Genomic DNA, 340,270 nt, shown 5'->3' with positions numbered 1-340,270 from the left:
GGTTTTTTTTTGCCTTCCATCCGGACCCTCGGTCCGACCTGCCGGCGCGTTCGAGGGTCGGATCGGCGGTCCGCCGAGGAGCACCCCTCCCGGGCCGTCCATCGGATCGGCCGTGCCCGCCTGGCCCCCCTTCAAAACTCAGGTGAGCGCCGGCGGGTGGGTCCACGCGGCGGGGGCGGGCGGGCGCGCTGGAGCACCGACCGAGGTGCCATAAGGCCCCCAGGAGGCTCGAGGTCTCAGGCGCGCCTTGTGTGGCGCGCAACATGACCTCCCAGGTGGCATGGCCCGAAGGGAGACATGCCGGGCGGTGTTCCATGCGCAAGCTCCAGGCCCCCGCCTTGGCGGATGGCCAGCGCCCGCCCGCCCCCGCCGCGTGGACCCACCCGCCGGCGCGGCTGGGCGGCTGGAACGATCTGTTGCGCCGCCCCCCGCCGCGAGGGATGGCTCTTGCCTACGCACGCAGCAGCCCCCGCTCAGGCAGGGACCGCGCAAGCGCCGCCGATGGCCAAGAGACGCCCCCCCGCATCCGATCCGCTCGCCCGCTTCCACCCCGCCACCCAGGCGTGGTTCCGCGCGGCCTTCGCCGCGCCCACCCCCGCCCAGGTGCAGGGCTTCCCGCCCATCCTCGACGGCGCCTCCACCCTGCTGCTCGCCCCGACCGGCTCGGGCAAGACGCTCGCCGCCTTCCTTGCGGCCATCGACCGGCTCATGGCGTCGCCCGAGCCCGAGGCCGCCGAGCGCTGCCGCGTCGTCTACGTATCGCCCCTCAAGGCGCTCGCGATCGACGTCGAGCGCAACCTGCGCGCGCCGCTCGCCGGCATCGCCGCCGCCGCCGAGCGCCTCGGCCTGCCTTACCGTGTCCCCCAGGTCGGCGTGCGCTCCGGCGATACAGCGCCCCAGGACCGCGCCCGGCTCGCCAAGAAGCCGCCGGACATCCTCATCACCACCCCGGAGTCGCTCTACCTCCTGCTCACCGCCGCCGCGCGCGATCGGCTGTGCGCCGTCGAGACCGTCATCATCGACGAGATCCACGCGCTCGTCGCGACGAAGCGCGGGGCGCACCTGGCCCTGTCCCTCGAGCGGCTCGAGGCGCTGCGATCCGCGCCGCGGCCGATGCAGCGCATCGGCCTGTCCGCCACGCAGCGCCCGCTCGACGAGGTCGCGCGGCTGCTCGGCGGCGGCGAGACCGACGGCGCCGGCAGGCGCTTCGCGCCGCGGCCGGTGACCCTCGTCGACGCGAGCGCCCCGAAGGCCCTGGAGCTCCGCATCGAGGTGCCCGTCGAGGACATGACCAAGCTCGGCGAGGCCGCCCGCGCGGGCGAGGGCCCGAGGGGGGCGCCCGCCGAGCCGGCGCAGCGCTCGATCTGGCCGAGCATCCACCCGCGCCTCGTCGAGCTCGTCCGCGCCCACCGCACCACGATGATCTTCGTGAACAGCCGGCGCCTCGCCGAGCGCCTCGCCGCGGCGCTCAACGACACGGCCGGCGCCGAGATCGCGCTCGCACACCACGGATCGATCGCCCGCGAGCAGCGGCAGCAGATCGAGGAGCGGCTCAAGGCGGGCCTCCTGCCGTGCATCGTCGCGACCTCGTCGCTCGAGCTCGGCCTCGATCTCGGCTCCGTCGACCTCGTGATCCAGCTCGAGGCGCCGCCCTCGGTCGCCGCCGGGCTCCAGCGCGTCGGGCGCGCGGGGCACGAGGTCTCCGGCACCTCGCGCGGCGTCGTCTTCCCGAAGCACCGCGGCGATCTGCTCGCGTGCGCCGCCGCCGCGTCCCGCATGCGCGAAGGCAAGGTCGAGGCGACCCTGTACCCGAGGAACCCGCTCGACGTCCTCGCCCAGCAGATCGTCGCTATCGCTTCGATGGATACCCTCCACGTCGACGCGCTCTTCTCGCTCGTCCGCCGGGCGGCGCCCTTCGCCGAGCTGCCGCGCGCCAGCTTCGAGGGCGTGCTCGACATGCTCTCCGGCCGCTACCCCTCCGACGAGTTCGCCGAGCTCCGGCCCCGCATCGTCTGGGACCGGGTGGGCGGCGCCGTGCGCGCCAGGAAGGGCGCGAAGCGCCTCGCCGTCGTCAACGCCGGCACCATCCCCGACCGCGGCCTCTACGGCGTCTTCCTGGACACCGGCGGCGACGCCGCGCGCCCCGGCCGGCGCGTCGGGGAGCTCGACGAGGAGATGGTCTTCGAGGCCCGCGAGGGCGAGGTCTTCCTGCTCGGCGCCTCCTCGTGGCGGATCACCGACATCACCCACGACCGCGTCCTCGTCGTCCCCGCCCCGGGCGAGCCGGGCAAGATGCCGTTCTGGCGCGGCGACCAGGCCGGGCGCAACGCCGAGCTGGGCGCCTCCATCGGCGCCCTCGCGCGGCGCCTCGCCGCGCTGCCCGACGGCGAGGCCGAGCGCACGCTCGCGGAAGAGCACGGCCTCGACGAGCGCGCGGCCTCGAACCTCGTCCGGTACGTGCGCGACCAGGCCGCGGCCACGGGCGACGTCCCGAGCGACCGCACCCTCGTGATCGAGCGGTTCATCGACGAGGTCGGCGACCACCGCATCTGCCTCCTCTCGCCGTTCGGCGGCCGCGTCCACGCGCCGCTCGCGACCTGCATCGCCGAGCGGTGCCGCCTCGATCTCGGCCTCGCGGTCGACACCGTGTGGACCGACGACGGCATCGTCCTGCGGCTGCCCGAGTCGGAGTCGCCCCCCGACGCGAAGCAGCTCCTGCCGCAGGCCGACCAGGTGGAGGATCTGCTCGTCCGCGGCCTCGGCGACACCGCCCTCTTCGCCTCGCGGTTCCGCGAGTGCGCGGGCCGGGCGCTGCTCCTGCCGCGCAAGTTCCCCGGCAAGCGCTCGCCGCTCTGGGCCCAGCGCAAGCGCGCCGCCGACCTGCTCGCCGTCGCGTCGCGCTACGGCTCGTTCCCCATCCTGCTCGAGACCTACCGCGAGTGCCTTCGCGACGTCTTCGACCTCACGGCGCTCGAGGATCTCCTCCGGCAGATCGCCGCCCGAAAGGTCCGCGTCGTCACGGTCGACGTCCGCGCGCCCTCGCCGTTCGCGGCCACGCTGCTCTTCACCTACGCCGGCAACTTCATCTACGAGGGCGATCTGCCGCTCGCCGAGCGAAGGGCGCAGGTGCTCACCATCGATCACAGCCGCCTGCGCGAGCTGCTCGGCGAGGCCGAGCTGCGCGAGCTGTTCGACGCGGACGCCGTGCTGGCCCTCGAGGCGTCGCTCCAGCGCCTCGACGGCCGAGCGCCGCTCAAGCACGAGGACCAGGCGCACGATCTCCTGCTCTCGCTCGGCGACCTCACGCGCGACGAGATCGCCCGGCGCGCGGCCGCTCACGACGCCCCGCCCGAAGCGGCCCGCGAGCGCGCCGCCGCGTGGATCGACGAGCTCGTCCGGGACCGGCGCGCCATCGAGGTCCAGATCGGCGGCGAGCGCCGCGTCGCCGCCGCCGAGGACGCGGGCCGGCTGCGCGACGCCCTCGGCGTGGTGCCGCCGCTCGGCCTGCCGATCGCGTTCCTTGAGCCCGTCGCGGACCCGCTCGGCGAGCTGGTCGCCCGCTACGCGCGCACGCACGGGCCCTTCCGCGCCGACGACGTGGCCCGGCGCTTCGGCCTCGGCTCTGCGCCGGTGCTGGCCGCGCTCGCGCGCCTCGCCGAGCGAGGCCGCGTCGTCGAGGGCGAGTTCCTCCCCGGCGGCCGCGGCCGGGAGTTCTGCGACGCCGAGGTGCTGCGCTCGCTGAAGCGCCGCTCGCTGGCCCGGCTGCGCGCCGAGGTCGAGCCGGTCCCGCCGGAGGCCTACGCCCGCTTCCTCGCCGACTGGCACGGCCTGCACCGCCGCCGGCGCGGCCTCGACGGCTTGCTCGCGGCGCTCGAGCAGCTCCAGGGCGCGCCCCTCTCGGCCTCCGCCCTGGAGTCCGAGATCCTGCCCGCCCGCGTCGAGGGCTACCGGCCCGGCGATCTCGACGCGCTCTGCGCGGCCGGCGAGGTCCTCTGGCGCGGCGTCGAGCCGGTCGGCGACGGCGACGGCCGCGTCGCGCTCTACCTCGCCGAGGCCTTTCCGTACCTCGCCCCGCCGCCTGGCCGCGCCGAGGGGGCGCTCGCCGAGGGCATCCGCGCCGCGCTCGCGCGCCGCGGCGCGCTCTTCTTCTCCGACCTGTCGCGCGAGACGGGTGCCTTCGGGGCGGACCTGCTCGCCGCGCTCTGGGATCTCGTGTGGGCCGGCGAGGTCACGAACGACACGCTCGCCCCGCTGCGCGCCCTCGGCCGCGCGTCCGGCTCGAGCGGCCGCCGGCGCGACCGCGACCGCGACCGCGCTGCGTTCGGCCGCGGCCTCTCGGCGCTGCGGGCGCGCCGGATCGGCCCGCCGGGGAGCGAAGGGCGCTGGTCGCTGCTGTCATCACCCGGCGTGTCCGGCGCTGCTGGCGGCGCGTCCTCCGGCGCGCCTGGCGAGACCGAGCGGCGCGCGGCGCTCGCCCGCGCGCTGCTCGAACGCCACGGGGTGCTCACGCGCGAGGCGGCGGCGGTCGAGGGGCTCGCCGGCGGCTTCTCCGCCGTCTACGACGTGCTCCGCGCCATGGAGGAGGCCGGTCAGGCGCGGCGCGGCTATTTCGTCGCCGGGCTGGGCGTCGCGCAGTTCGCGGTGCCCGGCGCCGACGATCGCCTCCGGGCCTGCCGCGAGCCGTCCGACGATCCCCGGACCCTCGTCCTCGCGGCCACGGATCCGGCGAGCCCCTGGGGCGCCGCCGTCCGCTGGCCCGAGCTCCCCGCGCCTGTCGACGGCGGCGCCGAAGGCGCCGTCCGCGGCCCGGTCCGGCCGCAGCGGGCTGCGGGCGCCCTGGTGATCCTGCACGACGGCCGGCTGCTCGCCTGGATGGGCCGCACCGAGCGGAGCCTCACCACGTTCCTGCCGGAGGCCGAGCCGGAGCGCGGCGACGCGATCCGGGCCATCGCGTCGGCGCTCGGGGCGCTCGTTGACGAGGGGCGGCGGCGCGCCGTGCTCGTGGCCACGATCGACGGCGAGCCTGCGCACGGCTCCCCTCTCGCGCGCGCGCTTTCGGACGTGGGCTTCACCTCCGGAGCGCACGGCTACCTCAAGCGGGCCATCACGCCCGAGGGGGGCGGGTGGCGGCCGCGGCACGTGCCGCCCGCGAACGCGCCCGACTGGGCTCGCCGCGCGGCGGCGGCGGGCCTCGATGCGCCGGAGGACGAGGCAGATGGCTTCAGGCCGCCGCCCGGGCTCCGCTCGTGGCCCTCCGGGCCTCCGACCGGTGGATGGAGGATGTCGCCCGCCGGCGCGACCGAGGGCGGCGCGCAGGCGGCGGACGGCGGCGCGCCGGACGACGAGGGCGACCTCGACGACGACGACCCGGCGATGTTCGAGGATGGCGCAGGGATCGACGACGGCTCGGCGTAGCCACCGGTGGCGCCAAGAAGGACCGCCGAGCAACCGTGAAAGGGCGAACCCTTTCGTGGTTCCTCGGCGGCTCTTCGTGGTCCTCGCGCCCTCGGGGGATCCCGAGCGGCGCGCGGGACGGTTCAGTTCTGCTGGGGGTGCTCGTCCGCCTTCACATGTTGCTCATGGCTTCCGTTGCGGCCCTTCCGGCTCCGGCCCTCGCCGTTCGTCGCCTGACTTCGCGCCTCGGCGCCCTTGCGCCCGATCTCGGCCATGTGCTCGCGGTTCTGGCTGACAGCCTCTCCGCCCTTGCGGCCCGCTGCGCGCGCCTCCTCGGACGTGAACTCATGTGCTGTGCCCTTCTCATGAGCTGCCTTTCCGCCCTGACTCGCGATCTGGCGCTGCTGCTCCGCGTTCATCGCTGCGAAGCCTCGCTTGCTCTCGCTGGTCTGTCCCATGAATCACTCCTCGGATGGATTGCCTCGTGAACGCCACGCGACGACCGTGGCTACCTGCTGCCGCTTGGCCACATCAGGCCGGCGCTGCCGGCGACGCCGGGGCCATGCTGCAACGCGGGTGCCAGGCCGGGGAGCTCGGACGAATCTGCCGATGCGTCGAGGCCGGACAATTGATGAACGTCGGGTCGCCGGGCGTGTCCTCTCGATGGCTCGCTGTGGCAAATTGCCTCACTGTGCGCGCCGCCGTGTCTGGTCGCCCCACTCTGCGGGCTCCGCCGTGACAGGCTCACTGGACGCGGCCGGTCGGTCTTGTGGCGGCGGCCTTCAGGCGGGCCGTCGAAGGCCTGCGGCGCTGGCGCATCGCGTCTTGACAACACGATGCCGCTGCCGCTCTCGTTGCACTGCATCATCACCTTCAGCGCCCGGCCCGACGACGAGGCTTCCGGGCGGCCGGGGTGACGACATTGCAGGAGATTCACATGGCGCTTGCGATCCAGGGGGCTCGTCTCGATGGGGGCCAGCTCTGCTCACCGAACATGACATCATGGCCGCGCCGCGCGCGCGGCCGCGCTCCGGGCGACGCGCGTGGCGCGGGCCTGGTCGCGCTCTCGCTGGCGCTGCTCGCGGGCTGCGGCGGCACCGGCGGCGCGGCGCCCGCGGAGAGCCCTGCGCCCGCGCCAGCGCCCGCGGCGAAGGAGCCTTTCGACATCGAGGAGGCGCTCGCCCGCGAGACCGGCGAGCTGCCCGCCCGGGAGCTCCGCGCCGCGGACTGGTCGGCGCGCGCCTTCGGGGCAGGGGAGGCGAAGATCGAGCCGAAGGAGAAGCTCGTCGCGATCTCCATCCCCCTCGGCACGGACACCCATGTCGAGTGCTTCGTCTACAACACGATGCTCGACTCGGGCGAGGTGATAAGGAACTTCATCGAGCTGCTCGACCCTGCGAAGGTGGAGGTCGCCCGCGTCGTTCCCTGGGAGGTGAGCGTGCACCGGGAGAGCCCCGCGGTGTTCGTGCAGGCCCTCTACCTCGTCCCGACCGCCGGCGGGAAGGCGGCCGGCCTGCTCAAGATCGCGCTGCACGCGGACAGGGCGCGCCCCATCGCCTGCCTGCATGACGAGGTCGGGTATGTCCGCACGTTCGAGCGGCTCGCCAAGGGGCTCTTCGACTCGTTCGAGTCGAAGAGCGCCGCGCCGAGGCCCGAGTACACGGACACCGTCATCCTGCGCCTCGACAAGGTCCCTGTCGGCTTCGAGACGAGCGATCTGCTCAAGGACGAGGGCGGCCAGCGGCGATGGTTCTCCCGCTCGGCCACCTTCCTGCCGCGTGACCCAAAGTCTCTGCACATCGAGGATGAGGCGTCGAACGTGCTCATCGATCCTCAGGGGCACATCAAGGAAGGCGTCTGGATCGAGACGTCGGGAGGCAAGGCGAACCACCGTATCGAGCTGTCCCAGAAGAAGAACTTCGAGTACGAGTACTCGGGAGAGGTCGAGGGCAAGAAGGTCCAGGGGACGTTCACGCCGGCGGCCAAGGCGTGGCTCTCCTCGCCCGTCGCCACCGCCTCGGCGCTCGCCCGGCTCCTCAAGAAGAAAGGCTCCTTCGACCTGAAGCAGCAGGAGTACATGCCCAGCGTCGATCCGACGAAGCCCGTCGACGTCCAGTACCTCCGCGACGCCTCGGGCGCCGTCACGGTCTCTCTGAAGACCATGCGCCTCGTGGGCAGCCTCGCTCCGGACGGCCGTCCGGAAGCATTCGAGATCTCCGCCGGTCCTCCCAAGCTGACGGTCCAGCGAGCCTACGTCAGGGGCAAGCTGTAAAACCGCCCGCGGATGCGCTCCCGGGCCTGTCCGGGAGCGCCAATGCGCTCGCCGACGGCCATGCGCGGTGGGCCTCGCTGGTCGGACACCATGGAGCGCAATCTCCAGCCGATACCGTCGAGGGTGCCGGTTTCTGTGAAGCTGGAAAATTTTCACGTCGACGAAACGTCGTCGGGTACGCTGGATGGCTGCAGTGCTTGAGTGTCGTCGTCATTTTTATTGATTCATGACGATTTGCCGATCCTGCCCCGCTCGGATCAGGTTATATATCTTCCCGGTCGGCCGAACGACTCTTCGCTGGAACAAAGAATCATTTTTTCGAGCGGAAGGAGCTCTCAATGCGCTCTGTGAGATCGCGTGGCTCGCGTGGCTCGCGTGTCTGCGGCTCGGCCAGCTTCAAACTTGGCGTAATGACCGTGGGTGTATTCGCCCTTACGGCCTGCGTGTCGGGTCTCGAGGACGAGCCGGTCGAGGACGTCGGCGGTAGCCAGGAAAGCTTCGAGGCGTTCGAGAAGGCCGCGTTCCGCGAGCCTGGCTCTGGCGTCTACATCGTCGATGGGGACACGCCCGTCGCCGACATCAAGCATCTCCGGGAGTTCTGGGAGACGTACGTACGAGATGGCGCCCTCATCGTGCAACGCAGCGGCGGCAGCGATGTCGTCTGGTCGGCGGCCCAGAAGAAGAGCATCACCTACTGCGTGAGCACGACCTTCGGCGCGCGCCATGCCGCCGTCGTGGCGGCCATGGACGCCGCCACGGCTTCCTGGGAGAGCGCCTCGGACGTCGATTACATCTACCAGAGCGCTCAGGACGCGAGCTGCACTGCTGGCAACAGCAACGTCGTCTTCGACGTGAGGCCGACGAACTCCGGCGGCCAGTACATCGCGCGGGCGTTCTTCCCCAACGACGCGCGATCGGTGCGGAACGTGCTGATCGACTTCAACGAGCTCGCGGTATCCGGCGTCGCGCTCGAGGCAGCCCTGCGGCACGAGCTTGGCCACACGCTCGGCTTTCGGCACGAGCACACGCGCCCCGAGGCGGGCGTCTGCTTCGAGGACGACGCGTGGCGCGCGCTGACCACCTATGACTCGGACTCCGTCATGCACTATCCCCAGTGCAACGGCACCGGCGACTGGAACTTCGTGCTGACCGCAAGAGACATCCAGGGCGCCCAGGCGCTCTACGGCCCGCCTGGCGGCGCTGGTGGTAGCGGCGGTAGCGGTGGTAACGGCGGCGCAGGTGGCAGCGGCGGCGCTGGTGGCGGCAGCGGCGGCAGCGGAGGCGCTGGTGGCGGCAGCGGCGGCGCTGGTGGCGGCAGCGGCGGCGCTGGTGGCGGCAGCGGCGGCAGCACGACGGTGACCGAGAACTTCAGCAGCAGCGTCAACGCAGGTGCGTTCGTGGACATCGGATCGAGCGCCGGTTTCGCTGTCACGCCGGGGACGGGCCTCACTGTGGTGATGACCGGCACCGGCGATCCCGACCTCTACGTGAAGTTCGGATCGGCGCCGACGACGGCCTCGTACAGCTGCCGCCCGTACCTCTCCGGGGCATCCGAGACGTGCACGTTGACCGTGCCGACAGGGCAAACCAAGGCGTACGTCAAGGTCAGAGGGTACACCGCGGCCACCTGCAACGTGGCGGTGACCTACACCCGATCGAGCGGCTCCGGCAGCGGCGGCGGCACGGCCACGTCGGCCACCTTCAGCGGCCGCCTCGCGGCGGGCGCATCGGCGTCACACGGGCCCCTCTCGGTGGTTCCTGGCACGAGCCTCCGGCTCGTGATGACCGGCACCGGCGACCCAGATCTCTACGTGAGGTTCGGCGCCGCGCCGACCCTGACCTCGTACGACTGCCGTCCGTATCTGGACGGCGCCGCGGAGACATGCAATCTGACGGTCCCGGCGGGGCAGACGCAGGCATTCCTCTCGGTGAACGGCTTCGCGGCCGGCACATATCAGCTGGGCGCGACCTACACGGCCCCTTAGTCAGAGCGGGCCCACCGCTGACGCGCCGAGCCATCCGAGGGAATGGATTGGCCGAAGGGTCGCCCAACCGGGTGTGTTCGCGCCCATCGAGGGCGTCATTTCGACGTGACGCGACGCGCCTCTGCTGGCGGCGACCTGGACACCACCGCCGACGAACCCTCGATACGGGGAGGTGGGTATCAGGCGCAGGATGAGCAGAGTACGGAGAGCCCATCGTCCAATCTGCGAGCGACATTTCTCAAAAAAATCGTCGCCGAAAACTGGGCACCTCAAGGGAACCCTTCCTAGGGTGCTCTCATGGACAAGAAAATTTTGGCCGCAACTCTCCTGCAGGCTCTGGCCATGGCGCAACGCGAAGGACGCTCCGAGACGCTCGACTCGCTGGTCGAGAAGCTGCGCGTCCGCCGCCGGGATATCCGCGGCACGCTGACCCTGCTCCACCGCCAAGGCATGCTGGACGTGCTCCACATGAGACTCACGCTCTCCGGGTTCGCCATCGGCTCGGCGCTCATCGGAGAGACGCTGCCGGCGCTCCGGGCGGCTCCGCGGGCGTCCACCGCGGCGGCGTGAGCCGCGCTGCACGCCGCGCGCGGTGAGGGCGGCGCGCGCTTCCAGCGCTCGCCGGGCGCCCCCGCGCGACGGCGCCGCCTAGGCCTCGACGAGGCCCGCTCGTACCGCGAGGCGGGTCAGGTCGGCCACGCTGTGCGTCGCCACCTTCGCGCAGAGGCGCGCCCGGTGCGTCTCGACCGTCTTCACGCTGATCGAGAGCTGGGCGGCGACCTCCTTGGCCGAGAGGCCCATCGCGAGCAGACGGAGCACCTGACGCTCCCTGTCGCTCAGCGCGGCCACCATGTCGCCCCTGGCGGCGGCGTCGCGCCGCTGGAGCGCGCGCACCATCGCGGCGCTCACGTCCGGCGATACGGCCGTGCGCCCCCGGACGACGGTGCGCAGCGCCTCCAGGAGATCGGCGAGCCGGCTCTGCTTCGACAGATATCCATCGGCGCCGGCCCGCATCGCCTCGGCCACCCGGAACTCGTCGCGGTGCATCGAGAGCACGATGACGCGGAGCTCCGCGATGCCCTTGAGCTCCCGGATGAGGTCGACGCCGCTGCGGTCCGCGAGGCCGAGCTCTATCACCGCCACCTGACAGCGGTGGATCTCCTGCGCTCGGAGCGCCTCCTGCCCGCTTCCAGCCTGAACGACCTCGCTCACCCCCGGCTGCGACGTCAGCGCGTACGCCAGCGCTTCCCGGACGACGTTCTGGTCATCGACGAGCAGGATATTCATGTCGAAGGCCCCCTTGTCAAAGGGCCTTGTAACAGACTGCTTTGAGCTCCATGAACCTGTTTTCTCGGTAAGGATTCGCCTGGCGACCTCGATTCGGTTCCTGTGATGCTGGACTGGGCTCCTCGCAGAGCGCCTTGGACGAGCGCAGGAGAGAGAGCGACGTCGGGCGATGGCGCTGGAACGTCGTTTCATCCGAGCGGGGCGTCGTGCCTCGGTGGGGGCGCATGCGCTCCCGGAGCCTGCAGCCCGCAGCCCGCGCGTCTCGAGACGAGCCCTCGGCAGGCTTCGCCAGGGCGGCGCGGGGCCCGCGCTCGAGGGCTCTCCCTTGGCCGTTATGTTTGCGGTAGATAGGCTGCCGCATGCCTCGTCCGCGCGGAGCGCTCTTCTCCGGTCTACGCCATGACTCGGCCTTCTGGCGCCGCGCCCTCGCCGCGGGGGTCAGGCGCGGGCCGGAGCCCCTGGTGCGCCATAGCCCTCCGGTCTTCGGCGTGCTCTTCGCGGCCGCGCTCCCCGAGCTGCGCCGGCGCGTCGAGCAGAACCTCCGCCGCGTCCGCGGGCCGCGGTCGCGCCTCGTCGACCTGCTCGACAGCGGCGCGGTGTTCGCCGCCTACGGAAGCTGCATCGCCGAGGCGCTGCTGCTCGCGAGCGATCGCGGGTACACGGTGGCGCGGCGCTCCCGGGGCGTCGAGCACTACCACGCGTGCGCTGCAGCGGGCCGGGGGGTCGTCATCGTCACCGCGCACACCGGGGGCTGGGACATCGCCGGCCAGATCCTCGGCGCGGTGCATCCGGCGGGCGTCATGCTGGCGATGCAGCGGGAACGGGACGCCGAGGCGCGCGCGATCCAGGATGCGGCGCGGCAGCGCGCTGGTGTCCAGGTGGTGCACATCGGCGATGGGCCGCTGGACGCCCTGCCGCTCCTCAAGCACCTGCAGCGAGGCGGCGTGGTCGCGATGCAGATCGATCGCGCGCCGCCCGGGATGCGCAGCCGGGAGGTCACCTTCCTCGGCGGCCGCTGGCGGGCGCCCGAGGGGCCGATCGCGCTCGCCGCGATGAGCGGCGCGCCGATCTTGCCCGTGTTCACGCACCGCCTGGGCTTCCTCGACTACGAGGCGGTCGTGGCGCCGCCGATCCGGCTCGCCCGCCGGGCAACCGAGGAGGAGCGGGACGCCGCCGCGGCCGAGATGATGGGCGCCCTGGAGCGCTTCGTCCGGGCTCACCCGACACAGTGGTTCCACTTCGCCGGCGACGGCCCGATCGCGCCAGCGGAGGACGGGACGGGTTGAGCTGAACAGCGGAGAAGACCGCAAGTGCGCCGATCAGCGCAAAGGTGGAGAGGCGGAGGCGAGCCGAAAGACCGCCAGAGACATCGAGAGCAGAGATTTCTCTCATGTCCTTGTTTCTCGTTCCAGGGCGCCTTGCGCGGCGCGGCGCCGCTCTACAGCGGCCCTTCGGTCAGCCCGTGGACGAATTGCTTCACGCGCGGATCGTCGCTCGCCTTCGCTTCGGCGGTGGTGCCGTCGAAGATGAGCCGTCCGCGGTAGAGCATCCCCACCCGGTCGGTGACCGTGAGCAGCCGGTCGAGATCGCTCGAGACCATCACCACGGTCGCGTTCATCGCCCGCTGCTCGGCGCGGAGCAGGTCGAAGATGCGCTGCGACGTGACCGGGTCGAGGCCGGCGGCGGGCTCGTCGTAGAGGACGATCTCGCCGCGCGCGATCGTGGCGCGGGCGACGCCCACGCGCTTCTTCTGGCCGCCGGAGAGCCCCGACGGCGTCCGCCCCTCGAAGCCCGCGAGAGACACAGCGCGGAGCCGCTCCGCGACCCGCTCCTCGATCTCGTCCTCGCTGAGATCGTAGAGCCGGCGCAGCGGGAACGCGATGTTCTCCCCGACGGTCATGTAGTCGAACAGCGCGTTGTTCTGGAACAGCATCCCGAACTTGAGACGGAACGTCTGGAGCTCGAGCTCGCTGAGCGCGTGGACGTCCTTCCCGTCGACGAGCACGCGCCCGCGATCCGGCCGCAGGAGCCCGGTGATCATCTTGAGCAGCACGCTCTTGCCCGAGGCGCCCGGCCCGATGAGCCCGTAGAGGCAGCCGGCAGGCACGTCGAGGTCGACGCCCCGGAGCACCGGCATGCCCCCGAAGCTCTTCGTCAGCTGTTCGATCTGGATCATCGGTCGCGTGGACACGGTCGCCGCGGAGGGGCGCGCCGGCCTCGATGCTCGGCGGGGAGGGGCGCGGCGGCCTCCTTTACTTGAACGTCGTCCGGGCGACGTCGAGCCGCGGGTGGGACGGGAACGACATCCCGCGGATTTGCCCGGAGATGCACGAGGCGACGCTCGGGTTCGACGGGCTCGTCGTGACGGTGACCCCCACGGCGCGGCCGTTCTGCACCGCGGCGCAGACGTTCACCTCCATGCTCGAGGGCACGTTGCACGCATTCAGGTACGTGCCGCGGTTCAGCACGTTGCCGTAGGCGCCCGCCGTGAGGTCGGCCGGGCCGTTGTTGCCCATCTTGTACTCCTCGACATAGCGCGCCTGCGCCGCCTCACAGCTCAGGCCGCCGCCGAGCGTCGGGTAGCTGCCGCCGCCGCTCGGCCGCGCCACGCCCCCGGCGCGCCCGGTCTTGCCGCTGCCGAGGCCGGCGTCGACCTCGATCGCGACGCGGTCGGTGGCGCCCTGCACCGCGAGCTCCTGCTCCTTGTGGCTGCGCTCGCGGTACCACCAGCCCGCGCCCGCGGCGAGGATGACGCCCATCAGGGCGAGGCCGATCAGCGCCTTGTACTGCGTGCCCTGCTTCTCGGCCGACACGACGGCGTCGAGCGCGCGCTTCTCCTGCACGATGTCTCGGTTCAGCTTCGCCTGCTCGGCGAACGGGGCGAACTCCTCCCAGTCCTGGATCGCGCGCTCCTCCGCGGAGAACGTGTCGCGCAGCACCTGATCGCCTGTGAAGGAGCCGGACGCGACCTGCTGGAGCAGCTCCACGGACGAGAACGGCCCGTGGTCCATGCCGTCCTTGATGACGACGTACCGCGGCCGGGGATCGGACTCGAGCGCGGCCTTGAGATCCGCGAGCTTGCGGGTCGGATCGTTGCCGTGCAGGCGCTGCGGCTGGTTGATCGGGATGGCGACCGCGAACGGTCCGTCCCCGGAGACCGCCTGGATCCTCGGCACGGACGGCGCCGACGGGACGCGCGCTTCCTCCTGGTGCCCGGTCGGCGGCATCATCGAGAGGTTGACGTCGACCTCGAACTCGCCGTCGGCATCGAGGTGCGACGTGTCGGCGCTCGGGGGCATCGACGAGGCGCTCGGGACGATCTGGTAGAGCGCCTGCGCGAGGGCGGCGAGATCCGCCGGGCGGTGCTTCGGATCGGCCACGAGCGACTTGCCGAGCACCGTTTCCAGCGCGGGCGGCAGGTCCGGGATCACGTCCGCCGGACGCCGCATCCCCGGGCCGACGCTGCTGTTCGTGAGCATCTCGTAGAGGATGGCCCCCACCGCGAAGACGCTCGCGCGCGCGTCGCCTTCGTTGCCCTTGCGCTCCTCGGGCGCCAGGCAGGCGCGGTCGCGCGGCAGCAGAGGAGGGGTGTGGGCGAGCTCCTCGATCAGCTGGATCGTGCCGTTCGCGCCGTGGCCGAGGCACGAGGGGTGCACGAACATGGTCCGCCCCTGCGCGTGCAGCTCGTGCAGCTGGGTGCAGAGCGGCACGGCGAGGCCGATGGCCTCACGGATGTCGAAGCGGCGACCGGTCGCGCGGCGCGACTCCATCTCGGCGCGGAGCGTGCCGGCGGGGATGGACATGCCGGCCGGCAAGGGGGTGAGCAGGGGCTGGACCTGAGCGGACATCGGGGACGAACACTACGACAACACGCCGGGTCCGCTCAACGCCGCACCGCAACGTTGCAGTGTCGACGTGCGGCGAAGCCAGGTGCACACGTGGGACGAGCAGTGCGGGCGTGCGCTTGCGGCGTCAGCGTTCGTCAGCGCGCCTTCAGCGCGTTTGCGCTGGTCTGCGCCCCCTGGTGTCGGTCTGCGTCCGTGCGCGTCCGCCAGCGCGCGTTCGCGCTGGTCTGCGTCCGGGTGCGTCGGCCGGCGTCGGTCAGCGCGTGGTGGTGCCGGCCTGCGTCCGGGGGCGCTCGGAGGTCTCGGCTGCGGCGGCGTTCGCGCCGAGCGCCAGGACGTGCCCTGCGAAGAAGCGGAGCAGGTCGGCCTCGCGCGACTTCGGCCAGCGGGCGTGGTTGATGGCGCCCTTCTTGGCGGAGCAGCGGTTCCGGAGCGCGCAGTGGGGCTCGTCCCTGCCGGCCTCGTCGAGGCGCAGGAACGAGGTGTGCGCGGAGAGCGCGTCGCGCGCGCGCAGCCAGCGCTCCACGGACTCGCACGGGAACATGTCGTCGCACGCGCGGTAGACCGCCATCGCGGGCGGGGGAGGGCCGGGGCACGCCCACTCGGCGGGCGGCGCGTTGCTGCCGAAGGTGGCGAACGCCGCGACGCGGTCCGCGCGCATCATGGCGTACGTCGCCGCCATGTGGCCGCCGTAGGAGCCGCCGAGCGCGTAGATGCGCCGCCGGTCGACGAGCTTCTTCTCGAGCAGCTGGTCGACGAAGGCGTCGACGGTCGCGACGTCGACGTTGCCCTCGCCGGTGAACTCGACGTCGAACGGCGCGGTCGGCGTGTACACCTTCGTGCCGCGCTCGCGCTCGGCCTGGCTCGGCGTCTTGAAGGCGCGGCCCTGGGGCGCGAGGACGATGAAGCCCGCGTGGGCCGGGTCGCCGGTCAGGTTCCACGTGGCGCCGAGCTTGCGCAGGCCCGTCTCCTTGTCGACGCTCGTCGGGTTGTCGCCGTCGGCGTGGAAGAAGACGATGAGCGGCAGCGGCGCGCGCGTCTCCACGCCGCTCGGCGCGATCACGCAGGCGTAGCGGGGCGACCCCTCGGCGTCGCGCGTCTCCAGCACCTGGGCGCCGCGGCACGGCGGCCTGCCGAGCGTCTTGCGGAGCTCTCGTCCGGGGCGCCCCTGCTCGGCGACGCAGCTCCCTTCGCTGGGAAGCCTGGCCTCGGGCGGCTTCGCCGGCGGCGCGGCCGCGCTGGCCGGACCGGCCGCGCGGGCGCCCGCGTCCTGCCGGGCCGCCGGAGGCCGCGGCGGCCCGCCGTCGGCCGCGCGGGCGCCGGCGTCCTGCTCGAAGACGCCGAGCAGGTCGCCGCCGTCGACCCCCGACGACGGTGTGGAGCACGCGGCCGCGAGCCACGCCGCGGCGCCGGCGAGCAGAGCCAGGCGGTGCCGGAGGCCTGGAAGGTCCGGCGTCGAGGTTCGGCGCGGACGGCGCCGGGGTTGGGGGTGGGGCACGCGCGCACTGTAGTACGTACACCTGTCGCGCTGAACCAGCCCGGCATGGCTCGACGGTTCGATCCGGGGCGCGAGCCGAGGTACGCTGGACACCCCATGGCGCATCCCACCCAGGACATCCTCAGCTGCCGCCCTGTCCCTTCCTGAAGGAGAGCGCCTCAGGATCCCGTCGGAGCTGCTCGCCAGCGTCGACGAGCCGTACGACGACTCTTGGAGCGCTGCGTGGCTCGAGGAGCTCGAGCGCAGGGAGCAGGCGGTGCGCGATGGGGGGAGCGGGGGGGACGCGTGGGCCGAGGTTCGGGCGCGGGTCCTCGCGAGACTGGGCGCTCGTTGACCCGGCCGATCATCGTTCGAGTCGACGCCCAGGCGGAGCTGGAAGAAGCTGCGGACTGGTAGGAGCGTCGCCGTCCTGGGCTCGGGGTTGAGTTCGTGAGAGCCATCGAGGTGGCCGTCGACGCGATTGCCGAGGCGCCCGAGTCATGGCCTCGATGGATATCGTGGTTCCCTGGCACCACGAAGAAGCGCTCTTTCGGCACGTGAAGCCGCGCGAGCGTCGCTTTCACGAGCTCAGTCACTGGTCGGTACTCCTCCGGGGTCCCGTGGGCGGCGACATCACCCGTGAAGCAGACGAGAGATCGATTGGGATTCTATCCTTCACGAGATCATCAAGGTTCCTCTCCCACGCATCACCGAGCACGCGCCGCCGGCGCCAGCCCTCTGTTTCGCGCGCTCTGCGTACGTCGAGATCCGAGATGTGGAGGACGCGCGACCTGTGCTCGAGGCGCCCCCGGGCGGCGATCGAAGTAATACGCCTTACTCTGAAGTGCCGTCGGGAGGCGATCGGCGCGAGTTGGAACGCGGCGAGGCGCTGCGGGGTGGCGATCGAAGTAAGATGTCTTACTTCGAAGTGCCGCCGGGAGGCGATCGGCGCGAGCTGGAACGCGGCGAGGCGCTGCGGGGTGGCGATCGAAGTAAGATGTCTTACTTCGAAGTGCCGCCGGGAGGCGATCGGCGCGAGCTGGAATGTGGCGAGGCGCCCCGGGCGGCGATCGAAGTCGACGGAGCGCTGGTTCCACTCCGTGGCGAGCGTCGAGCCCGACCGGCTCCTGGACCGCCGGGCCGTGCCCGACGTGACGCAGCCGTAGAAGGTCTCGATCGGGTTGCCCGCCCGCCGGTGCGTCGGGTCCGTGCCCGCCGGGGACGAAATCGCGACGGCAGGCCCCGCTGCCTTGCGGGGGGGCCCTTCGTGGCTAGGCTGGTCCCCGGCCCACCCATGACGCTCTTCGATATCCTCGTCGGTGCCGCGCTCGCGGCGGTCCTTACTTTCCAGATCTACGTCACCGTGCGCGTCTTCCGGAGCCGCGTCTACGAGCCCAAGCAGAAGGTCTGGCAAGCGCAGCTCGTCTGGCTCCTGCCGATCATCGGCGCCGGGCTTGTGTTCTCGATCCTCCAGGAGGAGGACCGGGCCCACCGCGACGCCTCCTCGCACCTCCGGAGCTGAGCCGGCGCCTCCCGGCCGCGCGGCCGCCTCGCGGCGAAGTGCGGTCACGTTGAACGGTCGACCTCGCTCCCTTCTCCGTCCTCTACGCCCATCTGATCACCTCGGCGCCCCCCCCCGATGGCCGCTGGCCCGCTGGCCCGCTGGCCCGGTGGACCTGGGACGATCGAACAGGAAAATTAGGTTTCACCCTTCGGTCTAGCGGCCCCGTGCGCTATGGCTCAGGGAGCATGGCGGACGACGTCTTCGGCATCGTCGGGACCACGCAGGCGGGTAATTTCCACGTCGAGCAGGTGGTCGCGGAGGGAGGGTTCGGCGTGGTGTACCGCGCGCTCCACGCCGGCTTCCGCGCGCCTGTCGCCTTGAAATGCCTGAAGGTGTCCGAGGCGAAGACCCCGCGCGAGCGGCAGCTCTTCCTCGAGAAGTTCCGCGAGGAGGCCCAGCTGCTCTTCCGGCTCTCGGCCTCGATCCCGGAGGTCGTCCGCCCGCTCCACGTCGACGTGCTGCACCTGAAGCGAGGGGAGTTCGTCCCCTTCCTGGCCCTCGAGTGGCTGGAGGGTGAGTCGCTCGACAAGGTCATCGATCGACGGAGGCTCAAGGGAGAGCCGCCGATCCCGCTCCACAGGCTGATGAAGCTGATGCGCCCCATCGCGCAGGCGATCGCGCGCGCGCACCGCTTCCCGAGCCCGAACGGGACGGTGTCGATCATCCACCGCGACCTCAAGCCCGAGAACATCTTCATCACGACGCAGGAGGGGACGGAGCGCCTCAAGATCCTCGACTACGGCATCGCGCAGGCGAAGACGCTGGCCGAGCAGGCCGTCGGACGGGTGACGAACGGCGACCCGCTGAACGCGTTCTCCCCGGCGTACGGCGCCCCGGAGCAGTGGGCGCCGAAGCGGTTCGGGCAGGCGGGAACTTGGACCGACGTCTGGGGTCTCGCGCTCACCATGGTCGAGGCGCTCGTAGGGCGGCAGGTGATCGACGGCGAGGCGCAGGCGATGATGGGGACGGCGCTCGACGTGAAGCGCCGGCCCACGCCCCGGGCCGAGGGCGCCAACATCCCGCCGGAGGTCGACGCGGTGTTCGAGCGCGCGCTCGCCGTGAGCCCGCGCGACCGCACGCGCGACATCGAGGCCTTCTGGACGGAGCTGGAAGCGGCGATGGGGCTCCCGGCGACCTTCGGGCGGACCGCCGCGCAGGACGACGGGTACTCCGTTCCGCCGCCGCCGTCGTCGTCGATGCGCGCGGCCCCGCAGGTCAAGCGGGCCGCGCACGTGTGGCTCGACACGCCCAGCGACGCCGGGTCGCTCGAGCTCGATCTCGACGTGGCCCCGGCGTCGATGCGCTCGCCGAGGGGAGGGCGCCGCGAAGGTCCCGCGAGCAGCGTGCGCCCGCCGCCGCCCTCGGATTCGGCCGGGCTCGAGATGGACCTCCCCGAGGCGCCGCAGAGCCCGCACAGCAGAGGCATGGGCGCGCTCGTCCCGGAGAGCATGCCGACGAGCGCGCGAGGCCGCGGCAGCTTCGCGGAGGCGACGCCCGTGGGCGCGCTCCCGCGCGGCGGCGGGATGGAGAGCGCCGCGCCGAGCATGCTCGGGCGCGGGGGCGGGATGGGCGGGATGATCGAGAGCACGCCGCCGCTGGAGATGGCGCTCAGCGTCGCGCCGCGCACGGCGACCTCGGTCGCGCCGGCCGCGGTGCGCTCGCTGTCGGACATGCCGTCGAGCAGGTACCGGCCGACGGCGCGTCCGCCGGCAGACGCGCGGCCGCGCCCGCCGGACCCGAAGCCGCTCGGCGGACCGACGCTCCTCCAGCAGCTCGGGCTGCCCGTGGCCTGCATCGTGTTCGCGTGCGTGGTCACGGTGGCCGACCTCATCATGAAGCAATCGGGCGAGGCGCTGAGCTTCGGCCCGGTGCGCTCGTTCTGGGTCGCCGGCGTGCTGCTCCTCTTCGGCGTCGGGCTGTTCTTCTGGCGCATGCTCGGAGATGCGGGAGATGCCTGATCCGACGCACGGGAGCGCCGCCGCGGGCGAGCGCGCCGATCAGAGCGTGTCGGCCCGCTTCACGCGGCTGATGAACGCGTCGACCTCGCGGTGGGGCGTGCTCACCGATCCTCCGCTCGTGGCGCTCGCCTCCGGCGTCTTCCTGCTCGTCTTCCTCGGGGCGCTCGGCCGCGACGCGGGCCCCGAGGCCGCGCGCGCGCTCGGCGTCCTCGTGTTCGCGCCGATCTCGGTCGCGCTCGTCGTCAGCGTGGCGCTGCGCGGCGCGCGTCGCGCCGTCGTCGCGTGGCTCGCGCGCCAGCCGTTCCCGGTGGAGAACCTGAACGCCGTGCTGAACGGCCTGGGCGAGGCGCTGGAGGTCACCTTCGTCGGCGCTGCGCCGGAGGCGAAGGAGCTCAACGTCGAGCTCGACAAGGTGCACCCGGACGCGTTCGTGACGGGGGGCGTCGAGGACGCGCGCACGCTGGACATCCGCATCGGCGTCGTCGACTCGAAGCGCAATCCGGCCGCGACGAACCACCAGCGCTACGCGCGCGTCCGCGAGCTCGTCGAGCGCGTGCTCGTGCCGCTCGCGGAGCGCTATCCGATCCAGGTCGTCCGGGTGAAGTGAGCGCGCGCCGGACGCGCGCATCCAGGCGGCGGGGCGCCTTCCGAGGGCTCGCGCGGGCGCTTGCCATGTCGCCCCGTTCCCCTGCTATCGTCGCGGCCCATGACCGCCTCGACCCCCGAGAAGCTCCTCTCCGATCTGGAAGCGCGGGGCATCACCCGCGCCAAGATCGGCGGCTTTGACATCGACGGCATCCTCCGCGGGAAGTACGTCTCCATCGAGAAGCTGAGGAGCGCGCTCACGAGCGGCTTCGGCTTCTGCGACGTCATCTTCGGCTGGGACATCGCCGACGTCCTCTACGACAACGCCAAGGTGACCGGCTGGCACACCGGCTACCCGGACGCGCACGCCGTCCTGGATCCGAGCACGCTGCGCGACCTCCCGTGGGAGCCGGGGACGGTCGCGATGCTCGCCGACTTCCGCGACGAGCGCGGCGGCCCGCACCCCGCGTGCCCGCGATCGCTCCTCCGGAGCGTCATCGCGAAGGGCGAGCGGATGGGGTACTCGGCGAAGCTCTCGTGCGAGTTCGAGTTCTTCCTCTTCGAGGAGACGCCGCGCTCGCTGCACGAGAAGCGGTTCGCCGGCCTGACGTCGCTCAGCCCCGGCATGTTCGGCTACTCGTGGGTCCGCGAGGGGCAGAACAAGAAGCTCATGGCCGCCATCCTCGATCAGATGCAGGCCTTCGACGTCGAGATCGAGGGCCTGCACACCGAGACCGGCCCGGGCGTGTACGAGGCGGCGATCCGCTACGACGACGCGCTCCGCGCCGCGGACAAGGCCGCGCTCTTCAAGGTCGCCATGAAGCAGATCGCCCACGAGCACGGCCTGTCGGTCACGTTCATGGCGAAGTGGAACGCCGATCTCCCCGGATCGAGCGGCCACCTGCACCAGAGCCTCTGGAAGGACGGCCGCAACGTCTTCGAGGACGCGTCGTCGCCCGATCGGATCCCGGCGGCGCTGCGCCACTACGTCGGCGGCCAGATCGCCATGATGCCCGAGCTCACGGCGATCTACTCGCCGACGATCAACGCCTACAAGCGGTACGTGCCCGGCGTCTGGGCCCCGCTCACCGCCAGCTGGGGCGTCGAGAACCGCACGGCCGCGATCCGCCTCATCGGCCTCGGCACGCCCGGCGCGCGCGTCGAGTACCGGCAGACGGCGGCGGACATCAACCCGTACACCGCGATGGCCGCGTGCCTCGGCGCAGGGCTCTACGGCATCGAGCACGGCGTCGAGCCGCCGGCGCAGGCCTCCGGAGACGCGTCGTCCACCGAGTCCTCGCGCTTGTCGCTGCCCCGTACGCTCGCCGACGCGACCCGGATGCTCGCGGGCAGCAAGATGGCCCGCGAGATCCTCGGCGAGAATTTCGTCGACCACTATGCCCTGACGCGCGACTGGGAGGTGCGGCAGTACGAGCGCGCGGTCACGGATTGGGAGCTGAAGCGTTACTTCGAGGCGGTGTGATCATGAGCCAGTTCACGGTTTGGAGCTTCCCCACACGCATCCTCTTCGGCGCCGGCGTCGTCGAGCAGACGGGCGCCGAGGCGCGCCGGCTCGGCGCGGCGAGGGCGCTCGTCGTCACGGACAAGGGCGTCGTCCGCTCGGGGCTGCTCGAGCCCGTCGCCGCGTCGCTGCGGAAGGAGGGCCTCGAGGTGGCCGTCTTCGACGACGTGCTCGGCAACCCCATCGAGAAGAACGTGCACGACGGCGTCGCCGCGTTCCGCGCGGCCCGCGCGGATCTCGTCGTCGCCCTCGGGGGCGGCTCGCCGCTCGACGTCGGCAAGCTCGTGCGCCTCGGCGTGAACCACGATCGGCCGCTCGTCGACTACGACGACGCCACGGGCGGCGATCGCTTCATCACGCCCGACGTCCCGCCGATGCTCGCGATCCCCACGACGGCCGGCACCGGCAGCGAGGTCGGCCGCTCGGGCGTCGTGACGCTCGACGCGAACCACCGGAAGACGGTGATCTTCTCGCCGCACCTGCTCGCGAACGCCGCGCTGCTCGATCCGGTGATGACGCGGTCGATGCCGGCCTTCCTCACGGCGGCGACGGGCTTCGACGCGCTCACCCACTGTATCGAGGCGTACGTCGCGAAAGGCGATCACCCGATGGCCGACGGCATCGCGCTCGAGGGGATCCGCCTCGCCGCCGCGCACCTCTCGCGGGCGGTCACGCACGGCGACGATCTCGACGCGCGCGGCGGCATGATGAAGGCGGCGATGATGGGCGCGGTCGCGTTCCAGAAGGGGCTCGGCGCGTGCCACTCGCTCGCGCACCCGCTCTCGAGCGAGTGCGGCCTGCACCACGGCCTCGCGAACGCCCTCTGCCTCCCGCCGGTCGTCGAGTTCAACGTCGCCGCGGCCGCGCCGCGCCTCGCGCGCGTCGCGGCCCTGCTCGGCGCGCCCGAGGACGCCGCCGCGTGCGCCGACGCCATCCGCGCCCTGCGCGCCCGGATCGGGCTCGCGGCCGGCCTCGAGAAGGCAGGCGTCCCCCGCGACAAGCTCGACGCGCTGGCCGACCTCGCCGCCCAGGACGCGTGCCACACGAGCAACCCGCGCACCTGCTCGCGCGACGATCTCCGCCACCTCTACGAGGCGTCCTTCGCGAGCTGATCGCGCGCGCCTGCGCCTGCCCCGGGCGCGGCTCGCGGCGGGCGCCGGGCCGACACGAACGCGTCGCCGCCGCGGAAGGATCGCGCCGGCGAGCGCCTGCCGTGACGGGATCATGGTCATTTCCCGGTGTCCAGCGGGCCGTTGGGCGCCGGCCCTACCGCTGGCCGACAATGGATAAATGCGGTACCAGGGGTGCACGATGACCGTCACCTCCACCGAGCGCACCGCGCGTCCAGCGACATGCCAAATGTTCGAGACGCCGCTCATCGAGCGGTTTTCGCGGATCCATCCGATCACACCGTTCGTCTTCTGGCTGCCGGTCTACGGCTATCTGGGCGTGCGCGCCGCCCGGCATGATGTCGGCCTCCTGACCGGGCTCGGGCTCGTACTGGTCGGCCTGTTTCTATGGACGTTCGCCGAGTATGTCCTGCACCGATACGTGTTTCACTACGTCGGGCCGCGCCTATGGCAGCGCCGGATGCATTTCGTTCTCCACGGGGTGCACCATGATTTCCCGCAAGATGCGGACCGGCTGGTGATGCCGCTCGGCGCGAGCATCCCCCTCGGCATCGCGTTCTACACGCTGTTTCGCGTCGTCTGTGGCCCTGTTCCGGCGGATCCGCTGTTCATCGGCTTCGGCCTCGGATACCTGGCGTACGACGGTACGCACTATGCCATTCATCACTTCCGGATGAGCTCGCGCTGGGGGAAGTGGATCAAGCGCCATCACATGGTCCATCACCACACGGGAGAAAATGCCCGGTGGGGCGTTTCGTCGCCGCTCTGGGACTGGGTCTTCGGCACGATGGGCACGTCGCAGGCGGGAAAAGGCAGCTGAGCGGGACAGCGGCGCGCTCCGGAGCGCGCCGGCGCTGATCGTCGACAGGGTGGGAATGGGCCCGGAGCGCGGCGGGTTGAGGGGCCATGAAGCGGTCGCGCCCGGACGCTTGCGCCTGCGCGGGAGATGCTGCGCAGCAGCGCCGCGCGGCCGCGATCGCACGGCGCCTGCCCAGGCTCATGCGCGCTGCGGATGGATCTGCGCGACGCGCGGACCGAGGAGGTCGCGGCGCATCGGGGGCCTCACGGCGAGGAGGTGGTGCCGGGAGGAACGAGCCCTGCCGCAGGCGACGCGCTCGACGCAGGCAGCCGCCTCATGGCGCCCGCATCGAAGGTGCGGAGCGTGTTGCGCCCGCAGTAGGGGCACAACCACGCCACATCGAACCGGTCGAGGTGAGCGTTGATGCTGTGCGCCGGCGCGAGCTCCTTGTCGGCTTCACCGGCGGCCGACCGGCCGCGGGGACTCCGGGTGGCCCACCCGGCGGTGACGTGCCGGTGCTCGTCCAGGGTGGCTGACAGGCTTGCCTGGCACTCGCAAGGAGTGGAGATGAGAAACCGACTCATGCGTGACCGTCCTTCGTAGATGTTTCCGTAGACCTTGCTGGCATGCCGCGTCGCGGCGTGCTTGCGGGCGTCGCGGCTGCGAACCGAGAACCGAGACGCGACGAACGAGACCGAGACGAACGAGAACGAGACCGAGACGAACGAGAACCTAGAACCGGCGACGAGGAAAGAAGCGCGCCCTCATATAAAGGTTGGTCAGTTTGAGCTCAAGGGGTGTTAGCCTGGGGCACGGTTGCCCTGGTGTAGCTGAGGAAGGGGAGTCCATGACCGTTCGACGTGCACCTCGTGAGCGCGAGACGCCGCCCTCGGGCAGGTTGCAGGTCGTCGAGGCCCGCCGGCCTGGGCCGCGCTCGGTGCGCGGCCTCAGGATCCTGCTTGCGCACGACGCCCGCGCCGCGACCTGCGACGCGCTCGCCCGCGCGATCGAGGGGGCGCTGACGAACGTCGAGATCGTGGACGCCTCGTCCATCGACGACGCCCTGCTCGCGTCGGCGACCGAACGGTTCGACGCGTGCCTCGTCTGCCTGGATCTTCCGCCGGCGCCGCTCGGCGGCGCGCGCCTCGCGAGCGAGCTCGTGGACAGCAATCACCCGGTCGTGCTCGTCACGCGGAGCCTGCGCTGGCTGCCGCCGGACAGGCCCATCCTGCACCAGCTGCCCTGGATCCCGCCGGACGCGGGCACGATCGAGATCTCCAGCGCGATCGCGGCGGCGACCAGCGACTGCGACAGCGCCATCCGCGCGCGCTCGCCGCTGCCGGGCGAGGCGCTCGCCGCGCCGGCGCTCCGCGCGCGCGTGCGCCGGTAGCGGCGCGGCTGGGCCGGTAGCGGCGCGGCTGGGCCGGTAGCGGCGCGGCTGGGAGAGGGCGCCGAGCCCCGCCTCCGGGCGAAACGTGACGACGTGACGACGTGACGACGTCGGGATCGAAAACGAAATGAAGGGGTTGCTAAGCGGCCCCGGATTCGGTAGAAGCTTCCTCCACCTCGCGCGGGACTAGCTCAGTTGGTAGAGCATCAGCTTCCCAAGCTGAGGGTCGCGGGTTCGAATCCCGTGTCCCGCTCCGAGGATCGCCGACCCCATTTTGCGCTGGCGATCCTCCTGCACCTCGGGTGCTTCGAGGTTGACGGACGCCTCGTGTCGGCGCGCCGTTTCAAGCGGCGCTTCGTGATCGAGCCGCGTCTCGGACGGCGCTTCGTGCTGAGCTCGGGCGACGGCGCTCGCTGAGCGAGCGCCTGCGCTCGCGCCACCGGGCAGCGCTCGCTGCGCGAGACGGACGCGCTCTGGGGGCGCACGACGCTCGAATCGGGGCCGGTCCCGCTGCGCGCACAGCGGTGCCCGACAGCATGGGGACACCGGGAGGTGTTCATGAAGGATGGCCGGCGCATCGCGCTGAACGCGGCGCTGATGCTCCTGAAGCAGGCGATCATGGCCGTCCTTGGCGTCGTGTTCGTCGGCTATCTCGCGCGGAAGGTGGGGGTCGCCGCCTGGGGGGAGTTCCAGGCGTCGCTCGCGATCGCGGGGATCGTCACGATCGCCGCCGGCGTCGGGGTGAGGGGATACCTGGCCCGGGAGGTCGCCGTGAAGCCCGAGCTCGGGCCGCGTCACCTCGGCGCGGCGCTCGCCATCCGGGGCGTGACCGGGACGGTGGTGCTCGGCGCGACCGTGGCCGTCGTGCTGGCGACGCGCTCGGGGCTCGGCGCGCAGCTCATCGTGCTCGCCGCGGCTTCCCAGCTGGCGACGCTGCTCTACTCGACCATGTGGCTCTCGTTCGAGGCCCACGAGCGGTTCCAGTACATCCTGTACGCGGAGCTCGGCGCGCGGCTGTTCGTCATCGCGCTCTCGGCGGCCTTGCTCGCGCTCGGCTTCGGCGTCGTCGCCGCGGCCGTGGCGTTCCTGCTCGGCAACGTGCTGGAGCTCGCCATCACCTCGCATTACCTCCGCGCCCGCCTCTACCGGCCCGAGCTCACGACGCCGCCCGCAGAGCTCTGGCAGATCGCGAAGCGCAGCCTGCCGATCGGCGCGCTCGGGGCGCTCTCGAGCGCGCTGCTCCAGATCGACCGCGTCATGCTCCGCGCCCTCTGCGACGAGGAAGCCGTCGGGGTCTTCAGCGCGGCCTGGGTGCTGAGCGAGAACTTCAGGATGCTCCCCGACGTCCTGCTCGGCGCCGCCTTCGCGGCGGGCATGCGCCTCTACGTCCAGGATCGCGACGCGTTCGGGCGCCTCTACGGCGGTTGCATGCTCGTCGCCGCGCTCTTCGGGCTGCCCGTCGCCGCCGGCATCTTCCTGCTCGCGCCGGACGTCATCCAGCTCGTCTACGGAGGCGCGGGCGACTACGCCCCCGCGGCCGACGTCCTCCGGATCCTCGCGTGCGCCGTCCCCGTGACGTTCGCGTTCCAGGTCGTGACGCTGCCGCTGCTCGCGGCGAAGCGCGAGGTCGCGATGGTGAAGCTGCTCGCGCTGGCGCTCGTCGCCGACGTCGCGCTGAACCTGCTCCTCCTGCCGCGCTACCGCGCCATGGGCGCCGCGTGCGCGACGCTGGCCGTGAGCGCCGGCGCGCTGATCGCGTCGTGGGGCATCTCCGCGCGCTGGGCCCACGTCGTGGAGCTCGGCCGCATCCTCGCGGTCCTCGCCGCGACGGCGGTCATGGTCACCGCGGCCTACGTCACGCGCGTCCTCGCCGGCATGTGGGCGTCGATCGCGGTGGGCGTCGCCGTCTACGCCGTCCTCCTCCTCGCGTTGCGCGTCGTCTCCTTCCGCGAGCTGCGCGCGCTGCTCGCGCGCCGCGTCCGCGCCTCACCCGCCACCGTGGCCTGACAAGCGTTCCATCGCGGGCGGGCCCGGCGCCGCGCGCGCCCCTCTGCGCCGCTGTGTGGAGCATGGGGTCATCGAGTTTTCCGCATTTTCCGCCGGGAGCTGCGCTCGCCGTGGGTCTCTGCGGCTGCCGACATGCGCTCTCATCCGGCGGGATCCACGCAGCACCGCGCGATGGCCATGGCTCGGAGGTGACGCTGCCGCGGCGCTTTCCGTGGCATGCAGCGTGAATAGCGAAGGCGCGATGTGGCGGCGCGGGCAAGTCCGGGGGCTGGCCGGGGTGGGGCGACTCCGGCAGTGGATGGCGCGGCGGCCGTCCTCGCTTCGCGCGTTCGGGATGCCGGCGCGAAGCGAGGGGGGCGCGGCTGGGCTGCCGTGGAGATATCGAGAGATGGACCTGCCCATGGGCGACGGCGGCTACGCGTTGCTCGCGCGCCTGTCGGCGGGCGGCATGGCGGAGCTGTTCCTCGCGTGCCGGCGCGGGCCGGCAGGTATCACCCACCCCGTCGTCGTGAAGCGTCTTCGCCCCGAGGCGAGGCGAGATCCGTCGATCGTGCGGATGTTCCTCTGGGAGGCCTGGATCAGCGCCCGGCTCCAGCACCCCAACGTGATCCGGTTCCACGACTTCGTCGTTCACGAAGGACGCCATCACCTCGTGATCGAGTACGTCCCGGGCTGCGATCTGGCCGCCGCCGCGCGCGCTCTCTTCGCGGAGGGGCGGCCGTTCCCGCTCGAGGCGGCCATCGAGATCGGCCTGGGCGTGCTGCGGGCGCTCGGGCACGCGCACGGGCTCCGCGACGACGGCGGGAAGCTCGTCGGCCTCGTGCACCGCGACGTGAGCCCGCAGAACGTGCTCCTCTCGCTCGAGGGGGAGATCAAGCTCATCGACTTCGGCGTCGCGCAGATGACGGGGATGAGCGGCGCGGAAGAGGCCGGCCCCTTCGGCTCCCCGTGCTCGTCCGACGAGGCGGCCCCGTCGAGCGGCGGCGGCACGGTGAAGGGGAAGCTCGGCTATGTGGCGCCCGAGCAGCTGCGCGGGCAGAGGGTCGACGCGCGGGCCGATCTCTTCGCGGTCGGCGTGATCCTCTTCGAGCTGCTGACGGCGCGCCGCCTGTTCCACCGCAAGGACGACGGCGCGACGATGGGCGCGGTGCTCTCCGGCGAGGTGCCGGCGATCGCGCCGCTCCGCCCTGCGTGTCCGGCGCTGCTCGAGGAGGCGATCCGGCGCGCGCTCGCGCGCGATCCCGAGGGCCGCTTCGAGACCGCGGCGCAGATGGAAGAGGCGCTCGCCGAGGTGCTCGCCTCGCTGCGCCGAGCGCCGAGCGGCGGCGACGAGCCGAGCTCGAGCGAGCGCGGGCTGCTCGCGGGCCAGGAGATCGCCGCGCTCGTGCGCGAGGTCGCGAGCGGGCGCGATCGGCACCGGTCGCTGCTCGTGCGGGGCTGCCGGAGATCCGCCGGGGCTCGCGGGCGCACGGGCGCGCGGCGGATCGCCGCGGGCCGCTCAGGGGACGATCGCGGCGAGGTGACGCCAACGCTGCGCGGGACGGACGCGCGCCCCGCTGCGCCGGAATCTGCGCCGGAATCTGCGCCGGAATCTGCGCCGGAAGAAGAGAGCGAGCGCAGCGAGGCCAGGAGCGCCGTCACGCCGGACTGGAGGGACGCGCGCCCGCTGCGGCGCGCTCGGCTCCTGCCCTGGCTCGTGATCGCGGCGGTGACCTTCGCCGCAGGGGCGCTCGCCGGCAGGGCGATCGGCGCGTTCGACGGCGGCGTTGCGCCGGCGAGCCGCGGCGCGCCCCGCGACTGACGAGCGCTCCAGCGCCGGCGCCGCGGCGCGGAGAGCCGCGAGACCTGGGAGATCTCCATTCGGCGCCGTGCTCGTGAGGCGTCGAACGCGAACGGCCGTTGGTGTTGGCGCGGATAGCGACGGGCTCGCTAGCCTAGTCCGGCCTGATGCCCGTCCGGAATCCCCTGAGCCGTTCCCTCCCGATCGCTGCGCTGGCTGTCCCCCTCGTCGCGAGCTTCACGAGCGGGAGCGCGCTGCCGTGCCCGGTCGCCGGCGCGCCGGCGGAGCCGACGGAGCTCGGCGCGGCCATCGAGCGGCAGCCGATCTGTGTCGGATCGACGGTCGCGAGCGCGGGCGAGCTCGGCGACGTCCTGTACTACCGCAGCTCGGTCGGAGAGCACGGCGAGGTCTCCGTTGGTTATTACGCGTTCTTCTCGGAGGAGCGGCCGTGGGGCAACAACTGGCTGACCTGGACCGTGCTGCCCGCGCTCGCGGTGGACCTCGTCTACACGCACGCGCTGCTCTTCGCTCCGGGGGTCCAGCGCGCCGTCTACGGCAAGGGCGATGTCGAGGGGTTCAGGATCGTCTACAGCGTCGGCGAGGGGGGGCGGCTCACCGCCAAGCACGGCGCAGCGGACCGCGGTGATCACGGCGAGGTGCGGCTCGAGCGCTCGGATCTACTCTCGATCGATCCCGAACGCCCTACCGTCTACTCGCGGTGGTGGAGCCACCAGCTCGGCGGGCGGGGCGCGGGGCCGGGCGATCTCGCCTATCACCGCTGCTTCGGCGCGGGCGCCATCCGGCCGCTGCCGCCGGACGTCGCGCTCGATTTCCGCCTGGATCGGCGCGCCGCGCCGGCCCGCGTGGTGCCTGCCGCCGCGCTGCTCGGGCAGCTCTCTGCCTCGCGGCGGGGCGAGCCCGTCGATGGCGGGGGCGCTCAGGGCCTCGTCGCTCGCCGGCCGATCGTCGCGTTGTAGATGGCGAGGATGACGATGGCGCCCAGGATCGACGTGAAGAAGCCGCCGCTCGACTGATACGACGGATAGAGCCCCAGCGCCCGGCCGACGAAGCCGCCGAGCAAGGAGCCGGCCACGCCCAGCAGCGCCGTGATCACGAAGCCGCCCGGGTCGCGGCCAGGGGTCAGCAGCTTGGCGATGACGCCGACGATGAGGCCAAACAGGATCCACAACAGCACGGACATGGTTCGCTCCTCTCGACACCGCGTGACGCCGAGGCCCGTCCTCCCGCGTCGATGTGGAGGCCAGCGTCCAGCGTTTCGTCCGGCTCAGCGTCTGCAGACGACGTGCCGCGCGCGGTGAGCTCCGTTCGCACCGCCATGAAGCGGAGACCCGGTGGCCAGCGTGAACTGCGTCGCCATCGGGCGCGCTGCGCTGGGCATCGGCTGTACATCGGCGCGCAGCGGCGCGCGCGAGATCGAGGATCGCGGCGCGCTCGGCGCGCTCGGGGCGCGGGGTGAGCGCTTCGTTCGCACCGCGCGCGCCTCGGCCCTCGCCGTCGGTCTGCTTGTCGTCGTTCCTCGATCGCTCCGAGCTGGCGTCGCGTGGGCAGGCGCTGGCGCGTCGCCCGGGCCCGTTGGCCCGCCGTGTCCCGGTGCGTACCCGCGCCCGCGACGCGCGCCCACGAGCAGCGCCGCGGACCCGGCGTGCGGCCCGGCTGGGGCGTTCACCGTGGTGGTCCGGAAGGGCAGGCGGGGTCCGGCTCCGGGGCGCGCGCCGGCCACGCGCGCCCCTCGGCGGTCGGGGGCGCCTCGCCGTCGCGCTCTGGCGATGGCGAGGTGAGCGTGGCGAGCGCGGCGCTTGCAGCGTTGAAGAGCAGGCACAGCGATCCGCCGAGCACCGTGGCAGCGACGGTGCCGATCACGACCGGAGCGAGACGCCCGCGCCGGCGTCGGCGCAGCGCGACCAGGCTCCGCGATCCGCTGGATCGGTGCGCTCGAAGCAAGGAGAGCGGATCGAGCGCCGGAGCGCGCAGGGCGCTGGCCGGAGCGTGCGCGGGAGGCGACGCCTCGGCGGGCGGGGGTGCCGCGTCCACCGGCGGCGCGCCATCCGGCGCCGGGGGTGAGGCCGCCTCGACGAGCGCAGCCGGGGGGCAAGGCGTGGAGCGATGGCCGACCCACGTTGGAGCGGACGAGTCGTCTCGCCGCGTGGTCGGGGGAGAGCAGGGCCGATCGAGGTGCGCGCCCTCCGGCAGAGACGGCGAGCGATAGCCCACCCATGTCGAGGCTCCCGCGGAGCGCGCCGTGGCGGCGTCCTCCGCGGAGGACCTCCTGCGCGACGAGGACGCCGTCGCTGGGCGCGCGCTCTCCGAGGGGCGCGGAGAGCCGCCGAGCGCGGCCTGCTCGTCGGCGGCGGAGCGCGCCCGGCGGAGCGCGATGTGCCCGAGCGCCTCGCGCAGCGCCCGCGCGCTCTGCGGGCGATCCTCTGGATTTTTGCGCAGGCACTGGAGGATCAGCGCCTCCAGATCCGGATCGAACGCCGGATGGAGCGCGCTCGGTCGGGGCGGGGGGGACTCGACGTGCGCGGCGGCGAGCGCGACGGGCGTCGGGCGCTCGAAGGGGAGCCGCCCCGTTGCCATCTCGAAGAGCAGCACGCCGCACGCGTAGACGTCGCTCCGCGCGTCGACACGCTGCCCTGCGGCTTGCTCCGGGCTCATGTAGGCGGGGGTTCCGATGACGAGCCTGCCGTCGTCCTCGTCGGGCACGGGGAGCAGGGGCGAGCCGCCGAACGCGCCGGAGCGGTCGTCGTGGAGCAGCTTCGCCGTCCCGAAGTCGAGGAGCTTCACCTGCTCGAACGGCGCCCCGTCGTCGTCGATGCGGGGCACCAGGCGGATGTTCTCGGGCTTGACGTCGCGGTGGATGACGCCCGCGTCGTGGGCGTGCTGCAGCGCGGAGCACAGCTGGCGCATGATCGAGACGATGCGCTCCGGGGGCAGGATCGGCGCGGCGTTCAGGAGGTCGATGAGGTCCTCGCCGTCGAGGTGCTCGGTGACCAGGTACCAGAGGCTGGGCGGGGTCGCCTCATGTCCGTCAGCGCTCGCGCCGAGCGCGCCGTGCAGGCTCACCGGCTCGCAGCCGAAGTCGAGGACGCGCACGATGTTCGGGTGATCGAGCCGGCTCGCCGCCAGCGCTTCGACATGGAACCTCAGCACCGCGTCGCCGGCGCGGACGCCGCCGGAGCGCGACCTCTCGTCGGAGCGCGACCTCTCGCTCACGCCGCTCGATCCTCGGTGGACGGCGCCCTCGCCGCGCGGCGACGCGGCGACGCGCGTCGTGCAGACGCGGCGGCTCGCTCCGCCGCCCACGCGCGGCGCGGCGACGCGCTCGTGGATGACCTTCACCGCGCACGCGCGCCCGAGCCCGAGGTGCCGCGCGCGGTAGACGCGCCCCATCGCGCCGGCGCCGATCATCTGCTCGACGAGGTACCGCCCCCCGAGAAGGCGTCCCCTGAGGAATCGCTCCGAGGACGGGAGTCCCGCGTCGAGGGGCGCGGAGGCGCGGAGGCAATCCATGGCGCGTTCCACGCAGCAGAATGGGTGCCATCGCGCTGTGCGGACGGTTCACAGCGGCCGCGAGACGGAGCGTCGGGCGCGGCCGCGCCGCGGGCGCCCTGCGCCGGCGCTCGCGGCGCGGCTCGGAGCGGCCCGCGCGCCGCGCGCATTTCGCCCGGGAAAACCTTGCCTCCGCCCGGGCAGCGGCGCCGCGAGGGCTGATTTGTTCCGTTGTCGACGGCGTGTGATAGCGTGGCGCGCGAGGAGGCCTGAGTGCTCTTGAGACGATGCGTTCCGTTCGCTGCGGCGCTGTTCCTGCTGCTCCCGACAGGCGAGGCCCATGCGCAGTCGGACCAGGACAGAGCAGCGGCCCGGTCGCTGGCCACACAGGGCGCCGAATCGTTCACGTCCGGCCGCTTCGAGGAGGCGATCGATCTGCTGGGTCGCGCCGAGGCGCTCGTGCACGCTCCGACGCACCTCCTGCTGATCGCGCGCGCGCAGGTGCGCCTCGGCCGGCTCGTCGCCGCGAAGGAGACCTACCTGAGGATCGTCCGCGAGGAGCTCCCGCCCACCGCGCCGTCTCCCTTCAAGAGGGCGCAGCAGGACGCGCGGGAGGAGCTCGCCGCGATCGAGCCCAGGATCGCGTCGCTGCGCATCGCGCTGGAGGGCGCCGCCGGCCGGAAGATCGGCGTGAAGCTGGACGGCCAGCCGGTCGCGGACGCGCTGCTCGGCGTGCATCGCCCGATCGATCCGGGCAATCACGTGGTCACCGTGGTTCCGCCGAGCCTCGCGCCGATCGAGCAGGGGGTCACCATCGGCGACGGCGAGCGCAAGGAGCTGAAGATCCCGGTCCCGGAAGGCCCGGCCGTGGTCCCCCCGCCGGGAGGCGCGGTCGAAGGGCAGGGCACCTGGGGCGGTGGGCAGACCGAGGTCCCCCCTGTCGCCCCGCCTGGCACCCCGGAGCGAAAGACGAACGCGGCGATGCTGGGCGGAGGCATCGCGGCCACGGCGCTCGGGCTCGGCGGTGTCGTGGTGGGCTCGGTGTTCCTGGCCAAGAGCAGCGGGACGCAAAAAGAAGCGAACGATCTCAGCGCCGCGCGTGGGTGCGAATCGCAGAGCACTGCCGGCACGGAGTGCGGCCCGGCGATCCAGGCCCAGATCAAATCGCTCGACGCCGACGCCGCGTCACAGCAGACGATCGGCGCGGTCGGTCTCGTCGGGGGCGGCGTGCTGCTCGCCGGTGGTGTGACGCTGCTCGTACTGGAGCTGACGTCCAAGCCGGAGCCCTCGAGCTCCGCCTGGATCGCCCCCTATGTAACGCCAACAGGGCTCGGGGTGCGCGGCGCGTTCTGATCCGAGCGCGCTGCGCGGCGCGGGCGTCAGTAGCCGAAGTCGCCCGGGACGCCCGGCTTCTGCGGCTTCTGGGGCGACGTGGTCGGCTTCGTCGACGGCGTCGTCTGCGGCGGCTTCGTGACGGGCAATGGCCTCGTCTGAGGAGGCTGTGGGCGCGGCGGGGGCGGCTTCACCTGGGCCGAGGAGGCCGCCGGCGCCGCGACGGGCTCGGCGGTGACGGGCGGAGCGGGCGCTGCGGCCGTGGCGCTCGCGGTGACGATGGGCTCGGGCGGCGGGACGGTCGGTGGAGGGGGCGGAGGGGGCGAGGGCGCCGGGATGACCGTCGCGGCGACGGCGCTCGGATCCGCGGTCGCCGCGCCCGTCGTCCCGCTGTGTCCGAAGGCGAGCCAGACGGCGACGCCGGCGCCGAACAAGCTGGCCGCCCCGGCGATCGCGGCGAGGAGCGGCATCCTGGACGGCGGGCGCGTCGAGCGGCCCGTGACCCCTGACGAGGCGCCCCACGAGTTCGCGGTCAGCTGCGGCGTCTGGCCCATGCCGGGCACGGCCGGCGCATTCTGGCCACCCCACGGCGGCTCGGTGCGGGTGGGCGGAGGGGTCGCCGTCTCGGGCTGGGACGGCAGCGACAGCCGGGGGAAGGACGTCCGCCCCGTGGTCAGCAAGGCCAGGCTGGGCCGCGCTGCGGCCCAGGCGAGGAGCGCGTTCTTGAACTCCGCGCAGCTCTGGAAGCGGCCCCCCGGCTCGCGCGCCATCGCCTTCTGGATGATCCCGGAGAACTCGGCGTCGAGGTCGGGCACGAGCTGCTGGGGCAGGGGGGCCGGCTCGAGCACGATCTTGAAGAGCAGCTCGTTGAAGGTCGCCGCATCGAACGGCACCTGACCGGTCGTCGCCTGGAAGAGCAGGACGCCCATGGCGTAGATGTCGGTCCGCTGATCCACGGGGCTGGAGCCGCGCGCCTGCTCGGGCGACATGTAGTACGGCGTCCCGACCACCGCGCCCGTGCGCGTCATGCTCATCTCCGCGCCGGCGAGCTGCGAGAACTTCGAGACGCCGAAATCGAGCACCTTCACGAAGTTGCTGAGGCCGGCCTTCGACGGGATGACGAAGATGTTGTCGGGCTTGAGATCGCGGTGGATGATCCCCGCGGCGTGCGCGGCGCCGAGCGCCTCGAGCACCTGCACCATGATCGGCACCGTGATCTCGGGCCCGAGCCGCCCCATCCGCTCGATCTTGGCCCCGAGGGTCTCTCCCTCGAGGTACTCCATGACCATGTACCGCGTGCCGTCCTGCAGCACGCCGAGGTCGAGCACCTCGCAGATGTGATCGGAGCCGATGCGCGCCGCGGCCTGGGCCTCGCGCTCGAAGCGCGCGACGGACTCGGCCTGGCTCGAGATGCTCGCGTGCAGCAGCTTGATGGCGACGCGGCGCCGGATGCGCAAGTTCTCGCCTTCGAAGACCGCGCCCATGCCCCCCTGGCCGAGCAGCCGGACGATCCGGTACTTGCCGTCGATGATCTCGCCGACCAACGGATTCATGACAGCGTTCCCGGTCCGGAGAAGCAAATCACGCCGCCAGGCTAGCACGGTCGCTGGAGGCCGGCCTACGCCCTCGCGGAGCGACGACGGGCGTCGCCTTCACCCGCCGCCGTGCGGCGTGGACGCCCACACGAGGCCCCACACGAGGCCCCACACGAGGCCCCACACGAGGATCGATGGCGTGGGCGCGCGGCCGCCCGAGCGGCTGAGCGGCTGAGCGCCTGACAACGAACGAACGCCCCGCTCTCGCGATCCCCGGGCCGGCGCAGGGGATCTTCGTGATAACGTCGCCCACGTATGCCGGTTTACGAGCTGTCCGTCGATGGTGCGCTGGTTCGCGAGGCGGAGAAGATCGTCTCCCTCGAGGGCCGCGCGTTCCCGACGCTCGTCATGCGCTGGGAATCGCGCCTCTTCGACCAACCTTGGCTCACGACGCTGGTGCTCGATTACGTGATCGCGTTACCGCCGCTCATCGTCGGGCAGGCGACGTTCAACGAGGTCAGGATTGCCGCCTTCACCGGGGGCGCCGGCACGAAGTTCATGTACTTCGGCACCGAGATGAGCGCGAGCGTGCCTCGCATCGCGCCCGAGATGGAGAACTCGGTCGCCCCGACCTCGCTCTACCAGGAGTTCCGCCTGGACGAGCAGTCTTGCCCGATCCCCTATCTGAAGCTGATCCAGGTCAGTCCGCGCATCTACGGTGAAGGGCTCCAGAACTACTACTCGCCGCCGATCAAGGTCGAGCGCTACGACGGGGTGGCCTCGCCGGAGCACATCGCGGACTTCTTCCCGAAGGTCGTCGCGAACCTCGATCCGGTGAAGGGGACGACGCTGGTCGATCCAGCGCAGGGCTTCTGGACCGGCGCGCGCTTCCTCGGCGCGACGTCCATCGCCATCCTCCGACAGGGCCGCGTGGTCGGGCTGCACCGCCGCACTGGAAAGACCGACAAGGACCCGATCCCGCCCGAGGTGAAGCGGCGCGATCCGCGGCTCGACGTGCGCGCCGACTGGGTCGCCGTGGACATCGGCGCGGCGTCGACGGTCGTCGCCGTCCGGGGCGAGCGCGGGGGCGCCGAGTTCGTCCGGATCGGCGCCGACGCGCCGCTGCGGGTGTCCGCCGACAACGAGAACCCGAGCGAGGTCGCGTTCGAGGCGCTGGCCCGGACGACGAAGGCGTGGCGCGATCGGGTGATCCTGCCCATGACGCGCTGGGGCGACGTGCTCATCGGGCACGCTGCGCGCGACATGCGCGTCCGGCCGGGCGCCGACGTCCACGAGCGCGCCGCGGCCTCCCTGCCGGCCCTCCCGCTCCTGCGCGAGCGGACCGAGCGCGGCGAGCCGTTCCGCCTCCGGGGCAGGAGCGACCCCGACACGACCGAGGCGCTGAAGAAGCCGGCGCCGCCCATCATCGACGAGGAAGGGATCGGCGCGCACGACCCGTTCGATCCGCTGGAGCTCTACGCGTACTACGTCGGCCTGCACCTGAACCAGCGCTCGCGGGGGCTCTCCACGCGCTACGCGATCACGATGCCGACGGGCTGGTCGCCCGAGCGCCGCGAGAGCGTGCTCGTCGCCTTCCGCCGCGGCATGTTCAGGAGCCTGCCCGCGGGCCTCTGCGAGTACCACGACCTCGACGGCCTGCAGGTCGTCGACGCAGGGCCGTCCGCGATCGCCTATGCGGTCCAGGCGTTCCGGATGTTCGGGATCCAGCCGCGGGACGGCGGCGTCCCGTTCTGCGTCATCGACGCCGGGGCCAGCGAGGCGGGGCTCGCCTTCGGCATCCTGCGGAGCGCGAAAGCGCACGAGGCCGCAGAGGGGCTGGAGCGGATGGTCGAGTACCTCGAGCCCACGGCGATCCCCTGGCTCGGGGGCGAGCGGCTCCTCCACCGGATCGCCTACAGGGTGTACTCGTCCAGCCAGGCCGCGATGCGCGATCGCCGGATCCCCTTCGAGCGCCCGCCCGAGGAGGAGCCGATCGACGGCGCGGAAGATCTGCTCGCTCCGTCCCCCGATGGGCGCGCCAACGCGTGGGCGCTCAAGGAGCTGCTGCGGCCTCTCCTCGAGGGGGGGCCGAGCGCGCAGGTCGCGGAGCGGCTCTCGCTGGTCGGGCTCGACGGGGCGCCGGCCGTCGTGCCGCTCTCGATCGATCGCGGCGCGCTGGGCGGCGCGATCGACGCGTGGTTCCGGGACGGGGTCGAGGTGGTCCGCCGGCACCTCGAGGGCGCGGTGGCGAAGATCGGGCGGGAGCCGGATCCTTACCAGGGGCTCAGGATCCTGCTCGGCGGGCGCCTCGGGATGAACCAGCGCTTCGCGGAGCTGCTCGCCGGCGTGCTGCCGGCGGGCGTGCAGGTGCACCGCTTCAAGGAGCCGGACAAGGCCAACCTGGGCGCGCCCACCGTGAAGATGGCGGCCGCGCTCGGCGCGCTGTCGCTCCGGTTCGATCGGATCGGGGCCACGCTCCGCGCGGAGAAGCGCGACGCGTTCCGCTACCGCGTCGGGCGCGCCCGCCACGGGCAGCTCGCCGACGTCCTGGATCCGTCCGTCGACTACGACGTCTGGCGGGAGGTCGGCGCTTGCTTGAAGCCCGAGGTCGAGCTCCTGTTCATGGCCGCCGACGACGAGGGGGAGGTCGCGGCGGACGATCCGCGCGTGCGCCGCGCTGTCTGCGCGCTCGGGCGCGGCGCCGTCGGACAGCGGCTCTATCTCCGGGCCGTCGGGCCGGCCCGCGCGGAGATCAGCGTGGGGCCGCCCGGCGGTGAGCCGGCCTCCGGCGCCGTCTGCTGGACGGTCCACCTCGAGAGCGGCGCAGCAGAGAAGACCGGCGGCTGAGCGCATGGGGGCTCCGCGGCTTCACGTGCCACACGACGATCTCGATCCCGGGGAGCAGGTCCACGCCGGTGCAGCGCCAGGCGGCCTGGCCGAGGTCCATCCGGCCGAGGCCCGGCTGGCCGCGCACCTCGCGACGACGAGCGCGCTGCGCGAGGCGGCCTCGCTCGCGGAGGCTGCTCCGCGCGTGCTCGCCGCGCTGATCGACCACCTCGGCTGGGACGTCGCCGCGCTCTGGCTCGCGGAGCCGGAGCCGAGCGCCGCGGGCGACGCGCCGCGGTCCGCGGCGAGAGCCAGCGCTCTCCGCTGCGTCGAGGCCCGGTCGGCGGCGCACGGCGATGGCGAGGCGCTCGCGGAGGTGCTCCGCCAGGGGCCGACCCTCGCCGCCGAGTCCGACCTCGTGGGCGAGGCCTTCCTGGGCGGCGCGCCGGTGTTCCGCGCCAGCGCGGGCGGCGTCGTCGACGTCGTCGAGCACGCCGCGCGCGCGCCGGGCTGGGAGCGCGCGGCGTGCGCCGTCCCGATCCCGTGCGGCCCCCGCGTCGCCGGGGTGATCGAGCTGAGGAGCCGCGCCCCGCACCGCGGCGACGAGCAGCTGCTCCGCGTCCTTGCGTCCGTGGGCAGCCAGATCGGGCAGAGCATCGAGCGGTGGCGCGCCGAGCGGGAGGGCGCGCGCGCCGCGGGCGAGCTCCGCGCGCTGTTTCACGCCATCCCCGATCTCTGCTTCCGCCTCGACGCCGAGCTGCGGATCGTCGACTACAACCAGCCGAGGCTCTCCGAGCTCCACGTCGCGGCGGAGGCGCTGTCGGGCAAGCGCATGACCGAGGTGCTCCCCCTGGAGCTCGGGGAGCGGCTCGAGCGCGCGAGCCAGGAGGCTCACGAGGCGGGCGCCGTGGTCGCGCTCGAGCACGCCGTCGCGAGCGCCGGCGGAGAGCGGCACGTCGAGGCGCGGGTGATGCCGTTCCTCGAGGGGCACGTCCTCGTCCTCGTCCGCGACATCACCGAGCGGCGGCGCACCGAGGAGGCGCTCCGGCAGCGCGAGGAGCGCTCGCGCGAGTCGCAGAAGATGGAGGCGCTCGGGCGGCTGGCCGGCGGCATCGCGCACGACTTCAACAACATGCTCATGGTGATGCTCGGCTACGGCGAGCTCCTCATCCGCCGCCTCGGGCCCGACAGCGCGCTGCGGCGCGACGCCCTCCAGGTCACGAAGGCCGGGGAGCGCGCCGCGGCGCTCACGCGGCAGCTCCTCGCGATGAGCCGCCGCAAGGCGCTTCAGCGCGAGGTGCTCGACGTCAACGCGGTGGTGCTCGATATGCAGACGATGCTGCAGCGCCTCATCGGCGAGGACATCGACCTGCAGACGAACGTCGGCCGGGATCTCGGCTCGATCAGGGTCGACAAGAGCCAGCTGGAGCAGGTCGTCCTGAACCTCGTCGTGAACGCGCGTGACGCGATGCCGAGGGGCGGCAAGCTCGTCGTCGAGACCTCCCTGGGCGAGCCTGGCGAGAGCCCGGCGGCGAGATCGTTCGCGCCAGCGGAGCGCGACGACGACGACGCGCCCGCCGCTGGAGGCCCCCCCTACGTCGTGCTCTCGGTGACCGACAGCGGCAACGGGATGGATCACGACACGCTCTCGCACCTGTTCGAGCCGTTCTTCACGACGAAGGCGCGAGGCAAGGGCACGGGGCTGGGCCTCGCCACGGTGTACGGGATCGTGAGCCAGAGCGGCGGGCTCATCGAGGTCGAGAGTGAGCTCGGGCGCGGCACGACGTTCCGCGTCTACCTCCCGCGCGTCGAGGAGCGCGCCGAGGTGGCGCCCGCTCGCGCGCGGCCGTCGCCGGCGGGCGGCGACGAGACGGTGCTCGTCGTCGAGGACGACGAGGCAGTCCGCAAGCTCATCGTCGATGTGCTCGAGCGGCGCGGCTACGGCGTGCTCTCGGCCGCGAGCGGCGAGGAAGCGCTGGCGATGCTCGCGCGGGAGGGGGAAGACGCGGTGGATCTCCTGCTCACCGATCTCGTGATGCCGGGCATGAACGGCCGCGAGCTCGCCGAGCGCGCCGTCGCGATCCACCCGCGCGCCCGCGTGCTGTACATCTCCGGCTACGCCGAGGACGTCCTCGCGGGCGCCGAGCCCGATCGCGAGCTCGCGCTGCTGCAGAAGCCGTTCACCCCCGAGACCCTCGCGCAGCGCCTGCGCGACCTGCTCGATCGCCGTTAGCGACGCACGCTCTTCCGGGCGCGGCGAGGGCCGGCGGTCACCGCCCGCCGCGCTCGAGGGCGTCGCTCTCGGGCGCCGGATCGGCGATCCCGAGCGGCGCCGACGGCCGGCGGCGTCGCAGGTAGAAGAAGTCGCGCTGCGCCGGCTCCGCGACGTACTCCTCGGGCTTGAACTGCACGTCCGGGATCAGCGCCGAGCTGGCGCGCGGACCCGCGCCGTCCGCGCCGCGACCGTACAGGAGGAAGCGGGGGTAGGCGTGGTTGACGTCGAGCTCCGCCACGTCGTGCGCGCCCGCGGCCTTCATCCCGCGGGCGAGGCTGCGGGCTGTGACGGCCTCGCCGAGCCCGTAGAAGAGCAGCTTGCCTGTCGCGTCGACGCCGAGCGCCGAGCGTCGGATCACCGTCTCGCCGCTCACCGTCGCGCCCCAGTCGCGGTTCGAGTCGTACAGCGCGTGGTGGAGCTCGCCCTGCTCGACCAGGCAAGGCGGCGTCTGCCGGTACGCGGCCATGCGGGCCTCGCCGTCGCGCAGCTCGGGCCAGGTCCGGATCCGCACCGCGCCGCTGCGGTAGAGCGCGATCGTGCACGCCCTGTCGCGCGGCGGCAGGAACGTGTCGCCGTCAAGCATCATCCCGTAGTGGCCGTGCATCGCCTTGAAGCCCCCGTTGAAGGCGGCGACGAGCTCCGAGGCGTGGCCCCCTGGCACGAGGCCAGGGCGCCGCTCTGCCGGGACGTCCGGCGAGAACGGCTCCTTCGTGCCCGCGACAAGCCGGAGGTCGACGCGCCCGAGATCGATCGCCACCACGGCGATGGCCGCGAACACGCGCTTCGGGTCGGGGTGCACGACGCTCTTCCAGAGCACCTGCGCCTCGCCGGGCCGGGCGGCGCTGTCGCCGATCGGCGTCCAGACGCCGTCGCCCGTGGCCGCGACCTCGGGGAAGGGCGGCTGGAACGAGGCGGGCGACGTGACCGTCTCCGCCTTCGGGCCCTCGGCGCTCTCCACGGCCTCCGCGGCGGCGGCGGGCGGGGGCTCCCAGAACGTCTTCGGGGCCGCGTCGCGGTAGAGGGTCCGGTTCAGCCGATCGGCGACGCCGTAGGCCACGTCCTCGGCCCACGCGACAGGCGCGGGACCGACCACGGCGCGCACGCCGTCGGCGAGGGCCGGGCCGAAGCCGCGGACCTCGTGGATGCCGTACCAGAGCGCCTCGACGGCGATCGCGCAGAGCGCCACGCAACGCAGCGCGCGCTCGGGCCAGCGAGCGCGGGAGCGCCGCCCGCGCAGGGACCCGCTCGCAGAAGGGGGCGAAGGGTTGTCCAAGGCGATACCGAGGCTACCCGATCGCACGGGCAGCCCCAAATTTCGGGCTTCGAGCGAGCGCGGCGGCGCTCGTTACGGCTGCCCGTGCGCCATCGTCCGAGGGCCATCCTTGAACAGGATCTCGATCTTGCCCCGATCGATGACCTTCGCGACAACGCCGTCGCCGAACTTGCTGTGGTGGATCAGCTCGCCCTCGCCGAAGGTCAGCGTGATGCGGTACGGCTTGAACGCCCCGGACGGCTGTCCCGCGATGGCGCGCTCCCAGGCGAGCGTCTGATCGCGCTCGGCGCGCTGGGCAGCCGTGAGGCGCTCCGCGCCGCCGCGCGGCGAGCTCGACGCGGCCCGCGGCTCGCTGCTGCTCCGAGCGGAGGCGCGCGCCGCCGCGCGGCTCTCCCGCTCGCTCTTCGGCTGGCGGTAGAGGTGGTGCGACATGCAGGTCTTGCACTCGACCTTCTTCACCACGTCGCCGACCATCGCGATGATCCGATGGGTAAGATCGAGGCGGCACTTGGTGCACCAGGCGTCGACTTCGCCGCCCGTCCTAAGCTTTTTCGTCGTCACTTCTCCTCACGGCGCCGGTCTCGCCCGGTCTCTTTGCTTCGGTCTTTGACGTTCACCTGAGCGGTGACCTCCGGCTTCGGCAACCCGGTCCTCGGCTCGTCCTGGCTGTCGTCTCTCTTGGCCGCTTCGTTGGGAATGAAGCGGATCTCGGTCTTGATCTCGAACGAGAGCTTCGTCAGCACCTTCGTGATCTCGTCCGCGAACTGGGTGTGCTCGAGCACATCCCGGATCTCCTTCGCGACGACCCGGTAGAGACCGTTCTTGGTCTCGTCGATCTGGGTATAGAGGTAGTGGAGGACCTCTTTGGGCAGCTTGAGGTCGCCCACGAAGTGTCGGAGGTTCTCGGGCCCCTCGCTGAGCTTGTCGATGCCGCTCTCGACGGCCCGCTCGACCACGCGCTTGAAGATCTCCGGGATAGCGCGCTCGAAGAGGCGTTTCTTCTCGCCTTCGCCTTCCACCTTGTCCCCTTCGTCCTCGCGGAGCGGCTCGGTGTCGTCGGCCATGGCTCGGGCTCCCCTAGCGGGACGGGGCGGCCACGTCAATGCAGGGGTGCGTGCAGGGTGCCGGCGTCGCGCCATGGTCCATGGATCTGCCGGATTTTGACGACGATGGGGAGCCTTTCGCGCGCGTCTGGCAGACGAGAGAGCTCTGCCTTCGATCTCTCGCAGCGGACACTGCAGTGACCCGGACGGAAACCGTGGCGCCCGGATGTCCGTGGATCGGGCGATGGTCGAGGCGGCGCCAGCTCAGAGCTCCTCGTAGGCGTCCGTCTCGTTGTTCATCTCGTACGTCTCGTCCTCGCTCGCTTCCGCTTCCGTGCCGGCATCACCTTGGCGCGCTCGTTTGTAGGATTTCAGCATCCAGACCTCCGCTGCGAACCGGCCGCTGCCGCGGCGGGCGCTGATCTCCACGGTGGCGTTGTCGTCCTCGAGCGGGCAGAAGGGCCGATCCGGCTGGACGATCGGCCATGCGTCCTCGGTGCCGTCGCTGGCGATCATCGCCCCGCGGCTGCTCCGCACGGCGACGTCCAGGTTGAGGACCCCCGGTCCGCCGACGGCGAACACCCGGTAACACGCGCCCCGGACCGCCTGCAGCTTCTCCGTGACGATCGCGCCGCCTTCGGCCACCTGCCCTTCGATCGGCTTCGGCGAGACCCGGCGCATGCCGTTCTCAGGGCCGCAGAGCAGCGACAGGCGCGTCACGTCCTTCAGCGGATCGCCGCTGATCCTGAAGTTCCCATAGCAGCGCACCCAGGGACCGCCGACGCGCACCGGGAGGACCGGCAGATCGAGATCCGTGCGCGCTCCGGCGTCGCCCTCGCCCTGTCCCGCGTCGACGTCCGCGAGCCCGCCGGTCCCGATCGTCGCGGCTGGGTGCGTCGGCGCCGCCGAGAGCACGACCGCTGGGCCCGGCTTGCCCTCCCAGGGGCGCGGCTCGTCGCGGCACCCAGGCGCGACGAGCCCGAGGATCAGCGCGGCGCAGAGGCGCGCTGCCCGGGGGAGCAGCTGGGGTGGGCAGGGGCGCCGGGACGACACCGCGGTCGGCTCTTGCGCTAGAGTCCCGCGCGATGGAAGCGTTTTCTGAGCACCGCGAGCGGCAGCCGCGCAACCTCAGCGATCCGTGCGACCTCGGCGATCCGCGCGATCCGCGTCGACGGCGCGGAGGCAGGGCCCCTCGCGCGTGAGGACGACGTCTCGCCCGCCGCGCCGCCGCGCCTCGTCCGGTGAGCAGGGCGCTGGCGCCCCTCCGCCCGCAGCGCCGGACCCGGGCGAGCGCGACCGGGAGATCGCGGCCGCCCTCGAGGCCTGGTTCGGCCGCGTCGCGCGCGACCTGCCGTGGCGGAGGACGCGCGACCCCTACGCGATCTGGCTGAGCGAGGTGATGCTCCAGCAGACCCGCGTCGAGACGGTGATCCCGTACTACGAGCGCTTCCTCGCCCGCTACCCGACGGTCTTCGCCCTGGCCTCCGCCGAGATCGACGACGTGCTCTCGCTCTGGAGCGGCCTCGGTTACTACCGCCGCGCCCGCGTGCTCCACCTCGCCGCGCGCGAGGTCACCGCGCGCCACGACGGCGCGCTCCCTCGCGACGTCTCCGCGCTGCTCGCCCTGCCCGGCGTCGGCGCGTACACCGCGGGCGCGATCGCGAGCATCGCGTACGATCAGCCGGTGCCGCTCGTCGACGGCAACGTCGCCCGGGTGCTCTCCCGCATCGAGGGCATCGACGACGACATCCGCAGCGCCTCGGGCACGCGCAAGCTCTGGTCCACGGCCGAACGCCTCGTGCGGGGCTCGGCGGACAGCGTCCATCCCGGACGCTTCAACCAGGCCTTGATGGAGCTCGGCGCGACCGTGTGCACGCCCCGGAATCCCCGCTGCGATGCCTGCCCCGTCGACGGCGCGTGCGTCGCGCGCGCCACGGGGCGGCAGGCGGAGCTGCCGGTGATCGCCCCGAAACGCGACGTCCCGGCGGTCGCGATGGTCGCCGCCGTGGTGCGGTCAGGCGATCGCGTGCTCTTCGCCCGGCGGGCCGAGGGAGGTCTCTTCGGCGGGCTCTGGGAGCCGCCCATGGTCGAGGCGCGCTCGCTCGCGGACGCCCGCGCGCTCCTCGAGCTCGTGGGCGTCGCGCGTGACGCGGCGCTCCGCGAGGTCGGCCGCGTGCGCCACATCCTCACGCACCGGCGCCTCGACGTGACGGTGGCGCGCGCCGAGGTGTCGGCCCCCTGGCGCTTCCGGGCAAAGCTTGCCTCCCCCTACGAGAAGGCGGCGTGGCTCGATCCGGGCGCGCTGGATATCGGCGTTTCCAAGCTCGCGCGAAAGGTCCTGTCCGCCGCATCGGCGCCGGACGCCGGAACGGCGCGAAGACCGCGATGACCGCGCGCGTGCGGGCTGAACGCCTGCGCGCCTCGGCCGTCGGCGAGGCCGGAGACGGCTCGAAATCGCGGTGTTGCGGCGCTCCGGGCGCGCCGCGCTCCGCTGCGGGCGGGGGGCGGCGCCGCTTGCTGCTGAGCCGCAGCGACGCAGCGGCGCGGGCTAGGGCGAACGCCATATGTCGCCGTGGAACGCCGGGGGCTCCGGCGCCGCTGCGCCGACGTCGTGGCATGGAAGGCGCTTGGTGAGGTGACGGGCAGGCCCTCTAGCCTCGCGGCGCCGGCGGTGGCCGGAGCTCGATTCAAGCCTGGGAGCTCAAGCGACATGGATGCGCGACGACGGACCACAGAGACGCTGCCCACGGCGAGCGCACCTGTGCGATCCATGACGGTGATGGCGGACGACGGAGCGCTGTACGTGCTGCCGCTGTGCGAGCGGATCGTGCTCGATGTGCTGGCCTACGAGGACGAAGGCCTGCTGGCCTTCATCCGCATCGACGGAGAGGTGGTGGCGGAGCTGCCCGTGCTCGGTCAGGCGTGACCGGGCCAGACCTCGTCGCGCGCCGTGCGTGACGGCGCGCCGCGGCCTCGGGCCGTCACGCGCGGCGCGCGCCGCCTGTCAGCCCGCGTGCCGCCGCATCCGCTGGGTCACCGGTTGCTCGTCCTCTCCTTCGGCGTCCGGCTCTACGGACTCGACGTCCTCGTCTTCCAGGAGGTAGGGCAGATCGCCGTCGTCATCGTCGTGCGACATCACGACGTCGCTGATGTCCTGGCCCCTCGTCGCGCCTTCCAGGAACTCCGCCCCGAGGTCGCTCGCCAGATCGGCGGCGGCGTCGGCGGCGTCCGGGTTCACCTCGAACTCGGTGCTGCCGGCGTCGTTCGGGTGGTGGTGGTAGCCGCGGACCTCGTCGTCGAGCGTCGGGATCACGTCGCTGATCTCGCTGCGCGGGTTCACCTTGCCCCGCAGCGGCGGCGCCGCCGCTGCGTCGAGCATGTCGACGAACGGCTCGTCCAGCTCGCTCGCGCCGGCCCACATCGCGGCTTCATGGGCCGGCTTGCGGGGCCTTCCCGGTTCGCTGCGATCTTCTCGTTCTCGATGCCGCGTCGCGCTGGCGCGCGGCGCGCGCAGCGCCGACGGCTGTGCGGCGGTGCCTTGCCTGCCTCGGGTGCTTGAATTGCTCACGGTGGTCTCACCATGCAGGGTCCGGTCCGCAGGTGAAGCGGGCGGATACGCAGCGGTGGCGAGCGCCATGCCGGGGGCGCGCGGCGCCGTCGCCGGCCGGCGATGCCGCGGAGCGGCTCGCGCGGCGCGCGGCCGGGACGCAATTGAGCGTGCCAGCGGGCGCTGCCTCGGGGTAGAAGGCTCGTGGCCATGCTGGAACTCCGGACCGGGCTCGCGCTGGTGGCGGTTCTGCTCGGGGCATCCTCGGGGCGCGCTGCCGCGGCCCAGCCCGCCGCAGACCGCGGCGCCGAGGGGGACGTGGCGCCGTTGCCAGGCGAGGATCGCGGCGGCGCCGAGCTCGATGCGTACCGCGCGCTCGCGCGGCCACCGGGGACGGCGGGGCGGGTCGTGTCGACCGTCGCGATGGGGAAGGGGATCCGGTTCAACAACCCCTACCGCCTGCAGACGCAGCTCGGCGAGACGGCGGAGTCGCTCTCGCTCACCGCGGGGTACCTCGATCTCGGGGTCGCGCTCGCGCTGGGGCCGGCCGACGGCGTTCAGCACGGCGGGGCGCTGCGCTTCTCGGTCGCCGTCGGCGGCGTCCCGCAGGAGTCGCTCACGCCGAGCTACTTCGTCGCTTACCGCGGCCTCTCGCGCGTGCTCGGGTACGGGCGGCTCGGCGCGGCGATCCTGATCGAGCCCGACGTGAACGTGGGAGGCGAGCTCGCCCTGGGGCTCGGGTATTCCCTGCTCGCGGGCGTCGCGCTCTCGGGCGAGATCGTCGGGGATCTCTTCTATGGCGCCGCGACGTACGACGCGGCGTACACCGTCTACCCCGTCGTCTCGGCGCAGCTCGGGCTCATGATCGATCACGAGCTCCTGCCATGAGCTTGCCGGAGCGCGAGCGTCGAGGCGGGCGCCCCCGGGCGAAGGAGATCGCCGGCGTGGCGGCGCTGCTGCTCTTCGTGGGCATCGCGCCGGTGGTCGGCGACATCGGCAGCTGCGGGCAGGCGCCGGAGGAGCTCGACCCGTACAAGTTCTTCGCGCTGAAGGCGCAGATCGACTGCGCCCGGTGCGACGAGTGCGGCCTGCGCACGCGCGCCTGCGACGCCGCCTGCGCCTTCGAGGCTGCGCCGGAGCTCCCGGCCGGCTGCTATCCGCTGGTCCACGACGGCGAGGTGTGCCTGCACAAGCTCAAGTTCGCGAGCTGCGACGAGTACCGCGGCCACATGGCCGACGAAGGCGCGTCGACCCCGACCGAGTGCAATTTTTGCCCACTGGAAGAGGCGCCATGAGCGGGCGTGGCGCAGTCGCTTCCGGCCGACGCCTTGCGACTTCCGCTCGGAGCTTCTCGTTCGCGGTGCTCGTCGCGGTCCTGTCCGGGTGCGCCTCGAAGCCGGCGCTCCTGGCGAGCTACGACGACTACGCGGCGTACCGGGCGACGCGCGTGTCGAGGACCTTCGAGGGGCGGCTCTCGGCGGCGTCGGCCTACCTGGAGCGCCATCCGCGCGGGGCCTTCGCCGGCGAGGTGCGCGCGTACCTCGCGCGGGCCGAGCCGATCTACTACGCGGCGAAGCGCAGGACGGCCGCGGGCCTCACCGCGTACCTCGCGACGCTGCCCAGGGGCGCGTTCCGCGATGAGGCGACCCACCGGCTGCGCGAGCTCGTCCGCGAGCGCAGCGCCGGCGACGTCCTCTCGCGCGCCGCTCAGGAGACGGAGGCGCAGCTCGCGACGCAGCGCGCGGATCGCGCGCGGGTCGGCGAGGAGGTCACCGCGTGGCTGCGCCGGTTCCTGGACAGGGGGGCGTGGGGGCGGCCCCTCGCAGAGGCGCCGGCGGAGGTGATCGTCCCGTTCAGCCTGGCGCTCCCGCCCCCCCGCTGCGCGCCCGCCGACGAGCGCGCGGGCCCGGGCGCGGCGGTCTGCGCGAAGCGGATCCCGCTCTGGTTCGTCGTGACGGCCGAGGGCGAGAGCGCGCCCCGTCAGGCGGAGATCGAGGTCGCCGTCCTCGAGGACGCGGCGGGCCGCCCGATCGAGGTCGCGATCGGCGGGCCTGCGCTCTTCACGCGCCTCGAGGAGGCGCGCTCGGCGCGCGAGGTCGCCCCGGACGACGCGATGGGCCGCATCGGAGGCATCGCCCTGGCGGTCGAGCTCGCGCGCAGCGCCTTCGCGGCGCGCGTCTCGGGCGATCCGTCGTGCGGCCGGCAGGCGGTGGCGCCCGTCGTCCTCCACCTCGAGTGCGAAGGCGCCCGCCTCGTGGCGCGCGCCGGGATCGAGGAGGGCGAGGACGATGTCGTGACGCTCACCGTCGCCCCGCCGGCGCGCTAGCGCTGGTCCTCGGCGGCGCCGGCGCGCGGCGCTCCGCGCGCTAGCACCGCTTGTTGGTCTTCTTCCCCTTGAGCTTCGCCGTGTTCTTCGGGCACACGTCCTTGATGGCCGCGGAGCGCTCCTTGTAGAGCGCCTTCATCTCCTCGAAGACCGGCGCCTGCGTTCGCTTGAGATCCTTCGTCTCCCCCGGATCTGCGACGACGTCGAAGAGGTCGAACGCGTCGTCGTCGCCGTACGCGATGAGCTTGTACTGCCCGTGGATGAGCGCCCTGCGCCGGTCGTTGTCGCTCGTGCGCGGAAGATCGACGATGACGTCGCGGGGCTCCGGCGTCGCGCCGTGGAGCTCGGGCACGAGGCTCTTGCCCGGGAAGGACGGCTCTGCCGGCGCGCCGGTCAGCTCCAGGATCGTCGGCGCCAGGTCGATCGAGCTGCGAGGCACGTCGATCCGGCGCGGGGTGATCCCGGGCGCCTGGATCATCAGCGGCACGTGGGTGAGCACGTCCCACACCTCGAAGCCGTGGCGGTACATCTTGTGCTCGCCGAACGCCTCGCCGTGGTCCGCGGTCACGATGATCGCCGTGTCCTTGGCCCACGGCTGCTGCGCCACGAAGTCGAGCAGCTTGCCCACGTGCATGTCCGTGAACCTGACCTCCCCGTCGTACTTGTCGCGCGCGCGCTTGCCGAACGTCGGGATCCCCTCGTGCGTCATGTACACGTCGTGCGGATCGAGGAAATGGAAGTACGCGAAGAAGGTGCCAGCGGTGTTCGCCTTGTCGGAGAGCATCTTCATCGCGAGCTCGAGGTGCCCAGGGCTCGTGACGTTCCGGTCGGTCGTGTTGTCGGCCGAGAGCCCCGGCACGATCTCGTACACGTCGAAGCCCTGACGGAAGCCCGCCTTCTGGTCGAAGTAGAAGTGCGCGTGCGCGCTCATCGTCCGCACCCCGGCCTTCTGCAGGAGCTCCGGGAACATGAGCACGCTGTCGGGGTAGTTGCCGAAGAAGTAGCCGCTGCGATCGACCTCGCTCGGGTACCGGCCGGCGAGGAAGCCGCCGACGCTCATCGATGTGTACGACGAGATCGCGTAGTGGCGCGTGTAGCTGACCGCCTTCTTCTCGAACGCGGTGAGCACGGGCGCGATGTCGCGCTCGTACCCGTTCCACGGCATGTCCGCGCGCAGGCTGTCGATCGAGACAACGAGGACGTTCAGCCTCTCGGGCTGCGCTGCCGGCGCCGCCGCGGCGCCGTCCTTCCTGTCCGTCGCGACGGTCGTCCCGGCGCCCTCTGCCGTGGCGGCCGGCGCCGCCGCGGCGGGCTCCTGCCGCGCCGCGGGCTCCGGCGTGCGCGCGGGCGGCGGCTGGCCGTCGCCGTCGCGAGAGCAGCCCGCCCCGGCGCTGGCGAGCGCGAGCGCGAGCGCCGCCGCGAGGCGCGCCGCCGCGAGGCGCCGGTGATCCAGGCGCGGGAGCGCCATGGACGAGAGGGCCGGCGAGGAGGGCGCCCGAGGGCCTTCCGGTCCCCTGGCGCACATAGGTGAAGCGGGCGTGTGCATGGCCGCCGTCTTACTCCGACTCGCGCCGCTCCGCCAAAACCGCACACCACGTCCGACTCGCGCCGCGCCGCCAAAACCGCACACCACGGGCGAGTTCCGCTATGCTGTCGGGTCATGGCCCCGGTCCCTCGCAACCCTCCGCCGCTGCCGCCCTCGGGCCGATCGCAACCGGGGGGGAGGCCGGCGCAGGAGCCGCCGAGGCCGCTCCCACCCGACGCGCCGCGGCGCGTCGGCGAGCACGTCAGCCAGGCGCTGAAGGACCACATCACCGAGATGGCGCTCGGCCTGCTCGAGGAGCAGATGCAGGCCCGCATCGTCCACTACCGCGCCGATCTCGAGACCAACCCCGAGCTCGACGCCGTCACCGCGCAGGTCGTCGCCCAGCTGAAGGTGATCCAGGCGTCGGCGGGCGCCGCGGATCGCGGGGCGAAGAACCGCGACGCGATCCGCGACGCGCACGAAAAGACCCTCTGCGCCCTGCTCGAGCGGGTCATCCGCGAGGACGGCATCTCGCTGCTCGTCGAGCGCCGGCTCAAGAAGATCCACAGGAACCTCGCCCGCCTGTTCTTCCAGTCCGAGCTCCACGAGAAGACGCGCGGCCGCGACGGCGCGCCGAAGGTGATCCACCACGGCGAGCAGGCGCTGTTCTACGTGCTGACCCGCTACAAGAACCGGATCGAGGCCGAGCTCGACGGCTTCGAGTTCGCCTCCGAGGACGCGCGGGAGCAGTCGTTCGAGCTGCTCGCGAAGCTGACGAAGGACATGCAGGACGCCTTCCTCGCGCGCCGATCCAGCGAGCTCAGGCGTATCGTGTCGGTGGTGCACGCCGTGCTCGTCGACTTCTTCAGCGTGCAGCTCGCCCAGAGCCTCGGCGAGATCTCCGCGCGGGTCGTGCAGGACGCGCGGACGTTCGAGGGCAGGGCGTACTCGTACAAGGTGACGAGCGAGGCGTTCCCTCGCTTCCGCGCCGCGTTCGAGCGCCACCTCATGGTGATGCTCGTCGGCTTCGCCGAGGACGAGCTGGTCGCCCAGCTCGCCGATACAGCGGGCGCCGAGCGCGACGAGACGATCCTCTTCATCACCGATCCCCACCTCTTCAGCATGATCTGCGGCGAGGTCTGCGAGGGGCTCTACGAGTTCCTCTGCAACGAGGGTTTTCTCGACCTGCCGCCCGACTGGCGTCGCGCCTCGGCGGCGCCCTCCGACAGCTGACGCAAGCGAAACCCAGGGACATTCATGAGACGGTACGACGTCGCGCGAGCGGGCTCCGGCCTGCTCCTCGCTCTCACGCTGCTCGCCGGCTGCGCGCGCGGCCCCGATGTGGACGCCTCGGGGCTCGCGCTGCGGCGCGTGGTCATCTACAGGAACGGCGTCGCTTATTTCGAGCGTCGTGGGCTCATCGACGCCGATCAGGTGACCTTCCGGGTCCGCAAGGAGAAGGTCGGCGACTTCCTCGCGACGCTCGCGGTCATCGAGGCCGGCGGCAGCAGCGTCCGGAGCGCGTCGTTCCCGGTGGAGGTCGACGACGGATCCGGCGAGGACGAGGCGCCGGATGAGCTCGGGCCCGACGTGACGACCGTGCCGCCGCCGAAGGACAAGGGCGCGGCGGCGGGGAAGAAGGAGCGCGACGACGAGCACGAGCAGGTGAAGCTCACCCTCGACGGCCGGGAGCACGATCTCGTGGTCGGCTACGTGGCGGAGACGCCTGTGTGGAGGCCGTCGTACCGGCTCGTGATGGGGGCGGGCGGGGCGCAGGGCGCAGCGCCGCCCGCGGGCTCGAAGCAGGCGCACCTCCAGGCGTGGGGCATCGTGCAGAACCTCTCGGGCGAGGACTGGAAGGGGGTGAAGCTGTCGCTCGTGGCGGGCGCGCCGCTCGCGTTCCAGGCGACGCTCGACCAGGCGGCGATCCCGCCGCGCCCCGTCGTCAGCGACCAGGGCGAGGTGATCGCGTCCGTGCCGACGAGCGAGACGACGCTGGCCACCGAGGCCGCGCCGCCGCCGCCGCCGCCCGTCGCGCCTGCGCCCGCGGCGCCGGGCGACGCCTCCGAGGAGTACGCGTTCGCCGACGAGGTCGAGGCCCAGATGGAGAAGGGCGGCGCCAATCTGCGGTCCGCGAGGCGGAGCGCGACTGCCACGGTGCCCGCCGCGAAGCCGAGCGTGAGGCTGAGCGACCGCGAAGAGGCGCGCGCCGGCGGGCAACACGCGGGGCCGCAGCTGAAGCGGGCCGCGCCGGCGGCGGCGCCGCCGCCCATGGCGATGAACCCCTCTCCGCCGCGCAACATGAGCGCGCTCGCCGCGGTCGCGATGGAGGCGGGCACGACCCGCTACGACATCCCGTTCCCTGTCGACATCCCCGACAAGAGCGCGACGATGGTCCTGCTCCTGGCCCGGCAGGTCCCCGGCGAGTCGATCTTCCTTTTCGCGCCCGACGGCGGCGTGCCCGCGTCGAGCTCTCACCCGTTCCGGGTGGCGCGCTTCACGAACGACACGAAGGGGCTGCTGGAGCGCGGCCCCATCGCCGTCTTCGAGAACGGCGCGTTCCTGGGCCAGGGCATGGTCGAGCCGCTGCCGCCGGGGGCCACGACGACGGTGCCGTTCGCGCTGGAGCGGGGCCTCGCCGTCGATACGACGCGCGAGGAGAACGCGGAGGGCGCGCGCCTCGCGAAGATCGAGGGTGGCGCGCTCGAGATCGAGCGCGACTGGGTCACGCACACGAAGTACGCCGTCCGCAACGGCGCCGACCTCGCGGCGAGGACGCTCGTGAAGCACCCCCGCTTGCACGGGACGCGCCTGCACGCGCCGCCGAAGGGCACGGAGGACAACGTCGGCACGGGCAGCGCGCTCGTGCCGATCGACGTGCCGCGCCGGGGGACGGCGGTGCTCGACGTCGACGAGCGGCGGCTCTTCCGGCAGCAGATCGACTGGCTCGACCAGCTCGCCGACGACGCGGTGCAAGGCTACATGAAGGACCCGCGCGCCGACGCGGCCGTGGCCAAGCAGCTCGGCCAGGCCTGGGACATCCGGGGCAAGCTCCGCCCGGCGATCGACGAGCGCGACAGGATCCTCGCCGAGCAGCAGCGCCTCGAGCAGCAGAGCCACGAGCTCCGCCAGAACCTCAGGGCCATCGAGAAGAACAAGACCGCCGACGAGCTCCGCCGCGACCTCACGGATCGGCTCGCGAAGGCGTCGGCGCGCCTCGACGAGATCACGAAGCGCGTCATCGTCCTCGAGATGCAGATCAACGAGCAGCAGATCCGCTTCCGCGACCTCACGAACGAGATCAAGCTCCTCGCCCCGCTGGCCCCCGTGCGCGCGGCTCCCTGAGCGCTGCTGTCCGGCTCCCCGGCTCCCGGTGGAAGGCGCCCCCGCTCCTGCGGGGGCGGCCTCGCCACCGGGATCTCGACCCGGCTACCTCGCTGGTTTGCCCGCGCTGGGCGGCTGCCGCACGGTGCCTGCATGGGTCCAGCTCCGCTCCATGCCGGTCGCGAGCCAGGCCACCTCGACGCGCTCGCTCCCGAAGATCGCCGCGACGCGATCGCCCCACTGCGCGGGGGCGGGGAGCTCCACGCTCTTCTGGTCCTTGATGCTGCCGAGGGCCTCCGTGCCGACGAGGAACGTGGCGATCCCCTCGCTCGCGAACGCCGACACCGCGGTGCTCGGGACGAAGGGCGCGACCACCGCGCGCACCGTCGAGAGATCGGTCGCGCGCTCCGCGACCGCCCGCACCTCGTCGAGCGTCGACAGGACGAGCGCCACGCCGTCGGCCGGCTTGCCCTCCGCCGGCGCGGCCGGCCCCTCTTGGTCCGCGGCGGCCGCCGCGGGCGCCTCGACCGGCGCAGGGGCGGCGCGCCCGCGCGCCCCGACCGCCGCGTGCCCGTTCACCTTCGGCACGCCGGCGAGCACGTCGAGCGTCAGCGGCCCCTTCCACGGCACCGCCGCGGGCGCCGGCGGCGGCTTCTTCGTGCTCACCTGCTCCCCCTTCTTGTCGCGGAGGATCAGCACGTCGTCGGTCGGCAGCGCCCGCGGCACGGTCACCCGCACCGGCCGCTTGAACGACCGCGGATCGCCGACCGCGCCCGTGGCCACCGCGTAGGCCAGCGTCTCCGCCGAGGCCACGACGAACGACGGCGCCCCGGCGATGCGCGGCTCCGGATCCGCGGTGCGCAGCGACAGGCTGCCGGGCGGCGGCGGGTAGATCTCCGACGTGACGACGCGCCTGTCCGGCTCGACGATGCGCGCGCCCGTCGCGACGAGATCGACGAGCGCGCCCGACTGCGCGAGCACCTCGAGCACCTGCCGCGACGGCGGCGCGACGAGCAGGTCGAGCCGCGACGGGACGCGCTTCGACTTGAGCAGCAGCGCCGCCGCGAGCATGTCGCGCAACGTCACGCCGGAGTCGCCCCCGAGGACGACCTGCGCCACGGGCTTGCCGGCGAGATCGCGGACGGGCCGGACCACGCCCTCCTCGTCCATGAGGAGCGGATCGACCGTGCCGAGATCGATCGAGACGACCTCCTCGCACGGCGCGCCCGGGTCCGGCACGAGCGCGCGGTGGGCCTTCGACCTGCGCTGATCGCGGAGGAAGACCTCCGTCTTCTCGTCGCTCACGAACAGCGCCGCCGCCGCGCCGACCTGCGGCGCGATGCCGCAGAGCACCGCGCGGTCGCCCACGGAGAGGAGGCGCGCGCTCGGCCCGGCGAACTCGAGGATCACCGGCGCGTGGTGCTCGCCTTCGATGCGGCGCACCACCTCGTCGAGGTTCCTGCGGAGCAGCTCGAGGGCGACGTCCCGCGCGCAGACGAACGGCCGCACCCGGCCCGAGAGGTGGATCTGCACGCTGCGCGGCGGCCGGAGCCAGACCGAGCCCGTGGCGAGCGCCTGCCCGAGCTGGCTCGGCGAGACGACGAGCGACAGCATGCCGATGCCGCCGACCGTCGTGAGGCGCGGGTCGTCCGTGAGGGCGAGCCGCGCCGGCGCCGCGAAGCGCTCCAGGTGGACGGGCGCAGGGAAGCCGATGCCGGGCCGCGCGATCGGGATGTTGTAGGTCGGGAACTCGGGCGACACCGAGTGCGGGCTGCCCTCGTCGATATCCGCGAGCGAGCTCGCGTCGGCCACGCAGGTGCCGTCGTAGGCGACGGCGACCTCGACCGGCGTCTTCTTCATGCCCGTGGCGATGGCCTCGGCCAGCGCGCGCGACGGCGCCCTGGAGAGGATCACCTGGTCGACCTTGACCTGGACGAGATCACCGCGCAGCTGAGGATCCGTCGCCCGCCCGGCGAGGATCTTCTGGGGCATCGTGCGGGGGGGATCCCCGGCTCGAGCACGCATAGATGTTGGGCCGTCCTTGTTTTTCTTGATGAGATGGCGGATGCGGCGCACGCCGCTCCCGACCACGTTTGACGTCGGCCCCCCGGCGAGACGCGCCGGTGGGATCCGCCTCCGGACCTTGCCGCGAGGCGAAAGAACGGCCGCACGTTAGCCGCTCGCCTGGACGAGGGTCAAGGCGTGCTTTGGAGCGGGCCCCCAGGGGCGGGAATCGCCCGGCTGGGACCAGGATGCAAGAGGCAAAGCGCCCGCCCGGTCCAACGTTTCGCCGCGCTTCGTCTGTCGCGTCGGTTGCGTCGGTTGCGTCGGTTGCGTCGGTTGCGTCGGTTGCGTCGCTTGCGCCTGTCGCGCTGGTCCACGATGGCAGGCGGCCGGTGCGAGCTCTCGCGGCCGACGCTGCCGCGCGCGCCCGGTCGCCATCGGCCTGGCCGCGCGCGGCCGAGCGGGTCGGGCGACCAGGAAGAGCGCCCGCTCTCCCGGGCTGCGGCGCGAGATGCCGGGCCAGGTTCGTTTGTTTTCCCGATCGTGCCGCGCTTGGGTAATCTCGGCGCATGTTCCAGGCCGTGCTGAAGGAAGTCGTAGAGAACACCGAGGGCGGCATCGCGACCCTTCTCATGGATTTCGAGGGGATCCCGGTCGACAGCTACTCCAAGCCGGGGGCCGCGTTCGACATCACCACCATCGGCGCTGAGTTCAGCGTCGTGTTGAAGTCGATCCAGCGCGCCGCCGAGATGCTCGACGCGGGCAACGCCGCCGAGATCGCGATCCAGGCGGAGAAGGTAACCACCCTGATCCGCGTCGTGAACAACTCGTACTTCGTGGCCTTCTCGATGGCGCCCGACGCGAACATCGGCAAGGCCCGGTACCTCCTGCGCACCAAGGTGCCGGTGCTGCTGAAGGAGCTCGCCTGAGCGGCTTCAGCATCTCGGTCATCTCCGGGCCGAACCTCGATCGACTGGGCAAGCGCGAGCCAGCGATCTACGGCACGGCCACGCTGGATGACGTTCACCGCGCCGTCGAGGAGGCCGCGAAGGCCCGCGGCGCCTCGGTGTCGTGCATGCAATCGAACTGCGAGGGAGAGCTCGTGACCGCGATCAGCCACGCTGGCGATCGCGGCTTCCACGGCATCCTCCTCAACGCCGGTGCCTACACGCACACCTCCATCGCGCTCTATGACGCGATCCGCGCGAGCGCGCTTCCTACCGTCGAGGTGCACATCTCCAACCCGGACGGGCGTGAGCCGTTCCGCCGTCGCTCCCGCATCGCGCCTGCGTGCATGGCGCGCGTCGCGGGCTTCGGTCCGAGCTCGTACGTCCTCGGGCTGATCGGGCTGATCGGGCATCTGGAGAAGCTGCGATCCGACGAAAGAGGTTGAACATGCGCCGTCACTCTGGTTGAAAGGCGGCAAACATCGATGGCCGAACGTCCTTCCATGAACATCAACCTCAAGCAGTTGCGGGCGCTGGTACGCATCTTAGAGAAGCGCAACGTGAGCGACTTCGAGTTCGAGGACGAACACGTTCGCATTCGCCTCACGCGCGGAGGCGTCATCCCGCAGGGCGCGGCGCCGCACCTCGCGCCCGCCGCCTTCCAGATCCACAGCGCGCCGGTCGCGCCGCCGGCGGCACCTGCGCCGGCCGCCGCGCCCGCGCCGGCGGCCCCTGCCGCGCCTGCGGAGGCGGCGAGCGACGAGGGGATCTCCTATGTGACGTCGCCGTTCGTCGGCACGTTCTACCGATCGCCGTCGCCCGATGCGCCCCCGTTCGTCGATGTGGGCAGCGCGATCCGCGTGGGTCAGGCGCTCTGCATCATCGAGGCGATGAAGCTGATGAACGAGATCGAGGCGGACTCTCCGGGCACGATCGTCGAGATCCTCGTCGACAACGGCAAGCCGGTCGAGTTCGGGCAGCGTCTCTTCAAGGTGCGGCGCAGCTAGCGCTGCCCGGGCGAGGGTGCCGTGTTCCAGAAGATCCTGATCGCCAATCGCGGCGAGATCGCGATGCGTGTCATCCGCGCCTGCCGCCTGCTCGGCATCCGCACGGTAGCCATCCACTCCGAGGCGGACGCCGCGGCGCTGCACGTCCGGTTCGCGGACGAGGCCGTGTGCGTCGGTCCGGCCGAGGCGTCGAAGAGCTACCTCAACATCCCGCAGATCATCGCGGCGGCGGAGGTCACGGGCGCCGACGCGATCCACCCGGGCTACGGGTTCCTCTCGGAGAACGCGAAGTTCGCCGAGCTCTGCAAGAAGTGCCGCCTCACCTTCATCGGGCCGACCGCGGAGGCGATGCGGACCTGGGGCGACAAGGTGTCCGCGCGCGAGGTCGCCAAGCGCTTCGGCATCCCCATGCTCAGCGGCACGGGCGTGCTCAAGAGCGCCGCGGACGCGGCCGAGCAGGCCGAGCGCGTCGGTTATCCGGTGATCCTGAAGGCCTCCGGCGGCGGCGGCGGCAGGGGCATGCGCATCGTCCGCGAGGCCAGCGAGGTGCAGCGCTCGTTCGAGATCGCGACGCAGGAGGCCCTGAGCGGCTTCAAGAACCCGGACGTCTACCTCGAGCGCTACGTCGAGGCGCCGCGCCACATCGAGTTCCAGGTGCTCGCGGACCAGCACGGGGGCGTGTGGACGCTCGGCGAGCGCGAGTGCTCGCTCCAGCGCCGGCACCAGAAGGTGATGGAAGAGTCGCCCAGCCCGGCGATGGACAACGAGAAGCGCTCCCGGATGGGCGACATCCTCCGCGCTGCGATCCTCGAGACCGGCTACACCGGCCTGGGCACGCTCGAGTTCCTGATGGATGAGCGAGGCGAGCTCTTCTTCATGGAGATGAACACCCGCGTCCAGGTCGAGCACCCCGTCACCGAGATGGTGACCGGCGTCGATCTCGTCGCGCAGCAGATCCTCGCCGCTGCAGGCGAGCGCCTCTCGCTGCCCGACACGCGGCCGTGGAGCTTCCGGGGCCACGCCATCGAGTGCCGGATCAACGCCGAGGATGCGCGCTCGTTCGTGCCGTGGCCGGGCCTCATCACGGAGTACCACTCGCCCGGCGGCGTCGGGATCCGCGTCGATTCCGGCGTGTACGGCGGTTTCCGCGTTCCCAGCTCCTACGATTCGCTGGTGGCCAAGGTGATCGCGCACGGCGCGAACCGGGCCGAGGCGATCGCCAGGCTCCGGTGCGCGCTCGACGAGTTCATCATCGGCGGCATCCGCACGAACATCCCGCTGCACCAGGCGCTGCTGCGTGATCCAGAGGTCGTCGCCGGCAACATCTCCACGCATACGATCGAGCGCGTCGTCTCGCAGGGGTTCTGACGCGACGCACCGGCGCGGTTGACGTGTCGATGAGCGCGCAGCGGTTGCGTGCTCGCGTGCTCGACGCGCTGACCAGCGCAGGGCGAGCTCGATTGAATGTTGCTCGAGCACCAGGTCGAACGTGCGACCTGGTGCTACTTTACGTCGCTCTCGAGGCTGCGTGGGCAAGCCCTCGTCGGGTGAGCGAACCCCTTGAACTAGAAAGCATTTGCCGCGGGTATGGAAGCGAACGCTGGAGTGCAGGCTGACTTCTCTTCGTGGGTGCAGGCGACCTCCGATGCCTCCGAGCTCGAGCTCGGGCTCCCTGGTTTCGGCTACGCCGATCTCTTCGACCCCGCGAAGCTCGCCGAGCTGACGGAGCGGTTCGAGGCGTATTTCCACGCAGCAGACGAAGGTGCCTACGCGCGCTTCGACGCGTACCGGACCTCGCTGCGCGCGGCGCAGGCGGACGGCGCCGGCGCGGGCCGGCCCGCGCTCACGCCGGAGCAGGTCTCCGAGGCGCTCCTCGCGGCGGCGCCCCACGTCGGCCGCTTCGTGGCGATGCTCTTTCGGGTCGAGCGGGAGACGCAGGCGCAGATCGACGCGACCCTCGAGCGGAGCGCGCTCTGGGACTTCAAGCGCGAGTTCTCGAAGAAGCGCCTGTTCAAGCCGAACCCGGGGAAGGCGTGGCGGGGCACGCACGTCGAGGCGGCGCACGCGGCGCGGCGGTCGCTCGCGGCCATGGGCGCGCCTGCGAGCGTGCTCGACGGCGGCTCCGCCGCGGAGGAGCTCGCGATCGCGCGCGCGACGCTCGCCCTGATCGAGGTCGACGAGATCGCGCGCAAGGCCGCGAAGGCCGGCGGCGCGAGGTGGACGGACGAGCTCCGCGAGCGGGCGGCGAAGGTTCGCGCTGCGCTGCGGGAGGACCCGGCGCTCGCCGAGGGGGTGGCGCCGGCGGCGGCGGTCGCTGGCGCGGAGCCGACGGAGGCCGAGGACGGCGCGGTCGTGGCGCTCGCGCTCGACGCCGTCGAGGCGTGGCTCGCGGCGCGCCGCGCGGACGAGCACGATCCGGCGCGGCGCTGGCCGACGCTGAAGGCGCCGCGCACGCTCGACTACCAGGAGCTCGTCCAGCTGCAGAGGAAGGGCGCGAACGGCAGCCCGGGCTCCGCCGAGCTCCTCGTCGGCCCCGAGCACGAGCGGAGGGAGCGCGACGGCTTTGCGCTGACGGACCGTCGCGCGCCGCCCCGCGAGGTCGAGAGCCAGGTCGACTACTGCCTCTTCTGCCACGATCGCGACAAGGACTCGTGCTCGAAGGGCCTGCGGGACAACAAGACCGGGGCGATCAAGGCGAACCCGCTCGGCGTCGAGCTGAACGGCTGCCCGCTCGACGAGAAGATCAGCGAGATGCACACCATGCGAGGGCGGGGCGAGTCGATCGCCGCGCTCGCGCTCGTCTGCCTCGACAACCCGATGTGCCCCGGCACCGGCCACCGCATCTGCAACGACTGCATGAAGGCGTGCGTCTTCCAGAAGCAGGAGCCGGTGGACATCCCGCAGATCGAGACCGCGGCGCTCACGGACGTGCTGTCCCTCCCGTGGGGCCTCGAGATCTACGGGTTCCTCACGCGCTGGAACCCGCTCGACGCGCTGCGGCCGCACGCGCTCCCGTACAACGGCAAGAACGTGCTCGTCGTCGGCCTCGGCCCGGCCGGCTACACGCTGTCGCACCACCTCACGCGGCAGGGCTTCGCGTGCGTGGCGATCGACGGGCTGAAGATCGAGCCGCTGCCTGTCGAGCTCACGGGCGACGAGTCGCGCCCGCCGCGCCCGGTCAAGGATTTCAAGCGGCTCTACACGGAGCTCGACGAGCGCGTCCTCCTCGGCTTCGGCGGGGTGAGCGAGTACGGGATCACGGTGCGATGGGACAAGAACTTCCTCACCGTCCTGTACGTCACGCTGGCCCGGCAGCGGCTGCTCCGGATCTACGGCGGCGTGCGGTTCGGCGGGACGATCGATCTCGACGACGCCTTCCGGCTCGGGTTCCACCACGTCGCGATCGCGGCGGGCGCGGGGCGTCCGACGATCATCCCGCTCAAGAACAACCTCGCGCGCGGCATCCGCAAGGCGTCGGACTTCCTGATGGCGCTCCAGCTGGCCGGGGCCTACAAGCGCTCGGCGCTCGCGAACCTCCAGGTGCGCCTGCCGGCGGTGGTGATCGGCGGCGGCCTCACGGCGATCGACACAGCGACGGAGCTCGCCGCGTACTACGTCGTGCAGGCCGAGAAGACGGCCGACCGGCTCGACGCGCTGGTGGCGGAGCGCGGAGAGGCCGCCGTCCTCGCGATGTTCGACGAGGAGGAGCGGGAGTTCCTGGCCGAGCAGCGGCGCCACGCGGAGGAGATCCGCGACGAGCGCGCGCGCGCCGCGCGCGAGGGGCGCCCGCCGCGCTTCCAGGGCCTGATCGACGCGTGGGGAGGCGTCTCGCTGGTCTACCGGAAGCGGCTCATCGACTCGCCGGCGTACCGGCTGAACCACGAGGAGGTCGCCAAGTCGCTCGAGGAGGGGATCCGCTACGTCGAGAACCTCGCCCCGGTCGAGGCGGTGCTCGACGAGCGCGGGTGCGTCTCCTCGCTCGTCTTCGATCGGCAGGAGATCGTCGACGGCAAGTGGCGGAGCGCCGGGCAGGCGGTCTCGATCCCCGCCCGCACCGTGTGCGTCGCGGCCGGGACGAGCCCGAACGTCACGTACGAGAAGGAGCGCCCGGGCTCGTTCGTGTTCGACAAGTGGCGGCAGTTCTTCCAGCCGCACCGCGCCTACGTCGACGAGGGCGGCGCGCTCAAGGTGGAGCCGGCCAAGGCGAGGGAGGGCTTCTTCACGAGCTACAACGACGGCGAGCACGCGGTGAGCTTCTACGGCGACAACCACCCCCACTACGCGGGGAGCGTCGTGAAGGCGATGGCGAGCGCCAAGGACGCGTACCCGTCCGTCGTCGCGCTGTTCCGCAACGACATCGCCCGGCTCGGCGAGGAGCCGCAGGCCGCGCGCGACGCGCGGCGGCGCGACCTCTTCGCCCGCCTCGATCACGACCTCGGCGCGGTGGTCGAGCGGGTCCAGCGGCTCACGCCGACGATCGTCGAGGTCGTCGTGCGTGCGCCCGCGGCGGCGCGGAAGTTCGAGCCCGGGCAGTTCTACCGCCTGCAGAACTACGAGGTGCGCTCGCCCGTGATCCGCGGCACGCGGCTCGCGATGGAGGGCCTCGCGCTCACGGGCGCGTGGGTCGACAAGGAGAAGGGGCTCTTGTCGCTCATCGCGCTCGAGATGGGCGCGTCCTCCCGCCTGCTCGCCGCGCTGCGCCCGGGCGAGGAGGTCGTCGTGATGGGGCCGACCGGGACGCCCACGGACATCCCCGAGGGCGAGACCGTGCTGCTCGCCGGCGGCGGGCTCGGCAACGCCGTCCTGTTCTCGATCGCGAAGGCGCTGAAGGCGCGCGGCGATCGCGTGATCTACTTCGCCGGCTACCGGCGAGGCGAGGATCTCTTCAAGCAGGACGAGATCGAGGTGGCGACCGACCAGGTCGTCTGGTGCACGGACGGCGGCGCCGAGATCCCCCCGCGGCGCGAGACCGACCGCCACTTCCGCGGCAACATCGTCCAGGCGATGAGGGCCTACGCCGAGCGCCAGCTCGGCGGCGAGCTGGCGGCCCTCTCGGAGGTCCGTCGCATCATCGCGATCGGCTCGGACAAGATGATGAACGCCGTGCGCGAGGCGCGGCACGGCGTGCTGGCGCCGCACCTGGATCCGAAGCACGTGGGCATCGCGAGCATCAACTCGCCGATGCAGTGCATGATGAAGGAGGTCTGCGCGCAGTGCCTCCAGCGGCACGTGGACCCGGAGACGGGCAAGGAGACGCTGGTCTTCTCGTGCTTCAACCAGGACCAGCTCATCGACCACGTCGACTTCAAGAACCTCGCCGCGAGGCTCCGGGCCAACACGGTGCAGGAGAAGCTGTCGAACGCCTGGCTCGATCACCTGCTGGCCGAGCGCCCCACGCTCCGGCACGTCTGACGCGGCTCGGGCCTCGGCGACCCGAGGCCTCGCCGCCGTGGAACGTGGGAAGGCGGCCTCGGCAGCGGCTCGTCGACTCGAGGCGCCCGAGGCCGCGCAGGGGGGCGCGGCCGCGCGCGGCCGTTCGCGGTCAGCTGCCCGCGGGCAGCTTGATCTTCGGCTCCTTGGGGTGGCGCCGGTACAGCAGGATCGTCCGCCCCAGCGTCTGCGCGACGGCGGCGCGGAGCCGCTCGGAGAGGGTGTCGGCGACGTCGTCCAGCTCGTCCGGGCACTCGGTGCCCAGGCGTACCTTCACGAGCTCGTGCCGCTCCAAAGCGGCGTCGACGGCCGCGACGACGCCGTCGGTCAGGCCGGCCTTGCCGAGCTGCACGACCGGGTCGAGGTGATGCCCCAGCGCGCGGAGGTGGCGGCGCTGCTTTCCTGTCAGATCCAAAGCGTTCGGCCTTTCTTGAGGCGGTCGCGCGATTCGGGCGCTCGATGGTCGAGGGACGTCCCCGTCGCGGTCGCGCGCGCGGTCATACCGGCCTCCGGGCCAAGCGAAAAGGGCGCGCCGCTCGGGCTCTTCGCACGACGCGTGAATCGCTCAAGCTCCAGCGCCGGTGAACCGGAGCATGCAGCATACGTGGGGTGAACGTGGGTTTGCATGGGTGGATGTGCGACAAAGGCCAGCGCGGCGCAAGCGGGCGGAGCTCACAGAGGGCCCGGGCGCTCTGGGTTTTGCTTGACGTGGCCGTGCAACAGGCATCCCCTTGATCTGGCGGCCAGCGGCTCGACGGGGGATCGAGCGCTCGGGTCGACACCGACATGGGCTCATCGAGCGAGCGAGATGCGGTAGCGGGGCAGGACGCCGAGCTCCCTCGGCTGGATGAGGGGGCGGACCCGATCGAGCTCACGGTCCATGACGAGGTGAGCCCCTGTCCGTACCTGCCTGAAGCCGAGGCGCGGATGCCGCTGCGCGTGCCCATCCGTCCGCTCACGCGCGCGGAGTTCGACCAGCGGCTCGTCGCGGGCAACCGCCGCCATGGCAAGCTGCTCTACCGCACCCAGTGCCCCTCCTGCCGCGCGTGCGAGCCGATCCGGATCGTCGTTCGTGACTTCGTCCCGGGCCGCACGCAACGCCGGGTGCTCCGCCGTGGAGAGCGGGTGGTGGACGTCGAGATCGGCCCGCCCGTGACCACGCGCGAGAAGATCATCCTGTACAACCGGCACAAGCACGGCCGGGGGTTGATGCGCGACGACGGTCCGCTCGGCGCCGAGGGGTACGAGGCGTTCCTCGTGGACAGCTGCTGCGAGACGTTCGAGATGCGCTATCGCGTCGGCGGCCGTCTCGTCGGGGTCGCCGTCGTGGATCGGGGGCAGGATTCGCTGTCCGCGGTCTATTCCTTCTATGAGCCCGAGCTGGAGCCGCTGAGCCCCGGTGTCTTCTCGATCCTGAAGCAGCTCGAGCTGTGCCGTTCCTGGGGCCTCCGGTACCTGTACCTCGGCCTTTACGTCGAGCGCTGCTCGCGGCTGGTCTACAAGGCCCAGTACCTGCCGCACGAGCGGCTCATCGATGGCCGCTGGCGGCGCTTCGAGCGGCAGCCGCCTGCGGCGCCGTGACAGGAGCACGCCGCTCGATTTCGCGAGCGCGCCGCTCGGTGTCTCGTGGCAAGGACGTACCCATGTGGAATCGCGCTCTCGCTTTCACCTCGTGCGCTGTGCTCTCGGCTCTCTTCGTCGTCGCGTGCGGCGACACGAGGCCGATCTTCGACACCGCCGCCGGCGGCGCCGGGGGCGCCGGCTCGTCGGCAGGCGGGGAGGGCGGAGCAGGCGGCGGTGAGGCCGGCGGCGGCGCGGCCGGCGGCGGCGCGGCCGGCGGCGACGGTGCGGCCGGAGGTGGCGGCACCGGCGGCGGCGGCGGCACCGGCGGCGGCGGCGGCACCGGCGGCGGCGGCGGCACCGGCGGCGGGGCAGGGTAGGGTAGCCCGGCGCCGCGTTGCCCGCGGGCCGGTTGTGTTCCGGCATCGCCGGGCCTAAGCCGCTCGCGTGCATCCGATCGCAGACAAGGTCCTCGCCCGCGACATGCGCGCGACGGCGCGGGCCTGCCGGCTCGCCGACGACCGCGCCGGCGACTATGCCGTGATCCTGAAGGATCTCTTCCCCCACACCGGCCGCGCCTGGGTCCTCGGCGTGACGGGGAACCCGGGGGCAGGCAAGAGCACGCTCACCGATCGGCTGATCGGCGTGTTCCGGGGGCAGGGTCGCCGGGTCGCCGTGGTGGCGGTCGATCCCACGAGCCCGTTCACCGGCGGCGCGATCCTCGGCGACCGCATCCGCATGCAGGCCCATTTCGGCGATCCCGACGTGTTCATCCGGTCGCTGGCGACCCGTGGCGCGCTCGGCGGGCTGTCGCGCTCGGTGGTGGACGTCGTGCGGGTGCTCGACGCCTGGGGCGCGGACGTCGTGGTGGTCGAGACCGTCGGCGTCGGGCAGGACGAGCTCGAGATCACCCGGATGGCGCACACGACCCTGGTCGTCGCCGCGCCGGGGATGGGCGACGAGGTGCAGGCGATCAAGGCGGGCATCCTGGAGTGCGCCGACGTCTTCGCCGTGAACAAGGCCGACCGGGACGGGGCCGACGCGGCGGTGCGCGATCTGGAGCTCATGATCGCGCTCGGCGGCGAGGTGGCCGCGGCCTCCGGACGGGCGCGCGGGCACAGCGCCGCGGCGCTCCACGCCCGCGCGCAGAGGGCGCCCTCTCCAGGCGGCGAGCCCGTCGAAGGTCCGTGGGAGCCCGTGATCGCGCGGACCGTGGCCACACGCAACGAGGGCGTGGCGGCGCTCGTGGACAAGCTCGAGGGGCACCGGGCGTGGCTGTTCGGGACCGAGGCCGGCGCTGCGCGCCGGGAGGAGCGCCTGCGCGAGGCGATGCACGTGCAGCTCCGCGACGCGCTCACCGACGCCGCGGTCGCCGCGCTCGGTCCCGCGCTCGAGGCCGCGGTGCATGCCGTCGCGCGGCGCGAGGTCGACCCCTACACGGCGTCGGAGCGGCTCGTCGCGGCCTTCCGCAGCGCTGGCGCCGTCACGCCTGGCGCCGCCGTCGCGCCCGGCGGCGGGACCTGAGCGGCGGCCAGGAGGCCGGGGCGGCCGGCTCAGGTCGACCGCGCGGCAGCGCTAGTCGATGCAGCGATCCAGCGCGTCTTTCTCGGGTTTACAGGACGTACTCCACTTGTCGTCGCGGTTGCAGATCCCGGTGTCGTCCTCGCACGCCAGGAGAGCGTCGTACTGATCGACGCAGCCGCGGCGGTCGGCGTCCACGTACCTGTCATCGTAGCGATCGAGGCAGTCGCCGTACTCGCGGTCGCTGCACCCCTCGCAGTCGCACTTGTAGTCGCAGAGATCGTCCTCCAGAGGGCTGCACGCGGGGGTGACGAGGCAGGCAAGGGCGAGGATCATGTGCGGAGCCTTCATTGGCCCAAGGTTATCCCGCGTCCTCTGCTCCAGCGCGATAAACAGCGCGCTGGGCGCCGAGCGACGGTGTGCCGCGTTCGCCCGCTTCCCACCTTCCGCCGGTGCGCTCGACACCCACTTTGCGCGCGGCGCGGCGTTCGCTCAGGGCGCGGCGCCGCGGCGCCGTGGCGGCTTGCGCCCCACGTTCTCTGCGCGGAACGCGCTCGGGCACGCGTCGCTGATCCCGCAGCCTCCGCACGCGGGCTTCCTCGCGAAGCAGATCCGGCGGCCGTGAAAGATCAGCGTATGGGACAGCATATCCCAGTCGCGCCGCGGGAAGAGCGCCACGAGGTCGCGCTCGATCTGCTCTGGCTTGTCGCTGGCCGTCCACCCGAGCCGCTGCGACAGGCGCTGCACGTGGGTATCGACAACGACGCCCTCCGGCGCTCCGAAGGCGACGCCGAGCACCACGTTCGCCGTCTTGCGCCCGACGCCAGGCAGCTTCACGAGCTCGGCGAGCGTCCTCGGCACCTCGCCGCCGTGCCGCTCGATGAGGCCTCGCGCGAGCCCCACGATGTTCTTCCCCTTCTGGTTGAACATGCCCATCCCGAGCCGCTTGAGGAGCGCGCCCACCTCGGCGGCATCGGCGCTGGCGAGGGCGCGGGCGTCGGGATACGCGCCGAACAGGTGGGGTGTCACCTTGTTGACCAGCACGTCCGTCGTCTGGGCGCTGAGCACCGTCGCGACGAGGAGCTCGAACGAGGATCGATGATCCAGCTCGCAGTGGGCGTCCGGGTGCAACGCGCGCAGCCGCGCGAAGGTGGCCGGAGGCGTGCTCGGCGCTGCGCCCTCGTCGCGATGTCGGTCTGCGGGATCGACAGCGACGGACGCGGGCGGCCGGCGCGCGCCTCGCCCCGTCGGGACGAGGCCTCGCGCGCGACCGCCCTCTGCCGTTTCAGCTGACGAAGGCGCGCTTCCGCGTCTCATGCTCATCGAGGAGCTTCTCGACGCTCGCGAGCGCGTTCTCCACCGACTCTTGCACCATCTGCAGCACCGTCGTCGCCGAGCCCTTCAGCGCCTCGTAGTAGCGCTGCCGCTCGGTCGAGTGGATGATCGACGGAGGCAGGCCCGTGCGGAGCAGCAGCATGTTCATGAACAGCCTCGCGACCTTGCCGCTGTCGTTCGGGAACGGGTAGACCCGCAGCAGATCGTAGTGCGCGCGCGCAGCGATCCGGATGCCGTTCCGCGTCTTCCGCGTCTCGGGGTCGTTCAGCCAGTCGATGATCTGACGCACCTTGTAGGCGATCTTGTCCGGCGGAGCGTACTCGTGGAAGTAGAGCCGGTGCTGGGGGATGTCCTTGCGGTATTTCACCGTCTTGAGATCCCCCTCCTCCGGATGGAGGATCAGGTACAGCTTCTTCATGCAGTCGAGCGTGAGCGGGGCCCGCTTGTTCTCGCCCTGCTCGCGCACGTACGCGATGGCCTCCTTGTGCCGCCGGATGTCATCGTACGTCGGCTGAAGGCTCGAGTCCGTCACGAGCGGCGCCGGGCCGGCGAGGGCCGCGCGCAGCTCGTCGAACGTGTAGACCACCCCTTCGAGCGCGCTGTCGTGGTAAATCCACGACATATCGAGGCTGTCGATGTAGCGCCGCCGGAAGTCCTCCGACTGCGCGCTCAACCGCTGCTCGATGATCGCGCTGCGCTCCTCGATGGTGGCGCGCCGAGGCGGCGGCAGCATCGGCAGCGGCAGGGTGACCACCCGCGGCGCCTCCCGGAGCGGGACGCGACCCGGACGGCGCTCGATCGACACCCCCGCGCTCTTCCCCTTCGCCACGCCCGGCCGCGCGCTCTTCTTGTCGACGACCGGCTTGTCGCTCGTGCGCGACGGCCTGTCGCTCGTGCGCGACGGCCTGTCGCTCGTGCGCGAAGGCCTGTCGCTCGCCCGGCGCGGTCGCTCGGCCTCGCCCGGCGCGGCCTGCTCCCTGACGTCCTTGAGCTTCAGCTTCTCCTTGAGCTTCAGCTTCTCCTTGGGCTTCGGCTGATCGTCGAGCCTCAGCTTCAGCTTCTTGCGGAGCTTCGTCGGCTCCGCCGGCGCCGCGATCGCCCGCTCGGAGCGCGCGGCGATCTTTCGCCTGACGAGCCTCGGCTTGGCGGCCTTGACCCGCGCGAGCCTCGGCTTGGTGGCCTTGACCCGCGCGACCTTCGTCTTCGCGGCCTTCGCCTTCCGCGCCCGCCCGGCGACCGCCCTGGTCTTCGCGGTCCTGGCCTTCGCGGCCCTCGGCTTTGCGACCCTGGCGCGGGTCACCCTGGCCTTCGTGGCCTTGGTCCTCGCCGTCTTCGCCCGCGTCGCCTTGGCCTTCGCCGCCCTCGCCTTGACCTTCGTCGCCCTGGCCTTCGCCCTGGCCTTGGTGGTCCTGAGCTTGGCGGCGGTGCGCGTCGACCTGGTCTTCGTCCTGGCCGCGGCCTTCTTCGCCTTGGAAGCGCTCGTTCGCTTCGCGGCCGCGCGGGTGGCCTTCTTCGCCCTCCCGACCGCCGCTTTCTTCCTCGCGCCCGTACGGGTTGCCCGCGCCGGTGCGCGCGCCGCCTTGCGCCGCGCCGGGGCCGCCGACTTGCGGGCGGTCGCCCGTTTTGTCGTGGTTTTCCGGCGCTTTGCCGCCTTCACGGCAGCGGTGCGTCGCGCAGCAGGACGAGAGGACGCGGCCTTCCGCTTCGGCTTGCGCGCGGCTGAGCGGGCGGCAGGCTTTGCCTTCCGCGTCCGCGCTGTCGAGGCTGCTCGCCTCGAGCTCGCCGCGCTGGCCTTGGTCGCTCTCTTCCGGTCTTTTTTCGAAGTTTTTCGGGTCTTCTTTGCCGCCATGGGCGTGCTTTCACACAATCGCTCAGGCTGCCCGCTGCCACGCTGCGGCGAGCTAACATACGATCGAAAAGGCCTAATGCCGGCCAGCAGCCTAGCAATTTGGGGATTTATCCGTCAACCAGTCCGGTGCGGAAGTGGGCAGGAAGCGACATCCCGCAGATGGATCGCCGATGATCCAGTTGACCCGCCCTGCCAGATTGCGCCCGCGATCCTGCCAGGCGTGGCTCGAGGCAGGGCGCGAGCGCTCCGCGACCGAGGGGCCGGCCCTCAGCTGTCGATGTTGATGCCGAGCCGCTGCCGGATGGCGAAATACTCCTCGCTGGCCGCGAAGAGCGTGAGCTCCTTGAGCCTCTCCTTGTGGGGGAGGGCGGCGCTCGCCTCGTCGGTCGCCTTGATCATCTCCTGCGCCAGCTCGAGGTCGTTGGCGAGGAGGAAGCCCGCGCGGTCGGCCGTCAGGTCGACGCCGGACACCCAGCGCTTCAGGTCGATGGCGCCGGCCTGGAGCAGCTTCGTCACGGCGCTCGCGAGCTGATCGCGCGCCGGCCCGACGAGGATGGGCTCCAGGACCGCCAGGTCGTCCATCACCGGCCCCTCCAGCTCCTTCGTGATCGGGAACGCGGGGGAGATCAGCTTGATCGCCGCGAACAGCCAGGCGCGCAGGCCGGTGCCCGTCGGCACGAGGTGCCGGAGGTACATGCCCGGCCGGTAGTAGGTGAGGTGGCGGGCCGCGATGAACGCGGCGGCCTGCGTGGGCAGGTCCATCTGGAGCGCCGCGGCGCCGAGCACGATCGCCGGGACGTGCGCGTGGAGGAACGAGACGCCGCCGCCGTCGTTCGGATCCTGGAACGTGAGCGGCGGCGCGAGGCCCAGGACGCCCGCCGCGTAGTAGAGCGTCTGCGACATCGGGTAGGGGTGGCGCGAGAGATCGAGCTGGTAGGCGAGCTGGTAACCGAGCGCCTCCAGCGGCTGCCCGTTCTTCCTGAGCACGGCCGGCTCGATGACGCCGAAGACCGCGGTCAGGAGCGGATCCGCGTCGGGGTGGACGAGCGCGGTCGCCCACGCGTTGTCGTCGAGCGGCTGCTGCGCCGCCGCGGCCGTGTCGGGGCGCAGGCGCCGGAAGAAGCGCTCCTCGTCCGGCTCGGCGGCGCTGAGGCAGCAGAGCACCTGGCACAGGCAGAAGGCCGCGTCGGCGCGCTTCGCCTCGGTGTACATCTTCCGGAGCAGCCGGTACGCGTCCGGCTTGTACGGGTTGCGCCGCAGGATCGGGGCCTGCGCGGCCACCGCCTTGTCCAGGTACTCCGCGGGGTTGCTCGCGTAGAGGTTCGCCAGGAGCTCGTTCCGCGCCTCGCTGTCCGGATCGAGCGTCTGCGCCGCCTCGTAGGCGTCGATCGCCTCGCTCATCCAGCCGAGCTTGTCCTTGTAGAGGGCGCCCAGCCGGTCGAACGTCTCGAGCATCTTCGCCGTGTCGTTCTCCTCGGTCGCGCGGTCGAGCTCGACCTTGAGCAGGCGGTCCACCTCCTCGTGGTCGCCCTTCTCGCCGCGGAGCTCGATCGCCTCCGCGAGCGCCCGGGTGAGGGACGGATCGAGCGCCAGCACCTCGTCGTAGAACGCGGCGGCCCGGTCGAGATCGCCGAGCTGCCGCGCGCTCACGATCGCCGCCGTGTGCAGGTACTTCGCCTTCTGCCGGCTGTCGTCGATCTTGGCGGCGAGCTTGAGGACGATGTCGACGAGCTTCGACCAGTCCTTCTCCTCGCTGTAGAGCTGCATCAGCTTGGTGAGGATCTTCCGGTCGTCCGGGCGCTCGTCCAGCGCCGCCACGTAGCTCTTCGCGGCGCGCGCCCGGTCGTGGAGGTGCGCCGCGAGCAGATCGCCGATCTCGAGCAGGAGCGCGCTCCGCTCCTCGCCGGTCACCACGTCGAGCCGCCGGTGCTTGAGGCGCACGACCTCCTCCCAGTCCCCCTTGGCCTCGAAGACCCTGGAGAGCAGGGCGAGCGGGGCAGGGGACTCCGGGAGGAGATCGGCGGCGCCGTTCAGCGCGGCCACCGCGCCGTCCGGGTCGCCGGCCGCGAGCCTCGCCTCGCCGAGCCCGAGGAGCGCCTCCGCCCGATCGCGCTCCGGCAGGCCGGCGCCGAAGCGGTCCACGAGGCGGCCGTAGAGCTCCGCGGCCTCCTTCGCCCTGCCCGCGTCGAGGTTGACCCTGCCGGCCCGCGAGAGCGCCGCCGGATCGTCCGGCGCGAGCGCGAGCAGCGCCTTCACCGTGCCGATCGCCTTGCCGCTCGAGCCGCTCTTGCCGAGCGCGTCGATGTAGCGGAGCAGCAGCTTGAGCCCCTGCTCCTTCGGCAGGGCGTCGACCCGGCTCGCCAGGAGCTCGTAGTGCCGCGCCGCCTCGAGGAAGCGGCCCGCCTCGAACGCGAGATCGCCCGAGATCATGAGCCCGAGCGCGCCCGTCGGATCGAGGTCGACCGCCCTCGTCGCCGCCTCCGCGGCGCGCCCGTCGTCCTTGAGGCGCTCCCGGAGGAGCAGCGCCATCTCGCCGTACAGGCGGCCCTTGGCGAGGTTGCCCTCCGCGACCTCGGCCTCGCGCGCGATGAGCTCGACGGCGCTCGTCGCGTCGCCCCGGGCGAGGTAGGCCGCGCGCAGCGCCGAGGACGCGCCCGCGTTCTGCGGCTGCGCGTCGAGGGCCATCTTGTAGCGCTCGATCGCCCCGTCCCGATCGCCCTTCTCCTCGAGCAGCTTCGCCGCGCGGATCCAGAGATCGGCCTTGCTCTCCGCCGTCTTGGCCGTCGCCGCGAGCGACTCGATCGCGCTCAGCGCCGCCGCGGCGTCGCCCGTCGCGGCCCGCACGTGCGCGAGCGACTCCAGCGCCCCGGCGTGGTGGGGATCGATCGCGAGCACCCGCTCGTAGGCCTTGCGGGCGCGCTCGGGCGAGCCGATCTGCTCGAGGAGCACGCGCCCCATCGCGAGCAGCAGCTCCTCCCGGCGCTTGTCGTCGGGCACGATGCCGAGCTGCCGCTCGTAGAGCGACACAACGTCCTCCCAGCGCTCGAGGGCGCGGTAGTGCCGCCCGAGCGCGGCGAGCGAGCCCTCGTGCGCGCTGTCGATCCCGAGGATCGCCTCGAGGGCCTCGGCCGCCTTCGCGTGATCGAGGAACTCCTCGTCGTGGATGCCGGCGATCCGCTCGTAGAGGTTGATCTTCTGGCGCGGCGTCGCGCTGACGTCGATCTGCCGCGCCAGGTTCTGGAGGAGCGCCGCGTAGCTGCCGGCGCGGCTGTGGATGCGATCGAGGCCGCGCAGGGCGGTCAGGCTGGCCGGATCGAGCTCGAGCGCCGCCTCGTAGCGGCGCGTCGCCTCGCCCAGGTCGCCGAGCCGGTCCTCGTAGAGCTCGGCGAGCTTGCACATCGTGTCGACGCGCTCCTCGCCCCGCAGCGCCTCCGCGCGCCGCTCGAGGATCTTGGCGTAGCCCGCGTGATCCTCGGCGCGCCGGTAGATCCTGAGCAGCGCCTCGCACGTCCTCGTGTGCCCGGGGTCCTCGGCGAAGATCTGCTCGTAGAGGTCGCGCGCGCGGCCCGCGTCGCTCAGCTTCGTCTCGAGGAGCTCGGCCGCCGCGGCGCGGAGGTCGCGCGCCTCCCCCGGGGTCGCGGCGCGATCGGCCCGCGAGAGCAGCACCTGGACGAGCTCCTGCCACTGCTGGGCGCGGCGGTAGACCTGCGAGAGCCCCTCCAGCGCCTCCTCGTTCGCGGGGTCGAGCCCGAGCACGAACTGGAAGCACGGGATCCCGAGGTCCGCCCGCGCGACCTTCTCCGCATACCAGGGCCCGAGCCGGTTGAAGAGCGCGAGCTTCGCCTCGGCCGGCATCGCCTCGTCGGTGCTCGCCTGGCTCAGGATCTGGAGCGCCTCGGACCAGATCTTCATGTCGTTGCCGGCCGCGCGCTCCAGGTCGACGGCGTACGCGTCCTGCTCCGGATCCTGGGCGAGCGCCTGGGCGAAGGCGAACACCCCCTGGTCCTTGTCGTCGAGCTCCCGCACGTAGAGGTGCCCGATCTCGTTGAGCGCCCGGGCGCGCTCGCCGGCGGTCTCGGCGCGCTCGCTCCGCTGGAGGAGCATCTCCACGAGCTCCTCGTGCTTGCCCAGCGCCTTGCGGAGCTCCTCGAGCGCGGTGAAGGCGATGTCGTCGCCCGGGGCGAGCTCGAGGAGGCGCAGGTAGACCGCCTCCGCCTTGTCGTGCAGCCTCCCCTTCTCGTAGATCCTGGCCGCCCGGAAGTGCAGGAGCTTCTTCGCCGCGATCGCCTGGTCGTCGCCCTGGCCGGGCGCCGAGCCCGCGTCGATCTGCTCCGAGGCCATCACGAGCGCCTCGGCCACGCGGCCCGGGTCCGCCCCCCGATCGACGGCCGCCTCGACGGCGAGCGCGAGCTCCGTGTCCGTGGGGCTGGCGACGAGCCGATCGATGAGGTCGTTCAGCCGCGCGCCCTCGATCGCCGCCTCCTGCTGCTGCGGCTTGCCGAGCGGCTCGATCGCGTCGAGCACCGCGCGCGTCCCCCTCGGCCGGGCGGCCTGCGCTTTCGCGAGCAGGCGCCCCGAGAGCTCGTCGATGTCCTTGCCCACCCAGCCGCGCGGCGCGACCGCGCTCGGCGGCGGCGGCGGCTCGACGAGGTGGGCGACGGCGATGTCGACCGCGGCGGCGCCCGAGAACACGGGCTTGCCCGTGAGGAGCTCGAAGAGCAGCGCGCCGAAGGCGTAGAGATCGCTCGCGGGGCCGACGCTCTCGCCGCGCAGCTGCTCGGGGCTGGCCGCCTCGACGAGCTCCGGGCTGGACCACCCGGCGCCGAGCCGATCGCCGCCGACGTCGACGAGGATCGGGAGCGGCTCCCCGTCCTCGCCGCGGGCCACGACGACGTTCTCGAGCTTGAGCGCGCCGTGGACCAGGCGCTGCTCGTGGAGCGCGGCGAGCCCGCCGAGGATCCCGCGGAGCAGCGGCTTCGCCTCGTTGATGTGGAGCGGCCCCGAGCGCGCGAGGCGCGCCGAGAGCGGCAGCCCGTCGACGTGCGTGTACGCCACGAACGCCCGGCCGCCCACGATCCCCGCGTCGATGCCGCTCGCCAGGTTCTCGTGGTGCACCTGCGCGGCCAGGCGGACGTGGGTGAGGTACCTGCGCACCGCCCGGCTGTCCCGGGTGGCCTCGCGCCGGAGCACCTTGAGCGTCCGCGGCTCGGTCCCCCGGGTCGCCGCGTAGACGAGGCCCCGGGGGCCCTCGCCGATCTTTCTCGTGACGATGTAGTCGCCGAACGCCTCGCCGGGCCCGATCTCCTCGGGCAGGCCGAGCCCATGGACGCCGAGGGCGCGGACGCGCGCGTCGACCTCTGCGCGCGAGGCGATGACGGCATCGATCAACGCATCGATGGCGTCGAGCTCCACGCAATGATCCGTGAGGGCGCGCGCGAAGGAGGCCTTGGAGGCGCTGCCCCCGATCTCGGCCGGGCTGAAGCCGAGGAGGTCGGACGACAGGGCCATCAGTTCATCGAGCGAAAAGAGGCGCTCGAGCTCGCCTCGGACGATATCAATCGACATGGGACTCCTCGGGCCGAGCCCTCGTGCCGGCGTTGCGCGCGCAGCGAACCTGCCGGACGGCGGGGGACGTGGGGCATGCTAGCGAAGCTTGGGCCTCCATGCGACATCCGACGAGCGCGTGGTTTGCAGGGCGATCCGGCGGCGCGCGGCGCGACGGCGGCGCTCGACGTGGGCGCAATCGACGTCGATCGACGTCGATCGACGTCGATCGACGTGGCGCGCGGGGTCGTGCTCACCGCGCCTGCCCCGCCGAGACGCCGGGTAGCCGGGTAGCCCGGTAGCCCGGTAAGAGATAACGCGGAGTTGCAGGAACCCTGGAGGAAAGTTGACAGGAGCGCGGAGGACGTGCGAGCGGATGTCCGTGCGTCGAATAGCGCAGTTCCTGGAGCGGACCCTCCCCATCGCGGTGCTCATCGTCGCCGTCGTGGGCGCACCGATCATGATCTTCTCGCCGCAGGGGCTGCCCCGCCTGCGGGAGCTCGAGAGAGAGCTCGCCGACGTCGAGGAGGAGAATGCCGAGCTCGGGCGGCAAATCGAGGCGCTCCGCGGCAAGGTGGCGCGCCTGCGCGACGACCCGACCGCCGTGGAGAGGATCGCGCGCGACAACCTGGGTCTCGTGCGGCAGAGCGAGGTGGTCTTTCAGTTCTCCCGCTGAGGACTCCAGGTCTCTCGGCCCTCCCCAGGCCTGCTGTCCTATCGACCCCACGGCTCCGCCGCGGAGGCGCTCGACGTGAGGGCGTGAGCCGCGCTCGGCGCCAGGACGTGAGCCAGCGCTCGGCGCGGGCGCATGAGCTCGCCTGGCTCTCTGCCTCGCCCGGCGCGCGCCACCCCGCCGCCTGGGGTGGCGAGGGAGCGGGCCCGCTGCCCGCTCGCCGCCCGTCCAGAAGGAGCCGCGTCCGTCGTGACCGGATGCGGGGCGCTGCACGCTGGCAGCGTCCTTTCTGGTATTGTGCAGCGAGTGTCGCTAGACCTGGGCCGCCTCCTCATCGCCGCCGGCGCCGTCTCCAAGGCTGAGGTCGAAGCCGCCCTCTTCGTGGCGGTCCTGCGGGGCATCCCGTTCCCTCGCGCCCTCATCGACCGCGCCGCCCTCAGCGAGCGCGCCCTGGAGGAGGAGCTCGATCGCCACGGCGGCCTCGCGCTCCGGCAGGTCGTCGGCGCCCGCGATCTCGTCGCGCGCTTGCCGCGCGCCATGTGCCGCCGCCTCGGCGCCGTCCCGATCCGCATCGATCCCGGCGTCGGCACCATCGACGTCGCGGCGGCCGATCCGCTCGATCGCCACATCGCCGACGAGTTCAGCTTCCACCTCGGCGCGCCGGTGCGCATCTTCCGCGCGCCGATCACGGCGATCGAGGAGGCCATCCGCGCCCTCGATCTCGACGAGCGGGAGCAGGTCCCCTCCCGCGCGCGGCGCGCGACCCCGGCGTTTCCGCACGGCGCGCCCCAGTCGACCATCCCGCCGCCGCCGTCGTCCGAGGTGCCCATCCCGCTGATCCGTCGCGCCTCGGTGCCCTCGTTCGACGAGGTGAGCCTGGTCGAGGCGCCGAGCGGCAAGCATGGCCACCGCGGAGCGGCGCACAACGGTCACGCTCAGCGCGCGGACACGCCCGCGGCGCACGAGGACACGATCCTGCCGCTCCGCCAGGCCAAGGCGGCCCCCGGCGCGCGCGGCTCTCCCGCGAGCGCTCGCCGCTTAGCGGACGCCGAGCGCGGCGCCGGCGGGAGGGCGACCGGGCGTCAGGCGGCCCTGCGCGCGCCGGCGGTCGAGCCGCCGGCCGTCTCCTTTCCGCCGCCTCCGCCCGTGGAGATCTCGCCGCCCTTCAAGCTGCTCGCCTCGATCCTGCCCCAGGCCTCGCCTGGCCCCGACCGCGCGCCGGACAGCGCCGGGCGGGAGCCGGCCCCCTCGACGCGGCGCCTCGGCCGGCTCCCGCTCGACGCGCCCTCCGGCCTCGCGCCGCGCTCGCGCCGCCGCTCCGTCGATGCGGAGGCCCCGCCGCCTGGGAGCGGCAGGGCTCGCCCGGAGAGCGCCGCGCCGCCGTCGAGCAGGCGCGCCGGGCGGCTCCCGGCGCTGCCCCCCGCGCCCGAGCCGGAGCTCGGTGATCCCCTCGACGACGATCCGCCGCCGCAGCCCTTCGTCGATCTGAGCGACGTCATCGACGCGCTGTACCTCGCGCGCACGCGCGACGACGTCATCCGGCTCGCGCTCCGGGGGATGCGGCTGTTCGCCGGGCGTGTCGCCATCTTCGCCGCGCACCGCGGGGTCTTTCGTGGGTTCGCGTGCAACGCGGAGTTCGGCGACCAGGAGGCGCTGCGCAAGCTCTCCCTTCCGATGGATCAGCCGAGCGTGCTCGCCACGGCCGTGGCGACCCACCTCTACGTCGGCCCGATCCCCGGCACCCCCACCCACGCGCCGCTGCTCGACGTCATGGTCAACCCGAGCCTCGACGTCGCCGCCGTCGCCGTGCAGGTCGTCGGCCGGCCCGCGATGATCCTGGTCGCCGATCGGATCCTCGACACCTCGAGCGGCTCGCGCCGGATGGTCGAGCTCGCGCGCGCCGTCGGCGAGGCCTTCAGCCGGATCCTGTCGGCGCGCGGCTGAGCGCCCGCCGCCGTCCCGCGCGACGAGCGCTGCGCGCCGTCCCGACGCTGCCCTGAAGCATCGCGCCGCGCTCGGCGCCCGCGGAGGTGCCCGCGCGCTGTCGGCTGCCGCGGCGCTCGCCGCTGCGCCCGCGCGCGCCGCGTTGCAGCCGTCGCGTTGCATGCGTGCGTTCCGCGCCTTTCATCGGCGCAACGGAGGCAGGAGGATCCCGATGCCGCCCCGGTGCAAGTACGCGTCGCCCGATCTCAAGATGTGTTGTTTTCCAGTGTATCTGTCCGACGTGATCTGTTCGCTTCGCATGTCACAGGAATTTTCCCGTGGCAAGGGAACCGTGTCCGCTCCCTTCGAAATTTTTTACAATCCTGAACCCTTTTTATGAACGGCGGTCAGATTTGACTATCCGACTGAGGGTCAAATCGGGTTAAGGCATTTGGGTCTCATCGAGTTCGCGTGGACAGCGTGATTCGCCTCCCCCGAAAGGAGCTCCAAATGCATCCTGCAAAGCCGCAAGAGAGCAATGTGATCGCCCGTAAGCTCGTTCTGGTGATCGCTGGTTTGACCGCCGCCGCGGCCGGTTGCTCGGCAGACGTCGGCGGCGCCGACACCGAGGAAGTCGGCGCGAATCAGCTGGGATTTGAGCGATTCGAGCGGACGGTGTTCCGGGAGCCTGACACCGGCATCTACATTGTTAACGGGGATACGCCGGTCGTAGATATCAAGCATCTGCGCGAGTTCTGGGAGTCGCATGTGCGCGATGGTGCGCTGATCGTCAACCAGGAAGGCGGGGAAGACGTCATCTGGACGGCGGAGCAGCGGCACAACCTCTCGTACTGCGTGAGCACGAGATTCGGGGAGAAGTACGAGGAGGTCGTGACGGCGATGGCGGATGCCGTCAAGGCATGGGAGGACGTCGCGGACGTCGACTTCATCCATGTGGAGTCTGCCGACTCGCGCTGCACATCGAGCACCAGCGACGTCCTGTTCGACGTGAACCCCGTCAACGCCGGCGGCCAGTACCTGGCGCGCGCCTTCTTCCCAGGCCAGTCGAGGTACTCGCGGAACGTGCTGATCGACAGGACCGCTTTCGGCAGCACGCGGCCCACGATGACGGGCATTCTCCGCCACGAGCTAGGCCACACCCTTGGCTTCCGTCACGAGCACACCCGTCCTGAGGCGGGCACCTGCTTCGAGGACGACAACTGGCGTTCCCTCACCGAGTACGACGGCGCGTCCGTCATGCACTATCCCCAGTGCAACGGCACGGGCGACAGCACGCTCGTCCTCACGCAGAAGGACATCGCGGGCGTCCAGTCGCTCTATGGCACGCCGAGCGGAGACGGCGGAGACGGCGGAGACGGCGGAGATGGCGGAGATGGCGGCGGCGGAGGCGGCGGAGAGCCGCCGGCCGGGGAGCCGACCACCGAGAACTTCAGCGGCCGCCTCGCCCGGGGAGCCTTCGATGCGGTCGGGCCCGCCGAGGGGTTCGAGGTCGTGGCCGGGACGACCCTCACCGTCGTCATGACCGGGACCGGAGACCCCGATCTCTTCGTGAAGTTCGGTGATGCGCCGACGGCGAGAGCGTTCGATTGCCGGCCCTACCTCAGCGACGCCAACGAGACCTGCACGCTCGATGTGCCCGCGGGCCAGACGAGGGCCTTCGTCAAGGTGCACGGCTTCACGGCCTCGACCTACGACATCGAGGTGCGCTACTCCGCGCCGAAGGCGCCCGGAGGCGAGCCCGGAGGCGGCGGCACAGAGACGTCGACGAGCTTCGACGGCAGCGTCTCGCGGCGCGAGACGGCGTCCCACGGGCCGATCTCGGTGGTCGCTGGCACGACCCTCCGGGCCGTGATGAGCGGCACCGGGGATCCCGATCTCTACGTGCGGTTCGGCGAGCAGCCCACCCTGAGCGCCTTCGACTGCCGGCCTTACCTCGACGGCGCGGACGAGACGTGCGAGCTGACGGTCCCGGAAGGGCAGTCGGAGGCCTTCCTCCTCGTGCAGGGGTACACGGAGAGCACGTACACGGTGAAGGTCGACTACACGACGCCGTGACGCGGCGGACCCTCGGCCCGCAAAGGCGGAGAGGGCGCCAGACGCAAGCTGCGTAGAAGAGGTCGACGCGGCGGAGAGGCACCGAGGTGCACGGGCTCAACCCCACTCTCCGCCGCGCGTCGTTCTTCCATCATGCTCGCTTCGCCTCTCATGGGCCGACCGGCCCGCGCGGGCGGCGCGAACGCCGCGGGCGCGGGGGAGCGAAGCGGCGGGCGGGCGGAGGGCGGGCGGGCGGGCGGCGATGAATGAGATGACGCGAGCCTGCGGCGCGAGGCGCTGCGAGGAAGTCGACCCCCGCGCCCCGGTGGATGATAGGCTGCTGGCCCGGATCCTCTCCTGGCGCCGCCGCTTGCCCATGCCGAACGAGACCCCTCACGCCCTTCGCTTCACCTGGCTGTTGGCCGCGCTGCTCGTGGAGTCCGTCACGCTCGCCGGATGCATCGGAGAGCCCTTTCAGCTCGGCAGCAGCGGCGGCGGCGAACCGATCGGCGGCGGCGGCAGCGAGCCGATCGGCGGCGGCGGCGGCGAGGGAGGGACCGGCGGCGGCGGCGGCGAGGGAGGGACCGGCGGCGGAGGGCCGTCGCCCGTGCCGGTGACATGGCCGGACTCGCCGACAACGCGCTGCTCGAACGGGACCACCGTGCTGGAGGTGTGCCCTGGGCCCTCGGCGCCGTTCTTCGGACAGGACGGGAACTACGAGATCGCCGTCCCCTCCTACACAGAAGCCGACGGCGCGGTGGAAGACTCGGTGACCGGGCTCACCTGGGAAAAGGTGGCGGAGAACGGGACGTTCACGCTGGGCGGCGCGCAGGAGCACTGCGCGGCGCTCAGCGCGCAGGGCATAGGCGGCCTGTCGGACTGGCGCCTGCCGACGCGGATCGAGCTCGTCTCCATCCTGGATTTCGGCCATGCCACGGCGTTTCCCGATATCTTCTTCACGTCTACCCAGGACAGCTTCTACTGGTCCGCGACCGACGTCGCCGCGGACAGCTCGTTCGCCTGGGGGGTGCTGGCCAGCGATGCGTCTCTCGGCTTCTTCCCGAAGGACGACACGGCCGGCGCGCGGGCGCTGTGCGTCGGAGGTGTGAAGGGGATCGCGCCGGCCGATCTCTCGCCCGGCGAGGACTGGGTGCTCGATCGCTCGACGGGGCTCGTCTGGCAGCGCCACGCCTCCCTGACCCGGTTCATCTGGAGCGACGCGCTCGCGCACTGCGAGGACCTCGACCTCGCCGCGAAGAGCGACTGGCGGCTGCCGAGCGCGAAGGAGCTGCTCTCGATCGTCGATGATCGGCGGTCCGGGCCGGCGATCGACCTGGAGGCCTTCCCGGGGACGCCGTCCGACGTCTTCTGGTCGTCGACGCCCGCCATCGGCAGCGCGGAGAAGGCCGTCCTCGTCAACTTCACGAACGGCGCGTCGCAGGACCACACGGTCCGCGATCGGCGGCTCGTGCGCTGCGTTCGCTCCGACGGGTGAGCGCCGCCCACGCGCCGAGGGGCGGCTCCGATGGCGGGTGGCATGCGCCGCCGCCGCCCACCCGCTGCCCGCGATGAGCCCGGGCCGCCGCGGCGGCTCAGCCCCCGGGCTTGACGAACTTCAGGACGAAGCGGTCGCTCGTGCCCCGCTTGTCGCCCGCCACCATCGGCGAGGCGTTCCAGTCGCGCGTGTCCGTGGGGCTCCGGAGGAAGGTCGCCTCGGCCGCGAGCCGGAAGCCGGCCTGCTCGATCTCCTCGCGCACGATCTTCTCCTCGATGCGGTGGAGCGTCTTCACCTCGGTGACGCCCGTCCCGGCGCGCCCGGCGTGATCGACGATCGCGAACACGCCGCCGGGCTTGAGCGCGCGGAAGATCGCGCGGTTCATCGCGGCCCGGTCCGCCTCCATCCACACCGTGTCGTGGTAGAAGAGCACGAGGAACACGGCGTCGAGATCCCGCGCCTCGGGCGGCAGCGGGTCGTCGAGCTCGCGATCGACCCGGACCACCGGCTTCATCACGGGCTTCTTGAGCCGCTCGCTCCACGGCTTCTCGGCGAAGCGCTCGAGGACGAAGCGGTTGTTCTGCGCATAGACGACCCCTGCCGGCCCGACCGCCCGCGCCAGGAGCTCGGCCGAGTAGCCGCCCCCCGCCGAGAGCTCCGCGACCTTCATCCCCGGCTGAATGCCGAAAAATGCGAGCGTTTCCGCAGGCTTGCGGCCGGCGTCGAGCGCCCGGTCGGCGTCCGCGCGATCGGCGGCGTCGACGACGGCGCGCAGGGCAGCGGGCACGTCGACCGAGGCGACCGACAACGGCGCCGGGGCGACAGCGTCGCCCGGGGCGGGGGCCGCCGCAGCGGGCGGCGCGTCGGGCTGAGCCGGGGGCGCAGCCGTCGGAGGCGGAGGAGCTGCGGGCGGCGAGGCGCTACAGCCGGAGAGTGCGGTCAGGGCGAGGGCGAGGAGGACATGAGGGCGTCGCATGCCGCGCTGCTAACCGAGCGGACCGAGCGCCGCAAGCGATGCGGCTCACGGGGTGCCCGCGGCGGGGGCGGTGCCCGCGGCGGGGGCGGTGACCGCGGCCGGCGCAGCGCCCGCCGTGGTGCCCGCGGCCGGCGCGGCACCTGCGGTAGAGCCTGTGGCGGGCGCAGCGCCCTCGGCGCGGCTGGCAGGGGAAGGCGCTCTTCGCAGGGGCAACAGCGCGGCCTGCACGGCGGCGGTGATCTGCGGCTGCACGGCCCGAACGGCGCGGTGCACGGCCGCCGGGGAGGCTGCGCTCGGTCCGCCGCGGCCGACGCGCACGCTGGCGACCGCGATCCCCGCCAGCGCGGCGCAGGCGATCACCCCCGCGAGCAGGCGCTGCCGCGTCGCACCGGCCGGCGGGAGGACCGCGCCCGGCGCCGAGGACGGCGGCCGCGCCTCGTCGCGCGGCCTCGGCGTCAAGGAGACCGCCCCCCTCGGGCTCGACGCCTGGTGCGGATCGAGCGAGCTCTCCTCGCTGGACGCCGGCGCCACGGCGTGGAACCCGCCGCTCACCGGGGCGCTCGACGGCGCCGGGAGTGCCGCGTCGATGCCACCGAGCGCGTCGAGCGCATCGAGCGCATCGGCCTCGCCGCCGAGCACCTGCGACGATGGGCCGGGGCGCCGCGTCGCGCGCAGGGTGAAGGGGCTGTCCGCGTCGGCGCGCGTCAGCTCGCCCCCCTCCAGGTCGTCTTCGTCCTCGGGGAGCTCGGGCGTGTGGGGGCCCGGCGGACGCGACTCCGGCGACTCCTTCAGCGCCGCGCTCACGAGCGCCCCGAGGTCCTCCGGCGTGCCGATCTCGTGGCCTGCCTCGCGCAGCGCCTCGATCGCCTCCAGCATCGCGCGCGCGTCGGGGAAGCGGTCGTCCCGGCGCGGCGCGAGCGCGCGCGAGAGGATCGCCTCCAGCGCGGGGCTCACCTCGGGGCGCAGCTCGCTCGCCCGCAACATCTGCCCCTCGCGCGCCGCCGCCATCCGCGAGGCGGCGCTGCTCCCGGGGAAGGGCCGCGTCCCGGTGAGCATCTGGAACAGGACCACCCCGAGGGCGAACACGTCGGCGCGCGCGTCGACGCGCTCGCCGTCGAACTGCTCGGGCGGCATGTAGCTCGGCTTCCCGACCAGGTCGCGCCTGGCGGCGTCCCCCACCTCGCCCCGCGTGGCGATCGCCACGCCGAAGTCCGCGATCTTCACGACGCCGCTCAGCGAGATGAGCACGTTTCCAGGGCTCACGTCGCGGTGCACCATCAGCCGCCCCTCGGCGGCCGAGCGCTCGTGCGCGTAGCCCAGCCCCTCGAGCACCTGCGCGGCGACGAAGAGCGCGATCGGCACCGGAACGGACTCCCCGCGCGCCCAGAGCCCCTTGCAGAGTCGCCCGAGATCCGTTCCGGACACGAGCTCGAGAACGAGGTAGAAATCGCCCGCTTCGTCCACGCCGAAATCGAGCACCTCATCGATGTTGGGGTGCTTGAGGCGGGTCATCATGCTCGCCTCGGCGATGAAGAGCTGCCTGAGATCGTCGCTGCCGGCGTGCATCGGGACGATTCGCTTGATGGCGACCGGGACCTCCTCGCCGTCCGGCCCGAGCGCGACCGCGCGAAACACCTCGCCCATCCCGCCGCGCGCCATCCGCGGTCCAATGGCGTAACGCCCCAGAACAACCCCCCTCGATGGCGCGCTCTCCACGGTACCCCGACTCTAGATTGCACCGAGGGGCGGGGTAAAGGGGCGACAGCGCTCGATCTCCAGAGATGCTGCGGTCGATTGCACAAATTTGCACAAATCGACTCGTGGTGTTCCCCTCTGCGCCGAAACATGGCTGTCACATCGCCAGCGGGGGCGACGGCGACACGTCCACGACGAGCGCCCGTCGCGAGCGTGGTAAGGGGCTCAGGGGCGCAGAGCGAGGTGGATGTCGCTGGATCTGCGTGGGTCGGGTACCCGTCCGCTCAGGACATTCCTTGCGGCGCGCCGCTGCGAGCGCCCGGAGGCGCTCGCCGCCGGGCTCACGCCTGGTGGAGCAAGATCGCGAGGAGCCCGAGCGACGCGCGCTTGCGCTTCGCGTCGATGCTCTCCGTGGCGCCGACGCAGAGCGGACAGCCGGCCTCGTCGCAGCCGCAGCCGGCGATGAGCTGCCGCGTGCGCGCGAGGAGCTCGTCGCGCTGCTCGTAGATGCGCTCGGAGAGCCCGACGCCGCCTGGCACGTTGTCGAACAGGAACAGCGTGGGATCGAAGACCCCGGCCGCCTCTCCGCCGGCCGGGACCTCCCGCGCCTCGCTCCCGTCCTCGAGCGTCTGGCCGATGTCGCGCGGATCGCACATGAGCGAGAGCGTCGCGACCGTCTCCAGCGCCCGCGCGATCCCGCGCAGGCCGTCGATGGCGGTCGCGCGGCCGAGGCCGAGCTCCTCGCAGAGCGGCTCGGGCACGGTGAGCCAGAACGAGGTCGTGTGCATCTGGATGTCCGGCAACCGCACGTCGCCGTATCCCGTGTTCTCGTGCGTGTAGAACTTGATCTTCTTGTAGCCGACCACCTTCTCCACGATGCTCACCTCGCCGAAGGCGGCGGTCGCCCGGCCGAGCGGGGCGGCCGCGCTCTCGTCGAGGATGCTCACCTTCCGGTGGGTGAGCGCTGTCGTGAAATAGTCGGGGACGACCTTCGTCACGAAGGCTTTGTGGTTCTCGTAATCGAGCCGCTCGACCTGGTACTGCTCGCCGTCGTGCTGGTAGATGGCCTGTTCGTGGAGCATCGTCGGCGCCGCGCGCCAGTCGAGCTCCGCGAGCGTCTTGCCAAGGGCCTTGTCGATGATGACGAAGTTGTCCCAGCCCACCGAGCGCAGGCTCACGTGGTTCGCCGGATACGCGTCGGTCGCCCAGTGGAAGCGATCGTTCGACTCGTGCACGACCCCGTTGTCCTGCAGGAAGCGGAGCGCCGCCACGGTGTCGTCCGGCGCCATCGCCGCGTAGGGCTCCCCCTTGAGGAACGGCAGCTCGAACGCCGCGCACTTGAGGTGCTGCACGAGGATCTCGGTGTTCTGCGGATCGATCCGGGCCGACTCGGCCCCGCGCTCCAGCAGGTAACCCGGGTTCCTCGCGAGGTACTGGTCGAGCGCCGCGCTGGTGGCGCACAGGACCGCGATGCTCGTCTTGCCGCGCCGGCCCGCCCGGCCGAAGCGCTGCCACGTCTCGGCGACCGATCCGGGGTAGCCGGCGCAGATCACCGCGTCGAGCTCGCCGATGTCGATGCCGAGCTCGAGGGCGTTCGTGGCCACGACGCACAGGATCTCGCCCTCGCGCAGCCCCCGCTCGACCCGCCGGCGCGTCTCCGGGAGGTAGCCGCCGCGGTACGCCATGATCGCGTCCTCCGCCCCGATCTCCTTGCCGACGCCCTCGCGCAGGTACTTCAGCATGATCTCGACCGAGTTGCGCGACTGGCCGAACACCAGCGTCGGCACGCGGGCGCGGGCGAGATCCCCGGCGAGGCGCACCGCGCTCTTCAGGGTGCTGGCGCGCACCCCGAGCTCCGCGTTCACCACCGGCGGGTTGTACAGGAAGAAGCGCCGCGGCCCCCGCGGGGCGCCTGACTCGTCGATGAGCTCGAGCTCGTCCTCGGCGATGCCCAAGAGGCGCGCGGCGTGCGCCCGCGGGTTGCCGATCGTCGCCGTCGCGCAGAGGAAGGTCGGGCTCGATCCGTGGAACGCGGCGACCCGGCGCAGCCGGGCGAGGACGTGGGCGACGTGCGATCCGAACACGCCGCGGTAGGTGTGGAGCTCGTCCAGCACGACGTAGCGCAGGCGCTGGAACGTCCGCGCCCAGTGCGCGTGGTGCGGCAGGATCCCCGCGTGGAGCATGTCGGGGTTGGTCATCACGATGGGGCTGCGCTCGCGCGCCGCGCGCCGGGCGTCGCCCGGCGTGTCCCCGTCGTACACGATCGCCGGGATCGTGAGCCCCGCCTCGCGGATGAGCGCGTGCAGGCCGGCCTCCTGGTCCCGGGCGAGCGCCTTGGTGGGGTAGAGGTAGATCGCGCTGCCGCCCTGGCCCGACGCGGCGCCCTCGGCGAGCGCGTCGAGCACCGGGAGATGGAAGCAGAGGCTCTTGCCGCTGGCGGTGGGCGTCGCGACGACCACGTGCCGCCCCGCCCGCGCCGGCTCCCCCGCGGCGCTCGGGCCTCTGGGCGTCGCGCGGGCCGCCGCGAAGGCCCGCGCCTGGTGGTCGTAGAGCCGATCGATGCCGCGCCGCTCCAGGGCGCCGCGGAGCGCCGGCGAGAGCGCGTCGGGCATCGGCGCGGTGCGCGCGTCGGCCGGCGGAAGCTCGCGATCCGCGGTGAAACAAGGGCGGACGTAGCCGGAGGCAAGCCACGACGAGATGACGGTCTCGACGCCGGTCTCGATCTTCCAGGGGGGCGACGGCATGACGCAGGTATACTAAACAGATGCGCCGTGTCACTCAACCGGATCGGGCGCGACGCACACGTCGGCCGCCGCTGCGCTGGCCTGCGCGGCCGGGAACTCGGAGGACGGCGCGCAGGTGAGGGGAGGGCGGCGCGCGGGTGAAGGGCCGGCGCGGCAGGCGCGGCGGATCGGCGCGGCAGGCGGGCGTGGCGGGCCGGCGCGGAACGCGGTCGCGGCGGGCTGCCGCGGCAGGCGGGCGTACAGCGGAGAGGGGGCCTCTCCCGTCCTCGAACGAGATCCGGTGTCTGGGGCTCTCCTGTGGTCCAGTCGCCGCAAGCGACGCACACGGCGGCTCCGCCGAATGGCTCGTTTGCGCGCAACGGATGGGAAGCGCGGATACGGCGCGTGAGGCGATGTCTCAGCGTCGTCGTGATTCCTCCTGCACCGACGGACGCAGGGCGGCGCTTCTCGCGTGCGCGCTCAGGCGCCGCCCCGAGGCCGTCGGCCCTGGTGTGCTGGTTGCCTGAGGACGAGCCGATCGACGACGGAGATCCGGAGTCGATGATCTCATCCGCTCTCTCACCCGCCTTCTCCGGGCGACCTCTCGTCCGGGGCTGGCAACGAGGTGTCGCACATGAAAAACGCAGTGTTCTTGACGCTCTTCGGCGCGTCGGTGGCGGGGTGCGCCGCGTACGCTCCGAGCTTCGGCGAGCGGCTCGGCGCGTCGGAGGCGATGATCCGAGCCGCCGAGGAGGTCGGAGCCGACGAGGACCCGCGGGCGGAAGCCCACCTCCGCCTCGCCCGGGAGCAGGTGCAGCGGGCGACGAGGCTGTCGGCCGACGGCGCGCCCGATCGGGCGCGGCGCATGCTCCTGCGCGCGCAGGCGGACGCGGAGCTCGCGCTCGCCCTCATGCGCGAGGCGCAGGCCCAGGCCCGCACGCGCGAGGCGCTCGAGGAGGTCGGATCCATCCAGCGGCAGCTCCGCTAGGGCTCGCGGACAGGAGGCGCGGAATCATGCGAAACAATCACGGGACGGTGGCCATTCTGCTCGTCGGCGGTCTCCTGGGGTGCGCGAGCGCCCCGCTCCCGCCGAAGGAGCTCATCGAGGCGAGGAAGAGCTACGAGCGCGCCCGGGCGAGCGCGGCGGCAGAGCTCGCGCCCGCGGACCTGCGCGGCGCCACCGAGGCGATGGAGCGCGCGGAGCAGGCGTTCGCCGGGGGGAGCGAGCTCGCCGAGGCGAGGGATCTCGCGTACCTCGCGGGGCGCCGGGCGCAGCTGGCCGAGTCGCTGGGGCGCGCGGCGGCCACGGAGCGGCAGCGCGGCGCGGCCCTCCAGGCGTACGGCGAGCTGCACCTCGCGCTGCGAAGGAGGGGGGCGCCGGCGATCGACCCGGCCGGTCCGACCGATCCTCCCGGACGGGAAAAGGCGCCGGTGCGATCGCGCGCCCCGGAGCGTCCGGTGGTGATCCTGAACGAGCGGTGAACCGGCGCGGCGATCGGCGGAGGAGGCGCGGGCGAGAGCGGAAGACGGAACCGGACGGCGCGAGGGGGAAAGCGGACGAACGGAAGAGCGGAAGAGCGGGAGAGAGGAGGAAGACCGCCGCCGGGCATCACCCCGCTCGAGGCTGTTTGCTCCGTGCCACGCCATCGCGTAGAAGCGAGGACGATGTCCTCGGACGCACCGCAAGCGTCGCCCGTCGCGCACCTCCCCGACGACCTCCCCAGCGAGGAGCGCGCCTCGCTCCGCTTCCTGGCCGTCGTGGCGCTCGTCTCGTGCGCCGCCGACCTGGTGACGAAGGGGTGGGCGCACGCGCGCCTCGCCGGGTTCGACCCGAAGCGGTCGGGCGCGAAGGTCCTCACGATCATCCCGGACCACCTCGATTTCATCTTCGCGCAGAACCCCGGCGGCGCCTGGAGCTTCCTGCGCAGCCTCCCGGACGGCCTGCGGCGGCCGTTCTTCCTGTTCGTCTCCGCCGCGGCGATGGTCTTCATCTTCTCGATCTACCGGCGCGTCCACAGGGACCAGACGGGGATGAAGTGGGGGCTCGCGCTGGCGCTCGGCGGCGCGATGGGCAACCTGGTCGACCGGATCCGCTACGGCTGGGTCATCGACTTCATCGACGTGTACGTGATCCGCGGCGGTCGGGAGTTTCACTGGCCGACGTTCAACGTGGCGGACATCGCGATCGTCGCGGGGGTCATCCTGATGTCCAAGGACATGATCGTCGCGACCCGCAGCGCGAGCGCGCCGTCTCCAGACGCCCGCGGCGCCTCGGAGGGCCCGGCGGGCGGCGACCCCACCCCTCCGCTATCGACGGAAGCGCCTCCGCCTGTGCCGCCGGCCAGCTGAAGGGCGCGAGCGGGCGGCTCGGCCGGAGCAGACGGCGCGCGGCGCCGGGGCGCGGCGCGGCGCGGCGCACGCAAGTCACGCACGTCAACTGACACGCGCGGGGCGTGAAAGACGCGCGCGGCGGCGCCTGCGGAGGGAAGCCTTTGCCGGAGCGCTCGGTTTGTCGTAGAGGAACGCGCTCCGCATGACTGAAGACGCGACGCCGCGAGACGCTCCCGTTGAGACCGAAGGTGCCCACGCGGAGTCGCATCGCTCCGCGCCCGTGAACGCGCCGGCCGGCGAGCCGCCGGCCTCCGCCGGCGAACGCGACCACGAGGGGCGCGGCTCCTCGCCGGAGGGGGACGCCGACGACGTGGTCGCGCCGGCGAAGCCCGCCTACCGGCCGTCGTACGTGTTCCTGATCGCCGTCGCGGCCGTCACCCTGGCCGCCGATCTCGGCACGAAGTGGTGGGCCAAGGACCGACTGGAGCCGCAGGCGCTCACGGACCTCACCGCCGCGCCGCGGCCGCTCTCGTTCCGGAAGATCGAGGTGATCAAGGATCACCTGAACATGATCTTCGCGAAGAACCACGGCGGGGCGTGGGGCATCCTGGGCGACGAGAGCGAGGCGATCCGCCGCCCGTTCTTCCTCCTGGTCTCGCTCGCGGCGATCGTCTTCATCGTCTCGCTCTACCGCAAGCTCCACCCCTCCCAGACCGCGCTCAGGTGGGGGCTGCCGCTCGTGCTCGGCGGTGCGCTCGGGAACCTGGTCGACCGCGTCCGTTACGGGTACGTCATCGACTTCATCCAGGTCCGGCTCACCTCGACGTTCGTGTGGCCGACGTTCAACGTGGCCGACATCGCGATCGTCGTGGGCGTCGGGCTGATGGCGATCGACATGTTCTCCCCCCACCGCCCCGAGCTCGCGGGGAAGGCGTCCGGCGCGAAGGCGTCGGCGGGCTGACCATGCGGCCCGAGCTGTTCCGCCTGCTCGACGTCGCGTTCCCCGCCTACTTCCTGCTGCTGCTGACCGGCTTCCTCTTCGCGACGGCCATCGGCGCGCTGTGGGCGCGGCGGATCGGCGAGGACCCGGATGTGATCGTCGACCTGGGGCTCGCCTGCCTGCTCGCGGGCGTCGTCGGCGGCAGGCTCCTCCACGTCGTCGCCGATGGATACTTCTGGGATTACGTGCACCTGTGCACCGATCCGTCGCTCGTCGACTGGAAGGTCGAGCAGGCGCTCTGCGCGTCGCGGTACCACGGCGTGTGGGACGCGGCGAAGGGGGTCTGCCACCCGGTCGAGCGCGATTGCCTGGCGTGGGCAAAGTTCTGGGCCGGCGGCCTGACGTACTACGGCGGCTTCGTCGGCGCGTCGGCGATGGCGTACTGGCTGCTCAAGCGAGATCGGTTCCCGTTCTGGAAGGCGGCGGACATGGCGGGCTTCGCCGTCCCGCTGGGCCTCGGGTTCGGCCGGATGGGCTGCCTGCTCGCCGGCTGCTGCTTCGGCCTGCGCACCGACGGGGCGTTCGGGCTCTCGTTCCCGCCGAACAGCCCCGCGAGCGAGGCGCAGTTCAAGCTGCTCGAGCTCACGAGCCCGCGCCTGCCGTCGCACCCGGTGCACCCGACGCAGATCTACGAGTCGGCGATGTCGTTCGCCATCGCGGCGATCTGCCTGCTCTACGTGCACGGGCGGAAGCGGTACGACGGGCAGGTCTTCGTGGCGTTCCTCGGCCTCTACGCGCTCGGGCGCTTCGTGCTCGAGTTCGCGCGGGCCGACGACCGCGGGGGCCTCGTTGGCCTGTCCACGTCGCAGCTCATCGGGCTCGCGATGGCCGGCGCCGCGGTCGCGATCCACGTGGCGCGAAGCCGGAAGGCAGCGCCCGCGGCCGCCGCGCCCGCCGCCTGATCTGCGCTGTCGCGGAGGACGGCGCGCGGACGACGCCGCGCGGGGGTTCTGCGATGCGCCGCGCCGCCGCGGAAGATGGCGCGCGGAAGGCGCAGCGCAGCGGTCTGCCGTGCGCTACGCCGCCGCGGACGACGCCGTGCAGCGGTCTGCGATGCGCCGCGCCGCCGCGCGGACGACGCAGCGCAGGCGGCCCGGCCGGCCCCGCGCCGCCCGTCAGCCCTTGGTGACTTCCTTCTCCTTGCGCGCCTTGTACGCCGCGCGCTGGGCGTCGGTCGGCGGCTTGCCGAAGACGTACGCGAGGCCGATCGAGACCACGTAGAGGAGGCACATCGGCACGGCCATGACGAGCTGGCTCGTGATATCCGGCGGCGTCAGGACGGCGGCGAGGATGAAGGCGCCGAACACGAACCAGCGGCCGAACAGGATGAGCTGGATGTAGTTGATGACGCCGGCGATGGAGAGGAAGAGCACGATGAGCGGGATCTCGAAGATGATCCCGAAGCCGAGCAGGAGCTGGGCGACGAAGTCGAGGTAGTCGCCCATCATCACGGTCGGCGTGATCGTCACCCCGTCGCCGCCGACCGTGCCGGCCAGGCTGAGGAAGTAACCGAACGAGATCGGGAAGGCCGCTCGCCAGCCGAACCAGCCGCCGCCCACGAACAGGATCGTCGAGAACAGGACGAACGGGATGACGTAGCGCTTCTCTTTGGCGTAGAGGCCGGGCGCGACGAACGCCCACAGCTGGTAGAAAATGAACGGCGACGCCATCGCCGCGCCGCCGATCATCGACAGCTTGAAGTAAGCGACGAACGCGGCCGCGGGCGCGCCGAAGTGGAGCGAGGGGTTGCCCGCCAGGCTCTGCTCCCGCCACGCCTGCACGAACGGGACGGTCAGGAAGTGCAAGAGCTGCTCGCGCACCTCCCACCCCACGATGCAGGCCGCGAAGAAGACAAGGATGCTCCGGACGAGCCGCTTTCTCAGCTCGTCGAGGTGCTCCCAGAACGACATCGGCTTGTCTTCGCCCGGATCCTCCGCGGCGTCGCTCGACGCGCCCTCCGCCCCCTCCGCCCCCGGGGAGTCGCTCTTCACCGCCGCCGCCTGCTCCTGGCTCATGACGTCGCTCCGTTTCCGGTCGCCACGCCCTGCATCGCCGCGGCGCTCTCTGCGGCCGCGGTCGCTGTCGCCGCGGTGGTCTCTGTGGTCGTGGGCGCTGCCGGCGCGACGGTCTCTGCGGCCGCGGTCGCTGTCGCCGCGGTGCTCTCTGCGGCCACGGGCGCTGTCGCCGCGGTGGTCTCCGCGGTCGCGGTCGCCGTCGCCGCGGCGGTCTCGACGCCGACCGTGGCGTCCGCCGCCTGCGCGGTCTCCGTGGGGGCCGCGCTTTCCGGCGCGACCGGCCGGCCGGCGGCGCCGTCCGGGGCCGCGTCCAGCGTCACTCCGTAGGCGTCGCAGCCGAGGACGGGGTACTCGCGCTCGCGGGGCGGGTTCACGACGGGCGGCGGCGGCGGCTCGGGATCCGGCGGCCTCACGCGCGGCGTGGACGAGGCGATCGTACCGGCGGTCACGGCGCCGACGACGGGGTTCACCAGCGTCTCGATCACGTTGACCCGCGACAGGGCGCGGAGCTCGCGGAGCTCACGCTCGAGCCCCTCCTGGCGGATCAGATCGTCGATGCCGCTCTGCGTCCGGAGATCCGTGCTCAAGCGGCGGAGCTTGGCGATCCAGCTCCCCGCCGACCGCATCATCGCAGGCAACCGCCGGGGACCGACCACGATGATGCCCACGATGGCGAGCACCATGATTTCGCCGAAGCTGAAGCCGAACACGCGCGCAAGCTAGCGCGCGTGGGAGCAGGGATCCATAGCGACGCTCACGCTGGCCTGGGCGGCGCGCTCGGCCCGACGTCGGCCGCGCCCGCGGTGGCCCCGGCGCGGGGCGGCGCCCGGCGGCCGCCCGGCCGCTGCGCCTCCGCCGAAGGCCGCGCGAGCTGCCCGCACGCCGCGCCGACGTCGCCCCCGCCCGAGTAGCGCACGATCGAGCCGACGCCGGCGGCGGAGAGGACCGCGCGGAAGGCGTCGAGCCGCGCCGAGCGCACGAACGGATCGGCCGACGCGCCGCGTTCATCGCCGTCGTCCGGCGAGGGCAGGGGATCGCCGGGCGCGCCGATCGCGTTGTAGGGGATGAGGCTGAGCCGGGGAGAGATGCCGTGCTGCGCCGCGAAGCCGCGGGCGAGCGCGGCCAGGCACGCGGCGTCCTCGTCCGTGTCGTTCTGGTCCGCGAGGAGCGTGTACGCCCACATCGGCGCGTGCCCGCTCGCGCGCGCGTGCTCGCCCACGGCCGCGAGCACCTCCTCGAGCGGGTGCGCGCCGTCGATCGGCATGAGCAGGCGCCGCTTGCCGGGGCGCACCGAGCCGAGCGACAGGCCGAGCCGGACCGCGGGGACCTCGGCCGCGAGCCGCCGGATGCCGGACGGGAGCCCCGCCGTGCAGACGGTGATGTTGCGCATGTCGATCGCCTGCGCGCTCGGCTCGGAGAGCACCCGGATCGCCTGGATGACCCGGTCGGCGTTGGCGAGCGGCTCGCCCATGCCCTGGAACAGCACGCCGTGGACGCGCGCGCCGCCGCCCACGGTGGCGTCGAGATCACGGCGGATGAGCCGCACCTGCTCGACGATCTCCCAGGCCTCCAGGTTGCGCGTGAGGCCCATGCGCCCGGTGGCGCAGAAGGCGCACGCGAGCGCGCAGCCGACCTGCGAGCTCACGCACGCCGAGTACCGGCCCGGCCGCTCGAGCGGGATGCGCACCGACTCGACCGTCGCGCCGTCCTCGAGGCGGAAGGCGTATTTCACGAACGGATCCTCGGCGCTCGCGCGCCGCTCGACGAGCGCGAGCGTCCTGATCTCGCCCGCCGAGCGCGCCGCGTCGAGCGCGGCGCGCCGGACGGTCGCGGGCGCGCGGGCGGGCAGCTCGCCGAGGCGGTGCGCCAGGGAGACGATGCGGCGCGCGTCGGTGAGGTCGATGCCGCACGCGCCGGCGAGCTCCTCCGGCAGCACGGCCTGGAGCGCGAGGCGGGGGCGGCGTTCGTCCGGGCTGCTTCGAGGGCTGGGATCCACGGCGGATACCGACTAGCGCGCCAGCGCGGCCCAGTCTACGGCCGCGCGCGCATGTTTCGCGGGATCCGCCGGAGGGGGCGCGGGTTCACGCCGCTCCTTTCGGCAGGGGGATCGCGGTGCCGCCGCACCTGGAGGCGTGAGCGCGAGCGCCGATCTCCTCTGGTCCGACGCCCCGCCCCTCTCGCGAGCGCCTCGAGCGAGCCGAAAAACTTGCGTCCGGCCGCCCGCGACGAAACATAGGGGAGAGTGCCCGCCAGGACCACGGCGCCTCTTCCCTCAGCCTGACGAGCTCTCGCCAGAGAGGCGGACCATGGCGTTCAAAAGCGCAGTCATCGGACACACGACGCAGACAACCAGCAGGATCTTGGCCGTCTTCGAGCGGCCCAAGGGGAGGGCGAGACTGGCATTCGCGGACGACAACGGCGTTCGCACGCTCGATGTGCCGATCAACAGCGCGCCGCCCTTCGGGCTCGCCACGTTCGAGCTGAGCGGGCTGAGCGGCGAGAGGGTTCGTTATGGCATCGTGGAGCACGACGCTGGAGATCCGCTCCCCACACCCGCGGACAACCTGAGCATCAACGGCTCCGCCTTCCGCACCGTCACGAACGGGCCGATTCGAATCGGCCTCGTGAGCTGCAACGACATCGACAACCACGAGTTTCCCAAGGAGCGGCGCGGGGCGATGTGGCGGGCGCTCAAGGCCCTCGTGGACGAAGGCAAGGTGAACCTGCTGGTTCACGCCGGTGACCAGATCTACGGCGACGGCGATCCCACGGGCTGGTCGCCCTCGGAGGGGCGCACCGCCGCGTACCGCAGGCACTACGTGCAGACGTGGTCGCACCCTGACGTGGCGGCGGTCCTCGGGAGCTGCCCGAACGTCATGATGTGGGACGACCACGAGATCTACGATGGCTGGGGGTCGAACAACAACGACGGCTCGCCGCAGGCCGTGGAGCGCTACAGGGCCGCGGAGCAAGCGTTCAAGGAGTTCCAGGTGGCGCTGAGCCCGAGGGACCGCCTGAGCAGCGCGGGGTTCGGCTGGATCGCGAAGCACGGCGACGTCGCCATCCTCGCGGTCGATGGGCGGTCGCAGCGCTCGTGGAGGAACGGGGCGATCCTCGGCAAGCAACAGCTCGACGACCTCGAGCTCAGGCTCAACGAGCTCGCGGCGCTCGATCTCAGGCACCTCTTCGTCGTGGTCGGCACGCCCGTCGTCTACCTGCCGCTCGCGGCCGCGGAGGCGCTCACGAACACGTTCAACATGTCCTCCGTCGATGACATCCGGGACGGCTGGGCTGCCTCCAACAACCAGAACGAATGCAGGCGTTTCCTGATGTCTCTCATGAACTTCGCCGGCTTCAGCCCTCGCACCCAGGTGACGCTCATGGGCGGCGACATCCACGTGGGCACGATGGCGCACATCGACACGGTCCTCGGGTTCGGGCAGCCGCGCTCGCGACCGCGCCTCTATCAGGTGACCGCATCCGGCATCGCGCGCCCTGCCCCCAGGGGGATGGCCCGCATCATCCTCTCGCTGCTGACGAACGGCGGCAGTCAGAACCTGTTCAACGGCGACATCAAGGGGTTCCTCCGGGAGATCTCGGGGTCCGATCACAGGTACTGCGTCACGCATCGCAACTTTGCGATCCTCGATCCGAGCGACGGCGCAGACGGCTGGGACAGGAACAACAACCTGGTGGTCCGCTTCCACGTGGAGAAGGACAACGGCGCCGTCGGCGTCCTCGAGCAGGTCCTCCCGAGAGTGCACACGTGAGCGTCGACCGGCGATGCGCCGGCCTTTCGCCGGCGCCGGTACCCTGCTTCCGCAGGCCGGCGCCGGTACCTCGCTCCTTCCATGGAGGGGGTGAGTCGCCGCTTCAGAGGCTCAGGACCATGACGTCGATCCGGCGGTTCTGCGCGCGCCCGCCGGCGGTGTCGTTCGACGCCGCCGGTTGCTCGGCGCCCATCCCGGCCACCTCGATGCGATCGGGGGCGATCCGTCGCGCGGTGAGCTCGTTGCGCACCGTCTGGGCTCGCGCCAGCGACAGCGATCGGTTCCCCTCGGCGCCGCCCACGGCGTCGGTGTGCCCTTCGATGCGCACCCGCGCGGAGGGATAGGCGTCGAGGATGACGGCCAGCGCTTCGATCTTCGGCCGCGAAGCTTCGGTCAACTCCGTGGTCCCGAAGCGGAAGGTCACGCCTTCCATCGAGAAGCGCCTGGGGCCATCCGCGGCTCCGGCGTCGAGGTACCGCGCGATCTCCGCCTCGGAGCCGTGCTCGTCGACGGAGAGGACCTTGCCGCCCGGGAGCGTCATCACTCCGGCCGTGATCCTGAGCTGCTCGACGATCTCCGGCGCGCCGGGGGGCGCCTCGCCTGGCGCGGCGGCCGTGGGCGCCTCGCCTGGCGCGCTGGGCGGCGCCTCGCCTGGCGCGGCGGCCGTGGGCGCCTCGGCGCGCGGCGCCTCGACCTGCGGCGGCGCGGCGGGCTGGGCGAGATCGTCCCCCGGAGCCGCCGCGACCGGGGCTTCGTGCGTGGGCTCGGCGGCGGTGCGCTCCTGCCTGCGCTCGCGTGCGAACGCCCAGAGACCTCCGAGCACCGCCGCTGCCAGCAAGGTCGGGAGCAGCCACTCTCGCGTCTGACGTTGACGGGCAGGCCCCTCACGCGAGGGAAGCGGGGTTGACGACTCCGTCGTTCGGGACGGGACGGGCGATACCGCATCATGCGGCGGCCGTTCGCGCGACGCCGCAGCGACGAAAGGCGCGCTCGCCGCCATGGAGGGAGCGAGGAATCCAGCGAGGCCCGCCGGGGCGCGTGGATCGTCCTTGAAGGCTTGCTTGTGATGAGAGAGCAGATCGGCGAGCCCTCGCGCGGTCAGCCCTCGCGACCTCACCTCGCGGCCGAGCACGCACGCGGCGATCGGAGCGACCAGGCCGAGCATCGCGGTCGAGCACCGCTGCTCTGCGCCGGAGGAGCGGGAGATGAGATCGATCATCCCGCTCGCGCGGTCGCCGAACAGGCGGGCGATCATCGACTGCCCATGATGCGAGAGCTCCTCGGCCTGCTCGGCGCGGAGGGGCCCCGCCCTCCCGAGCAGACCTTCGTAGTCCCGCTCGGTGATCATCTTGAACAGCTGCGCTGCGCCGCTCTCCGAAGAGGCGACCTGAGCCATTCCGGCGAGCAGCGTCGGCACCGAGCTCTCCGCGGCGCCGCGCACGTTCGTCGGCGATTCATCGCTCAGGCCCAGCCCCTTCGTTGCGGCCGAGATGAGCTCGGGCGTCAAGAAGCCCCTGGTGGTGTCCAGCAACGACATGGTTCCGATCCCTCCGGGAAGTGGTCATCGGCGCGGGCGAGGCAGCGTCATCGCGCACGCGACGCTGCCCGCATGAGCGTCGATCCCGTGTCTGTCTTCCGCTGGCTCCGCGCGATGCGAGCGACGTGCCGGCACGCCCGCGCGTCGCGCGCTGTGCCGCGGCTGCACACGGCCTGCTCCTGCCGCGTCCTGCCCCTCGCGCTCGGCGAGGCGGGCCGGCGGCGACGGCGAGCGGCGCGCGGCGATCAGCGTCGTGCGAGCGCGGCCGTGCGGGCCTCGGCCGTCAGCGCGGCGAAGGCGTCCGTGCGCGTATAAACGTGGTTGCCAGCCGCGGTGCACCCCGCGCCTCGCGACGTGATGCCCACGACGTCGCCGCGGTCGGCGTCGATCACCGGACCTCCCGAGTCGCCGGCGCAGGTCGCCCCCTCGATCTCGAACTCGCGCGGACCGAGGACCTTGCCGGTCGCCGGATCGGCGCGGGGCCCAACGGCGGCGACGAGGCGCGGACCGCGCGCGGCGCGGACGCCGAGCCGGTTGGACGCCCCGCCGCCGTACCCGACGGCGACCACGCTGTCGCCCGGATCGATCGCCCCGACCTCGCGCATCCGCAGGGGCGCCACGCCGGTGAGGGGCCGATCGAGCACCAGATAGGCGATGTCCGCGTCGCAGAGGACGCGCTCTTTCCCGTGCAGCGTGGCCACGGCGCGCGCCCGCGCGGCGTCGCGGGAGACATCGATATGGTCCCCGGTGTAAATGGCGATCTCGGAAGGATCGATGTCTCCGCCGACGTGATCGCCGTTGTGCGACCTGCCCGAGCGATCGCAGCGGGGGGCCGCCGTCAGGTTGCGCGAGATGCAGTGACGCGCCGTCAAGACGAGGTTCGGCTCGACGAGCGCGCCGCTGCACAGGCTCACGCGTCGATCGCCGCCTCCGGGATCGCGGTGTGATACGGCCACGGCGACGACGGAGCGCGCGGCGCCGTCGATGAGGGGCTCAGGCGTGCCCTTCGCGAGGGGCGAAACCTCGGTGATCGGCGCGACCGCCGCCGCCGGAGGAACCGCCGCCGCCGGAGGAGGCGAGGCTCCGGCCGGGATGACGGCGACGACGATGCGTGGGACGAGGGCCGCGACGAGGCAGCCAAGGCATCCCGCGAGGCGCGGGACGAGAGGCGGAGACACCATTGATGAGGTCACCGACAAAGAGCATGTGAGGAGCGGCCGTGCAAGCCGACCCTGGAGCATTTCTCCAGCATCCGTCAGAGGGAGAGGTGCCCTTGATGGGTGGTTGTTCCCACCGAGGGGAATCGGAGATGGAAACCAGGTCGGCCAGGTGAGGGGCGCCCGGCTGGAGGCGCGCTCTCTGGACTCCCGCGCTCGTCGACTAGCCCCGGCCCGCCAGCGCGCGCGCGGCGCCGGCGCTGCTCGACGCGCCGAGGGCGAGGTGTCGCTCGATCAGGAAGATCAAGCACGACGACGCGAGCGTGAAGGCGATCGCCAGCGCGGCCACGGCGCCCATGCCGTCGAGGCGCTGGTCGGGGAGCTCGTGCAGCATCCTGGCCGCGAGGAACGCGGCGAGCGCCGACGAGAGGTGATCCACGGCCGACTGGATCGATCCGAAGCGCGCCCGCTCGGAGGGGAGCGGCACCCTCGAGGCGAGCGTGCCGTGGGAGATGTTGCGGATCGCCGTCCCGGTCATGAAGGCGACGAAGACGACGAGCACGGGCAGCCCCGGCACGTACGACTGGAACCCGGCGTAGAGGACGGCCACGAGCGTCGCCGCGCCGACCAGGCTCGTGCGGAACGCGCCGATGCGATCGATCAGCGCGCCCGCGGTGCGCATCACGACGAAGGTGAGCGCGCCGCCCACGAGGTAGAGCAGGCCGAGCCGCTCGCGCGGATAGCCGAGGTTATGCTGCACGTAGGCCGAGATGTTCGGGATGACGAGGAACGACGCCATCGTCATGACCGCCGTCGTCGCGTACGAGAGCAGCACGAGCGGGCGGCCGACGAGCGCGCGGAGCTCGCGCAGGGCGTCCTCCTCGGCGCGTGCCCGCGCGCCGGCGAGGTGGCCGCGCATCGAGGGGAGCAGCAGCAGCGCGAGCCCCGCGACGGTGAGCCCGAGCGCCGCGACGGCGAAGAACGGCGCCTGGAAGCCGCCGCGCCGCGCGAGCTCGAGGCCGGCCGGCACCCCGAGCACCGCGGCCAGGGAGTAGGCGCCCATCACGACGCCCATCGCCCTGCCGCGCCGCTCCGGCGGGATCGCGTCCGCGACGATGGAGAACGCGATCGAGGTCGCGGGCCCCCCGAAGGCCCCGGCGAGCACGCGCGCCGCGAGGAGGCTCGGCAGGCCGGTGGCGAGGCCGCCAGCGGCCGTGCCGAGGACGAGGCCGAGCATCGCGATGGCGAGCGCGCTGCGCCGGTCGAAGCGGTCCAGGAAGAACGCGCCGGCGACCCCCGAGACCGCCGCCGCCGCGGTGTAGCTGCCGCCGATCAGGCCGATGTCGGACATCGGGATGCCGAGCGCGACAGCGAAGTCCGGCCCGAGCGGCATGACGATCATGAAGTCGAGCAGGTTGACGAACTGGACCGCGGCGATGAGGAACAGGAGGGTCCGTTCGGAGCGAGCGTTCTGCACGACCGTGGGCTCAGCTCCGGGCCTTCGCGCCCGCGCCGCGCTCGATCACGCCGCGGCTCGCCAGCTCGAGCAGCGCGTCGTGCGCCGCGTCGATCGTGTGATCGATCTGCGCCTCGGTGTGCGCGCCGCAGAGGAAGTTGACGTCGCGCCGCAGCAGGACGCCGCGCCTCGCCATCGCGCCGACGAACGGCTCCATGCGCTTCGTGTGGACGGCCAGATCCTCGGCCATGAGGAAGAAGGGGATCGCGTCGTAGCCCACGATGCGCAGCGGGAAGCCGCCCTGCTCCGCGCGCCGGTTGATGCCCTCGCGGAGCCGCCTCCCGAGCGCGGCGACCTTCGCGACGTAGTCGGTCTCGCGGTACTCGCGCAGCGCCGCCCTGCAGACCTCGAGCGAGAGCATCTCGCCGCCGAACGTCGTCGACACCTGGAGCTCCGAGAGCCGGCTCATCACCTGGCGCGGCCCGGCGATCGCCGACAGCGGCATGCCCGCGGCGATGCCCTTCGAGAGGCACACGAAATCAGCCTCGATCTGGTAGTACTCCTGCGCGCCGCCGCGCGCGAGCCGGAAGCCGGTGACGACCTCGTCGAGGACGAACAGCACGCCGTGGGCGCGGCACGCCTCGCGCACCTTGCGCAGGTAGTCCGCCGAGACGCACCGCTTGTAGGGCAGCGAGAGCAGCACGAGCGCGAGCTCCGGGCCCTTGCTCGCGATGAGATCGAGCAGCGGCTGCTCGTCGGCCTCGGCCATGAGCGGCATGCGGTGGGTGTACTCGCGCAGCACCGCCGGGACGCCGGGGGTGTCGAACATGAAGTGGTCGTGCCAGCCGTTGTAGCCGATGGTGACGACCTTCTCCTTGCCGGTCACGTGGCGGGCGAGCCGGATGGCCGCGGACGTCGCGTCCGCGCCGGTCTTGAAGAAGCGGGCCATCTCGGCGCCCGGGGTCAGCGCGACGAGGTCCTGCGTGGCGGTGACCTCGACCTCCGTCGGCAGCGAGTGAAGGATGCCCCTGTCGAGCCGCCGCCGGATGGCGTCGACGACCGCAGGGTGGTTGTGCCCCAGCGTGTTCGCCCCGAGGCCGCAGATGTAGTCGATGTACTGGTTGCCATCGACGTCGCGCACCAGCGCGCCCTCGCCGCCCTCGAGGTACACGGGGAACGAGCCGAGCGCGAACATCTCCGGCCGCTTCATGAGCGACTGCGTGACGCCGGGGATGAGCCGGCGCGCCTCGGCGAGCAGCGCGTTCGAGCGGTCGAGCCGGAGCCCCTCCGCGGCGCCTTGCGGCGCGCCGGTCCCTTGCTTCCTGTCCCGTGGGTCGATCATCTGTGTGGTCATCGTGGTCGTTCTCTCTGGCTGGAGGTTCTCGTCGGTGAGCCGGTGTCATGCGGGGCGCGGCGCTCGCCGCGCCGCGCGCGAAGGGGGCGGCAGGAGGCCTTCCTCGACGCAGCGATCGAGGTAGCGATAGAAGAGCGCGCGATCGATCGGCGGGCACGTGATGCCGGTGCCGGCCAGGCCGCGCTCCAGGTTGTCGCAGCGCACGCGCCCGATGCCGAAGGTCGCCTCTCCGTCGGCAGGGGCCGACTGCAGATCGAAGAACGCGAGCGTGGCGCTGTCCGCGGCGTCGGCGCCGTCCTTCAGCCGCGCGCGCCACGCCGCGACAGGGCGCCGCTCGACCGGGTAGCCGTAGTCGCGCGCCCAGTCGAAGAGCTCCGTCAGCCGGACCTCGGGCGCAGGGGCGACGTTGACCACGGCGCCCGTGTCCTGCGCGGTGAGCGTGGTGAGCGAGAGATGCACGATCGCGCGCCCGACGTAGTCGACGGGCGTCCACACCTCCCTCACGTCGAGATCGGGCAGGACGCCGGCGGGGATGCCGGCCCTCAGCAGCCGGAAGACCAGATCCTGCTCGTTGACGACGCCGGTGTCGGGCGCGCCGACGACGCGGCCCAGGCGGTACACGGCGACCGGCAGCCCGCGCTCCGCGGCCTGCTGCACGAGGCGCTCGGCCGCCCACTTGCTCTGCTGGTAGCCGTCGCGCAGGCCGGGGTGCGGCGGCACGAACGCCTCCGCGACCTCGGGGCTCGCCGCGATGCCCGGGGCCACGGCGAGCGTCGACACGTGGTGCAGCGGCTTGGGGCGCGCCGCCGCGGCGAGGCGGAGCGCCTCGCGCGTGCCGATCACGTTGGCGGCGCGCAGGCTGCGGTAGTCGCGCACGAGGCTCACCACCGCGGCGTTGTGGTAGATGGCGTCGCACTCCGCGGCGAGCTGGCCGAACCGCGCGGCGCTCAGGCCGAGGCGGGGCTGCGTCAGGTCGGCGGGCACGGCGAGCACCCGCGCGTCGATGCCGTCCACCGGCAGGCGCTGCTTCGAGAGCGCCTGCCGGATCCGCTCCGCTGCGTGCGCCTCGCTCGTGGCGCGCACCAGGCAGACAACGGTCGCGTCGGTCTGCGCCAGGAGCTCGTGGAGCAGGTGCGCGCCGACGAAGCCGCTCGCGCCGGTGAGCACGACCTGCCGCGGGCGACCGCCGCCGCCGGACCAGGCGAGCGATCGGGGGACGACGTCCTCGGGGAGCTCGGCGTCGGCCAGCATGGCGCCGGGGGTCTCGCCGCTCGTCCGCGCCGCCGCCGCCGCCGCGCCCTGCGCCTCGTCGAGGGCGCGCGCGAGCGCCGCGACGGTCGGGTGGCGGAAGACCATCGCGACGGGGATCTCCCGCCCGAGATCGACGCTGAGCCGGTTGGCGACCTGGATCGTCTGCAGCGACTGGCCGCCGCGCTCGAAGAAATCGTCGTGCGCCGACAGGCCGCTCACGCCGAGCACCTGCTCCCAGACCTGCAGCAGCTGCCGCTCGAGCGCCGTCGCGGCGGCCGGCGGCTCCGCCGCGGCGGTGATCGGCGCCTCCCGCAGCGCCTTGCGGTCGATCTTGCCGGAGCTCGTCCTCGGCAGCCGATCGGTGAGCACGAAGGCCGAGGGGATGGCGGCCGCGGGGAGCAGCGAGCGCGCGTGCCGGCGGAGCTCGGCCGGCGACGGGGCGGGGTCCCCGGCGACGAGGAACGCGGACAGGCGCTTGCCGCCGCCGGCCGAGGCGTGCCCGATGACGGCCGCCTCCCGCACGGAAGGGTGGCGCAGGAGCGCGGCCTCGATCTCGAGCGGATCGACGCGATGACCGCTGATCTTGAGCTCGTCGTCGACGCGCCCGACGAAGACCAGCTGCCCGTCGGCCCGCTGGAGGACCAGGTCCCCGGTGCGGTACGCGCGCGGGCGGCCCTCCAGCTGGTCGAGCACGACGAAGCGCGCGGCGTCGAGGTCCGGCCGCCCGAGGTACCCCCTCGCCAGCCCGGGCCCGATGAGGTGGAGCTCGCCCACGGCGCCCCGCGGGACCAGCCGGCCGCGCGCGTGCGTGTGTGTGTCGACGATGGCTGCGCGGACCCCGGGCAGCGGCGTGCCGATCGGCGCCTCGTCTCCAGCCTCGTCCGGAGCGTCGCCGCCGCTCAGCGTGGCGGCCGAGGCGACGACGGTCGCCTCGGTGGGGCCGTAGGTGTTGAGCAGCCGCGCGCGCCGGCCGACGGCGCGGCGGAAGCGCTCGACGCGCTCGGGCAGCGCCGCCTCGCCGCCGATGATGACGGTGCGGACGCCCTCGGGGAGCGACGCCGCGCCGGTCGAGAGGCCGTAGGCGAGCTCGTGCCAGAACGCGGTCGGCAGATCCAGGACGGTGATCCGGTGCCTCTCGCAGGCGTCGAGCAGCCGCGGCACGGATTGCAGCATCTCGTCCGTGCGCAGCACCAGGGCGGCGCCCGCGCACAGGGTCAGGAAGATCTCCTCGACGCTGGCGTCGAAGTGCAGCGGCGCGAACTGCAGCACCCGGTCGTCGCGGCGCAGATCGTAGCGGTGGGTCGCGGCCGCCACGAAATGGGCCAGCGCGCCGCGCTCGATCATGACGCCGTTCGGGCGGCCGGTGGAGCCGGACGTGTAGATGACGTACGCCAGGTGCTCCTCCGCGCCCTGGACGGGCGCCCGCGCCGGCGCCGGCGCGCCGTGCATCGCCTCGTCCAGGAGCACGAGGCGCGCCGCGCGATCGCTCCCCACCTTCGCGGCGTGCTGCGACGTCGTGACGACGATCGCCGGCCTGGCGTCGTCGAGGATCGCCGCGGTCCTCGGCTGCGGCCCGTCCGGATCGAGGGGGAGGTAGCCTGCGCCGGCGTAGAGCGCGCCGAGGATCGCGGTGACGGCGCCGACGCTGCGCGGAAGGAGCACCGCGACCAGCGTGTCCGGCCCGGCGCCGAGCGCGGCGAGCCGGGCGGCGAGCCGCCGGGCGGCGAGGTCGAGCTCGCCGTAGGTCACGCGCTCGAGGCCGTGGTGGACGGCGGTCGCGTCCGGCTGCTCGCGCGCGCGCAGGGCGATCTGCTCGACGACGGGTCGCGCCGGCGCGGGCAGCGGGCCCCCGTCGAGCAGCGCGCCGGGCTGCCCGGCCGCTTCCGCCTGCGCGCCGGGCGCGCGCGCCGCGGCCCGGGGGAGGTCGATCTCGGCGCGATCGAGGGCCTGCTCGGGGGCGGCGGCGACCTCCTCCAGGAACGCGAGGAAGCGTCGCTGGTGCGCCGAGAGATCCTCGTCGCCGTAGCAGGCCGGGTTGGCGTCGAGGTCGAGCCGCGGCCCGCGCCCGTCCGACCTCGCGTAGACGCCGAACGACAGATCCTCGACCGGGCCGGCGGAGATGTTGTGCGCGACGCCGCGATGCCCCGCGAAGCGCAGGTCGTAATCGAACGGCATGATGTTGACCACCGGGCCGAACAGCCGGCGGCCGCCGCCGATCAGCTTGAGATCCCGGCGGAGCTGCTCGTAGCGGTAACGCAGGTGCGGCCGGATGGCCGCGAGCTCGGCCGCGACCTGCCGGGCGACATCGACGAGGCTCGCGCCCTCCGCGACCGGCACCCGGAGCGGGACGATGTTCATGACCATGCCCGGGATGCGCAGCGACACCGAGCCGAGGCGCCCCATCACGGGCAGCCCCAGGACGATCTCGGGCGCGCCGGTGAGCCGGTGCACGTACGCGGCGGTCGCGGCGACAACGACGTCGGGCCAGGTCGCCTTCGCCTTTCGCGCCACGTCCTTCAGCCGGTCGACGGTCGACGGCGCGAGCGACGCCGTCCGGCGCAGGCAGGCGCGCGACGCGGGCGCCGGCTCGTCGCCGAGGCTCACCGGCTCGGGCCGGTCGGCGAAGCGCTGCGTCCAGAAGGCGCGATCGCGCTCCAGATCGGGGGAGGCGCGGTAGGCCAGATCCTCGTCGACGACCCGGCGCAGCGACCCGAAGGCGCCGCCTTCGCTCGATCGGCCCTCGACGCGCGCTGTGTAGATCTCGGCCACCCGCCGCGCGATCAGCGAGAAGCCGTAGCCGTCCAGCGCGATGTGGTGCGCGCGCTGGTACCAGAAGATCCGATCGGGCCCCGCCGTGAACAGCGCCTCCGTGAAGAGGGGCCCGCGCGCGAGATCCACCGGGCTCGCGAGATCCTCGCGCATCCACGCCTCGGCCGCGGCGAACGCGTCCGGCGCCGCGCTGACGTCGACGCGGTGTACAGGGAAGTCAGGGGACGGGTCGAGGCGCTGGCGCGGCCCGTCCGCCTCGCTCGTGAAGCGCACGTGAAGCGTCTCTGCCTCCGAGGCGGCCTGGCGTATCGCGGCCTCGAGGGTCGCGAGATCGACGGACCCGCAGATCTCGACGCACTCGCCCGCGTTGTACACAGGGCTCGCGGGGTCGAGCTGCTGGCCTAGCCAGATACCGTGCTGCGCGGCCGACAGCGGCCAGCGCGCGTCCTGAGGAGCGACCATGACGACAACCCTCCTGGTTCAACCGGCGCTCGACGGGACAGCCGCCAGAGGCACGCTCGCGGCAGGCGATCCGCGTCCCGCGACGACGGCACAAAGGCGGCCGTGACGCCCGCGCCTGCGCCGCTCGAACGAAAGCGGAGCCCGCCGGCGCACGGGGCCCGAGCCCCGAGAGCAAGCAGGGCAGGGGCGCCGGACGTCGTCCCGACAGCGGACCCAGCTCGATGACGCCGCGATGGGCGGGGCCACCCCGGCGTCGGCGATTGAATGAAAGTGAAAACTACTTTCAAGTTCGTTTATGGTGAGGTAGGGTGGGCATTGTCAAGTGAATTCGTTGGGACCCCCGCCGCGGGCCACCGTCACGTGGTGGCCTGTCCGCGCCAGCGAGGCATGGCGCCGGCGACCCGGGCGAGCGCGCAGATCGCGCCGGTTTCGGCCGCGATCTCACGCTGCTCGGACCTGCGGACGTCGCGACGCCTCGTGGACGCCGTGGACGCTCTCCGACCGCTTTCGCTTGACAACGCAGTTGGTAGCATGGCAGGTTCCGGAGTGAAAGTGAAAGTGACTTTCATTATTGAAAGTGGGGTTCCACGATGGACAACCTGATGTCGAAGGCGACTGCTCCGCTCGACAGCCGGTGTGATCACTGCGGCGTTGCTGGACGTGCCGAGCCCAACTCCGTGCGTTGCGGCTGCGGCAGCCTCCTCGCCCGGTATGTGCCCGGCGGCGTCGAGCTGAAGTGCCGGCGGTGCAAGCGCGTCGTCATCGTCCCGGTCCCGGCGGCGGCGGAGGACGTGAGCGGTTGAATCTCCCAGCGCGCTGACATGAGAGCTCGCGGCGGCGGCCCCTGGCCAGCGCGGTCTGCGCCATCCGGAGAGGCCTGAAGAGCCGGCGAGCGAGACGCCACGACAACCAGCTTGCGCAGAGCCGGCCAGAGCGCCGCATCGTCACGCTCCGGTGAGCATGCCCGGTGATCTCATGATTCGATTGCAGCCCTTGCGTTTCGCCGCCCTGGCCGGGACTCTTGTCCTCGCCCCCTGCGGTGCCCTGTTGGCCTTCGCCGCGGACGCGCGGGCGAGCGAAGAGGCACCCGGGGCCGAGGCAGCGCCGGCGGCGCGCGCCCCGGGCGATGGCGTCGCGCTCGCGGTGCGCCCGCCCGAGCTCACGGGCGCGGTCGAGGCGGCGTATCCCCAGGCGGCGCGCGAGGCGGGGTTGGAGGGGAGCGTCGTGCTGCGGCTGACGATCGACGCGGAAGGGCGTGTCACCAGCGCAGAGGTCGCCGAGCCCGCGGGCCACGGGTTCGACGAGGCCGCGCGGCAAGCGGCGCTGCGCTTCCGCTTCACGCCGGCCCGGCGAGGCGACCGGAGCGTCGCGTCGCGCATCCTCTACCGCCACGACTTCCGGCTGCCTGCGCCGCCCCCCGCGGCCGCGCCGGTCGCGGGCGCCGCCGGCGCCGCGCTGATCACAGGCGCCGCCGGTGCCGCGCCCGTCACAGGCGCCGCCGGCGCCGCGCCCGTCACGGGACCCGCCGGCGCCGCGCCGGTCGCTGCCGCCGCAGGGCCAGCGCTGCCCGCGATCGAGGTGAGCGTGCGGGGGGCCTCCGAGGCCGAGCGGCTCCGGACCTCCGCGCAGGCGGTCCAGGTGATCGAGACCGTCGAGGCCAGGCGGCAGGCCGCGGATCTCGGCCAGGTGCTGGCGCGCGCCGAGGGCGTGAGCGTGCGCCGCCTCGGCGGGCTCGGCTCCGACGCGCGCTTCTCGCTCAACGGCCTCACCGACGACCGGATCCGCTTCTTCCTCGACGGCGTGCCGCTCGACCTCGCCGGGCACTCCTTCGGGATCGCCAACGTGCCGGTCAACCTCGTCGAGCGCGCCGAGATCTACCGCGGCGTCGTCCCGCTGCGCTTCGGCACGGACGCGCTCGGCGGCGCGGTGAACCTGGTGACCGATCAAGACACGCGCGGCACGGCCGCGTCGGCGTCCTACCAGGTCGGCTCCTTCGGCACGTACCGGATGACCCTCGGCGCGCGCCACGCGCACGCGCCGAGCGGCCTCTTCGCCCGCGCGAGCGGGTTCGTCGATCGCGCGCGGAACGACACCCCGATCGACGTCATGGCGTACGACGAGCGCGGGCGCCTCTCGCCCGCGCGCGCCCGGCGGTTCCACGACGGCTACGTCGCGGCCGGCGGCGCGGCCGAGGTGGGGATCGCCCGGCGGCCATGGGCCGACCGCCTGCTCCTCCGCGCCTTCTTCACCTCGCACGACAAGGAGCTGCAGCACGGCCTGCTCGTCGACATGCTCGACGGCAGGGTCAAGTCGCCGCCCTTCGGAGAGGCCACCTTCGGCAGGCAGACCGGCGGCGCGCTGCTGCGGTATGCGCAGCCGTTCTTCGGGAGGGCGCGGCTCGACGCCCTCGCGGGGTACTCGTACGCGCGCACGACCTTCCTCAACGTGGCCACGTGCACCTATGACTGGTCGGGTGGCTGCGTGGAGCGCCCGTATCGGGGGGAGATCGGGGACGACGCGAACGACCAGCAAGTCCACCAGCACACCACCTTCGCTCGCGTCAACCTGGCCTGGCACCCCGCGACCGAGCATCTCCTGCGCTTCGGGCTCTCGCCGAGCCACGTGACGCGCACAGGGAGGAACCTTGTCGTGGCCGAGCCCGAGAAGGACCCGCTGACCGCGGAGCGGGAGCTGTGGAGCGGCGTGGCAGGCGTCGAGTACGAGGCGAGGCCGCTCGAGGGCCGGCTCGCGAACATCGCCTTTGCCAAGCTCTACCTGCAGTCGATCCGCGCCCGGGAGCACCTGCCGAGCGGCCGGATCGGCGACGTCGATCGAGCGACCCACCGGGCGGGGGCAGGGGACAGCCTGCGCTTCCGCTTCACCGACGCCCTCTACGCCAAGGCCTCGTACGAGTTCGCCACCCGCCTGCCGACGCCGGAGGAGCTGTTCGGCGACGGAGGGCTCATCGTCAGGAACGTCCACCTGGAGTCGGAGGTGAGCCACAACGTCAACCTCGGCGTGACCCTGGAGCGCGCGGAGAGCGGCGCGGGGCAGCTCCGGTTCAGCGCCAACGGCTTCGGGCGCTTCACCGAGGATCTGATCACGCTGCGAAGGCACCTGGGCTACTCGGAGTACGGAAACACGCTGTCGGCGCGATCCGTCGGTATCGAGTCGACCGCCGGGTGGACCTCTCCGGGCGACTGGCTGTCGGTCGACGGTCACGTCACATGGCAGGACTTCCGGGACGGCTCGACCGGCGTTCGCATCCAGAACCAGCCGTACCTCTTCGGCGGGGTCGCCGCGCGCGCGCGGTGGCCCGAGATCGCGGCGCGGCGTGATGCCCTGTCGCTGACCTGGCACGCCGACTACGTACACGCCTTCTTCGTCGGCCCGGAAGGCCGAGGCGCAGCCGACTCCAAGGCGGAGATCCCGTCGCAGCTCGTGCACACGCTCGCGCTCACGTACCTGGTCGAGCGCGGCGGATGGACGGTGAGCTCGACCGTCGAGGTGCAGAACCTCACCGACGAGAAGGCCTTCAGCTTCTACGGCGTCCAGCGCCCCGGGCGAGCGGCGTACGCCAAGCTCGCCTTGAGCCTGTGAGCCGATGTTCGTGCGACAGCGGTTGAAACCCGACACAAGGAGATCCTTCATGTTATTTCGTGCGCGCTACGCGAATGCCCTCCTCTTGACCCTGCTCCTCCCGTGCTTCGTCGCCTGCGGCGACGACACGAGCGATGGCACGAGCAGCGGCGCGACGAGCGGCGGCACCGGCGGCGCGGGGGGCGCGGGGGGCGCCGGCGGAGCCACCAGCGGCACGGGGGGGACGCCCGACGCGGGGCCGGCGTACGCCCTCACGGTCCAGGTGTTCGGGCCGGACGGCGGCGACACCCAGAGCTACGTCGTCGTGACGGACGACATCGACTCGGATGAGGCGCTGTCGCTGGACGACGCCATCGAGGTGCAGGGGCGCGCCCTCGGCGTCGGGCTGGACGGCGGAGGCGCTGTGTTCGTGGCGAGCGACGCCGCGGCGACCGTGACCCGCTACGACCTGCGGGCAGACGGCAGCCTCGAGGAAGGGGACACCGTGAGCTTCCAGGGCAAGGGCCTCGCGAAGCTCGGCGAGTACGGCACCCAGTTCCACTTCGTCTCGGAGACCAAGGCGTACTTCTTCGATGGTCCCACGGCCCAGGTGGTCGTCTGGAACCCTCAGGAAATGACGGTCACCGGCGACATCCCGCTCGAGGAGCTCGTGATTCCGGACGCCACCCTCACGTACTCCTCGTCGTCGCCGCTGGTCCAGGGCGACGACGTGATCACCTTCGGCGGCTTTCGGATCGGCCCGGAGGTCCCGAGCGTGGCCGCGGTCGTGGTCGTGGACAGCGCGACGGACGAGGCGACCGTCGTCACCGACGAACGCTGCGGTTACGTGCGCGATGGGGTCGAGGGGCCCGACGGCATGATCTACGTGGCCACCGAGGCGTACGGCGCGGCGGTGCACCGGCTCAACCCCGACAACGCTGCCGCCCCCTGCATGCTGCGCTTCGACCCCGAAACGAGGCAGTTCGACCCCGAGTTCCACGTCGAGCTGAGCACGCTGTTCGACGGCGACGCCGCCGGCTCGCTCTTCGGGGGTCCGGACGGCAAGGCGTTCCTGCGGGTGCTCGACGAGAGCCTCTTCGCGATCGCGGACGACACCCACCCGCGCGTGCTGGCGAGCGCCGCGGCGTGGCGGTGGGCCAGCGTGACGCTCGGCGATACGCCGACCGCCACGGTGCTCGACGCGGCGCCCGGCGGCGGCAGCGTCCTGAGCGTCGCGCTCGGCGACCGCACCTTCCTGCTGGAGTTCGAGGGACAGGAGTCGACGACGCTCCGCGAGATCGGCGAGGACGGGCCCGGCGAGGCGGGCGTGAGCGCGCCTGGGCTCACCTTCTCCGTCGCGAAGATCCGATGACGCTCGCGCCCGATCACGGAGGAGCGATGAGGGACGACGCCGCGCGAGGGCCCCGTTCGCCGCGGGGCCTCCGCGGGCGGCCGCGTTACGGCGCGATCATGAAGGTCGTGCGGCGCGTGCACATGTACCTGGGCCTATTGCTGTTCCCCTGGATACTGCTGTTCGGGATCAGCGGCACGCTCTTCAATCACCCGCAGATCGGGCGAGACATCGACAGCCGGTCGCTCTCGGGAGAGCGGCTGTCGGCGCTCACCGGGTTCCAGCCCTGGGATCCCGGCGAGCTCGCGCGCCAGGTCGTCGAGCAGCTCAACGCCGGCTCGCCCTCGCGCTACACGCTCGATCCGGGCACCCCGGGCGCGTTCTCCGGGTGGCCCCTGCTCGCGGCGCCGCGCGCCGACGGGGGGCGCGAGGTGGTGATCCTGCGCCTCGACGACGGCAGCGCGACGGTCTCCAGCCACCCTCCCGAGCCCGAGGCCCCCGCGCCCCCGTTCGCCGGCGTCGCGATCGACCTTCCTGCGCACAGGATGGCGGCGGTGCAGGAGCAGATAAAGGATCTCCTGCCCAGGATCGGCGTCGACGCCGCGGGGCCGCTGCGCGCCCACCCGAAGATCACCCCCGAGCTGCGCTTCGGCATGCGGGACGCGGACGGCCGCGCCTGGAACGTCACGTACAACCTGGGCACGGGGCGGCTCGACGGGCGGCCAGCCGGCGCGCGGGGGTGGCCTCGCTTCGTCGAGGTGCTCGAGACGCTCCACAAGACGCATCACTTCCCCGTGCACGGCGGCGTGGCGTGGCTCTGGGCGCTCTTCGCGGACATCACCGGGATCACGCTGGTCGTGTGGGCGCTCAGCGGCCTCGCCATGTGGTGGCAGATGAAGCCCTCGCGGGTCCTCGGCGCCCTCGCGATCGCCGCCGCCGTGGCGCTCGCCGCGGCGGTGATGGTCGGCACGGCGTCGGACGCGCTGTTCGGAAACGTGGGCAAGGAAGGCCCCTAGAGCGACAAACGGGCTGAAGCCGCACGCAAACAGCGAGAAGTTGAGACGCCAAGAGACGCCAAGAGACGCCAAGAGACGCCAAGATTTATTGTTTTCTTGGCGTCTTCTGGCGTCCTGGCGGTTCATTTCTCGCTCGAACGAAGCCAGGCGAGGATCAGGCGCCCAGCGTGGCGCCTCCGTCGATGCAGAGGTCGTGCATCGTGATGTGCCGCGCCTCGTCCGAGAGCAGGAACAGCACCGCGCTGGCGACGTCGTCCGTCGTGGCGATCCGGCGCAGCGGGATGCCCAGCCGGAACGCCTCGGGAGCGCCGGCGATGACCGCCTGAGCGCCGCTATCATCCGCCCAGAGCGCGCGCTGCATCGGCGTGTCCGTCGAGCCAGGGGAGACCACGTTGCACCGGATGTCGTGCTGCGCGAGCTCCAGGCCGAGGCACTTCGTCCACTGGGCCGCGGCGGCCTTCGAGGCCGCGTAAGCGCCCATGTTCATCCGCGGCGTGCGCGCGGCGTTGGACCCGACCGTCACGATTGACCCCGATCGGCGCGGCACCATGCGGCGCGCCACGGACCGGCTCACGTTGAACACCCCCCGGGTGTTGACCGCGAAGGTGCGCTCCCAGTCGTCGCTCGTCAGCGAGAGGGCGCCGCCCACGCGCAGCACGCCGGCCACGTTGACAAGCATCTCGACGGGGCCGAGCTCGCGCTCGATCCGCTCCACCGCGCCGTCGACCGCCTCGCCGTCGGCCACGTCCACCGCGAACGCCGCGGCGCGATGGCCGCTCGCCTGGAGATCGGCGACGACGGCGCCCAGGCGCTCCCGGTTCGCGTCCACCGCCGCCACCGCGGCGCCCCGCGCGGCGAGCCTCCGGGCGACGGCCTCGCCGATCCCCTGGGCCGCGCCCGTGACGAGCGCCGCCTTGTGCTTGAACTCCATCGATCGCTCCCGTCAGGCCCTGTCGAGCCCATCCATGATCCGGTGCCGCTCCGCGTGGTACGCCTCCTCGGACTGGCTCGCCTTCCAGTAGGGGATCGCATACAGCGCCTCGCGCCCGAGCCCGCGCTCGTCGAGCAGGTGATCGCGGATCGCCACGACGGACGACGACTCACCCGCAACCCAGGCGAAGACGCTGCCCTCCGGCCATTCGAGGGAGCGGACGGCCGCCTCGAGCCGGGGGCCCGGGGCGTGCTCGCCCTGCAGGTAGATCCAGGTCAGCGCGACGTGCGGCGGGCGATCGATCTCCTGCACGTCCGCCGCGTCGGGGACGGCGACGATGGCGTGGCCGCGCGCCGTCTCCGGCAGGGCCTCGAGCAGCGCGCCGATCGCCGGCAGCGCGGAGAGGTCGCCGGCCAGGAGGTGCCAGTCCGCGGGGCCGAGCAGCGGATCGGGGCCGCCCGGCCCGGCGATGCCGATGCGGTCGCCCGGCCTCGCGTGGTGGGCCCACCGCGACGCGGGGCCGTCGTCCCCGTGCAGGACGAAGTCCACGTCCAGCTCGCCGGCCTGCGCGTCGTACCTGCGCACCGAGTACGTGCGCGTGATCGGCCGCCGCGGCATCGGAGGCCAGACGGGGCCGTCCGGGCCCAGCGTGGGCAGCTCCGGCGCCGCCTGGTCGCCGCGCGGGAGGAAGACCTTGATGTGCGCGCCGCCCGAGCGCGCGGGGAACCCCGCGATCGCCGCGCCGCCCAGCGTGATCCGCCGCATGCGGGGGGAGATCGCGGTCGTGCGCAGCACCTCGAGGAGGCGCGGCGGGGTGCGCGCCACCGTCCTGGGTGGGGATGTCGCGACCTGATTCATGGTGACCTGTGCCATGGGGAAGCCGTCGTCTGGCAAGCTCGGCCGGTCAGCGGGCGGCTTCCTGGAGGGGCGCCTCCGCGCGGTGCCGGGGCGCTGGCCTCGCCTCGCGCGGCAGCCGGGTCGACAGGAGCTCCCACCAGTGCCCGAGCGTCGGCAGCTCGGCGAGATCCACGAACGCGACGTCGATCCCCGCGGCGCGCCACTGCTCGACGAGCGTCATCAGCCGTATCGAGTCGAGCCCCAGATCGAGGATGCTGTCGCGATCGGAGATCGCCGAGGGGAGCTGGTCGAGGACCTCGGCGACGTCGCCGCGCAGGCGCTCGACCCACGGCGCCCGGTCCTGCGTCGCGCTGAGCGGCGCCTGCGCCGCCGCGTCGCGCTGCGGGGCGCTCGTCCGCTCGCGGGGCGCGAGCGCGGCCAGGACGTCGCTCGTCGGCAGCGCGACGCCGCACCGCTGCGCCACGTAGGCGATGGCCATGTCGTGCTGCTGCCGGGAAAAATCGGCGGTCGCGTCGGTCACGAGGAACGGCTGGACGTCGTTCATGAACGCCTCGCACGCGGTCAGCAGGCACCCGATGTGCGCGTACACGCCGCACACGATCAGCTGATCGCGGCCCCACCGGCGCAGGAGATCCAGGAGCTCCGTCCGCTGGAAGGCGCTGTAACGCCACTTGGTGAGCACGGTGTCGGCGCTTCCCGGCGCGAGCTCGCGCACGATCTCGTGCTTGTCGGGCTGCTGCGTCAGCCCAGGCCCCCAGAGATCCGTCAGCAGACCGCGCTGGGCCCTCGTCTGCTCGGCGGGCTGCTTCGTGTAGACGACCGGGATCCCGCTCGCCGCGCACCGCTCCCGGAGCAGGCGGACACTCTCGATCAGCTCGACCATCGGCGACGCGCTCGCGTCGTAGAAGCCGAGGAAATACTCCTGCATATCGTGGATCAGGAGGACGGAGCGCCCCGGATCCGGCCGCCATGACGCCCGGCTCTCCGGGAGCTCGTCGGCTCGTGGCATGCGATAGGTCTGGATGCGGGGGATGGCCATGGTCGTTCCTCTCTTCTCTCTCTCGTGATCGCAGCGCTCCTGTCGATGGAACGGGCCGCGGGCGTCGCTGCGCCGCCTGGGCCCGCGCTGTCCTCTCAGGCGCGCGCGCCCTGCGCGAGCCTGTCGGCGATCCACCGGCGGAGCGCCTTCTTGTCCACCTTGCCGACGCTCGTCGTCGGGAGGGCGTCGAGCCACTCGATGCGATCGGGCACCTTGAACTGGGCGACGCCGCGCTCGCGCAGGAAGGCGCTGATCTCCCTCGTCGGCGGCGGCTGCCCGCGGGCCACGAGGAACGCGCACGAGCGCTCGCCGAGGTGGGCGTCCGGCATGGCGACGAGCGCCGCGTCGCGCACCGCCGGGTGGGCGAGGACGTGGTTCTCGACCTCCTCGGCCGCGATCTTCTCGCCGCCGCGGTTGATCTGATCCTTGGCGCGGCCCTCCACGACGAGGTAGCCCTCCCGGGTCCGCCGCACGAGATCGCCGGTGCGGTAGAAGCCGTCGCGCGTGAACGCCTTCTCGTTGTGCGCGTCGGCCCTGTAATAGCCGCGGATCGTGTAGGGCCCTCGCGTGAGCAGGTGACCGACCTGCCCGGGCTCGACGTCGCGGTCGTCGTCGTCCACGACGCGGACCTCGTCGTGGGGCGAGATGGGCCGGCCCTGCGTCTCGAGCGCGATCGCGTCGGGGTCGTCGAGGCGGGTGTAGTTGACGAGCCCCTCCGCCATCCCGAACACCTGCTGCACCTTGCAGCCCAGGGTCGGCCCCACGCGGCGCGCGACCTCCGCGGGGAGCCTGGCGCCGCCCACCTGGAGCACCCTCAAGCTCGACAGGTCGTGCCGCGCCGCCCGGGCCGCTTCCAGCCAGACCGAGGCCAGCGGCGGCACGAGCGCCGTCAGCGTGACCCGCTCCCGCTCGATCCACGGGAACGCCTCGTCCGGGCTGGGGCGGCGGCAGAGCACGACGCGGCCGCCGGCGTGGAGAACGCCCAGGCTCCCGGGTGAGCTGAGCGTGAAGTTGTGCGCGACGGGGAGGGCGGCGAGGTAGACGCTGCCCTCGTCGAGCCCGCAGATCTCCGCGCTGGCCCGCACGCTGTAGAGGTAGTCGTCGTGCGTCCGCGGGATGAGCTTCGGTACGCCCGTGCTCCCGCCGGACAGCTGGAAGAAGGCGACGTCCCCCGCGGCGGGCTCCGGGAGCGCGACGGGCTCCCTGTCCAGGCCGGAGAGCGCCGTGTGTTCGCCCGGATCGCCGGCCACGAGCACGTGCCGCAAGGTCCTGACGTCGCGCCGGATCTGGCTCGCCAGCGCGCGGTAATCGAACCCGCCGTCCCGGTCGGCGATGACGTACGCGACCGCCTCGGTGTGCTCGCAGAAATAGGCGATCTCGGCGCGCCGGTGCGCGGGCAGCGCCAGCACGGGGAGCGCCCCGAGCCGGAACAGCGCGAAGCACACCTCGAAGAACTCCGCGATGTTCGGGAGCTGGACGACGACGCGATCCCCCGGCCGGAGCCCGAGGTGCAAGAGGCCCGCGGCGAGGCGATCGGCGCGCCGATCGAGCTCACCGTAGCTCAGCCGGCGATCGCCGCTGACGAGCGCGATCCGATCCGGGTGCCGCGCGGCCCGCTCGCGCAGCAGGCGCCCGAAGGTCTCGCCGCGCCAGTAGCCGGCGCGCCGGTAGAGATCGGCCACCGCGGCCGGCCACGGAGTCCAGCCGTCGAGCGCCTGCGGTCGCGCCTGCGCGGGCGCCGGCCGGCTCTCCTCCGGAGCGCTCATGCCCGCTCCCGCGCCTGGTCGAGGCCGAGCGCGTTCAGCATCGTCCCGAGCTTGGCGGTGGTCTCGGCGAGCTCGTGCTCGCCGTTCGAACCGATGACGATCCCGGCCCCGGCATAGAGGCGGAGCGCCCGGCCGGCGACGTCGGCGCATCGGATGACGACCGCCCACTCGCCGTCGCCGCTGGCGTCGGACCAGCCCACGAGCCCCGTGAAGAACCCGCGATCGAACCGCTCGATCGCCCCGATGGCCTCGCGGGCGCGGTCCGTCGGGTATCCGCACACCGCGGGGGTCGGGTGCAGCGCGGTGGCCAGCTTCATCGAGGAGATCGAGAGATCGCGCAGCTCCCCGGTGAGCCGGCTCGACAGGTGCCACAGCGTCGGGGTCTGCGTGAGCGAGGGCTCGTCGGGGACGCTCAGGCGCCGGCAGAACGGCCGGAGCGCGGCGGCGACGGCGTCGACGACGATCGCGTGCTCGTGCCGGTCCTTCTCGGACGCGAGCAGGGCGATCGCCCGCCGGCGGTCCTCGTCGGGGTCGGGGCTGCGGACCGCGGAGCCGGCGAGCGGATTGGCGATCACCCGGAGCCCGGAGCGCGACAGGAGCAGCTCCGGGCTCGCGCCGAGGAGCGTCCGCGCGCGAGACGTCGCGACGCCGCGCTCCGCGCTGGAGAGCCCCGCCATGGGATCCGAGAGGTTGGCGGCGAAGGTGTAGCCGTTCCGGTTCTGCTGCGAGAGGCGCTGGAGGACGACGCGGAGATCGACCGGCTCCCGCAGGACCATCTCCAGCATCCTGGAGAGGACCACCTTGCTCAGCGCCTCGGACCGCATCAGGCCCACCGCCGTCTCGACGCCGCGCACGTAGTCGCGGGGCTCGGGGACCTGGCGCAGCTCCTGGACGGTGATCGGCAGGTGCGCCCGCGGCGATTCCGACGTGGGGTTGAGCGGGCCCGCGCTCTGGATCGCCCTCGGCACGATGAGGTGCGCCGGCGACGTGCTGTTGAACGGCACCGCGCCGACCACCATGGGGAGGCTCTGGCCGGCGCCGGCCCTCGACGCCGACGCGAGCACCCTCGTGACGCGGTCCGCGAGGCGGTCGCCCTGATCCGCGCCGTTCGGCTCGAGGATCATGTCGTGTACGCCCTGCGCGAGGAGGGTGCGTGTCGGCGACGCGAAGAAGAACGCCGACTCGGGGGTGTATTGCTTCAACAGCTGCCCCGCGTTCGCCGCGGGCAGCGCGACAGCGGCCGGTATCGAGATGGAACTCGTCACATTCAGCTCCGATGGGCGTCGAGAGCCACGTGGGCTCAGGTCATCGGGCGCTGGACGTCAGGTCTCTGGCCGCTCGTTGCTGATAACTGATAAAGAAAATCAGTTTCAAGTGACTCATGGCACACGCGTGCAAGACTGTCAAGGGACTCCCGGTTCTGTCTCGGGTGTGCGTCGCCGGTGGGCTTGTGGACGGGGCGCTCCGGGTCTTCGCTTCTGCGTTGACATCCTGCGTGACGGGTGCGACGAGTCGCCCCGCCATCGGTGCTCGTCCGGCCATCACCGGGCGAGCTGAAAAGGGAACCCGGTGAGAATCCGGGACTGCCCCCGCAGCGGTGAACGGGAACGACCATCACCAAGAAGCACTGGGCATGCACCAGAGCAGCCTGGGAAGCGGTGATGTGTAGGAGAGCGACCGGCGACGGCCGCAGCGCCCGTGAGTCCGAAGACCTGCCGAAGGTGCGCGCGCCGGTGCGCCGGCGCGCGCTGACCTGAGCCTTCGAGGGGAAGGCGCCCAGGCCCTCGACCACCTCGCTCGCGCGCGGTGTCGCGGCCCGTCACGCAGCCCCCTCGCTTCGGCTCTCGGCTCACCCGGAGCAGCGCGGGGTCGACGCGGGCAGGCGGCGCGTGAATGGTTGATTCCTCGGATCGTCGGTCGCGGCGGCGCCGGAGCGCCGGCGTGGCGTGCTGGCTCTCGCTCGCCGCCTGCAGCGCCGTGGCGGCCCTGCCGGCCGCCCGCGCCGACGAGCCGCGCAGGCCGGAGGCCGAGCAGGAGGGCGGTCGCGCTGCCGCCCCGCCGGGGCCGGACCCGCTGGAGGTGCGCGTCGAGGGGGATCGCCTGCGCGCGCCCGCGCCGCCCAAGGACAGGTCCGTCGCGGGGTCGGTGCTGGGCCGCGAGCGCCTCACCGGCGCGGGGCTCGGGGCGGCGGACGTCCTTCGCACGCAGCCGGGCGTGCTCATCATCGAGACGGGCGGCTTCGGCGGGCCGGCGACCGCGGCCCTCCGGGGAGCGACCGCCACGCAGACGCCGGTGTACCTCGCCGGCGTCCGCCTGAACGACGACGTCGTGGGGACGGCGGATCTCTCCCTCGTGCCCCTCTGGCTCATCGAGCGCATCGAGATCTACCGCGGCCACGCGCCCATCGAGGCCGACCGCCTCGGCCCCGGCGGCGCGATCTTCTTCGAGCCGCGGCGGCCTTCCCGGACGACGGCCGGCGCGGGCGCCATGGCGGGCTCGCTCGGCGCGCGGCGCGGGTGGGCGTTCGCCGGCGCCAGCGCGGGCCCGGTGAGCGCGATCGTCGGGGTGAGCGCCGAGGCCGCGGAGAACCGCTACGCGTTCGTCAACGATGGCGGGACGCTCTTCGACGAGAGCGACGACACCCTGGAGCACCGGCAGAACGCCGACGTGCGCACGATCGACGCCTGGGCGCTCGCGCGCGTCGAGCTCGGCGGCGGCGCGATCGTCGACGTGATCGCGAACGGCACCGAGCGCGAGCAGGGCGTGCCGAGGCTCGCGCTCCTGCCGTCCCGAGAGGCGCGGGGGGAGTCGCGGCGCGCGCTTTCGTCCGTCGCGGCGCGGGTGCCGTTCGGCGGAGAGGCGCAGCACACGCTCGAGGCGCGCACCTCGTTCATCGAGGCGCGCTCGGAGGTCCACGATCCCCTCTTCGAGCTCGCGCTGCAGACGCCGGAGCTCCGCCTCGCCGGCCGCCGCCTGGAGCAGACGCTCGGGGCGACGCTCTCCTTCGCCGACCGGCTCCGGGTGCGGCCCGTGCTCTCGGTCGCGCGCGAGGGCATCTCGCGCGCGCCGGACGACGTCCCGCTCGCGCGGGCGCGGCGCTCGTTCGCGCGCGGCGCCGTCAGCGCGGAGGCGCGCCTCGGCGAGGGGCTCGCGCTGCACGCCCTCGCGAGCGGGGAGTGCCACGCCACCGGCGCGGACCGGGAGCGCCCTTGCGACGTGCTCGTCCCGACCGGGCGGGTCGGCGTGGAAGTGGGGAGCGACCGGCTCCGGCTCCTCGCGACCGTGGGCCGCTACGTCCGCGTCCCGACGCTCGGCGAGGTGTACGGCGTCTCCGGCGTCGTCCACGGCAACGCGGAGCTCGAGCCGGAGTCGGGCGCCACGATCGAGGCCGGGATCCGGGCGCAGACGGGGCGCGGCGCCGTGCTGCGCGGCGCCTTCATCGACGTGTTCGCGTTCGGGAGCGCGGTCTCCGGGCTCGTCGCGTACGAGAAGTCCGGCCAGGGCTACGTGAGCCCGTACAACGTCGGCCGCGCCCGCGTCGTGGGCGCGGAGCTCCTGGCCGGGGTCGAGGTGACCCGGTTCCTCCGCGCCGAGATCGCGGCGACGCTGCTCGATCCGCGGGACACGACGCCGGGGCGGACGACGAGGAACGACCTCCTCCCGTTCCGCTCGCGCCTCGTCGTCGCGCCGCGCCTGCACGCCGAGTGGAAGCGCCCGGGCGGCGCCGTGTTCTCGGGCGCGTCGGGCGAGCTCCGGGCCGTGTACCAGTCGAGCCGGTACGCCGACCCCGCCGGCCTCGGCGTGATCGCGGAGCAAGCGACCCTCGACCTCGACGCGGAGGCGAGGTGGCTCGGCGGGCACCTCGCGGCGAGAGCTCGCGTCGCGGACCTCCTGGACGCGCGGCGCACGGATGTCGTCGGGTTTCCGCTCCCGGGGCGGAGCGTGTTTTTCACACTGGAGTCAACATGGTGAAGATCAGTCGGTTTGCGTTCGCGATCTCGATTCCGATGCTCGGGTGCAACGTGGATTCGCCGCCGCCGTCGACGGGCGGCGTCCACGGCGGCGGCGACGGCGACGCGTGTGAGAGCGGCGTCGTCATCGTGACGAGCGACTACCAGTCGACGAACATCGCCGTGTCGGCGCTCGACGGGACCACCCTGTCTCCTTCCTTCGTGTCGAGCGGCGCGGCGAAGCCGGGGCTCAGCCTCGCGCTGTCCGGCGACGTCGATGTCCCGGGGGCGGCGTCGCCGTCCGGCCGCGTCGTCCTGCTCGATCGGTTCGGCACGAACGTGATCACCTGGATGGATCTCGAGACCGCCGAGGTCCTCGCGCAGCTCCCGGTCGGGCAGGGGTTCGAGTCGAACCCTCAGGACTACATCGAGGTGGGCGCGGACCGCGCGCTCGTGTCGCGCTACGGGAGCAACCCGAGCCCTGGCGTGGAGCCGTTCGACGAGGGCGGCGATCTCCTGATCGTCGACACGAAGGAGTACTCCATCGCGGGGCGCATCGCCCTGCCGGAGGAGGGAGAGGGGCTCCTGCCGCGCCCGTCGGGCATGGCGCGCGTCGGTGACGACGTTGTCGTGGCCCTCGGCCGGCTCGCCGCGGACCTCTCGACCGTGGGTGAAGGGCGCCTCGTCGGCGTCTCGCCGGAGCAGGGCGCTGTCACATGGACGGTCGACGTGCAGGGGCTCTACGGCTGCGGGCGTCTCGCCGTGTCGCCCTCGGGAGAGCGGCTGGCGGTCGCCTGCTCGAGCCGCTTCGACGTCGAGGCGATGGAGTACGATCCGGCGACGAGCGACGTCGTGATCTACGACGCTCGCACCTCGCCCCCGGAGGAGATCGAGCGGCTCGGCGTGGCCAGGGCGCTCGGCGCCGCGGTCCAGCCCACGCTCGCCTTCGCCTCCGAGGACGTGCTCCTCGGGACGGCCTACGCGGGCGGCGCGTTCGCCGGGGACCGCGCCTTCTCCGTGAGCATCACCACGGGCGAGGTCACGACGCTCGCCGAGGCGACCCAGTCTTACGCCTTCGGCGGCGTCCACTGCTCGCCCGGCTGCGGCGATGTCTGCCTGCTGAGCGACGCGGAGAGGAGCAAGCTCCGGCGCTGGAAGGTGGCGGCGAGCGGCGCGCTCGAGCCGCTGGAGGACGCGACCGTCGACACCGAGATCGGGCTCCCGCCGCGAGGGATCGGCGGGCTCTGATCGGCCCCGCGGGGGTGCGTGGGCCGGTCAAGCGAGATGTCGTGGTGAGCTCGTTTGCAGGATGGCGCGGTCGACGCTGGCGGCGCGCGCCGTGGCGGGCCACAACCCGGGCATATGCCGCTCAGCGAAGCGCGTCCGGCCGATCCGCTCGACGACCTCGTCGCGCTCCTGCGCGGCAAGCGGATCGTCGCCCTGACGGGCGCGGGGTGCAGCACCGAGTCCGGCATCCCCGACTATCGAGGGCCCGAGACGCGGCGCCGCGCGCGGAACCCGATCCAGGGGCGGGAGTTCTGCCGCTCGGCCGAGATCCGGCAGCGCTACTGGGCGCGCGCCGTGATCGGCTGGGAGCGGTTCTCCAGGGCCGAGCCGAACCCCGCCCACGGCGCCCTCGCGCGGCTGGAGCACGCGGGGCAGCTCGATGGCCTCATCACGCAGAACGTCGACGGCCTCCACCAGGCCGCGGGCAGCCGTCGCGTCATCGAGCTGCACGGGACGCTCTCCGAGGTCGCCTGCCTCGCGTGCGGCGCGATGGAGCGGCGCGCCGCCCTCCAGGAGCGGCTCCTCGCCCAGAACCCCGGCTGGCTGCGCCTCGCGGCCGACCTCGCCCCCGACGGCGACGCCGACCTGCCCGCCGAGCGCGTGGCGGGCTTCCGTGCGCCGCCGTGCCTCCGCTGCGAGGGGCCGCTCAAGCCGCGCGTCGTCTTCTTCGGCGAGAACGTGGCCCGGCCGATCGTCGACGCGGCGTTCGCGCTGGTGGACGCGGCGGACGCGCTCCTCGTCGTCGGCTCGTCGCTGGCGGTCTTCTCGGGCTACCGCTTCGTGCTGCGCGCCGCGCAGCGAGGCATCCCGATCGCCATGATCAACCTCGGCTCCGCGCGCGGCGAGGAGCTCGGCGCGCTGAAGATCGAGGCCCGCGCCGGCGAGGTGCTGCCGCGCCTCGCCGAGGCGCTCGGCGCCGGCGCGACCGCGGCGCCGCGCTGAGGCGCCGAGCGCCGGCGCGACCGCGGCGCCGCGCTGAGGCGCCGAGCGCCGGCGCGACCGCGGCGCCGCGCTGAGGCGCCGAGCGCCGGCGCGACCGCGGCGCCGGCGTTACCCGCGCCGGTACATCACGTCGCTGCGGAGGACGTACTTGCTCCCCCGTGTCACGGCGGCGCCGCGGTGGAGCCGGCGGTGCTCGAACAGCAGCGCCATGCCGCGCCGCGGGGCGATGCTCCGGCCGCCCCAGAAGTCGGTCGTGCCGCCCTCGAAGTCGTCGTTCAGGTAGAGCATCGCAGTGTAGAGGCTCCGCTCGCCGTCGGATCGCACGAACGACCCATCGCCGTGCCAGTTGAAATATTCTCCCTCGGTGTACCGGTAATAGCGGAAGCGCTCGTTCAGCCCGACGGCGCGGTGGAGGCCGAAGCGCCGCGGCGTCCACGGCGCGAGCCGCTCCCAGAGGCTCGCGGCGAGCTCCGGATCGTCGATCATGACGCGGCCGTTCCTGCGCACCTCGAGGTTGATCACCTCGGTGCCCCCGATCGGCGCCTGCTCGAAGCCTCGCGCCTCGGCGAGCGCGATGAAGGCCTCGCACTCCTCGGGCGACAGGACGTTCGTCACCGTGAAGATGCGGAGATCGTCGGTGTAGTCGGTGCACTGGGCGGTCCGTTCGGCGTGCAGGGTGCTCATGCGTGGAGCGTGGGTCCGGGCGGACCGGATCCGGAAGGGCGGGACCCGGGCAGGACCGGGCAGGACCGGGCAGCGCGGTGGACAGGAGAGCGCCGCATCGCCGATGATCGAGCGCTCGCACCGATGGCACGGGTCTCCAGGGCGGGCCGCGGCGCGGAGCCCGCGGTCCGCTTCAACCACACGCTCCTCCAGCGGGCGCGGCTCGATCTCGACCTGACGCAGGAGCAGGTCGCCGCGTCGATCGGCGTCGACGTGCGGACCTACCGCCGCTACGAGTCGGGCGCGGTCAACGATCCGCGGCTCGGCTTCTCGGTCCGGAGCCCGTCCCGGCGGCGCATCCTCGAGCGGCTCGGCGCCGAGCTCGGCCTCGTCGAGGCGGAGCTGCTCGTCGTCGAGGCCGATGCCGAGGCCGCGCCGGCGGCGGATCCCGCCGCAGAGGAAGCGGCTGCATCGAGCCAGGCCGCGGAGGCGCCCGCTGGGGCGGGGAGGGCGCCCGCTGAAGCGTGGAGGGCGCCCGCCGGGGCGGGGAGGGCGCCCGACGAGGAGGCAGCGGTGAAGGCGCCGGCGGGCACACCCGCGCCGTCGCGGGGAGCCGCGCCGGCGTGGCGCCCGCTGCACGCGCACACGCTCCAGCGAGCGCGGCACTTCGTCGGGCGCGCCGAGATCCTCGATCGGCTCGCCGCGTGGGCCGGCGGTTCGCCGCCGCGCCCCCGGGTGATCGCGCTCCTCGGCGTCGGCGGGGCGGGCAAGACCGCGATCGCCGAGCGCTTCCTCCAGGGGCTCGGCGACGCCCCGCGGCCCGGCGGGGTGCTCGTCTGGAGCTTCTATGACGACCCCAGGACCGAGGCGTTCCTCGACCAGGCGGCCGCCTACTTCGCGCCGGGCGCGGGCGCCTCGGGCCCGGCGGCGTCGCGGCCCGAGGCGCCCGGAGAGCAGCTCGCGCGGCTGAAGGAGGCGCTGGGGCAGGGGCCGCCGCACCTGCTCGTGCTCGACGGGCTCGAGACCGTGCAGGCCGAGGGGGGCGGAGGGCGCGCGCACGGCGAGCTCCACGACGCGCTCCTCCGGCGGCTGCTCTGCGCGATCGCGTCCGGGCTCGGCGGCGCGCGGGCGCTCGTCACGTCGCGCTTCGAGCTCGCGGATCTGTCCGCCTGGGCCGAGGGCGGGCTCGCGACGATCCGGCCCGAGCCGCTCTGCGAGGGCGACGCCGCGTCGCTCCTGCGCCGCTGGGGCATCCGCGGCGACGACGGCGCCCTCGGCGCGCTGCTCGAGACGACGGGCGGCCACGCGCTGTCGGTCGCCGTCGTCGGCTCCTACGTGGGCGCGTTCCTCGGCGGCGACGCGGGGCGGCTCTCCGCGGCGCAGGCGGCGCACCTCGCCGGGGCCGAGCAGGACGACGTCCTCGCGCGCCGCCTGAGCTCGGTGCTGTCGGCCTACGCGCGCGCGCTGCCGCCGGGCGAGCGGGATCTTCTCGCGCGCCTCTCGGTGTTCCCCGGCGGCGCGGGCGAGGAGGCGCTGCTCCAGCTGGTCCGGGCCGGCGGCGAGATCGCCGGCGCCATGGCGGCGTGGGGCGCCGCGGAGCTCGCGCGCGGGCTCGCCCGGCTCGAGCGGCTGGGGCTCGTGTTCGCGGCGCGCCCGGGCGAGCGCTGCTACTCGACGCACCCCTTCGTGCGGCAGCACTTCAAGTCGCTGCTCGGCGTGCCGCCGGAGCGCGTCCACGCCGCGGGGAGCGCCGCGCCGCCGCCGCCGCCGCGCCTCGACGAGGCGCCGCGCCGGGCGCCGCGGGAGCGCGAGGCGGTCGACGCGTACGAGGCCATCCTCACCGAGCTGCTCGGCGCCGGGCGCGCGGGCGAGGCGTACGACATCTACGCGCTCGCCCTCGGCGGCTTCGCGCACCTCGGGCTCAAGCTCGGCGACATGGCCCGCGGCGCCCGCATCCTGCGCGCGTTCGCCGGCGGCGACGACCCCCGCGGCATGCCGGCCTCGCTGCCCGCGCGGGTGCGCGCGTCGCTCGCGTACGACGCGGGGCTCTACGCGGGCGCGCTCGGGGATCTCGCGTTCGCCTGCGCCTGCTACGAGGCGCACAACGAGATCGCCGGGGCGCTCGCCGACCCGGCCCCGATCGCGACCGGCCTGCGCACGCTCGCGTACACGGAGCGGCTGCGGGGCGACCTGACCGGCGCGCGCCGCCTGCTCGAGCGGTCGGCCGAGATCGCCGGCGGCGCCGCGGAGGGCGCCCGTCGCGCCGCGGCCCACGTGGACCAGGTCCACGCCGTGCGCGCGCTGGCGCTGCTCGCCGCGGTGCTGCACGACCTCGGCGAGGTCGACGCGGCGGGCGAGCGCTTCGCGCGCCTGCGGGCGCTGGGCGACGCGCCGGTGGCGCGCCGCGCGCTCTGGGAGGCGGAGCACGCGCTCGCGCTCGGGCGCCGCGACGAGGCGCGCGAGGCCACGGAGCGGAACATCGCCGAGTGCAGGCGGAGGGGCTGGGAGGGGCACGTCGCGCACGGCCACACGCTGCTCGGCCTCGCGCTGCTGGACGGCGGCGACGGCGGCGAGGGCGGCGGCGGCGACGTCGCGCCGGCCGAGGCGCACCTCGTCGAGGCGCGCCGCTGGGCTGCCGCGACGGGCGAGGTGGAGGTCGCGCTGCGGTGCCACGAGCTCGCGGCGCGGATCGCGCTCGCCGCTGGCCGGCTCGACGACGGCGCGCGGCAGGCGCTGGAGGGGCTGCATGTCGCCGAGGCGTGCGGGTTCGGCCCGTTCCGCGCCCGGCTCGCGGTCGTCGCCGCGCGGTGCGCGCTCGCGCGCGGCGCGGGGGCGGCGGCGTCCGCGACGGCGCTCGCCGACTCGTCGGTGGCGTGGGCGGGTGAGGACGCGTGGGCGAGGGCGGACGCGCTGCACTGGGCGGGCGTGGCGCGCGCGGCGGCGGCGCGCGGCGAGGAGCGCGCGCGAGGGCGGGAGCTGCTCGCCGAGGCGGCGGCGCTGCGGGCGCGCCTGCGCCACCCCGGGGCCGGCGCGTCGCGGGAGGCGCTCGCGCGGCTAGGCGGATGAGGGCGTGGCCCGCTGCGCGCGCCGGCGAGCGGAACGACGAGGGCGGACACTCCGCTGCTCGCCGTCGGGATCTTGCCGCGAAGGGGATTTCCGGGCTCCGCGTTACGAGCGCGGGATAACGTGCCGTGAATCGCGGGTCGCATGCGAGCGGCCGCGCAGTTGCGCTGTTTTCCTTGCCAGGAGCGACCATGTTCCACCGATGTCCCAAGCTGACGATCTCTCTCGTGCTCGCCCTCTCCACGGCGCTGGGAGCACCGGGCTCCGCCAACGCCGAGCCAGTGATCATCGAGGGAGGTCCTGTAGCGCCGCTCCCCGCCGAGGGAGGAACGGGCCTGTGCGCCGCGCAAAGGCCATCGTCCGCGCCGGATGTCGACTTCTGGGTTCCGACGGGCGAAAGCGCGGGCTTCATCGAGAAGATGAGCACGTTCTTCGACGCGGGGGAGGAAGAGCTCGTGAGCTCCGTGGTGCGCACACCGCTCGATCTCTCGAACAAGTACGACGCCGGGAGCGGGGCGAGCTTCGGCGATTTCACGGACGCTGTCTCCGACTGCCCGGCGGGAGGGTGCGACTTCGTCGCGAACGAGCCCGACGCGGCGTTCGGCATGCGCCTGCGCGGCTATCTGGCGGTGCCGCCCGAGTACGTCGAGCAGCCTGTCCACTTTGGCATTTACGCCGACGACGCCGTGGCCCTCGTGATCTACGACTCGGCGCAGGCCGCCTATCCGGTGCTTGTGCAGCCACCCGCGCTCGGCGCGCCCAGCTGGCGAATGACGAATACCGTCACGTTCGGCGAGGAGGGCCTGTACCCCGTCGAGATCCTCTATGCCGCGATCGTCGAGCATTCAGAGCTCGAGGTGTCGCTCCTGGTAGGCGAGTTCCAGGATTTTCAGCTCAAGTCCGGCGAGGCCGCCGGCCCGAGCCTCGCCGAGTCCGGCTTCACGCTCCTCGCGCCGGCGGCGTTCCATCGGAGCGTGGCGGGCGACGCCTCCGCGCCGGACGAGGACGCCTGCGCGCAGTGCGGCCGCGAGTTCGTCGGCCAGACCGGAAACAACGGCTGCGAGGCGGGCTCCTACTGCAACGACGCCGCGCTGTGTGCGCCGTGTGTCATCGACGCCTTCTGCGGGCCTTCGTGCAACCCGTGCAGCGCGGCGGCGCCGCGCTGCGCCCTCGTGGAGGGGACGCCGGCGTGCGTCGCGTGCGTGAGCGATGCGGACTGCGATGACGGCGAGGCCTGCGACCTCGAGGCGCACGCCTGCGCGGTGCCGCCCGGCCCCGACGCGGGCGCCGGCGGGACCGGCGGGGGCGGGGGCGGCGCGGGTGGGAGCGGCGGCGGCGCGGCGTCCGAGCCAGACGCGGAGGGCGACGACGGCGGCTGCGGGTGCCGGGTCGGCGGCGAGGGGCGGCAGGGCGGCGGGCTCGCCTTCGCGCTCGCGGGGCTCGGGCTCGCGCTCGCGGGCGCTCGTCGCCGGACGCGCGCGGCCTCGCGGTGAGCGGGTCCACGGAGCGCGGCTCGCGCTGAGCTCCCGCGGCGCGGCCTTGCCCGCGCGTCAGAGGGCTGCCGGGCCGCGCCCCGGCAGCCGCTGCAGGATGTCCGTCGTCTCGGCGCTTTTCTTGAGCCCGGCGAGGCGCTGCTCGATGTCGCGCCTCAGCACGCCAGCCATCACCGGCTCCAGCACCGGGGCGAGGGCCTGCGGGCGCGCGGCGAAGTTGTAGCGGAAGGTGACGCGCGTCCGCTGCGGCGACAGCGCCTTGAAGATCCATGCGCCCGAGAACTGGCGGAAGATCTGCGGCCCCTCGACCATCGTGATGGCCACCTGCTCCGGCGGGTTCAGGGTGATGTAACGCGCCTCCATGGACAGCCCGTTCTTCGCCCGCACCCACACCCGCACGCCGACGGCGGGCTCGGTCGCGCCGTCGCGGTAGCGCATCTCGCGGAGGAACGGGTCCCACTCGAGCCGGAGAGCGTAGTCCTGGGACAGCGCGAAGAGCTCGTCGCAGGCGGCGTCGATCTCGGCGGTGCACTGGATCGTGGGCATGGCGCCGAGGATAGGGCCGCGGGGATCGCGATGAGGAGAGCGATGGCGAGGGTCCGCCTCGGCCTCTTCGCGCGTCGTTGCGGAGCCGAGGTAGGCGATGGACTGGGCGATCACGAGGAGCATGGGTAAGCCCGGAGGAGCGGGTTGTCCGGGCACAGCCGGTGTGCCCGTCGCACGGCCCGGCCGAGATCGTCGAAGCGGCGCTCGCCGAGCGCTGCCATGGCATCGACGAGATGAAACGTCGACTCGCCGGGGAAGCGTTGAAGGAGCGTATCGAGCTCGGCGCACGCGCGCGGCCGGTCCGTTTCGGCGATCTCCTCCCATCGGAAACGGGATGAGGTCAGTACGGGCGCTCGTTTCAGGACCTCCGTGAGATCCTGCCGCGCGGCGAAGTACAGACGATCGAGCCGATCCCGGTGCGCGTCTGCGGTCTCCTGAGGCACGGCCGCGCTGGCCTCCTCCACCTCGCGGAAGGCGCGCGCTGCCTCCACGACGTCGAAGCCCATGACCAGGCATGCGCACCGTTCGACCGCTGCCCTCAGGCGGGTCTCGGGCTCGACATGCTCCAGGAGCGAGAGCGCGCGTCTCTCGATGTCGGCCGCCTCGTGAAACAGCACGGCTGCCTCGAAGCGGCTCTCTTCGTCTCCGTAGGCCAGCAGCGAGTTGGCCCTGAGCTTCCGCTTACCCCCGGAGGCCAGCAAGGCGAGGTACCCATCGTGCATTTTCATGGCTTCACCTGGTAGAGCTCGCTGGGTAGACCGCTCGATCTCGATACCGGCCGTATCAGAAACGGCGACAGGGTAACACGGCGGCACGCCCTCGGGCAGGACGGCCCATGAAGCCCCCGAGCTCGCGCGGATTCGAGATCGTATCCGCGGAGCGCGGGCCGACCCACTGCGCCAGCTCCTGTTACTCGCTCGGGATGCGGATGTCCGCCTTACGTGCTCGTGGACCACGCCGTGGCGGGCTGCGTGTGCGAGCCGGTCCAGGCGCCGGCCGGCCCTTACGCCGCGCCGCCCCCGGCAGCTGTGCCCCCGGCTCCGCAGCAGCCCTGGGCCGCGCGTCGGTGGCGGCCGCGGCGGCTTACGCCGTGAGCGAGGCGTACCGGAATCATCAGGAGGAGCAGCCGTCGCTGCGGGCCACGCAGCCGAAGTGAGCGGGCGGGAGGCGACGACCTGCCCTCGGAGGAGGCTCACAGCTCCGTTGTCTCGTGGAGGAGCCCGCGTGGCATACTGGCCTCGACCATGAACGAGCCGGCGCGCAAGCTTGTCTGGACACACGCCGAGTATCTCGAGCAGGAGCGGGCGAGCCCGACGAAGCACCAGTTCCTGAACGGCGAGATCTTCGCGATGGCCGGCGTGACGCCGGAGCACGCGCGCCTGTGCCTGAGCGTCGGCGCCGAGCTCCGGGCGCAGCTCCGCGGGCGACCCTGCGCGGTCTACTCCTCCGATCTGCGCGTCCGCGTGCAGGCGACCGGGCTCGCCACGTACCCTGACGTCAGCGTCGTCTGCGGGAGGCTCGAGCGCGATCGCGAGGACAAGGACGCGGCGCTCAACCCGATCGTCCTGGTCGAGGTCCTCTCCGAGAGCTCGGAGGCCTACGACCGTGGGCAGAAGTTCGCGCACTACCGGCGGATCCCCTCGCTCCGGGAGTACGTGCTCGTCTCGCAGCACGAGCAGCGCATCGAGGTGTTTCACCGCAACGAGGACGACTCGTGGACGCTCCGGGAGGCCCGCGCTGGAGAGGGCGCACATCTGGAGGCGATCGGGTGCGCTCTGTCGGTAGACGAGGTTTACCGAGACCCGTTCTCCCAGGTCGCGACGGCGGCAGAGGGGTGACTCCGGTATTCGTGATGAGCCTCGCTACTTCGGCTCGATGAGCGGCTTGCCCGGAAGTCGTCGCGCGAGGTCACGGGCGCGTCGAGGACCGGAGCCTCCGCAGCGGAGTGGGCCCTCTGCGGGGAAGCCCGCATCCAGGAACGGGAGCCACGGCGCTCGATCCAGCAGAGTGGCGGCTGTACGTATCCGGCGCGCTGCGTTCGCCGCCCTCGCGACCTGCACGCCGCGCCAATCCCTTCGGACCTCCGCGCCCGCCTGCGCCAGCTGGCCCTGCGCCGGCGGTCTGCACCGTAGCGCGGCCGGTGGCCCCCGCACGGCGGGCGCTACCGGAGGTCACGTGGATCGCTCCACCGCCGTGGCGTCCTGCCGGGTGACACTACGTGCGTCCCCCCATCGAGAGGAGGGCATACGGAGTGACACTACGTGTGTCCCGCCGTTTACAGATCGGCCTGCGAAATGACACTACGTGTGTCCAACCGTTTACAGATCGGCCTACGAAATGACACTACGTGACCCCATCCACATCCGCCCCGAGGTCCGCGGCCACGAGGACGCCTCCCTTCGCAGCCCCATCCCCCTCGCGTCGAGATCCTGCGCTCCTCCGAGCACACATCCGGCGGCGCTGTGACCTACCGTCGCGCTCGCCTGGACGTAGGTTCCCAAGATGGCCAAAGCCAAGACCCAACAAGCACACACCGGGAAGGCGCCCACGGCGACTCCCACGGCAAAGACAACCTACCACGCCTGCTACAAGCGCTTTGCCCCGCAGGCCATGGCGCTCCCGGACCGCGATGTCGAGGTCTGTCGGGCGGATGTGCGGATCGCCTTCGCCAACGTGAAGCGCGGCGTCCAGGCCGCCTGCGCGGAGCCCGCGCGGATCCGGCGAGCGCTGCCCGAGCTGCCGCTCGACGACGTGCTCGCGCTGCCGGACCTCGGCCGGGCCCTGGTCTTCGCCGCTACCCGCGTCACGGCGAAGCCGGCCAGCTCCGGTGAGATCGAGGCCAGGCTGAAGGTCGTGATCGAGCTGCGCGAGCCGATGCTCACGCTCGCCGAGACCCTGGCCAAGCGGGGGCTCCTGCCGAAGGACGTCGTGGCCGAGATCCGCGCCGGCAGCGGCAAGTACGATCTCGCCAGCGACGGGATGGCGCTGGCTCACCTCTACGAGGAGCACGCGGTCGCGCTCCGCGGAAAGCACCCTTTCAGCCAGGAGGAGTTCGAGCAGCTGCGGGAAGCGAGCGAGTGGCTGCTCGACACCCTCACCCCCGAGGGGGCCCGCCGGCCCGCGGCAAAGCAGCGCGGCGAGGCCGAGACGATGCGCGACCGGCTCTGGACCCTCCTGGTCCGTCGCTACGCCGACCTCCGGAAGATCGGGTATTACTTCCACGGCGACGCGTTCGAGGAGGTGACCCCGAAGCTCCTGTCGCGCGTGTCGAGCACCGCTGTCGACGACGTGAGCGAAGAGGAGGAGATCGAGGCAGAAGCGGGCGGCGGCGAGGACGCGGGTGAAGACGGTAGCCACGGCGCCGTCTCGCAACCCGCCGTCGCGTCGTCGCCGTAAGCGGCGCGCAGCCTACCGCGCCGCGCGCGGCCGAAAGCGCCCGTGCGGTGTGGCGCTGCCCCCCCGCGCCGTCCGCTCGCCCGGCGCTCGCCCTCCTGCACATCGTCGCTCGCGGCACGCGGCTTGCGACGCGCGCGGGGTGGGGGACGCGGCCGCCGCTCATGGCGGGATCGCTCCACCCTGGAGCAGGGCAATGGATGGCGCAGCCAGGGATATCTTCGTCATCAGCGATCTGCACATCGGTGACGGCGGCGCGCGCGACAACTTCGAGGCAGGCAGGAAGACGTCGCAGCTGCGTGCATTCCTCGACCACGTGGGCAGCGAGGGGGGCGAGCTCTTCATCCTCGGCGACCTCTTCGAGCTCTGGCAGATGAACCTCAGCCTCCTGTTCGTGAAGCGGCGGGCGCTCCTCGACCAGCTCGCCGCGCTGAGGCTCGTCTACGTGCCCGGCAACCATGACGTCGATCTCGTGCACTTCATCGAGACGGACCTCCTCAATCACCCCTTCTTCGCGTGCATGCGCGCGCCGTTCACCCGACAGCTCGGCGGCAAGCGGTTCCACTTCTGCCACGGGCACGAGACCGATCCGTTCAACGCCGGGGACGAGCCTGGCTTCGGCCGCATGTTCTCCATCCTCGCCGGCGTCGCCGAGGACGAGAACGGCTCTCCTCTCCTCAAGGGCGGCGAGAGCGTGGAGGACGTCCTCGAGAAGTTCGGCGACTCGATACTGACGATCTGGAAGCGCACCCTGGCGGCGATGAGCCAGCGCGTGACGGAGAGGGACCCGTCCCCCAGCGGGGCATTGACGCCGGCGCAGAACCCGGACCGGCTCGGCGAGCACGTGGTCGGGGTCCGCGCGGAGCTCGACACGGGCGCATACGACGTGGCCGTCCTCGGGCACACCCACAAGGCAGGCGCCATCGGTGACTGGTATTTCAACAGCGGTTCATGGGCCGGGCCTCTGAACTCGTTCCTTCGCATCTCTCCGGACGGACATGTCCGCTATCTGGAGTGGAAAGACGGTCGCGCCGTCGAGCGCGCGATGCCCCTCGTGCTCCCGGACGCGGCGCCCGATCGCGCACGTCCGGCGACGAAGAGCCCGGTCGCCGCGGCCATCTCCGCCGCGAGGACGATGTTCCCGAAGCCGACGCGCCCGGAGCGCTCCCGGTGGATCCTCATCGCGCAAGGCGCCCTCGCGCTCGCCGTGGGCGCCGGCGCCCTGACGATCTCCCTCGGTCAGGGCTCCTCCGCGGGGTGGCGCCTGCTCGTCTCGGCCTTCGCCGCCTACGCGCTCATCGATGGCGCCCTGTCGCTCGTCGGTGCGTCGCGCGAGCCGCCCGTCCGGCGCCTGCTCTCCCGCGTGCGCGGCGTGGCGAGCCTCCTCCTCGGCCTCGTCGTGCTCCGTCGCGGTACCATGGTCGAGATGTTCGCGGTCTTCGTTGGATTCTGGGCGTTCATCTCCGGCGCGCTGCGCGTCGCGGCGTCGATCGTGCTCAAGGGAATGGTGGAGTCGAGGTGGCTCTTCGTCGTGGGCGCTGGCTCGACGCTCGCCGGCCTCGTCCTGCTGTTCTTGCCCGCGTCGGCGGTGCCTCTCAAGTTCGTGCTGGCCGGCTATCTCTGTTACTACGGGGCAGGGGAGCTCCTGGCAGGCATCTTCGGGCAGCGGCTGCCCAGGGCGGCGGACGTCCGTCCCTCCGCATGAGGCCGCTCCCGCGCCGCCGGACAACGCTCCTTCCTGCCCGCGCGTAGAAACACCCCCTCTCCGGGCGTCCTTGTTCTACGCTCCTGCGCGTCTGGCAGTCCGGCGGCCGATCGCGCGGGGAGGCGTTCTCGCGGCGCGACCAGGGCGCCGGGCGCTCTCGCGGCGCGCCTCGTCGCTCTCGCGGGCCTCCCGGCCGCCCCGCGCGCCTCGCAGGTCAAGGGCCCCTCGGAGCTCCAGCCATGAAGATCTCCCTCCCGATCCCGCCGTCCCGCCGCGCCCCGCTCGCCGCCCTCGCCGGGCTCGCCACCCCCCTCGCCGGGCTCGCCGCCCTCGCCGCGGGCGCATCCTGCTCGGCTCCGCACCCCCCTCTGCCGGCCGAGCCGCCGCCGGCCGCGACACCCGCGCCCACGCCCACCCCGGCCGCGCCCCAGGCCCCGCGCTTCGATCAGATCCCCCGGATCGAGCTCAACCGCATCGCCGTGGAGCTCGATCTCCCGCTGTTCTGGATCGCCGACCGCAACGGCTCGGGCGCCGTCGATCCCGACGAGGTCTCCGCCCTCTGGCGCCACACGCCGGCGCCGGCCTGGGTCGCCTCCGGGGCCTTCACCCCGGCGTTCACGTCGGCGTATGCCGCGATGACCAGGGTCAAGGCCGAGGGCCACCTGCGCGCTGGCCTCGACGAGGCCGAGGTGCGCCGCCGCGATGCCGTCCTCGCGGAGCTCTCGGCCGGCCGCCCCTCGCTCCTCCGGTCCGACTTCCGCGGCGCGCCGGCCGAGGACCGCGCCATCGTCGGCCACCTGCTCAAGGTGGCCGAGCTCATCGAGCAGATCCACGCGAAGCAGCTCGGCTCCGCCGGCATGGCCGACCAGATCCCGGCCGACGACCCCGCCAGCCGGGCGCTGTTCTGGCGCAACCAGGGGCCCTGGTGCCAGCAACCGAGGACGCGTGACAATCCGGACTGCAGCGCGCTGCCGAGCAGGCCGCCCCGCGTCACCGGCGTCTATCCGGCGCGCCTCCAGCAGGACAAGAAGTTCTGCGCCGCGCTCGAGGCGCGCCCGGATCAGAAGGCGCTCCTCTCTCCCTTCACCGTCGTGGTCGAGGAGCGCGGCGCCCTCAGGGCCGTGCCCTACAGCGAGGCCTACAAGCCCGAGATGGAGGCGGTGAGCCGGGAGCTCAAGGCGGCGGCCGAGGCGATCCAGAGCCCGAGCGAGGCCGCGTTCAAGGCCTACCTGCTCGCGGCGTCGCAGGCGTTCCTCGACAACCGCTGGGAGGCCGCGGACGAGCCCTGGGCGAAGATGAACGCCGAGAACTCGGCGTGGTACCTGCGCGTGGGGCCGGACGAGACCTACTGGGAGCCGTGCAGCCGCAAGGCGGGCTTCCACGTGAGCTTCGCGCGGATCAACCAGGAGTCGCTGACCTGGCAGAAGAAGCTCGATCCGGTGAAGTCCGACATGGAGACGGCCTTCGCGGGCCTCGCGGGCGCGCCGTACAGGGCGCGCAAGGTCGCTTTCCACCTGCCCGACTTCATCGACGTCCTCCTGAACGCCGGCGAGTCGCGCGCCGCGACCGGCGGGACGGCAGGGCAGAGCCTGCCGAACTGGGGGCCTGTCGCGACCGAAGGCCGCGGCCGCACCGTGGTCATGGTGAACCTCCTGCAGGACGACGACAGCCGCGCCGCGCTCCGGGAGGCCGCCGCGTCGCTCCTCTGCAAGACCACGATGGAGAGCGTGTCCCTCGAGCGCCCCGTGGCCGCGCTCGGGACGGTGCTGCACGAGGCGGCCCACAACCTGGGTCCGGCGCAGGGCTACAAGGTGCAGGGCAAGACCGACGACGAGCTCTTCGGCGGCCCGCTCGCCTCGATGCTCGAGGAGCTCAAGGCCCAGACCGGCGCGCTCTTCTTCACCGGCTGGCTCGCGCAGAAGGGCGTCCTCGACCCGGCGCTCGCCCGCATGTCCGAGGTGAGGGACGTGATCTGGGCGCTCGGGCAGGTGGGGCAGGGCATGTACACAGCGGGCGGCGAGCCGCGGCCATATGGTCACCTCGCCGCGATCCAGCTCGGCAGCCTGCTCGACGCAGGAGCGATCGGCTTCTACCGCGGCGAGACCGCGGCGAACGGCGCGGACAAGGGGTGCTTCTCGATCCAGTCGGACAAGCTGCCCGCGGCGGCGGAGGCGCTCGCGAGGGCGGTGCTCGGGATCAAGGCGCGCGGCGACAAGGCCGGCGCGCTGCGCCTCCGCGAGACGTACGTCGAGAAGGCAGGCGCCTGGAAGGCGCTCCGCGGCGTGATCGAGGAGCGCATGCAGCGCATGCCGCTCGGCAGCGTCGTCTACGCGATCGAGCTGTAGGGTCCTCCGTGATCCCGGCACAACCCCGCGAGACCGCCGCGCCCGCGGGCGAGGCGACGAGCGCGCGCGGCCGGCGCCGCGCCCTCGGCCTGCTCGCCCTGCTCGGCCTGCCGGCGCTCGGCCTCGGAGAGCTGGTGGCGCACGTGTACTTCAGCGAAAGAGCTCCGGATTTCGACGCCTGGCGCGAGGTCGCGGCGCCCCTCGCGGCGATGAAGCAGCCGGGGGACCTCGTGCTCGTCGCGCCTGGATGGGCCGATCCGGCCGCGCGCCGCGCGCTCGGGGACGAGCTGATGCCGCTCCGCGACGCCGCGCGGCCCGACGAGAGCCGTTACGCGGCCGCGGTCGAGATCAGCGTCCTCGGCGAGCGCGCCGAGGAGCTCGCGGGCTTCCGCGAGGAGGCGCGGCAGGAGCGCGGCCCCTTCGTGCTCCGGCGCCTCGTGAACCCGTCGCCCGCGCGCGTCGTCTACGACTTCGTCGACAGCGTCGCGCCGGCGTCGGCCGACGTGCGCGTCACGGATCCTCCGGCCGCGTGCCGCTGGAACCCGCGCGCGCGGATCGCCGCCGGCGGGCTCGGCGGGAACCCGACGTTCCCCGCCGAGCGCTTCGAGTGCCCCGGCGGCCCGTTCTTCAACGTGGGCGTCACGGTGATCGCGGACGAGGAGTTCCGCCCTCGCCGGTGCATCTGGTCCCACCCGCCGAGGGACGGCGAGATCGTCACGCGCTTCCGCGGCGTCCCGCTCGGCTCGGTGATCCGAGGGCACGCGGGCATGTACTGGATCATCGAGCGGGAGCGGCGGGGCGCGCCGGTCACGCTGTCCGTGCGCGTGAACGGCGAGGCCGCGGGCGAGGCGACGCACGCCGACGGCGACGGGTGGGCGGCGTTCGAGTTCCCGCTCGGCGCCCACGCGGGCGCGGCCGAGGCCGAGGTCGAGTTCGCCGTGAGGTCCGCCGACTTCACGCACCGCCACTACTGCTTCGAGGCGGACACCCGATGAAGCGCCCGGCGCCCCTCGCGCCCGCCGACGGCCTGATCGCGCTCGCGTTCGCGGCCGCGTACGTCGCCCTGCTGCTCGCGACCGCGGGCGATCTCGGCTACGCGCGCGACGAGGGCTTCTACTTCTTCGCCGCGGACCGCTACGGCGCGTGGTTCCAGGCGCTCCTCGACGCGCCGCGCGCGGCGCTCGATCCGCGGCGCGTCGACGCCGCCTGGTCGGTGAACCACGAGCACCCCGGCCTCATCAAGTCGCTCTTCGCGCTCTCCAACCTCGTCCTGCAGAAGCGGCTCGGGCTCTTCGCCATGGAGGGCACGAGCTACAGGTTCCCCGCGATGGTCCTGTCGGGCGTGGGGGTGGCGCTCGTGTACCTCTGGGGCACGCAGGCGCGCGATCGGCTCGCCGGCGCGTCCGCGGCCGCGCTCTTCGCGATGCTGCCGCGGTACTTCTACCAGGCGCACCTCGCGTGCTTCGACGCGCCGATCGTGACCGTCTGGGCCCTGTGCGCCTACGCCTACTGGCGCTCGCTGCGGGACGGCGGCGCGCTGTGGCCCGTGCTCACCGGGATCGCCTTCGGCCTCGCGCTCGACACGAAGCACAACTCCTGGTTCTTGCCGATCGTCTGCGTCTCGCACGCCGCCGGCATGGCGCTCAGGGACCGGATCGCCCTGCGCGCGAGCGCGGCGAGGGCGGCGCCCGCGGCCGCCGCCGCGGCGTCGCCTGCGCGGCCCGGAGGCGCCCGGCGAGCGCTCGCCGCGCTCGCCGCGATGGCGACGATCGGCCCGCTCGTCTTCTACGCGCTCTGGCCGTGGATCTGGCGCGACACGCTCCCGCGCCTCCGCGAGTACGCGTCGTTTCACCTGAACCACGAGTACTACAACATGGAGTTCCTCGGCCGGAACTACTGGACGCCGCCGATGCCGAGGGCCTACGCGCCCGTGATGACCGCGGCGACGGTCCCCGTCGTGACGCTGGTCCTCTTCGCCGCGGGGCTCTGCGCGGCAGCGCGCGAGCGCCTCCTCTATCCGCTCGCGTGCGCGGCGGCGCGGCTCGCCCCGGAAGGCGGGAGGCTCGCGCTCGCCGCGGAGCGGGCGCTCGCCGCGCGGCTCCGTCCGCCCGCGGACGACCCCGGCGGCACGGCGCTCCTCTGGTTCCTCGCCATCGCCGCTGTGTACGGCGCGTGGCTCTCGCCGAGCACGCCGATCTTCGGCGGCACGAAGCACTGGATGACGGCCTACCCGTTCATCGCCCTGTTCGCCGGCGCCGCGTTCTCCGCCGCCGTGCGGCGCGCGCGCGCCGGTCTACGCGCGCTGCTGCTTTCCCGGCGCGCGCGCGGATCCCGCGCGCGCGCCGGCGCGAACACCACGCGCGCGGCCGCGCTCGCGCGCGGCCCGCTGGTCCCGGCGCTGCTCGGGGCGGCGGTCGTCGCGGCGCCCATCGCCGAGACGCTGCACGCGCACCCGTGGGCGCTCTCGAGCTACACGCCGCTGGTCGGCGGCGCGCCCGGCGCGGCGAACCTCGGGCTGAACCGCACGTTCTGGGGGTACACCACGGGCGCGGTCGTCGCGTACCTCAACGAGCACGTCCCACCCCGAGGGACGGTGTACATCCACGACACCGCTGGCCCGGCGTGGGAGATGTTGCTGCGCGACGGGCGCCTGCGAGCGGACATCCGCGGCGTGGGGGCGGTCGCGGGCGCGGACTTCGCCCTCTACCACCACGAGAAGCACATGCTGGGGCAGGCGTACCAGGCGTGGGTCGCGTTCGGGACCACGCGCCCGGATCACATCGCTGGACCCGATGGCGTGCCGGTGATCCTGGTCTACCGCAACCGCGCCCGCTGAGCGCGATCAGCGCTTCTTCGCCGCCGCCTTCTTGGCGGGCGCCTTCGCCGCCTTCTTGGCGGGCGCCTTCGCCGCCTTCTTGGCGGGCACCTTCGCCGCCTTCTTCACGGAGGCCGGCGCCGCGGCCTTCCCGGTCGCCGCCTTCTCCGCCGGCGCGCTCGCCTTCTTGGTCGCGGCCGCCGGCTTCTTCGCCGGCTCCTTCTTCGCGCCTCGGACCGCCACGGCCCTGGGCTTGCTCGCCGCGGGCTGCTCCGTCGCCGGCTTGCGGGGCTTCTCACGCGGAGCGGCCTTCTTGGAGGGCGCCTCCTCCTCGTCGAGGTCCTCGTCCTCGTCCTCGTCCTCGTCGAGGTCTTCTTCCTCGTCCCCCTCGTCGAGGTCTTCTTCCTCCTCGTCGAGGTCTTCTTCCTCGTCCTCGTCGAGGCCTTCGTCTTCGTCCTCGTCCTCGTCCTCGTCGTCGAGGTCTTCTTCCTCCTCGTCGTCGAGGTCTTCGCTCTCTTCCTCCACCGCCACCGGAGCAGGCTCGCGGCGTCGCGACGGCGGGGCGTCGTTGCGCAGGGGAGCGGCGGCCGGCTTCCCGGCGACGTCGAGCTCGTCGAGCGGGTCGCCGAGCACCACCGCGATCTCACGCTTGAAGTCGGTCATGTGGCTGTCGACCTCGAGCGCATCCTGCTCGGACAGCGGCGTGAGCTTGAGCTTGAGGACCCGATCGCCCGCGAGCTCCCACGACGCGGCACAGCCGCCCTCGCGCAGCATCCTCGAGGCGATGGAGTCGATCCGCTGGCGCAGACCGCCGCGCGCCCCGGGCTCGATCTTGCGCTGCAGCTCGAAGCGGCGCTCCATCATCGGGAGCGTCACCACCTTCGCCTCGACGAGATCGGAGAGCTCGTCGGCCACCGCCTCCTCGATCTCGAGCCGCGCGTCGGGGTCGCTGCTCTCGAGCGAGAAGGTCGCCTCGCGGAGCTCGGGATCGTAGCCCGTCAGCTTGCCGCCGGCGCTCTGGGCCGCGCGCGTCAGCGACTCGTGCAGCACCTGCGCCGGCGCGCGCTTGCCGACCGTCGACGCGACGTACCCGAGGGTGTCCAGGCGCACGTGCACAGGGCCGTCGTCCTCGAGGCCGAGCTCGGGCCGCGGCCCGAGCAGCGCGTCGCGCATCACGCGGAAGACATCCCGCTTGATCACGTTGTCCTCGGTGAAGATGTCCTCGACGTGCTCGGACTCCATCAGCGTGCTCGTGAGGCTCGCCACGAGCTCCTCGACCTGGTCGTCGATCTCGTCGGTGCCGAACGTGGTCGTGGGCTCTCCGTCGACGAGGGCCCACGGCTCGAGCCGAGGCGTGATGGCCGCGATGTCCGCGGCCATCTTGTCCTCCAGCTCGCGCGCGAGCGCCGTCGCGCCGCCCCTGGCCACGAGGATGTGCCCGTGCGCCTTCAACGCGTCAACGATGCTCGTGGAAAGTCGGCGGGAGAGATTGCGCTCGTTCACGAGGCGCGCAGCTTACACGGTTTGCGCGGCCTGGCGATATTTGAAGACCGCGGATCGGCCGTGCTCAGGGGTCGTTCTCGATCACCTTGATCAGCACGCCGCCGATGCGCTCCGGGATGACCGCGCGCGCCGCGTCGGCTCCTCCGGACCGGATGCTGACGCGGACGATGAAGCCCACCCCGTCCTCCCGCTCGACCCCGACGCCGACACACCACGGCTCGCCGCTGATCTTGGCCTTGAGCTCGTCCTTGGCCCGCCGGGCCGATCCCACGTCGCTCATCTCGTTCACCTCTCCTGAATGGGAGCGCGCTCTGGCAACCTCTCGCGCTCACTCGCTGGTTCCGACCGCCAAGACCTGCCACGTCGCGGGCGCGTCGGCGACGCCCGCGGCGCCCGCCTCAGAGGTGCCTGCGCGCGATCTCGGCCCACGTGCCGGTCGGCTCGATCTCGAGGTACCTGCGCCAGCACGGGCGCGCCTTCGTCGGATCGCCGATCTGCTCGTAGGCCATCGCGAGGTTGTAATAGGCGTCCGCGAAGCGCGGATCGCTCGAGATCGCGCCCTGGAAATAGCGGATGGCGTCGGCCGCCTGGCCGCGCTCGAGCATGACGTAGCCGAGGTTGTACTGCGCCTCCGGCTGGGCCGCGTCGAGATCGAGCGCCTTCATGTAGAGCGCCTCCGCCTGCTCCTCGGCGTTGCGCCGGAAGCAGATGTTGCCGAGGTTCGTGTAGGCGATGGCCAGCCATGGGTCGATCTCGAGCGCGCGACGGTAGAGCGCCTCGGCCTCGTCCATCGTCGCCGGATCCTCATCGAGCTGGCTGGCCTGCATGTAGAGCTCGTAGGCGGTGCGCGCGCGCTCCCGGCCCACCTTCGGGCGGAGCACCCGCACGACGTCGTCGCGCAGCTCCTTCACGTCGAAGTCGAGCACCATCTGCCCCGTGAGCGGCTCGAACGCGCCCGACGCGCCCCGGACCACGACCGCCTTGCCGTCGAAGGCGACGCGGAGCTCGGCGAGGGGGCGCGTCACCTTGGGGAGCGCGGTCCGGATGTTGTCGATCGCCCGCGCGACGTCGCGCAGGCGCACCTTGCGGGCGATCAGGTCGCGCGCGGCGCGCAGCGCGATCAGGTCCGAGAAGGTGTACGCGCGCCGCCCCCGCCGCCGGCCGCTCGGCGCCGCGATGCCGGCGCGATCGAGCGAGCGCAGTCGCCCGGGCGAGATGCCGAGCAGCCGCGCGACCTCGGTGCCGGTGAACATGTCGGTGACCGGCTCGCGGGCGCCCGGCGCAGGGGGCGGCGGCTCCGTCGCGCCCGCCCGCGGCGCCGGCGGGGGCTGCGACACCCGCCCGCCACCAGGGCCGAACACGACGTGGATCACCTTGTCGGAATTTCCGGAGGCGGAACGGTCCTTCTTGCTCATCGCAGCGTCACCGGCTCCGCGCCGAGGATCGGCGGAGGCAGAGCGCGTCGTGGGGAGCGTACCCCGCCTCGCGCCGGAGTGCTCCCGTTCTCCACGTGGACACGCGCGTCAAGGGGGCACGGCCCGCGGTCGCGCTCTCGTCGGGAAGGTCCTTGCATCGCCATCACGCGCGCGCCGTCCTGTCCGTCGTTACCAGCACGCGCGCCGTGACGTCCACGGTCAGCGCGAACGAGACCGCCGCGGCGCGCGCCGCGAAGCCGCAGCGGATCTCGGCCTGCATCGGCCCGAGCGGGCCCCCCGCGCGCGCGGCGGCTTCCCGGTGCGCCACGCGGAGCGCCCGCAGCCTGAGGTGAGGGTCGAGCGTGAGCGCCCGATCGAGCAGCGCCGCCAGCGGCGCGTCCGGCGGCAGCGCGACGTGCAGGCTGGTCGACCCGTAGTAGACGAGCGCGCCCCCCTCGTCGCGGGTGCTGCCCTCGCTCAGCACGTCGGCGCTGTCGAACAGCGCGTGGAGGCGCCCCGTCGAGCAGGTCACGAGCTCGATGTGCCTCCGCTGGAGGAGCGGTGGACGCTGGACCTTCGCCAGACCGGGACCGGGTAGACGCTCGCTGCGCGACATGGCGATCGCGATCGTGGCACCGCCGCGCGCTGCGTCCCAAAAGCGCGCGGAGATTCGCACAAAGTTGCTGCGGCACCTGATTTCGTGCGGGACGCCGGGGGCCGCGCGGCAGCGACGAATTTGGCCACGCGCGGCGCGCCTTGCCACGATGCGTGCCGCGCCGAAGGGCGGGAAGGAGCGAGCATGGACTACACCGGCATGGAGCGCCGCAAGCACCGGGTCTTCATCACCCGCAACACGGAGTATCACGTCCGCGACGACGTCTGCGTCGCGGTCCGCGATCGGGCCGCACGCAAGTTCAGGCCAGCCCACCTCGCGCTGCACCTGAAGCTCCAGGGCGCGGTTCGGATCAACCCGAACGGCGTCGTGATCCCGGAGCCGCAGAACGCGCGCGTCGGCAGCCCGATCTATTTCACCCAGATGGATCAGGACGGGATGGAGCGGCAGATCGTGACGAGCCGCGTGGAGGCGATCGAGCGGCCCGAGAAGGCCACGGTGCTCCAGTACCCCTCGTGACACAGCGGAGCGCCCGGCCGCGCGGCGCGGGCGCTCGTCGTCGTGGATGGGGTCCTGGTGGTCGTCGTCGCGCGCGCCCCCCGGCGCGGGCGCTCGTCGTCGCGCGCGCCGCGCGTGGCGTGTCCGCTCAGCCGAGCGTGCAGAAGCCTTCGTAGTCGATGTAGCTCGTGATGGTCGGCGACTCGCCGCAGACGGGGCAGTTCTTGTCGCGGCGCAGCTTGAGCTCGCCGAACTTCATCCGCAGCGAGTCGTAGGTGAGGAGCCGGCCGATGAGCGGCGTCCCCTTGCCGAGGATCAGCTTCACCGCCTCGGTCGCCTGGATCATGCCGATGGTCCCCGGCAGGATCCCGAGCACGCCCGCTTCCTGGCAGCTCGGCGCGAGGTGGGGGGGCGGCGGCTCGGGGTAGAGGCACCGGTAGCAGGGGCCGACGCCCGGCATGAACGTCGTGACCTGGCCCTCGAAGCGGAAGATCGAGCCGTGCACGACCGGCTTCTTCTTGAAGACCGAGGCGTCGTTCACGAGGTAGCGCGTCGGGAAATTGTCGCACCCGTCGACGATGACGTCGAACTGCTCGAAGATGCGGTCGACGTTGCCGCTGTCGACGCGCTCCTGGAACTTCACGACCTTCACGTCGGGGTTCAGGTCGCGGATCGCGATCTCGGCGCTGTCGACCTTGGGCTTGCCCACGCGCGAGGTCGCGTGGAGGATCTGCCGCTGGAGGTTCGAGTTGTCGACGACGTCGGCGTCGACGAGGCCGAGCGTCCCCACGCCGGCGGCGGCCAGGTAGAGGGCCGCCGGGCTGCCGAGGCCGCCGGCGCCCAGCAGGAGCACCTTGGAGGCGAGCAGCTTGGCCTGCCCCGCCTCGCCGACCTCGGGCAGGAGCAGGTGCCGGGAGTACCGATCCCGCTGCGCGTCCGTGAGGCTGGGCGGCATCTCGACCGGGTAGGCCATGTCCTTCCAGCGGGTGAAGCCCGGGTTGGCGCTCTCCACGTTGGTGTAGCCGAGCTCCTGGAGCGTCTTCGCGGCGAGCGCCGAGCGCGTGCCGCCGGCGCAATAGGCCACGATGTGGGCCGACTTGTCCGGCAGCCTCTGCTCGACTTGGATCTCCAGAAAGCCTCGCGGGATCGAGATCGCGCCCGGGATGAAGCCGGCGCGGTACTCCTCCTTCTCACGCACATCCAGGAGCACCATCGGGACCTTGTCGTCGAGGCGGCGCTTGAGCTCAGTCAGCGAGAGCTCGCGGATGGACTTGCGGACGTCGGAGATGAGGTCGCTATAGGTCGTAGGCATCGTGGCTCCTCAGGGAGGGAGAGACTTAGGTGCCCGGCGCGACGAGTCAACGACGGACGGCCGGCGGTCGAGAATTGTGGCAGCGCGGGCAGCGCGGGCGCCGCGCCTGTCGGCAGGGGCGAGGCGGGTCGGCTCGGCCTGCCGGCGCGGCGCAGCCAGCCGCTCGGCGGCGGCCGGAGGGCGGGGCTCCGAAAGGGCGGCGCTAGCGGCTGCGGGGCAGGAGATCGGGCCGCGATCGGAGCGAGGCGAGGGGCTCCTCCTTCTGCATGCCCCCCTCGCACTGGATGCGCGCGACGCGGCCTGCGGGCGGCACGTCGATGATCGTCGCCGGCTCGTTCTCCGACTTGCAGAGCGCGAGCACCTTGGTGCCCGGGGCGAGGCGCCCGCTGCGGAGCTGCTTGCGGGGCAGCTTGATCTCGGCGTCGTCGGCGAGCCGCCGGACGGTGATGTCGGCTCCCTGGACGTCGCTCACCACGCCGAGCTCGAGCGTCGGCTGCTTCTCCCGGAGCGGGCCCCACACGCGCTCGCCCTTCAGCTGGTCGTTCGGCGGCAGCCAGTCGACGGTCGGCTCCTGGGCGAGGCGCGCCAGCGGCACCCACCCGATCGCGACGTCGAACGCCGCCGTGACCACGGCCGTGCCGGGGTCGACCTCGGTCACCAGCGCGCGATCCTTGGTCTGGCCGATCACCCACACGGGCGTCGAGGGCAGGAGGCTGCGCGTCGGCTCGCCGTCGCTGTCCGACGCGGGCGAGACCGCGACGGTGCCGTGAGACCAGCGCTTTTCCGGCTTCTTCATGGGCTTCATCCGGACCTTCCGCGCCTCGACCCACGCCGCGAGGGCGGCGCGCTTCCGCGCGAGCAGCTCGGGCAGCGCGCCGCTCCCTGGCAGCTCGGTCGCGTCGGGCGCGGGCGCCTCCCAGCGCAGGAGCGCGATGGTGGCGTCGAGCTGCTCGAGCGTGGCTTCCGCGTCCTGGGTGCCGAGCGCCCTGCCGGCGAGCTCGGCCAGCCGTGGCGCCGCGGCCGCGCGGACCCGCCCGAGGATCGCGCGCCCTTGCTCCTCGGAGGTGTCTCCACGCTTCACGGCGGCGTCGATCTTCTCAACCACGCTCGCCCAGCGTCCGGCCGAGACGTCCGCCTCGACCTGCGCATAGAGGACCTCGGCGATGGTGGCGTCGAGCTCCGCGGTGAGCCGGTCCGTGGCGGCGTCGCCGAGGACCGCCCTCGTCGGCGGGGCCGCGAGGAACGCGCGCGCCTCCGCGAGCTTGCCGGCGATGGTCGCGTCGTCGACCTTCCTGCTCGCGCACGCCGCGGCCTGCGACGCCACGAGCCGCCGCACCTCGTGGGTGAACGCCTCGCTCTTCAGCTCGTCGATCCGCGCCGACAGCTTGTGGAACGCGGCCTCGCACTCCTTCTTGTCGAGCAGCTCGGCGGCGTCGTCGGCCCAGACCTTCGCCTCGCGCCTGTCGATCTTCTCGCGCAGCTCGCCGATCTGGTACCGGTGCGAGTCGACGCCGAGCCCGCTCGCCTCGTCGAGCAGCCCGCGGGCGTCGGCGTACCGCTTGTCGGACAGCGCGCGGCTCGCCTCGTCGACGCGGCGCTGGCTCTCCGCGATGCGCGCCATCTCCGCCGTGACGGCGGGCTTCGGCGCCGGTCGCGCGGCCGGCTCGGCGGCGCAGCCGGCCGCGACGGGGATCGCGGCGAGGACGAGGGCGATGGAAACGGGATGACGGAGCAGCGGCCCTGCTGAGCGCATAGGGACAGGACTCTTCCACTTCCCCCGGAGGATCGTCAACATCACCCCCGGCGGCGTTTCTTGACCCTCGTGCGCTGACGCCTTACGTGAGCTCCCCGTGAGCGACGACGATACGCGCGGGACGGGTGACCACGAGCCGGCCGCCGAGGAGAGCGGCGGCGCGCGCGTCTTCAAGGCGCCGAAGATCACGATCAACCGCGTCTACACGCGGCAGGGGGACGGCGGGCTGACCCGGCTCGTCGGCGGGCAGCTCGTCCCGAAGGACGACGCGCGGATCGAGACCTACGGCACCGTCGACGAGCTCAACGCGCTCGTCGGCGCCGCGCGGCAGACGTTGATCGAGCTGCTCCCGGGGGCGCCGGGCGAGGGCGCCCAGCGCCTCGTGGAGCTCGGGCGCACGCTGCTCCGCGTCCAGCACGAGCTCTTCAACCTCGGGTCGATCCTCGCGACGCTCCCGGAGGACGTCCACCCGAAGCAGCCGCGCGTGACGCAGGCCGAGATCGATCTCCTCGAGGCCGAGATGGACCGCTGCCAGGCCGATCTGCCGCCGCTGCGCTCGTTCGTCCTCCCCGGCGGCTCGCGGCTCAACACGGATCTCCACGTGGCGCGGACGGTGTGCCGCCGGGCCGAGCGCTGCTGCGTGCGCCTCGCCCAGGCCGGCCACGCCGATCCGCACGCGGTCCGCTACCTGAACCGCCTGAGCGACGCGCTCTTCGTCTGGAGCCGCTGGGCGGCCGCGCTCCTCGGCACGCCCGAGCTCCTCTGGGAGCCCGACGCCTCGGCGAGCGGCGGCAAGGCGCCGCCCGCCTGAGCCGCGCCGCCCTGGCCGGCGTCACAGCGGCGCGCTCGTGGCCTTTCCGCCGCGGAGCAGGCGCGGGGGCTCTCCACCGGAGCGCGCGGTCGTCCTCGGCTCGGGTAGCGCCGCCGCGTCGGCCGCGGTGAGGGCGGCGCGCGTGCGCTGCACGAGCCGCAGGCCCGCGGCGAGGCCGACGCCTGCCACGAGGGCGAGGCAGGCGATCGTGATCGGGAAGGGGAGGGCGCCTGTCAGCCGCGTGGTCGGCACGGCGGGACCGAAGATGAGCGCCGCGACGAGGTAGGCGAGCCGCTCGTGCCGGCGCATCAGCCCGTCGGGCAGCGAGATCTGGTAAGCGTCGGCCTTGGCTCGCGCGTAGCTCACGAGCGACGAGGCGACCATCGCGACGAGCGGGATCGCGAGCGCCGCGGGGTGCTCTCGGTAGAAGACGGCGAGGCCGATGAGCGGCGCGGCGTCGGACAGGCGGTCGAGGCACGAGTCGAGCACCGCGCCGGCGCGCGACGCCTTGCCGCCTTCGCGCGCCACCATGCCGTCGAGCGCGTCGAGGACGGCGCCGGCGATGAGCAGCGCGGCGCCTGACCGGAAGCGGCCGGCCGCGAGCAGCGGCGCGCAGGCGAGCGACAGGCCGAGCGAGAGGTAGGTGAGCGCGTCCGGCGAGACGCCGAGGCGCACGAGCGCGCGTGCGGGGGCGTGGAACGACCAGTAGAAGGCCTCGACCACCGGCCTGGGGAGCAGCGCGCTCCCAGGAGAGGCGCCGAGCCGCGGCATCGCGGGTCGGCCGCGGCGCGCGACGCGCACGGCGTAGGCGCCGAGCACGGCTGTGCAGATTAGGATCGCGAGGGCGCAGGGGAGGACGGCCACGCCGAGGGCGGTTGCAGGGTTCGATCCGGGGCCGCGTCAGGCGGCGCGGGCGATCGGGCTGCGCCGCTGCGAGCGACGACCTCGCGCCGTCGCGGGCGGCCACGTTGAAACCCGGAGAATTTTCACAGGGAGGCGGGGAGGCGGGGAGGAAGAAGAAATGAATTTCTCCCTCTTGCCGTCTCTCGCTCCCCGCCTCCTCGCCTCCCTGTGAAATCTCTGCTTTTTCTCGTCGTTTCAGCCCGTTTGTCGCTCTAGGGGCATCTGGCGCGCGAGAGCCGGATGCCCTGGTCTTGCTCCGTGTAGGCGATACCGAGCTCCTGGCCTGTCCAGGCCAGCGCCGGGTACCGGGCGGTCGCGCCGCCGCTCGCCTCGATCTCGTCGCCCATGGGCTCGAGGTCCCGGCCCAGCAGCGTGACGAAGACGCCCGGGGGACCGTCGCGGAACTGGTAGTACGCGACGGCGAGGCCGTGCCCCGTCCACGCGAGCGCCGGCCAGTTGGCGCTGCCTTCGCCGCGCGAGACGATGGCCTCGGGCGACACATCGTCCTGCGCGGAGATCCGGAGCGCGCGGATCTGCTCCGCGCCGCTGCGGGTGTCCTCCCAGACGACAAAGGCGTCGTCCCCGCCGAGCACGACGCGCGGCAGCTTCGCCGTGACGCCCGGGTGCGCGATCGGATCGAGCGGAGCGCTCTCCTGGCCCGGCCTGGCGAAGTCGAGCGCGTCGCCCCGGGTCCAGACCACCGCGGTCTTCTCGCCGTCCGAGGCGACGGCCGGAAATTGCGCCTGATCCAGCGGCGTCGAGCTGCTCAGCGCGCCGCCGTCGAGGTGGCCGAGCTGCGACCCGCCCGCGTCCATCCACGCGACGAGCGTCCCGTCCTGGCCCGCCGCCGCGGTGGGCCAGGACTCGGCCGCTCCGCTCCTGGCCAGATCGAAGGCCGCGCCCTCGACGACGCCTCCCAGCGTCGCGCGGCGGCCGCGCACGACGCTGCCCGCGCCGTCCTGATCCTGCCAGAGGACGAGCAGGCCCTGCCCGTCGCGGTGAACGCTCGGGTGGCTGGAGACGCCCGGCCCGTCATCGATCACCTCCTCCCGCAGCTTGTCGCCCTCCGCGTCGACCATGGCGAGGTGGATGTCGCCCTCGTCGGCCGCGCGCTCCTGCCAGGCGATGGCGAAGCCCGCGCCGGTCCACGCGATCGAGGGCGTGATCCCGCGGCCGCTGCTCACCTTCAGGCCCTCGGCCGCGATCGTGCAGGCCGCGGCGTGGCTCCCGGTCCCTCCGCCTCCCGCCGCGTGCCCGCCGCCTCCCGCCGCGTGCCCGCCGCCTCCCGTCTCTGCTTGCCCGCCTCGTTCTCCGGAGCCGCAGCCCCATGACGCCGCGAGGATCGCCGCGCTGATCGAGCCAAGAACCCAGTGCCTCATTGTTCCCCCGTCGTGGTGATGGGAGGCGCTCGGCGCGGCGCGCGCCGCGCGGAGATCGCGCCGAGTGCCTCGATTCACGGGTCCGGCGCGGCGACGTCCTCCGTCTCGGAGACGGCGAGGCGCGGATCGCCGTGCGGGACGACCGCCGTTTCTCTGTTCGATGTCCGGAGGGGCCGCGGGTCGCGGCCCGGCCCTGCGCTTCGCGCAGATCACGCAGCGTGCGCCGCGCTTCGGGCCGCGAAGCGCCGTTCGCTCAGCGCGCTTCGGCTCCAGCGCCGTGCGCGCCTGCAGGCATTCTCCGATCGGCGCTGCCCTGACTGGATCGCGCGCCGCGCGCGCGGATCCGACCGGCGGCGCTACCCGTCGCTCTGCTGCGGCTGCAGCGCCTCGGCGACGGCCGCGAGCACGTCCTGCGCGGCGTCGAGCTTGCGTCGCGGCATCGACTTCAGCGCCTGTCGCACGGCCGCCTCCACCGTGCCGGTGCGGAGGCTGTCGAGCTCGCGCCCGCGCGCGGTGAGGCCCAGGAGCGCGCGGCGCCCGTCCTTCGGGTCGACCCGGCGCTCGATGATCCCGCGCTCTTGCAGCCGCTTCAGCACCCCCGTGAGGGTGCTCGGGTGCAGCTGCATGATCTCGGCGAGCTGCCCGGCGGAGATCCCCGGGTAGCGCCCGACGATGCGGATGACGAGCCGCTGCGGGCCCGTCACGCCCATCTTCGCCTCCATGCGCTTCGACGTCGACTGCAGGCCGTGATCGACGGCCCACAGGAGCTTCATGAAGTCGAGCACCTCGCCCAGCCGAGAGCTCTTTTCTGAAGGGGATCCGGCTGGAGGCGAGCGCATCGCCGATGCGTGCTAGCTCGCCCGGACGCGGGCGGCTAGTGCTGGTCGCAGCGAGGGCCGTCGGCCCCGGGCAGGCGCGGGGCGCGGCGCCGGGGCAGATCGCCGAGGAATTCGTGCGGGAACACCGCGGGAACACCGCGGGATGCGGCGAACACCGCGATCGCCGCGGGCGCGCCGGGGCGCACCGGGAAGCGAGGCGACGTCGAGCAACCCACGGCGCCGCCGTTGACTCCGCGCTTTGCCGTAGCGCTGGCGGGCGGTTTCGGAGCAAGATCCACGTCGATGAGCTGGGCACGGCGAGCCGCTCTGTGGACCGGGCTCGGCGCGCTGCTCTGCATCTCGGGCGCGGCCGTCGGCCAGGCGCCGTCGGTGCGCGCGTCGTTCTCGGCGGCGTACCGCGCCTTCCGTGATCCCAGCCTGCTCGATCGCGCGCCCGCCCTCGCGGCGGCGGCCGACGCCTGCCCGCCGCCCGCTGGCGACGCGCCGCCCGCCCTCACGGCGCTCCTCGTGCACGAGTTCCAGCCCGCCGCGGACGAGGATCTCGAGGACCCCGACGGGGCGGTGCTGGCCACGCTGGCGATGCCGGACCTCGACGTGCCCCTCACGCGCCGCACGATGCGGTTCGTCCGCTTCTTCGCCCAGTCCGACGAGGGGCGCGCCCTCTTCCAGCGGCGCTTCCGGCGCGCCGGCGCGTACCGCGACATCATCGAGCGCTCGCTCCGCGAGGCGGGCCTGCCGGAGGATCTGCTCTGGGTCGCGGCGATCGAGAGCGGCTTCGACCCGCGGGCGGTCTCGCCGGCCGGCGCGGCGGGGCTCTGGCAGTTCATGCCGAGGACGGGCGAGGCCTACGGCCTGGAGCAGTCCGAGTGGATCGACGCCCGCATGGGCATCACGCGGGCCACGGACGCCGCGACCGCGCACCTGCGCGACCTGTACGAGCGCTTCGGCCGCTGGGACCTCGCGCTGGCGGCGTACAACCTCGGCCACGAGGGCGTGCTCCGCGCGCTGTCGAAGGTCGCGGCGGCGCGCGATCCCGAGGCCCGCGGGCCCGTCGGGCTCGCGGAGCTCTCGCAGGCCGGCGCCATCCCCAAGGAGACCGCGGACTACGTGCCGCAGATCGTCGCCTTCGCGATCGTCGCGGCGAACCGCGGGCGCTTCGGGCTGGACCTGCCCGACGTCGCGCCGCTCCCGCCGCTCGACCTCGGCGAGGTCGCGGTGCCGCCGGGGACGCGGCTCCGCACGATCGCGCGCGCCGCGGGCATCTCGACGGCCGTGCTGCGCGAGCACAACCCCGAGCTCCTGCGCGACCGTGTCCCGCCCGGCCGTGTCGACCACCTGATCTCGCTGCCCGCCGAGCGCGTCGCGCGCGCCATGGCCCTCTTCCCCGCCTACCTCGACCACGAGGAGCTCGACGAGGACGAGGGCGACGGCGCGAGCGCCGAGCTGCCGCGGCGCGCCGCGATCGGCGAGCTCGCGCTGGACGGCGCGTCGCTGCCGCCCCGCCCCGTGTCGCTCGGCCGGAACCGGCTCCCCCTCTTCACCCCGCCCGGCCAGGCGCCGGCGCCCATGCCGCTCCTCGGCAACCCGGAGGCGCTCGACGCGAGGCTCCCGATCGTGATGATCGGCGGCGGCGTCGGCTTTCGCCCTGCCTTCGAGGACGACCCGCTCGGCATCCGGAGCGGGCGCCTCGTCCCGCCGTCGCCCTTCGACGACGCAGGAGGCCCGAGCGCGCGCCGCGCCCTCAAGGGGCGCGAGGCGGCGATCGAGAAGCAGATCGGGCTCCTCGCGGGCCTCGGCCAGGAGCAGGTGCAGCGCTTCCGCCTCCCGAACGGCATCGCGGTCGACTTCCGGGAAGACCCCGCGGCGCCGCTCGTCTCGATCAGCGCGGCCGTCGCCGTTCCGGCGCGGTCCGCGGGCGACGCCGGCGCGGCGGGGCCCGCGCTCGCCAGCGAGGCGCGCGTCGCGATCACCGTGCCTCCGCGGGATCTCGACGTCGGCATCGACCTCGTCGCCGCGCGGCTCAGGATGCTGCTCGGCGAGGCGAGCGACGCGCGCGTTGCCGAGCTCCGGCGGCAGGCCAGCGCGGCCTCGCGGCGCGCGCTCGAGCGGGCGCCGTACGGCCCCTCGTGGCTTGCGCTCGGGGACGCGCTGTTCCCCGCCGGCCACCCGCTGGAGGGCACCTTGATAGGTGCGCGCGGCGACGCAGGCGCGGCGAGCGATCTCCTGCTCACCGAGTCGCTCCGGCGCGAGCGCGCCGCGGCCCAGGCGACGATCGCGCTCTCGGGCGACGTCTCCCGCGCGGCGGTCGAGCAGGCGCTCGCGCGCTCGCTCCAGCGCGCCGTCGAGGAGCCGGAGCGGCCCATCGGGCCGCATCCACGCGAGGAGCGGATCGTCATCGAGGACGCGGTGCCGGCGCCGCGGCTGCTCTATGGCTGGATCGCGCCGCCGGAGGGAGGCACGGACGAGGCGCCGCTCCGGGTGGCGATGGAGATCCTCGTCAGCCCGCGCGTCGCGCGGCTCGCGAAGACCCTCGTGGCCGAGGGGCAGCTCGCGTCGGAGGTGACGGGGCGCCTGTCGCTCGGCGCGCAGGCGAGCGTCGCGGCGGTGGAGCTCACGCCCGCGCCGTCGCGCAGCGCCGCCGAGCTGGAGCAGCGCCTCGACGCCGAGCTCGCGTCGCTCGCGACGTCCGGGCCCACCTGGAAGGAGCTGGCCCTCGCGAAGGCCTTGCTCAAGCTGGATCTCGAGAGAGAGCTCACCCGGCGCGCGACGGTCGCGCCGCCGCCCGCGTCTCCTCGGCCGATCACCGATCTGCGGCTGCGGGCTGCGCTCGATCCGGGCAGCCTGCCGAGGCTGCTCCGCGCGCTCGAGGAGGTCGAGCCGGCCGACGTGCGCGCCGTGGTCGCGCGGACCTTCGGCCGAGAGCGTCGGGTGAGCGTCACGACCTGGCCGCGCGGCGGAAGCGCCGTGGCGACCGCGGCCCCCTCGACGCTCCCGCCGCTCGCTCCGCCGCAGCAGCCGTGAGGCCGCTGGCGCGTGCTCAATCGGCCGAGCGCGGCCGAGCGCGGCCTAACGCGCCCAAGCGTGCCCGAGCGTGGCCAAACACCGCTGAACATGCCGCCGTGTAACCGGCGTCACATGTTCAGCACCCCGCGCGCCAGCCGGCCTTTTTCATCATGAACTTATGGACAGGTATGGACAGCTGGTAGTGATCGGAGATAACACGGGAGAATGACGACCCCTGTGAAGCCGCTGATGGCTGCGGTACCGGCGAGCGAGCACTCCGGCCATTTCCAGGATGGTGTCTATCGGCCCTCCCTCTCGTCGCCCGCGGAGGCGCAGGCGCTCCGGACGCGGAGCGGCGTCGTGGAGCGCGCGACGCGGACCACCGCGAGGACGCACTCCGGCGTGCGGTTCTCGGAGGCGTCCGAGCTGCCTTCGCTGCTCGACCACGTGCCCGCGGTCATCGCGCTGGAGCGGCAGCCGGTGCTGCGCAACCTGCTCATCACCCAGTGCTACTACGAGATCTCCGCGGAGCTCGTGAAGCTGCTCGGCGGACGCAACGCGCACTGGTGCACCTTCGCCACGTGGGCCTCGAAGACGGCGGGGCGGTTCATCCGCAACGAGGAGGTGCCGGCGGTGCTCCGGCAGCTGATCCTCTCGGACGAGGACGAGCGGGAGGTGATCTCGCAGCGCGCCGGCATCACGACGGGGCGCGGCAAGGGCGAGCCCCAGCGCTCGCCGCTCGCCAGCGGCGTCAACCTGCTCACGCCCTGGTGGGGTCATGGACTCGATCTGATGGAGATCCCGGAGCGGATCTTGCGCGAGCTGAGCTCGGACATCGCCCTCGGCAATCTCAAGGTCTTCGAGGAGCTCGGACCGCTGTTCGTCCGCATGATCCACCTCTATCGAGAGTGCCCGCGGCCCGGCGACGCGCAGCTCGCCGCGCTGCTCGACGGGCTGCAGACAGGGCCGTCTCGGGAGGGGGGACAGGGGCTGCTCCGCAGCGCCATGGCGCGCTACCACGAGGCGATGCTCACGGAGGAGAAGGACAGGAAAGCGGAGCTGGTCCTCCTCGCCAACGCGCTCGTCGGGCTGCACGAGCAGGTGCGGCTCCAGCCGTACATCGCGAGGGCGCTCAACGCGCCCGTCCGCTGCCTGCGCGACGCGATCGGCGTCCCCGGACGGCACCTGCCCGAGGCGCTCAGGTCCGTGATCCGCGAGCAGGCGGAGAAGGTGCAGGCGGTCTGGCGCCTGCTGGCCACGAAGGAAATGATGACCATGCGCCTGCCGGACGAGCTCCTCGATCTCGGCCACGACCTGCCCGCGCCGCCCGGCTTGCCGCTCCACTGCGCGGAGCTGGCGACCATCGAGGATCGCGAGCTCTTCGACCTCCTGAGCGAGTACGACGCGCACGACCAGACGACGCACGGCTGCGGCGCAGAGGACTGGGCGTCGCTGCCCGAGCGCATGGGCTACATCCTCGAGCTGTTCCGCTCACGGCAGTCCTGCGCGCGGCTCCTCGAGCGGCCCTTCAGCCGCGAGCAGCACGCCGAGATCGTCGCCTGGCGGGTGCCGATGCCCATCCACGGCGAGCTCTAGCGCCGCGCTCCTTCTCCCCCAGCGCGCCGCGCTCCGCTCAGGGGCGGGCCGCGCGGCGCTCGGAGAGCTGCGCCAGGAGGCCGAGCGCGCCCTGACCCTCCGCGATCTCGCGCCCGCGCCGGAAGGCCGCCTCGGCCCGATCCCGCGCCTCCGCGGCCGTCGGCGCGCCGCGCACGAGGGCGATCTCGCCCTCGAGACGGTAGAGCTCTGGCTCGAAGTAGCGCTCGTCGCTCTTCTCGACGAAGGCCAGCGTGTCGGCGAGCAGCGCGCTCGCCTCGTCGACGTTGCCCGCGCCGAGCTCCGCCTCGATGAGCGCTGACCGCCAGTAGGTGAGCGACACGCGGCTGCCGACGCCCGTCAGCATCGCCAGGCCTCCGCGGATGCGCGCGGCGCCCTCGGCGTACCGCGCGCGCGCCGCCTCGCCGGCCGGCCCCTCGGCCGCGCGCGCCGCCGTCGCCCAGCCGAGGTCGATCTGGCTGAGCGCCGCCCAGTGGGGCATGCCCACCTCCTCGGAGAGCTTGCCGAGCGCGTGCGCGTGCGCCTCCGCGCCCGCGACATCGCCGAGCAGGCAGCACAGCACGGCCGCGAAGTGCTCGACGAAGCCGCGGCTCACGGGCTGGTTCAGCTCCTCGCACAGCGCGATCGCCTCGTCGACCGAGGCCCTGGCGCGCTCCGGCTCGCCGAGGTGGAACGCGATCCAGGCGAGGTGAGACAGCGAGAACGCCGCGGCGTCCTGGCCGAAGAGGAAGGCGAGCGGGAGGTGCCGCGCGGGATCGTAGAGCGCGAGCACCTTGTTGAAGTGCTCGCGCGCCTCGCGGAGGTGCCCTCGGAGGAAGCGCGTCGCGCCGAGCGCCTGGTGGGCGCCCAGCGTGATGCCGGCGTCGCCCGTGCTCTCGGCGAGCGCGAGCAGCTGCTCGCCGTGCTGCTCCGCCAGCGCGTAGTCGCCGCGGACGTGGAAGAAGATCCAGAGCCCCCACAGCGCGGGGAAGAGCTGCGGCGAGGAGCCCGCCTCGCGGCAGAGCGCGTGCGCGCGCGCGTACGTCGCCTCGACCTCCGGGGCGGCGTAGCCGCGCGTGATCATCAGCGGGACGCCGAGCGTGGTCTGCAGCGTGATCTCGTCGCGCATTCGCTCGCTGGTCTCCGGGAGCTGCTTGAGGAGCTCCAGCCCGCGGCTGAGCTGGCTGATCGCCTCGGCGTGCGCGGACGAGAACAGCGAGGCCTCGCCCGCGCGCTGCCACGCGGCGACGGCGGGGCCGATCAGCGCGGCCTCGGTGTAGTGCCGCGCGAGCAGCTCGGGCGGCGTATTCGTGGTGCGCTCGGCGAGGACGGCGGCGATGCGCGCGTGGTACACCTGCCGGGTGCTGCGGAGCAGCGACTGGTAGGCGGCGTCCTGCACCAGCGCGTGCTTGAACGTGTACGTCGAGCGCGGGGGGCGCCCCCGCTGGAAGAGCAGCTCGGCGTCGACGAGCTGCGCGAGCGCCTCGCGCAGCGCCTCGGGGCTCGACGCCATGAGCAGCGGCTCCGCGCCCGCGCTGCCCGCCGCGCACAGCTCGAGCGCCTCGTAGCCGAACGATCGGCCGAACACCGCGCAGAGCTGCGCGACCTCCTTGGCAGGGCCCAGGCGATCGAGGCGCGACATCAGCGAGTGCTGGAGGGTGGTCGGGATCTCGAGCGCGTCCACCCCCTGGCGCGCGGCGCTCGGCGCGCCGGTCGACTCCCCGGCGGCGGCCTGCGCGGCGGCCGACTCGACCACCATGCGCGTGAGCTCCTCGGCGAACAGCGGGACGCCATCGCTGCGCTCCGCGAGCGTCCGGATCACCTCGTCTGGCAGCGACGCCTTCGTGCCCGGCGCGCCGCTCGTCGCGTACGCGCCGGCCAGCTGCTGGACGAGGGCCCGCATCCGCTCGGCGCTGAGCGGGGCGAGGTAGAGCTGGGTGAAGTGCGAGCGCACCGGCCACGGCGGCGCGAACGTCGGGCGCGCGGTCAGGAGCAGCAGCAGCGGAGACGGCCGCCCCTCGTCGATGAGCCGGCCGAGCAGCTCCAGGGTCGACGGGTCGGCCCAGTGCAGGTCCTCGGCCGTGAGCACGAGCGGCTGCCGATCGGCGAGCCCGAGGAAGAGCTGCAGGAGCGAGGAGATGGTCTCCTGCCGCTGGCGCTGCGGGGTGAGCGCCGGCATGGGGTGGCGTCCCTCGGTCGGGATCGACAGCAGCGCGGCGAGCAGCGGCACGGCGAGCGGCCCCGCCTCCGCGTCGGCGAGCAGCTTCTCCAGCCGCGCGAGCCGGTCTTCGCGCGGCTCGAGCCCTGCGCCGCGCTCCGTCGACGGCGCGGCGCCGCTCAGCGTGCTCGCGCGCTCGCGGTCGCCCGCGAGCAGCGCGTTGAGCAGCTCGATCACCGGATAGAAGGCGCTGTTCTGGAGCTGCGGCGAGCAGCGCGCCTCGAGCCACAGGTGCGGCGTCCCGGCCAGCCGGTCGCGGAACGCGCGCACGCTCCGCGACTTGCCGATCCCCGCCTCGCCCGTCATCAGCACGACCTGCCCCGCGCCCCCCGCGGCCCGCGTCCACCGGGACGCGATCTCGTCGAGCTCGCTGTCTCTCCCGACGAGCGGCGTGAGCCCGTGCTGCATCCTCGCGTCCAGCCGGTCCCGCGCGGTCGTGCGCCCGTGCACCGCGAAGACCTCGATCGGCTGGCGCGCCTCCTTCGGGCTGATCTCGCCGAGCGCGTCCACGTGGTAATAGCCCTCGACGAGCTTCAGCGTCGCGCGGCTCACGAGCACCGTGCCCGGCTCCGCGTGGGCCTTCAGCTGCGTCGCGGCGTTCAAGGTCGGGCCTGCGAGCGATGGCGCGGCGTCGCTGTCCGCCACGACGACGATCCCGGTGTGCACGCCGACCTGCACGGACAGCGGCATGGACACGAGCTCACGCGCGTTCAGGCGGGACATGTGCTCGACCAGATCGAGCGCCGCCTGCACGGCGCGGAGGGCGTCGTCCTCCCTCGCGACGGGGTGGCCGAAATACGCGATCGTCTCCTCGCCCGGGGAGCGGAGGAAGACCCCCTCTTGCGCCCCGATCACCTGGGCGCACACCGCCTGGTACATCTGGACGAGCTCGTGGAACGCCTCGCTGTCGACCGTGTCCGCGATGCGCTCGGCGCCGGCGAGCCCGCAGACCAGCACGGTGAGCTGGCGGCGCTCGCCGCGGCCGGTGGTGGACATCGGCCGCGTCCCGGGCGCGACGCTGGGGCGGGACGTGAAGCTCGTCGCCGGCGCCGTCGGCGGGCCCCCCGAGGCGCCGAGGTGGATCGACGCGTTGCGGATCGGCCTCGCCGGCGCCGCGGCGGGCGCGACGTTGCGGCCTGGGATCGCGAGCGTCGGCGCGGCGCCGAGCCGCTCGTCCTGCCGCTGCTGCTCGGGGGATTTGCGCACCGTGCCCGGCAGCGACGCGATCTGCTCGGAGGGCACGGGCTGGGTCTCCTGCTCGGCCTCGCTCTGCCCGGAGGAGGGCACGGGCTGGGTCTCCAGCTCGGCCTCGACCCGCCGCGCCGGTCGCGTCGAGATTGCCCGCTGCTCCAGCGCGCCGCCGCGCTCCTTCAGCGAGGCGGTGGGTCCAGGATCGGGCGGCAGCGGCCACGGGATCCCCGACACATCGCACTCCTCCAGCAGCTCGTAGGCGTCGCGGGCGGACCGGAAGCGGTGCGCCGGCGACTTGGCGGTCACTTGTTCGAGCAGCGCGCCGAGGGGGTGGCCGCGGAGGGCGCGGGGGATCGGCACCGGCTCGGGGCTCAGCTGGCGGAAGATGACCTCGGCGATCGTCGCCTCGTGCATCACGGGCGCGCCGATCAGGCACTCGAGAAAGGTGAGCCCCCATGCATAGATGTCCGCCGCTGTGGTCGGGGTGGACTGCACGAGCTGCTCCGGGGCCATGTAGGCCGGCGTCCCGTTGAACTCCCCGGTGGGGGTGAGCGCGCGGTAGTCGGTGGAGCGGGCCTCGCCGATGAGCGCGGCGATGCCGAAATCCAGCACCTTGGCGTGCGTCCGCTTGCCCGACCCGGCGACCATGATGTTCTGCGGCTTGAGGTCGCGGTGAATGACGCCGCGCTCGTGGGCGAAGCCGATGGCGTCGAGCACCTGCAGCATCAGCCGCTTGGCCTCGTTCGGCTCGACCCCCCTCGTGCGCTGGCAGCGCGCGGTCAGCGTCTCGCCGTCGACGTACTCGAGCGCCAGGTAGAGCTCGCCCTCGGGCAGGCGCCCGGCGTCGAGCAGGCGAACGATGTTCGGGTGGCTCAGCTGGGCGATGACCTGCATCTCCCGCTCGAAGCGCGCTTCCTGGGAGCTCGACTCGCGCGAGCGCCGCAGCACCTCCGGCCGAAGCAGCTTGAGCGCCACGCGCTGGGTGGTCACGATCTGGCGCGCATCGTAGACGACGCTATGGCCGCCGCTCCCGAGGTGGCCGAGCACCTGATACCGGCCGTCCACGAGCGCGCCGACCTCGAGCAATCCATCGCGAGCGGACATCCCTTGATCTCTTACCGCCGAACGCCGCCGGAGTGGATCGTGAACGCCGCTGCCGGTCCAGGTTGATCGCTCGCGCCGCCTCGAGGCCCGCTCAAGCGACGCGAGGCAGGGCGCCAGGGCGAAGCGGCGCCCACATCTGCTGGCCTCCCCGCTGTGTCGCGCGCCTGGCCGTCCTTCGCTGGCGTGATGCAGGCAACCAGATCGCCTCGGCTTGAGCGCGTGGTGCAGGAGAACGAGGTCTGATACCCTCGCGATTGATGGGCAATGCCCCGCACTCCGGCAGCATGCCGCCACCTTCGAGTGGTCGGGGCCAAGGAGCCCTCCTCTACGCCGTCGACGATGAGGAGCTCAACCTGGACCTCATGGATCGGGCGCTCCGCTCCGGCTACCAGGTGCGCACCTTCGGGGACCCTCGCCGCGCGCTGGCGGCCGCGGTGAAGGAGCCGCCCGCCGTGGTCGTCGCCGACTACCGGATGCCTCATTTCAGCGGGCTCGCGCTGCTGCGTGAGCTGCGCCGGCAGGGGCTGAGCTACGTCCCGGTGCTGGTCTGCGCCCCGACGGACGTCGAGCAGATCCAGAAGATCTCCCGGGAGAGCGCGGCCTTCCGGATCATCACGAAGCCCTGGATCGCCTCGGATCTTCGCCGCCAGGTCGACCTGGCGGTGAGCCTCCACCAGCTCCAGGTCGCGCGGAACCACCGCTGAGCCAGAGGCGCCCCGTGGCTTCGCCGTGCGCTGTCCGGGGCGATGCGACCGGATCGCCGGCGGGCGGCGCGCGAGCGTGCTCGCGGTGCGGGGGCGTCCGGTGGTGTCCTTGAGCGATCGCTCCCTCGACGTTGTCGCGCTCGAGCTGCCGCAGCGCTTCGGCGACCGAAGGGGCGCGCTTGCCGAGATCGACGGTCTCCTCGGCTCGCCAGCGCTTGCGGGGGCAGACCTGGTGCTGCTGTCCGAGCTCATCCTCACGGGCTATGTCTCGCCGCGGGGCGACAGCGATCTGCGCCGCTTCGCGGAGCCGATCGACGGAGAGTCGGCGGAGCGGCTCGCCGCGCTCGCGCGAAGGCACGGGATCGCGCTGGCCGGCCCCCTCGTCGAGGCGAGCGGGGGCCGCTTTTACAACAGCCTGCTCGTCTTCGACGGCGAAGGACGGCGCGTGGGCCATTACCGCAAGCGTCATCCGTGGTTCCCGGAGCGCTGGGCGGCGCCGGGGGATCTCGGGACGCCGGTCCTCGAGCTGCGCGGCGTCAAGCTCACCGTCGCGATCTGCTTCGATGTTCACTTCGTCTCCGAAGACGCGGGCGACGCGCTCGACGAGGCCGATCTGCTGCTCTTCCCCACGGCGTGGGTCGACTCGCCGGGGGAAGAGGACATGCGCGCCGATCTCCTGCCCGTGCTCGCCCGGCGCCATCGCATCTCGGTCGTGAACGCCAACTGGGGGCCCTCCCGCCCTGCGCTCGACGGCCAGGGCGGCTCGCGCATCCTCGACGCGCAAGGGCGGTCGGTCGCAGCGGCGCCGCCCGGCCCGGGGCCGAGCGCCGTACGCGCCACCTTGCGCTTCGCGCGAGCGCGGCGCGGCACGTGAGCGTGCGCGTGCGCGCGGGGAGCGCCAGCGCGCCTCGCGGGCAGCTCGAACGCCCGGGCGCGCTCAGGTGAAGGTCGAGCTTCCCCGCGCGGGCGCGGCGAAGCTGGGAGCCGGTGTGGCTGCCGCGATCGCGCTCAGGTGAACGGGAGCCGGGTCAAATCGACGTTGCCTCCGCTCACGATGACGCCGATCCGCGCCCCCTGGACCGAGCGCCGCAGGACCGCCGCCACCGGGACGGCCGCGCTCGGCTCGATGACGAGCTTCATCCGCTCCCAGACGACGCGCATCGCCTTGACGATGTCCTCTTCGCTCACGGTGACGATCTCGACCCCGCGCTCGCGCAGGACCGCGAAGGTGAGCTCGCCGAGCGACGTGCGGAGGCCGTCGGCGATCGTGACCGGGTCGTTCGAGGGGACGATCCTCCCTTCGCGCATCGATCGCGCCGCGTCGTCCGCGGCCTCGGGCTCGGCGCCGATCGTGCGCGCGCGCGACAGCGAGCCGGTGGCGATGGCGGTCCCGGAGAGCAGCCCGCCGCCGCCCACGGGCGCAACCACGGCGTCGAGATCGTCCACCTGGGCCGCGAGCTCCAGCGCGGCCGTGCCCTGGCCGGCGATGATGCGCGGGTCGTTGTAGGGATGGACGAAGATCGCGCCCGTCTCGGAGATCACGCGGGCGATCGTCTCCTCGCGCGACCGGAGCGTGGGGGCGCAGCTCACGACCCGGGCGCCGTAGCCCTCCACGGCGGCGCGCTTCACCGCGGGCGCGTTCTCGGGCATCACGATGTACGCGGCGACGCCGCGGATTCGGGCCGCGAGCGCGAGCGCGGCGGCGTGGTTGCCCGAGGAGTGGGTCGCGACGCCGCGCCGCGCCTCCTCGTCCGAGAGGGACATGACCGCGTTGCTCGCGCCGCGGAACTTGAACGCCCCGACCCGCTGCAGGTTCTCGCACTTGAAGAAGACGCGCGCCCCGGCGATACCGTCGATCGTCCGGCTGGTCATGACGGGCGTCACGTGGGCGTGGGGCGCGATGCGCACGGCGGCGCCGCGGATGTCCTCGACGGTAGGCAAACGGCTCATGGGACGCTCATCGGAGCGCGGTCCCGGCCCGGCGTCCACCGCGAGCGCGGCGCGCCCACGCGACGCCCTCGCGGCGCTGCTTCAGAACAGGTCGGCCGCGACGCCGTCGGCGAAGACCCAGGCGGCTCGCGGGACGCGGACCCGCCCGCCGGCCACCTCCAGGCGGCCGGCGCGCTCGAGCCGCTCTGCGGCCCTCCGCCGCGAGGGCGGCCACGCCGGCACCCCGAGCGCCGCCGCGGCGGCCTCGAGATCGAGCCCCTCGCGCAGCCGCAGCCCGAGCATGATCCGCTCGGACAGCCGCGTCTCCGGGGCGAGCCGCTCCTCGCTCTCCACGGCGATCGCCTCGCCGCCCTCGGCCATCGCAGCCATGTACCGTTCTGGACTCACGATGTTCCGGTACCGGACCGCGGACGCTTCTCCGTCATGGCCCTCCGCGCCGGCCGAGCGCAGGCCCCAGCGCGGATCCGGGCGCGAGACCGTCCCGTAGGCGGCGCACCCGAGACCTATGTAGTCGATGCCTTGCCAGTAACCCAGGTTGTGGCGCGCCTCGTCGCCTGGCCTCGCGTAGTTCGACACCTCGTAATGGGCGAGCCCCTCGGCCTCGAGGGCCTCGTCGATGGCGAAGAACGTGTCCGCAACGCCATCGTCTCCGGCGAGCGGCAGGCGACCGCGCCGCGCGAGCTCTCCGAACGAGGTGCCGGGCTCGACCGTCAGGCTGTACGCCGAGATATGCGTCACCCCCGTCGAGGCCACGGCGCGCGCCTCGGCGGCGGCCTGCTCGGGGCGCTGCTCCCGCGCCGCCTCGACCGTTCCGACCGCGACACCGTAGATGAGATCGCCGCTCACGCGCGGCATCCCGGACCGGAGCGCCGCCGAGAGCGCGCCGAGCCCGCCGTCTGGGTCGTGCAGGCGCCCGAGGAACCGGAGGCGCTCGACGTCGAGGCCCTGAACTCCGACGCTGAGCCTGTTCACCCCGATCGCTCGGAACGCCCGGGCCCGCTGCTCATCGAGCGAGGTCGGGTTGCACTCCACGGTCACCTCGAGGTCCGGCGAGAGCCGGCCGGCGGCCGCGGTGACGGCCGACAGCACCCTGCCCATCTCGTCCGGCTCCCACAGGGACGGCGTCCCGCCGCCGAAGAAGATGCTCCGGAGCTCGCGCTCGCCCAGCACATCCTCCCGCTTCCGCAGCTCGGCCAGCACGGCGTCGGCATAGCCGCGGTGGTCGATCGCCTCCCGCGCCTTCGCGAAAGACACGAAGTCGCAGTAGGGACACTTCTTGAGGCACCAGGGGAAGTGGACGTAGACGGTGATCGGCTCCATGGTTTTCATGCATCCGCGACAACATTCGACCCGACGCAAGCGGGCGAAGCGGAAACTCCGAGATGAACCGAGGTGAGGACGAGGACGGCGTGGATGACGCGGATGGCGTGGATGGCGTGGATGGCGTGGATGGCGTGGATGACGACGAGAACGCGCGGCGGAGCGCGCGTGCCCTGCGCCGGGCAACGCGCCCGGGCACCTTACTCCGCGCGTGCGCGCGCGCCGCGCATGGTGACACAATTGCGAGGTCTAGATCGCGGTGTTAGCGTGCGAAAGGGAGGGGGCGCATTGCGCCCACCGAACTCTTCATGCTGACGTTGACGGAGCTTGTCGATCGCGTCCGGACCTATCAGCCGGCAGCAGACGTCGATCTCATCGCCCGGGCCTACGCCTACAGCTCTGATGCTCACAAGGGGCAGACCCGCAAGAGCGGCGACCCTTACTTTTCCCACCCGGCGAGCGTCGCCGCGATCATCACCGAGCTCAAGCTGGACACGGCGAGCGTCTGCGCCGGGCTCTTGCACGATGTCGTCGAGGACACGCTCGCGACGACCACCGACATCGAGAACAGCTTCGGCCAGGAGGTGGCGTTCCTCGTCGACGGCGTGACGAAGCTCTCGAAGATCAACTTCGCTTCCAAGGAAGATCGGCAAGCCGAGAACTTCCGCAAGATGCTGGTGGCGATGGCGCGGGACATCCGCGTGCTCCTCGTGAAGCTGTGCGACCGCCTCGACAACATGCGGACGCTCGAGTTCATGAAGCCCGAGGCGCAGGACCGGATCGCCCGGGAGACGATGGAGATCTACGCGCCGCTCGCGAACCGCCTCGGCATCGCGCGCTTCAAGAGCGAGCTCGAGGACCTGTCGTTCAGGTACATCGAGCCGGAAGCCTGGTCGGACCTCTCGCAGAAGGTCAAGACGACCGCGAAGGAGCGGGACAAGTACATCCACGAGGTCTCGAAGGTGCTCGCGGGCAAGCTCGCGGAGCAGGGCTTCGCGGTCGACGTCACCGGCCGAGCGAAGCACCTCTACTCGATCTGGCGCAAGATGCAGGCGCAGCAGTGCGATTTCGATCAGGTCTATGACGTCATCGCGTTCCGGGTCCTCGTCGAGTCGGTGGCCGACTGCTACGCGACGCTCGGCGTGATCCACTCGCAGTGGACCCCGGTCCCCGGCCGCTTCAAGGACTACGTCGCGCTGCCCAAGCCGAACATGTACCAGTCGCTGCACACGACGGTGATCGGACCCGGGCGCGAGCGGATCGAGATCCAGATCCGCACCCACGAGATGCACCGCGTCGCGGAGCAGGGCATCGCGGCGCACTGGAAGTACAAGGAGAACAACTCCGGCGGCATCGACCCGAAGGACGCCGCGCGGTTCGGCTGGCTCCGCCAGCTGATGGAGTTCCAGAAGGAGCTCAAGGATCCGGCCGAGTTCCTGGAGAGCGTCAAGGTCGACCTGTTCCAGGACGAGGTGTACGTCTTCACGCCGAAGGGCGACGTGCGCGTCTTCCCCCGCGGCTCGACGCCCATCGACTTCGCGTACGCGATCCACACCCAGGTCGGCGAGCACTGCTCGGGGGCGCGGGTCAACGGCGCCATCGTCCCGCTCCGATCGAAGCTCCGGAACGGCGACGTGGTGGAGGTGATGACCAACCCGAGCCAGCACCCTTCGAAGGACTGGCTCGATTACGTCTCGACCAGCCGCGCGCGCTCGAAGATCCGCAACTTCCTGCGCACGGAGCAGAGGGAGAAGTCGCTCAAGCTCGGTCGTGAGCTCCTCGAGAAGGAGATGCACCAGCGCAGCATGAGCCTGAGTCGCCTCACGAAGCACGAGGGCGAGCTGCGAAAGGTCATGGATCGCTTCGGGGTCACCTCGGCCGATGAGCTCTTCATCTCGGTCGGCTATGGCAAGGTGAGCGTCCGCGCGGTGTGCGAGTTCCTCGCGCCCACGCCCAAGGAGAACGAGAAGGGCACGCCGACCCCGCCGCCCGAGTCGATCAAGGAGGGGCGCATCGAGTCGCTCGTCCGCAAGGTCACCGGGCGCGACAGCCACGGCATCCGGCTGAACGGCATCGACGACGTCCTCGTCCGCTACACGAAGTGCTGTAACCCGCTCCCAGGCGACGAGATCGTCGGCTTCATCACGCGCGGCCGCGGCATCACCGTCCACCGCCGCAACTGCGCCAAGGCGTTCGACACGGACCCGGAGCGCCGCGTGGAGATCTCCTGGGACGCGCGCGCGAAGATCAACCGCCCCGTGCAGATCAAGGTGATGACGGCGAACCGGCCGGGCATCCTCGCGACGGTCGGCCACACCTTCCACGAGCAGGGCATCAACATCAGCGAGGCGACCTGTCGCGCGGGCGACGACGGTCGGGCGATGAACACGTTCACGTTCCTGTGCTCCGACCTCGCGCAGCTGAAGAGCGTGATCCGGCGGCTGCAGCGGATCCCCGGCGTGATGGCCGTCGAGCGGACCTGAGCGGCGCGCCTCAGCGGCCACGGCGAGCGCGCGCCGCGCCGCTCGTCCTGGGCGGCGCGCCCGCGGCGCTCGGTCCAGCCTCCGTCAGGGCGCGGGTGAGCGGACGGCCGAGGTCGCCGCCCGGCTCGTGTCGCGCGGCGATCTCCTGCACCTTGCGGACGAGCCGGGTCACGTCGTGGTGGCGGACCGGGGATCCAGCGGAGGCGCGATCACAGAAGAACGTGCGGCACCCGAGGGGCCTCGCGGCGTAGATCGCGCAGCGACCGGCGTCGGTGAGCATCGGACACCGCCGCTCCGACGCCTGCGGCAGCGCGCGTCGCCGGCTCGGGCCGCCGGCGGACGCCCCCGGCTCGGGCGCTCCCGCCCCGCCCGCTCGCACGATCCCCTCGAGCGCTCGGCGGCCCCCGCGCGCCGCGATCGCGCGCCGGACGGCAGCGAGCTCGACGGACGTCACGTACGGTTCGCGGCCCGTGATGCCGAACCGACAGCACTCGGTCGAGGCCTCGCACGTCCAGCCGCTGAAGACCTCTTCCGCCTCGCGGTACACGGCCGAGAGCTCGGTGAGCAGATCGGCCTCACGGACGGGTGGATCGAGGGGCGTGGTTCGACGCATTCGTTCGGAGGCGCGCTCGTGGTGATCGGACGTACTGCCAGCCCGAAGCGGCCGCGATGCAAGGGGAGGGGTGCGGAGCCGGGCGGAGCTTCGAGCCGCGACCCTAGTGCCACGCGGCGCCGCTGCGAAGCAGCAATCCGCCATCCTGACGGGCGCTCTGACGCAGGGCACCAGCGCCGTCCGTTCTGGAGCGAGCTGCCGCTGCGACCGCGGGGGCGTCGGCGCTGTTCCCGGATGCGCGCGAGGCCGCGCGCTGGGCGGCGGGCGCGCACGCGCTATTCTCGCGCTGGATGCCGGTGCTGCGCCCGAAGCTTCGAGCCCTCGAGATCGTCGTCATCCAGGATGAGCGCCATGGCCGCGCCTTGATGCTGCGCGACACCGAGGGCATCGCGCCGTCTCCGGTCGTCGTTCCCGCCGCGAGCGCTGCCGTGCTCGTGCGCTTCGACGGGAGGCGACCGATCGACGAGATCGCGCGTGACGTCGCTCGGTCGACGGGCCAGCACGTGGACGCCGCCCACGTGTCGCAGCTGGCCGACGAGCTGGAACGCGCGTGGATGCTCGACAGCCCGCGATTCCACGCGCGCCGGCGGAGCGTCGTGCAATCGTTCGACGCGGCGCCGATACGGATGGCCGCGCATGCGGGCGGTGCGTACCACGGCGATCGACGGAAGCTCGCCGACTTCATCGAGCGAAAGTGCCTCCAGGTCGCGCGGCCGCAGGGCGGAGCGACGCGCGCTGCAGCGTCCCAAGGCGCGCCAGCGCGCATGGTCGGGCTCTGCGCGCCGCACATGGATCTCTGGCGCGCCGCGGCGGGCTACGGGCATGCCTACGCCGCGCTGGAGCAGGCGCTGGCGGGTCCAGGGCTCGATCAGGTCGACACGTTCGTTCTGCTCGGGACGTCGCACGCCGCGATGCGCCGTCCGTACGCCGTCTGTGAGAAGACGTTCGCGACGCCGCTCGGTCCTCTCGAGCCGGATCGAGAGATGATCGCGGAGCTCGCGGCGGCGAGCCGCTTCGACGTGCGCGAGGACCAGTACCTGCACAAGAACGAGCACTCGATCGAGTTTCAGGCCGTGTTCGTGCGGCACCTCCTTGGCGGCCGCGCGGCGTCGATCGTGCCCATCCTCTGCGGCCTCTCGGAGTGTCAGGCGCGGCGTCGCGACCCCGCGCAAGACGATGGCGCCGAGTCGTTCCTGAGGGCGCTCCGCGACGCCCTGGCGAAGCGCCCTGGTCGCGTCCTCGTCATCGCAGGAGCGGACCTCGCCCACGTCGGCCCGCGCTTCGGTGATCCCGCGCCCCTGGACGAGCGGCAGCGGACGGCGCTGCGCGACCGCGATCTCGCCTCGATCGAGCGCGCGACGTCGATCGACGCGCCGGGCTTCTTCGTCGACGTCGCTCGGGACCTCGCCAGCCGTCGCGTCTGCGGCCTCGGCCCCATCTACACGTTGCTCCGCGCGCTCCCGCCGTCGTCGCGCGGCGAGATGCTGCACTACGAGCAGTGCGTCGACCCCGAGGAGGGATCGATCGTCAGCCACACGTCTCTCGGATTTTACGGTTGAAGATCCGCGCCTCTACGTCCGCCTGGCGCGCTGGCGCTTCGTCATCGAGCGCGCCGAGAGCCCCCCCGCTGGCGCGACGCGAGGCTCCCGGGCATGAAAAACGGGCGTCCCTCAGCCGCGCGGGACCCTGCGGCGCGCGATGTCGAGGCCGAGCCGGTCGGCCTCGCGGTAGATGGCCTGCCGCGACATGCCCAGGGCACGCGCAGCCGACGCGACGGAGCCGTTGGCCCGGGCGAGGGCGTCCTCGAGGCGGGCGCGCGCGAGCGAAGGATCCGTCGCGGGCGGGAGGTTCGGCTTCACCCGCGGGCCGCGCGCGAGCGATCCCGCGATCGGCGTGACGGAGAGCGGACCGTCCGGCGCAGCCTGGGCTGCGGTCACGATGGCGGACTCGAGCTGCGGCACGCCGCCCGGCCAGCCGGCGCGGACGAGCGCCTCCAGGAGCTGCGGGGTGAAGCGATCGAGGCCGATCGCGTTGCGCTCCGCGATGTCGCGCACGATGAGCGGCACGTCCTCGCGCCGCATCTCGAGCGTCGGGATCGTGATCCGCTTGCCGGAGAAGAGCGACGCGAACCACGGCGCCACGCGCCCGTCGCCGGCGGCGCGGTCGAGCGGCTGTCCGGTCGTCGCGATGATGCTGACGCCGTTCGAGCGGCCGACCGAGTGCGCGATCTCCAGCTGCTGCGGGCGCGGCAGGCGATCGGCGTCGAGGACGAGCCATGTCATCGGTCGCGCGCCCGGCGGGATGGCCGGCTTCGTCTCGGCGCTGCCGTCGACGACCAGCGTCTCACCCAGGCCCTCGCGCACCGCTGCGGCGAGGCGAGCCAGCGTCCGCTTCCCGACCCCGGGCGCGCCCTCGATGCAGACGCTGGAGCCCGACTGCACCAGCTTCATCACCGGGTCGATCCAGTCCTTGCGCTGCTTCGAGCCGAACACCAGCGGTCCGAGCCGAGACGGCGCGCCGTCGTACAGCGCGAGGTGCCGCTCGACGAAGACCCCGAGCTGATGCCCGAGGCGCACCACGTCGCCGTGCATCACGCCGATGCGCCGGGCGCGGACGCCGTTCACCCACGTGCCGTCGTGGGTGTCCATGTCCTCGATGTAGCAACCGTCCGAACGGACGCTGATCTTCGCGTGCTCCGGCGCGATCCCGTGGCCCTCGATGCGCCCGTCGCGCGCGGCGCTGCCGATCACGGCGCCGTCCATGAGGCTCACGATCCGCGGCGGCGCGTCGAGCCCGATCAGGACGAGCCCCCACCCACCGTCGTCATCCTGTCGCTTGGCGTGGACTCCGGACCGGTACTCTTTCTGAAGGACCGGCGCCGTTGTCTCCGCAACGTCCACTCGCAAAGCAGTCTGCTCGTTCATGCTCCCCCCAAGTCCAAAGGACCTGCCTGGTCGACCCAGGCCAACCAAGAGCGCGCCGAGTGGCGGGCACCCTTATGATGTAAGAGCCCCCCACACGGTGCCGCTGTCGCGAACGCGAAGGCTTTTGTGAGCGGCACCGTTCGCGGTGCTGCTTGGCGAGCCCCCTCGCTCGCAATGGCCACACAATACTCGACCAGAGCGGCCGTGCAACCTGCCGGCGACGGAAGTTTTGAGGTTTTGTTGTTGAGAGCTTGACTCCCACCACGCCGATTGGTACTCATCCGCCACGCATCGACGGAGCGAACCTCCGGTGATGACCCGGCGCGAATCAGGATTTTTCCGACAAACGCCTTTAGAAGTGGTTTCCTGAATTAAGTGATTGACATCTGCGGGAGTAACTCAGTGGTAGAGTGCAACCTTGCCAAGGTTGACGTCGCGGGTTCAAATCCCGTCTCCCGCTCCACGACATAGGCTCTGCGGCAGCGAGCAGACCCTGCGAGGCCGGTGTGACCCACCGGCCTCTGTGTTTTGTTTAACGTTCAGCTCAACGTTTTGCTCAACCGCTCGGCGCGCTGGCGTCGTGGGAACGCACGGGGCGATGCGCCAGGCGGCGGGCCTGTGATACGAGGATTCGCCTCATGTCCGCTCCGCTCCACGAGCGCCTGCGCCTGCTTGCCCATAGCCTCGAGCGGCAGTTCCTAGGCAAGGACGAGATCATCCGCCTGCTCATGATCGCGGTCGTCGCGGGCGAGCACTGCGTGCTCCTCGGCCCGCCTGGGACCGCGAAGAGCGCGCTCATCCGCACGCTCGCCGAGCTGATGCAGGCCCGGTACTTCGAGTACCTGCTCACGCGCTTCACCGAGCCGAACGAGATCTTCGGCCCGGTCGACATCGGTGCTTTTCGCGAGGGCGTCTACCGCCGGAACACCTCGGGGATGCTCCCGGAGGCGGAGATCGTCTTCCTCGACGAGGTCTTCAAGTCGAACAGCGCCATCCTGAACGCGCTGCTCACGCTGCTGAACGAGCGCAAGTTCGCGAGCGGCGGCCAGGTGCTCCGCTGCCCGCTCATCAGCGTCTTCGCCGCCTCGAACGAGGTGCCCGGCGACGAGACGCTGACCGCGATCTTCGACCGCTTCCTCCTGCGGGTGCAGTCCGACAACCTCGACGCCTACCACTTCAGCGAGCTGCTCCAGCGCGGCATCCAGCAGGAGATCCGGCACATGGCCGGCGAGCCGCTTCGCCCGCTCGTCGCGGCGCGCGAGCTCGCCGAGCTCGGCCGAGGGTTCGGCGCGCGGATGAACTTCGGCGATGCGTTCCTGTCGGCCTACAAGGGGCTGGTGTTCCAGATCCGCGCCGAAGGGATATCGCTCTCGGATCGTCGTGTCGTGAAGATGCTCAAGCTCTTCGCGGCGAGCGCTTACCTCGATGGCCGCCAGACGACCGACGCGAGCGACTTCTTCGTGCTCAAGCACATCTGGAACAACCAGGATCAGGCGGCGATCCTCGAGGGCATCGTGCAGCCGGTGCTCGAGGCCTTCTTTCGCGAGCACCCGGATCGCCGCCGTGTCGGCGCGCTCGGCGTCGGCGTGGAGGCGCTCGCCGCGGAGATCGATCGGATCCGGCAGATCCTCACGGGCGGCGCCTCGCTCGGCGACGTCCAGCTGTTCAGTCAGCTGAAGGCGCTCGGCGAGATCAAACAGGCGCTCGCCGGCATCAACGACGCTCGCGCCCGCGAGCTCGAGGCGCGCGTGTCTCAGCTGCTCGAGGCTTCGTTTCGGAGCGGACGCTTCGCGCAGATCTAGCGGCACCCGGTCCGGGCGTCGCCGGCGCGGCGACGTCCGTCCTGGAGCGAGCCGTCCTCCCGGCCTGGCTCCGGGCGGGCGTGCTCGGGGCGGCGTCGGTCCTGGCGCGAGCCATCCGCCCGGCCGGGCCCTGACCAGGTGCGCTCGGGGCGTCGGCGTTGGCTCTGGAGCGAACCCTCGGCTGCGCCGGTCCCCGGCTGCGCGCGGCGGCACCAGCGGCTTCCTGTGCAGGCCGAGGTGACGCCTTCGCGCCTGACCGGGCCGAGCTGGCCGTGCGGCGGTGGTCGACCGGACCCGACGACGCGCCCATCACCGCGCCGCGGATCCGCTTGGGCACGCCGAACGCCTCGCGGATGTGGAGGAGCTCATCCACCGTCAAGGCGCGCCACTCTCCCGGCCGGAGGCGTTCCGAGCTCACCCCGGCGAACGTCGTCCGGGCCAGGCGCATCACGGGCCAGCCGGTCGCCTCGCCCATGCGCCGGATCTGCTGGTTGCGGCCCTCGCGGAGGGTCACCTCGAGCCACGTCTTGTCGCCCTCGTGGCGGAGCAGCCGCGCCTCGGCCGGCAGCGTGACGCCATCCTCGAGGCGGATCCCCTCGCGCCACGGCGTGAGATCGTCCTCGCTCATGACGCCCTGGACCTTCAGGACGTAGGTCTTCGGCACGCCGCCGCGCGGATGGAGCAGCGCGTTGGCGAAGTCGCCGTCGTTCGTCATGAGGAGGATGCCGCTCGTCGCGAAGTCGAGCCGACCCACGGGGTAGAGCCGCGCGCCCGTGCCGCGCACGTGGTCGGCGACCGTCGGGCGCCCCTCGGGATCGCGCATCGTCGAGACGACGTTCCGCGGCTTGTGCAGCGCGACATAGACCGGCGCCTCGGAGACGAGGCGCTTGCCGTCGACCTCGATGCGGTCCTTCTGCCGGTCGGCCTTCAAGCCGAGCTCGGTCACGACGCGCCCGTTCACGCGCACCCGCCCGGCGAGGATGAGCTCCTCCGATGCGCGGCGCGAGGCGACGCCGGCGCGCGCGATGATCTTCTGCAGACGTTCTTCCATGGTGTGCTCGGGACCTACGCCGACGCGATGGTGTCGGCCGACGGCACTGATAAGCACGCCCCTCGCGCCGCGTCGACCGACCTGGGCGGTACGCCGCTGGGATCCGAGGCCGACGCCGGCGCGCCTGCCCTGGCGAACGCCCGCGGCGGCAGGAGCACCTGCGCGCGCTTGCGCCGTCAGGGCAGGGGGCGAGGTTGGCCGCACCTCGGCTCGAAGGAGGCGCGCTCTATTTCTTCTTGTCGCTGGAGGGCGCCGCGCTCCCGCTGTCGCCCACGGCCTCGTTTGCCTTGTCCGCGGCCGCCTGATCTTCCGCAGCCTTCTTCGCGGCTGCAGCGGTGGCCTCCTCTTCTTTCTTGCGCTCCTCGTCCTCGAGGCGGCGCTTCAGCTCGTTGTCGTGATCCCACCGATCGACCCGCTCGTCGGCGTCGATGTCCACGCCCATCCGCTCGAGCCGCCCCATGCGGTAGATCTCCCAGACGTCCGGCTTGCCGTCGCGGTTCGTGTCGCGCTTGATGCGCGCGAGCTTGCCGCCGCTGTAGTACTTCCACTCGTCGGGGTTGCCGTCGCGATCGGAGTCGACCTTCACCTCGGCCAGCCTTCCGCCGGCGAACGTGAGCCATGTGTCGATCCGGCCGTCGTAGTTCGAGTCGGACTCCTCGTGAAGGCTCTCGCCCTTGTCGTTGTACTTGCGGACGACGTCCTTCACCCCGTCGAAGTTGGTGTCGATCTCGCGGCAGACGAGCGCCCTCTGGCGGTCTTCGCCGGTGCCCACGATCTGCCAGACGCGCCGCACGTTGGGCTGGATCGCGCCTGGCCCGGCGGTCTCGCTCGTCTCGCGATCTTCTTTGCCCTTCCAGTCGCACATCGAGCGATCGTCGATGCTGCCGTCGGCGTTGCGAGCCGCCTCGACCCTCGGCGCCTTCGCGCCTTCGAACCCTGGATCCGAGCCGCACGCCGCGCCGAGCAGGCTGAGCGTGGCCAGCGCGATGAGCGCTTGTCTCCTCATGTCACGGTCCCTTCTTGGCGGCCGGCTGGCCGGGCGCGGAGCCCGCGGGCGCGGTGGTCGCCGATGCAGCCGCGCCCGCGGGGGCAGCGGTGGGCGCGGCGGTCGCCGATGCAGCAGCCGCGCCCGCGGCGGGGGCAGCTGTGGGCGGGGCGCCCGGCGCTCCGGCGGCCGCAGGCTGCCCTGCGCCCGCCCCTCCCTCCGTGGGCGCGGCGCCGCCCGGCGGGGGCAGCGGCGCTTTCGGCGCGCCGTACGACTCGGCGCAGAGATCCACCACGCTTCCGGGATCGGCCTTGCCGTCGGCGTTCTGATCGCTCGCCACGACCGCGCACTTCGCGTCGTTCGGGTTGTTGAACTGCCACCACTGGTCGACGATCCCATCGCCGTCGGAGTCGCGCTCGCGGCGCGCGAGGCGCGGACCCTCGTAGTAGTCCCAGGTGTCGAGCTTGTCGTCGAAGTTGGTCTCGCGCTCCTTCAACACGACGGCGCCGCGCTCGTAGTGAGCGATCTCGTCGGCCCGCCCGTCGCGGTCGAAGTCCGATTCGCGCCGCCGTTCCACCCCCTTGGCGTCGTAGTAGATGAAGGCGTCGATCGCGCCGTCCAGGTTCAGGTCGACGACCCGACAGACCTCCCGGCCGTCTTGCTTCACGTGGATGATGTCGGGTATCCCGTCGCCGTTCACATCGACCTTCTCCGCAGAGGCGGAGTCCTTGTCGCAGGGCTCGTGGACGACCGCCGTGTCCCGTTCGTTGGTGGAGCCCTTCGCGCTCGAGGGGTCCGGCGTCGAGGACGCGCAGGAGGTGACCGAAATGGTGATCAGGGCCACAAGCGAGCACCTGGACGACCGCCAGGTGAGCGGGAATCGCGTCATCAAGAGATTCCTCCGGCCAGCCCGGAACCCTCGGGACAGAAGCTCGACGCGCCGGGCGAGCCGTCCCGACGCGGACCAGCTTCAAGCCGCAGTCTAGACCGCGGCCCGCGCGCACATCAAGAAGCCCCACTGAACGCGACGGACGCGACGGGCGCAACGGACACGACGGACGCGACGGACGCGACGGACGCAACGGACGCGACGGACGCAACGGACGCGACCCGCGGCCCAGCCCGGCCGATCCCCGCACCCCGGCGAGCGGGGTGGCGCCATTCCGATTGACATCATACGTACCGGCATCTAGGGTAACGTCTTGTCAGTCGTCCCCTTCGAGACTGGCGGGTTACCCTCCCGGGCGTGACATGTCGCGGAAGAAAGTCTCGACGACCATCTACATCACGCCCGAGCAGGCCGAGCGGCTGAAGATCCTGCACGAACGCACCAAGGTCCCGATCGCGGTCTACATCCGCGAAGGGATAGATATGGTCCTCAAGCACTACGAGCACGTGCTGCCAGGGCAGATGTCCCTGGAGAGCCCGCCGGTCGCCGCGCCGCCGATCCCGAAGAAATGACCGTCGCCGGGGGCCGCAAGGCTCCGGTGCCGGACGCCTGGGCGCCGGTCGCTCGGGGTGGATAGCTTCGCGGCGCGGGTCGCGCTAGGAGCAGCCGCGCCGCGGTCCACCATTTCCCGCGGCGCTCGTAGAGCCGCGCGCCGCGGCTCGCTCCCCCTGAGGGCCCGGACGTTCCAGTCCGCTCCCTCGCACCTCGGTCGAGGCCGCGCGCTGCGGCCGCTAACGCTGGTCAGGTCGCCGCGCCCTGAAGCTCGCTATGCCCGTTGATTCCAAGCTCATCCGCAACTTCTCGATCATCGCCCACATCGACCACGGCAAGTCCACGCTCGCCGACCGCATCCTCGACGTGACCGGAGCGCTCACCGCCCGCGAGCAGAAGGAGCAGTTCCTCGACAAGATGGACATCGAGCGTGAGCGGGGGATCACGATCAAGGCCCAGACCGTTCGCCTGGATTACACAGCGAAGGACGGCCAGACGTACCGGCTGCACCTCATCGATACGCCCGGGCACGTCGACTTCAACTACGAGGTCTCGCGCAGCCTCCAGGCGTGCGAGGGCGCGCTGCTCGTCGTCGATGCCACCCAGGGCGTCGAGGCGCAGACCCTCGCGAACGTCTTCCTCGCCCTGGACAACAACCTCTCGATCCTCCCGGTCCTCAACAAGATCGACCTCCCCTCGGCCGACGTCGACCGGACGACGCGCGAGATCGAGGACGTCATCGGCCTCGACTGCTCCGGCGCCATCCCCGCCAGCGCCAAGACGGGGATCGGCATCGCGGAGATCCTCGAGGCGGTGGTCGAGCGCATCCCGGCGCCGAAGGGCGACCCGAACGCGGCGCCCCGCGCCCTCATCTTCGACAGCTGGTACGACAGCTACCGCGGCGCGGTCGTCATGGTGCGCGTCGTCGACGGCATCATCCGGAAGGGCCAGAAGGTCCGCTTCATGGCGACCGGCCGCGACTACGAGATCACGGAGATGGGCGTGTTCACGCCCCACGCGACCGCCATCACCGAGCTCGGGCCAGGGGAGGTCGGCTTCCTCGTCGGCAACATCAAGAGCGTCGTCGACACGAAGATCGGCGACACGGTGACCGACGCCGTCCACGCCGCGACGACGCCGCTCCCCGGCTTCAAGGAGGTCAAGCCGATGGTCTTCGCCGGGATCTTCCCGACGGACTCGGCCCAGTACGAGGACCTCCGCGACGCCCTGTCGAAGCTCCACATGAACGACGCCGCGTTCGTCTTCGAGCCCGACACCTCCGAGGCGCTCGGGTTCGGCTTCCGGTGCGGCTTCCTCGGCCTTCTCCACATGGAGATCATCCAGGAGCGGCTGGAGCGCGAGTACAACCTCGACCTCATCACGACCGCGCCGAGCGTCGTCTACCACTGCTACCTGAACGACGGCTCGATGAAGTCGATCGAGAACCCCGCGAAGCTCCCGCCGCCGAACCTCACCGATCGCATCGAGGAGCCGATCTTCCGGATGACCGTCCACGTGCCGTCGACGTACGTCGGCGCGGTCCTCGCCCTGTGCCAGGAGCGGCGCGGGGAGCAGAAGTCGATCCAGTACGCCTCGTCCGACCGCGTGATCATCACCTACGACATGCCCCTCAGCGAGGTGCTCTTCGACTTCCACGACAAGCTGAAGAGCGTGTCGCGCGGCTACGCGTCGATGGACTACGAGCTCGTCGGGTACCGCGCCGACGATCTCATCAAGCTGGACATGCTGGTGAACGGCGACCCGCTCGACGCCCTCAGCGTCATCGTGCACCGGGACAAGGCGTACGCCAGGGGCCGGGACCTCGCGGTGAAGCTCAAGGACATCGTGCCGCGCCAGCAGTACGAGGTCGCGATCCAGGCGGCGATCGGGTCGAAGGTCATCGCGCGGACGACCGTGAAGGCGATGCGCAAGGACGTGACCGCCAAGTGCTATGGCGGCGACATCAGCCGCAAGCGCAAGCTCCTCGAGAAGCAGAAGGAGGGCAAGAAGCGGATGAAGATGGTCGGGAGCGTCGAGATCCCGCAGGAGGCGTTCCTCGCCATCCTGAAGATCGACTGACGCGCGGGGGCGCCGGTCAGCGCGCGCCTCGCCGCGCCGCGCGGCCACGCGAGCGTGGCGGCGCGCGGCGCGCGCTCGTATAAGCCGCCCATGCAGCCCGCCCCCGTCCGGCCGCGCGAGCTCCGCGCGGCGTTCCCTGCCTTCGCCCTCGCCCTCGGCCTCGCCGTCCTCGCGTGCGACGATCAGCGCGCCACGGCGCCTCGAGCGTCCGCCTCAGCCTCCGCGCCGCCGGCCGCGGACAGCGCGGCGCCGGCCCCGAGCGCCGCGGCGGCCCCCGCGGCCACGGAGGCCGCGAAGCGGGACATGCCGCCGCGGCCGATCCCGATCGGGTCGAGCGGGCCGATCCAGCCGAGCGCGCCGGCAGAGCAGCAGATGATGGCGATCCAGTACACGCTCGCCATGGTGTCGCCGCGGTCGAGCGACCCGCTCGTCGACAAGCCCTACCTCGAGGGCATCCTGCCGAAGCTCGCCGCGGCGGCGCGCACCGCCGACAAGGGCAAGACCCCGCCGAACCCCGTCAAGGCGACCAAGGGGAACAGGAAGATCGAGGTCGACATGGGCAAGGGGTGCACCGAGCGCACCCCGTCCAACCTGCTCGCGCAGCGGGCAGGCTCCTCCCTGAAGGAGGCGTACGACGCGGGGATCCTCGTCGTCTCCTGCCACGACGACCGATGGGAGTGCCACCAGTCGACGCGGGATCCGAGCGACGTCCTGTGCCACGCAGCGCCGCGGCGCTGAGCGTGGTATGGGCTGCGCCTGCCATGCAGGAGACGCTTGTCTACTCGGTCCCCGGCGCCAGCGCCCTCCCTCGAACGGGTCCGCTCGCCGAGATGCTCGTCGAGCTGAACCGCGAACGCCCGCCGCTCGCCCGGCTGCGCCACGACGCCACCGTCGCGTTCGGTCCGACGATGCGCGTCGAGCGCTTCGCCCTCGGGAACGGGCTCAAGGTGCTCGTGCTCGTCGACCCCTCGGCGCCCGTGGTCTGCCTGCAGACCTGGTTCGGCGTCGGCTCGCGCCATGAGCGCGTGGGCAAGACCGGCATCGCCCACCTCTTCGAGCACCTCATGTTCGGCGAGACGGAGAGCGTCGCTCACGGCGCGTTCGACCGGATGCTCGAGGAGGCCGGCGCCGAGACGAACGCGGCGACGTTCCTCGACTGGACCTACTACCACACGAACCTGCCGAAGGACGCGCTCGCGCTCACCCTCCGCCTCGAGGCGGAGCGCATGGCGCGGCTCGTCCTCCGCGATCCGCAGGTGTCGAGCGAGAAGGAGGTCGTCGCCAACGAGCGGAGGCAGCGGGTCGACGACGACGTCGACGGTGCGGTGAGCGAGCTGCTCTACAAGGAGGCGTTCACCAAGCACGCCTACGGGTGGCCGACCATCGGCTGGATGGAGGACATCAAGGGCTTCACGACCGAGGACTGCGTCGAGTTCTACCGGACGTACTACGCCCCCAACAACGCGGCGCTGGTCATCGTCGGCGACGTCGCGCTCGACGAGGCGCTGCGCGGGGTGCAGGACCACTACGGCGCGCAGGAGCCCTCGAAGATCCCGGTCGAGGAGGTGTGCCCCGAGCCGCCGCAGATCGCGGAGCGCCGCGCCGAGGTGGTGAAGCCGACCGCCACGCACAAGGTCGCGATCGGCTATCGCGCGCCGGCGCTCGGGGATTTCGACCACGCGCCCCTCGCCCTGCTGAACGAGATCCTCTTCTCCGGGCGGTCGTCGCGCGTCCATCGCGCGCTCGTTCAGGAGCAGGAGATCGCGAGCGAGGTCCGGGGCTGGGTGGGCTCGTTCCGCGATCCTTCGCTCTATGACATCTACCTCTCGGCTCGCGGCGAGCACACGGGCGAGGCGCTGCTCGCGGCCCTCGAGCCGCTCCTGGAGGCGGTGCGCCGCGCCCCCGTCACCGAGGCGGAGCTCGATCGGGCGAAGGCGCGCATCGAGCTCTCGGTCCTGCAAGGGCTCGAGACCGTCGCCGGCAAGGCAGAGCAGATCGGCTTCTACGAGACGGTGCTCGGCGATCCTGCTGCCCTGTTCGAGCGGCTCGCCGCCTACCGGCGGGCGTCCGTGGGGGATCTGCTGCGCGTGGCGCGGCGCTACCTGGTGAGCTCGGCGCGGACGGTGATCCACGTGATCCCGGACGGGACGAGCGACGAGGACGACGAGGACGGGACCGACGCGGAGAGCGAGGAGGCATCGTGAGCCAGAGCGTGAAGAGCGGCCTCGCCTGGGGCGCCGAGGGGCAGGGCAGGGGAGCGACGGGCGGTCGCGTGGCGCCCCGCGACGGCGCGGTGCTCGTGGAGACGAGCCACGCGCTCCCGATCGTCAGCATCGTCGTCGCGTTCCGCTCCGGCTCGGCGCTCGATCCTGTCGGGCGCGAGGGGCTCGCGCGCATCACGGCGCGCATGCTCCGCCGCGGCGCGGAGGGCTACAGCGCGAACGAGATCGAGGAGACGATCGACGCGCTCGGCGGGGAGTTCGGCACCGACGTGGCGACGAGCGCGACGACGGTGCATTTCGAGGTGATCAAGCGCTCGCTCGATCGGCTCGTCGAGCTCGGGGCCACGCTCCTCGCGCGCCCGACGTTCTCGCCGCCGGAGCTCGCGCGGCTCCTGCGCGAGGCCGAGGCCGAGCTCATCGAGGCGCGCGACAGCGATCGCTCGCTCTGCAGCCGCGCCTTCCGGCGGACCCTGTTCGCCGGGCACCCCTACGGCCGCCGCATCGCGGGCACCATCCCGACGCTGCGGGAGATCACGCGCGACGACGTCGCCGCGTTCTATGCGCGGCACTACACCCGGCGCAACGCGATCGTCGCCATCTCGGGCGACATCGAGCCCGGCGAGGCGCACGCGGTCGCCGAGCGCCTCCTGTCCGGCCTGCCCGAGGGCGATGCGATCCCCGATCCGGTGACGGATCCCGGGGCGAGGCCGGGGCGTTGCGTCGTGTTCGTCGACAAACCCGAGCGGACCCAGACGCAGATGGTCATCGGCGGGCTCGGCACCGACGCCCACGACCCCGATCACATGGCGCTCCTGGTCGCGAACACCGCCTTCGGAGGCACCTTCTCGTCGCGGCTGATGCAGGAGGTACGGGCGAAGCGTGGCTGGTCCTACGGCGCCTCGTCGCGCGCGGGCTTCGATCGGCACCGCGACGCGTTCACCATGTGGACCGCGCCCGCGGCGCAGGACGCCGCCGCCTGCCTCTCCCTGCAGCTCGGGCTGCTCGAGGCGCTGCGGCGCGATGGGATCACCGAGGACGAGCTCACGTTCGTGAAGCGCTACCTCGTCCGCTCGCACGCGTTCGAGATCGACACCGCGAGGAAGCGCGTGCATCAGAAGCTCGACGAGCTCCTGTACGATCTGCCGGAGGGGTACCACGAGACCTACCTGAAGCGGATCGAGGACGTCACGCTCGAGGAGGCGAACGCCGCCGTGCGGCGCCGGATCTCCGAGGACGATCTCGTGATCGGCGTCGTCGGCACACACGAGCAGATCGGCGAGGCGATCGCCGCGGCCGTCCCGAGGCTGGCCGAGGTGAAGGTCGAGCCGTACGATCTCGAGTAGCCGGCGCCGCGCCGAGGGCGATCACGTCGCCGCGCGCAGGCCGAGAGACCCGGGCGCGCGCCGTCTCGGGCGATCTCGCCCCGCGGCGGCGAGGCCTCGGCGCTGGTGACGCCGGCGGCCCGTCCGAGCGGCGTCGGACGACCGGGCGCGCGATCGGAACCGCTCGTCGGCCGCTGGCATCCAAGGCGCTGCTCCTTCGCGAGATCGTGGCAGGGCTCGCGGCCCGCTCCGGGATCACCGGCGCTCCGGCCGCGATCGCGGCGCGCGCCGCGCGATGCCTGCCACGGCGCGCCTTGCGCCGGCTCGCGAGGGCGAACGAGGGGAGCTCGCGATGAAGGCACGAACCATCCACGCGCCGGTCCTTGCGGCGGTGACCGCGCTGTCCGGGCCCGCTGCCGCGGCGGTCCCCGTCACGATCACCCACCAGGGACGCCTCTTCGATCCGGTGGGCCAGCCCATCGACGACACGCTCGACGTGGTGTTCGCGTTCTACGACGCGCCCGACGCGCCCGTGCCCGTCTGGAGCGAGCTCCACACCATCACGTTCGACCAGGGTTATTTCTCGGTCGACCTCGGCGAGCTCGCGCCCGTCGACAAGCCGGTCTTCGACGGCACGGCGCGCTACCTGGGGATCACCGTGGGGGACGACCCCGAGATGGTGCCCCGCGCCAGGATCGCGAGCGTTCCGTATGCGCTCCAGGCCAGCAACGTCGCGGGGGACATCACGCCGAACTCGATCTCCATCGGCGGTCGCCTCGTCATCGACAGCAGCGGCGTGTGGGTCGGCGATCCGATCGGCCTGCAGGGCGCGCCGGGGCCCGCGGGCCCTCCCGGCGCGGCCGGCGCGGCCGGCGCGGCTGGCCCGGCTGGCCCGGCTGGCCCAGCCGGCCCGGCTGGTCCGCCTGGCGCTGCCGGGCCGCCGGGGGCGGAGGGGCCGCAGGGGCCTCCTGGTTTCCTCTCGAGCACCTACGTTTCCGGCGCGGGTGCCGCCCCTCAGAAATCGCTGCAGTTCCTCGCTGCGCCCGCGACCGTGAGCGTGACCGCCTCGGGGCAGCGCGTCGTCGTCGTCTCCAACAAGGCGCTCGGCGCCGCGTCGACCCCGGCGGACCAGCTCCACCTCTGGATCTGCTCTCAGCAGCTCTCGCCTCTCGGGGAGCTCAGCCCAGAAGGGACGGGCGTCTATGCGGTCCAGGTCCCGGCGCACACCCGCATCACCATGGGGCTGAGCGCAGCGCTGTCGCCGCCCCCAGGCCAGTACAACGTCGGCCTCTGCGGGAAGTCCGATAGCCCCTTCTGGACCAACAACGACTATTCGTACACCTCCGCTGTCGTCTCGATGCAGTAAGGTCGGGCTGTGCGGCCGACCTCGCGCGCCGCGAGGCGCGCGGCGCCTGCCCTCCGATCGCTACCATGCAGAAGGAGCTGATGACCCCCGCGGCGATCCTGCTCGGCAGCCTCTTCATCGCAGCAGGGCTCTACCTCGGGCTGCAGCGTCCGCCGCCGCCGCCACCTGCGCCTCCGTCGGCCAGCGTGGAGGCCTCGACAGCACGCGCGGGCGCGCTGCCTGCGACCGCGGGCGCGCCCGCCCCTTCGCTGCCTGCGCATCACCCCGCGTCGGCAGGGGCCTCGCCTCTGACGAGCGAGCTCTACAAGCGTGTCGAGGGGGATGCCGCCAAGGAGCTCGAAGCGCGCCGGTCGCTCTTCGTGAAGCAGTGCTGGGAGCCTTCGCTCAGGAAGAACCCGGCTCCAGCGCGCGCCAGGTACATCTTCAACATGACCTTCGATGCGTCCGGGGACGAAATCGCCCGCGGCATCAGCGAAGTGCGAGGGATGGATCGCCCCGACGCGGCGCAATGCCTCCGGATGATGCCGCTCGGGCTCGTCGTGTCGCCGCCCGGATCGCGCGTCTCCGTCGAGGTCGAGATGACCCTGCCGTGAGCGCGCCGTGGCTGTGAGCGCGCCCTCCCCGCGGCGGCCGCGCTGCAGCGATGCCTCTCCGTCGTTTGGTCCGCGATGGGCGGTGGGCTAAGGTCACGCCGTGGCTTGGCTTGCTGAGCTCGCCCTGCACCTCTGCCGCGCGCTGCACCTCGTGGTCCTGGCGATCGCGCCCACGTGGCTCTCGCCTGAGCCGCTCCCGGCCGGCGCGCTCGCCCTCTCGGGATCGCTCTCGGCGGCCGCGCTCGCCGCGGCGCTCGGCCTGTCGGCGTGGTTCGCCGCGCGGCTCGATACACGGCTCGCCAGGAACGGCGCGGCGCTGCTGTGGATCGCGATCGCCGCGGCGCTCGCGGCCACGCTCTACTACCGCGGGCCTCGCGCGCCGCTCGCGCAGGGGGTCGTGTTCGTCGCCGTTCCCCTGTGGGCGGCGCTCGCGACCCTCGCCGCCGCCGCCGCGGAGCGCTGGCTCGGATCGAGCTTCAAGCACCGGCGCATGGGGGCCGCGATCGTCGTGATCGGCCTCGGCGTCGTCCAGCTGAACGGGGCAGCGCCCCTGCTCGGGTCGCGCGAGAGGATGTGGTGGGCAGCGCTGCGCCGCGACGGCGCCCACCTGCGCGCGATCGACGAGCTCACGGGGCCGCTCCGCGAGCGGCGCAAGCTCGACGAGCTCGACGGCGTCGCGGCGCGCTGCCTGAGGATGCACCCCGCCGCCGCCGCGCCCGCCGCGCCGGCCACGTGCGCCTGCCTCGCGCTGCGCGCCGAGGCGAGGCTGCACGCCCGCAACGCTGGCGCCGCCCTCCGCGACGCGGAGTCCGCGCGCGAGCGGTGCCCGGAGCAGAGCGGCACGCGCGCGGTCCTGGCCGAGGCGCTCGCCGTCGCCGGCCGCTCCGAGCGCGCCGAGGCCGAGGCGCGGGCCGCGCTGGAGGAGGGCGGCGACCCGTCGCGGCTCCGCTATGCGCTCGCGCTCGCGCTCGAGCGCGCGGGTCGCCTGGCCGAGGCCAGGGCCGAGGCGGATCGCGCGATCGACGCCGGCGCCGGCCGGAAGGCGCAGCTCCTCGCGGGAGCGCTCGCGATCCTGGCCGGAGATCTCGACGGGGCGAAGGCGCGCCTCACGCCGCTCGCCGAGCAGGATCCCTCGGACGCCGAGGTGCTCTACAACCTCGCGCTCATCGCCGACAAGCGCGGCGACTACAACGGCGCACGTCAAGGCTACCTCGCCGCCCTGAAGGCCGAGCCCAGGAGCGCCGATGCGCGCTACAACCTCGCGCTCCTGACGTTCCGTGCGGGCATCGCCGAGGAGTCGCGCCACCACGTCCGCAAGTTCCTCGACGCGTTCCCGGACGATCCGCGGGGCAGCCAGCTCGCGCGGACGACGGGCACGCCGCTCGACAAGACCCACGCGACCGACAAGACGGACAAGGCCGACGGCGCCGCGCTTCCGGGCCGGCCCGCCGCGCGGCGGCCTCTGCAGGAGCCCGCCGCCGCGAGCTCGGGTTCTCGTTAGCTTCCGCCGCGAAGCGTCGTAACCGACGCAACCGACGCAACCGACGCAACCGACGCAACCGACGCAACCGACGCAACCGACGCAACTAAATACAGGGCGCGGGGGATGGCGGGGCTTCTGCGCCATTTCACGCTGTCGGTCCCGGTTCACTTTTGCATGGCGTGAACGTGACCCTGGATGTCGACCTGTGTTATTCCAGAAGGTCTGGGAGGCTGCGTGACACCCGCCGCGGGGAACACCGTTGCCGATCGCTTTCGCCTGGTGCGCCCGCTCAGGCAAGGTGGGATGGGCTCGGTGTGGCTCGCCCAGCACCTCGGCCTCGACATCCCGTGCGCGATCAAGTTCATGAACGCGCAGGGCGTCTCCAAGGAGGTGCGGCACCGGTTCGAGCGTGAGGCGAAGGTCGCCGCGCAGATCCGCAGCCCGCACGTCGTGCAGATCCTCGACCACGGCGTCTGGCAGGGGACGCCGTACATCGCGATGGAGTACCTCGAGGGGGAGGACCTCGACACCCGCATCCAGCGCGTGGGGCGGCTCGACCCGCACGACACCATGGCGATCACGGCGCAGGTGGCGCGCGCCCTCACCAAGGCCCACGCGAGCGGCCTGGTCCATCGCGATCTCAAGCCGGCCAACATCTTCCTCGTCCGGGACGACGACAGGGAGATCGCCAAGGTGCTCGATTTCGGCATCGCGAAGGACAGCACGCCGCAGGTCACCTCCACCACGAAGACCGGCTCGCTGCTCGGGACGCCCGCGTACATGAGCCCGGAGCAGGCGCAGGGCACCAAGAGCATCGATCACCGCTCGGATCTCTGGTCGCTCGCCGTCGTCGTGTTCGAGTGCCTCACCGGCAAGCTCCCGTTCAACAGCGAGGCGTTCGGCGATCTGCTCCTCAAGATCATGGTCAAGCCGCTGCCGGTGCCGTCGCAATTCGCTCCCGTGCCTCCTGGCTTCGACGCCTGGTGGGCCCGCGCGGCGTCGCGCGAGCCGGAGGCGAGATTCCAGAGCGCGAAGGAGTTCTGCGACGCGCTCGCGATCGCGCTCGACATCGCGAGCGAGAGCTACGAGCCCAGGACGAGCATCGTCGGCCCGTTCCGCGTGTCCGGCGAGCGCATCTCGGTGGAGCTCGGGTTCGCGCCGCGATCGAGGGAGAGCGCGGCGCTCCCCGACGCGGGGCCCGACAGCGCGGCGCCTTCGTTCGGGGACGCGGTCACGCTGATCGCCTCGGCGGACGCCGAGGCTCCGCGGACCTCGACCGGGCCCGGCGCGACGGTGGCCTCGCCCGGAGCAGCGGAGGCCGCGTCCGCGATGGCCGGCCGCCAGATGCGGCCGCAGACCACCAGCGCGCTGGTCTCGGTGGTGTCTCCCCCAGGCCGGCGGCCTGCCGTCGGACGCGCGCTCGCCGCCGTGGCGGCGGGCGCGGTCCTTCTCGTGGCCGTCGCGTTCTTCGCCCTGCGCGGCGGGAGCCCTGACGCGACGGGGCAGCCGCTCGCGCAGCCCGCTCCCACGGCTTCGGTGTCCGATGCGCCGCGGGGGCCCGACGTCGTGGCGCCGGCCACCGCCTCCGCGCAGGCGCCGGAGCCGGCCCCCTCTGTGGCCTCGACGGCTGTGGCCTCGGCGACGGCGTCCGCGACGGCGCCGAGCGGCCCGCGCGCGCCATCGGCCCGGCCCGCTCAGGCGAAGCCGCGTTCCCCCGCGCCGCCGGGGAGCGCCCGCCGCAAGCCGAAGCCGACGGATTTCGGCATCTGACGTTCACCTGCAGCACTTCGCACGGACCTCCTTCGTATGGCTCGTCGACTAGGGATCGCTTCCTTGCTGCTCGCCCTGACCTTCACGCCCGCCGCGCTGGCTCAGGTCTCGGACGCCGATCGCGCGACCGCGCGCTCGCTCGCCGTGGAGGGGCAGGAGGCCCTCGAACGAAAGGACTTCGCGGCCGCGCTCGATCGGTTCAGCCGCGCCGACGCCATCATCCACGCGCCGACGCTGCTGCTCGGCGTGGCCCGAGCCCAGGTCGGCGTGGGCCAGTGGATCGCGGCCCAGGAGTCGTACAGCCGCATCGTCCGCGAGGGGGTGCCGGAGAAGGCGCCCGAGCAGTTCTTCGAGGCGATCGCGGCCGCTCAACGCGAGCTCGACGCGCTCGCGCCCCGGATCCCGCAGGTGCTCATCTCGGTGAGCGGGCCGGACACCGCCGCCGTCACGATCGACGACGCGCCGGTGCCGCGCGCCGCGCTCGGGGTCCGGAGGCCGGTCGATCCAGGCGACCACGTCGTCCGGGCGTCGGCCGCGGGGTTCGCTCCGATCGAGGTGAAGGTGACGCTCGCCGAGGGCGCCAGCGAGACCGTCGCGCTCCAGCTCAAGCCGGTGGCGCCGCCTGCGGTCAAGCCGCGTCCACCGGCGGCGCCGCTGCCAGATCAGGGCGCTCCTGCTCCCGGTTCCGGCGGCGGCAGCCGCACGGTGCTGGCGATCGCCGCGCTCGGGCTCGGCGGCGCCGGGCTCGCGGCCGGCGCCGTCGGCGGCGTGCTCGCGCTCGGCAAGCACGGCGATCTCTCGGAGCGCTGCCCGGCCGGCCGGTGCGACCCGTCGCTCAAGGGCGAGATCGACAGCTACCACGCGATGGGCACCCTCTCGACGATCGGGTTCGCGATCGGCGCGGCGGGCGTCGGCGCGGGGGCGTTCCTGCTGCTCACAGCGCCGAGCTCGCCGCAGCGCGCCGGGATATCGATCACGCCCGTGATCGGGCTCGGCTCCGCGGGAGCGAAGGGGAGTTTCTGATGCGCCAGGCGTTCGGAGTCGGCTCGATGGTCTGCGTTGCCCTCATGACCGCCGCGGCATGCACCAGCGTGCTCGGGGACTTCACGGTGAGCGAAGCCGGCGCGAGCTCTGCCGGTGGATCCGATGCGTGCGCGACCGGCACGGCGGACTGCGACGGCAACCCCGACGACTGCGAGGTGAACCTGCTCGACGACCCCCAGAACTGCGGCGCTTGCGGCGCGGTGTGCCTGGACGGCGGGGCGTGCAGCGCGACCGGCTGCAGCGGGGCCACGGAGATCGCGCGCGGGTTTCCCTCCATCGAGGCTCCGAACGCGAACCTCCTCACCGTCTACCAGGGCGAGGTCTACTGGACCGCCGGCGAAGGCATGGGCGGCAGCGTGCAAAAAGTGTCGGTCCTCGGCGGAGCCGTCACGACGCTCGCCGTCGGCCAGAACGCTCCGTACGGGATCGCCGTCAACCAGCACGGCGTCTTCTGGTCCAACCTCAACGACAAGGACGTCTTGATGGTGGACCGCAACGGAGCACGCGCGTCACAGGTGCTCTTCAACTCGAATTTCGCGACCCTCGGCGTCGCTGCGGACGAGACCGCGGTGTTCTGGGCGCAGCGCGCGGCCGGCATCGGAACGCCGGGCGACGGGAGCCTCATCGGCCAGATCCTGATGCCCGGCGAATGGGCGGACGACGAGTTCCTCGAGGTCAGCGATGCTTCGCCGCACCTCATCGCGCTCGACCAAGAGCACGTGTATTGGGTCGACAGGAGCCTGCGCGGCACGGTGAACCAGACGCATCGGCAGACCCGCGACACGAAGCGGCTGGCCGACGAGCAGCCGTTTCCGTACGCCATCGCCGTGGACGACGACCACGTCTACTGGACCACCAGCCCGCGCGGGGATCTCAGCAGCGACGTGTCTGCCGTCATGAGGGCGCCCAAGGGCGGCTCGGAGGACGCGGTGGCTGTCTGGACGGCCGACGAGGATGATGACGTGGCGCATGCGTCCCCCGACTGCATCGCCGTGGATGGGCTCGATGAGTTCGTCTACTGGACCGATCAGGGAGCGCCCCGCGTGATGCGGAAGCTCAAGGACGGCACCGGCAGGGCTCGTCCGCTGTACGAGGGCGGCACCCCGCGCGGGATCGCGCTCGCCGGCGGGTTCGTGTACTGGGCGGACGAGAGCAGCGGCACGATACGCAAGCTCCCCCGCTGAGGGGCGGCGCACATGCGCCCGGCGGCGCCACGCCGCCGCTCAGCGCGGAGCCGCGCGCGCCCGCTCAGCCCGCGGCGTCGCGCACCCGATCGACGTCGACGCCCAGCCGGCCTGACGTGTCGTCGGCCGCCGAGACGACGCGCGCGCCCTGGATGATGTCGCGCGCCATGAGCTGCGTGGAGAGGATCGCGCAGAACGCCATGTCGTCGGTGTTGCTCATCGACTTGCCGCCGGTCTTGCGGCACTTCGCGACGAGCGCGGCGACGGGCTGCGCCTGCCAGATGCCGGCGTCCTTGATGGCGTCCGGCGACAGGCACGCCTCGACATAGTCCGGCGTCCCGCTCCCGAAGAAGGGCTGCACCACGGGCGCGCGGTACGGCTGCTTCTTCCGCTCGAGGACGCCGGGCGGCAGGAGATCGCCCATCGCGCGCTTCAGCACGTGCTTCTCGTCGAGGGTGCGGAGCTTGAGCGCGTCCGGCAGCGCGTCCGCCACGTCCATCACGTTGGGATCGAGGAACGGGAAGCGCCCCTCGACCGAGTTCGCCATCATCATGCGCTCGCCCTGGGAGGAGAGCAGGTAGCCGGAGAGCAGCGTCGTGATCTCCAGGTACTGCGCGCGCGCGAGCGGCGTCCAGCGCATGAAGTCGCGCGGCAGCTGCTCCCTCAGGCGATCGGCCGCGGCGGTGTCGCCGATGCCCTCGCGCATCGCGGGATCGAGCATCAGCTTGATGCGGCTCGTGGCGTCCCAGCGCGGGCGGTGGGAGTAGAACGGGTCGTCCGTCTGCGCGAGGTTCCGCCCGAAGAAGGCCTTGGCCATCTCGACCTGCGCGACCGGCGACCGCTGCAGGTAGGGGTAGAGCCGGAGGAGGAGCTGCGGCCTGAGCTTGCTGTCCGGGTGGCGCGCCCAGAAGCGGCGCACCCGGTCCTCGCGGAAGATGTCGTAGCCGGCGAAGAACTCGTCGGCGCCCTCGCCCGTCAGCACCACGCGGTAGCCGCTCTGCCGGACGAGGCGCGCCAGGATGAACAGCGGCGCCGGGGCGGTGCGCAGGAGCGGGGCCTCGGCGTGGTAGACGACCTCCGGGAAGACGCCGGCGATGTCGGCGTCACCGCACTGGATCGACGCGTGCGACGTGCCGAGGTGCGCCACGGCGGCGCGCTGGTACTCGGCCTCGTCGAACTCGCGCTCGGCGAACTCGACCGAGAACGTGCGCAGCGGCACCTCGCGGTTCGAGGCGATGAGCGCCGCGACGATCGTGGAGTCGAGCCCGCCGCTCAGGTAGCTGCCGACGGGAACGTCGGCGCGCAGGCGGATCGTCGAGCCGCCGCGGACCGCCTCGCGCACGCTGGACACGAGCCCCGCCTCGTCGCCGCCGGGCGCGCGCCCGGCGGGGAACTCGGGGCGGAAGCGGACCGAGACGCGCGGCGCCACGTCGCGATCGAGATCGAGCGTCGCCACCGCGCCCGGCGGGATCTGCTGGATGCCCTCGTACGGCGTCAGCGGGGCGGTCGGCGCCCAGAACGTCAGCGCCTCGTCGAGGCCCTCGCGGGAGATCGCGCGGGGGATGGTGGGGTCCTGGAAGAGCGACTTCACCTCGCTGGCGAACCGGAGGACGCCGCGGTGGACCGTCCAGAAGAGCGGGTTGATGCCGACGCGGTCGCGCGAGAAGAACGCGCGCCTCCGCTGGACGTCCCAGATGACGAACGCCCACTGGCCGTTCAGCCGATCGACCATGGCCTCGCCGTACTCGGCGTAGGCGTGGATCAGCGCCTCGGTGTCGCTCTTGGTCCGGAAGTGGTGGCCCTTCGCCGTGAGCTCCTCGCGGAGCTCGATGTAGTTGAAGATCTCGCCGTTGAAGCAGACCCAGAGCGTCTCGTCGGCGTTGGCCATCGGCTGCCAGCCGCCGTCGAGGTCGATGATCGACAGGCGCGAGTGGGCCAGCGCGACGTGGCGATCGCGGTAGATGCCGAAGCCGTCAGGGCCGCGGTGGCGGAGCGCCCGCGCCATCTTGAGGGCCAGCTCGCGATCGGGGTTCGGCGCGTCGGTGCGTAGGTTGATGAGGCCGGCGATACCGCACATATCAGATGAGCTCGCTCTTCTTGACTTTGCCGCTCGCCGTCTTGGGGAGCGAATCCATGAACTCGACGAACTTGGGCACGGCGACCTCGTCGAGCTCGGACCGCACCCTCTTGCGGACGTCGTCGGCGGTCACCGCGGCGTCAGGGGCCTTCACCACGGCGGCCTTCACCGCGACCCCGAGCACCTGATCCGGCACGCCGACGACCGCCGCCTCGACGACGCCCGGGACCTTGCAGATCACCGACTCGACCTCGAGGGGGCTCACCTTCTCGCCGCGGGTCTTGATGATGTCGTCCTTGCGCGCGACGAAGTAGAGGTACCGGTCCTCGTCCATCTTGAAGAGATCGCCGGTGTGGAGCACGACCTCGCCCGGGAGGGGCCCCGGCCGGAGCGCGCGCGCGGTCGCGTCGGGGTTCCTCCAGTAGCCGCGCATCACGTTCGGCCCGCGCACGACGAGCTCGCCCACCTCGCCCGGCTCCACGTGCGTGCCGTCCTCCCGCTCGATCCAGAGCTCCTCGTTCGGCATCGCGATGCCCACGGAGGACGGCCGCTCGAGCGCCAGGGAGGGCGGCAGGTAGCAGACCCGCGTGCACTCGGTCTGGCCGTACATCGCGAAGAAGGAGACGTTGGGCAGGAGCTCGCGGAGGCGCAGGAGCTGCGGCGCCGGGAGCCCGTACGCGGCGTTCGTCATGTACCGGAGCGCCGAGAGATCGGCCTTCGCGAAGTTCTTGAGCGAGAGCATCGACGCGAAGATCGTCGGCACGCCCGCGAAGCCGGTCGCCCGCTCCTCGGCCATCCGCTGGACGATGGGCCACGGCATGGAGAAGCCCTTCTCGAGCACGACGGTCCCGCCGAACGCGTGGGTCACGAGCAGCTGGAAGAGCCCGTAGGTGTGCGACAGCGGCAGCACGCAGAGGATCACGTCGTCCGCCGTGTGCTCGAGGTACGCGCCGATGGCCGCGGTGCTGTTGCGGAGGTTCTGGTGCGTCAGCATCACCCCCTTCGACTCGCCCGTGCTGCCGCTCGTCCAGCAGAGCGTCGCCAGATCGAGCTCGATCGCGCGGCGCGGAGGGGGCTCCCCGGGCGCGCCGGCCAGGGCCTCCTGGAAGTCGCGCCCGTCGGGCGGGGGCCCGGCTGCGGCCGGGGGGGCGGCGCCGCTCAGGAACGTCGCCGCCGGCCTCGCGCCGGGCGGGAGCTCGGCCACGGCGGCGAGGCTCTCGCGCATGCCGCGCGCCGCCACGAGCACGCGGGGGCCCGCGAGCTCCATCACCTGGCCGAGGCGCCGCGGTCGCATCGCGGTGCCGAGCAGCGACGGCACGCCGTCGGCCCGGAGCGCTCCGTAGTACGCGACGACCGCGTCCACGCCGTTGTCGAGCGCGACCATGACGCGATCGCCGCGCTGCACGCCCGCCTCGCGGAACAGGGCGGCGCAGCGATCGGCCAGCGCGTCCAGCTCCCGGTACGTGATCCGCCGTCCCTCGCAGACCAGCGCGACGTGGTCGGGGCGAGAGGCGGCGAACGATCGCAGCGCGGAGTCGATGAGGAAGCGATCCGAGCGCGGATCGCGACGAGCGGTGTGCTGCGTGCTCATGCGCCCCCCGGGGTTCGGGCTAGTTGCTGCTCTTCTTCCCGCTCACGTAGGTGACGAGCCTGGCGATCGAGCCGAAATTCTCCGGCACCATCTCCTCGTCGGCGACCTGGATGCCGAGATCCTGCTCGAGGAACTGGACGATCTCGAGGACGGCGGTCGAGTCCAGGATCCCTTGATCGAGCAAAGCGACCTCGGACCCGAGATCGGCGGTAGCGCCCCGGTATCCGAACGAGGTGACCAGGAAGTTGCGAATCGTCGATTCGATGCTGGAAGTGCTCATGGAGGTAGTCTCCACGTCTATCACCCCCCCGGCTTTCCTGTCGAGAACACTCCGCGGAGCGACGGCCAGCGCGCGGATCGCGGCAGGACGCGGTCGCGGTCGCGGTTCATCGTTCACGCTCGCGTCCGCGCTCGTTCGCGCGCGGTGTTCCCCGTGCCGTCCGTGTCCGAAAGCCGCCGCCAGGGCGCGCTGCGGAGGTGGGATTGGCGACTGACGATCTCGCTGCAACGTGAGTGAATGTCAGCGAGGATCCGCGCTGTTTCCGGCGGGTTTCACGGCCGGGGAACGGCGTACCAAGCCGAGAATGCCGTTGACAGCGGCGAGCGCGGTCCGACGGCGCGGCTCGTCAGGCGTGGCCCTGATCGCGGACGAGCAGCGGCTGCGCGTGGAGGTACTGCGCTACCCGGCGCTTCGCCTCGATGTCCTTGAACACGCGCTCGACCTGCTGCGGCGTGATGCCGACGGCAGACGCCGCGTCCGCGGCCGGAACGTTGTTGTTGTAGGCGTACAGGCAGAGATCCATCTTGTCGTAGGGGAGCGCGAAGTAGAACTCGTCCTGCCCCTGCGGCATCGAGAACGTGTCCGTCGTCGGCGCGCGCCTGCGGATGTCGGCAGGGACGCCGATGTACTCGGCGAGCGCGTAGACCTGGCTCTTGTACAGGTGCGCGATCGGCTTGAAATCCGCGGCGCCGTCGCCTTGCTTGACGAAGAAGCCCTGATCGTACTCGAGCAGGTTCGGCGTGCCGGCGACGGCGTAATTGAGCCTGTCCGCGTGGTAGTACTCCATCATCTTGCGGATGCGCTGCTTGAAGTTCGTCGCGGCGACGAGCTGCAGGTACGCGTTCAGGGGCATCCGCTTCACGCGCGGCTCCTCGCCGGGCGGCTGCGCCGTCAGCTGCGAGACGTTCAGCCTGTCGCTCTCGAGGATCGAGGGGAGCGTGATCTTGAACTTCCAGCTCTCGTTGTAGTCCGGGTAGACCATCCGGATCGCCTCATCCTGCCGCTCGTAGCAGCGGAGGCCGGTCAACGCGGGCTTGATGTTCTCGATGACCGCCTCGATGCCGAGGCCCTCGGCGAGCAGCTTGCCGAGGCGGAGCGCGTCATCGGAGGTGTCGCGCTCGGGCATGAAGATGCCCAGCACCTTGTCCTTGCCGAGCGCGCGGACGCACAGCGTCGAGACGACGGAGCTGTCGATCCCGCCCGAGATCCCGACCACGGCCCCGCGCCGCCGCAGCGTACCGAACACCTGATCCCGGATGGCCTGCTCGATCTCTTGCGCTACCGCCGGGGCATCGATCCTGAGGACGTCTCGCGAAAACATGGTTGGCTCCACCCTTTCAAAAAGATGGACCAGCCTATTAAAACGGGGCGCAGCAGGGAACCCTGTTCGCTGCCAGCGGGCATATGCGAGGGAGGAGCGGCGCGCGGGGGCCGCGTCTTTCATGGTTCCGTGGGTTTCATGGGCCAGGGCGTCCGTCTGCCCCGGTTGCGCCGCCGCGCAGCCACTTCCCGCTCGGGCGGCCGGGGCGATCGTCAGGGCGCGGGCCGCGGCTCGCCGGTCGCGGAGAACTCGTTGGCCTCCGCGGCCAGGATCCAGAGCACGGCCATCCTGACCGCGACGCCGGCCTCGACCTGGTCGAGGATCACGCTCTGCGCGCCGTCCGCGACGCGTGGATCGATCTCCACGCCGCGGTTCATCGGCCCCGGGTGCATCACGATCGCGTCTGGCTTGGCGAGCGCGAGCCGGGCCGGGTTCAGCCCGAACGTGCGGCTGTACTCGCGCGTGCTGGGCAGGAAGCTGCCGCTCAGCCGCTCGCGCTGAACACGCAGCATCATCACCACGTCGGCCCCTTCGAGGGCGGGCTCGATCCGATCGTAGACCGTCGCGCCGAGCGACTCGCCCGCGATCGGCAGGAGCGTGCGCGGGCCGGCGAAGCGGACCCGCGCGCCCATCGTCGTGAGCAGGTGCGCGTTCGAGCGGGCCACGCGGCTGTGGACGATGTCGCCGCAGATGGCGACCTCCAGCCCTTCGAGTCGGCCCTTGGCGCGCCGGATCGTGAACGCGTCGAGCAGCGCCTGCGTCGGGTGCTCGTGCGTGCCGTCCCCCGCGTTGACGACCGCGGCGCGCGTGTGCGCGGCGACGTGGTGCGGCGCGCCCGACGCGGCGTGCCGGATGACCAGCACGTCCGGCTGCATCGCCTGGAGGTTCTGCACCGTGTCGAGCAGCGATTCCCCCTTGACCGCGCTCGAGGTGGAGACGCTGATGTTGATGACGTCGGCGCTGAGCCGCTTGCCCGCGAGCTCGAACGACGTCCGCGTGCGCGTCGACGGCTCGTAGAAGAGGTTCACGACCGTCTTGCCGCGGAGCGTGGGCACCTTGCGCACGCTCCGCCGGGAGACGTCGAAGAGCGACTCGGCGGCGTCCAGGAGGGCCACGATCTCGGGACGCGAGAGACCCTCGATGCCGAGCAGGTGACGGTGCGGGTAGATCCTCCTCATGCGCTGGCTTACGTTCCTTCCGGTGGCGGGGGGGGCTCCGAGAGCTTTGTGCCGGCGGCGGTGACGAGAGCCCAGAGCTCGCCCGCGCGCTCCACGACGTCGATGCGCTGCCCGGGGGCGAGCTCGACCGCGCGGACGATGTAGTCGGGGTGAATCGGCAGCTCCCTGCCGCCGCGATCGACGAGCGCGACGAGCTCGATCCGCTGCGGTCGCCCGTAGTCGAGCACCGCGTCGAGCGCCGCGCGGATGGTGCGACCGGTGTAGATGACGTCGTCGATCAGCACGATGCGCCGGCCGTCGACGGGGAAGGAGATGTGGCTGGGGCCGATGCGCGGGTTCGGCAGGGCGGTCGCGGCGTCGTCGCGGTAGAGCGTGATGTCGACGGCGCCGACCGGCGGCGCGTGCCCCTCGATCTCGAGGAGCAGCGCGGCGAGCCGCTTGGCCAGCGGCTCACCGCCCCGCCGGATCCCGATGAGCGCCAGATCTTCCACGCCGCGGCCGCGCTCGGCGATCTGGAGCGCGATGCGCCGCAGGCCGCGCCCGATGGCGGCCGGGTCGAGCAGAGCTTCCATGGCGCGGCGAGGGCTAGCACGGCGAGCGCCCTGCACCCAAGGCCCGCGTGCGCCGCCCGCCGGATCGCCCGCGCGCCCGAGGGCGCGCGCCCCCTCCGGCCGTGCCGAGGAGGAGGAGCGCCCTCGGCGCGGCGTCGCGGTGCGTCGCGGCAGCAGCGCGGAGGCGCCTGCGGCCTCAGTCGGGCTGGTGCAGGACCCGCTGGGTGCGCTCGACGAAGTAGAACCGCTCGAAGCCCGCGCGCTGGAACGTGAGCGCGCCGAACCCGTTGACGGCGATCGCGGCCGCGCCGAGCGCGTAGAACGGCGCGCCGAAGCGGCGGCCGGAGACGGCGATCATCGCGAAGAGAAACGGGGCGAAATCGTTGGAGAAGCGGTAGCCGAACTGGAGCCAGCCGGTGTTCTGGTAGAGGAGGCTCGGCAGCGCGACAGCGGTCGCCGTGGCGGCGAGCGCCCAGAACGGGGGCGACGTGCGTCGGGGCCAGAGGGCCCACGCGTAGATCGGCGTGGTCACCCAGAGCGCGAGCCCGTGAGCGTTGATCTGGAAGGGGGCGCCCTGCACGTGGGTGTACGGCAGGCCGGTGAGCACCACCGCGAGGTTGCGCGGCAGGTAGTGGTACGAGAAGAGCCCCCACTTCTCGATCCGCGCGCGCCACGCGATGTGGAGGTACCGGTGGCCGAACTCGGCCGCGTCGCCGAAGCGCGCGTGGTTGTGCCAGAGCAGCGCCGAGAGCACGAGCGCCGCGGGCGCGGCGAACAGGGCGAGCCGGCGCAGGAGGGCGCGCGGGTCCGAGCGGTCGACGCGGAGCGCCTCGAACAGGAACAGCGGCAGGGCGAAGCCGAGCGGCGTGCGGGTTGCGAAGCCGAGGCCCAGGGCGAGGCCCGCCGCGAGCGGGTGGGCGGCTTCGAGCGCGCAGTAGAGATAGACGCACGAAAGCGCGACGCCGACGACGTGCGCCGCGAACCACACCGTCCCTTGCACCGCGCTGAACCAGTAGACGCTCCCGAGCGCGAAGAGCAGCGAGAGCGCGACGTTCTCGGCCTGCGTGCGGTGGCTGCGGCGCGAGGCCGAGAGCTTCTCCAGCGCGAGGAAGAGGACAGCGGGCCCGACGCCGGCGAAGGCCAGGAAGAACTGCCCGTCGCGCACGCGCTCTGCGCTGCCGGCGAGCTTGACGAGCGGCGCGATGAGGACCGCGGGGAAGGGGGGAAAGCTGACGTAGGTGCGGTCGCCGAACACGGCGAAGTCGTTGCCGCCCGCGTGCGCCGGCGGCGGTCCGCCGAGATCGAGGCGGCCGTGGAGCCACGCCTCCGCGAGCAGCGCGTAGTGGTTGTAGGGCGTGTGGGACGCGAAGATCTCGCGGGAGGAGCTCGCGGCGTACGCGAGCGTCACGAGCGCGTAGAGGGCGATCGCGACCGCTGCGCGGCGGCCTGCGCGGCGTGCTTCCCCTGAAGGTTCCGGCCGCCGATCGGCGGCGCCCGGCGGCGGCGGGGGCCGGGCCTCGGGCGTGGCGCTACGGTCCATGCGCGGGCGACGCTACCATGCAGCCTGATGTGACGGCGGCCGCGGGTCGGTCTTGCGAGCCAACGCACCCCGCGCTAAACGCTCCGCTTTCACTGGCCCGGAACCCATGTCCCAGTTTGCCGTCTCTGCCAATGACATCGACATCTCCGGTATTTCGCTGGACATGCCGGTGCCGCTCGACTGGATGAACGCGGCGCTCGCTGACGCCGACGTCACCGGGCGCGCGCCAGGTCACCTCTCGGCCCGCCTCTCGCGGACGGGGAACGAGATCGTCGTGCGCGGCCGCGTCAAGGCGCCCGTCGCCACGCCCTGCGCGCGGTGCCTTGCCCCTGCCGCGCTGGACGTCGACGCCGAGCTCTCGCTCCTCTTGCGTCCTGCCCCGAAGGCGGACGGCCATGGCCACGGCCACCGGCGGGACGACGCTGCCCGCAACGGCGCGGCGAAGCCTGGGGCCGGCAAGGTCAAGGAGCCGGAGTACGAGTTCACGGCGGACGAGGCCGACGTCGACACGTACGACGGCGAGACGGTCGAGCTCGATCCGTTCATCCGCGAGGCCATTCTCCTCGAGATGCCGAACTTCCCCTTGTGCTCGGAGGCTTGCCCGGGTATCGGTCCTGCCGCGTCCCGAGAGGACCGCGAAGGCGGCTCCTCGGCCCTCGTCCGCGGGGCGGCGGAGGAGGATGAGGCCGCTCCAGGCCTCGACCCGCGGCTCGCGCCGCTCAGCGCGCTCCGAGAGAAGCTTGGACAGAAGCCCAGCGGCTCTGACACGCGCGCGCAACCTGCATCGACCCCCCCGGCCAAGGCCGGGACACCGAAGAAGAAGACCAAGAAGGAGTAGTTCCGTGGCCGTCCCCAAGAGGAAAACCACCCCCAGCAAGCGCGACATGCGGCGCGCTAACCACGACAAGGTCACCCCCGTCCAGCTCGTCTCCTGCGAGAACTGCGGGGAAGCCCGGCTCCCGCACCGCGCCTGTGGCGCCTGCGGGCACTACAACGGGCGCAAGGCGAAGGCGACCAAGGCGACCGCGGCCTCATGACGGGCGCGGGTGCGCCGGCGCGCGCGAACGCTGCGCCCGCGCACCTGGGCGCGGCGCCGGCTCGCGCGGACGCGCGAGGGGCCGTCGCATGAGCTCCCCGCGGCCGAGGAGCCGCATCCTCGGGACGGGCAGCTACGCGCCCGCCCGAGTCGTGCACAACACCGATCTCGAGAAGATCGTCGACACCTCCGACAGCTGGATCCGCGAGCGAACGGGGATTCACCGGCGTCATATCGCTGCCGAGGGAGAGGTCACGAGCGACATGGCCGCCGCGGCCGGCCGCTCTGCGCTGGAGGCCGCCGGGCTCTCGGCGGCTGACCTCGACATGATCATCGTCGGGACGATCAGCGGCGACACCCCGATGCCCTCCTGCGCCGTGTACGTGCAGCAGAAGCTCGGCGCTCAGGAGATCCCCGCGTTCGACATCTCGGCGGCCTGCGCCGGCTTCGTCTACGGCCTCACGATCGCCGATCAGTTCATCGCGAACGGTGTCGCCCGGCACGTCCTCGTGATCGGCGTCGAGCTGCTCTCGCGCATCCTGAACTGGAAGGATCGCACGACGTGCGTCCTGTTCGGCGACGGCGCCGGCGCGGTCGTGCTCGGGCCTGCGTCGGGCGACGGCAGGGGCATCATCTCGACGCGGATCTTCAGCGACGGCACGCTCGCGAACTCGCTGGTCATCCCGGGCGGCGGCACGGCCGAGCCGCTGACGCCCGAGGGCATCGAGCAGAGCCGCAACAAGGTCCACATGGTGGGGCAGGACATCTTCAAGGTCGCCGTGAAGAACCTCTCCAGCGCCTCGCTGATCGCGCTCGACACGGCGGGCATGGCGGCCGGCGACCTGGACTGGGTCGTCGCCCATCAGGCGAACCTGCGGATCATCAGCCAGGTCGCCGCGCGGCTCAGCCTCCCTCTGGAGAGGTTCGTGCTCAACATCGAGGAGTACGGCAACACGTCGAGCGCATCGATCCCCATCGCCCTCGATGAGGCGGTGCGCGACGGGCGCATCAAACCGGGGCAAAACGTCCTGTTCTGCGCGCTCGGCGCTGGCATCTCCTGGGGCGCGTCCGTCATCCGGATGTGAGCGGGCCATGCGCGTGTGCCCGCGTCGGGGTCGAGGTCTGCGTGTTCGCTTGAGCTCGCCGGGCGATCCGGCCTGAGGTAGTCTCGCGCGCGCTGGCCGCATGACGTGGTTCGGGGGACGGACGACGTCCGCCTCCCTGGCTTGGATTGAGGGCAAACGTGAAAATCGCTTGGCTGTTTCCAGGGCAAGGGGCGCAAGAGGTGGGGATGGGCAAGGCCCTCGCGGAGGTCTCGGCGGCCGCGCGCGGCGCGTTCGCGCGGGCGGACGCGGCGCTCGGCGAGCCGATCTCGCGGCTTTGCTTCGAGGGGCCGATGGAGGCGCTGACGCAGACGAGCAACACCCAGCCCGCCATCGTCGCGACGAGCTGCGCCGTGGCTGCGGCCCTCATCGAGCACCTGCCCAACCTCGAGCCGCCGCTGTACGCGGCCGGCCACTCGCTCGGCGAGTACAGCGCGCTGGTCGCTGCTGGCGCGCTCGAGATCGAGGACGCGGTGAGGCTCTGCCGGATCCGGGGCAGCGCCATGCAGGAGGCCGTACCGGCGGGCGAGGGGGCCATGGCGGCGCTCATCGCGCTCGACCAGGAGGTGGTGCTCGCGATCTGCGCCGAGGCGGCGCAGGGCGAGGTGGTCGCGCCGGCGAACTACAACGGGCCGGGGCAGATCGTGATCGCCGGGCACGCCGGCGCGGTCGCGCGCGCGGGCGAGCTCGCCGTCGCCCGCGGCGGCAAGGCCATCCCGCTCAAGGTGAGCGCTCCCTTCCACTGCGCGCTGATGCGGCCTGCGGCCGAACGCCTGCGCCCCGAGCTGGAGCGCACGCAGCTGATGCCGCTCGCCTTCCCCGTGATCGCGAACGTCGACGCCGCGCCGAACGCCGATTCGGAGCGGGTGCGGTCGCTCCTCCTGCGCCAGATCGATGGCACCGTGCAGTGGATGCGGACGATCGAGCGCATGGCGGAGGATGGCGTGACGCACGCCCTAGAGATCGGCCCTGGCAAGGTGCTGGCCGGGCTGGTGAAGCGGATCACGAAGCAGATCAAGGTGCTCAGCGTGAGCGACATGGCGGGGATTGAGCGCGTGAGCGCGTTCCTTTCGGAGGCATAGGCATCGATGTTCGACCTTACGGGCAAAGTTGCGATCGTCACGGGTGGATCGCGGGGGATCGGGCGTGCCGCGTCGGAGGCGCTCGCGGCGCAGGGCGCGCACGTGATCGTCAACTACGTGCGAGGAGAGGCCGAGGCGCGCGCGGTCGTCGACGCGATCACCGCGCGCGGCGGGAAGGCCGAGGCGCTCGGGTTCGACGTCGCGGACCTGCCGGCGACCGAGGCCGCCATCGCCGAGGCGGCGAAGCGCCTTGGCCGGCTGGACATCCTCGTCGCGAACGCGGGGATTGCGATCGACGGCCTGCTCCTGCGGATCAAGGAGGAAGACCTCGATCGCCTCTTCGCCGTGAACGTGAAGGGCTCGATCGCGTCCGCGCGCGCGGCGACCAAGGTCATGATGCGCGCGCGCACGGGCCGCATCGTCTTCCTCTCCAGCGTCGTGGCGGAGATGGGCAACGTCGGCCAGGCGGCGTACGCCGCGACGAAGGCGGCGCTGCTCGGCGTGACGAAGTCGCTCGCCCGCGAGTACGCGGGGCGCGGCATCACGGTCAACGCCGTGGCGCCGGGGTTCATCGACACCGACATGACGACGACGATCAGCGCGGAGATGAAAGAGGGGCTGACGAGGATGGTCCCGCTCGGGCGCACGGGCCGAGCAGAGGAGGTCGCCGCGGCGATCGCATTCCTATGCTCCGACGAGGCGAGCTACGTGACGGGCGAGACGCTGCGCGTCAACGGCGGGATGTACGTGTGAGAGCGCTGGCTTGAGGACCCCGGCTGCCAGGCGTCACGCACAGCGGCAAACCAGGCGCACACGAAAAAAGCGGTCGCAGGTAATTCGATGGTGCAACGCTGATGGCGATGGGCTACTAGGGGTTCCGTTTTCCCGGGAGGAATACCATGGCTGAAGGTCGCGACATCACGGCCGAAGTAAAGCGGATCATCAAGGAACAGCTCGACGTCGACGAGAAGGACATCAAGCCTGAGGCGAGTTTCATCGACGATCTGGGCGCCGATTCGCTGGGCCTGGTGGAGCTTGTCCTCGCGTTCGAGGAGGCGTTCGAGATCGACATTCCGGACGAGGACACGGAGAAGATCCGGACTGTCCAGGACGCGATTGACTACATCGAAAGGAATGCCAAGGACAAGAAGTAGCGTCCCCACCGCCCTACCGGACGCGGCGTCACCATGGAGGTGGGTTGGCGCGTGAGCCAGCGAAGGCTCTGCCCTTCGCCGATGCACGCGCTCTCACCTCTGTGGTGGCGCTAGGGCAAGAAGAGCCATGGAACGCGTTGTCATCACCGGTATCGGGCTCGTCACGCCCAATGGCCTCGGCACCCAGGCCACCTGGCAATCTTTGCTGGCTGGTCAGTCTGGTATCGCACCCATCACCCTCTTCGACGCGAGCACGTTTCCCACGCGCTTCGCCGGCGAGGTGAAGGGCTTCGTGCCCGAGGAGTACATGCCCAAGAAGAAGGTGAAGGAGATGGGCCGCTTCGCCCAGCTCTCCATCGCCGCATCGCAGATGTGCATGCAGGACTCGGGGATCGAGCTCACCGACGAGGACCGCGATCAGTGCGGCACGTTCATCGGTGTCGGCCTCGGCGGCCTCGAGTACCTGTTCCAGCACTCGATCACGCTGCACGAGAAGGGCCCCCACAAGGTCAGCCCCTACTTCATCCCGACGGTCATCGCGAACCTCGCCGCGGGGCAGGTGGCGCTGGCGCTCGACCTGCGGGGCGCGAGCTACTGCAACACGAGCGCGTGCTCGTCGAGCGCGCACTCGCTCGGCGAGGCGTTCGAGTGGATCCGCCGAGGTCGCTCGCACATCATGCTCACGGGCGGCGCGGAGGCGACGATCACCGGCCTTGGCATCGGCGGCTTCTGCGCGATGTTCGCCCTCTCGAGGCGCAACGACGAGCCGCAGCGGGCGAGCCGCCCCTGGGACAAGGGGCGCGACGGCTTCGTCTGCTCCGAGGGCGCCGGGTCGCTGCTGCTCGAGTCGCTCTCCCACGCGAAGAAGCGCGGCGCGAAGATCTACGCAGAGGTCGTCGGGTACGGCGCCTCGTGCGACGCGTACCACATCACGAAGCCGGCGCCCGACGGCGCTGGGGCGCAGCGAGCGATGAAGATGGCGCTCGACGACGCCAAGCTCGCGCCGGACGCGATCGACTACATCAACGCTCACGGCACCTCGACCCCGCAGGGGGACATCGAGGAGACCCGGGCGATCCTCAAGACCTTCGGCGATCACGCGGCGTCGAAGCGCCTCTGGGTGAGCTCGACGAAGTCCGCGATGGGCCACCTGCTCGGGGGCGCAGGTGGGGTCGAGGCGGCGGTCTGCGCCCTCGCGCTGCGCCACGGCGCTGTGCCGCCGACGCTCAACCTGGACGATCCCGACCCCGAGTGCGTCCTCGACTACGTCCCGTTCACCTCTCGCGAGCGCCGCATGAAGCACGTGATGTCGAACTCCTTCGGCTTCGGTGGCACCAACGTGTCGCTCGTGTTCTCCCAGTTCGACGGCTGATCGCGCGCCGCGCTGGATGGCTCGATGAAGTGCCCATTTTGCGGCCATCTCGAGGACCGGGTCATCGACTCCCGCGCTGGCGGCGCGGGTGAGGTGATCCGGCGGCGGCGCGAGTGCGCCTCGTGCGAGCGCCGGTTCACGACGTACGAGCGTGTCGAGGACATCCTGCCGACGGTCGTCAAGAAGGACGGTCGGCGCGAGTCGTTCGACCGGCAGAAGCTCGTGCGAGGGCTCCGGATCGCATGCAACAAGCGGCCCGTGTCCACCGACCAGATCGAGGCCATCGCCGACGCGATCGAGCGCGAGGCGCAGGAGTCCGAGCGGCGGGAGATCTTGTCGACCGAGCTGGGCGAGCGGGTGATGAACCACCTGCGTACCCTCGATGAGGTCGCCTATGTCCGGTTCGCAAGCGTTTATCGTTCCTTTCGGGACATTGACCAGTTCATGGTCGAGCTTGGCAAGCTTGTGAAGGCCAAGGCGCCCTAGTAGATCCGGCACTTCGATGTCTGCGAAGCCCCCCAGCCCCGATCCCGAGCTCGACGCCGCGATGATGCGCCTCGCCATCGAGGAGGCGCACAAGGCGATGCCGTCGCCGAACCCCCCGGTCGGCGCGGTGGTGCTGAACGCCGCGGGGGAGGTCGTCGCCGTCGCGCACCACGCGCGCGCTGGCGAGGAGCACGCCGAGGGGCTGGCGCTCGCGGCCGCCGGCGACGCGGCGCGCGGAGGGACGCTCTACGTGACGCTGGAGCCCTGCAACCACGAGGGGCGCACGCCGCCCTGCGTGGACGCGGTGCTGAGCGCCGGCATCAAGCGCGTCGTCGTCGGCGCGCCCGATCCGAACCCCGCGGTGGTCGGCGGCGGGGCGCAGCGGCTCAGCGACGCCGGGCTCGCCGTGGAGGTCGGCGTCGCCGGCGCCGAGGCTCGGGCGCTCATCGAGCCCTGGACCAAGTTCATCACGACGGGCATCCCCCACATCGCGCTCAAGCTCGCCCTGTCGCTGGACGGCCGCATCGCGACCCGCACGGGCGCCTCGAAGTGGGTCACCGGCCCCGAGGCGCGCGCCAAGGTCCAGGAGCTCCGCTCGCGGCACGACGCGGTGGCGATCGGGATCGGCACGGCGCTCGCCGACGACCCTCGGCTCACCCTGCGCGAGTCTGCGCTCGGGCCCGGGGGGCGGAGCCCCATCCGGCTCGTCTTCGACACGCGGCTCAGGCTGCCGCTCCACACGCGCCTCGCCCAGACGGCGCGGGAGGTGCCGACCTGGGTGCTCACGGGCGCCGACGCGCCCGAGGAGGCGGAGCAGGTGCTCGTCGACGCTGGCTGCGTCGTCCTGCGCGCGCCGACCTCGGCCGAGGGCCGGGTCGACGTGACCGCCGCGATGCGCCTCTGCGCCTCGCAGGGGATCGTCTCCATCCTTGTCGAAGGTGGCGCCGAGCTCGCCGGCAGCCTGCTCGCGTCGCGCCTGCCCGACGAGCTGCACGCCTTCGTCGCCCCGATCCTGCTCGGCCCCCGCGGCCGGCCGGGCGCGGTCGACTGGGCGGGCCCGGACACGCCAGGCGACGCGCCCCGGATCGTCGATCCACGCTGGGAGCTCTGCGGCCGCGACGCGTACGTCAGCGGCCCTCTCGCCTTCCCGGCGCGCAGCTGATCGGCGCGCCCGGGCGGATCAGCTCGCGGCTTCTGCGCCGCGCTTCTGCATCTTCCGCTGGACGATGCGCTTCTTGAGCGTGCCCATCCGGTCGATCATCAGCACGCCGTCGAGGTGATCGAGCTCATGCTGGATGGCCACGGCGAGCAGGCCGTCGGCCGCGATCTCGAACGTCGCCCCGTCGCGCCCGCGGGCGCGGACGGTGACGCGCTCGGCCCGCTTGATGTCCTCGCTGATGCCAGGGAACGAGAGGCACCCTTCGGGGCCGGTCAGCTGCCCCTCTTGCCGCACGATCTCCGGGTTGATGAACACGAGGAGGTTGCTCGGCTCGTTGTCCGCGGCGATGTCAACGAGGAAGACGCGGTGTGGCTCCCCGATCTGCGTGGCCGCGAGGCCAACGCCGGGCGCCGCGTACATGGTCTCGGCCATGTCGTCGATAAGCTTCGTGATTTCGGGCGTGATGTCCCCGACCGGCTGTGCCTTCTGACGCAGGCGCGGGTCGGGATAGTGGAGGATGGTGCGGATGGCCATGGCTACTCAGCATCATAACCTCCGTTCCTAGCTGGCGCCCGTCAAGACGCCCTCATCTCGCGTGTTGCGTGGGTTGCGTGGGTTGCGTGGGTTGCGCGTCGGCTGCGCGTCGGTCGCCGTGCTTCGCGCTGGCCACGCTGGCCAGCCTTCGCGCGGGCAGCCGCTAGCGATTTCGCCGGAACGAGGTCGACGTATCGACGCTGAGCCCGCGGGACTGAAGATCTTCCACGATGTCCGGCACCAGCCCGGAGGGGTGAAACGTCCCCTCGAGCGCGCCGCCGGCGGCCGTCCGCTCGACCACGAAGGTGAATACGTCGCGAATGGCGATCTGCCCGCCCTCCACCGCGAGCTCCGCGATGCGGAGCACCCGGTGGCGACCGTCGCGGAGCAGCGCGATCTCGATCGCGAGGTCGAAGGACGAGGCGAGCCACTCGCGCGCCGTCTCCGGCGTGATCCCGGGGCGGGTCGCGGCGATGTCGGCGGGGAGCCTCGTCACTGCCTGCCGCAGCGTCGGCGCGCGGGAGGCCGCGAGCACGCCGTCCATGCCGCCGCCGATGGCGTCCACGATTTCGGCCGCGACGTGGCCCGAGAACGAGCTCACCACGACCCGCTCCGGCCGGATGCGTACGGCCGCCCGCACGGCCCGGGTGCGTTCGTCCGTCGTGGCCCCGAGCGCGATGGACAGCGTGTTCGGCTGATCGAGGGCGAGCTCGTCCTCTTCCTGGAGCACCACGACCCGGTCGTCGGGCTGCGCCGCGGCAGCGAGCGCGCCGAGCAGCCAGCCCGTCCCGGCGTCCCGCGTCCCGGTGACGAGGAGGTTGCCGCGACCGAGCACGCACTGGGCGAGCAACCCGGCCATCGCGCGCGAGATCGTCCCGTTGCGCACCAGGTCGTCCAGCGTGACGTCGGGGCGCTGTGGCTTCCGGATCACCAGGGTGGAGGTCGCGGCCGGCGGCAGCACCGCGAACAGGCGGCGCCCCTTCGGCAGGGTCCGCTCGACGAAGCTCGCGCCCGCCTCGATCGGCTGGCCGGCCGCCATGCAGAGCCGGCGGATGGCCCGGCCGACCGCGCGCTCGCTGCTGAACCCGACCTCCGCGATGACGCGCCTGCGCCCGTGCATCGCGATCACGTGGTCGTAGCGGAACACCTGGATCTCGCTCACCTCGGCGTCTTCGAGCAAGCGGTCGAGCGGGCCGAGCGAGAGGAGCTCCCGCTGCGCGTCGGCCACGAGCGCCTCGGCGTCGACCTCGGGGGGGAGCTCGCCCGCCGCGCGCAGCGCCTCCGCGCCTGCGGCGCTCGCCTGCGCGATGCGCTGGGCGAGCGCGCCGTCCGGCGGCGCGCCGCTGTCGAGCGGCGTGAGATCGACCACGTCGGCGAGCCGCTCCATGAGGCGCCCGAGCGCCCGGCGGTGCGCCACGGCATGCGCCGAGTCGCCCTGTCCCCGGTCGACCCGATCCGAGACGGGCGGGATGGCGCGCCGGCTCGGGATGGGGACCACGCTCGGATGGACGGCGACGTTCGAGGCGCCCTGCGGCGACACCGCGGAGGTGCTCGTTGCGCTCTGTGCAGGCAGCGGGGTCGCGGTCGCGTACGGGCGCGGCGCCTGCGGGGGTGGGGGGGCGGCGTTGACGGCGCGGCCGTCGCGCGCCGGCGGTGCGGTGGTCATCGCCGGGTGCGCAGGCAGCGGCGGGACGGACACACCGCCCTGCGAGCCTGGCGTGAGGGGCGGACGAGGCGAGGGGATGCGCGGCGGACCGGGGACGGGGATGGCCGCGGCCGCGTCGACCGACTCGTCCGGATCGTTCTCGAGGGGGAAGTGGCTGATCACGCCCTGGCTCGTGCGCGACGGCTCGCCCCTCTCGTTGATCAGCGGCAACGGCGCCGACCGGTGCAGCCCTTTCTCGGCGGACGGCGGCGGCCCGCGATCGGGCAGAGGTCCCGGCTCGCCGGACATCTCTTCCGGCGCGCGCGGAGGCGCCGTGCTGTCCGGAGGGGCCGTCCCGGCCGCCGCCGTCTCGATCCGCAGCACGAAGTCGCCGATGTAGATCTTGTCGCCTTCGCGAACGATCGTCGCCTGAGCGATCTTCCGGCCGTTGACGTACGTGCCGTTCGTGCTCTTGAGATCGGTGACGATGAAGCGCCCGTCGCGGAAGAGCAGCCGGGCGTGTCGCTTCGACACGTTGCCCTTCGGCAGCATCAGGTCGTTGCCCTGCACGCGGCCGACGTTGATCTCTGTCCGGTCGAAGGTTTCGCGGCGCTCCGCGCCCCCTTTCTCGCTGATGATCACCGAGAACATCTCGTCGCCTCGCGGGGCCAGGGCGGAGGTGAGACCCGATGCCCTCGCCACGCCATACGAGCAAGCTCGAACAGACATGTCAACGAGATGCCTTCGATTCCTGCTCCCGAGCGGCGAGCGGGCTCGGGCCCGGGACTGCGCCGCCTGCGCCGCCTGCGCCACGTGAGCGCACGGGGCGCGGTGCAGGTCGCGCGCGATGGCGGTCCGGGGATCGATCCGCCGAGCTGTCGCGCCAGCGCGCGCAGGGGGAACGTCGGCGAACAGGCTGAGCCGGCGCCGCCCGGTGCGTGATGTCCTTCGAGCAGGTCGCCTGCTCCGCTGCGACGCTCGATCGATGTCCTCGGCAAAAAGCGCCGCAAGCGCCTGGCCTGCGCTGGGAGAGCGCCCGGAGCGCGCTGCGTCGCTCGCTCCCACGACGCGCGCAGCACGAGGAGCGCGCCCGAGTCGCCGCGCCATTGCGGCGGAGGCCAGGAGAGCGCTGCCCGACGTGCGAGGCTCGCTGCGTGACATGGCGAAGCCCCCACGGACCACGACGCCCTGCGCGGGCCGAAGGACAAGGTTCTTCGATAAAAGCGCAAAACTTGACGGTTGCGCGAATTCTGCTTCGCACCCCACGGCGCGCCGTCACCGCGCGTGATCGTGGACTCGCCGTCAGGATCCGCTGTACGGCGCGAAATTCTCATCGGAGGCTGCTGAAACCGGAGACTGCCGGTGAAGCGGTACTGCCTCGCGCAAGCGCCCGCCGAACCATCATCGCTGCTTGACCTTGGCGCATCGAGCCGTTTACGTTGGCGCCCGCTCGGACCGGGGAGAATCGTCGAAGTCGCCGCGCACGCACATCAACCAGCGGCTGGGCAGCCGCCCTGCGCAAGCTGGATCTGTCTACGAGGGGGGTTTGCTGCATGCAGCCAAGCCCGCATCGGAATCAGGGACCGCAGCCGTGGTCACCTCCCGACTGCCAGCCTGCGCGCCTCGGGTATCGACGAGCTCTGAAGTGGAGGAAATATGGCAGTTGGCAAGGTTAAGTGGTTCAACGACGAGAAGGGTTGGGGCTTCATCAAGCAAGAGACTGGCCCCGACGTCTTCGTTCACTATTCGCAGATCAACGGGGAGGGGCGCCGCCGTCTGTTCGAGGACGAGACCGTTGAATTTGAGATCAAAGAAGGTCCCAAAGGTCTGCAGGCGGTCAACGTGATCCGCGCCACCGCCTGACTTTCCTCCTGACCAGAGCCCCACCGGACTGCCCGCGCAGCGCCCCCGCTGCGCTCGAGTCACGGCATTGCCGAGCCCCGAACATCGCGCGCCCGCCTGGACGGTCGTGCGTGCGGCGGATGGATTGCGCGCGGCTCCGGTGGGGCGCTCGGCCGAGCGCCGAGCGCGCGGCGGGCTCATCGCTCGGGGACCGGGACCTCGCGGAACGCGTCTTGACCCGGGACGAAGCGGTGCGACGTGATGCCCCCGATCGTCCCCGCGTCGTCGATCTCGTAGACATTGAACCCGGCCATCCGTTCGTCGCTGTCGTGAAGGAGCGAAGCGCTGGTGGCGCCCACGGCGTCGATGTGACCCCGCTCGGTGTGCAGCTTGCGGTGAATGCGCCGGTGCAGGTGCCCATGCAGCAGCAAGCCGCGGCGCACCTGCCGCAGCAGCCGCCCCTCTGCCGCGGCATCACCCAGGCCTTCCAGCAAGGTCTTCGCCCGGCTCGCCGGGTTATGGAAGGGGTGGTGCTGGAGCACGACCGGCGTTCGCCGCCGCACCTCCGGGTGTTCTAGCGCTCGCTCGAGCGCGCGCAGCTGGACGGGGCCGAGCCGCCCCGACGCCACCAGCGGGGGACGCGGCCAGGCGGTCGAGAGGCCGATGATCGCGACGGGCCCGCGCAGGTGCACGAAGGGGAACGCCGAGCCTCCGCCATCGCGGGTGGCCCCACCGTCGTCGCTCTTCCCGGGCGCGTCGAGGACGAGGTCGGAGCGCAGGTACGGCGCGAAGTACCGAGAGAAGCGCTGCGAGCGGTGCGCGCCCTTCGTGTACGCGTCGTGGTTCCCCGGGACGATGCTCACCCGCTCGGGCGGAAGGCCGAGACCGCTCTGCAAGAAGTCGCGGACCAGGACGAACTCTCGCTCGAGCGCGAGGTTCGAGACATCGCCGGTGATGACGACGTGGTCCACGTCGAGCCGCCGTATCTCCCGCGCCGCGGCGTGCACCGCGTGCGGCTTGTGGATGGCGTGGCGCCGGAAGCGGAGGTTGAGGTAGCCCGTGAGGCGCTTGTTCAGGAGCCGGAACGGGATGGCCCCCTCGAGGGAGAGGAGGTGCAGGTCGGAGAGGTGCGCGATCCTCACGGGCGCAGTATGGGCTCTTCCGGCGCGGCGGCCAACCGCCGCGGCTCAGGCGTCGCGCGCGCAGCGGAAGCCGCGCCACGCGCGGCGGCTGGTCGGCGAGTCGTGCCCCCGCGCGGCGCCACGCAGCCAGGGCCGCCCCAGGATGTAGCTGCCGCCGCGCAGCACGCGCTCCTCCCCCATGTCGGGCCCCCGCGGGTTCTTCGCGCTGCCGCTTGGATACTCGGGATGGTAGTAGTCAGCCACCCACTCCTCGACGTTGCCGGCGAGGTCGTCGATGCCGTCGGGGGTGCGGCCGGCCACGAGCGAGCCGACGGGCGCGAGCTCGAGGAAGCCGTCGCCGTCGTCGAGCTCGTCGAACGACAGCCTCCCGTGGTTCGCGTGGAATGGGTTGTAGACATGGCCCCAGGGGTAGCGGCGCCCGGCCGCGCCCCGCGCCGCCCGCTCCCATTCGGCCTCGGTGGGCAGGCGACCGCCGGCCCAGACGCAGTAGCGCTGCGCGTCGCTCCACGAGACGAGCACCACCGGCACCTCGGGCCGATCGAACCGCTGCCCGCCGGAGGCATACGGAGGTTCGGCGCAGACGCCGGCCGAGACGCACCGGCGGTAGCTCGCGACGGTCACCTCGGTTCGGTCGATCCAGAAATCCGACAGGTACACCTCGTGGGGCACGAGCTCGTTCGCGAAGCTCGCCTCGGTCTCGTCGACGCACAGCTCACCGGCCGGCTCGAGCTTGCAGAGCGTCACCGCGTGCGCGATCTCGACCTCGCTCGATCCCATCGTGAAGCTCCCCGCGCGCACGAGGACGGCAGGTGGACCGGGCGCGCGCAGCGCGACGACGCTCGCGGGCGAGCGCGCGGCGGACGCCGAGAGCGCGGCCTCCGCGCGCGCCGGGAGGCGCGGGGCGCGCCGCGCGCGGGATGGTGGAGCGGCCACGCCGGCCAGGGAGAACGCGACGAGCGAGGCCACCGTGGCCAGCGTGAAGAGGGCCGCCGGACGCATGTCGGAGACGTAGCATGCTCCAGCCTCGCGGACTGTTTCCGCCTCTTCCGGCTTCGCTCGATGCGGCGGTCAGTCGTCTCGGACGTCATGACCGCAGCGGGCCGCCTGGTCGAGCGTTCGACCCTGCGCAGCGCGGCGCACTTTCGCGGCGCGCCGCGCGACGCGCCGCAAAAGTGCGCTGCGCGCCGAGGAGCGATAGACTCGAGGGGCTCGATGTCAACCCTTATGGACAACGCGAACACGGTGAGCGCGGAGGTCGACGCCGCGGTGATCGAAGCGCTGCATGAGGCGCTCGAGAGCGGAGAGCTCGTGCTCTTCGTGGGGGGAGGCATCTCGGCCGCGGCCGGGCTGCCGACGTGGCGTCAGCTCGTCGACCTGCTCGTCGAGAGGGTGCGCGAGCAGACCGGCGACGAGGTCGCGATCGCCGAGGTCGCGGCCCTCGCGCGATCGCAGCGCTACAGCGAGGCGCTGGGCGCGGCGGAGCAGGCGCTCGGCCCGGCGGAGTTCAACGCGTTCGTCGAGGACGCGCTCGACGACGAGGGGCTCGAGCCGCCGCGGATCGCGATCGCCATCGCCGCGCTGCGAGACAAGCTGCGCGCCGTGCTCACCACGAACCTGAACCACCTGCTCGAGCGCGCCTTCGGCTTCGAGTGGGACACCATGTGGCGCGTCACCGACGAGGTCGCGTGGCGGCGGCGGTTCATCCTCAAGCTGCACGGCACGCTGAAGGAGCCGCACAGCTGGGTGTTCGCGCGCGAGCGGTTCCTCGCGTCGATCGCGCCGCCCGACGTGCGCAAGTCGCTCTCGACCGTGCTCTCGCGGTGCCCCGTGCTCTTCATCGGCTTCGGACGCGCCGACGGGAACTTCGACGAGATGCTGGCGGACATCCACGCGCTCTCGGGCGCCTCGCCGCCGCCCCGCTTCGTCATCGCTCCGGGCTCGAGCCTGACGCCGCTCCGCCGCAAGACGCTCGCGGACATGGGGTTCCTGCTCCTGCCTTACGACACCCCCGACGGCAGCCACGACCGGGTGCTCGCGATCCTCGAGCGCACGTGCGCGCCCCGGCCGCGCGCGATCACGTCGCGCGGTCGCTCGATCCTCCCGCCCCCGATCCCCGATCTCGAGCTCCCGCCCTCGTCGTCGGCGCTCGGCGCGCCGTACGACCTCCCGCCGGACTCGGCCGCGTACGACGACACGGTCACGATGACGGGGGCGCTCGAAGCGTCGCGGCGCGAGCGCGTCTCCGAGCCTCCGGCGAGCCCGATAGAGGTCTTCTTCTCGTACTCGGAGAGCAACCGCGAGCTGCGCGACAAGCTCGAGACGCACCTCGCCATCCTCAAGCGCAAGGGCGTCATCCGCGGCTGGCACGACGGCGAGATCGGCGCTGGCGAGGAGCGCGACGCGGCGCTGGCCGAGCACCTCGAGACCGCGAAGGTCGTCCTCCTGCTCATCAGCGCGGACTTCCTCGCGTCGGACTTCTGCTACGACGTCGAGATGCGGAAGGCGATCGAGCGCCACGAACGGGGTGAGGCGCGCGTCATCCCCGTCATCCTCGACGCCTGCGACTGGGAGGGCGCGCCCTTCGGCAGGCTGGCCAGCTTGCCGCGGGGCGGGCGCCCGGTGACGAGCTGGGTCAACCAGAGCGAGGCGTTCACGGACATCGCAAAGGGCATCCGAAAGCAGGTCGAGCAGCTCACCCAAAACCCCTCCTGAGCTCACCGAGCGCCGGCGCCCAGCCGGTGAGCCATTCAGAGGTGCCACCGCCGCCCGGGATCTGGAGCGTCCCCGCGTCGACCAGCCGGAACCTGGCCGCGCGCGACGATCTGCTCGCCGAGATCGGCGCCGCGCTCGCCAGGCGCGGCGTGGCGCCGCTCTGCGGGCTCGGCGGCACCGGCAAGACCAAGCTCGCCATCGAGTACGCGTACCGCAACGCCGGCGCTTACGACACCGTCTTCCTGATCGACGGTCAGAGCCAGGCGACGATGGACGCCTCCTTCGTCACGCTCGCCGCGGAGATGAGGCTGCCCGAGCACGACCAGCAGGATCCCGCGCGCGCGGTCGGCGTGGTGCGCAGCAAGCTCGGGCGCCGCGGTCGCTGGCTCCTCCTCTTCGATGGCGTGCGCGACCCGAGCGAGGTCGAGCCCTACATCCCGAGCGTCTCCCACGGCGGCCACATCCTCACGACGTCGCAGAACCCTATCTGGCGCGGTCTCACGACGGTGAACGTCCGCGGCATCGAGCGCGCCGAGTCGGTGCGCTTCCTGCTCCAGCGCACGGGCGAGACCGACGCGGAGTCGGCCGACGCGCTCGCAGAGGAGCTCGGGGATCTGCCGCTCGCGCTGGCGCAGGCTGGCGCTTACATCGAGGAGACCGGGCGCCCGCTCGCGGAGTACCTCGCCCTGTTCCGGCAGCGGCCGGCCGCGCTCCTGGAGCGCCCCGTCAGCTTCCCGGTGACGGTCGCGACCGCCTGGGAGAGCTCGCTCGCGGCCGTCTTCAGCCACCAGGCTGCGGCGGAGCTCCTCAGCTTGTGCTCGTTCCTGCCGATGGACGCGATCCCTCGGCGGTCGCTCGGCGAATACGATCCGCTCGCGCTCGACGACGCCATCGCGATGCTGCGGCTGCACTCGCTGATCGAGGTGCGGCCGCACGCGCTCAGCGTCCACCGCCTCGTGAAGATCGTCGTCCGCAACCAGCTGCGGCGGGACGATCGGCGGCGATGGATGGAAGCGGCGCGCCGCATCGTTCAGGCTTCCGGCCGGATCGCCCCGAGCACGGAAGAGGACCGCGAAGGTAGGACGGAGCCGGAGTCGGGGTAAGGCAAGCCCCCCACGAGACGATGGAGGTTCGACCCGCATGTATCCGCCGAGAGCGTCAACTACCGTCTCTTCCTGGGTCTTTTCCGACCGCGTATTCTCGTTGCGCGTCAGGTCCGTCGTGAGACTTTAAGGCCCGCGAGAGGAACTATGGTTGCCTTGGCGACGAGCCCCGCCGATGTGTTCTTCTCCTACTCTCCGAGGGACGAGGACCTGCGGCCCAAGATCGAGACCCACCTCGACGCGCTGAAACGGCAGGGGGTCATCCGGAATTACCAGGGCTTCGCGCTCGGCGGAGGGAGGGAGCGGCGAGAGGCGACCGCGGCGAGGCTGCGCGAGGCGCGGGTCGTGCTGCTGCTCGTGAGCGCGGACTATCTCTCCACCGACGCGTGGCTCTCTCCGGAGATGCGAGAGGCGATCGCCCGCCACGAGGCCGGCGAGTGCCGGGTCATCCCCGTGATCCTGCGGCCCTGCGCCTGGGAGAAGACGCTGCTCGGCGAGCTGCAGCCGCTGCCGCGCCGCGCGCGGCCCGTGACGAGCTACCCCAACCAGAGCGAGGCGTTCACGGAGATCGCGAAGGGGATCCGGAGCGCCGTCCGCGAGACGGAGCCGCCGACGCAGCGGCCGGCCGCGCGAAGGCCGTCGAGCTCGCCCGACGTGGAGCCCCACATCAAGAAGCTGCCGCCGCGGAACCCGGGCTTCACCGGGCGCGACCAGCTCCTGAGCGAGCTGCGCAGCACGCTCACCACGGGGGGGCCCGCCGCGCTCACGCAGTCCATCAGCGGCCTCGGCGGCGTCGGCAAGACGCAGCTCGTCGCCGAGTACGCGCACCGGTACGCGAGCCAGTACAACGTCGTCTGGTGGATCCGCGCCGAGGAGCCGGCCACAGCGGCCGAGGATTTTGCGCGCCTCGCCGCGGCCCTCGACCTGCCAGAGCAGAACGAGGCCGACCAGCGGATCGCGATCGAGGCGGCCCGGTCGTGGCTGTCGCGCAACGACAAGTGGCTCCTCATCTTCGACAACGTGAACGACCCGCAGGACGTCGCCCCGTACCTGCCGCACCCGCGCACCGGGCACATCCTCATCACCTCGCGCAACCCGAGCTTCCGCGGCATCGCCACCCCGCTCACCGTGCCGGCGCTCGATCGCGCCGACTCGGTGAAGTTCCTGCTCGATCGGACCGGGCAGAGCGACGCGCGCGCCGCGGAGAAGCTCGCCGAGACGCTCGGGGATCTCCCCCTCGCGCTGGTGCAGGCGGCGGCGACCATCAAGGAGACGGGATCGTCGATCGCGACCTACCACGCCGCCTTCGGCGATCACCAGCGCGGGCTCCTGCTCCGCGGCATGCCGATGGACTACCCGACGCCGATCGCCACGACCTGGGGCCTCGCGTTCCAGGAGGCGCAGCGCTTCTCGCCCGTCGCGGTCGACCTCTTGAGCCTGTGCGCGTACCTGGCGCCCGATGACATCCCGCGCGAGGGCCTCGCCGACGCCGCGCCGCACCTGCCGGCGGCGCTCGCGGAGGCGCTGAGCGATCCGCTGATGCTCGACGAGGCGGTCGCCGCGCTCCGCCGCTACTCGCTCATCGACGTGCACGAGGGCGCGCTCTCCGTGCACCGGCTCGTCCAGGCGGTGGTCCGCGATCGCCTCTCGCCCGAGGACCGGAAGGTGTGGGCCGAGGCGGCGGTCCGGCTCGTCGACCACGCGTTCCCCGAGAGCAGCGACGAGGTCGAGACGTGGCCGTTCTGCGCCCGATGGCTTCCGCACGCGCTCGCCGCGGCGAGCCAGGCCGAAGCGCACGACGTCGCGCGGGAGGTGCGCGGGCGGCTCCTCGCCCGCTTCGCCGTTTACCTGCAGGGGCGCGCCGCGTTCGCGGAGGCGAAGGGGTACCTGGAGCGGGCGCTCGCGCTCCACGAGGCGGTGTTCGGCCACGACGATCCGAAGGTCGCGGCCGTGCTGCGCAGCCTCGGCAGCGTCCTCCACGACCTCGGCGATCTCGGCGGCGCGCGGGCACACCTGGAGCGCGCGCTGGCGATCGACATCGCGAGCTTCGGCCCCGATCACCCGGACGTCGCGCGCGACGTGAACGACCTCGGCAGCGTGCTCATGGACCAGGGCGATCTGCCGGGCGCCCGCAAGCACCTGGAGCGCGCCCTCGCCATCGACGAGGCGACGTACGGCCCCGACGATCCGAGCGTCGCGATACGGCTCAACAACCTGGGCGCCCTCTTCCGCGACCTCGGCGACTTCGCGGGCGCGCGCGTGCACCTCGAGCGGGCGCTCGCCATCGACATCCGCGCCTACGGCCCGGACCACCCGACGGTCGCGATCGGGCGCACGAACCTCGGCCGGCTGCTCCACGATCTCGGCGACCTCAAGGGAGCGCGCGAGCAGTTCGAGGAGGCGCTCAAGATCGATGAGCACAGCTACGGCCTCTACCACCCGCGCTTCGCGCTCGCGCTGAACAACCGCGGGCGCGTGCTGCGCGATCTCGGAGACCTGGCCGGGGCGCGCGCCGACTTCGAGCGGGCGCTCGCGATCGTCGAGGACACCTACGGGCCGGATCACCCGGACGTGGCGCGGGACATCAACAACCTCGGCAGCGTGCTGCGCGACCTCGGCGATCTCGAGGGCGCGCGCGCGAACTTCGCGCGCGTGCTGAAGATCGCCGAGGCGACCTACGGCCCGGACCACCCGGCGGTGGCGATCGGCTGCAACAACCTCGGCAGCGTGCTGCAAGCGCTCGGCGAGCTGCCCGGGGCGCGCGAGCAGCTGGAGCGCGCGCTCGGCATCGCGCAAGCCACGTACGGTCCGGATCACCCGGTCGTGGCGAGCATCGTGAACAACCTCGGGCGCGTCTTGCAGGCGCTCGGCGATCTGTCGGGCGCGTGGCAGCAGATCGAGCGCGCCGTGGCGATCGCCACGAAGGCGCTCGGGCCGTCGCACCCGTCCGTGCAGATCTTCTCGCGGAACCTGGCGCGCCTCGGCGACGCCCTGGGGAGCAGCGCCGAGGCGACCTGAGCTAGCCGATCAGGATCTGCGTCGGGTGCTCCAGGAGCTGGCGCAGGACCTTGAGGAAGGTCGCGCCGACCGCGCCGTCAACGACGCGGTGATCGCAGGAGAGCGTCATGCTCAGGCGGCGGCCCGGCACGATCTGCTCGCCGCGCACGACGGGCTCGCGACGCACCTGGCCCACGGCGAGGATCGCTCCCTCGGGCGGGTTGATGACGGCGCCGAAGTTGTCGATCCCGTACATGCCGAGGTTCGAGATCGAGAACGTGCCGTTCGCCATCTCCTCGGGCCGCAGCTTCTTCGCCTTGGCTCGCCCGGCGAGCTCGCGCACCTCGGCCGCGATGTCGAGCACCTGCTTGCGATCGACGTCGCGCACCACCGGCGTGACGAGGCCCTCGGGGACGGCGACCGCGACCGAGATGTCGACGCGCTGGTGAACGAGGATCGCGTCCGGGGTGAACTGCGCGTTGCACTCCGGGACGCGCACGAGCGCGATGGCGCACGCCTTGACGAGGAGATCGTTGAAGCTGACCTTGGCCGGCTTCTCCCCCTCGGCGGCGGTCGCCGCGAGATCCGCGTTGATCTGCTCGCGGAGCGCGTTCAGCGGATCGGCGTCGACGTCGATCGAGAGGTAGAAGTGCGGGACCGTCTGCTTGGACTCGGTGAGGCGCCGGGCGATCGCCTTGCGCATCATGCTGAGCGGCCGCACCTCCGGCGCAGCGAGCTCGCCGGGGGCGGTCGCCCTGGCCGCGGCGGCCGGCGCCGGCTTCAGCCCCTCGAGGTCGCGCGCGACGATGCGCCCGCGCGGACCGCTGCCGGCGACGCTGCTGAGGTCGAGCCCGCGCTCTCGGCCGAGCTTCCGCACGTAGGGCGACGCCTTGACGCGCCCGTTCGACGACGGCTGCGGCGCGGCCGGCTGCGTGGGCGGCGAGACCGCCTCGCCGCGCGCGGCGGGCGGCGGGCTCGTCACGGGCGCGTCGCCGCCGGCCGGCTTGGGCTGAGCCTCCGCCGCGCTCGGCTTCGCCGCGGCGGCGCCGCCGCTCCCGCCGGCGAGGGCGCTTACGTCCTCGCCCGGGGTGCCGATGATCGCGACAGGCTGGCCGAGCTGAACCACGCTGCCCGCAGGCACGAGGATCTTGAGCAACGTCCCTCGATCGAAGGACTTGTACTCCATGGTCGCCTTGTCGGTCTCGACCTCTGCGAGCAGATCGTCGATGTCGATCGCGTCGCCTTCCTTCTTGTGCCAGGCACTGATCTGCCCCTCCTCCATGGTCGGGGACAGCTTCGGAAGTTCCAGAACCTTCGCCATGGGTCTATCAACCTTGATCGGGGATGTGGGTCCGCTCAGTCAGCTTTTGTAGAGAACGCGGTGAACATTTTCGATGATCCGCGACGCCTGCGGGATCACGTACTGCTCCAGCCGCGCGTTGTAGGGCATCGGGACGTCGAGCGTCGTCGCGCGCAGCACGGGCGCGTCCAGCTCGTCGAACGCGAGCCGCTGGATGCGATCGGCGATCTCCGCGCCGACGCCGCCGTACGGCCAGCCTTCGTGCGCCACGACCGCGCGGTGCGTCTTCGTGACGCTCTGCACGATCGTCTCCTCGTCGAGCGGGCGCAGCGATCGCAGGTCCACGATCTCCGCGCTGATGCCCTCCTTCTCCAGCTCCACCGCCGCCTCGAGCGCGACGTGCACCATCCGGCTCCACGCGATGATCGACACGTCGGTCCCCTCGCGCACGATCGAGGCGACCCCGAGCGGCACGATGAAATCCGGGTCGTCGGGCACCTCGCCCTTCACGCCGTAGAGCGTCTCGCTCTCCATGAAGAGCACCGGGTTGTCGTCCCGGATCGCCGACTTGAGGAGGCCCTTCGCGTCCGCCGGCATCGCGGGCGCGAGGACCTTGAGGCCGGGGACGTGCGCGTAGAAGTGCTCCATCGAGTGTGAGTGCTGCGAGCCGACCTGCTTCGCCGAGCCGTTCGGCGCCCGCAGCACGAGCGGGATGGTGAGCTGCCCGCCGGACATCTGCCGGAGCTTCGCCGCGTTGTTGAGGATCTGGTCGAACGCCACGGCGGAGAAGTTCCACGTCATGTACTCGACGATCGGCCGGAGCCCGACCATCGCCGCGCCGATCGAGATGCCCGTGAACCCGCTCTCGGTGATGGGCGCGTCGATCACGCGCCTGCTCCCGAACTTGTCGAGCATCCCCTCGGTCACCTTGTAGGCGCCCTGGTAGTGCCCGACCTCCTCGCCGACGAGGTACACCCGCTCGTCGCGCTCCATTTCCTCGATCATGGCGGCGCGAACCGCCTCACGGAATCTTAGGACGGTCATCGCGCAAAAGGTCCTGCATAGGTTGTGGGCTCGAGCACCTCGGGCCCGGGTTCGGGGCTCTCCTCGGCGAAGCGGATCGCGTCGGTGATCTCGTCTTCGACCTCTCTCTCGATCGCCTCGAGGGCGGCCTTGTGGCCCTTCTCCTCGAGCTCGACGCGAGAGCGAAGGAGCACGTCCTTCTTCTTGCGCTCCTCGAGCTCCTCCTTCGTCCGGTACTTGCCGGGATCGCTCATCGAGTGGCCCCGGAAGCGGTACGTCCTGATCTCGACCAGCGTCGGCTCCGACTGCGTGCGCGCCCGCGCGACGGCCTCGGCGAGGCGATCGCGCACCTGGAGGACGTGCTCGGAGTTGAAGCGATCGCGCTCCATCCCGTAGGCGAGCGCCTTCAGCGAGACGTCCTCGACCGAGAGCGTCCGGGAGAGCGGCGTCCCCATCGCGTACTCGTTGTTCTCGCAGACGAACACGATCGGCAGCTTCCACAGCGCCGCGAGCGACATCCCTTCGTGGAAGTCGCCGATGCTCACCGCGCCCTCGCCGAAGAACACCATCGAGACCCGGTCCTCGCCGCGGTACTTCGACGCGAACGCGGTCCCGACGGCGATGGGGATGTGCCCGCCGACGATGCCGTAGCCGCCGAGCATGTTGTGCTCCTTGTCGAAGAAGTGCATCGAGCCGCCGAGCCCCTTCGAGCACCCGGTGACCTTGCCGTAGAGCTCGGCCATCGCGGCGCGCGAGCTCATCCCGCGGGCGAGCGCGAGCCCGTGATCGCGGTAGGTGGTCATCACGTAGTCGTCGGGGCGGAGCGCCGCGGAAGCACCGACGGCGATGGGCTCCTGACCGATGTACAGGTGAAGGAACCCGCCGATCTTGCTCTGCGCGTACGCGCGGGCCGCTTCTTCCTCGAAGCGGCGTATCTGAAACATCTTTCGGTAGAGCGACAGATGGAGATCGTCGCCGTTTGTCAGGGTAGTCATCGCGGAGATCTCAAGGGGCAGAACAGCAATTCAGACAGTCGCTAGCGCAGCGATCGGCGTGTTTCCAGGGCGCCTCTCCGGGGCCTGCGACGGACCCGGCGAGGCGCTTGACGTCGGCCGTGCAGGACAGCGACGGTGCTTACTCGGGCTCCTTTACGGGAGTTTTTTCCGCGTGACAACGCATCCGCGATGTCACGCGTTCAACGCGCAGCAGCATCGGCGCCACCGGCGTCCTGCGCGCCGGGCTCTGTGGTCTCTGGCACGCCGAGGTCGTCGGTCTCCGGTGTTCCGGCGTCCGCGCCTTGCTCGTCCTCGGGGAGCGCGGTCGGCGCGGGCGATGTCGTGGCGCTGCCCGGCGCGCTCGCGCTGGGCTCCGCGGCGCTGGGCTCCGCGGCGCTGGGCTCCGCGGCGCTGGGCTCCGCGCTGACCGTCGTGCGCGCTGTGGTGTCGGTGGGGTCGTGCTTCGGGCGCGCAGGCCGCGTCGACGGCGCAGGGCGCGGTCGCGGCGGCGCGGCGGCCGACGAGGCGATCGGCGCTGCTCCGACGGCGGGCTCCTCGGCGGGCGCGTCTGCAGATCGCAGCGCGGTGTGGAGGAGCAGCGCGGCCGTGGCCACGACCACGGCCGCGCCCACGGCGATCTGCCCCGCCTTCCGCTCGCGGGGAGGGAACTCGGCGTCGAGCGGATCCGCGCGCACCACCGCTGGCTCGGCGGGCGGCGCCGGCGTCGCCGTGACGGCGCTGTCCAGCATCCGCCTCGGCATCTGGCTGGATGCGGCCCACTCGAGGCTGCTCGCGAACGCGGCGCCGAACTCGTCGCAGCTCGTGTACCTGTCCTCGGGTCGCTTCGACAGCGCGCGCGCGAGCACCAGATCGAGCGACGGAGGGAGGCCGAGCGCCTTCGCGATCGGCGGCGGCTCGTCGGTCGCGATCTTCGAGGCGACCGTGACCGCGTCGTCGCCCGGGAACGCGCGGCTCCCGGAGATCGCCTCGTACATGACGGCGGCGAGCGAGAACTGATCGCTCTCGGGCGAGAACTTGCCGACGCGGAACGTCTCCGGCGCGCTGTACGCGGGCGTCCCCATGAGCCCTCCCTGGTGCGTCAGCGTCGAGTCCGGGATCCGCGCGATGCCGAAGTCGGCGATCTTGCCGCCGTTCGCGGACAGGATGATGTTCTCCGGCTTGATGTCGCGGTGGACGATGCCTGCCCGGTGCGCGATCGTGAGGGCCTCGCCGAGCTCGCACGCGAGGCGCGCCGCCTGCGGCGCCGAGAGCGGCCGCTCGAGGAGGTGCTGCTTGAGCGTCGGCCCCTCGACGTACTCGAAGACGAGGTAGAGCCCGAAGTCCGGGTCCTCGCCGACGTCGTGGAGCGTGACGAGGTTCGGGTGGGTCACCCGGGCGGCGGCGCGCGCTTCGTGGCGCATCCTCACGATGAGCTGCTCGCGGACGTCGCGCGGGATGCGCAGGTCGTCGCGCAGGTGCTTCAGCGCGACGTCGCGATCGAGCAGCGGGTCGTGCGCGAGCAGCACGCGCCCCATCGCCCCCTCGCCGAGGAGGCGCTGCACGTGGTAGCGGCCGAGGGCGGCGGGCAGCACGGCGCTATCGCTCGGCTGTGCGAGCGCGCCGCCGCCGTCGGAGGACGAGGATCGAGGCACGTCGCGTCGGTTCTATCCGTCCGGAGGCCCCGGCGGAAGGCCTGGCCGGCGTCTCGCTTCCGGTTATGCTCTGCCGCAGCGCGCCCCGGGTCCACGAGCGGCGCTCGCGGTTCTGCGGAGGCGGTTCCCGCAGAGCCCTTCCGGCGTGCGGCATCCCAGAGAGGGCGCAGCGAGCACAGATGAGCACCGAGAGCGCGTCGAAGCCGGTCCAGGTCGCCGGAGCTACGAAGAAGCGAGGCAAGGTCAAGTACATCGTGCTCGTCGGCCTCGTGCTCATCATCGTCCTCGCCCAGCAGACGGGGCTCCTCGGCTTCGGCGTGGCGCACCTCCGCGCCGCGACCTTCCCGAGAGACGAGTCGCTGCTCGAATATGTCCAAGGCAACGTCCCCGGCGTTGTGATCGTCGACCCTCACCAGATCGACCTGCAGGCGCTCGGCGCGGAGGGGGGCGCGGTGCGGCTGCACATCGAGCGCACCCGTGACGACATCAAGAAGGCGACGGGCATCGATCTCGGGTTCGACGTCGACAAGCTGCTCGTCGCCCCGTCGCTCGTGGTCGCGCGCGGGCGTTTCAACGAGCAGAAGCTCGCGGAGCGCCTGGCGACGCACAGCTACGTCCAGGCAGAGTACAAAGGCGTGAAGTACCTGCTCCGCGCCGGCGAGGACGCCATCGCCGTGCGCGACGGGTCGATCCTGCTGTATGGCGCCGAGCCGGAGATCCGCGCGAGCATCGACGCCGAGGAGGCCGGGACGTCGCTGGCGAGCCGGGAGGAGGCGACGTCGCGCCTCGCGCACATCGGGTGGGATCGTCCCCTCCTGGGCGTCGCCCTTCTTTCCGAGAGCAAGCCGAGCCTCCGCGCGATCCTCACCGGCTCCACGGGCCCGCGCGCCGTCACCGTCGGCGTCTCGACGAAGGGCGGGCTCTCGGCGACCGTCGCGATCGACGCCGCGTCGGCCGACGCGGCCGAAGAGCTCCGGAAGCTCCTCGAGGAGAAGCGCGCGAACGTCGATGCGCTGAAGGCGCTCGTCGGCCCGGAGCCCGGGGCGGCGCTCGCCGAGATCGCGAAGCGCGCGACCCTCGCCGTGGAGCCGGGCGCCGGCCGGCTGACGGTGCAGGTGGAGGTGCGCCCCGAGGAGCTCGAGCTGCTCGCGAAGGCCGGCCACGCGGCGGCAGGCTCGCTCGGGGATATGTACAAAAATGTGCGGCTGCTTCAGCTCCTCGCGCCGGGCCCGTGAGGCCGTCGTCCGAGCGGAAGGCGCGCTCGGCCCGTACCGAGGTGGGCACAGCTGTGCGCGACGGCAGCACCGCTCCTGTCGAGCTGGAGCGGCCGGCGGTGCGTCCCTGGTCGAGGCTCAGAGCTCGGCGCAGCGCGGGCACCGCGCCTCGACCCGGTCCGTCGCGCTCTTGACCCGGGCGCGCGCGGAATCGCACCGCTGGTCCGCATCACCGGCGAGCCCGCAGAGGTGCTGCGCGGCGCGGCTCATGGATGCGAGCGCGCGGCACGCGGTCTCGCACGGCGGCGCGGACGTCGGCTCGGCCTCGAGCTTCTTGGGCGGGGCCTCGCCGCCGGCGGCCGTCGCCCGCGGCGACGGCGCGGCGCGGCTGTCGGGTACGCTCGGGCTCGGCGGTGAAGCCGCCGGCGGCGGCGCTCCCGGCTGCGCCGCTTCCGCCACGGCCCGGTCCTCGTCGCGCTGCGCGGGCGCGCCGATCGCCTGATCGAGCTCGTCCTCCGCGCGCTCGAGCTCCGCGAGCGCATCCTCGGCCGTCTCGACGGCGCTCCCCTTGTGCGGCGCCATCGAGGTCGCACCGGCGGGCTCCGGCGCCACCGGGGCTTGCGCGACGGAGGCGCCGCCGCAGCCAGAGAGCGCGGCGGCGCTGATCGACAGGGCGGCGGCGGCAGACCAGGCACGGTGTCTGTTCATCGGTCCTCCTGCGCCTGACGCCCGGCGCCCGGCTTTCGGCTCATCGCGGCGCCGCGGACCGCGACCGCGCGCCGAGATCTTGTGTGCGGCGCGGCGAGGTTGACCCCCTCGCCGTGCGCTATGCTCGCGGCGATGAATCTGCTTCGACCGATCGGCGCCCTCGTTCTGGCTCTCGGACTGGTCGCAGGCTGTCAGCGAGGCAGCTCGCGCCGGCCTGCGTCTCAGCCGTCGTACGGCCAGGCCTATCCTCCGTACGGCGCGCCCCAGCAGGGTGCTCCTCCACAGCAGCCCGGGTACCCGCAGCAACCCGGATACCCGCAGCAGCCCGGGTACCCGCCGGCGCAGACCGGGCCTGTGCCGGCGCCTACCTTCAACGTGCCCACGATGCCGGGGCTGCCGGTGCTCGGCGATCCCATCAACGACATCAACGTCAGCTGGCTCCAGTCCGAGGCCGGCGTCGTCATGGGCGCGTTGATCGGCGCGCTGCCGGCGGCCTCGCAGCAGAAGGTGAGGGGCATCCCGTTCATCGCCGATCCGACGGTGGGCGAGGTGAACGCGTTCGCCGGCTGCGACGACCAGCGGATGCCGTTCATGGCGATCACCGACGGGCTGCTCGAGGTCGAGGCGCAGATCGCGCAGTTCAAGGCGACCGACGAGGTCTTCGGGACGAGGAAGCTCGACGAGTTCCTGCGGATGCTCGCGCAGCGGCAGCGGCCTGGGCAGCCGATCGTCCGGCCGCCGGCGGGCTTCATCGATCCGGTGCAGCACACGGACGCGCGCAAGGTCGAGCGGCAGCGCCAGCTCTACCACGAGCAGCTCGCGTTCGTCCTCGGCCACGAGCTCGGCCACCATCACCTCGGGCACACGGGCTGCGCGAACGGGCAGGGGGGGAGCCGGGGCGTCACGCCCGCGGATCTCGGGCGGATGCTGTCGCGCACGCTCCCCATCTTCAACCAGCCGAACGAGATCGCGGCGGACGTGGCGGGCGTGAACAACCTGCTCGCCGCTGGCGCGCGGCAGCAGGGGTACCGCTGGACCGAGGGCGGCGCGATGCTCACGCTCGGCTTCTTCGCGTCGCTCGATCAGCTCACGCCCGCCACGATCCTGTTTGCCTTCGAGCAGACGCACCCGCACCCGCTGCTGCGGCAGCCCGTCGTCCAGCAGACCGCCAACACCTGGCGGATGACCGGCGGCGCGCCCGTGTTCACGTTCCCTGGTTTCGGCGGCTGAGCCCACGATTCCCCGAGCGTCTTTGCGCTCGCGGGCGCTCGCCCGGAGGGCTCATCTGCTGCTTCGGCTTGACGCGACCGTGCAGCGCTCCTCCCATCGCGCCGAAAGGAGTCGACCATGCAAGCAGAGCTCGGGATCGAGGACCTCAAGGAAGGCACAGGCGCGGAGGCGAAGCACGGCCAGCTCGTGACGGTGCACTACGTCGGCACGCTGACCAGCGGCGACAAGTTCGACAGCTCGCGCGACCGCGGCCAGGGATTCTCGTTCAAGCTGGGGGCCGGCCAGGTGATCAAGGGATGGGATCAGGGGGTCGCCGGCATGAAGATCGGCGGCCTCCGCAAGCTGACGATCCCGCCGGAGCTCGGCTACGGCGCTCGCGGCTTCCCGCCCGTGATCCCGCCGAACTCGACCCTCGTCTTCGAGGTCGAGCTGCTCGCAGTCAAGTGATCTGCCGCGTCGGCCCCGCGGCGCCGGTCGCTGCTCGCGACCGGCGCGCAGGCCGACGCCGCCGGCGCGCACGTCGATGCCGACGCGGCCGACCCGAGCGCGCCAGCGGCGCGGCTCACGGCTTGATGGGGGCGCCACACTCGACGCAGAACCGGTTGCCGATGAAGAGCTCGTGCTTGCAGTGCGCGCACCGCGCGACCCGCACCTCGGTCGCGCGCTTCGCGGGCTTCGATGGCGGGGCTTCCTTCACCGGAGGCCTCGCCGCCGCCGTCACCGCGGCGTAGCGACCGGAGCCAGCGGCGGCCCGCGAGCGCCGATCCGTGAACGGCGCGGCGGCCATGCGCGCCACCGCGCCCGGCGCGCCGTGGGCCTGGCTCCGCAGGCCGCTGTCCGCGATGGAGTGGACCTGCTGCGCCGCGATCTCGAGATCGACCTCGTCGACCGGGAGCTGTCCCTCGTGGACCGCCGCGGGCGGAACCGTCTCGCCGAACTCATCGACGTGGAGGGGCCGGGTGTCATCGAGCTCGGCGCTGTTCGGTTGCCGCTCGTCCTGCGCGTCGAGCTGGATGCGGACGATCAGCGCCGAGATGTTGTCGGTCCCGCCCGCCTCGTTGGCCATCTCGATGAGGAGCTCGCACGCCTCGTGCGGATCCTGGGTGACGTCGAACACATCGAGCATCTGCTGCTCCGAGATCATCCCGCTCAACCCGTCCGAGCAGAGCAGGAAGACGTCGCCGGGCTGGGTGGGCTCCGAGCGGATGTCGACCTTCACGGCGTCCTTCATGCCGAGCGCGCGCGTGATGATGTTCTTCGGGAGCCTCGCCAGCTCGTCCTGGCTCAGGTCGGGCTTGAGCGCGAGGGCGTCGTTGATGAGCGAGTGGTCCTTCGTGAGCTGCTCGATCTCGCCGTGTCGGATCCGGTAGCAGCGGCTGTCGCCGACGTGCCCGACGTGGATCTGCTCCGTTTCGCACGACACGTAGGCGGCGACCACCGTCGAGCCCATGCCCTGGTGCTGGGTGTACGTGTTCGAGATGACGAACACATCGTGGTTCGCCTTACGGATCGCCGCGACGACGCGCCGTGCTTCCGGATCGAGCTCCTGTTCGTCGGCCGGGACGGGGCCTGGCAAGCTGCCGGCGCGGGTCGCCTCGAAGAAGTTGTCGAGCGATTTGGTCGCGAGCGCGCTGGCGACGTTGCCCGCGTTGTGCCCGCCCATGCCGTCCGCCACGACGAAGAGGCCGAGATCGGACTTCACGAGGACGTTGTCCTCGTTGTGCTTTCGCTGGCGACCTACGTCGGTCACGGCAGCCGCGACGGGTCGGGTGCGGCTGCTCGTCCTGAACTCGCCCATTCGCGGCAGATTATACCTGCCCCTCGCTGTGGACCGCCCACATTCCGGCTGCTTTAGCGGCGGGCTGCTCCCTGGGAGCCGGTCGCTTGAGCGGCGATCCTCGGTGACGTACCGGCCGAGGCCGCCGGTGGTCGCGTGCCCCGGGGTAGGGGATCCAGCGCGAGGCGCACACCGAACTGGAAGAATCCGTACGCCGCGGGGTCGGAACCCTCGTCAGGGCGGGAGAGGTAGGCGCCGGCGTCGAGCTCCGCGAACACGCCGACGCCAAGGATCGGGGCCGGGTAGAAGTCGGCGCCCAGCGCGACGCGGGCGACATCGAGACCGTGGAACACACGATCGGTCGCTGTCGAGCCGGCCGCCGAGGCCTCCGGCGATGTGAAGACCGTTCGCCGGTACCCCACGCCGTAGCTGATCCAGGGGTCGACCGCGATCCCCTGGGCGACGTGGTAGACGAACCCCAGACCCAGATCGAGGCTTCGGCCGGAGCAGTCGCTGCAGCCTGCCGCTGCCGAGAGCAGGGTGTAGGAGCCGCTTGCTTCCAGGACGGTCACGCGGCTCAAGCCGATGCCGAGGTTGGCGCCGAAGGCGAAGCCGCCCGAGACCGTGTCGGTGACCGGTTGGCCGGCGGCCATGCCGCCGAAGGGCAGGCTGTACCCGGCCCGGCCCTGGAGCAGGAGGTGTCCGCTTCGCTCGTCGGGCCCGGCGGGGCGCTTCACCCCGGCTTCCGGCCCGGCCTCCTCTTCTTCTTCCTCGGCCGCGGCCGTCGTCTGATCTGCGGGCTGGGCGAGGGCCTGGTTGGCCGAGAGCACCCAGCCCGCTGCCGCCACGCCGAGCGCCGGCGCGGTCCACCTTGTCGAGCGCGATCTCACGAACGGCCTCTAGAACAGCGCGGTCCAGAGCGCAAAGGGGGGCGCGTTCCGACGAGAAGGAATGTCGCCCGGGCGACGCAACTGCGCCTCGCGTGCCGACGACAAACCTCATGGACATGGATGACGCACAGATCCGCAGCGACCACGACAGCCCTTCCAGACCCCTCACCTCGGCGCACGGCGACATGGCGGCGTCCGCGCCGCTCGCGGCGCCGGCCGCGCCCCTCGCAGCCCTGCCGGGAGCGCTCGTCGGAGCGCCCGGCGGTCGACCGGACCCGGGCGCGCGCGGCGGTGAGCCCTCCTCGCTCCGGGACGTCACCGTGGAGATCGCGGACGATAGCGACGTGCTCGCCACGGTGTGGCTCCGCTGCGAGCATCCCGGCAGCGGCGCTCCGGTGCGCATCGCCGTCGCGCCGGGGGCCGAGCTCATCCTGGGCAGCGCTCCGGCTGCGGACGTGAGGCTCGACGATGCCGCGGTGAGCGCCCGGCACTGCCGCGTCGCGCACCGCGGCGCATCGATCGAGGTGACGGACCTCGGCTCTCGCAACGGCGTTCGCGTCGGTGGCGTCCGCGTGCGGCAGGCGATGCTCGTCCCTGGCGGCTGCTTCGAGATCGGTCGCACGGCGATGTGCGTCGAGGCGGCCCGAAAAGTGCCGGTGATCGAGGAGGATGGGCCGCCGCTCCCCGGGCTCATCGGCCGTTCGCGGCCCATGCGGCAGCTCGCCGCGGCGGTGAGGCGGGTGGCGCCGCTCCAGCTCCCCGTGCTGCTGCGCGGCGAGTCGGGCACGGGCAAGGACCTCGTGGCCCGGGCGATCCATGCGGAGAGCGCCAGGGCCGACCGGCCGTTCGTGGTCCTGAACGCCGCCACGATCCTGCGGGAGCTCGCCGAGTCCGAGCTGTTCGGCCATCGTCGGGGCGCGTTCACCGGCGCGGTTCGGGAGCGTCAGGGCGCGTTCGTCGAGGCCAACCATGGAACGCTCTTCCTCGACGAGATCGCGGCGCTCTCGCTGGAGGTCCAGGCGAAGCTGCTGCGCGTCGTGGAGGAGGGGACGGTCCGCCCGCTGGGCGCGGAGAGGGCGACGCAGGTCAACGTGCGGCTCGTCGTCGCGACCTGCGAGCCCCTGGAGACCCTCGTCAGCGAGCGTCGCTTCCGCGCGGATCTCTACGAGCGCCTGGCGGTGTGCCGTCTTCAGCTCCCCGCGCTGCGGGAGCGGCCGGACGACATCCCGCTCCTGGCGGAGCACCTCCTGGCGAGCTCCGAGATTGGTCGGCGCCAGCTGTCCCCCGGGGCGCTCGCCGCGCTGAGGGCGCACCGCTGGCAAGGCAACGTCCGGGAGCTGCGGAACGTGCTCATTCAAGCCGCGCTGCGCGCGCATGGCCGTGTCCTGCCCGAGCACATCACGGCGGTCATCGCCGATCGCGAGCCCCCGGTCCGCCGGAAGATCACGCCCGCCGATGCGCTCCGCGCCTTCGAGGAGGTGGGCGGCAACGTCAGCGCCGCGGCGCGGCTCGCGGATGTGCCGCGGTCGACGATGCGGGATCTGCTGCGCGTCGCGAAGGAGAGGTGAGGGCGGCGGTCGGAGTCCTAGCTGGGGCGCTTTCCCGGGAGCTCGCGCCGAGGGGAGGGTCTGCGCGGCGGCCGCGGGTGGGCGCTCGCCATCCGCCAAGACGGGGACGGGGGAGCTTGCGCATGAAACACCACCCGGCATGTCTCCCTTCGGGCCATGCCACCTGGGACGTTTCGTCGCGCGCCACACAAGGCGCGCCTGAGACGTGGAGACTGCAGGGACCTTATGGCACCTCGGTCGGTGCTGGATCGCGCCCACCCGCGGCCGCCGCGCAGACCCTCCCCTCGGCGCTACGGGCGTGGATGCGGGGGCGGCGGGTCTCGCATGCCGCGATCGATCGCGGGCGTCTCCACGCCTCAGCGCGCGGGCGCCGTGCACCCATGGCGGCGAGGGCGAGCACGAAGAGCGCGGCCAGCGTCCGGGGCGAGGGGGGAGGGGCGCCGGGAGCAGCGAGGGCGCAGCCGCTGGTGTCGTGGTGGTACTTGTCGGGCGGCGCATCGACGCATCGATGCGTCGGGTCGCACACCTTACCGTCCACGCAATCGCGGACCGAGTCGCAGCGGGTCAGGCACTGTCCTGTGGCCTTGTCGCACGCATACGAGGCGCAGGTCTTCGGCTCGCCGGCCACGCACACGCCGCCCTCGCAGTGGTCGTCCGCCGTGCACGGGTCGCCATCGCTGTCGCAGCTCGCACCATCGTCCTTCGCTGGGTTGTCGCACGCCCCCGTCGACGGATCGCAGCTGCCCTGCTTGTGGCACGCATCGGGCGGCGGGCAAATGACCGGGCTGCCCACGCAGACCTCGCTCTGGCACTCGTCGTCCAGGGTGCAGAGGTTGCCGTCATCGCAGCTGGCGCCCTCGTCCTTCGCTGGGTTGTCGCACGCCCCCGTCGACGGATCGCAGCTGCCCTGCTTGTGGCATGCATCGGGCGGCGGGCAAATGACCGGGCTGCCCACGCAGACCTCGCTCTGGCACTCGTCGTCCAGGGTGCAGAGGTTGCCGTCATCGCAGCTGGCGCCCTCGTCCTTCGCCGGGTTGTCGCACATCCCCGTCAACCGATCGCAGCTGCCCTGCCTGTGGCACGCATCGGGCGGCGGGCAGAGGACCTCGTCGAGTCCCGTGCAGATCCCGACCTGGCACGCGTCGCGCCGGGTACAGAGGTTGTCGTCATCGCAGGTGGCGCCCTCGTCTTTGGGCGTCTCCGGCGAGCAGCTCCCCGTCCTCGTGTTGCACACGCCCGGCTCGTGGCAGCCGTCGGATGCCGTGCAGACCACGGGGTTCGTGCCCTGGCAGGCGCCGTCGTGGCAAACGTCGTGCTGGGTGCAGTCGTTGCCGTCGTCGCAGGCGACGTCGTCGACCGGCTCGCAGGTGCCCAGGATCCGGGCGCCGGTGGGGAGGAGGGTGATGTCGGTGGTGACCGCGCAGGCGTCGCAGGGGCCGCCGTCGCAGGCCGCGTCGCAGCAGACGCCGTCGACGCAGAAGCCGCTCCGGCAGTCGGCTGCCCAGCGGCACAGCGTGCCATTGGGAAGGAGCTCATACAGCTCGGCGGTGGCCAGCGGGATCCCACCCGCACCGGCCCCGCCGATCACGAGCACCGTCCCATCGTCGAGCAAGAGCCCCGCGGGCTCGCGCCTGGGCGTCCTCAACGAGCGGACCTCGTGCCAGACGTTCTCCGCCGGGTCGTAGAGCTCCACGCTTGCCAGCGGGCCGCCGGCGTCGGCGCCGCCCGCGACCAGCACCCGTCCATCTGCCAGCTCCGAGGCCACATGGCCCGTGCGCGCATGGCGCATGGACGCCGCAGGCGAAAAGGACATGGTCTCCGGATCGAAGAGCTCTGCCCGCGCAAGGACGCCATCGCTGCTTGCGCCTCCGGCGATCAGGACCTGACCCCTCCCCAGAGGTGTGAGACGTGTGGCCGTATGGCCGGTGCGAGCGTCGTTCATCCCCAAGGGAACCGGTTCCCATTGGTCGGCGATCGGATCGTACAGCTCTGCGTCTCTGAGAGCGCCAACGTCTCCCCAGCCTCCGGCAGCCAGCACCTGTCCGCTCGGCAGCAGGGTCGCGGTGAACTGCCAGCGGGCCCTGTGCATGGCGCCGTTGCAGGGAATCCATTCGGCGGTGCTCGGGTCGTACCGCTCGACATCGCGGAGCGCGCCGCCGATGCCCCAACCCCCGGCGACCAGCACCTGCTCGTTGTTGAGCCAAACCGCAGCGTGGTCGGTGCGGGCGCGGTTCATTGCGCGGGTGAGCCGCCAGGTTTCCCTCGTCGGGTCGTACAGCTCCGCGCTCGCGAGAGGACCCTCAGCGCCGATGCCGCCCGCGACGAGCACCTGGTCGTTCGTCAGCAGCGTCGCGGTGTGATGATGACGGGCGCTGTTCATCGTGGCGGCCGGGAGCCAGGTTCGGCTCGCTGGATCGTACTGTTCCACGCTCGCCTCGTAGCCGGCGTTGCTGAGCCCCCCGGCGACCAGCGCGCGCTGGTCGGGCAGCGGCGTCACGGTGGGATGGACCCGGCCGGTGCGCATCGACGCCGCGGTCGCCCAGCGCCCAGCCGGGTCGTACAGCTCCGCGCTGGGGCCGCCGGAATCGTTGCCGCCCGTGACGAGCACCTGCCCGTTCGGCAGCAGCGTCGCGGTGCGAAGATAGCGGACGGTGCCCATCGAGCCGGCGGGCAGCCACGTTCCCGTCGACGGGTCGTACAGCTCCGCTCTCGCGTTATGGCCGCCCGCGACCAGCACCTGCCCATTCGGCAGCAGCGTCGCGGTGTGACCAGCGCGGTCGGTGCCCATCGAGCCGGCGGGCTGCCACGTTCGCGTCGACGGCTCGTACAGCTCCGCGCTCGCGGCAGAAACACCGGAGGCGTAGCCGCCCGCGACCAGCACCTGCCCGTTCGGCAGCAGCGTCGCGGTGTGATAATGGCGGTCGGTGCCCATCGAGCCGGCGGGCAGCCACGTTTCCGTCGACGGGTCGTACAGCTCTGCGCTCGCGAGAAGGGCACCGGAGGCGTAGTCGGCGCCGCCCGCGACCAGCACCTGCCCGCTCGGCAGCAGCGTCGCGGTGTGATGCGCGCGGGGGGGGGCCCATCGAGCCGGCGGACAGCCAGGTTCCCGTCGCCGGGTCGTACAGCTCCGCGCTTGCGAGATAAACACCGGAGGCGACGTCAACGCCGCCCGCGACCAGCACCTGCCCGCTCGGCAGCAGCGTCGCGGTGTAACCACCACGGGCGGTGCTCATCGAGCCGGCGGGCAGCCAGGTTCCCGTCGCCGCGTCGTACAGCTCCGCGCTCGCGGGAGAAACACCGGAGGTGTAGCCGCCCGCGACCAGCACCTGCCCGTTCGGCAGCAGCGTCGCGGTGTGACCAAGGCGGTCGGTGCCCATCGAGCCGGCGGGCAGCCACGTTTCCGTCGACGGGTCGTACAGCTCTGCGCTCGCGAGACGGGCACCGGAGGCGTAGTCGCCGCCGCCCGCGACCAGCACCTGCCCGCTCGGCAGCAGCGTCGCGGTGGGAGAAGCGCGGCCGGTGCTCATCGCACCGGCGGGCAGCCAGGTTCCCGTCGCCGGGTCGTACAGCTCCGCGCTCGCGAGAGAAACATCGGAGGCGTAGTCTTCGCCGCCCGTGACCAGCACCTGCCCGCTCGGCAGCAGCGTCGCGGTGTGCCCAGCGCGGGCGGTGCCCATCGAGCCGGCGGGCAGCCAGGTTCCCGTCGCCGCATCGTACAGCTCCGCGCTTGCGAGAGAACCACCGAAGAGGAAGTCAAGGCCGCCCGCGACCAGCACCTGCCCGTTCGGCAGCAGCGTCGCGGTGTGACCACGGCGGGCGGCGCCCATCGCCCCCGTCGCCTGCCATACCGGATCCACCAGCACCGTCTCCCCGCTGGCCTGCACCCACAGCTCGATCCGCTGCCCCCGCGCCGCGAGCCGCACCTCGATCGCTCTCCCCCCTCCGGCATGCGCCTCGGGCGCCGTGACCCGCATCCGCGCTCGGCCGCCCTCGTCCACCACCGCCACCGCTTCGCCCTCTTGCCGCAGCGCCGCGCCGTCCACCTCCCACACGGCGACGGGCGCATCGCTCGTCACGTGCTCCGCCTCGAGCAGCAGCCACTCCTCCGCGCCCCCGCCCGCCATCGCCGTCCAGTACGACTGACCTCCCGGTCGCGCATAGGTCACCGCGCTCCCTTCGAGCGCCGCCTCGCCCGCCGCGCCGAGCTCGCGCACCGCGAACGCAAACCCGCTCTGCCCGCGGACGCGCAGCCCCTCCTCGCCCCTTGCAGGCAACACCGCCTCGATCGTCTCTCCCGCGGGCCGGAACCGTCCCGGCACCTCCCCCCGCGACCTCGCCACGAACCCCTCGCCGGTCGCCACGAAGCCCGCCCCCGCGCCGAGCACCTGCGTCACCTGCTCCGGAAAGCGCGCGCCCAGCACCTCGCTCGCCCCCTGCCAAGGCTCGCCCTCGCCGCTGCACCCGACCAGCGCCCAGAACGACCGCACGAGCAGCACCACCCAGGAGCCACGCAGCCCCCACGTCGGCAACAACGCCAATCGCATGACCCCTCCCGCAAGCGTCAAAGCTCGAACCGCGCCCCCACGGTCGGCGCCACGCCGACGACGACACCGCCCACCAGCGGCTCGGCGCTGAACCACCCATAGCCGTCGGGACCGGCGTGGATCCCGTCCGCCTCGCGCCACGCCGGCCGCGACACCGCGAACAGCACCGGCACCTCCAGCCCCGCGTTCACCTCGACGTGTTCGCTGAGCGACCACCCGACGCGCACCTCCGGCGCGACGAACACGAAGCGCGCCGCCTGCGTCGCGACGACCGTTCCCACCCGGTAAGCCGCCGCGCCCTCCGTGCGCGCGGCGAACGATCCGCTCCGCGCGTCGGACATCGACCCGAAGACGCCGCCCGCGCCGAGCCGGAAGTGGATCGGCAAGCCCGCGTCGAGCGCGTAGCCGACCCACGCGCCGAGGAGCAAGCCGCGCAGCCGGAGCACGTCGTCGACCTGGCCAGCGGCGGTCGTATCGCCCGCGGCGTCCATCGCGCTCGTCGCCAGCGCAGGGTCCCCGACGAGGTTGAGCGACGTGCGCCGCCCGCGCGTCGCCTGTTTCACCGAGAGCGCGCCGAACGACGCCCCGAACCCGATGCCCGAGCTCAGCTGGTACCCGCCGCGGAGCACGCCGTAGCTCCCGGCGCCCACCCCCGCGCTGCACCCCGTCCCGCACGTGCCCGCCACGTCGCCCCCGAAGCTCGGCGCGATGAGCACCGCCGTCCCCAGCTCCACGAGGAAGCGCGGCGGCGGCGGCGGCTTGCGCCAGAAGGGCGACCCGGGATCGCGCTCGAGCTCCACCGAGAGCTCCTCCCGCCCGCCGCGCGCGAGCGCGATCGCGCGCGTCGCGGGCAGGAACCCCCCGGCCGTGGCCTCGACGGTGTGCTTCCCCGCGCGCACCTGCCCTTCCCACGGACCCCGGCCGAGCGACACGCCGTCGAGCGACACGAGCGCGTCCACGGGCACCGGCGCGATGCGCAGCGCGACGTCCAGCTCCTCCGCCTCGAGCCGCAACTGCTCGACCTCATCCACCCGGAGGCTCACGCGGACCGGCGCGGTGCCGAGGCGGCCCGCGCCGCGCAGGAGCACCACGTGCGCGCCGGGCGCGAGCGGCACCGAGAGCGGCGCCGCCGAGGTCTTGCCGACCTCGACGCCGTCGACGACCACCGAGAGCTCCCGCCCGCGCGCCTCGACGACCCGGAGCGTCCCCACCTGCTTCAGCCGGACCAGGCGCGCCGCGACGCGCGCGGTCTGCCCGCCCGCGACCTCGACGCGCGTCTCGAACGGCTCGAAGCCCTCCTTGTACACGCGCACGCCGTGGCTGCCCGCCGCGACCCGGAGCGGCGCGACCAGCGGAAAATCCCCCCGGCGCTGCCCGTCGACGGTGATCGTCGCGCCAGGCTCGGCCTGCGCGATCTCGACGGTGCCGACGAGCCCGCGCAGCGCGATCACCTCGCGCTGGATCGCGTCCCGCCTCGGCGCCTCCAGGGCCTCCGAGAAGTCGCGCAGCACGACCTCGAAGAGATCGAGCGCCTCGTCGAAGCGCTGGAGGCGCTTCAGGCTCTCGGCGGCGCCGACCGTCGCGCTCTCGTTCGGGTAGAGCTCCCTCGACGCCTGGAACTCCGCGAGCGCGGCGCTGAAGGCCCCCTCCTGGTAGAGCTTCCTGCCCTTGAAAAAGCGCGCCCTCGCTTCGTCCTTCGCGTCCTCGGGCGGCGCGCTCTCGCCGGCCGGCGGCTCAGGCTGAGCGAGCGCCAGCGCCTCCCAGCGGCTCCCCAGCAACCCCGGGATGCCTGCCGGCACCCGCTGGTGCGGCTCCTCGGAGCTGCTGGTGCAGCTCCGAGGAGCTGCTGGTACGGCCCCTCGGAGCCGCTGGCACGGCTCCCTGGAGCTGCTGGTGCAGCTCCTCGGAGCTGCTGGTACGGCTCCCTGGAGCTGCTGGTACGGCTCCTCGGAGCTGCTGGTGTAGCTCCTCGGAGCTGCTGGTACGGCTCCTCGGCGCTGCTGGTACGGCTCCCCGGCGCTGCGGACACGATCCCCGGCCGTCTCGGCGGCGCTGGCCGCGTTCCCGGGCTGCTGGGTTCACGACCACCCTCACGGAGCTCCGGGACCTCTATCTGGCCGTCGTCCAGTACGAGGCGCAGCTCACGAGCAAGGCCTACGGCCCCGAGCGCCGCGCGCTGCTCCGCGGCGCCATCCAGCTGCTCGACACCGCGAACCTCTGGTTCGGCGAGGGCAAGCGCACCGGCGCCTACCAGGTCCGGCCCGTCGACCAGGTGATCAAGGCGAGCCGGCCGTGGCGCGCGCGGCTCAAGGCGTTCGCCGATCAGGCGTTCGCGTTCGAGCCGGACGTCGCCGAGCAGTTCGCCGACGTCAACACGAGCGGCACGCTCACCGAGGAGACCAGCGATCTCGCCATGCTGCTCCGGCTCGCCAAGCAGCACCAGGCCCGCCTTTCGCCCGTCGGCCTCACCGAAGACTTCCTGCGCGAAGGCAGCGCGCTGCTCGACGAGGTGAGCGGCCGTGACCTGCTCGGCATCCTCGGTCTGCGGAACCGGGAAGAGGCGATGGTGCTGCGCAACTCCATCGTGACGTATGCCACGCTGCTCGGGAACGAGGCGCGCGCCGCCGGCGTCAACGCCTGCTGGGACATCCCCGAGGCGAAGCGCCGCTTCAGCGCCACCTCGTTCCGCGACGCGCTGCGGAGGCTCCGCCCGAAGCGCCGCGGCAGCGCCGCCGCGCCGGACGAGCCGGCGCCCGTCGAGACCAAGCCCACCGACGCCAAGCCCGTCGAGCCCTCGCCGGTCTGAAGCCACTCCCGATCGAAAACGCGGCGTGTCAGCGCTGCGGACGCACCGCAACCCCGCTGTCACGCTGGCAGGAGCGCCTGCCTCAACCGGTCGCGCTCCGCCAGGGCTGGCCTTGCTCTCGCGCTCCGCGCGTCAATGGGCGGTGCCCCGGAGGCGCTTCTTGATCGTCTCCCGAACGTCGGCGGGGAGCGAATGGAGATGCTCCTCGGAGAGCATGCGCAGCACCTCCACCGGGAGCGCGAGGATCACCTGCTCGGGGGCGAGCCCGGCGAGCCGCTGCTCGGGGGCGAGCCCGGCGAGCCGCTTTTCCACAGGCATCGCCTCGACCAGCTTCTGGAACATCTCCTCGTACCCCGGGAGCTCCTCGATGTCCGGCTGCTTCATCCTCGTGTCCCTCATCCACTGCTTCAGCCACCGTGCTGCCTCGCCCGGCAGGGCGGACCGATGGCTGAAGAGCCGCAGGTAGTCGTCGCGTTCCGCCTCGGTCACCTCGTCCGTGATGGCGAGGTACGTATCGTACATCGGCCCGTCGATGCGCGCATACCCTCCGCCGAGCGGGCTCAGAGTCCAGCCCTTGCGCGCCAGATCCTCGCGCAGCGTCGGTGTTACCGACGCGACCACCAGCACCAGCGTCAGGTCCCCTGGCGCCGGTAGGTCGTCGAGGTGGGCCGTCTCGTACAGTCCGCCATAGGTCACGAGCCGCACCAGATCCCCGGGCCGGACGCCGAGCACGTCGGCCAGCTTTACAAGGACGCCCACTCCGATGTCGCTCTTGGCGCGCTCGATCTCTTCAGAAGGCGCCCGCGACGCTGAGCGTGGCCTGACCTGGCGCCACGAACGGCGCGATCGCGGTGATGCGCGGCCCGTCGGCTGCGGTCTGCTGCTTCTGCGGGTACCAGTCGATCATGGCGTAGGTCGCGGTGCCGACGACCCCGACGCCGAAGAGGACCCACCCGGTGATCGCCCAGGGGACCGCGCCGTCAAAGCGGTCGAGCTTCTCGCGGAGCTTTCCGCACGCGTTCCTGAAGTCGGGGAGGTCGCCCGACGGATCTTCGCGCGCGCCACAGGGCTGAGACCTGCGGTTCGCGGGGATCGCGCTCTGGTGACCCGCGACGTACGCCTCGATCTGCCCCCCGATGTCGTCGGCGCTGCTGCGCGCGTCGACCGTGATGGCCGAGCCGACGATCCCCATGACCAGGCCGACGCCGGCGACGCCGGTGCCCGCCCAGGCGAGCGGCTTGCGCGCGTACCAGTGGAAGAACGGCTCGCGTCCGCCGGAGGCCTGCGCTGGGCTCATCGAGCCCATCGTGCTGCTCGTCGAGACGCTGAAGCCGCCGGCGCCCGTCGGCGCTGCTGGTGACGGTGAGGGGCTCGGCGCGGCTGCGCCCGGAGCCATCGCGCCGGGAGCGGCCGCGCCCGGCGCGGGCGGCGTGGTGCCCGTCGCCGGAGGCTGTGCCGGCGGTGGCGGCGCGGCGCCCGGGGCGGCCGAGGTGGGCGCAGCGGTCGGCGTCGCCGGGGTCGGCGCGCCGACAGGCGGCGTCGCGGGCGTCGCGCCGCTCGTGCCCAGGGTGAGCGTCGCGGGCGTGGCTGTGCCGATCTTCGCGTCCACCTGCGTGGTCGCCGATCGGTCCAGGTAGGTCGCGAACAAGGTGTGCTTGCCGGGCGTCACAAACACCGGATCGAGCAGCGGCGCCTTGCCGATGAGGACGCCGTCGACGCTGATGTCCGCGCCATTCGCGTCGGCGATCACGACGAGGAAGCCGCTCCTCCGTTTCACATCGGCGATCGCCTTCTCCGCTGCGGCGCGCTGCTCCGGCGTCGCCGCGGCGTGCTCGCGCAGGAACTGCTGCAGGTGCTTGCCGGCGTCCTGGAGGTGATTGGAGCGAAGCTCGCTCTGTCCGAGGTTGAGCAGCACGGCCGGGTGTCGCTTGAGCGCGTAGACCTGAAGGAACGCGGTGCGTGCCTCCTCGAACCGACCGGCGTCGTACGCCTTGACCCCTTCCTCGTAGCGCTGGCGCGCGACCTCGGTCACGGGATCGGACGGTTGCGCGAAGCTCAGCCGCTCGCTGAAGAGAGAAGGGGGGAGCCCGGCCTCCGTGAGCACGGCGGGAGCGATCAGCGAGAGCAGGAGGACTGGGGCGCAGGCGCGTGTTTTCATGGCTCCTCAGATCGGGCTTCGCCTCGTCGGCGTCCGCGAAAGGATACGATTGCAGCAGGCCTCGCTGCCGAGGCGAGTAAACAGGTGCGCTTCAGAACGGCGCATCGCGGATGATGCCGCCGCCCTTGCTGCCTCCGGTCGAGCTCGTGCCACGCTGCGCCGGTGCTTGAGGCGCGGGCCTCTGTGCAGGGGGGGCCGCCTTCGGCGTGGGCGCTGGCACCGCGGGCGCCGCGGCGCTCCTGGCGGAGGCGTGCGCCGTGGCAGAAGCAGGCGCCGTGGCCGCAGGAGGCGTCGCGGCAGAGGCAGGCGTCGCCGCGACGGAGGATGTCGTCGCTGCGGGAGCCGGAGGCGACGCTGAGGCGCTCGGCGCAGGCGAGGCGCCGTCGTCCGTAGCGGCGGCGGCGGTCGAGACGGCGGGGGGCGCCTGCGAGGCGGCGGGGGGCGTGATCGCTGCGGCGGGCGTCTCCGCCGTCGACGATGCCGCCGGGGGCCTGGGATCCTCTCCGGCGTCGTCTCGAAGCAAGGTGCGACCAACGACGAGCAGCAAGGCCACGCCCGCGAGGGCGAGCACGACCCGCAGCGCCGTCTTGTTCGGCGTGGACACGGGGATCTCGATCGGATCGTGGTCTTCCGTGCGGACGCCTGACGCGGCCACGGAATCAGCGCTCTCCCTCGCCGGAGGCGCCGCGCGGGAGCCCCTGCGCTTCGGCCTCGCCGACGGCGGTTCGTCCTCCGGGGGCGGGGAGGGGGACCGGTCCACCCGCGGCTGCGGCTCAGCGGCGTGCGCGCCGGCCGCGGCGCCTGGCGCGGCGGCCGCTGCCTCCGGCTCACCCATTCCTACCTGTGTTTTCCCTGCCGGCGCGGGGGGCGGTTCCCGCGTCACCGCGCCCGCGCTCGGGGCGCTCGCGTCCGAGGCGCCGCCGGCCGTCCGGGCGTCGATGAGCGGCTGAGGCGAGGGGCTGGCCTGCTCACCGGCCCCCGCCGCTCCCGCGTCGCGGGACGTGGCCCCCGCCGCGGGCGGCCCCGGCGGGTCCTCGCCGATGGCAATGGTCGGGACCCCCTCGATCACGGTGTCGGACACGCCGGACGCGCCGGCTGGCGGGGCCTCGATGACGCCCGTCGTGGGCGCCGCTGGTGCAGCAGGAGAAGGCGCCTCCGCGGGCCCAGGCTTCACCGCCGGCGCTCCGGCGGGGGAGGCCGCCTGGGCTTCCGACGATTTCGCTGCGGATGCGCCGGGCTCCTCCGCAACGGCGCCGCCGCGCGCGTCGCCTCGGGCGCCCGACAGCTCGTCGAACGCCTCCCAGGACGGCCGGATCGACGACGCGATCCGCTCCGCCTCCTCCGCAGAGAGGGAGCGCTCACCAGGTTCCGCGGTCGTCGGTTGCTCCCCCGCAGTCATCGCGGTGAGGAACTTACCACCCGCGTCTGCTGCACCGCAATCTCGCGACGGATCGGCGCATCACGGGCTGCCGCGCACGGCGGGAGCGCGCGCCCCCCCGGCGCCCCCGGAACGACCGGGAACGGCTCACCCGCCGCGCACCTCGCGCAGCAGCGCGTCATCCCAGGTGTCGGCGACCTGGCTCACCGTCGTGACGATATCCTCGAACTCTTCGTACTCGAGCGCGCTGAGGCGCCGCAGGCAGCGCACCACCACCTCGTTGCGCGCCTTGTCGATCGCGAAGGCCGCGTCGGAGGTGATGACGAAGCTGAGCTCCAGGAGCCGCCGGTAGAAGGCCTCGCGCCCGCTCAGGGGGACGGCCATGATGGGAGAGAAGACCATCAGGACGCCTTGAGCCTCCAGCACGTTGACGCCGATCGTCGCGCTCCCGTGCTGAAGCTGCGCGTACCCCGTCTCGTCGAGCGTGCTGGCGCCGGCGCCGCTCGGCGATCCGGCCCCGCCCCGAGAGCTCGCGTCGTACCGGGCGAGATACGCGTTGACCATGCTCGTCGCGTCGGCAAACCTCTCCCCCGACGCGCGGTCCGCGTAGAGGGGTCCTGTGGATGAAGTGGGCGTGAGGTCGGGCACGTGAAACCTCCTGGACGCATCGCCAGTCGCTCGGCGCGCGGGGCTGAACTGGCGAGCCGACAGCACACCAGCCCGGCGTGGTTGCATCGTAACGCTCCGGCGTTCGCGGCGATCGCGCTTTTTGCCGTGGTGGCGCACGCCACCCTCGGGTGCAGCGCGGAGGGCGGCGCGCCGGCTGCGCCCGCCGGCATCTCCGACGAGGAGCGCGCCGCCGCGCTGCTCGATCCGGCTGCGCTCCTCCCACCCCGCGCCGAGACGGTCGCCCTCGCCGATGCCGTCGCCATCGCGTCATCGCGCGCCGGGGCGCCGGCGCAGGCGGCCTCGCTCGCGGAGCTGGCCGGCGACCTTCGCGTGCGGCTCTTCCGCCTCGATCAGGCGGTCACCGACGCGCGCGAGGCGATGGAGCTCTACAGCGCGGCGGCGACGGCCTTCCGCGCCTCTTCCGATCCGGCCCACGTCGAGCGCGCGTGCCAGGCCGAGCGCCGCCGCGCGCTGCTCGCCGGCGAGCTCGCTCACGACGCGGCCGTCGCGTACCGCGAGCTCTACCTGGTCTCGCGGCGCTACGCGGCCCTCGCCCCGCCCGCGCCGTCCGGCGGCGCGCCGCGCTCGCAGTGCCTGGGCGCGCTCGCGCTCGCGCTGGCGCAAGCCGCTGCCTACCGGCCGAGCGGGGACGCGCTGCGCGCGCTGGAGCAGGAGGGACACCGGGTCGAGGGCGTCGCGCTCGCGCTCGCATCGAGCCCGGCGCCGGGCTCCTCCGCCGCGCCCGCGAGCGCCGCGGGCGCGGCGCCGGTGCAGGTGACGACCGCCGAAGCCACCGGCGATGTCGTCGTGGCCCCCCGCGCGCCGGCGGCGCCCACCGGCCCGGTGAAGATCACCTCGATCGAGCGGCACGGCTCGGACAAAGGGGCGCGCGTCGTTGTCGAGCTCTCCGCGCCGACGACGTTCGACGTAGGCACGCTCGCGGCGGACGAGAGCGCCGGCAAGGACGCGCGCGTGTTCGTCGACATCGCGAGGGCGACGTCGCGCGGCATCGCGCGGGAGATCGAGGTCGGCGGCGTCCTGCGGCGGGTGCGCGTCGGCGTCCAGCCGGATGGAACGCGCGTCGTCCTCGATCTCGCCGCGAACCTGCACCGCCGGGTCTTCTACCTCCCCGATCCGTTCCGGATCGTCGTCGACGTGAGCACCCGCGCTCCGCTGCGCGATGACAAGGACAACCCCGGCGGCGCGCGGGAGGTCCGGCGCGTCGCGATCGACCCGGGGCACGGCGGCAACGACACCGGCGCCGTCGGCCCCACCGGGTTGAAGGAGAAGGACGTGACGCTCGACGTCGCCCACCGCGTCGCCCCGCTCCTCGCGCGCGAGCTCAAGATCGAGACGCTCCTCACGCGGGACAGCGACACCTACGTCCCGCTGGAGCTCCGCACCGCGCGCGCGAACGCGTTCCACGCCGACCTGTTCGTCTCGATCCACTGCAACGCGAGCGAGAACGGCCGCGCTCGTGGGGTCCAGACGTTCTCGCTCGCGGCCCCTCACGACGGCGAGGCGACGTCGGCGCAGCTCGCGGCGCGCGAGAACGCCGCCCGCGCCGGGCGGGCAGGGCAGGGCGTGGACCCAGGTGATCCCGGCGCCCGCCTCGAGGTGGCGGCGATCCTGTCGAACCTCAACGTCGGCGACATGGCGGCCCGCTCGCGCCACTTCGCCGAGCTCCTCCAGCGATCGTCGCTCGCGTCGCTCTCGCCCCGCTACCCCGACACGAAGGATCAGGGCGTCAGGGGCGCGGGCTTCTTCGTCCTCGCGGGCGCCGACATGCCGGCCGCGCTGTTCGAGACCGCGTTCATCTCGAACCCCGAGGACGAGGCTCGCCTCGCGACCGCCGACTTCCGGCAGAAGATGGCGGACGCCATCGTGAACGCGATCCGCGCCTACCGCGAGGGCAAGTGAGGGGCGCCGCTGGCCTGGGCGGGCGTCGCCCGCGCAGGCGTCACCCTCGCTCGAGGCCCATGAGCCGCTCGAGTGAGTCGCGCAGCTCGCTGGCCTCGCCCTTCTTGATGAAGTCGTAGGCGCCGGCCTCGGTCGCGTTCTTCTTCATGTCCTCGTGGTTCGAGTACACGATGCAGCGGATGTGCGAGGTCGCGTCGATGGAGCGGAGCCGCTCCAGACAGCGCACGCCGTCGAGGCCCGGCATCATGATGTCCAGGATGAGCGCGTCGGGCTGGAGGTTGCCCACCGCGACGAGCGCGTCGAACGGATCCTGGAACGTCGTCAGGTCGAACCTCCGCGACAGCGTCTTGCGGAGCGCGGCGAGGACGGAGGGGTCGTCGTCGACAACGACGACCTTCGGCTTGCCCATCCGGAGGATCTCCGGGATCGGGTAGCCGTACTTTCGGAGGAAATCGAGCACGTCCAGCCGCCGGAAACGGAGGTGCCGTCCTGGCGTGCGGAAGTGGCGGATCTCCCCCTTGTCCGCCCAATTGTGGATGGTCTTGAGGTCCACCTGACAGAAGCGCGCGACGTCGCTCGCGGTGAACAGCTCGGGCTGCGTCGTGTTCTCTTTCGGGTTCGTTTCCATGGCTCACTCCTCGAGATCAGGCGTCGCCGGCACGGAGGGGGCATTCGTCTGGGGGGCGTCGAAGCTGGTCGGCACGGGTGGATCTGGCTCTCGTTCCTGTTTGATGTGGATCAGGGATCCATGTGCGCAGCATTCTTCGGCGACGAAGCGCCCGTTGCGCAGGACGTAACGGGTCGGACCCTCGGCGCGCCGATCGCGGGCCTCGTGCGAAGGGTCGCGTGGCAGCGCCAGGTAGGGCGGCTCGGCCCCATCGCCCGGGACGAAGCGCGGACAGATCGGCAAGAGCGACTGGCGTTCCGCGAGCGCCACGGCGCTGCGCACGTCTGCGACAGCGAGGAGCTCGAGCGTGCGTGAAGTCGGCGGAGCGAGAAGGATCTCCCCACGCGCGGCGCGCTCCAGGACCTCGGACGGCGCTGCCCAGAAGCTCATCGTCGTCTCGTGCCCGTCGTGTCGCCCGATCTGGCCTGGCGGCAGCGGTAGCAGGAAGAAGCGCGCGTCGAAGCGCCGCGCCTCGGCGAGGGGCGTGATCCACCGCGCCCACGGGACGAGCGCCGCGAGCGCGAGCTTCAGGCCGCGCCGCGCGAGGACCGCATCGAGCGGCGCCCCGGCGGCGAGCTCCCGCCCCACCACGTCGACCTCGTCGCCGGACAGCGGATGATCGGTCGGCAGGATGCCCCCTTCCTCCAGCGTCTCGCGGCACGCGGCCACACACAGCGCTCGCGCCGGCGTCTCGCCCGTCGCGAACGCAGCGGCGCGCGCCGGTGGCTCGGTCGCCCGATCCCTCCAGACTTCCGCGCCGTCCTGCGCGTCCACTTTCCCACCAGGGAACACCACGGCGCCCCCCATGAAGCTCGAGCTCGCGTGGCGGCGAACGCAGAACACCTCGATTCCAGCGCGACCGTCACGGAGGACGATCACCGTCGAGGCATCGCGGGGACGGACCGGGGTTCGGTTCTGATCGAAATCCAGCAATATGGGATAAATTTGTTCCACGTGAGCTGCCTTTCGTCAAACCGTCCGCTGCGTCTCATTTCCGGCGTGCTCTGGGGTGAGCATGCGGGTTTGAGGCCAAGTCCGCCGCCTTTTCCGGCGGCTCGGGGACTTCCCGCAGATGCTTTCCACGCTGTCCCGACAACCGATGGCGACCGATGCCGCAGCGCCCGGTCGGTCGCGCGGGTGACGGCGCGTGACGGCGACCGATGGCGCGTGACGGCGACCGATCGCGAATCGAGAGGCGTTGGCCGCAGTGAGTCCGGGCGATCTCTGCCTGCGACGGAGGCGTCGTTGACGGGCTCGGCTCCCACGCCTAGAATCCCGCGCCTCGCAATTTCGGGGGGCTGTCTGGCCTCTCCGGACATGTCGCGGAGCCGTAAGTCCCGGCAGCCGGGGTCAGCGCCCCGCGGCTTGCATGCGCCAGGGAGCTCAGACGGCAGCGCCGAACGGCGCATTCGACGCGAGAGGACCTATGAACAAGGCCCAGCTGAAAAAGTTCAAGACCCTGCTTGAGACGAAGCGCGACGAGATCGTCAAGAAGGCCAAGCAAACGCTGACCGAAGACATGATGCTCGACGCGAACGATCTCCCTGACGAGATGGACCTCGCGTCGAGCGAGTACCTGCAGTCGTTCACCTTCCGGCTCCGTGGCCGCGAGAAGTCGTTCCTCGACAAGATCCAGAAGGCGCTCGTGAAGATCGAGGACGGCTCGTTCGGCAAGTGCGAGGAGTGTGAGGAGGAGATCTCGGCGAAGCGCCTCGAGGCGCGCCCCGAGACGACCCTGTGCATCCGCTGCAAAGAGGATCAGGAGAGGGTCGAGAAGGACTACGGCTGACGCTGCGTCGCGCGAGGAGGCCGGCCGCCGGTCGCCTCCTTGCGCGAGGGTGCCTCGGCGCCGTCGGGCGTGCGCTCCCGCTCCCGGTCCACGTCGCGCGGACCGGGCGGGGCCACGCCCGTTCTGCTATTTGCGGGCGGCCGCGCGGCCGCGCGGCGGCTGCGGGGTGCGGCGCTTCGACGCCGTGAGCACCTCGCGCAGGTACGCGCCGGTGTAGGACGCCTCCTCCTGCGCGATGTCCTCCGGGGTGCCGGCGGCGACGATCGTCCCGCCGCGCTCGCCGCCCTCGGGGCCCAGGTCGATCACCCAGTCGCTGCAGGCGATCACGTCGAGGTTGTGCTCGATCACGAGGACGGTGTTCCCGGCCTCGCGCAGGCTCATCAGGCTCGCGGTGAGCACCTCGATGTCGGAGAAGTGCAGGCCCGTCGTCGGCTCGTCGAGCACGTAGAGCGTGCGGCCGGTGGCCTTGCGCGCGAGCTCGCGCGCGAGCTTCACGCGCTGCGCCTCGCCGCCCGAGAGCGTCGTCGCGGGCTGCCCCAGCGTGATGTAGCCGAGGCCGACCCGCGCGAGCGCGGCGAGCCGCTCCCGGACGCGGGGGAGCGCCTCGAACTGGTCGATCGCCTGCTCGACCGTCAGGTCGAGCGCGTCGGCGATCGACATCCCGCGGTAGAGCACCTCGAGCGTCTCGCGGTTGTACCGGCGGCCGCCGCACGTCTCGCACGTCACGAAGATGTCGGGCAGGAAGTGCATCTCGATCCGGAGCACGCCGTCGCCCTGGCAGGCCTCGCACCGGCCGCCCTTCACGTTGAACGAGAAGCGGCCCGCCTTGTACCCGCGCGTCCTCGCCTCCGGGAGGCCCGCGTAGAGCTCGCGCAGGAGCCCGAAGACCCCCGTGTACGTCGCCGGGTTCGAGCGCGGCGTGCGGCCGATCGGGGCTTGATCGATCGAGATGACCTTGTCGATGTGCGAGAGGCCCTCGATGCCGTCGCACGCGCCGATCGGGGCGGAGCTCCTGTACAGCTCGTTCTTCGCGGCCGGCAGCAGCGTGTCGACGATGAGGCTCGACTTGCCCGAGCCGGACACGCCGGTGACCGTGCAGAAGAGGCCGACGGGGATCTCGGCCGTGACGTTGAGGAGGTTGTGGGCCCGCGCGCCGCTCACGCGGATGAAGCGCCCGTCGGGGCGCTGGCGCTTCGTGGGGATCGCCAGCTGCTTCTTGCCGCTGAGGTACGGGCCGGTGATCGACGCCGGATCGGCGCTCAGCTCCTCCGGCGTGCCCTGCGCCACCACGTTGCCGCCGTGCACGCCCGCGCCCGGGCCCATGTCCACGATGTGGTCGGCCGCGAGGATGGCGTCGCGGTCGTGCTCGACGACGACCACGGTGTTGCCGAGGTCCACGAGCCGCCTGAGCGCCTCGAGCAGGCGCGTGTTGTCGCGCGCGTGCAGGCCCACCGAGGGCTCGTCGAGCACGTAGAGCACGCCGACGAGCGCGGCCCCGATCTGCGTCGCGAGGCGGATGCGCTGGCCCTCGCCGCCGGAGAGGGTCTGCGCGGAGCGGTCGAGCGTGAGGTAGTCGAGCCCGACGTCGATGAGGAACCCGAGGCGGGCGATCACCGCCCGGAGCAGCGGCTCGGCGATCGCGCGCTCGCGCGGCGCGAGCGCGCCGTCGACGTGGGCCTCGCCCGCGGCCTGCCCGTCGGCGGAGGCCCGCGGCGCGCTCCCCTTTGCGGCCTGCGGCGCGCTCCCCTTTGCGGCCTGCGGCGCGCCTTCCTTCGGCGGCATGAGGCCCTCGAGGAAGACGCGCAGCGTGCGCAGCGGCAGGGTGCCGACGTCCGCGATGTTGCGATCCTCGAGGCGCACGGCGAGCGCCTCCGGGCGCAGGCGCCTGCCGTCGCAGGCGTCGCACACGCGCGTGATGACGAAGCGGCCGATCTCGTCGGAGAGCACGGCGCTGTCCTCGTCGGGATCGGCCTCCTCCTCGTCGGCGAGGGCGGGCTCGCCGCTGCTCAGCAGGCGCTCGAGCCGCGGGATGATCCCCTCGTAGGCGGCCTTCTTCTTCCCCCGGCCGCCGGCGCCCTGGGCGTCGCTCCCCTCGAGGATCGCCTGCCGCACCGCCGCCGGCAGCTTCGCCCACGGGACGTCCGGATCACAGCCGAGCGCGCTGACGGCCCGCTCCGTCTCCGTGGCGAGCGAGAGCGAGCCGCGGCGCCCCCAGGCCACCACCGCGCCCTCGCGGAGCGTGCGGCGAGGATCGGGGACCACGCGGTCCGGATCGATGCGGGTCCTCGCGCCGATGCCGTCGCAGGCGGGGCACGCGCCGTGCGGGCCGTTGAAGGAGAACATCCGCGGCTCGATGGGCGGCAGCGAGATGCCGCAGTCGATGCACGCGAAGCGCTCGCTCATCCAGAGCGGCTCGATCTTCATGCCGTCGCTGGAGATGTCGACGAGCAGCCTGCCCTCGCCCAGCTTGAGCGCGAGCTCGACGGAGTCGGTGAGCCGGCCCTTGATGCCGTCCTTGACCACGATCCGGTCCACGACCACGTCGAGGTCGTGCGCGCGCGTCCGGTCGAGGACGATCTCGTCGCCGAGATCGACGATCTCGCCGTCGATGCGCGCTCGCACGAAGCCCTCCCGGCGCAGCCGCTCGATGTCGAGCTTCAGCTCTCCGCGGCGGCCTCGCGCGATGGGCGCCATGATCGTGACCCGCGTCTTGTCGCCGAAATCGAGGATGCGGTCGACGATCTGCTGCACCGTCTGGGCCTCGATCCGCTTGCCGCACGCGGGGCAATGCGGGGTGCCGACGCGCGCGAAGAGCAGGCGGAGGTAGTCCGAGATCTCGGTCACCGTGCCGACGGTCGATCGCGGGCTCTTCGCCAGCGCGCGCTGCTCGATCGCGATGGCGGGCGAGAGGCCCTCGATCGACTCGACGTCCGGCTTGGACAGCTGCTCGAGGAACTGCCGCGCGTAGGCGGAGAGCGACTCGACGTAGCGCCGCTGCCCTTCCGCGTAGATGGTGTCGAACGCCAGGGACGACTTGCCCGAGCCGCTCGGGCCGGTGATCACCACCAGGCGGTCGCGCGGAAGCGACACGCTGACGTTCTTGAGGTTGTGCTGCCGGGCGCCTCGAACGACCAGTCGATCCATAGGGGGAACCGGAGAGCTATCACACACGGAAGCGGGCGTGGCGCCGCTCCTGCTCGCCGCTCGCTGCTCTGTCGGCTCTGTTGCTCCTGTTGCCCCTGTTGCCCCTGTTGCCCCTGTTGCCCTGGTAGCCCCGCCCCGTCGCACGCCGCGACGCGCCGCGCACGGCGCGCCAGGTCTTCCGGTTGTCTTACAATTCTTCTCACGTCGCTGCGCTGCGAGCTGGACTATGAGAGGGCGCGCAGGTGGAAGCGCGTGCAAGGAGTGTCCTGATGGCGGTCGGCGCCGGCGCTGCGCTCGGCGTGGTCGCGCTCCTTGCGCGGTACACCCCTGAGCTCGACGCGCTGCTGCTCGAGCCGCCCTCGCCGTCCGGGCGCTCCGAGCCCGGTCCCGCTGCGGCGCGTTCTGCCGGGCCCGCGGCACCGGCATCGTCCACGCCTGCACCCGCCACGGCCGCTGGTCAGGAGGAGGCAGCAGCGCCCGCTCCGGGCTCACCTCCCGGTGCTGCTCCGGTTCCGCAAAGCGCGAGCCGGCAGGCCGCCGCGGCGGCCCCGCTGGTCGATCCCTTCGCGGAGGATCCGGTGGCGCGCGCTGCGTGTCCCGCCGACATGACCCTCGTGGAGGGCGATTTCTGTCCATCCCTCCCGTATGTCTGCACCCGCAGCGGCGATGGAGCCGGCCATGGCTGCCCCGAGTACGGGCGCGGCGCCCGCTGTCGGGCTCCTTTGGATCACCGGCGCTTCTGCATCGACCGCCACGAGTGGCCGAACCGGGTGGGCGAGCTCCCGCGCGTCTACGTCGACTGGAACGAAGCGAAGTCGCTCTGCGCCTCGATCGGCAGGCGGCTGTGCCGGCGCTCCGAGTGGATGCTCGCTTGCGAAGGACCGAAGCGCCTGCCGTATCCTTGGGGCTTCGTGCGCACGCCCAGCCCTTGCAACATCGACCGCGCCGCGATCGAGTTCGACATCGACGCCATGGTGGACGAGGCGACCCGCGAGGGCGAGATCGCCCGGCTGTGGCAGGCCGATCCCATCGGATCGCACCCGAACTGCATCAGCGCCTACGGGGCGTACGACCTCTCCGGCAACGTCGACGAGTGGACCGACAACCTCGCCGACGATCCGGGCACGTCGCGCCCGGCCACGCTCAACGGCGGCTACTGGGGTCCTGTTCGGAACACCTGCCGCCTCACGACCGGAGGGCACGGGCCGACGTTCAAGTTCTACCAGGTCGGCTTCCGCTGCTGCGCGGACACCGTCGACGGCGTCGTCACCCCGCCGCCGCGGCCCTTCATCGAGCGCGACCGCGAGAAGGACGGCGTGTACGACTGACATGCGCGAGCGCATCGCCTTCATCGCCGCCCTCGTCGTCGCCGCCCTGGTGAGCGCGCTCCTCTTCGCCCCCCGCTTCCAGAGGCCGCCTGGGCCGCTCGACGCGGCGGGCGCGGCCCCGGCTGAGAGCACCGCCCCGCCGGAGCCGGCCCCGCCCGCGCCCGCGCTTTCGCCTCCTGCGCCACCGCCGCTGCCCGCGTACGTGCGCGTCGACCCGGAGAGCCGCGCGGCGTGCCTCGGCGGGATGGTGCTCGTCGACGGCATCTATTGCCCGTACGTCGGGCACCGCTGCGCCGCTTACATCGACGAGGAGAAGGACATCTGCGCCCGGTTCGAGCCGGAGGTCCTCTGCGAGGGGCGCCTCCAGCACCGGCGCTTCTGCATCGACGTCTTCGAGTACCCGAACATCGAGGGCGTCCGCCCGGTGGTGATGGTCAACTGGCTGGAGGCGAAGCGCGCCTGCGAGATCGAGGGCAAGCGGCTCTGCTCCGGCGAGGAGTGGGAGTTCGCGTGCGAGGGGCCGCAGATGTGGCCCTATCCTTACGGGATCGCTCGCGATCCCGACGCCTGCAACATCGACAGGAAGATCTCGATGCCGGTGCTAGAGACGTTCGCTGACCCATGGAAGATCTCGGCGGAGGTCGAGCGGCTCGATCGCCGGGTTGCGTCCGGGGAGATGCACCGGTGCGTCAGCCCCTTCGGCGTGCGCGACATGACCGGCAACGTCGACGAGTGGGTGAACAATGAGCTCGGCACGCTGGACGAGAAGCCGTTCCGATCGACGCTGAAAGGGGGCTACTGGGGGCCGATCCGCTCGCGATGCCGCCCGGTCACGTCGACGCACAACCGGTGGTTCCGCTTCTATCAGGTCGGGTTCCGGTGCTGCTCCGACGCGCTCGACGGGGGCAAGGCCGTGACCCCGGCGGCAAAAACAGCGCGCATCCCGCGCCGCAGCCCGATGGTCGATCCGGGCGGGCGGCAGGGGCCGTGAGGGGCCGCAGCCCGAGCGGGCCTCTGGCGTGGCCCATGGCGCGGCCTCTGGCGTGGCCTCTGGCGTGGCCTCTGGCGTGGCCTCTGGCGTGGCCTCTGGCGTGGCCTCTGGCGTGGCCTCTGGCGTGGCCTCTGGCGTGGCCTCTGGCGTGGCCTCTGGCGTGGACTGACCGCGCACGCCGGCGCAATGTCCCTGCGCCATGCCCGACGAGGCCCCCCTCGCGCTGCGCCCCGTCCGCGGACGGGCTTCCTCACGGCCGAGCCACCCCCGACCGCCGTGGCGCCATCGTGGAACCCGGTCCGGCCGAACCGCTCCCCTTCCAACTGCGCGCCGCTTGGACTACGTTGTCCGCCGGTGCGAAAGTGGGCGGCCCCGATCGGGGTTCGCCCTTGTACCAGGGCCTATAGCTCAATCGGTCAGAGCCCCCGGCTCATAACCGGGCTGTTCCTGGTTCGAGTCCAGGTGGGCCCACGAAAGCCACGAAACAGAAGGAGACAAGGAAGCACGTGAGCATCCGCGAGCAGATCGCATTCCTCGAAGAGCTGTCGGCCATCGACAGCGAGATCCGCCGCATCGATGAGCAGCTCGACAAACAGCGCGGCAGCCTGGAAGGGATGCGGTCCGACCTGAAGCGGCTAGAGGAGCGGCTGAAGGGCGATCGGGAGACCCTGGCGGCGATGGAGAAGACGCGCTCCGAGCTCGTCGTCGAGCTCCGCCAGATGTCGAGCCAGATCGAGCGCTCGCGGGAGAAGCTGCAGCGCTCCCGGAACGAGCGCGAGTCCAACGCGGCGCAGCGCGAGATCGAGGAGCTGCGCAAGCTGCACCGTGATCGCGAGGAAGAGATCGAGCGGCTGAACTCGGCCTCCGAGGGGGCGCGCTCGGCGATCGACGTGGCGGAGGCGAAGCGCGTCGAGCTGGCAGGGGCGATCGACGGCAGCGCGCCGGGGACGCAGGCGTCGCTGGCCGCGCTCGAGGCCGAGCGCACCCAGCGCGCCGACGCGCGCCAGCAGGTGGTCGGCAAGCTGCCGGTCGTCCTGTACCGCCGCTACGAGTCGATCCGGACGCGCAGGCCCGTCGCGATCGCCCGCACCTACGACGGCACATGCCTCGGCTGCCACCTGTCCGTGCCGCCGATGATGTTCCAGAAGATGCGCCGCCAGGAGGAGTTCGAGCGGTGCCCGAACTGCAACCGGATCCTCTACTACATGCCGCCGGAGCCCGCGACGGGCAGCACGCCGGCCGCGGACCCCTCCCGCGCCTGATCCCGGGTGCGGCTTGAAGACGTGCTCCGCCTGTTTCAGGCTCTTCTCGCACGACAGCGGCTTCTGTCCGGTCGACGGGCAGCGCCTCATCCCGGTCGCTGAGGTAGCGCCGCCGGTCCACCCGGAGGACAGGCGCGTCGGCGCGACCCTCTGCGGCGGGCGCTACCAGATCTGGCGGATCGTCGCCGACGGGGGCATGGGGCGCGTCTACCAGGCGCTCGATCTTCGGACCGGTCGCAGCGTCGCCCTGAAGATCCTCCACCCCGAGGTCGCGCTCGACGAGGTGAGCGTCGAGCGCTTTCACCGCGAGTTCGAGGTCAGCGCGTCGCTACCCCACGAACAGATCGTCGAGGTGCTCGCCTTCGAGAAGACCGAGGACCACAGCTTCGCGCTGGTCATGGAGTACCTCGAGGGCGAGGAGCTGCGGACGGTCCTCAAGCGCGACAAGGTGCTGCCCCCCGAGCGCCTGGTGCGGATGCTGTCGCAGATCGCGCTCGGCCTCGAGGAGGCGCACAAGCGCAAGGTCGTGCACCGCGATCTCAAGCCGGACAACATCTTCCTGGTCGGCACGCACGACGGCGACAGGGTGAAGATCCTCGATTTCGGCAGCGTGCGCGACAACAGCGAGGGCGCGAAGAAGCTGACCGTCGTCGGCACGACGATCGGGTCGCCCTTCTACATGTCCCCCGAGCAGGCGCAGGGGCTGCTCGCGCTCGACCATCGCGCCGACGTCTGGTCGGTCGCGGCGATCGTGTTCGAGTGCGTCACGGGGCAGGTCCCGTTCCACGCGCCGACCGGTCCGATGATCCTCGTGGCCATCATGGGCAGCAATCCGCTGCCTCCGAGCGTGGCGGGCAAGGCGTACGGAGCGCCGGCCTCGCTCGATCCGGTGATGGAGGAGGCCTTCATGAAGAGCCCGGAGGCGCGCCTGTCCTCCGTCGGCCTGCTCGCCGATCGCGTGGGCCAGGCGTACGGCCTCGCGGGCTCGCACCGCGACTGGGCGCACCTGCCGCAGAAGGAGCTCGCGGCCCGGATCCGCGCCGCGCTGCCGTCGGTCCTGGCCCGCCAGCCGCATGCCTCGGCGAGGGTGGGCGCGGTCGCCGCCGGCGCGAGCGGCGGGTCGAGCGCCGCCGCGGTCATCGCGCCCTCGCCGGACGCTTCCGAGGCGTTCGCCGAGGACATCGTGATGGGCGTGCCACAGCGCTTGCCGCGGTGGGTCATCCCCACGGTGGCCGGCGCGGCAGCGCTGCTCTGTGCGCTCGTCGCGCTGCTGATCTCGCGCTGACGGCGGCGCCGTGCCGTGCGACGTTGCGCCTTACGCGCCGCGGCGGCGGCGGCGCATGGCGCATGGCGCATGGCGCATGGCGCACGCGCGCTGCGGTTCAGTGCGCCATCGTCCCGGGCGCCGGGGCCCCGCGTTCGCGCTGGCGACGCCGCTGTGTTATTTGTGTTGACCATGAGCACTCATCCTTCAACTCGGACCGGCAAGCCCCTCTCCACCGCGATGTGCCTGATCGCGCTCTCCGGGCTCCCCGTCCTGGGCTGTAGCCAGAGCGAAGCGGCGACCTCTCGCGGCGCCACCGAGGCGGCACCTGCAGCCCCACCCCAGGGCGGAAAATCGAAGGTCGAGGATGCGGTCTACACCCTCGAAATGAAGCCGACAGGGACGTACAAGGCCGGCCAGGAGGGGCTCGTGGAGGTGTCGCTCCTGTCGAAGGGCGACTACCACATCAACGACAAGTACCCCATCAAGTTCAAGGTCACCGAGGCGGCCGCCGAGGGCGTTTCGTACCCGAAGCCCTTGCTCAAGCGCGAGGACGGCGCGTTCGAGGAGAACAAGGGCGTCCTCAAGGTCCCGTTCGTGGCGGCCAAGAAGGGCAAGACCAAGGTGGCGGGCGTGCTCTCCTTCAGCATCTGCAGCGCCGCGAATTGCCTGATGCAGAAGCAGGAGCTCGAGGCGGTCGTCGACGTGCAGTAGGCGGAACGGTAAACTCAGCCTCACGTGAACAACGACACCTCCGGTTACCGGGGGGGCCAGCCCAGCGAGGTCGGCCCCAGCCAGACGGTCCAAGGCAGTGCGGCTGAGCGGGCTCGAAAGGCCCTCTCCGAGCTGGATGCCATCGCCTCCTCGATGGCCAGGCGGTTCAACGAAGAGCAGCGGGTCCTCTCCTTCCAGCAGTACCTGGAGCTCTTCGCTTCCAATCCGGTCCGCTTCGGACGCGACGCGGCTCGCTACGTCCGCGACATGTTCGACCATTTCGGCACGCGGACGATCAAGAAGCCCTGGGGGGAGCTGACCCGGTTCCAGCTCTTCGATCTGCCGTGGGAGCTGCCCGCGACCGAGCCCGCGCAGCAGGGCGCGCCGGCCGCGGCTTCGTACCATGGGCGGGACTTCGCGCTGATCGGCCACGAAGAGCTGCAGGCCGAGGTCTACCGGGTGCTCTGCAACTTCGTGCGCGAGGGCAGGGCCAACAGGCTCGTCCTGATGCACGGGCCGAACGGCTCGGCGAAGAGCACGCTCGCCGCCTGCATCCTGCGCGCCCTGGAGCACTACTCGACCCTCGATGAGGGGGCCGTGTACCGCTTCCACTGGGTGTTCCCGAGCCGCAAGACGATGCGCGGCTCGATCGGCTTCGGCGGCGACGTGAAGGCGAGCGCCGCGGACGGCACGAGCTACGCCCACCTCGAGGACGATCAGATCGACGCCCGGCTCGTGATCGAGCTCAGGGATCACCCGCTGTTCCTGCTCCCGGTGCGAGAGCGGCGGGCGCTCATCCTGAAGCTCTACGAGGACGCCGGCGCGACGGAGCCGCCGCCCGAGTGGCTGATGAGCGGCAAGCTGTCGCACAAGAACCAGCAGGTCTTCGAGGCGCTTCTCGTGGCGAGCGGCGGCTCGCTCGTCGAGACGTTGCGGCACGTCCAGGTCGAGCGGTACTTCATCTCCCGCCGCTACCGCGTCGGCGCCGTCACGATCGGCCCGGAGCTCTCGGTCGACGCCGGCGAGCGGCAGATCACGGCAGATCGCTCGCTCGCCTCGCTCCCGACCTCGCTCCAGGCGACGACGCTCTTCGAGGCGCACGGTGAGCTCATCGAGGCCGCCGGGGGCGTGCTCGAGTTCAGCGATCTCCTCAAGCGGCCGCTCGACGCTTTCCGGTACCTCCAGCTCACGCTGGAGACGGGGGAGGTCAGCCTGCCGCAGCAGACGGTGCAGACGAACGTCGTGATGATCGGCAGCGCCAACGACGTGCACCTCAACGCGTTCCGGGAGCACCCGGAGTTCCCGAGCTTCCGCGGGCGCTTCGAGCTCCTGCGCGCGCCCTACCTCCGGAGCTACCCCGACGAGCAGGCGATCTACGACACGCAGATCGTCCCGTTCGTGACCCGCCACGTCGCCCCGCACGCGACGCGCGTCGCCGCGCAGTTCGCCGTGCTCACCCGCATGCGGCAGCCGGAGGCGAAGCGGTACCCCGACGCGCTCGCGCCGCTCGTCTCGAGCCTCACGGCCGTCGAGAAGATGGAGCTGTTCGCGACGGGCACGGCGCCGGAGCGGTTCGACGCCGAGGCGCAGAAGGTCCTGCGCGCGGGCATCGAGGCGATCTACCACGAGAGCGACGCGTCCGTGGATTTCGAGGGGCGCCTCGGCGTCTCGCCGCGCGAGGTGCGGACGCTCCTGCTCGACGCGGCGCAGAGCGAGGACCACGCGTGCCTCTCCCCGTTCGCGGTGCTCTCGGAGCTCGACGCGCTCTGCAAGCGGCAGGCGGAGTACGACTGGCTCAAGGAGAAGCAGCTCGCGGGCGGCTACCACGATCACCGGCTCTTCCGTGAGGTCGTGCGCACCCGCCTGCTCGACACGACCGAGGAGGAGATGCGGACGGCCAGCGGCCTCGTCGACGAGACGCGCTACGCCGAGCTGTTCGATCGGTACGTCTCCCACGTCGGCGTCTGGGTGAAGGGGGAGAAGATCAGGAACCCGCACACCGGCGACTTCGAGAACCCGGACGAGCGCATGATGCGCGAGGTGGAGGGGCTCCTCGGGGTCCGCACGAAGCACGACGATCACCGGCGCGGCCTGATCTCGGCCATCGCGGCGTGGGCCATCGACCACCCTGGGCAGAAGATCGTCAACGCGGTCGTGTTCCCGCAGCAGATCCGCAAGCTGCGGGAGGCGGTGTTCACGGAGCGGCGCAAGGGTGTGGCGCTCCTGGTTCGCGATCTCGTCGCGCTCCTGCGCGACGCGCAGAGCGACGGCAAGTCCGAGAAGGGCTGGGGCGAGCTGCGCGAGGAGGAGCGCAGGAACGCGACGCGCGCGCTCGAGCGGCTGCGCGGGATGGGCTACTGCGACAGCTGCGCGCTCGACGCCGCGAGCGCGCTGCTCCGCGCGCGCTTCGCCGAGCTCGTCACCTGAAGCGAAGCATGATCATCGATTCTCACTGCCACGTCGATCCGCGTCACTTCCGCGAGGGAGCCGACGCCGTCCTGGACCGCGCGCGGGCCGCCGGCGTGGACGCGTTCGTGGTCGTCGGCGTCGACGCGGATCTCTCCGCGGCGCGCTTCGCCGCGGATCTCGCGGCGCGGCGCGCCGACGTGCACGCCGCGGTCGGCGTCCATCCGCACGACGCCTCTGCCTTGGACGACCGGATGCTCGCGGAGCTCGAGGTCCTCGCGCGCCTGCCCGAGGTCGTGGCCGTCGGCGAGATCGGCCTCGACTACCACTACATGCACTCGCCGAAGGACACACAGCAGCGCGTCTTCGCCGACCTCGTCGCCCTCGCTCGGAGGGTGGAGAAGCCCATCGTCATCCACACGCGCGAGGCGCCGGAAGACACGCTCGCGATCCTGGAGCGCGCCCAGGCGAGCGACGTCGGCGGCATCATCCATTGCTTCTCCGAGGATCGCGCGTTCGCCGAGCGGGCGCTCGCGCTCGATTTCGACCTCTCGTTCTCGGGCATCGTGACCTTCAAGACCGCGCGCGCGATCCAGGAGGTCGCCGCCTGGGCTCCGGGGGATCGGATCCTGGTCGAGACGGACAGCCCTTACCTCGCGCCGGTGCCGTTCCGGGGGAAACGGTGCGAGCCAGGGCACGTGCTGCACACGGCGCGCTTCGTCGCGGAGCTCCGGGGCGAGCCCTTCGAGGCGCTGGCCGCGCGCACGGCGGAGAACACCCGCAGGCGGCTGCGGCTCCCGCAGGACGGCGCGCTCACCGGCTGAGGCGAGCGCGCGCGGTCCGCGCCTGCGGGCTCGCCCCACGCACGTCTCGAGGCATAGTGACAGCACGATGGCGCAGGGGTCTCGCGACGGTCGCCGGATCGCATCCGCGTGGGCGCTCTCCGTCGCGGCCCACGCAGGGCTGGTGGGCGCAGGCGCGCTGGTCGTCGCAGGCTCGTTCTCGGGGCGGGAGGTAGCGCGCGCGCGGACGGTCGGGTCGTCCGCCGCGATGAGCGCGCCGATTGAGATCGAGCTGCCCGTCGTCACGGACGGCACGCTCGACCGCGCGGCGGCGACCGCGTCCGAGCTGGCCGTCCGCCTTTCGCGCGGCGGAGGGGAAGCCGCACCGCGGCCGGACACGGGGACGAGCGGGCGTGGCGGTACCGACGCGGCGGAGCTGCCTGCGTTGAACCTCGCCGACAGGGACGACGCGATCTTTCTGTCTCCAGAGATCCGTTCGCGCCTCGACAGGAGCCAGATCCAGCGCATCCGCTCGTCGTCCCAGCGCGCGTCGCGCGAGGACTGGCGCGCCAGCCGGGAGCCCATGGAGCTCACGTTCCTCGCGGGGGGGCGGGTCGGCCGTCGGGCCGAGCGACGCACGTCGGCCGAGCGCGATCCGTCGCTCGGAGCGCGTGATGGGGGCGCGCCCGAGCGTCGCGGCGGCGTGCTCGGCGCTGCGGCCCAGCCTGCAGGCACCGACGACGCGACCGGCGTGTCCGCTGCGCGCGACGCGACGCTTTCCCTGGGGGCGAGCCCGCGCGCCACCGGCGGTGCCGTCGAGGGAGGCGAGCGCGCGTCCGCGGGGCTGGGCGTTCGCGACGGGCGGCCCGGCGAGGATCACCGCGAGAGCGCGGCGGTTCCGCTGGCGCGGCCGATGGTCGCTGTGGGCACGCCCTCCGTCCCCGCCGACGCCGTGGGGCACCCGAACGACACGGTGGACAGCGAGCAGGAGGTGGCGACGGCGATCCAGTCGCTCGTTCACGCCAGCTCGGCCGGAGGGGCGCGTGGGTTCGGGCCAGGCGGACAGGCAGGACCGGGCGCGACCGGCGCGGGTGGCGTGGCGGGCCGCGGTGCGCGTTCCAGCGCGCTCGGTTCCGGGCGCGGCCGGCTGCTCGACAACGATCCGCTCGATCGCAGGCGCAGCCACTACATGAGGCAGGTCATGGCCAAGCTGCACCCGCTGTGGGCCGACGCGTTTCCCAAGTGGGCCGCAGGCGAGGGGCTTCAGGGGACGGTGATCGTGACCTTCGTGATCCGCGCGGATGGGACGGTGGGGAGCGCGTCGGTGACGCGGCCGAGCGGCATCCCCGAGTTCGATGAGAACTGCCGGCGCGCGGTGCTGCGCGGTTCGCCGTACCCCCCGGTGCCGCCCGAGCTCGGCGAGAGCTTCCGGTGGTCGATGCCGTTCGAGGCGAGGAACCCCGCGGTCCTGCCGAAGCACCGAGAGCGCGAACGGTGATGCCGAGCGATCTTCGGGGATGACCGGGAAGGCAGAGAAGGCAGAGAAGGCAGAGAAGGCGGAGAAGGCGGAGAAGGCGGAGAAGGCGGAGAAGGCAGAGATGACCGCGACGATCACGCGCCGTAACGCGCACGACCTCGCTTGACAGAGTGGAGACGGGGCGGTACTAGTCCGCCCTCACTTTTGCCGAAGTAGCTCAGCTGGCTAGAGCAGGCGTTTCATACGCGCCGGGTCGGGGGTTCGATTCCCTCCTTCGGCACCAGCAATGGTGACAGTCGGCCGCTGGCCTCCCTCGGAGGGCCAGCGGTGGCTGCGTGAACATCAAGGCCGCACGTGAACGAGGGTTCCTCCCTCGTCGTTGCTGTACACAGCGTGCCAGCCTTCGGGGAGCTCCGGCTCGGCCCACAGGAAGATGCGCCGCGCATCGATGGGCGTCAGCGTGATGTCGTGGAAGCCTTGCGCTTCGCCGACCCCGGCGCTCCAGTACATGCCGGTGATCGCCTGGCCCGGCGCGAGGTCCATCACCCACGGGGCGTCGGTGACGTCGAAGCTGTCGGCGACTTCGCGCGGATCGATGTTGCGCGTGACGTGCTTGCTCCGTACGCGGAAGGTGCCGCGCGCGGTGGAAGCGGTCGATTCAGGGTCGCGCAGCTGGTCGCGTCCGGACGAGATCAGCGTGGCGTAGATGGGCTTCTGCCCCTCGTAGGCCGTCAGGGTCTGGTTCACCAGGCTGACGTCGAGCCAGCGCTGCGCGCCTTTGGCGAAGTCGGGGAGCTTGGTGCGACGGACGACGACGACAAGGTCCTGCGCGCGCAGCCAGAAGCCGTCGCGCGCCTCCTCGAAGCGGACGCCGTCCACCGTCCTGAACCTGCCCGTGAGCGGCACGCCCGTGTGGCGCTCGAGCTCCTCGTCGTTCGCGTTCGCCTTGCCGCGTCCGAGCGACCACGTGTGAACGTCGTGGCGATGGACGAACGCCACAGGCAGCCCGAGCTTCTCGACATCGAGGCCGTGCCACGGTGATCCGAGCGCGGCCTGGAGCCGGTCGGTCGGGACGAGCCGTCCTTCCGGCGTCACGCCGAACCTGCGTCCGTCGTCCGCTCCCGCCGTGAACGTGCGGGTGATCGCGACCCCGCTGCCTTTGCGCAGCGCCACCGTCTTCAGCGCGGCGCGCAGATCGACGCGGGCGCCGTCCTTTCCGCCGATGTCGATGCCGAGCGCGGCGACGGGCGGGAGCGGCGCGATCGCGTCGGCGATGGGGAAGAGGAAGTATCCGGCCTCGGTCCTGCGCCCGTCCTCGCCGATGCCGTCGCCTCCCGGCAGCAGCACCGGGGGCCCGGAGGAGACGCCGCGCGCGTCCAGCGGGACGTCGTTGGCCGACGCGCCGAGCTGCGCGTCGCTGCGCCGCACACGCTCGAGGTGGCGATCGAGATCCGGCTCGGCGTGCTGCAGCTCCTCGCGGCTGGGCACCCCGAAATACGCCGGGGCGCCCTGGGTTCGCGCGCGGCCATAGCGGTAGGGGAGGGGCCGCGACGTGTCGGGCAGAGCCGGCAGGAGCGCGAGCACGTCGGTGTTCAGCGTCGCGCCGTCGCCCGCGCAGACGAACCCCCGAGGGCGGATCGCATACCAGCCGCCGCTGCACCCCGCGCGTCCGTACGGCTCCGAGGACCTCACGACGGCGGCGCCAGGATAGAGCTCGCCGAGCTTGCGTGCGCCCGCCTGCGGACGCGCGAGCACGGGCGTCCCTGCGCGAAGCGCGACCAGCTTGGGGCCGTCCGCTGGCAGCGCGGCGACCTCGATCGCCTCGTCGCTCGCCCCCTCCTTCGACAGCTCCACCGCCGCGCCTGCCGGCTTGCATCCGCACACGGCCAGCGCGACGAGCACGCTTGCGAGCCTCCCATCGACGCGTCGCGAGCGGGGGCCGCCGTCAGGGCGCCGCGGCGCGCAGGGCAGCGGCGTCCGGAGGCGCGGAGGTGAGACCGAGCGGGAGAGATCCGTCGGCAAGGAAGCGGGCGGCATCTGTCGATGCATGCCCGGTTCGCGCGCGCTGGGCCAAGTTCCGTGGCGTCGCCCGCGCATCGTCGGTGCGCTCGGGGCGCGTGTCGTGGGCGCGCGTCATCGGCCCGCGTGCCGCCCGGCCGCTGGCGCGACGCGGGCGTCGACGCCATGAGGTGCGCGTGCGCCTTCGCCCTGCGCTGGTGTTCCTCCTGCTCGCGCCGTATGCCCTCGTTTTCTATGCATTCCTGGCGTTGCGCCGCGCCTCCGCGTCGCTCCGGCCCCGGCAGCCGTGGCGCACGTGGGTGAGCCCGAACCTCCTGATCGGGGGGTTCCTTCTTCCAGGCGACGTGGTCGAGCTCCGTCGCCTCGGCGTCCGCGCCGTGCTCAACGTGTCGCGCGAGCTGTACGATCCGGTGCTCGCGCTGCGCGCGGCGGGGGTCGAGTACCTGCGCATCCCCTGCTGGGACATGTGCGCTCCCACGCTCGAGGAGGCCGCGCGCGGCGTGGCGTTCCTCGAGCGGCATATCGTCGCTGGCCACCGTGTCCACGTCCATTGCGCGAGCGGCGTGGGCAGGAGCGTCACGCTCGCGCTCTGCTACCTCGCCACCCGCGGCGGCATCGAGGTGGGCGAGGCGCTCGCCCTGATCGAGCGACGGCGCCCGCGCGTCGCGCTGCGCCCCGTGCAGCGCGCGTTCGTCGAGCGCTACGTCGCGTGGCACCGTACGCATGCGGAGGGCCGTGCGCGCGCGGCGCCGCCCATGATCACCTCCGGCGGAGGAGGGACTTCAGGCTGAAGAGCCCGAGCGCCGGCGCCGCGACGGCGAAGGCGCCGCCGCACGCAGCGAGGATGAGCGCGGCACCCCACGGCGCCGCGGCCACCGCCTCGGGCAGCGCCGCCTTCAACGCGGCGCCGCAGCCGACCGATATCGCCGCGAGCAAGGCCACGCGGCCGATCCGGATCTGATCCAGCCCGAGCCCGCCGATCTCGCGCCGCAGGCGGCGCCCGAGGGCGATCGCCTCGACCCATCCCGCAATGACGGCGCCGAGCACCACGCCGAGCACGTCGAGCCACTGCATCAGGAGGAGCGCGACGGCGGTGCTGACGACCACGCGATAGAGCGCGTAGCGGGCCGGGGTCCTCGTGTCCCCCAGGGCGAACGACGTGGTGATCAGCACGCGCCCGGCGGCGTTCCCGAGCAGCGCGAGCCCGTAGGCGCACACGAGCGGCTCGACCCGCGCCGTCGAGGCCTGGTCGAACGTCCCGGTCTGCAGCAGCAGCGTGATGAGCTCCCGCCCGAGCACCATGAACACGGCCGCGGCCGGCACGGTCAGCACCGTGATCCGCGCGAGCGACGCCCCGAGTCGGCGCGACAGCGCCTCGTTGCGCCGCGCGACGTCGGCTCCGGCCGTGTCGCGCGCCATCTCGGGCAGCGCGACCGCGGCCTCGCCGACGCCGAGGACGCTCATCGGCAGGAGGTAGACCGTCTGCGCGTAGCTGAAGGCCGCGTTCGCGCCGGCGCCGAGGAAGCTCACGAGGAGCGTGTCGACGAGCCCGGACACCTGGATGATCCCGCGGCCGAGCAGCGCGGCGGGCAGCTTGCTGCCGGCCTCTCGGACGCTCGGGTCGCGCGCGTCGAGGCGCGGCCTGAGCCCGCCGAGCAGCGAGCGCGCCGTGGGGAGCAACAGCGAGAGCTGCAGCGCCGCACCCGCGAGCGCGCTCCATGCGAGCGCCTCGGCGAGCGGCTCCCCGCGCATGCCGAGCCACGCGCCGCAGGCGAGCAGCCCAGCGATCTGGGCGGCGCTCCACGCGACGGGCGCGGCGTACGGGAGGAAGAACCGCCGGTGCGCGTTGAGCACGCCGAGCCCCCACGCGGACAGCACGAGCAGGCCGGTCATCGGGAAGATGATCCGGACGATCCGGGTCGTGCTGGCGAGCTTGTCGTCGTCGAAGCCCGCCGCGACCAGGAAGGACAGCCACGGCGCCGCGAGCACGCCGGTGAGCGACGCGGCCGCGGCGGCGACGAGCAGGATCCCGAGGGCGGCGAGCGCGAAGTGCGCCGCGCGCCGCGCGTCGCCTGCCGCGCGGAGGCGCGCGTAGACGGGGATGAAGGTCGCGGAGAGCGTCCCTTCGCCAAGCAGGTTCTGGGTGATGTTGCCCGCGCGGAACGCCGCGGCGAGCACGTCGGCGAGCTCGGATGTCCCGAAGAAGTGCGCCGTCACCCGCTGGCGGAGCAGCCCGACGAGCCGCGAGAGGATGATCCCGGCGGTGACCATCGCCGACGAGCGCGCCGCGCTGGTCGCCTTCTCCTGCCCGGCCGCCGGCGAGCCTGCGCTGGTCGCCGGGGGCGCGCCCGGGGCTGCGCTCGCCGGCGTGGTCCCTGCCTGGATGGCGGCGGGCGGATGGAGATCGGGCGGCACGGCGGCGCTTCTATCAGACCTCCCGCCCCCGGGCGACCTCGGCGCCGGCTGGCCGGCGCCTCAGTCCCTGAGCCTCGCCGTGCCGAGCCGCTCCGCGTGCGCCAGCACCCGCCGGGCGATGGCTGGACCGTCGTCCCGGCGATCGAGGTGCCGCGGGATGAGCCTGCGCTCCGCGGCCTCCCACAGCTCCGGCTGCGAGATCCCGGGCTCGGTGCGCGAGCGCAGCCGCGACAGGGAGATGTCCATCTCGGGCAGCAGGATCGGCTCCTGAGGATCGCGGAGGAGCGCCGGATCGATGCAGCACGAGAGATCGTTCGCGCCGGCGGAGCGCGCGTTCAGCGAGGGGAGATCGAAGCGCGCTTCCAGCGTGCGGATCACCGACGCGTGGTCGAGCACGGTGCTCACCGCGCAGCCCCTCCGGACGAACGGGCCCGCGACGATCGACGGCACCCGGAACCCGAGCTGGGTGAACAGGGGATCGTCGTCCGTCGTCGTCGGCGGCGCGACGTGGTCGAAGAAGCCCCCGTGCTCGTCGTAGGTGATCACGAGGAGGCACTGGCCCCACTGGGGGCTCTTCGCCAGCGCGTTGTAGATGCTGGCGATGAGCACCTGCCCGAGCTGCACGTCGTGGTCCGGGTGGTCGTCGTTCGCGGTGGCGCCGAAGAACTGGGGATCGATGACGGAGAACGAGGGCAGGATCCCCGCGGCCGCGTCCTCGAAGAAGCGCTCGATCCCGGAGACGCCCTTGAATTTGAAGTACGCACCCGAGCACCACGGGACGTCGTGGAAGTAGTTCCTGCTCGAGATCCCTGCGTCGCTCAGCAGCTCGAACACGCTCGTGAAGCCGGTGACCGGCACGTTCCTCGAGACGCCCCTCGACGTGGCGCCGTGCAGGAAGAGCCGGTTCGGCCAGGTCGGGCCGAGCACCGAGGAGAACCAGCGCTCGCAGATCGCCGACGCGTCGGCGAGCGCGTAGAGGACCGGCAGATGCTCCCGCACGTGGTAGCCCATGACGTCGCGCTGGTGCGGCCCTGCGTGCGCGATGACGAACCCGTCGTTCATCCCTTGATTCCACTGCGTGTGGGCAGCGTCCCAGCTGTGCGGCGGGTCGGCGGGCGTGAAATCGTCGAGCTGGAAGGGCGAGATCCGCGTCCCATCGAGCGCTCGGTTCGACTCTGTGCCTGTCAGACCGTCGATCTGCCGGCCCTCTTTCAGCCGCAGCGAGCCGAGATAGTGGTCGAAGGAGCGGTTCTCCATGCAGAGAACGACGATGGTGTTGATGGGCGCCAGCAGCTCCGCCGGGCTCAGGCCTCCCGTCTCCGCGCAGCGATCCGGAGCGCCGCCGGCCTCGCCACCTTCCGGCTGTCCTGAGCCGAGCGCTCCTCCTGAGCCGCCCGCACCGCCGGCTCCGTCGCTCTCGTCCGCGCTGCCCGTGCTCGGCGGGGCGTTGCCGAGCAACATCGCTCCCTCCGGGGTGCTGCATCCGAAGGCCGAGGCGCCGAGCGCAGCGCCGAGCCCGGTCAGCACATGGCGGCGGGTCAGAGGATCACGGGTCGAACCATTCCGTTTGTTCATCACGCACAGGATTCCCATGAACGCGGGGCAGAGGAAGGAGTTTTGGTCTCCTCCAGGAGGTGACGAATCGGCCGCTGCGTCATCGATGCAGTGGACGTAGCGGACGTAACTGAAGTGGATGTAACCGCTGTAATGGACATAACTGGTGTGATGGACATGACAGGCGCAACGGATGCGACAGACATGACGGATGTGACGGATGCGGTCGACGTGAACGTAAAGGGATCAGCCGACGAAGTCGAAGTAGCCGGAGCAGTCGGCGTAACGGGTGTAACCGGCGTAACGGGCGTAACGGGCGTAACGGGCGTAACGGGCGTAACGGGCGTGCCAGAGAAAACCATTCTTTTCGCGAGGTCAGCGGGGTGGTATGGGTAAAAAACGCGGGGGTTTACGTCTAAGAACTGTCACCTTCCGATGAGCTCGAATCCACATCCACCTACTCCCGGCCGGCAAGCTACCGTCGTGAACGGCCGGCCGCTGCGGTTGTGCATCGTGGACATGAACAATGGCCACGTGAACCAGGCGATGCGCTGTCTGCGCGGGCTCGCCGCGGGGTTCTTCGAACGCGTTCAGGCGCGCAATCCGGGCCTATCCTGCGAGGTCGTCGAGGTGTCTCCCAGAGACACCAACGCACCCATCCCTACGGACTGCGATCTGTACCTCGCGTCGGGGGGGCCCGGCTCTCCCTTGGATGGGGAGGGCGAGCCCTGGACGCGGGATTTTGCGCGCTTCGTGGACGGCGTCGTCGAGTCGGCGATCCAGGGGGGCGCGCACCGGCGTGCGCTCTTCGCGATCTGCTACTCGTTCGAGCTCGTCGTCCATCACTACAAGCTGGCCGACGTCGTGCCGCGCGCCGATCGCAAGTTCGGCGTCATGCCGATCTACACGACCCCCGTCGGCCAGCAACACCCGCTGCTGGCGCCGTTTGGGGACCGGCTCTTCGCGTTCGAGCACCGCAACTGGGAGGCGGTGAACCTCGACGAGCGCCAGCTGAGCTCCCTCGGCGGCCAGCTCCTCGCGCGTGAGAGCCGTGACGGCATCTCCAAGGGGCGGGCGATCCTCGGGTTGCAGGTCGCGCCCGGCGTCGAGGCGGTCCAGTTCCACCCAGAGGCGGATCGCGCCGGCGTCATGAGCTGGTTGGCGCGCCCTGAGCAGGCGGCTGCCTTCAAGGCGACCTATGGAGAAGTCACCTACCTTGCGATGCTGCGCACACTGGACGATCCTCGACGGCTTGCGCGCACCTATGCGCTCGTCATTCCGGGCTGGCTCGGGCGCTGCTTCAACGAGATCGCCGGTCCTCGCGGCTATGCGGAGCTCCCATCGCTCGAGGACCTCCCGTGCTCTCGCTTCAGCGCCCACTGCAGCGCCGAGGAGCCATCCGCGCGATCGCTCGCCTCTGGCGAGCGCGTTGTGCGCCAGATCTGAGCGGAGCGCCGAGGCAACCTGCGGAGGATGCGTCCGAGGGCTACACTGCAGAAACGAAAGAGAAAGAACTGGGATGTAGAGGAAGTGGAGGAAGTAGAGGGAGCAGAGGAAGCAAAGGAAGCAGAGAGAACAAAGCTTGCCGCCGCAGCGCCGACGAAGTGCTGCTCGCGCCTTGCGCGCCGGGCAGCCTCTGGCTTATGGTCATAGGATAACGGGACGAGCGCGAGCAGGGCTCGCGGGCCAACATTTGGAGCCGGAGGCTCCTCGGGCACGCATGAGAGAGAACGCATGAATCACTCGCGTCCGGCCGCTCCGACGAGTCTGTCTTCGCCGGACGTCCGCGAGCCGGGCGCGTCCGAGGAAGGCCTCGCTGGCGTCGACTTGCCTGTGGAGCCCAAGGTCGCACGGCCATCCATGCTGCACGACGACCTCGGAGCACAGGAGGTCCAGGTCGAGTCGCAGCTGGGCGTGACGGACCCGATCGCCATGTCGCAGGTCCGTGATGCGTTGACGCAGCTGAGCCGCGAGCGCGGGACGCAGCCGCACGTGCTGCTCATCATCTACCACCGGCAAGGCGCCGAGACGGTGCGGCTGATCGAGGGGGTCGGCGTCGTCATCGGCCGCGATCCGAGCGCCGACGTCGCGATCCCCGAGCGCAGCCTGTCGCGACGCCACGCGCGCTTCACGTTCCAGCGCGGCGACGTGCTCATCCAGGATCTCGGCTCCACGAACGGCACCTTCCTGAGCGGGCAGCGCGTCGAGCACGGCGTCTTGAAGCCCGGCGACGAGGTGATGCTCGGGGAGATCACGGCGTCGCTGCGCGTGATCGCGAGCGCCGAGCTGCCGGCGCTGAACCTCGACGCGCTCGACGGGCGTCGTGGCGCCTCGGAGCGGAGAAAGATGCCGAGCATCGAGAACCTGGTGGGCGGACCCACGCCGGTGGGCGGGCTGCGCACGGTCGGAGACGAGGGGCTCGTGATGCGCAGCCCCGCGATGCGCCCGGTGCTCGAGACCGCGATGCGCCTCGCGCGCTCGTCCGCGCCCGTGCTGCTCCAGGGCGAGACGGGGACCGGCAAGGACGTGCTCGCGCGGCTGATCCACGAGGCTGGCCCCCGCCACAAGATGCAGATGATCCGCGTCGGATGCAGCGGCGTGCCCGCCCAGCTCCTCGAGAGCACGCTCTTCGGCCACGAGGCCGACGCCTTCCCCGGCGCGGTCCACGCGCAAGAGGGCGTCTTCGAGACGTGCGCGGGCGGCACCGTGGTGCTCGATGAGGTCGGCGACCTCCCGCCCTCCTGCCAGGCCGCGCTGCTGCACGTCCTCGACACCGGTCGCATGGTCCGCGTCGGCTCGACCAAGGAGATCGAGGTGGACGTGCGGATCGTCGCGACCACGTACCGCGATCTCGAGGCGATGTGCGAGGCGGGTACGTTCCGTTCGGATCTGCTCTACCGGCTCAACGCGGCGCCGCTGCGCATCCCGCCGCTCTGCGAGCGGCGGGAGGACATCGGACCGCTGGCGCAGCGCTTCCTCCGGCAGGCGAGCGAGGTGCACCGCAGGAACGTGCGCTCGCTCGATCCGGAGACGCTCGCGCTCCTGGAGCAGTACCCCTGGCCGGGCAACGTACGCGAGCTGCGCAGCGCCATCGAGCGCGCCGTGGTCATCGCGCGGGGGCATGTCATCACCCCGCTCGACCTGCCGGAGAGCATCCACTCGCTCTCGACGCCCAAGCGCTCGACGCCGCCGCCCGATCGGGCCCCCGTCGAGCTCGCAGGGCCCCCCAGCTCCGCGCCGACGATCGGGCTCAAGGCGCAGATGGACCGTCTGGAGACGGAGATCATCCTCGATGCCCTCCGCGGCACCAACGGCAACCTGGCGATGGCCGCTCGGCGCCTCAGGATGCCGCTGCGCACGCTCCAGGAGAAGATCGCGAGCCACGGCCTGAAGCGCTCCGACTACCGGGACGGCCCGCCGTCGCGGTCGAAGTAGCGAGGCGCGCTAGCCTTCGTCCTCCAGCACCGCCAGCGCCGCGTTGTGCCCGCACGCGCCGTGGACCCCGGCGCCTGGGTGCGCATAGGACGAGCCCAGATACAGGCCGCGGACGGGCGTGCGGTAGCGGAAATAGGGGAACACCGGCCGGAAGATGAGCTGGTGCCGGATGTCGGCCGAGCCTCCGCCGAGATCGCCGCCGATGAGGTTTGCATCCATCGCCTCGAGATCGTCCGGCGCCCAGATCGTCCGGGCGATGATCCTCTGCCGGAAGCCAGGGGCGAGCTCCTCGATCCGCGCCTCGATGCGATCGGCGAAGCGCTCGCGCGAGCCCGCCCAGCCGCCCTCGATGGAGGAGGGGACGCGGGAGTAGGCCCACAGGGTGTGGCGGCCGGCCGGCGCGCGCGTCGGATCGACCAGCGACTGCTGCCCGATCACGAGATAGGGGTGCTCGGGGAGCGCCCCGGCGCGCACCTGCCGCGTGAAGGCCGAGAGGTCGTCGAGGCTGTCGCCCGCGTGCACGACCGCCGCGCGCGCGGGATCCTCGTGGGACCACGGCGTCGGACCGTCGAGCGCCCAGTCCATCTTGAAGGTGCCGAACCCCTGGCGGAACCGGCGCATGGCGCGCTGCACCCGCTCGGGAACCAGCTCTGACGCGAGCAGGCGGAGGTAGAGCGTCGGCGCGGCGAGGTCGGCGACGATCGCGCGGCGGGCGCGGAGCTCCTGTCCGTCCTCGAGCCGGACCGCGACCGCCCGTCCCTCCCTGGCGATGATCTGGTCGACGCGGGCGCCGCAGCGGAGGGCGCCCCCGCGCTCCTCGACGCGCCTGAGCAAGGCGCTCGTGATCGAGCCGGCGCCGCCCTCGGGCACCGCGAAGCCGCCGCTCGAGGCGAGCACGGTGAGCATGAAGCCGACGATCGCTCCGCAGGGATCGTCCGGACCCACGTCGGTGTGGAGCGCGAGCCCGGGGACGACGCGCCGGGCCGCCTCTGTCCGGAAGGTGCGCGTCGCGAAGCCACGTCCGCTCGAGAGGGCCACCTGCGCGAGGCGGAGCAGGTTGAGGGGCCCGAGCCGGAGCAGCGGCCCGAGGGCGGGCGGCGTGGACAGGAGCGCGTTCAGCAGCCGCTCGCGGGTGGCCGCGTGCCACCCCGCGATCCGGCGCCACGCGGGGCCATCTTCGCCGAGCGACCGCGCCGTCGCCTCGACGTCCCGCGCGATCGAGGCGCACGTCCCGTCGGGCGCCGGGTGAGCGCTGTCGATCGGCGCGTGCCGCCACACGAGGCCGGCCCCGGGCAGATCGAGCGGCACCAGCGCGGGGCTCGTCTGCCCGAAGGGGAAGAACGCCGCGCCGAGATCGTGGCGGAACCCGGGGAGCGTCACCTCGCGCGTGCGGACCGCGCCGCCCGGCTCTCGCTCGGCCTCCAGCACGAGCACCGAGAAGCCCGCGCGGGCGAGGTACGCCGCCGCCGTGAGGCCGTTCGGTCCCGCGCCCACCACGATCGCATCAGGGTCTCCACTCTGCATCGTCGTCTGCTGCTCCTCAGCCCACGAGCTGCGCGCTTGCCATGGCGCGGTTCGAGGCGATCGCCTGGCCGCTCCGCCCCGCCACGAGCACGCCGACGGCGAGCACGTCGGGGAACATCGCGACGCCGCGCTGCGCGGCGCGCGCGGGCGCGACGCCATCGGCGAGCCAGTCATAGACGGTCCGCGCGAGGAAGCGGCGCGCGATCTCCTCGCCGACGCCGGTCGCCGCCACGGCGCCGTGCGGGCCAGCGTAGATCCCCGCGCCGAGGAGCGGCACGTCACCGACGCGGCCACGGAGCGAGTAGGTCGACCCGCCCGTCGACGCCGCGGCGGCGAACCGGCCGTGCGTGTCGCGCACGACGGCCCCGACGGTGTCGCACTCGATCGGCTCGGCGTCGAAGTTCCAGAACCGCGTCGCCGTGAGCGCACGGAAGCGCGCCGCGTCGTTCGTTGTCTCGTCGTCTCCACCCTCGCCGCGCAGCGCGGCGAGGGCGCGGGCGTGCTTCCGGCGCGCCTCCTCGGTGACAGGATCATGGTCGGCGAACCCCAGCCGGCGAGCGAACGCCGTCGCGCCGGCGCCGGCGAGGAGCAGGTGCGGCGTCTCCATCACCTTCGCGGCGACCAGGACGGGGTTCTTCACCCGCTCGATGCACGCCACTGCGCCGAACCGTCCGTCGCTGGCCATCACGGCCGCATCCATCTCGACCGTCCGCCCGTCGAGGCGGAGGTTCGAGCCCGTCCCGGCGTTGAAGCGTGGGTCGTCCTCGAGGCGCACGGTCGCTCCGATCGCCGCCGCGAGCGCCTCTCCGCCCTCATCGAGCGCGCGGCGCGCCTCGTCGGCGGCCCTGGCGCAGCTCTCCGAGCCGCTCTGCGGCGCGGTCACCCCGCCGTGCGTGAGGATGACGTAGTTCACGTCGTTCTCCTGCGCGTACCACGACGGCGCGCCGCCGCGAAGGCAGCCTGGCGCGCGGCGGCCGGTGGGGCGAGCGGCATCGCTCCAGCCAGCGGGAGGGCGGCGCGGCTCCGGCGCTGGGACCGCTGCGCTCGACACCCTGCCGCGCTCCTGATACGTCGCGCGCTCAGCCCGGAGCGGGGCCGGCGCCAGCCGACCGTCCGCAGCGGGACGAAGGCGGCCCGGTCGAAGGCCGCCGGCCAAGCCGCCCATCGAGGAGAGCAGAGACCGTGGCCAAGAACGAAGCGCCGAAGACCGCCATTACGCCCACCCGCAACGAGGACTACCCGGAGTGGTACCAGCAGGTCGTGCGCGCGGCCGACCTCGCGGAGAGCTCCCCGGTCCGCGGCTGCATGGTCATCAAGCCGTGGGGCTACGCGATCTGGGAGAACATCCAGCGCGAGCTCGACAGCATGTTCAAGGCGACCGGGCACAAGAACGCCTACTTCCCGCTGTTCATCCCGAAGTCATTCCTCGAGAAGGAAGCCGAGCACGTCGAGGGGTTCGCGAAGGAGTGCGCCGTGGTCACCCACCACCGGCTCGTCCCCGGCCCTGGCGGCGGGCTCATTCCCGACCCTCAGGCCCGGCTGGAGGAGCCGCTCATCGTGCGCCCCACGTCCGAGACGATCATCGGCGCGGCGTTCGCGAGCTGGGTGCAGAGCTACCGGGATCTCCCCTTGTTGATCAACCAGTGGGCGAACGTCGTGCGCTGGGAGCTCCGGACGCGCCTGTTCCTGCGGACGGCGGAGTTCCTGTGGCAGGAGGGGCACACGGCGCACGCGAGCGAGGCCGAGGCGCGCGAGGAGACGCTGCGCATGCTCGGGGTCTACGCGACGTTTGCGCGCGACTTCATGGCGATGCCCGTCCTCGAGGGGCCGAAGACGGCGAGCGAGCGCTTCCCCGGGGCGGTCGACACCTATGCGATCGAGGCGATGATGCAGGATCGGAAGGCCCTGCAGGCCGGGACGAGCCACTTCCTGGGGCAGAACTTCGCGAAGGCGAGCGGCATCAAGTTCCAGACCAAGGAGGAGACCGAAGAGCACGCCTGGACGACGTCCTGGGGCGTATCGACGCGCCTCGTCGGCGGGCTGATCATGACCCACAGCGACGACGACGGCCTGGTGCTCCCGCCGCGCCTCGCGCCCGCGCACGCCGTGATCCTGCCCGTTTACCGGGGCGACGACACGCGCGCCAAGATCGACGAGTACATCGACGGGCTCGCGAAGGAGCTCCGGGCGCAGCGCTTCGGCGAGCGCCGCGTCGAGGTCGAGATCGATCGGCGGGACATCCGCGGCGGCGACAAGCAGTGGGAGTGGGTGAAGAAGGGCGTCCCCCTGCGCATCGAGATCGGGCCGCGCGACGTCGACGCCGGCGTGGCCATGGTGATGCGCAGGGACCGCTCGCCGAAGGACAAGTCGAGCATGGCGCGCGGGGAGCTCGTGGGCCGCATCACCGAGATCCTTGGCGACATCCAGGCGACCCTCTACGCGCGCGCGCTCGCCGTGCGCGACGGCAACACGCACGTGATCAACAGCCGCGCAGATTTCGACGCGTTCTTCGCGTCGACCGGGGGCAAGGAGGCGCAAGGCGGGTTCGCGCTGGCGCACTGGTCCGGCGATCCGGAGATCGAGACGGCGGTGAAGGATGCGCACAAGGTGACCATCCGCTGCATCCCGACCGGGGGGTTCGAAGGGGCGCCGTGGGCCGACGCGCTGACGGGTGAAGGGCAGTGCATCTTCACCGGCAAGCCCAGCCCGCGGCGCGTGGTGTTCGCGAAGTCGTACTGAGCCGCGGCGGTTCGCAGGGCGCGCGCCGGCGCGTCGGCGCGTTCTCTCACCGAAAAGACGCCGCGCGCTTCCTCGCAGCAGCGGCGCCTCAACGGCGAAGGGCCGGGAGCACGTGCTCCGTCAGAATCGCGGGGAGCAGCCGCAGCTGCGCGCAGTGCTCCCCGGGGCCCGTTCCGGCGTAGCCGCGCACGTAGAGGCTGCCGCCGTCGTACATCCGGGTGAGCCGCAGCGCGTCTCCTGCCTCCGCCGCGCGGTCGCCCGGCGCGCCGGGTGCGGCGGAGGGGGCCTCGTCCCCGCTCGAGGTCACCGCGATGGGGGTGGCTCCGAGCTCGCGAAGAAGGAACGTGGCCGCCTCTTTCGTGGACGCGTAGCCGCTGGTCGGGACCTCGGTGTGCGTCAGGTAGAAGACCGGCGCGCCGCGCGCGGCGGCGTTGGCCAGCGCGACGTACGGGGCGAGCTGCCCCTGCGCGAGCGACGTCTGCCCCGGCATGTAGGAGCCATAGAGGGAGTCGAGCAGGATCAGCGCATCCAGGTGGCTGCTCCCGCGCTCGACGATCCTGCCGATCGCGCCGGACCCAGCGCTCCAGGACGACAGCACCAGGCGGCGCACGTGCGCGCCCGCGCTCCCGGATGCGCTCTCGACCTCGCGGTCGATCGCCTGGAGCAGCGCGTCCCAGGTGCCGCCCTCGAGCGCGCGCGCGTAGTCGCTCGATCGGGTCCCCACGTCGACCCCGGCGATGACCAGATCCATGTCCCTGGGCGCCAGCACCTTCCGGACAGGCTCGGCGCCGTGGAAGTGGATCAGAAGATCGTAGCCGCCATCCGAGCGAATCGCGTGCGCCGGCGGGACGAGGAGCCTTCCCAGCGGAAGCGGACGCCATCGCTCATAGACGCCGAACCCTTGGTCGGCAAAGCCGCACCCCGCTTGCGCTTCGTGCTGATCGAGCGCCGCGCGCTCGGGCTCACCGCCCCTGGGCAGGGGCGACGGCTCCGCGGACGCGCTCGCCTGCGCCTGGGCTGGCGAGGCGCTGGACGCTCGGCTCCGCCGCAACAGCAGGGCGCCGCCTACGACGCCCAGGCTTGCTGCCAGGAGGAGCGCGTCGCGGAGCTGCCGCGCCCTGCGGCCGCTCAGAACCCGGGGTTGGTCACGGTCGGTACCCACTTCGTCGATGGACGCTTGCCCGGGGTTGTTCTGCGCGCGCTCGTGGCGCTCGATCCAGCAGCCGTCGCGCTCGGCGTCGCGGCGGTCGTTGCACCTTTGGCCGTCGGGTCCGGAGCGCGCGCCCCGCGCCCCTCCGGGTCGCTCGCCTCGGGGGCCGACCGAGCATCCACGCCGCCGTGGTCGGCCAGGAGCGTGGGCGCGCCGTCCGGCCTTGGCGCTGCGCCCGTCGTGGCCGCGGTCGCCGCCGGGCCAGCGCCGTGGGCGTGCACCGTGAGCTCCTCGGACGTGCTCTGCTGCGGCGCGGTCCGCCGGAGCCACATCACCCCGGCGCCCAGCAACGTGATGAGCGCGAGCGCAGCGGCTGCGACCCGCGTCCCCGAGCGGCGGCGCGCCGCCGGGACCTCGATCGGGCCCAGCTGAGTGTCCTGGCCAGGCGAGCTCGGGATCCGCGACTCGGATGGCAGCGACGGCAGCGCCTGTCGCGAGGGCGCGGGCGTGCTCCGGCGGGGCGCGGGGAGCTGAGCGTTCGGGTGACCAGGAGGGAGCTGCGTGAAGAAGAGCTCGCTGATGCTGTCGCGAACGAGCATCACCTCGGGCGGGTGGGCGGCGCGCTCGTCGAGCATGCGGACCGTGTCGCGCAGCGCTGCGCGCCGGCGCTGGTTGCGCTCTCCCAGGAGCCCGCGCACGAACGCCCCGACGTCGTGGTCCGTGACCGTCGGCTCCCTGGCCAGCACGGCCTCCAGGGCGCTCTCCAGCTCGAGCATCGTCTGGTACCGCCGCTCCGGCTCCTTCTGCAGGCACTTCATCAGCACCTGGTCCAGCTCGGGCGGGAAATCCGGGTTCTTCAGGCGAGGCGAGAGCGCCGGTCGCGAGGTGATGTACCTGAGCGTGAGGAGGTCGTTCTCTGCGGCGAAGGGGTGCTCTCCCGTCGTCAACTTGTAGAGCACGATCCCCATCGCGAAGACGTCGGTGCGCCGGTCGACCCGCTCGCCTCGCGCCTGCTCCGGGGACATGTACGGCACCTTGCCCTTGATCTGTCCCGCGGTCGTGTCGTTGTGCGTGCGGTTGGTGGCCTTGGCGACCCCGAAGTCCACGAGCTTCACGTGGCCGTCGTACGTCACGAGGATGTTCTGGGGTGACACGTCGCGGTGCACGAGCCCGAGCAGCTGGTCGTCGTTCTGCGGGTCCCGGAGCTCGTGCGCGGCGTGCAAGCCGAGGCAAGCGCGGCCGAGGACGCGGAGCGCGATGCGCAGCGGGACGGCCACGCCGCGCTTGCTCGCCGCCTTCGCGATGACCGACAGCGCCTCGCCGTCGACCCACTCCATCACGATGTAGAGGACGTCGTCCTGCTCGCCGAGGTCGAGGAGCTCGGCGACGTTCGGGTGATGGATCCCCGAGGCGAGCCGCGCCTCCTCGAGGAACATCTTCTCGAACTGGGGATCATCCGAGAGCGACGGCAGCATCGTCTTGATGGCGACCGTCTTCTGGAAGCCACGACGACCCTTGTGGCGCGCGGCCCACACCGTGGCCATTCCCCCCTGCGCGATGGGCAGGAGGAGCTCGTAGTGCCCGAGCTCCTTTCCCGGCAACAGCTGGGGTTGGGGGTTCATGACGTCGTGCGGCGCGCTCCTGACCGATACGCGGGGACCTCGGAAGCTCGATCAAGTCTAGCCATCCGGACCCTGCGGTCACGATATGTGGTACTGATTACAAATTAGACCAGCGGAGCTCCTCGCCGCGGCAGGGGATCACGCGCCGGGCGGGACCGCCTGTCCCCAGAGCTGCTGGTAGATCTCGCTCAGCTTCTGGTGGGTCTCGGACGAGAAGCCGTTGGTCGCGTAAGGCCAGCGGAAGCCGTCTCCCATGGCCTGGTTGCACGAGAAGGAGACGAGCAGGTCGACCGGCGTGGGGTTGTTCGGCCGCACCATCGAGATGCCCAGGCCGGGATAGAAGCAGTTGCCGCGGTCCGCGGTGAAGCTGTCCTCGTCGCCGAAGACGTCGAGGATCTGGTCCTTGAGCTCCTCGTCGGCGTCGCTGGTCGTGAGCTGACGCTGCTGGAGGATGACGAAGTTCTTGAAGCGCGGCTGCGCGGGCAGGACGGGCGTGCTGGCGGTCTGCCCCGGGATGAGGTTCGGCGGGATGAGCCCGGGCAGCGCCTGCTGCAGCCCCTGAAGGGCTGCCTGCCCCATCTGCTGCAGCTCGGGCGGGATGCCCGGGATGAGGGTGGGGGCCCCGGTCGTCGCCACGGGCGTCGGGGCCAGCTCCTGCCCCTGGAGGCGGAGGACCGTGATCTGCGCCTTGTCCATCTCGTCGAACGGCGCCGTACGGGCCGCGCAGCCGAAGACGAGGGGGGCCAGCAAGGCGATGCCTGCGAATGTACGGGTGGTGAGGTTCATGTTCACTTTGACGGTCGTCTAGCACGGCTATGCGCCGGAAGGTGAACAGCGACCGCACACGGCAGGCGCCCGCGCCCGCGCCGCCCCCGGGCGGGCTTCACATGGTGCTTGCGCCGAACTCGTACAGCGCCCGGATCTCGGTCAGTCGCGCCGCGATGTCGGCTCGAGTCACCGTCGCGATCCGCCGCGTGCCGACCGCTTCGACGCAGAACGACGCCGTCGCCGTCGCATGGAGCATGCCGCGCCGGAGCGCGAGCGGCGTGATCTCCGGCTGGCACGCCAGGTAACCGATGAGCCCGCCGGCAAAGGCATCGCCGGCGCCCGTGGGGTCGATGACGTCCTCGAGCGGGAAGCCGGGCGCGGCGAACACGCCCTCCTCGTCGAAGAGCAGCGCGCCGTGCTCGCCACGCTTGATGATCAGCCGGCGCGGACCGCGGGACAGGATCTCCTTCGCCGCGCGGCGGATGTTGTACTTGCCCGAGAGCTGGCGCGCCTCCTCGTCGTTGACCACGAGCGTGTCGATGCGGCGCAGCATCGCCGCGACCGCCTTCGGCTCCCCCTCGATCCAGAAATTCATCGTGTCGGCGAGGACGAAGCGCGGCGCGCGGACCTGCTCGAGGACGTCGAGCTGGAGCGCGGGATGGATGTTGCCGAGCAGCAGGAAGGGCGTGTCGCGGTAGGTCTCCGGCAGCTTCGGCGCGAACGACGCGAACACGTTGAGCTGCGTGTCCAGCGTCGTGCGATGGATGAGATCCACGTCGTAGCGCCCGGCCCAGCGGAACGTCTTCCCTGGAGCGCGCTCGACGCCCTCGATCGAGATCCCTCGGGATCGCATCGCCGCGAGGGTCTCTTCGGGGAAATCATCGCCCACCACGGCCACGGTGCGCACCGGAGCGAAGCACGAGGCAGCGAACGCCGAGTAGGTGGCCGAGCCACCGACGACGTCTCTTTCGTTGCCGGAGGGGAGCTCGAGGTCGTCGAACGCCATCGAGCCGATGATGAGGATCGCGGATGAGGTCGTCACAGGACGCCTCTTAGCCAGGTTTGTGCGTAGCCGCTAGCCGCGCGTTTCGTTTCTGCGACAGCGCCGCTGCGCCGCGGGAGCACCCGAGGCCAGCAGAGCCCGCCTTTCCCCTCGCGCCCCCCCTCGCGCCCCCTCCGACCCGCTGCGCGGAGGAGCAGGTGCAGCTCCGAGGGGCGCTGAGGTCAGCTCAGTCGGCCTTGCGCCGAGGGCCGATGAGCCACTCGAGCCGCGCCTCTGCGTCGGGCGATGACGCGCCGGTCGCGGTCATGATGCACTTCTCCAGCGCGTTACGGGCCGGGCTCTGCGACACGTCGGGGAGCTTGCGGGCAAGGGACTTCGCGACGTCCCGCGCATACCCGATATTGCGGTTGAGCACGGCGATGACCGCCTCGACGCTCACCGCCTCCTCGCTGACGTGCCAGCAATCGAAGTCGGTGGTGAGCGCGAGCGTGGCGTAGGGGAGCTCCGCCTCGCGAGCGAGCTTCGCCTCGGGCAAGTTGGTCATCCCGATGACATGCGCGCCGAACGTACGGAACATGCGGCTTTCGGCCCGCGTCGAGAACTGAGGGCCCTCGATGCAGACATAGGTGCCGCCGCGGTGGACGCGCGCGCCTGTGGCGAGCGCCGCGTCGTGGACGGCGCTCGCCAGGATCGGGCACACCGGATCGGCGAACGGCACATGGGCGACGAGGCCCTCGTCGAAGAACGTCGAGATCCGCCGCTTCGTGAAATCGATGAACTGGTCGACGACGACGAGGTCGCCAGGCACGATGTCCTCGCGCAGGGAGCCGACGGCGCTCACGCTGAGCACGTGCGTGGCGCCGAGCATCTTCAGCGCGCAGATGTTCGCGCGGTAGTTGATCGTCGACGGCGAGAAGCGGTGCCCGCGGCCGTGGCGCGGCAGGAAGAGCACCGTCGCGTCGCCGCCCTTGACCTGCCCGCGCAGCACCACGTCGCTCGGCAGCCCGAAGGGGGTGGAGACCGAGACCTCCTCGACGTCCTCCAGCCACCCCATCTCGTAGACGCCGCTGCCGCCGATGATCGCGAGCACGTCGCGCGTCGCGCTCATCGCTCGAACCTCCGCTCCGAGAGCAGCCGCTCGCAGAGGGCCGCGCGCCGCTGGCGGCGGCACCGCTCGGCGAAGACGAGCGACCGCAGCTGCTCGTAGGCGCGGTTGATCTCGTCGTTCACGATCACGTAGTCGAAGAAGCCGTAATGCTCGATCTCGCCCTTCGCGTTGCGGAGGCGGCGGAGCGTCGTGGGCTCGTCCTCGGTGCCGCGCCCGCGCAGGCGCCGCTCGAGCTCGGCGAGCGACGGGGGGAGGATGAACACGGCGACCGCCTCGGGCAGGCTCGCCTTGATCTGCCGCGCGCCCTGGTGGTCGATGTCGAAGAGCACGCCGCGCGCGGTGGCGCGGGCGATCTCGATCTCCTTCAGGCTCGTGCCGTAGAGGTGATCGTGCACCCTGGCCCACTCGGCGAACGCGCCGATGCGGATCATCTGCTCGAACGTGTTCGGGTCGACGAAGTGGTACTCCCGGCCGTCGACCTCGTTCGGGCGTGGGCGCCGGGTCGTGTGGGAGACCGAGAAGCGCAGGTCGGGGAACTCGCTGCGCAGCCTCCCGCAGAGCGTCGTCTTCCCCGCGCCGGACGGGGACGACACGATGAGGAGGAGGAAGTCGTCACTGAGTGCTTCGGTCGACATGCTCTCCTGTCACTCGATGTTCTGGACCTGCTCCCGCAGGCGTTCGAGCTCCACCTTCATCGCCACGACGTGATGGGAGATGGCGGCGTCCTGCGCCTTGGAGCCCAGCGTGTTCGCCTCGCGTACCATCTCCTGAAGCAGAAAGTCGAGCCTCCTTCCGCAAGGGTCGCCGCTCGGGGCCGCGAGCGCGCCGCCGAACTGGTCGAGGTGGCTCCGGAGGCGGGTGACCTCCTCGGTGATGTCGCTGCGCTCGGCGAGCAGCATCACCTCGGCCTCGATCCGCGTCGCCTCGAAGCCGGCCTCGACCCCCTGGAGCAGGCGCTCGACCCGCTCGCGCAGGCGGCGCCTGAGCGCCTCGCGCGCCTCGTCCGCGCGCGCGACGACCTCGGACGCGAGCGCGCGCAACGTGGCCACCCGCCCGCGCATGTCGCTGGCGAGCGCCTCGCCTTCGCGCAGGCACATGCCCTCCATCGCGTCGATCGCGCGCTCGATGGCCAGCTTGAGCGCCGCGCGGACGGCCGCGATCTCGTGGCCGCCGGCGGGCGCGAAGAGGTCCGGCACGGCGCAGAGCAGCGAGAGCGGCACGTCGGCGCCCGGCGCGAGCTCGTCGCGGAGCTCCGCCAGGTCGCGGAACGCCGCGCGCGCCTTCGATTTGTCGAGCGTGCTCGGGGCCAGCACCGCGCCCTCGGTGCGCACGATGATCTCGATGCGCCCCCGCCGCAGGCGCTCGCGCGCCACCTGCTCGGCGAACATCGTCAGATCGACGAGCTCGCGCGGGAGCCGCGCGCGCACGTCGAGGAAGCGCTGGTTCACCGAGCGGATCTCGGCGACGACGCGCCCATCGGTGAGCGAAGCGTCACCGAGCCCGAAGCCGGTCATGCTCCGCACGAGCCGCCCCCGCTCTACCTAGCTCGCCTTTTGTCCGCTGTCCGAGGCCCCTTGGGCCTTGGGCAGCGGGACCTTGCCACAGGTCACCGTGGCCGACGCGGCCGCGGGGCCCTTCTCACGGAGCGTCCGCAGGTACGTGACCGTGGGGACGATGCCGTCCTCCCAGCGCACGCGGGGCTCGTACCCGATGAGCTCGGCCGCGCGCGAGATGTCGGCGAGCGAGTGGCGGATGTCCCCGGCGCGGGCGGGGAGGTGCTCGACCGCGACGTCCCGCCCGAGGGCCCGCGAGATCTCCTTGCAGAGCTCATTCAGCCCGATCCTGCGTCCGCCGGCGATGTTGATGACCTCACCCTTGAACTTCTTCGACGACGTCGCGCCGAGGAGGTTCGCGAGCACGGTGTTCTCGATGAAGCAGAAGTCGCGCGTCTGCTCGCCGTCGCCGAAGATCGGGATCGGCCGGCTCTGCAGGGCGGCGTCGACGAACCGCGGGATCGCCGCCGCGTAGGCGCCGTCCGGCGTCTGGTTCGGCCCGAAGACGTTGAAGTAACGCAAGCTCAGGGTCTCGATGCCGTAGATGCCCGCGAAGACCTTCATGTAGTGCTCGCAGGCGAGCTTCGTGACCGCGTAGGGCGACAGCGGCATCGGCTCCATGCCCTCGTGCTTCGGGAGGACGGGCGTCTCGCCGTACGCGCTGGACGACGCGGCGAAGAGCACCCGGCGCACGCCCTGGCGGCGCGCCACGTCGAGCACCGTGACCGTGCCGCCGACGTTGACGGCGTTCGACTCGATGGGCGACTCGACGCTGCGCGGGACCGAGCCGAGCGCGGCCTGGTGGAGGATGACCTCGACCCCCTTGGCCGCCGTCGCGACCGCCGCCGCGTCCCGGATGTCCCCCGTGATGCGCTCGATCAGCGACTGGTGGGGGAGCCCGTCGAGGTTCTCCCATCGGCCGGTCGCGAGGTTATCGAGGACGCGGACCCGCTCGCCGGCGGCGGTCAGCGCCGCGACGAGGTTGCTTCCGATGAACCCGGCACCGCCGGTGATCAAGTAGCGAGGCGTGGACATGTGCGTGCTCCCCCAGCGGGCGCCTACTTCTTCTTGAAAAGGTTGTCGAGCTTGGAGCGAGAATCCGCGATGCGCTTCGAGTTGTCTTCCGGTACGCCGTTCTTGAACGTGAAGAAAGTACAATAATTCGCTCTCTCCCGATCCGGGATGTACTCGGCGATGTGCTCCTTGCACTGGTTGTGCGCGGCCGGGTCCCAGTTCTCGCAGTTCCTGCAGCAGTGGAGGTCGACACCGCAGTGGGGACAGGTGTCCGCGCGCTGGAGCTTCACCTCGAAGATGAGCTCGTTCTTGCATTTATGACAGAAGTGGCGCTTCGCCTCGACCTTCGGAATCCAGCTCATGATGTCCTCCGGTACCACGACGAAGCCCGATCTGGCAGAAGGAACGCTCCGCCTCGGGTATGGTCGCAGGTGGTGCGCGCTTATCCTACAGGCGAACTCCCTGCGGATCGGGCACCGAGGCCATGGGCGGACGGCGTCTCGTGGACCGGCAAACGCCGCAGGCGGTTCGCTTGCTCGGCGGAGAGCCCGCCTGCCTGGCGGCGGCGATTACAGCAGCCCCTTGCGCCGCTGGATCTCGCCCATGACCCGCTGGTATTCGATTTCCCAGGTGCGGGAGCCCTCCTGCACGTGGCGGAGCTTGCCGCGCACCTCGGTGTCGAGCGCCTCGTCCATCTCGAGGTACTTTCGAAGGATGGGCCTTATCCGGCGGCGCAGGTCGTGGTCCTCGACGAACACCTCCTCGACGTTGTTCGAGTGCATCAGCATCTCGAGCAGCTGGTCGAGGAGATAATCCATGGTTTCCTCGCCGGTCTTGATTCCTTTCTGCTCCGCGGCCAGGCGCTTGACCCGGTTGAACTCGCCCTGAGGCAGTCCGCGTGCCTGGAGGATCTCTTTCGCCCGCTCGGTCGCTTCCCGCTCTGCGTGCAGGTAGCTCGTGAAGACCGACTCGACGTCGAGCGCGACCTCTTTCTTCGATTCGCACTCGATATCGCGGTTGTCCACGAGCGCGCGGACGAGTTCTTCTGTGAGGGGAGTAATTTTGCCGCTAAAGAGGCGCATCCAACGTCCGTAGCTGGAGGAGCGGTCGAACTGGCTCCCCCGTGCAGGGGTTCATTCACGGGGCGTGCCCGGCTCGAACCGAAAGGTACGGGCCGGGTATCCAGGATGTCAACGCAAGTGGGAGGTTCCGGCACAAGTCGGGCCCCCCCCAGCCGGTGGGGGCCCCCCGGAACAGTAGGACCGCGACACCGCAAACCGCAGGAGCAGCCGCGATGATGATGGGTAAGGATGCGATGGCACGGAGCGTCAGGGTGCAGCCTGGCGCGCTCGGGAACGACGGTGGACTCGACCTGGACTCCCGCAAACGGCGGGTTGTCCGGCGCGGCGCGATCGGCAACGCGGCCTCCCCGGCCACGCAGTCGGCGCTGGCGGACGGAGGGACGATCCAACGCGTCGCGAAAGGGCGTCACCTCGTGACGCAGGGCGACGCAGCGACCGCGCTTGCCATGCTCAGCCTCGGCCGAGTCCGGCTGGTGCGTGGGATGAGCGACGGGCGCAGCCTGTCGCTCGGCTACAGAGGGGCCGGCGACGTGCTAGGCGAGGCTGCGCTCGGGGGTGTCACGGCCCACCGGGAGAGCGCGATCGCCACGGAGGACGTCGAGGCGCTCCTCGTCCCCCTCGCGACGGTGCGCAACCTGATGGCGACCGACGCCAACTTCGCCGCCGCCATCGTGACCACGCTGGTCGAGCGGCACACGGACACCGAGGAGCGCCTGGCGTCCATGCTCTTCCGCAACGTGGAGGCCCGCCTCTGTGAGTTCCTGCTCAAGGCCGCGACGCGCTGGGGCATCCCCGATCCGCGCGGGGTGCTCATCTCCGCGCCGTTCACCCATCAGGAGATGGCGAGCATGATCGGCTCCACGCGCGAGACCGTCACGCTCACCCTGGGCGATCTCCGTCGCAAGGGGGTGATCGAGATCGATCGCCGCCGGATCGTCGTCCTCGATCGCGACGCGCTGAAGGGCCGCATCTGAGCCCGCTCGTCCGGCGGTGTCATTGAGGGGCTGGCAGGCCTCCTCGATCGAGCGCCGTCGGTCACCGTCCATGCTGTTCGCTCGGCGGCCTCTGCTCCGATAGCCCGACTGCTCCCGGCGTCGCAGCGGTGTTCGCCGCCCTGCTCACGCGTGCCGCTCTCCGGGGACCCACCCCCGATGTCTCGCGGATCTCTCCGGTCTGCCCACTCGGTTACGGCGTCTGGACGGCGACTCGCGCCGAGCGCGGCGCCTAGCGATCTCGCTTGGGTCCGCCGCTCGCCGGGTCGCGGGTGGAGCGGACCCCGAGCTTGAGCCTGCGCATGACGGCCTGCTTCTGCCGTTCCTTGTACCTGGCGTGGCTCGCCTCGCCGACCTCGTTCGCCGCCTCGGTCTCGCGGTCGATCAGCTGGAACTCGCACAGGACGAAGATGATCGGCCCGAGCGCCCAGGCCGCGGGCGGCGCCATGTCGAGGATCTCGGCGGGGAGCCGCACCGGCAGATCGACGACGAAGTGGATCACGCGGTAGCTCCGATCGCTGAAGCTGTTGTCGCCTGCCGTGAGCCCGTCGTCGACGTCGGTCTGCAACGCGTCGAGCATCGGCTGAAGGAAGGGCCGCGTCTCGCAGTAGCTCCGGAACCGCAGGATCGTGTTGGTGCTCTCGCCTGGCACGACGTAATTGAACGGGAACAGCCGCTCGGACAGGTACAGGAGCACCGGCAGCAGATCGTCCACGGTGCGGCAGACGATGCGGAAGCGGAGCTTGTCGTAGATGGCCGCCGCGGTCGTGTCGGTCTTCGACAGGAGCTTCGTGTAGAGCGAGTCCTTGTTCTTCCGCCCGCCGATGAACTCGGTGATCGGGAAGCCCGCCGCGAGCATGCCGCCGATCACCCGGTACACCTTCTCCTCGACGAGGTGGAAGACGTCCTGGTCCGACATGGGGATCGAGAAGAGGAGCTCGCGCCCGGCCAGGTGATGGATGATGTGCATCGCCTTGAGGATCGTGCAGGCGCAGAGCTGGCGGTGGCCCTTGGCCGAGGCGAGCAGCAGGATCTCCTCGACCGAGGCCCGGGCGACCGGGCTCGGGATCGGGAACTCGAAATGGCGGCGCAGGTACGCGATCGCCTCGTTCTTGACGCTCTCGAGGTGGGCGCGATCCCCCGGCTCGTCCGGGCGGAACTCCTGCGCCAGCAAGAGATCCCGCGCCGCCTGCTCGCCCTGCAGGTTGAGCCTCCTCCAGTCGATGACCGAGTCGCCGCGCAGGATGAGGTGCACGGACTCCAGGTCCATGAGCGTGAAATCTTCAAGCCGCTTGAGCCGGCCGACCGAGGCGTCTTGCGTCATGACCTCACGCTCCCCGAGCGTAAGCGCCAGCGCTGTCGCGCGCTCGGGAAACCCTCGCGTCGAGGTGCAGCAGGCGGCAGCTGGGCGAGAAAGTCAGGAGACAGGGGCGTTCGGCGGGGCGGGGCTCGAGCTCGGGGTGCGGCCGAGCGAAAGGGTCCCGAGGAAGATGCCGATCGTCAATGCGACGACAGCGGCGTGACCGAGGTACGCGCCACTGCAACCAATGGCGGCGAACGGGGCGAGCGCAGCCAGATACCACGGGGTGATCCTCATCGGTTCTCCTTCTCCGCCTCCAGCGGCACTGTACAGGCCGCATGGTCGCTCCCTCCGGGGGGGCACCACGATGCACCACGGTCGTCCCAGTCAGAGCGTGTAAGTGGTTGTAGGATAAGGTGCCACGCCCTGCTTCCGCGGGCCAAGAAGTAGCGGTTTCGGGGGGAACGCATCAAGGGAATTCGTTCTCACATTCCATTCCCACCCGAAACGTTGCCACTGGAAGCAAGAAAATGTCAACAATAACAATGATTTATAATTAAGAGTGAAGGCCTTTCATCAAGGGCTGCGTGCGGCTTGCTGGACGCGAGGTGGTACCTCAGAGACACGCGTCCAACTCACGGCGGTGCCTTGCTTGTCGGTTTCCGGGCGTCAACGGTCTCGTGCGCCGGGCGGCGGCAACTCACGGCGGCGGGGCTCCGGCGCATCCGGATGCTGTCGGGCTCGCTCCAGGAGCGCCGGCCGAAGCGCGCTCCGCGAGGCCGGCGGGAACGCGCGGGGCGCCGTTCAACGCACGAACAGCGTGATCCGGGACTCGTCCGCGAGCGTGACGGCCCGGCTCGTCACGTCGCGCCCGCCCTTCCTGCCGACCGTGATCTCCACCTGGTAGAGGCCGTCCGGGAGCGACACCTTCGTGAGGACAGCCCGTGGGGCCGTGCCCTCGGCGAAGCGCCATGAGCTGTCGATGACCGTCGCCGTGTCGTCCGCACGGTCGCCCGAAGAAGAATCCGTCCACGTCACGTCGAGCTGCACGACAGTCGCTGCGTCGTCGAGCCGCAGCTCGACCTCCCGCTCTTCGGGCAGGCGCTTGAAGAGGATGCTCCCCGCAACCAGCGCACCCAGCAGGAGGATCGCTGGCGCGAGACGCCGGACCCACGGCGGCCGGCCCTCCGGCTCCGCCGGCGTCTCCTCCGGCGCCTCATCGAAATCGTGCTGCGGGGTCGCGCTCATCGAGCTTCAGCGCGCTCGGTTGGTGCGGACGCGCTTCACGAGGCCCTCGATCACCGGCTGCGGCAGGTCGAAGGCGGGCATCTTGTTCTTGCCCTTCCTGATCGTGTCGGCCATCTGGGCGTCGGTCACCCGATCCTGCCATGCCGCGTCGGTGAGGTCCGGGGCGCGGACCATCGGGCCTTGCGGGCCGTCGCCGCGCCCGGCCCTGCCGTGGCAGGTGGAGCAATTTCGCTGCCAGGCGAGCTCGATCAGCCCTGGATCGGTCTCATCGGACGCGACCGGCCGAGCGGCTACCTTGCCGCCCTGGCCCTGCCCCTCGCCGGGGTTCGGCGGATCGTGGTCGTCCCGCGTCCACGGGCGGACGTCGCCCGCCCCGGAGGTGCAGCCGGAGAGGCCGACCGCGAGGAGGGCGATGGAAAGGAGGCGACCCAGGGACCTGTCGTGACGTCTCCGCATGTCGTGGAGACGTACCGATAGTGAAGCTGGTGGGGGAGGCAAGAAAAGAAGGATCGCAGGGCGGCGTCGGCCGCCGGCGCGCGGAGAACGCAGCGGCACCGGCCACCGGCGCCGCTGTCAGCAGAAGGGGAGCGCCCCGACGTGCCCGGGCCCGCGGTGAGCGCGGCGCGCGGCACGAAGCGCGCCCGGGCGCAGCGGCGTCACTTGCAGGCGTCGCCGGCGACCTTGCCGCCGCCGTCCACGGGCTGCTTGTCGACCGCCTTGCCCTTGATGGCCGCGATGAAGAACCCGGTGCGGCGGTTCTGGGCCTTGCCCTCGGGCGTGTTGTTGTCGGCGACCGGCTTGGTCTCGCCGAACCCGACGGCGATGAAGCGCTTGCAGTCGTTCCCCTTCGCGACGAGCCAGCGAGCGACCGCCATCGCGCGCTTCTCGGACAGCGTCTGGTTCGCGGCGTCCTCACCGTCCGAGTCGGTATGGCCCTCGACGCGGAGCAGGCTGACGTCCTCCCGCTGCTTCAGGAACTCGTCGACGAGGTTGAGGACCTCGTCGCTCTCGGGCAGGAGCTTGTCGCTGTTCGTCTCGAAGACCACCGGGCCGGGGAGAGAGACCTCGTTGCCCTTGAGCTTGAACGTCAGCTTGAAGCGCGGGCGGGGCTTCTTCTCCTCCTTCGGCTCGGGCTTCGGCTCCGGCGGGGGCGGGGGCGGGGGCTCGGCCACCGGCTCCTTGCCGGCGTTGAACGAGGCGCTGGCCGTGCAACCCGCCGTCGCGGCGGCAGCGCCAATCATCATCACGGCGCACAGAACGGAAGCGACGTATCTACGCATGGACCTTGTTCTCCTCTGAGGGGCACGAGCCAGAGCTCGCATCGGCGACCCGCCGGGCGGACGCCCTTGGACGGCGGCTCGCCATGAATCTTCACCGCCATCGGGTACTTGCGTGGTGGACGCTCGAAGCGATGCCGACTTCTAGCGAAAAGTCAGGACGAACGAAACCAGGAAGAGGGCGCCTCGCGGCCCGCCCACCAGCGGGCGGACCGAGAGAGCGCGCTGGCAAGACCTCCCTTGCCTCAGCGCGTACCCTGGACGGGTGGGGTCGCTCCTTGAGACGCTCGCGGGGGGCGCGACGGCTCAAGCGCGAGCACGATCTTCGCGGGTGGTCGGAGCCAGCGGAGCAGGCTGCACGTCGCAGGCTGTGGGGATTCCGGCGGGCGCGGGCACCCGGGAGGTGCCCGCGGAGCCAAGGAGGCGTGCGCGACGCGGCGGCCGCCGGTGGATGGGAGTCGCGCGGCGATCAGCCTTCGTCAGCGGGCGCCGGCTGGCACGGCACGCCGGTCGTCTCGGCAGGCGGCGCGATCTCGCCCAGCTGGACCGTCTTCGCGGTGAACCCGATGCCGATGGAGATTGCGTCGCACTCCTTGCTCGGGTCCTGGCTGCCATCCTTCATGATGTCCGAGGCGCGGCGGACCTGGTCGAGGATCGTCTCCAGCGCGGCGCTTTCGCAGAAATTCGGCTGTACGGCGCCGATGACGCCGCGGAGCTCCTCGACGAGGACAGCCGTCTCGAGCACGCCCGCGATGGTCCCTTTGACCACCGATCTGTGATCGGGCGCGAGCTCCATCGCGATCCTCACGTTGCGGATCGTGAGGCCGATGATGGCGTCCGAGACCGTCAGGTTCAGCTGGAACGTGACCTGTGAATCCGGGCCCGAAACCCATGTGTCGTCGACGACGTAGCTGGCCGGGAACACCACCTTGGAGCTCTCGACGTCCTGAGCGTCGTCGAGGAGCTCCGGTACGACAGGCCACCGGTCTGCGCCATCCCAGGCGGGCGCCGCGCCCAGCGTGGCGCCGCCGTAGAGCTTCGCGGTGAGGGGGTTGTAGGACGACCGCTCGCCGAGCCCGTCGACCTTCAAGATCACCGTGAAATCGCCGTTGCCGATGGCGTCGCTGACCCGGGTCGACGGCTCGGTCAGGAGGTTGGAGATGAGGCCGACGAGCTTGCTGCCAAAGGCGTTGTCGATCCCGTCGGCGCCGTCCGGATAGACCTCCGAAGGGGCGGTGTCATCCACCGGCTTGCACAGGTCCTGTGATACGGTGCTGGACATCTTGCCGTCGAGGTTGAACCCGTACTGCTTCCAGCTGCCGGCCACCTTCTTCCCGTCGCGATCGGTATCGCCGAGGAAGAGCCGGTCGATCGCGAACGCGACGCCCTCGCCATCCCCCGCCTGCTCCGGCCCCGGCGCGGGTGGCTGACCGAGGTCGACGTCTTGAACGACAGGCGCCGTGGCCTCGGAGCCACAACCGGCAGCGGACACGAGCGCGGTCGCCAAATACACCGCGACGGCGATACGGGATTGACGCATCATCGACCTCACTTTCTGGAAACCCCACCCCGGATCAGGCAAGTGCTCTCGAACGGGCGCACATGCTAGCGCCGGCCTGCGCGGCTCATCAAGGGCGATCCCCGCTGCGCAATGCGCTATATGTGAGCCCGCCGGCGAGCGCTGGTGGATTGTCCCAGCGCCTCCCGAACTCGCTCTCCGCGATTCTCCGCGATTCTCCACGATTACCGGTCTTTCCCGACTACCACCACGATGAGAAGCCCCCTGGAAGCCTGCTGTGACCGCTGAGTTCATCCACCTCCACGTGCATTCGCAGTACTCGCTCCTCGACGGCTCGCTGCGCGTCAAGGACCTGGCCGCGCGCGCCAAATCGCTGGGAATGCGCGCCGTCGCCTTGACCGACCACGGGAACATGTTCGGGGCGATTCAGCACTACAAGGCCTGCAAGGACCAGGGCATCGGCGCGATCATCGGCTGCGAGGTCAACGTCGCCCGCAGCTGGGGCGCGGCCGCGGGGCAGCTGTCGCGCTCGGGCGTGGACGAGACGCCCGTCGATCACCTCGTGCTGCTCGCCGCGTCCGAGGAGGGCTACAAGAACCTCGTCCGCATCGTCTCCCAAGGGCACGTCGATCCCGCGAGCGGGCTCGCGCCGAGCGTGCGGCTCGACATGGTGGCGCAGCACAACGCGGGGCTCATCGGCTTGACCGGCTGCATGGGCGGCGTGGTCGCCCAGCGGATCCTCGAGCAGGGCGAGGGGGAGGGGCGCGAGGCGCTCAGCCGGCTCAGGGACTGCTTCCAGCCGGGGAGCCTCTACGTCGAGCTGCAGGACCACGGGCTGGTCGAGCAGTCGGTGCTCAACGGCATCCTGGCGCGGGCGGCGGGCGATCTGGGGCTCCCGCTCGTCGCGACCAACGACGCGCACTTCGGCGCGCGCGAGGACGGCGAGGGGCAGCTCTACCTGTCGTGCATCGCGGCCAACCGCACGTTCGCGGAGGCGAGCGCCGCGCACCACGGCAGCTTCGAGATGTTCCTCAAGCCCGCCGACGAGATGATGCACCTGTTCCGCGACCACCCGCAGGCGGTGCGGTCGACGCTCGAGATCGCCGAGCGGTGCTCGACGCTGAAGCTCAAGCTCGGCAAGCCGATGCTCCCGACGTTCCCGCTGCCGAGCGGGTTCTCGGACTCGGCGTCGTACTTCCGGCACGTGGCGCACGACGGCCTCACGAAGCGGCTCGCCCAGATCGCGCAGACGGGCAGGAGAGTGGACGAGGCGACCTACCGCGCGCGGCTCGACATCGAGCTCGACGTCATCGTCCAGATGGACTTCCCGGGCTACTTCCTCATCGTCTGGGACTTCATCAAGTACGCCAAGGACCACGGCATCCCGGTCGGGCCGGGCCGCGGATCGGGCGCGGGCTCGCTCGTCGCCTACGCGATGGAGATCACCGATCTCGATCCGCTCCCGTACAACCTGCTGTTCGAGCGCTTCCTGAACCCGGAGCGCGTGAGCATGCCCGACTTCGACGTCGACTTCTGCATGGATCGGCGCGACGAGGTCATCTCCTACGTCACCAAGAAGTACAGCAAGGAGGCCGACAAACCCTCCGTCGGGCAGATCGCGACGTTCCACGAGCTCAAGGCGCGGAGCGTGATCAAGGACGTCGCGCGGGCGATGGCGTTCCCCGCGAACGAGGCGCAGAAGATCGCGAGCCTCATCCCGCAGAAGAGCCCAGGGATCATGTACACGATCCCCGAGGCGCTCGAGATCGAGCCGAAGCTCAAGGCCCTCAAGGAGAGCGACCCCACGGTCGCGGAGCTCCTGAAGCAGGCGCAGAAGCTCGAGGGCCTGACGCGGCACGCGGGCATGCACGCCGCCGGCGTCGTGATCAGCGAGGGGCCGCTCTGGGATCACGTCCCCTGCTTCAAGAACGGCGAGCAGCTCGTCACGCAGTACTACAAGGACGACGCCGAGCTGGCCGGGCTCGTGAAGTTCGACTTCCTCGGGCTGAAGACGCTCACCGTCATCGACATCGCGGTGCGGCTCGTGAACGCGCGGCCCGACCTCGCGGGCAAGGAGGGCAAGCGCTTCGACGTGAACACGGTGCCGCTCGACGACACCGCCACCTACGCGCTCCTCCAGTCGGGCGAGACCACCGGGGTGTTCCAGCTCGAGTCGAGCGGCATGCAGCAGCTCTTCAAGGACCTCAAGCCGGACGCCTTCGAGGACATCGTCGCCGCCGTGGCGCTCTACCGGCCCGGGCCGCTCGGCACCGGCATGGTGAAGGACTTCGTCGACTGCAAGCACGGCCGCAAGCCGATCGAGAAGATGCACCCGCTCGTCGACGAGCTCCTCCAGCCGACGTACGGCGTCATCGTCTACCAGGAGCAGGTCATGCAGATCGCGCAGAAGCTCGCGGGCTACACGCTCGGCGGCGCCGATCTGCTCCGGCGCGCCATGGGCAAGAAGAAGCCCGAGGAGATGGCGAAGCAGAAGGCGACGTTCGTCGACGGCTCGCTCAAGAACGGGGTGAAGGCGGAGGACGCCGAGCGCATCTTCGGGCTCCTCGAGTACTTCGCGGGCTACGGCTTCAACAAGAGCCACTCGGCGGCGTACGCGCTGCTGACCTACCAGACGGCCTACCTCAAGGCGCATTACCCGGTCGAGTTCCTCTGCGCGCTGATGACGGCCGACCGCGACAAGATAGAGAAGGTCGTGCGGATCATCGCGGAGGGGCGCGCGTGGGGGGTCGAGATCCTCCCGCCCGAGATCAACGAGTCCAAGACCGACTTCACCGTCGTCTACAGCGCGAAGCCGGCGACGAACGGCAAGCGCGTGACCGGCACCCGGCGCGGAGGCTCGCGGGTGAGGGACCCGTACGATCCAAAGATCCGCTTCGGAATGGGCGCGATCCGCGGCGTCGGCGAGTCGGCGCTCGAGGCGATCCTCGAGGCGCGGGACGCGGGCGGCGCGTTCGCGGATCTGTTCGACTTCGCCGAGCGGGTCGATCCGCGGCGGGTCAACAAGGGCGTGTTCGAGGCGCTCGTGCAGTGCGGCGCGTTCGACGCGAGCCTGCACGCGCGGGGCATCTCGCGGGCGCGGGCGTTCGCCGGCATCGACAGGGCGCTCGAGCGCTCGCGCTCCGCGAGCAAGGAGCGGAACAGCGCGCAGATCGGCCTGTTCGCGGCGGTGGCGTCCAAGAGCGAGGTGAGGCTGGACGATTACCCGACGGCCGAGGACTGGGATCTGCGCGAGACGCTCTCGCGGGAGAAGCAGTCGCTCGGGTTCTACGTCTCGGGGCACCCGCTCGATCGGTACGGCGTGGATCTGAACCGCTTCGACGTGACCGCGGTGAGCGCGCTGGCCGGCATGGATGCCTGGGCCAGGGTGCGCGTCGGCGGGATGGTCGAGGGCTACCGAGAGCGCATCTTCAAGGGGGGCGGCGGCAAGATCGCGTTCTTCGTGCTCGAGGACACGACCGGCCGGGTCGAGGTCAAGGTGCGCGAGAAGCAGATCGAGAGCTACGCGGACCTCTTGAACCGGGGGGAGCCGGTCCTGATCTCGGGGAAGATCAGCTTCCCGATGGTGGACGAGGGGGCCGAGGAGGCCGAGGCCGCGCCGCGCGAGCCGACCCTGCTCCTCGACGAGGTGCAGCCGCTCGCCGACGCCATCCTCGCGCAGACCCGGAGCGTGGCGATCACGCTGAAGTCGCGCAGCGCCAGGCGCGAGCACATCGATCGGCTCGGGGCGCTCCTGCGGGCGAGCCCAGGGGTGTGCCCGGTGCAGCTCGTGATCCAGCTCGACGATGGTGCAGAGGCGGTGCTGTCGCTGGGGCGTGATCTGCGCGTCGAGCCGAACGACGCCATGCTCGGGCGGCTCGAGAAGCTGTTCGGCGAGAAGGTGGCCGAGCTCAGGTAGCCGGCTCGTCCGCGCCCGCGTGCTCGGCGGCCCGCACGAGGGCGCCGAGCTTCGCCTCCGCGTCGCCGCGGTCGCTCTGGTGCTTGAGCAGGACGCCGAGCGTGTCGCGCGCGAGCTCCGGCGTCACCGCGCGCTTGCCGAGCAGGAGCAGCGCGCGGGCCCAGTCGATCGTCTCGCTGATCGCGGGAGATTTCCGCAGATCCATGGCCCGCAGGGCGCCGACGAACGCCACGATCTGCGCCGCGAGGCGGGGCTCGATCCCCGGGAGGGCGACCTTCAGGATGGCGACCTCGCGCGACGGAGGCGGGTAGTCCAGGAACGCGTGCAGGCACCGGCGGCGCAGCGCCTCGGTCATCTCGCGCGTCGCGTTCGTCGTCAGCAGGACGAGCGGCGGGTGCGCGGCGCGGATCGTGCCGAGCTCGGGGATCGTGACCTGCATGTCGGAGAGCACCTCGAGCAGAAACGCCTCGAACTCAGGGTCCGCGCGATCGACCTCGTCGATGAGCAGGACGACCGGCGCGGCGCTCCGCAGCGCCGCGAGGAGCGGGCGCGCGATCAGGAAGTGCTCGCTGAAGAACGACGCCTCGCTCCCCGCGATCGCGCGCGCGGCCGCGGCGAGGCTCGCCGCGCCGGCGATCTCCTTCGCGACGGCGTCGCGCAGCAGCTGCGTGTAGAGCATCTGCTTCGCGTAGTCCCACTCGTAGAGCGCCTTCGCCTCGTCGAGGCCCTCGTAGCACTGGAGCCGGATGAGCCCTCGGCCGAGCGCCTCGGCGGCGGCGCGGGCGAGATCGGTCTTGCCGACGCCGGCGGGCCCCTCGAGCAGCAGCGGCCGCGCCATCCGGAGGGCGAGCCAGAGGGCGAGCGAGGTCGCCGGATCGGAGATGTAGCGGGCCGCTGAGAGGCGGGCGTCGAGCTCGGCCGCGGTGGCCGGGGTGTCGTCGCGGGCGCCCCGATCGTCGGGCGCGCCGCCGTCGTGATCCGGAGGAGGCGTCACGGCGGGACGGTAGCACGCCGCGCGCGGGCTATCGGGCGTTGCGGTGCGTCGCGGCGCGGCGCGGCTCCGCGTGGCGCACAAGAGCCCGCTAGCCGCGCGGCCCGGCGAGGATCTCGGCGGCGAGGAGATCGATGCGCGGCGCCGCGCGATCGGGGCAGGGGAGATCGGCCTCGCCGCGGAGCGGGCACAGCTCGCAGCGGCGCCCATCCATGACGAGGCCCGCCCGCATGCCCGCCGCGCGCGCGGCCGCCACGTCGCTCGGCGCGTCGCCGATCATCCAGCTCGCCGCCACGTCGAGATCGAGGTCGCGCGCGAGCGCCGTCAGCATGCCCGGCCGCGGCTTCCTGCAATCGCACGGGCCGATGAGCGCCGGATCGCCGCCCGGCCCGCCCTCGGGGTGGTGCGGGCACACCGCGAGCGCCGCGATCGCGACGCCGGCCTCGCTGAGCCGATCGACGAGCGCGCGGTTCGTGCGCTCGATCGCCCCCCACGGGACCTGGCCCTTCGCCGCGCCCGGCTGGTTGGTCGCGATCGCCAGCAGGAAGCCCGCGTCCGCGAGGCGCCGCAGGCCCTCGATCACGCCGGGGAGAATGCGGATCTGATCCGGATGAAACGCAGTCACGACGACGCCGAGCTCGTGATCGCGCACCACGTCGATGAGCGTGCCGTCGCGGTCGAGCAGGATCCCGCGCCTCGCCACGCGGCGCTCAGCTCTCGGCCACGAGCTGGAGGAGCCGCTCGCAGATGAGGTGGTGGTAGACCTCGTGGAAGCCCTCCACGTGCGGCGTCGACGTGTAGCCCGCCCGCGTCCTCGGCACGATCACGCTGGCGTCGGCCATCTGGCGCAGGGCGCCGCCGTCGTAGCCGACGAGCGCGACCACCTTGGCCCCCGTCTTCTTCGCGAAATCCGCGGCGGCGACGAGGTTCTGCGACCATGGGCCGGCGCGATCGGCGCCCGAGCCGCCGTGCACGCTCAGGCACACGAGCACGTCGCCCGCGACCATGCGGCCGTCGAGCTGCTCGAGGAAGATCCGGTTGAAGCCGACGTCGTTGGTGAGGGCGCTGAGGAGCGCCGCGTTGTCGCAGAGCGAGGTGCACTTGAAGCGCCGCTTGCCATCGACCCACGTGAACTTGGCGATGTCGCAGGCGAGGTGGCTCGCGTTGGCCGCCGAGCCGCCGTTGCCGCACGTGTAGATGGTGCGATCGCTCCGGTACGCCTCGAAGAGGATCTCGATGACGCGAGCCATGTCGTCGGGGCTCGTCGCGAGGGCGATCTCGGACGTCTCGCGGAGGTACTTTTCGACGAAGTCGTGCGTGCTCTGAGGCATGGCCGATCTATAGCCAGAGTCCCGCTGAAATGCCCAGCGGGAGGGGTGCGCCGGCGCGCCCGCTCACGATCGGTGCAGGTTCGCGACGATGCGCGCGCCGTCGAGATCGAAGCGGAAGCGCAGGACGCGCAGGCCCTTCGCGGCGAGCGCCTCCAGCACCCGGCGCCGCTCCGCCGGCCGGACGTAGAACATGAAGAAGCCTCCGCCGCCGGCCCCCATCAGCTTGCCGCCGAGCGCCCCCGCGCCTCGAGCGATCTCGTAGATCTCGTCGAGGACTTCGTCGGTCATCTTGGACGCGAGCTTACGCTTCTGGGTCCAGTGGGCGTGGAGGAGCTCGCCGTAGTCGTCGAGCCTGCCCGTGACGAGGATGCGGTGCACGTCGCGGCCGATCTCCTTGATGCGGTGCATCCGCTCGACCACCGCGGGCTCCAGGTCTTGCAGCCGCCGGCCCTGCTCCGAGAGCACGATCCTGGCCGGCCTTTCGACGCCGCTCCACACGATGAGCAGGTTGCTCTCGAGCTCGTCCAGCACCTCGTCGCGGACGGGGACGGGCTCGACGTGCACCGAGCCGTCCGGAGAGAACGTGAACGCCGTGACGTTGCCGTAAGCGGCGATGTACTGGTCCTGCTTGCCGATCGGCTCTCCGAGGCGCTCGATCTCGATGGAGCAGGCCTCGCGGGCGAGCTGCTCGGACGACACGAAGTCGCGCTTGTACGTGTGCAGGGCATTGAGGAGGGCGACCGTGAACGAGCTCGACGAGCCGAGGCCCGAGTTCGCCGGGAGATCCGCGACGCTCGTGAGCTCGATCGAGTGCTCGATTCCCAGCATCCGGAGCGCTTCCCGGAAGATCGGGTGCTCGATCGCGTCGACCGAGGGGACGATCTCGGTCTTGGAGTACGCGAGGCGGATGTCCCGGTGGAAGCGCTTGTTGGCCGTCACGTAGATGTACTTGTCGATGGCGGCCGACACGAGGTAGCCGCCGAAGCGGCCGGAGTACGCGGGCAGATCGGTCCCGCCGCCGCCGAGGGAGAAGCGGACCGGGGCGCGAGAGACGATCATCCCCGCTCCTCCGTCGCGGCCGCGGTCGCGAGGGCGGCCTCGAGATCGCGGAGGCCCTGCTCGGAGCCGATCTCGTGGAAGCGCGCCGCGACCGCGAAGGCCCGGAGGAGGCCGCGCGCCGCGAGGTCGCGCTGCACGACCTCGAAGCCGAGCGGCGCGTCGGCCGGCAGCGCCTCGACGACCTCGCGGCGGAGCGCGGTGGCGCCGTAATCGATGTGATCGAGCGCAGGGTCGGGCGGCGCGCCCGCGCGCCGCTTCTCGTAACGCACCACCAGGTCGCCCGAGACCGCGGCGTTCGACGCCTCGAACCGACCCTCGTTCCGGTACACGGCCATCGTTCCGAGCGCGCCGGGGTGTGTGCGGAGGTCCCGGAGCGGGGCCAGGTAGTCGAAGGGGAGGTAGGAGTCGCCGTAGGTCATAAGGAACACGGGGGCCAGCCGGGGCAGCGCGCGGCGCAGCGCGCCGGCCGTGCCCAGGAGATCGGGGCCGTCGTCGGCATAATGGAGCGGCAGGCCCGCGAACCGGTCGCCCATCGCCCGTCGAACGGCGTCGCCGAGGTGGCCCACGCAGAGGACCACCTCACCAAAGCCCGCTGCGGCGAGCCGCTCGAGGAGCCACGCCCCGAACGGCCGCCCGGCCACGGGCAGCAGGAATTTCGGGGTGCGCTCCGTCCGGGGGCGCATCCGGGTGCCGAGTCCGCCGGCGAGGATCACGGCTTGAGGAGGTGAGGCGTCGGCGCGCACGGGGAGGACCTACCATAGACGACGGTCGCCTTCGGGGCGTCTCCAGCGCTCCCCGCAGGCGGCTCGGAGAAAAACGTCGCCACAAACTGTACGGCCGTTCAGGAGGCGGTTACGGTGCGCGCCATGACCAACAAGGACCTCGCTCCGCATCTTCTCCGGACGTTGGTTGCCCTCCAGAGCGAGGGCAAGACGGTGACCCTCGACACATTGACCACGGCCCTTCAGGTGCGTCGGACCGACGTTCGCCGGGCGATCACCGCCCTGCACCGCGAGGGGTATCTCGACGTTCTCAGCATGCGGCTGACGCTCCGCGGGCTCGCCCTCGGCGCGGCCTTTGCGGCGTCGCAGCTCCGCCCGTTGCGCCGCGCGTCGCTCCGCGCCGTCAAGGCTGCTTGAGCACACCCACAGGGCCGCCACCCTGGCGCGGCTGTGAGCGGCGAGTCGACCTCTGCCCGAGCGTGCGGCCCATGCGTGCGGCCCATGCGTGCGGCCCATGCGTGCGGCCCATGCGTGCGGACGGAGGGGCCCGACATGATCTCTCGATGCGTTTCAGATCTTGCCAGCATTTCATTTGATAAAACGGCAAATTCACACCGAACGCGCGCGGCCCCAGCCAGGGATCCGGCGCCCGGTCGCGAGCGCCGACCGGCGCAGGAACACCTGGTTTCTACGGCCTTTGCGGGCCACTGTGCGTGGAAGACGTTGACATTCCGAGGGATTCATGAGACGGCGGCTGCGTGATATCCGATGTCGAGATCGAGAATGAGATTCGCGCTTCCGTGGCCGAGTTCCTGGAGGGCATGAGAGCGCTGGTCCGTAAGGACGTTCTCCGGACCGCCGCGCGGTACCTGCAAGTCGACATCAGCGCCGCTGGGATATCGACCGGGCCGGCCGCGACTCCTGCCAAGCCGGTCCGCAAGGGCGAGCGCGCTCCGGCGCCGAGCCGCCCGGCCGCGCCTCCCCGCAGCGCCCCGTCGCCCAAGAAGCCGACGCGCGCTGCGCCGCGCAAGAAGGCGGCCGCGCCTCGGACGAGCGGAGGTGGCGCGCGTCCGGCCGTCGCTGCGCCGAAGTCGCGCGCCGCGCGCACCCCGGCGCCCGCCGTCGCGGCCCCCGTGAAGGCCGCCGATCAGGCCGCTCCGGCGAGCCCGGTGAACCCCGCGAGCCCGGCGAGCCTTCCGTCCGGGAGCTCTGGGGACGAGATCGCCGAGGCGCTGCTCGCCCATGTGGAGATCGAGCCTGGGCAAGGGATCGACGACCTTGCGTTGGCGATGGGGACCCCTGCGGCGGAGCTCCAGGAGCCGCTCAAGAAGCTCCTTGCGGAGAACAAGATCACCGAGGAGCTGCGTCAAGGCCAGGCGTCGTATTACCCGGCCTGAGCGACCTCGGTGGGCCGGTCAGCCAGGCACGAGCGTTGCTTGGATCCGGCCGTGGGCCGTCCGGTCGGCGCGGGCACGGACGCGGGCACCGGCACGGCGACGCCCTGCGCGATGCGGGCGATGGACCGAGCGAGCCCTGCTGGCGCTGTCCGGCCTGAGCCCGGCGGTTTCCGCCTCACAGCTGGCGAACCCGGCGATGCCGTCGCCGCGCACTCGACGCGGACCCGGGGCCCCGGTACCCTGCCGGTCCAGGCGCTTTCCGGATGACTCCCGCGCACGAACAGATTCTCAACGTCCTGCTCGGCTATCTCTCGGCGATGAACGCAGAGGGAGTCCTGCTCCGGGCCATGCGGGAGGCGGAGATCCGGCCCGAGGCGTTCTCGCTCGACGACCTCCCCGACATCCTTCCGAGCATCGAGCGCCGAGCCCGCCTCTATGTGGATCCGACGCGGCTCGGTCGGCTGAGGTCGGAAATTTCGGCGATTGGCGGCGAACGACCTTCGCGGCGCTCGAAGGTCATGGTCATCCACGTGGAGGCCGACATCAGCGAGGCGCGCCTGAGCGCGAAGGCCGTTTGTGATGCGGCCGGCGCAAAGAGCTTCACGTCGCACAAGGTCGCGACCATCGTCAGCGAGCTCGCGCGAAATATCGTCCATTATACCCCTGGCGGGACGATCGAGCTCGCGGTGCAGCGCGACAGCCCGGTCCGATTCCTCATCGTCGCCGTGGATGAGGGCGCAGGCATCCAGAACCTGCAGGAGATCCTCGCCGGGCGCTACAAGAGCAAGACCGGTATGGGGCGCGGCATCATCGGGGTCAAGCGGCTGGCCGATCGCTTTCATATCGACTCGGGGCCGAAGGGCACGCGGGTGGAGATCGAGGTCCACCTGTGAAGCTCTCCGTGGAGTACGCGATCCTCCCCAAGGACGGAGAGCTCGTGAGCGGCGACGCCGCGTTCGTGCGGGCCGGGGAGGACGGCGTCCTCTTCGCGGTCATCGACGCCCTCGGCCACGGCGAGCACGCGGCGGCCGCGGCGAACGTCGCGCTCAAGGCGCTCGCCGACGCGCCGAGCGGCGAGGACGTCCGCGCCCTCATCGATCGCCTCCACGCGCGGCTCCGCGGCACCCGCGGCGCCGCCGGCATGATCTGTCGCTTCCGGGAGGGGCGGCTCCAGGGCTGCGGCATCGGCAACGTCGAGCTGATGTCGCACGGCACGCGCGTGCAGTGGCTCCAGAGCCCGGGCATCCTCGGCGCATCGCTCAGCAAGGTCCGGATCTTCGATGCGCAGCTCGCGCGGGGCGACCGGCTCGTCGTGTTCACCGACGGGGTCTCCCCTCGCTTCGATCTATCGCTGTTTCGTGGAATGAAGGCCGCGGATGCCTGCCGCGCCCTCATGAGCCGACACCGGCGCTCGCACGATGACTCAACGGTCTTGATCGCCGACATCGAACCTTAGGATGACCATGGAGCTCAAGCGCCTTCCCATCATCAACCTGTGGGACCGGATCCTGGTGCCCATCCAGGGGGACGTGACCGATGACCTCGCGGAGCAGCTGAACACCGAGGTGCTGCGGGCCATCCACGAGAGCGGCGCGAAGGGGCTGGTCATCGATCTCACGGCCGTCTGGATCATGGATAGCCACCTGTGCGCGGTGCTCTCGAACCTGGCCTCCGCCGCGCGGCTCATGGGCACACCGACCATCCTGTCCGGGCTGAGCCCCGAGATAGCGATGACGCTCCAGGCCATGGGGGTCGAGCTCGAGGCCGTGAAGACGGCGCTGACGCTCGAGCAGGCGCTCACGATGCTCGGGCTCGAGGTGCGCCGGGCCGAGGCGCGCGACGAGGACGACGACGAGGACGACGACGACCTGTTCGACGACGAGGACGAGGAAGACGAGGACGACGACGGGTGGGAGGCGGACGACCGCGGCGACCCCCGCCGAGCGCCGACGAACGGGCGGTCCGCTCGGCCCGCGACGAGCATCGATCGGCGGCAGAGCGCGAAGAGCCGGCTCAGGCGCCGCTGAGGACGCGCGTGCGCGTGCGCGTCCACGACGACACGACGACACGACGCCCGAGGCCGCGCGCGCGTCCACGACGACATCGAGGCATCGACACGCCGAACGCGCCCTCGTGACGGCGGGGTGACGGTGATTGTCCGGGTGGGCAACGCCGTGGGTCCCTGGTATGCCTCACGACCGCTCTCCGGGCGATCACCATGGACAAGCTGGATTGCCTCGCCGCCCCGCCGCCCAAGCAGCGGGGGATCTTCTGCAACCGGACGCTGAATCTCCGTTCGATCAAGGCGATCGGATACGACATGGATTACACGCTGATCCACTACCGGGTGGAGGCGTGGGAGCGTCGGGCCTATGAGCACCTCCGGCATCTTCTGGAGAGCGAGGGCTGGCCGGTCGGGGACCTGACGTTCGAGCCGGACCTCGTGATCCGAGGGCTCATCCTGGACACCGAGCTCGGCAACCTGCTCAAGGTGAACCGGTTCGGCTACGTGAAGCGGGCCTTCCACGGCACGAAGCCGATCGACTTCGAGACCCAGCGCGCGACCTACGCGCGGACGATCGTCGACCTCGCGGACGGGCGCTACGTCTTCCTGAACACGCTCTTCTCTCTGTCGGAGGGGTGCATGTACGCGAAGCTGGTCGATCTGCTCGATCAGCGCCGGCTGCCCGAGGTGCTCGGCTACAGCGACCTCTATCGCCGCGTGAAGGATCGCCTCGACGCGACGCACATGGAGGGGCAGCTGAAGGCCGAGATCATCGGGGATCCGGACCGGTTCGTGCTGCTCGATCCGGAGATCCCGCTCACGCTGCTCGACCAGCGGGAGGCGGGCAAGAAGCTCGTCCTGATCACGAACTCGGAGTGGGTCTACACGCGCGCGATGATGAGCTACGCGTTCGACCGCTTCCTGCCGGGCGGCATGACGTGGCGCGACCTGTTCGACGTCGTCATCGTCTCCGCGCGGAAGCCGGAGTTCTTCGCGAGCCGTAGCCCGCTCTTCGAGGTGGTCACGGAGGATGGCCTCCTGCGCCCGGCCGGCCGGTTGCGCGTGGGCGGGCACTACCTGGGCGGCAACGCGGGGCTCGTCGAGCACCACCTGGGGCTGTCCGGCGACGAGATCCTCTACATCGGCGATCACATCTATGGGGATGTGCATGTGTCGAAGAGCGCCTTGCGTTGGCGGACGGCGCTCATCATCCGGGAGCTCGAGGACGAGATCCTCGCGATCGAGGAGGCGCGAGGGGCCGAGGTGCGCCTCGATCTCTGGATGCGGGAGAAGGAGGACGCGGAGCGCGTCTATGCCAGGCTGCGCCTGGAGCTCCAGCGGATGCGCGCCGGCTACGGGCCGGTCGCCGGGGCGACGGAGGGCGAGATCCAGGCGAAGATGAACGAGCTCAAGGCGAGCCTCGCGGCGCTCGACGCGCGGATCGCGCCGCTCGCGAAGGCGTCGGCCGAGACGTTGAACCCGAGGTGGGGGCTGCTGCTCCGCACGGGCAACGACAAGAGCCACCTGGCCCGGCAGATCGAGCGCTCGGCGGACATCTACACGTCCCGCGTCTCGAATTTCCTCCTGGCGACGCCTCACGTGCTGCTCCGCTCGCACCGCGGGAGCCTGCCGCACGATCCCATGGGCGCGCCGCCGGGCGCCGAGCGGCAGAACGGCGAGCCCGCCCCGGTCGACGACGCGACGCCCGTGGGTATGTAGGCTCCGCCGCCGGCCTGCCGCGCCTCAGGCTGCCGCGCCTCAGGCCGCGAGCCGCTGCGCGGCGCTGTCGAGGATGTCGAGGCACCCCGACAGGCTGTCGCAGAAGAGCAGCTCGCGCCGGAGGGCCGACGCGCCGGGGAGGCCGCGGAGATAGCCGGTCAGGTGGCGCCGGGTCACGCGCACGCCGTGCGGCTCGCCGCGCGCCTCGGTGTTCGCGATGAGGTGCGCGCGGCACAGGGCGAGCCGCTCCTCGGCCGTCGGCGGCGGGAGGTGCACGCCATCGTCGAGGAGGGCCCGGGCCTCGCGGAAGATCCAGGGGTGGTCGATGGCGGCGCGGCCGACCATCACGCCGGCGCAGCCCGTCTCGCGGAGGGCGCGGGCCGCGTCGTCGGCGGTCTTGATGTCGCCGTTCACCACGACAGGGATGGACACGACCTCGCGCGCCCGGGCGGCCCAGCCCCAGTCGGCCGCGCCGCTGTGCCCCATCTGGGCCGTGCGGCAGTGGATCGTGAGCGCGGCGACGCCGGCGTCCTCGAGGCGGCGCGCGAGGTCGACGATCGGCATATGGGACTCCGGTCCCCAGCCGACGCGCGTCTTCACGGTGACCGGGAGCGCGACCGAGCGCGTCACGAGCCGGGCCATCGCCACCATCGCCTCCGGATCGCGGAGCCAGCCCGCGCCCGCGCCTCGTCCGGCGATCTTCGGCACCCAGCAGCCGCAGTTGATGTCCAGGAACGCCGGTCCGGCCTGCTCGGCGACGCGCGCGGCCTCGGCGAGGCGCTCCGGGTTGGCGCCGTAGATCTGGATCGCCGTCGGCTGATCGCCGTCGGCCAGGGCGAGCTTGCGCCGCGCGGTCTTGCACCCGCGCAGCAGCCCCTCGACGTTGACGAACTCCGTCACGCACAGCTCGGCGCCGAGCTCCCGGCCGATGCGGCGGAACACGGCGTCCGTCACGTCCTCCATGGGCGCGAGGATGACGGGGCGGCTTGCGAACAGCCGGCGAAAGCTCTCGGGCGAGATCGGCACAGTGGCGAGCTTTCAAGCATGGATCCGGCCGGTTGACCAGGGCGACCGCCGCGGCCCGAGGCGTGAGGGCCCGCTGAGCTCGAGCCCGCGGCGCCGAGGCGCGAGCGGCGCGTTTCGCCTGATCGGCGCCGCGGGCCGGCGGCCAAGGCGACGAGCGAGACCCGAGCCCCGAGCTGCCCCCGGTTACCCCGCCGCGCCTCGGCGTCCCGCCACGCCGCTCCCCCGAGGCGCTGACAGGATTCATGACCTCACGGGCATGTGTGTGCACGGCGGACGAACACGGCATGTGGGGCGGCGAACGGTCATGTTGGTACGACATCCGGGGTGGGAGACCGCGGGCGGTGCAGCCAGGCATCGTGGCCGAGGAAACCTGCCGCACGAGAAGCCCATAACGCTCGCTTGACGTTCGGCGTGGCTCTGGCGACCCTCGAGATTGCCATGAAGCGCGCGCTGCTCCGAGAGGCTCTCCGCGCTGAGCGCTCGGCCGCGGCGCGCACGCTCAGAGAGCGCGAGACTCGCCCGCTCGGCACGCGGCGCAGCGCTCCGGGCGCCCACGACACGGAGAGCGTGCGTCGCGCGGTCCGCCGCGCTTTCCGGGTCGCGCTCTGGATATGGCCGGCATTCACGCTCGTCGACGTGTTCATGGCGACGGTGCTGTACCCCGCGGCGCCGGTGTGGCGCTGCATCGTCCTGCGCGTCGTCGAGCAGGCGCTCTCCCTCGCCGTGTACCGGCTCTCGGGGCGCCCGACGCTCTCGGGGCGCGTCGTGCTCCTCGGGTACGAGGCCGCGTTCCTCACCGCCGCGATCTTCATCTCGCTGATGGCGCTCGATTTCGGCGGCCTGACGAGCGCGTACATGCACGGGCTCTCCATCGTCGTGCTGCTCCGCACGGCGCTCGTGCCCGCGCCGTTCAGCAAGGCGCTCCTCGCCTCCGCGCCGATGTTCCTCGCCTTCCCGGCGACGATGGGCATCGCCGCGATCTTCTCCCCGTCGATCCTGGCGGCGTGGCTCGATCCGACGACGCTGCTCACGGCCGCGAGCCATTACATCTTCGTCCCTGCCTCGGGGGTGATCGGGGCGCTGTCGAGCCACGTCGTGTGGGCCGCGCAGCAGCAGGTTTATCAGGCGCGCAAGCTGGGCAGGTACCGGCTCGAGGCGCCGATCGGCAAAGGGGGGATGAGCGAGGTCTGGCTCGCGTGGGACGAGACGCTCCACCGCGACGTCGCCCTCAAGCTCCTCCGGACGCGGGACGCGCCGGACCCGGCGGTGCCGAAGCGCTTCGAGCAGGAGGCGCACGCGGCGAGCAAGCTCAGCGATCCGCACACCATCCGGATCTTCGACTTCGGAGCGAGCGACGACGGCATCTATTACATCGCCATGGAGCACCTGCGCGGGGCCGATCTCGCCGCGATCGTGCGCAGCTACGGCCCCATGCCCGTGGCGCGCGCCCTGCGCTTCGCCCTGCAGGCCTGCCGCTCGCTCATCGAGGCGCACGAGGCCGGGATCATCCACCGGGACATCAAGCCGCAGAACCTCTTCGTCACCCGCGTTGGCGACGATCACGACTTCCTCAAGCTGCTCGACTTCGGCGTCGCGCGGATGGTCGAGGGCGGCCGCGACGCCGAGCTCACGAACAGCGGCATGCTCTGCGGGACGCCCGCCTACATGGCACCGGAGGTGTGTCGCGGCGATCGGGCGGATGCGCGCAGCGATATCTACTCGCTCGGGGGCACGCTCTACTTCCTGCTCACCGGGGAGCTGCCGTTCGAGGGCTCGTCGTCGGGGCAGCTCTTCGTCGCCCACATGACGAAGGCGCCCCTCGCGCCGTCGGTGCGGGGCGGCCCGACCGTCCCTCGCGCGGTCGACCGCCTCGTCCTGCGGTGCCTCGCCAAGGACCCGCGTCACCGCTTCCAGAGCGCGCGGGCGCTGTCCGATGCGCTCCTCCCGCTGCTCGACGAGTCTGCCTGGACCGCGGCCGACGCGGAGCGCTTCTGGGTGACCGAGCGCGCGGAGAAGCTCGGGCGCCCGGAAGCGCCGCTCGAGCGCCCCACCGCGGCGCGCGGGGGCTCGACGCGGACCGCCTCCGCCCGGTAGCGCCAGCGCACCGTCGCGCCGCGCGGGCGGCCTCCTATCTCACCTGCATGGGGAGGCACGTGGCGGTGCTACGTGAGAGGACCCGCTTCCTCGTAAGCCGCGTCCAGAGCCTCGTCGAGGCCGACGCCTGATCCCGGGTACCCCGGGACCGCTCGCAGACCCGTGCGGGCGATCCGGGGGCACCGCGGTGGCGGTCGAGGCCCCTCCGCGGCCGCGTGAGGGAGCCTCGACCCGTCAGGGGCCCGTCGCTTCATCGTCCGCTCATGACCCCTTGCCGGCGTCCCGCCGTGGCGAGGACCGAGCCGCGGCGGCGCCGCACCAGGGGCAGGGGCGCGGAGCGGGCGTCAGCAGGGCCTTCTCACGCGAACCGTGCTAGCGCGGCGTCCTACCAGCCGCAGCCGCCGCCCCAGCCGCCCCAGCCGCAGCCGCCGCCCCAGCCGCCCCACCAGGGCCGGAAGCCCCAGCCGCCCCAGCCCCAGGGCCGGAAGCCCCAGCCGCCCCAGCCCCAGGGCCGGAAGCCCCAGGGCCGGAAGCCCCAGCCGCCGCCCCACCAGCGCGCCGCGTCGGGCTTCTCGCCGACGCCCTCCTCGCCGGTCGGGGCCGCCGCGCCGGGGTCCACGGCGCCGACATCGGGCGCGCCGGGGGCCGGCGCGCTGGCGCTTGCTGCGCCGGGGTCCGTGGCGCTCTCGTCCATCGCCGGATTCGCGCTCGACTCCTGATCAGCGGAATCCGCCTCTTCGGCCTGGAACGCCTGCTTCGCCTCGTCGGTCTCGCTCATCACGTCGTCTGTGGGCGCGTCCGACGTCGTCGCCTCGGCCATGCAACCAGCCGCGGAGAGGGCCGTCGAGAGGGCGATGAGCGATGCGAACTTCGTCAATTGGCTCATGTTCCCGTTCTCCTGTGCACATCAATCCATGTCGAATGGAGTCATCGCCCGTCATGGCGACGAGCTTTGACACGCGGGGACCTGAGATCCCCCGCCGCACGATCATGTGTGGTGTTCGGGAGGTGATGTCGATTACCGCAGAAAGGACACCTGAGACACCATGGACGCTTTCTGCGAGGCCGTGCGCCGCGAGGGAAGCGCCACGCGCTCCTTCCGGGAGGGAGCGAGCCGCGGCCGCCCGGGAGAGCGCGAGCCGCGGCCGCGCGGCGCTCGCCGGCCTCCCACGTGCTCCGGCGGCTGCGCGCGCTCTTCGCAGATCCCGGGCGCCGGACTGCGACGCTGGCGAGGACCGGGCGCGGGGAGGCTTGTCCTCATGAGGCTTCGGCGGTGGTGCCTGGAGCGACAAACGGGTTGAAACCCCAGAAAAGAGCAGGAATTTGAGCCGCCAAGCGCGCCAAGGACGCCAAGATTGTGTGTTGTTCTTGGCGTCCTTGGCGCCTTGGCGGCTCATTTCTCGCTCGATCAACGTGATCGGTGTCCTGGAATGCGAACAGCTCGATCAACGGAGATGAATCGGATGGCGCGGAGCACCCGGGCGTCGGCCGCGAGGGACCGTCGCGCGGCGAAGGATGCTTCATGAAGGCTCGCGCGATCGTGTCGTCCGCCAGGATCTCCAGCGTGAAGGGTGATGGGGGAGAGCCGCGCGACCGCGTCTCCGGAGCACATGCTCCCGCGGTTCGCACAGGAGATCGTCTGGGCCACCATCGGACCCGTCCACGACACATCCCGTCCCGTCCTGGTCGATGATCGGGTGCGAAGAGCGATGGATTCGAGCGAGGAAAACGGTGGACTGGACAGCCTGGGAGCGACGCGTGGGAGCGGCCCGCGAAGGGGCCTCGTGTCCACACGTCGATGACCGTGCAGGGAAGGGGGGAGAAGAGCGCGATTGCGCCGTCGATCGCGCGCGGGGAGCCCCGTGAGGGGCTCGCCCGAGGCCGCCTGGAGGGAGCGCTCAGCCCGCGAGCTTCGCGCGGACCGCCTCGCCCATCCCCTGGGTCGACAGCTTGCCGCCGAGGTCCGCCGTCCGTGCGCCGCCGGCGATGGCCTGCGCCACCGCGCGCTCGAGCACGGCCGCCTCCTTGTCGAGCCGCAGCGAGTGCCGGAGCAGCATCGCGGCGCTCAGGATCGTCCCGATCGGGTTGGCGAGCCCCTTGCCGGCGATGTCGGGCGCCGAGCCGTGGATTGGCTCGTAGACCCCGCGCGTCCCATCACCCAGCGACGCGCTCGGGCAGAGCCCCAGCGAGCCAGCGAGCACGGCGGCCTCGTCGGTCAGGATGTCGCCGAACATGTTCTCGGTGACGATGACGTCGAACGCCGCGGCCGAGGTGATGAGCCGCATCGCGCACGAGTCGACGAGCTGGTGCTCGATGCGGATCTCCGGGTGGCGGGCGGCGACCTCGGTCGCCACCGTGCGCCAGAGCCGCGACGACTCGAGGACGTTCGCCTTGTCGACGGACGTGACGAGGCGCCTGCGCGACGACGCGAGGCGGAACGCGAGCTCGACGACGCGCTGGATCTCCTCGTCGGTGTACTCGAGCGTGTCGACCGCGCGCCGGCGCCCGTTCACCTCCTCGCGGAGGCGCGGCTTGCCGAAGTAGAGCCCGCCGGTCAGCTCACGGACGACAAGGATGTCGACGTCCGCGAGCCGCTCCGCCTTGAGGGGAGAGGCCTGGATGAGCTCCGGGAACAGGCGGATCGGCCGCAGGTTGGCGTACAGGCCGAGCCCCTGGCGCAGGGCGAGCAGCCCCTGCTCGGGGCGGACGCTCGCGCTCGGGTTGTCCCACTTGGGGCCGCCGACGGCGCCGAGCAGGACGGCGTCCGCCGCGCGGCACGCGTCGAGCGTCTCCTGCGTCAGCGCCGTGCCGGTCGCGTCGATGGCGCACCCGCCGATGAGGTGCTCTGAGTAGCTGAAGCTGTGGCCGAACTGGGCGGCGACAGCGTCGAGGGTGGCGCGGGTTTCGGCGACCACTTCGACGCCGATGCCGTCGCCGGGCAAAAGAACGATATTGGCCTTCATGCGACCTCGCTGGCAGGCAACGTGGATGTGTACTGCTGTGGCTCTCTCGCTGCGAGCGTGAGCCCATACTCGATCCCGTCCGCGAGCGCATGCCAGGACGCATCGATGATGTTCGTCGACGCGCCGACGGTGCTCCACTGGCGATGCGCGTCGCGGCTGTTGATGAGCACGCGCGTCGTCGCCGAGGTGCCGTCGCGCCCGTCGAGGATACGCACCTTGTAGTCGACGAGCTGGATGTCACGCACGGCCGGGAACACGGGCGCGAGCGCCTTGCGGAGCGCGCCGTCGAGCGCGTTGACGGGGCCGGACCCCTCGGCCGCCGTGATCACCACCTCGTCGTCGACCGCGATCTTGATCATCGCCTCGGCGAAGGTGCCGACGCCCTCGCGCTGGCCCGCGATGACCTTGAAGTCGAGCAGCCGGAACGGCGGCTTGTAGCCCGGCGAGCTCCGGCGGAGCAGCAGCGCGACGGACGCCTCGGCCGCCTCGAACGACGAGCCGCGCGCCTCGCGCTCCTTGATCTGCTCCAGCACCTCGACCTCGGCGCCCGTCGGCACCTCGAGCCCGAACTCCTCGGCCTTGCTGAGGAGGTTGCCGCGGCCCGACAGCTCGCTGACCACGGTCCGCATCGCGTTGCCGACGAGCGCGGGATCGATGTGCTGGTAGGACGCGGGCTCGCGCCGCATCGCCGCGACGTGCACGCCGCCCTTGTGCGCGAAGGCGCTCCGCCCGACGTAGGCCATGTGATCGTCGGGGGAGAGGTTCGCCACGTCGGCGACGTAGTGCGAGAGCTCGGTGAGCCCGCGGAGCGCCCCGTCCGGGAGCGCCCGGAGGTCGAGCTTGAGCTCCAGGTTCGGGATGATCGCGCAGAGGTTCGCGTTCCCGCAGCGCTCGCCGTAGCCGTTGATGGTGCCCTGGACGTGGCGGGCGCCTCCGCGCACGGCGGCGATCGAGTTGGCGACCGCGCACTCGCCGTCGTTGTGGGCGTGGATGCCGAGCGGGTGGCCCAGCGCCGCCTTCATCTCGGCCACGACCGCCTCGATCTGCCAGGGCATCGAGCCGCCGTTCGTGTCGCAGAGCGTGACAACCTCCGCCCCGCCGCGCACGGCGGCGCGCAGCGTCTCGGTCGCGTACGACCGGTCGAGCGCGAACCCGTCGAAGAAGTGCTCGGCGTCGTAGATCACGCGGCGGCCGTGCGCGCGCAGGAAGGCGATGGTCTCCTCGATCATCCGGAGGTTCTCGTCGAGCGTCGTGCGCAGCACCGCCGTCACGTGCTGGACCGAGCTCTTGCCGAAGATCGTGCAGACGCTCGTCCCGGCGGCGAGCAGCGCGCGCAGCCCGGGGTCGTCCTCGGGGGCCAGCGAGGCCCGGCGCGTCGAGCCGAACGCGGCGATCTTCGCGTGCTTCCACTCGATGTCCTTCGCACGCTCGAAGAACTGCGCGTCCTTCGGGTTCGAGCCAGGCCACCCGCCCTCGATGAAGGTCAGGCCGAACGCGTCGAGGTGGCGCGCGATGTGCAGCTTGTCCTCGCACGCGAGCGAGATGCCCTCGCGCTGGGTGCCGTCCCGTAGCGTTGTGTCGTAGACGTCGACGCGGTCCGAGGGGCGGGCGCCCTGCTCCGCGCCGTTATGAGGCGGATTCATAAGGTTCGACTTCCTTGTGCAGCGAGATCGGGTCGCCGAGCTCGTCGCCCCCCTCGGGGGCCTCCTGGGCTCGGCGCACGGCCCTACCTCGCGGTCTCGACGGCGGCGCCGTGGCCGCTCTGGTTGCTCTCTGACGCCGCCGCGTCGTCCTTGGGCTCGACGCCGTAGGTCGCGAGGAGCCGGTTCAGGGCGGTGAGGTACGCCTTCGCGCTGGCCACCAGGATGTCGGTGTCAGCGCCGTGGCCGTGGAAGACGCGCGCCGCGGCGTCGTGCTGCGGGTGCCGCTTGCTCGACGTCGCGTCCGCCCGGACGCGGACGCTCACCTCGCCGAGCGCGTCGATGCCCTCGGTCACCGCGTGCACCGAGAACTCGAGGAGGCTGCTCGGCACGCGGACGATCTCGTCGATCGCCCGGTAGGCGGCGTCCACCGGCCCGGTGCCGATCGCGGCGCGGACGTGCAGCGCCCCGTCCGGCCCGCGGAGGCGGACGGTGGCGGTGGGCATGCCCGTGGTCCCGCAGGCGACCTGGAGCGCGTCGAGCGTGTAAAGATCGTCGGCCTGCGCCCGCGTGGTCGAGACGATCGCCTCGATGTCGGGATCGGTGACGTGCTTCTTCTTGTCCGCGAGCGCCTTGAAGCTGGCGAACGCCGCCGCGAGCTGGGCCTCGTCGAGGTGGTAGCCGAGCTCCTCCAGCCGGTTGCGGAGCGCGTGCCTGCCCGAGTGCTTGCCGAGGACGAGCCGGGTCTGCGTCACCCCGACCATCTCCGGCCGCATGATCTCGTACGTCTCCTGGTGCTTCAGCATCCCGTCCTGGTGGATGCCGGACTCGTGCGCGAAGGCGTTGGCGCCGACGATCGCCTTGTTCGGCTGGACGTTGAAGCCCGTGGCCGCGCTGACGAGGCGGCTCACGGTGGCGATCTGGGTCGTGTCGATCCCGGTGCGCAGCCCGAAGACGGCCCGGCGCGTGGCGAGCGCCATGACGATCTCCTCGAGCGCGGTGTTGCCGGCGCGCTCGCCGATGCCGTTGATGGTCACCTCGGCCTGGCGCGCGCCCGCGCGGATGCCCTCCAGCGCGTTGGCCGTCGCGAGCCCGAGGTCGTTGTGGCAGTGGACCGAGACGATGGCGCGGTCGATCCCCGCGACGTTCTTGCGGATCCCGGCGATGAGCGCGCCGAACTCGCTCGGGATGGTGTACCCGACGGTGTCCGGGATATTGAGCGTGGTGGCCCCGGCGGCGATCGCGGCCTCGAGCACCTGGTAGAGGAACTCCGGCTCGCTCCGGCCGGCGTCCTCGGGGCTGAACTCCACGTCGGCGCACAGGTCGCGCGCGTACGCGACCATGGCCCGCACGCGGTCGAGCACCTCGGCCCGGGTCATCCGGAGCTTGTGCTTGAGGTGGATGTCGCTCGTGGCGAGGAAGGTGTGGATCCGGGGGTGCGCGGCCCGGGCCACGCCCTCCCACGCCTTGTCGATGTCGACCTTGGTGGCGCGGGCGAGGGCGCAGATGATCGGCGGGGTCGCGGCGGGGCGGCCGGGGACCGCTGCCGCACCCACGCGCTCGGCGATCGTCTGGACGGCGAGCAGATCGTCGGGGGAAGCGGCGGGGAAGCCCGTCTCGATGACGTCGACGCCGAGCTTCGCCAGCGCGAGCGCGATCTCGAGCTTCTCCGACGATGTCATCGTCGCGCCCGGCGACTGCTCGCCGTCGCGCAGCGTCGTGTCGAAGATGCGGACGTAATCGGACGGGGGCATCGCTTGATTCGCAATCATCTCAGGCATGGTGTTCTCCGCCGCCTCCCACGAGTGGAGAGGCTCAGTCGCCGGGCTTGATGGTGACGGGATCGATGAACGGCATCATCTTGCGCAGGTTGGCGCCCACGATCTCGAGCCGCTGCTCCCGCTCCTTCGCCCGCGTCGCGTCGAACTTCGGCCGGCCCGCCTCGTTCTCCGCGATCCACTTGCGCGCGAACTCTCCGCTCTGGATCTCGGCGAGGATGCGCTTCATCTCCTCGCGCGTCTTGTCGGTGATGACCCGCGGGCCCGACACGTAGTCGCCGTGCTCGGCGGTGTCGCTGATCGAGTACCGCATGTAGTTGAGGCCGCCGCGGTACATGAGGTCGACGATGAGCTTGAGCTCGTGCAGACACTCGAAGTACGCGATCTCCGGCTGGTAGCCGGCGTTGACGAGCGTCTCGAAGCCGGCCTTCACGAGCTCGCTCGCGCCGCCGCAGAGCACCGCCTGCTCGCCGAAGAGGTCGGTCTCGGTCTCCTCCGCGAACGTCGTGAGGAGCACCCCGGCGCGCGACGCGCCGATGCCCTTGGCGTACGCGAGCGCCTGGGCCTCCGCCTTGCCGCTCGCGTCCTGGTGGACGGCGAGGAGGGCCGGGACGCCGCCGCCGGCCTCGAACGTCTCGCGCACCCGGTGGCCGGGGCCCTTCGGGGCGATCATCGACACGTCGACCGACGGGGGGGGCGTGATCGTGTTGAAGCGGATGTTGAACCCGTGCGCGAACATGAGCGTCTTGCCCGGGCCGAGGTGCGGCGCGATCTGCTCGTTGTAGATGCGCGCCTGCGACGTGTCGGGGGCGAGGATCATGATGACGTCGGCGGCCTTCGCGGCCTCGGACACCGTGGCCACCTGCAGCCCCGCGGCCTGCGCCTTGGGCCGGCTCTTGCTGCCCTCGGGCAGGGCGACGATCACCGTGACGCCGCTGTCGCGCAGGTTCAGCGCGTGCGCGTGCCCCTGGGAGCCATAGCCCACGATCGCGACCTTCTTGCTCTGGATGAGCGAAAGATCCGCGTCGTTATCGTAAAAAATCTTAGCCATCTCTCTCTCCTTACAACCGGGACCCGCACCTCGCGGCTCCCGTCCTTCACGTCGTTCACGTCCCGCGCGCGCTATTTACACCGTCTTACACCGTCGCTACACCGTCGTCATACCGTCACGATGCGCCGTTCTCGGCCGTGCGCACGGGGATCGAGTCGAACCGGGCCTCGGCCTCCTCGGCGCCGCGGGTCATCACGATCATCCCGGTCCGCACCATCTCGATGATCCCGAACGGGCGGAGCACATCGAGCAGGCCTTCGATCTTGTCGCCGGTCCCGGTGATCTCGATGGTCAGCGCCTCGGGGGCGACATCGACGGTGCGCGCGCGGAACACCTCGCAGAGCTGGAGCACCTGCGCCCGGCTCGTCGCGTCCGCCTTCACCTTGATGAGCGCGAGGTCGCGCGCGACCGAGGCGGTGTGGGTGACGTCCCGGACCCAGAGGGTGTTGACCAGCTTGTAGAGGTTCGCCTCCAGGCGCCGCGCCCCGTCCTCGTCCGCCTCGAGGACCAGGGTCAGGCGCGAGATCCCGGCGATGTGGGTGCGCCCGACGCTCAGCGACTCGATGTTGTAGGCGCGCCGCCGGAAGAGGGACGCGACGCGGTTGAGCACGCCGGGGCGGTCTTCGACGTAGGCGATGAACGTGCGCAGGATGGGTCGATCCATGGATGCCTCTTGAAAGTCCCTCTTGTCTGTGGTGCGCCCGGCTCCGGCCGCGGCGCGCTCGGGCGCGCCCCGCCCGTCCGACGGGCGCACGCTCACGCTGGAGCGCGCGCCCAGGGCGCGTGGGTCTGCTGGCGCGTTCACGGGTCCTCCCCGGTCTCCACGATGGGGCTCGGGCGCCGGATCATGTCGTTCAGGTCGGCGCCGGCGGGGACCATCGGATAGACGCTATCCTCCTGCTCCACGCGGAAGTCGACGACCACGGTGCCCGGCGTGGCGCGGGCGCGCTCCACGGCCGCGGCGATCTCCTCGCGCTTCGTGACGCGGATGCCGGTCAGCCCGTGGGCCTCGGCGAGCTTCACGAAATCCGGGCTGCGCATCGGGGTCGCCGAGTAGCGCCGGTTGTAGAAGAACTCCTGCCACTGCCGCACCATGCCGAGGTAGCCGTTGTTGATGACGGCCACGTGGACCTTGAGCCCCTCCTGCGCGCAGGTCGAGAGCTCGCACGCGGTCATCTGGAAGCCGCCGTCGCCCACGACCACCCAGATCTCGTCCTCCGGCTTCGCGAAGCGCGCGCCGATCGCCGCCGGCAGGGAGAAGCCCATCGTGCCGAGCCCGCCCGAGGTGATGAGCTTCCGCGGGTAATCGTGCTTGTAGTACTGCGCTTCCCACATCTGGTGCTGGCCGACGTCGGTTACCACAAGCGCCTTGCCGTCGGTGAGCCGCCAGAGGTCGTGCAACACGTGCGCGGCGTACAATTTCTCGTTGTACGGCAATTGTTGAATGTCACGGACCGCCGAGTCGCCCTTCAGCAGGTTGATGCGATCGACCCACGGGCCGCGGTCGCGCTGCTTGCACCCGGGGATGAGCGACAGCAGCGTGTCCCGGACGTCGCCGATGAGGCCGACATCGACCTTGACATTCTTGTTGATCTCGGACCGGTCGATCTCGACGTGGATCTTCTTCGCCTTGACGGCGTAGGTCTTGAGGTTGCCGGTCACGCGGTCGTCGAAGCGCATCCCGAGCGCGATGAGGAGGTCGGCCTCCTGGATGGCGTTGTTCACCCACGCCTCGCCGTGCATCCCCATCATGCCGAGGCTGAGGGGGTGCTTCGCCGGGAAGCCGCCGAGGCCGAGCAGCGTGGAGGCGACGGGGATCCCCGTCTTCTCGACGAAGGCGAGGAGCTCGCGCGTCGCCTCGGCCCTGACGATGCCCTGACCGGCCAGGATGAGCGGCCGCTCGGCCTCGTCGATGAGGTCGATCGCCTTCTCGATGTCCGTCTGGACGGCGTGCTGCGAGGGGCGGTAGCCGGGCAAGCGGACCTCGCCCTTCGGCGGCTCGAAATCGATCGACGCCTGCTGGGCGTCCTTGGTGATGTCCACGAGCACGGGGCCCGGGCGGCCCGAGCGCGCGATGTAGAACGCCTCGCGGAGGGTGGGGGCGATGTCCTCCACGTCGGTCACGAGGTAGTTGTGCTTGGTGATGGGCAGGGTGACGCCCGTGATGTCCGTCTCCTGGAACGCGTCGGTCCCGAGCAGCTTGGAGGACACCTGCCCGGTGATACAGACGATCGGCGAGGAGTCGAGCATCGCGGTCGCGATCCCGGTGACGAGGTTCGTCGCGCCCGGCCCCGAGGTGGCGACGCACACGCCGACCCTGCCCGAGGCGCGCGCGTACCCGTCCGCCATGTGCGCCGCGCCCTGCTCGTGCCGGACGAGCACATGGCGGATCGGGTAACCGAGGATCGTGTCGTAGGCGGGCATGATCGCGCCGCCCGGATAGCCAAAGACCACGTCCACGCCTTCGCGGACGAGGACTTCCCAGATAATCTGTGCACCGGTTCGTTTCATAATTCCCGACTCCATCGAGTCACGCGGGTGAAGGTGGGGCCCATGGGGGGCGCCTTGGCCGCGGGGTTCCGCCGTTTCTCAGAGGCTCAGCAACTTAGGCGATCGCGCGCTGCAGATCCTCCCGAGGGCCGCCGCCGCTGCTCTCCTCGCGGCGGATCGCGTCGAGCACCCTGCGCGCGTCGTCGAGCGACACGACGCGGGAGCTGCCCGGCGCGCTCGCCGGCTTGGCGCGCAGATCAGCGCGCTGGTCCATGTTGGAGCGCGCGGAGGGCGGGTCGGCATGGAACTCGAACGAGGCCTCCGCGGCGTCGCCGTGCGGGCGCGCGCCCACGAGGCGCGTCGAGGAGCGCTGGGGCGCGCGGACGGCGCCCCCGCTGGCTCGGGCGCGGATCTCGTCGACGAGCGCCTCGAACTCCTCTCGCACGGCGCTCGACGCGACGGGCACCCCACATCCCGCGGCGACGAGCTCGGCGAGCTCCGCGATGCGCTGGCCGACGGCCTCGATCGAGGCGTCCTCCCGATTCTTCCTCGAATGTTCCTTGCTCACCTGATCCTCCTTCGACGACGGCTGCTCTCCGTGAACCCTCAGGCCGAAAAAAACGAAAGCCCCCGGACCATCTCGGTGCGGGGGCCTATCTCCATGCTGTCTCAGCTCAGAGCGGCGGCCCGCAACCGTTCCCGACGCGAATCAGCCCGACGACGTCAACTAGGCTGATGAGCGCAGGAATGACTAGGCCCGCTAGGAGCCCGACGGAAACGCCGCCTTCGACGACGACGGACGAACGCGCCGTCGAGGACGCCAACGAAGCGGGGTGCACAACCTTCTCAGCGAGGGTCCCATCGCCGGAGGCGTGGGCGCTGGCGGTGCACATCGGCTTCTGCATGGCGTAGATGCTTCTACCCTACAGAGCTGCTGCGTCGCGTCAAGTTGTTTCTTTACAGATCGCTTGTTTCTGCGGCATTTCGTGCAGTTTTTTGTTCGAGCGCGCGCACGTGAACCACGTGATGTTCAGCACGGATCGGCGCTGTCCGGGAGCTCGGTCTGCAGTGTCTCGAACGGCGATGCGCTGCGCTCGATGTGCACGGATGCGTCGCTCGAGCGCGACGCCGGGCGAGTCGAGCGAGGCGCGCCGAGCGCGTCGCGCGCGAGCGCGCGCAAGCGAGGGCGCGGCCAGGATGCTGGGGCGCCGGGGGAGAGGTGCGCAAACACCGGACGTCGTCTCATGCGCCCCCGAAGTGCAGACTGCTGTCTTGAACTGACTGCCGCCAGATCGCGCGACACACCCATGAACCCGGCATGCAAGCGCATCGCGTCGCGCAGGCGCGCCCTGCCGATCGGACGGTCTCGCCCTCGGGTCTGAAGCGCCGCCACGTGGCCTCTCTCGGCACGGTCGGGCTCCTCGCGCTGAGCGGCGCCGCCGCGGCCCGCGCCGATCCTGCGCAGCCAGGGGATCCGACGGCGATCGCCGGTGCACAGCCCGCGCGGCCGTCGCTTCCACCCGCGCCGCCTGCGCAGCCACCTGCCGCGCCGGAGCGGCCCGCCGCCGCGGCGCCCCGGACGCCGCCGAGGGCGGCCGCCAACTTCAGCACCTTCCTCGAGCTCCGGGACGATTACTCGATCGGTAAGAACGGCTTCTTCAACGCAGCGGTGCTCCGGGGGGACTACGCCTTCACCAGGAACTTCTCGCTGCGCGCAGACCTGCCGCTCGCGTACGCGGGCGACACCGAGGGCCAGCGCGACATGGGGCTCGGCGACATCCTGATCCGGCCGCTCGTCCGCGTGGTCGCCACGCCGCGGTTCGCGCTGGTCCTGGGCACGGATCTCGTCCTCGACTCGGCGACGAAGCGCGCGCTCGGCGCGGGAAAGAACCAGGTGGCGCCCCTCGTCCAGGCGTACTTCCGCGTGGCGCGGCCCGCGCGGCTGGGGGCCCAACTGCAGCACGCGGTGTCGTTCGGCGGCGACCCGGAGCGGAACGCCATCCAGAAGTCGACGATCAGGGAATTCGCGATCATCGAGCTGCCGCACGGGTTCTGGGTGAGCCCGGACCAGGCGTTCTCGATCGACCACCGCGGCGTGCACCGCGTCGTGTCGACGAGCGTGCTGGAGGTCGGCGCAGAGCTCAGCGAACGGGTGCAGGTGTACGTCGATCCAGGCATCCAGGTCGATGACCGGGGGGCGGTCGACTGGCTGGTCACCGGGGCGGTGCGGTGGGCCTTCCCGCAGCGAGCGCCGGTGCGCGCGGTCGCCGCCGCGCCGGTGCAGCGCGCGGGCACGGGGCAGGCCGCGGGCGCGGAGCAGGCCACGGAGGAGTAGGCCGCTCGCGCCTCCGGCGTCCAAAAGGACGCCCGGCGAGGGTCGCGCGCGTCTCGCGCCCGGGATGGGGCGGGGGGCGATCGACGGATCCGGGGTGGCGGACCCTTGACCTGGGTCGTCGTCCCGAGCCTGATCCTCGGTCGCACGCATGCTGTCACGAGATCCGCTGCTCCTGCTCTCCGCGACCCGGCTCGCCGCGCTGATCCGCGAACGCGCCGTGACGTCGGCCGAGGTCGTGGAGGCCCATATCCGGCACATCGAGCGCGTGAACCCGACGCTCAACGCGATGGTGGCGGGCCGGTTCGAGGCCGCCCGCGCCGAGGCGCGCGCGGCCGACGCCCTCCTCGAACAGGGCGGGGCCGCGGGCGCGCCGCCGTTCCTCGGCGTCCCGTGCTCCATCAAGGAGAGCTTCGCCGTCGCCGGCATGCCGAACTCCGCGGGGCTCGTCGCACGCGCCGGCGTGCGCGCGGAGGAGGACGCCGTGACGGTCACGCGCCTGCGCGCGGCCGGCTTCATCCCGCTCGGCGTCACCAACGTGTCGGAGCTCTGCATGTGGATGGAGACGAACAACCGGCTCTACGGCCGGACGAACAACCCCTACGACCCGGCGCGCACCGCGGGCGGCAGCTCGGGCGGGGAGGCCGCGGTGGTCGGCGCGGGCGGCGCGCCGGTCGGGCTCGGCTCGGACATCGGCGGATCGATCCGCATGCCCGCGTTCTTCAACGGCGTCTTCGGCCACAAGCCGACCGGCGGGCTCGTGCCGACCTCGGGCCAGTTCCCGCTGCCGGGCGAGCGAGGGCTCCGCTTCATGACGACGGGGCCGATCGCCCGGCGCGCCGAGGATCTCATGCCGGTGCTCCGCATCCTCGCCGGCCCCGACGCGCGCGATCCGGGCTGTGCGCCGCTGCCGCTCGGCGATCCGGCCTCGGTCGATCTCGGCGCGCTGACGGTGCTCTCCGTCGAGCACGACGGGGTGCGCCGGGTGAGCGCCGATCTCGTGGCCGCGCAGCGGAGGGCGGCGGAGGCGCTCGCCGCCTGCGGGGCGACGGTGATCGAGGCGAAGGTCGACCTCCTCGCGCGGGCGCTCGACATCTGGACCGCGATGGTGGGCACGTCCGGGGGCGTCACGTTCCGGGCGTTGCTCGGTGACGGCCGCCCGGTCAGCCTGCCGCGCGAGCTCGCCCGCTGGTCGGTCCGCCGCTCGACGCACACGCTGCCGGCGCTGGGGCTCGCGTTGCTGGAGGACGTCGGCGGGCTGCTGCCTGCGCGCGTCGAGCGCGCCCTCGAGCTCGGCAAGGCGCTGCGCGCCGAGCTCGTGTCGCGCATCGGCGAGCAGGGCGTGATGCTCTACCCGTCCTATCCGAGCCCCGCGCCGCGGCACTACGCGCCGCTCCTGCCGCCCTTCCAGTGGACGTACACCGCGGTGCTCAACGTCATGGAGATGCCGGCGACGCAGGTGCCGCTGGGCCTCAACGGCGAGGGGCTGCCGCTCGGCGTCCAGGTGGCGGCGATCCACGGCAACGATCATGTGACGATCGCCGTGGCGGAGCACCTGGAGCGCTCGTTCGGCGGCTGGGTGCCGCCGTCGCTCTCGTGGTGCCGGCGATGACGTTCCCGCCCGCGGTCGTGGTATCAAGGCTGCCCCCATGACCAGCGACCGCGCGTACGACGTGATCGTCTTCGGAGCGACCGGCTTCACCGGTCGCCTCGTCGCCGAGTATCTCGCCACCAAGGGCAAGGACGCGCCTGCCCGTGGCGCGGAAGAGCGGCCCATCCGCTGGGCGATCGCTGGCCGGAACGCGGGGCGCCTCGCCGAGGTGAAGGCGGCGATGGAGGCGATCGATCCGGCGTGCTCCTCGCTGGGCGTCATCGAGGCGGCGTCGGACGACGCAGCGTCGCTCGAGCGCATGGCCCGACAGGCGCGCGTCGTCATCACGACGGTCGGTCCTTACACGGCGCTCGGCGAGCCGCTCGTCGAGGCGTGCATCCGCGCGGGCACCGACTACGCGGATCTCACCGGCGAGCCCGGGTTCGTCGACCGCCTCATCGAGCGCCACCACGAGGCCGCCCGCGCGCGGGGCGTGCGGATCGTCAACTGCTGCGGCTTCGACAGCATCCCCCACGACCTTGGGGTGCTCTTCACGGTGACGAAGCTCCCCGCGGGCGAGCCGATCGTGGTGGAGGGCATCGTGCGCGCGCACGCCAGCTTCTCCGGCGGCACCTGGCAGTCGCTGCTCGAGATCATGGCGCGCCCCGGCCCCAGGAAGGGCGCCGCGCGCGGCGAGGACGCGCACGGGGCGCGCAGGGTGCGGGGGCTCAAGACGCGCATCCGCTACGAGAAGGGGCTGCGCGCATGGCTCTGCCCGATGCCCAGCATCGATCCGCTCGTCGTGCTGCGGAGCGCGCGGGAGCTCGACGCCTACGGCCCCGACTTCCAGTACAGCCACAACGTGCAGGTCAAATCCGGGCTGCAGCTCGTGATGGGGATCGCTGGCTTCGGCGCGGTCACGGCGCTGGCCAAGGTGGGGCCGACGCGGGAGCTGCTCCGCAAGGTGCGGAGCCCGGGGGAGGGGCCGAGCGCGGAGGAGCGGGCGCGCAGCTGGTTCCAGGTGACCTTCCAGGGGAAGAGCGCGTCGCGCAAGGTGGTGACGCGGGTGAGCGGCGGCGATCCCGGTTACTCGGAGACGGCCAAGATGGTGGCAGAGTCGGCGCTCTGCATGGCGTTCGACCGCGAGCGGCTGCCGGCGCGCGCCGGGGTCATCACGCCAGTCGTCGCGATGGGGGAGCGGCTCATCGAGCGGCTTCAGGCGGCGGGGATCCGGTTCGAGCTGCTCGAGGGGTGAGCTGCGGCGGCTGACGGCCGGCGCGGTTTGGTACAATCGCTCCGTGCACCGCGAGACGTGGATCTTCGGTTACGGCTCGTTGATCTGGCGGCCTGCCTTCCGCTTCGAGCAGATGGCGCCCGGGTACATCACGGGGTGGGCCCGCCGCTTCTGGCAGGGATCCACCGATCATCGGGGCGTCCCCGGGGCGCCCGGGCGGGTGGTCACGCTGATTCCGTCGCCTGGCGCGCGCTGCTGGGGGATGGCCTATCGCGTTGCCGGGGCCGAGCTCGACGAGGTGCTCCGCGCGCTGGATCACCGCGAGAAGGGCGGCTATGCGCGCCACGACGTGCCGCTCCACCTCGAGGACGGGGCGGCGGCGCGCGCGGAGATCTCGGCCCGATCGGCCATCGTGTACCTGGCCACGCCCGATAACCCCGATTATCTGGGCGCTGCGCCGCTCCCCGAGATTGCCGCTCAGGTGCTCGCGTCGCACGGCCCGAGCGGCTCGAACGTCGAGTATGTGCTTCAGCTCGCCGACGCGCTCGTGGCGATGGGCGCCCACGACGAGCACGTGACCGAGCTAGCGGCCCTCGTCGGCCGTCGAGCTCCCCGTCCGGTCGACCCGACGACCACCGTAGGCCCCTAGCTCCCCGCTCTAGTTGACCTCGCTGCTCCCGTTCCCGCCCGCGTGATCCGCGACCCCGTTGGTCCCCTCCACGCCCGCGCTCGGCGGCGCCGACCCGCCCTCCTCGGCCTCGGCCGCGTCCGCCGCGAAGGCCTCGACGGCGACGACCCGCTCGTCCTGGCCGACGTGCATGATCCGCACGCCCTGCGCGTTGCGCCCCGTCTCGCGGATCTCGCTCGTCTTGGTGCGGATCATCTGCCCGCGATCGGTCACGATCAGCACCTCGTCGCTCGGGCTCACCATGGCGACGCCCACGACCGGCCCGTTCCGCTCGCTCGCGTCGATGAGGATGACGCCCTTGCCGCCGCGGCTCTGGAGCCGGAACTCCTCGAGCGGCGTCTGCTTGCCGTACCCGCGCTCGCACACCGCGAGCACCCGGTCGCGCCCGTCGCCGCTCACGCCGAGGCCCACCACCACGTCGCCCTCGTCGAGCTCGATGCCCTTCACGCCCATCGTCGCGCGGCCCGTCGGGCGCACCTGGTCCTCGGGGAAGCGGATGCTCATCCCGCTCCGCGTCGCGATCACGAGCTCGCGCTTGCCGTCGGTGAGCGCCGCCGTGAAGAGCTGATCGCCCTCCTCGATCCGCACGCCGATGATCCCCTTGTCCCGGTAGTTCTCGTACTCGTTGAGCGCCGTCTTCTTGATCTGCCCGCGGCGGGTCAGCGTCACCACGAACGTCTCGCCGTCGAAGCTCGGCACCGGCGTGATCGCCGCGACCTTCTCCCCCGGCTCCATGCCGACGAAGTTCACGATCGCCCGGCCCTTCGCGTTCCGAGGCGCCTGCGGGATCTCGTAGACCTTCTTGACGAAGACCTTGCCCTTGTCGCTGAAGAAGAAGACATACGAGTGCGTCGACGCCACGAAGAGCTGGCTCACCCAGTCCTCCTCGCGCGCCTCCATCCCCACCATCCCCTTGCCGCCGCGGCGCTGCGCCCGGTACGTCGAGGTCGGCGTCCGCTTCAGGTAGCCGGCGTGCGAGATGGTCACGACCATGTCCTCTTCCTGGATCAGGTCCTCCATCTGGATCTCGGCCTCGGCCGGCACGATCTCGGTCCGCCGCTTGTCGCCGAAGCGCGCCTTGATCTCCTCGAGCTCCATCACGATCACGTTCATGAGCAGCCCCATGTCGGCCAGGATCGCCCGGAGCCGCTCGATGGTCTGCGACAGCTCGCCGTACTCCTTCGCGAGCTTCTCCCGCTCGAGGCCGGTCAGGCGCGACAGCCGCATCTCGAGGATCGCCTTGGCCTGCCGCTCCGACAGGAAGTAGTCACCGCGCGTGTCGGCCTCGGCGCACTCGGGCTCCGGCCGGCCGGCGCGCCGGAGGAACTCGCCGAGCCCCCGGAGCGGCAGCTTCTGCAGGTTCTCCCGTGCGTCGTCCGGATCGCTCGAGGCCCGGATCGTCGCGACGATGCGATCGATGTCGCTCGTCGCCATCCCGAGCCCCTCGACGAGCTCGCGCTGCGACTCGGCCTGCCGGAGCTCGAACCGACAGCGCCGCGTCACGACCTCGCGCCGGTGCTCGATGAAGTGCGAGAGCGTGTCCTTCAGGCTCAGCACCGCGGGGCGGCCGTTCGCGATCGACAGGTTGATGACGCCGAACGTCGCCTGGAGATCCGTCAGCCGGTAGAGCTGGTTCAGGACCACCTGCGGGAAGATGTCCTTCTTCAGCTCGACGACGATCCGCATCCCCTCGCGGTCGCTCTCGTCGCGCACCTCGCTGATCCCCTCGATGCGCTTCTCCTTCATGCACTCGGCGATCTTCGCGACCAGCCGGGCCTTGTTCACCTGGTAGGGGATCTCGGTGAAGACGAGCTGCTCGCGGTCGCCCTTCATCGTCTTCTCGACCTGGCTGCGCCCGCGCATCGTGATCGAGCCGCGGCCGGTCGTGTACGCCTGCACGATCCCGCTCTTGCCGTAGATGAGGCCGCCGGTCGGGAAGTCGGGGCCCGGGACGAGGTGGAGCAGCTCCTCCAGGGTGACGTCGGGGTTGCGGATGATCGCGATCGTCGCGTCGATGATCTCGCCGAGGTTGTGCGGCGGGATGTTCGTCGCCATGCCGACGGCGATGCCGCCGGAGCCGTTCACCAGGAGCTGCGGGAACTTCGCCGGCAGGACGCTCGGCTCGAGCTCGGAGTCGTCGTAGTTCGGGACGAAGTCGACCGTGTCCTTGTCGAGATCGGCGAGCAGCTCGACGGCCATCCGCGACAGGCGCGACTCCGTGTACCGCATGGCCGCGGGCGAGTCGCCGTCGACCGAGCCGTAGTTGCCCTGCCCGTCGATGAGCGGGTAGCGCAGGCTGAAGGTCTGCCCCATCCGGACGAGCGCGTCGTAGACCGCGAGATCGCCGTGCGGGTGGTACTTGCCGAGGACGTCTCCGACGACGCGCGCGCACTTCTTGTGCGCGCCGGTGGGGCCGATCTTCTGCTCGTTCATCGAGTAGAGGATCCGGCGGTGCACCGGCTTCAGGCCGTCGCGCACGTCCGGGATCGCGCGGCCGATGATCACGCTCATCGCGTAGTCGAGGTAGCTCGTCCGGAGCTCGTCCTGGATGCTGACCGGAACCTTCTGCTGGATGTTCGACGTCTCTTCCATGGGGGACCTGCACCCGAGGCGCGGGGGGCGGGCGCGGCGCGCGCTCGGCCCCCGTCGTAGAGGCCCATCCCAGCGCGGCTCGAGCGTCGAGCGGAGCAGCAGAAGCGGCCCTGGCCTCGATCGACGAGCGACGAGGTGGAGTCCGGCCTTCGCCGCCCGCCCTTATGACCCACGCTGTTCAGGGGATGCGACGGATGCGTTCAGGTACTCCAAGGGGCAGGCTGGCGCAAAGGGTTTGCCGGCCTCAGAGGGTGTTCCTTCCCGCGCGCGGCGGGCGCGGATAGCGGCCTGCCGCCGGCTCCTCGGCGGGCGCCGCGAGGCGCCGCCGAGGGCGCATCAGGGGTGCCGGACAGCGCGGCGGGAGCGCGGGAGCGTCCTGGGCGGGGGCGCTGGACAGCGCGGCGGGAGCGTGAGGCGGCGCAACGGGGACGCCGGAAAGGTCAGGGCTCGACGCGGGTGGGCAGGGCGCACGTCCGGACGACGATTTCTACGTCCTTTTCGGCCACGATCGAGCCGGCGCCGTCCGGGACGTCGGGGTCGGGGCCGGGGCACTCCCACGTCCAGGTCGGGTCGGCCTTGTCACCGTTGGGGAGCAGCATTTCGGGGTTGCCGGAGGTCGCGCCACCTTTGGGCGTGAGCTGATCGGCGAGCTCCCCCCCGTAGCCGTCGATCCTGACCGTGTACTCGTGCCCCTCGACGACGGAGGTGAACGACACGCTCCACGCACAGGAGATTGGCGGCGACGAGGCGAGGGGGGACGGCCCGCCCTCCGCGCTGTTGTCGATGAGCGTGGCGACGTAGCTGCGGATGGCCTCCGGCTCGTCCGAGCCCGAGCACTGGACGTCGCCGCCCAGGAAGGCGAGCGGGTCGATGGTCACCGACGTCCCGAGCTGCAGGTCGTCGTCGTTGTTGGACCCGTCGGCGCAGGCCGTGAGCGCGAGGACGGCGAGCGCCAGGGCGCACCGGCCGGTCCGGGGTCGCGGGGAGCGCCCGCGCGCGTGATCCGCAGCGAACACCGCAGCGAACAAGGTTCCGAAACCAGCTCGAGCTCGGCCCATCGGCAGGGGGCACTAGTCCAAGCCGGGGAACGGCGCCACATGAAACGCGGCCCAGCTGCGCGGGCACGGCGCGCGGCCGAGCGAGGCCCGCCGCCGGCGGCGCCGCTCGCGCTCGCGAGGCGGTGATGAGCTCGCGGAAGCCGCGGGCGCCCGCCCCCTACGGGAACCGACCCCGCAGCGCCTCTTCACGTCGAATCTCGATGACGAGAGGCCGATTCATCCGGAGCAGCGCGACCGTGGCGCGGCCTGTCGGTGTTTTCCCGGCGATCGACAGCTCGCCCGTGACGTCGAAGTGGTCTTCCCAGCGACCCCAGCGAGGGTGGAAGAGGCTCGCGTGGTCGCCCGTGGTCGGGTCCTCTCCATGGGTCCGCGCTCCCTTGCGCAGGGAGCACGACACACAGGCGAGCGCCAGGTTCTCCAGGGCGGTCAGGCCACCTGCGTGCCGTGGCTGGATGTGATCGACATGGAACGTGGCCTCCTGGCTGACCTGGGAGAGCCGGCAATACTCGCATCGATCGGCGGCACGCTTGCGGACGCGACGCTGAAGCGCCGCGGGCACGCCGTCGCCGCTCATCGCGTCAGCGCAGGCTCCTTCCGCGATGCGCGGAGGCGCAGCAAGCTGAGCAGCTCGGCGAGATCGACGAGCCCCTCGGCTTCGATGGCCTCATCCGCCGATAACTTCTCCCCGCGATCCTGCTTGTCCAGGAGCGCCTGCAGCCTGCGATCGACCCCCGCCGGGAGGCGGAGCTGTGCGAGATCGGAAGGGAGCTCCACATCAACGTGGACTGTTGCCGGTGTAGCCATCGTCGAAGTCCTCCCTGAACCTAGCAGGTTGGTGCGAGGTGGGCGATCCGTCAGTCCGAGAGGGCTTCCTGCAGCTGTATCAGAGCCCGCCGGAGCCGCCGTTGCCGCCGTCGGAGCCGCCGTTGCCGCCGCCGGAGCCGCCGTTGCCGCCGCCGGAGCCGCCGCTGCCCGCGTTGCCAGAGCTGCCGCTGCCGGCGCCGCCGCTGTTCGGGGCGGCGACGAACGCGCAGGCCTCGAGCGCCTCCGCCTGCGCGGTGATCACCTTGCAGGGGGGGATCGCGCGGTCCACGCCCGCGGCGAGCGGCGCCGCAGAGCACTCCGCCATGGACGCGACCTTGGCGCTGGCGCAGGCGCGCGCCTCGCCGACGGCGGCAACGCAGGCATCGACCTGGAAGGTCGTCGGCTCTTCCACGGTCTGGCCGCCGCCGGCGCCGTTCTCGAAGCCGTGCAGGCACTGGTCCCAGTAGAACTCGACGCAGGTGTTCACCCGCTCTTCGACGTCCCCGGAGCCGATCCACTCCGGGCACACGGCGGCCGCCTCGCACCGGGCCTGCTCGATCCGCCGGCAGGCGTCGACGCCCACAGCGTCGTTGCCGCAGCTGGGCGCTGTGATGAGGGTCACGGCGCCGAGGCCGAGCAACGCGGCCGCGGCCCAGGGCACGGAGCTCCGCCTCGCGGCGGAGAGGACGGCGAGCGCAGACGAACCCACCCGGCGGAGCTACCACGCGGCCGCCGGAGGCGTCGAGTTTTCCGGCACACCAGCTGCCCACCCCACCTCGAGAGGCGCGAACGGCGACCGGACAAGGCCGGTCCGATCTATGCTCCCAGGGCCGCGATCACCCCATGGATCCGCCGAGCCTCGCGCAGCTCCGACCCGACACGCCTTTCCATGGGCGGTACCGCGTCGTGCGCCCCATCAAGACGGGCGGGATGGGGGCGGTGTACGAGGTCGTGGACGTGGTCACGGACCGCCGCCGAGCGCTCAAGGTGATGCTCGCCGGATCCATCCAGGACCCGGCCCAGCGCGCCCGGTTCGCCCAGGAAGCCAAGATCACGGGCGGTATCGAGAGCGACCACATCGTTCACGTCTCCGATGCCGGCATCGACGCCGACTCGGGGATGCCGTTCCTCGTCATGGACCTGCTCCAGGGCGAGGAGCTCGCGAGCCTGTCGGCGCGCCGCGGCCCGCTGCCGCCAGCCGAGGTGGTGCTCTACCTGGGCCAGGTCGCGCGCGCGCTCGACAAGATGCACGCGGCCGCCATCGTCCACCGGGACCTCAAGCCGGCGAACCTCTTCCTGACGAGGCGGGACGACGGCTCTCCTTGCGTGAAGGTCCTTGATTTTGGGCTGGCGAAGGTCGTGGCGCACCGCAGCATGGCGGACCGCACGGCGATGGTCGGGACGCCCCTCTACATGGCGCCCGAGCAGATCCGCGGCGACGTCGCCGTCGGGCCGAAGACCGACATCCATGCGCTCGCGCATGTCGCCTTCGCGCTGCTCGTGGGCAGCCCGTACTGGCTGACCGAGGCCAACGTCCTGCCGTCGGTCTACGCGCTCCTCCAGCGGATGGTGGCGGGGTTGCCCGAGCCTCCGAGCGCCCGCGCCGCGCGGCGCCGCAGCAGCATCCGGCTGCCTCCCGCCTTCGACGCGTGGTTCCAGCAGGCGACCGCGATCGACCCGAAGGACCGCTTCGAGCGCGCCACGGCGGCCGTCACGCTGATGGCGGAGGCGCTCGGCGCGCCCGCCCCGTCGACGCCGCCCCCGCCCGAGCGGCCCACGAACCCGCCGCCGTCGTCCCGCCGCGGGGTCGAGGCGGACGAGCGGCGTGCCAGCTCGCCCGACGACCGGCGCGGCAGCTCGCCGTCGGACCCCGGGCCGAAGCCTCCGGAGCCAGCGCCCAAGGCCGGCGATTCGCGCCACCGCGACGAGGACCTCGCCGCGGTCGTCCACGAGGAGCGGCTCCGGGCCTTCCTGAAGAAGGAGGTGCAGCGCGCCAAGGAGCAGCGGACGAGGCGGCTCTCGCTGCTGCTGCTCAGCGTGGAGGGGCTCCAGGGCGTCGAGGAGGCGCAGGGCCGCGCGGGGGTCGATCGCATCCTCGGCGACCTCGCGCGCATCGTCAGGATCTACGTGCCGGAAGGCGGGCTGCTCGGGCGCTACCGCCGCGACACCCTCGCGATCGTCTGCCCCGGGATCGGCCGGACGCGGGCGTCCGCGTTCGCGAAGGTGCTCGGCGAGAAGGTGCGCCAGCGCCGCTTCCGGCGAGCGGCCACGACGCCCTTCCGGATGACCCTCCGCATCGGCGTCGCGCACATCGAGGAGGGGGACGCGACGGGGCACGAGCTGCTCGAGCGCGCGGCGCAGGGGCTGCCCGAGCGGGGGGAGTGAGCTGAACGAGGGAGCGGGCCGACGGCCGCCATCTCCGCCGGCGCCGTCGCGCGGCTGCGCGGTCGCGCCGTGGCGACCTCGATTTCTTGAACGTTCCCCGTGAAGGGGCGATCCTCGCGGCCATGGCCTCTGCCATGATCCTCGCGGCGGGGCTCGGGACCCGGCTCCGCCCGCTCACGGACGAGATGCCGAAGCCGCTCCTGTGGCTCGGCGATCGGCCGCTCATCGCGCACATCGCCGAGCGGCTCGCCGCGGGCGGCGTCGTTCGCGTCGCGGTGAACAAATCCCACCTCGCGGAGCGATTCTCGCGCGATCTGCTCGCGGCGTTCCCGGTGCCCGTCGACGTCCTGCACGAGCCGGAGCCCCTCGGCACCGCCGGGGGCCTCGCGAACGCGGCGGGCGCGCTCGGCGAGGGCGACGTGGTCCTCTGGAACGGCGACATCCTGATCGATCTCGACGTGGCGGCGCTCTCGGCGGCGCACGGCCGTCACGGCGCGGGCGCGACGCTCGCGGTCGCGCCGCGGCCGGCCGGGGAGGGGACGGTCGGCGTCGGCGCGCGGGGCGAGGTGGTGCGGCTCCGCGGCGAGCGCTTCGGCGACGAGGTCGCGGGCGGCGATTTCGTGGGCGTGCACGTGGTCGGCGGGGCGCTCCGGCGAAGGCTGCCGCCGCGCGGGTGCATGGTGGGGGACGTGTACCTGCCGTGGCTGCGCGAGGGGCGCTCGCTCGCGACGTTCGCGGCGCCGGCCGTGTGGCACGACATCGGAACGGTGGCAGCGTACCTGGCGGCGAGCGCGCACTGGCTCTCGCAGCGCGGCCTGCGGAGCTACGTCGGCCCGGGGGCGTCCGTCGCCGAAGGCGTGGACGTGGCGGGCAGCGTCGTCGGGGCGGGGGCGCGGGTCGAGGGGGCGGGCGCGGCGCGCGGGTGTGTGGTCTGGTCGGGAGCGCGGGTGGTCCTCGGCGCCGGCGCCCCGCTCGAGCGCGCGGTGGTGACGGCGAAGGGGACGGTCGCGCGCGCGGCCGGGTGACGGCGCCGGCGCGGCGGCCTGACCGTCGGCGCACGCCTCACTTGCCGAGGTCGGCGAGCGCGGCCTTCGCGGCGTTGTGCCCCGCCGCGCCGATGACCGACCCGGCCGGGTGCGTCCCCGCGCTGCACGAGTAGAGCCCGGCGAGCCCGAACCGGTAGGGCACGCGATCGGCGAAGCCGAAGCTGTTGTCGATGTGGTGGATGTGCCCCTTCGTGATCCCGAAGTGCCGCTCGATGTCCGGCGGCGCCAGCGTGAACGTCTCCAGCACGAGGTCGCTCATCCCAGGCGCGAAGCGATCGCAGATCGAGAGGAGGTGCTTCACGTAGCGCGGCGCGGCCTCGTCCCACGTCTCGCCGCCCGCGAGCGCGTAGGGGACCCACTGCACGAAGAGCGCCGCGTTGTGGTGGCCCTCCGCGTCGCGCAGGCTCGGGTCGATCGGCGTGTGGAAGTACCACTCGATCGCCGGGAACTCCGGGAGGCGCCCGCTCATCGCGTCGCGGTGGGCCTGCCGCAGCGTGTCCATCACGACGTCCTCGTCCGGCAAGAGGTGGATGGTCGGCCCGAACTGCCCGCGATCCTCCGGGAGGCACGTGAACGTGGGCAGGCCGGTCAGCGCCATGTTGACCTTGAGCGTCGAGCCGTCCTTCGCGAGCGCGTCGAGCCGCGCCGAGAGCGAGGCCCCGATCGCCGCCTCGCCGGCGAGCGCGCGGGTGCGGTACGGATCGGCGTTCGAGACGACCACCTTCGCGGCGATGCGCGTGCCGTCCTCGAGGAGCACGCCGGAGACGGCGCCCCCGGACGCCTCGATCCGCGCGACGCGGGCGCCGGTGACGATCGTCGCGCCCTCGGCCCTCGCCTTCTCGGCGAAGAGGCGGGAGATCGTGCCCATCCCGCCCTCGACGATCATCCAGGTCCCGTCCGCGCCGGGGAGGCGGCACATGTTGTGGATGAGGAAGTTCATGCCGGTGCCGGGCGACTCGAAGCCGCCCGCGAGCCCCGAGAAGGCGTCGGTCACGGCGTACATCGCCTTGAGGAGGTCGCTCTTCCAGCCGAACCGCGCGAGGTAGTCGGAGATCGTGCCCCGGCAGAGCGCCACGAACGTCCGCCGGAGAGCGGGCCGCACGTAACGCTCCGCCGTCTCCTCGATGGAGAGCGGCTCCGCGAGCCACGTCGGGGCGATGTCGTCCCGGAGCGCGGCGAGCTCGGCCTGGAGCGCGCTGTTCGCGTCCCAGTCCTCCTGGGAGAAGAACTCGAGGAACTGCCGCTTCATCGCGGCCTGGTCCGAGCCGAAGAGCAGGTAGCGCCGGTCCGTGGTCGGGAGGAAATAGTGCGGATCGCGCCGCCGGAGGGGGAGGGCGACGCCGACCTCGCGGAGCAGCTCGGGGGGGGCGAGCCCGAGCAGGTAGGCGCCGCTCGAGACGCCGAGGCCCGGCGCCTTCCGGAAGGGGTGCTCGGTCTTCACCGCGCCGCCGACCGCGTCCTTCTCCTCGAGCACCACCACGTCGAGCCCGCGGCGGGCGAGGAGGACGGCGGCGACGAGACCGTTGTGGCCGGCACCGACGATGACCACATCGGCGCGGGCCGGAGCTTCACTGCGTTTCACTGGGCACCTCCAAGCGCTGTGCGCGTCCTCTGCCGCGGCCGGCGCGCCGGCGCTCGGGCCGTGGTGCACGAGGTGTTGCACGGATGGTACGGCGAGGAGAGCCCTTTTCGCGCGCGGTGGCCGGGAGGGGCGCGCCGCGCCGGCCCCGAGGCCGCCCGCGCGGCGACCCTTTCCAGCCTGTCCTCTCCGCGGCGCCGGCGCGCGCGTCGCGCCGGCCCGCTCCGTCCTGCCCTGGTCGGGCTCACCCGCCGGCGGTCGTCGCGGGCGCCTTGGGCTCGCGCCACGCCGCGGCGACCTCCTCGGCGATGGCGCGCACCGTCAGGGGGGCCGAGCCCTCGGCCTTGTTGTTCACGAGCGTGAAGCTCTCGATGCGCAGCGCCGCGGCCTCGCAGAGGATCCGCGCGACCTCCGCGCGCATCTCGGGATCCGGCTCGACCACCTGGTTGAACGGGTGGAAGCGGCGCTTCTCCGCCTCGTAGCGGCGACCGGGCTTGAGCGAGAGCCGGACGACCGCGAACGGGGCGTTCGAGACGGGGACCACCTCGGCCTGGGCCCCGGGAGACGGCATGTTGCGCCAGTAGCTGTAGGCGTGGGCGACGCCGCGCGCGCCCAGGATCTCCCGGTACTCGCCGGTGAAATAGGCGCGCTCCCGGAGCTCGACCGCGCAGGTGAGCTCGCGCGGCAGCGCGCCGAGGAACGCGTCGAGCCGCTCGAAGAACGCGCGCGGCGGGAGCCGGTGGGGCGGGCCGACCGGGGGCAGCTCGAGCAGCACCGGCCCCGCGTGCGCCCGGAACACCGTGAGCAGCGGCGCGGCGACGCGCGAGAGGAAGAGCGGCGCCGAGAGAAAATCCGGGTTCGGCTCGAGGCGAGCGGGGCCCGCGCTCCGCCCCTCGTCCTCGGCCGGCGGGGGCTGCGATCGCTCCAGCGTCTGGGACACGACGGCGTGCAGCGCCTTCGATACGCAGCGGAAGCCGTCCGGCAGCTGCGCTCCGTAACGGCGGAAGTCGCTGTCGGGGACGGGGGCGTAGAAGCTGCGGTCGATTCCGACCGTCGTGAGCAGCGGGTGCCGGGCGTACTCGGCGAGGCCGTCGCGCGCGAGCTCCTCCGTGCTCTGCCGCGCGGCGTAGACGAGGCCCTGCCAGCCGGGGAAGCTCCACGAGCTCGTGCCGAGGTGGAGCCCCGGGGGCAGCCGCGCCGCGAGGCGAGCGGCGTCGTCGTAGACCGCCGCCATCGCGTCGCGCTCGCGCGCCGCCTCGGCAGCGGCGGGCTCCGGCGCTGGACCGAACAGCGAGAGCTGCGATGGGTTGGGACCACGGCGCCCAGGGGAGCGGCTCACCCGGTCGAGTCTACTGCTTCCGGCGCGCTCCGCGACACCGGCCACGCGGCGGGGACGACCGCCGCGCTGGCCATGCGCTTCCGCGGGGAGCATCCGGCCCGCCGTGCGGTACAAGCACGTGACGTGCTGCGCCGCTTCGCCCTCGTCGTGCGCGTCCTGGTCTCGACGGCCGGGAAGGACGCCTTCGCGCGCGCCATGCCGCTGTACATGGGCATGGGCCTCGTCGCGGCGGTCGTGTTCGGCGGCAACGGGATGCACCCCTCGCAGCTCACGGGCATCGCGGGTGAGTCGCCCCTGTTCCGGGTCGCGCTGTGGGGGGCGTGGTTGCTCGTCGGGACGCCGGCGGCGCGCGCGCTGCTCCGCGCTCCGGCGACGTTCTTTCTCCGCGCGCTTCCGGTCCCGCGCCGCGAGCTGCTCTCGGCTCACGCGCTGCTCCTCGCCGTCGCGGAGCTCCCGTGGGTGGCGCTCTGGGCGGTCGGCGCCGGCGCGCTCGCCGGCTGCGCCGCCGGCGCCGCGGCGCTCGCGGCGCGCTGCATGCTCCTCGCCCGCCCGCGCGGCGCGCGCGAGCTCTCGGCCCTCGCGCTGCTCGCGGGCGCCATCGCGCTCGGGGCCCCGGCGCCGGTGCTGCTCGCGTGCGCCGCGCCCGCGCTGGCCGTCGGGCTGCGCGCGGCCGTCGCCCGCGCTCCAGAGATCCCCGCCGGCCGCGAGCGCTCGATGATCCCATCGGCGGCGCCCGCGCTCGTCGCGCTCGCGCTCGCCTACCTGGCGGCGCTCGTCCGTGGCCACCGCGCGGTGCTCGTGCGGGGCCTCGCGCTCGCGGCGATCGGCGCGCTCGCCGCGGCGGCCTGGGCCCGGAACAGCGGGCGGCTCGGCGGCGGGCCGCTCGCCGCGGGGTCGCTCGTCGGGCTCGCGCCCGTCGCGCTCTGCGCGGGCGCTGGCCTCTCCGGTCCCGTCCTGCGCGAGGAGCGGCGGCTCGCGTGGCTCCTCGACGCGTGCGGCGCGGCGGCCGGGCTCCGCGCGGGCGCCGTCGTCGCGGCGGTGGCCGCGCCGTCCGTCGCGCTCGCGCTCGGGCACGGCGCGGTGGTCGGCGCGCTCACCGGCGCGGCCCCTTCGGTGACGTTGCGCCTGGTCGGTGGCGCGGGGCTCGCGGGGCTGCTCCTCGCCGCGATCGCGCTCGGCTGCGTCCGGTGGTCCGTGCGGCAGGACGGCCGCGACAGCAGCCGGGTGCTGCTCTCGGTGCTCGCGGCGATCGCGGCGTCGATCGCGGCCGCGTGGACGCTGGGCGATCTCGCGCTCGCGGCCTTCGCTCCGGCCGCCGCGCTGCTCTCGGTGCCCGCCGGGGCGCGCTGGCTCTCGCCGGGTCGCGGGCGCGGCGCGGCGGCAGGAGAGGGGAGGGCGCTGTGACGCTGGAGGCGACGGGGATCCACAAGCGGCTCTCGGGCAGGGACGTGCTCTCGGGCGTCGAACTCCGCTGCGGACCTTCGGAGGTGGCGGTCGTGATGGGCGAAAACGGCGCCGGCAAATCGACCTTGCTGCGGGTCGTCGTCGGGTTGCTGGAGCCCGATCGCGGCGCCGTGACGCTCTCGGGAGAGGCCGTCCACGGCGCCGCGGCCTCGGCGCGGCGCCGGCTCGGCTACGCGCCCGACGCGACCGAGGCGCTGCCCGATCTCCAGGTCGCGGAGCTCTGCGCCCTCGTGCGCGCGCTCAAGCAGGCGCCGCCGCTCGACGGCGCGTGGCGCGCGTGGATCGACCGGCTCGGCGCGGCCGCCTTCTATCGACAGCGGCTCTCCAGGCTGTCGTTCGGTCAGCGCAAGCGCGCGCTCCTTCTCGCGGCGCTGGTGGGCGATCCTTGGCTGCTCGTGATCGACGAGCCGACCAACGGGCTGGACGCCGAGGGGGCGCGCACGGTGCTGGAGCTCATCGAGCAGCGCCGCGCGGAGGGGAAGGCGACGCTCCTCACGACGAACGACGCGGCCTTCGCGGCGGCGATCGGGGGGCACGTGCGCCGGCTGAACGGAGGGCGGCTCGGCGCGACGTAGGCGGCGCCTCGGCCCGGCGAGGCGCCGCGCCTCCGGACGCCGCCTACAGGCCGGGCTGCCCCCCCTCGCGGCCCGAAGGGTGCGGCAGCAGCCGCAGCACCCGCGTCTCGCGCTGCTCGCGGCCCTCGAGGTCGAGCGACGTGGGGACCTGGTACCGCGCGAGCTCCTCGACCGCCTCCGAGGGGCAATAGGCGCGCCCGGGATCGCCGACGAGCACCGCGGTGGCGCGCGCGGCCTCTTGGCGCAGCCACGGGAGCACGCGGTCGACCATCGCGCGCTCGTAGCAGACGTCGCCCGCCACGATGACGTCCCACGCGGCCGTCGCGGCGCTCGCCGTGAGATCCTCGGTGATCACGTCGACGGTGACGCCGTTCAGGGCCGCGTTCAGCCGGAGCGCCGCCGCGGCGAACGGATCGATGTCGGCGGCGCTCACGCGCGCGGCGCCGGCGAGCGCCGCGGCGATCGCGACGACTCCGCCGCCGGAGGCGAGGTCGAGGACGCGCTTGCCCGAGACCGCCGCGGGATGATCGAGGAGGTACCGCGCGAGCGCCTGCCCGCCCGCCCACGCGAACGCCCAGTACGGCGGCGGCACGCCCGCGCGCGCGAGCGCCGCCTCGGTCGCGTGCCAGAGCGGCGTGACCTCGGTCGCCAGGTGGAGCTTGACCTCGGGGACGAACGGCGGGCGGGCGACGGCCGTCTCGCGCGCGACGAACGCCGCGGCGCGCTCGGCGGCGGAGGCGGCCTCCCCGTCGGCGCCGGGCTGCGGCGCGGGCGCGAGCCCACTCGTCACGGCCATCGTTACCGCTTCGCGACGCGCGCTTCCGCGGCGCGCAGCGTCGTCTCGAGCAGCGAGGCGATCGTCATGGGGCCGACGCCGCCGGGCACCGGCGTGATCCAGGCGGCCCGCTCCCTCGCGGCGTCGAAATCGACGTCGCCCACCAGCTTGCCCGCGTCGTCGCGGTTCATGCCGACGTCGATCACCGTGGCCCCTTCCTTGATCCAGTCGCCGCCGATGAGCTTCGCCTTCCCCGCCGCCGCCACGAGGACGTCGGCCTCGCGGCAGAGCGCCTTCAGATCGCGCGTGCGCGTGTGGGCGATCGCGACCGTCGCGTGCCGCGCGAGCAGCAGCTGCGCCATCGGCCTGCCGACGAGGTTGCTCCGCCCCACCACCACCGCGCGGGCGCCGGCGAGCTCGACGCCCGCCTCGGCGAGCAGGCGCATGCAGCCGACCGGCGTGCACGGCGCGATGCCGCCCGGGCGGCCCATCGCGAGCAGCCCTGCGTTCACCGGGTGGAGGCCGTCGACGTCCTTCGCGGGATCGATGGCGTCGAGCACGGCGTGCGCGCGGATGTGCGCCGGCAGCGGCAGCTGGACGAGGATCCCGTCGACGGTGTCGTCCGCGTCGAGCTCCGCGACGCACGCGAGCAGCTCGGCCTCGGTCGTCGCGGCCGGGAGCGCGCGGAGCCGTCCTCGAATGCCGACCTCGTTCGACATCCGCTCCTTGCTCCGCGTGTGCGTCACGCTGGCCGGGTCCTCACCGACGAGCACCACCTCGAGGCCGGGGGGCCGACCGTGGGCGGCCACGAAGCGCGCCACCCCCTCCCGCACCTCGTCGCGGACCTTCTGCGCGATCGCCTTGCCGTCCAGGATCTTCGCCGCCATGGCCGCGGAGCTTAGTCCAGCCGCGGCCGTCGCGGGGGGCTGCCCGCAGCGGCCCGGGGAGCGATCGCGAGGATGGCCGGCGCACCGCCTCACGCCACGCGATCTTCCGGTTGACCCGTACGTCCAGCGTCTCTAGCCATGATCTGTGGACGCGCTGCACACCGATCTCTACCAGCTGACCATGGCGGCGGGCTATTTCCACCGCGGCATGGCCTCGCGCGTCGCGACGTGCGAGCTCTTCGTGCGGCGGCTGCCCCGGCGCCGGCGCTTCCTCGTCGCGATGGGCCTCGCGCGGGTCGTGCGCTACCTCGAGGAGCTCCGCTTCACCGAGGAGCAGATCGCCTACCTGAGCGCGCTGCCCGCCCTCGCGGACGCGATGACGCCGGCGTTCTGCGGCTACCTGCGGGACTTCCGCTTCCACGGCGACGTCTGGGCCATCCCCGAGGGGACCGCGTTCTTCGCGAACGAGCCGGTCCTGCGCGTCACGGCGCCGCTCATCGAGGCGCAGCTCATCGAGACGTTCGCCCTGTCCGCCATCAACCACGCCACCGCGATCGCGTCGAAGGCCGCGCGCGTCGTCCTGGCCGCCGGCGACGCGGGGGTCATCGAGTTCGGCACCCGCAGGGCGCACCCGGAGGCGGCGATCGACGCTGCGCGGGCCGCGTACGCGGTCGGCTGCGTCGGCACCTCCAACGTCGAGGCCGGGATGCGCTTCGGCATCCCGGTGATCGGGACGGCCGCGCACATGTGGACCATGGCCCACCCGACGGAGCAGGCCGCGTTCGAGGCCTACGTCGCCGTCTTCCCGAGCGCGGCGATCCTGCTCGTCGACACCTACGACACGCTCGTCGGCGCGGCGCGCGCCGCGGCGATCGCGCGCGACAAGCTGAAGGGGGTCCGGCTCGACTCCGGCGACCTCGCCGCGCTCAGCGTGGCCGTGCGCAAGATCCTCGACGACGCAGGCTGCACGTCGGCGAAGATCGTCGCCTCGGGCGATCTGAACGAGCACCGCATCGCCGAGCTCCGGCGCGCCGGGGCGCCCATCGACCTCTACGGCGTCGGGACGGACCTCGTGACGTCGATCGACGCCCCGGCGCTCGGCGGCGTCTACAAGCTCGTGGAGATCGGCGACGTCGAGCGGGGCGCGGGCGGAGAGCGCACGCCCATCGCGAAGTTCTCGGAAGGGAAGGCGACCCTGCCTGGCGCGCACCAGGTGCACCGCTTCCGCGATCGATCGGGGAAGCTCGCCCGCGACGTGATCGCGCTCGAGGGCGAGCCGATGAGCCCCGACGCCGAGCCGCTGCTCGCGCCCGTGATGGCGCGCGGCGCCCGGGTCGCGCCGCCCGAGGGGCTCGACGCCGTCCGGCTGCGCGCGCGCGCGCAGCTCGCCGGGCTCCCGGACGCGCTCCTCTCCATCGACGACGAGCCCGAGCAGGGCGCGCCCTTCGCGGCCGACGTGTCGCCGCGGCTCGGCGCGCTCGTGGAGGCGGTGCGCGCCCGCGTCGTCTCCGGCGCAGGACAGCGGTAGCGAGCGAGACCCCTGGCGTGCGCGGCCGCGAGAGGCCGCGCGCCCCCCACGACAGGAGACGACGACATGGCGAGCGGTCAATGGCCCCGACAATCTTCGCCCCCGAGGGTGTTCGTCGACGTCGACGTCCAGCGGGACTTCTGTGAGGAGACCGGCGCGCTGTACGTGAAGGGCTCGCCGAACGCGCTGTTCCGGAGGCTCACCGAGCACGCCGTCGCGCACGGGATCCCCATCGTCGGCTCGGTCGACTCGCACGCGTGGGACGCGTGGGAGTTCGCGTCGAACGACACGCCGGCCCCCGAGGGCGGCAAGCCGGGCTTCCCCGACCACTGCGTGAAGGGGACGCCGGGCTGGCTGAAGGTCGAGGGGACGCTGCCGCCGCGCTTCCGCTTCCTCCCGAACGTGGAGCGCGCGCCGATCGACGCGGCGGTGCGCGAGCTCGCGGCGCGCAGGAGCCACGCCGTCTACTTCGAGAAGGAGGTCTACAGCCTCTTCGCGAACCCGCTCGCCGAGGCGTTCCTGCGCGAGCTCTCCGCGGCGCTCGGCGGCGCGCCGGAGCTCGTCGTCTACGGCGTGGCGACCGACTACTGCGTCCGCGCCGCCGCCCTCGGCCTCGCCCAGCGCGGTTACAGCACGGTGCTCCTGACCGACGCCGTCGCCGGCATCACCGAGGCCGGGGTCGCCACCGCGCTCGCCGAGATGCAGGCCGCCGGCGTCACGCTCACGACGGCGTCAGCGCTTCTTTTCTGAGCAGGATCCAGCGGATCGCGCGGCGAGCCCAGGCGGGCTCCCGCCGCGATCGCGTCAGCGGCCTTCCGGCGAGCCGGTCGCGTCCGGGATGCTCGGCTGGCCTTGGGCGCGCAGCGACCCGCAGAGGTCCACGAGCGGCTGCGGCTTGTCGAAGTGCCACCCCTGCGCGTAGTGGATGCCCATCGACGTGAGCAGATCGGCGATCTCCTGGTTCTCCACCTGCTCGGCGACGGTCTTGATGCCGAGCGTGTCGCCGATGCGGTGCACCGACTCCACGATCGCGCGGTGGAGCGAGTTGTCCTTCAGATCGCGCACGAACATGCCGTCGATCTTGACGTAGTCGACCGGCAGGCTCTCCAGGTAGCCGTACGACGCGTGCCCGCTGCCGAAGTCGTCGATCGCGAACCGGCACCCCATGGCGCCGAGCTCCTGCATGAACCACAGCACCTCGCCGAGGTTGGCGAGCGCCGCCGTCTCGGTGATCTCGAAGCAGATCTTGCTCGGCGGCACCTGCGCCCGGTGCAGCTGCTCGACGAGGAAGTCGAGCAGGCCCTCGCGCAGCAGCGAGACGCCCGACAGGTTGATCGAGCACGTGTCGAGGCGCCTCAGCGCGTGCTGCGGCAGCGCGCCGATGAGCCGGAACGCCTGGCGCGCGACGTAGCGATCGATCACGTGGATCAGGCCGCTCTGCTCCGCCGCCTGGATGATGCCGACCGGCGAGTAGAACCGGCCGTCCTCGCCGAGCTGCCGCACGAGCACCTCGAAGTGCGCGCCGCGGGGCGTGTGCGCCGCGCCCGGCTTGATGAGCGGGTGGATGCCCTGCGAGTAGAGCCGGAGCCGCCCCTCGGCGAGGTGGCGCTGCAGGCTCGCGACCCACTGCATCGAGCGCCGGCTCGTCGTCATCTGCTGGTCGTCGAGGTAGACCTGCAGCCTCCCGCGCCCGTTCTCCTTCGCGATGCGGCACGCGTGATCGGCGGCGCCGAGCACGTCGACGGCCCGCTCGAAGTGCGGGGTCAGCACGACGAGCCCGATGCTCGCGCCGATCGAGAACGTCTTCTCCGCCCACCCGAACCGGAACTCGAGCAGGCAGATCTGCAGGTCGCGCGCGATCCGCTCCGCTTCCCGCTCGCTCTTGTCCGCGAGCAAGAGGACGAACTCGTCGCCGCCGATCCGCCCGGCCGCGTCCTTCGGGCCGACGATCTCGTGCACGCGCGTCGCGACCCACTGGAGCAGATCGTCGCCCGCCTCGTGCCCGCACGTGGCGTTCACGAGCCGGAAGCGATCCAGGTCGATGTAGCAGAGCGCGTACGGCGTGTTGTTCGCCCTGCAGTCGTTCAGCGCCTCCTCGATGCGATCGATGATCGCGTACCGATCGAGGAGCCGCGTCAGCGCGTCGTAGCGGGGCTTGGCCGGGTGGATCGGCAAGGGCCCCGGCGCGCCGAGCTCGCGGAAGAGGATGAGCTGCCCGGGGGCGGGCGGCGGCCTCGAGTCGCGCTGGCTCTCGCGCGTGGGCCGCCCCGTGAGCGTGCCGATCGTGTGGACGACGGGGATGACCGAGCCGTCGCGGCGCTCGAGCAGCGCGGTGTACCGCGCGGACGTCGGTCTGCTCGCCGCGGCTGCCTCGGGCGCGGCGAGCGGCGCGCCCGGCGTGCGCAGCGCGCCCTCGTCGATGATCACGGGCGCGAGCGGCGCCACCGGCTCGCGCCGCGGCGTGAGCGCGGGCGGCGCGGCGGCCTTCGCGGGCGCGCCCTCGTCGAACAGCTCCGTCATCTCTCCGACGTCGATGTCCGGATCTCCGCTCGTCGTCCCCGCGGCCGGGATCAGCCGGAGCACGCGATCGAGCAGCGCGCCGCGCGCCTCGACGATCGACCAGCCGGTCAGCCGCTCCGCTGCCCCGTTGACGCGCACCACGCGCTGCTCGGCGTCGACTTCGATCACGCCGACGTCGAGCTCGGACAGCCACGACGCGAGCTGCTTGTCCGGCGAGCCGCGGTGCGCGTCCGAGCGATCGAACGCGGCGTGCAGGCTCGACTCCGGCCGGTCATCGATCTTTGCCACCACCCCGTTATGGTAGTTGCATTCCCGGAGAAGCGGACTTCTTAAGCGCCGACGGCGAGGAAACTCGACGGTCGCAGACCCCCCTTCGAGGTAGGCTCGGGTCGTGGTGGTCACGAGGCGAGCAGGCGCTCCGGGCAGACGTGGGCGCCGGCGCATGTCGCACCTCCTTCCGACACCGGCCGCGCTCGACCGTGGGGACGACGAAGGCCGGTTTTGACGCGATGCGTTGTGATGCTGGGTCGAGATCTGACAGCGGAGAGGCGTGCCGGTCACGCCAGGGAGGGGGCTGAAGCGGCCATGGGGATCGTCCTGTTCGGGCTCACCGGCGGCCTGGGATCCGGCAAGAGCACGGTGGCGGCTCATTTTCGCGCGCGGGGGCTTCCGGTCATCGACGCCGACGCGCTCGCCCGCGAGGTGGTGGCGAAGGGAACCGAGGGGCTCGACGAGGTGGTGCGCACCCTGGGCCCGGAGGTGGTCTCGCCGGACGGCTCGCTCGATCGCGCGCGCGTCGCCGCGGTGGTGTTCGCCGATCCGGACAAGCGGCGCCAGCTGAACGCGATCGTGCACCCGCGCATCACGGCGCTCACGCTGGAGCGCGCTGCCGAGCTGGAGGCGCAGGGCGAGCCGCTCGCCTGCTACGAGGCGGCGCTCCTCGTCGAGAACGGGGTCGCCGATGCGTTCCGCCCGCTCGTCGTGGTCGCCGTGCCCGAGGCGGTCCAGATCGCCCGCGCGATGGCGCGGGACGGCGCGACCGAGCACCACGTGCGCGCCCGGCTCGCCGCGCAGCTCCCGCTCGCCAGCAAGGTCGCGGTGGCCGACTACGTCATCGAGAACTCCGGCGATCGCGCCGAGACCGAGCGGCAAGCCGACGAGGTGCTCGCCGCGATCCGGGCGAAGCTCGGCGTCGGTCCCAGCGCCGCGCTCCAGGGATCGGGCCAGGGTCCCTGAAGCGGCCTCCGCTGGACCACTGACTTGATGCGCAGTGCCCGGCGTGGAAACCTCGCGACCGGCCGATGACGTCGTTCAAGTCGAAGCTCGCGCGGCTCGGACCGCTCCCGGCGGAGCGGCGCGGCCCTGCGCCGCTCGCCGTCGCGCAGGCGTCGCTCGATCGCGGTCCCGCCGTGGACGGCGCCGGCTTTTCCGAAGCTCCTCCCGCACCGGCGGCCGCGGCGCTGGCCGCGGCGTCTGCATCGCCCTCGACGGGCGTCGCTCGACCGTCGCTCGACGATCTGCGCGAGCGCATCTCCCGCATCGTCGCCCGGGGCGCGCCGCCGACCCCCAGGGCCGATCCCGCGCGCGGCGAGCTCCCCTTCCATGTCGAGCAGACGCCCGGGGGGCCGCTCTATGCGAGCCGCACCCGCTCGCTCGCGGCCGCCCGCGTCGGCCGCGCGCCGCTCGTCGCCGCGCGCGACGCCGACCCGGCCATGCTCGCGCTCCTCTCGCTCGATCCGGCGCTCGCCGGCTGCGACGTGCGGCGGGCGCTGTTCCTCGATACGGAGACCACGGGCCTCGCGGGCGGCACGGGCACCGTGCCGTTCCTGATCGGCCTCGCCTGGTTCGACCCCGGGGCGGACAGCGCGGGGCCGCTCGGCGAGCCTTCGTCCGACGGCTTCGTCATGGAGCAGCTCCTCCTGCGCCGCCTCGGCGAGGAGGAGCCCATCCTGCGCCGCCTCGCCGAGCGCCTCGCCGCCGCCTCGATGATCGTCACGTACAACGGCAAGGCGTTCGACATGCCGCTCCTGCGCGCGCGCTACGTGATGAACCGCCTGCCGCCGCCGCCCGAGCTGCCGCACCTCGATCTCGTCCACGTCGCTCGCCGCATCCACAAGGCCCGCCTGAAGAGCCGCACCCTCATCGCCCTCGAGCACGACGTGCTCGGCCGGGTGCGCGTCGGGGACGTGCCCGGCGGCGAGATCGTCGCGTGTTACGCCCACTTCCTGCGCACCGGCGACGAGGAGGCGCTGATCGGCGTGGTCGAGCACAACGCCGCCGACGTCCTCGCCATGGTCGCGCTGGTCGGCCTCTACGGCGAGCCGCTCGGCAGCCTCGCCGCCGGCGATCTCGCCGGGGTGGCCGCGACGCTGCGGCGGGCGGGCGCGCTCGAGCGCGCGGCCGAGCTCGCGGACGCGGCCGTCGAGCGCGGCGGTGGCGCGGTCGCGCGGCGGGCGCGCGGCGACATCGCGAAGGCGCGCGGGGACAAGGCGCGGGCGCTCGCGGATTACGAGGCCCTCGCGGCCGAGATCGACGATCCCTCGGTGCGCCTCGAGCTCGCGAAGCTCTACGAGCACCACGTGCGCTCCTTCGCCCGCGCCCTCGAGCTGGCCGACCAGGGCACCGCGGAGCCCGAGCCCGCGCAGGCCCGCCGCCGGGCCCGCCTGCAGCGCAAGGTCGATCGCAGCGCCGCGGCGCTCGCGCTGCCGTTCGGGCAAGCCGCGGGCGCGGTCGACGGCGCTCCTGCGCGCCCGTGCTCCGAGCCATCCGAGCCAGCGGCGTCGCGGGGCGAGGGGGACGCGAGGGAGAGGGAAGAGTGAGCGGGCATGCACTGCGTCCACCACGTCCTCGCGCCCCGGCGTCATCGTTCGGGCGCCCGGGCGAGCCGATCGAGAAATCCATCGGTCTGGCTTCTCGCCAGCGCGCGCGTGGGCTAGGGTGGGGGCGATGATTACCGTCGGCTGCGCCGGTTTTCCCGTCCCAGCGACGCGCTATTTCCGCGAGTTCATGTTCGTGGAGGTGCAGGAGACCCATGTGTCCCTCCCGGGACCTGGAACGATCCGGCGCTGGCGGCGCGAAGCTCCAGGCGGCTTTCGCTTCGCCCTGCTCGGTCCGCGCGAGATCGGGCAGGAGGGGTTTCGGGACGGCAAGGTCATCGAGACGGCGCTCAAGAGCATCGAGGCGGTCGCGGATGAGCTCGAGGCGAAGCTCGCCGTCTTCGTCGGCCCCCCGGAGTTCACGCCGACGCGCGCGAACAAGGCCATCCTGCGCGACTTCCTCGTCAACGTGAAGAAGCGCTTCGAGCGCGTCGTCTTCGAGCCTCCGCCGGGGTGGGATCCGGACGAGTGCGACGAGCTCACCCAGGAGGTCGGCGCGCTCGCCGCGCGCGATCCGCTGAACGCGGGGCTCTCGCGGCTGAAGGTGGCGTACTACCGCCTGCACGGTCCCGCGGGGCACAAGTCGCGCTACGAGGATCCGGCGATCGAGCGGCTCGCGGAGATCGCGCGCGGCGCGAAGCACGACGACGCGACGTACGTGTTCACGAACGTCGACATGTTCGCCGACGCGAAGCGCTTCAAGAAGGCGATGAAGCTCTAGAGCGGCGGTCGCCCGCTTCGGATACGGGCCCATCTCGACGTTTTCGGTGCTCAGCGTACATGAGTACGCTTCCGCGCCGAAAACGCCGATCTGGGCCCGTCTCCTGTGCGGGCGACCGCCGCTCTTGCGTCGCTCGAGCGTCCGCCGCGCCGCGCGCGGGCGGCGTCGGCGTGTGCCACGCGAATGCGCTGGCGGCTCAGGCTTTGCCGCGCTCGAGCCGCCAGCGCTTCGGCCGCGTGAACAGCGCCATGGCGGCGCTCGCGGCCGCGGCGACGTACCACGGGATGTCCTTCACGGTCCCGTAGACGGTCTGCGCGCGCATGAACCGGGCCTCGCCGAGGAGCGACTGCTCCTTGAACGTGTCGCTGTGCGTGACGACCCGCCCGACCGGGTCGACGATCGCGGAGACGCCGCTGTTCGTCGCGCGCACGAGGTAGCGGCGGTGCTCGATCGAGCGCATCTTCGCGAGCGCGAGGTGGATCCACGGCTCCGTCGAGTCGCCGAACCAGGCGTCGTTCGTGAGGTTGACGAGGAGGTCGGGGTCGCCCTGGGCGACCAGCTTGTTCACGAAGTGCGGCAGGATGTCCTCGTAACAGATCATCGTCGCGAGCCTGTGGCCGTCCCACTCGAGCGGAGCGAGCGACGTGCCGG

Annotated in this window: 268 protein-coding genes, 4 tRNA genes, 2 pseudogenes and 1 riboswitch (1 of these 275 running past the window's edge); of the genes and pseudogenes, 140 read left to right on the top strand and 134 right to left on the bottom strand. The window is 72.1% G+C overall.

Annotated elements, in window-relative coordinates; all coding sequences use genetic code 11:
* The first annotated feature begins 501 nt into the window (after window positions 1-501).
* On the top strand, window positions 502-5,415 hold the full coding sequence (locus tag WMF44_RS21525; protein ID WP_437300978.1) for an Lhr family helicase: 4,914 nt from the start codon (window positions 502-504) through the stop codon (window positions 5,413-5,415).
* Window positions 5,416-5,537: 122 nt separating this feature from the next.
* Here WMF44_RS21525 and WMF44_RS21520 read toward each other — a convergent pair whose 3' ends face one another.
* Entirely contained in the window at window positions 5,538-5,852 is a 315-nt protein-coding gene (locus tag WMF44_RS21520; protein ID WP_437300977.1) for a KGG domain-containing protein, read from the bottom strand.
* Between the two features lie 479 nt (window positions 5,853-6,331).
* Between WMF44_RS21520 and WMF44_RS21515 the strand changes: the two genes are divergently transcribed.
* The 3 genes from WMF44_RS21515 (at window position 6,332) to WMF44_RS21505 (ending at window position 10,221) form a co-directional block, all read left to right on the top strand.
* The gene (locus WMF44_RS21515; protein ID WP_437300976.1) at window positions 6,332-7,666 is read left to right on the top strand and encodes a hypothetical protein; all 1,335 of its coding nucleotides are present in this window, start codon (window positions 6,332-6,334) and stop codon (window positions 7,664-7,666) included.
* A 338-nt stretch (window positions 7,667-8,004) separates the two neighbouring features.
* On the top strand, window positions 8,005-9,651 hold the full coding sequence (locus WMF44_RS21510) for a M57 family metalloprotease (RefSeq protein ID WP_437300975.1): 1,647 nt from the start codon (window positions 8,005-8,007) through the stop codon (window positions 9,649-9,651).
* Between the two features lie 342 nt (window positions 9,652-9,993).
* Complete coding sequence (locus WMF44_RS21505) at window positions 9,994-10,221, top strand: hypothetical protein (protein WP_437300974.1); 228 nt, start codon at window positions 9,994-9,996, stop codon at window positions 10,219-10,221.
* Between the two features lie 78 nt (window positions 10,222-10,299).
* Here WMF44_RS21505 and WMF44_RS21500 read toward each other — a convergent pair whose 3' ends face one another.
* Window positions 10,300-10,938, bottom strand: a complete 639-nt coding sequence (locus tag WMF44_RS21500; RefSeq protein WP_012236595.1) for a response regulator — start codon at window positions 10,936-10,938, stop codon at window positions 10,300-10,302.
* Window positions 10,939-11,297: 359 nt separating this feature from the next.
* On the opposite strand from WMF44_RS21500, the gene WMF44_RS21495 reads away from it, so the two are divergent.
* On the top strand, window positions 11,298-12,224 hold the full coding sequence (locus tag WMF44_RS21495; RefSeq protein WP_437300973.1) for an LpxL/LpxP family acyltransferase: 927 nt from the start codon (window positions 11,298-11,300) through the stop codon (window positions 12,222-12,224).
* Between the two features lie 152 nt (window positions 12,225-12,376).
* On the opposite strand, the gene WMF44_RS21490 is transcribed toward WMF44_RS21495, so the two are convergent.
* The 3 genes from WMF44_RS21490 to WMF44_RS21480 all read right to left on the bottom strand — a co-directional run bounded on the left by WMF44_RS21490 (window position 12,377) and on the right by WMF44_RS21480 (window position 16,281).
* Window positions 12,377-13,114, bottom strand: coding sequence for an ABC transporter ATP-binding protein (locus tag WMF44_RS21490; protein ID WP_437300972.1), 738 nt, complete (start codon window positions 13,112-13,114; stop codon window positions 12,377-12,379).
* Window positions 13,115-13,190: 76 nt separating this feature from the next.
* A complete protein-coding gene (locus tag WMF44_RS21485; protein ID WP_437300971.1) occupies window positions 13,191-14,786 on the bottom strand; it encodes a hypothetical protein in 1,596 nt (531 codons plus the stop codon).
* A gap of 253 nt (window positions 14,787-15,039) precedes the next feature.
* Window positions 15,040-16,281: an alpha/beta fold hydrolase gene (locus WMF44_RS21480; RefSeq protein ID WP_437300970.1), complete on the bottom strand. Its 1,242-nt coding sequence runs from the start codon at window positions 16,279-16,281 to the stop codon at window positions 15,040-15,042.
* Between the two features lie 61 nt (window positions 16,282-16,342).
* Here WMF44_RS21480 and WMF44_RS21475 point away from each other — a divergent pair, with 61 nt between their 5' ends.
* The 8 genes from WMF44_RS21475 (at window position 16,343) to WMF44_RS21440 (ending at window position 23,839) form a co-directional block, all read left to right on the top strand.
* Window positions 16,343-16,615, top strand: a complete 273-nt coding sequence (locus WMF44_RS21475) for an addiction module protein (RefSeq protein ID WP_437301590.1) — start codon at window positions 16,343-16,345, stop codon at window positions 16,613-16,615.
* A 625-nt stretch (window positions 16,616-17,240) separates the two neighbouring features.
* Window positions 17,241-17,426 (top strand): hypothetical protein, encoded by a 186-nt coding sequence (locus tag WMF44_RS21470; RefSeq protein ID WP_437300969.1) that lies wholly within the window; start codon window positions 17,241-17,243, stop codon window positions 17,424-17,426.
* 128 nt (window positions 17,427-17,554) lie between these two features.
* Complete coding sequence (locus WMF44_RS21465; protein WP_437300968.1) at window positions 17,555-17,782, top strand: hypothetical protein; 228 nt, start codon at window positions 17,555-17,557, stop codon at window positions 17,780-17,782.
* Window positions 17,783-18,009: 227 nt separating this feature from the next.
* On the top strand, window positions 18,010-19,782 hold the full coding sequence (locus WMF44_RS21460; RefSeq protein WP_437300967.1) for a serine/threonine protein kinase: 1,773 nt from the start codon (window positions 18,010-18,012) through the stop codon (window positions 19,780-19,782).
* The gene (locus WMF44_RS21455) at window positions 19,775-20,389 is read left to right on the top strand and encodes a hypothetical protein (protein ID WP_437300966.1); all 615 of its coding nucleotides are present in this window, start codon (window positions 19,775-19,777) and stop codon (window positions 20,387-20,389) included. Before WMF44_RS21460 ends, WMF44_RS21455 begins: the two co-directional genes overlap by 8 nt.
* A gap of 99 nt (window positions 20,390-20,488) precedes the next feature.
* Window positions 20,489-21,850 (top strand): glutamine synthetase family protein, encoded by a 1,362-nt coding sequence (locus WMF44_RS21450; protein ID WP_437300965.1) that lies wholly within the window; start codon window positions 20,489-20,491, stop codon window positions 21,848-21,850.
* Window positions 21,847-23,001: an iron-containing alcohol dehydrogenase gene (locus WMF44_RS21445; RefSeq protein ID WP_437300964.1), complete on the top strand. Its 1,155-nt coding sequence runs from the start codon at window positions 21,847-21,849 to the stop codon at window positions 22,999-23,001. Before WMF44_RS21450 ends, WMF44_RS21445 begins: the two co-directional genes overlap by 4 nt.
* A gap of 199 nt (window positions 23,002-23,200) precedes the next feature.
* A complete protein-coding gene (locus WMF44_RS21440) occupies window positions 23,201-23,839 on the top strand; it encodes a sterol desaturase family protein (RefSeq protein ID WP_437300963.1) in 639 nt (212 codons plus the stop codon).
* Between the two features lie 242 nt (window positions 23,840-24,081).
* Here the strand turns inward: WMF44_RS21440 and WMF44_RS21435 are convergent, their stop codons facing one another.
* Window positions 24,082-24,402 carry a hypothetical protein gene (locus WMF44_RS21435; protein ID WP_437300962.1) on the bottom strand — a complete coding sequence of 107 codons (321 nt, stop codon included), beginning with the start codon at window positions 24,400-24,402 and terminating at the stop codon, window positions 24,082-24,084.
* A gap of 263 nt (window positions 24,403-24,665) precedes the next feature.
* On the opposite strand from WMF44_RS21435, the gene WMF44_RS21430 reads away from it, so the two are divergent.
* The 5 genes from WMF44_RS21430 to WMF44_RS21410 all read left to right on the top strand — a co-directional run bounded on the left by WMF44_RS21430 (window position 24,666) and on the right by WMF44_RS21410 (window position 29,972).
* A complete protein-coding gene (locus WMF44_RS21430) occupies window positions 24,666-25,208 on the top strand; it encodes a hypothetical protein (RefSeq protein ID WP_437300961.1) in 543 nt (180 codons plus the stop codon).
* 180 nt (window positions 25,209-25,388) lie between these two features.
* Window positions 25,389-25,461: transfer RNA gene (locus WMF44_RS21425), tRNA-Gly, on the top strand.
* A 305-nt stretch (window positions 25,462-25,766) separates the two neighbouring features.
* A complete protein-coding gene (locus tag WMF44_RS21420; protein ID WP_437300960.1) occupies window positions 25,767-27,215 on the top strand; it encodes a flippase in 1,449 nt (482 codons plus the stop codon).
* 388 nt (window positions 27,216-27,603) lie between these two features.
* The gene (locus WMF44_RS21415; RefSeq protein ID WP_437300959.1) at window positions 27,604-29,016 is read left to right on the top strand and encodes a serine/threonine-protein kinase; all 1,413 of its coding nucleotides are present in this window, start codon (window positions 27,604-27,606) and stop codon (window positions 29,014-29,016) included.
* Window positions 29,017-29,162: 146 nt separating this feature from the next.
* Window positions 29,163-29,972: a hypothetical protein gene (locus WMF44_RS21410; protein WP_437300958.1), complete on the top strand. Its 810-nt coding sequence runs from the start codon at window positions 29,163-29,165 to the stop codon at window positions 29,970-29,972.
* On the opposite strand, the gene WMF44_RS21405 is transcribed toward WMF44_RS21410, so the two are convergent.
* On the bottom strand, window positions 29,933-30,196 hold the full coding sequence (locus tag WMF44_RS21405; RefSeq protein WP_437300957.1) for a GlsB/YeaQ/YmgE family stress response membrane protein: 264 nt from the start codon (window positions 30,194-30,196) through the stop codon (window positions 29,933-29,935). The two genes, WMF44_RS21410 and WMF44_RS21405, sit on opposite strands and share 40 nt — an antisense overlap.
* 482 nt (window positions 30,197-30,678) lie before the next feature.
* Window positions 30,679-32,523, bottom strand: a complete 1,845-nt coding sequence (locus WMF44_RS21400) for a protein kinase domain-containing protein (RefSeq protein ID WP_437300956.1) — start codon at window positions 32,521-32,523, stop codon at window positions 30,679-30,681.
* 252 nt (window positions 32,524-32,775) lie between these two features.
* On the opposite strand from WMF44_RS21400, the gene WMF44_RS21395 reads away from it, so the two are divergent.
* Window positions 32,776-33,855, top strand: coding sequence for a hypothetical protein (locus WMF44_RS21395; RefSeq protein ID WP_437300955.1), 1,080 nt, complete (start codon window positions 32,776-32,778; stop codon window positions 33,853-33,855).
* A gap of 26 nt (window positions 33,856-33,881) precedes the next feature.
* Here the strand turns inward: WMF44_RS21395 and WMF44_RS21390 are convergent, their stop codons facing one another.
* Entirely contained in the window at window positions 33,882-35,387 is a 1,506-nt protein-coding gene (locus tag WMF44_RS21390) for a serine/threonine-protein kinase (protein WP_437300954.1), read from the bottom strand.
* 297 nt (window positions 35,388-35,684) lie between these two features.
* Between WMF44_RS21390 and WMF44_RS21385 the strand changes: the two genes are divergently transcribed.
* Complete coding sequence (locus tag WMF44_RS21385; RefSeq protein WP_437300953.1) at window positions 35,685-38,216, top strand: hypothetical protein; 2,532 nt, start codon at window positions 35,685-35,687, stop codon at window positions 38,214-38,216.
* Between the two features lie 25 nt (window positions 38,217-38,241).
* On the top strand, window positions 38,242-40,428 hold the full coding sequence (locus tag WMF44_RS21380) for an ATP-binding protein (protein ID WP_437300952.1): 2,187 nt from the start codon (window positions 38,242-38,244) through the stop codon (window positions 40,426-40,428).
* A 37-nt stretch (window positions 40,429-40,465) separates the two neighbouring features.
* Here WMF44_RS21380 and WMF44_RS21375 read toward each other — a convergent pair whose 3' ends face one another.
* From WMF44_RS21375 to WMF44_RS21360, 4 genes are all read right to left on the bottom strand, one after another.
* The gene (locus tag WMF44_RS21375) at window positions 40,466-41,656 is read right to left on the bottom strand and encodes a phosphodiester glycosidase family protein (RefSeq protein WP_437300951.1); all 1,191 of its coding nucleotides are present in this window, start codon (window positions 41,654-41,656) and stop codon (window positions 40,466-40,468) included.
* A 159-nt stretch (window positions 41,657-41,815) separates the two neighbouring features.
* Window positions 41,816-42,304, bottom strand: a complete 489-nt coding sequence (locus WMF44_RS21370) for a hypothetical protein (protein WP_437300950.1) — start codon at window positions 42,302-42,304, stop codon at window positions 41,816-41,818.
* The gene (locus tag WMF44_RS21365; RefSeq protein ID WP_012236567.1) at window positions 42,301-42,807 is read right to left on the bottom strand and encodes a hypothetical protein; all 507 of its coding nucleotides are present in this window, start codon (window positions 42,805-42,807) and stop codon (window positions 42,301-42,303) included. The genes WMF44_RS21370 and WMF44_RS21365 overlap by 4 nt, the downstream gene beginning before the upstream one ends.
* Before the next feature lie 243 nt (window positions 42,808-43,050).
* Window positions 43,051-43,839 carry a hypothetical protein gene (locus WMF44_RS21360; RefSeq protein ID WP_437300949.1) on the bottom strand — a complete coding sequence of 263 codons (789 nt, stop codon included), beginning with the start codon at window positions 43,837-43,839 and terminating at the stop codon, window positions 43,051-43,053.
* A gap of 145 nt (window positions 43,840-43,984) precedes the next feature.
* On the opposite strand from WMF44_RS21360, the gene mutY reads away from it, so the two are divergent.
* Together mutY and WMF44_RS21350 are read left to right on the top strand one after the other, a co-directional pair.
* Window positions 43,985-45,175, top strand: a complete 1,191-nt coding sequence (gene mutY / locus WMF44_RS21355) for an A/G-specific adenine glycosylase (RefSeq protein ID WP_437300948.1) — start codon at window positions 43,985-43,987, stop codon at window positions 45,173-45,175.
* Between the two features lie 381 nt (window positions 45,176-45,556).
* Window positions 45,557-45,712, top strand: coding sequence for a hypothetical protein (locus WMF44_RS21350; protein ID WP_020736650.1), 156 nt, complete (start codon window positions 45,557-45,559; stop codon window positions 45,710-45,712).
* A 78-nt stretch (window positions 45,713-45,790) separates the two neighbouring features.
* Here the strand turns inward: WMF44_RS21350 and WMF44_RS21345 are convergent, their stop codons facing one another.
* Window positions 45,791-46,207 carry a hypothetical protein gene (locus WMF44_RS21345; RefSeq protein ID WP_437300947.1) on the bottom strand — a complete coding sequence of 139 codons (417 nt, stop codon included), beginning with the start codon at window positions 46,205-46,207 and terminating at the stop codon, window positions 45,791-45,793.
* Window positions 46,208-46,543: 336 nt separating this feature from the next.
* Here WMF44_RS21345 and WMF44_RS21340 point away from each other — a divergent pair, with 336 nt between their 5' ends.
* The 3 genes from WMF44_RS21340 to WMF44_RS21330 all read left to right on the top strand — a co-directional run bounded on the left by WMF44_RS21340 (window position 46,544) and on the right by WMF44_RS21330 (window position 48,659).
* Window positions 46,544-47,221 carry a hypothetical protein gene (locus tag WMF44_RS21340; protein ID WP_437300946.1) on the top strand — a complete coding sequence of 226 codons (678 nt, stop codon included), beginning with the start codon at window positions 46,544-46,546 and terminating at the stop codon, window positions 47,219-47,221.
* Window positions 47,218-47,628, top strand: coding sequence for a hypothetical protein (locus tag WMF44_RS21335; RefSeq protein WP_437300945.1), 411 nt, complete (start codon window positions 47,218-47,220; stop codon window positions 47,626-47,628). The genes WMF44_RS21340 and WMF44_RS21335 overlap by 4 nt, the downstream gene beginning before the upstream one ends.
* A gap of 65 nt (window positions 47,629-47,693) precedes the next feature.
* The gene (locus tag WMF44_RS21330; protein ID WP_437300944.1) at window positions 47,694-48,659 is read left to right on the top strand and encodes a hypothetical protein; all 966 of its coding nucleotides are present in this window, start codon (window positions 47,694-47,696) and stop codon (window positions 48,657-48,659) included.
* A gap of 40 nt (window positions 48,660-48,699) precedes the next feature.
* Here the strand turns inward: WMF44_RS21330 and WMF44_RS21325 are convergent, their stop codons facing one another.
* Window positions 48,700-50,127, bottom strand: a complete 1,428-nt coding sequence (locus tag WMF44_RS21325; protein ID WP_437300943.1) for a sulfatase — start codon at window positions 50,125-50,127, stop codon at window positions 48,700-48,702.
* Window positions 50,128-50,319: 192 nt separating this feature from the next.
* Here WMF44_RS21325 and WMF44_RS21320 point away from each other — a divergent pair, with 192 nt between their 5' ends.
* On the top strand, window positions 50,320-51,417 hold the full coding sequence (locus tag WMF44_RS21320; RefSeq protein ID WP_437300942.1) for a hypothetical protein: 1,098 nt from the start codon (window positions 50,320-50,322) through the stop codon (window positions 51,415-51,417).
* A 24-nt stretch (window positions 51,418-51,441) separates the two neighbouring features.
* On the top strand, window positions 51,442-53,529 hold the full coding sequence (locus WMF44_RS21315; RefSeq protein WP_437300941.1) for a hypothetical protein: 2,088 nt from the start codon (window positions 51,442-51,444) through the stop codon (window positions 53,527-53,529).
* Window positions 53,530-53,613: 84 nt separating this feature from the next.
* Here the strand turns inward: WMF44_RS21315 and WMF44_RS21310 are convergent, their stop codons facing one another.
* Window positions 53,614-55,500, bottom strand: a complete 1,887-nt coding sequence (locus tag WMF44_RS21310; protein ID WP_437300940.1) for an aconitase family protein — start codon at window positions 55,498-55,500, stop codon at window positions 53,614-53,616.
* Window positions 55,501-56,081: 581 nt separating this feature from the next.
* On the opposite strand from WMF44_RS21310, the gene WMF44_RS21305 reads away from it, so the two are divergent.
* From WMF44_RS21305 to WMF44_RS21285, 5 genes are all read left to right on the top strand, one after another.
* The gene (locus WMF44_RS21305) at window positions 56,082-56,441 is read left to right on the top strand and encodes a roadblock/LC7 domain-containing protein (protein WP_437300939.1); all 360 of its coding nucleotides are present in this window, start codon (window positions 56,082-56,084) and stop codon (window positions 56,439-56,441) included.
* Complete coding sequence (locus WMF44_RS21300) at window positions 56,438-56,905, top strand: type II 3-dehydroquinate dehydratase (RefSeq protein ID WP_437301589.1); 468 nt, start codon at window positions 56,438-56,440, stop codon at window positions 56,903-56,905. Before WMF44_RS21305 ends, WMF44_RS21300 begins: the two co-directional genes overlap by 4 nt.
* 57 nt (window positions 56,906-56,962) lie before the next feature.
* Window positions 56,963-57,466 carry an acetyl-CoA carboxylase biotin carboxyl carrier protein gene (accB, locus tag WMF44_RS21295; protein WP_437300938.1) on the top strand — a complete coding sequence of 168 codons (504 nt, stop codon included), beginning with the start codon at window positions 56,963-56,965 and terminating at the stop codon, window positions 57,464-57,466.
* A 21-nt stretch (window positions 57,467-57,487) separates the two neighbouring features.
* Window positions 57,488-58,834: an acetyl-CoA carboxylase biotin carboxylase subunit gene (gene accC, locus WMF44_RS21290; RefSeq protein ID WP_437300937.1), complete on the top strand. Its 1,347-nt coding sequence runs from the start codon at window positions 57,488-57,490 to the stop codon at window positions 58,832-58,834.
* A gap of 219 nt (window positions 58,835-59,053) precedes the next feature.
* Complete coding sequence (locus WMF44_RS21285; protein WP_437300936.1) at window positions 59,054-62,878, top strand: FAD-dependent oxidoreductase; 3,825 nt, start codon at window positions 59,054-59,056, stop codon at window positions 62,876-62,878.
* A 130-nt stretch (window positions 62,879-63,008) separates the two neighbouring features.
* On the opposite strand, the gene yhbY is transcribed toward WMF44_RS21285, so the two are convergent.
* Window positions 63,009-63,311, bottom strand: coding sequence for a ribosome assembly RNA-binding protein YhbY (yhbY, locus tag WMF44_RS21280; protein ID WP_012236550.1), 303 nt, complete (start codon window positions 63,309-63,311; stop codon window positions 63,009-63,011).
* A 371-nt stretch (window positions 63,312-63,682) separates the two neighbouring features.
* Here yhbY and WMF44_RS21275 point away from each other — a divergent pair, with 371 nt between their 5' ends.
* From WMF44_RS21275 to meaB, 3 genes are all read left to right on the top strand, one after another.
* A complete protein-coding gene (locus WMF44_RS21275; protein WP_437300935.1) occupies window positions 63,683-64,477 on the top strand; it encodes an arginyltransferase in 795 nt (264 codons plus the stop codon).
* 62 nt (window positions 64,478-64,539) lie between these two features.
* A complete protein-coding gene (locus tag WMF44_RS21270; RefSeq protein WP_437300934.1) occupies window positions 64,540-64,836 on the top strand; it encodes a hypothetical protein in 297 nt (98 codons plus the stop codon).
* Between the two features lie 67 nt (window positions 64,837-64,903).
* Window positions 64,904-65,980 carry a methylmalonyl Co-A mutase-associated GTPase MeaB gene (gene meaB, locus WMF44_RS21265; RefSeq protein ID WP_437300933.1) on the top strand — a complete coding sequence of 359 codons (1,077 nt, stop codon included), beginning with the start codon at window positions 64,904-64,906 and terminating at the stop codon, window positions 65,978-65,980.
* A gap of 51 nt (window positions 65,981-66,031) precedes the next feature.
* Here the strand turns inward: meaB and WMF44_RS21260 are convergent, their stop codons facing one another.
* From WMF44_RS21260 to WMF44_RS21245, 4 genes are all read right to left on the bottom strand, one after another.
* On the bottom strand, window positions 66,032-66,313 hold the full coding sequence (locus tag WMF44_RS21260; protein WP_437300932.1) for a hypothetical protein: 282 nt from the start codon (window positions 66,311-66,313) through the stop codon (window positions 66,032-66,034).
* Window positions 66,314-66,469: 156 nt separating this feature from the next.
* Window positions 66,470-67,108 carry an endonuclease III gene (nth, locus tag WMF44_RS21255; RefSeq protein ID WP_437300931.1) on the bottom strand — a complete coding sequence of 213 codons (639 nt, stop codon included), beginning with the start codon at window positions 67,106-67,108 and terminating at the stop codon, window positions 66,470-66,472.
* A 154-nt stretch (window positions 67,109-67,262) separates the two neighbouring features.
* The gene (locus WMF44_RS21250) at window positions 67,263-68,969 is read right to left on the bottom strand and encodes a Fic family protein (RefSeq protein ID WP_437300930.1); all 1,707 of its coding nucleotides are present in this window, start codon (window positions 68,967-68,969) and stop codon (window positions 67,263-67,265) included.
* 459 nt (window positions 68,970-69,428) lie between these two features.
* Window positions 69,429-74,726, bottom strand: coding sequence for a protein kinase domain-containing protein (locus WMF44_RS21245; RefSeq protein WP_437300929.1), 5,298 nt, complete (start codon window positions 74,724-74,726; stop codon window positions 69,429-69,431).
* A gap of 355 nt (window positions 74,727-75,081) precedes the next feature.
* On the opposite strand from WMF44_RS21245, the gene WMF44_RS21240 reads away from it, so the two are divergent.
* On the top strand, window positions 75,082-75,381 hold the full coding sequence (locus WMF44_RS21240; protein ID WP_437300928.1) for an FtsB family cell division protein: 300 nt from the start codon (window positions 75,082-75,084) through the stop codon (window positions 75,379-75,381).
* Window positions 75,382-75,684: 303 nt separating this feature from the next.
* A complete protein-coding gene (locus WMF44_RS21235) occupies window positions 75,685-77,322 on the top strand; it encodes a hypothetical protein (protein ID WP_437300927.1) in 1,638 nt (545 codons plus the stop codon).
* 411 nt (window positions 77,323-77,733) lie between these two features.
* Here WMF44_RS21235 and WMF44_RS21230 read toward each other — a convergent pair whose 3' ends face one another.
* Complete coding sequence (locus WMF44_RS21230; RefSeq protein ID WP_437300926.1) at window positions 77,734-78,045, bottom strand: hypothetical protein; 312 nt, start codon at window positions 78,043-78,045, stop codon at window positions 77,734-77,736.
* A gap of 24 nt (window positions 78,046-78,069) precedes the next feature.
* On the opposite strand from WMF44_RS21230, the gene WMF44_RS21225 reads away from it, so the two are divergent.
* Both WMF44_RS21225 and WMF44_RS21220 read left to right on the top strand, forming a co-directional pair.
* Window positions 78,070-79,377 carry a pre-peptidase C-terminal domain-containing protein gene (locus WMF44_RS21225; protein WP_437300925.1) on the top strand — a complete coding sequence of 436 codons (1,308 nt, stop codon included), beginning with the start codon at window positions 78,070-78,072 and terminating at the stop codon, window positions 79,375-79,377.
* 304 nt (window positions 79,378-79,681) lie between these two features.
* A complete protein-coding gene (locus WMF44_RS21220) occupies window positions 79,682-80,851 on the top strand; it encodes a DUF1566 domain-containing protein (RefSeq protein WP_437300924.1) in 1,170 nt (389 codons plus the stop codon).
* 97 nt (window positions 80,852-80,948) lie between these two features.
* Here WMF44_RS21220 and WMF44_RS21215 read toward each other — a convergent pair whose 3' ends face one another.
* The 3 genes from WMF44_RS21215 to WMF44_RS21205 all read right to left on the bottom strand — a co-directional run bounded on the left by WMF44_RS21215 (window position 80,949) and on the right by WMF44_RS21205 (window position 86,266).
* Window positions 80,949-81,827 carry a class I SAM-dependent methyltransferase gene (locus WMF44_RS21215; protein WP_437300923.1) on the bottom strand — a complete coding sequence of 293 codons (879 nt, stop codon included), beginning with the start codon at window positions 81,825-81,827 and terminating at the stop codon, window positions 80,949-80,951.
* A 45-nt stretch (window positions 81,828-81,872) separates the two neighbouring features.
* Window positions 81,873-83,486 carry a protein kinase domain-containing protein gene (locus WMF44_RS21210; protein WP_437300922.1) on the bottom strand — a complete coding sequence of 538 codons (1,614 nt, stop codon included), beginning with the start codon at window positions 83,484-83,486 and terminating at the stop codon, window positions 81,873-81,875.
* A gap of 377 nt (window positions 83,487-83,863) precedes the next feature.
* A complete protein-coding gene (locus WMF44_RS21205) occupies window positions 83,864-86,266 on the bottom strand; it encodes a DEAD/DEAH box helicase (RefSeq protein ID WP_437300921.1) in 2,403 nt (800 codons plus the stop codon).
* A gap of 295 nt (window positions 86,267-86,561) precedes the next feature.
* On the opposite strand from WMF44_RS21205, the gene WMF44_RS21200 reads away from it, so the two are divergent.
* The 6 genes from WMF44_RS21200 to WMF44_RS21175 all read left to right on the top strand — a co-directional run bounded on the left by WMF44_RS21200 (window position 86,562) and on the right by WMF44_RS21175 (window position 90,478).
* Window positions 86,562-86,654 carry a hypothetical protein gene (locus WMF44_RS21200; RefSeq protein ID WP_437301588.1) on the top strand — a complete coding sequence of 31 codons (93 nt, stop codon included), beginning with the start codon at window positions 86,562-86,564 and terminating at the stop codon, window positions 86,652-86,654.
* Between the two features lie 225 nt (window positions 86,655-86,879).
* Window positions 86,880-87,233, top strand: a complete 354-nt coding sequence (locus WMF44_RS21195) for a DUF4398 domain-containing protein (RefSeq protein WP_437300920.1) — start codon at window positions 86,880-86,882, stop codon at window positions 87,231-87,233.
* 26 nt (window positions 87,234-87,259) lie between these two features.
* On the top strand, window positions 87,260-87,727 hold the full coding sequence (locus WMF44_RS21190; RefSeq protein WP_437300919.1) for a DUF4398 domain-containing protein: 468 nt from the start codon (window positions 87,260-87,262) through the stop codon (window positions 87,725-87,727).
* Between the two features lie 183 nt (window positions 87,728-87,910).
* On the top strand, window positions 87,911-88,594 hold the full coding sequence (lspA, locus tag WMF44_RS21185; protein WP_437300918.1) for a signal peptidase II: 684 nt from the start codon (window positions 87,911-87,913) through the stop codon (window positions 88,592-88,594).
* A gap of 262 nt (window positions 88,595-88,856) precedes the next feature.
* Complete coding sequence (lspA, locus tag WMF44_RS21180) at window positions 88,857-89,537, top strand: signal peptidase II (protein ID WP_437300917.1); 681 nt, start codon at window positions 88,857-88,859, stop codon at window positions 89,535-89,537.
* A 2-nt stretch (window positions 89,538-89,539) separates the two neighbouring features.
* Entirely contained in the window at window positions 89,540-90,478 is a 939-nt protein-coding gene (locus tag WMF44_RS21175) for a prolipoprotein diacylglyceryl transferase (protein WP_437300916.1), read from the top strand.
* Window positions 90,479-90,691: 213 nt separating this feature from the next.
* Here WMF44_RS21175 and tatC read toward each other — a convergent pair whose 3' ends face one another.
* The 3 genes from tatC to rlmN are packed head-to-tail and all read right to left on the bottom strand — an operon-like array spanning window position 90,692 to window position 93,587.
* Complete coding sequence (gene tatC / locus WMF44_RS21170; RefSeq protein WP_437300915.1) at window positions 90,692-91,591, bottom strand: twin-arginine translocase subunit TatC; 900 nt, start codon at window positions 91,589-91,591, stop codon at window positions 90,692-90,694.
* Window positions 91,588-92,301 (bottom strand): Sec-independent protein translocase protein TatB, encoded by a 714-nt coding sequence (gene tatB, locus WMF44_RS21165; protein WP_437300914.1) that lies wholly within the window; start codon window positions 92,299-92,301, stop codon window positions 91,588-91,590. The genes tatC and tatB overlap by 4 nt, the downstream gene beginning before the upstream one ends.
* Before the next feature lie 44 nt (window positions 92,302-92,345).
* A complete protein-coding gene (gene rlmN, locus WMF44_RS21160) occupies window positions 92,346-93,587 on the bottom strand; it encodes a 23S rRNA (adenine(2503)-C(2))-methyltransferase RlmN (RefSeq protein ID WP_437300913.1) in 1,242 nt (413 codons plus the stop codon).
* A gap of 310 nt (window positions 93,588-93,897) precedes the next feature.
* On the opposite strand from rlmN, the gene WMF44_RS21155 reads away from it, so the two are divergent.
* Entirely contained in the window at window positions 93,898-95,361 is a 1,464-nt protein-coding gene (locus WMF44_RS21155; protein ID WP_437300912.1) for an alkaline phosphatase D family protein, read from the top strand.
* A gap of 103 nt (window positions 95,362-95,464) precedes the next feature.
* Here the strand turns inward: WMF44_RS21155 and WMF44_RS21150 are convergent, their stop codons facing one another.
* The 5 genes from WMF44_RS21150 to mxcG form a co-directional block, all read right to left on the bottom strand.
* Window positions 95,465-96,898 (bottom strand): OmpA family protein, encoded by a 1,434-nt coding sequence (locus tag WMF44_RS21150; protein ID WP_437300911.1) that lies wholly within the window; start codon window positions 96,896-96,898, stop codon window positions 95,465-95,467.
* A 245-nt stretch (window positions 96,899-97,143) separates the two neighbouring features.
* On the bottom strand, window positions 97,144-98,079 hold the full coding sequence (locus tag WMF44_RS21145; RefSeq protein ID WP_437300910.1) for a trypsin-like serine protease: 936 nt from the start codon (window positions 98,077-98,079) through the stop codon (window positions 97,144-97,146).
* Window positions 98,080-98,278: 199 nt separating this feature from the next.
* Window positions 98,279-99,532 carry an MFS transporter gene (locus tag WMF44_RS21140; protein WP_437300909.1) on the bottom strand — a complete coding sequence of 418 codons (1,254 nt, stop codon included), beginning with the start codon at window positions 99,530-99,532 and terminating at the stop codon, window positions 98,279-98,281.
* Between the two features lie 10 nt (window positions 99,533-99,542).
* On the bottom strand, window positions 99,543-100,865 hold the full coding sequence (locus WMF44_RS21135; protein ID WP_437300908.1) for an aminotransferase class III-fold pyridoxal phosphate-dependent enzyme: 1,323 nt from the start codon (window positions 100,863-100,865) through the stop codon (window positions 99,543-99,545).
* Between the two features lie 45 nt (window positions 100,866-100,910).
* A complete protein-coding gene (mxcG, locus tag WMF44_RS21130; protein WP_437300907.1) occupies window positions 100,911-105,347 on the bottom strand; it encodes a myxochelin non-ribosomal peptide synthetase MxcG in 4,437 nt (1,478 codons plus the stop codon).
* A 602-nt stretch (window positions 105,348-105,949) separates the two neighbouring features.
* On the opposite strand from mxcG, the gene WMF44_RS21125 reads away from it, so the two are divergent.
* The 4 genes from WMF44_RS21125 (at window position 105,950) to WMF44_RS21110 (ending at window position 111,293) form a co-directional block, all read left to right on the top strand.
* The gene (locus WMF44_RS21125; RefSeq protein ID WP_437300906.1) at window positions 105,950-106,150 is read left to right on the top strand and encodes a hypothetical protein; all 201 of its coding nucleotides are present in this window, start codon (window positions 105,950-105,952) and stop codon (window positions 106,148-106,150) included.
* A gap of 190 nt (window positions 106,151-106,340) precedes the next feature.
* Window positions 106,341-108,947, top strand: a complete 2,607-nt coding sequence (gene mxcH / locus WMF44_RS21120; protein ID WP_437300905.1) for a TonB-dependent siderophore myxochelin receptor MxcH — start codon at window positions 106,341-106,343, stop codon at window positions 108,945-108,947.
* Between the two features lie 49 nt (window positions 108,948-108,996).
* Window positions 108,997-110,298, top strand: coding sequence for a hypothetical protein (locus WMF44_RS21115; RefSeq protein ID WP_437300904.1), 1,302 nt, complete (start codon window positions 108,997-108,999; stop codon window positions 110,296-110,298).
* A gap of 98 nt (window positions 110,299-110,396) precedes the next feature.
* Window positions 110,397-111,293 (top strand): PepSY domain-containing protein, encoded by an 897-nt coding sequence (locus WMF44_RS21110; RefSeq protein WP_437300903.1) that lies wholly within the window; start codon window positions 110,397-110,399, stop codon window positions 111,291-111,293.
* Between the two features lie 154 nt (window positions 111,294-111,447).
* On the opposite strand, the gene WMF44_RS21105 is transcribed toward WMF44_RS21110, so the two are convergent.
* From WMF44_RS21105 to dhbC, 5 genes are all read right to left on the bottom strand, one after another.
* Window positions 111,448-112,224: a 2,3-dihydro-2,3-dihydroxybenzoate dehydrogenase gene (locus tag WMF44_RS21105; RefSeq protein WP_437300902.1), complete on the bottom strand. Its 777-nt coding sequence runs from the start codon at window positions 112,222-112,224 to the stop codon at window positions 111,448-111,450.
* Between the two features lie 12 nt (window positions 112,225-112,236).
* Window positions 112,237-113,082, bottom strand: a complete 846-nt coding sequence (locus WMF44_RS21100; RefSeq protein ID WP_437301587.1) for a siderophore-interacting protein — start codon at window positions 113,080-113,082, stop codon at window positions 112,237-112,239.
* 46 nt (window positions 113,083-113,128) lie between these two features.
* Window positions 113,129-114,121 carry an isochorismatase family protein gene (locus WMF44_RS21095; RefSeq protein ID WP_437300901.1) on the bottom strand — a complete coding sequence of 331 codons (993 nt, stop codon included), beginning with the start codon at window positions 114,119-114,121 and terminating at the stop codon, window positions 113,129-113,131.
* A 95-nt stretch (window positions 114,122-114,216) separates the two neighbouring features.
* On the bottom strand, window positions 114,217-115,887 hold the full coding sequence (locus WMF44_RS21090; RefSeq protein ID WP_437300900.1) for a (2,3-dihydroxybenzoyl)adenylate synthase: 1,671 nt from the start codon (window positions 115,885-115,887) through the stop codon (window positions 114,217-114,219).
* Window positions 115,884-117,152, bottom strand: coding sequence for an isochorismate synthase DhbC (gene dhbC / locus WMF44_RS21085; RefSeq protein ID WP_437300899.1), 1,269 nt, complete (start codon window positions 117,150-117,152; stop codon window positions 115,884-115,886). The genes WMF44_RS21090 and dhbC overlap by 4 nt, the downstream gene beginning before the upstream one ends.
* Before the next feature lie 242 nt (window positions 117,153-117,394).
* Window positions 117,395-117,621: riboswitch (cobalamin riboswitch) on the top strand.
* A 159-nt stretch (window positions 117,622-117,780) separates the two neighbouring features.
* On the opposite strand from dhbC, the gene WMF44_RS21080 reads away from it, so the two are divergent.
* From WMF44_RS21080 to WMF44_RS21070, 3 genes are all read left to right on the top strand, one after another.
* Complete coding sequence (locus WMF44_RS21080) at window positions 117,781-119,859, top strand: TonB-dependent receptor domain-containing protein (RefSeq protein WP_437300898.1); 2,079 nt, start codon at window positions 117,781-117,783, stop codon at window positions 119,857-119,859.
* Window positions 119,853-121,085 (top strand): hypothetical protein, encoded by a 1,233-nt coding sequence (locus tag WMF44_RS21075; protein WP_437300897.1) that lies wholly within the window; start codon window positions 119,853-119,855, stop codon window positions 121,083-121,085. The genes WMF44_RS21080 and WMF44_RS21075 overlap by 7 nt, the downstream gene beginning before the upstream one ends.
* Window positions 121,086-121,199: 114 nt before the next feature.
* Window positions 121,200-122,066 carry an NAD-dependent protein deacetylase gene (locus WMF44_RS21070; protein ID WP_437300896.1) on the top strand — a complete coding sequence of 289 codons (867 nt, stop codon included), beginning with the start codon at window positions 121,200-121,202 and terminating at the stop codon, window positions 122,064-122,066.
* 108 nt (window positions 122,067-122,174) lie between these two features.
* On the opposite strand, the gene WMF44_RS21065 is transcribed toward WMF44_RS21070, so the two are convergent.
* Entirely contained in the window at window positions 122,175-122,750 is a 576-nt protein-coding gene (locus WMF44_RS21065) for a prolyl hydroxylase family protein (RefSeq protein WP_437300895.1), read from the bottom strand.
* 123 nt (window positions 122,751-122,873) lie between these two features.
* Between WMF44_RS21065 and WMF44_RS21060 the strand changes: the two genes are divergently transcribed.
* Window positions 122,874-125,795: a helix-turn-helix domain-containing protein gene (locus WMF44_RS21060; RefSeq protein WP_437300894.1), complete on the top strand. Its 2,922-nt coding sequence runs from the start codon at window positions 122,874-122,876 to the stop codon at window positions 125,793-125,795.
* 188 nt (window positions 125,796-125,983) lie between these two features.
* A complete protein-coding gene (gene traA, locus WMF44_RS21055; protein WP_437300893.1) occupies window positions 125,984-127,285 on the top strand; it encodes an outer membrane exchange protein TraA family protein in 1,302 nt (433 codons plus the stop codon).
* 57 nt (window positions 127,286-127,342) lie between these two features.
* On the opposite strand, the gene WMF44_RS21050 is transcribed toward traA, so the two are convergent.
* Both WMF44_RS21050 and WMF44_RS21045 read right to left on the bottom strand, forming a co-directional pair.
* Complete coding sequence (locus WMF44_RS21050) at window positions 127,343-127,831, bottom strand: type II toxin-antitoxin system RatA family toxin (RefSeq protein WP_437300892.1); 489 nt, start codon at window positions 127,829-127,831, stop codon at window positions 127,343-127,345.
* Between the two features lie 110 nt (window positions 127,832-127,941).
* Window positions 127,942-128,559: a hypothetical protein gene (locus WMF44_RS21045; protein WP_437300891.1), complete on the bottom strand. Its 618-nt coding sequence runs from the start codon at window positions 128,557-128,559 to the stop codon at window positions 127,942-127,944.
* 516 nt (window positions 128,560-129,075) lie between these two features.
* On the opposite strand from WMF44_RS21045, the gene WMF44_RS21040 reads away from it, so the two are divergent.
* The 6 genes from WMF44_RS21040 to WMF44_RS21015 all read left to right on the top strand — a co-directional run bounded on the left by WMF44_RS21040 (window position 129,076) and on the right by WMF44_RS21015 (window position 138,110).
* Complete coding sequence (locus WMF44_RS21040) at window positions 129,076-129,669, top strand: Uma2 family endonuclease (RefSeq protein WP_437300890.1); 594 nt, start codon at window positions 129,076-129,078, stop codon at window positions 129,667-129,669.
* 664 nt (window positions 129,670-130,333) lie between these two features.
* Entirely contained in the window at window positions 130,334-131,227 is an 894-nt protein-coding gene (locus WMF44_RS21035; RefSeq protein ID WP_437300889.1) for a hypothetical protein, read from the top strand.
* Between the two features lie 193 nt (window positions 131,228-131,420).
* Window positions 131,421-132,929: a metallophosphoesterase gene (locus WMF44_RS21030; protein ID WP_437300888.1), complete on the top strand. Its 1,509-nt coding sequence runs from the start codon at window positions 131,421-131,423 to the stop codon at window positions 132,927-132,929.
* A 239-nt stretch (window positions 132,930-133,168) separates the two neighbouring features.
* Window positions 133,169-135,274 carry a hypothetical protein gene (locus tag WMF44_RS21025; RefSeq protein WP_437300887.1) on the top strand — a complete coding sequence of 702 codons (2,106 nt, stop codon included), beginning with the start codon at window positions 133,169-133,171 and terminating at the stop codon, window positions 135,272-135,274.
* Window positions 135,275-135,282: 8 nt separating this feature from the next.
* Complete coding sequence (locus tag WMF44_RS21020) at window positions 135,283-136,269, top strand: hypothetical protein (RefSeq protein WP_437300886.1); 987 nt, start codon at window positions 135,283-135,285, stop codon at window positions 136,267-136,269.
* Complete coding sequence (locus WMF44_RS21015; protein ID WP_437300885.1) at window positions 136,266-138,110, top strand: ArnT family glycosyltransferase; 1,845 nt, start codon at window positions 136,266-136,268, stop codon at window positions 138,108-138,110. The genes WMF44_RS21020 and WMF44_RS21015 overlap by 4 nt, the downstream gene beginning before the upstream one ends.
* Before the next feature lie 6 nt (window positions 138,111-138,116).
* Here WMF44_RS21015 and WMF44_RS21010 read toward each other — a convergent pair whose 3' ends face one another.
* The 4 genes from WMF44_RS21010 to WMF44_RS20995 form a co-directional block, all read right to left on the bottom strand.
* The gene (locus WMF44_RS21010; RefSeq protein ID WP_437300884.1) at window positions 138,117-139,592 is read right to left on the bottom strand and encodes a hypothetical protein; all 1,476 of its coding nucleotides are present in this window, start codon (window positions 139,590-139,592) and stop codon (window positions 138,117-138,119) included.
* Between the two features lie 64 nt (window positions 139,593-139,656).
* Complete coding sequence (locus WMF44_RS21005; RefSeq protein ID WP_437300883.1) at window positions 139,657-139,872, bottom strand: hypothetical protein; 216 nt, start codon at window positions 139,870-139,872, stop codon at window positions 139,657-139,659.
* Window positions 139,873-139,990: 118 nt separating this feature from the next.
* Complete coding sequence (locus tag WMF44_RS21000; RefSeq protein ID WP_437300882.1) at window positions 139,991-141,007, bottom strand: tetratricopeptide repeat protein; 1,017 nt, start codon at window positions 141,005-141,007, stop codon at window positions 139,991-139,993.
* Window positions 141,008-141,170: 163 nt separating this feature from the next.
* On the bottom strand, window positions 141,171-141,623 hold the full coding sequence (locus tag WMF44_RS20995) for a hypothetical protein (RefSeq protein WP_437300881.1): 453 nt from the start codon (window positions 141,621-141,623) through the stop codon (window positions 141,171-141,173).
* 183 nt (window positions 141,624-141,806) lie between these two features.
* Between WMF44_RS20995 and WMF44_RS20990 the strand changes: the two genes are divergently transcribed.
* Window positions 141,807-142,139, top strand: coding sequence for a hypothetical protein (locus WMF44_RS20990; protein WP_437300880.1), 333 nt, complete (start codon window positions 141,807-141,809; stop codon window positions 142,137-142,139).
* Window positions 142,140-142,266: 127 nt separating this feature from the next.
* Here WMF44_RS20990 and moeB read toward each other — a convergent pair whose 3' ends face one another.
* Both moeB and WMF44_RS20980 read right to left on the bottom strand, forming a co-directional pair.
* On the bottom strand, window positions 142,267-143,430 hold the full coding sequence (gene moeB, locus WMF44_RS20985) for a molybdopterin-synthase adenylyltransferase MoeB (RefSeq protein WP_437300879.1): 1,164 nt from the start codon (window positions 143,428-143,430) through the stop codon (window positions 142,267-142,269).
* A gap of 202 nt (window positions 143,431-143,632) precedes the next feature.
* A complete protein-coding gene (locus WMF44_RS20980) occupies window positions 143,633-145,183 on the bottom strand; it encodes a hypothetical protein (protein ID WP_437300878.1) in 1,551 nt (516 codons plus the stop codon).
* A 97-nt stretch (window positions 145,184-145,280) separates the two neighbouring features.
* On the opposite strand from WMF44_RS20980, the gene WMF44_RS20975 reads away from it, so the two are divergent.
* Complete coding sequence (locus WMF44_RS20975; protein ID WP_437300877.1) at window positions 145,281-145,994, top strand: cob(I)yrinic acid a,c-diamide adenosyltransferase; 714 nt, start codon at window positions 145,281-145,283, stop codon at window positions 145,992-145,994.
* 21 nt (window positions 145,995-146,015) lie between these two features.
* Here WMF44_RS20975 and WMF44_RS20970 read toward each other — a convergent pair whose 3' ends face one another.
* The 3 genes from WMF44_RS20970 to WMF44_RS20960 all read right to left on the bottom strand — a co-directional run bounded on the left by WMF44_RS20970 (window position 146,016) and on the right by WMF44_RS20960 (window position 149,115).
* Complete coding sequence (locus tag WMF44_RS20970; protein ID WP_437300876.1) at window positions 146,016-146,813, bottom strand: CDP-alcohol phosphatidyltransferase family protein; 798 nt, start codon at window positions 146,811-146,813, stop codon at window positions 146,016-146,018.
* 296 nt (window positions 146,814-147,109) lie between these two features.
* Window positions 147,110-148,276, bottom strand: coding sequence for a hypothetical protein (locus WMF44_RS20965; RefSeq protein WP_437300875.1), 1,167 nt, complete (start codon window positions 148,274-148,276; stop codon window positions 147,110-147,112).
* A gap of 356 nt (window positions 148,277-148,632) precedes the next feature.
* Window positions 148,633-149,115, bottom strand: a complete 483-nt coding sequence (locus WMF44_RS20960; RefSeq protein ID WP_437300874.1) for a MarR family winged helix-turn-helix transcriptional regulator — start codon at window positions 149,113-149,115, stop codon at window positions 148,633-148,635.
* A 282-nt stretch (window positions 149,116-149,397) separates the two neighbouring features.
* Here WMF44_RS20960 and WMF44_RS20955 point away from each other — a divergent pair, with 282 nt between their 5' ends.
* Together WMF44_RS20955 and WMF44_RS20950 are read left to right on the top strand one after the other, a co-directional pair.
* A complete protein-coding gene (locus tag WMF44_RS20955; RefSeq protein WP_437300873.1) occupies window positions 149,398-152,136 on the top strand; it encodes a transglycosylase SLT domain-containing protein in 2,739 nt (912 codons plus the stop codon).
* A gap of 207 nt (window positions 152,137-152,343) precedes the next feature.
* Complete coding sequence (locus tag WMF44_RS20950) at window positions 152,344-153,714, top strand: hypothetical protein (RefSeq protein WP_437300872.1); 1,371 nt, start codon at window positions 152,344-152,346, stop codon at window positions 153,712-153,714.
* Between the two features lie 37 nt (window positions 153,715-153,751).
* On the opposite strand, the gene WMF44_RS20945 is transcribed toward WMF44_RS20950, so the two are convergent.
* Window positions 153,752-158,224, bottom strand: a complete 4,473-nt coding sequence (locus WMF44_RS20945) for a protein kinase domain-containing protein (protein ID WP_437300871.1) — start codon at window positions 158,222-158,224, stop codon at window positions 153,752-153,754.
* Between the two features lie 257 nt (window positions 158,225-158,481).
* On the opposite strand from WMF44_RS20945, the gene WMF44_RS20940 reads away from it, so the two are divergent.
* Window positions 158,482-158,928 carry a response regulator gene (locus WMF44_RS20940; protein ID WP_012236479.1) on the top strand — a complete coding sequence of 149 codons (447 nt, stop codon included), beginning with the start codon at window positions 158,482-158,484 and terminating at the stop codon, window positions 158,926-158,928.
* Window positions 158,929-159,031: 103 nt separating this feature from the next.
* Window positions 159,032-159,802: a carbon-nitrogen hydrolase family protein gene (locus WMF44_RS20935; RefSeq protein ID WP_437301586.1), complete on the top strand. Its 771-nt coding sequence runs from the start codon at window positions 159,032-159,034 to the stop codon at window positions 159,800-159,802.
* A gap of 134 nt (window positions 159,803-159,936) precedes the next feature.
* On the opposite strand, the gene WMF44_RS20930 is transcribed toward WMF44_RS20935, so the two are convergent.
* Window positions 159,937-160,878 (bottom strand): pyridoxal-phosphate dependent enzyme, encoded by a 942-nt coding sequence (locus WMF44_RS20930; RefSeq protein ID WP_437300870.1) that lies wholly within the window; start codon window positions 160,876-160,878, stop codon window positions 159,937-159,939.
* A gap of 81 nt (window positions 160,879-160,959) precedes the next feature.
* On the bottom strand, window positions 160,960-162,207 hold the full coding sequence (hemW, locus tag WMF44_RS20925; protein WP_437300869.1) for a radical SAM family heme chaperone HemW: 1,248 nt from the start codon (window positions 162,205-162,207) through the stop codon (window positions 160,960-160,962).
* A gap of 299 nt (window positions 162,208-162,506) precedes the next feature.
* Here hemW and WMF44_RS20920 point away from each other — a divergent pair, with 299 nt between their 5' ends.
* The gene (locus WMF44_RS20920; RefSeq protein WP_437300868.1) at window positions 162,507-164,681 is read left to right on the top strand and encodes a RelA/SpoT family protein; all 2,175 of its coding nucleotides are present in this window, start codon (window positions 162,507-162,509) and stop codon (window positions 164,679-164,681) included.
* A gap of 10 nt (window positions 164,682-164,691) precedes the next feature.
* On the opposite strand, the gene WMF44_RS20915 is transcribed toward WMF44_RS20920, so the two are convergent.
* Window positions 164,692-165,294 carry a YkgJ family cysteine cluster protein gene (locus tag WMF44_RS20915; RefSeq protein ID WP_437300867.1) on the bottom strand — a complete coding sequence of 201 codons (603 nt, stop codon included), beginning with the start codon at window positions 165,292-165,294 and terminating at the stop codon, window positions 164,692-164,694.
* A gap of 290 nt (window positions 165,295-165,584) precedes the next feature.
* Between WMF44_RS20915 and amrB the strand changes: the two genes are divergently transcribed.
* Window positions 165,585-166,853 (top strand): AmmeMemoRadiSam system protein B, encoded by a 1,269-nt coding sequence (gene amrB, locus WMF44_RS20910; RefSeq protein WP_437300866.1) that lies wholly within the window; start codon window positions 165,585-165,587, stop codon window positions 166,851-166,853.
* A gap of 111 nt (window positions 166,854-166,964) precedes the next feature.
* On the opposite strand, the gene WMF44_RS20905 is transcribed toward amrB, so the two are convergent.
* Window positions 166,965-168,194 (bottom strand): FHA domain-containing protein, encoded by a 1,230-nt coding sequence (locus WMF44_RS20905; RefSeq protein WP_437301585.1) that lies wholly within the window; start codon window positions 168,192-168,194, stop codon window positions 166,965-166,967.
* A gap of 412 nt (window positions 168,195-168,606) precedes the next feature.
* On the opposite strand from WMF44_RS20905, the gene WMF44_RS20900 reads away from it, so the two are divergent.
* Window positions 168,607-168,681 (top strand) — tRNA-Gly (locus WMF44_RS20900).
* Between the two features lie 175 nt (window positions 168,682-168,856).
* Window positions 168,857-170,020 carry an AAA family ATPase gene (locus WMF44_RS20895; RefSeq protein WP_012236471.1) on the top strand — a complete coding sequence of 388 codons (1,164 nt, stop codon included), beginning with the start codon at window positions 168,857-168,859 and terminating at the stop codon, window positions 170,018-170,020.
* Here WMF44_RS20895 and WMF44_RS20890 read toward each other — a convergent pair.
* From WMF44_RS20890 to WMF44_RS20880, 3 genes are all read right to left on the bottom strand, one after another.
* The gene (locus WMF44_RS20890; RefSeq protein WP_437300865.1) at window positions 169,932-171,071 is read right to left on the bottom strand and encodes a pseudouridine synthase; all 1,140 of its coding nucleotides are present in this window, start codon (window positions 171,069-171,071) and stop codon (window positions 169,932-169,934) included. The two genes, WMF44_RS20895 and WMF44_RS20890, sit on opposite strands and share 89 nt — an antisense overlap.
* Before the next feature lie 226 nt (window positions 171,072-171,297).
* On the bottom strand, window positions 171,298-172,077 hold the full coding sequence (locus tag WMF44_RS20885; RefSeq protein ID WP_437300864.1) for a hypothetical protein: 780 nt from the start codon (window positions 172,075-172,077) through the stop codon (window positions 171,298-171,300).
* Between the two features lies 1 nt (window position 172,078).
* Window positions 172,079-172,945, bottom strand: a complete 867-nt coding sequence (locus tag WMF44_RS20880; RefSeq protein WP_437300863.1) for a hypothetical protein — start codon at window positions 172,943-172,945, stop codon at window positions 172,079-172,081.
* Between the two features lie 362 nt (window positions 172,946-173,307).
* Here WMF44_RS20880 and WMF44_RS20875 point away from each other — a divergent pair, with 362 nt between their 5' ends.
* The 11 genes from WMF44_RS20875 to WMF44_RS20825 all read left to right on the top strand — a co-directional run bounded on the left by WMF44_RS20875 (window position 173,308) and on the right by WMF44_RS20825 (window position 186,560).
* Complete coding sequence (locus WMF44_RS20875; RefSeq protein WP_012236467.1) at window positions 173,308-173,517, top strand: ribbon-helix-helix domain-containing protein; 210 nt, start codon at window positions 173,308-173,310, stop codon at window positions 173,515-173,517.
* A gap of 256 nt (window positions 173,518-173,773) precedes the next feature.
* Window positions 173,774-175,576, top strand: coding sequence for a translation elongation factor 4 (lepA, locus tag WMF44_RS20870; RefSeq protein ID WP_437300862.1), 1,803 nt, complete (start codon window positions 173,774-173,776; stop codon window positions 175,574-175,576).
* 90 nt (window positions 175,577-175,666) lie between these two features.
* Entirely contained in the window at window positions 175,667-176,314 is a 648-nt protein-coding gene (locus WMF44_RS20865; protein WP_437300861.1) for a hypothetical protein, read from the top strand.
* Between the two features lie 23 nt (window positions 176,315-176,337).
* Window positions 176,338-177,780, top strand: a complete 1,443-nt coding sequence (locus WMF44_RS20860) for a M16 family metallopeptidase (RefSeq protein ID WP_437300860.1) — start codon at window positions 176,338-176,340, stop codon at window positions 177,778-177,780.
* Window positions 177,777-179,141, top strand: coding sequence for a M16 family metallopeptidase (locus WMF44_RS20855; RefSeq protein WP_437300859.1), 1,365 nt, complete (start codon window positions 177,777-177,779; stop codon window positions 179,139-179,141). Before WMF44_RS20860 ends, WMF44_RS20855 begins: the two co-directional genes overlap by 4 nt.
* 331 nt (window positions 179,142-179,472) lie before the next feature.
* Window positions 179,473-180,486 carry a collagen-like protein gene (locus WMF44_RS20850; RefSeq protein WP_437300858.1) on the top strand — a complete coding sequence of 338 codons (1,014 nt, stop codon included), beginning with the start codon at window positions 179,473-179,475 and terminating at the stop codon, window positions 180,484-180,486.
* Window positions 180,487-180,551: 65 nt separating this feature from the next.
* Complete coding sequence (locus WMF44_RS20845; protein WP_437300857.1) at window positions 180,552-181,079, top strand: hypothetical protein; 528 nt, start codon at window positions 180,552-180,554, stop codon at window positions 181,077-181,079.
* Window positions 181,080-181,179: 100 nt separating this feature from the next.
* Window positions 181,180-182,580: a tetratricopeptide repeat protein gene (locus WMF44_RS20840; RefSeq protein ID WP_437300856.1), complete on the top strand. Its 1,401-nt coding sequence runs from the start codon at window positions 181,180-181,182 to the stop codon at window positions 182,578-182,580.
* A gap of 216 nt (window positions 182,581-182,796) precedes the next feature.
* On the top strand, window positions 182,797-184,332 hold the full coding sequence (locus WMF44_RS20835; protein WP_437300855.1) for a protein kinase domain-containing protein: 1,536 nt from the start codon (window positions 182,797-182,799) through the stop codon (window positions 184,330-184,332).
* A 63-nt stretch (window positions 184,333-184,395) separates the two neighbouring features.
* The gene (locus WMF44_RS20830) at window positions 184,396-185,355 is read left to right on the top strand and encodes a hypothetical protein (protein ID WP_437300854.1); all 960 of its coding nucleotides are present in this window, start codon (window positions 184,396-184,398) and stop codon (window positions 185,353-185,355) included.
* A complete protein-coding gene (locus WMF44_RS20825) occupies window positions 185,355-186,560 on the top strand; it encodes a lipoprotein receptor (RefSeq protein ID WP_437300853.1) in 1,206 nt (401 codons plus the stop codon). The genes WMF44_RS20830 and WMF44_RS20825 overlap by 1 nt, the downstream gene beginning before the upstream one ends.
* 64 nt (window positions 186,561-186,624) lie before the next feature.
* Here WMF44_RS20825 and asnB read toward each other — a convergent pair whose 3' ends face one another.
* The 7 genes from asnB to WMF44_RS20790 form a co-directional block, all read right to left on the bottom strand.
* Window positions 186,625-188,637, bottom strand: coding sequence for an asparagine synthase (glutamine-hydrolyzing) (asnB, locus tag WMF44_RS20820; protein ID WP_437300852.1), 2,013 nt, complete (start codon window positions 188,635-188,637; stop codon window positions 186,625-186,627).
* Window position 188,638: 1 nt separating this feature from the next.
* Window positions 188,639-190,228, bottom strand: a complete 1,590-nt coding sequence (locus WMF44_RS20815; protein WP_437300851.1) for a class I adenylate-forming enzyme family protein — start codon at window positions 190,226-190,228, stop codon at window positions 188,639-188,641.
* Between the two features lie 19 nt (window positions 190,229-190,247).
* Complete coding sequence (locus WMF44_RS20810) at window positions 190,248-190,508, bottom strand: acyl carrier protein (protein WP_012236454.1); 261 nt, start codon at window positions 190,506-190,508, stop codon at window positions 190,248-190,250.
* A 346-nt stretch (window positions 190,509-190,854) separates the two neighbouring features.
* A complete protein-coding gene (nadE, locus tag WMF44_RS20805; protein WP_012236453.1) occupies window positions 190,855-191,829 on the bottom strand; it encodes an NAD(+) synthase in 975 nt (324 codons plus the stop codon).
* 212 nt (window positions 191,830-192,041) lie between these two features.
* Complete coding sequence (locus tag WMF44_RS20800) at window positions 192,042-193,007, bottom strand: aspartate carbamoyltransferase catalytic subunit (protein ID WP_012236452.1); 966 nt, start codon at window positions 193,005-193,007, stop codon at window positions 192,042-192,044.
* A gap of 8 nt (window positions 193,008-193,015) precedes the next feature.
* The gene (gene pyrR, locus WMF44_RS20795; protein WP_012236451.1) at window positions 193,016-193,579 is read right to left on the bottom strand and encodes a bifunctional pyr operon transcriptional regulator/uracil phosphoribosyltransferase PyrR; all 564 of its coding nucleotides are present in this window, start codon (window positions 193,577-193,579) and stop codon (window positions 193,016-193,018) included.
* 175 nt (window positions 193,580-193,754) lie between these two features.
* A complete protein-coding gene (locus tag WMF44_RS20790) occupies window positions 193,755-195,098 on the bottom strand; it encodes a hypothetical protein (RefSeq protein WP_437300850.1) in 1,344 nt (447 codons plus the stop codon).
* Between the two features lie 106 nt (window positions 195,099-195,204).
* On the opposite strand from WMF44_RS20790, the gene WMF44_RS20785 reads away from it, so the two are divergent.
* The 9 genes from WMF44_RS20785 to ribD all read left to right on the top strand — a co-directional run bounded on the left by WMF44_RS20785 (window position 195,205) and on the right by ribD (window position 202,493).
* A complete protein-coding gene (locus tag WMF44_RS20785) occupies window positions 195,205-195,936 on the top strand; it encodes a YceD family protein (protein WP_437300849.1) in 732 nt (243 codons plus the stop codon).
* 4 nt (window positions 195,937-195,940) lie between these two features.
* Entirely contained in the window at window positions 195,941-196,135 is a 195-nt protein-coding gene (gene rpmF, locus WMF44_RS20780) for a 50S ribosomal protein L32 (protein WP_012236448.1), read from the top strand.
* Between the two features lie 88 nt (window positions 196,136-196,223).
* A complete protein-coding gene (locus WMF44_RS20775) occupies window positions 196,224-197,219 on the top strand; it encodes a beta-ketoacyl-ACP synthase III (RefSeq protein ID WP_437300848.1) in 996 nt (331 codons plus the stop codon).
* A gap of 158 nt (window positions 197,220-197,377) precedes the next feature.
* The gene (gene fabD / locus WMF44_RS20770; protein ID WP_437300847.1) at window positions 197,378-198,319 is read left to right on the top strand and encodes an ACP S-malonyltransferase; all 942 of its coding nucleotides are present in this window, start codon (window positions 197,378-197,380) and stop codon (window positions 198,317-198,319) included.
* A 6-nt stretch (window positions 198,320-198,325) separates the two neighbouring features.
* Window positions 198,326-199,072, top strand: coding sequence for a 3-oxoacyl-ACP reductase family protein (locus tag WMF44_RS20765; RefSeq protein ID WP_437300846.1), 747 nt, complete (start codon window positions 198,326-198,328; stop codon window positions 199,070-199,072).
* 146 nt (window positions 199,073-199,218) lie between these two features.
* The gene (gene acpP / locus WMF44_RS20760) at window positions 199,219-199,473 is read left to right on the top strand and encodes an acyl carrier protein (protein ID WP_012236444.1); all 255 of its coding nucleotides are present in this window, start codon (window positions 199,219-199,221) and stop codon (window positions 199,471-199,473) included.
* A gap of 127 nt (window positions 199,474-199,600) precedes the next feature.
* On the top strand, window positions 199,601-200,845 hold the full coding sequence (gene fabF, locus WMF44_RS20755) for a beta-ketoacyl-ACP synthase II (RefSeq protein WP_437300845.1): 1,245 nt from the start codon (window positions 199,601-199,603) through the stop codon (window positions 200,843-200,845).
* Window positions 200,846-200,869: 24 nt separating this feature from the next.
* Entirely contained in the window at window positions 200,870-201,331 is a 462-nt protein-coding gene (gene nrdR / locus WMF44_RS20750; RefSeq protein ID WP_012236442.1) for a transcriptional regulator NrdR, read from the top strand.
* A 16-nt stretch (window positions 201,332-201,347) separates the two neighbouring features.
* On the top strand, window positions 201,348-202,493 hold the full coding sequence (ribD, locus tag WMF44_RS20745; protein WP_437300844.1) for a bifunctional diaminohydroxyphosphoribosylaminopyrimidine deaminase/5-amino-6-(5-phosphoribosylamino)uracil reductase RibD: 1,146 nt from the start codon (window positions 201,348-201,350) through the stop codon (window positions 202,491-202,493).
* Window positions 202,494-202,511: 18 nt separating this feature from the next.
* Here ribD and def read toward each other — a convergent pair whose 3' ends face one another.
* Both def and WMF44_RS20735 read right to left on the bottom strand, forming a co-directional pair.
* Window positions 202,512-203,024, bottom strand: a complete 513-nt coding sequence (gene def / locus WMF44_RS20740) for a peptide deformylase (protein ID WP_437300843.1) — start codon at window positions 203,022-203,024, stop codon at window positions 202,512-202,514.
* Window positions 203,025-203,187: 163 nt separating this feature from the next.
* The gene (locus WMF44_RS20735) at window positions 203,188-205,320 is read right to left on the bottom strand and encodes an ATPase, T2SS/T4P/T4SS family (RefSeq protein WP_437300842.1); all 2,133 of its coding nucleotides are present in this window, start codon (window positions 205,318-205,320) and stop codon (window positions 203,188-203,190) included.
* 1,005 nt (window positions 205,321-206,325) lie between these two features.
* Here WMF44_RS20735 and WMF44_RS20730 point away from each other — a divergent pair.
* On the top strand, window positions 206,326-206,532 hold the full coding sequence (locus WMF44_RS20730) for a cold-shock protein (RefSeq protein WP_012236438.1): 207 nt from the start codon (window positions 206,326-206,328) through the stop codon (window positions 206,530-206,532).
* A gap of 176 nt (window positions 206,533-206,708) precedes the next feature.
* Here WMF44_RS20730 and WMF44_RS20725 read toward each other — a convergent pair whose 3' ends face one another.
* Both WMF44_RS20725 and WMF44_RS20720 read right to left on the bottom strand, forming a co-directional pair.
* Entirely contained in the window at window positions 206,709-207,653 is a 945-nt protein-coding gene (locus WMF44_RS20725; RefSeq protein WP_437300841.1) for a metallophosphoesterase family protein, read from the bottom strand.
* A gap of 45 nt (window positions 207,654-207,698) precedes the next feature.
* Window positions 207,699-208,652 (bottom strand): formylglycine-generating enzyme family protein, encoded by a 954-nt coding sequence (locus tag WMF44_RS20720; protein ID WP_437300840.1) that lies wholly within the window; start codon window positions 208,650-208,652, stop codon window positions 207,699-207,701.
* A gap of 213 nt (window positions 208,653-208,865) precedes the next feature.
* On the opposite strand from WMF44_RS20720, the gene WMF44_RS20715 reads away from it, so the two are divergent.
* The 3 genes from WMF44_RS20715 to fxsT all read left to right on the top strand — a co-directional run bounded on the left by WMF44_RS20715 (window position 208,866) and on the right by fxsT (window position 214,486).
* Complete coding sequence (locus WMF44_RS20715) at window positions 208,866-210,365, top strand: SIR2 family protein (protein WP_437300839.1); 1,500 nt, start codon at window positions 208,866-208,868, stop codon at window positions 210,363-210,365.
* A gap of 26 nt (window positions 210,366-210,391) precedes the next feature.
* The gene (locus tag WMF44_RS20710; protein WP_437300838.1) at window positions 210,392-211,468 is read left to right on the top strand and encodes an ATP/GTP-binding protein; all 1,077 of its coding nucleotides are present in this window, start codon (window positions 210,392-210,394) and stop codon (window positions 211,466-211,468) included.
* Window positions 211,469-211,615: 147 nt separating this feature from the next.
* Entirely contained in the window at window positions 211,616-214,486 is a 2,871-nt protein-coding gene (fxsT, locus tag WMF44_RS20705) for an FxSxx-COOH system tetratricopeptide repeat protein (protein WP_437300837.1), read from the top strand.
* 1 nt (window position 214,487) lies between these two features.
* Here the strand turns inward: fxsT and WMF44_RS20700 are convergent, their stop codons facing one another.
* The 4 genes from WMF44_RS20700 to WMF44_RS20685 all read right to left on the bottom strand — a co-directional run bounded on the left by WMF44_RS20700 (window position 214,488) and on the right by WMF44_RS20685 (window position 219,435).
* Window positions 214,488-215,786: a pyruvate dehydrogenase complex dihydrolipoamide acetyltransferase gene (locus WMF44_RS20700; RefSeq protein ID WP_437300836.1), complete on the bottom strand. Its 1,299-nt coding sequence runs from the start codon at window positions 215,784-215,786 to the stop codon at window positions 214,488-214,490.
* Between the two features lie 39 nt (window positions 215,787-215,825).
* Window positions 215,826-216,809: a pyruvate dehydrogenase complex E1 component subunit beta gene (locus WMF44_RS20695; protein WP_437300835.1), complete on the bottom strand. Its 984-nt coding sequence runs from the start codon at window positions 216,807-216,809 to the stop codon at window positions 215,826-215,828.
* On the bottom strand, window positions 216,806-217,783 hold the full coding sequence (gene pdhA / locus WMF44_RS20690) for a pyruvate dehydrogenase (acetyl-transferring) E1 component subunit alpha (RefSeq protein ID WP_437300834.1): 978 nt from the start codon (window positions 217,781-217,783) through the stop codon (window positions 216,806-216,808). Before pdhA ends, WMF44_RS20695 begins: the two co-directional genes overlap by 4 nt.
* A 200-nt stretch (window positions 217,784-217,983) precedes the next feature.
* The gene (locus WMF44_RS20685; RefSeq protein ID WP_437300833.1) at window positions 217,984-219,435 is read right to left on the bottom strand and encodes a protein kinase domain-containing protein; all 1,452 of its coding nucleotides are present in this window, start codon (window positions 219,433-219,435) and stop codon (window positions 217,984-217,986) included.
* 179 nt (window positions 219,436-219,614) lie between these two features.
* Here WMF44_RS20685 and WMF44_RS20680 point away from each other — a divergent pair, with 179 nt between their 5' ends.
* Window positions 219,615-220,670 (top strand): hypothetical protein, encoded by a 1,056-nt coding sequence (locus tag WMF44_RS20680; RefSeq protein ID WP_437300832.1) that lies wholly within the window; start codon window positions 219,615-219,617, stop codon window positions 220,668-220,670.
* Window positions 220,671-220,787: 117 nt separating this feature from the next.
* Here WMF44_RS20680 and WMF44_RS20675 read toward each other — a convergent pair whose 3' ends face one another.
* Entirely contained in the window at window positions 220,788-221,357 is a 570-nt protein-coding gene (locus WMF44_RS20675; RefSeq protein WP_437300831.1) for a hypothetical protein, read from the bottom strand.
* A 132-nt stretch (window positions 221,358-221,489) separates the two neighbouring features.
* Between WMF44_RS20675 and WMF44_RS20670 the strand changes: the two genes are divergently transcribed.
* Both WMF44_RS20670 and WMF44_RS20665 read left to right on the top strand, forming a co-directional pair.
* Complete coding sequence (locus WMF44_RS20670; protein ID WP_437300830.1) at window positions 221,490-222,587, top strand: M48 family metalloprotease; 1,098 nt, start codon at window positions 221,490-221,492, stop codon at window positions 222,585-222,587.
* A gap of 117 nt (window positions 222,588-222,704) precedes the next feature.
* Window positions 222,705-223,034, top strand: coding sequence for an FKBP-type peptidyl-prolyl cis-trans isomerase (locus WMF44_RS20665; RefSeq protein WP_437300829.1), 330 nt, complete (start codon window positions 222,705-222,707; stop codon window positions 223,032-223,034).
* A gap of 115 nt (window positions 223,035-223,149) precedes the next feature.
* On the opposite strand, the gene WMF44_RS20660 is transcribed toward WMF44_RS20665, so the two are convergent.
* Both WMF44_RS20660 and WMF44_RS20655 read right to left on the bottom strand, forming a co-directional pair.
* Entirely contained in the window at window positions 223,150-224,385 is a 1,236-nt protein-coding gene (locus tag WMF44_RS20660) for a Stp1/IreP family PP2C-type Ser/Thr phosphatase (RefSeq protein ID WP_437300828.1), read from the bottom strand.
* 53 nt (window positions 224,386-224,438) lie between these two features.
* Window positions 224,439-225,254, bottom strand: a complete 816-nt coding sequence (locus tag WMF44_RS20655; RefSeq protein WP_437300827.1) for a hypothetical protein — start codon at window positions 225,252-225,254, stop codon at window positions 224,439-224,441.
* Window positions 225,255-225,370: 116 nt separating this feature from the next.
* Between WMF44_RS20655 and WMF44_RS20650 the strand changes: the two genes are divergently transcribed.
* Entirely contained in the window at window positions 225,371-226,822 is a 1,452-nt protein-coding gene (locus WMF44_RS20650; protein ID WP_437300826.1) for a sigma 54-interacting transcriptional regulator, read from the top strand.
* Between the two features lie 223 nt (window positions 226,823-227,045).
* Here WMF44_RS20650 and WMF44_RS20645 read toward each other — a convergent pair whose 3' ends face one another.
* The 4 genes and pseudogenes from WMF44_RS20645 to WMF44_RS20630 form a co-directional block, all read right to left on the bottom strand.
* On the bottom strand, window positions 227,046-229,754 hold the full coding sequence (locus tag WMF44_RS20645) for a Kelch repeat-containing protein (RefSeq protein WP_437301584.1): 2,709 nt from the start codon (window positions 229,752-229,754) through the stop codon (window positions 227,046-227,048).
* Between the two features lie 24 nt (window positions 229,755-229,778).
* Window positions 229,779-229,853, bottom strand: a pseudogene (locus WMF44_RS20640) (hypothetical protein); the annotation flags it as partial.
* A 94-nt stretch (window positions 229,854-229,947) separates the two neighbouring features.
* Window positions 229,948-230,649 (bottom strand): annotated as a pseudogene (locus tag WMF44_RS20635) (Kelch repeat-containing protein); the annotation flags it as partial.
* A 734-nt stretch (window positions 230,650-231,383) separates the two neighbouring features.
* Entirely contained in the window at window positions 231,384-233,165 is a 1,782-nt protein-coding gene (locus WMF44_RS20630) for a PEGA domain-containing protein (protein ID WP_437300825.1), read from the bottom strand.
* 473 nt (window positions 233,166-233,638) lie between these two features.
* Between WMF44_RS20630 and WMF44_RS20625 the strand changes: the two genes are divergently transcribed.
* The gene (locus WMF44_RS20625) at window positions 233,639-234,172 is read left to right on the top strand and encodes a hypothetical protein (protein WP_437300824.1); all 534 of its coding nucleotides are present in this window, start codon (window positions 233,639-233,641) and stop codon (window positions 234,170-234,172) included.
* Window positions 234,173-234,304: 132 nt separating this feature from the next.
* Here the strand turns inward: WMF44_RS20625 and WMF44_RS20620 are convergent, their stop codons facing one another.
* The 4 genes from WMF44_RS20620 to WMF44_RS20605 all read right to left on the bottom strand — a co-directional run bounded on the left by WMF44_RS20620 (window position 234,305) and on the right by WMF44_RS20605 (window position 238,272).
* On the bottom strand, window positions 234,305-234,931 hold the full coding sequence (locus tag WMF44_RS20620) for a hypothetical protein (RefSeq protein ID WP_437300823.1): 627 nt from the start codon (window positions 234,929-234,931) through the stop codon (window positions 234,305-234,307).
* Between the two features lie 31 nt (window positions 234,932-234,962).
* Window positions 234,963-236,330 carry a tetratricopeptide repeat protein gene (locus WMF44_RS20615; protein ID WP_437300822.1) on the bottom strand — a complete coding sequence of 456 codons (1,368 nt, stop codon included), beginning with the start codon at window positions 236,328-236,330 and terminating at the stop codon, window positions 234,963-234,965.
* Window positions 236,331-236,421: 91 nt separating this feature from the next.
* On the bottom strand, window positions 236,422-237,729 hold the full coding sequence (locus tag WMF44_RS20610; RefSeq protein WP_437300821.1) for a hypothetical protein: 1,308 nt from the start codon (window positions 237,727-237,729) through the stop codon (window positions 236,422-236,424).
* A gap of 126 nt (window positions 237,730-237,855) precedes the next feature.
* Window positions 237,856-238,272: a YbjN domain-containing protein gene (locus tag WMF44_RS20605; protein ID WP_437300820.1), complete on the bottom strand. Its 417-nt coding sequence runs from the start codon at window positions 238,270-238,272 to the stop codon at window positions 237,856-237,858.
* Between the two features lie 213 nt (window positions 238,273-238,485).
* On the opposite strand from WMF44_RS20605, the gene WMF44_RS20600 reads away from it, so the two are divergent.
* Window positions 238,486-240,297 (top strand): N-acetylmuramoyl-L-alanine amidase, encoded by a 1,812-nt coding sequence (locus WMF44_RS20600; RefSeq protein ID WP_437300819.1) that lies wholly within the window; start codon window positions 238,486-238,488, stop codon window positions 240,295-240,297.
* 40 nt (window positions 240,298-240,337) lie between these two features.
* On the opposite strand, the gene WMF44_RS20595 is transcribed toward WMF44_RS20600, so the two are convergent.
* Window positions 240,338-240,925 (bottom strand): response regulator, encoded by a 588-nt coding sequence (locus WMF44_RS20595; RefSeq protein ID WP_437300818.1) that lies wholly within the window; start codon window positions 240,923-240,925, stop codon window positions 240,338-240,340.
* A 3-nt stretch (window positions 240,926-240,928) separates the two neighbouring features.
* Window positions 240,929-241,843 (bottom strand): NUDIX hydrolase, encoded by a 915-nt coding sequence (locus WMF44_RS20590; RefSeq protein ID WP_437300817.1) that lies wholly within the window; start codon window positions 241,841-241,843, stop codon window positions 240,929-240,931.
* Window positions 241,844-242,390: 547 nt separating this feature from the next.
* Between WMF44_RS20590 and WMF44_RS20585 the strand changes: the two genes are divergently transcribed.
* The gene (locus WMF44_RS20585; protein WP_012236416.1) at window positions 242,391-242,753 is read left to right on the top strand and encodes a TraR/DksA family transcriptional regulator; all 363 of its coding nucleotides are present in this window, start codon (window positions 242,391-242,393) and stop codon (window positions 242,751-242,753) included.
* 126 nt (window positions 242,754-242,879) lie between these two features.
* On the opposite strand, the gene uvrA is transcribed toward WMF44_RS20585, so the two are convergent.
* Window positions 242,880-245,897 (bottom strand): excinuclease ABC subunit UvrA, encoded by a 3,018-nt coding sequence (uvrA, locus tag WMF44_RS20580; protein ID WP_437300816.1) that lies wholly within the window; start codon window positions 245,895-245,897, stop codon window positions 242,880-242,882.
* A gap of 269 nt (window positions 245,898-246,166) precedes the next feature.
* Between uvrA and WMF44_RS20575 the strand changes: the two genes are divergently transcribed.
* From WMF44_RS20575 to WMF44_RS20525, 11 genes are all read left to right on the top strand, one after another.
* Window positions 246,167-247,225 (top strand): formylglycine-generating enzyme family protein, encoded by a 1,059-nt coding sequence (locus WMF44_RS20575; RefSeq protein ID WP_437300815.1) that lies wholly within the window; start codon window positions 246,167-246,169, stop codon window positions 247,223-247,225.
* A gap of 1 nt (window position 247,226) precedes the next feature.
* Window positions 247,227-248,216 (top strand): formylglycine-generating enzyme family protein, encoded by a 990-nt coding sequence (locus WMF44_RS20570; RefSeq protein ID WP_437300814.1) that lies wholly within the window; start codon window positions 247,227-247,229, stop codon window positions 248,214-248,216.
* A gap of 397 nt (window positions 248,217-248,613) precedes the next feature.
* Window positions 248,614-248,687 (top strand) — tRNA-Ile (locus WMF44_RS20565).
* 35 nt (window positions 248,688-248,722) lie between these two features.
* On the top strand, window positions 248,723-249,478 hold the full coding sequence (locus WMF44_RS20560; protein WP_437300813.1) for a zinc ribbon domain-containing protein: 756 nt from the start codon (window positions 248,723-248,725) through the stop codon (window positions 249,476-249,478).
* 13 nt (window positions 249,479-249,491) lie between these two features.
* Entirely contained in the window at window positions 249,492-250,763 is a 1,272-nt protein-coding gene (locus WMF44_RS20555) for a serine/threonine-protein kinase (protein ID WP_437300812.1), read from the top strand.
* A 171-nt stretch (window positions 250,764-250,934) separates the two neighbouring features.
* Window positions 250,935-251,456, top strand: a complete 522-nt coding sequence (locus WMF44_RS20550; RefSeq protein ID WP_437300811.1) for a hypothetical protein — start codon at window positions 250,935-250,937, stop codon at window positions 251,454-251,456.
* 153 nt (window positions 251,457-251,609) lie between these two features.
* The gene (locus WMF44_RS20545) at window positions 251,610-253,883 is read left to right on the top strand and encodes a PrkA family serine protein kinase (RefSeq protein ID WP_437300810.1); all 2,274 of its coding nucleotides are present in this window, start codon (window positions 251,610-251,612) and stop codon (window positions 253,881-253,883) included.
* Window positions 253,884-253,891: 8 nt separating this feature from the next.
* Complete coding sequence (locus tag WMF44_RS20540; protein WP_437300809.1) at window positions 253,892-254,686, top strand: TatD family hydrolase; 795 nt, start codon at window positions 253,892-253,894, stop codon at window positions 254,684-254,686.
* Window positions 254,687-254,753: 67 nt separating this feature from the next.
* Window positions 254,754-256,142: an energy transducer TonB family protein gene (locus WMF44_RS20535; protein WP_437300808.1), complete on the top strand. Its 1,389-nt coding sequence runs from the start codon at window positions 254,754-254,756 to the stop codon at window positions 256,140-256,142.
* 19 nt (window positions 256,143-256,161) lie between these two features.
* Window positions 256,162-256,287 (top strand): hypothetical protein, encoded by a 126-nt coding sequence (locus WMF44_RS20530; protein WP_437300807.1) that lies wholly within the window; start codon window positions 256,162-256,164, stop codon window positions 256,285-256,287.
* Window positions 256,288-256,327: 40 nt separating this feature from the next.
* Window positions 256,328-256,404: transfer RNA gene (locus WMF44_RS20525), tRNA-Met, on the top strand.
* A gap of 59 nt (window positions 256,405-256,463) precedes the next feature.
* Here WMF44_RS20525 and WMF44_RS20520 read toward each other — a convergent pair.
* Window positions 256,464-258,023, bottom strand: a complete 1,560-nt coding sequence (locus WMF44_RS20520; protein ID WP_437300806.1) for a L,D-transpeptidase — start codon at window positions 258,021-258,023, stop codon at window positions 256,464-256,466.
* Window positions 258,024-258,316: 293 nt separating this feature from the next.
* On the opposite strand from WMF44_RS20520, the gene WMF44_RS20515 reads away from it, so the two are divergent.
* Window positions 258,317-258,931, top strand: coding sequence for a protein-tyrosine phosphatase family protein (locus WMF44_RS20515; RefSeq protein ID WP_437300805.1), 615 nt, complete (start codon window positions 258,317-258,319; stop codon window positions 258,929-258,931).
* Here WMF44_RS20515 and murJ read toward each other — a convergent pair.
* Complete coding sequence (gene murJ / locus WMF44_RS20510; protein WP_437300804.1) at window positions 258,900-260,555, bottom strand: murein biosynthesis integral membrane protein MurJ; 1,656 nt, start codon at window positions 260,553-260,555, stop codon at window positions 258,900-258,902. The two genes, WMF44_RS20515 and murJ, sit on opposite strands and share 32 nt — an antisense overlap.
* Before the next feature lie 60 nt (window positions 260,556-260,615).
* Complete coding sequence (locus WMF44_RS20505; protein WP_437300803.1) at window positions 260,616-262,130, bottom strand: alkaline phosphatase family protein; 1,515 nt, start codon at window positions 262,128-262,130, stop codon at window positions 260,616-260,618.
* Window positions 262,131-262,628: 498 nt separating this feature from the next.
* Here WMF44_RS20505 and WMF44_RS20500 point away from each other — a divergent pair, with 498 nt between their 5' ends.
* Together WMF44_RS20500 and WMF44_RS20495 are read left to right on the top strand one after the other, a co-directional pair.
* Window positions 262,629-263,555 (top strand): hypothetical protein, encoded by a 927-nt coding sequence (locus tag WMF44_RS20500; protein ID WP_437300802.1) that lies wholly within the window; start codon window positions 262,629-262,631, stop codon window positions 263,553-263,555.
* A gap of 414 nt (window positions 263,556-263,969) precedes the next feature.
* Window positions 263,970-265,544 carry a sigma 54-interacting transcriptional regulator gene (locus tag WMF44_RS20495; RefSeq protein WP_437300801.1) on the top strand — a complete coding sequence of 525 codons (1,575 nt, stop codon included), beginning with the start codon at window positions 263,970-263,972 and terminating at the stop codon, window positions 265,542-265,544.
* Between the two features lie 9 nt (window positions 265,545-265,553).
* On the opposite strand, the gene WMF44_RS20490 is transcribed toward WMF44_RS20495, so the two are convergent.
* Entirely contained in the window at window positions 265,554-267,068 is a 1,515-nt protein-coding gene (locus tag WMF44_RS20490; protein ID WP_437300800.1) for a phytoene desaturase family protein, read from the bottom strand.
* 16 nt (window positions 267,069-267,084) lie between these two features.
* Window positions 267,085-267,981 (bottom strand): isoaspartyl peptidase/L-asparaginase, encoded by an 897-nt coding sequence (locus WMF44_RS20485; protein WP_437300799.1) that lies wholly within the window; start codon window positions 267,979-267,981, stop codon window positions 267,085-267,087.
* A gap of 269 nt (window positions 267,982-268,250) precedes the next feature.
* Here WMF44_RS20485 and proS point away from each other — a divergent pair, with 269 nt between their 5' ends.
* Window positions 268,251-269,807, top strand: coding sequence for a proline--tRNA ligase (gene proS / locus WMF44_RS20480; protein ID WP_437300798.1), 1,557 nt, complete (start codon window positions 268,251-268,253; stop codon window positions 269,805-269,807).
* 88 nt (window positions 269,808-269,895) lie between these two features.
* On the opposite strand, the gene WMF44_RS20475 is transcribed toward proS, so the two are convergent.
* From WMF44_RS20475 to WMF44_RS20430, 10 genes are all read right to left on the bottom strand, one after another.
* A complete protein-coding gene (locus WMF44_RS20475; RefSeq protein ID WP_437300797.1) occupies window positions 269,896-270,858 on the bottom strand; it encodes a hypothetical protein in 963 nt (320 codons plus the stop codon).
* A gap of 77 nt (window positions 270,859-270,935) precedes the next feature.
* Window positions 270,936-272,579 carry a serine/threonine protein kinase gene (locus WMF44_RS20470; RefSeq protein ID WP_437300796.1) on the bottom strand — a complete coding sequence of 548 codons (1,644 nt, stop codon included), beginning with the start codon at window positions 272,577-272,579 and terminating at the stop codon, window positions 270,936-270,938.
* Window positions 272,580-272,717: 138 nt separating this feature from the next.
* The gene (locus tag WMF44_RS20465; RefSeq protein ID WP_437300795.1) at window positions 272,718-273,365 is read right to left on the bottom strand and encodes a hypothetical protein; all 648 of its coding nucleotides are present in this window, start codon (window positions 273,363-273,365) and stop codon (window positions 272,718-272,720) included.
* 97 nt (window positions 273,366-273,462) lie between these two features.
* Window positions 273,463-274,389 carry a PfkB family carbohydrate kinase gene (locus WMF44_RS20460; protein WP_437300794.1) on the bottom strand — a complete coding sequence of 309 codons (927 nt, stop codon included), beginning with the start codon at window positions 274,387-274,389 and terminating at the stop codon, window positions 273,463-273,465.
* Window positions 274,390-274,576: 187 nt separating this feature from the next.
* The gene (gene mtnP, locus WMF44_RS20455; protein ID WP_437300793.1) at window positions 274,577-275,458 is read right to left on the bottom strand and encodes an S-methyl-5'-thioadenosine phosphorylase; all 882 of its coding nucleotides are present in this window, start codon (window positions 275,456-275,458) and stop codon (window positions 274,577-274,579) included.
* Entirely contained in the window at window positions 275,455-276,093 is a 639-nt protein-coding gene (gmk, locus tag WMF44_RS20450) for a guanylate kinase (protein WP_012236392.1), read from the bottom strand. Before gmk ends, mtnP begins: the two co-directional genes overlap by 4 nt.
* Window positions 276,094-276,102: 9 nt before the next feature.
* The gene (locus WMF44_RS20445) at window positions 276,103-276,972 is read right to left on the bottom strand and encodes a YicC/YloC family endoribonuclease (protein ID WP_437301583.1); all 870 of its coding nucleotides are present in this window, start codon (window positions 276,970-276,972) and stop codon (window positions 276,103-276,105) included.
* 27 nt (window positions 276,973-276,999) lie between these two features.
* Entirely contained in the window at window positions 277,000-278,046 is a 1,047-nt protein-coding gene (locus WMF44_RS20440) for an SDR family oxidoreductase (RefSeq protein WP_437300792.1), read from the bottom strand.
* Window positions 278,047-278,069: 23 nt separating this feature from the next.
* Window positions 278,070-278,387, bottom strand: a complete 318-nt coding sequence (locus WMF44_RS20435; RefSeq protein WP_012236389.1) for a hypothetical protein — start codon at window positions 278,385-278,387, stop codon at window positions 278,070-278,072.
* Window positions 278,388-278,594: 207 nt separating this feature from the next.
* Window positions 278,595-279,107: a DUF507 family protein gene (locus tag WMF44_RS20430; RefSeq protein WP_012236388.1), complete on the bottom strand. Its 513-nt coding sequence runs from the start codon at window positions 279,105-279,107 to the stop codon at window positions 278,595-278,597.
* A gap of 233 nt (window positions 279,108-279,340) precedes the next feature.
* On the opposite strand from WMF44_RS20430, the gene WMF44_RS20425 reads away from it, so the two are divergent.
* Window positions 279,341-280,081: a Crp/Fnr family transcriptional regulator gene (locus tag WMF44_RS20425; RefSeq protein ID WP_231864933.1), complete on the top strand. Its 741-nt coding sequence runs from the start codon at window positions 279,341-279,343 to the stop codon at window positions 280,079-280,081.
* Window positions 280,082-280,331: 250 nt separating this feature from the next.
* Here the strand turns inward: WMF44_RS20425 and WMF44_RS20420 are convergent, their stop codons facing one another.
* The 6 genes from WMF44_RS20420 to WMF44_RS20395 form a co-directional block, all read right to left on the bottom strand.
* On the bottom strand, window positions 280,332-281,423 hold the full coding sequence (locus WMF44_RS20420) for a TIGR04552 family protein (protein WP_437300791.1): 1,092 nt from the start codon (window positions 281,421-281,423) through the stop codon (window positions 280,332-280,334).
* Between the two features lie 93 nt (window positions 281,424-281,516).
* Window positions 281,517-281,696 carry a hypothetical protein gene (locus WMF44_RS20415; protein WP_012236385.1) on the bottom strand — a complete coding sequence of 60 codons (180 nt, stop codon included), beginning with the start codon at window positions 281,694-281,696 and terminating at the stop codon, window positions 281,517-281,519.
* A gap of 507 nt (window positions 281,697-282,203) precedes the next feature.
* Entirely contained in the window at window positions 282,204-282,647 is a 444-nt protein-coding gene (locus tag WMF44_RS20410) for a hypothetical protein (protein WP_437300790.1), read from the bottom strand.
* 6 nt (window positions 282,648-282,653) lie between these two features.
* On the bottom strand, window positions 282,654-283,103 hold the full coding sequence (locus WMF44_RS20405) for a c-type cytochrome (protein ID WP_437300789.1): 450 nt from the start codon (window positions 283,101-283,103) through the stop codon (window positions 282,654-282,656).
* Between the two features lie 200 nt (window positions 283,104-283,303).
* Window positions 283,304-283,927, bottom strand: coding sequence for an OmpA family protein (locus WMF44_RS20400; protein WP_437300788.1), 624 nt, complete (start codon window positions 283,925-283,927; stop codon window positions 283,304-283,306).
* Window positions 283,928-284,393: 466 nt separating this feature from the next.
* On the bottom strand, window positions 284,394-285,467 hold the full coding sequence (locus WMF44_RS20395; RefSeq protein WP_437300787.1) for a hypothetical protein: 1,074 nt from the start codon (window positions 285,465-285,467) through the stop codon (window positions 284,394-284,396).
* Window positions 285,468-285,720: 253 nt separating this feature from the next.
* On the opposite strand from WMF44_RS20395, the gene dnaE reads away from it, so the two are divergent.
* Window positions 285,721-289,359, top strand: a complete 3,639-nt coding sequence (gene dnaE / locus WMF44_RS20390) for a DNA polymerase III subunit alpha (protein ID WP_437300786.1) — start codon at window positions 285,721-285,723, stop codon at window positions 289,357-289,359.
* Here the strand turns inward: dnaE and WMF44_RS20385 are convergent.
* The 5 genes from WMF44_RS20385 to WMF44_RS20365 all read right to left on the bottom strand — a co-directional run bounded on the left by WMF44_RS20385 (window position 289,352) and on the right by WMF44_RS20365 (window position 293,483).
* Window positions 289,352-290,353, bottom strand: a complete 1,002-nt coding sequence (locus WMF44_RS20385; RefSeq protein WP_437300785.1) for an AAA family ATPase — start codon at window positions 290,351-290,353, stop codon at window positions 289,352-289,354. The genes dnaE and WMF44_RS20385 overlap by 8 nt on opposite strands.
* A gap of 88 nt (window positions 290,354-290,441) precedes the next feature.
* Window positions 290,442-291,053: a D-glycero-alpha-D-manno-heptose-1,7-bisphosphate 7-phosphatase gene (locus WMF44_RS20380; protein WP_437300784.1), complete on the bottom strand. Its 612-nt coding sequence runs from the start codon at window positions 291,051-291,053 to the stop codon at window positions 290,442-290,444.
* A 7-nt stretch (window positions 291,054-291,060) separates the two neighbouring features.
* On the bottom strand, window positions 291,061-291,681 hold the full coding sequence (locus WMF44_RS20375; RefSeq protein ID WP_437300783.1) for a D-sedoheptulose-7-phosphate isomerase: 621 nt from the start codon (window positions 291,679-291,681) through the stop codon (window positions 291,061-291,063).
* Between the two features lie 63 nt (window positions 291,682-291,744).
* Window positions 291,745-292,740, bottom strand: a complete 996-nt coding sequence (locus WMF44_RS20370) for a GHMP family kinase ATP-binding protein (RefSeq protein ID WP_012236376.1) — start codon at window positions 292,738-292,740, stop codon at window positions 291,745-291,747.
* Window positions 292,737-293,483, bottom strand: a complete 747-nt coding sequence (locus WMF44_RS20365) for a nucleotidyltransferase family protein (RefSeq protein ID WP_437300782.1) — start codon at window positions 293,481-293,483, stop codon at window positions 292,737-292,739. Before WMF44_RS20365 ends, WMF44_RS20370 begins: the two co-directional genes overlap by 4 nt.
* Window positions 293,484-293,606: 123 nt before the next feature.
* On the opposite strand from WMF44_RS20365, the gene WMF44_RS20360 reads away from it, so the two are divergent.
* From WMF44_RS20360 to WMF44_RS20335, 6 genes are all read left to right on the top strand, one after another.
* On the top strand, window positions 293,607-293,879 hold the full coding sequence (locus tag WMF44_RS20360; RefSeq protein ID WP_437300781.1) for a hypothetical protein: 273 nt from the start codon (window positions 293,607-293,609) through the stop codon (window positions 293,877-293,879).
* A gap of 383 nt (window positions 293,880-294,262) precedes the next feature.
* Window positions 294,263-294,859, top strand: coding sequence for a hypothetical protein (locus WMF44_RS20355; RefSeq protein WP_049876294.1), 597 nt, complete (start codon window positions 294,263-294,265; stop codon window positions 294,857-294,859).
* A 317-nt stretch (window positions 294,860-295,176) separates the two neighbouring features.
* Window positions 295,177-295,752, top strand: coding sequence for an ATP-binding protein (locus WMF44_RS20350; protein ID WP_437300780.1), 576 nt, complete (start codon window positions 295,177-295,179; stop codon window positions 295,750-295,752).
* Window positions 295,749-296,315 carry a SpoIIE family protein phosphatase gene (locus WMF44_RS20345; protein WP_012236371.1) on the top strand — a complete coding sequence of 189 codons (567 nt, stop codon included), beginning with the start codon at window positions 295,749-295,751 and terminating at the stop codon, window positions 296,313-296,315. The genes WMF44_RS20350 and WMF44_RS20345 overlap by 4 nt, the downstream gene beginning before the upstream one ends.
* A gap of 7 nt (window positions 296,316-296,322) precedes the next feature.
* The gene (locus WMF44_RS20340; RefSeq protein WP_437300779.1) at window positions 296,323-296,886 is read left to right on the top strand and encodes an STAS domain-containing protein; all 564 of its coding nucleotides are present in this window, start codon (window positions 296,323-296,325) and stop codon (window positions 296,884-296,886) included.
* A 191-nt stretch (window positions 296,887-297,077) separates the two neighbouring features.
* Window positions 297,078-298,583 (top strand): HAD-IG family 5'-nucleotidase, encoded by a 1,506-nt coding sequence (locus tag WMF44_RS20335; RefSeq protein WP_437300778.1) that lies wholly within the window; start codon window positions 297,078-297,080, stop codon window positions 298,581-298,583.
* Window positions 298,584-298,622: 39 nt separating this feature from the next.
* Here the strand turns inward: WMF44_RS20335 and dusB are convergent, their stop codons facing one another.
* Complete coding sequence (dusB, locus tag WMF44_RS20330) at window positions 298,623-299,609, bottom strand: tRNA dihydrouridine synthase DusB (RefSeq protein ID WP_437300777.1); 987 nt, start codon at window positions 299,607-299,609, stop codon at window positions 298,623-298,625.
* Between the two features lie 567 nt (window positions 299,610-300,176).
* On the opposite strand from dusB, the gene WMF44_RS20325 reads away from it, so the two are divergent.
* Window positions 300,177-301,703, top strand: coding sequence for a serine/threonine-protein kinase (locus WMF44_RS20325; protein ID WP_437300776.1), 1,527 nt, complete (start codon window positions 300,177-300,179; stop codon window positions 301,701-301,703).
* Between the two features lie 385 nt (window positions 301,704-302,088).
* On the opposite strand, the gene WMF44_RS20320 is transcribed toward WMF44_RS20325, so the two are convergent.
* From WMF44_RS20320 to WMF44_RS20280, 9 genes are all read right to left on the bottom strand, one after another.
* Complete coding sequence (locus WMF44_RS20320; RefSeq protein WP_437300775.1) at window positions 302,089-302,589, bottom strand: hypothetical protein; 501 nt, start codon at window positions 302,587-302,589, stop codon at window positions 302,089-302,091.
* Between the two features lie 1,012 nt (window positions 302,590-303,601).
* Window positions 303,602-304,666, bottom strand: a complete 1,065-nt coding sequence (gene leuB, locus WMF44_RS20315) for a 3-isopropylmalate dehydrogenase (RefSeq protein WP_437300774.1) — start codon at window positions 304,664-304,666, stop codon at window positions 303,602-303,604.
* A complete protein-coding gene (cimA, locus tag WMF44_RS20310; protein WP_437300773.1) occupies window positions 304,663-306,309 on the bottom strand; it encodes a citramalate synthase in 1,647 nt (548 codons plus the stop codon). Before cimA ends, leuB begins: the two co-directional genes overlap by 4 nt.
* Before the next feature lie 83 nt (window positions 306,310-306,392).
* Window positions 306,393-308,087 (bottom strand): 2-isopropylmalate synthase, encoded by a 1,695-nt coding sequence (locus WMF44_RS20305; protein ID WP_437300772.1) that lies wholly within the window; start codon window positions 308,085-308,087, stop codon window positions 306,393-306,395.
* A 34-nt stretch (window positions 308,088-308,121) separates the two neighbouring features.
* The gene (gene ilvC, locus WMF44_RS20300) at window positions 308,122-309,135 is read right to left on the bottom strand and encodes a ketol-acid reductoisomerase (RefSeq protein ID WP_437300771.1); all 1,014 of its coding nucleotides are present in this window, start codon (window positions 309,133-309,135) and stop codon (window positions 308,122-308,124) included.
* A gap of 115 nt (window positions 309,136-309,250) precedes the next feature.
* On the bottom strand, window positions 309,251-309,799 hold the full coding sequence (ilvN, locus tag WMF44_RS20295; RefSeq protein ID WP_437300770.1) for an acetolactate synthase small subunit: 549 nt from the start codon (window positions 309,797-309,799) through the stop codon (window positions 309,251-309,253).
* A gap of 137 nt (window positions 309,800-309,936) precedes the next feature.
* Entirely contained in the window at window positions 309,937-311,646 is a 1,710-nt protein-coding gene (gene ilvB, locus WMF44_RS20290) for a biosynthetic-type acetolactate synthase large subunit (protein WP_437300769.1), read from the bottom strand.
* A gap of 94 nt (window positions 311,647-311,740) precedes the next feature.
* Entirely contained in the window at window positions 311,741-312,193 is a 453-nt protein-coding gene (locus tag WMF44_RS20285; RefSeq protein WP_437300768.1) for a hypothetical protein, read from the bottom strand.
* A 106-nt stretch (window positions 312,194-312,299) separates the two neighbouring features.
* Window positions 312,300-312,530 carry a hypothetical protein gene (locus WMF44_RS20280; protein ID WP_437300767.1) on the bottom strand — a complete coding sequence of 77 codons (231 nt, stop codon included), beginning with the start codon at window positions 312,528-312,530 and terminating at the stop codon, window positions 312,300-312,302.
* Between the two features lie 413 nt (window positions 312,531-312,943).
* On the opposite strand from WMF44_RS20280, the gene WMF44_RS20275 reads away from it, so the two are divergent.
* The 4 genes from WMF44_RS20275 to WMF44_RS20260 all read left to right on the top strand — a co-directional run bounded on the left by WMF44_RS20275 (window position 312,944) and on the right by WMF44_RS20260 (window position 317,431).
* Window positions 312,944-313,960, top strand: a complete 1,017-nt coding sequence (locus WMF44_RS20275) for a hypothetical protein (RefSeq protein WP_437300766.1) — start codon at window positions 312,944-312,946, stop codon at window positions 313,958-313,960.
* A 148-nt stretch (window positions 313,961-314,108) separates the two neighbouring features.
* Window positions 314,109-315,569, top strand: coding sequence for an amidase (locus WMF44_RS20270; protein WP_437300765.1), 1,461 nt, complete (start codon window positions 314,109-314,111; stop codon window positions 315,567-315,569).
* Window positions 315,570-315,606: 37 nt separating this feature from the next.
* Window positions 315,607-316,803, top strand: a complete 1,197-nt coding sequence (locus tag WMF44_RS20265) for a saccharopine dehydrogenase family protein (RefSeq protein ID WP_437300764.1) — start codon at window positions 315,607-315,609, stop codon at window positions 316,801-316,803.
* Window positions 316,804-316,846: 43 nt separating this feature from the next.
* Window positions 316,847-317,431 carry a gamma-glutamylcyclotransferase gene (locus WMF44_RS20260; protein WP_437300763.1) on the top strand — a complete coding sequence of 195 codons (585 nt, stop codon included), beginning with the start codon at window positions 316,847-316,849 and terminating at the stop codon, window positions 317,429-317,431.
* 9 nt (window positions 317,432-317,440) lie between these two features.
* Here WMF44_RS20260 and gyrA read toward each other — a convergent pair whose 3' ends face one another.
* The 5 genes from gyrA to WMF44_RS20235 all read right to left on the bottom strand — a co-directional run bounded on the left by gyrA (window position 317,441) and on the right by WMF44_RS20235 (window position 322,633).
* Window positions 317,441-320,062, bottom strand: coding sequence for a DNA gyrase subunit A (gene gyrA, locus WMF44_RS20255; protein WP_437300762.1), 2,622 nt, complete (start codon window positions 320,060-320,062; stop codon window positions 317,441-317,443).
* 440 nt (window positions 320,063-320,502) lie between these two features.
* On the bottom strand, window positions 320,503-321,090 hold the full coding sequence (locus WMF44_RS20250; protein WP_437300761.1) for a hypothetical protein: 588 nt from the start codon (window positions 321,088-321,090) through the stop codon (window positions 320,503-320,505).
* 187 nt (window positions 321,091-321,277) lie between these two features.
* A complete protein-coding gene (locus tag WMF44_RS20245) occupies window positions 321,278-321,694 on the bottom strand; it encodes an HNH endonuclease (RefSeq protein ID WP_437300760.1) in 417 nt (138 codons plus the stop codon).
* Window positions 321,691-321,924, bottom strand: a complete 234-nt coding sequence (locus WMF44_RS20240; protein ID WP_044965251.1) for a hypothetical protein — start codon at window positions 321,922-321,924, stop codon at window positions 321,691-321,693. Before WMF44_RS20240 ends, WMF44_RS20245 begins: the two co-directional genes overlap by 4 nt.
* Before the next feature lie 79 nt (window positions 321,925-322,003).
* Window positions 322,004-322,633 (bottom strand): hypothetical protein, encoded by a 630-nt coding sequence (locus WMF44_RS20235; protein WP_437300759.1) that lies wholly within the window; start codon window positions 322,631-322,633, stop codon window positions 322,004-322,006.
* 134 nt (window positions 322,634-322,767) lie between these two features.
* Here WMF44_RS20235 and WMF44_RS20230 point away from each other — a divergent pair, with 134 nt between their 5' ends.
* Together WMF44_RS20230 and WMF44_RS20225 are read left to right on the top strand one after the other, a co-directional pair.
* Entirely contained in the window at window positions 322,768-324,309 is a 1,542-nt protein-coding gene (locus tag WMF44_RS20230; RefSeq protein ID WP_437300758.1) for a protein kinase domain-containing protein, read from the top strand.
* Window positions 324,310-324,395: 86 nt separating this feature from the next.
* A complete protein-coding gene (locus WMF44_RS20225) occupies window positions 324,396-325,334 on the top strand; it encodes a nucleotidyltransferase family protein (protein ID WP_437300757.1) in 939 nt (312 codons plus the stop codon).
* 37 nt (window positions 325,335-325,371) lie between these two features.
* Here WMF44_RS20225 and WMF44_RS20220 read toward each other — a convergent pair whose 3' ends face one another.
* Together WMF44_RS20220 and WMF44_RS20215 are read right to left on the bottom strand one after the other, a co-directional pair.
* On the bottom strand, window positions 325,372-326,937 hold the full coding sequence (locus tag WMF44_RS20220; protein ID WP_437300756.1) for a phytoene desaturase family protein: 1,566 nt from the start codon (window positions 326,935-326,937) through the stop codon (window positions 325,372-325,374).
* Between the two features lie 241 nt (window positions 326,938-327,178).
* Window positions 327,179-328,273 carry a DUF72 domain-containing protein gene (locus tag WMF44_RS20215; protein WP_437300755.1) on the bottom strand — a complete coding sequence of 365 codons (1,095 nt, stop codon included), beginning with the start codon at window positions 328,271-328,273 and terminating at the stop codon, window positions 327,179-327,181.
* Between the two features lie 123 nt (window positions 328,274-328,396).
* Here WMF44_RS20215 and WMF44_RS20210 point away from each other — a divergent pair, with 123 nt between their 5' ends.
* Both WMF44_RS20210 and WMF44_RS20205 read left to right on the top strand, forming a co-directional pair.
* On the top strand, window positions 328,397-329,677 hold the full coding sequence (locus tag WMF44_RS20210; RefSeq protein ID WP_437300754.1) for a hypothetical protein: 1,281 nt from the start codon (window positions 328,397-328,399) through the stop codon (window positions 329,675-329,677).
* Entirely contained in the window at window positions 329,674-330,312 is a 639-nt protein-coding gene (locus WMF44_RS20205) for an ATP-binding cassette domain-containing protein (protein WP_437300753.1), read from the top strand. The genes WMF44_RS20210 and WMF44_RS20205 overlap by 4 nt, the downstream gene beginning before the upstream one ends.
* 43 nt (window positions 330,313-330,355) lie before the next feature.
* Here the strand turns inward: WMF44_RS20205 and WMF44_RS20200 are convergent, their stop codons facing one another.
* Together WMF44_RS20200 and folD are read right to left on the bottom strand one after the other, a co-directional pair.
* Window positions 330,356-331,108, bottom strand: a complete 753-nt coding sequence (locus WMF44_RS20200; RefSeq protein WP_437300752.1) for a class I SAM-dependent methyltransferase — start codon at window positions 331,106-331,108, stop codon at window positions 330,356-330,358.
* Between the two features lie 2 nt (window positions 331,109-331,110).
* Complete coding sequence (gene folD / locus WMF44_RS20195; protein ID WP_437300751.1) at window positions 331,111-331,974, bottom strand: bifunctional methylenetetrahydrofolate dehydrogenase/methenyltetrahydrofolate cyclohydrolase FolD; 864 nt, start codon at window positions 331,972-331,974, stop codon at window positions 331,111-331,113.
* A 145-nt stretch (window positions 331,975-332,119) separates the two neighbouring features.
* Between folD and WMF44_RS20190 the strand changes: the two genes are divergently transcribed.
* Window positions 332,120-333,502 carry a nicotinate phosphoribosyltransferase gene (locus WMF44_RS20190; RefSeq protein ID WP_437300750.1) on the top strand — a complete coding sequence of 461 codons (1,383 nt, stop codon included), beginning with the start codon at window positions 332,120-332,122 and terminating at the stop codon, window positions 333,500-333,502.
* A 66-nt stretch (window positions 333,503-333,568) separates the two neighbouring features.
* Window positions 333,569-334,252 carry a cysteine hydrolase family protein gene (locus WMF44_RS20185; protein WP_437300749.1) on the top strand — a complete coding sequence of 228 codons (684 nt, stop codon included), beginning with the start codon at window positions 333,569-333,571 and terminating at the stop codon, window positions 334,250-334,252.
* Window positions 334,253-334,306: 54 nt separating this feature from the next.
* On the opposite strand, the gene WMF44_RS20180 is transcribed toward WMF44_RS20185, so the two are convergent.
* Window positions 334,307-336,310, bottom strand: coding sequence for a putative bifunctional diguanylate cyclase/phosphodiesterase (locus WMF44_RS20180; RefSeq protein ID WP_437300748.1), 2,004 nt, complete (start codon window positions 336,308-336,310; stop codon window positions 334,307-334,309).
* A 297-nt stretch (window positions 336,311-336,607) separates the two neighbouring features.
* On the opposite strand from WMF44_RS20180, the gene coaE reads away from it, so the two are divergent.
* The 3 genes from coaE (at window position 336,608) to WMF44_RS20165 (ending at window position 339,619) form a co-directional block, all read left to right on the top strand.
* Window positions 336,608-337,258, top strand: coding sequence for a dephospho-CoA kinase (gene coaE, locus WMF44_RS20175; RefSeq protein ID WP_437300747.1), 651 nt, complete (start codon window positions 336,608-336,610; stop codon window positions 337,256-337,258).
* A 65-nt stretch (window positions 337,259-337,323) separates the two neighbouring features.
* Window positions 337,324-338,841 carry a ribonuclease H-like domain-containing protein gene (locus tag WMF44_RS20170; RefSeq protein WP_437300746.1) on the top strand — a complete coding sequence of 506 codons (1,518 nt, stop codon included), beginning with the start codon at window positions 337,324-337,326 and terminating at the stop codon, window positions 338,839-338,841.
* A 127-nt stretch (window positions 338,842-338,968) separates the two neighbouring features.
* Window positions 338,969-339,619: a DUF72 domain-containing protein gene (locus WMF44_RS20165; protein ID WP_012236337.1), complete on the top strand. Its 651-nt coding sequence runs from the start codon at window positions 338,969-338,971 to the stop codon at window positions 339,617-339,619.
* A 196-nt stretch (window positions 339,620-339,815) separates the two neighbouring features.
* Here WMF44_RS20165 and lnt read toward each other — a convergent pair whose 3' ends face one another.
* A protein-coding gene (gene lnt / locus WMF44_RS20160) for an apolipoprotein N-acyltransferase (protein WP_437300745.1) crosses the window boundary here: on the bottom strand, window positions 339,816-340,270 show its 3' end. The gene runs 1,261 nt beyond the window's last position; 455 of the gene's 1,716 nt are visible here — the last part of the coding sequence; the start codon falls outside the window, past its right edge; it ends in the stop codon at window positions 339,816-339,818.

Source organism: Sorangium sp. So ce426, from assembly GCF_051475585.1.
In the GTDB taxonomy this organism is placed as follows: domain Bacteria; phylum Myxococcota_A; class Polyangia; order Polyangiales; family Polyangiaceae; genus Sorangium; species Sorangium cellulosum_B.
Note: the sequence above shows the minus strand (reverse complement) of the source record. Positions and strands in the feature narration are given on the sequence as shown.

Excerpts from the sequence above, each read along its gene's own strand:
- WMF44_RS21525 (WP_437300978.1), top strand. The coding sequence starts at position 502 with ATGGCCAAGAGACGCCCCCCCGCATCCGATCCGCTCGCCCGCTTCCAC.
- WMF44_RS21520 (WP_437300977.1), bottom strand. The coding sequence starts at position 5,852 with ATGGGACAGACCAGCGAGAGCAAGCGAGGCTTCGCAGCGATGAACGCG.
- WMF44_RS21515 (WP_437300976.1), top strand. The coding sequence starts at position 6,332 with ATGGCGCTTGCGATCCAGGGGGCTCGTCTCGATGGGGGCCAGCTCTGC.
- WMF44_RS21510 (WP_437300975.1), top strand. The coding sequence starts at position 8,005 with ATGCGCTCTGTGAGATCGCGTGGCTCGCGTGGCTCGCGTGTCTGCGGC.
- WMF44_RS21505 (WP_437300974.1), top strand. The coding sequence starts at position 9,994 with ATGGCGCAACGCGAAGGACGCTCCGAGACGCTCGACTCGCTGGTCGAG.
- WMF44_RS21500 (WP_012236595.1), bottom strand. The coding sequence starts at position 10,938 with ATGAATATCCTGCTCGTCGATGACCAGAACGTCGTCCGGGAAGCGCTG.
- WMF44_RS21495 (WP_437300973.1), top strand. The coding sequence starts at position 11,298 with ATGCCTCGTCCGCGCGGAGCGCTCTTCTCCGGTCTACGCCATGACTCG.
- WMF44_RS21490 (WP_437300972.1), bottom strand. The coding sequence starts at position 13,114 with ATGATCCAGATCGAACAGCTGACGAAGAGCTTCGGGGGCATGCCGGTG.
- WMF44_RS21485 (WP_437300971.1), bottom strand. The coding sequence starts at position 14,786 with ATGTCCGCTCAGGTCCAGCCCCTGCTCACCCCCTTGCCGGCCGGCATG.
- WMF44_RS21465 (WP_437300968.1), top strand. The coding sequence starts at position 17,555 with ATGACGCTCTTCGATATCCTCGTCGGTGCCGCGCTCGCGGCGGTCCTT.
- WMF44_RS21460 (WP_437300967.1), top strand. The coding sequence starts at position 18,010 with ATGGCGGACGACGTCTTCGGCATCGTCGGGACCACGCAGGCGGGTAAT.
- WMF44_RS21455 (WP_437300966.1), top strand. The coding sequence starts at position 19,775 with ATGCCTGATCCGACGCACGGGAGCGCCGCCGCGGGCGAGCGCGCCGAT.
- WMF44_RS21450 (WP_437300965.1), top strand. The coding sequence starts at position 20,489 with ATGACCGCCTCGACCCCCGAGAAGCTCCTCTCCGATCTGGAAGCGCGG.
- WMF44_RS21440 (WP_437300963.1), top strand. The coding sequence starts at position 23,201 with ATGACCGTCACCTCCACCGAGCGCACCGCGCGTCCAGCGACATGCCAA.
- WMF44_RS21435 (WP_437300962.1), bottom strand. The coding sequence starts at position 24,402 with ATGAGTCGGTTTCTCATCTCCACTCCTTGCGAGTGCCAGGCAAGCCTG.
- WMF44_RS21430 (WP_437300961.1), top strand. The coding sequence starts at position 24,666 with ATGACCGTTCGACGTGCACCTCGTGAGCGCGAGACGCCGCCCTCGGGC.
- WMF44_RS21420 (WP_437300960.1), top strand. The coding sequence starts at position 25,767 with ATGAAGGATGGCCGGCGCATCGCGCTGAACGCGGCGCTGATGCTCCTG.
- WMF44_RS21415 (WP_437300959.1), top strand. The coding sequence starts at position 27,604 with ATGGACCTGCCCATGGGCGACGGCGGCTACGCGTTGCTCGCGCGCCTG.
- WMF44_RS21410 (WP_437300958.1), top strand. The coding sequence starts at position 29,163 with ATGCCCGTCCGGAATCCCCTGAGCCGTTCCCTCCCGATCGCTGCGCTG.
- WMF44_RS21405 (WP_437300957.1), bottom strand. The coding sequence starts at position 30,196 with ATGTCCGTGCTGTTGTGGATCCTGTTTGGCCTCATCGTCGGCGTCATC.
- WMF44_RS21400 (WP_437300956.1), bottom strand. The coding sequence starts at position 32,523 with ATGGATTGCCTCCGCGCCTCCGCGCCCCTCGACGCGGGACTCCCGTCC.
- WMF44_RS21390 (WP_437300954.1), bottom strand. The coding sequence starts at position 35,387 with ATGAATCCGTTGGTCGGCGAGATCATCGACGGCAAGTACCGGATCGTC.
- WMF44_RS21385 (WP_437300953.1), top strand. The coding sequence starts at position 35,685 with ATGCCGGTTTACGAGCTGTCCGTCGATGGTGCGCTGGTTCGCGAGGCG.
- WMF44_RS21365 (WP_012236567.1), bottom strand. The coding sequence starts at position 42,807 with ATGGCCGACGACACCGAGCCGCTCCGCGAGGACGAAGGGGACAAGGTG.
- WMF44_RS21350 (WP_020736650.1), top strand. The coding sequence starts at position 45,557 with ATGACGGTGATGGCGGACGACGGAGCGCTGTACGTGCTGCCGCTGTGC.
- WMF44_RS21345 (WP_437300947.1), bottom strand. The coding sequence starts at position 46,207 with ATGTGGGCCGGCGCGAGCGAGCTGGACGAGCCGTTCGTCGACATGCTC.
- WMF44_RS21340 (WP_437300946.1), top strand. The coding sequence starts at position 46,544 with ATGCTGGAACTCCGGACCGGGCTCGCGCTGGTGGCGGTTCTGCTCGGG.
- WMF44_RS21335 (WP_437300945.1), top strand. The coding sequence starts at position 47,218 with ATGAGCTTGCCGGAGCGCGAGCGTCGAGGCGGGCGCCCCCGGGCGAAG.
- WMF44_RS21325 (WP_437300943.1), bottom strand. The coding sequence starts at position 50,127 with ATGGCGCTCCCGCGCCTGGATCACCGGCGCCTCGCGGCGGCGCGCCTC.
- WMF44_RS21320 (WP_437300942.1), top strand. The coding sequence starts at position 50,320 with ATGGCCCCGGTCCCTCGCAACCCTCCGCCGCTGCCGCCCTCGGGCCGA.
- WMF44_RS21315 (WP_437300941.1), top strand. The coding sequence starts at position 51,442 with ATGAGACGGTACGACGTCGCGCGAGCGGGCTCCGGCCTGCTCCTCGCT.
- WMF44_RS21310 (WP_437300940.1), bottom strand. The coding sequence starts at position 55,500 with ATGCCCCAGAAGATCCTCGCCGGGCGGGCGACGGATCCTCAGCTGCGC.
- WMF44_RS21305 (WP_437300939.1), top strand. The coding sequence starts at position 56,082 with ATGTTCCAGGCCGTGCTGAAGGAAGTCGTAGAGAACACCGAGGGCGGC.
- accB (WP_437300938.1), top strand. The coding sequence starts at position 56,963 with ATGAACATCAACCTCAAGCAGTTGCGGGCGCTGGTACGCATCTTAGAG.
- WMF44_RS21285 (WP_437300936.1), top strand. The coding sequence starts at position 59,054 with ATGGAAGCGAACGCTGGAGTGCAGGCTGACTTCTCTTCGTGGGTGCAG.
- WMF44_RS21275 (WP_437300935.1), top strand. The coding sequence starts at position 63,683 with ATGGGCTCATCGAGCGAGCGAGATGCGGTAGCGGGGCAGGACGCCGAG.
- WMF44_RS21270 (WP_437300934.1), top strand. The coding sequence starts at position 64,540 with ATGTGGAATCGCGCTCTCGCTTTCACCTCGTGCGCTGTGCTCTCGGCT.
- WMF44_RS21260 (WP_437300932.1), bottom strand. The coding sequence starts at position 66,313 with ATGATCCTCGCCCTTGCCTGCCTCGTCACCCCCGCGTGCAGCCCTCTG.
- WMF44_RS21245 (WP_437300929.1), bottom strand. The coding sequence starts at position 74,726 with ATGTCGATTGATATCGTCCGAGGCGAGCTCGAGCGCCTCTTTTCGCTC.
- WMF44_RS21240 (WP_437300928.1), top strand. The coding sequence starts at position 75,082 with ATGTCCGTGCGTCGAATAGCGCAGTTCCTGGAGCGGACCCTCCCCATC.
- WMF44_RS21230 (WP_437300926.1), bottom strand. The coding sequence starts at position 78,045 with ATGCTTGATATCTACGACCGGCGTATCCCCGTTAACAATGTAGATGCC.
- WMF44_RS21215 (WP_437300923.1), bottom strand. The coding sequence starts at position 81,827 with ATGCGACGCCCTCATGTCCTCCTCGCCCTCGCCCTGACCGCACTCTCC.
- WMF44_RS21210 (WP_437300922.1), bottom strand. The coding sequence starts at position 83,486 with ATGGCGCGCGGCGGGATGGGCGAGGTGTTTCGCGCGGTCGCGCTCGGG.
- WMF44_RS21205 (WP_437300921.1), bottom strand. The coding sequence starts at position 86,266 with ATGCCGTCGCCCCCCTGGAAGATCGAGACCGGCGTCGAGACCGTCATC.
- WMF44_RS21195 (WP_437300920.1), top strand. The coding sequence starts at position 86,880 with ATGAAAAACGCAGTGTTCTTGACGCTCTTCGGCGCGTCGGTGGCGGGG.
- WMF44_RS21190 (WP_437300919.1), top strand. The coding sequence starts at position 87,260 with ATGCGAAACAATCACGGGACGGTGGCCATTCTGCTCGTCGGCGGTCTC.
- lspA (WP_437300918.1), top strand. The coding sequence starts at position 87,911 with ATGTCCTCGGACGCACCGCAAGCGTCGCCCGTCGCGCACCTCCCCGAC.
- WMF44_RS21175 (WP_437300916.1), top strand. The coding sequence starts at position 89,540 with ATGCGGCCCGAGCTGTTCCGCCTGCTCGACGTCGCGTTCCCCGCCTAC.
- tatC (WP_437300915.1), bottom strand. The coding sequence starts at position 91,591 with ATGAGCCAGGAGCAGGCGGCGGCGGTGAAGAGCGACTCCCCGGGGGCG.
- WMF44_RS21155 (WP_437300912.1), top strand. The coding sequence starts at position 93,898 with ATGGCGTTCAAAAGCGCAGTCATCGGACACACGACGCAGACAACCAGC.
- WMF44_RS21150 (WP_437300911.1), bottom strand. The coding sequence starts at position 96,898 with ATGTCGTTGCTGGACACCACCAGGGGCTTCTTGACGCCCGAGCTCATC.
- WMF44_RS21145 (WP_437300910.1), bottom strand. The coding sequence starts at position 98,079 with ATGGTGTCTCCGCCTCTCGTCCCGCGCCTCGCGGGATGCCTTGGCTGC.
- WMF44_RS21135 (WP_437300908.1), bottom strand. The coding sequence starts at position 100,865 with ATGACCACACAGATGATCGACCCACGGGACAGGAAGCAAGGGACCGGC.
- mxcG (WP_437300907.1), bottom strand. The coding sequence starts at position 105,347 with ATGGTCGCTCCTCAGGACGCGCGCTGGCCGCTGTCGGCCGCGCAGCAC.
- WMF44_RS21125 (WP_437300906.1), top strand. The coding sequence starts at position 105,950 with ATGTCGAAGGCGACTGCTCCGCTCGACAGCCGGTGTGATCACTGCGGC.
- WMF44_RS21115 (WP_437300904.1), top strand. The coding sequence starts at position 108,997 with ATGTTATTTCGTGCGCGCTACGCGAATGCCCTCCTCTTGACCCTGCTC.
- WMF44_RS21110 (WP_437300903.1), top strand. The coding sequence starts at position 110,397 with ATGAAGGTCGTGCGGCGCGTGCACATGTACCTGGGCCTATTGCTGTTC.
- WMF44_RS21105 (WP_437300902.1), bottom strand. The coding sequence starts at position 112,224 with ATGGAGTTCAAGCACAAGGCGGCGCTCGTCACGGGCGCGGCCCAGGGG.
- WMF44_RS21100 (WP_437301587.1), bottom strand. The coding sequence starts at position 113,082 with ATGAATCAGGTCGCGACATCCCCACCCAGGACGGTGGCGCGCACCCCG.
- WMF44_RS21095 (WP_437300901.1), bottom strand. The coding sequence starts at position 114,121 with ATGGCCATCCCCCGCATCCAGACCTATCGCATGCCACGAGCCGACGAG.
- WMF44_RS21090 (WP_437300900.1), bottom strand. The coding sequence starts at position 115,887 with ATGAGCGCTCCGGAGGAGAGCCGGCCGGCGCCCGCGCAGGCGCGACCG.
- WMF44_RS21080 (WP_437300898.1), top strand. The coding sequence starts at position 117,781 with ATGGTTGATTCCTCGGATCGTCGGTCGCGGCGGCGCCGGAGCGCCGGC.
- WMF44_RS21075 (WP_437300897.1), top strand. The coding sequence starts at position 119,853 with ATGGTGAAGATCAGTCGGTTTGCGTTCGCGATCTCGATTCCGATGCTC.
- WMF44_RS21070 (WP_437300896.1), top strand. The coding sequence starts at position 121,200 with ATGCCGCTCAGCGAAGCGCGTCCGGCCGATCCGCTCGACGACCTCGTC.
- WMF44_RS21065 (WP_437300895.1), bottom strand. The coding sequence starts at position 122,750 with ATGAGCACCCTGCACGCCGAACGGACCGCCCAGTGCACCGACTACACC.
- WMF44_RS21060 (WP_437300894.1), top strand. The coding sequence starts at position 122,874 with ATGGCACGGGTCTCCAGGGCGGGCCGCGGCGCGGAGCCCGCGGTCCGC.
- traA (WP_437300893.1), top strand. The coding sequence starts at position 125,984 with ATGTTCCACCGATGTCCCAAGCTGACGATCTCTCTCGTGCTCGCCCTC.
- WMF44_RS21050 (WP_437300892.1), bottom strand. The coding sequence starts at position 127,831 with ATGCCCACGATCCAGTGCACCGCCGAGATCGACGCCGCCTGCGACGAG.
- WMF44_RS21045 (WP_437300891.1), bottom strand. The coding sequence starts at position 128,559 with ATGAAAATGCACGATGGGTACCTCGCCTTGCTGGCCTCCGGGGGTAAG.
- WMF44_RS21040 (WP_437300890.1), top strand. The coding sequence starts at position 129,076 with ATGAACGAGCCGGCGCGCAAGCTTGTCTGGACACACGCCGAGTATCTC.
- WMF44_RS21035 (WP_437300889.1), top strand. The coding sequence starts at position 130,334 with ATGGCCAAAGCCAAGACCCAACAAGCACACACCGGGAAGGCGCCCACG.
- WMF44_RS21030 (WP_437300888.1), top strand. The coding sequence starts at position 131,421 with ATGGATGGCGCAGCCAGGGATATCTTCGTCATCAGCGATCTGCACATC.
- WMF44_RS21025 (WP_437300887.1), top strand. The coding sequence starts at position 133,169 with ATGAAGATCTCCCTCCCGATCCCGCCGTCCCGCCGCGCCCCGCTCGCC.
- WMF44_RS21015 (WP_437300885.1), top strand. The coding sequence starts at position 136,266 with ATGAAGCGCCCGGCGCCCCTCGCGCCCGCCGACGGCCTGATCGCGCTC.
- WMF44_RS21005 (WP_437300883.1), bottom strand. The coding sequence starts at position 139,872 with ATGAGCGACGTGGGATCGGCCCGGCGGGCCAAGGACGAGCTCAAGGCC.
- WMF44_RS21000 (WP_437300882.1), bottom strand. The coding sequence starts at position 141,007 with ATGAGCAAGAAGGACCGTTCCGCCTCCGGAAATTCCGACAAGGTGATC.
- WMF44_RS20995 (WP_437300881.1), bottom strand. The coding sequence starts at position 141,623 with ATGTCGCGCAGCGAGCGTCTACCCGGTCCCGGTCTGGCGAAGGTCCAG.
- WMF44_RS20990 (WP_437300880.1), top strand. The coding sequence starts at position 141,807 with ATGGACTACACCGGCATGGAGCGCCGCAAGCACCGGGTCTTCATCACC.
- moeB (WP_437300879.1), bottom strand. The coding sequence starts at position 143,430 with ATGCCTACGACCTATAGCGACCTCATCTCCGACGTCCGCAAGTCCATC.
- WMF44_RS20980 (WP_437300878.1), bottom strand. The coding sequence starts at position 145,183 with ATGCGCTCAGCAGGGCCGCTGCTCCGTCATCCCGTTTCCATCGCCCTC.
- WMF44_RS20965 (WP_437300875.1), bottom strand. The coding sequence starts at position 148,276 with ATGAGGCACTGGGTTCTTGGCTCGATCAGCGCGGCGATCCTCGCGGCG.
- WMF44_RS20960 (WP_437300874.1), bottom strand. The coding sequence starts at position 149,115 with ATGCGCTCGCCTCCAGCCGGATCCCCTTCAGAAAAGAGCTCTCGGCTG.
- WMF44_RS20955 (WP_437300873.1), top strand. The coding sequence starts at position 149,398 with ATGAGCTGGGCACGGCGAGCCGCTCTGTGGACCGGGCTCGGCGCGCTG.
- WMF44_RS20950 (WP_437300872.1), top strand. The coding sequence starts at position 152,344 with ATGACGACCCCTGTGAAGCCGCTGATGGCTGCGGTACCGGCGAGCGAG.
- WMF44_RS20945 (WP_437300871.1), bottom strand. The coding sequence starts at position 158,224 with ATGTCCGCTCGCGATGGATTGCTCGAGGTCGGCGCGCTCGTGGACGGC.
- WMF44_RS20940 (WP_012236479.1), top strand. The coding sequence starts at position 158,482 with ATGGGCAATGCCCCGCACTCCGGCAGCATGCCGCCACCTTCGAGTGGT.
- WMF44_RS20930 (WP_437300870.1), bottom strand. The coding sequence starts at position 160,878 with ATGAGCCGTTTGCCTACCGTCGAGGACATCCGCGGCGCCGCCGTGCGC.
- hemW (WP_437300869.1), bottom strand. The coding sequence starts at position 162,207 with ATGAAAACCATGGAGCCGATCACCGTCTACGTCCACTTCCCCTGGTGC.
- WMF44_RS20920 (WP_437300868.1), top strand. The coding sequence starts at position 162,507 with ATGCTGACGTTGACGGAGCTTGTCGATCGCGTCCGGACCTATCAGCCG.
- WMF44_RS20915 (WP_437300867.1), bottom strand. The coding sequence starts at position 165,294 with ATGCGTCGAACCACGCCCCTCGATCCACCCGTCCGTGAGGCCGATCTG.
- amrB (WP_437300866.1), top strand. The coding sequence starts at position 165,585 with ATGCCGGTGCTGCGCCCGAAGCTTCGAGCCCTCGAGATCGTCGTCATC.
- WMF44_RS20895 (WP_012236471.1), top strand. The coding sequence starts at position 168,857 with ATGTCCGCTCCGCTCCACGAGCGCCTGCGCCTGCTTGCCCATAGCCTC.
- WMF44_RS20890 (WP_437300865.1), bottom strand. The coding sequence starts at position 171,071 with ATGGAAGAACGTCTGCAGAAGATCATCGCGCGCGCCGGCGTCGCCTCG.
- WMF44_RS20885 (WP_437300864.1), bottom strand. The coding sequence starts at position 172,077 with ATGAGGAGACAAGCGCTCATCGCGCTGGCCACGCTCAGCCTGCTCGGC.
- WMF44_RS20880 (WP_437300863.1), bottom strand. The coding sequence starts at position 172,945 with ATGACGCGATTCCCGCTCACCTGGCGGTCGTCCAGGTGCTCGCTTGTG.
- WMF44_RS20875 (WP_012236467.1), top strand. The coding sequence starts at position 173,308 with ATGTCGCGGAAGAAAGTCTCGACGACCATCTACATCACGCCCGAGCAG.
- lepA (WP_437300862.1), top strand. The coding sequence starts at position 173,774 with ATGCCCGTTGATTCCAAGCTCATCCGCAACTTCTCGATCATCGCCCAC.
- WMF44_RS20865 (WP_437300861.1), top strand. The coding sequence starts at position 175,667 with ATGCAGCCCGCCCCCGTCCGGCCGCGCGAGCTCCGCGCGGCGTTCCCT.
- WMF44_RS20860 (WP_437300860.1), top strand. The coding sequence starts at position 176,338 with ATGCAGGAGACGCTTGTCTACTCGGTCCCCGGCGCCAGCGCCCTCCCT.
- WMF44_RS20850 (WP_437300858.1), top strand. The coding sequence starts at position 179,473 with ATGAAGGCACGAACCATCCACGCGCCGGTCCTTGCGGCGGTGACCGCG.
- WMF44_RS20845 (WP_437300857.1), top strand. The coding sequence starts at position 180,552 with ATGCAGAAGGAGCTGATGACCCCCGCGGCGATCCTGCTCGGCAGCCTC.
- WMF44_RS20825 (WP_437300853.1), top strand. The coding sequence starts at position 185,355 with ATGCGCCAGGCGTTCGGAGTCGGCTCGATGGTCTGCGTTGCCCTCATG.
- asnB (WP_437300852.1), bottom strand. The coding sequence starts at position 188,637 with ATGTGCGGTATCGCCGGCCTCATCAACCTACGCACCGACGCGCCGAAC.
- WMF44_RS20815 (WP_437300851.1), bottom strand. The coding sequence starts at position 190,228 with ATGAGCACGCAGCACACCGCTCGTCGCGATCCGCGCTCGGATCGCTTC.
- WMF44_RS20810 (WP_012236454.1), bottom strand. The coding sequence starts at position 190,508 with ATGAGCACTTCCAGCATCGAATCGACGATTCGCAACTTCCTGGTCACC.
- nadE (WP_012236453.1), bottom strand. The coding sequence starts at position 191,829 with ATGTTTTCGCGAGACGTCCTCAGGATCGATGCCCCGGCGGTAGCGCAA.
- WMF44_RS20800 (WP_012236452.1), bottom strand. The coding sequence starts at position 193,007 with ATGAGGAGGATCTACCCGCACCGTCACCTGCTCGGCATCGAGGGTCTC.
- pyrR (WP_012236451.1), bottom strand. The coding sequence starts at position 193,579 with ATGGAAGCTCTGCTCGACCCGGCCGCCATCGGGCGCGGCCTGCGGCGC.
- WMF44_RS20790 (WP_437300850.1), bottom strand. The coding sequence starts at position 195,098 with ATGGACCGTAGCGCCACGCCCGAGGCCCGGCCCCCGCCGCCGCCGGGC.
- WMF44_RS20785 (WP_437300849.1), top strand. The coding sequence starts at position 195,205 with ATGTCCCAGTTTGCCGTCTCTGCCAATGACATCGACATCTCCGGTATT.
- WMF44_RS20775 (WP_437300848.1), top strand. The coding sequence starts at position 196,224 with ATGAGCTCCCCGCGGCCGAGGAGCCGCATCCTCGGGACGGGCAGCTAC.
- WMF44_RS20765 (WP_437300846.1), top strand. The coding sequence starts at position 198,326 with ATGTTCGACCTTACGGGCAAAGTTGCGATCGTCACGGGTGGATCGCGG.
- acpP (WP_012236444.1), top strand. The coding sequence starts at position 199,219 with ATGGCTGAAGGTCGCGACATCACGGCCGAAGTAAAGCGGATCATCAAG.
- fabF (WP_437300845.1), top strand. The coding sequence starts at position 199,601 with ATGGAACGCGTTGTCATCACCGGTATCGGGCTCGTCACGCCCAATGGC.
- nrdR (WP_012236442.1), top strand. The coding sequence starts at position 200,870 with ATGAAGTGCCCATTTTGCGGCCATCTCGAGGACCGGGTCATCGACTCC.
- ribD (WP_437300844.1), top strand. The coding sequence starts at position 201,348 with ATGTCTGCGAAGCCCCCCAGCCCCGATCCCGAGCTCGACGCCGCGATG.
- def (WP_437300843.1), bottom strand. The coding sequence starts at position 203,024 with ATGGCCATCCGCACCATCCTCCACTATCCCGACCCGCGCCTGCGTCAG.
- WMF44_RS20735 (WP_437300842.1), bottom strand. The coding sequence starts at position 205,320 with ATGTTCTCGGTGATCATCAGCGAGAAAGGGGGCGCGGAGCGCCGCGAA.
- WMF44_RS20730 (WP_012236438.1), top strand. The coding sequence starts at position 206,326 with ATGGCAGTTGGCAAGGTTAAGTGGTTCAACGACGAGAAGGGTTGGGGC.
- WMF44_RS20720 (WP_437300840.1), bottom strand. The coding sequence starts at position 208,652 with ATGCGTCCGGCGGCCCTCTTCACGCTGGCCACGGTGGCCTCGCTCGTC.
- WMF44_RS20715 (WP_437300839.1), top strand. The coding sequence starts at position 208,866 with ATGTCAACCCTTATGGACAACGCGAACACGGTGAGCGCGGAGGTCGAC.
- fxsT (WP_437300837.1), top strand. The coding sequence starts at position 211,616 with ATGGTTGCCTTGGCGACGAGCCCCGCCGATGTGTTCTTCTCCTACTCT.
- WMF44_RS20700 (WP_437300836.1), bottom strand. The coding sequence starts at position 215,786 with ATGGCGAAGGTTCTGGAACTTCCGAAGCTGTCCCCGACCATGGAGGAG.
- WMF44_RS20695 (WP_437300835.1), bottom strand. The coding sequence starts at position 216,809 with ATGACCGTCCTAAGATTCCGTGAGGCGGTTCGCGCCGCCATGATCGAG.
- pdhA (WP_437300834.1), bottom strand. The coding sequence starts at position 217,783 with ATGACTACCCTGACAAACGGCGACGATCTCCATCTGTCGCTCTACCGA.
- WMF44_RS20680 (WP_437300832.1), top strand. The coding sequence starts at position 219,615 with ATGAGCACCGAGAGCGCGTCGAAGCCGGTCCAGGTCGCCGGAGCTACG.
- WMF44_RS20675 (WP_437300831.1), bottom strand. The coding sequence starts at position 221,357 with ATGAACAGACACCGTGCCTGGTCTGCCGCCGCCGCCCTGTCGATCAGC.
- WMF44_RS20670 (WP_437300830.1), top strand. The coding sequence starts at position 221,490 with ATGAATCTGCTTCGACCGATCGGCGCCCTCGTTCTGGCTCTCGGACTG.
- WMF44_RS20665 (WP_437300829.1), top strand. The coding sequence starts at position 222,705 with ATGCAAGCAGAGCTCGGGATCGAGGACCTCAAGGAAGGCACAGGCGCG.
- WMF44_RS20660 (WP_437300828.1), bottom strand. The coding sequence starts at position 224,385 with ATGGGCGAGTTCAGGACGAGCAGCCGCACCCGACCCGTCGCGGCTGCC.
- WMF44_RS20650 (WP_437300826.1), top strand. The coding sequence starts at position 225,371 with ATGGATGACGCACAGATCCGCAGCGACCACGACAGCCCTTCCAGACCC.
- WMF44_RS20645 (WP_437301584.1), bottom strand. The coding sequence starts at position 229,754 with ATGGGCACCGACCGCCATTATCACACCGCGACGCTGCTGCCGAACGGG.
- WMF44_RS20615 (WP_437300822.1), bottom strand. The coding sequence starts at position 236,330 with ATGAAAACACGCGCCTGCGCCCCAGTCCTCCTGCTCTCGCTGATCGCT.
- WMF44_RS20610 (WP_437300821.1), bottom strand. The coding sequence starts at position 237,729 with ATGACTGCGGGGGAGCAACCGACGACCGCGGAACCTGGTGAGCGCTCC.
- WMF44_RS20605 (WP_437300820.1), bottom strand. The coding sequence starts at position 238,272 with ATGGTCAACGCGTATCTCGCCCGGTACGACGCGAGCTCTCGGGGCGGG.
- WMF44_RS20595 (WP_437300818.1), bottom strand. The coding sequence starts at position 240,925 with ATGGAAACGAACCCGAAAGAGAACACGACGCAGCCCGAGCTGTTCACC.
- WMF44_RS20585 (WP_012236416.1), top strand. The coding sequence starts at position 242,391 with ATGAACAAGGCCCAGCTGAAAAAGTTCAAGACCCTGCTTGAGACGAAG.
- uvrA (WP_437300816.1), bottom strand. The coding sequence starts at position 245,897 with ATGGATCGACTGGTCGTTCGAGGCGCCCGGCAGCACAACCTCAAGAAC.
- WMF44_RS20575 (WP_437300815.1), top strand. The coding sequence starts at position 246,167 with ATGGCGGTCGGCGCCGGCGCTGCGCTCGGCGTGGTCGCGCTCCTTGCG.
- WMF44_RS20570 (WP_437300814.1), top strand. The coding sequence starts at position 247,227 with ATGCGCGAGCGCATCGCCTTCATCGCCGCCCTCGTCGTCGCCGCCCTG.
- WMF44_RS20550 (WP_437300811.1), top strand. The coding sequence starts at position 250,935 with ATGAGCACTCATCCTTCAACTCGGACCGGCAAGCCCCTCTCCACCGCG.
- WMF44_RS20545 (WP_437300810.1), top strand. The coding sequence starts at position 251,610 with ATGGCCAGGCGGTTCAACGAAGAGCAGCGGGTCCTCTCCTTCCAGCAG.
- WMF44_RS20540 (WP_437300809.1), top strand. The coding sequence starts at position 253,892 with ATGATCATCGATTCTCACTGCCACGTCGATCCGCGTCACTTCCGCGAG.
- WMF44_RS20535 (WP_437300808.1), top strand. The coding sequence starts at position 254,754 with ATGGCGCAGGGGTCTCGCGACGGTCGCCGGATCGCATCCGCGTGGGCG.
- WMF44_RS20530 (WP_437300807.1), top strand. The coding sequence starts at position 256,162 with ATGACCGGGAAGGCAGAGAAGGCAGAGAAGGCAGAGAAGGCGGAGAAG.
- WMF44_RS20505 (WP_437300803.1), bottom strand. The coding sequence starts at position 262,130 with ATGAACAAACGGAATGGTTCGACCCGTGATCCTCTGACCCGCCGCCAT.
- WMF44_RS20500 (WP_437300802.1), top strand. The coding sequence starts at position 262,629 with ATGAACAATGGCCACGTGAACCAGGCGATGCGCTGTCTGCGCGGGCTC.
- WMF44_RS20495 (WP_437300801.1), top strand. The coding sequence starts at position 263,970 with ATGCTGCACGACGACCTCGGAGCACAGGAGGTCCAGGTCGAGTCGCAG.
- WMF44_RS20490 (WP_437300800.1), bottom strand. The coding sequence starts at position 267,068 with ATGCAGAGTGGAGACCCTGATGCGATCGTGGTGGGCGCGGGACCGAAC.
- WMF44_RS20470 (WP_437300796.1), bottom strand. The coding sequence starts at position 272,579 with ATGAACCCCCAACCCCAGCTGTTGCCGGGAAAGGAGCTCGGGCACTAC.
- WMF44_RS20465 (WP_437300795.1), bottom strand. The coding sequence starts at position 273,365 with ATGAACCTCACCACCCGTACATTCGCAGGCATCGCCTTGCTGGCCCCC.
- mtnP (WP_437300793.1), bottom strand. The coding sequence starts at position 275,458 with ATGAGCGCGACGCGCGACGTGCTCGCGATCATCGGCGGCAGCGGCGTC.
- gmk (WP_012236392.1), bottom strand. The coding sequence starts at position 276,093 with ATGTCGACCGAAGCACTCAGTGACGACTTCCTCCTCCTCATCGTGTCG.
- WMF44_RS20445 (WP_437301583.1), bottom strand. The coding sequence starts at position 276,972 with ATGACCGGCTTCGGGCTCGGTGACGCTTCGCTCACCGATGGGCGCGTC.
- WMF44_RS20440 (WP_437300792.1), bottom strand. The coding sequence starts at position 278,046 with ATGTCCACGCCTCGCTACTTGATCACCGGCGGTGCCGGGTTCATCGGA.
- WMF44_RS20435 (WP_012236389.1), bottom strand. The coding sequence starts at position 278,387 with ATGAGCTGGATTCCGAAGGTCGAGGCGAAGCGCCACTTCTGTCATAAA.
- WMF44_RS20430 (WP_012236388.1), bottom strand. The coding sequence starts at position 279,107 with ATGCGCCTCTTTAGCGGCAAAATTACTCCCCTCACAGAAGAACTCGTC.
- WMF44_RS20425 (WP_231864933.1), top strand. The coding sequence starts at position 279,341 with ATGGCACGGAGCGTCAGGGTGCAGCCTGGCGCGCTCGGGAACGACGGT.
- WMF44_RS20420 (WP_437300791.1), bottom strand. The coding sequence starts at position 281,423 with ATGACGCAAGACGCCTCGGTCGGCCGGCTCAAGCGGCTTGAAGATTTC.
- WMF44_RS20415 (WP_012236385.1), bottom strand. The coding sequence starts at position 281,696 with ATGAGGATCACCCCGTGGTATCTGGCTGCGCTCGCCCCGTTCGCCGCC.
- WMF44_RS20410 (WP_437300790.1), bottom strand. The coding sequence starts at position 282,647 with ATGAGCGCGACCCCGCAGCACGATTTCGATGAGGCGCCGGAGGAGACG.
- WMF44_RS20405 (WP_437300789.1), bottom strand. The coding sequence starts at position 283,103 with ATGCGGAGACGTCACGACAGGTCCCTGGGTCGCCTCCTTTCCATCGCC.
- WMF44_RS20400 (WP_437300788.1), bottom strand. The coding sequence starts at position 283,927 with ATGCGTAGATACGTCGCTTCCGTTCTGTGCGCCGTGATGATGATTGGC.
- WMF44_RS20395 (WP_437300787.1), bottom strand. The coding sequence starts at position 285,467 with ATGATGCGTCAATCCCGTATCGCCGTCGCGGTGTATTTGGCGACCGCG.
- WMF44_RS20375 (WP_437300783.1), bottom strand. The coding sequence starts at position 291,681 with ATGCCTCAGAGCACGCACGACTTCGTCGAAAAGTACCTCCGCGAGACG.
- WMF44_RS20370 (WP_012236376.1), bottom strand. The coding sequence starts at position 292,740 with ATGATCGTCTCTCGCGCCCCGGTCCGCTTCTCCCTCGGCGGCGGCGGG.
- WMF44_RS20360 (WP_437300781.1), top strand. The coding sequence starts at position 293,607 with ATGACCAACAAGGACCTCGCTCCGCATCTTCTCCGGACGTTGGTTGCC.
- WMF44_RS20350 (WP_437300780.1), top strand. The coding sequence starts at position 295,177 with ATGAACGCAGAGGGAGTCCTGCTCCGGGCCATGCGGGAGGCGGAGATC.
- WMF44_RS20340 (WP_437300779.1), top strand. The coding sequence starts at position 296,323 with ATGGAGCTCAAGCGCCTTCCCATCATCAACCTGTGGGACCGGATCCTG.
- WMF44_RS20335 (WP_437300778.1), top strand. The coding sequence starts at position 297,078 with ATGGACAAGCTGGATTGCCTCGCCGCCCCGCCGCCCAAGCAGCGGGGG.
- WMF44_RS20320 (WP_437300775.1), bottom strand. The coding sequence starts at position 302,589 with ATGAGCCAATTGACGAAGTTCGCATCGCTCATCGCCCTCTCGACGGCC.
- leuB (WP_437300774.1), bottom strand. The coding sequence starts at position 304,666 with ATGAAGGCCAATATCGTTCTTTTGCCCGGCGACGGCATCGGCGTCGAA.
- cimA (WP_437300773.1), bottom strand. The coding sequence starts at position 306,309 with ATGAATCCGCCTCATAACGGCGCGGAGCAGGGCGCCCGCCCCTCGGAC.
- WMF44_RS20305 (WP_437300772.1), bottom strand. The coding sequence starts at position 308,087 with ATGCCTGAGATGATTGCGAATCAAGCGATGCCCCCGTCCGATTACGTC.
- ilvC (WP_437300771.1), bottom strand. The coding sequence starts at position 309,135 with ATGGCTAAGATTTTTTACGATAACGACGCGGATCTTTCGCTCATCCAG.
- ilvN (WP_437300770.1), bottom strand. The coding sequence starts at position 309,799 with ATGGATCGACCCATCCTGCGCACGTTCATCGCCTACGTCGAAGACCGC.
- ilvB (WP_437300769.1), bottom strand. The coding sequence starts at position 311,646 with ATGAAACGAACCGGTGCACAGATTATCTGGGAAGTCCTCGTCCGCGAA.
- WMF44_RS20280 (WP_437300767.1), bottom strand. The coding sequence starts at position 312,530 with ATGCAGAAGCCGATGTGCACCGCCAGCGCCCACGCCTCCGGCGATGGG.
- WMF44_RS20275 (WP_437300766.1), top strand. The coding sequence starts at position 312,944 with ATGCAAGCGCATCGCGTCGCGCAGGCGCGCCCTGCCGATCGGACGGTC.
- WMF44_RS20270 (WP_437300765.1), top strand. The coding sequence starts at position 314,109 with ATGCTGTCACGAGATCCGCTGCTCCTGCTCTCCGCGACCCGGCTCGCC.
- WMF44_RS20265 (WP_437300764.1), top strand. The coding sequence starts at position 315,607 with ATGACCAGCGACCGCGCGTACGACGTGATCGTCTTCGGAGCGACCGGC.
- gyrA (WP_437300762.1), bottom strand. The coding sequence starts at position 320,062 with ATGGAAGAGACGTCGAACATCCAGCAGAAGGTTCCGGTCAGCATCCAG.
- WMF44_RS20245 (WP_437300760.1), bottom strand. The coding sequence starts at position 321,694 with ATGAGCGGCGACGGCGTGCCCGCGGCGCTTCAGCGTCGCGTCCGCAAG.
- WMF44_RS20240 (WP_044965251.1), bottom strand. The coding sequence starts at position 321,924 with ATGGCTACACCGGCAACAGTCCACGTTGATGTGGAGCTCCCTTCCGAT.
- WMF44_RS20230 (WP_437300758.1), top strand. The coding sequence starts at position 322,768 with ATGGATCCGCCGAGCCTCGCGCAGCTCCGACCCGACACGCCTTTCCAT.
- WMF44_RS20200 (WP_437300752.1), bottom strand. The coding sequence starts at position 331,108 with ATGGCCGTGACGAGTGGGCTCGCGCCCGCGCCGCAGCCCGGCGCCGAC.
- folD (WP_437300751.1), bottom strand. The coding sequence starts at position 331,974 with ATGGCGGCGAAGATCCTGGACGGCAAGGCGATCGCGCAGAAGGTCCGC.
- WMF44_RS20185 (WP_437300749.1), top strand. The coding sequence starts at position 333,569 with ATGGCGAGCGGTCAATGGCCCCGACAATCTTCGCCCCCGAGGGTGTTC.
- coaE (WP_437300747.1), top strand. The coding sequence starts at position 336,608 with ATGGGGATCGTCCTGTTCGGGCTCACCGGCGGCCTGGGATCCGGCAAG.
- WMF44_RS20170 (WP_437300746.1), top strand. The coding sequence starts at position 337,324 with ATGACGTCGTTCAAGTCGAAGCTCGCGCGGCTCGGACCGCTCCCGGCG.
- WMF44_RS20165 (WP_012236337.1), top strand. The coding sequence starts at position 338,969 with ATGATTACCGTCGGCTGCGCCGGTTTTCCCGTCCCAGCGACGCGCTAT.